We start from the raw sequence: 446,435 nt of genomic DNA on the forward strand, positions 1-446,435 counted from the left end.
AGATTGTCTCAAAGACTTAGGGAAGTTTCCATACACTGACTTATTAGACGCTTACCTAAGATGTACTGAAGAATTGTTAAGATTAAAGGAAGAAATAAAGAACTTAATTGTTGACACATCCGTATCTTGGCAACAGAGAATAGAATTATACAGTAAAGTAAGGCAGATAAACGAACGCCTTGATTTTTTAACAACTAAAGATATTAGTGCATAGCGATCCTTTCGGGGTCGCTTTTTTATTTCACTAATAACATCCCTCAGTAAAATATATCCGAAAAGCTCTTATGGAGGTGGGAAGTAGTGTACTTGGGAGGACGTTATTATATATTGGGATCTGTGGATGGCTATACAAGTATAGATATACATAAGGATATGCGCTAGTTAATCTTACTAAATGAATTGAGGAAGGCTAGTAGGCAAGAGGTTAAATGATTCCGTGATGCTTCTCAAAAGGAAGAAATTCGTACTTTAGCAATTCCTAACAGGGGTGTCTAAATAGACACTCCTTAGAAACAGGTTGAGGAGAGTAACCTGTTTTTAGAAACAGGTTGTTCAGACCGATTTGTTTTTAATGCTAGTACATAGCGGAATATAACAAGGGGGACGAAATTTAATCCTCCCTACAAATGGGATGTCAGTCTATTTGCTGATGTCTTTTTTGTTTCTAAGCGCTTCTTAAATAATTCAACATCATCTCAGTTACCTTTGTCTTCTATATGGAACATATATAAAAATAGTTAAAGGTCAGAAAAAAATCACTAGAACTTGAACTGCAGATTAAGGGAACTAAATCTTATGGTAAAATAGAAAATGGGAAGGTTTTACAGGCTTAAGGACAATCAAAAGGAGGTTCTTAGGCTTGAAAGGTAGTATAAAGAAAAATTTGCAAACAGGAAAATGGGATCTAGTAGTGGATATTGGAAAAGATCCAGTTTCAGGTAAACGTAAACAAAAGAAGAAAAGGGGGTATAGCACTAAAAAAGAAGCTGAGATTGCACTTGTTAATATCAGAAAAGAACTACTAGAAGGAACATATATTGATTCAAAAAATGTATTGCTACACGAGTATATGACAGAATGGTTCGAAGCAAGGGAGTTAAAATTATCCAAAAACACTCATATTAATTACTTGAGTTTGTATAAGTACCATATTAATCCATATCTAGGGTCTTATAAACTCCAAGATCTTAACTCTATACTGCTTCAAAAGTATGTTAATGAGTTAGCTAAAAATTCAAAACTGCAAGCAAATTCTATAAAAAAGGTTCTAGATATCTTAAAGGTTGCTTTAAAGAAGGCGAAAAAATTATCCCTAATAAGAGAAAATCCATTGGACAATGTAGAATTACCAAGAGGAGAAAAAAAAGAAATGCTTGTTTGGGATTTGAATCAGGTAAACAAATTTATCAATGCAGCGCAAGTGTTTAGGTACTATATTGCATATATTTTAGCCATTTTCACTGGCATGAGAAAGGGAGAAATTTTAGGCTTAAGGTGGAAAGATATTGATTTTGATAAGAATATAATTTATGTAAAGCAGATTCTAGCCAACAATGGAAAAGAATTTAAAGTTGGTGCAAAGACAGCATCTGGAGTACGTGCCATTCACATTCCAAAACATCTAGCTTACGAATTATTAAGCCATCGAAAAAAAATGTTACAGGAGAAAAGTCAATCAGGATTAGAATATACTGAAAACGATCTAGTCGTTTCTACAAAGTATGGCAACCCAGTTGATCCTGCATCATTATCAGTAAGATTTAAGAAGCAGATTATCAAGCTTGGATTGCCACCTATCCGTTTTCATGATTTAAGACATACTCATACGACAATGTTAATTCAACAAAACGTGAATGCTAAAGTGATATCTGAACGTTTAGGGCATTCTTCTATACAAATTACTTTAAACCAATATAGCCACGTTCTACCTAGTATGCAACAAGAAGTAGCAAATAAGTTGGACGAGTTGATACAATTAAAGGAAACGCTGTGACCAACTTGTGACCGACTTTCATTTCAATAAGTATCAATGCCTATTGATTCTGGTCTTTTTCATCTATGCCCAGTTGCCATTGCGGAAAATCGGTTCACGCGTTCCGTCTGCCGTTTCTCCATCAATATTCATTTGATCTGATCCAACCATAAAATCTACGTGAGTAATACTGCTGTTCAGTCCCTGAGCTTCCAGCTCTTCCTTGCTCATATTCTTTCCGCCTTCAAGGCAAAATGCATAGGAGTTGCCAATCGCTAAATGATTCGAGGCATTTTCATCGAACAAGGTATTGTAGAAAATTAAGTTTGTGCGAGAAATGGGAGATTCATGTGGAACCAAGGCGACTTCCCCTAGGTAGTGGGATCCCTCGTCCGTCTCGACAAGCCTCTTGAGAACTTCATATCCCTTTTCTGCACTAAAGTCCACAATCCTTCCTTTCTCAAAGGTGAGTGAAAAATTCTCGATGAGGTTTCCGCTGTAGCTAAGTGGCTTCGTACTTCGAACGGTTCCATTGACCCCTTGCTTCAAAGGCGTTGTGAACACTTCTTCCGTTGGCATGTTGGCCATGAAGGGAGTGCCTTTTTCATTTAAGCTGCCTGCTCCTACCCAGATATGACCAGCTGGCAATTCAAGCGAAAGCTTCGTTCCTGGGGCTTCATAATGAAGAAAACGATATCTCCTATTATTTAGGTATTCAGCTTTTTGATTGAGCAAATCGTTATGATCTTGCCATGCCTTTACGGGATCTTCCTGAGTTACCCGCGTGGTTTCAAATATGGCCTGCCATAAGGCTTCCATTTGCTCTTGTTCGGGCAGGTCTGGGAATACCTTGGCTGCCCAAGCTGGGGACGGTACAGCGATAACCGTCCAGCTGACTTTATCCGACATGGCATAGCTTCGGAATTTCGCCATGGCTTCTCCAGTAGCTTTATTTGCAGCCGTGATTCGTTCAGGGTCAACCCCTTTCAGCAGGTCGGGATTGGACGCCACGATGGACAAAAAGGCTGCGTTGTTTGCGGCCATTTCTTCAAAGCCTTTAGCTCTCCATTGCGGATATTCCTGAAAGGCCTCCTGGGGGGCCAGATCGTATTTGATACGTGTAAGCTCATCATCTGTCCACTCGGTATGGACGTTTTTAGCTCCGGATTCATAGGCTTTTCTGGTGATTTTCCTGACAAAATCAACAGAAGCTAGGGGAGCGGTAATGACTAGGGTTTGTCCAGGTTGAATATTGACTCCTACCTTTACAGCAAGCTGGGCATAACGGTCCAATAAAGTCTCAAAATGGTTCATACCGTACCTCCTAGGAAAATAATGGCATGTACCTATCGTATCACAAAATTTATGTTACTCGAAACTATTCTTGTAGCGTGAGCAAGTTTTCTTGACAAAAAACAAAATCGTAGTATTATAGTTGCTTGGCGAGGAAGTTCTTTTGTTTAGTGAAAAGCTAAGAATAGTATGAATGACACTAAACACTTGAATTCAATTTAACATAAAGAGGAGTGGAGAAAATGAAAAAGTGGTACCAGCTGTTAACAGCTTCAATTCTTGCTATCGGAATATTAGGGGGATGTGCCAGCCAAGAACCCGCAAATGATAAAGCCAATAATGAAGGAGCTGCTGGGGAAAAAACGGAGAAGGTTGTTCTTAATGTCGGCGCTTCCTCAGTACCTCATGCTGAAATCCTCAATGCGGCTAAGCCTTTATTAGAGGAGAAAGGAATAGAGCTCAACATCAAAGAGTTCAACGATTATATTCTTCCGAACAAAGTGTTGGAGGAGAAAGAATTAGATGCAAATTACTTCCAGCATCTTCCATACCTGCAGTCATTTAACGAGGAACATAAAACTCATCTAGCTTCCGCGTTTGCCGTTCACTTTGAACCGCTTGGCTTATACCCTGGAAAGCAAAAATCATTGGATAACATCGCTAAAGGATCTATCATTGCCGTTCCTAATGATCCGACGAACGAGGCACGGGCGCTTCATCTTCTCCAAGCTAAAGGATTGATTACTCTGCCTGAAGGGGCTGATTTGACCATTACTCCTAAGGATATCGTTGAAAATCCAAATGAGCTTGTTATTAAAGAATTGGATGCTGCCTTTATCGCTCGTTCTTTAGGTGATGTGGATTATGCGGTTATCAACGGAAACTATGCCTTAGAAGCTGGCTTAAAGGCGACGGATGCCCTCGCTTTGGAAGATAAAGAATCTCTTGCAGCAGAAACCTTTGCCAATATCGTAGCCGTTCGTGAAGGCGATGAAACGAAGGAACCGATTTTAGCATTGAAAGATGCTTTAAATTCACCTGAAGTTAAAAAGTTTATCGAAGAAAAATATCAAGGTTCTGTAATTGCAGTTTTTGAATAATAAAATGATTAAGCTACCAATGACAATTCCGTCCGTTGGTAGCTTTTTTTGGTACAATAGAACATATGGAAATGGTAACATATACCATTTGTTCATGAATAGGGGTGTAGGACTTTGATTCTGAAATACGAAAGAGAATTGATAGTGGAATATGGCAAGAAATTGATCATCTCCGGCCTTACCAAGGGGACAGGTGGGAATATCAGCGTGTATAATCGTCAGGAAAAGCTAATGGCGATTAGTCCCAGTGGATTAGATTATTTTCATACCCAGCCAGAAGATGTGGTCGTGCTCAATCTAGCGGGTGAAGTCGCAGATGGACAAAGAAAGCCATCCAGCGAGCTTGAAATGCATAGTATTTTCTACAAGAAGCGAAACGATATTAATGCAATTGTCCACACTCATTCTCCTTTTGCTGCCACCATTTCCGCATTGCACTGGGAATTGCCTGCTGCCTCTTACTTAGTGGCCTACGCAGGCAACAATGTTAGATGCTCAAAATACGCGACATTTGGCACGACAGAGCTGGCTGAATACGCTTTTGAGGCGATGAAGGATAGATTCGCCGTTTTGCTGGCTAATCATGGGTTGCTTGCAGGATCAACTGATCTTCTTAACGCGTTTCATATTGCTGAGGAGATTGAGTTTTCTGCAGAGATATATTACCGTGCAAAAAGCATTGGTGAGCCTGTCATTATCCCAGAAGGAGAAATGAAGGTGTTAGTTGAGAAGTTTAAGTCCTATGGTAAACTACAGGCTAAAGAAAATAGAAATGGGCACCGATAATAAGGTGCTCTTTTCTCATCACTTGATAATAATGGAGAAATCTCCACTCTTTTCTAGCTTAAGGCCAAATTCCTCTATAAGTACTAATTGCCCCAGTGCATCAATTTCGAGTGCCCCTTGGTAATGCTTATGCTGATAGATCTCAATTTCCCATTCTTCTCCTTGTTGGGATACGTAGACATCAGTAGTTAATGGATTGTAACGAAACTCGTATGGACCTGCCTTGGCCCTTGCTGTTTCCATCAGAATCACTCTTTCCTATGTATTATGATCAATTGACCCCCAAAAAACCAATCCCACCCTCGAATAGATAAAGAGGGACTAGACTCCTTAACGTGAGTTCATGAAAGGGGGAACACCATAATGAAACACATTAAGGTATTATTAGCCGATGATGATCCAAATGTAAGAGAAATTATTCGCCTTTATTTCAGCAATCAGCAAATGGAGCTACTTGAAACAGAGAGAGGAGATCAAGCGCTAGAACTAGCGAAAAATCATTCTCCAGATCTCATTATACTTGATATTATGATGCCAGGTATGGACGGATTTGATGTCTGCCGTGAGATCCGAAAATTCTCTGACGTGCCGATTATCATGCTAACAGCCAAAGAAGAAGAAATTGATCGAGTGCTTGGGTTGGAAATCGGCGCAGACGATTATATGACAAAGCCATTTAGTCCAAGGGAACTGTTGGCGAGAATGAAAGCCATTTTCCGCCGCATGCAGCCTAAAGATAATCAAGACGAAACCACGGCACAAAGCTTAGATTTCGGTTCCTTAATCATAGATATGCAACGCCGCGAAGTCGTCGCAAATGGCGAAAGTCTCTCCTTGCGTCCGAAGGAGTTCGATTTGCTCGTTCACTTAGCCAAATCACCCGGGACAGTGTTTACCCGAGAGCAATTGCTCGAGCAAATATGGGGCTATGATTTCTTCGGGGATATACGTACAGTCGATGTTCATGTAAAAAAAATTAGGCAGCGGCTTTCTCTCCTCGACCACCAGGTCATTCACACAATGTGGGGGGTAGGATACAAATTCGAGGTCATCGCCTGATGAAATGGATGCATAAAAGCCTTTTCCGTAGGCTTATGATCAGTTATTTGGCGGTTGTCCTTTTAGGTTTGGGAGTCGTTGGTTTTAGCATTACCTGGGTAACCAAGGATTACCTCTATGATCGAACCCAAGAGGAGCTGTTGCGCAAGGCTAAAAAGGTCAATCTAGCGATCCAAGATACTCAAGAAATCAGTGAACAGACTGTTGAAATGTTAGCTTTTTTAGACCAGTCCTTTGATGCGCGGATCTGGGTTTTCAACCGAAGCGGTGAGATCATCGCCACTTCGATGAAAGATGAGGTTTTTCATGGCAAATCCGTTTCGGAAAGAATCGCTAATGGCGTGCTTGACGGTAAGGATGTTTTAACGGAATTGGAATTTGCAGGCCTAAGTAAGCCGATGCTTTCTGTTGTTGTCCCTTGGGGGAAAAAGGATAGTATCTACGGGGGAATCGTGCTGCATGCTCCCGTTGAAGGATTAGAGCAAACGGTTAACTTTATACGAGAAACCATTGTTTGGGCTACCCTATTCGGCGTTATTTTCTCTACAGCAGTCGTATCCTATGTTTCATGGTCGATTTCGCGTCCTTTAAGAAAAATTGAACGAACGACTAGCGAAATCGAACGAGGAAATTACCACCAGCGGGTCCATATTGAACATCCCGCAGAAATTGCTGATTTAGCCGAAACGATCAATTGCCTAGCCGAGAAATTAGAACAGGTTGAAAACAGTCAGCGAAGCCAAGAAAAGGTCCGCAACGATTTTCTTACCAATATATCACATGAACTCCGTACGCCTTTAACCGCCATGCAGGGGTTCCTGGAAGCTTTGCAGGACGGGTTAGTGGAGGACGAGGATACTCGTTTAAGGTATTATCAAATTATGTACCAGGAAACGCTGCAAGTGAACCGCCTGGTCGATGATTTAATGGAACTGATCAAACTGCAGAATAAAGATGTTACTTTGTATAAATGTCACGTCCAAGTGGAAGAAACGATTCAAAAGGTGATACAAAGCTTGTCGAAGGAAGCAGAAGATAAGGGTACGACCCTTGAGGCGAGAATTGAACCGGCCTTGCCCTCGTGCTTTGCCGATCCGGACCGTTTGGTGCAAATCCTTAAAAACCTGGTAATGAATGCTATTAAATTTACCGAGAATGGCTCGATTGTCATCAGTGCCACACACATCGACTCATACTTAAAGTTTCAGGTTACTGATACGGGAGTGGGAATTAGAGAGGAAGATCTAGAGCGGATTTGGGAACGTTTCTTTAAGGGAGATCGAGTACGTTCCAAAACGAACAAAGGAACCGGTTTAGGTTTAGCCATTGTCAAAGAATTAGTGGAAATGCATGATGGGGAAGTGTCCGTTACCAGCGTTGTGGGAGAAGGCACCACGTTTACATTTACTTTGCCAGTTATTACCACGAATTAAACCATTCATCAAATGAAGAAAACAGAGGCAGCTCTATGAATAGAGTTGCCTCGCCTTATTTCATGGGTTAGTTCGTAGTTGTACTTCCTTGCTCTTCTGTCGTACCCGATTCAGGAGTTTCGCCAACGGTAGTATCTTCGGTTGGTGCTTCTTCAGTTGGTGCTTCTTCAGCTGGAGCCTCTTCAACTGGAGCTTGCGGTTCTAAGGAGTCAGATCCTTCATTTGCTGGGTCTGTGGTGGCTGGCAAAGAAGGCTGCTCCGTAGCAGGCGTTTCACTTGTTGGCTGTTCCAGAGAATCTCCACCAGGGCTTTCTTGGGATGAACAACCAACCGCCAAAATCAAAGCAATTGCACCAGTCATAAGTAACATAAAAAATCTTTTCATTTCACATTCCCCCTTGGGTTTTTATCGTGCTCCCACCTCATTTGTGGGACCTGAGATTATTATATAAAGGGGGTATTACCAATCTATTTTCCATTTATGAAAAGATAAGATATGATTTTTATCAATTTGTGACCCTTTGCCATCCCATTTTTTAAATAAAAATCCATTCTTGGCAAATGATAACAAAGGAGTATTGCCCTTATAAGGAAATGACGAGCGGTCTGTCCGTTATTTGTGATAAACTGAAAAGGTATGTAAAAGGTAAAATTAACTTGATCAAGAAATGAAAGGATGAATGTCAATGTCAACACCAACACCATTACCTCCAAAAACCTGTGAAATTGAACGCATGATAACAAGACCTGAGGATATAGAGAAAGTGCTTGCTGGAAAAAAAACCTCCACTCGCCGAAACGGAAGATATGCCGATCCGGGAGAAGTCATGATTCTTGAAGGCAGGGAATTTCGCGTAGATCGAGTTTATCAGGAAACACTAGGGGATCTTACGGAAGAATCGGCAAAAATGGAGGGCTTCTCTAGTCTAGAGGAATATAAAAACTCTATCCTCTCGATTCACCCCGGTATGCCATGGGTTCCCCAAATGAAAGTTTGGGTTCACGAGTTTAGAGAAATTGAGAAAAAGTAAGTACGCTTTGGTTGGGGACAACGGTGTATGTCCGTTGTCGTCCCAACTAATCCAATCTGTTTAGTCTTCTGGTTTTTTTCAGGAACTGTCTGCCCTAATCTTGATAGCCATAGCGCACAATGCAATCACGGTGAGGGAAGCAACAGCTGAACCTAGCCTCGTCATAATTTCCCCTGCTGCTGGACAATAGGCAGCTCAGATTAAACCACCCACCACCGGATAAGGAATAACTGGAAACGGCCCCATGAGAATAAAAGTAAAGGAGTAGGAAACGCATATGCATCATGCTTTTGTCCTTCTTTCCTGGAGCTTTATCAGGTATAATGTCTGACATAATAAAATTATAGCGTAGGGGAATAAATCGTGAGCAAAAATCATCGTCAGCTCAGCTTGCAGACTACCATCACACTACTGGTCTTTACCGTCGTAGCTTTGGCCTTGCTCGTAACAGATATTCTCATAAGTGTACAAATCAACGAATACATCGAGGAAGATCAGGCGGAGAAAGCCACCCAAATCGCAAGAATTGTTGCCCGCTCCCCAGTAATCGTAGAAGGATTGACTGGTTTAAGAGATGAAGGAGAGATTCAGAGATTTGCCAATGAAATCAGGGAGACGACCGGGGTTCAGTTTATTGTAGTGATGGACATGCATGGGATTCGAAAGTCTCACCCTGACCCGAGTAAAGTCGGAAAACCTTTTGTCGGAGGTGACGAAGCTCCTGTCTTAAGCGGGCATGAACATATTTCCATCGCCAAGGGGACTCTCGGACTATCCCTTCGTTCCTTCACACCGATAGTCGCAGCCGATGGTCAACAAGTGGGGGCGGCAGCTGTTGGGATTTCCCTTGAAAAAATTGAACGGGCAACTTCTGCAAGCCTATGGACACTTTTCCTTGGCATTGGCTTTGGGGGGATGATTGGGCTTATTGGAGCCATCCTTTTAGCACGGAAGATAAAAAAAATCTTATTTGGCCTAGAACCTTCGGCTATCGCTAAGCTATTGCAGGAGAGGAATGCCATATTGCATTCAACCAAGGAAGGCATACTCGCTGTCGATCAGGAGGCTAAAATTTCGTTGGTAAACGATGAAGCGATTCGCCTCTTTAAATTAGCTGGAATAACCAATGATCTTATCGGAACCAACGTGCAGGATTATCTGTCAGGCTCCTCTTTGATCAAGGTAATGGAAACAGGTCAAGCAGAACTTGACCAGGAATTGACTCTTGAGGGAATGACTCTTCTTGTAAATACCGTTCCTGTCCATGTTGATGGAAAGGTAGTCGGAGCGGTTGCGACCTTCCGGGACAAAACGGAAATCAAACTCCTCGTGGAACAACTATCCGGCGTTCAAACCTATGCTGATGCATTAAGGGCGCAAGCCCACGAATTCATGAATAAATTGCACGTGATTTTGGGTATGGTGGAGGTAAAGTATTATGATCGGCTTGCTGATTATATTAAGCAAATTACTCATCATCACCAAAATGAAATTGGGTTTGTAATGCGGAAAATTAAAGATCCCGTCCTCGCCGGTTTCGTATTGGGAAAATTAAGCTACTCTCGCGAGGTGGATGTTAAACTTAAAGTAACCGGTGACTATTGGCCTGAACCCGCCAACGGTGATATTACGCATGACATTATTACGATATTGGGAAACTTGATCGATAATGCTATGGATGCTGTTCAGGGATGCGCAGAGAAGGAAGTGCAAGTCAATTTCCAAGTGAAGAATAATGCGCTTACCCTAGAAGTAAAGGATACAGGATTAGGTATACCGGACGAAACGAAAGCCGAGATTTACATGAAAGGTTTTTCTACTAAGGGAGATAATCGGGGACTAGGTTTATTTTTAATTAAAGAAAGTATCAAGAGGTTAGGTGGAAGTTTGGAATTAGAATCCCAACCTGGAAATGGAACAACATTTAAGGTAACGATACCTTATCAGCTTAAGGGTGATGATGATGATTAAGGTGCTAATTGTAGAAGATGATCCGATGGTAATGGAGTTTAATCGGAGATATCTCGAGCGGATCGATGGCTTTGTGTTAGAAGCGTCGGCTTCCTCCATGGAGGAAGCCCTAAAAATTTTAGACAGCCGAGACATCGATCTTATCTTGCTGGATATCTATATGCCTGGCAGAAATGGATTGGAGCTGCTCTCGCAAATCCGGAAGATGGGGCATGGAATAGATGTCATAGTCATTAGCGCTGCTTGCGATAATCAGAGCATCAAAATGGCGCTCCGCTATGGTGCAGTTGACTACTTGATCAAACCGTTTGAATTTGAGCGCTTTAAGGCTGCCCTTACGACTTACCGGGAAGAGGCCAAGTTCATGGAGGTGCAAGACATGATCAGCCAAGAGGATCTGGACAAACTGATTTTCCACAAGGAACCTGCTGCTGCTCCGGATGATTTGCCCAAGGGCTTAACCCGTTCGACCCTTGCCTTGGTTTGGGAGAAAATCCAAGCCTTCGAGGAAACCGATTTTTCAACAGAAGAACTAGCCAACTCCGTCGGGATATCAAGAGTATCTATCCGCAAGTATCTTCAGTTTCTCGTTGAAATTGGACTTCTAAAGCTTGAAACCAATTACGGTACTATCGGAAGGCCTGTATATATGCATCGCTATATACCATCTAAGAGCCATCTCATAAAAAACTATCTATAAGCGGCCCAGAAGGGTCGCTTACTTACTTTAATTACAAAACAGTTAACTAAGTTACAATTACTATCTTAATTATTAGAGAATATCTAAAATGAATATAGACACAAGAGAATGCGCTTGCATTCAACTCGTTACTTACTCAAATTAAATTTAAGGATGGTGACACGCGATGAAATTGAATTTTAAGAGCCTTACAACCCAGGTAATTCTAGCAATCATACTCGGTATTGTTTTCGGCGCATTTTTCCCGACAATGGGAGCAGAGTTAAAAGTCCTTGCTGACATCTTTATTAAAATGGTGAAAATGATCATCGCACCGATTGTATTCCTGACGATTGTAATCGGTATCGCAGGAATGGGCGATCTGAAGAAGGTAGGTAAGATAGGCGGTAAGGCATTATTGTATTTTGAAATTGTATCAACCATTGCTCTAGCTATCGGTATCCTTGTTGCAAACGTATTCAAGGCAGGAGAAGGATTCGACGCAACTAATGCTTCCAAAGGTGACATTAGCAAATATACCACTCAGGCTGAAGAAACAAGTCATAGCATGATGGATTTTATAATGTCAATCATTCCTGATAGTTTTGTCGGCGCTTTCGCGAAAGGAGAATTGCTTCCTGTACTATTTATCGCTGTATTGTTTGGTTGCGCTTTAGCAGCAATGGGTAAAGGCGGAAAGCCTGTTATCGATTTCTTTGAAAAGATTACCGAAGTAATGTTCGGTATTGTTAATATCATCATGAAGGTTTCCCCAATTGCAGCTTTTGGTGCGATGGCTTACACGATTGGTAAATTCGGATTTGGCTCTTTAGTTTACCTTGGTCAGTTGATGGGTTCTGTTTACACTACAATGGCTCTTTTCGTTATCTTTGTACTGGGAGCAATTGCGAAGATTTACGGCTTTAGCATCTTTAGTTTTATCCGCTATATCAAAGATGAGATTTTCTTGGTTATCGGTACTTCTTCGTCCGAAGCAGCTTTACCGAAGATGATGGATAAACTAGAGAAGTACGGTTGCTCTAAGTCCGTTGTAGGTCTTGTTCTTCCTACTGGATATTCATTCAATCTAGATGGTACTTCTATCTACTTGTCAATGGCGGCCTTGTTCATCGCACAGGCTTATGGTGTAGATCTTACCCTTATGGAACAAATAACGCTTCTGGGAGTTCTGATGCTTACTTCTAAAGGGGCAGCAGGAGTTACTGGTTCCGGCTTCGTTACATTAGCTGCTACACTAGCGGTGTTCCCATCCATTCCAGTTGAAGGTATGGCTTTGATTCTGGGAGTTGACCGTTTCATGTCCGAAGCTCGCGCAATCACTAACTTAATCGGGAACGGTGTTGCAACGGTTGTTGTCTCCAAAATGGAAGGCGAATTTACACCTAATTTAGTTGAAATGGATAATAAGAAAACAATTAGTGCTTAATAAAAAAACCTCCCTGCACAAGGGAGGTTTTTAATATTTTCATCTCTGCTTTAAACGGCTGGATGCGTGGATACTAGCGGTTACGGATAAAATAAAACATGAACCCGCCAAAGATCAGGGCGGCAATAAACATTGTAACGAATACAGCGACGAGCATAGCAATATTTCCTCCCAAGCTTATTTCCTTGGATTAGTATACTTTGTTTATTGGCATTTTTAAAGGGAAAGGAGAGAAAGGACCTTGGATAAGAAGCATAACAATCTATCCCAGCCAGAGTCGGATTGGAACACTCAAAGAAATATAAAGCAAGCCATAAGGCCTCAGGATCATCAAGGCATAAAAATGGTTGAACGAAAATGCCGATTAAACATAAATAAAATCTCTATGCAGCCACTCACACATGGGTGGCTTTCGCTTTTCCAATGGGAAGAAAAGATGTTAGAATAAATGTCGAAAGCCTTGAATATATGGAGGACTATGTCATGAAAAAACTTGGAATTATTTCTTTATTGACAGCATCCCTGCTTCTGTCTTCGAACAGTCAAGCAGCAAGTCTTGATTTTCCTGATGTCCATGGACATTGGGCTTCCGTCTCCATACAATGGGCAATGGAAGCAGACGTAATAAAAGGGTACGATGACGGATGGTTTCGACCAAACGCATTTGTAACTGAAGCCGAATTCCTTTCCATGCTGTTTCGAGCCTTGCCCAATCCAGACCGAAAAGAACTCGACGAACCTAAACACTGGTCTGACAATGTTTATCAGTGGGCAATAGACCTTAAATATCCGATTAAAGGAGAAAAGGCATTTTCTCTTCGCAATCAGCCCATTAAGCGCCAGCAGGTAGCGGAAATCATTGCAGCCGCGAACGGGGATCCTTTCCAGGGCGATGCCGCTGTTTATTATGTCATGGACAGGAAATTGGCCAATGGAAAAATAAAACATGATAATCCGTTAGTCTCATATAAAGGCAATGACCTGCTCACCCGTGCCGAGGCCGTTCAATTTCTATTAAATGCGCTTCAAAATGGACTGAAAGAAACGCAATCGGCAGCTCTCAGAGGAGAAACCTCCACCAAAAAATGGACTGCCCCTCCTGCCATGGAGATTGATCCTACAAAGGATTATAGGGCAACGATCGTCACTAATAAGGGTCAACTCACACTAGAGTTATTTGCAAAGGACGCTCCGAAAACCGTTAATAACTTCGTGTTCCTCGCAAAAGAAGGATTCTATCAAAATGTTCTTTTTCATCGGGTAATCAAAGATTTTATGGTTCAAACCGGAGATCCGAGAGGTACAGGCAGTGGGGGGCCTGGATATAAATTTGCCGATGAGCTTGACTCCTCTGTTCGCTACGAGAAAGGAATCGTTGCCATGGCCAATGCAGGTCCGAATACGAATGGAAGTCAATTTTTCATCTGCAGCGGTCAAGACAGTGAGAGCTTAAACAGCTATCCGATGTATACCATTTTTGGACGCGTGATTGAAGGGGTAAATACACTAGATGCGATATCGAGTGTTAAAGTCAGCGCAAACGGTATGGGAGAACTCAGTTCGCCTGATGAAGAGGTCTTTATTCATAACATTATCGTCTACGAAAAGCGGTAGCTTATTTGAAGAGAAGGAGCTTCCATGAAAATAAATTGGAATGGATGGGTTCATCAATACATTCGAGATCTGGCTTATGAAGTAAAAAAGACGAATAAAGAACTAGACTTGTTCCGTGCAGCCTTGGAGCTTGCCTATGAAGGGATCATTGTTGTCGATCGGGATGGCATCATCCAGACGGCCAACGAAACGTATGCTTCCTTTGTCGGCCAGGATCTTGAAAATATAATAGGGAAACATGTAACCGAAATAGTCGAGAATACGAGGATGCACATAGTTGCTAGGACAGGCAAGGCCGAAATTGCAGACCTGCAATTAATCAACGGCCACCAAATGATTGCCCACCGTCTTCCTGTCATCGTGGATGGCGAAGTCGTGGCTGTTGTAGGAAAGGTCATGTTCCAGGATATTGATGATCTTTTTGCTATGAACTCTAAATTTTCCAAGCTCTATAAAGAACTGGACAACTTCAGGGGTGAAACGACGAAGCGCATGGGCGCCAAGTACTCCTTTGAACAAATCGTGGGACAAAGCAAGGCCTTAGAGCGCGTGAAAGCCCTCGGAAAAAGGGTAGCGAAGAGCGATACGACAGTGCTGCTCCACGGGGAAAGCGGAACAGGCAAAGAACTGTTTGCCCACGCCATTCACCAGGAAAGCTTGCGGGCTAATGGACCTTTTATACGAGTAAACTGTGCAGCTATTCCTGAAGCGCTATTTGAATCCGAGCTGTACGGATATAAGGAAGGGTCATTTACTGGCGCTAAGCGTTCCGGGAAAAAGGGCAAATTTGCTTTAGCCTACAGCGGAACCATTTTCCTCGATGAGATTAGCGAAATGCCGCTCAGTATGCAAGTAAAGCTGCTTCGAGTTCTTCAGGAAAAGGAAATTGAGCCTGTTGGCGCGGAATCACCTGAGCCTATCGATGTTCGAATTATTGCTGCCACGAATAAGAATCTGGAAGATTTGGTAGAGAAGGGGCTGTTTAGGGAAGATTTATTCTATCGCCTTAATGTTCTCATGATAGAAATTCCCCCTCTTCGGGAAAGAGAAGAAGATATTCCTTTATTGATCGACCATTTGTTAAAGCAGCTTCGGGCGGAAACCCGAATTCCAGTGGATGGAATTGAAAAACAAGCAATGGAGCAAATACTGAGTTATCCCTTTCCCGGGAACATCAGGGAACTGAGAAACCTATTGGAGCGCTCCCTTTATGTGAAAGAAGGCCAGGAGATTACCCTTGCTGACTTGCCGCCTAACCTTTTTAAAAAAAGGCGAATGGAGCACCCATTATCCCCTGACCTTTCTCTTCAGGAAACTTTAGAAATGGCTGAAAAAGAAGCAATAGCCGATGCCTTGCATGAAGCTAGAGGAAATAAACTGGCTGCTGCAAAACGACTAGGGATAAGCAAATCAAGTCTTTATGCCAAGTTGGAAAAATACGAGTTAACTGACTAGCAGAGCATCTGTTCCAGATGCTCTTTTCCGCGTTTCCGGAAGTTTTCCTTATATCTGGAATATACAAAGCAATCTTGTTCATAAAGAAAAAGCTATAAGCTATTTCAAAATACTGATAGAACGCGAGTTTCGCAATATTTGTCACGTAGCTACATTCCTTTTGAGTAAATTGGCACACTTCTTGCTTTATATAAATTTTGTAAGCGGTTTTACAAACCAGATTATAAAAAAGGAGAATTTGCTATGTTGAGTATGATCGGTTTAATTGGAGGACTAGGGCTCCTCATCTTCTTAACGATGAGGGGGATGAACCTTCTCGTAGCGGCACCCTTGTGCGCCCTATTTTTGGCCATTCTGAGCGGCATTCCATTGTTTCCGCAGTTAGTCGCTGAGGGAGAAGCAAACTTGGTAGGGAACTATATGTCCGGATTTTCCGGCTTCGTTTCTTCTTGGTTCCTGATGTTTTTGCTGGGTTCCATCTTTGGGAAGGTGATGGAAGACACGGGAGCTGCCGACAGCGTTTCCAAGTGGGTTGTTGAACATTTGGGCATGAAGCAAGCGGTGTTGGCTGTCGTTTTGGCTTGCGCGATTCTCACGTACGGTGGAGTAAGCTTGTTTGTCGTTGCTTTCTCGGTTTATCCTTTGGCGCTAAGCCTATTCAAGCAAGCCGATTTGCCCCGCCGCTTCATTCCGGCAGCCTTGGGGTTTGGGTCAGTCACCTTTACGATGACCTCTGCGGGCTCTCCAGAAATACAAAACTGGATTCCGATCCAACATTTGAATACAAGCCCTTATGCAGGGTGGGAGGTAAGCTTAATTGTAGCTCTCTTCATGATTGGTTTTGGATTCTGGTGGCTGCAAAGAATGATAAAAAAAGCTGTTGCGAATGGAGAACATTTCATCTCAAGAGCTGGAGATCCTGAAGTTGTAGAAAGAGACTTGCCTCATCCGATGAAGGGCCTTATTCCTTTGTTAGTCGTGCTTGTTATTTCATTTATCTATCATGACAGTTTAAAGCAATCCGCACTCATTATTGCTTTACTGGGCGGAATCGTGGCCACTTGGGCATTAAATCGAAAGTATTTGAAAAACGTGTGGGAATCCGCTTCAAATGGTACGCTGGGTGCGCTTATCGCTATTGCCAATACCGCGGCTGTAGTCGGCTTTGGCGGTGTAGCAAAGGTTTCTCCTGCATTTACGGCTGCGGTGGATGCGTTTACACACATTCCGGGAAGCCCATTGATTGGAGCCGCCATTGCCGTGAGCGTTATTGCAGGCATGACTGGATCGGCGTCAGGCGGTCAAGCGATTGCCTTGCCGCTTCTGGCACCGGGCTATCTGGATGCAGGAGTGAATCCGGAAGCCTTGCACCGCGTCGTGGCTATTTCATCAGGAGCCTTGGATTCCTTGCCGCACAACGGGTATGTGGTCACCACCATTCGAGGAATATGCGGGGAGTCCCATAAGGATGCCTATGCCTCGGTTGGTGCGCTTACCGTCATAGTGCCTACGATCGGTGTCGTTATTGCTATCCTATTATTTTCCTTGGGAGTAGGAATCTAGTTTACAATAAGGGAGTAGAGTATGGGAGAGGAGTGTTTTAGAATGGGGAACTTGGTAGAGGGTAAGATTGTATTTATTACAGGTGCTGCAAGCGGAATTGGGCTGGAGATTGCCACCTCATTTTCTCAGGAAGGCGCCAAGGTGGTTATAACTGACATTAATGAAGCCGCTGCCAAAGCCAGTGCGTCAGAGCTTCAGAATCAAGGGCTTCGGGCCATAGGCCTCGGGTGCGATGTGACAGACGAAAAGCAAATTAAGCACGCCATCTTGCACACGATATCCGAGTACGGTCGTTTAGATGTTCTCATTAATAACGCCGGCCTGCAGTATGTCTCGCCGCTGGAGGACTTTCCAACGGAAAAATTCGAGTTGCTTATCAAGGTAATGCTGACTGCCCCGTTTGTTGCCATTAAACATGCGCTGCCGATCATGAAAAAGCAGAATTTCGGGCGTATCCTCAACATGGCTTCCATTAACGGAATGGTTGGGTTTGCCGGAAAAGCGGCCTATAATAGCGCAAAGCACGGGGTGATCGGACTCACAAAAGTAGCGGCTTTAGAGGGTGCTACCCATGGCATTACAGTGAATGCCATTTGCCCGGGATATGTAGATACCCCGCTCGTAAGAAATCAGCTTGCCGATCTCGCCAGTACAAGGAATGTACCGCTTGAGAAGGTATTAGAAGAAGTGATTTATCCGCTCGTCCCCCAGAAAAGATTATTGAAGGTTCAAGAAATTGCTGATTATGCCCTGTTCCTCGCTAGCGATAAAGCGGGAGGGATCACCGGGCAGGCAGTCGTGATTGATGGCGGATATACCGCGCAATAATCACGGGTATAGGGATGGAATTGTACGGGAGTCCACCCCAATCTGGTCATTGATGGGGAATGACTCGGAAAATGATTTATGAAGAATAAACGCAAGAAAGACCAAAGAAGATCAGCAGGAGGTGTCCCGCTGATCTTCAAAGGTTTTGGGTCCTAGTAGAATACTCCAGGACGGCTGATAATCACAAGAAGGATGTAGAGAACTAGGATGAACGCAAGACCTCCGCCTACACCAGCTGCATAGCTCATTAGATCTGCCTCCTTCCAATTGAAGATAGTTTATCTTATGTCCATCATCAGAATTTGGAAGGGCTGTTGTCCCGGTTCGATCAATTATTTTTTTGAAGAAATCGGAAATTGCGAGACGGTTGTGCCAGGGAAATAGAATTGGACTATGTCCTGGTAGGATTTTCCCTGTTGTCCCATCGAATGGGCACCCCATTGGCTCATTCCCACCCCGTGCCCGTAACCTTTTCCTTTCATCGTATAGAAGCCATTATTCAATGTAAGGGAGTCAATAAGATAACTCTTGAATAGATGACCTCCGATCATGGGTCGGATATGGGATAAAGGGACATCGACAAGACTTTCCTTATGAAATAGGATGGTACCATCCAAAAGCCTTTCTAAAAATTCTACCTCAATGGATCCTTTTACGGCCCTTTGAGAGCTCGTACGAATTTCTGACATTTCAAAGTGCGGGATCCCTAGTATCTTTAGGTCCCCCACATACCCCTTTCGATAAAGCCATTTTTTCATAGATGCCGTAACGCCCTTATCTTGTTCTTCTATAGCTTCCCATCCAGCTGGAAAATCCCATGGAATGGCGTTAAGGTCAATTTGGGTCTGATGCACATGAAAATCCCAGGGATGAATCGGATCATAAGGATCCGGTTTAATGGGGTAATAGCGAATCGGATCTCCACCCCATACATGAGCATTGCTTTCCGTAATTCCACCATTGCTCGCAGAATATAAAGCTTCAATTAATCGATTTTTGTAGGTGATCACTTCTCCCTGCGTTTCTTCCACAGCCCTGGTTGTGTTGGGAAACCAAGTATATCCGCCATAAACTTGAAAGCCTATGGTATCGTCCATTTCCTTTTTCATATGAGTTACAGCGTACGTTCTGGCCGCCAAGGATTGAGCCTTCAGCGTTTCAAGTCCCCATGAAGGGAAGACTTCCATCGGCACAACTCCTTTGAGATAATCCTCTAGCGGGAGCTGATTTACCGGCCTGACCCATTGCCCATCCTCGACACGAAACTCCATTGCTCCTAAATACGGTTTTCGATTAAGCCGTATTAAATGGTGAGTATCATACTTCTCGGGGATGAGAATCAGGGGGCTGCCCATTTCCTGCGAGATCCCATTTCCTTCAAGAATGAAGGAATCCCCTTTTACCGATAAAGAATATTTCACTCCTTCCTGCCATGTAACCGTAGGATCCATGGAAATGTAATGTCCTGTTAAGTACAACTCAATGCTGGGGGTATTTCCGAGATAATTGACTAATTTCACTGAGACCATTTCCTGGGCCTCGCCCGAGTGAGGAAACAGAATCAATAGTAGGATGATGATTTTATAGATTAACCGACTTTTCATGTTCGTAATATTCCTGATTTGTCTCTAGAGTATTCTAGCATTATATAGATGATAAAATCTGAATATACTATTTGAGGAGCAGTAGGGCTTAAAGGAAGGAGGGACAAGATGAGGCCACTCCGGATGTACTTTGAATTTTCTCGCAAGGCTTTTCAGCGTTCAGCAGCCTATCGGTTTGATGCTTGGACGCGCTTATTTTCAAACATTATCTTTTTATTTATGTGGGGCTTTATCTGGTATGGGTTATACAGTGGAAAAGAGGCGGTCGGGGGCGTAACGTTTGAGTCCATGCTCAGCTACATCGTGATCAGCCAAATGCTGCAAGGGATACACGGTGCGGGAACACCCTTATGGGAAATCCAGGAGCGAGTGAGAACCGGCGATATTGCGATGGAGATGATGAGGCCCTATGACTACCCAACGCGGACCCTATTTTCCGACTTGGGAAACATCACGTTTCATATGATCACGGCGGTTCTTCCTCTATATGCTGTGTTGTTTCTCATTTTTGATCTTCATATGCCTTCTTCCTTTACTCAATGGAGTCTTTTCTTGTACTCTGCGGTCGTGGGATATCTAATTCGCTACAGTCTCGAATTGACATTTGGCTTGTTTACCTTTTGGTTAATCGAAACGGGTGGCGTAGAGGACATTTTTTATTTCTCTATCTCTTTATTTTCGGGTTCAGTGATTCCCCTATGGTTTTTTCCGGGTTGGCTTGAAGCCGTTGCCCGTTATCTTCCCTTTCAAGGCATTTTCTTTATCCCCAACTCTATCTTTGTTGGCCAAGTACAAGGGAGCCAGCTCTTCGAGGCTCTTTTCATTCAGCTGGTATGGCTTTTCATTTCCTATGCCATCTTGCGTTGGGTATGGGCAAAAGCCGCTACAAAAATTGTCGTGCAGGGGGGGTGAGCAGATTGATCCAATCATGGATGAAAGGAAGCAGAATGTACTTGCATATGGTTGAAGCCAGCATCAGGGCCCAAATCCAGTATCGGTATGCATTCTTCATGAATATTTTAGGGTGGGCTATGAGCTATGCCGGCACAGCCGTTACCATGTGGGTCATGCTTCACTCGTTTCAGTCGATGGAGGGATGGACGCTTTGGGAGCTGATTTTTCTTTTTGCTCTGGCCGTTCTTTCTTGGGGAGTTTGTGTCCTGTTTTTCTTTCATTTCCGAAGTCTGGACCAGTACATACTTAATGGAACATTTGACCGCTTCTTAGTCCGTCCCATACACCCGTTTTTTCATTTCATGGCTATGAAGTTTGATATCGGGGCATTTGGACAATTATTATTTAGCATCGCAGCGGTTTCCATTGCTTACCATCAACTTCGACTGGATTGGACTGTTGCGCAGTGGGGAGTATTTTTGGGAGCTGTAATTGGAGGGACCTTTATCCAGGGAGGGATCTTGGTCTTGATTTCAGCTTTAGCTTTTTGGACCACCCGATCGGAACGATTTTATTGGGTGGTTATGTTTCCTGCAAAAAGCATGATGAATTATCCTTTAACGCTTTATCCTCGCATTCTGCAATGGATCTTCATTTTCGTCTTGCCATTCGCCTTCGTGAATTATCTGCCTGCCCTTCTGCTGCTGGGTAAGGCCCATCCCTTTTTTTCTTCCTACTGGGGTTCATTGAGCGCGATGGTAGGGTTAATCTTCTTTTGGATTTGTTTTCGAATTTGGATGATAGGGCTAGATCGGTATAAGAGCACAGGGTCATAGCATCGCATAAATGGGGGGAGATTGATGAATGTAATAGAGGTGCAGAATCTTTCCAAGCAATATTTTATCGCCAAACGGCAGGAAGGCATGTGGGGAGCCGTTCGCAGCCTTTTTCACAGGGAATATATCGCAAAGACAGCCGTGGAGGATGTCTCCTTTTCTATTCAGCAAGGAGAAATGGTTGGATATATCGGACCGAACGGCGCTGGCAAATCAACGACTATCAAGATGCTCACAGGCATCCTCGTGCCGACAGCAGGGGAGGTTCGTGTCGGGGGATTGATTCCTTATAAAGAAAGACAAAAGAACGCTCGGCAGATCGGCGTCGTTTTTGGCCAGCGTACGCAATTGTGGTGGGATCTGCCAACCATTGAATCTTTTGAGTTATTAAAGCAAGTCTATTACCTATCTGACCAGCAATATCGAAAAAACATGGACATCTTTACGGAAATCCTGGGATTGGATGAGTTCTACCAAACTCCTGTCAGACAGCTTTCCTTGGGTCAGAGGATGAGGGCTGATATTGCCGCTTCGCTTTTGCATAATCCTTCCATCCTTTTTCTTGACGAACCGACCATCGGATTGGATGTCGTAGCCAAGGAACGGATGCGCACGTTCATCCAGGAAATGAACAAGGAGCGCGGCATTACCGTCATCCTGACAACTCACGATATGTCGGATATCGAGAAGCTGTGCAGGAGAATGATTTTGATTGATCAAGGCCGTGTGATGTACGATGGAGGATTGTCCAAAATCAAGGACCACTTCGGAAAGACGCGGATACTTATTGTGGACTTGGAAGAGGACTGCCCTAATCTTCGAATAGAGGGAGCAGATCTGATACGGGAAGAGGGGCCTCGCAAATGGTTTCATTTCAATCGGGAAGAACACACAGCGGCACACATTATCAACAGAGTATCTGAAATAACCGAAATTATCGATCTCTCTTTGGAAGAACCGGAAATTGACTCGATCATTCGCCAGATGTACGAGGAAGGTTTTAAAGAGGAAGGCCTGACATAGTTGAGAAGCTATGACAGGCCTTTTTCCTATGTATGCCCTCTGGAAAGTTAGGAATAATATCCCTGTGCACTTTTCAAATGAAGGGATGGAGGGACATGAATTTGTTAATCCGCTTGGAGTATATAGGGATGATTGAGCAACTGAAGCTAGGTGTCAGGGATTTAGGCAGATCTTAATTTAGTTACTGTACAGAAAGGATACTTATTAATGGATCATGTACTGACAGCCCGATCCTTATTCGGAATGACTATGGCTTTTCACATCATTTTCGCTACACTCGGTGTAGGAATCCCATTGATGGTGCTCTGTGCTGAACTTCTCTTTCAGAAGACGAAAGATCGCGACTATGCAATCATGGCAAACCGGTGGACAAAGGGGTTTGCGGTATTGCTCGGAGTAGCGATCCCTTCGGGAACGATAGCAGGCGTTCAATTATCGTTGCTGTGGCCAGGTTTTATGGAAGTGGTTGGCAAGGTGATGGCCCTGCCTTTTCAAATTGAAATCTATGCGTTTTTTGTCGAAGCTTTATTCATGTCCATCTATGTCTATGCTGCAGATCGCATTTCGCCTATCATGCGCATTGTGAGCGTGACGCTGGTTGCTATGGGCGCAGCTGCCTCCGCCATTCTAATCACCAATGTCCATGCCTTTGAAGGGACACCCACTGGCTTTCGCATTGTAAATGGGGAAATAGTGGATGTGGACCCCTGGGCGGCCTTTTTTAATCCAAGCTTCTTTGTCACTGCCGCGCATGTGACGGTCTCCGCTTTTATGACTGGAGCCTTTGCGATCGCTTCTATATCCGCCTTTAAAATGATGAGAGAAAAAGCACAAAACCAAGTCTACCAATTTCACCGCAAGGCTCTTGTTCTTAGCCTGGCTATTGGTGGTCTTTTCTCACTCCTCACGGCACTTAATGGCCATGAAGGAGCTCAGTTGCTGCACGTTTATCAGCCTGAGAAGTTGGCTGCGGCCGAAGGGCTATTTGAAACCCAGCCTTACGCGCCTTTAGCGATCGGCGGTTTCACTGACCGGGAAACTCAAACAGTGAAGTATGCCCTTCACATCCCTTGGGCTTTGAGTTTTTTGGCTGGTGATCGCTTTGATACAGTGGTAAAGGGATTGAATGACTTTCCTGAAGAGTGGTGGCCGCCTCTATTTGTCCATACACTTTTTAACGCCATGGTCGGTATAGGATCGCTGCTGATCCTATTGTCCATTGTAGGTTTTCTGTGGAACAAGGTTTTAAAGCGAGACGCATTCCCGAGGTGGATGATGTGGTCGTTTGTGGCAGCTGGTCCGCTATCCATTCTGGCCATTGAGTTTGGCTGGATCTTTGCTTGCACAGGAAGACAGCCTTGGGTGATCTACCGGATGATGACGACAGAGGAAGCTGTGACCGGTTCAACCCAGCTGGGGTTGCTTTTCGTCTTGTTTGCCATCATTTACGTGATTTTAGGGCTTTCCGTTGTTCTTGTACTCCTTTATTATTTCCGCCGGCACCCGGTGCGCAAGGAACTGGGGATCCGAGAGGAAACTGCAGGAGGTCGCACTCTATGAGCACTGATGAATTGATTGCCGTATCTGTGCTTTGGGGCTTCGTGTTTATCTATGCGGTAATGGCTACGATGGATTTTGGGGCAGGCTTCTGGTCCATGGTTTATATCAATCGCGAGAAAACCAATGCTACCAATATTTCAAACCGTTACCTTTCTCCGACTTGGAAAGTCACGAACGTATTCATTGTCGGTATTGTCGTTGCTCTAATCAGTTTTTTTCCTGGTGCAACGTTTACTTTAGGAACCGTTCTGCTGGTGCCTGGAAGCCTGATCCTCCTTCTTCTGTCCATTCGAAGCGGATTCCTTGTTTTTTCGCACATTGCAGATGACTATCGAAAGATCCTAACCTATATATCCGGCATCTCCGGTCTTCTTATCCCCGGACTACTCATTGCAGTTCTGCCGATCACTCATGGAGGATACATTGAGACCATTAATGGCGTGGAACAGCTGCAGCTAGGTGTCCTGTTCAGCAGTCCGCAGACCTATGCTTTTATATTCTTTGCCATTAGCAGCACCCTTTTCTTATCCTCCTTATTGTTAGCGGATTACTCGAATGTGGCTGACGAACCCGAAGCCTACGGCGTCTATCGCCGGGACGCCGTTATTCTAGGCCCCATTGTCTTATTTACCACATTCTTGATTATGTTAACGATGGAGGCAGAGGCTGATTGGCTGTACACCAATTTGATGAAGTATTTTCCTTTACTTCTTTCGAGCATCTTTATCTTTCTCATCGGATATTCTGCTCTTTTCATTCCTTCCGGAGTGAGGAAAGGGGTGAAGGGAAGGCCAAGGATTGCTGTTATCGCTGTTGTTACCCAATACCTGCTTGCCAGCTATGCCTACGGGAGGGCCCATTTGCCGTACCTTGTTTATCCCTTAGTGACCATTGAATCCGGATTTACCCATCCAGCCACTTTCCGTGCCGTATTTATTTCCTATATTGTAGGATTTGTCATCCTTTTCCCAGGGTTCATCTACTTTTGGCGGTTGTTTATGAACGATCGGAGGTATATACGCCAGGAATAGAGATGGTCTTCAATAAGAAGATGTTGGTTTTCTAACCGAAATCAGACAAGGTAAAATTTATTAGTATCCATCTAGCAAAAAAGTCCGTATAATCAAGGTAACTAAACGAAAAGAACGTTTAGTGTTGAGAGTGATTCCCCACCAGCTGGTGGGGATTTTTTTCAACTTAACAGCTTATCGATAGTAGGAATATCCGCTGGGGCCCACTCCAGTGTGCGGAGTCTCCCAACAGGCAGCCATTCGATACGCGCATGTTCCTTGGCCTTGGGTATGCCTTCCAGGATTTTGGCTTCATAGGTGACTAAATGAATAATAGCAAAAGGATAATCATGATAAACCTCTTCTACCTGCTCACCCACTTTAACCGTGCAGCCTAATTCCTCTCGGATTTCTCTGATCAAGCTATCCCTTGGTTGTTCGCCGTCTTCTATTTTACCTCCCGGAAACTCCCAATAACCAGGCATGGACATGGCGGGGGAGCGAAGTGCACAAAGAATTTCATTCTTATCGTTCCGGATAACGGCTCCAACAACATGTATTGTTTTCTTCACTAAAAAACTCCTTTCTGTATCACAGTTAATACTATTATGACAAAATCACATAAGTTTTTTCTCGAAAGTGCAAAGTTTTTCAGCTTTCCCTCTTGTTTTCGAACGTTGGTTTGGATAATATGATAGCACGTAACCATTATTTATCTTTGGAGGGAATTTAATGAACAAAACGGAATTAGTTGCGTATGTAGCCGAATCTGCTGAATTAACAAAGAAAGATGCTGCTAAAGTGGTAGACGCTGTGTTCGAAGCCATTGAAAGCAGCTTGAAAAAAGGGGAAAAAGTCCAGTTGATCGGCTTCGGGAATTTCGAGGTTCGAGAGAGAGCGGCTCGTAAAGGGCGCAATCCGCAAACGGGAGAAGAAATTGAGATCGCGGCTTCCAAGATCCCGGCATTCACTGCAGGGAAGCTATTGAAGGAATCCGTTAACGCTTAACCAGCTTACATAAATCAAGCCTTGGTTGGATTATCCGACCAAGGCTTTTTATTTAGGTCCCCCAAATTAATGCGATAGATCCCCAAGTGAGTCCAGCGCCAAATCCAACCAGAATGACTGTGTCTCCGCTTTTCAGCTTTCCTAATCGGAGCTCTTCCTTAATTGCCAAGGGGATGGTGGCTGCACATGTATTCGCGTACTTATCAAGGGTAATGGAGAACTTATCTTTTGTTACACCTAACTTGTTTGCCGCTTCTTCAATAATTCGCGAATTGGCCTGGTGAGGAATAAAGAGATCGATTTCTCCTAGGTTCAATCCAGCTTTCTCTACCACGTGGCTAATCGACTTCGGCATTTGCCTTACGGCAAACTTGTATACTTCCCGGCCGTTCATTTTGAGGTATTCTCTAATATACAATTGGTCCGCTCCGCTTCCATCCGAGCCCAGGTCAAAGGACAATATCCCTTTATCATCCGAAACAGGCCCCATGACGACTGCTCCAGCGCCATCCCCAAATAAGATGGCTGTATTCCGGTCTGTCCAATCTAGTTTCTTCGAAACCTTTTCAGCTCCGATGACGAGAACATTCTTGTATGTACCTGTTTCAATGAATTGTTTCGCGACCACCATCGCGTAAATAAAACCAGCACAGGCCGCGCTTAAGTCCAGAGCCGGAACTTGTCTAGCTTTAATCTTCTCTTGCACGAGGCACCCTACCGACGGGAAGCCTTCGTAATCTGAGGTACCTGTAGCCACTAAGATCAGATCAACTTCTTCAGGGCTTAATCCAGCATGCTCGAGGGCCTCGAGAGAGGCGTTCGCTGCTAAATCGGAAGTATCCATCTCTGCTGAGGCTATGCGGCGTTCTCTAATTCCTGTTCTGGCAATAATCCATTCATTAGTCGTCTCTAATTTTTCTTCGAATTGTTGGTTGGTCATAATATTCTCGGGCAGATAATGTCCAACACCTAATATACCAGCACGTATCATGTATTTAATCAGCTCCAATTTAATATCATTCTTCTGTCAATAAGCTTAAGGGAATGCTAAGCTTACATGGATATGTCAGTTGCTAAGAAATCATGCTAATACCATATTTTATCATAGAATCTGGCTTACATCTAGAAAAGGCTAAAGAAAGTAAAGGATAGAAGAGGAAAGCCGTGTAAAAAAGTAGACTTTTCCTTACACTATAGGTGGATTAAAAGAAAAAAAGCAGGAGGGGCTATGGAAAATTTATCTGACAATCAAAAAGCTTATGCTAAAAACTATTTAGCTAATCAAGCAGAATCTGTTGAGGAAGCTCTTACAGCATCTTCTGCTAATAGGTTAATGATCTGCCATTCTAACAAACTAAAGGATAGTAGGATATAAGTGGCAGTTTTGCTATGGAGTAAATTCTACAAAAGTCATATAATTTCAAGTAGAATTATTTAAGGCATACTACTGAGTGCTCTTATTCAAAGAGTTTACGAGATAGAGATCAATAGGAGGGGATTGAATTGACTCGTTATATTGAACAAGAGGACGGAATCTTCCCATCCGTTTGTCCCCTTGACTGCCCCGACACCTGTGCGCTTCATGTGCATAAAGAGAAGGGGAAAATCATTAAAGTGACCGGCAACCCTGATCATCCAGTTACACAAGGAGCCATCTGCAACAAGGTGCGCCATATGGCGGAGCGGATTTATCATCCTGACCGCCTTACGTATCCTATGAAAAGAATCGGGAAAAAAGGGGAAGGGAAATTTGCTAGAATCGGTTGGGACGAAGCGATTGAAGAAATCAGGAATCAGTTCCAAGGAATAGCAAAGGACTATGGATCAGAAGCGATTCTTCCCTATAGCTTTTACGGAAATATGGGTCTTCTTAATGCTGATGGCATGGATCGTCGTTTTTTTCACCGCCTAGGATCCAGCCAGCTTGACCAAACCATTTGCAGCATTGCAGGCAATGTGGGATTTGGCTATACCATGGGCATTACAGGGGGCACGCAGCCTGAGGAAACCGTCGACTCCAAGCTTATTGTCATTTGGGGGGCAAACGTCGTCAGTACGAACATGCATCAAGTGGTACTTGCTGAAAAAGCCCGAAAAAACGGGGCGAAGGTCATAGTCATTGATGTTCATAAGAATCAGACAGGAAAGTGGGCGGATTGGTTTATTCCCATCCTTCCCGGCACAGATGCAGCCTTGGCGCTAGGGATCATGCATGTCTTATTTGATGAGGCACTGGTTGATGAACCGTTTTTGGCCCAATATACTCATGGCCATGAAGAGCTGCGCGAACACGTCAAATCCTATACGCCAGATCGGGTCGCTCAAATTACAGGCGTACCTAAGTCTGACATCATCAAGCTAAGCCGCATGTATGGTACCGTTTCGCCTAGCTATATCCGCATTGGTAACGGTCTGCAGCATCATGACAATGGGGGCATGGCCGTTCGAAGCATTTCCTGTCTTCCTTCCCTGACAGGGCAGTGGGCCGTGAAGGGAGGGGGGGCGACAAAGAGCAATGGCTGGTATGCCCGAGTGAATCAGCAAGCCTTAGCCCGTCCTGACTTGCGTCCTAATCCACAGGCTCGCGTGATTAATATGAACCTATTGGGAACAGCGCTGTTAGAGCTTCAGGATCCCCCTGTGAAGGCGCTATTTATTTATGGGGCAAATCCGGCGGTCGTTGCTCCCGATGCCAACCGAGTGATGAAGGGGCTCGCGAGAGAGGATTTATTTACCGTTGTGCATGATTTATTTTTGACCGACACGGCGAAATACGCAGATATTGTCCTTCCGGCTACATCATCTTTTGAAAATATGGATTTATACAAATCGTACTGGCATCCTTATATCCAGCTCCAGGAGCCAGTTATAGCCAAGGTAGGAGAGAGCAAATCCAACTTTGAATTATTCCAAATGCTGGCAAAAACGATGGGGTTCTCCGATGAAGAATTCCTTGAAAGCGAAGAGGACCTGGTACAGCAGGCATTGGATCATCCATCCAACCCTTACTTGAAGGGGATCACCTTTGAAGGGTTAAAGGAAAACAGTTGGATGAAATTGAATTTATCAGAAGAAAAGCCGTTTCTTCAAAAACTTCCGACATCAACCGGAAAGATTGAACTCTATTCAGAAGAGATGAAAAAGCAAGGGATGCCGCCTCTGCCGACCTACATTCCGCTTCTGGAAGGCTTTGACGGGGAACACGGTCCTGCGGAGTCGGAGAAGTTTCCGCTGATGCTGATTACACCTCCGAATCATAATTTCTTGAATTCAACCTTTTCCAATGTGGAGAAGCATCAAAAGCTAGAGAAAAAGCCTATTCTGCAGATTCACTCCCAGGATGCGAAACGTCGCGGGATTAGCGATGGAGATGTTGTCCGGGTTTGGAACGAACGGGGATCGTGTGAATTGGCAGCTAAAGTCATCGATCACATGCTTCCGGGAGTTGTCGTAAGCCAGGGGCTTTGGGGGGAGGACCGCGAGAAACCGCAAGCGGTGAATAAGCTGACTCCGAGCCGCATAGCCGATATGGGTGGAGGAGCTACCTTCTTTTCGACGACAGTTGAAGTGATCAAGGAATAAACGAATGTAAGACGCCCTCAACACTCTTATTTAATCGGAGCAGAGGGCGTTTTTATTTGAGGGAGATCGGGATTACTAGAGACCTAAGTCGAGTAAAGATAATTGATCATAACTGGTTTCTTCTAGGTTAGACAATCGAATGCCAAACAGTCGCAGGGGTACCTCATTGAGATAGTCGAGATAAAGTGTAACAGCGGTTTGTTGGAGCAGGTTGGCATCGTGAGTTGCTGCCGGCAAAGTCAGGCTCTTTGTATGTGATCTTTCAGTACGACCGGCTTTATAAACAATGGAAATCGTTCGTGCCTTTTTTCCTTTTTCCTGCAGGCGTTGGGACAATCGTTGAACCATTTGTCTTGCCACATCAAGAATCACGGTCGAATCTGCCGTATCCTCAGTAAAAGTCGTTTCTTTCCCTATCGTTTTATCCCCTTTTTCCCGCTCCTCATCGACAACATCGGAAGAAATGCCATGTGCATACTGGAATAGTAGTTCCCCTCTCTTTCCCAATATGGAACGCAAAATGGAAAGATCTGCCTTGGCTAAATCTCCAATCTTTTGAATCCCATGCTTATTTAGCTTTTCTTCCGTTGCTGTTCCGCATCCATACAGCTGGCTCAGCGGACGGGGATGGTAGTATGTCATAAACTGCTTATATCCCATGTGGACAATTCCCTGGGGCTTTTTCACCTCTGATGCCATCTTAGCTATGATTTTATTGGGGCCAATGCCGATGGAACAAGGAATATGAATTCGCTCCCATAGGGTTTGCTGAATGTAACGGGCAATGACAACCGGATGAGGACTGGTTTCCGAACGTTTCGTCACATCAACATAAGCCTCATCAATCGAGGCGATTTCTGTAGGGCCGATCAGTCGAAGAAAGTCCATTATTTTCGCTGAAATGGAATTATATAGGGCATGGTCTCTTTGTACAAATATAGCGTCAGGACAACATTTGCGAGCCTGATAGACTGATTGCGTTGTGTAGACCCCTTTCCTCTTTGCCTCATAGCTGCATGCAATAACAAGCCCTTTTCGCTTGTCGGTTAAGGATCCTCCTACTATAATTGGCTTATTTCTAAGGGCGGGGCTTACACTTTGATGACAGCTGGCAAAAAAAGCGTTCATGTCCGCCATAAGAATGGTTCGTTTTTCTTCTTTCATGCTGGACCTCTTTTTACCTGAAACTATTTCATTTTCTAGGACTAGTATGACATAATGGGTCTCAAATGTTCAATCTGAGGAGGCTATAGATGTATCTCACGATCAAAGAAACCGCTGAATATCTTGAATTGCCAGAGGAACTCATCCGCCAGTTGGTTTTACAAAAGCGAATTCGGGCACTGTATGATGGCGAGCAGTACCTCATAAATAAAGAGCAGTTTAACCATCATCTGGACCAAATGGAAAAACTGAAAATCCAATGGGAAGAAGAAGCCCAAGAACCGATTCCTGACGATATTGATTATAAGGATGAAGACTAATGGGTATATATCTAAAAAAGGGAAGATCAAGGGCGATTCTATTTTATCCGATGATCTGCATGTGAGCGCTGGTGTTAAACGGTTGCCAGCTTGAACCGGAAGCAGATCAAAAATTTAATAAAAGGGATTTAAACGAGGAGGAACACTTTCATGGATCAATGGCTTGATTTCTCACCCGAGGTAAAAGAGGCAAAGGAAAAGGGTTCGCCTATCGTTGCGCTGGAATCCACGATTATCTCACACGGCATGCCTTACCCCCAGAACGTAGAAACAGCGAAAACTGTAGAGCAGATTATCCGGGAACATGGAGCAGTTCCAGCGACGATCGGGATTAGAGGTGGGAAAGTAAAGATCGGACTAACTGATTCGGAACTCGAATTTTTTGGTACAAGTCAAGAGATTGCCAAAGTAAGCAGAAGAGACTTTCCGTATATCCTTTCCCAAGGGAAGCATGGAGCCACTACAGTAGCCGCGACGATGATCAGTGCCAAATTAGCAGGCATTGAGGTGTTTGTTACAGGGGGAATCGGCGGCGTCCACCGCGAGGCGGAACGAACGATGGATATCTCAGCGGACTTGGCCGAGTTGGCCCAAACCGATGTAGCAGTCGTTTGTGCTGGAGTGAAGTCCATCCTGGACATCGGAAAAACATTGGAATACCTGGAGACCTGGGGAGTACCTGTGGTGGGCTATCAATCCGATGAATTTCCTGCCTTTTATTCGCGCCAAAGCGGATATGGCGTGGACTTTCGAATGGATACCGCGGAAGAGGTGGCCCAATTGATCCGTACGAAGTGGAAGCTGGGATTAAAGGGTGGACTTGTCATTGCCAATCCTGTACCCGAAGCGCATGAGCTCAAGGAAGATGAGATGGAACAAGTGATCCAAAACGCACTGGCTGAAGCAAAAGCCAATCAGATCAAGGGGAAAGCTGTCACTCCATTTCTGTTGGGCAAGATTAAGGAATTAACGGGCGGCTCTAGCCTTATGGCCAATATTGAATTAGTCAAACACAATGCTAGGGTCGGAGCGCAAATCGCGGTAGCGTTGCAAGGGACGAAATAAGGCAGGATGACGAAAAGCTGACAATTAAGGGAATATTCTTCCGCTATTTACCTTGGAAGAGAAAAAATTCAATAATAGAGGAAATTTTTTCCTCTATTTTGCAGAAAAATCGATTTTTAAACCTCTTTGAGGTGATAAAGGAAGAAACTTCCCCTACTTTAGCTTTTTCTATATGATTTTTTGAATTAAGGGAACTTATTTCCCTTATCTCTTCATGTCAGATCGGGATCATTACTGAAAAAGCATCCTCCCCAGCACATGATCTAGTGGAATGCTGCCGATATACCGACTGTCTTTACTATTATTTCGATTGTCGCCCATCACGAAAACATGTCCTTCTGGAACTTGCACACTCTCGGTCGATTCATATTCCATTGGTTCTTTCAAGTAAGGCTCGTCTAGTGCTTCTCCATTGCGATAGACTTGATTATCTTTGAATTCTAATGTATCACCGGGTTTGCCTATAATCCTCTTAATCCAAATATGCCGATCCTCATCCTCCAATCCTTTAGTCAGCAAATGGATAATAAAGTGGTCTTGAAGATCATCTATCAACTGGCGTTCCCGATCTACCCGGCTATCGACAATCACGATGTCCCCATAATCCGGCATTTCCTGCAGGGTATGTCCGACTTTTGAAATAAATACTTTTTGGCTGTCCTGCAGCGTCGGCTCCATGGACACTCCCGAAACTTTAGTCGGTTGAAATATGAATGCATTAATACCAATAGAAAAAACAGCAGCCGCCATGAGGGCCTTGCCCCAGCTTAGCCCTTCTTTTAAGATGTTCATGCCTTCCCTCCCAAGGATAATCATACTATAAATACGAAAGTGGCACACTATTAGTTACATATGAACGGTGACTTTTCCTGAGAGAGAAGGAGGTTCTTTCGGGTGATTGCACGGATCCTTAAAGAGCTATATGTCCAATTTGATAAAGATGACTTATTCGGTTTATCCGCCCAATGTGCCTATTATTTTTTGCTTTCGGTATTTCCCTTTTTGATTTTTACGCTCAGCTTATTGGCTTTTTTGCCGATTAATTCAGAACAGGTCATGCAGGTCATCCATGAGTACATTCCCCAAGGCGTATCCAGGGGAGTGGAAGATCATTTAAGGTCTATTATCGATGTGAAAAGAAAAGGAACGCTGTCCTTCGGGATCTTATTCAGTTTATTCACTGCTTCTGCTGCGATGGATGCAATCGTTAAAGCGGTTAACAAGGCTTATGGATTACCTGATCGAAAAAGCTTTATCCACTCCCGCCTGTTATCGATGATACTGACAGTAGGTATGCTTTTGGTGGTCATTTCCGCTTTGGTTCTCAGTGTCTTCGGTCATTCCATTGGCGATTGGATGCATGCGAAGCTGGCCATTCCAGAGCAAAAGATCAATCTCTGGCATATCCTCCGATGGATCATTAATTTCATCATCGTGACCGTTGTTTTTATCGGGATCTATTACTTTGCGCCCAACACATGCTTGACTTGCAAAGAAGTCCTTCCTGGAGCAGTCCTTGCAGCTATTGGTTGGCAAGTATCATCGCTTGCTTTTTCGTACTACGTGAATAACTGGGGGAACTACAGCGCTACCTACGGCAGCTTAGGAGGCGTTATCGTGTTGCTTCTATGGTTTTACTTGTGCGCCCTTATCATCCTAATCGGCGGGGAAATCAACGCCTTGACCTATGGGTATAGAGAAAGGAAGCGAAGAGTGGGATAATGCCACCGTTTATGATACAATAAGTATTTGTGAGCGTAAATTAACGAGGGAGAAGGATTTATTCATATGATTAGTACGAACGGTATAACGTTGCGTTATGGAAAGCGAGCTCTTTTCGAAGATGTAAATATTAAGTTTACTCCTGGTAATTGCTATGGTTTGATCGGGGCAAACGGTGCAGGGAAATCCACTTTCCTAAAAATTCTATCCGGTGAGATCGAACCGAATAAAGGCGAGGTCATCATCAACCCGGGTGAGCGTTTGGCCGTCCTGAAGCAAAACCATTATGAATTCGATGAATTTGAAGTGCTGAAAACCGTTATCATGGGTCATAAGCGACTATATGACATCATGGAAGAAAAAGAAGCCCTATACGCCAAGGCCGATTTTACGGAAGAAGATGGAATGAAGGCGGCTGAACTTGAAGGGGAGTTTGGTGAACTGAATGGTTGGGAAGCCGAGGCGGAAGCTGCAGGTCTTTTGATGGGCTTAGGGATTTCCAAGGATCTTCATGACAAAAAAATGAAGGACTTAGGCGGAAATGAGAAGGTTCGCGTCTTACTGGCTCAAGCTTTATTTGGTCGACCAAATAACCTTTTGCTGGACGAGCCGACAAACCACTTGGACGCCGAATCGATTGCTTGGCTAGAAAACTTCCTATTAAACATTAGTGATGACACAACCGTTATCGTTGTTTCCCACGATCGTCACTTCCTTAATACCGTATGTACCCATATTGCTGATATTGATTTTGGAAAAATACAAATGTATGTTGGGAACTATGACTTCTGGTATGAGTCCAGTCAATTAGCGTTACAGTTGATGAGAGACCAGAATAAAAAGGTTGATGAAAAACGCAAAGAGCTAGAGAAGTTTATTGCTCGATTCAGCTCCAATGCATCCAAAGCAAAACAGGCTACATCGCGTAAAAAGCAGCTTGAAAAATTAACGCTTGAAGATATTAAGCCTTCATCCAGAAAATATCCTTTTATTAACTTCAAATCGGAAAGAGAAGCAGGAAAGCAAATCTTAACCGTAGACCAGATCTCTAAAGTGATTGAAGGGGAAAAAGTCTTAGACAATATGAGCTTTGTTGTCAATAAAGGGGATAAAATTGCTTTTGTAGGCCCTAATGGAACGGCTAAATCCACTTTATTTAAAGTATTAATGGGCGAATTGGAAGCGGATAGCGGAGAATATACCTGGGGGGTTACAACATCCCAAGCGTACTTCCCTAAGGATAATGCGGAATACTTTGAGGGAGTCGATTTGAACCTTGTGGATTGGTTGCGCCAATACTCCAAAGATCAGGACGAAACGTTCGTCAGAGGCTTCCTCGGCCGTATGCTGTTTTCTGGGGAGGAATCCCTAAAGAAGGCGAGCGTCCTTTCCGGAGGAGAGAAGGTTCGTTGCATGCTTTCCCGCATGATGCTAGTCGGGGCGAATGTCCTTATCCTCGATGAACCGACAAACCACTTGGATCTAGAGTCCATCACATCCCTTAACAACGGGATGATTGATTTTGATGGTACAGCTCTTTTTGTATCCCATGACCATCAGTTTGTTCAAACCGTAGCAAACCGAATTATTGAAATTACACCTAAGGGAATCATTGACAAGATGATGTCTTATGACGAATACTTGGCTAGCCCCGAAGTGCAGAAATTACGAGAAGAAATGTACGCATAACTTAGAAGCAGGGATCTGGTGCAAAGATCCCTGCTTCTGTTTTTATCGTATTACCATCCCACGCGGGAGACAATGACTAGCAGAATGTAAAGCACCAAGATAAAAGCGAAACCTCCGCCTGTATGGCAATAGCCGGCAACCGGAGATACCGGTCCCATTTTTCCTGCCATGACTGGGGCTGCAGGGGGAACATTCTCATAGGCATAAGGTGATACCGGGGCCATATTGGCATAACCAGCATAAGGGGCTGTGGCCGTCGGGGCGACATTCGCATAAGGGTGCATTGGTGATTCCATTTTTTATTACCTCCTTTTTGTGTTCAGGTTATCTTATACGATAAGTTCTGTGGTTGTTTGTACGTCTGCCTATTTGTCTCTAAGTTGGGCGGGCTGGCCGAAAGCCATCATCCTAAAAATAGGTGTTTGTCAAGGCTGTAGCTATCGGGTACAATAATTCTTTGGTAGGTTACAATGGGAAGGATGAAAATCTTGAAAAACATCTCAAGAAATACGATAGAACTTTTAGCTCCCGCTGGCAATTGGGATTGTCTTCGTGCAGCTGTAAGCAATGGCGCTGATGCTGTATTTTTTGGTGTAGGGAAATATAATGCGCGGGTTCGAGCGGATAACTTCCAAATGGAAGAATTGCCCGATATTATGGCTTATTTGCATAAATATGGAGTACGTGGCTATGTTACGTTTAATATTCTGGTGTTTGAAAATGAACTGACTGAAGCGCGCCATCTGGTAGAAGCCTGTATGGAGGCAGGGGTTGATGCGCTAATTGTACAGGACATGGGCCTGATGAAGATGATTAGGGACATGTCTCCGGACTTTCCGATCCACGGCTCCACTCAAATGACAGTGACTTCTCCCGAGGCTGTAGACTTCCTGAAGCCTTATGATATCGAAATCATTGTACTGGGCAGAGAAAATAACTTAAACCAAATCCGTACCATAGCGGATAAGACTGAAACCCCTCTCGAAGTTTTTGTACACGGCGCCCTGTGCGTGTCCTATTCTGGGCAGTGCCTGACATCCGAGATGTGGGGGGGACGCTCAGCAAACCGCGGGGAGTGCGCCCAAGCCTGCCGATTGCCGTATGATTTGATTGTGGACGGGGAGAAAAGGGAAATGGGGAACATTGCTTATGTTCTCTCGCCTAAAGATCTCGCTGCCATTGATCTCGTTCCGGAGCTCATTGAGGCTGGAGTTTCCTCCTTTAAAATAGAAGGCCGCTTGAAATCTCCTGAGTATGTGGCGAATGTTGTGAGCAAGTATCGCAAGGCCATCGAAGAGTATTTGGCCGGCCGGGATTATGCGCCTTCCACAGAAGAAATTCGAGAGCTGCAGCAAAGCTTCAGCCGCGGGTTTACGCACGGTTTTCTAAAGGGAACGAATAACAAAGAATTGTTGGATGGAACCTTCCCTAAAAGCCGGGGAGTTTATTTGGGTACTGTTAAAAAAGTGCTTAAGGATGCGGTTCTTTGCGAGATCGAAGCCCCTCTTAAACGCGGGGATGGCATTGTGTTCGATGCCGGCCGCCCGGAGAAAAAAGAAGAAGGCGGCCGCGTTTATGACCTTCGCCAACGAGGAATAAAGATTGAAGGCGAAGTCCAACAGGGTCTTGTCGAGATTGTTCCCGGCCGCCATGATGTGAACTTAACCAAGGTTCGGGTAGGTGACCGGATTTGGAAAACCAGCGACCAGGAACTAGAGCGGCGCTTGCGCAAAACCTATGAAACGGAACAAGGACACAGGTTGCTGCCATTGGAGATTGCGGCAACCGGGCAAGTAGGTGACTTGCTTGTAAGTGTTTGGCGGGATGTTGAAATGGGAAATAGTGTAACTGTGGTATCTTCCGATTCCATTCAAGAGGCTGTAAAAAGACCCCTTACATTGGAATACCTTCAAGAGCAGTGGGGACGCTTGGGCGGAACCGTTTATGAACTGCGCCGCGTTGAGTTGAATTTAACGGGAAACGGCATCGTGCCGGTGAGCGAGCTCAACCGCATGCGAAGGGAAGCTGTTGAGCGTCTGCTCGAAATGCGTCAAAACCCCCGTCAATATCTCAGGAACATCGAAACTTCAGTTCCAGCTACAACTAAAAGAGCAACAGAACAAAAGCCGGCCCAGTTATATGCTCTTTGCCGAACGATGGAACAGATCGAAGCTGCATGCCAAACGGAAGCTGACTATATTTATGCTGATTTTGAGTTCACGACAGACTATCCCCAAGCGGTCCAAGTGGCTAGACAGTACGGCAAGCCCATTGCCTTGGCCACGCCTCGGATTCATATGCCAGGAGAAAACGGCATCTTGAACGGCATGCTGAAAGCAGAACCAGATGCAATCCTAGTAAGAAGTCTGGGGGCATTGCAGTATTTTAGCCAGATGAATCTCTCCATTCCTTTATTTGGGGATTTCTCTCTAAACATTGCTAACAGTAAAGCCGTTGAGCTATTTTTAAATCATGGGCTGGATCGGGTAACCCCTTCATATGATTTAAATATCCAGCAAATGATAGACTTGCTTCAAGGCACAGCGGATCCAGGGAAGATGGAAATTGTGATTCACCAGCATCTGCCGATGTTCCATACGGAACACTGCGTTTATTGCACTTTCTTAAGCGAGGGTACAGATTTTACCAATTGCGGGCGTCCTTGTGAAACCCATCGGGTTTCCCTGCAGGATCGGATCGGCATGCTTCACCCTGTAAGAGTGGACATCGGCTGCCGCAACACCGTCTATAACGCTATTGAGCAGTCGGGAGCGGAATATTTGCCGCAGTTTCTTCAACTGGGCATACGCCATTATCGTATAGAATTCTTGGAAGAAAATGCAGCGAAAGTACAGGAAGTCATCAGCTTGTACCGTCAAGCCATCGAAGGCAAGCGAACTGGAACCAGTGTATGGAGGTCTCTAAAAGCGACAAACCAGCTTGGAGTTACCCGAGGGCAATTAGTAAAGCAGTAGTAGAGGTCTAGGGGCGGCCTAGGCGATAACGGGAGATTCTCCGGTTATTTCATATTTTTTAATAAAAAAGGAAAATAAGCGGACTTCCTCCTGTTAAGTCTCGTAGGAACAACAATTTTTCTTATATCTAACATAAAAAGCCGGATTTTCACCGGCTTTTTTCTATTTTGCCCACCTCACATCCCAATCTTCAACCATAGTAGATCCTCTTTAATCTCCATCTGCTTAATAGAACCCCTTTTTATGCTTCGTATAAGGTCCAATTGATTTAAGTCTAAATAAATGTGCCTATCCTGATAGTGAAGATAGGGAGGGCGGTTGAAGATTTGCTGGTTAACTGTCTCATTCAAGATAGGGGTCATTTCCTGGATTAGAAAGGCAACCGTTCTGCCATGGACTTTTGCTGGCTGCAAAACAAGAGAAAAAGGGATTTTGATCATCCATTTCCTTGCCTCTCCTTGTATGTACAGCAAGGAGTTATGGATGGTGACTTTCAGCTTTTGAACATTTTCGATCTGAGCCTGCACCAGAGCCGCTTGTATCATCTTCGCCGTCAGGGGAACAGGGATATAGGCATGACCCAATGTTTTGCCGGCACTTTCTTTTAGTTTTCGAAATTCCGGGTGGCGGACAATGCGATCCAGCTTTTTTCTTAACCGATAGACAAAGTAGTGATCCATAACCTTCTCCCATCTTATCTTTCTTATGTTATACATATGCATCACCCGCTTGCCTGCACCCTAAACCAGGTGTCCGGTTCACAACAAGAAAACTTGGCTCGCGCCAATTCCCTAACTTGACATCAATGTCAAGTTAGGGGAAAGCTACAAGTTTTCCTCGTGCTGTTCAAATAATGTAACGAAGTTATAAATTCTGACAGTGCGACAAAAACTTGTCAATCTAGGATAAAACGGCTAGGCAGGATTCATACTAGGATAGAACGATATAGGGAGGGATTTAGATGGAAACCTTTTATGCCAACGCCGAGGAACTTTGGGAGAAGCTCCAGGAGCATGGCGGCGTTTTAATTCGGGATTTTGAACTGTCTCATTATGGTGATGAGGATAGTGCCGCTGGTTACGTACTCCTCTATAAAGGGCTTACTCACGATATTCATCGCGTCAATAAAACCGTGGAAATGTTGTATAACAAGCTGGTCTCGGCCGGTTTCGAACATAATTTGGAGTTGACTTACCGTAACATCGATCGACCTGACAAGTATAATGGAGCAAAGAAGGAAGCTGTCATTGAGCTTTATCCGGGTTTGCATATGGGGGAAGCTGGTGAGTTTGAGGAGTCGGAAGAAAACCTTTAATACACCGTGAACAGAAGTCCTCTAATCGAGGGCTTTTTCTTGTACCAGTTTTCTTGTTGCCTATCTGTTCTCATATCGGTATAGTTATATCATGAACTAGATAAAGGAGAGAGAACATTGGCGCAGTTTGAGCAAGTCACCGTGATGAAAGAGGCAAATATTTACTTTGAGGGTAAGGTAACCAGCCGTACTGTATTGTTTGCAGACGGAACGAAAAAAACTTTAGGTATCATGATGCCTGGGGAATACGAGTTTGGAACAAGCGAAAAGGAAATTATGGAAATTGCTGCGGGAGAACTAGATGTACTGCTTCCTGGTGAAACGGATTGGAAAAGCTTTCGTGCCGGTACGCAATTTACCGTGCCTGCAAACGCATCGTTCAAGTTGAAGGTATATCGAGTTACTGATTATTGCTGCTCCTATATTAAGGAATAGCGGACAAAAGACTAGCCACCTGCGTTGTTGGCTAGTCTTTTTATATTGCTTCCAAACGGATATTATGAGTTAAGCCAAGTTTTCTTTGTGGATTCTCTTAAGCAGATATGGTATGATAACTGCGAAAAATGTTCCCTTCCTATAAGGAGGCCTATTTATTATGGGTATTGCTGAATTAAACAACTTAACGGTTCCACTATTTGTTATTGGTGCGATCGCCATCCTTTTGGCAGGATCGTTCTTTAGCTTTGGCGTTTTGCGTCTTTTTCAGAAGCGATTCTTCCAAGGTGCTTTGTCAATTGTACTTGCTGTCGTTAGCTTTGTGGCTCTACTGGTTTATGTCGAGTGATAGCCGAATGGACAAAAGGGTGTCCACGGAGGTGGAATAGCCCTTTTATCCGATATTCTACCGCTCGTTCAATTGAATAGCCTTGATATTCTAGGTGTTCCATCCGTTACATGGAACACCTTTTTGCATAGGTAGCGTTTGGTAATTTTTTTCATCTTGCAAGTTCTCCTATAGTTCGCATAAAATAAGAACAAATGTTCCTTTTTAGAAAGGATAGGTGAACTATGTTTGATTATAGTCAAATGCCTAAACGCTCTATCCTTATGCTGGATGCCAAGAGTTTTTATGCTTCCGCACATTGTTCGCTGCTTGGGCTAGATCCCTTGACCGCCTACTTGGCTGTCGTTGGCGATCCAGAGAGGAGCGGTTCCATCATTCTTGCAGCCTCAGCCGCATTAAAGAGAGATTTTGGAGTGAAAAATGTTTCGCGGTTCTTTGAATTGCCCCGAGATCCCCGAATCCAGATTGTCAAAGCGAAGATGTCCAAATACTTAGAGATCAGTTTAGAATTAACGAAGATCCTCGGGCGTTTTGCCCCCTTTGATAGCATTATGCAGTACTCGGTCGATGAAGCGTGGATTGATGTCACGGGAACGGAAAAGCTTTTCGGTGAAAAATGGTCTGTAGCTAGAAAAATTAAGCAAACCATTTGGGAGGAGCTGCGGATTCCCTTAGCGATCGGGATTGGGCCCAATATGCTAATGGCCAAAGTTTGTTTGGATTTAGATGCCAAGAAAGCGCCGGAAGGAATTGCCGAATGGACTTTTGAGGATCTGCCTGCGAGGCTGTGGCCCCATCCGGTCAAGGATATGTGGGGGATTGGGTCGCGCATGGAACGAAACCTAAACCGGATGGGCATTCGTACGATTGGCCAGTTGGCTGAATTTGAGGTTTCCCTGCTGGAGAACCGATTCGGCGTTATGGGGGTGCAGCTCTTCAACCATGCCTGGGGCATTGATTTTTCCCGTGTGCAGCCAAATTATAGCCAGACGCATAAAAGCTATGGAAACGGCGTCACCTTACTCCGCGACTATGTCAAGCCTTCGGAGATCAAGATTGTAATCCGCGAATTATGCGATGAAGTAACCACTCGGGCTCGCAAGGACCGAATGGCCGGTCGAACCATTTCTTTAGGGATTGGTTATTCCCACGATGCAATGGGGGGCTTCTCCCGCTCGCAGTCGATTGCTACGCCAACGAACCTAGAGGATGAGGTTTATGCCGTTTGCCTTCAGTTGTTCGATACGCACTATACTTTAGGGGAAGAAGTTCGAAACATATACGTGTCCTTGTCCAATCTCAGTCCGGACCAGGAAATTCAGTTGGATATGTTCAGCTATAAGACAAGGGAGAAAAAGAGAAGCTTAGCTTTTGCCGTGGATCAGATCCGCGATTCATTCGGACCGACTTCCATTATCAAGGCTTCCAGCTTGGTCGAAGGAGGTATCGCTTTAGAAAGAAGCGCAAAGATTGGAGGCCATTACGGATAAAAAGCAAGGTAAACCAATGGGGATTAATCGTTAATTGTCATAAGTTTAAATTTTCCAAAAAGGGTGTTGGAACGATCTTCCATGTTAAAATCTAGAAGATAGGAATTCGGGCGAAGGAACTGACAAAGAAACCAAGATCAAGGGAGAAAGGAAAGACTGCATGTATCCTCATGAAATTATCGTAAAGCTAGGAATGAGCGAATATATCCTTTGGCGATATTTGGAACAACGGCAATTCGTTATTCCTTCCATGGATGAAATGGTTAATCATTTTGGCAGACATCGGCGGACCATTAAAAACTGGTTAAAAAACTTAACTGAAAGCGGCTATATTCAAGGGAAAAAATCATAATGGCAAAAAGTCGCTTTCTTTATTGAGCAAGAAGGCATAAGAAGCGACTTTTCGTCTATAGACTGGAGGTAACATCATCTAGTTTCAAGATAAAGGCAAATTAACCTTTACAATGGAAAAACTAATCATTTCTGATACCGATTTTAAAATAGACCCCCAAAGATCTTAATCGCTACGTTCAGCCTTCAGCTCCTTAATGCCCCGTTTAAAAATTTCCAGCAGAACGTCATGTTGAGTTTTGCTTGATACATACTGCCGGATTTGTTCCAGCTCTTGTACCAAATGGGAATCTAAATGCAGATTTACCGTTTTTCCCTTTTCCTTGGCCGTGATTTCACACATTTCTCCCTGGCAATGAACTTCACCAGTAAAGCTTACATCCTTTTGATTCAATACCCGTGCATCAGGAACGAGAATGGTGTCACCTTCCAGCACGATTTTCTTTAGGTCGTTTGAAAAAGAAACCTCTATATTGTTGTTCTTTTCCTTATTTGTATTTTTAATCAATCGGGAAGCCTGCTGATTATCCAATGTATTTTCCAATGTTAGTGAAACCCTCATCTCAAACCACTCCTGCCCTGTCTCTATATCGGTTTAATCCATGATTCGGCTACCTGCTCAACCACCGAAAAACTTGTTTCCGTTTGCAACGTATAATAAAACTCGTCTTCCATCAATCCACTTTTCACAACAACGGCTGCCTCATCGAAGTTCGGATGTTTGGAATCACTGATGCGAACCCGGTCCAGAATATCAAACCTAGGGCGAATCAACGCTTTGTCAAACAGGAAACGGTATACCTGTTTCTTCGGATAAAGGAAGCGTTTTTTTCCTTGCTTGGTTTTTAAGGCCCAAAAAACCTCTTTTTCATCAATGACTTCACCTAGAAATCCCTGATCAGCCCAGCGCTTGATCGTAGACATATTGCTTTCTTTTCCCGTATGGTGATAAATGAGCTCTAAGATTTCACTGGAGGAAAGATAATGAGCCCTTTCTTTTTCCTGGTTTATTAATTCCTTCAATCGAAGCTTCAGCGATTGGAGAGAAGCCTGATCATCTGCCATTCGTTTTTCGATCACTGCGATCTGTTCTTCCAATTCCTTCCGAAGCAAAGAGATCTCATCGGCCTGGCTGCGGGTCATGCTATCCCTCCTTTCCAACTCATATTTACTAACTTTATTTTATCTCAAGAGATATCTAGATGAGAAGGGATGAAACCATAACGGGGCATACTTCCTCACAGGGAATGATTAAATATAAAAGGACTTAATTAATATAAATATTTTTACGGATTGATAAACAGAAAAAAATATATGGCGTTATTAATATATTGACATTATAACATTGGTAACATAAACTGAATATAATTAATTATCATTTAATTTTGAAAAATAATGAAGCGATGGCTCTGGATAACAGAGCTTGAACCTCATGTCGGACAGCCATCTTGATCAATAAGGACAAGGAGGTTAAGTGAAGTGGAAAAAGAAAATGTCTCCCCTATAGACAGCCTCTATGCCAACTTTTCCGAGGTTTTACCCGCACTCCGTGAAAAAGACGCGATGGATGAAGCTAACCGATGTTTGTATTGTTACGACGCTCCTTGCATAACAGCCTGCCCAACCGGAATCAATATCCCCCAATTTATTAAGAGAATCGCTCAAGGAAATATGAAAGGCGCCGCCAAAACCATTTTAGATGCCAACCCTGTGGGAGCCAGCTGCGCGCGGGTGTGCCCTACCGAGCTATTATGCGAGGGAGCTTGTGTCCTGAATGAAGCATCTAAGCCCATCCTGATTGGCATGCTGCAGCGCCATGCTACAGATTGGGCGATTGAGTCCAACGAGGTGCTCATTAAGCCAAGGGAATACAACGGAAAAAAGATAGCGGTCATCGGCAGCGGACCTGCAGGGTTATCCTCAGCAAGAGAGCTAGCGCGAAAGGGATATAAAGTCACGATCTTTGAAGCAAAGGAACAAGCTGGAGGATTGAATACCTATGGCATTGTATCTTTTCGTCTGCCTCAGAGCATTGCCCTATGGGAAGTAGAACAAGTAAGAAGAATGGGGGTAGAAATCCGAACAGACACTTGTGTAGGCGAGGACATCACCACAGAAGAGCTTATGAAGGAATATGACGCCATTGTGCTTGCAGTCGGGATGGGCAGTGTTCCTTCGCTAGGTATTGAAGGCGAGAACCTGCCCGGCGTTTTTGACGGCATCCAGCTTATTGAAGATACGAAGACAAAGCCGTTAGATGATCGCATGATGGGAGCCCGCGTCGTTGTCATCGGAGCAGGGAATACAGCCATAGATGCCGCCACCTGTTCGAAGCGTTTGGGAGCAGATAATGTTAAAATTCTTTACCGCCGGACAGTAAACGAGATGACAGCCTACCCGTTTGAATACGAATTCGCCAAGCAAGACGGGGTAGAGTTTCGCTGGCTCGTTACACCTAAGCGAATTCTTGGAAAAGGAAAAGTCCAGGCACTAGAGTGTATCCGAATGGAGCTGGGAGAACCGGATGCCCGGGGAAGACAAAAGCCTGTACCGATCCCAGGCTCAGAATTCACCCTGGAAGTTGATGCTGTAGTGACAGCGATCGGTCAGACGAGGCACTTGGAGCTCATTGAAGCGTTTGGTTTGACCCATACCCATGGCGTTATTGAAGTCGATCAGGAGACCTTCCAAACCTCACGGGCGAAGGTGTATGCAGCCGGGGATTGCATTTTTGGGGCTGGACGTGGGGAGGCCATGGTTGTGGAAGCAGCTCAACAGGGGAAATTAGTAGCGGTTGCTGTAGATCAAGCCCTTACTAAGGCGGACGCTGACCCGGAAGAGAAAGTTTCTTAGGATGCCACGAAAGAAGGAGGACCTTAACCTATGGCGGATTTGCGAATCAATATAGCGGGCATTCAGTCTCCGAATCCATTCTGGCTTGCATCAGCCCCTCCAACGAATACCGGCTACCAAGTTATGCGTGCTTTTGAAGCCGGATGGGGAGGAGCTGTCTGGAAAACGTTAGGCGAACCGATTGTCAATGTTACCTCACGGTTTGCCGCCCTTCACTTCAATGGGCAGCGTGTAGCAGGCTTTAATAATATTGAGCTCATCACAGATCGCCCCCTCGATGTCAACCTTAAAGAAATGTACGAAACGAAGAAAAGATTTCCTAAACACACTTTAATTGCATCCCTTATGGTGGAGCCTCAACGTGAGAAATGGCATGAGATCGTAAAGAGGGTAGAAGATGTCGGCGTTGATGGACTTGAACTGAATTTCGGCTGTCCCCATGGCATGGCGGAACGGGGGATGGGTTCTGCAGTAGGCCAACAGCCCGATTTAATCCGGCAGCAGACGGAATGGGTTAAGGAGGCAGCTCAAACGCCCGTTATCGTCAAGCTTACCCCTAACATTACCGATATTCGCTTTACCGCAAGAGCAGCCGCTCAAGGCGGTGCAGACGCCATATCGATGATCAATACGATTAACAGTTTGATGGGAGTCGATCTGGATACTTGGAATACAATCCCGCATGTGGACGGAAAAGGGGCACACGGGGGCTACTGTGGACCGGCAGTCAAGCCTATATCATTAAATATGGTCGCGGAGTGCGCAAGAGATCCCTTAGTGGGTATTCCGATATCCGGAATAGGCGGAATTTCCACCTGGAAGGATGCCGTAGAGTATTTGCTTGTGGGAGCCTCGGGTGTGCAGGTTTGTACAGCAGCAATGCACCATGGCTTCCGAATCGTAGAGGATATGATTGATGGATTGAACAATTACTTGGATGCTATGGGTATTGAATCCGTTATGGATATCGTGGGCAAGACCGTAGAAAGGTACGAAGACTGGGGGGATTTGAACTTAAATTATAAGATCGTCGCACGGATAAACCATGATTTATGCATCAACTGCAACAAATGCCATATTGCTTGCGAAGATACCTCTCATCAATGCATAGAGCGCGTACCGAATGCCAATGGAAAAGAACGTTTAGTCGTCAGGGAAGAGGATTGTGTCGGCTGTAATCTTTGTTCGATTGTTTGCCCGGTCGAAGATTGCATCGAGATGGTCGAAGTAGACAGCGGAAAGCCTCCATTGACCTGGAATGAGCGACAAGCGGCGCTTTCCAGCCCATCGAACGATTCAAAAACAGGATGATCTTATTTTCTTTTTAAAAAAGGGGGAAGGGGCCATGAGCAAAATCATTAAGGGCGGTACGATTGTTACTGCAACGGACCGCTACCAAGCCGATGTTCTTATAGAGGGCGATAGGATTGTAAGCATTGCTAAGAGCATAGATCTTCCCGGCGCAGAAGTAATTGATGCGAAAGGCTGTTATGTCTTTCCTGGCGGTATTGACCCACACACCCACTTGGAAATGCCATTCGGGGGAACGACAACGGCAGATGATTTTGAAACAGGCACGAAAGCCGCGGCATTTGGAGGCACAACCTCCATTATCGATTTCTGCTTGACTTCGAAAGGCAAACCGATTAAGGAGGCTATAGATGCTTGGCACGCCAAGGCTGAAGGAAAATCCGTTATAGACTACGGATTTCACTTAATGATTTCGGAAATGAATGAGCAGGTCATCGAGCAGCTCCCTAAAGTGATCAGTGAAGAAGGAATTACCTCTCTCAAGGTGTTCATGGCATATAAAAATGTCTTTCAATGCGATGACGATATTCTCTATCAGACCCTGCTGAAGGCGAAGGAGCTCGGCGCACTCGTTCAAGTCCATGCCGAAAACGGAGATGTTATTGATTTCTTAACTAAAAAAGCTTTAGCTGACGGGAATATAGAGCCTATTTATCATGCACTTACCCGACCTCCCGAAGTGGAAGGAGAAGCTACAGGAAGGGCGATCGCCCTAACGGCTCTTGCCAATTCTCAGCTTTACGTTGTTCACGTTTCCTGTGCAGATGCAGTAGAAAAGATTGCGGAAGCGCGGAAAAAAGGCTTCCAGGTATGGGGAGAAACCTGTCCCCAATACCTGGCACTCGACATAACCTACTTGCAAAAGCCGGATTTTGAGGGAGCGAAGTATGTTTGGTCTCCTCCCCTCAGGGAAAAGCATCACCAGGAGGCTCTGTGGAGCGCCTTAAAGAATGGACATCTGCAAACGGTTGGCTCTGACCAATGCTCCTTTAACTTCAAAGGTCAAAAGGATCTTGGGAAGGACGACTTCACGAAGATTCCCAATGGAGGTCCACTGATTGAGGATCGCCTGAGTATTCTTTATTCAGAGGGGGTTCACCGTGGACGAATCAGCATTCACCAATTTGTAGATGCGGTATCGACAAAGGTGGCGAAGCTGTTTGGCATGTTCCCGCAGAAAGGAACGATTGCCGTCGGCAGTGATGCGGACATTGTTATATTTGACCCTAGAGTCGAGCGGGTGATCTCTGCGGAAACTCACCATATGAATGTAGATTATAATCCTTTTGAAGGAATGAAGGTAGTCGGGGAAGTGATTTCTGTTTTATCCCGAGGAGAATTTGTTGTCCGTGAAAAACAATTTGTAGGCAGTCCTGGTTATGGAAAGTTCTTGCGCAGGAATACCTATTCCATGTAGAGAGGGGAAGGGGAATGTCTAGCCAAACCGTAAAAATTGGCCTCATTCAAGCAACTCATGACGTCCATGGGGATGAAGCAGTTCAGGTCCACAAGGATCAGGCGATAGCCAAACACTTAAAGCTAGTCGATGACGCTGTCGCAAAAGGTGCGAAAATTGTCTGCTTACAAGAAATCTTCTATGGTCCCTATTTTTGCACCGAGCAAAATTCAAAATGGTACGCTTCAGCAGAAGCCATACCAGATGGACCAACGACAAAGCTATTTCAAGAAGTAGCCAAGAAAAATCAAATTGTGATTGTTCTTCCTATCTATGAAAAGGTAGCCGAAGGCGTTTATTATAATACGGCAGCTGTCATTGATGCCGATGGCAGCTATCTGGGGAAATACAGGAAACAGCATATTCCACAGGTTCAAGCGGGTCCGAAGCCCAATGGATTCTGGGAAAAATATTATTTTAAACCGGGCAACCTTGGCTATCCGGTATTTGATACCGCCTACGCAAAAATCGGGGTCTATATCTGCTATGATCGCCATTTCCCGGAAGGAGCACGTCTGCTAGGGTTAAATGGTGCAGAAATTGTCTTTAATCCTTCCGCTACGGTAGCCGGGTTATCGGAGTACTTATGGAAACTAGAGCAGCCCGCGCATGCCGTCGCCAACGGTTATTATCTTGGGGCCATAAATCGCGTAGGGTTCGAGGCACCTTGGAATATGGGAGAGTTTTATGGACAGTCCTATCTGGTAGATCCAAGAGGAAAGTTTGTTGCGGAAGGAACCCGAAATGAGAGTGGCGTAATCATCGGAGACATGGATCGAAATGTAATCCGCGAAGTACGAGATTTGTGGCAATTTTATCGGGATCGCCGGCCGGAAACCTATGGCGATATGACGAAATTATTGCCATAGATGAACAAGCAGGGAGCTAAACTCCCTGCTGTTTTCATTTTTTATAAAAAACATGGTGAAAAAAGGAAATTTTTCTGCGAGGAAAGGAATTTTAGACGAATTTAACGAATAAAAAAAGAGTGGGGAGTCATATTGAAAGGGTGGTGCAGCCTTTTTGGAATTCATAGTCTACCGAGGTATTGATTATGCTGAAGCTTGTAAGGTCGTAAACCAACAGAAATATCAGAGTGAAGAACGAAAGCACTTTCTTCACGGACTTTCCGCCAAGGCTGTATTTGGCTCAGGTTTATATCTGGTAAGTGATCTGCTTGTTGCTGTAGAATATGCCTTCTGCCACGCTGAAGCTTCCAATCAAAAAGCTGCGGTATTACGCCAACAGCTCCACATGGACAACCCCATCCAATTAAGTGGTCCGGAAGGCGAAGGACTCTTAAGGGAAAAAGCTTTAAACTGGAAACATCCGGAAGGCTACTCATTCGAGGTCACCCCCCCTGTTCAAGAGTATATTTCTTGGTCAGGCCGCATCATCAAGGAGTATTTGCTTTCCAACGGATACGACGGAATACAATATTGTCTTCATGAACATTTTACATACTTTGTTTCCTACTATCCCGAACAACATGTCACAGATATTCGAGTAGAACTCGTGTTTGATCTGGATGATATCCAAATTACACGATCATCAAGAAAGCTTGGCTAACGCCAGTTCTCTAATTTCACCCCTAATGTCGAGCTACGGAAAAACTCTGACAGTAGAAAAAAGGCTATCCCAACACCAATAATACGGGATAGCCTTTTTAGCAAATCATTAATCTGCAATCGTTGCTGCCGTTCTTTCCTGAGCTGAGGAGGAGGTTACTCGAGTAATCGAATCATAGTAGTCAGTAGTGATGATGCTATCATGGTCTTTCATAAAATAACTATAAGTAATTCCTGAAACAAATAATCCTACAAACCACGCATTCTCCCATAGAAAAGCCATCCCTGGAATGAACTTGCCAAGCAAGGATACTCCAATTCCAATCACCAAAGCAGAAATCGCTCGATTGTTAAAGCCTGTTCCATAGTCATATCTGCTATTTTTTCGGTAGAGATCAACCAAGTCAAGCTTTCTCTTACGAACAAGCCAATAATCGGCTATCGCAATTCCCTCAATGGGTCCGAGCAGAGCTCCGTAGGTACCTAACCATACAAATAAATAATTACCGAAGTTCTCCAGCAAATACCAAGGCTGCATCAGGATGGCTACAATTCCCGTAATCACGGCCCCCATGCCAAATGTAATCTTCCGAGGCAAAATGTTCTCGATGGCGCGAGCAGGGGCAACGATATTGGCTGCAACATTCGTTGTCAATGTAGCAAGGACAATTCCAATGGTACCAAGGAAAATAACAAAGGGCGGAAATTTAGCCAGCAAAATAGTAGGGTCCCAGATCGCTTCCCCAAAAATCAACACTGTTGCGGAGGCCACGGCGACACCAATGAAAGAGAATCCGCCCATTGTGGTAGGAAGGGATAAACTCTGTCCCAGGATTTGCGCCTTTTGGCTTTTGGCATAGCGGCAAAAATCCGGGATGTTCAGGGCTAACGTTGCCCAAAAGGCAACAGCTCCCGTTAAAGCTGGGAAGAAGATCTTCATGAAATCGGCTGTTGTCTGAAATTGAGAAGGGGCAGAGAGCATCGGGCCAAATCCGCCAGCTGAGGTTACGGCCCAACCCAGAAGAGCAAGAGCCATAAGTATCAGAATGGGGGCAGCCCACGCTTCCATAATCCGTATCGCTTCCGGACCATAATAGGCTATCACTACATTTAAGGCCCAAAAGATAGCGAAGGCGATTCCAGTGTGCCCCGGAATATTGGCCCAGCCTGTCATGGAGCTTAGAAGAGCATCTAGTGCCGCCCCGCCGAACCAGCAGTTAATGCCAAACCAGCCTGCTCCTACAAGAGCCCGCGCCAGAGAGGGGATATGAGCGCCTTTGGAACCAAACCACAAGCGAGCAAACACAGGATAAGGGATACCAAACTTCGTACCAGCATGTGAATTTAATAGGATGGGAATAAGAACGATTACGTTGCCAAGTACGATAGTCAGAATGGCTTGCCACCAGTTCATTCCGAGTGAAATTAACCCTGCTGCCATGGTGTAAGTAGGAATGCAAATGGACATTCCGATCCAAAGGCTCGCAAAGTTGTAGCCCGTCCAGTGATGTTCCTCTTCTGTAGTTGGTCTTAAGTCATCATTCCAAAGCGGACTATCTGTAATCAGTGCTTCACCCTCTCCGGTTAACGTAACGATGCCGTTCCGTTCCATCTGAGTCTGCATATTCGGCCCCCTTTAGACAATATTTGATTTCAGTAATTATTATATTCCTATTTGTTGTAAAATTCAATATTTTTTGGTATATTATTTAACAGATAATCCAATTTTAGATTCTTTTTGTATATATTTATAAAGGGAATCATTTCTCTAAAAACGCTTTATTGATTACAACAGATATATTCCAACAACCCCACGTGAAAATTTATAATTCTCTGCAATTGACACGTTACTAGAAAATGCAAATTTACTAGGGAGGAACGATATGAGAAGCAAGAACAACGCAGATCGATTAAAAAATTATATTCGGGGCCAATGGCTAGAAGCCCAAACAGAGATGTACGAGGATGTGCCGAATCCGGCAACAAATGAACTGCTGTCACGCGTACCCCTATCAGGGAAAGAGGACCTGAACGCTGCGGTGCATGCGGCAAAGGATGCTTTCCAGTCATGGAGCGAAACGCCCGTTATAGAACGAGCAAGGGTTATGTTCCGCTTTCAGCATTTACTTTTCCAGCATCAAGATGAGTTAGCCCGTATGATTACGCTGGAGAATGGAAAAAATCTTGCAGAAGCTCAAGCGGAGCTTTTGAGAGCCATTGAAATGGTAGAATTTGCTGCTGGCATGCCCACTCTCCTGATGGGAGATTCCCTTCCCAATATAGCCCGAGAAGTAGATTCAGAAAATATCCGCATGCCCCTCGGTATTGTAGCGGGGATTTGTCCATTTAACTTTCCTGTCATGGTGCCGATGTGGATGTATCCTATCGCCATCACCGCAGGGAACACCTTCATTCTCAAACCATCTGAACGGACTCCCATGTCATCCATCCGCATTGCGGAATTATTAGAGCAGTCAGGCCTGCCTAAAGGAGTATTCAACATTGTCCATGGGGCTCATGATGTTGTCAATGGGCTGCTGGAACACGCGGATGTGAAAGCCATTTCGTTTGTGGGATCCCAACCGGTTGCGGAATACGTCTATAAAACAGGGGCTGCACATGGAAAACGAGTTCAGGCATTAGCTGGAGCAAAAAATCATCATCTTGTTATGCCGGATAGCAATCTCCGCAGAGCAGCCAAAACGATTGCTAGTGCCGCTTTCGGCTGTGCCGGAGAACGATGCATGGCAGCAAGCGTAGTCGTTGCTGTCAACGATATCGCTGACGAATTGGTCCACTGCCTAATAGAAGAATCTAGCGCTTTAAAGATAGGCAATGGCCTAGAACAAGGGATCGATCTGGGACCTGTGATCCGCTCTTCTCATCTCCAACGGGTTCATGATTATATCGAAAAAGGACTGACCCAGGGCGCTGCACTTGTCCGAGACGGGCGTCAGGATGTTGGAGAAATAGAGAAAGGCTACTTCCTTGGACCAACCATTTTTGATCATGCTCATCCCGAGATGGAGATTATTCGAGATGAGATATTTGCCCCGGTACTAAGTGTAAGTAGAGTAAAGGACTTTGAGGAAGGGCTGCAGGTTATTAGTCAGTCCCGCTATGGTAACGGAGCCTGCATCTATACAAATAGTGGCAGACTCGCCAGAGAGTTTGTCCAACGAGTCGATGCTGGGATGGTAGGGGTGAATGTCGGAGTCCCGGCACCGATGGGATTCTTCTCCTTTACGGGGTGGAAGCAATCTTTCTATGGTGATCTACACGCCAACGGAAAGGACGGAATTGAGTTTTTTACGAAAAAAAAGACAATCACATCTCGCTGGTTCGATGACGGAGACTTAAATATCGGTTCCCAGAAGACTTTTGTAAAATAATTTCTGCTATATATGCCTTTATGGCAATAGTTGTTGCAATATTTGAAAAAGGGGGCCAATAATTCAGTGAAACCTAATGACAAGGATACGCTGTTGGAAGCAGACCGGAAATATATGTGGCATCACATGTCACCCTATAATCCCAACCCAATGATCGTAAAAGGCGCAGAAGGAGCTTGGATTACCGATATTGATGGAAATCGCTATCTGGAAGGGATGTCAGGCCTTTGGTGTGTGAACATTGGCTTCGGGAACAAGGAATTGGCAGACGCAGCCTTTCAGCAACTGTGTCTGATGCCCTACTATCCACTAACCCAAAGCCATATTCCCGCTATCCAGCTAACGGAAAAGCTCAATCAATGGCTGGGAGGAGAGTATCGGATTTTTTTCTCGAATTCAGGTTCGGAAGCCAATGAGACGGCCTTTAAAATAGCACGCCAATATCATCATCAGAACGGTCAACCCGGTCGTTACAAGTTTATTTCGCGTTATCGGGCTTATCACGGAAATTCAATGGGGTCACTGGCGGCTACGGGCCAAGCAGAACGCAAGAAGAAATATGAACCTCTTGCGCCAGGATTTTCGCATGTGGCCCCGCCATATTGCTATCGATGCCCCTTTAATAAAACGTATGGCAGCTGTGAGCTAGAATGCGCTTCCGCTATCGACGATACGATCAACTGGGAAGGCGCTGAGACCGTTGCCGGTGTCATTATGGAACCGGTGATAACCGGAGGCGGCGTTATCGTACCGCCGCCAGAATATATGTCAAAGGTAAGAGACATTTGTGACAAACATGGGGTACTGCTTATTGTAGATGAGGTTATCTGTGGTTTTGGACGGTCTGGGAAGCCTTTTGGCCATCAGAATTTTGGAGTACAACCGGATATCGTAACGATGGCTAAGGGAATAACGAGTGCCTACCTTCCGCTATCCGCTACAGCGGTTCGGGAAGAGCTCACCCAGTCTTTCAAGGAACAGGGGACCCATCAGCACTTTCGGCATGTCAATACTTTTGGCGGAAATCCAGCTGCCTGTGCCTTGGCTCTCCGTAACCTTGAGTTAATCGAAGAGCATAATCTCGTAAAGCGAGCGGGGGAGTTAGGCGGCCAGCTAAGGGCAAAACTGGCTTCTCTTGAAGATCATCCTCATGTTGGGGATATCCGAAGTTTTGGATTTATGCTTGGGATCGAATTAGTGGAGAATCGCCAAAGCAAGAAACCAGCATCACCTGAGCTTGTGCTCCAGGTCATTGGAGAATGTAAAAAACGCGGGTTGATTATCGGAAGAAATGGGGATACTGTCCCAGGCTTTAATAATATCCTAACCTTGTCTCCGCCTTTTGTTGTTACTGATGAAGATCTGGAATTTATGGTTCAGACCTTGCTCCATGTCATGCAATCCATAGAATGGAAATGAAGGCTGACTCACTTGAGTCAGCCTTCATTTTTAACTGTTTAAGAAAGTTTGCATTGCTGGCATTGTATATATGGGAGCTATTGAATATCGACTGTTGCCGTCACGAAAAACTTCGGAAGAAACTTTTGTCGAAAGCACGAGAGAATACTTGTCCGAAGCGGTGGTTTTGAAAGATTCACCGATAATAGGTAAAACCGTAGCGGAAGCTGGGCTCCGACGCTTGGAAGGACTGTATCTCATCGAGATTATCCGGAACGGGCACCGCATTGCTCCTGTACAAACCGATCGAACCCTCCGGGAAGGGGATCGGCTCATTTTTACAGGATTAGTATCGACTATAGTGGATTTGCAACAAATTAAGGGGCTAAAAATAGAGACGGGCATAGACCTTAAATTAGATGACCTGCACAATGGGAGTGCTTTTCTTGTGGAAGCTGTTGTTTCGCACCAGTCCTCTATTATTAATCAATCAGTGAAGGAAAGCAGCTTTCGGGGTAAATATGGAGCAGGTGTCATAGCTGTACACCGCAATCAAGGGCGAATCAATACAAAAGTAGGGGATATCCAATTCAAACCTGGGGATATCTTGCTATTGTGGTATTGTTAGCGACATTGGAGATACTGTCGATGTTTAAAGCGGCCGTACTAGCGGTTATAGTATTATTTATAACGAAAGCCATCTCATTTGAAGGGGCTAAAAAACATATTCATTTCAATGTTCTCATTATGATTGCAAGCGCCATTGGTATAGGAATAGCGTTAGATAAGACTGGTGCTGCCGCTTGGCTTGCCCAATCTTTTGTCCGTGTAACCCATGGCCTTGGTATCATCGGCATGCTTGCCTGTGTATATTTAGTCACGACCTTTTTTACTGAAATCGTTACTAACAATGCTGCAGCTGTTCTCATGTTTCCCATCTCGCAAGCCATAGCCCAGCAAGCTGGCGCAGATCGTTACCATAACCATCGCCGCCTCAGCAAGCTTCGCCACTCCTATCGGCTATCAAACCAATCTGATTGTTTACGGACCGGGAGGCTATCGCTTTTCCGATTATCTAAAAGTAGGGATTCCGCTAAACCTGCTTTACATGCTCATCACTGTATCGATTGTTTCCTGGCTTTGGCTATAGCGACAGAGTTGCTTACATCTGAGTAAGGTAATATAGAATTCCTAGGATACAAGGAATGAGATAATACAAGTAAATGACAGCCTTACTTTTCATAAAAACCTCTCCTTCGAATATTGTAATAGTTGATGCGTAAGTTTGATTCATATTATTATACATGGATTTAGATTTCTGTCAAACAGTTCTGTCAATTCGATTAAATCCGACCTTTAATAGACAAATTTCTACAAACATCTACCCCCTTGCGTTGTAACATCTATCCTATGAGAAACATTTGCTTTTATGACTTCCAGCAGAAAAAAATTAGTGAGTATTTTCCTAAATTGTAGTAAAGTCTATAGCAAAGGAGATGATCATAGTGTACAAATTAATTTTTGTCGAGAATACGATTACCTATGGCAATCAGGATAAGGTCAACATGACCATGAAGAAACGCCCAGAATGTACCGTTCTGCGCCACAACATCGATGATATCAAGCATGAGGTACTTAAGATCCAATTGGAAAATCCTGAAGCAAAGGTAGTATTTGTTGGAGTATAAGAACCCGCTTAGCGGGGACTCCTAGTCCTAATAAATCCATCATATTTTTTGTGTAAAGGGAAGGCGAATTGCTTTCCCTTTTTAAATATGTCTAAAATTAGCCACACTTTTGCCTTAAAGCTCTTTGCAGTCCAATCTCGGATAGTATATAGTTGAAATATAATTCCTGGGGAGGAATTAAAATTATTTTCCGAAAGGTATAGGGGGTAAAGGGATTGAAAATTCCACAATTGAAAATTGCCCACATGACTCCGGAGGTACCGATTATACAAGGAGGCATGGGGGTTGCTGTGTCTCTAAGCGGGCTTGCCTCAGCTGTAGCCAATGCTGGAGGGATCGGAATCATATCCGGTACCGGCATCCCGATTGAAAAGATGAGGTCACATATACGCAGAGCAAGAGAGTTGACTCAAGGCAAAGGATATATTGGGGTAAATGTATTATTTGCAATAAAGGACTTTGCTGAAACGGTGAAGGCCGCTATGGAAGAAAAGGTGGATTTCATTATATCTGGAGCCGGCTTCTCTAGAGATATGTACGCGTGGGGCAAGGAATACGGCGTCCCAGTCCTTTCAATCGTTTCTTCTGCGAAGTTTGCCAAATTAGCGGAAAAACTAGGGGCAGCCGCGATTGTCGTAGAAGGGCATGAAGCGGGAGGCCATCTAGGCACGGACCGGCCGTTATTTGATATCCTGCCTGAGGTAGTTGAAGCTGTTAAAGTACCTGTGATTGCAGCTGGCGGCATTTTAACGGGGGCTGACATAGCGAGAGCATTTGAATTAGGGGCTTCAGGGGTGCAAATGGGTACACGCTTTGTTGCAAGCGTTGAGTGTGACGCCCATCCTTCCTTTAAACAAAAGTACCTCGAATGCCAAGAGGGTGACACAGTCTTGGTAAAAACAACAGTTGGGCTGGAGGGGCGGGCCATCCGTAATAACTTTATTGAAAAAGTATTGGAAGGTTCCAAGCTTAGGATTGAAAAGTGCCGTCAGTGCCTTAAATCATGCTCCTATAACTTTTGCACGTTAGATTCTCTCATCCGGTCGGTAAATGGCGATGCAGAAGATGGTCTTGTCTTTGCCGGAGCAAGGGTTCATGAGATAAAAGAAATTCTTCCTGTCCAAACCATTATCGATAACCTGATCAATGAGCTTAAAAATTCGATGGTACCAAACACACCATAACACACAGATAGGAGGGTAGCCCCAGGGCTACCCTCCTATCTGTGCTGAAAGACTGTCGAAATTTAATCCCAGTTAGGTTATCATAAGTGTTAAAGAAAAATAGGATGGGTAGAGGAGAGTACGATGAGCGACGAAAAAAGAGTCTGGCAGATAAATGGCGAAAAGATAGAATTAAATGAACAGACAGCTGAAATGTTGAACGCAATGTCTGATCCTAAGCAAGTCAAATCCATAACAGATGAACTTATTCATTTTTCCGATGCCGCCAAAGGCGGATTTGCCAATTTGCAAAAACAAAGCTTTATGAAACGTTTAATGGGTGGAATGACAGGGAGAAATTCCCAGGAAATGGCGCATGCTATGGAAAATTATCATGAGGCAATTGAATTCCTTGGCTATCTTAGCACGTGCCTTTACTTGCAGAATGTTCAATGGAATGAGCAAATGAAAATCCTTCGGCCCATTCTTGACGCATGGGAAAACGGGCAGCATGATGAATGGAAAACGATGCTATCCCTTCAGGAAGACTACCAAAATCTGATTAGCTCTCAGCAAACCCAGCAGAAAAACGTAGATGAAATTCTTACCCGCACATCGATCCTTGCCAAAGAGTATAAAGTGATGGAAGACTGGCGCAGTGAGTCCACCATACATATTCAGCGGATCGCAGAAACCGCAGACCAAACCGAAAAAAAGTCGAAAAAGTCGATTTCAGAGCTAAGAATTCTTCAAGAAGAAATCGCACGTGAGATGCGTGCATTAAATGAAAAGATGAAAAATGAAATGCACGAGTTTCAAACCGAAGCCGATGCAGTTCTTACTCAAATGAAAAGTTTCATGGAAACACAACAACAACGGTCTGATTTACTTTACGAACAAATGAAATCATTGCAATCTTATGTAGAAATGCCTTGGTGGAGGCGTCTGTTTGCTCGTAAATTAAAGCAGCAGCTAGCCGTAACGAAGGAAAAACAGCAATAAAGAAAGCTTCATTGAAAGTAGTTTATACTTTCTTATTAAGTAAAAACAGCAAACCCCATTCGAAACAAGGGTTGAATGGGGTTTTTCCTTTACTTCCCCCCAGACATGTTCAGAAGAGGAGGCTGAGGGATTACAAAATCAGAGGCGAGGACAAATTCGGCTTCCTTTTGAATAATAGGGATATTTTCTTTCAGCAAAGCTGCTGTTTTTTTTCCTGGTGGACCCACGTGTCCTATGGCAATACACTCCGGGTGATGCTGGATATGCTTCAAGAGGATACGAAACTGTTTGCTTATATGGGATACCTGATAAATATCATCAAGGAAAATGTGATTTTCAATCACGGGTACGCCAATTTCTTTTGCTAGTTCAGGTATAACGCTTTTATGAGTAGTTTTACTGTCTAAATAGATAAGATTTCGCTCCTTGCAAACCTCTAAGACAATCCTCATGACCCTAGGTTCCGCTGTGACTTTGGACCCCATATGATTATTCATCCCTATCGCATGAGGGACATCATCAATAGCGGCATGGACCCGGTTCCTGATTTCCTCATCACTCAGGTCCGTTGTTATCGCTCCAGGTCCAAGCCAGCTTTTTTTCCCTCGATTCGGTTCCATGGGGAGGTGGACAAAAACATCATGGCCCTTCTCCTTGGCCCATTTAGCATCGCGTTTCGTCGTGGGCAGAAAGGGCATGATAGCCACGGTTATAGGAATATCAAGGTTAAGAATTTCTTCGGTTCCGAGCATGTCGTTGCCTAAGTCGTCAATGACGATTGCCACTTTCCTCGATGGAACCTCGCTTGCCCCATGGAGATTAGCGGGAGAAAGAACAGTAAGCAAAAGGCAAAAAGCAAGGGTTCGAGCAATGAATACCTTTTTCATCTTACATCTCCTTTCGGTTGTTGGTTCCTCTCATCTTCCCCCGAAAAAGAGACAATTATAAAAGTTTTTATCAAAGCACTTCTTGTGTAATCGTAATCCTTCCTTATCCCATAGAAAAAGCCTCCCTGTGAGGGGAGGCATTATTAATGCAACTTTTTAGGTGAGATTTTTATCTTTCCCTTTAGTACATCTTGATAAGGGAAGGTCCACTTCGTGCGATTATTTTTTTCGTTTATGATGACTTCATTATGGCTCCATTTCTCAATCTTGCCTTGAAAAGTAATGCCCTTCTCCCAAATGGTAACGGTTACATCCTTGCCGGAAGCGTAGTACATTTTTTACCTCCCACTCTTGAGGATATTATAATTCCATGTCTCCATTATACTATAGAAACATCAACTTTGGAAACGTTTTCTTTTAGGCGAAAAAATCATTTTATTATCTACATTAACAAATTTATGATTGATCATTTTCTTTGTCTACTATATAATACAAAACATTAAGAAAATGATTTTAGTTGAGTGAGCTGAGTTTAGAGGAGGAGAGTTTATGAAGAAATTTTTATCATTAACGGCTATGGGAGCTATGGTATTCCTTAGCGCTTGCGGTACCCAATCTGCCCCATCTGCTAGCCCCACGGAGGCTACACCAGCGGAAAAAACAGTGAAGATTGGTATTACACAGATCGTAGAACACCCATCGCTCGATGAAACCCGCGAAGGATTCTTGGCTGCATTAAAGGATGCTGGATATGAGGAAGGGAAGAACTTAAAAGTCGATGTTCAAATTGCGCAGGGGGATATGAATAACAACATTACCATTGCGCAGAAGTTCGTAAGTGACCAGACCGACTTGATTTTAGCGATTTCCACGCCAAGTGCCCAAGCGGTAGCAAAGGCTACTCAAGATATTCCGGTAGTATTCGCGGCCATTACCGATCCTCTTGGCGCGAAGCTTGTCTCTCAAGTGGATAAGCCTGGAGCCAATGTAACAGGAATGTCCGATACACATCCTGAGGGAGTCAAAAACACCATTAAGGCGATTAAAGAATTCTTCCCTGAAGCAAAGAAAGTGGGAATCATCTATAACAACGGTGAACAAAACGCTGTGTATAACGTAGAGCAGGCGAAGAAAGCAATAGCCGAATTAGGATTAGAAGCTGTGGAAGCAACGGCAACGAAGAGTTCCGAAGTTCAACAAGCGGCTGAATCCTTAGTTGGGCGAGTAGATGCTTTAGCTTACTTCAAAGATAACACGGTCGCCTCCGCCTTAGAATCCGTTATTCAAGTAGCCAACCAAAACAAACTTCCGTTCTTTGCTGGAGATGGAGACTCTGTGGAACGTGGAGTATTTGCAGGATCTGGCGTAGAAGAATTCGAAAATGGCTACCAAGCTGGTCAAAAGGCTGTTGAAATCCTAAAAGGGAAGAACCCTGGGGATATCCCGGTTGGGTTTCCTGAAAAAACGCAGCTTTACATTAACCTCAAGGCAGCCAAGGATGCCGGAATTCAAGTAACGGATGAAATGAAGAAAGATGCAGTGATTATCGAATAGCCAAAATAAAAAAGAATCCGATCGCAACGGGCGATGGGATTCTTTTTTATTTTGGAAAAAGGCAGTCAAAACTCCTTTGAGCTATCGTCCTTTTTCCGCATAAAAAGTTTCCTTTAATAGTGGTCTGGCTGCCCTGGGTTTCCTCAATGATGCTTTTTCTAATTTTCCTCTAATAATCCAAAGAGCTGATGAAAAAGGATAGCATAAGCCGTAACAAGCAACCCCGCCCCCACGCTGACCCAGGTAAACATTAAAAAGCCTCCTTTACTAGTATGAATTACACGAAAATTTTTTTATTTATATTTTAACATACTCCATAAAGCTAAGGTAGATACAGTGAAAATTAAAAAAAAGAAAAGCAACCCTATTATTTAGGAATGCCTTTGTATCACTTTATACGGTCGAATTAAAACCATTAATTTATCGTTCTTGATCTCCACATGATCAATCGTCTTATTTTTAAGCTTTTGCAGATAATCAAGTGGCTTGAGGCTTAAATAAATGCACCCTTCCTCAAAAACTACATAAGGTGGATGGTTAAATATCTTTTGATTAAGCCAAGGAACGTTAACGGGGCTCATTTCCTTTACAATAAATCTTATTTTTCCCTCACGGACTTCAGCGGGTTTCATCGACACAGAGAAGGGGATCTTGATCATCAACTTGCGGGCTTCTCCTTTGACAACGATGGAGGAACCAGAGATGACAACATCTAGCTTTTGAATCTCTTGAATCTTGAATTGGTTCAGAAGCGCGAGGAGTACGTCTGCTGTGAGCGAAACAGCTTCAAAGGTTTCAGAGCCGTTTGCTGCTGTCTGAAGCTCAAGATGGGCAACTTCTCGTTTTACTCGTTCAAAGAAATCGTTCATGGCAAAGTCCCCCTTGATGCAAGCTATACCCTAAACATATCGGTTTTATCTAAATTTATGACTAATATCTAGCCAGCCAAATCGCAGGGGACGTCAAAAGCAAACCGTGTTGCAATATTGTGTGTTTCGGCTTTTAATTCATTTAGGTTAAAGGAATGGGAAGAAGAAAAAGAAAGGAAAGAGGAAGAAGAAAGGAAGAATACGGAGACGTCCACGCGAAGAGCCTGCTTGAACTTGTCTCAGGACTACGTAATCACCTTGGATACCATGTACTGCCATCCGATATTCTTTCCCATTCGAGTCTCTTAAGGTAAACACTTTACCTTTTAGTTGATTTATGATTCTGATCAGTTTTCTTCGCTTGTTCTTAGGTAACTTTTCCATAACTAACCTCCTATGAAATTAATACTATTTATTCTATTAATCCGTCCACCATTTCTCTTGGACCGATATCTATGGAATATAAAAAAGGCACCCGCAAACTGTACAGGAGTGAAAACTTTATTGTACAATCTTGCTAATCATTATTTCATCCAAGAAGGAAAGTTGAGAATAACATGTATACAATAAAAAAAGTCTCTATCTTGACGGGAATTTCGGCGGTTACCATCCGAGCATGGGAAAGAAGATACGGCTTAGGCCCATCCGAAAGAACGGAGGGAGGCCACCGCCTTTATTCAGAGAAAGATGTACAGGATTTAAAGTGGCTAAGGAAACAAACAGAGGAAGAAGGGGTGAACATCAGTCAAGCTGTTCAACTCTTATTGAAGAAAAAGCAACAAGAGGAGAAGACAGAGACCCTTTCGATAAAAGAAATGAAGGAGTCGAATGCTTCTCTCGTTCAGCAGTTGTTTCAGTCTCTGAAGGCTCTCGAATCGGAACATGCCAGCCAAGCATGGGACTTATGCTTGGCTGTATGGTCTTTTGAAACTGTTTTTCAGCAAATCGTGCCTCAGATACTGAACCGAATAGGGGATGAATATAGGGATGGAGAGGCCTCTATTTTTCAGGTGCAATTCGCTAGCCATTGGCTTATGCATCGAATCACTCCGGTTCTCCGTGTTTTCCCATTAGATAGGAGCCTTCCGCGCGCTATTGCTTTGTGCCCCCCGGGTGAACACCATCAAATAGGGTTATTGTTGTTTACGCTCTTTTTGCGAGGAAAGGGGATGGACGTTGCCTACCTAGGAGCAGATATCCCTTTGGATGGGATAGATGATTTTATCACCCAATTCAATATTGGGGTGGTTTGTATTTCCATTACCAGTCAAAAGCTTCAAAGCTCAGTAGAGGAAAAGATTCTTTCGCTTCTAACCAATTATCCGGCACTCAAGATTGTCGCAGGAGGGCCAGGGATGAAGGGAGCAACAGAAAACCTGAGCAAATGGAGGATTGGAAATTCTGCTGAAGACTGGAATGAGTGGTTCTCGATAGAGTGGACTAAATAAATAGAGAAAAAAGGAAAAGACCGTTGAATCTTTCCCTTTTCTTAGCCTAGCTTTTACTCCTTCTCTAACAATGAAGCCCCGGCAATCCCTGGGTAGGTCATTTCATAAGGATCAAGAATAATGTTTAGCTCTTCTTCTGTTAACACATTGTACAGTAGGCAAAGCTCCCGGACGGATTTTCCGGTTTGGATTGCCTCTCGGGCGATTCGTGCTGCAGTTTCATATCCCAAGTGGGGGTTAAGAGCAGTAATAATGCCCACGCTGCGTTCTACATACTCTTTGCAGCGCTCCACATTGGCTTCAATGCCTTCTAAGCAATGACGGGTAAAAACATCAAAAGCCTGATTCATGATACTTAAAGATTGAATCAGATTGAAAAAGAGCACAGGCTCCATAACGTTTAATTCAAGCTGTCCGGCTTCGGCAGCCAGACAAATGGTATGATCATTTCCCATTACCTGAAAGGCAACTTGATTGATTACTTCGCACATGACCGGATTGACTTTCCCCGGCATGATAGAAGAACCCGGCTGTCTTGAAGGAAGGTTGATCTCGCCTAATCCGGTGCGAGGACCGGAAGCCATCAAGCGCAAATCATTGGAAATTTTAGACATATTAATCATGCAGACCTTCAATGAAGCCGATACTTCTGCATAAACATCCGTATTCTGTGTAGCATCCACTAGATGCGCTGCATGCACGAGCGGGTGTCCGCTGCTTTTCGCTAGCAGTTCAACTACACGCTGGATATATCGAGGATCTGCATTTAGCCCGGTTCCTACGGCAGTAGCCCCCATGTTTACCTCATACAAGTGCTCGCGGGTTTTTCTTATGCGCTTGATATCTCGAGCTACAGCCCGGGCATATGCCTCAAATTCTTGCCCTAAGCGGATGGGAACGGCGTCCTGCAGGTGGGTGCGCCCCATTTTGATTACCGGGTCAAACTCCCGGGCCTTTTGATTAAAGGTATGTAGCATCGTCTCCATGGTAGACAGCAATTGATCCACCAAGGAAAGTACAGCAATCCGGACAGCAGTAGGAAAGGCATCGTTCGTGGATTGGGACATGTTGACATGCGTATTGGGGCTTAGGCTAAAATAATCCCCTTTAACTCCTCCCAGCAATTCAATTGCCCGATTGGCAATCACTTCATTTGCATTCATATTTATGGAAGTTCCTGCTCCCCCCTGGATGGGGTCAACAATAAACTGATCATGCCATTGGCCTTGGATGATTTCATCAGCCGCCTGTACGATGGCTTGTCCAAGCCGGGGCTGCAACCGAGAAACCTCCATGTTAGCCTGAGCAGCTGCCTTTTTCACCATGCCGAGTGCCCGAATGAGCTCCTCATGAATCCGATATCCTGTAATCGGAAAGTTATCGACTGCTCTCAAGGTTTGAATCCCATAATAAGCCTCTGCAGGCACCTCTTTTTCACCCAGAAAATCCTTCTCCAACCGAATTGTTCCAACTGTCATGGTTAGCACTCCTTAAAAAAATAGATGATATGCATCAGTCATACAACATGACCTAGTAAGAATTAGTATGGAAAAGCTATTGAAATTTAGGCATACTTTCTCCATCAATTCCGTCCTTGTCATGTGGACATTATAACATGAATATGATAAATTTAAAACACAAACCATTGTTTTTAAAGGAATGTATACGCACTACATATTGTCTTTCACACACGGACATTTATCTTTTAAAATTAAGACAAAAACCTGGAAATAGCTAAATGCTCATGATCTCTAATGGAGGGGAAAGCCATGACAAGCAAAGGACTGGACCGATTTTTGGAAGAGAACCTGGGGGACTTGAAAAAAAGGGGGCTTTACAACGAAATCGATCCTTTACAAAGCGCCAACGGTCCCGTGATTACTATACGCGGCAAACAGCTCATCAATCTTTCTTCAAACAACTACTTAGGTTTAGCGACAGATACCCGACTCATCGAGGCTGCCACACAAGCTACCCGTCAATTCGGTGTTGGAGCGGGAGCGGTACGAACGATTAACGGAACGATGGAGCTTCACGTGAGGCTGGAAGAGAAGCTTGCCGAGTTTAAACATACGGAAGCAGCCATTGCTTATCAGTCAGGCTTTAATTGCAATATGGCCGCCATTTCTGCAGTTATGGATAATCAGGATGCGATCTTATCCGATGAGCTGAACCATGCATCCATCATTGATGGATGCCGGCTATCCAGGGCCCAGATTATTCACTTTAATCATTCGGATATGGATGACTTGCGAAAGAAAGCCCATGAAGCAAAAGCATCAGGAAAATACAATAAGCTCATGGTTATTACAGATGGTGTTTTCTCCATGGATGGAGATATTGCAAAACTGCCAGATATTGTGGGCATTGCGGAAGAGTTGGATTTGATTACGTATGTCGATGATGCGCACGGCTCCGGGGTATTAGGAAAGGGCGCAGGTACGGTCAAACACTTCGGATTGTCTGACAGGGTTGACTTCCAAATCGGCACTCTTTCGAAGGCAATCGGTGTAGTTGGCGGTTACGTTGCAGGAAAGAAAGAGTTGATTGATTGGCTCAAGGTCAGAAGTCGTCCGTTTCTTTTCTCGACATCCCTGACACCTGGTGACGTTGCCGCAAGTTTACAAGCCATAGAGATTCTAATGAATAGTACAGAGCTCCATGACCGACTATGGGAAAATGGGAACTATCTGAAAAAAAGTTTGAAACAAATGGGCTTCAATATCGGAGACAGCGAGACGCCGATTACTCCTTGCATCATTGGAGATGAGGTAAAGACACAGGAATTTAGCAGGAAATTATATGAAGATGGCGTGTATGCCAAAGCGATTGTTTTTCCGACTGTGCAAAGAGGAACAGGCAGGGTAAGAAATATGCCGACGGCAGCGCACTCAAGAGAAATGCTGGATCAAGCGTTGGCCACTTACGAGAAAGTCGGAAAAAATATGGGGATTATCTAAACACCTTCAAACGCTGGGAATAGGAGAGGAGTGTACCGCATGAAAAAGATTCTGGTTACCGGCGCTTTGGGACAAATTGGCTCTGAACTCGTGAATAAATTAAGAGAAGCTTATGGTGCAAATCATGTCATCGCAACAGATTTACGAAAAGGGGACAGTATTACGGTTCAAGGCGGGCCTTTTGAACTGCTTGATGTGACGAATGCGCAAGCGATGTATGATATAGCGAAGAAATTCCAAGTAGATACAGTGATCCATTTAGCCGCGCTTCTTTCTGCCACGGCAGAAGCTAAACCTTTGCTCGCTTGGAACTTGAATATGGGCGGCCTAATTAACGCTCTTGAGGTAGCCAGGGAACTGAACTGCCAGTTGTTTACCCCCAGTTCCATCGGTGCCTTCGGACCCAATACCCCCAAGAACCAGACTCCGCAAGATACCATCCAAAGACCGACTACAATGTATGGCGTAAATAAAGTGGCAGGCGAACTGCTTTGTGATTATTACTATCGGAAGTTTGGGGTAGATACCCGAGGACTTCGTTTTCCTGGACTGATTTCTTACATTACTCCTCCAGGTGGAGGAACGACAGACTATGCGGTTGAAATGTATTACGGAGCTGTGCGCGGCAAGGAATACACCTCGTTTATCGAGAAAGGAACATATTTGGATATGATGTATATGCCGGATGCCCTGCAGGCGATTATTCAACTAATGGAAGCAGATGGATCAGGTTTAAAGCACCGCAATGCTTACAATGTTACAGCTATGAGCGTAGAGCCTGAGATGATAGCCGCGTCGATTCAAAAAAACATTCCCGAGTTTCAATTGCATTATCAAGTGGATCCCATTAGACAATCGATTGCGGAGAGCTGGCCGAACTCCATCGATGCCACAGCCGCCATGGAGGATTGGGGGTTCAAGCCTTGCTATAACCTAGAAGAAATGACAGCGGAGATGCTGGGAAAGTTACGTGAAAAATACCGATTGGTCGGCTAACGTAAATAGGAGGCCAGCTCATCGCTAGCAGCCTCCTTTGGTTCGCTAGTTTAATGAAACGGGGAGCGAATGACTTCTCCAGGATTCACGTTTTTGGTCACGATACATCCCGGTCCGATCACTGCTCCTTTCCCAATATGTATACCTTCCAAAATAACAGCATTCGGTCCAATCACGACATCATCCTCAATCGTTACAGGATTGGCATGCGGGGACGAGATAACCCCTTTAATTACAGTACCAGCTCCAATGTGACAACCGCTGCCGATCGCAGCCCTGCCGCCGATGACCGCATTCATATCAATTAAGGTTTTAGCGCCGATTCGCGCCCCAATGTTTATGCAAGCCCCCATCATAATAACCGCATCTTTTTCAATCGTTACCCCTTCGCGGATAATGGCTCCCGGTTCTATCCGTGCATCAAGATGTTTAATATCCAGGAGATCAATGGCTGAGTTTCTCCGATCAGCTTCTACCACATACTGTTCAATGAACGCAGCATGGCTGGTTAAAATGGGCTCCAAATGCTCCCAGTCACCAAACACAATTCCGCCTTCTCCCATTCGGATAACTTTTGCCCCGTTGCCAAAATCCACTTGGTTCAGGTTTCCTTGTATATAGATTTTTACTGACGTTTTCTTCTGACTGTTCTGTATTCGCTGCAAGATCTCTGTCGTATCCATCGGATCCTCCTTAGAAGAAAAGCTTCTATTGAAACCCTTTCGAAGATGTAGTATCCATCATTAGAAGAAGGGCCAGCCGCTTGGGCCAGCCCTAATACTTTGCTATTTACGCATTCTGCATAGACCATTCTTCCACATTCCAAACCGTTGTAACCCAATCTTCGTAAAAGTCAGGTTCGTGACATACTAGGATAACCGTTCCTTTATACTCTTTTAATGCTCGCTGCAATTCTTCTTTAGCCACAACATCCAAGTGATTTGTAGGTTCATCAAGCAAGAGCCAATTGCTTTCTCTCATCATCAGTTTGCACAAGCGCACTTTGGCTTGCTCTCCGCCGCTCAACATATTTAACGGACGGGTGATATGTTCATTTTTCAATCCACACCGGGCCAGTGCCCCTCGCACCTCATGCTGGTTCAAATGGGAAAATTCATTCCATACGTCATCCAGAGGGGTGAGGTTACCGGCTTTCACTTCTTGCTCAAAATAAGCAGGGAAGAGGAAGTCTCCTAAATAGGACTGCCCTTTCCATGGGTTAATCTTACCTAGGATGGTCTTCAATAGCGTAGATTTCCCCACGCCGTTACATCCAATGATCGCAATTTTTTCTCCACGCTCAACCGTCACATTCATTTTCGGCAATAAAGCCGAGGTATAGCCGATTTCCAGATCCTTTCCTTCAAAGACCGTTTTTCCGCTGGCTCGAGATTCCTTGAAGCCAAATGTCGGTTTCATGGCCGTTTCCGGACGGTCGATCCTCTCAATTCGCTCCAATTGCTTCTGGCGGCTTTTGGCCCGGCCGGAGGTTGAGTATCTTGCTTTATTGCGCTGGATAAAGTCCTCTTGCTTTTTAATAAATTCTTGTTGCTTCTCATACGCATCAATATGCTGCTGCTTATTGATATCAGCCATCTCAAGGAATTTCTCATAGTTCGCTTTATATCTCGTGAGCTTCGAAAACTCGAGATGATAAATGACATCCACTACTTTATTCATGAAATCTGTATCATGGGAAATGAGCATAAAAGCAAAAGGGTAGTCCTTCAGGTAATTGGTCAACCACTGAATGTGCTCTACATCCAGATAGTTGGTCGGCTCATCAAGCAGAAGAACAGTTGGCTTTTCTAATAGCAGCTTAGCCAGCAGTACCTTGGTACGTTGACCGCCGCTTAAAGAAGCTACGTCCCGGTCCAATCCGATGGCGTCTAAACCTAGACCATTTGCCATTTCCTCCACTTTTACATCAGATAAATAAAATCCGCTAGCGTCCAATCGCTCCTGGATTTCTCCCATCTGCTCAAGGAGTGCTTCGAGCTCATCGGGAGTAGCATCTGCCATTTTTTCGGAGATGAGTATTAATTCCTTTTCCTCTTCGTAAAGGGGTAAAAAAGCATCTCTTAGGACATCACGAATCGTTTTTCCCGGGGTTAGTTTCGTGTGCTGATCCAAATAGCCATAGTGGACCTTAGGCGTCCATTCCACTTTTCCGTCATCGCGGACAATTTGGCCAGTAATGATATTCATCAGAGTGGATTTTCCCACTCCATTAGCGCCCACTAATCCAACATGCTCTCCAGCCAGCAGGCGAAAAGACACGTTCTTAAATAAGGTTCTATCGCCAAAGCTATGGCTAAGCTCTTCAACAGTTAATAAGCTCATGTATTTCTAGTTCCTCCTGTGCGAACTGATCTGTATACTCGTTTCATCTTAACTGATTTTGCGCAAATAATAAATCCCCTTTATCATCCATAGACCAGAGTCGGGGGTATGGAACAAAGAGCAAGGGGTACCTTAAAAGAAAAAGGCGGTGCCACTTGAGGACAAAACTTTTTATTCTCCTGTTATCCTTGTTATTGCTGAACAGCTTTCAGCCCGCAAGGGCAGAATATATGGCTGATGTCGAAGTCTTTGATATCGAACAGGAACAGGTTGTCAAACGATTTGCCAACACTTCGGAAATCCAGGATGAAATGAAAAAATATCTGGAAACGATAGACCGCGCTGTTCCCCCGTTGGAAACCGTACCGAAAAAAGGAAAAATGGTTAGAGTTCCCTTGCAGCCAGCACTGAAAGTAGAAAATCAATGGATTCGATCATTGGTTTACGAAGCGTTTTTCATCGTTCTTCCTGACCATGAACCTTTTGTCATACTGTACGATGAAAATCGGAAGCCTTATTTGCTTCAATCTAAACATTTACCCAAAACCCTGATGAACTCGATAGTGGAATAGGAATTCATAAAAAAAGAATCAGATATGGACATCTGATTCTTTTTTTACTGTTTTAAGAAAGTTTAAGTTCATTAAAGCAATAAAGTGAACAAACTTTCTTAAACGCATAAAAAGCCTAATGTTCCGGACAAGTATGGGTTCCCTCTACTAAGGGTTCTTTACACTGAGGGCAGACCAAGCCTTCTTCAATCAGCTTTTCCAGCTGTTCACGGTTATGAAGCATCCTTTGCTTCACTTCATCGGTTTGAAGTCTGGCTTCCGTTAGTTTATCAAAACAAGGAAAGCAGATATAATGAACATTTTTGCTTTTATCAAAGGAAATGTCCCAGCTCTCTAATTCAAAAGACTGGTAAGGTTCACCATGGGGAGAACCGCATCTTTCACACTGATGTGCCATAAGTCGCTCCTTTTATTTCAGCTTTTTACCATTCAGTATAGCATTCTGGGCAGGCTTTGCATACCTGCCTCAACAGAAAAAAGCCCCATTAAAAGGGGCTTTGACTTGGCTTTTGGCTAAGCCTTAATTAATCCGATTTCAACGAGGCGCTTGTAGAGGAATGCCCCTGCTGTAATTGGAGGATACTTTTCAGGGTTAGTGTCCGAAACGCAAGAGGGGATAGTTTCTAATAAGCAGTTACTGTACGGATGAACAAAATACGGCATGGAATAACGTGATGTATTTTCACCTTTTGGGCACAAGAGATTAATCGTGATAACAATCACATAAAGAACTTTCCGTTCACTGTATAATCGTAAACAGGTCGAGGACGACAACTAAAATACGCAAGGAGTGTTCGGGATGAATCAGTCATTTTGCGGCGGTATGATGGGAAGAACAGAGAAGGTAAGCCTATGCACAGCTTTGCAAAAGCTCTATGATGAACATACACCTTTGAGAAAGCAAATGGAAGAATTCTATGTGGTTGCTCAGGAATTAAAACAAATAGATGAAAAAGAGAGTGGATCTGATAAATGGAAAGACTTAGTTAGTCGGGTAACCACCTTTGAAAGTGAGCTTTCACCCCATTCCGAAAGAGAGGAAGGAATCCTATTTCCGATGATGGCCCGTTATATCGGGCGTGAAACCGGACCGATAGCCGTAATGGAATATGAGCACGATCAAGCGAAAGGGTACCTCAGGGCCTTTTTGAATGAAGCCCCACACCAAGCTGATGCCGATACTCAAAGAAAAATAAAGTTGGCTGATTTTGCAATCCAAGCTTTTTTAATTCTAAGAGATCACTTCCATAAAGAAGAAAATATTCTGTTCCCTATGGCAGAGCAATTTTTGACGAATGAGGAAAAGGAAGAGCTGGGACGATTATTTAATAAGCAATAAGAAAAGCTTCTATATGAAGCTCTCCCGGAGAGAGCTTTTCATGCCTCCAGGAAAGTTTTGTCCGCTTTATCGCTTTAGCGAATTAACTTTCCTTCATAAAAAATAGCGGATCATTTCCGCTATTTTTTATGGCGATGAAATAAAACCGGCCGCTATTACCAGTGAATGGAATACCTGACCATCCCCACATGATCCTTGAATATGATTTCAATAGATCTCTCATAGGAAGGTTCATCCCAGTATGCCGGTGCAATCAGATCATGTTTTCGCTCGAATTTCTCAATTGCCCCTGCAAGTGTTTCGGCAAGGATAACATGATCTTTTTCTTCAAAATCTGGATTTTCGCTCTCAAGCAAATGAAATGTATATCTTGTCAATACAGCCTACCCCTATTCATTTATTTTGAATAAACTATCATTCACAATAATGGAAGTTGTCAACAACGCAGAGTGTAAAAATTATTATATAACAATTCTTTAGAAATGAAGTAGGGAAACTATAAATTTTTATTGACATAATAAACCAATTAGATGTAAATTACACATAGGTGTATTGATAAGGAGGCTAATAATATGTATCAACCACAAGATATGGTGCAATCCTGGGTTAATGGCTGGGTTTACGGTGTCAAGAAAAGCTTTGAAGTTCAAGAACAATTTTCCAAACAAGCTGAACAAGTCCTTTCCATTCAGCAGGAGTGGGTAAAGCAAGGAATGGAACAGCAGCAAGTTCTTCTTCAACAATGGAAAAAGCAATGGGCTGATAATCTAGACTGTGGGAATTCTTGGGGATTGCCGAACACAGAATGGATTAAAAAAGGCTGGGAAGAGCAGGAAAAAGCATTAAACCAGTCGTGGAACCAATTTCAGACCATAATTAAACAGGCTGCAGAGCAACAGACCAAAGGGAAAGAAAAGGTAGTCTCCATGGTTGAAGAAACTGGGGAGAAAATAAAACAGTGGGCTCAATTTGGGTCTCCTCAAGCTTAGATTTCGTAGAAGCACTCTCGTATCGCATAGAAGAGGTGCTTCTTATTTTTTATCGGGGAAATGAATAAAAGACATGCGACTTCATCTGCCCGATTTCTTTCATTATTTTAAGTACATACTAGTTCTCTTGGAGTATTTATTTGTTATAATGATCTGTATTGAGTTCGTGCAAACGGGAGTTGCAAAAGGAGGTTCCATGGGAACATGTTCGAGGTACGATCTGGGGATGAAAATTACTCACCATACATAACGTTTGGTCGTGAAGAGTGGGCTAGATTAAGGGATTCCATTGCACTTCCCTTATCACAGGAGGAATTGGAGGCTTTAAAAGGGTTAAATGAAAAGGTTTCCCTTGATGAAGTCTCGGAAATTTATCTGCCCCTCTCGCGATTGCTGAACCTTTACGTTGCTGCGACACAGGAGCTTCATGCGGCAACGAATACCTTCTTAAACAGCAGAACCGAGAAGGTCCCTTATATCATTGGCATTGCGGGCAGCGTCGCTGTTGGAAAAAGCACTTCGGCAAGAATATTGCAAGCTTTGCTTTCACGCTGGCCGAATCATCCGAAAGTAGAGTTGGTAACCACGGATGGGTTCCTGTATCCCAATCGCATTTTGGAAGAGCGGGGTCTAATGGAGCGCAAGGGCTTCCCGGAAAGCTATAATATTCGCCGCCTCATTCGTTTCATGGCGGATATCAAATCAGGAAGACCTGAAATAACTGTACCGCTATACTCCCACTTGTATTATGACATTCTTCCGGAAGAAGAACAGGTCATGAAGAAGCCTGATATTGTCATCGTTGAGGGCATTAACGTTCTGCAAATGCCGAAAGCGAGGAACCAACGATATATACCTAGAGTTTACGTATCCGACTTCTTTGATTTTTCTATTTATGTAGATGCGAAGGTTGGGGATATTTTCCAGTGGTATGTGGAAAGGTTTCAGCTGCTGCGGGATACCGCCTTTCAGAATCCTAGTTCTTACTTTCATCGCTATGCCCACTTATCGGACGAAGAAGCCATCCAAACGGCCAAAAGAATATGGCTTGAGATTAATGCCGTTAATCTTCAGCAAAATATTCTGCCTACTCGTGAACGGGCACAGTTGATTTTAGAAAAGGGAGCAAATCACTCTGTAAGCAAAGTCAAATTGCGCAAACTATAAACAACCGGGAGGGAGCTTTCTCCTGGTTGTTCACTATTTCGCCAGAGATTCTTGGGAAGGAGGGGGGAACGGTGTGTATTATCTTATTCTCCTATAATCATCATCCGAAATATCGCTTCATTGTTGCTGCCAATCGCGACGAAGTTTACAATCGGCCAACGGAGCCTGCATCATTTTGGAAAGATCAGCCTGGTATTTTAGCCGGCAGAGACCTTGAGCAGCTTGGCACCTGGATGGGAATTACAAGAACGGGCCGCTTGGCAGCTCTTACAAATATAAGGAAAATCCCAAGTCATAGAAAAGATATGAGATCAAGAGGAGAATTGGTCAGCGGTTTCTTATCCAGCGAAATTTCTCCATCAGCCTATCTTTCACATGTGAAGGAACGCAGAGATCAATATCTGGGCTTTAACCTCCTTGTTGCTGACAAGGAAGCCTTGTTTTACTATAATTCCGATGCGGATCAGGTCGAAGAGGTTAGCCCCGGCATTCATGGCTTAAGCAACGCAGAACTCGATACCCCTTGGCCAAAAGTGGAGAGGGGAAAGCAATTCATGGAGGCTTGTACCGATACGCTTGATCTCGATCAGGAAAGACTCTTTGAGCTCCTTAGCGATGATGTTATGGCTGAGGATCATCATTTGCCTGATACGGGGGCAGGAATAGAGTGGGAGAGAATCCTTTCCCCTGTGTTCATTTCCAGTCCGAATTACGGCACGCGGTCGTCAACTGTATTGACTGTTTCCTACGAAAACCAAGTGGAGTTTATTGAAAGAACATATTGTCCAATCCAACAAAATTGGAGCGAAGTCAAGTTTGATTTCAGCTTATCGCCTTAATTCATAGGCTTTTACTAAAGGACTGCTTGCTTTGATGAGGTAAGTCCTTTTTAGCTTGTTATTCTTGTGTTTATATTGTAAATTGAAAAGGCGGATAAGACCGACATAATTTTGCAATAATGGTCAATGCTGATAATGGAACACGCAAGGAGGAAGTATAGTATGGAGTGGCAAAGAGAAGCCCAAGAACTATTAGAAGAATTATTAAAACCAATCCCTGTTTTCGTCCGCCCTATGGCTAGAAAAGGGATAGAAAAGAAGATCGTGGATGTGGCCGAAGGAGAGGTTACCAAGGAAGCGGTTATCCGTGGCTACTTGATTGCTTCACCTGGCGACATGCAGGAAAGAGCCGTGAAAATGCTTAAAGCAAAAGGGATTGACCTCACTCCGTATGAGGATTTATTACAGGAACTGAAGTAGAAAAGCCTCATTGGAAATATTTTTTCCCTATAGAGCAAAGAGCCGATCTTTTGTCGGCTCCTTTCCCTTTTTGCCTCTATCCATTTTCCCCTCTACATGTTTTCCTTTGATAATTATGGCAGAATACTAACTGCTGGTGCAGAAAAGGTGATAAAATGAAGCTTCAAAGTCAACCTGCTTCGCGAGTCGAACCGGTACATAGCGTAAAAGAACTTGCTGCCAAAACGGAAGCAAAGAATAGAAATTTGTTTCAAGATCTGCTGCAGGCTGCAGATCGATTCGGTCTGGATAAAGTGATCGTTGAGGATATTGAAAAACCTATTACTTATAAAGATTTGCTTTTAGGAATTTATGTATTAAGCGATAAACTGAACTCGCTTATTAGGGACCAACAAAACGTTGGCGTTTTGCTTCCCAATTCTGCAGGTCATATTCTCACTCTTTTCTCCTTGTTCCGCCTGGGAAAGACGCCTGCTATCCTGAACTTTACGATGGGAGAGGAAAGCTTAAAGGATTGTGCAGAAACAGCCGGTCTGCAAACCATTCTAACCTCTCGCAAGTTTCTGGAAAAAGCAAACCTCCAAGGGCTTGTGGATACCTTGCCTCATTCATATTTTATTGTCTACTTGGAGGATGTGCGAGAATCCATATCTATCATAAATAAATTCAAAGGATTTATTAATTTTCAATTCAAACGAACAGCATCAACAAGGACAAATGAAGTCATTTTATTCACGTCGGGTTCAGAGAATAGACCTAAAGGTGTAATCCTTACTCATGACAACCTTTACGCCAATATATCCCAGGCATTAAATGTGATCGAATTAACTGCCGAAGACCGCTTCTTTAATCCACTGCCCATGTTTCATAGCTTTGGTTTGACTGTGGGAACGCTGCTTCCGTTGTTATCCGGCATATATGGTTATACCTTTCCCAGTCCGCTGCATTACAAGGAAATTCCTGTCTTAGTGCGGGAAAAAGCGGCCACTGCATTGTTTGGGACATCGACCTTTTTTGAAGGCTATGAAAAATATGCCGAGCCTGAAGATTTTCTTACTTTAAGATATGTGATAGCAGGAGCAGAAAGGTTAAAGCCTCAAGTTGTAATGAAATGGAAAGATCGGTTCGGCATTGATTTGCTGGAAGGGTATGGAACGACCGAAGCCTCCCCTATTCTTTCCATAAATACGCCAGAACATAAGAAGGAAGGGACAGTGGGAAAGCTTCTGCCCCTCATTGACTACATAATAAAACCCGTAGAAGGAATTAAAGAAGGGGGGAAGCTGCTTGTTAAAGGACCTAATCTGATGAAGGGCTACCTTCTTCATGATGAAGGCTTCGTCCCGCGCAAGGAATGGTATGACACCGGAGATGTAGTTAAAGTGGATGAAGAAGGCTATGTTACGATTCTGGCTCGACTAAAGCGGTTTGCTAAAATAGCCGGCGAAATGATTTCCTTAAATCAAATCGAACAATTGAGCGCGCAATGCTTTGGACGCCCTGATTTTTTTGCTGTGAGTGTGCCGGACGAAAGAAAAGGGGAACGGGTCATTTTATTTACAACATACGAGGAAGCGGAAGTAAAAAAGCTTAGCCAATACATTCGATCACTGAAGCAATCCAACTTGCTGATTCCCCATAAAATGATTTTTATTGAAGATGTGCCTATACTAGGAAGCGGTAAGACAGATTATGTCTCCCTAACAGAAATGGCAAAGCAGTTGTAATCCCGGTGTCCGGAATAATCTTTCTCCTTTAAACGTATACATCCAAGAAGCGTTTTTTGGGAGGGAAGAGCATGAGTGAAGATTATCTTACGGAACTGGTTAGGAAAAATAATATAGCGGACCTCATCGGCTATCTTGGAATGGATATCAACCAGAAGAACAAAAAAGGTGATACCGCTTTATTAATTGCTACGAGGTTAAACAATCGATCACTCGTAAACCATTTAATAAACCTTGGGGCTGACTTTAATCAAGAAAATCAAAGAGGGACAACAGCTTTAACGCTAGCCATCTTCAACGGCTATTTTGATATTGCCAAAGACTTAATTTTCTCTGGTGCAAAAGTTTTGACGGAGCATGATAAAGCAGGAGATAGCTCTCATTTGGCACATACAGCCACGTATAAAGCAAACCTCAGAAAAATTGAAAAGGACTGTAAGCTTTGAGGCCGATTTTACCAAAAATCGGCCTTCTCCAATAGAAGGCTTTTTTGCAAGACTTGAAAGTTGACTGACTAATTAGCATAGTGTAAAATATGACTTACCTGCAATGTACGTAGCGCCAACTTTGTTTCGAACCGTAATGTTACTAAGGGATTCTAACATTGAGTATACGACGCTAAGCCTCGATGGAGTGGACAGCGAACTAGACCATGAGGAAACCCACCTGCGAGAGCGGGTTCCAGAAACAGACTGGTGATACGGCATAGGCGGGGTTCTAGAAATTCTTTTGTCCCAGTAGCTCAGCAGGATAGAGCAACGGCCTTCTAAGCCGTGTGTCGGGAGTTCGAATCTCTCCTGGGACGCCATACGTCAATCAATGAAGGGGATGCCATTACCAAGTGCATCCCCTTTTTACTGTTTAAGAAAGTTTAAGTTCACTAATGCATTAAAGTGAAAACCTTTCTTATATGTATTTCCTAAAATTCTTCGGGTGAGGAGAGTCGTCTGCTCTCCTCACTATTTTATCCGATTAACAGTTACGATCGGGCGGACTTGGCGGTCCAGGCGGAACGACCACGTGCTGTTGTTGAACAGATCCCATAACGTTTTGCTCCGTATGAGGGAACATATGCCTGTGCTGGTAAAGGTAGTTATGCCGATAAATCGTCTGACTTGGGTGAATATGCTCAACGATACAGTAGTGATAAACATCCTTTATACAGGTTTCCGTGGGATGGACAATCCTCATCTTCCTTCAACCCCTCTCTTGTTTTCCTTTTATCCTATGTGCAAATGTACTAACTCGAATAGACACCTCCCCTAGGGTAAGTGTCTATTTTAAATTAATCCATTGGAAATCATTTGACTTTGCATGTACAGATAAATTATACTCTAAGCGTAATAACGAATATTGGTATAAATTTATTTAAATAACGTTCGTTTTTAGGAGGATTTTATGAATGCATTGGCTAAAAAAATACTGCTCCTAGGTTCAGGAGAATTAGGCAAGGAAGTTATCATTGAAGCACAGCGCCTAGGACTAGAAACCATAGCTGTTGATCGCTACCCCAATGCCCCAGCTATGCAAGTGGCCCACCGTTTCCATGTCGTGGATATGTTAGATCCTGAAAAGCTTTATGCTCTCATCCAGGAAGAAAAACCTGATCTGATTGTGCCTGAAATTGAAGCCATTGCCACTTCCGCCCTCGTGAAATTGGAGTCAGAAGGATTTAATGTTGTCCCGACGGCTCGCGCGACCCAGCTTACCATGGACCGTGAAGGTATCCGCCGTTTAGCTGCTGAGGAATTAGGACTACCGACAGCAAAGTATGAGTTTGCGAATACATTGGAAGAGCTAGAGCTAGCTGTTCAAAAGATAGGGACGCCTTGCGTCATTAAACCCGTAATGAGTTCCTCCGGGAAAGGTCAGAGTGTTTGCCGTTCCCTTGAAGATATTAAGCAATCTTGGCAAATCGCCCTGGAAGGCAGCCGAGGTAAAAGCACACGCGTCATTATTGAGGAGTTTATTCATTTCGATTCGGAAATTACTCTGCTAACGGTTCGATCGGCGTCAGGGACCGTTTTCTGCCCGCCGATTGGCCACATTCAAAAAGACGGTGACTATATAGAGTCTTGGCAGCCCCATCAGATGACAGAACAGCAAATCAAGGAAGCTGAACGGATTGCCGAAAAAGTGACGGATGCCTTGAACGGATTCGGGGTATTCGGCGTAGAATTGTTTATAGGCGCGGATAAAATCTATTTCAGCGAGGTATCCCCGCGTCCGCATGATACCGGAATGGTAACGATGGTCACTCAGGATCTATCTGAATTCGCACTGCATGTGCGTGCGATTTTAGGTTTGCCGATCCCATCCGTTCGACTGCTATCTCCTGGAGCTTCCTATACGCTAAAAGCGGATGAAGAACGGCAAGCTTTTCAAATCGAAGGCCTATCCGATGCGCTTCAAGTTCCAAATAGCCAAGTGCGCATTTTTGGAAAACCCGAAACGAAAGTAGGGCGAAGAATGGCAGTCGCTTTAAGCACCGCAGAGGATATTGAAACTGCGCGTTCTCAAGCGAAGAGTTGTGCCAACTCATTATACATTTCATATGATCGGCCATAAGCTGTTTAGAATACGGACGTAAACCAAGGAGGATTATCGCTAAGGATAGTCCTCCTTGGTTCGTTTCCTGATTAAAGCTGAAATATATTTCAGTTGAGAAACGTCATAGAATCATATAAAATGTATTCGTTATAGAGCAGGAATTGGTTAGGTTTCATGATTATTCCAAAAATGATGATCCTATTTTTTCCGGTTACTTTATTGAGGTGAATCCGATGCGGCATTTTGTAAGCAATGTCATGAAAGAGCCAAAAAGACTTATCGCTTCTATACTTACTGTTTTCCTTGTAAGCGAGGGATTATTGGTTTTCGTTATGTATGAAGTTAATCATGAATTAAATAACCTGTATCCAGCAGATGCCGAAAGCCTTCGAAACAAGGTTTGGGTTTTAGAGTCGCTAATTCTTTTTGCCTTAGTAGGCGTTTCCTTATTCCTTTACCTGCTATATCATACCTTCTCCAATCGCACTCAACTGCCTGCTCCAAGTTTTAAGGGAAAGGCTATGGAAAAAAAAGAGATGCCTCTCGACCAGGTTGTCACTGCGGTAACCTACATGCTGGAGGAGCAAAAAAGGATTGAAGAAGAGCTTCGCTTTAGGGAGGAATGGTTACGAACAACCCTCAATAGCATGGCTCATGCCGTCTTGACATCAGATGACAAAGGCTTCATCAGTTACATGAATCCTATGGCAGAAAAAATGACCGGATGGAAAATCCATGAAGCGGAAGGCAAACTCATTTCTGATGTTTACCGGGCCAGAATTGATGGGAATAAGGCAGAAGTGATCAATCCTCTCCAGCAGGTCAAAGGAAGTGCTTCAGAAAAAATTGCCCAATATGTTCTTCGTTCAAAGAATGGAAACGAGCTATGGATTCTTAGCAGCATCGCCCCTATGAGAACAGGGCAAGGGGAGATGCTTGGCATCGTGATTGCCTTTCAGGATAATACAGAACAAAAGCAACAAGAAAAGCAAATGAATTATGAAGCTCACTATGATGATCTAACAGGGCTTCCAAACCGCAGGTATCTGCAAAAGGCATTTCAAGCCCTGAAAAGCCAGAACCGTGATCTTGCGGTTTTATTCCTTGATTTGGATCGCTTCAAATCAGTTAATGACAGCTTTGGACATGAGGTCGGGGATAAATTGTTAAAATCTGTGGCGGAGAGGCTTCAAGCCATGGTGAGCAAGAGAGATGTCATTTCCCGGTTAGCAGGGGACGAATTCATCATTATTTTACATAATATAACAAAACCTCAAGCTGTTGGCGTAGCCCAACGCATTGTTGATGCAATGAAAGAGCCCTTTTATCTCAAAGGCATTCACCTTATGATTACACCCAGTATAGGGATAAGCTTTTGTCCGGGAAACGGTACACAATTCGATGAACTGTTGGACCGGGCTGATCAAGCCATGTATGCAGCCAAGAAAAAAGGAAAAAACGGCTATCAGTTATATGAGGATACAATAAAAATTGGCTAGTTACTCATTCAAAAACTCCTTAAGTCTCTTAGTTTACGACTTAAGGAGTTTTTTTGCTACGGTAAGAATATAACTATGCATTGGCAGCCATTGACTGATCGGTTACGTTTGCATCAATAGTATTCGTTGCGCTTGCCCCGTTGATTACCAGCACACAATTTCCTGTATTGCTCGCACCTGAACCTGAGAAGGACTTAGATGTACTCTTCGGCGAGACATTCAAGCTATCTCCAAAATTGACTGCACCTTCATTAGTGTTGATGTTTACAGGGCCTAGAATAAGCGAGGGCAAAGGCACTTCCTCCTATCTCAATAAATGTCGAATATGTTTCACCTGCGTATATCCCCGGATTCTATCCGTCGAACCAATGTGCAGTACGGATGCCGTAGAAACGCTTGTGACATCAATTCGTCCCACAGAAATAATGGGAGCTTGATTCATAGTAGTAATTTCTACTGTTTCATAGACATTCGGTTGCGGAATAGGCTGAGAAAAGATCTCATAATCGGAGAAATCGTGTTCCTCTCCGATGAACATGGCGCGTTCTCTTTGCATGGCAAGTACTCTGCTATACTTTTCAATATTAACCGAATCCCCGATTTCAAACACCGAGGTATTCGATACGTTCAGTACGTTAACATTGCCGACAGAAGATATCCTACTCATTAGGTTCCAGCTCCTCCGCTTGCGGCGGTCCAGCAAATGGGGGATGGGTGACCCCTACGATAAGATCTTCGGCAGGGGTTTCGAACATACTGGCAAGAGCGACATTTCGCACATCTCCGATAATAAAAGTTGATGACGCGGCTATTTCAGGTGCAGAGATATTCCCAATATTGACTTCGCCATTTATAACAGAAAACCTCATCGCGCTAATCCCCTTTTTTAGGCAAATTTTTCACGAAAGCTTCAAAGGTTTGTTTAATATCCTGTATGACCTTTTGCGTCGTCAACTGCTCCAGGTTATCTTGCTGCTCGGGAGTAAACTGATCACTTCGGATCTGGTGCAAGTAATATAAAATCCTCTGATCAATTTGCTTTTTTACATCATCAATGATAAAAGAGCGATATTGATCATCCAAAGGATAATTATATTTTTCTTCTAAATCATTCAAGTCACGAACGGCCTTGTGACTGAAATAGTGTGATATTTTGCTTTTTACTCCTGAATAAAGTTCTGGGTGCGGCTGTTCCCCCTGCGGAACCTTCATCGATTGATTGACGTCAAGTTCCCCAAGTGAAGCTTCATTTCCATTCGGCGTTAACCCGATATTAAGTGTTCCTTGCAGGTTTTCAACCTTTAGCAAGTCAAACTTGTATTCATTTTTGATGGTTTGGGGGTTAGTCTTCAGATCACTGACATCCTGCTGCAGCTGTTTTATCACTTGATGCATTTCATCTAACTTCTTCTGCTGAAATTGTAAGTAATGAGTGAGTTGGTTTATATAATGGATGTAATAATTGTTTAGATTCATCTGGCATCATTCCTCATTGTACATATTCAATCCTGAAAAGGTCACCCTTTTTCAGCTATGGCGTGGTTAAAGGGACGAAGGGAGTAACTGGAACTAGGGGGGTGGTAGGGACGAATGTCTGCGGTGGGGCTCCAATGCCAGGCTGTGCAGGAGCTGCAGGTTCTGTAAACCCGCCGGTATTATATAAATTGGACAATGGCTTGATCATGCCTGCGCTCCCGATTTGAAATACGGAAGAATTCGTAACACCGCCGACCTCTAGCCTATGGATGACAATATTTTGGTTGATGAAAAAGTTCATGGCCTAACGCTCCTCAAGTCATGGCTATATGTTTTTCGTGACATTCTGATCGAAGACATCCGCATCATACGTATTCGTCACACTTTGATGGTTGTTAATCTTCAAGTTGTTCCCCGTAACAAATGAGCCTGCGCCAGCGAAGGTTTTGACGGCGCTCTTGGGGGAGATGTTGTATACATCGCCGATATTGAAAACCCCGCTATTACCTATCGAATTGATATTAACCGCTCCAACTATTGCTGGCATATCATGACATCCTTTGTTGTTAATCCTTTGTTGTTAATCCTTAGTTTAGTCTATGAGGAAATTAACTAGGTGTTCATCCCGATTTCAAGAACCACCCGTTTGGGCTTAACATAGTCTAGGAAATGAAGTACTGTGAAAAGAGGTCCGATAAAAGTGAATATGAGAGTTCGGAATGAAAAAATGGATGTGAAATCCATACAAATTGATGCCGTGGCGAGTTCTTCTATTTTTTTGATTGGGGATGCGGAAGTCATTACTTGCTCCTCGATCTTCGATACGCCTGCTGATTCTTTCGTACAGGATCCTCAAATTCCAATCGTAACCGGCTTGAAAGGAAAAGAAAGAAAATCTGAATCATCGTGAGTCCGCCCTATTTATTGCTTTGCAAAAGAATGTAGGCTAGGGTACATGCAAGCAAAATCACTGGAACGTATAGTAAAATGAAGATGAATAGTGAGGCTTAGTCTATTCAGCGCAAGCAACAGGAGGTGATGGATGTGGCAAAAAAAAGAAAGCACAAAGTAAGCCCCTCTTCCGCTAAGAGACTGGATCGGTTGGAATCCTCCCTAAAAAATATACGGATGATGCTTCAGGATACACGAAAAGATATGAAGCATTTGAACAACTCGTGCACTCGCATACGCTCCAAACCGAGAATTTCGAATAAAAAGAAAGTGGGTTATACGCCGTATAATCCGGATTCCATCCCAAAACAAAGTTCTCGCATCAGCAACCCATGGTACCCCGGCAAATCCGATATCCAGGAAATGATGAAGGAATCAACGATTCATTCTTTATTCAAACAAGAGAAGAAAAAGGAATCTGTGGCTTCCCCTCCTCAACAACCTCCCATATTGGGGGAGTTAAACCAAATGCTAAACATCTTACAGCACCCTGCCTTTAAATCGTTGTTTCCCTGGGATCATAACACGCAACAACGGCAGCAGCCCACAAGACCCAATCAGGCAGCTGGTCCAAATATAAATCAAGTACTTAAGCTTTTAGAGAATCCAGCTGTTCAGTCCTTGCTGAAAAATGTTCTCTGATGAGTCAATAAATTAAAATATATAGTATTTCCCTTTCCCATTTTGCTGTTCCGGACATAAGATATAAAGTCACTAATGAACATTGGAGAAAGGAGAGGGCAGGATGGATATCAATACCATCATTAAGCTCGTACAAAGCGTTCCCCCAGACAAACTGACAGACGAAAAGACATTAAAAAAGGTCATTAAGGCGGCTTCTAAAGAAGCTGGCAAGAACTTCTCAGAAGAGGAAATCGACCGATTTGTTAAGGATTTTAAAAATATTGCCAAAGGGGGTTCAGCGTTAGGCTTGATTTCATCCTTACTTAAATCAGGCGTCTCAAAGAATCAACTTACGGATATCGCGAAAAAAATGGAAAAGAAGTAAGACAGATGCATTCAGCAAAGAAAGGAACCATAACAATCGTTATGGTTCCTTCCATTTTATCTTGCTTTTCGTCTGGTTTTACCTTTTGGCCGCGACTTCTTTGTACTTTTCTTTTTTCTCGGCTTTTTTGCGGGGGCGCTGGCAGCGAAGCTGGATTCTGTATCTCCCTTCGGTTTGGCAAGCAACCCCGCCATAAGATTGATAATCGGTTGGGCCGTTTGATAAAGCTTTTGAATTTCCCCCGCCATTTTGACTAAACCATCGATACCGCCCATCCGGTCAATGATAGCTTGAATATTCTTCATGGATAAATTCGGCAATCCAGCAGAACTTTGTCCGGGCAGTTGCTGGGTGGGAAGATTTGGCCGTGGAGGCAAATAAGGATTTTGAAAGTTCATGTGATAGTGGGGGGGCATTTGAGGCTGGTTTTTGTCCCAAATCAAATCGATCACTCCTTTTTCCTATACTCTTAATTAGATTATGTCAACAGCCTAAAGAAGGTACGAGAGAATATAGAAATTCACTATTTATGACCGCCCAACTTTCTATCTGCTAGGCATCCGTCCAAACCGCCGCCGAGTTCAAGCCATACGCTATATTAGAATATCGAAAAGGAGGAATTTCAATGGGTGCTGTTGGTGCTCCTATAGTTGGAGGTCTGGCGTTTATTCTGGTCCTATTTATCCTGCTCGTCATTATTTCGCGTCCTGGCTTGTTTTATTAAGTGTTGGCGGGAAATCTAGATGCCAAAAAGGGAGAGGGAGAAATGAGTTCCAATCGTCATTACTGGTCTCCCTAGATTTTGCAAACAGATAAAATAAGAGACCCTTACCAATAGTAGGGTCTCTTATTTTAAAAGAATCATATTCTCAAAGGGAGATTTATTATTTCTACTTTTCTTTCAAGCAGGAACAAATCCCTAAGATAAATTCACAAAAGTTTTCTATTTTTTTCTTGTAGACTCACTGTATACGATAGTATATACTTTCAGTATATGAACCATAACTTATTTCCTCATTTTAGTTCAATGTCGTGTTTATGGTTCCTAACCTTTGTTTCAAATCCTCGTGAAATTTTTATTGGGCTCGTTGGCCATCCATTCTATCCGTATCGTTAACGAGCCACTTTTTATATCATATATAGCTTATACATAAAAAACTTCATTGAGCATATAAGGATAGTGAAATAAGGATGATAACTCGATGAAGTTTTATTTCGTACGGTAAGAAAAAGGACCAGCTCATACGAGTTGGTCCTTTTTCTGTGTTATATGTGTCGTTTTTTTTTTGAAAAATAAATAGATTTCAACACAAATTACCAGTATAATTAATGCAAACGCTTAATTCATCTACTTCATAGACGAGGGGTTTGTGGCTATGAATAACAATTCGACAATGGATTTCATTTATATAAAAGGCAATAACCTAAACCAGTTTATCGAACAAAATTTGTCACTTATTATTAAAGAGTGGGGCCACACGGGAGGAAAAAATAAATTCTTCCAAAGCTCAAAGGCGACTCCTAGCAGCTTGCAGGAGAGCTTTGAGAGTTTACTGCTCATCATCGGAAAAGACATGCCTGGGATCGAGGAACATGAACTTATCCAATGGGCACAAGAAATAGGGCGGAAACGGGCGAAAACGGATTTCCCCATTCATTATAGCCTAGAGCTATTTACTGAATTTCGGCATATATTCTGGCAAACCCTGAAACATTATCTCTATCATTCCAAGAATGATATCTCAGCGGACGAAGTATTTGAATGGGAACGTTATTATAATAATGCCATTGACATGGTCATTTTCCACTTTGCCTCAGATTATGTTGCACAAAAAAACGAGCTCATTAAATATCAGCGGATTACGGTTGATGAATTATCCGTCCCTATGATCCCCATTACCGATGAAGCCAGCGTACTTACAATTATAGGGACCTTAGATCATGCGCGGAGCAGCAAAATCATGGACCAGACCTTCCATCACGTGAATCAGCTTAAGATTAAACATTTGATCATGGACCTGACAGCGGCAAATTTTATTGATCGCATGGTCGTACACGAACTATTGAAGCTTATTCAAGGACTTAAGCTTCTAGGTTGTGATACCATTGTTACAGGGATTAAGCCCGATGTGGCCAAATTAATGGTCCAGCAGGGAATGGATATTACGGAGAGAATAAATTCCAAATCGACGATCAAGCAAGCGATTGAATCCCTTCACTTTTTACAAACTGAAGAGAAAAAGGAGGGGACTAGAAATCGCTTTCACACAGGACGAAAAATACGGAACAAGGGATAAGCGCCTCAATAGGTGCTTTTTCTGTGCGCTTACCGGCCTTTATAAAACATAGAAGAAGATGTGGTAAAATAAGGGGGAATCTAGACACAATACTAGGCAAGAAGGTGATGAAAAAATGAAGGAATCAACCTCTTATGAATTAGCAACCTTTGCTGGGGGATGCTTTTGGTGCATGGTATCGCCATTTGAGGAGCAACCAGGAATCATTCAAGTGATCTCCGGCTACACTGGAGGCTTTAAGGAAAACCCAACGTACAAAGAAGTATGCTCTGATACAACGGGCCATTATGAGGCCGTTCAGATCACGTTTGATCCCCAGATCTTTCCGTATAGACAATTGCTGGAAATATTTTGGCGCCAAATTGATCCCACGGATGCGGGAGGACAGTTTCATGATCGCGGCGAATCTTATCGAACGGCTATCTTCTGCCATACTGAAGAACAGAAGCAGCTTGCGGAAAAATCCAAAAGGGAACTGCAAGAAAGCGGGCGATTTGCCAAAGAAGTGGTTACGCCCATTCTACCGGCAGCTCCCTTTTATCCGGCAGAAGATTACCATCAAGGCTATCACAATAAAAATCCTTTTCGCTATAAACTTTATCGTCAAGGATCGGGTCGAGATACCTTTTTGAAAAGGCATTGGAAGGATCAGCAGCGAGATGAACTCTTAAAGAAGACCTTAACCCCACTTCAATATGAAGTGACACAAAACAATGGGACAGAACCCCCCTTTAGAAACGAATATTGGAACAATAAGGAAGAAGGACTTTATGTGGATATCATCTCTGGTGAACCATTATTCAGTTCATTGGACAAATTTGATTCTGGGTGCGGTTGGCCAAGCTTTACCCGGCCGATTGATGAAGAACAGATTAAACAAGAATTAGATGTAAGCCATAATATGGTGCGTACGGAAGTAAGGAGCAAGAAAGCCGATTCCCATCTGGGTCATGTTTTTGAAGACGGTCCGCAACCGACAGGCTTACGCTATTGCATTAATTCTGCAGCCTTGCGTTTTATCCCTAAGAATCGTTTGAAAGAGGAAGGTTATCCCGGCTATTTGCATCTTTTCGAAAACAAATAAACGTAAAATACTTTATGTAAACCTCACTAAATAAATGGTGAGGTTTCTCTATTCTTTTGTCATGAAAAATTCATAATCTATTTGTTACTATGGCTAGCTTTTTATTATAATAAGTATGTATTCACTATGAATAAAGTGTAAATACAAATTATCTTATGGAGGTTGTCACAGATGTCACCGGAGGTTATGACTGCTTTTTCTCATTCCCATGCAGGCTCATGGTTTTTCACCATCTTATTATTTGCCATTAGTTATATCATGTTAAAGAAGCGGAACATGAAGGCCCAAAAAATCACCCACATGATCCTCAGATTGTTTTTTGTGATTATGGTCGTAACAGGCTTTGGGATGCTGATCGGATTTAACTTTTCCTTAAACTTTGTAATAAAAGGGATTTTAGCTTTTATCCTGATCTCTCTTATGGAAATGATACTTGTAAGAAGCAAAAAGGGAAAGGAAACAAAACCGCTGTGGATTCCTTTTGCAGGCGTTTTGCCTATCGTCCTCTTAATGGGTTTTAATGTTATTTCTATTTAATAGCTGGAAGAAAGGAAAGAGTGCTCATTCGTATTGCACTCTTTTTTTCTATTTGTAGTTCGAAAGATGTTTATTTGGACGTTTGAATATAGACTTTGAACCCATAGGCATGTATTATGGTCGCATATATTGAAAAATTGTATAATTAGGGGACAATCGCCATGCCTATTATTTTTTTTGGTTTATTATTAGTTACGAGTATGCTTTGGGCAGGGAATTTCGTAGCGGGAAAATATATGGTAGATCATGCCTCAGCACTGACCCTTACAGATTTGAGATGGATGATTGCTGTCGTTTTTTTGCTCCCGCTTGTTTGGGCGAAAGAAAAAAGATTACTGCCAGACAAACGCTCGCTCCTTTATTTGTTCCTTATGGGCTTAACAGGTGTCGTCCTCTTTAATATCTTTATGTTCCTTGCCCTTGAACGGACCTCATCCAATAATGCAGGGCTGCTCTCAGCGCTAAATCCTGTAGCCATTGCGACCGCGTCCTTTCTCCTATTGGGGGAAAAGATGAGTGTCCGAAAGGTTCTAGGGATGGTCATTTCGATTGTCGGGGTTTTAGTAGTGATCTCCAAAGGGGAATGGGCCCGGATCATCCAGTTCGAGTTGAATCATGGAGATTTATTTATGTTAGCCGCAGTTGCATCTTGGGGAGCTTATTCAGTAGCCGGCAGGAAAGCGATGGAATACACTTCCGCGCTCATGTCCACGCTTTGGTCCGGAATATTTGGGGTCTTCATTTTATTTCCTTTTAACCTCCCGACATTTAGAATTGCTGATGGGGATGCTTCTTTCTGGATAGCGGTTCTTTACGTCAGCATAGGGGCTACAGTAGTCGCGATGTTATTTTGGAACCTTGGAGTGCAAAAGGTGGGAGGAACCAAATCCGGCATGTTCCTGAACTTCAATCCGATCTTTACAGCCATTTTTGCTTATTTCCTTCTTGGAGAAACCATGAGCATGACGCAGTTACTGGGGTCTGGACTCGTCATTGGGGGAGTTCTGTTATTCACGCTTCAAAGCTCAGAGAAAACTGTTGCGATTGAATTGAAAAAGAGGAGCGCCTCATAAGAGAAGTTGGAATGACAGCGAAGTAATCATTCCGACTGGGAATGAAAAAAGGAACCTTATTGGTTCCTTTTTTCATGCTATCTTCTCGAATCCTGGAAATTTCTTGTGTTTCGCTGATTTTTGAAATATAGGTAAACCTTGCGGATAATCATTACCACAGCCGCAACAGCAATAATGTTAATCAATAGACCGAGAATGGCTCCTAGAACGCCTAAATCGCCGAATAGACTACCAAGCATTAAACCGGCCAGTCCACCGAACAGCATGCCCTTCATAAAGCCGCCTTTACTTGCAGTGGTGGTTGCAGTTGGGCTCTTCGCTGGAGTGGTTGTAGAGTTAGAAGATGGATTGTTAGTCGTTGAATTCATCTGGGAGTCGTTTTTGGTAGGGGTAAACGACTTCGTTCCAGACTTATAGGATCTTTTGGCATCAGCTTCTTGATGATCAAATAATCCGCCTGGTGTAAAAATAAGAGCGAATGCCATGAAAACTGCGAGTAATTTCTTAAACATGAAACAGTTCCTCCTTAGAATGATGTACAATCTCTAATGCTATTCTACGGACAACCAACGAAAAAAGTTTCAATTCTTATCAAAAAAATTTCTCCCCTAAAAGAAAAACTCCTGCTAATGCTGCAAAAAACGGTGTTGCTCACAGCTAATAACGGGAGTCTAGGTTTTTCTATAGGCTTTCGATGATCGGGAACAACTCGTTTAAATTCTTAATCTCGTAGTCCGGTACTATCTCATTGTTTCGCTCCATACCGTGTCTGTTTATCCAAACGGATTTCATTCCCACACGAGAGGAGCCAAGAATATCTGTGGTAAGCTTGTCCCCAACCATAACAGCTTCATCGCTAGTTACGCTTAAGAGGCCGAGGGCATAATGGAACAGGGCAGGATCCGGCTTTCCTTTTCCGAAATTGCCCGAGATGACAATGTGATCAAAATAAGGTGCGATATCTGGCACACCTGCTAATTTTTCTTGTTGCAAATCAGGAGAACCATTCGTTAATAACAGCAGTTGAACCTTTCCCTTAAGCTGTTGCAGCACTTCAAAGGTTTCCTCGTAAACATAAGGCCGCTTTCTTCTTTCTGCAGGGAACGTTTCAGCCAACAGCTGACCGAACTCTGGATCATCAATCCCCAAGGCTTTCAGCCCCCTTGTCCATGATTCCCTCCGATAGGCAGGGGCAAGCTCTTGCAGCTTGCGAAACTGAACATCTTCACCTTCCAGGAAGTTGGCCCATAGACCTTCAAACGGATTGATGCCAATCATCGTAGTAAACGGGTACGTCTCATAAGAAGTGTAAAGCGCACGGGCTTCGCTGCGCACAGACTCCTCAAGCTTAGCAGGGTCTACGTTATATTTTTCCTTAGCTAAGCGGCAAGTGGCCTCAAATGCCTCTTTTACGCTACGGTCGTCCCACAATAAAGTGTCATCCAAGTCAAATAAAACAGCTTTAATCATCTCGAGCTCCTTGTGTTCATAAAATTTTTATATTATTTTAACATGTTTTTACCGAAGTGGTTAACTTTTATTTTTTCTTAGCCACTTTATTATAGGATTCGCAATCTTATCCAAACTTGTGTACTATAAGATTGGAATTCCACGAGAAGGAGAAGCACATGAAATCATTAGTATTAGCAGAAAAGCCCAGTGTAGGCAGGGAAATTGCCAGAGTGCTTGGATGCCAACAGAAAAATAAACATTATATAGAGGGACCAAACTATGTTGTCACTTGGGCAATGGGTCATCTCGTAACGCTCGCCGAACCAGAGGACTATGATCCAAAATATAAAACATGGAAGTTGGAGGATCTCCCGATTTTACCTGCCGACATGAAACTGAAAGTGATGAAAGAAACCTCTCATCAGTATCGGGCAATTTCTCAGCTTGTTAAACGTTCTGATCTTAAGGAGCTGATCATAGCAACGGATGCCGGGCGAGAAGGGGAGCTGGTTGCACGCTGGATCATGGAAATGCTCAGGTGGAAAAAACCAGTCAAGCGGCTTTGGATCTCCTCCCAAACAGACAAAGCGATAAAAGAAGGATTCAGCAAGTTGAGACCGGGTTCTGACTACTATCCTTTATTTCAGTCTGCAGTGTGCAGGGCAGAGGCGGACTGGCTCATCGGACTTAACGTGACACGCGCCCTGACGGCGAAATACAATACCCCATTAGCAGCAGGGAGGGTACAGACACCTACCCTTTGCATGTTAGTGGAGCGAGAAAAAGAAATCAAAAACTTCAAGCCTGTTCCTTTTTGGACCGTACATGCTGACCTTGAGACATTTCAAGCGATTTGGCGCTCCCATAAGAAAGAAAGCAGAATATTTCAAGAGGATAGCGCCCTATCGGTCGAATCAAAAGTAAAAGGCCATCAAGCTGAAGTAGCCAACATTAAAAAAGAGGAAAAGCAGGAACCCCATCCATTAGCTTACGATTTGACAGAGCTGCAACGGGATGCAAACCGCCGTTATGGATTTTCAGCCAAGCAAACGTCCAATGTTTTGCAAAAACTTTATGAGCAGCATAAATTGGTCACTTATCCGAGAACAGACTCCAGATATCTATCCTCTGACATGAAAGACACATTAAAAGGACGATTGTCGAGTATCTGCGTAGGTCCTTATGGACCGCTTGTTCGTCCCTTGTTAAAAAAAGAGCTGAACATCTCTAAAAGACTGATTGATGACAGTAAGGTAACAGATCACCATGCCATTATTCCTACAGATCAGCCCTTGCACCTCGGCGATTTGAGTGCAGATGAAAGAAAGCTCTATGACCTCATTGCTCGCCGCTTTATCTCCGTTTTCTATTCCGCTTACCGTTATGATCAAATCAAGGTGGAAGTATTAATAGGGGGAGAACCATTTTTCGCGACGGGAAGAATCGTCAGAGATCTTGGCTGGAAGGAAGTTTACGGACCCGAAGGAAAAACTGAACAAGCGAAAGAAGAAGATTCATCGGAACAGAGCCTGCCAGACTTGACTAAAGGGAACACAATGCATGTCCAAAAGATTGATCTGCGCAAGGGCTTGACTGAACCTCCCGGGCACTATACGGAGGCCGAGCTTCTCACAAAAATGGAAAAACATAAGCTCGGGACCCCTGCTACCCGTGCAGACATCATTGAAAAGCTTTTACAGACGGAAACAATAGAACGTCAAGCTAACCGCTTGTTTCCCACACAGAAAGGCTTACAGCTTGCCGAACTGGTCGCCAATGAGCTTCGTTCACCGGATTTGACGGCAAAATGGGAGACTGAATTGGAACTGATTGCGAAAGGAGCAGGGGATCCTAAGGAATTCCTCCAAGAGATACGCAATCAGGCCGGCCAACTCGTAAAAGACATCAATCGCAGTCAAACCGAGTATAAGCCACATAACCTTACAGGCTCAAAATGTCCGGAATGTAAGGAAAATCTGCTGGAAGTAAAGACGAAAAGAGGAAAAAACCTAGTCTGCCCTAATCGTGAATGCGGCTACCGGCGCGCTGCTGAAAATCCGCTGCTCAACAAGCGCTGTCCGCAATGCCGCAAAAAAATGGAGCTGCGAACAGGGAAAGCTGGGAAGTTCGCTCAATGTAAACCATGTAATGTCGTTGAGATGCTGGAGGATCAAAAAGGGGGCAAAACAAAAACCAATAAACGGGAAGAACGCTCTCTGCTTAAAAAGTACAGCCGCCAGGAGGAATTGGGCAACAGTCTAGCAGATGCGCTGAAAGCAGCCCTGGATAACAAGGATAACCCATCTTAACGTTATCCGAAAAAGGCCAATCTGTCATGCAATGGATTGGCCTCTCATATATTCTTCCCCGGTGACATAAGAATTACCAAGTGAGCAGCGGGGGTGAAGAAATGCCATCTGATTCCTGGAAAGGGATCGCAATGGGAGTTATTATAGGTCTATTCGTAGGGATTTTTCTAAAGGGAATTCTTTTTCTTTTGTTCTTAGGTGTTGTGGCCTATCTGGTCACCAAATCATTTGGAAGATATAAAAACTATAGATCTTCTAGTTTTTGGAAAGACTGGGCCCTCTATTATTTTATCATAGGGATCACAATAATGATCCTTACTGCCGTAATTTCAAAGCTTTAGATGGAATGTATTGTCAGTCAAAAAGGAATTTGTTACGATCAAAGTATTGAAATTTCTACCCGGGGAACTTTCTCCGGGCTTTTATGATTTCATGTAACAGCTGGAAGCGGAGAAACCCCTCATTCAGGGGTTAAGTTCCTGAGAGGGGCCACACCAGTAGCATCGATGCTTATCTTATTATCTTTAGAAAAGAGATTTTTATACACACTAAGGAAAAGAAGGAGGAAGCTTATGAAGCATAATTTTGAAAAGATCATAAACAGACGCAATACCTATTCGTACAAATGGGACCAGTCAGATAAACTTTTTGGGGATCAGGACATTCTTCCTATGTGGGTAGCAGACATGGACTTCTCTGCGCCACCTGCCGTTATCGAAGCCTTGCGAAAGCGAGTCGATCATGGGGTTTACGGATATACCATCAGGCCTGAATCTTATTATAACGCCATTACTTCCTGGATGAGCAAAAGACATCATTGGTCTATTAAGAAAGAATGGATTACGACCTCTCCTGGGGTGGTAACTGCTCTTAGCCTTTTGGTGACCCAGTTGACCAAGCCGGGAGAAAAGGTGATTATCCAAACACCCGTTTATCCCCCATTTCACGGTGTGGTTACCCGCAACGGCCGAACACTCGTGGAAAACCCTCTTCTGTTAAAGGATAATTACTATTCGATCGATTTTATAGGTTTGGAAGAGTTGATGATGGATCCTGACACAAAAGTAATGCTTCTTTGTAATCCACATAATCCGGTAGGAAGAGTATGGAAAAAAGAAGAGCTAATGAAGATTGGCGAACTTAGCTTAAAGCATGGCGTTTTTATTATCTCTGATGAAATTCATTGTGACTTGATCTTTAAAGGGTTTCAGCATATTCCTTTTGCTTCCCTTTCTGATGAATTTGCCAAGAACTCGATTACCTGCGTTGCTCCTACAAAAACCTTTAATATTGCGGGAATCCATGCTTCAAACGTGATCATTCCAGATGCAAGCAACCGAAAACAATATAACGAACGACTTTCCACCTTGTCTCTGCATATGGAAAGCTGCTTTGGACTAGCCGCAGTGGAAGCGGCTTATACCGAAGGGGAAGAGTGGCTAGATGAGTTAATGGACTATCTTTACTCTAACTTGGAATACGCCATGGAACACTTTACCGAACACCTTCCTGAAATTTCTGTCATAAAACCAGAGGGGACCTATCTCGTTTGGTTAGATTGTCGGAATTTAGGCTTAAACGGAAAGCAGTTAAAAGAGCTAATGTATCAGCATGCCAAGGTTGCCTTCAATGAAGGCTCTACATTCGGAAGTAATGGGGAAGGTTTCCTCAGAATGAATATTGCATGCCCCAGATCGACATTAGAGGAAGGTTTAAACAAGTTTGAAAAGGCCGTTAGAATATTTCTTAACCAGGCGAAAAATCAGCAATAATGAGATGTTTCGGTTGAAAGTGAGGGATCACTATGCCAGAGAGGATCACAAAAGAACTAAAGCGGCTAATGAAACGATTCACTGTTAGTGATTGGAAGCAAAAAGACGAATTAGATTACCCGCTTCCGCCAAGACCGATGGACGGAACGATACAAATTGAAAATGGTTCAGTGAAAATAACGGATCCCTCACAAGGCGGAAAATACCCTATCATTGAAGGAATTGAACCTCTTATTCTTTTCATTAACAAAAGCCGAATTAGCCTGCCGGTTCGTGTATCCTCTCTCGATCAGGTGCAATGGAAAATGGACGAGCCCCCTCTGTTTTCCATCGAGGTTTCGAAAGATAAAATGAGGGCTTATCTCCGTGTAAACGACAACAAGCGCTACGGCTGGAAGCTCATGCAGCATCCGCCTGCACACCATGCACAGATTAAGGCGGAGCGGGATACGGATAACGTATTGGAAACCTTAGAGATCTCCATGATTTTGGATCAACTGGAAAGACTGGGGATCTCTGGTCATATTGACCAAAAAGCCATTTTAGCGGCTATAGAAGACCCCATTCCGAAACCTGTTCTAATCGCATATGGCCTGGAACCTATAGCTGGAAAAGATGCCGACTTGGAGCTGTATTTTGCATTAGAAGAACAGACTTATCTAACGGAGAAGGATGGCAAGGTTGACTATCGCCAGCATCTTCATATCCCTATGATACGAGCAGGTGAACTGATGGCAAAAAAGCGCGAGAAAGGGGAAGGAACCCCTGGCAGAAATGTTTACGGCCAGATCATTCCACCCAGTCCAGCAAAAGATGTTGTGATCGCTGCCAGGCAGCATGTCGAGATTAGGGAACCGGGGGAGGTCTACGCTCTCAAGGACGGGCGCCCCCGCATGCTAGGAGATTCCATCAAATTTTTTGATGTATCCACTTCATATATAGTTCAAGGAAACGTCGATATGAATACTGGGCACATCATTTTTATCGGAGATGTGGTAATCTATGGCGACGTAATGGATGGGATGCTCGTGGAAGCACTGGGGAAGGTATTTGTCTCTGGCCACGTTTATCATGCTACCATCTCTGCCACAGGGGGAATACATGTCCAGGGCAATGTGATTACCAGTCGATTATATTCGGGAATGTACGGGGTGGACCATAGCCGCCTATATATGGAGCTTAAAAAGTTGAGCGAACAAGTCTCTTTGTTTATAGAGGCTGCAGAACTACTCAACAAACACCTTCATGACAACCGGCAAACTGTGCGGATGGGCAGACTATTAGTTACGCTCATGGACCAAAAGTTTTCCCATCTTCCTGGTCTTTTCCATGAACTAATTAGCTTAGTTCATTCTGTAAAAATGAACACAGAACATGATTTCACCGAGCTTCGCGTCAAACTGGAAAGCTTCATAAAGCCGCAGAACATACAGTCAATCCAGTCTCTAGAAGAGCTATATGATTTATACTCCTTTATGGATGATGCAAGACAAAAGATACGCACGTATGAGGAAAAGAAATCGCCCATTGAGTTAAGGCAGTGCCAGCATTCTCTCCTGAAAGCGACTGGGGATATTCGAATAAAAAAAGAAGGAATGATACAAAGCGATCTCTATACTGAAGGTAATGCGGTCTTCTATGACCAGCATTCTGTATGCCGGGGAGGAGTAATCATAGCGGAAGGAAGCATCTCCGCTATGGCTGTTGGCGGAGAGGGAAGCGGGAGGACACAGCTGACAGCCGGCTACCGGATATTAGCAGAGAGCTTGATGGAAACTCGAATCTGCATTGGCAGACATTGCAAAGAAATTACAGAATGGCATTCGAGCGTAAAAGCTTTAATTCGGAACAACACACTGGTACTAGAAAGCGGAAATAAGGATAATGGTGATGAGTAGGACTAGCGCTTTCTCCAGCAATTTCTATCCCTAGTTCACATGAAAAGGCACCCTTTCGCTTATAATAAGCTTCGGAGGTGTAGCCACATGCCAAACATCGAAGTCAAATGCTCAGTTGCTAATTGCTCCTACTGGGGTAAAGGAAACAATTGCCAAGCGCCTGCGATTATGGTTGATCTTGATCAGCACGCCGATTACAATGCTGAAATGGGAAATGAATTAGGGATTGATACAGAGCATCAAGATCACGCGCCAACCTCTGCAGCTACTTGCTGCCGTACCTTTAAGCCAAAAAAATAAAAATCCTAAGAAGTCCTAATAAGTATGAAAGTGGTACTTTTAGCGACTTCTTTCTATTTTTCGTTACATAACTTTTTGATATTCTCTTTCCTTCTTTAGGAATTTGTAGTACATTATTCATCACAATGCACGGAATTTTTAAGAGGAAGGTTGCGGGGAGTCATGTTATTAGATAAACCTTGGATTATGTATGAGAGTCAAGAGGAAATAGCAAAAAGTATCCGGCAGGGCTTGGCGGAGCGATTAGAATTTCCGGTAGGATACTCTTTAGAGGAGGAAGGTTTTTTATTTGTTATCCAACTTCCTGGTCACCAGGCTCATGTCCGTTTCTCCCTTGAGGATTTAAAATCTCTATACCCTAACGCAGCTGCTTTTGTTGACTTTATCCACTCCAGTTGGAAAGAAAGCGTAAAGGAAGCGACTAAAGAAAAAAGGGGCTAAAGGCCCTTTTTTTCAATACGATCATTCTCGCTTCCCACTTCAGGATTTTGATTTATCGCTACGGTCTCGGCATTGTGATCAGCAAGGATGTTTGCTTCAATGACCTTCCTGCCTATTTCTGTTCGGTTCAATTCTTTGTCCTGCTCATCCATCTTCTTCCCACCTTTCTGATTTTATAATAACCGATGTTTTCAGACTTCATTCCGATCCATCAATTGCTAAACTATCCTTCTAAGGGAAGGGGAATGTTAACCTAAAAGGATCTAAATGGAGGAATAAACATGAAATATGGATTCAAAATTGCGATTCTCGCGGTTGGCCTCCTAGCTTTCCTTTCCAGTGCAGGGGCTGTGGGGAATTCCCTATCCTCCTCCTTTTTCTTGCAGGAAACGATTTCGCCTGACAGGCCGCCCGTTCTTGGAGCCAAAGGAGAATCCACCACTGAAATAGCCAGATATCGCTCCGGTCGAAGGTCTTATCGTCCAGCGCCAGGCTACCAAACTCCTGTAAGGACAACGCCGCCTGCCCGTTACAATGCTCCTAGAAGGACAGGAGGATTTCTTGGTGGCCTTGGCGGTTTTATGGCTGGTGCTTTTTTGGGCAGTATGTTCTTTGGGCCCTTATTTGGCGGGATGGGGCACTTTACATTTCTAGGGTTGTTTGTAGACTTGATCCTCATTTCACTTTTCATTTTGTTTATACGTAGGATTTGGACAAGAGGACGGGAACGGCACTGACTCTAATATAGCTTATTATCATAACAGCTTCTTCGAAGTAAAAAGTTCGAAGAGGCTTATTTTATTTTGAAGAGAATTTAATATTTTCAAAAAACAAACATTATTGTATGATTATATTATAAAGCTTAACAACGGCTAGCTAAGACTTGGGATAGAGGAGGGTAACCGCATGTCTAAAGTGAAAGAGATTATCCTTAATAAAACAGGCCAACATGCCATTGTAGTCGATGTAAATAATGATCAATGGTACTGTCAGCTCACTCGGCAAGAGAATGTTTCCGTATCAGACTATCTCATTGATGTATTTTTATTTTTCAACCAGTTCCGTGATGAATATTTCAATTGTGATGTTGCGTAGTAAATATCTATGGCGATCTAAGCCATGTGAGGATTTATCTGTATAAATAAAAAAATAAGGTTCCGTTAACATTTCAAACATGGTAAAATATATTTACAATTCAAGAAACTATAGTGGAGGTGCAATCTTGAATCTAGACGAAAAAATGAAAGCGTTACTAGCTGAGTACGGAGAAGAGGATGTTATTTCCGTCCTGATGAAGGAAGTTAAGAAGGCTACTATCATGGTAACCTATGAGGATCTGGATGCTGTATACTCCGGGTGGACAAAAGAATAACAAAAAAGCTAGAGTGTCCACCGACGGGACACTCTTTTTTGATTCTTTAGAATATATCATGTTGTTGCTTAAATAGAATTTAAAAGGGACACAATTATTCGCCAGCTTCTGTAATGTAGCGAAAAACCTTCTGAAGAGATATGTATTCATTTTTTGCCAAATCCTTGCGATATTGCGCAAAACGGTATGCTGCTTCTGCAAAGGAGAGGTCTGGATGAAGTACAATTCCCTCCGTACTGAAGGGATTATTGAATAGAAGTTGCCATTCTCCAGCTTGTTCACCACTTGGAACTCTCTGAAAAACTGACTTTTTTTCTTGAAGGACAAAATGCATTTCGGACCAAACATCCTCCCAAAGCGGACTAAGCTTCTGGGGTTCCGGTAAAATGGCCTCTGCCAACTTAAGGCTTTTTTCCAATTGGATAAGTTGTTCTTCATCCGCCTGTTCTAATTCTTTTTTTAGCTGAATGATCCAATCATTCACAAAAGCATAGCCCTGGCTTTGAATGATGTCTTTTAGCTCCGCCATTTCTTCTTCGGTACTAGCCTGTTTAAACTTATCAGAAAAGGATAACAAATTGATCAATCCATTCACCTCATTTGTTTTATTATGTCCCATTTTAAAGCAAATCATGGCTGTTGGCGAGATGTCTTATTGCTGGATGTGGATTTTTTGGGGTGAGCAGGAATGGATTTATAATTAGTCGGAATCATATTGGTTTTTCGTTTAGGTTAGATTATAGATACAACCAACTAAAAAAAACAAAACACCCTCAATAGAAATCAGTGTAGGATGTATTTTTGCTTCACACCCAAAGCAAAAGAAATGAAGGTGAGTGCAGATGAGGCTAGCAAAGCATTTAACCGTTCATGATTTCAGCTTCCAGAATACGACTGAAAAAAATATGCCACTTGAAATGGTTTTTCAGAGGGTCCTGCGATTCATGTCACATGATCCCCATGGAGAGTTCCGTTTCATGATCGGGACAGACTCCCAAGTTTATCGAAAGCATACAACCTTTGTGACAGGGATAGTAATTCAAAGAATGGGAAAAGGAGTATGGGCTTGCTATAGAAAGCAAAAAGAAAGCGGTCAAATGGAGCTAAAGGAGAAGATAACCAAAGAGACAGAATTAACCCAAAGCGTTGCTGCTTATTTTGATGAGGATAAGGAGAAGCAAATGCTGGATATCATTTCTCCTTTTCCCGGTGCAATCTTAATGAAAGAATGTCACCTCGATATTGGACTTGGCAAAAAAAATAAAACCAGTATTTTTGTTGATGAAATGATGAAGGTTATCGAGTCGACTGGATATGAAGCCAAAATTAAACCTTATTCCTTTGTTGCTTCACATTATGCCAATTACTATACCAAATTAGGTTAAATTACATTAGACCGTTGTTACCTTGCCAACGGTCTATTCGCTATTTTTTGAAAAGTTTCTCTTTGACTAAAAGCCAATAATATTCTAAAATATATTTAGATAAATCAAACAATTAACCATTAGTCATAAATCTTCGCACAAGTGCATACCATGAATAAGGGAGGGCGATAGAATGAATCGTCATGAATGGCAAGAATTTGAAGCCCCGTTTATAAGTATGAAATGCAAGCATTGTGGGCAATTGATACAAGCTGAAGATACTGAGGAATGGAATCTTTATATTTTTGCAGATTGTCCTGAGCAATAATTAGATAGTTCATCCCCCTTGCAAGGGGGATTTTACTTTTGATGTCATAAAATCCCCTTACCATTCATTTATTGAATTAGGACTAATTTTTATTAGGGGGGAAGGAATGAACCAAGCGACGGAACGCATCCATGTTGTAAAATTTCGTTATTTATCGGAGTTTAGGCAATGGCTTGAGACGAATTCCGGCCAAGATATTATCGACATTTGTACTTCTGGCAGTAATGAGGATTTAATGATCCTTGTTACGTATAAAGATAAAACAAAGTAATGGGGACAGATTCCCCTTATCACCTTTAATAAACTAAAAAGGGTTGTCCCCATGATGAAGGGACAACCCTTTTTCCTGACTATTAGTCGTAAATGTAACATAAGGATTCTAGGAATTTTGCAATTGAAGCAAATTCTTTAACTGAGTCCAATTTTCTTCCGTCCATTGTCCTCCGCCAACCACGACATCGTCACCAACCTCAACGACCGGTGCCTTTCTCGTTCCATACTTCGCTTCAATGATATCGCGAAGAGAATCATCTTTTTTCATATCGCGATTTTCATAGGAAAAACCGTTTTGGTGAAGGAACTCCTTCACATTATCGCAAGCTTTTCAGGTATAGGAACTCCATACTGTAATTTTTTTATCCATTTTAGACGCCTCCTTTAGGTGCTTTGTATACCAAATACATAGTAACATGAAATATATAAATAATAAAGACTATTAAACTATTTTTTAATGTGATTATCTTGTAATCTAGCAGCATAAAGTGATTCCAAATGCAGATCAAACCGTGATAAAGTAATAACAGTAGATATTAATGCAGAAGAAAGGAACAATCTATGCTGATTAAGGATATGGCCGACCGCAATGAGTTCATTGGATTCTATTTATTAAAGAATGCCACACTCAAGCAAACGGCAGATCAAAGATATTATTTGGATCTCATTATTGCCGACACAACTGGAGAAATGCCCTTGAAGTTTTGGGATATTTCAGATTTGGACAAGGAAACCTATTTTTCGGGAATGGTAGTCAAGGTGCAAGGAACGGTATCGCTTTATCGAGAAAAACTTCAAGCCAAAGTGACACGGATTCGCCCCGCTAAGGAGGAAGATGGGCAAGTGGTGTCTGATTTTGTCAAGACAGCACCTGTTCCTCCGGCAGACCTTTTAGCCATCATTGATCATACAGTCGCTGGACTTCGCAATTCAAAAGTGAAGAGTGTAGTGGAATACTGCGTAGGGAGAGTAAGAGAACAGCTTATGTCTTATCCTGCAGGTAAATCCGTACATCATGCCTATTATGCCGGCTTGGCCTACCACATTGTAAGAATGCTTGAGCTAGCTGATTTTCTAATCAAACAACGCCCCTTTCTCAATGCTGACCTGTTAAAATCGGGAATCCTCCTTCATGACTTATGCAAAATTGAAGAGTTTGAAGGAGGAGAGCAAGGGATTGTAACGGAATATACGGTAAGAGGGAACTTGTTGGGACATATCTCTATTGTTAACAACTGGATCTGCGAGGCAGCGATGAACTTCTCTATCGATCTCCATGATCCGGTTATTGTTTCGCTTCAGCACCTAGTCTTATCCCATCATGGAAAGCTGGAATATGGCAGTCCTGTTCTTCCTCAACTTCCGGAGGCCATTGCACTTGCCCAGATTGACCTGATGGATTCCCGTTTGCAAGCAGTCGAAGATGCCTTGAGCGAGAGCTCAGAAGATTGCGTGACTTCCCTTAGGGCCATTGAAGGGGGAAGGGTTTACCGCTTAGCCTGGGACGAGGAATAGAGGAAGACCGCCTTACCAAAGGTGGGCGGTCCTTTTCTTTGGAAATTCTTTTTGCTAATTTGACCTTTCATGAAGCCAACGATGAATGGTCGGATAGGTCTCACGGTTTGCGCTCCGGCCGAATACTAAGGAAATATGACCGGCGTTGACAACTGTTGTTGTGATATCTTTGCTCCCCACGACATCAACTACTGCATGGCTTTGGCAAGGAAGAGCAATGTGATCTTGTTTAGCAATGACATTCAGAATATTGGATTTGATCCGGCCTAATTCCACTTTCCGTCCCCTTAGGTACAATTCGCCTTTGATTAAGTTATTCTGTTGATAGAATTCCTTAATCCACTGCCTATAGGCTTCACCTGGAAACGGAGTTCCATCACTGACCCATGTATTCATTAAACGCCATCGCGTGACGAATTTTTCATCGTGTGCCTTATCGATCAGACTTATAGAGGGACCATAGAAATTAGTAATCGGCTTGAGCAGCTTATTGCCTAAATCGATAAGATCTGCAGGTATAAGTCCTAATGTATCGACCAATTTATCGATTGGGAAGTACCGTTCGTCCAACCATTTGGTGAACAACCCAGCATCAGAAAAATCAATGGGAGTCGCCATGAAAATGATGTTTCGTATCTGAGCAGAAGGATGGAGTGCCGCATACATGGAGGTAATCGTCCCCCCCATGCAATAACCCAATAATGAGATTTCATCCGACCCTGTTAATTTTTTTACTTTTTTTGCCGCTTTGGCAACGTAATCAAATACAATATCATCGAAGCCCAGATTCTTATCCTCGTGACCGAATTCTCCCCAGTCCAAAAGAAACACATCATATCCTTGCTCTACAAGATATTCAATCAAACTGTTCCCAGGGGCCAGGTCCATGATGTAAGGTTTATTAATTAAGGCATAGATAAGGAGCAGAGGAACGGAATAGCGTTTTTCAAGGTCAGGAGCATAGCGATACAGTTTCGTTTTATTCTTTTTCCAAACCACTTCTTTGGGTGTCAAGCCCACCTCGGGTTTACCTTCTTTGAAGTGGAGTTCACTAATGCGGGCTATGCTTTTCCACTGGTCTTCCCATTCTTTCATGTTGAGGACTGAAACGGCCGAATCCATGTCTATCCCCCCTTTTTTAAGCTGTTCCTTTGATTTGCTTAAGAGTCTCCCGAATCAGCCTTAACTCTGCAAGTAGTTCATCATCGATCTTCTCATCGAGCGCTTCCACTTTTTCTTCTAATTGAATAACAAGGGAAGAAACCTGAGCCAAATCCTCCTTTCCTGCCAGCTTCGTCAATTGAAAGAACTGCTCAAGAGATTTGTTCTGCATATCCTGACAAAATAAGTACCATTGCTGACAGGCCCCAATCCAAGAGGCGAATGCCTCCTCCTGCATATTTTTTTGGATTGTCTCACTGTAATTTTGTTCGGCATAATCATAGATTTGCTTCCAGAATTGAAAAGGATTGATTTGATTATCCATTCTTACACCCCTTTCCCTTAATCTATTCTCTATATGTCTACAACACTTATGTGATCATTCTATTTTCCTCGAAGAGGCATTATTCCAATTCAAGCTGGATTAGGATAAATTGCTCTAGTTCTATTAAGAGGGCGTAAAGGGAAGCCCTGGCTTCAAATTCTTCTCTTGTTTGGGGCAGCTTCATTCCTTTGAACAAGTCACGCACCTGGTGCAAGTGCTCTAGGGTTTGTCGCGAATTCCCATGCAGCTGTGTACTAAGATAATCGAACAGTTCACTGATGTGGATACCCTGACGCACCTGAATATCGATTGATGATACAATAGGGAGCATGCGTTCCAACCGCTCAAATTGGCGCTCCCTCATTTTAAAGTACCGGTAATGTTGATCCTGTTTCCGCAAGAGGTGATTTTCTATCGTCTGCAGGGATAAGTTTTTTGCCTCTTCCAGCAAAGCCGCTGTATCCACAAATTCTTTACCGGTCCAAAGGGTATCTCCGTTCCTTGTAAAATCAGCCAACTCTCTTAGAATAACTTGAATATTCCGGTCAATTTGTTCCTGATACTCTTTTAGCTTCTTTTCTTTACTCGGCATGTATAAATTCATCAGAAGTGCTACTCCCACTCCAATGGCGATAAGTTGAAGCTCATTCCAGAAAAAATCAATACTGAACTGCTGTTCAAGATAGAGATGAAAGATAACAACTGCACTCGTCACGATATTTTCCTGAAGCTTTAATCGGACCAGCATCGGAATAAGCAGAAGGAATAATAAAACGATACTAAGCCCGTGATACCCAACGATGGTAAATAACACAGCACCGGTTCCTAGTCCTATGAGACATGCGGCAACCCGGGCCAAAGCTGTAGATATGGATCTTTTCTTTGTCGGTTGAATGCATAGAATGGTCAAAATTCCTGCGGAAACAAAATATTGCAGGCCTAGGCCTTGGGCAAGAAGAAGAGACAATCCAGTTCCCAATGCTGTTTTTAAGGTGCGAAATCCGATAGTAAACATAAAGTTTCTCCTTCTACTAGACATAACTGATGCCATTTTAAGTTTATTTTGCTCTTACCCATCCAAATTTTCAACCTCTATTATAGCCCGCTTTGCAAAAGGCATATGGCTTGCCAAGACGCCCAAGCGCGTTTTGCTGAACGATATTCTGCCTCGGCCAGATACATCGATTTCTCTAATTCCTTTACGGCTAAATACTCCTTCTTCGCATACTGCAATAGCTGCATCTCGGCTTGATCTTCTTTTTTAGCTGTGAGTTTTCCTTCTCGCAAGAGCTTGGATTTTTTTGACACGAGTTGGATTTTGGCATCTACCATGAGTGCCATGATTTCAAAATATTTCTTTTCCGTTTGGTAAGCTAGTTCCTGTGCTGCTTGGATCTCTCGAATGGCTTTCTCAATCATTGAAAAACCACCTCCTGAATTCCATTCTGTTTTAGAGTATGGCTCGTATTAGAACGCAGTGACTCGAATACAGGGAATTAGTGCTTTTGGCATGCGCCTAAATTAAAGATTTCACTTTTTTTCCAGGTTTAGTTAAAATGAAAGAAAATACGATCTGCAGGCTGGTGTATATGAGTTCTCAACTTAAGCTAACTCTAATAGGTTTAGTCGTTTTCTTTCAGCTTTCTGCTGTTATTTTTATTTGGATTAATATTTCAGTCACGTACTGGTTACTCGCCGGGTATGCCATAACCTTGATTACCATAATCGGTATGCTGATCCGGGAGAGAAGGAAAGAAAAGAAAGAGGAGGATAACGATGATTATCGTGACTACTGAGTTCATTCCGGGGAAAGAGATCAAAGGCCTTATAGGGTATGTGAAGGGAAGTACGATACAGGCTAAGCATGTAGGAAAGGATATTCTTGCCGGATTAAAAACCCTTGTGGGTGGAGAAATCAAAGAATATACAGAAATGATGGATACAGCTCGTCAGATTGCAATCGGAAGAATGGTCCAGGAAGCGGAGAGCAAAGGCGCAAATGCGATCATTGGTTTTCGTCTTCACAGCTCTGCTGTCATTGCAGGGGCGGCTGAGATTATTGCCTATGGCACTGCGGTTAAAGTTGAATAGGCACATTTAAAAGACTGAGCTCCCATTAGAGGGGAGTTCAGTCTTTTTTTGCCCCTAGCCGGACCTCCTTCTCCGACTTCAGATGGACGCAAGATCAATCTGACGCCAGTTATGGCCATTCTTATGAAAAGGTAAGATAGAACCATAAAGAGCTAAAACATTAAGCCAAGGAGTGAAAACATGAAAAAGCGGGAACAACGCTCTAGCAAAAGAGGGTATGCCTTGATCATTATTGGGGGAGTTATGTTGCTTGGCTTGCTCAATTTGGGGTTCCTCATACCATTCGGAATTGCTGCCTTTCTGATTCATAAAGGCTGGAGCATGATCAATGGCAATCGGGAAGTGGATCCATTTTCTGAAGCAGCACCTGATGCCGTATCGCGGTTCAAGGATATTGACCCTTTGGACGAATGGGAACAAAAACTAAACAAGGCTTAATTCATATTAGGGAGGAATTGCTATGAGTATTTTCAGAAGAGTGAAGGACATCACAAAAGCTACTGTAAACGAAATGCTGGACCATGTCGAGGATCCGATCATGATGCTAAACCAGTATCTGCGAGATATGGAAGAAGAGATTTCGCATGCTGAGCTCACCCTAGCCAGTCAACTGGCCCAAGAGAAAAAAACTAAAATGCTGCTGGATGAAACGCTGCAAAGAATCGAGAAGCGCGAAAGACAAGCTCAGTTAGCTGTAGACCATGGACAGGACGACATGGCCCGCCAAGCTATTTATGATAAGCAACTAGCTGAAGAAAAAGCTGAGCAGTATCGCAATAATCATATCTTGTTGGTTGAACAAAACCAGAAACTCAGACAACAGCTTCAGGAACTTAAGGACAAGTATTACTCAATGAAGAACAAGAGATCCGGTCTCATTGTTCGGGCAAATGCCGCTAAAATAAGCAAACGGGTGCATGACGCGCTATCTCCCATCCAGCTTGAATCAGCTGCCAGAGGATTTGCCAAGATGGAAGAAAGAATTCTTGCTATGGAGGTCAGTGCCGCAGTAAGCGAACAAATGCGCAAGTTCTATGACCCGGAGTATACAGCTAAGCATAATGAGCATATCGAATCCGAGCTGGAAAAAATGAAGCAAAAACAAAAGTAAGTTCAATAAGCCGAAGCTGTCCCTAAAGGTCGATATAAACCGACTTTCGGGGTCAGCTTTTTCTTAGAACAACTAATCCAGAACATGACAGATAAAAACCCTATCGGGGCAGGTCATCAATTAAAGCAAAATACAGATGGCAACTAGCTGTTTTCCCTAACTTCGCTCTGTGCCATCACATCCGTGGTTTCCCATGGTTCGCGGCGGGTGATTTCCACCATCGGCGGCTCATCGCCTGCCGTAGCTCCTTCCATACTGCCCATTTCTTCTACGATTCCCATATCTTCCATGGCAGATGGAAAATTCCCTTTTGGACCCTCTTTATTTTTCATATGAATCCCTCCTCAACTGTTTTTCTCATTTAGGAGTATTTTCCCTAGTTTGTCCAAAAACATTCAAAGCAAAGGATATCTCAAGAGTAGTTAAGTTTTAAGCGGAGCCAATAGAACAATTGGAAAATCTCCACTTACAATAAAATTTATGAGACTTCATATGAAATAGTTGGAAAATCTACTCACTAATCACGATAATGACTCCGTTTCTGGATCGTTTTATCGATGATAAGTAGACTTTTTCCAACTATCCCCTAATAATTTTTTTCATTTTTGAAATGAAGTGGAGTTTTCCCAAAAAGTCGTCCTGGATGGACCATTTTTTGGGACAAACTCTTTCCGCCTATGGTCTATTTAGCTTATCATACAGCCTGCGCAGCACGACCGCTTCTGCCCAAAGGGGCAGCGGATTTTCTACGGTGCTTTTCCAATCTTCATTGGTTAATAATCCCTCTTGGAATAACCATTCAACCGCTTCCCGTTTCCAATCTGGGGTTCCGGCAGGGAAACGCTCCCTCAGATTGAGCGCAGATCCTATTCCCTTGGAGATGGCATTTGCCAGCTGACTTCGAAAGGATTCATTTTTTAGCCAGTTAGTTTCCGCGGACTGATCAACAAATAAGTTTTCAAGAAGAATCGCTGGCATCGCAGTTTCTCTCAAGACAGCAAAATTCGCTGTTTTTTTTCCTCGGTCCCTAATTCCTAATGGACCAAGAAACTGCATGATGCGGTCATGGATAATATCCTGCAACTGTCCTGAGGCTTGATTTCGTGTTCCCGTAAACACAAAACTCTCAAAACCTTGCCCTCCAGCCGCGTTATGATGAAAGGAAACAAAGTAATCAGCTCCCAGCCGGTTAGCCATTTGGGCTCTTTCCGACAAGGGGACAAAGATATCCGTTTCACGGGTTAATCTTATATCCGCCTCATACTGCATCAAGAGCCAATCCCGCGTTCTTTTTGCTATATCTAAGCTTAGATGCTTTTCAATTAACCCATTTCCTTGGGCACCCGAATCGTTCCCGCCATGTCCGGGGTCTAAAATGACAATAGGCATGTCAACCCTCCTTTGCCATAGTTATACTTCCTAGGATATTCATTCAATCGGGAGAACGGAACGGCTTTTACCTTTTTAGTCCATAAATAGTATTGGATAAATTTACTGGGCGAACCTTTTTTACTTTCTGGAAAAACTATCAAGGAAACCAACCAAGTCAGCAAAGGAGGGGTAGATATGGCTTATCATTGTTTCCATTGTCAGCATGAATCAGAAAATGCCCATCTCATCACTTTATATCAAGGTAATGATGAACAGAATGAGTTGCTATGTGATGAATGCTATGCTGAGTGGCTGCAGTCCATTAAGGGTTAAGGAGCGGTATTCCACCGCTCATTTTTTTTTTGCTTTTTGTATAGCCAAATTTTCCTGCAAAAGGATACAATAACCTGAAGAAGCATTTAAACTATAGAAAAGAGGGATATTCATATGAGTGTTCATATTGGTGCAAAAGACAAGGAAATTGCCGAAGCGATTTTGCTTCCTGGAGATCCCTTGCGAGCAAAATACATAGCTGAAAATTTTTTGGAAAATGCTATTTGCTACAATGAGGTGCGAGGCATGTACGGTTTTACTGGAACATACAAGGGACAGCGGGTCTCTGTTCAAGGAACGGGGATGGGCATTCCCTCCATATCTATTTATATCCATGAGCTGATGGAAAGCTATGGCGTAAAAAAGCTTATCCGCGTCGGGACTTGCGGAGCCGTTCAGCAGGATATTAAAGTACGGGATGTTATCATTGCCATGAGTGCGTCAACTGATTCAGCCATTAATCGCATCCGTTTCAAAGGTATCGATTATGCTCCCACAGCAAGCTTTGACCTATTAAAGCAAGCTTATGATACCGGAATACAGAAGGGATTGAACATGCACGTGGGAAGTGTTTTTACCAGTGATACTTTCTATAATGAGGATAAAGAAAACCTAAAACGCTACACCGACTATAAAATTCTTGCCATTGAAATGGAAACAGCAGCCTTATACACGCTAGCTGCTAAATTTAATGCCCAAGCACTCTCGATCCTGACTGTCAGCGATCACATTCTCACAGGAGAGGAGACATCAGCCGAAGAAAGACAAACGACCTTTAATCAAATGGTTGAAGTTGCATTAGATACGGCAAGAACTTAGACCATCGAAAAAAAAGCCGTCCACATGGACGGCAAAGTGAGGAGAGGTATTTAGATAACATTAATAATTGTAAATAGCCTCAACGACAATTATAGATTATTTTCGACAATATTTGCAATGTTATTTTTGCTGGATGAGAAATTTTCTTTCCATTAAGCTGATAATTGCAGTTAAAGGAACATTTTATTTCGTTAGAAAAAGACATTTTTCGACATCCCTCTTGTTTACAGGCTTAGATAATTGTATGATATTTTGCGTAGAATAATAGACAAAGATCATATAATTAAGGGGGACATCATGAAAAAAGCATCATTTTTTGCATTATCTTCATTATTAGCTATCAGTCTGTTGACCGGCTGTGGAGGCGGAGGCCAGGAAGCACAGCAACCTCCTGCTGAAGGAGCCCCAAAACAAAAGCTGATTATGGCAACTTCGGCAGACTACAAACCCTATGAGTTCCATGATACTTCAAGCGGACAAGATCAGATTGTAGGATTTGACATTGATATTGCGAACTACATATCCAAGGAACTTGGCTTCGAATATGAAATTAAGGACATGGATTTCAATGGTCTCATCCCTTCATTGCAATCAGGTCGTGCTGATTTCGTTATGGCAGGTATGACACCGAAGCCTGAGCGACTAGAAAACGCCGATTTTTCCATCGTTTACTTTGAAGCACAGAATACCATTGTCTCTAAAAAAGAAAATAATCTTAACACGCTTGAAGCTTTAAAAGGCAAAAAGGTAGGAGTGCAGCTCGGCTCCATACAAGAAGGGGAAGCAAAAAATATTGAAGGGATAGAAGTCGTTTCCTTAAACAAGATTGCTGAGATTATTCAAGAGATCAAGTCTAACCGAATTGATGCAGCCATTATAGAAGATACGGTAGCGAAGGGTTATGTCAATGCAAGTCCTGAACTTCAGTTTGTGACCATTCCAAACAGCGGTCCTGCCGGTTCAGCCGTAGCCTTTCCAAAGGGGTCAGCGCATGTGGAGGACTTCAACCGAGTTATTAAACAGATGCAGGAAAATGGGGAAATGGAAAAGCTCGTAAAGAAGTGGTTTGAGCAATAAGCCGCTGATTAATCGAAGTGAGGAGTTAGACAAGAAATGAGTTTACAGTTTGGTCAAATAGCACCCTCTATTCCCTTTATCCTGGGTGGCCTGTGGGTTACCCTGCAATTCACATTGCTTTCTGCTCTGTTCGGCTTTATATTGGGAGCTGTTTTATCTTTATTTAAGATATCTAACATTGCAATTCTCAAGTGGTTCGCCATTGCATATACCTCCGTTTTTAGAGGAACGCCATTGATATTGCAATTAGCGATTATTTATTTCGCTACCCCTCAGCTGACTGGATACGATATCCCTGCCTTACAGGCAGGGGTCATTGCTTTTGCTCTTAATTCGGCTGCCTATATTTCCGAAACGATTCGGGCAGGTATATTGGCCGTGGACAAAGGACAACGCGAAGCAGCCATGTCTTTGGGAATACCATACCGTCCGATGATGCTAGACATCATCATGCCTCAGGCTTTTAAGAATATCCTGCCGGCCCTTGTCAATGAGTGTATCGCACTATTAAAGGAATCCGCTTTGGTTTCCACGATTGGTGTGGCCGACCTTCTCCGAAGAGCTAATATTGTGTCCGCTCAGAGCTTTTTGTATTTCGAGCCTTTATTACTTGTCGGTCTTGTCTACTATCTCATGGTCATGGCTCTGACTTGGGCTGCGCGCGTCTTGGAGAGGAGGTTGCGAGTCAGTGATTAAAGTGAGTCAGGTCTACAAGTCTTTCGGAAAGCTGGAGGTTTTGCGCGAAGTATCGGTTGAAATTCAGAGAGGGGAAGTAATAGCTCTCATCGGACCTTCAGGCTCGGGTAAATCTACTCTTCTTCGGTGTATGAACCTTCTGGAGACACCGACTAAGGGAAAAGTCTTTATTGATGGAAAAGAAATCACTTCGCCGCAAACAGACATTATGAAGGTTCGCCAAAATGTCGGTATGGTTTTTCAGCATTTTCATTTGTTCCCGCATATGACGGTTTTGGAGAACATGACCTATGCACCCATAAAAGTTAAAAATGTTCCCAAAGAAAAAGCTCGCGAAAAAGCGATGGAACTTCTTACTCGGGTTGGCTTGAAGGACAAGGCTGACGCATATCCTTCACGCTTATCCGGAGGCCAGAAGCAAAGGGTCGCGATTGCCAGATCCCTAGCCATGGAACCCGAAATCATGCTGTTTGACGAACCGACCTCCGCATTAGACCCGGAAATGGTCAAAGAAGTGCTGGACGTTATTAAATCATTGGCTCATACAGGAATCACCATGGTCATCGTTACGCATGAGATGGGCTTTGCTAAAGAAGTCGCTGATCGGATTTGCTTTTTGGATGGAGGTCGTTTGATTGAGGAAGCTCCTCCAGCCGAATTTTTTTCGCAGCCTAAGAGTGAGCGTACAAGAAGATTTTTAGAAAAGGTTTTATAATAGATCTTCATATGAAAAGTTAATACTGCATAAAAAAGGGAGTCAGTTAGTTATTTGACTCCCTTTTTTCTGTTGGATTCGGCCCGGCATGGATTCAACAGATGCCTGTTTTTTATTTTTTTGCCTAATATTAATTCATTTTTTAACTATACATGTATAAAGGGTAATTTTTATAATCAACTGACCAGTCAGTATAATATGATGCAGATAGGGGGATTCGTTTGGAAAGGACAATACGCAAAGCAGTTGTGATTGGCTCAGGTGTGATGGGAGCCGGTATTGCTGCTCATTTGGCTAACGTAGGAATTCAGGTTTTTTTGCTTGATATTGTCCCAAAAGAACAGATGAATCATCGGTCACGTAATCATTTGTCCGAAACGGCCAAGGCCCAGCTGCTGAAGCAGAGACCTAGCCCTCTATTTACAAAAGAGGTTCTCGGCCATATCGTTCCAGGAAATCTTGAGGATGACATCCAGCGAATCAGTGAAGCGGACTGGGTTATTGAGGCAATTGTAGAGAACCTCGCTATAAAGCAGCAACTGCTGGAAAGGGTGGAGCAAGTTTGGAGACCTGGAACCATCGTCAGCAGCAACACGTCAGGAATCTCAATACAGCAAATGGCAGAGGGCCGATCGCCCGCCTTCCGTTCTCATTTTCTCGGAACACACTTCTTCAATCCGCCTCGGTATATGAAACTTCTAGAAGTCATTCCAACACAAGATACTGATCCTTCCACTACCCAAGAAATCATCCGCTTTGCTGAGAAAAAATTGGGGAAAGGGGTCGTGCTAGCCAAGGATACACCGAATTTTATCGCCAACCGAATAGGTGTCTTTGGGCTGATGACCACACTTCAAGCCATGAAAAAACACGGCCTTTCTGTGGCGGATGTTGATGCCCTGACAGGGACGGTTATCGGTCGCCCCAAAAGCGCCACCTTTCGAACGTTAGACCTTGTCGGACTAGACACTTTTGTTCATGTTGCTAATAACGTCTATAGTCAGGTAACAGACCCTGCTGAGAAGGAGAGATTTATAGTCCCAAATGATCTGAAGCATATGGTGGATCAGGGTTTTTTAGGCGATAAGTCTGGCCAAGGTTTTTATTTGAAGAAAAAGACCCCGCAAGGAAAAGAAATCCTTCAATGGGATAGTGATTTAAAAGAGTATATTTCTATCCAAAAAAGAAAATTTGCTTCACTGGATGCGGCCAAGAGTGCGAAAAATCTAAAACAGAAGTTAAATCTCATGGCTTATGGAACCGATTCTGGCAGCCGCTTTGTTTGGGATGTACTAAAGCGAACACTTCTTTACTCCGCCGAGAAAATTCCCGAGATCTGTGACAACCTCGTAGCTTTAGATCAAGCCATGAAGTGGGGATTCAACTGGGAGCTTGGACCTTTTGAGGTTTGGGATGCTTTAGGAGTTGAAAAATCGGTAGCCCTAATGGAAAAGGAAGGGGAGCAGATTCCACCTTGGGTAAAAAACATGCTGGACCAAGGAAGAGACGGATTCTATGAACAATTGACAGAAGGAACAGTTTATTTCCATATCAACGGAAAAACCGAAACTGCAATTGAGCTTCCCGAAAACATTAGCCTAGCTAAAATCAAAAAAATGGGCCGGCTAATTAAGAAAAATGCTGGGGCAAGTTTGGTTGACATAGGGGATGACGTGGCCTGCCTTGAGTTTCATTCCATGAATAATGCGATTGGTCCGGATATTCTCCAAATGATTCGATGGAGCCTAGAGGAAGTGCGAAGGAACTATCGGGGCATGGTCATCGGAAATGAAGGAAAGAACTTTTGTGTCGGTGCAAACTTAATGATGCTGCTTATGGAAGCCCAAGACCATAACTGGTTTGAGATTGAACAATTAGTAAAGGAGTTTCACCGCGTCTCGCTTGCCATGAAATACTTTGAGAAACCTATCGTTGCCGCCCCCTTTTCCATGACCTTGGGCGGAGGGGTCGAAATGTGTCTTCCGGCTTGCCATGTTCAGGCTGCAGCTGAAACCTATATGGGATTAGTAGAACTCGGTGTGGGGCTTATCCCTGGCGGAGCGGGTACCAAAGAGATGCTTTGGCGTGCCACAAGCGATGCGGACATTGATGGAAAAGTAGATTTGCAGCCCCATATTAACCGTGTCTTTGAAACGATTGCTATGGCGAAGGTCTCCACGAGCGGAGCAGAAGCAAAAGAATTAGGGTACCTTAGACCATCCGATAGCATTTCCATGAATCGTGACTTTCTGCTCTTTGAAGCGAAACATCAAGTTCTTGCTTTGCAGGCAAGAGGTTATGAGCCTCCTGTTCCCAGAAAGATCAGGGTAGTGGGTGAACCGGGATTAGCCGTTATGAAGTTTGGGATTTATCAGATGAAGACAGGTGGCTTCATTAGCGAACACGATGCAGTAGTTGCCGGCAAACTCGCTCATGTGCTGGCAGGCGGGCTGCTTCCTGCGAATACACTTGTATCTGAACAATACTTGCTTGATTTGGAAAAAGAAGCATTTTTAAGCTTATGCGGCGAACCCAAAAGCCAAGCTCGCATGCAACACATGCTGTTGACAGGAAAACCGTTGCGGAACTAGGAGGGGTAGGATGAGATTACGGGAGGCAGTCATTGTAGCTGGAGTTCGCACCCCTGTAGGCAAAGCCAAAAAAGGGGCGCTTCGGCATACTCGGCCCGAGGACCTTGGCGGGCTTGTCGTTCGGGAGTGCGTGAGAAGAGTCCCTGGATTAGATGTGAAAGAAATCGAAGATGTTATTATCGGTTGCGCAATGCCAGAAGGCGAGCAGGGATTAAATCTCGGAAGAATTGTTGCCATAAGGGCAGGACTGCCCAATGAGGTGCCAGGCTTTACCGTAAATCGCTTTTGCTCATCAGGCTTGCAATCCATAGCCTTGGCGGCCGAGCGAATTATGTGCGGCGGGGCAGACGTTATTGTAGCAGGCGGGGTGGAGAGCATGAGCCATGTTCCGATGGAAGGCTACCGGCCTCTGCCTAATCCTTATCTGGTAGAGCATCGGCCGGATATCTTCCTTTCTATGGGGCATACCGCTGAAAATGTAGCCAAAAGGTTTGGTGTCAGCCGGGAGGAACAAGACGCTTTCGCTTTGGATAGCCACCGGAAGGCAGCCGCTGCAATAGCGGCTGAAAAGTTCAAGGATGAAATCGTTCCTGTCCCGGTTAAAAACAGATGGCTAGACCAAAACGAAAAAATGCAGGAAGAGGAATTCATCTTCGACAGGGATGAAGGAGTGAGGGCAGACACCACCCTGGAAACCTTAGCCAAGTTAAGGCCTGCCTTTCAAGCAAATGGAACGGTAACAGCGGGGAACGCTTCCCAAACAAGCGACGGGGCAGCTTCAGTCGTTGTCATGTCCCGTGAAAAAGCAGAGCAGTTGGGGATAAAGCCTTTGGCTATTTTCCGCTCGTTTTCTCTGGGCGGGGTTGACCCGGACATCATGGGCATTGGGCCAGTTGTCGCCATCCCTAAGGCTCTAAAGAAGGCAGGGATCACCAAGGAGCAAATCGATCTCTACGAAATAAATGAAGCCTTTGCTTCCCAATGCAAATATGTGATCCGCCACCTGGGATTAGATGAAAACAAGATTAACGTGAATGGCGGCGCAATTGCATTAGGCCATCCTTTAGGCTGTACCGGAACCAAATTAACCGTTAGCCTGATGCATGAAGCCCAAAAGCGCCGAAGTCGTTTTGGCGTAGTCAGCATGTGCATCGGCGGAGGTATGGGTGCCGCGGGTGTCTTTGAATTTCTACCTTAAGGAGGAGGCAATAGATGAATCCAAACGACGTGACGAATAAAGGCGGCCACTTTATCCTAGAAGAAACACCATTTGAAAAAGTGTTTACTCCGGAAGACTTAACCGAGGAACATAAAATGATTGCCAGCATGACAGCAGACTTCATTAGCGGGGAAATCGTGCCCCATGATGAAGAAATCGAAAAACAAAATTTCCCTCTACTCATAAAGCTCTTAAAAAAAGCTGGGGAATTGGGCTTGTTAGGTGCAGAAATTCCCGAAACCTACGGAGGCAGCAACCTGGATAAAATAAGTGCAACCCTGATCACGGAACATTTAAGCCGCGGCTCCTCTTTTACATTAAGTCATGGTGCCCATGTTGGTATCGGAAGCCTTCCTATTGTCTTGTTCGGGACCAATGAGCAGAAGGAACGGTATTTGCCTTTCCTCGCTTCGGGTGAAAAGCTTGCAGCCTATTGCTTGACTGAGCCTTCATCCGGTTCAGATGCGCTGGGGGCGAAGGCCACTGCGGTCTTAAGTGATGACAAAACCTGCTATATCCTTAATGGGACGAAACAATTCATCACGAATGCTGCCTTTGCGGATGTCTTCGTGGTCTATGCGAAAATCGACGGGCAGCAATTCAGTGCGTTTATTGTAGAGAGAGGTTTCCCCGGGGTATCAACCGGCCCGGAAGAAAAAAAGATGGGGATAAAGGGTTCCTCGACCCGTCCGCTTATTTTGGAAGATGTAAAAGTACCTGTTGAAAACCTCTTGGGAGAAGCAGGAAAAGGGCATATTATTGCCTTCAATATCTTAAATATCGGAAGATATAAACTTGCTGCGGGATGCGTAGGAGCTTCAAAATGGACATTGGAGCTTTCCGCTGCCTACGCCAAGGAGCGAAAACAATTTGGTAAAGCTATAGCTGAGTTCCCCCTCATGCAAAAAAAGCTGGCAGAGATGGCCATTCAGACCTATGTCACGGAAAGTATGGTATACCGGACGGGAGGACTCATTGAGGCTGCGATGCAACAGCTCGATAAATCTACATCCGATGACAGCCAGAAAATAGCTAAAGCCATAGAGGAGTATGCTTTGGAATGCTCCATCAATAAAGTTTACGCTTCGGAAGCTCTAGATTTTATAGCGGATGAGGGTGTTCAGATTCATGGAGGTTACGGATATACTCAGGAATATAAAGTAGAAAGAATCTATAGGGACTCGAGAATCAATCGCATTTTTGAAGGAACCAATGAAATCAATCGCCTGCTCATTCCTGCAACATTGCTGAAAAAGGCGATGAAAGGTGAGATGCCTCTTTTTGCGGCAACGAAAAATTTACAAGAGGAGCTAATCTCCTATATCCCTCCCATTTTGGATGAAGAAGAAGCCATGGCTAAAGAAACCGCTTTGCTAGCTTGTTCCAAAAAGATTTTTCTCATGGCTGGCGGTACGGCGGGTATGCATTATCAGCAAAAGCTGGAAGAGGAGCAGGAAATCCTAGAAGGGCTTGCGAACCTAATGATTGAACTGTTCGCTATGGAAAGTGCCTTACTGAGAACGAAAAAAGCAATAGCAAGAGACGGGGAAACCAAGAGCAGACAAAAGATTGCCATGACCACAGTATATCTGCATGAGGCATTTGCCAGAATAGAGTCCATTGCCAAAGAAATCCTGACAGCGGTTTTGGAAGGGGATGGCCTGCTCATGCAGCTGTCGGTGCTGAAGAAACTTGTCCGGTTTAAATCCATCAATCTCATCCCAATAAAACGGGAAATTGCCCAAAAGATTATTCAACATGGAAAATATGTGACATGATGACTTCATGCGAGGCTGGTGTTCTAATGCCAGCCTCCCATCTTCTTCATTAATTTTTAAATCCCTTACTTATAGGAAGTAGGTAAAAACATGGCATCCAAAAAGGATTTAATTTATAAGGGTGCGCTGAAGGCCTTTTCCCAGTCGGAATTCAGCGAAACCACGATGGATTATATTGCGGAAATTTCTTCCGTCGCTAAGAGAACTCTTTATTATTATTTCAAAACGAAAGATGAGCTTTTTTTGTATGTGCTTGAAAAGGGAATAGACACTCTCATCCATGAGGTGGAGCAAACTATTCAAGGCACTCTTCCCCGTAATGAGATGTTAATTAAGCTGCTGAAAGTCCATTTGCAGTTTTTGGCAAGAGAAACCGAGTTATGCCAACTTCTGATGAGTAAGTTTTGGGGTACTCATCACATCCAGGACGAGGTGAGGAAACTCATTGATCGATATTTCTGCAGAATGGAGAATTTCTTTGGCCAACTCCAGCAGGAAGGCTACATATCATCACAAGTAAATATCCGCGCTTTAGCAAGCTCCTTGTTTGGAATGGTGATGTTTACAGCCTTGCGTGAAATTGAACGGGGCCATGAAGTTTATACGAAGGAGACTACGGCGAGTCTTATCATGCTTTGTAATGGAGTACTAAAAGCGGGGGATATAGCCTCTCTTCCTAATCCTAAATCTTGGGAAGAACCATAATGCAAACAGAAAGGCGGCAAACCCGGACAAGCTTCCGGACTTATGCCGCCTCTCGTTAGGCCCTGATAAAAGTAGTTGATCCGATTCTGGCAATGATCAAAGGCAGGGAGCTGATTACGGAGCGGAATGAGGGGGAAGGTACCACGTCTTTGTCATACTGGGCCAAATATTTGAAATTCGGAAAGAAAGCTTCATCCATCAAGTAAGCGGATTGGAGAGAACCAGGCTTACGCAGCCGGTTTAAATACATAATGATCATACCTTCAGGGGCAATGCCTATCCCATGACCGAAGTAGGCGCCATTTCCAAGATAGACGGCGTTTTCCCCTTGCCATTCTGGACTGGAATGGTCGGGATTCTTGAAATAGCGGATATCACCGGGGAGCGCATCGGATATCGGCTGTTTGGTCAAGGCCAAATCCTCATCATAATATCCATTCCAAAGGAACAATTTAGAGAAGAGTTGATTGAATGTATCTTCAGGGATCGATTGGAGGATCGCGTGGTAGCATACAATCATTATCGCAGTCGTACATTCAAAAGCATAAAATCTCCCATTGACGAAAATGTCTCGGATCCCTTCAGCAGTCGTAACATTCGGCCTGAGAAGAAAACCCCCGTTATCTGTACGGATCCAATACTGCTCGTTGCATCTGGATTCTTCGAAAACGGCAAAGGTAGATCCGCTATGACTCAAGGCAACTGCTGAAGAAACCAGGTTCTCCCGCAGCTTCAATTCAAAATATAATTGTTTGAAGGTTTCATAGCTATATAATTGTGGACTTCTGACCATTTTTCTTAAGACTAATCCTTGAAGCTGACTTAACCCCCAAGCGTGGACTAAACCGTGAAGGTTTGGCTGTGTTTCTCCGACTTTAAGCATGGCAACCTCCCGCACGAAGTACTCCTTCTACTCTATGACAGTAAGGGGGGATTGTGTCTATGTTTTTCAAAATCTCTTCTTGGCCTTGTTTTTAAGTCTGTCCCTTTATACGATTGCGTTCTTCCGTTAACTTTAGAAATAAGCCCTTATCCCCCATCTCCAGGCATCGATCGATTTCTTTATCCAATTCTGCCAGACGATGTTCCGCGACCTGCTGATCCAAATAAATTTCAGCTAGGATCTGAAACAGGATAGGAGCAGCAGGCTCTTCACGAATTTCCGGCTTAAATTGTTCCCGCACACTGCTGTACTGGTGGCTAAACATCTTCCCGCGAAAATGAAGGACAATGTAAATCCTTTCCTTTGTGCTATATTTTAAATCTTGAAAAGCTTCTTCTGCATTAGTGATTGTCTTGCTATTCCTGCGATACTCAAAAGGCACAGTTTCGGAGCAAACTGTGGAAATGATGATCGTTCGGTTGCTCGGATGAATCTTATCTGTAAAGTGAACTCTCTCCAGGATTTGATCATGCGAAAGAAGGAAGTCGAACAATTTTTTAACCTCAATTTTTTTCAATCGGTAATGATTTAGAAACCACCGAATGAATTTTCTCTTTTCTGATGCAGGTACCCACTTGCTCATTATGGTATCTCCCCCAAAAGCATGCTTTTTCTCGTTGTTAAATTGACTATTTCTAATTACTTCTATAGCTATACATGATTTCCTTTCTTTGAACAAAAGAAATCGTGGTCGTCCCTGGAACAGTACGTTATAATGGAAACATATTAGAAAATTTAGAATAGGTGGGGAGAGTAGCGTTGAAGAAACCATTGGATTTAGGTCATCGCATCCGTCTTATTGACGGCTACGATCTTGGGGTTGAAGGACGAACCGGTACATATGTAATCAATGAAGAACATTTAACGATCGTAGAAACGAGTGCAAGCCCTTCCGTTCCTTATATTCTGGAAGGCTTTAAACAGTTGGAGCTTGATCCGTTGGATCTCAAGTATATTATTGTCACTCATATTCACCTCGACCACGCCGGAGGAGCTGGGCTTTTGCTACAGAGCTGTCCCAATGCAAAGGTGGTCGTGCATCCTAAGGGAGCTCGACACCTAGCTCACCCAGAACGGTTAATTGAGGGAGCCAGAGCGGTTTATGGGGATCAGTTTGATAAGCTGTTCGATCCCATTCTGCCGGTACCGGAAGACAAGCTGATTACGAAGGCGGACGGCGAAACCTTAGAGATCGGATCAAATTGTACACTGCATTTCCTTGATACTCCAGGGCATGCCAACCATCACTTCAGCATTTACGACCCGGTGAGCAACGGAATCTTTACAGGCGATACCATTGGAGTTTATTATCACCTATTGGAAGACGCTGGGTTAAATTTCTGTCTTCCTTCAACTTCACCTACACAATTTAACCCAGAAGCGATGCTGCGTTCGCTGGACCGTATTCGCAAGCTGAATGTGGATCAGATCTTTTTCGGTCACTTTGGCGCAACCCGTCGGACTTCTGAGATCTACAGGCAAATAGAAGAGTGGCTTCCTGTCTTCATAAAAACAACGGAAGATGCAATGAACGAGGGGAAAGGGCAAGAGGAGGTCTTTGCTCGTTTGTATTCGACAGTTCAAAAGCATTTGCTTGATCAATCCGTTCCCCAGGACCATCCCGTCTTTGACATATTAAAGCTTGACCTCGACGTGTGCGCCATGGGACTTGTTCATTATATGGATAAAAAGAAGTAGCATAAGACAGGAATGAGAAAAAGGGGCAACGACATGCCCCTTTTTTTATGACAACGAAGTTACGGTGCCAAAGACGTCCGTACATCTCTTAGGATTTGAGCAAAATCAGGTTCGCTTGCGTCGCTCGGATAACCAGGAGTGTTCCGATTAGCTAGGTTATTGTTCGTCTTTGCAATGCGGGTGCTTAGCTCTTGATCTGTTGTAATGTATAAATTATAGGCGGTCAAGCCAGGTTCCTTGTTCATTAACCTTTGCCTTACTCTTTTTACTACCTCATCAGATGGCTCAATGGGGTCTGTTTTTGTGGATAGGGCCAGAATGATATCTTTTCCTTCTACGATCGCTACGGCTTCAGCGACGTTGTAGACACGTTCTGCCTCATTGGACAATCGCGTCGCTAAATCCCTAGCCTTAACAGAGCCATTATTGTAGGTGTAGGATCGATAAGAGTCATACTCTTTAACCAAGTGACGATCCTCGCCAGGGATTGTTTTTTGATTGGTCCTGACTCCATCATCAAAGCCGCACGCGGTTAGCAATCCAATGGACAAAATAGGAAGAATAAGTTTATGCTTCAGCCCAATCATGGACTTGCACCTCCTTTTTTACTATTTTGCATTAAGATCTGGAGGATTAGTCTGGGGATTTATGGCTGCTCACAAAATAGGTGATTACCGCGTGGCATATAACCATACGTATTCTCGAAGTCAACATACTATAGGCTAAGCATGAAGTTGAGGAGGGATAATAATGCTGCAGGATCCCATCTGTCACATGAAATATGCCACGTGCGAGGTTTCCTTAGTGGACCCGATAACGGATACGCTGTTGGATACAATACATGTTAGGCTGAGACCGAGCAGTGCAATCATCGGCCCAGATCGTTTAAGCATGTATGTAACCTATTTTGGCGCTGATTACGTGTCCGTTTTTAATACTATTAATCATGAGCTAGTCGCACAAATTGCTCTTCCTACAGCGAATACGGACGGGATGACCATAATCACTGACCAGCACAAGTTGTATGTCCTTGATCCTAAAACGGCTCAATGCATGGTTATTGATCCGGTAGTAAACCAAGTCATGACATCAGGGAACATCAGGGAATTATTCTCAGTAAATTCGCCCATCGGTATTCCGGAGCCGGAAGGTCGGTCGTCTTCCCGTATTTTAGATCCTACGATCGTTCAAGGGGACACCGAGTCCTTGGGTGAGCCGATAATCCCGAACTCTGACCCCGTTCCGGAGAATCTGTCAATTGCCAATATGATGCTGGAAAATGCTCCATTAGAATCGGAGCTGAAGCCTCAAGACCCATCCCTTTCCATCGATCTTCCACAGCTTTCCATCCCCGAAACTCCAATAGAGATGCCTACAGCCTTCGATCCTCAAAGTCTTTTGTCGTTACAATCAGAATTGCAGGCATCACCATCTTTAGGTGCTTTGCCTGACCTCGCTGTAAACGGGGAGAATGCTTTGGACACTTCAACGTTATCAGGGCTCTTGAATACCGGTACCGCCCAAAGGCGCCTCCGTGGAAATAGGAATACTGCGCTCTTACTGCAGCTTCGAGGCAGGATAAGGAATTTAAAGTTGCCGCCCGAAATGGCAAAAAAATTAGAAGATGAGTTAATAAGTGCAACAAGACATTTAAAGTCATTTATACGTAACATAAGACTTTGTGTAAATTTAAAGCTAATTCCATTCCATAAGGCTGCGCCAATCATCAGAATAGCAAAAAAAATGTTAAGTTAATTTTTGATTAGTAAAGCCCCCCCTTCTAAATGCAAACAAGAACAAAAGGGGAGGTCTTTATCTTTTTCTTAAATAAATTTAATTCTGAGGTTTAACATCGTCTTGATTTGTGGCGCTCGATAAAGGTCTATAATCGACTTCTGCAGCTTGAAACATCATATCCCTAAACTCATAGCTGACAACAACATCCCCAACATATTCAGTGGGCGATAATTGACCGCTTAGGTAAGCTGTTAGACGGTTATCTGTCACATTAAAAGTAATCTGATTCCCAAAATGCAAAGCAGAAAACCAGTTTTCTGGGGGGGAACTTACTTTTTCTTTAGGAATCGTATACTTTTTCTTACCATCGACAAAAACATCCATTTCCCCAGACTTGATTTTGGTTTTTACTGATTTCCATGTAATGGCTAAAGGATCGTCCACATAAACTTCCCGTAAAATATCACCCGTTTTAATTACATGGGCTTCAGTAAAGTAAATACCTTCTCCTGTACTGGTTGTCAGCAAAACAATTACTTCCATTTTCCCGTCATGATCCACATCGTTGTACAGCATTTGCTGGGGGCGGCTAACCGAGGATTTCCACAATGGAAACGACCGGACTTGATCGCCCACGCGCAGTTCGAATTTTTCGTACATCCCATCCCGTTCAATCGCAAAAAGAGCTGCCTTTGCTTCAGGCAAGCTAACGACTAATTCTGCAGTAGGCTGTTTTTTAGTAATGGTGACTGTCTGCGAAAGCTCGTCCCATTTCACTTCAGACTCCAATGCTTCTGCAACAGATCGAACAGGAACCAATACCCTCCCGTTCACCAGCTGTGGGGGAGTATCCGGATGAATTTCCTTATTATCGACAAATAGCTTGATCGGTTGAATGGCCCAAACCGTTTGGCCAAGAAGGAATAAAAGGGAAAATGGAATAATCCATCTTATCTTCATTTTCTGTCCTCCTAATATAAGCTCTTGTTAGTCTTTCCCAGGGTAGGGCAGTTCATTAGAGCAACAATCCAACGAACAATAGACTAAATATACTAAATTTACTGATTTATATCTTGCAAACGCATTCATTGTATTGTAGAATATCAATAAAGGACTATCATGAATTACAGGAGGAATACATATGCGGAAGATATTTGAGGCCATGGTTTGTTCGAATGAACAATGTGATGTGTGGTACCGTGTTGGGAGTCACTTTTTTTTAACCTGTCCTAATTGTAAGGTAGAGATGGTAAAAACGGAAAAAGAAGTAGAGCAGAAGTTAAAAATTGTATAATAGGATACTGACAGAGCGTATTATGCGTCTCTGTCATTTTTTTAATGGTCTATGAACCCTGGAAGGAGAGAGTACAATGAAAAGGCTGCCGGTTCTTGCCGAGATGGTTGGATTTTGGCGGTGTTATGGATGCCGGGAATCTTTTTGGGGACCCAGAAAGCATGAAGAAAATTCGTGCGCAGACTATTGTCCCACCTGTTTCGGTCAAAAGCAATTCAGGGAATTAAAAGAGCGCTACCGCTTGAAAAGGAAAAGATAGCCTAGAATCAAATGGAGATTCTAGGCTATCTTTTTTATTCTTCGCGTGTATTGATACAACGCTCGCATTCGTACATATAAGATTCGTGTTGTTCTTCGATTTGGCATCCGCACTCCACACATACTTTTCCAGGCAGATTACGATAAAATTCTAGTCCTAACAAGTTTCATCCCTCCGAGAGTTTATACTGTTATTGTATTATAACAGTATTATAAATGTTACTGTGTTATGTTACTATTTTTGAATTTTCATTCGACAAGCTAAATTGTTCCTACATTTGCTTTATCAATTGTTCCGCTTGCTGAATAGTCAATCCATGAAATTTGGGAAATCCGGAATCCTGTAGGGCAATAAACTTTCCATCCAGGTATGGGTAGACGCCTTGCCATCCACCTACAATGGTATATAGATCGGTGCCAGGCAGCTTTCTCAGAAAGCAAAGATAATTTCCTTCCGCCAAAGGCCCAGGATAAACCTTGTTTAAGGGATTGGGAGGTTTAGGCAGAGGATCAGTTCCTGTTGTGACGATGCGGATTAAGGGAGAAGATGTTCCCTTTAATGACTGTTTGACATGGAAAGTCTGCACGAAATTCACGAGCTTGAATTGCTCTACGGTTTGTCCCGTCGGATACTCCTCATCTGCGCTGTTTGGCCAACCGTACACTACAAGGGTGGATTGATTCACTAAATCTTTTTCATTTTTTACTGGCGTTGTATCCACCCGGATTTTGGAAATATCCACTTGTGCGTTTGCAGGAACACAGAAAACAAACAGCAAAAGCACGAGTGATAATAACCGTAGCTTCACATAATCATCCCCTTTATTAGGTAACTTTTCATTTTGTAACCTAGCTTTATTTATCCGCAACGATCTTGTTTTCATGCGCCAAGATCTGGAATTTTTATGGTATAATATAGAGAAAAAGCGAAAGCTTGGTGTAGCTATGCCGTTTACCAAGATTCTCGTTGCCCACGATGGATCAGAATTATCGGACGTGTCCCTAATGAAGGCCATTGCATTTGCCCGATGGGATCCTCGACTTGAGATCCATGTAGTCCATGTCGGAAATTATCGTCTATACCTAAAAGAGGTAATGCTAGCCGGGGAAGTTAAGCAGTCCATCACCATCCCTATTCTCGACCATGGGGAGGGTATCCAACGCAGAATCAAGGCATTGCTGACGCCTTTACCCAACCCCTGGCAAATATTTATCTTAAAAGGTTATCCTGGTCAGGTGATTATTCAGCATGCGAAACAATACCAGTGTGATTTAATCATTGTTGGCAGCACGGTAAAGAGCAAATGGCAAAGATGGCTGTTTGGAAGTGTAAGCTGGTATGTAGTACAGCAATCCCCTGTACCTGTCCTCCTTATAAAGAAGAAACGGAAGTAAAGGCACTTTCTCGTGAGTCTCCTCATGATCAGAATGAGGAGCGGAGAAGGGAGTATACTGGTTTTTGCAAATAAAAAAAGAGTACAGGTTAACCTGTACTCTTCCTTTTAAGAAACCTTTACTAACTTTTGGGTCTCTGTATGGGTCCCAACAAGAACGTCTAATTCTTCTCTTGCTTCTTCAATGGTTTCAAAAGCCTCAAAAAATTTCACCGGAATGTGATTAATGTAGCTGCGGTCACTTTCTTCCACAATTTTAATCTTACATTTGTTATCCGTTACTTTAACGATAGAGTAATTCGCAATGCGCTTGTCATAAAACATATAATCGTAAGATTCGACTAACTCGATCCCAGCTGTCGTAAGATCGGTTTGATAACTTTCCTTATTTGTTAAGACAATATAACTCATGCGTAACACCTCGTTTGTATTTTGTATACCAAAACCATTCTTTTCTTATCTTATACTAAACTAATAATTTTCGCAACATTAGGTTGTCCCCAAAATTCATCATTAACCACACTGCTTTACAGTTTATAAAGAAGTTATTTTTGTACTGAAAAAGGAAATAGAATAAAATAGGAGAAAACATTTAAAGGAGCTGGATCTTTTTGGACGCCAAACCTATCAGCGCTTCTAGAACCGTGCTTAATTCACTTGTTCTTCCGCCAGATACGAACCAATACGAAAATATCTTTGGAGGGAGAGTGCTCGCTTATATTGATGAAGTTGCTGCTATTGCGGCTATGAGGCATTGCCAGAAATCTGTCGTAACGGCGTCCATTGACTCTGTCGACTTTCTTAATCCCGTGAAGCGGGGCTATGCGATTCGAGTAGAGGCCTTTGTCACGTGGACCGGCCGGTCCTCTATGGAAATATTTGCCCAAGTATCCTCCGAGAACCTATTATCCGGAAAGAAGCAATTAACAGCTACTTCTTTTTTGACCATGGTGGCAATAGATGAAGAAGGAAGAACGATTCCCGTGCCGCCAGTCATTCCGGAAACTGAATTTGAAAAAGAACTGCACCGGACCGCGCCCCAGAGGCAACTGCAGCGGAATAAGCGCAAAAGCAACGATTACAGCAAATTGATTCAGCTTTAATAAAAATGACATAACTTGCCGTTTAGTCTGACGGCCAAAAAATCTAAGATCTGGACAAGATATAAAAACAACTCGTTAGAACAAGGAGATATCCATATGTCTCTATCCCACTTATTTAAAAAGATGGAACAGGTAGAATCCAAATTTCTCTTATCATCGGAAAGTAAATTCGATTCTGTTCAACACGCCATGAAGCGGGAAGGGGCGCTTCGCGTAGCTATCCAAAGTTTATCGACCTGGATTGCGCAAGCGAAAAAAGTCGGCGGAAGCGGGCACGAGCTATATGAGCAGGGACAGAGCCTTCGTCATCAACTAAAGCAAAAGCTGAAAGAAGCGTCAGCTGTCATTCTAGACTCAGTAAACCACCAGTATCAAACCAGCTTGACTGTGGAGCAGGTTATAGAAGAACATGATTGGTATTATTATCAGCATGGCATTATGAAGACCCTAGAACATTCCGGTATCTTGAATAATATCTTTCAGCAACTATTAACGGATGTCATCCCTCCGCACCCAAAAGATGAATATCCGGCAACGCGTTCCCTGCAGCGATCCTTTATTATTCACGCAGGTCCCACTAACTCTGGCAAAACACACCAATCGCTGGCAGAGCTTAAACGATCCGCGAAAGGGATCTACCTTTCCCCTCTTAGGCTGCTCGCCTTAGAAGTATTTGAACGATTGAATAAAGATGGGGTGCCTTGCGATCTTTTAACGGGGGAGGAGATGATTCATTCTCCCGGTGCCAAGCATTCATCCTGCACCATTGAGAAAGCCAATTATAATGAGCTATTCGACGTTGCGGTTATTGACGAAGGTCAAATGATTGGTGACTCCCAGCGCGGCTATGCCTGGACGCGTGCGGTTCTCGGCTTAAGAGCCCGGGAAATCCACATCTGCTGTGCCCCGGAGGCAGTCCCTTTGATTACACAACTGATCGCAGATTGTGAGGATCTCGTCCAGATTATCCACCACGAAAGGCAGACACCGCTCATTCTCCAGGATCATTCCTTTCGGTTTCCGCAGGACGTCAAGCGAGGAGATGCGCTCATTGTCTTTTCAAGGAAAAGAGCCTTGCAGGTAGCATCTCAGTTAACGCAATCGCAGATCAGTGCAAGCATTATCTATGGGAATCTTCCTCCTGAAACACGAAGAAGACAAGTCGATCTCTTTCTGCATGGAGATACGGAGGTCGTTGTCTCTACGGATGCGATTGGGATGGGGATTAACCTGCCTATTCAAAGAATTGTCTTCCTTGAGACTGAAAAGTTTGATGGGACCCAAGTAAGGGAGCTTACACCGCAAGAAATTAAACAAATTTCAGGGAGAGCAGGGAGGAAAGGGATTTATGACAAAGGATATGTGAATTCCATAAAGGATAAGGCGAAAGTTAAGCATAAGCTCGATACCCAGGATTCGCCCATCAAGGCAGCCTTTATCGCTCCCCATGACACAACCATTCTAGGCTTGCCTTTTGGAAGCCTAACTGAGCGCTTAAAGGCGTGGACGAATTATCAAGTTCAGGTACCCTATTTTCAAAAAGCAGATATCAGCGAGACCCTGGAGCTGCTTGAATTAGCAAGTGCCTATGAACAAGTTCTTCCACTGGATATCTTATATACAGCGGCTACGATTCCATTTAATTATCAGGAAAAAGAACTACTCAGCCAGTGGTTTATCTATCTGGACTGTTTGAAAATTAACAGACTGCACCTGCCAAAGCCCAAAAAGCGCGGAAATCATCTGAGTGCCCTCGAAACGTACTATAGGGCTATCGGTTTATATTATTCCTTTTCTAGTAATTTTGGATTGCCTTATGATTGGAGATGGATTAAAAAGGAAAGACGCCAAACCTCCGAACATATCCATGAGCAGTTGCGAAATCAATTACAGCCTTCTTACGTTTAAAGATGTACCCAACCTGGCTATACGTTAGGTTGGGTGTTTCTGTATTGCCCCCACCCTATCGGGCGTTTCCTGTCAAATCCAATGGGGCCTCTAGCGCCGCAAGCTGTTCATCCAAGTCCTTCATCTTCTTGCCAATTGCTGAAGAATAGATGTGAACCTCTGTCCCCCAAGTAGGGGAGAAGGTACCCACAGCTAACCACAGCTCATGAGTGGAAGGATGGATGAAATAATCGCCCGCATTGAAATTTGATCCACGCTCGGCCCATCCTTTACGGTGCGGTTCGGTGGGCAACGCTTCCAAAAACCGCTGTTTTTTCTTTTGTAGCAAGATTCGCTCTTTTTCAATCTCCCAATCTTCCCTATGATGCATATGTTGTCTATACCCCCGAGTATTTCATTTTAATATAGTATGGCAAAAAAACATGGATTTTCATACATCATCTTAAAAAAAAGGATAAAAATTCTTATGCACTTGAATCCGCAATCCGTTTTTATATAATATAAACTACAAAAGATCTGCCGTCATACTGCCTATTCCTAGGATTAAAGCAAACGCCATCTCGACCAGAAACATATAAAGAAGGAACTTAATCATGTATAACCTCCGTTCGGACATTCTATTAATCTATAAATATGCTCTAGTAGTCTATTACAGAACATCTGGTTTCTCATTTCAAAGGAGGTAATATAAGCTATGGAGATTGACCAATGGATTTCACAAATGAAAAAAAACCTTCAAGAAATTACTGGAGCTCATTTACTTCAGCTTCTTGCATCAAATGATCAGGTCATGGGGATGATTGCCAAACATTTTGCTGTCGTTTATGCCAAGGACAAGCTAGGGGATCGACTAACAGATGACATGGGTAGGGATGGTTGGAGGGGCGATGATCCTGATCAAATCATCCGGTTCATACAGAACAACAAAGAGATCTATCGGGACTATCTTATTCCAAAAAATCCGGTTATTTCTCATATGGAAGAGGAGTTTTTGACTCTGCCAGGCTTTCCGGCAGTTGTAGAGATCTTGGCAAAAACGGAAAATGTGAACCGTTCCAACGTAAGCGCCGTTTTAGCAGTGGCATCAAGAAGAAGCGATGAACTTAAGGTTGTTGTTGAGCAAATCCAGTTGCATTTTGAAAAGGATCTAGATCAGATCGCTTTATTTTTCAAACAGTACTTCGAAGAGGTTAAAGGATGGAGATTCAATAAGATGAACCGCAGGGAAAGCGAAGGCGGCATGGAGGTTATGAACAAAATGACGCAACAATTGGCTTGCTGGATCTTATTGGAGAGTGAAGCAGATGCTATAAAAGCATTTAAAGAGGTTGCAGAATAAGGCAGGCCTTATTTTGCAACCTTGGCTTTTTTTCTAAATTTCCTTCTTATTAAGTAGGCTTTTGCTTTTAAATAAAAAATTTTCCATATAATAACGAATAACCATACTGACCAGCAAAATGGTACCGGAATATAAAAAAAAGAACTTAAGCGAATCTGACATTTTGCCTCACCTCAATAGCATCCTAACCAAAAGAAGCCCACAGTAAACCTAAGCAATTTTGGAAATAGACCAACGAAAAAAGGAGACTAACATGAACCACAACCTACCGGAAGTTCTAGGCTGGAACCTTGAAAAGGTTTCGCAGTTAATAAAAGACAAAGAGATTTCACCCGTGGACTTAACAGAGGCATCATGGGAACGGATTGAACAGGTCAATCCTAAACTCAATGCCTTTATTACTTCTCTTCAAGACGAATCTATCACACAGGCTCGCAAATTAGAGCAAGAGATCCTTGCAGGCAAATGGAGAGGTCCCCTACATGGGATTCCCATAGGCTTAAAGGATTTGATCTATACTGCAGGCGTCCGGACTACCATGGGATCCGGCATCTATCAGAACTTTATTCCCGAATTCAGTGCTACTGCAGCCCAGCAGCTAATTGAGGCAGGAGCGATTCTCTTAGGAAAGCTGAATACGCATGAATTCGCCTATGGTCCATCCGGTGATGTATCCTTTTTCGGTCCTGTACGCAACCCTTATGACGTTACGCGGGTGACTGGAGGCTCCAGCAGCGGTTCGGGTGCTGCGGTAGCTGCGGGGATGTGTTTTGCCGCCTTGGGAACAGATACTGGCGGCTCCATTCGCATTCCTTCCTCCGCCTGCGGGATCATTGGGATGAAGCCTACCTTCGGCCGGGTGAGCAAGCATGGGGTTTATCCGCTTGGCTATACGTTGGATCATGTGGGACCGATGACAAGAACGGTACGCGACAACGCTATTGTGCTTAACTTGTTGGCCGGTTTTGATCCGCAGGATCCCTATTCCTTAGAACAGACGGCTGAAGACTTCACCCGACATATCGGGATCGACGTGAACGGGATGGTCATCGGACTTCCAGACAGCTTTTATTATGAACACGTGGAGGAAGAGGTAAGGACTGCTTTAGAGCGCGCGGCCCAAATCTTTGAACGCCTTGGGGCCAAGATTCATGAAGTCAAAATCGACTTATCGCAAGCTTCTTGGGCTCAATTAATGACTGTGCGCGGGGAATCTTATGCGGTCCACGAAAACCATGTGATCAACCAGCCTGATCGATTCCAACCGGAGGTTAGAACCCGTATCGAACTAAGCAAGGGCACAACGGCCCATGAATATGTCAAAGCACAACAGCTGCGGCTGGAGATCCGCCATTCTTTCCTGGAATCCTTTAAGCAGGCGGATGTACTATTAGCGCCGACTTTACCTATTCTACCACCGTACATCGGCCAACGGGAGTCAATCATCGATGGCTTTGAAGAGCCTACATTTGCGTCCCTGCTTCGCTTGAATGGACCTGCAAATCTAACGGGGCTCCCAAGCCTTTCCATGCCTTGCGGCTTTTCGAGGGATGGGCTGCCTATCGGCATGCAACTCATTGGCAAACCGCTTGATGAAGCAACTCTTTATCGTGTGGCAGCTGCTTTTGAGCAAGATCAGAAGATTCCTACCTTGAAGTGGGAGCTTTAGTTGAGCTGAATGTTATCAGCATTCTTCTCCTAAAAATTGAAAATAGCGGAATCAAGTTCCGCTATTTCCACCCATTCAGAAATAACATTTTTTCTCCAGCCGCTTAATGCGCTTTATAAATTCATCCTTCTCCTTTGCATTCTTCTTGCGCAGCAATTTCCAGCTCTCATAGGCTTTATCAGCATAAAACAAAGCTTTTTCACAGTCCTTATAGTAGTGCTCATAGCTTTTAGCTAATTCCGTATAAACTTCTGTCAGGAAAGGGGAGTCTCGCTCTGCCAGCTCCTCCCACAAAGCGGTCGCTTCATCCATGGATTTCGTCCGTTTGTACAAGGATGCTAAAGCTAGCTTTGCAGGAAGCCAGTCTTGCCCTGATTGATAGAAGAAGGCGGCCCGGTCTAAATCTCCTACTTGGTCAAACCAGCGCCCAATTTGATACATCTCCTGGCTGGAACAGAGAAGGTGGCTTTCCTCCAGCAAGAGGGAAGAGAGATGGATGTATAAGGAGATTAAGGATAGAACATCCCACTCATTGTGATTCAGCACCCCCTTGATAAGTTCAGGATTTTTTTCCCGCAAGAAATCAAAGTAGAGTAGGGGAGCCATGTACCCTGGCGTATCCTCTGTCCGGCTAAACTGAAGAATCTCTTGTTCAATTACGGATAAGCGGCAGGACTCCAATTGATCCTTCCAAAGACGTCTAGCCCCGTGAAGCAAATCATAATGTCCGAAGAGGGGAAGCTTAGGCACTAGATCACGCAGCAAGGTATGCCTTGTTTTCACTTGGGGCCAGTCAAAGGCCTTTCCGTTATAGGTAACAAGGTTTTTCAACTCCTTCACATCGTCCAAAAAAGCCTGATAGAAGGCTACTTCTTCGTGGGGTCCTGGGAGAAAAAACTGCTTCACCCTTACCTCATGGGCAAGAGCCCTTGCATACCCAAGAAGAAAAATGGTATTACCCGCTCCGCCATGCAGACCTGTTGTTTCTGTATCAAAAAATAGCAACTCATGGGCTTGTACCCCATGGGCTGATAAAGGATGGTTCCCTGTTTTTTTGTTCCACCGCTCAACAATCTCTGGGAGCTGCTCAAACGTATATTTTCCATGCTGGTGAACAAGTGGATAGCGAACTTCGCGAACCATAACATATTCCTCTTCGAAAAAGAAGGGCTTAGCCTGGAGCTGTTCCCATACCTCCAAAAAAGGAATCTCAGGGGCAGACACCGGGGGCTGGGATTCAGGAATACTTACCGCTTCTTTGGTCAGATGGGATTTGAAACGCTGAAGCTTATTCTTTAATGACAACGGTCTTTTCTCCCTTCATCAGCCGGATAAGCGATATAGCCAGCTCCTTTCCCAAATCCCCAGCCCCAACACAAGACGGGCACCCCTCTGTGCATGGGCAAGACAGAATCGCTTCTTCGGCCTCCCTCAGCACGAGATCCCACTCCTTATAGACCTGTTCACTCAACCCTATGCCCCCTGGGTATCGGTCATACAGAAAGATCGTTGGCAATCCTGAATGAATGGCTTTCCGCTGAGGAACCACATGAAGGTCCTGAGGATCGCACATCACAAACAGGGGGGCAACGTGCCGAAGAATATGGGCGAGCCCCATCAAGCCTTGCTCTACTTCCTTAGCACCCAAGCTGCGAAGATCTTCCTCCATCCAGCTCACCCAAGCCGCACTCGTGTGAAGCTCTTCTTCCGGCAGATGGATGGGACCGGAGCCGATGTTATCATGGGTTTCAAATTTGATCTTCTTGAAGATAGTAGCCATGGCATTGACGGATACATCACCATAGCCCAGCTCCCCTCGGGTTAGACAACTCGTCCGGTCAACCTCTAAAACCTTCAATTGGACAGCCAAGTTGGCATCCGTAAAATAGTCTACATTAACCTCACGAACGAAGGCTTTTTTCTCGTCAAAATCTAATTTCTCTACCTGGAATTGGATTCCCTGATGCAGATAGATCGCCTCTTCATGGAGCAGTGTCATGGCACTGAAACGATTCATTTCACCGATCACCTTAACATTGGCTACGTCGGTTTGGTCCACAATGATAACATTCTCCTGGGAGGCAGACCTGAGACTAATGTTATGAGCCGGAAAGGAATCATTCATCCAGTACCACTTATTTCGCTGAAAATGAAGAACCTGCTCTTCCGAAAGAAAATAAAGAATCTCTTCAATTTCTACTTCTCCAAACGTTTCTCCCTTCCGGAAGGGAAGCTCATACGCTGCACACTTAATGTGATCAACTAGAATGATCAGGTTGTCTGGATTGATGCGTGCAGATTCCGGGCTGCGGTCAAAAAAGTACTCCGGATGTCTTATGACATATTGGTCTAAGGGAGAGGAACCCGCAACCAAAATCACGACGGATTCTCCTTGACGCCGTCCCGCTCGGCCTGCTTGCTGCCAGGTACTGGCTACTGAACCAGGATACCCGGCCATTATGCACACTTGAAGCTGGCCGATATCTACCCCGAGCTCCAGGGCGTTGGTACTGACCACACCCATGATATCGCCGCTGCGGAGTCCTTGTTCAATCTCCCGCCGTTCTGTAGGAAGGTAGCCGCCGCGATAGCCGCGAATGGATTTGGGACCGAGTTTTTTTTGAACAAGCTGCTGAAGATAACTCAATAGGATTTCAACGCGCACACGGCTTCTGGCAAACACAATCGTCTGTATCCCTTGGCTTAAGAAGTTTTCTGCGAGAGCCCTGGCTTCCAATGTGGCGCTTTTGCGGATATGCAATGGCTGGTTGACTACAGGCGGATTATAAAAAATAAAATGCTTCCTTCCGGAAGGAGCGCCATTATTGTCCACAAGTCTCATCGACTGCCCGGTCAGCTGCTCGGCTAGCTCTCTCGGATTCGCGATGGTAGCGGAAGTGCAAATGAATTGAGGGTAACTGCCGTAGAAGGCGCAAATTCTCAATAGCCGCCGGATCACATTAGCAACATGGCTGCCAAATATCCCTCGATATATATGCAATTCATCAATGACGATGTAGCGCAGGTTTTCAAAGAAAGAAACCCATTTCGTATGATGGGGAAGAATGGCGGAATGCAGCATATCCGGATTCGTAATGACAATATTGCCGGCTTTCCGTACGACCTGACGGATATTGGAGGGGGTATCCCCATCATATGTATAGCTTTTAATGGGAATTCCCATATCGGCAATCCAATCATTCAATTCACTTTTTTGATCATGGGCCAAAGCTTTTGTAGGGAAAAGATAAAGTGCTCTAGTCTTCTCATCCTTAGAAATAGCTTGGATAACTGGCAGGTGATAGCAAAGGCTTTTTCCGGATGCTGTAGGTGTTACAGCTACCACGTTATTTCCTTCATGCACGCTGTTATAGGCTGTTGCTTGATGGGTATATAACGCCGGAATTCCCTTTCTCTCTAAAGAGTCACGGATTCGCGAATCAAGTTGTGCCGGAAAGGGTACGATTTGCGCCTCCCGCTCAGGCAATGTATGCCAATGGGCAATCTGCCCAGCAAATGCTTCATTTGATTTCAGCTGTTCCAAAAGCTCTTTCATGCTTAGCTTCCACTTCATTTCTACATCACCTCTATACCTTCTATTTTACGAATAAATGTTCGTTTCGTAAATCTATACTTTTTGATTTAATAGGACAGGTTTGTTATGATAAACAACGGAATAAAAGAGAGAAAGAAGAAAAAAGGACTCTAGCCATCATAGTCATAAAGGTTAGGAGATGAACTGGTAAAATGAACAATAAGATACAGATGATTGCGATCGATATCGATGGTACACTATTAAATGATGACTATCGCTGGGACTCTGAAACGAGAGATTTGCTGCTAGAGTTACAGTCTTCTAATATACCTGTTATGCTCTGTACCGGAAGACCTCTTAAAGCAACCAAACAAATCGCCTTAGATATGGGCATAGAATCCTATTTAATTACAGACAATGGTGCAGTTGTCCACCATATAAAAAGCAGCGAAAACCTGGCTGTTAAAGAAGTAGCTGTACAGCACTGCCCAGAAATCGTTCAGCTGCTGGAGCAGACAGGTGCCCATCTGGATCTCACCTCTCTTCAAGAAATGTACACCAAAGCTCATGGTCCTTCGGTCGCTGAGCTCTATAAAAAATATATGGTAAACCCTCTTATTGTGGAGGACATGACAAAAGTTGACGACTCAATCGTCAAGGCTACTTTATTTGATGAACCTGAGCGTATTGATTCGATCATGCAATATCTGCCGCAAAAATTAAAAAGCTATCCTGTCCAGTGCTTTCGCAGCGGCCCCACGTTTATTGACATCATGCATCAAGAAACTTCCAAAGGAAATGCTCTGCATTTCATGGCGCATCACCTAGGCGTTTCTGCGGAATTTGTGATGGCGATTGGCAATTATTATAATGATTTGGATATGATCCGCTATGCTGGAATTGGTGTAGCGATGGGGAATGCACCGGAGGATATCAAACAGGCTGCCAACTTTGTTACGGACACCAACAACCGTCAAGGCGTGAAAAAAGCCATCGAACGATATTGGAGATAGAAGCCCAGAATAGAGAGAAGGAATATGGATGAATAAGATAGGAATTGAAGATATCATTGTCGCGAATCATGTGCTAAAGGACGTCATACAACGTACACCGCTTCAAAGAAATCAGATTCTTTCAGACCGGTTTGAGTGCCAAGTGTACTTGAAGCGAGAGGACCTTCAGGTCGTTCGCTCCTTTAAAATAAGAGGCGCCTACAACCGCATACGCAGTCTTTCGGAAAACGAGCTTGCGCGCGGAGTCGTTTGCGCAAGTGCAGGAAATCATGCTCAGGGAGTGGCATTTTCTTGCAGGCATTTGCAAATTAACGGAAAAATCTTTATGCCGTCTACGACACCCCGGCAAAAGGTTTCGCAGGTCAAGCTATTTGGCGGACCTTACGTCGAAGTCATTCTGACGGGTGATACATTTGACGATTCTTTCTCAGAAGCAATGAAATATTGCAATGAGCATGAGATGGCCTTTATCCATCCTTTTGATGATCCGCATATTATTGCTGGACAAGGAACTGTAGGCATGGAAATCATGAATGATATCGAAGAACCGATCGACTATGTATTTGTTGGAATCGGCGGCGGAGGACTTGTATCCGGAGTCGGCACCTATATCAAAGGGATTAGCCCCATGACCAAGATGATTGGGGTGGAGCCGCTAGGGGCGGCTTCCATGAAAGAGTCCCTAGCCCAAAATGATGTAGTGACTCTTCAAGACATTGACAAGTTCGTGGATGGCGCTGCTGTAAAACAAGTCGGCCATTTAACCATGGAACTCTGCAAAGATCTGCTTGACGATATCATCGCTGTGCCTGAAGGCAAGGTATGTACGACTATTCTTGAGCTGTACAATGAAAATGCCATCGTTGCCGAACCTGCTGGAGCTTTGTCCATTGCAGCTTTAGACCTTTACAGGGACCAAATTAAGGGAAAAACAGTTGTATGTACCATTAGCGGAGGAAATAATGACATCGACCGGATGCAGGAAATTAAAGAACGTTCTATGATCTATGAAGGGCTCAAGCATTATTTTGTGGTCAATTTCCCTCAGCGGGCCGGGGCTTTACGAGAGTTTTTGGATGGTGTCCTCGGAGAGAATGATGACATTACCCGTTTCGAGTATACCAAGAAAAACAATAAAGACAATGGTCCTGCACTTGTGGGCATTGAATTGAAGAACAAAGAGGACTACGAGCCGCTCATTGAGCGAATGGTTGAACACGGCATTCACTATGTAGAGATAAATAAAGATCCTTATTTATTCAATCTTTTAATTTAAAGGAAAGAAACACAGGATAGCTGAATTAAGGAAATAATTCCTTAATCCAGCTTTTTTCTTTTTATGGACAGGCCTTGATCCTATAAAATTTAAGAATTGTCTAATGCAATTATTTGTGATAATATCATAGTGGGGTGACAAGTTATGGCAGAAAAGTCTATTCGCGACCGGATCATCGAAACATCCCTGCGCTTATTTGAGGCGAACGGGTATCATCGGGTAACTGTTGACCAGATTGTTAAGGAAAGCTCTACTTCAAAGGGAGGGTTCTATCACAACTTCAAGTCCAAGGACGAACTTCTGTACACAATCCACGATAATTTCATCTCCTATGTGTTGGAGAAAGGGCAAGAGGCTTATGAGAAGTGGATGACACCTACAGAACGCCTTCATGCCATTATCAAGTCTTTCGTAATGATGATAGACTTGTATAAGTCTGAAGTTACTGTATTTTATCAGGAGAGTTCTTATCTTGCACCTGAGTATTACCGGGAGATCGAGGTTAAACGGGATCGCTATAAGGAATTGCTATTTAAGGTCATTCAAGAAGGAATTGATTGCGGGGAATTCCGAAAAGAGCTTCCTGTACCGATTATATCGATGGCCATATTTGGAATGATTAACTGGATTTACAAATGGTATCAAAAAGATGGAAGATACTCCATACAAGAGATAGCCATTATATTTGCTGACATTATTCTACATTCTGCTTTGACTGAGGAAGCTAAGAATAATCCAGCCTTTCAACGTTTTTTCCTTAATAGAATGGATAAAGAGCTTGCTCCTTTCATAAAGGGATTTTTTTAAAACGCAAACAGACCAACTAGTCGGTTTCAGGTGTGGAGCAAAAGGAGTATCCCATCAATCCTTTAAGGTTTCAAAAGACCAACTAGTCGGTCTTGTTCTTTCTTCTTATCTCAGACCAACTGGTCGGTCTGAATGGCAATCACATAAAGAATAGGAGAAACCATCATGTTAAAAATCCATGAAATTCGTGAAATCATCAAGCTAGTCGATCAATCTCAACTTAAAGAATTCGAAGTCAAAACAGAGGAAACGCGCATTAGCCTCAAGAAAAATTCAGTAGTCCAACAGTTCAAACCACTAACGCCTCCAGCACCTGTGGCAAAAGTTATAGTCAATGAACCCGTCAACAGCGTACCAACTCCTGTAAAGAGAGAAGTGCCAAAACCAGCGGTGCCAGTACAGCAAAAGCAAGAAGCAGATGAAACCCTACAAAAGATCTTTTCTCCCATGGTAGGAACGTTTTATCAAGCTCCATCAGAGGATGCACCTCCATATGTCCAACCGGGGGACAGGGTTGAAAAAACAACCGTTGTCTGTATTGTTGAAGCAATGAAGCTATTCAATGAAATTGAAGCGGAAACTAAGGGTGAAATTGTTGAAATTCTCGTCCAAAACGGACAATTGGTTGAACAAGGACAGCCCCTCTTTTTAGTTAGATCTATATGATTCCGGCCAGGAAAGGAAGCTGAAGATCATGAGTCAAGCAGACCCTAAAAATAAAGTAGAGCAAGAAATGCCAACCTTTGAAGAATTTTCGATCCCAACTTATGATGAGTGGCGCCAAGCAGCGGAAAAAGCGTTGAAGGGAGCTTCCTTTGATGAAAAGCTCGTGACTCAAACTTATGAGGGCATAGAGATTCACCCCCTATACCGACAGGAGAACATACAAAACCTACCTCATGCAGGCAGTCTTCCCGGTTTTGCGCCTTATGTAAGAGGGACACGAACCTTAGGCTATTTAGCCCGTCCATGGGAGGTGGCACAGGAAATCAAAGCGCCTACTCCTAAGGAATTTAATCGACAAGCCCGTCATGACTTAGAGCGGGGACAAACGATGCTGAATCTTGTTCTCGATAAACCTTCATTATCCGGAATGGATCCGGACCAGGCAGATATGGGGGAAGTGATGACTCACGGGCTATCCATTTTCTCCCTGGAAGATCTCGAAACGGCTCTTGATGGAATTGATCTTGAACGGATTCCCGTGTACATTCAAGCTGGCCCATCCGCTTTACCTTTAATCGCCTTCGTTGCAGCATTAATGGAAAAAAGAAACCTGCGGGTTGATCAACTGCGTGGATGCATTGGAGCTGACCCCATTGGATTTCTGGCCGCGGAAGGGACATTGAAGAATGGCCTAGACTCAGCGCTTGATGCCATGGCGAAGACAGTCCTATGGTCTGAAGAATTCGCTCCCCATGTCCAAACCATTAGTGTGCAAGGGCACCCCTACCATAACGGGGGAGCTCATGCCGTTCAAGAATTAGCCTTCACGCTGGCTGCTGGTGTAGAATATATACTTGCCTTGCAAGAAAGAGGAATCGACATAAACCGTTCAGCGAAGCAAATCGGTTTCTCCTTCTCCGTAGGTTCTCACTTCTTTATGGAAATTGCGAAGATACGTGCGGCAAGGATGCTCTGGGCCAACATTATCCAAGCCTTTGGCGGGGATGAAGAAGCCCAGAAAATGAGAATACATGCACGCACCTCCAGTTGGAATAAAACGCTCCATGATCCCTACGTAAACATGCTGCGTGGCACCGCTGAAGCTTTTGCGGGGGTCGTCGCCGGTGTAGATAGTCTTCATGTGGCACCTTTCGACGAGGTCCTGCGCGAATCGGATGAGTTCTCGAGGAGGATTTCCCGCAATATACAGCTGATTTTAGAAAGCGAGGCCCACTTGGGCAGAGTTATTGATCCTGCAGGGGGATCATGGTATGTTGAAGCTTTAACCGATGAAGTAGCCCAAAAAACATGGGAGCTTTTCCAGAAAGTTGAAGCAGAAGGCGGTATGCTGGCGAGCTTGCTGTCCGGATGGCCTCAACAACATATTGCAGAGGTGTTCAACAAGCGATTGGCGAATATCTCTCGAAGGAAAGAAAAGATCGTAGGCACCAATATGTACCCCAACCTTCAAGAACCTAAGTTGGCTAGTCAAAACGGCCTAACGGATAAGAAGAAGGCCAGAGTAGAATCTGTCCTCCAATTCCGAAAAAATCGCCAGCTAGCGGATACTCCAGCTTCTCCTGGCAGCTTTTCTGTACGACAAGCGATCCAGCAGGTCCAAAAGGGAGCAACCCTAGGACAGATCACGAAATTATTTCAAAATAAGGATGCTAGTTGCCTAACAGTTCGGCCTGTCCTCGCTGCAAGAGCTGCAGAACCCTTTGAAGCTCTCCGTGCGGCAGCTGAATCATTTAAAGAAAAAACAGGTGCCCTACCGCAGGTTTTTCTGGCGAATATGGGATCTATTGGGCAATACAAGGCAAGGGCTGATTTCTGTACCGGCTTTTTCCAAGTCGGAGGATTTCAGGTTCAAGGCAGTCAAGGGTTTGCCGAAACAGAAGATGCCGTTCAAGCTGCAGCGGCTTCGGGTGCGCTTGTTACGATAATCTGCTCATCAGACGAAGCTTACCCGGATATCGTACCTACGCTTAGCAAACAGCTTAAAGAGAAGTGCCCAGGCATGACTGTGATGGTAGCCGGACAGCCAGCGGCTGAACGCATGGATCAGTTTAAGCAAGCAGGAGTGGATGACTTTATCCATATCCGATCGAATTGCTATGAGATGCTATTTCAGCTTCAACAGCAGAAAGGAATTTCAAGATGAGAAAATCTCCTGATTTTTCTAAGATGTCCTATCATGCAGGATTTCCTAAGCCCGATCTGCAGGAGTGGAAGCGCAGGGCTGAGGCGGAAGCCAAAAAAGCACTTGACGAATATGTTTGGCAAACCTTGGAACAAATCGATGTTAAGCCGCTCTATACTTCTGAAGATACCGAAAAAATGAAGCATCTGGATTACGTGGCAGGGATTCCGCCTTACTTGCGCGGCCCATATCCGACGATGTACGTTAACCAGCCTTGGACTGTTCGGCAGTATGCTGGATTTTCGACCGCTGAGGAGAGCAATGCCTTCTATCGCCGTAATTTAGCCGCTGGACAAAAAGGGTTGTCTATTGCCTTTGACTTGGCAACCCATCGCGGCTATGACTCCGACCATCCGCGAGTGGTCGGCGATGTCGGCAAAGCTGGAGTAGCTGTAGATTCCATCCTTGATATGAAAACTCTTTTTGATGGGATCCCGCTGGATAAGATGTCGGTTTCTATGACGATGAATGGAGCAGTCTTGCCCATCATGGCTTTTTATATCGTGGCCGCTGAAGAACAAGGAGTTAAGCCTTCCCAATTGAGCGGAACGATTCAAAATGATATTCTAAAGGAATATATGGTAAGAAATACGTATATTTATCCTCCTGAGCCGTCAATGAGGATTATTGCGGATATATTTGCCTACACATCGCAGCATATGCCAAAATTCAATAGTATTAGTATCTCCGGCTATCATATGCAAGAAGCCGGGGCAACAGCAGACATTGAATTAGGCTATACGCTAGCGGATGGGCTGGAGTATGTAAGAACAGGCCTAAAAGCAGGGATCGACATTGATTCTTTTGCTCCGCGATTATCTTTCTTTTGGGCCATCGGGATGAACTACTTCATGGAGGTAGCCAAAATGCGAGCGGCTCGCTTGATTTGGGCGAAGTTAATGAAGGGGTTCCATCCTAAAAACGAGAAATCGATGGCACTTCGGACGCATAGCCAAACCTCAGGATGGAGCTTGACGGAACAGGATCCATTTAATAACGTAACCAGAACGTGTATTGAAGCTATGGCCGCATCCCTCGGTCATACCCAGTCCCTTCATACGAATGCTTTAGACGAAGCCATTGCGTTGCCAACCGATTTCTCGGCTCGAATTGCCCGCAATACCCAGTTATTCCTGCAGGATGAAACCGGAATTTGCCAAGTCGTCGATCCGTGGGGAGGCTCCTATTACGTAGAGGCTTTAACCCAAGAGCTAGTCAAACGGTCCTGGGGACATATTCAAGAAATCGAGCAATTAGGCGGCATGGCTAAAGCCATAGAGACGGGGCTGCCGAAAATGCGCATTGAAGAAGCCGCCGCACGCCGCCAAGCCCATATTGACTCGGGAAAGGAAACGATCATTGGGGTTAATAAATACCGCTTGGAAAAAGAAGATCCTCTAGATATTCTAGAGGTGGACAATACGGTCGTTCGCCAAGCTCAAATTGAGCGATTGAAAGAATTGCGTCAAAATCGGGATGAAGCTAGAGTTCAGGCCGCCTTGCAAGCTCTTACCAAAGCTGCCGAAACAGGAGAAGGCAACTTGCTTGAGCTGGCGGTAGAAGCGGCTAGAGCGCGAGCCAGCCTCGGAGAAATCTCGGAAGCCTATGAAGTGGTTACAGGACGGCATAAGGCCGTGATCCGTTCGATCAGCGGCGTCTACAGCAGCGAATTTGGAGACGAAGATGAAGTCGCAAAAGTAAGGAGCATGACAGATGAGTTTGAGCAAACCGAAGGTCGTCGTCCACGCATTATGATTGCCAAGATGGGTCAAGATGGACATGATCGCGGGGCTAAGGTCATTGCTACGGCTTTTGCCGACCTAGGCTTTGATGTCGATATTGGACCTCTGTTCCAGACTCCTGAAGAAACCGCTTTGCAGGCTGTGGAAAATGATGTCCATGTCATCGGGATGAGCTCACTCGCAGCAGGTCATAAAACCCTTTTGCCTCAACTGGTTGAAGAGCTGAAAAAGCTAGGCCGTGAGGATATCATTGTCGTCATTGGAGGCGTTATACCTGCCCAGGATTACGAATACCTCAAAGCTCATGGAGCAGCAGCGATATTTGGGCCAGGAACCGTCATCCCCATTGCAGCCCAAAAAGTTCTTCAGGAAATCATGCTCCGCTTAGAGGATGAGAGCGAATGACGGTTCGCAACAATCAAAAGCCGGAGTGGGCACCGGGTGAAGACGATGATCGCTTTGCCTCCCGAGTCCAGCCAGGAGTTCAAGGCGGTCATGACGGATTAAGGAACCAGGAGCCTTCCAGCATAAATAAGCCGGTTGCTCGCCGCCGGAAGCTTTCTGTAGGGGACTATGTAGCGGGAGTGCTTTCAGGGAATAGAACCATCCTTGCTCAAGCGATCACTCTTATTGAAAGCAATTCAGCCGTCCATAGGGAAATGGCCCAAGAAGTCCTTAAGCAGCTGCTTCCTCGTACGGGTGATTCCATACGAATTGGCATAACTGGCGTACCTGGTGCGGGGAAAAGCACGTTTATTGAAACTTTCGGTACACTCTTGTGTAACCTAGGGCACCGCGTAGCTGTACTTGCCGTTGACCCAAGCAGCTCTGTGACACGCGGGAGCATCCTGGGTGACAAGACAAGGATGGAACAATTATCCCGAAACCCTCGGGCTTATGTACGTCCATCTCCTGCGGGAACTACCCTAGGCGGCGTCGCGAGAAAAACCCGAGAAACGATGTTAGTATGCGAAGCCGCCGGTTTTGATGTTATTCTCGTAGAAACGGTGGGGGTTGGGCAGAGTGAAGTGACGGTTCGATCCATGGTCGACTTTTTCTTGCTGCTTCAAATAACAGGTGCAGGCGATGAATTGCAAGGCATGAAAAAAGGTGTCATGGAACTGGCAGATGCCATTTTAATCAACAAAGCAGACGGGGAGAACAAGCAGCGGGCCTTGAATGCCCAAGTGGAGTATAATCGGATTCTTCACTTTCTAAAACCCGCTACGGAAGGTTGGGAAACGAAAGCCTATACCTGCTCTTCCCTGCACGGTGAAGGAATAGAAGAAATTTGGGCAACGGTTCAAGCCTTTCGCGAAACAACGGAAAAACGCGGGGCTTTCCACGCTCGCCGCCAGTCCCAAACCTTGGACTGGATGTATACAATGATTGGTGATTACCTGCAAAACAGCTTCTATAATCACAGTAAGATAAAACAAAGCCTCCCAGACATGGAACAGGCCATTGCTCAAGGGAACATTTCTGTATCAGAGGCTGTACAGGAACTCATTAAAATATATGAAAACAAACAGATATAAAGCTTCGTTAGAAGCCATAGGGAGTGGGAGTTCCATATAGATATGTTTAGGATAGGAACGGACCAAAAAGCAGGACCAAGTATTCATAGCAGAGGGAGAACCTACCATGGATATGTATGAAAAAATAGACGAGCTGTTTCAGCGAAAGCTAAAAATAGAGCTTGGTGGCGGGGATGAACGGATCGATGCCCAGCACAGTCGCGGAAAACTTACGGCAAGAGAGCGAATTGACTTGCTTTTAGACGATCAGTCTTTTGTAGAGCTAAACCCATTTATTCAGCATCGGGCAACCAACTTTGGAATGGATAAAGTAGAAGCCCCAGGTGAAGGGGTAGTCACTGGATACGGAAAAATTCATGGGAGACTGGTTTACGTATTTGCCCAAGATTTTACCGTGTTCGGCGGAGCCTTGGGTGAGATGCACGCTAAAAAGATTGCTAAGATCATGGACCTGGCTGCACAGAATGGAGCACCGATTATTGGCTTAAATGATTCAGGTGGAGCGCGAATTCAAGAAGGGGTCGTTTCCCTTGATGGATATGGACATATTTTCTATCGGAATGCCATTTATTCCGGTGTCATACCACAGATTTCCGTTATTCTAGGACCCTGTGCCGGCGGTGCGGTGTACTCGCCAGCGATCACGGACTTTGTGTTCATGGTGGAAAAAACCAGTCAGATGTTCATCACAGGTCCGAAGGTTATCGAAACGGTCACAGGTGAAAAAATATCTGCGGAAAGCCTAGGGGGAGCAAGGGTTCATTCCAGCATTAGCGGAAATTCCCACTTCAGTGGGGAATCCGAACCTGAAGTACTGGAACAAGTGCGGCGACTGCTTTCCTTTTTGCCGCAGAACAACGAAGAAAAGCCGCCTTTCCTGACCCAAGAACCAACCGATGATTGGCGCGAGGAATTGGCTGAGCTGGTGCCGGTTGAAGGAACGAAGGTATACGATGTCAGAAAGGTGATCGAGCAGGTATTGGACAACAAGGACTTCATGGAGGTCCAGCCTGATTTCGCCAAAAACATCGTCATTGGATTTGGTCGCATAGACGGTCACAGCGTAGGGATCATTGCCAACCAGCCCAAAGTGATGGCAGGGGGCCTTGACATTAATTCTTCAGATAAGCTGGCCCGCTTCATTCGATTCTGTGACTGCTTTAATATCCCTCTCATTACTTTTGAGGATGTAACCGGCTTTTTCCCTGGAATCAATCAAGAGCACGGGGGAATTATCCGCCATGGGGCCAAGATTTTGTATGCCTACTCAGAAGCTACGGTTCCAAAGATTACCGTCATTCTAAGAAAGGCTTTTGGTGGAGCTTATGTGGCTCTCAATTCGAAGGCTATTGGAGCGGATATTGTTTATGCGTGGCCGAATGCAGAAGTTGCCGTTATGGGACCTGAAGGGGCAGCCAATATCATCTTTGCCAAAGAAATTGAACAGAGCGACGATCCGGCCGCTACGCGAGCTGAAAAGATTGCTGAATATCGGGACAAGTTTGCGAATCCTTATGTTGCTGCAGCAAACGGAATGGTGGATGATGTAATCGATCCACGGGAAACGCGCCAAAAGCTAAAACAGTCACTCGATATGCTTAGGAATAAAAAAGAAAGCCGTCCGTCCAAAAAGCACGGAAACATTCCACTATAAATTCACTTAATAAAGGAAGTGAGCCCGTTGATTAAACTGCATGAAATCAGAGAGTTAATCAGATTGGTAGACCAATCTTCTATAGATGAGCTTGAGCTGGAAAATGGCGGGATGCTCATCACCCTGAAGAAATCTCAGCCTGTAGCCGAACCGCTTGCGTTGGAGGAGCTAACGGAAGCCAAGGCTGATGAAGAAACAGCTTATTATGAAGCAGCTACAGCTGCCGAAGTTCTTGTGAACGGGCAGGAAACGGAGACTGAACCCTCAGCAGTCGAACCAACCGCTGAGACAGCTCGTCTCCATGAGGTCATATCTCCCTGGGTCGGCGTATTCACTAATCCTTCCGTAAAGACGGGAGAACGAGTAGAGCCAGGCCAGGTTGTATGCCATTGTAATGTAGAACCATTAAAACTATTCCACGATATCAAATCATCCGTCGCTGGAGAAGTGGTCGAAATCCTTGCAGAAGAGGGCCAGCTTATCGAATATGGCCAGCCTCTGTTCGTGGTGAAGGCTGACTAGGGAGGAGCATGTTGCATGTTTAAAAAAGTATTGATAGCAAATCGAGGAGAAATTGCAGTGCGCATCATACGCGCCTGCCGTGAATTAGGAATCCAAACCGTGGCTGTTTTTTCTGAGGCGGACCGGGAAGCATTGCATGTAAAAATGGCTGATGAAGCGTATTGCATCGGACCCACAGCCTCTAAGGAAAGCTACTTAAACATGACCAATCTGATGAGCGTCGCTTCCATCACTCATGCTGACGCCATCCATCCGGGCTACGGTTTTCTCGCTGAAAATGCCAACTTTGCCGAGCTATGCGGAGCTTGCAACATTACGTTTATCGGTCCAGAGGCTGAGGCCATCAATAAAATGGGTGATAAATCAGTAGCCCGTGAAACGATGAAAAATGCAGGCGTTCCAACTGTTCCAGGCACCGAAGGGCTTATCGAAGATATTGACGAAGCTGTAACAATCGCTGAGGGAATCGGGTACCCTGTTATCGTCAAGGCTACAGCAGGCGGTGGCGGAAAGGGAATGCGTGTGGCCAATCACGAAGAAGATCTGAGGAAAGCCATACGCCAGGCTCAGAAAGAAGCCGAAACGGCATTTGGAAATCCAGGAGTTTACCTTGAGAAATATCTGGAAGAACCACGGCATATTGAAATTCAGATCATTGCAGACAAACATGGCAACGTCGCTCACCTTGGGGAACGTGACTGTTCCATCCAGCGTCGCCACCAAAAGCTGGTCGAGGAAGCTCCCTCCCCAGCGCTCCACCAGGAACTCCGTGAACAGATGGGAAATGCCGCCGTCGCGGCAGCTAAGGCTGTTAACTATCATGGGGCTGGAACGGTTGAGTTTTTATTAGATAAGCATGGACAGTTTTACTTTATGGAAATGAATACGCGGATACAGGTAGAACACCCGGTAACGGAGATGATTACGGGCATTGACTTGATTAAAGAGCAGATTGCAGTTGCTGCAGGCTATCCGTTATCCTTTGCTCAAGAAGATATCCAAATTAACGGTTGGGCCATCGAATGCCGCATTAATGCCGAAAATCCTGCGAAGAACTTCATGCCCTCTCCTGGGAAGGTAGAAGGCTATTTACCTCCAGGAGGATATGGTGTACGCGTTGACAGTGCTGTATACCCGGGTTATCAGATCTCACCTTTCTACGATTCGATGGTTGCTAAGCTTATCGTCTGGGGGAAAGACCGAGACGAAGCCATTCAAAGAATGAAAAGGGCTCTAGGAGAATTTGTGATTGAGGGAGTAAAGACAACCGTACCGTTCCATCTTAAGCTGCTTGAGCATGAGGCATTTGTAAAAGGAGACTTCAATACGAAATTTCTGGAAACTTACCAGTTGAAAATAGAAGATTAGTGATCAAGAGTTCAGGCTGTTCCACAATCATTGATTTGGAGCAGCTTTTTTTTGCACGCTTCTTGTTCATGATTCTTGCGCTTCTTCAATAGTATGTTGTAGAACCATCTGACACCTCAAGCTGGGGAAGCGGCAGGAGAGGGAGGCTACAACCTATGCGCAAAGATCTTAGGGCCTTTTCCGCTTTAATTAAAGAGCTGAAAAGAGAGAGCAAGGCGAAGGAGAAAAAAGTCAAACCTTTAAGTCAGTTAGCTCAAAAAGAACAGGAAATGATTCGCCGGATTCAAATGGACACTCAGCGGGGCAACCAAAATAATCTTTCCCGAACGGCAGCCTACCTTGATTTTTACAAACGATGTCCTGAGATCCAGTGGTCTTTTTTGGCTCATCTCGTCTCAAGGAACGCTGGCTGGAACATGACGGATCTTAAAGGAGAATGGCTCCCCCGTCTGATGAGTTCTCAAGAAAGAGTGCCTTTTTTTCAATTTCTGGAGCGAGGGAACTGGCTGATATTTCAGGATGCCTACCCTCAGCTGCTGATATATGAAGAGAGCCGCCGAAGGAAAACCGATTTATTTTATCTGTTGCCCTATTTCCATATATCCAAATTCATGCAAAGTGTATGGAATTACTTTTGGAAGACAGAGGACCGTTCCATTCTAACGATTGGACTGATTATCAATGAACAGAATTATATCGAAAAAAAAGTGATTTCCAACCCTTTTTATCAAAAACAGGTCTTATCCTCTTTGGAGTATAAACTGCAGGAACTCCTAAGCCTTAACCAGATACTCTTTCCTTACTACCCACAATCTCCAATGCACCAAAGGCAAATCCCTAGCCTCCTTGGACAGACGGTTCACTTCTTCGCTTCGCTCCATGAGAGAATCTCATTGGGAAAAAGGCTATACGACCTTTTATTCTTACCCCATTTTCTCCGCGGAATTGAACAATGGGCATCAGAAACGCCACATACCGCATCCCGTAAAGATTATTGGGCACATCTTTTTAACGATGTCAAAGACTCGTTACCGGGTGAACCTTATCAGAGAAGACTCGAAAACTGTCGGCTTATCCATAGCCGGCTACGGCTTTATAGTCCACGGTTAAATCATGTCTGGCCAGACGTGAAACATTCAGAGCCGGAGACTGGAGACTGGTTTCGGGATTGGAAAATCGTTCATTATTTTCTGCATCCACCAAGACAATTAGGGGACATCCAAGATGCCTATTGCAAGACTTTAGAAAAATTAGACTTTGTCGTTGCGACTCAAGCGGCTTTGTTCCCGCCTGAATCCTAGATTTCCAGATCGCCTAGCTGCTTATCCGGCAACATATAGTCGTTGATGAAAGGGTAAAATGAGAAGGGAAAACAAGATAGCTATGAGGAAAATAATCACATATTGACGAAACATAGGAATGGTGAGATAGTAATGGCTAAGGAGATAAAAGATGAAGTAAAGTGAACGAGAAACTGCGAACACGAGGGTATTTCACATGAAATTGAAAAGGATAATCAAGTTTTACCTCATAAGCCTCTTCCGCTTAAAAAAAGGAGCACAAAAGATTTCCTTGGGACTTGTTTTTGGTTTCGCCCCCAATTGGTTTCCTACCTTCGGTTTAGGTCCAATGCTGTCCGTGGTTTTAGCGCGGATTGTTCGCGGAAATATCCCTGCAGCTGTTATTTCTGCCTCGTGCGGTTCCTTTTTATGGCCATTTCTTTTTCTGCTGAACTACAAGGTTGGGTGCTTGTTCATGTTTTCTGATTCCGCACAATCTCAAGAGTCCACTCTAGGTTACCTCTCCGCTATTCAAGATATTAGTCTTTATTTTTTTGTAGGGGCAGCCTTGAATACCTTAATATTCGGTATACTCGGTTACATCCTTTTTTATTACGTTTTCAGCAAGTATCGCTATACCATATTAAAGAAGCTTCAAAGGGAGACCTGATTTCTTATCAGGTCTTTTTTTATTGCATCTAAAAAAGGGTTACAGACTTTGCTGCAACCCTTAAAGAATCCCCATGCTTTCAATATGGTCTTTGGTTTTCGCTGTACCCAATTGATGGAGCATGCGGTATACCTGTTGGAGCGAGTGGTCGTATTCGTGATTATCCTCGTCATCATGGTATTGAATATAAGGAGTATGGGCACGAAGCCACGTTCCCATTTCTTTTTGGTGAGTTTTATCAAAAAGATCCTGCAATTGCTGTAATTCTTGTTCGGTCGCGTCCACTTCAAATTCGTAAGTGTCTGCCCCTTGATCATCCAGAATAATCCCATGTTCAACATTTACGTAATAACGTTTTTTCTCCATGATCCACCTCACTAAAAAGGAACTTTATAATAGTACTTAAAAAACCAAACCAGAGCGAAAATGACCGCGGCAAACAATACATAGCTGAGGATAATCGGGTTGAGCAATACAGGATTCGACTTGATCTTATCACTGACGCCGGTATCTATTTCGCTTTTCTGTCTTGCACGAATCCGAAGCGACAAGACTAACCCCGCACTTAGAACCAGGATGACAATGGCCACAAGCAGAGTAAACACGTCCATAATGTGTCTCACCTCATGTATGATTTCTTCTTAGTAGGTTTTGTTGAAGACGACAAAAAAATACAGACTAACCCCAAACTAACCAAACTCTTCTTCTCCCATCGTTCCATTCCATAGGGTAATCAGATGATAAAGTGGCAAAATACATAGGAGATAAATCAAATAGGGACTTAAAGAAAAAAACACTTGAATTTTAAATGTAATTATTATAAACTAGTATTAGTTAGAAATAAGAAATGGAGTGGTTATAATGCCAAGAGCAATTTTATATAGCAGCACTGGGTGTCCTTATTGCGAAAAAATAAAAAATGATCTTAAAAATTGGGGAATAGAATACGAGAATCGAAACGTAACGGAAAATCCACAGTTTTTTGATGATCTTCATGCTATGGGAATTTTTTCTGCTCCTGTTACAATCATTGATGGAGAAACTTTTATTGGTTATAGACCAAATAAAATGAAGCAGTATTTAGGAATAACTGACGAGCCGACGCCATCGTCAACTGAGGCGAAGAAGGAAGAAGAAATTTTCACTCAAGTAAATGCTGAAATTTTGGATCAAGTCTATGATCTTGTAGCGATTGGCGGGGGACCTGCTGGTACTTCCGCAGCCATTTACGCTTCTCGCGGGAAGTTGAATGTATTAGTCATTGATAAAGCTCCTGCCGCCGGAACATTGGCAATCACGCATAAGATAGCGAACTATCCTGGTGTGCGTGGAGAGGTGACAGGATTAGAGCTGCTGCAGCAAATGCAACTGCAAGCCAAAGACTTCGGGACAAAATTTGTACGTACGAACGTATTGAGTGTAGATTTTTCTGACCCGGAAGTGAAAAAGCTTGAAGTGCCGGAAGGTACGATCAAAGCTAAAAGCGTGTTTATAGGCGTTGGAGCTAAAGCACCTCTCAATAAAATTAAAGGGGAAGAAGAATTTACCGGCCGTGGAGTGAGCTACTGTTCCACATGTGATGCTGCTTTCTTCCAAGACCGTACCGTAGCGGTTGTGGGGGAAACGGAAGAGGCTGTTCATGAAGCAGAAGCTTTATCCAAGTTTTGTAAAGAAGTCCGCCTCGTCGTGCCGATTAACCAATTCAAGGGTGAAGTAGACATATCCGAACTAGAGCAAAAGCCAAACGTAAAAATCTACTATAAGCACCGTTTGAAGGAGATTACCGGAGGAAACAAGGTGGAAAAATTGGTAATTCAGGATGACCAGAAGAATGAAGTGACATGGGATGTCGATGGTGTATTCTTATACCTTGCAGGGATGAAGCCAGGAACTGACTTCCTTAAGAATGCCGTACAGCGTGATGAAGAAGGTTATGTAGTGGTCGATGAATATCTTCGCACAAGTGTGGATGGCGTTTTTGCTGGTGGGGATGCTCGCCGTACGCCGATTAAGCAAGCGGTTATTTCCGCCGCAGATGGCGCTATTGCTGCACTTGGTGCCGATCAGCACGTGAATAAGAGAGCGAAAATGCGCCCTCAATATAGCTAAATTAAAAAAAGGATTGCCAAGACATTACTTCCATGATATTCTTATTTTTGTAAAACTTCATAAGTCTTATTGCGGGAGCTTGGGGAACCAGGCTGAGAGGATATCTATACCGTTATCGACCGTTGAACCTGAACTGGATAATGCCAGCGGAGGAATGTGATCTTACAGCTTTGTCTATTTGACAGCACACGTATGACCATACGCCGCATGTAACCAATGCGGCTATTTTCATTTGTGTTTCTTCCGCCTCCATGAAAGGTTCAAAATGATTAGAATCTTTTAAAATAGGAGGTTTTTTTATGTCCAATTCTACCAAACCAATCATTGTGTCTCCCATTATCCAACCGTTTCCAGGCAGTCAAAAGGTGTATGTGCAAGGGTCTCGTGAGGAAATTCGTGTCCCTATGCGAGAGATCATGCTATCTCCAACGGTAAACAGCTTTGGGGAAACAGAAAACGAACCGGTAAGAGTATATGATACGAGCGGCTTATATACCGACGCTACCCAAGCCCCTGATATTCATCAAGGACTACCTGCCGTACGCCGCGGCTGGATTATGGAACGAGGTGATGTGGAGGAATATACAGGCCGTGAAATTAAGCCTGAGGATGATGGATTCAAGGAACAAAGCGAACCGGCCAATCGCGAGGTTTTTCCGGGTCTAAAGCGCAACCCCTTACGGGCAAAGCCAGGCAGGAACGTCACTCAGCTTCACTATGCCCGGCAAGGGATCACGACACCCGAAATGGAATTTATAGCGATTCGCGAGGGGCTTTCTCCGGAATTCGTCAGGAAGGAAGTGGCGGAAGGAAGAGCCATTATACCCGCTAACATCAACCACCCGGAATCTGAACCAATGATAATCGGCCGCAACTTTCACGTGAAAATCAATGCCAACATCGGAAACTCAGCTGTTACCTCATCCATTCAGGAGGAAGTGGAGAAAATGGTCTGGGCTACTCGCTGGGGCGCCGATACCATTATGGATCTGTCCACAGGGAAAAATATTCATACCACCCGGGAGTGGATTATCCGCAACTCACCGGTTCCCGTGGGCACTGTACCCATTTATCAGGCATTAGAAAAAGTAAACGGAAAAGCGGAAGATCTGACATGGGAAATTTACCGCGATACCCTTATCGAACAAGCTGAGCAAGGGGTTGATTACTTTACCATTCACGCTGGTGTACTGCTGCGATATATTCCGTTGACCGCCAAACGTGTCACAGGTATTGTTTCCAGAGGAGGATCGATCTTAGCCGCTTGGTGTCTAGCCCATCACGAAGAAAATTTCCTTTATACTCATTTTGAAGAAATCTGTGAGATTATGAAAGCCTATGATGTTTCTTTCTCCTTAGGGGATGGCCTCCGTCCTGGTTCCATCGCCGATGCCAATGATGAAGCCCAATTTGCTGAACTGGAAACATTAGGAGAACTAACGAAAATTGCCTGGAAACATGATGTGCAGGTCATGATCGAAGGACCGGGCCATGTTCCGATGCACAAGATAAAGGAAAATATGGATTTGCAGCTTGAGATTTGCCACGAGGCGCCTTTTTACACCCTTGGGCCCTTAACTACTGACATTGCACCTGGTTATGATCACATCACGTCGGCAATTGGAGCTGCCATGATAGGGTGGATGGGGACGTCCATGCTTTGCTATGTAACGCCAAAAGAACACCTGGGGCTGCCAAATAAAGAAGATGTAAGGACGGGCATTATTACTTACAAAATCGCAGCCCATGCAGCAGATCTGGCTAAGGGACACCCCCACGCTCAGACCCGCGACAACGCCTTATCCAAAGCCCGATTTGATTTTCGTTGGAGGGATCAATTCAATCTATCCCTCGATCCAGAACGCGCTATGGAATATCATGATGAAACCCTGCCTGCTGAAGGTGCTAAGAGTGCACATTTTTGTTCGATGTGCGGGCCTAAGTTTTGCAGTATGAAAATTACGCATACGATTCGCGAGGAGTATGCTTTAGAGGAAGGAATGAAGGAAAAGTCCAAAGAATTCAGGGAAAGAGGAAGCAAGATTTATGGGTAATGCTGCGAATGAGATAAAAGCCTCAGAGCTGTTGGAATCAATCAGGGAGTTAGAAAAAAGAACTCAACGACTCAGAGAAGAACTTATTTCACTTCAAAGTAAATGTGTGCATGAATTCGTTTCTAGCGAATTAATGAAAACTTGCCCGAAATGTCTTCATTCGGAAAGTGTATATTATTAAGAGAAATTTTTGAATAAAAAGAAAAAAGCAGATAAATCTGCTTTTTTCTTTTTATACTTTAAATTGAGATTGGAAGTGGTTACAGCCAAGAAGGCCATCTTATTTATTTGTATGGGTTTTCATTCTAAGATGCTTGATTTTGTGCTTTCTTTTGCTCTATCCGCTGCATGATCTTTGGTAAGAATGGGGTCGTTAAGGAAACACAGATTGCGAAAACGACTTCAGCCACAACGATAAATTTTACAAATTCGCTCAATTTCACTCATGAAACATCCCTCCCCTTTATTTACAGATTAAAACAGAGCTAACATAGTGTCAATAATTTTTTCACAATATTGTCACATATTTTTCAATAATTGTTCATATTTTAATAGGATTTACTCCTGATTCAATAAGATTAAACTTTATTGACCCCTAAAAAACGAACATTTTTTATTTTTGCAGATTCCCAGGTATGACTACCTTATCCCATAAATATTCTACTAAGAGAGAAGTAGTACACTTCATACGGAGGTGTTGCAATATTTATCCAATTGATAAGCAATCGAAAACCCAGAAGCTGGATGCCAACCCGGATCTAGTGAAGATACGAAAAGAGTTTGTAAAAGGAAATCTAACCTTATTTTGTGGAGCAGGGGTTTCGGCTGACTCCGGTATCCCCGTTTGGAATCATTTATTGAAGCATTTGCTCGGTGAGCTCTTTGTAAAAAAAGTTCAGAAAGAAAATATCTCTCACGAGAAACTGGCTGAGATTTATTTAGAGTACTTTAAGCGATCACCACTTATTGTCCTTCAGTATCTTAAGATAGAATTAGGGAACGATTTTTTGCATTATGTAAGGAGAGCGATTTACCAGAACCAGCCCCGTAGCAATGAGTTGATGGACGTTATTGTAGAACTATGCCGACCCCAGCGGGAAAGGAAATCCTTGCACTCTATAGTGACTTTTAATTTTGATGATGTCGTCGAGCAAAATTTGGAGAAAAATAAAATCCGATATAAATCCATCTCTAAAGAGGGAGAAAGATACTTGCCTTCCGAGCTGCCCATTTATCATGTTCACGGTTTTTTGCCCCGAGAAGGGGACTTATCCGGATTTCATATCGTTTCTAGTGAAGATGCCTACCACTCCCAGTTTATTGACCCGTTCAGCTGGTCCAATCTCGTACAGCTCAATCTTTTGAATCAAAACCTATGCCTGTTTATTGGACTGAGTATGACAGATCCAAACTTAAGAAGGCTTTTGGACGTTTCCATGAGAAAAAAACCCGATAAAATCCTAAAAAACCATTATATATTCAAAAAAAGATATAACGAGAGCGAAGTTCGGCAGCACATCTCAGAAATAGGGATAAAGGACGAAGAACATATTTATACTGATACGTTTATTCGATTGGCCGAAATGTTTGAGGAACAGGACGCTAATAATTTAGGGCTCAATGTGATTTGGGTCAATGATTTTCAAGAGATTCCTTTTTATCTGGGAAAGCTGATTGAGGATTAATTGTAGAAGGGGAGGAAAATTGATAAGATGAGTAGAAGGGGTATTGAAAGGTGTGAATTCCGTGAAGTTTCTAGTAGCCGTACTCATTATTGTACCAACCTTGGAGATTTGGGGGTTAATTACAGCCGGTCAAGCCATCGGATGGCTCCCCACCTTGCTTCTTGTCGTTCTCACAGGGTTAGTCGGGGCCTGGCTGGCTAAACGGCAGGGGCTGGAGATTTTCCGCATGGCTCAAGTCCAGCTTCAGCGGGGGGAGTTGCCCGGTGAAGCGATCCTGGATGGCATATTCATATTAGTTGGTGGAGTATTGTTATTGACTCCAGGTTTTTTTACCGATACTTTTGGGTTCCTTTGTCTTTTGCCGATATCGCGAAGAGTCATGAAAACTTATATAAAAAATTGGCTATGGAAAAATATCCAGAACGGCAAAATATCGTTTTATGGCGGCAACTTCCGCAGATGGTAAGCTTAAAGGAGAGAAGAAATATATGCAGCTAAAACTTGAACGCATTGAGGACAAAATTGAATTTTTTGAAGCCTATGATTTAAAGAAGCTAGAAAAAATGATTGATGAACAAATTGAAAATAACAAAGTACTCCTGCTACATGTCCACTCCGTCCAACACCAAGTAACAGTTGATTCAACAACTGGAAAAAGACTATACAGTGCAGCGGTTCACTTTAAAGCCAAGGTCTAAAATTGGTTCCTGAAATGGAGAAAAGCCAGGTGCCCATTTTGCAGGTTGAGGATTTGAGCGGGGGGTATTTAAAAAGCAGGCCAGTCCTGCATCATCTTCACTTTCAAGTAAGAAGCAACGAAATCGTCGGTTTGATTGGATTGAATGGAGCAGGAAAGAGTACAACTATTAAACACATTCTAGGATTGCTTGAGCCGACGAACGGCTCGATTTCCATTAAAGGGATAACCAGGGATCAGCATCGAGAGGCGTATCAGGCACAGGTAACTTATATTCCAGAAACACCTATATTTTATGAACAGCTAACGTTGTGGGAGCATCTTGAATTAACTGCCATGGCCTATGGGCTTAGCGAGGATGATTGGGTTCCTCGGGCACAGTCGCTTTTATCTGAGTTCCGGATGGAACCGATGAAACATTGGCTGCCTGAAACGTTTTCCAAAGGGATGAAGCAAAAATTAATGATTATTTGTGCCTTCATGCTTGAACCGTCACTTTATGTGATTGACGAACCGTTCGTAGGGTTAGACCCTAAAGCCATACGGTCCCTCCTCGAATTAATGAAACGGCGTCAAAAAAAGGGTGCTGGGATTTTAGTTTCCACACACATCCTTTCCACGGCAGAGCTTTTCTGCGACCGCTTTGTCCTGCTTCACGAAGGAAGAATCCTGCTGCAGGGATCACTACCGGAATTAAGACAGCAAACCAAGCTGCATCAAGCATCATTGGATGAGATCTTTATGCAGGTAACCGAGGTAAACCGAAATGAATAAGGTTAGAAAAATGTGGCTGGACAGGGCATCATGGTTCTGGGGCGACGCTATTCGCTACTTGAGGGTCATTTTAACAGGGTACATGTATGTGCCTATCATTCTACTTATTTTGCTTGCTTTTCTCTATCGCTACATCCTGGAGGAATTTCCTGATACGTGGGATATTGGGTGGATATTATCGCCCATCTTGGCCTATGCCCTGACAAAAGGGGATATCAGGACTTTCGTCAAACCTCCTGATCCCATGTTTCTGCTTCCAATGGAACAGAGGCTAGGGGAATATTTTAGACTAAGCTTTCTTTATAGCGGTTTGATCCAAGGAGTGACCTTATTCTTTGTCTTCCTCATATTATCACCCTTGTTTTACGCCAAGATTTCCCCGCACCCAACTGATTTCTACGGTGCTTTTATCATCCTTCTGCTGATAAAATGGAGTAACTTGCTTGCTTCATGGGTCGAGCTGCGTTTCCCGGAGAGAAGAGGCGGCTTATTGAAATTCCTGCGTCTGATAATAAACCTGGTCCTATGTCTTAGTATTTTTCAGGTTGCGCTTGTCCCGCTGGGCATCCTAGGCGGACTCGTGGGTGGAGTTATATTCTCCTACATTTGGCTTTTCATCAAATCATCGCTTTTTTGGCCCAATCTGGTGGAAAGAGAAGGGAAGAGTCAGGGTGCATTTTATGCCTTTGCTCAGTGGTTTATGGATGTCCCAAACTATCCCGTCAAAATTAAGCGGCGTACATTTTGGATCCTGTTGTTGCGCTGGATACCTTTGAAGCATCAATGGAGCCACCTGCATTTGTACCTCCGCTCCTTTATTCGCTATGAGGATGTATCTAACCATTATATTCGCCTAACCTTTTTGGGAACTCTGATCCTTTTCTTTGTTCCTTCCTTGACCTGGGCAGCCATCGTATATCTGATGTGCCTCCTTTCCAATGCCGTTCAACTCATCAACAGCTGGAATCGTCTGAAGGATAGCTTTTGGGATCATGTGTATCCCATTTCCTTGGAAGCCAAAAGGAGGGGCTTCCAGTTATCATTGCTCAGTTTTCTTGTGATTCAATCCATCTGCATGTCTTTCAGTTTATTTTCATACGGCTTTTACGTACTGACAGCATTTCTTACAGTAGGAGGATTGTTTTCTTACATCATTGCTTTTCCTTTCTTTTCCAGAAAACTTGGCTGACGCCCAACTTTAGTTTTGCGTCTATAAGTTTCCCTCGTGCTGTCCAAATAATATAACAAAGTTATTAATTCTGACAGTACGAAAAAAATCATGGTTACAAAATGAGGCACACTCGTTTCCAAAACTCGGGTGTGTCTTTTTGGTTCTGTCTGAGATGTTTCCTAATCTCTAACAAAAATATTCTAATCAACTGCTCTTATTCCTGCATAGGCTAAACAGGAGCAAGGGCGATCGCCTAAGTATAGGGATAAAAATTTGAATAATGGGAGTCACACATTCAGCTTAGCAGCATATGAATAAAATCAAATGGTATACAATATACAAAGTTCAAGTGTCATGGATGTTAACATAAAGCTCATAAAAACGAAACGAAAGGATGAATCATTATGTGTGGAATTACAGGGTGGATTGATTGGCAAAGAGATTTAAGCAAGGAGAAGGAATCACTGAAAAAGATGACTACCCCTTTATATAACCGCGGACCCGATGCAGAGGGATTTTGGCTATCCCGGCATGCAGCGTTAGGCCATCGTCGCCTTGTGGTAGTCGATCCTGCAGGCGGAGCACAGCCAATGACCCGGAATATTGGGGAACGAAGCTTCACCATGGTCTATAATGGAGAGCTGTACAACACAGAAGACATTCGCAAAGAATTGTTGGATCGGGGATATCGTTTTCGTTCTCACTCGGATACAGAAGTACTCTTGACCTCCTTTATGGAGTGGGGGGAAGGATGTTTGGAAAAGCTGAACGGTATCTTTGCCTTTGCCATATGGGATGAAGCAAAGCAGCGCTTATTTGTTGCACGAGATCGCTTAGGAGTAAAGCCGCTCTTTTACACACAGTTTGGGAGTACCTTTCTCTTTGCCTCTGAACTGAAGTCCTTACTGGCCCACCCCGGGGTGAAGCCAGAGGTGGATCGAGAGGGAGTAGCTGAATTACTCGTAATGGGACCTTCCCGTACACCAGGACATGGAATTTTTCGCGGAATCAAAGAGCTGCTGCCTGGCCATTATCTCGCATATGACCGCAATCAGCTGAGACAGCAGCCCTACTGGAGCTTGTCGAGCAAGCCGCATCAAGGAGACTTGGAAGAAACGACAGAACAAGTAAGACACCTATTCCAGGATAGCGTAAAGCGACAGCTTATCGCTGACGTACCTGTCTGTACACTTCTTTCCGGTGGTCTTGATTCCAGCGCGATTACCGCTATTGCTGCTCTTTCCTACCAAAAGGAAGGGAAAGCCCCCTTGCATACCTTTTCTGTTGATTACGTTGATAACGATAAGTACTTTAAATCAAATGAATATCAACCTAATGCTGATGGTCCATGGATTAAGAGAGTCTCAGAATATTTCGGTACCGTTCATCACTCGATTACCATTGATACCCCGCAACTGGTCGATGCGCTAAAAGAGGCTTACCGTTTAAGAGATTTGCCTGGTATGGCAGATATCGATGCATCCCTTTATTTATTCTGTAAGGAAATCAAGAAAGAAGCAACAGTTGCCTTATCAGGTGAATGTGCAGATGAAGTATTTGGGGGATATCCTTGGTTTCATCGAACAGAACTTTGGTCTGACGATCGTTTTCCATGGACGAGAAACTTGGATTTTAAGCTCGGATTTTATTCTGACGAGATAAAACAAGAGATTAAAGCCGAGGATTATATGGCTGGTCGTTATCGTGAGGCGATAGCGGAAGTACCTAAACTCGAAGGAGAGGACCCAGCAGAAGAAAAAGTACGCGAAATGTTTTACTTGAATTTAACCCGTTGGATGCCCACTTTGCTGGATCGAAAAGACCGGATGAGCATGGGGGTCGGCCTGGAGGTCCGCGTGCCGTTTTGTGACCATAGGCTGGTAGAGTACGCCTGGAATATCCCCTGGCATATGAAGACGAACGGGGATCGCGAGAAAGGATTGCTGCGCCGTGCACTTCAAGAGATTCTTCCTACAGATGTCATCACTCGGAAAAAGAGCCCTTATCCGAAAACTCATAATCCCGCTTATCTGCAAGCCACAAAAAGCTGGCTCTTGGACATTCTGGAAGATCCGCAGGCACCCATTCAACCCCTTGTTAATAAAGAAGCGATTCTTCGATTCATGGAACAGCCAAATTTAATAAACCAACACATTCCGTGGTTTGGCCAGCTGATGAACCTGCCTCAGTGGTTTGCATATCTAGCCCAAGTGAATACCTGGATGGAGGAATACAAAGTCAAGCTGATCTAAAAATAAATGAAGGACGAAGAGTGCTCCGCTTCGTCCTGTTTCTATTTAAAATTAGGAAGGTAAGTGCTATCTATCTGCCGTGCCATTTATTCCTCATGACCAGTGTAATAAGCTTGTCCAGCTTTTGACTAAGCGAAATCACATCAGGATGCTGAAAATTAAAATTATGCTTTGCGGCCATTTGCTCAAGCTGGTCTTTCAATTTATGAATTTCGTCCTCCACATTAACTTGTGTAAGCACTTTAACGCCTTCTTCCTTTACTGTATTAGCATCAAAAATAATATACTAGTCTATAGTAATGGATAAAGCGATATAATTCGATCCTTTTTGCTCGTCATTTCATGACGATTCTCGACATAATCTCTTAATGAGGCTCTCCACCGAGCTTAAATCCTCCAGACCCTCAAACCATTTACAATCCGGGGCGATAATTTCATATTTATGTCCCGTTTGTTCTCCCTTTAATAGAATGAACACCTGATTGTCGTAGGGGATTTCTGCACCGATATCAAGGATTTCCCGATTATAATCCTCTTTTATCCTGGATGCTGGAAACCAGCTTTGAATTGCTTCAAATTCCTTCCTTTCAACTTCAGACCTTGGCAGAATCATCAGCATTCTCTCCTATCAGACTTTTTCACGCAACCATTTATATCATCATACCATGTTTTTCTGCCAATTAAAAAACTGTTACCATTTTTTAAAAAGCTTGCAAAGCAAAAAAACTTGATAGAATCACAGTCATAAGTCTGCAATCCTATCAAGAGTTTGGTTTATTCGACAAAGGGAGAAAAATCTCTACCTCAGTACCTGCCCGGGGGGTGCTTTGTATTTCGATTGAACCTCCATACATCTCAATGATCCGTTTACAGATCACAAGCCCTAAGCCGGTACCGTGCTTTTTAAGAGTAAAGAAGGGGTCAAAGATCTTTTTTATGACATCTAAAGGTATTCCATCCCCGGTATCTTTAATGGAAATCACGCACTGATTATCCCTTCGATAGGCCGCAATCGATAGAATACCTCCATTGGGCATGGCTTCCAGAGCATTTTTCGTCACATTTAAAATGACTTGCTTCAAGTGGTCCCGGGAACATGTCACGTAGAGCGGGGTAGAAGGTGCTGAATAAGAAAGCTGAACCTTAAACATATGAGACTCAGACTCCACAATTGGGGCAAGCTCAGTCAATACATCTGCCAAGTTAATATCCGTGAGCACTTGGACGGTGGGCTTACCCAGGACAAGAAATTCAGAAACGATGGCATTGATTCGGTCGATTTCCTGCTGAATAACAGAGAAGTAGAATTGATCCTGCTCATCTTTATGCTTTTCACTTAATAGTGTCGTCAATCCCTTAATGCCTGTCAGCGGATTGCGAATTTCATGAGCGGTACTCGCCGCTAAACTTCCGACCAGTTCCATTTTCTGTGCATCATTTTGAAGTTTTTCCAAGTTTAGCCGTCGACGCAAACGATCATAATGAACAAGAATGAACACAATATGGGTAAATATCAGGCTGATGGCAAGAGCCGTCGCCAGTGTGGAAACGTACCAGCTTCTGTCGATATCCGGAAAGCTAACGGTGATATTCCATGGCGCCCGACCTGTACTGATTGTAGCTTCGACCAGACGTTCTTGTTCTTTTTCAGGTCTTATATCGATTAGGAGTTGCCCAGTCTGATCTGAAACCTTAATCCCTTCTTCAGCTAAAGAATGTCCAAGAAATTCCTGGATATAATCCAGACGAACACTTCCGATGAGTACACCCAGTACTTGATTTTCAAGAACCACGGGAGTAGCCAGGGAGACAATATATCTGCCAGTTACCCGGCCCAGATGGGCTTTGGAAGCCGTGGTTTGCTCAGAAACGAGTGCCTTTTTAAAATAATCCCGATCAGATAAATTTACTTTTCCCGTCAGGGGATTGGTGCTAATTAGAATATCCCCCTCAGGACTGACCCAATAAAAACCCGAGAATCGAGGATCCTTCCCTTTGGTTTCCTCTAACAAATATCCGATATGGGAAAGATTTCCTTTATGAAGTTGAACCAGCAAAGCCATGGTCTCGAGGCGCCCGACTGTTTCCCCGAAAAATCCATCGATGCTCATGGCGTGGATTCCCGCATAGCGTTGGGCTTCCCTATGAATTTTTTCTCTTTCTTTCTCTGACTGCTCTTGAATATACAAATAGCTAAAAAGCAGGGAAGGAATGATGACAATGCACAAGTAAAAAAGACTATTGTTAAACCATCGTTGCTTAGTCACTGCTGTTTTAGTTTCTCCTTATATACATAGTTCAACAATATTATACATTGAAACAACTAGAGTTCATAGAAAAAAGATTGCCCAGAAATAGGCAATCTTTCACTAAGCGGTTTCTATATCACTAGCATTTATGAGATTATGCGTGCGGACAGCTCATTCGCGCAGTTTATATTTTTGAATTTTACCCGACGCAGTCATTGGAAAGTCTGTAACGATCTCTACATAATAAGGTATCTTAAGGCGAGCGATCTTCCCTTGGCAGTACTCCTGTATCCCCTCAGTGCTCAGCGATTCTCCCTCTTTCACCTTAACGAAAGCAGCCACTTGTTCTCCATAATGCTCATCGGGGACACCCACGACTTGAACGTCCAATATTTTGGGGTGTGTGTATAGGAATTCTTCGATCCCACGCGGATAAATATTTTCCCCGCCCAGTGCTCGCTCACCGATGGTAGCGTTTTCAAAAAAGTATGCACTTTTTCTCATATATAAAAGGTTCGCGTGAGATGATGATAGTATTATGTTATAATAACTGACATAGTCACGGAGCTGAAGGGGGCTAAAGAGTGAGCACCAATCAAAAAATTCTGGACATCGCTTTACAGGCTACCAAGGAATCCATCTTTTCTTCTATCCAGGAAATCAATCGGCTCCATGATGAGCTTCATCGTCAGACGCTAAGCGGGGTCGATCAATTTCTCACCACCCAATGCCATCCGCCGGCAGTTTCTTTTTGCTTTCTGGAAATGGGAAGCGGAGGAAGAGGAGAGCGCACCTTTTGGACCGACCAGGATAATGCCATGATTTATAAGTCCGATTGCATGGAAAATGACGAAATTCAGCCATTTTTGCAGCAATGGGCGGAAACAGCAGTCCAACGCCTCCTGGCAGCTGGATACCCTTTATGTGATGGGTGGGTGATGGCCAATAATCCTCGATGGCTGCAGAATATAGAAGGTTGGAAAAAGCAATGGACGGAATGGATTCGAAATTTGACAGCTAATAATATTCGCTTCATCCTTCTAGCCTTAGATATGCGACCGGTCTACGGCTCTAGTTCCCTCTTACAAGAATTCAAGGAATGGATAGGGGGAATGGATCGTTCGGCAGCCTGGATAGAACGAGTCGTTTTATATTCGTTAAATTATCCCCTTCCCATGGGGGTTTTCGGAAATCTGCTTACCTCGAGGTATGGAGATTACGCTGGCTTGTTTCACTTGAAAGAAGGTGGGTATTACCAAATGGTAGCCATTATTCGCGCTCTTTCACTTCTGGCAGGAAGCCAGCAGGCTTCCACCGTAGATCGAATTGCAGAACTCCATCAAAAAGGGTATTTTTCTGGAGAAGAAAAAAAGCAATGGGAAGATTGTCTTAGCTTTTATTTATATGCACGGCTTCATCAACATACAGCTTGCTTTCAGAATAATCAGCCTTTACAGGACTATGCTAATCTGAACGAATGGTCATCCTCTGATCTGGATAGCCTTAGAAGCCATTTGCTGTTCATTCGCAAACAGCAGAAGCGCTGGCGTAGAGAGATGGCGAAAAAAAAGCGGGGAGGTTTCTCCTAGATGCAGCGTTTTAACCAATTCGTCCATCGTTTGCTTCACCTGACTGGCCGGGCTTCCATGGAAAATGAGGCTTGGAGGAGAAGTCTAGTCCGGGAAGCAGCTGCAAATCAAAAACAACTGACTGCTCCTTTAGCTTCCCTGGTTGTAGCCGGCATTGATTCCGAAACGACCGGATTTTCACCAGAACATGGGGATGAGATCATCTCCCTAGCTGCGGTAAAGTGGAGTGCTGGCGAAAGGGACCAAAAGCCTTTCCATTCTTTGATTCAGATTAATTCCATTATTCCAGAGAACATCAGTCAATTGACAGGTATCACCATGGAGGATCTTGAACTGGCTCCGCGCCTTGAGGAAATTATGCCCCAGTTTTTCTCCTATATCGGTTCATCTGTTTTACTGGGTTATTATGTGGGGCATGACATCAAGTTCATGAATTATTTTCTCTGGAAGAAGTACCGTTCCCGCATCACGCATCGAGTCTTGGATCTTTATGGAATCATGAAATTAATCGATCCCTCCTTACCGCCTCCTACCTTTGACGAAGCCTGTTCGCGCTTCGGCATTTGCAATCCTGCACGGCATACGGCGATCGGGGATGCTTTAGCTGCTGTTTCACTCTGGGAAAAGGCCGTAACAGAACTAGAAAAACAAGGCGTATATACCTTGGAACATCTTTATCAGAAGCTGTCCAAAATCCGACATACCTCCAATTCTTAAGCAGCCGAATGGGTTGCTTTTTTCTATTCTTGGCCTAGGAACATAATTTTAACGAGAGGAATATATTTTGAGTAAGGGAAACTTTTAATCCATTGCACAACTCAGAACAGGAGGTGGCACGAATGGGAAGAACCGTCCAACGCCTTGAAAAGATAACGGATGTATTAGCTCGATTAGGCATCCTGTCTCCGGAAGAAGACCAGGAAATCCGCAGAAAAATCGAACAGCTAAAGGCTCAAAACCGGATTAGGAATGGATGAGAATATGCACCCATTGATTCTTTTTCTCATAGTGTAATAGACCAACGAAGCCGGCAACGCAAGCAAAAGTAGTATAAATACAACAGAGTTTGTTATTGCAAAAAAAGTTGGATGATTGCAAAATATAAATAAAAGCGTAGAGGTTTTTTTTGGCCCAATTGTTTGCCGAGTGCAACTCTGTTTGGGACTTGAAAGTTATCTTTTGTTGAATGGAGGAGATTGAAAGATGAATCGAGTAAAAATGATGGCTCTAAGTCTACTGTTGCTTATGGGACTTTTCCTATCTGCCTGTTCTGATCAAGCCATTTCCCCCGAGGAAAATGACAGCACGATTAAAGTGACAGCCACTACAGGAATGATTGCTGACATTGCGAAGAATGTTGGCAAAGAATGGGTGATCGTGGATGCTCTAATGGGACCAGGAGTCGATCCCCACTTGTATAAGGCTTCTCAAGGAGATATCGCCAAACTTGAGGAAGCCGATATCATCCTGTACAACGGACTGAATCTTGAGGGGAAAATGGCTGACATTTTCATCCGTATGGCAAATAAAAAGCCTGCAGTTCAGGTCACTGAACTTATTGACGAGGTAGACCTTAATGAACCCCCTGAATTTGCCGGTCACTATGATCCGCACGTTTGGTTTGATGTCCAATTATGGATGAAGGCGGTAGAACGGGTGAGGGATGCATTAATCGAGCTAGACCCTGCTCATAAAGAAAGCTATGCCCAAAACGCAGCAGCCTATTTAAAGCAACTGGAAGAATTGGACCAATATGCGAAAGAACAATTGGCCCTTATTCCTAAAGAATCGAGAGTCCTTGTAACAGCCCACGATGCCTTCGGTTATCTCGGAGAGGCCTATGACATAGAAGTCCTGGGATTGCAGGGAATTAGTACGGATGCTGAATATGGCTTAGCTGATGTTCAGGAACTCGTAGACCTTCTTGTTCAGCGAAAAATCAAAGCAGTATTTGTGGAATCCAGCGTGTCTCCTAAGGCGATTGAGGCCGTTGTCGAAGGGGCAAGGAAAAAAGGGCATGACATCAAAATTGGCGGTGAGCTTTTTTCAGACGCGATGGGTGATGAAGGAACAGAGGAAGGCACGTATATTGGGATGGTCCGCCACAATATAGATACCATCGTATCCGCCTTGAAATAGATCGGAGGAGAAAAGATGAAAGCAGCTGTTTCTATTGAAAATATGACGATCGCCTATCATAAAAAACCCGTATTGCGGGAAGTAAGCTTTGAGGCACCTGAAGGTAAGCTAATCGGAATTGTCGGCCCTAACGGGGCCGGCAAATCCACCTTAATTAAAGGAACTCTCGGCTTAGTCCCATTGGCTTCCGGTTCTGTTGAGATCTACGGGAAGCCTTATCATAGCCAGCGAAAACTGGTTGGGTATGTTCCTCAAAGGGAGTCTGTCGACTGGGATTTTCCAACCAATGCCTTGGATGTTGTCATGATGGGTAGATATGGTCATGTCGGCATGTTGAAATGGCTTAGATCCAGCGACCGAGAAATTGCTTTATCTTGCCTCGAAAAGGTAGGGATGGCGGACTTTACTGACAGGCAGATCAGTCAGCTTTCCGGCGGCCAGCAACAGCGGGTTTTCTTAGCTAGGGCCTTAGCTCAGGATGCAAAAGTATACTTTATGGATGAACCATTCGTAGGAGTAGATGCGGCCACGGAAAAAGCGATTATTTCCTTGCTCAATGAACTGAAAGCACAAGGAAAGACGGTTTTGGTTGTACATCACGACTTGCAGACTGTAAAGGAATATTTTGATTGGGTCCTGCTCATTAATTTGAGAAAAATTGCATTTGGCCCAACCGAAGAAGTGTTTACTCCTGAGAATCTGCAAAAAACTTATGGAGGCCGCCTCAACTTGATCAGTGATGGCATGAAGGCCTTTGCACAAGGGTAGGGATAAAACATGGAATTTCTGATCAATCTTTTCCAGGATCCGAATGCCCAGTGGGTGATCACCGGATGCTTGCTTCTTGGATTAAGCAGTGGGGTATTGGGGTGTTTTGCCCTTTTTAAAAAGTACAGCCTGATGGGAGATGCCGTTGCCCACGCTGCACTTCCCGGCATTTGTCTAGCCTACATGATGTATGGCTCTAAATCAATCGGTTTGTTTATGATTGGGGCTACGCTTGCGGGGTTGCTAGGCGCTTTATGCATCGGGCAGATTTCATCTTATACGAAGATCAAGCCAGATACGGCCATGGCGATTATCCTTACCGGATTCTTCGGTATTGGGATTGTTTTACTAACGAAGATATCTCAATCGGGAAATGCCAACCAAAGCGGACTAGATGCCTTTCTTTTCGGTAAGGCCGCATCTTTAGTAGGCACAGATGTGCAGGTCATCAGTTTGGTTGCACTGTTACTCGTAACCGTCACGTTCCTTTTATTTAAGGAACTTAAGCTTCTTTGCTTTGACCCGCAATTCGGAAAAGGCATCGGATTGCCCATGGGAGCGTTAAATACCCTCCTGATGCTGATGATCGTTTTAGCTGTGGTCATTGGTTTGCAGGCAGTGGGCGTTGTTCTCATGGCAGCCATGTTGATCATTCCCTCCGTAGCGGCAAGATATTGGACAGAAAAGCTTAACCACATGGTCATCCTCTCAGGGATCTTCGGAGCCCTCTCTGGAGTTCTGGGAACCATTTTTAGTGCTTTAACTCCTAACTTGCCAACCGGCCCGGTCATTGTGCTTGCGGCAACAACGATGTTTTTGATTTCTCTTCTGCTCGCCCCAAAAAGAGGATTGGCTGCCAAAGGGCTCCGGCACATGAAATTACGAAAAAAGATTATGCTGGAAAATATTCTCCAATCCCTATATGACTTGAGCGAAAAAGATTATTTGGCAGATAAGCCTTGGCAAGAGGGCTACACGCCCCTAGAATTGCAAAAGCTCAGACCCCAGAATGGCCGGGTGTTCCAAAAAGGACTTTCCATCTTAAACCGTTCAGGCCATGTCAGATCATCGGGCTCGAAATGGTCGCTTACAGAAAAAGGACATCAAGAAGCTTATACTATCACACTGAACCATCGGCTCTATGAAATGTTCCTGATGAATCAAGCACAGTATAGCTCCCTGCACATCAACCATGAGACGGGCAACATACAAGATCAGGTTGACGATGAAGTCCTGCAGGAGCTTCAGCATTATCTTGTGGATCACAACCGAAAACCCCGGCTCATTCCGCACGTGGAGTATCGGGTAGATAAAAAGTATAGGGATTACTATAAAGGCGCCCCCTCGAAAGGAGGAGATATATAATGAGCCACGGAGCTTGGATTATCCTCATCGGAGCTTTAGTTGCTTCCTCCTGCGGATTTGTCGGATGTTTTTTGATTCTGAGAAAGATGGCAATGCTCGGGGATGCCATCAGCCATGCTATCCTTCCGGGTATCGTTCTCGCCTTCCTCATTAGTCAAAGCATGGATGGCATCATTATGCTTGCCGGGGCCACCGTAGTAGGACTGCTGACCGCGTTGTTTATCCAGACTCTGCATAACAGCGGGGTTCAGTCGGATGCGGCCATCGGTGTTACGTTTACTGCATTGTTTTCCATCGGAGTCGTGCTCGTGTCTCTCTTTACCTCCAAAGTTCACCTCGATCTGCAGCATGTGTTGTATGGAGAAATCGCCTATGCGCCCTGGGAGCTCATCACGCTCGCCGGGATTGAAATGCCAAGAGCGGTATGGATGATGGGGGGCGTGTTCATTCTAACCCTCTTGCTTATAGGGGTCTTTTACAAGGAAATTAAGCTGGCTTCCTTTGATCCGCAGTTGGCAACGGCCCTCGGCATTCCGGTCCTTTGGCTGCATTACCTGCTTATGGGGCTGGTTTCAATGAATACTGTAGCTGCTTTTGAGAGTGTAGGTGCGATCCTGGTCGTTGCCATGCTGGTTATCCCGGGAGCGACCGCCTTCTTATTGACCGATCGCTTGAGCAGTATGCTGCTGCTTAGCATCTTTTTGGGAACGCTAGCCTCTTTTGGAGGTTACTTCTTGGCTGTGCTTTGGGACGTTTCCATATCTGGGTCCATCACGGTTTTTTCCTTGCTGCTCTTCATATTGTCGTTTTTCTTTTCCCCTCGGCAGGGAGTCATTTCCAAATGGCTGTCATACAAAAGGCTGCAAAGTGAACATACTATAAAACAATAATAAGCAAGAATGAATAGGGGTCTAAAAGATTCCTATTTTTTCTTTCCTTTTCCTATCAAGTGGTGGTAAGATAATTCACATAAACAATTTTGGAGATTTAGCAATACGAAATTAATGTAAAGAAATGTAGGAGTGAGAGACGTGAAAGATCAAATTAAACGCGCCCATAATTTTAATGCTGGCCCATCTGCTTTACCCTTATCCGTACTGCAAAAAGCGCAAGAGGAACTTGTCGACTTCCGTGGCAATGGGATGTCTGTAATGGAATTGAGCCATCGAAGCGCTGCTTTTGAAGAGGTGCACAATCAAGCTATCGCTACCTTGAAATCCCTGCTTTCCATCCCTGACGATTATGAAGTCCTATTCCTTCAAGGGGGGGCAAGCTTGCAATTCAGCATGGTTCCTATGAACTTTTTACAGCAGGACAAGCGTGCTGCTTATGTCATGACAGGATCTTGGTCTGAGAAGGCCATCGAAGAAGCCAAATTGTTCGGCCAACCTTATGAAGCGGCCAGCACCAAGGGAGAAAAGTATCGCAGAATTCCGACCGTAGATGAGCTTCGCTACGATCCGACCGATGCTTATATACACATCACTTCCAACAACACAATCTATGGTACCCAGTGGAATGAATTTCCGGATACGGGAGACGTTCCATTGGTTGCCGATATGTCCAGCGACATTTTTTCCAAGCCATTTGATGTAAGCAAGTTTGCTTTGATTTATGCTGGAGCCCAAAAGAACCTTGGACCTTCTGGCGTAACGGTAGTTATAGTCCGTAAAGACATAATTGAAAAAGCCAACAAGAATATTCCAACCATGCTTCGTTATAGCACCTATGCGAAGAACAACTCGCTATATAACACGCCTCCGACGTTTGGAATTTACATGCTCGGCGAAGTGTTGAATTGGGTCAAGGAAATCGGCGGATTGGAGCAGATCGCTAAACTTAACCAGGAAAAAGCGGCTCTGATCTACGACGTGATTGATGCCAGCCAAGGTTTCTATGTAGGCCATGCGGAATTGAACAGCCGTTCTTTGATGAACATTACCTTCCGTTTAAGCGATGAAGAGCTAGAGAAAAAATTCCTAGCTGAAGCGAAGAAAGAAGGATTCGTGGGAGTAAATGGCCATCGTTCTGTTGGCGGCTGCCGTGCATCTACGTACAACGCTGTACCGTATGAGTCCTGTAAAGCGTTCAGTGAATTTATGGTTCAGTTTCAAAAGGTAAATGGTTAAAAGAGAAGAGGGTATCCTCTAAGAGCCGAGCTTTTAGGGGATACCCTTTCCTCTTGCACAAAATAAAATCATGCACCAATTGGGGTTAAGGGCTATATCCTATGGTAAGGAAAGGGAAGGAGAGTTGCTGCGTGCCGGCAACTCTCTTTTTCTAGCAGATGCCTGTAGAGAAGGGAAGTACCGCAATGATTCAACAACCCAAGAAATTAGCTTCATTTCTTAAGAAGGTGGGAAATGAAATTGCCCGGCAATTCGAAGACAACCACGTGTCCACGATTCTCCATGGGGGAATCGTCCTGAAAGAATTTTCTCTGCCATATAGCGATATTGATCTTGTCGTTGTGATGCACCAACTCACGCATAGGGATCTACAGGATCTGTCCAACCTGTGGAATGGTCTCGCCCAAAAACACCCATTCGGTGAGAAATTGTGGATTAATGTATTCGAGCGAGACCTCCTGCAGACAGGTCATGGGACTTCCTGGACAATCAGCAAGAAAGGCATACGTCCATCCCAGGGAATGCCTATCGACGGCATGGAGCTACACACCTTGCTGAATCACGGAAAAACGTTAAAAGGAGAAAACATTATACCCCTTTTTCCTCAGTTGGCCAAGGATTATCAAATCCGGGAGCTGGGTACTTTTCTTCGAGTGCTGGAGACATATTCCACGACATCCCCATTGCAGCCCCAATTTCACCAATCTTCTCCAATAGATGATGAGATAAGCATTATCCTATCGTTCCCGCGTTATCTATATAATCTTCAAACCGATATGATCCTGACGAAATCCCGCGCAGCCAAATGGTATGCCCAAAAATATACCCCCTTTCGTGCAGATTTTCTTTCTCTTGCCCGTTACCGTATTGATCCTCAATCCATGAGTCCCAAAAAGGTCTTTGCTATATATGAGAAAGCTCCAAAAATGGTTTCGTATTTCTGGAAAGAATATTTTAAGCATTTAGGGGTTAACCATGTTGTTCCGGATCCGCCCATCTTTCCTCATCATGTTCAATATGATGAAACATTTAGGGAAATTCGAGTGGGCTTGCATCAGTTGCTTTCCAAATCGGCTGACCTTTTCTGAGCGAATACGCTTTGAATTCCCTTTTGTTCGTCTTGAATGAACTGAAGGATTTTCCATTCTCTAAACAAATCCTGCAATTCAAAGGGCTTCAACTTAAACCTGGAATTCATGTGTTCGTTTGTTCCAGCAGCTTCATAGAAGGTCTCAAAAAAGATGAAGCCCCCTTCCTTTACCACGCTTTTTAGGGATTTATATAGTTGACGATCCAAAAAGTAAGTAACGACGACTAAATCATAGAGCTCTGGGGGCAGTGAGGCCTTATCTAAATCTACTTGACTGGCTGTGATGGGCAAGTTGTCCTGCTTCGCTTTCTGTTGCAGATAAGATACAGCCACATCCGAAACGTCGAGGGAAATGACCTGATATCCATGCTTCGCTAAATAAAGACTGTTTCCGCCTAAACCGCAAGCTACATCAAGGCACATTCCTCCAACGAGATAGGAGGATAAGCTGCGCAATGTGTCATTGGCAGCCGGAGCATCCCCTTGTACTTTATCTTGATATTTAGCATTCCATTTAAGTCGATCCCGCTCAGCCATGATTTCTCCTCCTTACCCTTTAATCATTGATGCAAACGCTTAATTCTACTATACTTTAACTGAATCCCCAAAAGAAAGATTTGGAAATAAGCTTTTAACAGAAAGAAAAAGGGGGAGAGTCTATGGCAGTTGCTGAATCCCATGTTCTAACCGATATCAGAAGCGGAATCGGATGGATTACGTTAAACCGCCCTCGAGCGTTAAATGCCTTGTCGTTTGAAATGGTTACCACCCTGGATCCAAAGCGAATAATCGAAGAAATTATTCATTCCCTAAAACGGTCCGCCAGTCAAGGAAATGCTTGGGCGGAGGAGAAGGAGAGAGCCCTTCAAGAAAAGTCTCCTACGTCTCTAAAGATTGCCTTAGAGCAATTAAAGCGGGGGCGCCAGCTGACTCTAGGTGAATGCTTCCAGATGGAGCTGAACCTGGGGATGAATTTCATGGTCAGTCATGATTTTCATGAAGGGGTAAGAGCGGTCGTCGTGAATAAGGACCGCCAACCGCGTTGGAATCCAGGCTCCATCGAAGAGGTAAGCAAAGAACTCGTTGACTCCTACTTTACATTTTCATGGGGAACAAAGGGCAATCCCTTAGTGATCTTTAGTAGGGAGAAAGGGAGGTCATCCCTTAAGATGACTTTCCCCGAGCATCCACTTTCCAGACATCAACGATCTTGCCCTCGCTAACTACAAATACTTGATCTGTCAAATTGACGACAGGGCAGCTATGATTAGGAATAATCTCAATGATGTCTCCCACTCGGAGTGAAGTAGCGCCGTGAACCTGCAGGATCCCGTGTTCCTCGGATAACCGGGCTATCGTGATCTCAGGATGTCCTATCACTCGCCCAAAGCCTGAAACCCCGGAGGTTCCATGGGCCCCCTGATCGAGGGCCAAGGTTTTAGCCCCTGCATCAATAATGAGACGGTCGCTCGTGGGTTGGCTTACAACCCGAGCTGCGACGCGCAGGGCGCATTGTTCTTCAGTTGCTGCACCTAAGCGAACCTGAGTCAGGTCATTAAATACATAGTTGCCAGGGCGTATTTCCGTGACCCCTTGAACTTGTCCCGAGATGCGAACCGTGGGAGTAGCCCCGACGCTGACGGCTGAGACCTCAAACCCGTTCTTGCGGAGAAGAGCCGCAGTTTCTACCATCGTTGAACCTTCTTCTTGAGCAATTTTCCTAACTTGTTCAGCTCCGGAAGCCCCATACGCATGCCCTGCATGAGTGAGGATTCCATTCAGGCAGATCCCTGGAATTTTGGCAAGTTCACGATAAACGCCTAAGGCCTCTTGGAAAGGCTGGACCCCGCATCGCTTCAGACCCGTATCAATTTCTAACAAAACCCTAAAGCGGATTCCGCGGTCGACGGCAAATTGGGAAAGCGCCTGGGCCTGCTCCAATCCGTCTAGTACCGTTACCGCCTTCGCTCTATTCATCAACTTCTCTAGGCGTTCCAGCTTGCCTTTCCCTACCATGGGATAGGCAATGAGAATGTCTGTAATGCCATGCTCAGCCATCACTTCGGCTTCCCCCAATTTAGCGGTAGTGATACCGATAGCTCCAGCTTCAAGCTGCATGCGAGCAATTGGAATGAGCTTATGAGTCTTGATATGGGGACGAAGATCCACCCCGTTCGCCTTAGAGAATGCTGCCATACTTGCGATGTTTTGTTTTAGAATGCTCTCGTGAACCAGTACAGCAGGTGTTTCAATATCCGCATGAAGCCAATTTTTTCTCATCACACGATCCTTTCGGTTCATTTTTACCTTATTGTACCATACCGCTTTTCCGCTAGTTAAACGCTCGACCTACATGGATTGGATCAGTTATGATAATTCATGTACATAAACTCGTTTGGAGGAGATTTTGCCATGTCTAAACTGCTTGAGCCTTTCGTTCTTAAAAATTTAGAGTTGAAAAACCGTATTGTCATGCCTCCGATGTGCCAGTATTCTGCGCTAGAGAAAGATGGGATGCCAACGGAATGGCACTATGTCCACTATACAAGCCGTGCCATCGGGGGAACCGGTTTAATTATCATTGAAATGACGAATGTCGAGGATCGCGGACGCATTTCGGATCAGTGCCTGGGCATCTGGAGTGATGAGCATATCCCGGCTTTCCGGCAAATCATTGAAGAATGTCATAAATATGGAGCGAAAGTAGCCATTCAGATCGGCCATGCCGGAAGAAAGGCACAAGATGCCCCGCTCCCTGTTTCATGCTCCCCCATTGCTTTTAACGAGCGGTTTACAATGCCCCATGAGCTAACAACCAAAGAGGTGGAAAAGATGGTCAAAAGCTTTCAGGCAGGTGTTGCAAGGGCTATTCAAGCTGGAGTGGATACGGTAGAACTCCATGGGGCCCACGGCTATCTCATCCACCAATTTTCCTCCGCCTATACAAACAAACGCTCGGACAAGTATGGTCAGGACAAGTTTCTTTTTGGGGAAGAAGTCATACGTGCCGCGAAAGACGTCATGCCCAAGGACATGCCGCTCATCATGCGTATATCGGCTGCCGAGTATGTGGATGGAGGATATCAAGTCGACTATGCCGTGGAAATGGCTAAACGTTATCGAAATGCAGGAGTGGATCTTTTCCACATCTCCTCTGGCGGTGAAGGGCCTATTGGTTCCTCTGGGCGCCCAGGCGCTCACCCTGGCTATCAGGTTCCCTTAGCGGAGCGAATCAGGAGGGAAGCGGACGTTCCTGTCATCGCTGTAGGAAGATTAGACAGTGCCCAGCTAGCGGAATCCATTATCGGAAATAATCAGGCAGATCTTGTAGCTGTAGGCCGCGGCATGCTTAGAAATCCTTTTTGGGCAAATGAAGCATCATTGCTCTTAGAAGGCAAACCGCTGACGCCCAAAGCTTACGAAAGAGCTTATTAGATAATGGCTATCCCCGAACCGTCGATTATGTTATAGTAATAAACGAGTGTTCGTAATTCCCGCCACTCAAACAAAAAAACTAGGGAGAGAAAATAAAAAGCGATCCCGCTCCCATATGATGATGTATGGGAGCTTTTATTTTCTCCAGAGGAGGGCATTATGTCTCAATATAAAATCCCCACACGGGTGCAAAAACTAGGCGAAGACATTTCATTTGAACAATTGAAATATCATCATCGACGGGTAGGTGTCGTTAAGGAATTTACGTTTGATGCTGCCCATCATCTTCATGCGTATGACGGAAAATGTGTAAATCTGCATGGACATACGTATAAAGCGGTCATCCATTTCAGCGGTTTTGTTAATTCCATTGGAATCGTGGTTGATTTTGGGGAGATCAAGAAAATCTTTAAGGAACGGATCGAAGCAAAGCTTGATCACCAGTATTTGAATGAAGTGCTGCCGGCGATGAACACGACAGCTGAAAATATGATCGTTTGGATCTGGGAGCAGCTGGACATTGCCTTATCGGAAATGAATAGCGAGAGCCTTCGGATCGAGGAGATCACCTTGTATGAGACCCCAACCAGCTACGCTTATCTGAAGCGGGAATGGATGGCGGACTAATGGAACAAACGATGCGATTGCCGATGGTAGAAATCTTTGAGACGGTGGAAGGAGAAGGACTTCAAGCGGGGTTTCTGACCACCTTTGTGCGTCTATACAATTGCAATCTCCGCTGCACGTGGTGTGATACCAAGTACAGCTATGCACCTCATCCGCCTGAATTCTACGCTACCATCGAAGAGATAGTGAACGAAGTGAAAAAGTATCAAAATCCCTCCATCTGTTTGACTGGAGGGGAGCCGCTCATGCACGGGGCCAAATCGATGGCTCTGATCGAGGCTCTTGCTGAACTCCCCTTTGTGGAGGATATTCATATTGAAACCAACGGCGCCGTGGATCTAAACTCCTTCCATGAGCTCAGAAAGTCCACTCGGCAGGTTGGAGAAAAAATGCGATTTATCTTGGACTACAAGCTTACTTCAAGCGGGGAAACTGAAAGGATGATCATGGCTAACTTCCTCTGCCTGCAACCCTGCGATGAAATTAAGTTTGTCATTGCCAATGAGGAAGAGTTCAGAGAGGCTTCAGTCGTGATCAAGCACTGCTATAGGCAAGGGCAGATTCTTTTTAGTCCGGTCTGGGAAGCACTTGCTCCCGCTGAGCTGGTCAAGATGATGCTGGAATCCCCCTATAAACAGGCCAAATTAAGTTTGCAAACCCATAAATACATCTGGCATCCGGATACGAAAGGAGTGTAGGCACATGACGAAAAAAGCTGTCATTATTCTCAGTGGCGGTTTGGATAGTACCACGTGCATGGGGATTGCGGAACGGGATGGATATATTTGCTACCCCCTTACCTTTGATTACGGACAACGCCACAAACATGAAGTAGAGCAGGCTAAAAAAGTGGCCTCCCATTATCAGGTCCCCAGGCATAATATCGTGGATCTTCGATTCCTTGGACAGATCGGGGGGAGCGCCCTTACGGATACCTCCATCGATGTTCCGGATTATACGGGAACAGACGAGATCCCTGTCACTTATGTTCCAGCAAGGAATATGATTTTCCTTTCTTTGGCTGCAGCCTATGCGGAAGTAGTGGGGGCTGAGGCTATATATATTGGAGTCAGTGCAGTAGATTACAGCGGGTATCCTGACTGCCGTCCCGAATTTATCCGCTCCATGACTGAAACCATAAACCTAGCTACTCAAGCAGGGGTTAAAAATGGAAACTTGCGCATTATTGCCCCTTTAACTCATTTGTCGAAAGCCGAAACCATTCAGCTGGGGATTTCCTTAAATGTTCCTTATCACTTGACGACCTCCTGCTACCGAGGCGGAGAGAAGGCTTGCGGTACCTGCGATAGCTGCCAGTTGCGGCTAAAAGGATTTGAGGAAGCAGGGCAAAAGGATCCGATTGACTATATGTAACAGAATATTTTGGGTCATACTAAACCTGACAGACAGGAGGTGGACCCTTGGTATGAAGCTTGTTGCAGTACGCAAAAATCAAGAGGGAAAAATTACCCACTTTTTAACGGATAAAGACACGGTGATTACCATAGAGGAAGCAGAGCAGCTCGCCCGCACAGGAGAACTTGATTCATTATCTGAAATCCATGCAGATGGCTCTTGGGTCATCGATGCGATGCAGCACATGGAGGGCAACAACCTAGCTGGTCTTCCTGAGTTTTAGTTATACGCCACAAGGCCGAACGGTCTTGTGGCTTTCTTGTTTAAATCGCCCTAGATTTGTTAATATAAAGGGATGTTCACCACAGTAAGAAATTAAAAGAAGGAGTGAGGAGGATTTGCTGAAAATTGGCTCACATGTTTCATTTTCAAAGACGGGACTGCTCAATGCCACGGAGGAAGCTTTAACTTATGGCGCCACCTCCTTTATGATTTATACTGGCGCACCTCAAAACACCCGACGCAAGCCCATGGAAGACCTGTACATCGAAGAAGGAAAATCTTTGATGGAGCAGTATGGCATCTTGCCATCGGACATTGTCGTTCACGCTCCGTATATCATTAATCTTGCCTCTTACAAGGATGACACCTTTGAGCTTGCGGTCAATTTCCTGCGCGAAGAGATCAAGCGCACAGCTTATATTGGAGTCAAACAGATTGTTTTGCACCCCGGTGCTTATACGGACAAGGACCCTGCTTATGGGATCCAGCGCATTGCCGAAGGGCTAAATGAGGTGTTAGAGCCGGAACAAGACGTACATATTGCCTTAGAAACCATGGCTGGAAAAGGAACAGAAATTGGAAGGAAGTTTGAGGAGCTCGCCGCGATCATAGAAAAAGTAAAATATAACGATAAGCTTAGCGTTTGTTTCGATACTTGCCACACCCACGATGCAGGCTATGATATTGTGCATGAATTTGATCAAGTCATGGAGGAATTCGATCGGTTAATTGGGCTTGATCGGCTTGCTGTCTTTCATATCAATGACAGTAAAAATTTTCGAGGGGCCGGAAAAGACCGCCATGCTCCGGTAGGTTCAGGCCTAATTGGGTATGGGGCGTTAAAAAATATCGTCCATCATCAAGCCGCACAAGGTAAACCTGTCATATTGGAAACCCCATGGATCGGGAAGGATAAAAATCAGGTGCGCCCGATGTACGAAGCCGAAATCGCTCTCCTCACCAACAGCGTGGAAGAGCGGTTCGGGACAAGCTATCTGGAGGATGTGGAACGGCTTTCCCATTTTTTCACTAAGCAGGAATTACACCCCTATGAAACGGTCCAGAGCGTGTGGTCTGACCTGCAGGATAAAAAGAAAAAGAAAGAAGATGCCAGAGAGCCCATTGAACGGTTATATGATTTGGTCACAGAGCATCAGGTTTTCCCTGACAGCTTGACGGAAGAGCAGACGAACCACAGGATCATAGGCTGGCTTGCCCAGGCTGATAAACAATAAGACTCATACAGAAAAAAAGAGAGAGGGTTGCTCGAAAGAGCCCCTCTCTCATATATACGAACCTAAAACTTTAGGGACGTAACGCTGGGTTTCCCTAGGCAAATAATTCTGCACCGTTTCCCAATCCGTTACGTTCCCCGCTTTCTTAATCGCGCGGTCTACATTCCCCGGACCAGCATTATAAGCTGCCAGCGCCAGCTTCAGATCCCCATTGTATTTGTTTATTTTATCTTTGATATACTTGGCTCCGCCTAATACATTCTGGTATGGATCATGCGGATTAACACCTAGTTCCTTAGCTGTGCTGGGCATTAACTGAAACAGGCCAATGGCACCCGCAGAACTTCTTGCACCCAATCGGAAGCCGGATTCGTTGTGAGCGATCGCAGCAAGCAAGTGGGGGTCTATGTCAACTTCTTTTGCCACCCTTTCGATATAATCCTTCACTTTGGGTGGGGCAGTATTTAATGGCCCCGCTTGAGCAAGGGGCTTCTGTTCCGTCTTAGGGGATTGCATACTAGGCTCTGGATTGGCAACGGGTTGCATGACTTGCGGATCGGAATCAGCAGGAACGTTTAGATGATAAGCCTGTTTCATCTTACTCGCCCACAATTGATGACCCGCCTGCATCACTCTTCCTTGTACAGATGGATCATAGGCTGTTGAGGCCTCCAGTGGAAATTGGCTAGTAAATCGGGGGGACAAATCCACACCCGCTTGATACGAATCAGGCTGAACGCCTAGCTGCTGCAAGGTCACTCGCTGCTTCTGGGCCCATTGATGGGCTCCTTGGGCCAGATCGTGCCGCCCTTGTTTCCGGTATTGGTTAAAAGCGACTTGAGCTCGGGCAATTTCATCTAGATGCTTGTCCACCATGTCTTGAAACGAGGGGGTGCTCGTTTTCTCCCTTGCAGGACTCTCCGCCTTCAAACCACTGGATTGGATCGGCTGTATATTGCTTGATATTCCGGAAACTCCCATTGTCATTCCGTCTCCCCCTTTAATCTCTTTTTTAAATTACCGCGAAACCAAAGGGATGTCTCTACGGCTCTTAATCAAAGACTACCGTTTTGTTTTCATAAACCAGCACTTTATCTTCAATATGCCAGGACACCGCTTTTGCTAAAGCAATTCTTTCTGCCTGGCGGCCTACAACCTTCAACTGCTCCACCGTGTAGCGATGATTTACGCGAAGGACGTCCTGCTCAATAATCGGTCCTTCATCCAAGTCGTCCGTTACATAATGGGAAGTGGCCCCAATAAGCTTCACCCCGCGATCAAAAGCTCGCTTGTAGGGATTGGCCCCAATGAATGCAGGGAGGAAGGAATGGTGAATATTGATAATTCGATGAGGATAATGGCTAACAAATTCCGAGGAGAGGATTTGCATATAGCGAGCCAGCACGATGAAATCCACCTTATCCTTCATCAAATATAAAGCCTTCTGTTCAGCATCCTTTTTTGTCCCTGGAGTAACGGGAACACAGAAGTAAGGAATGCCATAAGATTCCACCACTTCCCTTGAATCTTCGTAGTTGCTGATGACCATGGAGATATCCACTGGCAGCTCGCCGGCCTTCCATCGCCATAAAAGCTCCATTAGGCAGTGATCTTCTTTCGAAACAAAAATGGCCATTCTTTTGATTCGCTTTTCAGCAGAGAATTTCCAGTTCATTTCAAATTGGTTAGCCACTGAGGCAAAATCTTCTTCAATCTGAGCAAGGGAACGATCAAAATCATTCAGGTCAAATACGATCCTCATGAAGAACATTCCTTTCTCAGGATCGGTTGTATACTGGTCCGATTGAACAATATTGGCCCCACGTTCTAATAGAAATTGAGAAACCGCGGCAACTATGCCGGGTCGATCTATACAGGATATGAGCAATCTTGCTCGATTTTCATTCATATTCCATTTCCTCATTTGACTTCCTCCATCCTAAATACCCTTGAGTTTCTATGTATTTTTAACATTATATACGATTCCTGTTTTGAAAGAAATCCGTCCCGCACGGTTTTTTTAATGAGTAGGATAGACAGTGGGTGAAAAGGGCAAAAATGGGTAGAAATTGGACTAAATTTCTCCTAAAGGATGGAACGAACATGGAAAGCCAGTTGGACAAGCCGTATGTGGTTTTATCTCGATCCTATGATTGTCGTTTTTGGTCTTGGACAGAGCATATCCAGGGTCTGCAAAAATGCTTTATCCAAGAAAAATTCATTACCGCAAACGAGTGGAGAGAGGAAGAGATCATCAGCCAATTCCAATCTTCCACGCCCCATTCGAGTGAAGTGCTGCTTCATCATTTGGAGGTAGAAAAACGATCGGCGGGGAATCCTCTCTTACTTGTACATGGCGCTAGCCATGATGCGAATTTGTCTTGGGGAGAGTCCTTGGACAAAAAAAAGGGGTTAATACATGCCTTAAAGACATGTGACAGACCCATATATGCCGTTACATTTGCCCATCCGCACGGCGACAATCTTCTGCAAGCGGTCCAATTGAATAATGTCATCAAAAGAATCCAAGAGCTTACGGGCGGCAGCAAGATCGACCTCATTGCACACAGCAAAGGGGGGATTTCCGCATGGGCTTATTTAGCCGGACTTGGAAAAACTTGGGACGCCGACCATGAAGGGCAAGTAGAAAAATACATCATGCTGGGGACGCCAAACCGCGGCTTGGACTACCCTTTTCGACATGTGATTCCGAATTGGTGGGTGAAGCTGCTCAACTTCAATGCTCCTTTATCTGTCGATGAAATGCTATGGTACGGTCAATATATCGATACCACCGAGCATAGCTTATATAAAGAAGGAGGGGCGTTTCCAGGCTTATCTCAGCTATTATTTCGCTGGGATGAACACTATCCTATCCAGTCCGCAGCGCAAACCTTATATTACGGGGGAAGAAACTGGCTCATCCATTCTCGCGGTATTGAAACTGCCATGGCGGAGAGTGGAAATTTTATGAATAAACTGCTACAATCCCCGATAGACAGGGAAATTGAATTGCATATTCTTGCCGGCAATCATTCGCATATTCGGGGACTTTGCACCGAGTGGGATGGTCCGAGTGATGGTCTCGTTTTTGTCGATAGTGTGCTTTATACAGACGGATTGACAGAAGACGATAAACAAATCAAACGGAAGACGGTCTTGCCGCTAAACCATCTAGATCTTCTATATGATCGCATTGCCCATGAATGGGTCATGGAAGGACTGGTCCAGTAGGTTTAGTACAGGGGAGGAGCGAAAATATGTACGCCAAACACATCATCAAACTAGAGAAAGAAGATGGGACGTCCGAAGAGAAGGAATTTATCCTAACTCCAGCATCCCTGACGCTATTTGAAATTTTAATGGCCGAGGGGTGGGAGGTCATACAGACGATTGAAGAACGATAAAACAGAGGGTGGTACTCAAGTCCGATATTTGACTTGGGATCCACCCTCTCTTTATTGAGGCTTATCTTGGAGGTGTTGTTGTTGGCACAGGGCTTACTCCCCCGTAGGTTCCGCCAAAAGGATATTCGTAGTTTAATTCCTCATCAAATGTTGCATAGTCAAAGTTAACCATGAGCAGCAAAAATCTTTGTCCAGTCTGGGGGTCGCTCAAGATCAGGTGATCGCGTCCTGCTGCTTCTACTCTCCCCCTGTAGACCTTTGCATTCCACTGGTTATTGTTTTCATAGGTAAAGTAGAAAGTTCCCAGTTTTCCCTTATTGAGGCGGAGGATATTTTCAACATAGGACTGCTCTAAGGGAAGCATTCCCGGAATGGATGGAGCAGTTTGTGTCGGTGAAGGCATCATGCCCGGAATGGTGGCGCCGGCTGGCTGTGGCGGAAAAACAGGCGCCGTTCCCATGGGCTGGGAAGGAAAACCATAAGTTTGGCCAGGATACATCCCTTGAGCATAGGGCATTGGCTTCGGTGCGGTACCTGTTCCGTACCCATACATTCCATACGGGCTTACTGCCGTTTGACGGCTATTTGTGTACTCTTCGCTATTAAACTCCTGCATGTAAAGTCACTCCTTAGTAGGCATTATAAACATCGGGACAATCTTGGCCTGTCGGCTTGTAGAAGCAGTGGGCTTTATATCGCCCTGAATTCCATTGGTTCCACCATTGAGGCGGACAATTTCCGGAAGGCTTGAAGAACCATAAGCTAAACTCGGAGGGATGGACCCTTTCACCTTTGATGACCCGCCGGGCTAATCGGAGTTCACTCTCTCTGGCTTTTTGGTAGAAATAAGGTTTTTGGATCGCTTCATAACCACCCGGTTGCTGGTAAACCATCTGGGGGATCGTGCGGATATCCTTAAAATCAAGGCAGGCGCTTCGAACCCGGTTTACCCCCACATTGCCCACCATCAGCATCCCAAGCTCGCCTTCCCCTTCAGCTTCAGCCCTTAACAATCTGGCTAAAAGCCTGACATCCTCTTCTCGGGCTTTGACTACCGCCATAGCGTCACCTCACTTTTTCATCACAATTACATGATATTGAGAACACTGAATTTGGTGACTCGCCTAGAACGTTTTTTTGTTTACATAGGAAAACTTATACAATGAAACACTATGAGGAAGGAAATCACCATTCCATGGGAGGTAGGATTTCAATGCCAAGATACGCAGTAGCCATGCTGACCCTTTTGCTTGCCGCTTCCTTGGCAGGCTGCGGAAATAAGGATGAGGCGAAAGGCGGGGACGACAAAAAAGCCACAAAGCAAACGACCCAACAAACAGAAGAGAAGGCTCAAACGACCGTACCCGGTGCTGGAAAGCAAGAGGTAAAGAGCTTCAACCATTCCGCCTCGCTGAAAATGCAGGAAGCCGTCCGAAAAATCCCTGAGATCACCGAACCTGTAATTGTTGTTTACGGAAAAGAAGCACTTATGGGGTATAAGGTAAAAGAGAATGTGGATCCGCTGGAAGCGCAAACGAAACTGGAACAAAAGCTAAAAGAGCAAATGCCGAACTATCGTGTGCAAGCCAGCTCTGACCCTGATTGGTATGATCGGGTAGCGATCCTACATCGAGATAGCATTGAATCGGAAGGAAAAACGATTAAGAATTTGGAAAACGATTTTAAGTTCCTACGGGATCGCAAATAAATTGGAAAAAAGGTCTTGCTCTATCCTCTTATCTAAAGAAGGGAGCAAGATTTTTTTTCTGTCATGAAACCTCTGTTAATGATTTTCGTATGTATTATCAAAGCCATCCGTTACCACCCAAACGTTTGACTGTACAGTATGGGTATTGGTAAAATTAAATTAACCGTGAAGGAAGGGGGTGTCTGCTTTGGGGCGATGTATAGGATAGGAGAGATGGCTGAAATCGCCAAAGTATCCAAAAGAACAATTGATTATTATACCCAGATGGGACTACTCGATCCTAAACGGTCGGAAACGGGGTATCGATATTATACAGAGAATGCCTTAGAACGGCTGAAGCTGATAGAAATGTTTAAAAGGGAAAAATTATCCCTGGAAGAGATTAAAGAAAGACTCGATACCTTAGATCATTGCGATATCCCTGCCCAGGATGTCTCACAAAAAATCCATGAGATACAGGAACAGATGAGGAAGCTGGAAAAAGAGGTTCTCAAGCTTAAGCCGCTGCTTTCCCAGTTGAATGAAAAGCAGCTAAAAGTGTTGACCAAGCAAATCTCCATCCAAGGAACTTCACTATATCACACGATAGCCATTCTTTTAGGCGAGGTTCCACTATAAAAAACTAACGAATCATGCTATCTAAAGGAGGATAAACCTAATGTTCTTTACGCCTTTTACCATTTTAATCTTAGCGGCTTTTGGGCTGAGCATGTGGGCTTCATTCCGCGTGAAAGGGACCTTTAAGAAATATGCAGATGTTCACATCTCATCCGGAATGAGCGGAGCGGAAGCAGCCAGAAGAATGCTAGATGCCAATGGCCTTTCCCATATTCCCGTCCAGCATGTTCGCGGTAGCCTTACTGACCATTATGACCCGATTGCCAAGGCGGTTCGCTTGTCTGACTCTGTCTACGGGTCAAGCTCCATTGCAGCGGTTTCTGTAGCCTGCCATGAAGTGGGGCATGCGATTCAGGATAAGGTAAAATATCCGATGCTAGTGGCAAGACACAGAATATTTCCTGTGGTTAACTTTTCTTCAGGAATTGCGCCTTTATTGTTGCTCGGCGGTTTTTTCTTTAAGATGCAAGGTTTATTGCTGCTCGGTATTATCTTATTCAGTGCAGCGGTTCTATTCCAGGTTGTGACCCTTCCTGTTGAGTTCAATGCCAGTTCAAGAGCCAAAGATCTTATGGTCAAAATGGGCTTTATCCGCAATAACGAAGAAAGAGGGGCAAGCAAAGTGCTTGGGGCTGCCGCTTTAACCTATGTAGCTGCCGCCTTAATGTCTGTATTGCAGCTTGCTGAATACCTTTGGATTTTTAGTAGCCGTGAAGAAGATTAATAGACAAAAAAAGATGACCTCTCACTTTAGAGAGGTCTTTTTGCGCGGTAAAGCCGTTTCTTGGGAACTATAAAATCAAAAGGCGGTTTGACGAGGAGGAGAAGAATGAAGCATGTTTATCCCAGGCCTGCAAAGGTGGAGGAAGGCCAATCGATCGGTGCAATCGCCACGATCCAATATTTCGATAAACAGGGGTGGTGGAAGTCATGGATAACTGAACACCATGTATCTTTCAGAGAAGGAGAAGTTGTTGTTGAGGTATACACTGAAAAAATTCCGCCCTATCCCCATTTCCAATGGGAAAAACAATACTTAACGCTGGCGGAAGGGTATTTCCTTGAAGTGAGGAAGGTTAGTGAAAAAAAGGCTGCCGTTTGGATATACGCCCCGTCAGCTCGGGGATACTTTTATGCTTTTCAAACCTGGCGCCAGTTGCTTCAGTCGCCTCTTAATGAAGGATGGATCTTAGACCAGCCTCGAATGAAGCGAAGGGGCATTGTTGAAGGGTATTACGGTTCCCCGTGGTCACTGGAGGAGAGGAAACGCGCACTGAGCATCCTTTCTTCGCAAAAAATGAACACCTATGTGTATGCTCCCAAAAATGATCGGTATCATCGCGACAAATGGGATAGCCTTTATCCTCCTGAGGAGCTAGGACAACTGTCGAGTTTAGCCTATGACTGCCAGAAATACCATGTGGACATGATTTTTGCAGTGAGTCCCGGATTATCGATCCAATATACGTCCAATGAGCATGCCAACCTTCTTTTCGATAAATATAAACAGGTGTATGATATCGGTGTTCGCCATTTCGGTTTATTTTTTGATGATATTCCTTTGAGCCTTTTTCATGAATCAGATCGGGCTGCATTTCCGAGCTTAACGGACGCCCATATCCACTTTATCCAAAAGGTGTTTGCTAAACTCAAACAACTCGATGAAGGCAATTCTCTAGTTGTCTGTCCCACACAGTATTTTGGTAAAGGTGATGAAGAGTATATTCGTCGGTTAGGACAGGAGGTTCCCGAAGAGGTAGACATTCTTTGGACGGGAAGAACGATTTGTTCACCCGAAATCGATATCCGGGAAGCGCGAATTTTCTATGAACAAACGGGACATCAACCTTTGTTCTGGGATAACTACCCGGTCAACGATGCCAATATGCGCGACGAAATGCATATTGGACCGTTTTTGAATCGGCATCCGCTGCTTTACTTGCATTCAACAGGTCTCATTGCGAATGTCATGGAGTATCCCGAAGCATCTTTAATCCCTTTGATCACAATTGCCCATTACCTATGGAATCCGGCTGCATACCAACCATCAGAAAGCTTCGAATTTGCCGTAAAGTCTATAGTCGGCGATAGCCTGGCTCACCCTTTCATCCATATCAGCGATTGTATTAACCAATCTGTATTATCTCCTCTTCCCGGGAGCAAGCTGCTCACCAAGTGGCTTGAGCATCAGCGAAAGTGGCAACAGGATCCCCAATCGCATCAGAGCTTCAAAAGGATAGTAGAAGAATACCAGGAACAGGCCCAGCAATTGCTTCATTTGGAGAATGTTAAGCTGCGAAATGAGATGTTGCCGTGGATTCAAAAAGTGATGGAGGATTTTCAGTTTCTTTTGAGCGTGCTGGAGGCAAAGTCTCCTGAAGAAGCCGAAAGGATGATAGAAGAGACTTATCAAAACCAAGTTAAAGCACTCGGCTTTTTCCCTTATCTGATTAGTCGTGAATTCATCGACCAAATCAAGAAGTAAGCCTGTACTACAATAAAAAAAGGGTGCCAAGTCATACACGCTTGGACACCCTTCGCTTATACTTTTACCTTAAGATGATTTCGGTAGGCTGTGAAGTCAATTTGTTTCTCCTTCAGGCGGGCCACTAGCCACTTATGGTCCCTTGCCGGTGTAGCAAGGATATAGCCCTTGATCACCAAATCCTGGTTAATTTGCGTTGCCTTTTCATTCATTGCCAACTGGCCGATCTTCCCGGCGATTGATCGCTTGGCCACATCCCGGAACAGTGTGGGCACGGGTTCTACCAGTTCATCAAGCAAATGCAGAGTATCCTCCGTCCAAAGCGCTCTTGTTTGGTCAATATAGAAGTCCTGCCAATCCAGATCGGACTTACCGTCCTGCTTCGGCATAGACTTAAGGAACTTACGGAACATAAAGTATCCGCCGATAAAGAATAGGGAAACAAGAACTAACATCCAGATCATAATAAATGATCCAAATAGGGAAGACATTATTAAACACCACTTTCTGCAAAATTCTTATATGTATTTTAGGAAAACTTGGCGATTGCCATTCCCTATCCGTCATCTTTTTTTTTTTTGATTTCTAGATAGGGAAAACGCTACAAGTTTCCTCTTCCTGTCACTATATAAACGAAGGCACCACAATGACAGGCAAAAAAGATTACCCAGCACCAAGGGTGGGGCAGCGCGTATCCTCTTCTGATTCCGGGGGAGAACATTCTTCACATACATTTAACTCAATACGATGGACATCGCCCTGCTTTAATTTTCCGCATACAAGGCAGTAATACGTATGCAATGTAATCCTCTCCCTTCACTGATATTTAAAAATTATATCACAAATCGGCGAATTTCAGAAGGGGAGAGATACCTATCCGTACTAATTTCCTGTAACGGCTGCTTCGAAAATGATGCCAATTTTCTCGGAATGAGTAATGGAATACCGTATTCCTGTATGAATGATCTGTCGATCTTGCTTTACTTTATCGGAATCTGGCATAGGACCTAGCTTTACGACTAAATCTGCCTTTTCACCCTCGGCTAACTGCGGTTGAACAGTGGATATGGTTTGTTCAATCAGCTTAGGAACCGCTTCCTCGTCGCTGCCCATCATCATGACCCTTTGCACATTGCCATCTTTCGCCAAGAATCCTACGAGCTTAAGCTCATCCGTGAAATAGTGAGTAAATGACTTATTCTTCCCATTCTCCACGATCGTTGGGTCAGGCAAGTTCTGTTTTCCGGATTGATTCCACTGATCGGAAAACTCAGAAGCCGTCATCCCAAAAGATGAAGCAGCAGGCCTAGCTTCGCCTTGGAATATCCAGTAACATAAGATAGAAAGCAAGACAATGGAAGCTACAGACAAATAAACCGGTTTGCTGCTTTTTGTCGCCTGTGAACTTTCTTTCTTCCCATTATTGACAAATCGGTCATCGGGCTTATAATGATCGAGCTGTTGCTGGATCAGGCGTACAAAGTTGGCCCCAGTTGCAGGTACTTTATTTATGATTATTTTATTGCTAGAGACATCCATCAGGATACTCCCCATCCGATTTCCATCCTGAAATTCAATGGATGATTTGTAGGTAATCGAAAATAGGGCAGCAAAAGGAAAAGGAGTCCAGGAACGCGTATCCACAAAAATAATCCGATGGTTCGTGGCCACCATAATTCCATTTGTTTCCTGGTAAGAACCCAGTGTAACAACCCGAAGCTCTTCACCTTTTAATAAAATATTAGGCAAAGCTCGTATCTCCGCCCGAATGGCGAGCTTTATTCCTTCCTTCGGTTCTAGCCTCAAGATATTCGCTTTAATTTCTTCAAGACTCAGCATTGGAACTTCTCCTCCCGGAACCTCTCTTGTCTTTCTCCTATTTTAGCAATTGCGGATAGAGATTCCTATCCTTGAGTCCAAGGCAATTTCTTATGTCAGCTACCGGGCTGAAGGAGAAGAAGAAGAAAAAGAGGGGAGAAGCCCTCTTCTTTTGGATCATTCAAGCTTTTAAGACCTTCCTAAATGCATGTCAGCCGGTTCATCATGGGTCTCTCCCAGCTCATCTACGCGCATAAACCCAATCGTATCGTTCGTGGCAAAGGTTTTTCCTTGGGCTTGCCGTTCAGCTTCTTGTTCAGTCATTTCTACTTTTCCCGCTTGGATATCTGGCATGTCATCTCCTCCTTTCTTTCCCTTAATAGTATTTGCACTCTTTGTGTTTAAAACCAAGAGGAATTGACGATAAATATATACATCATGGAAAAACTTATATTGACAGGTTTATTAAAAAAACAATAAAATGTATCTATTAGTTTTTAATACATTATTTTCTCAATAGCGATGACGAGGAATAGTACGTGTGACCGAAGCATGCAGAGAGTTGACGGATGGTGCGAGTCAACGCAGAGGACAGGGAACTCACCTCGGAGCTGCAGGATTGAACTCTAGTAAATCCTGCCGTTAGCCTACGTTAAGGGTGGAAAGTGAGTACATTGTACTAATTAGGGTGGTACCGCGGGAGAATCAGCCTCTCGTCCCTAGCATTAAGCTAAGGATGGGGGGTTTTTTATTATTTGTTTATCAATCAACGTTTACTGGAGGTAGCTATGAGTACGGAACAAGCAAATTCCCCTACGACTTACAATCACCGTCAAATTGAAAAAAAATGGCAGCAATATTGGGAGGAAAACAAAACCTTTAAGCTGGTGGAGCAACCCGATAAGCCAAAATTCTATGCGCTGGACATGTTTCCTTACCCATCGGGAGCAGGGCTCCACGTTGGGCATCCAGAAGGATATACGGCTACAGACATTGTATCCCGTTACAAGCGCATGAAAGGCTATCAGGTTCTTCATCCCATGGGCTGGGATGCCTTCGGTTTGCCTGCGGAACAGCATGCCCTGGATACAGGTCAACACCCTCGCGAGATAACGAAGAAAAACATCGACAACTTTCGTCGACAAATAAAATCATTGGGATTCTCTTATGATTGGGACAGGGAGATCTCCACTACCGATCCTTCTTACTACAAATGGACGCAATGGATTTTCCTTCAGTTGTACAAGAGAGGGTTAGCGTATGTAGATGAAATTCCTGTAAATTGGTGCCCGGCATTAGGGACAGTTCTCGCTAACGAAGAAGTCATTGATGGCAAAAGTGAACGCGGAGGACATCCTGTTGTTCGCAAACCGATGAGACAGTGGGTATTGAGGATTACCGCTTACGCTGAAAGATTGCTTGAAGACTTAGAGGAGCTGGATTGGTCTGAAAGCATTAAGGATATGCAACGGAATTGGATCGGGAAATCCGAAGGTGCAGAGCTCGATTTCCCCATCGATGGACATGAAGGCACTTTAAGCGTCTTTACAACGCGTCCTGATACGCTTTTTGGCGCTACATACTGTGTGGTGGCTCCAGAACATAGACTGGTAGCAGAGATCACTACTCCTGAACAAAAAGAAGCGGTTGAAGCTTATCTTGAACAAGCGTCCAGAAAAAGTGACCTTGAGAGAACAGACTTGGCCAAAGATAAAACTGGCGTCTTTACGGGTGCCTATGCTATTAACCCTGTGAACGGAGCTAAATTGCCTATTTGGGTAGCCGATTATGTTCTAGTGAGTTATGGAACCGGAGCGATTATGGCAGTCCCTGGCCACGATCAGAGAGACTGGGAGTTTGCGAAAAAGTTCGATCTTCCGATCATTGAGGTTGTATCCGGCGGAAATGTGGAAGAAGAAGCTTATACCGGTGACGGACCACACGTCAATTCAGGCATCGTCAATGGTTTAAACAACAAAGAAGCGATCTCTCAAATGATTAGCTGGCTGGAGGAAAATAACAAGGGGAAAAAGAAAGTAACTTACCGTCTTAGAGACTGGCTGTTCAGCAGACAGCGTTACTGGGGTGAACCGATCCCTATTCTTCATCTGGAAGACGGCAGCATGAAACCGGTACCTGAGGATCAATTACCGCTTGTTTTGCCGGAAACGGATGCCATCCGCCCTTCCGGTACGGGAGAGTCCCCATTGGCTAATATCGAAGAATGGGTTAATACGGTCGATCCCGAAACCGGCATGAAGGCAAGAAGAGAAACGAACACCATGCCACAATGGGCTGGAAGCTGCTGGTACTACCTGCGCTATATTGACCCGCACAACGATGAGGAAATCTGTTCAAAGGAAAAGCAGCAAACCTGGCTTCCTGTAGATCTCTATATCGGCGGGGCAGAGCATGCTGTACTGCATTTGCTTTATGCGCGTTTCTGGCACAAGGTTCTTTATGATCTTGGCGTGGTTCATACGAAGGAACCTTTCCAAAAGCTTGTAAACCAAGGGATGATCTTGGGCGAGAATAACGAAAAAATGAGTAAATCTCGCGGCAATGTCGTAAATCCGGACGATATTGTGAATGATTTCGGTGCAGATACACTACGGATCTACGAAATGTTTATGGGACCTTTGGAAGCCTCAAAGCCATGGAATGTCAATGGGGTAGAGGGCTCTCACCGCTTCCTGAGCCGCGTTTGGCGATTATTCATTCAAGACAACGGAAACCTAAATCCGAAGATCAGCAATACCCCTGGTTCTGAATCCTTTAACCGTACGGTTCATAAAACCATTAAGGCGGTTTCTCACGACCTTGAAGGACTTCGTTTTAATACGGCCATTAGCCATCTGATGGTATTCCTCAATGAAGCAAACAAGGAGCAAAACTTGCCTAAAGAAGCGATGGAAGCTTTTGTCCTTATGCTGTCTCCGTTAGCTCCGCATTTAGCAGAGGAACTCTGGAGCCGTTTGGGACATAAACAAACCATAGCCTACGAGCCATGGCCTCAATATAAGGAAGAGCTCACAGTAGACAATGAGATTGAAATCGTCATTCAAGTGAATGGAAAAATCAAAGATCGTCTCGTCATCGCGAAAGGGACGGATCAAGAAGCCCTCAAAGAAAAAGCAGCAGCTTTGGAAACTGTCCAAGAAGCCATTACGGGTAAACAGATTCGCAAGTTCATTGTTGTTCCTGATAGACTGGTGAATATCGTTGTCGGGTAAATCATTTTTAATATCAAAGCGAGCCAAGGCAGTCATGCCTCGGCTCGCTTTTCTTGCTGTTTACGTGAATTCTTTAACAGACATGTTTCTAGTTCGGTTCCATATACTAAAGAGAAATAACCATCCCACAAGGAGGTGTCTCATGGACAGGTGCTCATGCTGCGGGGCTCCCTTCATATTGCATGGGGGAGTTTGCGACCTTTGTTTTGCAGGGGATGATCCTGATGATTATTTAAGCAGTTCCCTTCCCTGCCCGCATGATTACGACGCGTTGGAGTGATACCTATTTACGCCATGTGAGATAGTGAACAGAAGAACAAGTGTCTGCACCAACAAAAGAGGCTGAAAGGATTTCAGCCTCTTTTGCTATGCGCATTCACGCCTAATATCTTCTGTTAACTCCCGTTCTGCACTTATGAGCAAGACATCCCCTAACAAAATCTGTGTATCTCCATGCGGAACGATCATGTCATTCTCCCGGTAAATCCGAATCACCAGAGCGTCGCCTAAGAAAGAAAGATTTTTGATCAGCTTACCGTGAAGCCGCTGATTTTTAATCTGCACTTCCTGCAAGGATTGATCTGTCTGCAAGAATCGAAAGAGGGACGGATGTTCAATCAGCGCTTGAAGCAAGATTCGATTTGATGAATAGGTAGAGAAGGGCTGAACTCCTTCTGTGATGCCCTCAAGGCGTTCCTCGGAGTCAATGCGGCATATTACATTATCCACCTGTGCAAGCTTAGCCCAATTCGCAAGCTCGATATTCAGCTTCTCATCGCTTGTAAACACGACGACATAATCACTTTCAAGCACACCATACTTTTCTAGCGTTTCGGAATTAAGGTTATCGACTACTCGCGATTCGAAAGGATATTGTCTCTGAGGATCAAGCAGGGTTTCATCTGATGTAAACATCGTAACGCTATAGCCATCCTGATGAAGCTGTTTCGCCAACGCAAGATTAATCGTATTTGCCCCAATGAGTGAAATTCGTTTGCTGACTTGTTCTTTTTCCTCCGGTGCGATCTTTTGAAAAAGGATCGGAGAAATGATCGTGGAGATGACGGCACTTAAAATGAGAGCAGCCTGAACCGTATGCGTAATAATCTCCATTTCCAGCGCAATGGCAGAGCCGGCAATGACTAAACTCAATGTAGAGGGGAGCAAATAGCCGGCTGCCAATGTTTCTTTCCAGGAAAACCATTTTCTCCAAAGAAGGATCGGGAAAAATTTCGATGCAAAATAGCTGAATAAAACTAAGGGAATGATCATCAAGGCTTCCATATCCCGAAACAACTCACGCAGTTCTAACGTAGCTCCTACCATAAAGAAAAAAATCGGAATGAGAAATCCAAAGCCAAAAGATGTCAATTGATGGGTAAATTGCTTCTTTGGAGAAACCAAGGAAACAAGCACTCCTGCTAAAAAAGCACCTAAAATGCTTTCTGCCCCTACTTCTTCCGACAATACGACAAAAAATAAGATGAGTGCAAATACTCCCCTTGTTCCTAATTGCACACTCTCACGAGAAATCCGCTCAATGACCTTTCCTTTCTTGAACCGCATCATAAAGCGGTAGAAAAAGAATACAACCACAAATAAGATCAACAATAGCAAAGGCTTAGCCAGATTATCCGCCTGCAGGGCAACATAGACTGCCAGCAGGATCATCGTGGCAAAATCCGAGATAACGGCTGTCAATAAAATCGACTGTCCATAAGGGGTATTCGTAATGCCTTTATCCTTTAAGATCGGTACAACAATACTCAGGGATATAGTCGAAATAATGAGGGTCATGAAGATCCCATCCGAAACAAAGCCCATTGCTTGAAAGACAAAACCAAACATTGCGGAAATCGCTAAAATAAATAAAAAAGTGATTGACGATACCTTTAGAGGATTTGCTTCGGTTGTTTTTTTCTTTACGTTGAAAGAGTCGAAATCAATCTCCAGGCCACTTAAGAACATGAGGTAAATGAACCCCAGCGTGGAAAGGATGTTTAGCCATTCATCATCATTAATTATTCCTAATCCGCTTTTTCCGAGCAAGATCCCCGCCATAATTTCTACAACGACTACAGGCAGAAAGCGCCAGCGTATTCTGTCCAGAAAGATCGGAATAAGAAAAGAAAGGGTAACGACTATCATTAACGAATTCAGCGAGTGATGTTCTTCCATTATCTTCCTCCATTTTTTAAGACATCAGCCATATTTTAAAATACATGGTTTAGAAAATACACCTTTTTTTCTATAATTAAGAACATTTAACTAAACAGTCAGATGGTTAAACGGTCATGATGTTGTATAATGAGGATAGAGATTACCTTATTTTTTCCTAAAGGAGGACGATCTATGAGAAGAGTCATCTTGCAGGAGCGGAGCAGGGGAAAGGGTTGTGGTGGCAATGAATCAAGAACGAATGACAGAGTGGTTTGAGAAATCCTTCCAGGAGGATTATTTGAAAATATATGCACATCGTGACGAGCAGAAAGCAACACAAGAGTTGGAAAGCCTTATTCCTTTTCTTCATATTCAGCCAGGTCAAAGAGCATTGGATCTTTGCTGCGGGCAAGGTCGGCATAGCCGCTGGCTGGCACAGCAGGGACTGCGTGTAGTCGGTGTAGATCTTTCGGCTGTCTTGCTGCAGGAAGCGATACGGCACTCGCTGAATATTCCTGTCTTGTACATGCGAGCCGATGCCAGGGAAATCCCTTTTGTTGAAGAAATGGATCTTGTCTTTAACTTGTTCACAAGCTTCGGTTACTTTGTGGAAGATGAGGAAAACGAAAAGATTTTCCAACAGGTTCATAAGGCCTTAAAACCAGGCGGGTTATTTTTATTTGATTATCTCAACCCAGACTATCTGCGGGCTCATCTCGCACCTTCTTCCCACAGCAAGCAAGGCGGGCTAGAAATTATACAGCAAAGATCGATTTCGGATGGTTTTGTGCAGAAGCAGATTATCATTAAAGAAGAAGGCGAAAGCCCAAGACATTATGAGGAAAGAGTGAAGTTATACAGCGCAGGCCAACTTCAGTCGATGCTGACCAAACAAGGGTTGGAAATTCTCCACTTATTCGGAGACTACCAGGCAAGTCCTTATCAGCAAGAGGGTTCACCGCGGATCATCTTTATTTGCCAGAAGCAGAACACTGACCAATAAAAAAAATTTTCCGAAAGCGAAGTTATTTTCAGAGTAGCCAGACCGCCTTAAGAGGAAGTTTTTTATGCGTTTCAGAAAGTTTGTTCACTTTATTGCTTTAGTGAACTTAAACTTTCTGAAACAGTAAAAAAAGGAAGCACTAGTTCATGGATGTGAGCCAGTGCTTCCTTTCTTGTGCTGTTTTTACGTCAGCAAGCAGACATGGATTAGAAATGGCCGCCAGCATGAAGAAACGTCCCTTCAATTCGAAGGTATAGGACGTTCAGTTCGCTGATTTTACCTGACAGGTCATTTAGTTCCTCCATGATTTCAAAAAACATTTCCGGTTGATGCTGGAGTTCTTCGTACTTTTTCATATAACGCTTATCAAACTCATGAATCTTGGCAGGGATCTTGGAACTAATTCCCTGTGTTTTATCAAAAAACTCTGCAGTTTCTTCCGGATTCCATTGCTCTATCGGCACATAAATAACCGGCATCTCCAGCTCGATCCGATCGTCATAAATAAAGTTGAATTTCATTTCTCCACCCTCCGATAAACAAATTATACACCATGTTTACGTGGTTTTGTAGTTGGAAAAGATGCTACTATAGACTACAAGTGTGTGCTTGGGAAGGTGAGGAAATGGAAAGCTGTCCTCTATATACAGAACATCAGAAGCTATTCTCCGTCCAACTAAGCTGCGAAGCCACCGACGAAGATTTAAAGCAGGAAACTGAACTTATCGACCGTTATTGTCATGGAGAGTTCAATAAGTGTCTTCGCTACCAAACGTATCAGGATTTGAAAATTGAATTTCTTGTACGGAAAAAGCTGCAGACGGAGTTTGGTGCTTAATAACAGACATACTTTTTTTCAGAAGCCACATCCTATAGTTACACTCCAACAGCAGATATGGAGTGAATTAGCGGAAGGTGGTTTTTTCATGAATAAGCGAGAAAAGCAGAGTATTTTCACTCGTATTTTTAAACCGCTAAGTTTTGTTAGTTTATTGGCTGTTGGATTGTTAACCGGTTGCGGTGTAGACCGGGGAGCCGATGTGAATCAATATGATGGGGTATACAATGTAAATGATTATACAGGCCGCGCGAACCAATTCCAGGGACGTAATTTTGATACAACAGGTCGAACAACACCGCTTGGGGATAACGGAAGAGGTACAATCCTAAACAATCGGGCCTTCGATTATAATAACAATGGCAGGTTAGGTAATGAAATGGGTTTAAACAATGGTTCCATTTACGATAATAATTTCATCCAGGAAGATCGTAATTTGATGAACCGAGGAAACAACCGGTAGAGAAGAAAACCTTCTCTTTTTAAGGTAACTCATTTCATCTTTTGAATAAGGAGGTCCTACCCGTTGAATACAAAGAAAGCCAAGAATCTCAATGCCGAATTAAGAGACATCGGAACTCATATGGCTGGGCTTATTCATCAGCATGAGACGCGTGAAACAAACCAGCCTGAAACCATTAATCCCCCTGTAGTCCCTAACCCTGGTCCCTATGATACGAGAACAGGAAATTACGAATAGATATACGAAACAGGCGGCCTACCAGGAAGGCCGCCTTTTACGAATGTTGAAAAAATGTCACATAACTAAAATCGCTCTACCTTGTTAATTTATTGCAAAAACGTCATAATGGGTAATGGTAGCGAAAATGACAGAAAAGAGGATTTAACATGAGTTTCAATGATACATTTATCAATGCCTGTATGAAAAAGGAGATCGACCGTGTCCCCGTGTGGTATATGCGTCAAGCAGGAAGATACCAGCCGGAATATCGGGAGATCCGTAAAAAATATAGTCTTTTAGAAATCTGCCAAATTCCTGAGCTCTGCGCAGAAGTAACAATCCTTCCCGTACAGCAGCTTGGAGTCGATGCCGCGATTTTATTCTCTGACATCATGGTACCCCTAGGTCCGATGGGCGTGAAATTCGATATTATTGAAAAGAGAGGTCCCGTCCTGGAAACTCCTTACCGTACGGCTGAGGATATCAATAGTCTGCGGGCTCTTGAGCCAGAGGAAGATCTGCCGCATGTAATAGAAACGATAAAAATCTTAGCCCGAGAATTAAAGGTTCCCCTAATCGGGTTTACTGGGGCTCCTTTTACTTTGGCCAGCTACATGGTTGAAGGCGGTCCTTCCCGCAACTACATTCGAACTAAGCAATTGATGTACTCTCATCCGGAAGTATGGCACAACCTAATGGAAAAGTTAGGGGATATGGTTGTTACATATCTGAAAGCCCAGGTTCAAGCCGGGGCAAAGGCAGTACAGATTTTCGACAGTTGGGTTGGAGCCCTTGCACCAGTTGATTATATGACATACGTTTATCCAACCATGAAGCGAATTTTCAGCCAGCTTAAGGATCTTCCAGCTCCAAAAATTTATTTTGGTGTAGGATCAGGAGAGCTTCTTCCGTATTGGAACGATTTAGATACTAATGTCATCGGTTTAGATTGGCGGGTTTCCATTCCGGAGGGACGGAACAGAATTGGAGACCGTTATGCTGTGCAAGGAAATTTGGATCCGACTCTTCTTCTTGCTCCATGGCCTGTTCTTGAAGCCCGGGCCAAACAAATTATTGATCAAGGACTAGAAACGCCTGGATTTGTCTTTAACCTTGGACATGGAATTTTCCCCGAGGTGCCTGGCGACATGCTGAAACGCCTGACTGATTTTATCCATGATTACAGTTCCGGTGTAATCGCAAGCAAGTAGAAGGGGGATTGGCATGAGTAAAAAAAAGCTAGGACTTCTCGTTATGGCCTACGGTACGCCTTCCAGTTTGAATGAGGTTGAGGCCTATTATACGCATATTAGAAGAGGAAATCCTCCTTCTCCAGAAAAGCTTCAGGAACTTATTGAACGTTATGAAGCAATTGGAGGGGTATCCCCGCTCAATGAAATTACCAGAAGCCAAGTAAGTGAGTTGGAAAGAAAACTAAACGAAACATCTGATGAATATTCTTTTCACGCTTATATAGGCATGAAGCATGCCTATCCTTTCATTGAGGAAGCCGTAGCGCAAATGGCGCAAGACGGCATTTCCAGCGCGGTGGGCATCGTATTGGCACCCCATTATTCCATTATGAGTGTGGGTACATACAATAAGACGGCTTTAGAAGCAGCACAGGCTCATCATATTCATCTCTCCTGTGTTAAAAGCTACCATTTAGAGCCTTCATTTATAGAGGCGCTTGTCCAAAGAGTCAAGGATGCTCTATGCAGGTTTCCAACCGACAAGCAACAAGAAGTGAAAGTCCTTTTTACTGCCCACAGTCTGCCAGAGAAAATCTTAGAGCTTGGCGATCCTTATCCTGAACAATTGAGAGAAACAGCTCAAGCTGTCGCAGAGGGTTCAGGCGTGTCCAATTGGGACAATGGATGGCAAAGCGCAGGACAAACAGCGGTCCCTTGGCTTGGCCCTGATATATTGGACGAAATGAAGGCTCTGCAGGATGAGGGAGTTAAGGACTTGATTATTAGTCCAATCGGATTTGTAAGTGATCATCTGGAAGTGCTTTATGATATCGATATTGAAGCCCAGAAGCTAGCGAGAGAGCTAGGCATTCATTTAGAACGAACCGCTTCTTTAAACTCGGATCCGCTGTTTATAGAAGCATTGTCCCGTGCCGTCATGAAGCAATTAAATTAAACGGACTAGAGGATAGATATGATGGAAGAACAACAAAAACACATTATGGTCATTGGCGGAGGCATCACTGGACTCACTGCCGCCTATTACATACAAAAGAAGGTTAAGGAGGAGCAGCTTCCTTTCTCCATATCCTTAATCGAAAAAAGCAGCCGACTAGGCGGCAAAATCCAGACAGAGCAAGCAGAAGGCTTTGTTATCGAAAAGGGACCGGATTCTTTTTTAGCCCGCAAGCCTGCCATAATGGACTTATCTATCGAGCTGGGTCTGCAAGATGAAATGGTAGGAACATATCCGAAGGCCAAAAAGAACTTGACTTCATTTAATGCCTCCCGGGCTGGTGTTGGGGATACCGACCCAATTGTCCCCCTTTATTAAAACAGGATTAATCTCCCCACTAGGGAAAGCAAGGGCCGGTCTGGACTTATTGATTCCGGCAAGGAAAGAAGAGGGAGATGAAGCCCTTGGCGCTTTCCTTCAGCGCAGATTAGGCCGGGAAGTAGCAGAAAACATTGCAGAACCGCTTCTTTCTGGGATTTATGCGGGCGACACACAGATGCTTAGTCTTGATGCAACTTTTCCTCAGTTTAAAGCCATTGAAAAAAAATACGGAAGCATTATCAAAGGAATGTTGTTTAGTCGAAAGGGAGGGGGAGCACCCCCTCAACCCCAGGCAATACTCCCTCAAGCCGCCAGACAAAGCATGTTTCTTACCTATCGAAATGGCCTCGAGACGTTGGTCAAATCACTGGTCAAGGAATTAAGCGGAGTGGACATCCAAACGAATCAATCGGTTCAGCAAATTACTGCAGGACAGACCGGCTACGAAATCCTGATGGGAAATGGAGAGAAGGCATTGGCTGATGCGATCATCCTGGCAAGTCCTGCTTTTGCGACAAGGGAAATGCTTAAGGATGTGGATATGGCTTCTTGTCTTTCTGAGATCCCGTATGTGTCAGTAGCTAATGTCGCTCTTGCTTTTAACCGGAAGGACATCAATCATCCGCTTGACGGTTCGGGCTTTGTCATCCCGCGAAACGAGGGCAGAAGCATAACGGCTTGTACGTGGACCTCATCTAAATGGCCACAATCTACTCCTTCTGATAAAGTATTGCTTCGTTGTTATATGGGTCATTCCAGGGATCAAAGCGCCATTACCCTTACTGACGAAGAGATCATGGGAAAAGTGAGAAAAGACCTGAAAGAAATAATGGGACTAACGGCACAGCCGATTTTTTATCGCATTACGCGCTGGAAGGAATCGATGCCTCAATATCGAGTGAATCATCTTGAAAGACTACGTCAGCTGCGCGAGGAACTCGAAAAAAAGCGTCCAGGCATCCTTTTAGCCGGCGCGGGATATGAAGGTGTAGGCATACCTGATTGCATACAGCAAGGAAAGCAAGCGGCTTTAAAGGTATTTGAGCATCTTTCTTAACCATAAATAAAAAACTCTGAGAACGGATCAGAGTTTTTTATTTAATTGGCTACCAATATCGCAATTTAGACAAGATATGTAGTCTATATTTTCTAAAAAGCATATAGACGGAAATATAAATAAATGCGGATGAAAGCAAAACATTTAGGAGCGTTCCTGTGACATACTGTAATCCTCCGGAATGCATGCCCTCAACCGTATCGTCTACGGCTTCCAGATACTCTACATCATGAAGATCACTGACTTTGCTCGGCTCCATAAAAACCAGACTACCAACCTTATAGTTTAAGAAAAATAGGGCTGGCCAGATGGGGGTACCCATGATCCCACCAATGACAGCTGCAATGAGATTTACTCTGGTTAATTTGGCAAGACTGATGGAAAGCATGGGTCCCAAACCAAAAGTGGGAAACCAATTAGGAACAAAGCCTAATGTCAAGCCCATAGCAACCTGGTGGGGACCGGCCTTTAAACGAAATAAGCGAAGTAAGTTGTATTTCAATCTGCGTTTCAGCTTCATGCCCTAATTCACCCACCTTGTTTATCATTTCACCTATTATATCAAACAAGGTGAGCTGATTCTATGAATCAGGATTGAGGGCAAAAACAAGGAAGGGACTATTCAAAATTTGGCACTAAACGGTTGAGGTGTGAAGCCATCTCCATACAGGGCTGAAGAGAAGTATGGGAATAGCCGATGGACTGTTCCAATAAACTGTCGTAAACGACATACTTCTGTTCATTCATTTCCGAAGGCATGGCTACAAATCTTTGTCTTGGCTGTACAATGTAATCTATCATTATTGTCAACTCCCATCCAATAATTATCAGCATATTTATAGCTTTTACTTGGAGGAGCGACTCTATACAGGTATATTTGAAAAAATGAAAAAAGCTACTTTTAAGAAGTAGCTTTTTGTTATTTGATTATTCTATTTTTATTCTTAAAGGTCTGGACCAGCGAGTTGATGTTTTGGTAGCAATCAACGCAAACCCGGTTTGCTCGGATAAGCGTACCGCAGCGGTCACAAGGATAGTCCATGTTGGGGTAATCTTCAAGGACAATACGCTTTTTTAAGATGAATTTAGTGATTCTTTTGACGGATAGGCCTGTTGCTTCACTCACTTCATAAATGGTGCTGCTTGGATGACTTCGCAAATAGGTCAAGCACTGCGTAATGTCTTCTTCAATTTTTTTGATGCAATCGGGACACATATCGATTCTCGTACGGACATATAATTTTCCACATTCTGGACAGTTCGATAGACTCATGGCTGAAGATTCCCCCTTTCCTTTATGCTAGAGGATTTCGTTCGAACTTTCAACTGATATCAGAAATAGAAGGAAGTATACTAGTCATTTGTTCCATCTGCGGCTAATGCATCAGCAAATGCCTTCGCATAAGGCGGAAGATCAGGCGGGCGACGGCTGGAAATGAAGTGGCCGTCTATAACAACCGGTTCGTTTAGCCAGATGGCACCAGCATTCTCCATATCATCTTTGATGCCTGGGGTGCTGGTCACTTTACGGCCTTGAAGCACTTTAGCGGAAATCAATACCCACCCGGCATGGCAGATTTGTCCTATTGGCCTTTGGTGCTTATCCATCCACTTTACCAGCTCTATTACTTCCGTATAGCGTCTCAGCTTATCTGGTGCCCATCCTCCTGGAACTAGAATCCCATGATAATTGGCAGGATCAATGTCCGAAAACGAGTAATCAGCAACAGCGGGCACACCGTATTTCCCTTTATAGGACTCTTTTGCCTGAGGTCCCACCAGATGAACTGTAGCACCTTCTTCTTGAAGCCGCATGACAGGATACCAGAGCTCCAAGTCTTCAAAATCATGATCTACAAGGGCAATTACCTTTTTATTTGCTAAGCGCATGCAGTTAGCCTCCTATAAGTATAGTCTCTGGATTATTATATCAAATTTTTTGGTATAATGAGGGATGATGACAAGAGAGAGGAGGGCAAGCGGTGAAACCATTGCAAATATCCCCTGAGACGGCTATAAAATTGGCAGAAAAGCTGAAAGTACCCCTAGAACAGTTGATGCATATGCCTCAACACATATTAATGAAAAAGCTAATGGAGATCAGTCAGGAAACAGAGGATAAGAAAGAGGAAAAATAATGGGGTTGGCTCATTCGAGCAAACCCTTATTGTTTATAAAGAAGGATGATTATGCAGAATATGCATTGATTTAATGTAATTATCTAAGCCCCTTATGGTGGTAATTCCTCTTCTTTCTAGCTGGTCCATCAGCTTAATAAACAGTTGGGCAGTCATTCTCGCATCCTCTAAAGCGTGATGGCGATCTCGAATGGGTATTCTGTATTGTTCAAGCAAATGGTCCAAATGATGTTGCTTTTGAGTGGGATGAAGATGATAGGCTAATGTCATCGTATCGATGGCAGGATTGAATATCCGGGAACGGACATATCTTTTTAATTGAATATTTATAAAGTTGAGGTCAAAATCCGCGCAATGTGCCACTATATAATGACCCTCAATAAACTGTAGAAACTTATGAATTACGACAAGAGCGGGAGGAGCATCTTGGCAAGCTCCAGCACCGTTTCATCTGGTGTCCCGGTATGTACAGGAGAACTCATGATTTCGCCGATTTTCTTCCGATACGGATAAGTATCCAAACCATGTGCGACATATGAGGACTCTTCTTGGAGTTTTTCATAAAGATTATCTAATCGTTGACTAACCATTCGAACCATTTTTTCGGAGAAGGCCAGGTTCTCCCTTAGAATTTCCGAGAATAAGTCATGGGATAGGCGCAAGAGGTGCAGGTCACTCAACGCTTGTACAGCAAACTGCGTTTTACGGTGCGTAACGGCCGAAATGATCCCTATTAAATCACCAGGATGGTAAAACAGCACAGCCATTTCCTCACCATGGTCGTTGATAAACGTATTTTTCGCCACCCCCTGTAAAAGAAGAAAAATGTTCTGGTTGTCTTGTTTTTCATGAATGACAAAATGATGTTTTGTGATAAGCTGGAGTTCTCCTTCCTTCAGCAGCCGATCCATTTGATCTTGGTTCAACATCTGAAAGATCGGGTGTTCTATTAAAAATTGCTTCTGATTCACTAGCTCCATCGGTTTCCCCCAATATCTAAGCCCTAGCGGAAAACGTGAAAGCCCATTAGCCGGTGTAGCTCCTTTTTCACATCCTCTTCATCCGGACCCGGGTAGACGTCACCATCCCATTCGATTGTGCCATCTTGATGATAGACACCGCTTATCGATTTTCCCTGCGTGAAAAAAGAAATCCTCCAGGCTTTCCGAAAATAATCTTTCCCTTTCGTTTCTTTCCACTGAAAATGAGTAATCAAGTCATTTCCTCCTTTTATTTTCTCATTGCATTAATTTGAAAAATTAAACCTTTATGTCATTGTATCAAATCACTGGGTTTTTCATAGTAAAAAAACCTTAAACAAGGGGACACGCTAAGCCATATTGCTTCAGTAATGGAAGCAGAGGTATCGGCGGCTATCAAATCAGCCAATAAATTAAAGAGCGATGTGCTGCAACCCGGTCAAACGCTTTACATTCCGCCGCAGCCGTCCCTCAAACCGCCTAATATGTTTAATAAGGCGGGATTTCCATTAGTGGGTGGAACGTATCAGCCTTATACGAATAATTATGGAGATCCCAGAGATTTTTCTACCACAGGCAATTTAAGGAGTCACGAAGGAATCGATATTTTTTCCGATCGCTGGATTCCCATTTTTTCTGTGGAAGAGGGGAGGATCATTAGAAGAGGATGGAATACGTATGGCGGATGGCGATTATCAATAGAGTCAGAAAATGGAATTGCATTTTATTATGCACATTTAGCGGGATTCGCAGATGGCACTGAACTAGGAAAAAAGGTAACTAAAGGACAATTGATCGGATATGTGGGATCAACAGGCTATGGCGAAGAAGGAATTCGCGGGATGTTTGAGCCGCATTTGCATTTCGGCATGTACGATACCAACGGAACAAGATGGAAAGCCATGAATCCGTATTGGTATTTGAAATGGTGGGAGTTTGACTAAATAAATTCCGCAAATCAGGAGAGGGTTTCCCCTCCGTTTTTTCATCTTAAAAATAGGGTTACAAAATATCAGTTTTGTTACGTTATTTATGAAAAATAAAGAATCCGATAAACGGCTTCGTTAATTTTAAACTGTTTAACCGGATTCTTTATTTTATGACTAACTTTGGACTTACTTAAAGTTATTATATAACTCAAGCTGATTTCAAGTTTTTTAGGAATACATATCTTTGACCGCTTTTTTAAGCAATCCAACGCTTCGATCCAAATCCGTTTTAACCTGCTGTTTGTAAAGTTTTCCTTTTTCCCAGCCTTCATCCGTAAATTTATATAAAACCACTTCTTGATATTCCGAATCATCTTTTCGCTTCTTAATTCGGTATAAAACTCCATCTTCTACCAGTTCATGCAAGCATCGGTATAATTCTGTTGCCGTTGGATTAAACCCGTATGGCTGAAATGCTTCTCTAATCTCCTCTAAGTAATTCCAGCCATAATCCTTTTGCCGTTCGATCAAATAAATTAAGTAAGCCTTGATAAAAGCCCGCTGCTTAATCAAGAACCCTCTGCTTTCATAATCCTTCATTGCAGCCCCTCCCCACAATGTTATATTAACAAAATGTTTAAAGTATTTTAATTAATAATTACATTCTACATTCACCGACCATTTCCTTCTTAAACAACAAAAAACCAGCCTATTAAGTAAGCTAGTTAGTAGGAATGGAACAACCAATTTTTCTATTTCTTATTTAACATTTTGTGAATATCACAATTGGTTAATAAATGGAGGTTGGTTTTAAAAATTATAAGAGCTCTTCTTTTATCGTTGCAAATAAGTAAGTAACGGAATGCATGGCGTAAATTTTTTTCACTAGTTTCCCCTTTTTAAGAATCACAAGACATGGCACACTTTCTATTTTCCATTGATGAGCCGTCTTTGTATATTCATTTATGTTAACCTTATAAATGAAAACTTCCGGAAGGGTCGTTTGAATCACCTCCAGCATCCTTTCTCCTATCTTGCATGTCCCGCACAGTGGAGTATAAAAGAAAAGAGCCATGTCCCTTTCCTTCTCCTCCCATTTTTCTATTTCAATTCCATTGGATTCCTGCAGCATTTGCTCCCCCTAAGTTTACATCCTCTACCAATTGGTCGAAACTAATGGTATCAACTCCAACAAGAAGCGTCAATGAGGAGGATTTCAGGTTGGAATTCATTCCAAAGAAGTTTCTGTTTTTTTTAATTCGCTCTAGGAACCGAATTTTTATTCCTTTTGTTGTCTTTTATATTTTTACCTGTTCGTATATTGCCTATATCCTTGAACCTGATACATTCAAAACCTTTATTAATGCTTTATGGTGGGTAATGACCACACTCACCACTGTCGGATATGGAGATTTTTCTCCCGCCACTACACCCGGCAAACTCTTCGCTATGTTCCTGTTTATTACGGGAATCGGTTTAGTTGGAGTCGTCATTGGTAAAGTATTGAATTCTGTCTCTATGGCTGAAAAACTGCGTGAGGAAGGGAAAATGAATTATAACGGCAAAGATCATTTAATCATCATTGGATGGAGCGCCAAGTCCGAGTTAGCTATCCGAGAGATACTAGCCTCGGAACCCAACATTGACATCGTTTTGATAGCAGACTTAAATAAAGCCCCAGTTCTTGAGGAACGTGTACACTATGTAAGAGGCCGAGCGACGGATGAAAAAACTTTGCTTGATGCCAACATTCTCGAATCTAAAGGAGTCATCATTTTTGCTTCTTATCAACACAACGAAATCCACGTCACTGATCCTCTTCTCATAGATGGCAAAACACTTTTGGTATCTACAGCGATTTCGGCACTAGAGGAGAAATTTAATGGGCATATCCATGTGACAGTAGAAGTGATCCATCAGGATCATATCGACATGTTCAAACACGTTCGGGTGGAAGAGTTCATTCCTTCCTACGAAATGGTTTCCGTTGCCGCCGTAAGGTCTTTATTCAATCATGGGGTAATAGATGTTTACTCAGAATTAATGAGTCGAAAATACGGTGAAAACCTCTATGAATTAGACAAGCGTGACCATTGGAAAACTTATCGTGATGCTTTTTTCGAGCTTCTCGAGGAAGGGGCGACACTCATCTCGGACGGCAGCGACCTTTATATTAATCAGAAGCTGTCAGATCCCATTACTCCTGGTTCCAAGCTTTTTGTTCTTTGCGATCAAATGACCTATAACAAAATCAAAACTAAGAAATCAATCTAAACAAACCCCCTTCTAGTTTAGACTGGAAGGGGGTTCTTTATAAACTATAAGCTGCTGCTACTTGCTCTCAAAAAACTCGGTATACAAAGCTTGAACTGCCTTTACTTCATCTACTCCTTTGACGCCAAACATCATACTGACCTCGGAAGAACCCTGATTAATCATCTCGATATTTACGTGTGACTTAGCTAAGGCATTCGCTGCTCTTGCTGTGGTCCCTACATTGTGTCTCATCCCTTCTCCTACGATCATGATCATAGCGAGATCGCGCTCCACAACCACATTGTCTGCTGCTAATTCCGTATAGATACGCTGGACGATATCCTTTTCCGTTTCTTCATCTAATTGCTTCTGGCGCAAGATGACCGAAATATCATCAATTCCTGATGGCGTATGCTCATAGGACAATCCGTAATCCTCTAAGATGTGAAGAAGCTTGCGTCCAAAACCAATTTCACGGTTCATTAGGTATTTGCTGACGTAAATGCTGCAGAAGCCTGCATCGCTGGCAATACCGCTAACAGGACCATTGGTTACTTCCCGTTCAAGGACAATATTGGTGCCAGGAGCCTCTGGATTATTGGTGTTTTTGATACACACACGAATTCCAGCACGAAACGCTGGGATCAAAGCTTCGTCATGGAATACGGAAAATCCGGCATAAGAAAGCTCGCGCATTTCCCTATAGGTAAGTACCTTAATTTCTTTGGGTTGAGATACCATATTCGGATTTGCGGAGAAGACAGAATCCACATCTGTAAAATTCTCATAGAGGGTAGCATTTACACCAGCTGCAAGAATAGAACCGGTGATATCAGAGCCGCCTCGAGAGAAGGTGACGATTTGCCCCTCTTTGGAATAGCCAAAGAACCCTGGAACAACAAGAATACCGGATTTATCTCTAAGGGTACGCAAATTCTCATACGATTCCGGAAGGACTTGCGCATTACCCGGTTCATCGCTGACGAGCAAGCCCGCTTCTTTAGGATTAATATAATGGGCTTCATGACCCTGGCTGTTGAAATATTCAGCTACTAGCTTCGCGCAGTTATCTTCTCCACTTGCCTTAACGGCGTCCAAGTAACGCTCTGGATTCGAACGATCGGCATGAAAAACCTCTAACAGATCCATAGAAATGCGATCTATAATACTTTCGGATAGCTTTAACTCATTAGCGATATCCTGGTAGCGGGCAACCACGGCTTGGAAAGCATCATGCCCTTCCCCATGTTCCAAAAATTGCTCTGCACAAGCAATTAACAAGTCTGTCACTTTTGTATCTTCCTTAAATCGCTTCCCGGGTGCGGAAACGACAACCACTTTTCTTTCTGGGTCAGCAATGACAATATTGAATACCTTCTGTATTTGTGCTGCGGAAGCAACCGAGGTTCCGCCAAACTTTGCAACCTTCATTTTAATCCCCCAATTTGTTTCTGAATAAACCTTATTATCCCTCTATTTAAGGTTCCTTGCAATCCCTTTTCGTACTCAAAAGTAAAAATGCTTTTTCCAATTCTAATGGTATAATTATCCAATATAAACTCTTAATTATCATTAAAGTATGTAATGACTCTATAAATGTTGTATGCAGATATAGGAAGGAGAAATTCGCGATGCTGCACGAAATACCAGACCATCTCCGTGAAGGCTTGCTCATTTTATTTGTCGGCTATAACCCCAGTCTCCGGTCCGGACAAACAGGTCATCACTATGCAAACCCGAACAACCGCTTCTGGACAATACTCCATCGCTCTGGCCTTACACCGCGGAAATATAAGCCAGAAGAAGATCTTGAATTATTGGAACTGGGTTATGGGTTTACCAACATCGTAGCAAGGCCGACACGGACAGCAGCGGAAATTACAAAGGAAGAGTACATAGAAGGCAAAGAGCTTTTAAAGCAAAAAATATTGAAATATAAACCAAGAGTTGTCACTTTTGTTGGAAAGGGAGTTTACGAGCAGTATAGCGGGAGACGCAATTTCAGTTGGGGAATTCAGCAGCCGCCTATTCTTCGCGATGTAGTTGAATTTGTCGGTCCTTCCTCAAGCGGTCTGGTCCGCATGAAGATCGAAGAAGTGATCGACATCTACCGAGGATTATATGACTTAGTGGCCAGCGTAAAAAATTAGAGAGGAGATTAATCTCCTCTCGCTTTATGAATGGTTATTATCAATGTCACTCTTTTTTCGCTTTTGCCGACGGATCATCCACCAAACGAATAAACCGAGAGGCAAATAGACAAAGAGCAAAAATGGCAAATACGTAATCAATAACACCATAATTTGAATGAAGAACTCTCCTACCCCTCCCAATGACTGTACGAATCCAGTACGCGCCTGCGCCCATGGCTTATCTTCAGCATACTCCAGGGCTTGAACCTCAAGGATTGTAAGATTGATAGTAGACAAGTTGGACAGGTGATCCAGATAGCGGTTTTTGCCTTCCAGGCCTTCAATTTCGCCCCGAATCCGAAACAGTTCCTGCTGGATCTTAAGGATATCCTCCATCTTATTTGCTTGGGCCAGCAGTTTCTGTACAGCTTCTTCTTGCAAGGAAAGATTTCGAATTCGTGCCTCATTGTCATAGAATTGATCGGTAACGTCTTCTCCCTTTTGAGAAATCCGTGTGGTTTTCCCAATACTCTGAATTTGATTTACAATCGACAGATAGTTTTGTTGAGGGATTCGTAAAATAAATACAGCTTCTCTTTCATTCTCCCGATACTTTTGGATAGATGAGGACTGAACATATCCGCCAGAGCGGTCCACAAACTCTTGAACCTGTTTCAAGGCCGGTTCAAGCTCGGTAACTTTCTGATGGATTTCTGCGGATTTGATAATCTTCCGCTGATAGGAAGATTCCTGCTTCGATTGACTTGTCTCTCCCTCCGAAAACCCACCAGGTGCTTCAGCGGGTACTGATTCCATCGCCGCGAGATCTGCCGTATTCTTTTGAGCCTCCTTTTCATGAGCTTGATTGCCGCACCCCACTAATAAAAACAAAAGAAAAAGTACCCCAGACAACCTCCAAATGTTTGTAAGCATATTGCCCCCCTATCTATTGTCTATAATTTATGACGTAATCAACGAGGAAAAAGTTTTCCTCTTCCCAAATTTTTTCTAATGAACCCTTGCACTGACTCTGACATAATGATAGAAAAACGTCATTAGGGTAGGGTAGGTATGATGCAAAAATTAGAATATAATATAAATAAATGGGATAAATTGAGGAGAAAGGCGCAGCTCCAAACTATAGCAGCAGGTATTATCCTTATTGGGCTTTTAATCGGTATCGCCTATAATGCAACTACCGTTTTTTCTTTTCCAAGTACATTCCCTTTTCTTCCATTTGGTATCATCCTAGCGATTGTACTCATCTTTATGTCTGCTTCTCTTTCATCTTGGACCAATTATACATTTCTGTATCATTATTATACTAGTCAATGGATGCACGCAAGGCAACCTGATTCCATTGAACTTATGACAGGAACAGTAGAACTCTTGCATACGGTGCGAATGCCTTATCTCGGTGCCTTTAAGCGAATTCATCTCCGCTTAAGAGGGGGAGAAAGCGTTACGCTTTATGCAAAAGCTGATTTAATGAAAGGTATTCCGCGCACGCAAAACACGCTTAGGGTTCTTACCTATCACATGTTTATTGTAGAAATCAAACCTTAATTTTAGGAGTTCGGAAGCAATGTACTTTGATGCCCATATTCACCTAGATCAATATCCCTTGGACCATCTGAAAGAATCCATCGAACAGTGGAGGAAGCAAAACGTTCAAGGCGTTTTAGCCGTTTCAACTGACTTACGCTCTTCCTATCAAACGCTGGAGCTAAAATTGAGGTACCCTGATTTTATATTTGCTGCCGTTGGTTATCACCCGGAATTACCATTGCCCACTGAGCAGGAACGCTTGGAAATATCAGCGCTTGTGAAACAAGAAAGACGTTTAATATCAGCAATAGGGGAAGTCGGATTGCCGCACTACGAGTTTTGTGGCAGTACCCCCTCAGATTTGGAACCTTTTCTCGAAGTCTTGCGTTCATTTTCCGATCTGGCTATTCATTATCAATTGCCACTGATTCTTCATGCTGTTCATGATAAAGCTGAATTGGCCTTTTCTGCCATTCAAAAACAAGGAGTCAAACAAGCTCATTTCCACTGGCTAAAAGCTCCGACACACGTTGTCAAACAGATTGCTGGAGTGGGTTATTTTATTTCTGTGACTCCTGAGATATGTTATCGTACCCGAGATCAGGAGATGGCCAAACAGGTGCCGCTCTCCCAGCTTCTTATTGAAACAGATGGTCCTTGGAAATATGGTGATTCCTTTCAGAACGTTCAAACCACGCCCCTTTTATTGGCCGATATCGCTCTAAAATTAGCAGAAATTCATCAGCTTCCCTTAGAGCAAATGATTCAAGCCTGCTGGGCTAATACTCATGAATTTCTTCAAATTAAAAAATAAGCTTCTCCTTTAACGTGGAGAAGCTTTTTAACTAGTGTGTTTCAATATATTCAAACAAAAAAGACTGGCCATCACGATAAAATCTCGGGTCATAGATCCCAAATCGTCCTTCTTCTTTCACCACAACGACAAACGGTGCCCACTCATACAATGTCCTTGCCCGTTTATTTTCCCGAAATAAATGCTCTAAATCGGCCTCTGGGGCTGTTTCAAGCTGAGTTTCCAATTTAGGTGTTCCCCAGCTTGTGGCTTCAGAAATCTCAACACGCTGGTCGATTTTCCCGATTACTTTATAGTTCCAAGGGACAAAATCAGCAGCTAAGGCAATCTGATCATAATTACCTTTCATATTTTGATAGATTGCAAAACCATGAGCAGACTGGATCAAAAAATGTACAGCAATGAGTAGACCGACCACCTTAAACACTTGGTGTGTAGGATATTTTCGTAGGCGAGTAAAGATAAATCCGCAAAGAATGATCGTCCACACGACAAAATCAATAATGGGTACAGTTCCAAACGTGAGCCTCATATTGGAGAATGGTTCTAGATACCCGGTTCCCCAAGCATTAAAGATATCACTGGTATTATGGATGAACACAGCCAGCAACCCCGTATAGAAAAGTCTTCTGTCTTTCACCTTCCATATGTAGTAACAGATGACACTCAGAAACAATGCCCAAACGGGAACTAAGAAGATGGAATGAGTAATCCCTCTGTGCCACATCAGGTAAAGCCCCTCTTGATCCCACCATTTTGAAATCACATCAATGTCAGGAATCTGGCTTCCGATCAGGGAGGTAAACAGCAAGGAGTGCTTGACTGGTTTGGTCATTTCCTCCTTGTTAATCGCTTTATAAATCGTAATCCCAAACAAAGTATGTGTGATTGTATCCATACAGCCCCCGAGTAAATTCTATAAACACCCAACGGGTGCTCTAGCATGAATTTCAAGCCGTTCTTAAAAGGACTTTCACATAGTCTTCCAACTCTGTGAGGGTTGAAAAATCCTTAAATATAGCAACATCTTTTTCAATGCCCATTTTTTTATGAACGGCTTTCGATCCGACAATGCGAAAACCAAACTTCTCAACTACCTTAAGCTCTTCTTCAGACAAATGAGACAATTATCTCTCCCCCTCTCTCAACCTAGACAATAACCATCCTCTGCAGTTATTGCCCTTTCACTTTCAGAACGAATCCTTCTTCCTCGGAATCCTCTATATGATGATTCACAATTTTTTCCCATCCTTGCTTTTGCTGGATGAGCAGCAAAATCTGTTCATCTTCCATAATGGATTCATCCCCGTTCTTATGCTCGCAAGCCACCCACCAGGAATCGATTTGCTCCCCGTAATAGCTGGTTTCAAGCATCGCATCCTGTACAGCAAAATCCGGCTGGCTAGATTTAATAAAATCAAGCACCATCTTCTCTATTTGCTCTTGGCTTAAACGTAGTTGCATTTGCGTACCCATAGTAATAACCTCCAAGCATATTGTAGGATGACAATAAGACCCAATTCTATTGTACCCTTTTTGCTTTAAATCAGTCGAATCTGTAATGTGCTTCAAAAAAAATGAAGCCATCACAATACGTGACGGCTTGTTAGTGCAGATCTTTCTTCAGTTTATTCTCTCCATACTCTTTTAGGACGTTGCCTTCTTCATCTACAATTTTTAACGAATCTAAGTTAGCTTTTAGCGACATCCTAACAGCCTGAATATATTCCTGTCTTAGAGAAGCTTGTTCTTGCTTTTCTTTTGCAGTTAGTCCAGTTGACTTTGACTTCCGGGCTAGTTCGTTGATTCGTTCGATTTTCTCAGGAGTAACCAAGTAATTCGTCTCCTCTCTAAAAGGTGTTCCTACATTGTAACATAACTTGCCTTAAAGAGTCTATTTGTTAGAGGTAAAGGGGATCTGAATAACTTGTCCCGGATAGATATATGGGTTAGACAGCTGGTTTTCATCAATAATGACTTGAACCATCTGGGAGATTGAAAGATCGTGATCCTCATTATATTGATCAGCAATCTTCCAAAGGGAATCCCCAGTCTGAACGATAACTTCCTCATATTCCATTAAACCGCTCGCATGCGCAGGCTTCATCCATGTTATATTGCCTGCAATATGCACTAAACTCGTTATCAACAATGCCATCATCGTAAACCCCAAAACTATCGATTTCATATCATTTCATCCTTTCTACACGTACGAACAAACGATCTTATATAAATATTAATTCGAACAAGCGTTCTTGTCAACAACTTCTTCGAACTTATGTTTGTATATTTGATCGAACCTTGTTATAATGAAAAAAAAGAAGGTTTTGGTAAAAGCAAGGGGGGAAATAAGATGAAGTTATCATCGCGTCAGCATGCCATTCTTGACTTCATTAAGAAAGAAGTTAAAGACAAAGGGTACCCGCCTTCTGTTCGGGAGATTGGAGAAGCCGTCGGTCTTGCATCAAGCTCAACCGTACACGGTCATTTAGCTCGCTTGGAAAAGAAGGGATTAATTCGAAGAGACCCTACGAAACCGCGAGCCATAGAGATTTTGGATGAATTGGACTTCCCTGAGGAAGAAGCTACTCTACCAACCGTTAGAATCCCCGTGGTAGGGAAGGTTACCGCCGGTGAACCTATCCTTGCTGTGGAGAACGTAGAGGAATATTTTGTCCTCCCAGAGCGAATGGTAGGGTCTGATACGATATATATGTTAAAAGTACAGGGAAATAGTATGATCGAAGCTGGTATTTTAGATGGCGATTATGTCATTGTCAGACAACAATCTGTGGCAAATAACGGTGATATCGTTGTTGCGATGACTGAAGACGAAGAAGCAACCGTGAAAACATTTTATAAGGAAAAGAACCATATTCGCTTACAGCCTGAGAATCCTGACTTAGAGCCGATTCTTCTGCCATCGGTAACGATCCTTGGCAAAGTAGTTGGCGTATTTAGAAATATGCACTAGCAAAATGGGACGCTCTATTTACCTCTTGCTGTTCAAATGATTAACAAAATAATAAATTCGAACAGAAAACAAAAAACACTAGACCATTTGATCCATGGCTAGTGTTTTTTGTTTTTAGATTGCAATAAAAAAGGCGATGATCATAATGACCTGAAGAACCAATTTCACGGCAGCACTTCCAAAAAAAGCAGCGAGAGTGCTGAGAGCTATCTTCATGGACATCATTCCATCCCTGTTCCGAATCCACTCTACAGCAAAAACCAGAAGTATCGGACCAGCTAGAATCCCAAGAGGCCCTAATACAAATGGACCAAGGAGCAAGCCGATAACCGAGGCTATCATCCCTAGCTTGGATCCGCCATACTTTTTCACAAAAAGCAAATTAGCAAGCATATCCGCTAGGACAATAAGCAATGTAATGCCGCCCATTCCCCACCAAAACCATGGGGATAAACTTCGCTCCGCCAGAGCAAACTGATAGATTAAAAAGCCTCCCCATACTAACAGGGCATCGGGTATGATCGGGATGACAATCCCAGCCAAGCTCCCTATAAAAAATACAATGATGACAGCCCAAAACAGCCATTCCATAATACAACCTCCTTTTCTCTTTATTTCCTACGAAGCAAGCCTTGAAACGATTTCAAAAAGCTTATAAAAATTTTTCAGATAGGATATTCGTCCTTCCAATAAAATAGAAAAAAGCAAGGCACCGTGTTACAGCACCTTGCTCAACTTTATGCGATTAGTAATTAATGATATATTGATCTCTTTCCCATGCATGGATTTGAGTGCGGAACATATCCCACTCGATTTCTTTCGCTTCAATGAAGTGAAGCACAGCATGCTCACCAAGAGCCTCAATCATAACTGAATTATTCTTTAAGCATTCAATGGCTTCCTTTAAGCTAGCTGGAAGTGTATCGATACCTGCTTCTTCTCTTTCTTCTTCGTTCATTACATAGATATTGCGATCTGTACCTGGAGGGCAAGGCAGATCATTTTCAATTCCATCCAAACCTGCTGCAAGCATAACGGCAAGAGCCAAATACGGATTCGCAGCTGGATCAGGATTGCGAACTTCAATGCGTGTGCTCAATCCGCGAGAAGATGGAATGCGAACCAATGGGCTTCTATTTTTTGCAGACCAAGCCACATAGCAAGGTGCTTCATAACCAGGCACCAAACGCTTGTACGAATTAATTAAAGGGTTCGTAATCGCAGAGAATCCACGGGAGTGTTTTAAAATTCCTGCCATGTATTGCTTCGCTACATGACTTAGACCCAGCTCATCACTTTCGTCATAAAATGCATTTTCATTGCCTTTAAACAATGATTGGTGACAGTGCATACCAGAACCATTTATGCCGAAAAGCGGCTTCGGCATGAAGGTTGCATGCAATCCGTGTTGACGAGCAACTGTCTTAACCACTAGCTTGAATATTTGGATTTGATCGGCCGCTTTAATTGCACTAGCGTATTTAAAGTCGATCTCATGCTGACCTGGAGCTACCTCATGGTGAGAAGCTTCGATCTCAAATCCCATTTTTTCCAAAGTTAGAACGATGTCACGACGGCAATTTTCCCCAAGATCGAGCGGAGCAAAGTCAAAGTATCCGCCATTATCGTTCAGGTCAAGGGTTGGTTCCCCTTTATCATCTAATCTAAATAAGAAAAACTCAGGTTCTGGACCCACATTCATTGCGCTAAAGCCCATTGCCTCTGCTCTCCTGAGCTGACGCTTAAGAATACCGCGAGGGTCACCAGGGAATGGCGTTACTCCATCTGCTAGATAGACGTCACAAATCAACATCGCTACTGTCCCGAAATCGCTTCCCCAAGGAAACACGGTCCAAGTATCTAAATCTGGGTATAAGTACATGTCAGATTCTTCAATGCGTACAAAGCCTTCGATAGAAGAACCATCAAACATCATCTTGTTATCTAGAGCTTTTTCCAATTGACTTACAGGAATTTCAACATTTTTAATCATACCTAGCAAATCCGTAAAGCCCAATCGAATATACTTAACATTCGATTCATTGGCCAAGCGCATAATGTCTTCTTTCGTGTAACGTGTGCTCATTGATAAACCCCCTTAGATTCTCTCCACTTATTATTGACATCTATATAGTTCCCACTAATGGAAAAATCTAGATAGCTCTCCTCGATTTAACGGAGTATTTCCTGGCCGGTTGATCATTAACTGCTGCTTTAACAGTTGCCTCAACTCGGTATCAGACATTTCCTTGCGTTTTTGCTCAGAGCTCTCCGTCATAACAGTCGGTTCCTTCGCAGCCGGATCTGGGTTCAGGTTCATTACCTGTTTAATCCCTGCGATATTCAGTCCTTTTTCAATATACGACTTGATCGTTAAAAGCCGATCAACATCATTAAAAGAAAACAGACGCTGATTGCCTTCCGTTCTTACAGGCTGAATTAGATCGTTGGTCTCGTAATAGCGGATCTGTCGGGCCGTTAAGTCCGTTAGCTTCATTACAATCCCAATGGGAAATAGGGCCATATTGCGGCGGATATCGTCGCCCATAGAAAACACCCTCTTCAGAAGCAATTTTTGTAAAAACTTGATTATATATTTATTCTATATAAGATCAAGTTACGTGTCAATGCTTGTAACAAAAACTGACACTAATTTGGGCTTGTTTTCTATGAAAGGGATAACAGCCCTTTCTCGGCGAGAGCATCCAGCGCAGTCAATACCCCCACCTTCACGTGGGAATAGGTTAAACCTCCCTGAACAAAACCGAGATAAGGAGGGCGAAGCGGACCGTCTGCAGATAATTCAATGCTTGCTCCCTGAATGAACGTACCCGCAGCCATAATGACTTTATCTGCATATCCCGGCATCTCGCTTGGCTCAGGGCGAACATGGGAATCCACAGGAGAAGCTTTTTGAATCCCCTGACAAAAAGCAATAAGCTTCTCAGCACTCCCGAATTCCACTGACTGGATCAGGTCCGTCCTAGGGTCATTCCATTTCGGATTGGTTCGAAAGCCTAGACTCTCTAGGAGCGCAGCGGTAAACGTTGCTCCTTTCAGCGCTTCACCAACCACGTGAGGGGCGAGAAAAAATCCTTGATACATTTCATGCAACGAGTATAAGGAAGCTCCCCCTTCCGCTCCGATGCCCGGTGCTGCCATTCGATAGGAGGCTAGCGTGACGTATTCTTCCTTTCCGACAATATACCCCCCGGTCTTGGCGATCCCCCCGCCTGGATTCTTAATCAGGGACCCTGCCATTATATCCGCTCCTACTTGGGTCGGCTCGAGAGCTTCCGTAAACTCCCCGTAACAGTTATCTACAAACACGATCACATCCGGTTTCAATTCTTTGACAAAAAGGATCATTTCCTTTAATTGTTCAATCGGAAAAGAAGGGCGATCAGCATATCCGCGTGAACGCTGGATTCCAATCACTTTTGTTTTGGCTGTTATCACTTGGGATATCCTGTCAAAATCGACAGCCCCTGAGTCCGTTAATGGGATAGCCTGATACCCGATCTGATAATCTTTTAAGGAACCTTGCCCATGTCCGCGAACCCCTACAACTTCTTCTAATGTATCGTAAGGAGCCCCCGTTATATACATTAGCTCATCACCAGGACGAAGAATGCCAAATAAGGAAATAGCAATCGCGTGTGTGCCTGATATGATTTGAGGTCGAACTAATGCAGCCTCCCCGCCAAAAACCTTCGCATAAATTTTCTCCAAGGTATGGCGGCCTACATCATCATATCCATAACCAGTAGAAGGTGAAAAATGATAATCGCTGACTTCCTCTTCCTGAAACGCCCTCAAAACCTTAAATTGGTTATAATCGGACATGTTGTTGATTTCTTTGATCCGCGCCTCTATTTTCTTTTCGGCTGCTTCAACAAACGGTTTGAAATGCTCTCCATGCTTTAACATTGTATACATTGCTGATTTACTCCTCGGTTGACATAATATTCTTTTTGTAATCTTTTATTCTTTCATGATATAAGGACCAAGCTCCGATGAAAGACGGCCAAAATTTTCTTCAGATAGCCGAACGATAAGCTTCCACCCCTCATCCGACTCTTCCTTGCTGGTCACTTCTCCCATTCTATGGAGCTTTGACATGATCATGGCTTGATCATAAGGTAACAGCAAACTATAGGTCGTCACATCAGAGTAAATCTTTTCTTCCACTTTCCCAAGCAGATCCGCTAAACCCTCCCCGGTAACGGCAGAAACCAGAACATCACTAGCCTGCAGGTAAGGCTTTATCTCGAGGAGATCGCCCTTGTTATACACTTTGATTACTGGCACATTCAAAGCGCCTATACCGGTAAGAACAGACTCTACGGTGGCAATTTGTTCTTCCCGTTCCGGACTGGAACTATCGATGACGTGAAGAAGAAGGTCAGCTTGCGTCACTTCTTCTAATGTGCTCTGAAAAGCCTTCACCAGCTTATGCGGCAAGTTTTGAATAAAACCGACAGTATCGCTTAGAAGCCACTCCCAGCCATTCTCCAGTTGAATTTTTCTTGTCGTTGTATCGAGAGTTTTAAACAATTTGTTTTCCGCTTCAACTTGTTCTTCCTCCATCTCATGGACATACCGGTAAATGGCATTAAACAAGGTTGACTTTCCCGCATTCGTATAACCGACGAGAGACACTACGGGAATCCCTGTTTTTTTTCTTTGAACCCGATGCAGCTCTCTGGTTCGCTTGACCTCCTCAAGATGGCCTTCGATTTCACTTATTCTGCGGCGAATATGCCTGCGGTCTAATTCCAGCTTTTGTTCCCCTGCTCCTCTCGAACCAATCCCGCCTCCCTGACGGCTTAATTCCTGTCCCCTTCCCGTTAAACGCGGAAGTTTATAGGACAGTCTAGCCAGCTCGACTTGAAGGATGCCTTCCCTGCTTTTTGCACGCATCGCAAAGATATCCAAAATGAGCGATGTGCGGTCAATGATTTTTATATCTAATAAATTTTCTAGGTTTCGTTGTTGGATGGGGGAGAGTTCGCCATCAAAAATCAAGAGATCGGCTTGCACCTCTTCAATGGCCGCCATCAGCTCTTCTACCTTCCCCTTTCCTACATAGGTGACATTATCCGGTCGCGTCCTTTTTTGGACTAGCCTTGCCACCACTTCGGCTCCTGCCGTATCTGCGAGATTCTCCAATTCCTCAAAAGAGGATCGGAACGCATGGTCTGTCATTTGTTGCAACTGCACTCCAACAAGAATGGCCCGTTCACGGGTTAGACTTGATTCCATAATTACCTCCGAATCCAAACTCTGCACACTTTGGATATTGCTTACTTATTATAATGTTCTTTATGTCCCTGTTCAACGCTTGCTAAAGGATCATAATTTCGTGCAAAGAAATAGTTCTTCACATGACGAAAGGGAAGGAGCCTTAGCTGCTCTTCCCTTCTTTTTTAAGTAATAGTACTAGTTCGCTATGCGCAGTAGAAAGATCCTCTTGCGGAATAACCGTCTGCAATTGAACACTATCCCAATATACATTGGGAGTATCAATACTTTTTACGTTCTCTGGATCTAATGATTTAAATGCCCAAAACAAATCCCTCATTTGCTCTTTGGAAAGGTCCGTCCGAACATGCTCAGCCATCACATCCATGACATCAAAGATGCGGGTAAGCCCTTTCCATGTGGTTAATTCTTGTGCAATGGCTTTTATCGCTTCTTTCTGTCTCTGATTCCGATCAAAGTCACTGGAGAAAAACGCATGTCCGCGGTCATCTTGACGATGACGCACCCAATCCAAAGCTTTCTTCCCATTTAAATGCTGCTTTCCGGCTTTTAAATTAATATGAGTGTTATCTGATGGGTCATTATAAATCATCTCCCTCTCAACTTCGACGGTAATTCCTCCGACCTCATCGACCAAAGCGGTAAAGCTTTCAAAATCCACAAGGATGTAATGATCGATCGGAATATCAAACAGAGAGCTCGCCATTGCTTTCGATACAGTGGCACCGTCATGATCCGGGATCTTATCTTTGTCTTCTGCTTGTTTTTTCAGATGTTCACCATAGTTATACGCTTCATTTGCTTTTACTCGCTTATTAATATCCGGCAATCGCACTTTCGTATCCCGCGGAATAGAAACCATGGAAACCTTTCTATTCTCCATGTCAACAGCAGCCACGATCATAACGTCCGTAAGGTTTGTCCCTGTTTCCGGACGATAATCCCGGCCCATAATCAACACAGAAAAGCTTTTCTTCTCCACACTTGTATCTGTATCTCCGGCTGTTGTCTCTTTAACAGCAGATGCCGGCAAGGATCCCGTTTTCGTGTCTTGGGCATTCGAAACGAGGTGACCCATCGCCTGATCCACCCTCCAAGAAGCATATCCCATGGCGCTGGCACCCACTATACACATCAATAAGAGAAAACTAAGAATAAATCTTCCTAGGCTCCGTTTTTTCTTTTTTCTCCTTCTTCGATTCGGTACAGGGGATTCTTGAGATAATTTGGTTGGGCGTTCCATTGGTGAAAATTTCCTTTCATCTCACTTATTTCATAAATTAACCATACCACACCACAGTGGAGAATCAACCCTGAATTTGTTGAAAACACCATATTCTTATCGAAAAATCATCAAAAAGGACTGCCCTAAATGGGGAGCCCTTTGATTGTCAGCGCCGAACGGATGAGGATTCAAAATGCAAATCATCCGATCCTAAGGTAATTAAGTCTTCTTTACTTGGATTCAATTTATACAGCAGCCTTACTGCTTGATAGCGAATAGACCGCTCGATTACATTTCTCACGTGCCTAGCATTGCTAAAACTAGACTGAAACAATTGCTTTTGCAAATGTTGGCGCATCTTCTGACGAGCGTAGGAAGAAAATTGATATTCTCGCTCCTCTAGCATCATTTCAGCGATTTGCATTAATTCATCTAGACTATAGTCAGGAAAATTCACCTGAATCGGAAACCGGGAAGGTAATCCGGGATTAGAAGAAAGGAAATCATCAATTTCCATGGAATAGCCTGCCAGGATTAAGATAAAATCGTTCTTGTAATCCTCAAGACTCTTGACGAGACAATCGATTGCCTCTCTGCCAAAGTCCTTATCCCCTCCACGAGCGAGGGAATACGCTTCATCAATAAATAAAATGCCGCCCATGGCCTTTTTGATATGCTCACGGGTTTTTTGCGCGGTATGTCCAATATACTCCCCGACAAGGTCGGCTCGCTCCACCTCGACCAGATGCCCCTTGGAGAGTACTCCCATCTCCTTAAATAATCTCCCAATAATCCGGGCTACCGTGGTTTTCCCTGTCCCGGGATTTCCCTTAAAAATCATATGGAGAACCTGGCTGTCTGCTTTCAGCCCTTGTTTTCTCCGACACTGATTGATGAATAAAAGGGCATAGATTTCATGAATAAGATCCTTGATTTCCTTCATCCCGACCAGACGGTCCATTTCTTTCGTAATCTGCAAAAACCGCTCATGCGGGGCTGTGCCCTGGTCCTGCAAATGAAACTTGGATAAGGAATCCGACAAGGAAGGACCTTTTTTCTGCTCATGGTTGAGAATTACGTTGATGCGATGTGGCGCTTCTGTAGTAGTAACACGCCGTGTCACGTCTGTCACCTCTTTTCTCTTCGTACATTCATGCTATGCAGAAGAGCCTAGAGAGGTGATTAACGCAGTTCGCTGTATGGGTTCTGGCTAGGTTGTCCGCCATCGAGACTGTAATCACTGCCCGATGAAGAGAAGTCGTCACGATAAACACGGTTTTACAGAATATAGTTAGATCATTTTCGGCTTTTTCCCAAAAGAGGTGCAAGTTTGAAACCCAAACATGTTATTATACCCATAAAATTATTGTTACTTACCTTCATCATCGGTTGCCAGGCTGTTCAAGATCAAACAAAGAGGCTCTTAATCAAAAAGCTCATTTGGAAGGTAGAAAGAAACTCAGGGAATCCAGCGGTTAAACAATCAGAAAGTAAGAAATAAACAAAATATGTAGTACGCTGTATTGAAAATGGGAAATGCAACAACTATCCAAATTAGCATTGGTTCTCCTCAATTAAACTCCCCGTTTGTTGAACAAGAAAAAAAGGTAGTTATGGCAGCAACTGTGCGAGAAAGAATTAACACATTGCGCCCCTAATCATGATTAAAAAAGGCTCCTACATTGCGAATTTCACAACATAAGAGCTTCATCTACGGTCATTTTACTCTTTAGCTTTGATTTAGCGTTACAACCTTGGAGAATAACAACAATCAAGAAGAAAAGAAACCGTATCCGCTTCATTGTGCACTCAGCCTCGATTCCACTATAGAGAGTCCATATTTCTAAATTATCATTTTTTGATCGGAACAATAAGATACACTCTACTGGTATAGCTTAATCATGCGAAGATAAGTTAATTTAGCATGGACGTCCAATTCCCACCATGCCGTTTTCATTTTCACGAAAAAATTAGAACAATAGTGGAATAATCCCTTATTACACCCTAAATTTATTTCCGGAGATAAGAAATCTTCAATTGTGCATGCTATTTCTGTGGTTAAAACCAAAGAAATTTGATGGAGGCTCATCTATTCGAGGTTACGTTTAAAGAGGAGGTGGAAAAGCATGCGACAGGCTTTGATTTCGTTACTAATGCAAGCGATTAGTTCAATGAACGATAGGTACACAAGAGGCAGGAACAACAAATGGCAACAAATTCTACGACCCGTGACAAATAAACGAAACAATAATTTCATGACCTTACTTTGGGTTGTCGGATTTGGCATCGTTGCCCTTACTTTAGTAAGAAATTTTAATACCACAAGAATCTGGAACCAGATATCTCAGCCTTTAAAAAACATGCATATCAACGATAAAATCTCGCAATCGCTTCAATCCTTTGGAGCTGTATTTAACAAAAGAACTCTAAATGGGAAAACTGAGCAACCTCAGTCATCTTATTATGACGGACAAGCAGTACACGATACTGAAAATGCAGTGGAAGATTCTGCTATAGAAAAGGGAGTGTGATTATGAAGAGGATAATGTTTCTGTTTTGTAGTGCATGTTTAACCTTTGTACCGATAACGGCTTGTGGAACAGCTGATATTAATGAAGAAAACAATCGTGGTCAAATTTACGACGTGAATACCCCTGGAGATTCACCATTAATAAACAATCCAGAATATAACGACCCTAACAATAACATATTCGGTCCAGATCGTGACGACTTATTCATTAATGATGAAGATATTAACATAACCCCAAATACAATTAATCGTGGAGATTCGCCATTAAGAAATGACCAAGAAAAAAATGATCCAGACAATAATATTTTAGATGCTGATAAAGATGATGCGTTTATTGATGATGAAGATATCAACATGACTCCAAATGAAAGAAGATAAATAATTAATGAGAACTCCTCAGATATTGAACTGGGGAGGTCTTTCTTTTACAATAAAAAAGCATCTTTTTTTATAAACTGTTACTTGATTTAAAATTGTTTATTATCGAGCATTGATAGCTTTGAAGTAGAGTTTTTGGCCGTGTTTTTTGTATGATGAACGAGTTTGACAATGTCTTTATAAGCTTGTTTTGCCCCTATCACTAACAAGGGTACCCCAATAAGATCAATTCTTAACCAACGAGAAAACATCCCGCCAAATGTCATCGGAAGCGGAACCGTAGGTGATGTATTAGATAAAATGATCTTTTCATTTAATACTTGTTCCTTATGCAGCATTTGGATAAGATTGTGAATACCGGGAACTAGGATTTTAGATCGCCCTCTCCCCATTGTATAGACTTTATTCCCATCTTCGTCAACCCCGTGAAAATATAACTTTCCTCGATCCTTATATCTAAGCTCATTAAAATTATGTGCAGATAATATTTCATTTTTGGTGGGTTCACGTGTTTCATCCAACTTTTTAAGGTGGTAAGCAGCAGCTAGGACCGTTGTGTGAGTACCACCAAAATCATGATAAATAAAGATCATAGTATTCCTTTCCGTAGCCATCAAATTTTTGGCGTTCACATATATTTGGAGCCTACATTCATCACAATATCATTATTTCCATTTTGAGGAGTCTAAATCAGGAATCAGACGATTTATCTCTACGGGTCAGAATTTTTATATAACACTCCAATGATTTCAAACATATACTCCCGTTCAACGCTAAATTGAATCCGATTTATGATCTTTATCCATGCTGTTATGGCATAGTCGACTGAAGGGTATCCACAACAGAACCACAGAATCGAGTTGTTAGAATGTGTGTTTTATCCTTTCATGTCATCGTCAATTTTTTTCATTTTCTTTTTCATTTTATGGGGATCATCTAACGTATTGGATTCGACCTCTTTTTCTGCGCGTTCTATTTCTTTATACAATTTGCTGTCTGTTGTTACATGGACTTTATACCCCTTAAATTTCGTTTTTAGTTTTTGGTGAAGTTCCTTTCGTATTGTTTTCATTTTCTTCGTATTCAAGGGTTCCGATTCGCTTTTCAAGTGAATCAATGACGTTCTGTAATACGAGACTATTTCTTTTAAAGATGTCTTTCTCGTGGGCAGTGGATGACTGGGAAACGTATAGATCGAGAGTAGCTTTTACGCCTTTTAAGCTAGCTGTTGTTTGCTTTAGTTGAGAGTCAACAGTCATCTTTTTCCTCCTCCTAATAGAGATTCGTTGGAAATGAAAGGAGATGGATATTTTAAAAAATAGATACTTTTTGGGCAGTTTCTGGGCATTAGTCTATTCCTATAAAATCCAGGGCGAATAAATATAAACTATCTTCAAATTCCCCAATATCTAGCTCACCATCTGTTAAACTATAGAATACCTTCAGCTAATTGGCTCAGTAAGCTTTCTGAGTCCCTTTTTTGCAAAGTAATCCCAATGCTTAGATCACAATCAACCTAAATGGTACATACCTGTTATTTTCCTATAGAGAACTTTCAAAAAAATAATTTCCTTAGTAAAAGCAATAAACAATTGTCTACCAAATATACTTTTGAGGTGTGGAACAATTCGAAATTTATGTATGATCTGGGAGGGATAAATTTGAGTTTAGCAAATTGGGAAGATATTATTGAAATTTGTACGGATCAGCCTATTGTGCCTAATGGACAAAAAATCATGAAAAAGAGAGTTCGTCTTCAACGTCGAGTTCAATTAGAAAATGGTATTATAGAGGAATTTCCAGTTAAGCCTGAGATAGATCGGATGGTTATGACTCGATAACGGTGACTCTTCCCCATGGATGGTTAATTTCGATAATAAAGCCATGCCATAACAAAAATTTGTATACTTGGCACAATGATCGCATACCCACTTTGATCCCCAATAGCTGCAATACTCAATGTCATATGGACCATGCTTTCACTATCTCTCATCAAAATACAAAGCACCACAACAGGTGCTTTGTATCTATAGAAAATTATTCTACTTTAGGATTCTTAGAGTATTCAATCATACTAATGAATTTGACCGTATACTTTCTCAAGACTTGTTCCAAAGTGTATACATTACCGGGAACATCTTCCCTATTTAAATGGTCAATTCTGTTTAACAGGATGTCCATTGAGATCTGACCGATGTATTGGTCTTCGTAATCCTTAAATTCATTTTTAAAATCATCATCAAATCTCAAAATTCTTCTAAACGATGCTTCAACAAATGCATTAACGACTGTAATTTCATTGATATCATCATCAATTGTCTGTTTTACAATCGTATAGTAATTTCCTAGATCATCTTTAATTAGATCTCTTAACGGCAGCAACTGCATACAAGTTCACCTCCCTCCAACAACTACGATTAAAGCAATTGAACAACAGGAACCACAATACAAAGGTTTCTAAAATGGTGAAAAGGCCTCCCTTTTTGGGAGCCCTTTTACTTTCATTAATAAGCAAATTTTATCGATTGATGATCCAACGGGCACGCAGAATTTCAGATTCCTTCCCATTCCCTTTTTGCGCGCTTAAAAGGGTTCAGCTTGGAAATTCCGTGCAAATGATGAACGACATTGGCTGCTGTGCAGGCGACATGGTGTCCGCTGATTTTTAACGGATTCGTGATAGTTGAACGGCCTCTCTTTTCTTCCCGCAGTTGTTCATAAGTGAAACCCTTGACCCTCATCGCTTCGTCAAATTCTTTTTGTGCCGCCTGTTTGGCTTTGAACAGCATCATCTGAGTGCGGCTGTAGACGTTCACGGCTCCATCCCCTGTAGTTTCAATAGGGAGAAAAATGGCTTCCGGATACAGCTCCGTAATCAGCGACTGTACTCCATCGGAAACCCCGGAAGAAGGCATACATCCGAAAGGCTTAACGGAAATGGTCATATTGACTTTACGCTTGACTACATTGAGTATTAGCTTTCCTACCTCCATATGCCCTTCTCCGCCCCGCAAATGGTTATCATAATGCTCGTGGGCGGTTTTGGCGATCTCATCCATATCCGGCAGATGATAACCGCGAAGACTAAAAGCCCTGGCATACGAATGGAATAAAATGCGCAGGATGCGATCAGCCACGTGAAGCATAAACAACTTCTTATATGGATTTATCCCCTTAAGCCCATACTTTCCGCCATCCGCCTCCCGCAAACGCATCCGTTTCATCGTGTCATAGCGTCCCTCCCAAATCAGGTACAAGGTCCATGCTGTCACCGATTGAACTTCCACCTCGGCTCCTTCACTTTCCAAAAATCGCTGCAGCTGATAGTTTCCGTCACCCTCTGTGGTCATCGCCCAAAACTCCCCAATAATGCTTACCTTTGGCTTTACCTGGATCCTGTCCACTTTCACTGCCTGCAATTCCCTCCTGCACCGGTATAGAGCAGGCATAAGCATTTTGCGTCCCTTGAATGCTTCATAAAGATGCTGCTTGCAGCGTTCCAAAGCGGCATCGGTGGAACCCTGCTGTACTTCATAAGGCCGGATCCGGTAGCCCAAAGCATTCAAAATGTCTCCGATCAGCACCGCCTTCAAAAACGTAATGAAAAAAGAACTATCCAATTTTAGGGCAGATTCTTCTCCTGTTGCTTGCTTAAGGCCACTCTGTTGCTGGAACAGGAGCACCCGAAAACCGTCGAATCCGGCATCCCGCAAAGCTTTTCTGTACTCTGTCACGTAAGTCCCAAACCGGCAGGGCCCACAGGAGCCGCTCGTGATGAACAGATAGCTGCGGACGATTTCCTCCTTCGATTTGCCCACCACATCTCGGAGATGGGTTAAATATTTAATTAAATTGCCAACTGTAAAATAAGTCGGGTTGCACTGCCCCCGATTGCCGAATTCCTTGCCGTAGCGAAGGGACTCCGTATCCGGGCACTCCAGATGACGGACGCGATATCCCAAGCCAGCCAGCGCTCCCTCCACCAAATAGTCATGAGCCATGGTCAGGCCGCCGAACAAGATGGTAGTCGAGTCTTTATCTTTGGCAAAAAATTGCCGGGGGACCGGGTCAAACCACTGTTCTTTTGACGGCTGTTCCATACCAAGTCGGGCTTCCCATTCCGCTTGGTATTTCTTCAATTCCTGCTCAATCGTTCCTTCTTTTACTTCTTTTGCCATCGCTTTTCCCTTCCTTTTCGTTATTCTGAGATCGCTTTTTGGTGGGGATACTCCTCCTGATGCTCTTGACGGCCGCCTCTGCCGAGCAATTCAAGCCTTTTCTGTTCAATCCGCTGCTGCAGCTCCTGCTTTCTCCGGGCCAAATCCTCCAGCCGTTCCTCATGGAGCCCCAAACTGTGGGCATAAGTTTTGACGCGGATCTTAATGGAGCCGCTTGGCTTGTTCGCATCAATATCATGCAGAGCGGAATACGGAGTACCCGCTGTTGAGATGATGGAATCAATCAGCCCGTAGGTTGGGGCGTCGTGCCCGCATTTGAAGCTGGAAAGATCCAAGACGGCTACATTGGGATGTCTGGCGGCAAACTTGGCGGCCCACACCTTCTGTACACTGTTGGAACTGAAGTTTTCCGGCCAAACGTCAGATACTTCCAAAGCTACCTCCACTCTTCCGCTGTCGAGATCCTGCTGGAAAAACCGGCGCAGCCAAGCCTCATCTTTCGGTATGGAACGCATGGACAAAATCGGATAGCCCAAGACTTGAAATTCATCCAACACCGAATGGTTCATGCCCGGATCGGAATGGTACGGCCGCCCGATCATCAAAATGGCGATTCGATTCTCCGCTTCGACCTGTTCGAGAATGACCCGGCCTTTTTCCTGCATTTCTTGATCAAACAGCTCCAAAGCCTTCCACCCTTGATCAGCGGCAAAGTCGCTTTCATCCTCTGTAATCTGCAGGAAATCCTTAAACGCTTGAAACAGTTGCTCCTTCAGCAGGTTCGGTTCCGTAAAGGTCACCGCCGGATCCAAATACCGGATCCCTCTTTCTTGAAAAAAGTCCGTTTCCTTAGTGAATGCCGCTTTGATCACCTTTGGCGCTCCCGCTACAATCGGACAGCTGGAGGAATCCATGACGTTGTGCAGATGCGTCGGGATATGCGTAATGCATGGGAAAAGAATCGCTTCAAGAACCTTATGCTCCTTATGATGCTTGAATAGCAAATTATGTATATGAGCCTGGGCTACTTTCGATGGATAGCACGGATCAATGGAGCCGTACTTTCCTCCCTCCTGCCACATTTCCTCACTTGTATTATCACTGAATACGATATTCTTGGGATCCACGCCGAGGGTCTCCAAGTACGTGCGCCAAAAAGGAGCCGTGGACCAGATGTTGAGCACTTTAGGAATCCCGATGCGCAGATGTTTTCTCCATTCCATCGCTTCCTCGGAAGAACGCTGGATCGGGCGCTGAATTTTCACCCGCTTCATGCCGAGGCCGAACCAACCTGGCTTAACCTGCACATCCTCGATCACTTGCCCGATCTTAGGGAGCGATTCCGCATCGTAGAAATGCTGGAACATGCGCCGCGCCTCATAGTCAACCAAATTGGGGTACTGGGTTTTCAGTCGGTTGCGCGCCCGGGTCAGGGCAATGACAGCTTCCTTGTCTTCCACCGTTCCCTTTTCGCAGCTGAACCCGGAAATGTAGCGGGCCGTTTGCCCATCCGGCGTGGTTGAATCGATAAATGTGCGGCTGCAGTTATTTGGGCAAAAGTGGCAGCGGGTGCTTTCATCATTGCGCGACTGGTAGGTGAGTCCGGTAGCCGCCTCCATGCCCAGGAACGTGGAGTAGCCTCGCTTCTTCACCACACGCAGGGTTTCCATGGCGGCACCAATGGCTCCCGCTTCTCCCGTATGGGGATGGATGAACACCTCGGCATCCGGAACTCGCTCTTTGATATAGTCGACCTGCGCTTTCACCGCAGCCAGGTTATGCTGCGTCCCTCCTTGAAGGACAAATTTCCGGCCCAATTCTGCCATCCTTGGAATTTGCACGACATACTGCCACACATTTTTGGGCAAAACCATGGCCAGTCCGGCCAGCAGCTCTTCTTTGGAGTATCCTTCCTTTTGGAAATTGACCCGGTCGGAATCGAGAAATACCGCACAGCCATACGAAAATTTGGGACTTAAGTCCGCTTTGAAAGCGGTTTCGGCATATTCCTGGATCGGGATACCGAATTGATCCGCCATGGCTTGCAGCAGCATGCCGTTACCAGCCGAGCATTGATTGGACAAGCGGAAATTTCGGATATCCCCATTTTTCATGAAAAGAACCTTGATATCCTGCCCGCCGATATCGCAAATGACATCCACATCCCCGAAAAAATGGACGGCGCTCATCATATGGGCTACCGTTTCAACGATGTTGACATCTGCCTTTAACGTCTTTTCCAGTACATCGGCTGCATACCCCGTGGCCCCAAAGCCGATCACTTCCAGCTTGGCTCCTGCGGAATGAACCTTTTCCCATATTCGGCCGAGAAGCTCCTTCGTATCCTGAATGGGGTTGCCTTTAGACAGCTGATATTCCTTCAACAAAATCGTGCCTTCCTCATCGACCAATACCGCTTTGGAGGAAGTGGAGCCCCCGTCCATGCCAACCACAGCCCGGACCACCTGTCCCGATTGGAAGGACGCGGGAGTAAACTTCGGGATGCTGTACCGCCTGCGGAATTCCTGCAATTCCTCAATGCTTTTCACCAGGGGAGCCCCGGCCTTCTCTCCCAGCTTCGATTTCCGGCCATGGGAAATAAAGATCTTTAAATCCTCCAGACCTTTATAAATACCAACCCCTGCCGGTTCATGGAGACCGTACATGACAGCACCATAGGCCGCATAATATTGAGAGTTTTCCGGCACAAAAATCAGTTCTTCAAGCGGCATATCTTTCGGATAATCGTATCCCCGCTGTTTCCAGGCTTCAGGGATCCTCTTTCGCCAGCATTGCTGCAGAAACGGCAGATAGGTATTGGGTCCGCCCAAGAGCAAGACCTTATGGCGCAACGTATTTCCGCGGGTGAGGACAGAAAGGTTTTGCATGACGATCGCATCTGCCAGCGAGCACATGATTTCGGGGGCGGGAATACCGCTTTTGACTAAATTGACGATATCCGTCTCGGCAAACACGCCACACTTTGCTGCCACATGATGAAGCTTCGTGTCATCAAAATCCAGCTTGGCCACTTCCTGTTCGGGCATACCGACCTTGATCATGCATTTGTCAATCGTGGCCCCTGTGCCGGAGGCACACTTGTCATTCATGGAGGTCGTCGCCTGCTTGTCCCCCGTTTCTTCATTTTCTTTAAAGATGATGATCTTGGCATCCTGTCCCCCTAGCTCCACCACACTTCCTACATCGGGATGAAGCATTTCGACCGCCATGGTGACCGCATTCACTTCCTGCACAAACTTGGCTCCGATGTGTTCAGCAATGGGGCTTCCTCCGGAACCCGTAATGAACACGCGAATATTTTCTTTTTTGACATCGGGAAACTGATTTCCGATTCGTACCAAAAATTCCAGCACGTTTTCCGCCTGTTTTGTGTTATGGCGCTGATAGTCGGACCAAAGGATTTTCTTGTCGAGTGGGTTTACAACTGTTGCTTTGACGGTGGTGGAACCCACATCCACGCCAATGACGATTTGTTGGACATCACAGCTTTCAACCAGATTTTCCACATAAAACCTCCATATGTATAAATACAAAGTTTATTATGAGAAAAGTATTATTCAATTATTCACTATCCATATGTTGGAAACATAAAAAGAAGCTGCTTACCGCAGCTCATTCTGAAGAAGACATGGGTGGTGGGCATCCCATTAATGAGGAGATTGAATATCTGTCAAGCAATCGTTCTTTGGGCATCACCAAATATTTGGGTGTAAGGTTGCCTTTTTTCAAACACTTTAACTTTCCATTCGGGTGCAAAAGGATAAACATGGGAATAAGAAATAACTCTTTAAGTGTTTTATAAACAGAATTAGATATGTCTACAACTTCAAATCCCAATGGTTTAACCCCCCTAGTGAGCAGCGTTATGCCTAAAAGGGCCTTGATCTTTTCCTGATCGGGATGGCTTGCTAGGAACCGAGCCAACCCAGGAAGGGACTCCTCGACGCGATGATAAACGTAAAGGGCTCGTTTCACATCATTTTGGATATGTTGCATCTCCCTCATGAGAAGACAATTATGCAGGTGAATTTTCAGGAGAATATCCGAACTATGGATGGTCGTTCCATCCTCAAGGGATAGACTGGGCCCCCGATAGGTAAGCAGCCGGACTCGAAAAATGTTTTGTTCAGTTTGATCAACGAGCTGCAAGCGACTGCAAAGATAATAAAGTTTATCAAGAATTGACCATGTTTGAATAATCGTGCTCATGATTTGCTCCTCCGTAGCAATAAAGTTGCTTTACTTAAAATCAAATATCTGAATAAAGCTTTCCCGAGCCTGATCATCATCATGTCTTCCTCATTTTGGGCACTCCATATCTCGACAGCGTGAGCGATGCAGGGGATGCTTTCCTTTTGCTGAAAACTTATCGGGGATAGCAAAGCCCCTGTTGCTACGATCAATATTCTGTCTAATTCCCCTCTTCTCATCCGATTCAAAATATGGCCATAAGTGACCTTGGCTGAACATGCACAACCGCTCGCCCCAGCTTGAACCGGTGCATCGTCTTTGTAAATCATCATCCCGCAGTCCACATAACGATCCCCCATATCGAAACCTTGCTTTTTAACCGGTGCCCATTATTAATGGCCAAGAAGCTTTGAGGAAAATGGGAAAATTGAAGATTGAGGTTGTTGCCTGAAAGGGTATGGCTTTGGTAAAAAGGAGATAAAGAAACCTTCCAGAGGATTGGAAGGTTTCTTTAATTAAAGGTGCGATTGTGCCCACCAAAGTTATGAGCATGAGTTTCATTAGGATAGGGGCGGTCCAGGAACAGGATCATTATCTGTCTTTAATGGTTCTCCGGGTATGTTCTTCATTTGGTTCTGCTGTAAGAGCTCGTGTTCCAGCGATTGACTCGTATTCATCAGTTCGGTTTGCAGCTGATTCAATTGTTCGGTTAATTGCTCCATTCCTTGCTGTCCTTCAAGATCGGAAATTGATTTTTGGAGAGAGGCTTCAATTTTTGCGATATTCTCCCTCATTTGGTCGACTGATTGAGCTCCATTCTGATTCAATAATTGATCTGCCATTTGTGACAGATTTTGGATGTTCTGCCCTTGTTGATTTTGAGTGAGCTGTTTCAACTGATTGCTTATATTAGTGAGGTTATTGTTCATATGTCTGTCGAACTCCTTTTCAACATTATTCAAATACTAATTCCTTTACAACAATCGGATCTAAAGCATGTGTTTCATCTACATATACAAATGCATCGTAACGTTCAGACATAACGGAAGGAACGTAGTTTCCGCGTTCATCCTCTGGGTGATAGACAACCCCGATGGCCCGATGGCCGAAGACCTGACTAAACGCATCATTCGCTTGATCAAAGATAAGGATTTTGTCCCTGCTCCCTGCGCGATGCAGCAGGTCCTCCCAGCTATCGGGCAGCGCTTTTGGAACAGGCATCTTTTCCATCCTTTCTGCCCAGCCGCGTGCTGCAATAACGGAACCGCGGTGCGTCCCAAAACCGACTGCAAAAACATTTTCAGGGCCATATTGTTCACGAACCAATTGTCCCACATTCAGCATGCCTTCCTCCGCCATGTCCGTGGCACGCGCATCTCCAATATGCGTATTATGTTCCCATACGATAGCTTTAGCCTTTGTTCCGTGGAAGTCCATCAGCCGATCCAAAACTTGAACCATATGCTCATCGCGAATATTCCAGGAATCTGGGCCTCCTCGGACCATGGAGCGATAATACCGTTCAGCATTGACGGCAACTAAAGCATTCATCTCCATATTAATGGCTGCTTCTTCATTTCCATAGTGATTTCGATTTGTACGCAGCGCCTCTAGGAGCTCGACCACTTCATTTACACAGTCCTCTGATAAAAAAGCGGCAGAAACCCCATAAGTCTGAGCACTTCTTGAAAACGGCTCGAAACAGGAAAACGCTTTTCTAGCCAGATCCACATCTTTAGAACCAATTTTCTCTAGATGCTTTACAATCTCTTCCATAGACTCCCATAAACTATAAACATCCAGGCCATAAAATCCAATTTTCTCTTTCTGCAAATGGTTTCGGGTATTATATCTCCGTAACCATTCCAAAAAATGAGCGGTTTCCCTATTCGCCCACATCCATGTCGGCCAGCGGTTAAATGATTGCATCGCCTCTCCCATGCTGGATGTCCCTGGATATTGCTTGATATATCGATTCAATTCATAGCATGAAGGCCAGTCCCCTTCTACGGCGATAAAAGAAAAACCCTTTTTCTCGATTAAACGCTTGGATATCTCTGCCCGAATCGTATAAAATTCAGATGTTCCATGAGATGACTCGCCGAGCAATACGCAATCGGCATCCCCAATCGCATCAATTAAGCAATCCAAGTCATCCTCTCGCTCTAAGGGGCGGGAGTTATTTTGGATCTGCTGAATGACATATTGGCTGTCCAGTTTACAACCCTCCTTAGATTCTAGTCCGCTGTGAGCAATGATGATCCATTCCCCTCACATGCCGGACATTCATGGATGTGGGCAAACTCCAAACCGTATTGATAAAAGCCTTTTCCCTTGCACTCTGGGCATTCTTGACTCCGTTGAGGATTGTCATCATCAATCTGCTTTCGGCCCGATTTCTGAAAAAGCCCCATGTTCATCCCTCCCATCACCTTTTTTATATTCTCCTCCAACAGAAGAAAATAATGAGCGATTTAGTGAACTTAAACTTTCTTAAACAGCAAAAAAGGTTACGACCCGCTAGATAAGCGGATTGTAACCCTTTTTTGCTTTATTATTCTCCTAATTCTTCCTTTTGCATGGTTTCTGCTATAGCAGCCAGAGCCTCTTGTGCATCCGCACCATCTGCAGTCACTTGAATTTCCGCACCTTGCTGTATGCCAAGTGACATCACGGCCATAATGGACTTTAAATTAATGGTTTTCCCCCCATGCTGCAGATTAATCTGAGAAGAAAACTTTGTGGCGGTTTGCACTAATGAAGTCGTTGGGCGGGCATGAATGCCTGCTTCGCTTGTCACTCTAAAAGTTTGAGTTAACATGATATCCCTTCACCTTTCTTTTCTTTTCACTTTTATCTTATACCGGCTTCTTTTTCAAAAGATTGACCATTAGAGCCGTTACTATCGTTCCAGCAGCAATGGCTACGAGATACAGCCACATATTTCCGACAACCGGCAAGACGAACAAGCCTCCATGCGGAGCCGGGAGTGTATTTCCGAAAAACATCGATAATCCCCCTGCAACTGCAGAACCCACCATAAGGGAAGGAATGACACGAGCAGGATCGGCTGCCGCAAAAGGAATCGCTCCTTCGGTAATAAAGGAAGCGCCTAATACATAAGCTGTTTTCCCCGCTTGACGCTCTTCTTGCGTAAATTTATTTTTAAACAGCGTCGTCGCTAGTGCCAAGCCAAGTGGAGGGGTCATCCCCGCTGCCATAATAGCGGCATGCGGCAAATAGTTTCCGTCCGCGATCATGGCAATACCGAAGGTAAACGCGGCTTTATTTACAGGACCACCCATATCAAAGGCCATCATGGCGCCTAAAATAATCCCCAGGATAACGGCATTTCCTTGACCCATATTTTTCAGCCAGTCACCAAGCCCTGTATTTACAGCGGCAATCGGATCTGAAATGACATAAATCATAATCAATCCCGTAAACAAAATCCCAAATAGCGGATAAAGCAGCATCGGCTTAAGACCTTCAAGGCTAGCAGGCATTCCGGCCAATCCTTTTTTCAGAAGTACGACGATATAACCAGCCAGGAACCCGGCAATAATTCCCCCTAAGAAACCAGCACCAGAAGTCGAAGCGATCATTCCGCCAACCATCCCTGGAGCCAAGCCTGGGCGATCAGCAATACTCATGGCGATAAAGCCTGCTAAAACAGGAATCATCAAGCCAAAAGCGGTTCCTCCCCCAATATCCATTAGTACCTTGGCAAAAGGATGGAACGAAGGATCTTTCGGATCAAACGCTTTAATGCCAAACATAAAGCATAGCGCTATGATGATTCCTCCCCCGACAACAAAGGGAAGCATATTGGAAACCCCGCTCATCAGATGCTTATAAAATGCGGACTGCTTCCCTTTTCTTTCTTCCTTCGCTTGGGAGACCGATTCTGAATACCCCGCTCCCCTTTGGCCTTGATACACGCTTCCTTCTTGCCTAGAAGCCCGCTGCAGCAGTTCATCCGCGTTTCTTATCGCCTGAGCTACCGGAACTTCGATAACCACTTTTCCTTTAAAGCGATCCATATCAACCTGCTTGTCCGCCGCAACGATAATGGCGGTCGCCTCTTGGATTTCCTCATCCGTCAGCTTGTTTTTCACACCGCCAGACCCATTAGTCTCGACTTTTACCCAAATGCCTAATTGCTCTGCCTTTTTCTTAAGAGCATCTGCAGCCATATAGGTATGAGCAATCCCTGTTGGGCATGCGGTAACGGCTAAAACCTTCACTTGGCCCTCATTTTGGGATGAATCCTCTTCGTTATCTCCATCAAATTCCTTTTCCTTGGAAGCAATCATCTCCAAAATTTCCTTTTTGCTTGAGGCGTTCATCAGTTGTTCGCGCAGGCTTTCATCCATTAGAAGCTGGGACAAGCGAGCCAACGTTTGCAAATGAGCTTGATTGGCATCCTCTGTGGCAGCAATCATGAAGAATAAATGTGCTTTTTGTCCATCCAAAGAATTAAAGTCGATTCCTTCCTTGGAATAACCGAATGCAATGCTCGGAATTTTGACGGCAGCCGTTTTCGCATGAGGGATGGCAATGCCCTCTCCAATTCCTGTAGAGCTTTGAGACTCTCTGGCCCAAATGGCTTCCTTCATTTTCGCAGCATCTGTCAGGCGTCCAGCTTTCTGCAGCTGTTGAATCAGTTCATCCAATACGTCTTCCTTTGTCTTAGCAGAAAGAGGCAAAATCATCGTATCTTCTTTAAGTAAATCGGTAATCCGCATCTTTTACACCCCTTTTTTCTTGATATTCTTGATTTGGACCTTCGGTAAAAAGGCTTTGATTTGTTCTGGTGTACAAAAGCCTTGTGATAGGGCGGTTGTGCTTCCTGCTGCGACGGCGAATCGAAAGGCTTCCTCTGCCTCCAAGCGCTGGGTGAAGGCATAGAGGAAACCCGCCACCATCGAATCCCCTGCACCGATGGAATTCACTGGCTCGCTCGGTGGAATCTCGGCAATCAGGGATAGCTCGCTATTTACAAAAACGGCTCCTTTTCCCGCTAGCGAGACGATGACATTCTCCGCTCCCATCGCTACAGCTTCCGCTCCGTACCTTAATGCCTCCTCAGCTGACAGAATCGTAACATTAAACAATTCCCCCAGTTCATGATGATTCGGCTTTATCAAGAAGGGGCGGCTGGATAAGCCTTGTTGAAGGGCATGCCCTTTGGCATCGAGAAAAATGCGTACCCCTTTCGGCTGAAGCTCCTTCATGATCGTTTGGTAAATATCCGATGGAAGACTATTTGGAACACTTCCGGCCAGAACTAAAAAATCTTCGGCATTCAGGTCCTGAAGCTGCTGAAGCAATTGTTTCGTTGCAGCATGGGGAATAGCTGGCGAAAGCCCTGTAATTTCCGTTTCGGTTTCGGCTTTCATTTTCAGGTTGATGCGGGAGTCTTCCTCTACGGAAATGAACCGGTGGGAGATCCCGAGTTTTTCCACTTCCTTTTGAATGAAGGCGCCTGTAAATCCACCTACATAACCTAATGCCGTACTTTCTTTGCCTAGTGACTTAAGTACTTTAGAAACATTTATTCCTTTTCCTCCGGCAGCTTTCCACTCTTCTTTAACTGGATTAATCACTCCTTGGGAAAAGGATTCCAGCCGAATGTGATAATCTATGGAAGGATTAAGGGTCAATGTATAAATCATGATGTTACCACCACTTCTATTTGAGTTTGTTTTTCATATTTTTTGCGGTCTTGTTCATCTAAACCATCATCCGTGATAATCGTTACCTGCTCCAATTCCGATACTTTGGCAAAGGAAACTCGGGAAAATTTATTGGCATCGCACAGGACAAACTTCTCTTCCGAGTATTGCAAAGCAAGCTGCTTGATAAAAGCTTCATCTGGATCCGGTGTCGTTAGACCATACCTCTCGTGAACGGAGTTAATTCCTAAGAAGCATTTATCAAACCGATACTGGCTGATCGCTCTAATGGCTTCAGGACCAACCAATGCCAATGTTCCCGGCTTTATCTCCCCGCCCAGCAAAATCGTTCTTATATTTCTCTTCAATAACTCTACACCGATTTGAATCGAATTCGTTACGACAACCACACTCTCATGTTTCAGGAAGGGAATCATATGGTACGTGGTGGTCCCCGCGTCTATGAATATCGTATCCCCGTCTTTAATCAGGCTCGCAGCCTGCTTAGCAATAGCCATCTTTTCTTTTTCATGCTTTACTACTTTTTCATGCACAGTAGGTTCTTCTAATTTGCGCTGGATAATGGAAGCGCCTCCATGCACGCGTTTTAAAATCTTTTTCTCTTCTAACTCACTTAAGTCACGCCGTATGGTCGATTCCGATGCACTAGTCAAATCGACCAGCTCCTGAAGACGTACAACATCTTTCTCCTTAAGCAAGCGAATGATCATCTGGTGGCGTTCAGGAGTTAACATCTGCATCCTCCTTCTTTATTTCAGAAAGAACGTTTTTGATTGTTTTAACTAAATAATACCTTATGAAACTGTATTATTCAATCATTATTTTTTAATATCAATCAAAAACAATCATAATAAGGTATATGTTGTCATATTTTGTCCATAAATACCGCTTGGTGTATCTCCTTATTTTTCCTTTTTTATATTGACTAGCTCTCTGTCATTTGGTAATATATTCATATAACTCTGATAATTAATCTGGGTTAATTTTATTAATTTAGGAGGCGATGGAATATGGATGGAAGAGCGTTATTATTTGTTGGCCCAGACGGATCCGGACGCTTTACGTTGGCTGAGGCCATGGGTATTACCTTTCAAATCCCTAGAGTCGTCTCTTACACGACACGTCCTCAACGAAGAAAGGAAACCCACGGTAAGGAATACTTCTTTGTCACTCCAGAAGAATTTATCAGCATCGAGAATAATGGAGAGTTTATTGAAGTCGTACAAGCGGACGGATACCGTTATGGGATCAAGCAAAGCGACTGCGAGAGACTTCTAGATGAGGCGGGTAGTTTCTTTGCCATTCTGAGCCCAGAAGGATGTGAGATCTTCAGGAAACTCTTCCCGAAGAACTTAGCCATTTTCGTTTATGCGGATAAGGAAACGGTTATTTCGCGTCAACGAGAACGTGGGGATGATGAAGAAACGATTCAGCGTCATCTCAGCCATTATGAGCAAATCATGGACTACCAATCCAAGTGCGACATTGTCATTCCGAATTATGACTTAGCCAGTACCGCTCAAGAATTAACCAATCGTATCGAACAGTTTCTGAACCTAACTTATCATCCGGATAGCAAATATTAACCTAGCTTAGTTCGCCCTTTTCCTCGTTCACTGCAACGCAGGCTAAGGGTTAAGCTTCCTCGGGGTAAAAATGATGAATGAAAAATAAAGAAGGCTTCCCCTTACATTCACCGGATGGGAAGCCTTTTTTCCTTTGCCGCAAATTTATTTTAGCATCTCTTTTAATGCGGCGAGCTTATGCAGTTCATTCTTATTTCTTAACCCTTTCACTTTTTTCTTTTGTCTGCAGGAGTCACATAAAAACCCCGCAATCTCCTCGTCTTTTCCCGTATAAACAGCGTAAATCTGCTCGTGAACAAGGCTGCCGCACTCTAAACATAACTCCCGATCTTCCATTGGATTTTCTTCCTTCCCTTTAGAATGTTCGTTCACTTTTGACAGCCGGAACAATAAAACATTTTTCGAGATGAAATTTCGGCCTTTTGTATAGGATGCCCGCAGCGGAAGCATCGCTCACCTTCCCTATCGTATACCTTACACTGCTCGTTGTACCCGCCTGTTAAATGATCCTCTTTGAAAAGAGGATGCTCCATATACCCCCCAAACGAGATTGCTTCCTGCAAGACTGCGAAAATGGAGGAATACAGTCGTTTCTTTTCGTCAAGCTGCAGCCGATTCAATGGCCGATCCGGCAAAAGACCCGCAGCATAGGATATCTCATCACTATAGCAATTCCCGATTCCCGCCAGCCATTTCTGATCAATGAGCGTTGTCTTAATTTTGCCTTTTTTCGCTTCAGTCCTATGAAGGAATGCTTGTTCGCTAAAGGACGGAGCAAAAGGTTCAGGCCCCAATTGACTAAGCCTCTCCTCTGCCTCCTCTGCAGTTAAGAGATGCAGATAGCCCAGGCGTAAACCGATGAAATATAAATGTTCAAGATCAAAAGATAAAATCACCTGAAATGTTCTTTGGGGTTTATCCAGATCTGTGCCTAGGTACATCCATCCGCCTAACATAAGATGGAGAAGCAAAACAAACCCGTTATCCAAATGAAAGAGAAGATGCTTCGCCCGCCGGGTAATGCCTTGAATCTGGGCACCTTCAACCGTTTGAATAAACGATTGCGCGGAAACATTGACTGTCTTTTCTCTATCAATTTGAACACGGGTGATTTTCTTGCCAATAAGCTTGTCTGTAAGGAGCATACGATAGGTCTCCATTTCAGGCAATTCGGGCATGGTCATTCTCCTTCCGAGAAGAGGTCTTTATTCGTATCTCCCCGGAAGTTGTTTTTATTCATTTCCCATTTAAAGCCTAAACAGATAAATTATAAAAATAAGGACTGATACCAGCGTCGAAATCCCATAAATCACCGTCAGACGCTTTACATTGGCCTTGCTTTTCGCATCGTATTTCTTTTCCCCTGGTTTGATGGCTACCCAAAGCGTGCCTACTAAAGATAATAAAATGGCAATAATCATAATGGTATACAACACGACTTCCATTCGCTTTCCTCCTCCCCTCCCAGTTCCTACTTATTACTATAACGAATGTTAATATATCGTTATGTGACAAACGTCACTAAAGAAAAAAAAGCTAAAACCAATCCTCGGTGCATACCTCTCTTACACGCGACACGCCCCTGATCAATTAAAGAATCATCTCATGTTTTTAACTAAATTATCACAGTTTTCAGTTCATGGCTAGTTGACTCGTTCTCTTTTCAATTGCTGGAGCAATCCATTCAAGTAATCCACTGCCTTTAACATCCGAACCCCATACCAACTAAACATCTCTCCATCCACCAATACGGCTTTAACGCTTGGAAGACTTGCTTGGATCTCTTTGAGATGCTCTTGGCTAAACGGGAACGGTTCAGAGGATAAAAATAGGAACTCCGGCTGTTGCTGTCTGATGATCTTCACATCCACTACAGGATAGCGCCCCTCTAAGTCTTGGAAGACATTTTCGAATCCGCATTGATGAAGCATCGAATGAATGTAGGTATTTTTCCCTGCGGCCATATAAGGCTTTCTCCAGATAAGATAACCGACTCGGCAAGAAAGCGATGTTAACTTTCCGAAACCCTCAACAATGTCTTCAGCCAAACGCTCCGCTTGTATCTTGTGATCCGTAATGACCCCCAGGTCAACAATCATTTTTAACGCTTCTTCATAGCTCTCTACATTCGTGACATATACAGGGAATTCCCTTTCCAAATCCTCAATCATCCCTTTAGGGTTCTCTTCTTTTTCGGCCACAATCAGATCAGGCTTGAGCCTCTCAATCATTCCTCTATCGATTTGTTTGGTTCCTCCTACTACATCAGCCTGATGCACAGCATCCTGCGGATGGATGCAATACCTTGTACGGCCTACCACCTTGTCGCCCAAACCCAGTGCGTAAAGCGTTTCTGTGATAGAAGGGCATAGGGAAATAATTCTCCCGGGTTTTCTTGTGAGGTTCACCTCCCGCTGCACATGATCTACGCAAGTACGATACATGATTAGCCTTCACCTACTCCCTATTTTGTTTCCTATTGACCTCTACCTACTTTAACATAAATTTCCATACACGAATATCATAAAAAGAAAAAAGACCGGGCATAAAGCACCGGTCTAACCTACGATATTGCGATATTGAAGATAGCGAATCACGCGATCTACACTTTCCTCTAATGTCAGCAAATCCGTTTCAATGACAAGTTCAGGGTCCAGCGGTTCCTCATACGGAGATGAAATCCCTGTAAAATCTGGAATTTCCCCCTTTCTCGCCTTGGCATACAAGCCTTTCGGGTCACGATTTTCGCATTCGTTTAATGTGCATTTTACGTATACTTCTATAAATTCTCCAGGTTCAAGCAAGTCCCGGGCTACTTGGCGATCTTCGCGAAACGGTGAGATAAAAGCCGTAATCGAGATAAACCCGGCATCCACGAATAGCTTAGATACTTCAGCAATGCGACGAATGTTTTCTTTCCGATCATCGGCTGAAAAACCGAGATCTTTATTTAGCCCATGGCGAACATTATCTCCATCTAAAATGTAGCTTCTTAGTCCCAGCTCATATAATCGTTTTTCAACGGCATTGGCTAAGGTAGATTTCCCCGCTCCGGAAAGTCCCGTAAACCAAAGTACGCAGCTCTTATGGCCATTGAGCTGTTGCCGGTCTTGTTTTGCTACCGTTGCAGAATGCCATACGATGTTGGTTGCTGTTTGCTTTGTCATGGTTGTTCTCCCTTCTCTTATGAGTAAGATTCTACGCGCATTCCGCGGATCAATACCTCTACGACTTCCTTGCGGCTGAATTCTTGAGGAGGAACTTCACCATTGCTCAACATCTCTCTAACCTTCGTACCGGACAGAATCAAGCGATCTTCCGCTCCATGCGGGCAGGTCTTGGTGGAAGCCATATTACCGCATTTCTTGCAATAAAAACTGTGCTCAAAGAATAGAGGGTGAATGCCAAGTTCTTCAGCTGTAAAATTGTTGAAAATTAATTGGGCATCATACGTCCCATAGTAATTGCCCACTCCGGCATGATCACGGCCAACAATGAAATGAGTGCATCCGTAATTTTTGCGAACCATAGCATGGAAAATGGCTTCGCGCGGTCCTGCATATCTCATGGCCGCTGGGAATACCGCAAGGAAGACACGGTCCTTCGGATAATAGTTTTCCAGCAATACCTGATAGCTTTCCATTCTGACGTCCGCTGGGATATCATCGGACTTCGTTTCCCCAACTAAAGGATTTAAGAACAAGCCATCTACTATTTCCAAAGCGCACTTTTGGATATATTCATGTGCTCGATGCACTGGATTGCGGGTTTGGAAGCCCACAACTGATTTCCATCCCTTTTCCTCAAAGACAGCTCTGGTTTCCACCGGATCTAAATAGAACTCCTTGAATTGGTTTACCTCCGGGCGCTTAACCAAAACAATCGCTCCCCCAACGTAAACATCCGGTCTCTCCAGCATCTTTTTCACACCAGGATGAGCTTCATCGGTCGTACGGTAGACCTTTTCCGCTTCATTCTGCTTATTCGGGCGATAGATATCTTCTACATCCAGAACCCCATAAACGGTTCCGTTATGTACCAGTTTCACTTGTTCACCAATGCGAAGCGTCTTTGCCTTCTCTTCTGAAACCGGTAAGGTAATGGGAATACTCCATACGTGACCACTGCTTAATTTCATGTTTTCAACCACAGAAACATAATCATTTTCTGTTAAGAAACCGGTAATAGGGCTATAAGCACCAATAGCAATCAGTTCTAAATCCGATAAGGCAAATCCATCTAATTCCACTTCTTGGGTAAGATGCGAAAAATCCAGACTCAAATCGATTCGGTTGATTAATTTTCCGCCATGCGGTTGACTAAGACTCATAAGGTTCTCCTCCACTTTTCTTTTATTTTTGTTATAGATGCAATCCACATTCTGTTTTTTTCGATTGAGCCCAACGTCCGGCTCTCGAATCTCCGTCACCCTCTACAGGAAGCGTACAGGTCTCGCAGCCAATGCTCGGATAACCTTGATCATGAAGCACATTATAAGTTAATTGGTAGAATTTAATGTAATTCCAAACATCTTCCCAAGTCCAATGGATAAGGGGGCAAATTTTCAAGGATTCAAATTTGCGGTCCTTGTTGACAAATTGGGTATTCGCCCGGGTCGGGGATTGCTCTCTGCGCAATCCGGAAAGCCAAGCCTTTGATCCCTTCAAGGCTTTGTTAAGGGGTTGGATTTTCCGAATCTGGCAGCATTGATCCGGCCCTGTCTTCCAAAGCTCCTCGCCATATTGGCTGGCTTGTTGTTCAAGTGTGAGCTCAGGCTCCAATAATTCAATGCGCAGCTCAGGGTATTTCTCCTTGACCCGGTCAATTAATTCATAGGTTTCCTTAAAATGCTTATTCGTATCTAAGAAGATGATTTTCGCATCCTTGCGAACTTTATAGATCAGGTCGATCAATACAACCCCTTCAGCCCCAAAGCTGCAGGCATAAACCAGTTCATCCTGAAAGGTTTGATAAGCCCATCGCAGCACATCGAGCGTATCCTTTTGACCGAGCTCGGCATTGATCTGTTCATAATCCTCGTCGGTCAACGTTTGATAGGAAACAATCGTATTGCTCATTCTTTCTCCTCCTCTTCTCTGCATAAGATAATCCTGATCCGAATACTTGGTATTGGTTTGAAAAAGGAAAGGAGGAATCCCTCCTTTTCCTATTTTCTTAAAAGCGAAGGGTTTCTACGACATAACCGACTCCGCCTCGCTCCAGTGGTTTTTTCTGTACAATGCTCAATTCTTTGACCCGAGGCGGGGCAACCGTATGCCGAAGAAGGTTATTCTCCGCATATGTGAATGCCTTGCTATCGGAATCAGAAACCACGATGATGGTCATCAGCTGATCATCTTCCAGCACCGCTTCTAGCTTGTAGAGATAGACTTCATGATCGGGGTGCTGTTTCTCCAAACTCTTCACTCCTCAAAGCTAAGGACTAGGCCGTAACCAAAATGCGATCCACTTGGGCCTGAATATGTTCGATTCCTACACGCTCAACATATTTCCAATATTCTTCGTTTTCCATACGCTCTTCCTTGTACACCCCGATGAGTTGAGCCAAGAAAGGTCCAAGCACGTCAGCTTTCACACGCGCTTTAAGCTTTTTATTAAAGCGAGCATCAATACCTAAGGTACCGCCCACATGGACATCGAACGCTTCGACCATACCCTGTTCGGTTTTCACCAAGGCTCCTTGAAGGCCAATATCAGCAATCTGCCGTTGACCGCAGGAATTCGGGCACCCTACCATATGAATGCGAAGAGGGGCATCAAGATCCACGGTATCATCCAAGTACTGAGCTAAGGAGCGCATTTGCTCTTTGGTCTCCACGATGGCCAGATTGCAATATTCATTCCCTGTACAGGATACAGCGTATCCGACGAATGTGCTTGGCTGCAGGGTAAAACGGTTAACAATGATACTTTCTTGTTTAAAAGCCTCTACCTTATCGCTTGGGATATTTCGAATCAATACATTTTGGGAATTACAAGCCCCAATAGTACCATCTCCATACACATCAGCTAGTCGAGCCAATTCCACTAATTCTTCTGCACTCATCCGTCCAACCGGCACGGATAATCCGGCATAGTAGACTCCAGCTTGCTTCTGTTCGTGAATGCCGTAGAAGTATCCCGCATTCCATCCTTTTGTTAAGTCTTCCCCTTGGGTTTCCAATGCGCCCGTAACCTTTACCAGCTCTTCTTGGAACTTCTCTACGCCCCAATCAGCCAAAAGGAATTTCAAGCGGGCATGGGTGCGCTTTTCGCGATAGCCAAAGTCACGGAAAACAGTGGTAACCCCTGCTGCAACTTTCACCACGTCTTCAGGTCTACAGAAGACATCTAACTTTTGCGCTAAATAAGGCTTCGCAGAAAGTCCGCCGCCAACCCAAACATGGAATCCTAAAACTTCTTCTCCGTCGATGACTTTCTTCGCAGGAGTAAAGGCTAAGTCATTGATTTCCGCATGCCCTGTGTTATAGATGTTCGCGGATACGGAGATTTTATATTTGCGCGGCAGATTAGAGAATTCGCGATTCAACAGGAAGAACTTTTCCAGTTCATCGACAACTGGGCGAGTATCCATAATTTCGTTCGGATCAATACCTGCAAGCGGGTTTCCTACGATGGTACGCGGGCAATCCCCACAGGCTTCGAAGGAAGACATCCCCACTGCAGCCAATCTTTCGAATATGTCTGGAAGAGACTGCACTGTCAGCCAGTGAAACTGAATCGCCTGACGGGTAGTGACATCGACCAAATCACGTCCGTAGTCTTTCGCAATCGCAGCCAACGCGCGGGCCTGCTCACTATTTAAGAGTCCGCCAGGAATACGAACCCGCATCATAAAATGACCATCTTTAGGACGCTGCTGATAGACTCCTGCCCACTTGAAGCGATCCATATCGGTCCCTTCGATGGAATCATATCCTTCGTTGGCATATTTAGTGATAATCGTATCGATGACATCTAAGCCGTCTTTCTCTAATTTGGCAATTTCCATCTTATTTAAGTTGGTATCATTTGCCCATTTCCATTCCCTTACTGCCATTTCGTTTCACTCTCCCTAACTCCTGTTGGAAATCTATGTTTTAAATCTAAGTTAATAACTGTGTTTTATTGGTTTAAAGTGTATAGTAAACGCTGTGTATCGTCAATCCTTTTCTCTTGTGGGAGGTACAGCCTTACCATATCAGCCAGCCAAACTGAAATATACGGGTGAGGCAACAAACCTTCTCCCCGGTACCTATACTCCAGGCCCTTCAATCGGCTGGGAATGGCTAAGTTGGTAAAGTAGCCTTCACTCAAGAAAAACGGCAAGACTATCAGACGGCTTTTCTTTGCTAGCTTCTCCGCACGTTCCTGAATGTTATCCGGATGAAAAGTTGCATACGCGATTTCCGAAAAGGCCCATTGTTTCTGCAACGATTCAGTCAAGCTCGTTAATAAAGCTTCCCAACGTTCATGAAAGCCTTGTATCTCGCTGCCATGTCCAATCAGGAGAAGTCCTTCCTGCAACGGATCCTGACTGAGATTTTTAACTCTTTCCGATAGGATGGCCTGCACATACGGGTGTGACTCTAATGGTGCACACCAGATGATCTCGGCCTTGGATTGTATTATACACAAATCTGTAGGAATGGGGGATGCGGGAATAAGTCCCAAGGCATATTGAATCTCGGCTAAATGGGTGCTTCCCATGGTCAGAAATAGAGGCACGGCTAGAATTTGGGTCAAGCCCTGGGATTCCAGACGCCGAATGCCGTCTTCTATGGTCTTGCCGGGCACCAGTTCTAAAAAAACCGTTTCAACAGGAATAGCCAATCGCGCATCCGACACCGCCTGTTCAATCTTATCAATCCACCCTTGATCACGAGATCCGTGAGAGATGACTAATACTCCCGAAGTGACCACAAACATAGCACCTCCGATTCTATTTCGTCCATAGACGCTCTAGATCATTATAGCTTAGATCCAAAGCCATACATACAAAGGGAAGCATTAAAATTTTCATCCAGTTTTTCTTTGTTTTCCATCTTGTCATGTCTTATTCCCCCATAACCAATTCCGACTTACTAGATAAGAATAATATATTTTATAGTTTTGTTCTTGTCAATACACTCTTTCTATTCTGATGGTTTAAGTAGGAATTAACCCGTTACGCCTACTTCTTCAGTTGACTCTGTTCACTTCTTATAACCGCCTCGCGTATTAGTTTCTCAGCTTCCGAATTTCGTCTCTCTAGTTGTCTTTCTTTTGTCCATGTCAGAAAGCGATCATCAAGCATCTGCTTAAGCAAGGCTCTTTTATCCTGGGACTTAAATCCTAAAGCAAGTATTTTTTTCCTCATCTCCCCGAGGAATGTAATATATGCCTCATACTCCGGCCCGATCCACTGCTCGAATTGCTTCCTTAGCTTCATGGATAATCCAGGGTAATTCCCCCCAGTGGAAATCGCAATTTGAATGTCACCCCGTTCCACAGTGGAAGGAACCGTAAAGGTACAAAGATCAGGACGGTCCACGATATTAACTAACGGGCAAGCACTTGCCGCACGATAGACTTGCAGATTTATCTCTGGTTTGTCTGTCGCGGCAATGATCACCATCGCATCTTGAACATCCTCCTCGCGAAACGCTCTCAATACAAGATGGAGTTTACCTTGTTCCGCCCACTCTCTTATTCTTTCGGTACATTGAATGCAAACCACAAGAATCTCGGCTCCGGTCTGCAGCAGTCCTTTAATTTTTCTTTCCGCAACTTGACCGCCTCCTACAATTAAGCAGCGTTTCCCGTCCAGTTTGATCATGAGTGGATAGCTCTTCACTTTAACCCCTCCTACACTTTCTCAAAAACGTTTCAATCAACCGATATTATACACCATGGATTAAGGTCTATAAAATTTAAAAGCCGTCTATATGAGGAGTGAAATCCTTTTCTCATGACGGCTCATACCTTCTTATATGATTTTTTTCTTCCCGGGGCGAGGACGATAGGCTTTAATATAGTTTTCGAAGCTCCATTTGGAAAGAAAGCGGTCTGCGGAGATCCTGCCTAATTCAATGAGCTTCTCCTTTTCCTCAACCGATAGTTTAAACTGTGTTACCCTTACCTCAATGTCTTGAATAAAAATGGTGCGGGCGGCACTATGCCCGCCAATAAAACGATTATCCCATCCGTCCATCATCGTCCGCACCACATCCACGGCAAGGTAAAAAGGACCTGTCGCCTTCTTGGCTTGCATTTGGTTGTTTGCATTCTTTCCAGACAAACGAAACCCAAATGTTGGCCATCGAGGATCCTGTTCCTGATCAAAGATCCAAATGGGATAATTACTCAAAATGGCTCCATCCATGATGATATTTCCGGCTAAGGAAACCGGCCTGAAGAAGAAAGGGATTGAACAGCTCATTCGAACAGCTCGCGCTAGGGGAAACCTCGCCGGATCGATGCCATAAAGGGGCAAGTCATCCGGTAGAATAGACATTCGGTTTTGGGTCACGTCGGCTACGACTATTTTTAATTTATCCTTGGGCAGATCCCCAAACGTCAACGTTCCTTTTTTCCTGAGTTGAGTCGTTAGCCACTCTTCTAGGATATCCAAACAATATACCCCGTTATAAAACGTTAGACTTGCCCAAGGTCCGATATAGGGTATCCGGCACACCCCTTTTCGCTCTTCCATTCGATCAAAAGGGAATTTCACAAATAAACTGGACACTTCATTTGCCGTAAAACCAACCGCCAGCATTGTCGCCATGATAGACCCTGCAGACGTTCCCGCTAGTCTCTCCCAGCGATATCCGGCTTCCTCGATTCGCTCAATCGCCCCCAAAAAAGCTAGACCCCTGATGCCTCCGCCTTCAAACACTGCATCCACCTTCATGCCGATTCCTCCTTCTAGCTGCCTGTTACATTTTATCAGCACATAAAAAGGAGTATGCCAACCGAAGCAAATATATTTAAAGAATCCGAAATCTCTGAAGATGATCGAGCAGTCCTTCTCTTTTCAATATTTCCTGCTGCCTCTCACCAAGCAAGTCAAAATGAGGGTAGCCGGTTCGATTGTGAATCCATTCTTTCTGAAGGCCATATAACTCCCCCCATTCTGCTAACTTTTCGATGTCCGAGCATCCAACCTTGGTTACCGTCTTAATCTCGGGAAAGCGGGGATGCTGCCAAAAATGGGTTAAAAAAGCAATTTCCCCTGCCGCCACGCGTTGTTTCCAAAGGTTAAGCTCATCACGCCGAATCCCAAAAGCCATGAACCTCCACTCCTTTGTTTCCAGATCTCTTTACATCCGAGTAGCTATCTTGAGCTTTTGCGCGCTTCCTCCATCACTTTCGAATAAATTTCTTGCATGATCAGCAAATATGGGAAAGGAGACGTCCAGAAAGGCGGAGTCACCAAAATCCTTTTCTTTTCTCCCCCAGCCGACTTCTTCTCAGGTATAGGAACCAGCTTGTACCCCTCCAGGGAAGGAGAGGGCTCAAGCGGTGCCTTTCCTTCTTCGCCATAGCCGTCCAAAATTTCACCCCAAGGGATTCCATTGAGCAAAAGAAATTGAACAGGATCACCATTGCACTTCTCAGCCGCTGCCCAAACTGTAGCGAGCACATGGACACAAGGATCGCCATGGTCCCCGCAATGACAGATTGCCCTTGTCGTGAGGGGAATTTGAAACCCAAGGGAATGGGGAAAGCGACCCGCTTCTTCTTCCGTGAGCGATCGGAGATAAAGCTTGCTAACCAGGTCCGGATGCTGACGGAAGCTTTGGACGATCATGCGGATCTCCCCATCCGCTACAGGAACAGTCTGGATCTCCACCGAATGGTTTTCACTTCCCCCCACTTTAGAAACAATAGCCCCCTTGCGAATGTCAAGATTCGTGACTTGGTTTTGCCTAAATACAGCCCTCGCTTTATTCCACCGAGAAGAAATGCTTTTCCTTTCCCAATGAAGCAGCCATAGCCTGATAAACCAAAGATAGTTGTTCTTTGTCACGCCTCTTCCCTCCCTCCAGGCTCCTTGTTACTCCTCTAGCAATTGGTTCCTTAACATCAACAGCTCTCGAAGCTCATGGGAAGACATCTCGGTAATCCATGTTTCCCCTTGCCCCATAATATCGGAAACCAGCTCTTTTTTCCGCTCAATCATTAAGTCAATCTTCTCTTCTATTGTACCAAGGCAAACGAATTTATGAACGTGCACGGTTTTCGTCTGACCTATGCGGAAAGCGCGGTCAGTCGCCTGGTTTTCTACAGCAGGATTCCACCAGCGATCAAAATGAATCACCCGATTGGCTCTGGTGAGGTTTAATCCAATTCCTCCCGCTTTCAAGGATAATAGAAATATGGGAGACCCATTTTCTGCTTGAAATTGAGAAATCATTTCGTCGCGTTGATCTTTCGTCAATCCTCCATAAAGAAAAGGAACCGGAACTTTCCATTTTTTCTCTAGCTCTCTCTTAAGCAAATGCCCCATCTGGGCGAATTGCGTAAAGAGCAAGATTCGATCTCCCTCGGCCAGCATTTCCTCCATCAACTCGCGCAGGCGATCCATTTTTCCGGAACGAAAGCCTTCCAGGGAGTCTCTTTTCATAAACAAGGCAGGATGATTGCAGATTTGCTTTAATTTAGAAATTGCAGCAAGAATCAGCCCTTTTCTTTCCATTCTGCTCTTATCCGTTTCCTTCTTCAAAAGTTCTTCTACCACCCGTTCATAGAGGACAGCCTGCTCGGGTGCGAGGTAGCAATATTCTTTTTTCTCTATTTTATCCGGCAGATCTTGAATGACGTCAGGATCGGACTTGGAACGGCGGAGGATAAACGGGCTGACAAGGCGCTTAAGCGTATCCATTCGCTTCTTATTGCCGTCTTTTTCAATCGGTAAAACAAACTCACGGCGAAAAGCTGGCTGAGGTCCTAAAAAACCTTTGTTGAGGAAGTCCAAAATCGACCACAATTCATTCAAACGATTTTCTATAGGCGTTCCTGTCAGCGCAATGCGATGCCCCCCTGACAGCTGCCTGATCGCCCTGGATTGGATGGATCCTATGTTTTTAATATGCTGCGCTTCATCAAGGGCCACTCCATCCCAATCCAGCAGAATCAAATCCTCATGATCCCGCTGCACAAGAGAGTAGGTGGTGATCACAAGATCGTACTGGGCTACCTGGTTTCGCAGCTTTTCCCCTGAAAGCCGGTCCGGACCATGATGAACAAAAACGGATAAATCAGGCACAAACCGTTGAATTTCTTTTTGCCAATTTCCAAGCACAGAGGTCGGGCAAATGAGCAGAAAGGGATGCTTCACCCAATCTTGTTCCTTACAGTAAGCCAGGTAGGCTAGAAATTGAATCGTTTTGCCCAGCCCCATGTCATCGGCAAGACATGCTCCCATTCCCCATTTGCGCAAGTGAATTAACCAAGACATCCCTAATTTTTGGTAAGGGCGCAACTCTCCCTCAAACCAGTCCGGCGGAGCTAGGATGTTATGCCCACTCTCCCCTAAGGTAAGCCATTCTTCCAGCCAGCCCTGCACATCCGCGGACCGAACCTCCACAGGAGCCAGCTCCTCATCGTCGATGGCGGCATGAAAAAATAAAGCATCCCTAAGCGTAAATGACTTCCGCTTCATCTGCTTCTCGATCCAGCTCGCTGATTTCTGAAGTTCCTCCGGATTTAATTCAATCCACTCTCCCTCCAGCCGAAACAGCGGATCTTGGTTTGAAGACATCCGTTCCCATTCTTCCCAGCTCAGTTCACGATCTCCTAATGCCAGGGTAAAGTCAAAATGAAGGAGGGAATCTAAACCCATTCCGCTTGGTTCCAAGCTATCAGCGTAACGGATGTTCATTTTTAGTTTATTTCGCTTATTTTGCAGCAAAGAGGAAGGCACGAAAACGGCATAGCCCTTTTCTCTTAACTCCGGCGCTATTTTCTTGAGAAAGCGATAGGCCTCCTCCTTAGTGAAGCGGTAACCGGTTGGATGATTTATCCATAGATGCTCCTGGTCCGAAAGCATTCTTGATGCTTCAGCCAGCTCGAGAAGCAATAAGTGGCGCTCCCTTGGGTCCTGCAATTCCATCCATCCGAAAAGGCGTCCTGAACGGTTCATCCAGTAAAATCGCAAATGCCATACTTCCGGGTCCTTCGAGGGTTCCAGGCGAAATGCACATTTTCCAGGGTCTTCACTTTGTTCTTCGTCTTTGGCTGCCCAATCTGCATAGGCATGGTAAAGCTCTTCCCACTTCGCACCCTCACCTCGGACATGCTCTTCCATGCAAAGGCGATGCATCCATTCCTCATGGAGGTAAAAAGGCTTGAATTTTAACAGCTTGCCTAATTGGCTCGTCTTGAGTGAAAACTTGGTATTAATCACTTGACGAACCCATCCGTCCAATACATCATGGGCAAATGAAACAATCCACTCTTTCGCTCCCTGTCCTTCGGGAACAAAAGCTTGCCCTCGCTCCATCCATAGCGCCATTTCCTCTGTTTCCTTAGGCTCATCGGAAAGAAGCTGCCACTTGGCAAAATAGCCTTCACCTTCAGTGACCAAACTGGGGAAGAAAAGACCTTTACCGGCTAAAGTCATGACCCATTGGCTCAATCGGATCCAAAAGCCGAGTTCATCGGAAATCCGGTTTCTATGAACAGATAATTCATGCAGCGCCTCAGCCATTCGAATCCGGGAAAGATAGATTCTTTGCTCATTTTCCCCTTCCTGGGCGTCCCATAGCAGTTCCCGAACCCCAGCCGGGACAGCACAAGGCTTTTCCCCATCATGCGCCCAAATGCAAAAGGCATACTCTTCATTCATCCGATTGGATGTATATGTACCATACAGCGTGATCATGTGCAGAACTCCATCCCTGAAATCATGATCTTATTATAACAGAAGGTCTTTCCTAAAAAAAAAGATGCTCCGTAAAAGGAGCTTTCCCAAGACAACATTACTTATCCCTTTCATATAGAAAAATGACCCCGACATTCGTGGAATCCTTTCGGACAAAACCCAGTTCTGTAAGATGCTTTACCATAGGTTTATTGTCTAGTCCTGTTTGGCAGCTGATATGCCTTGCGTTAGGAAACGTGTCGAATAGCTGGGCGATCAGCGCCTCCAAGGCGGTTCGGACAAATCCTCGCCCTCGGTATTCATCAAAGATACAAATGGACGTTATATCAATCGATAACCCAAAGAAATCAAAGGGCCTTGAAAAAGCTTCGACGAATCCAACATGTTCTTCATCGGCGTAGATCATATAAAATAGATAGTCCGGGGGATTCTGCAGCTTATCCGTTACAATCTCGGAGCCATCCTTCGTGTGAAAAACGGTATCCTCCAGCCACTCGCAATGTTCCTCGTGCTTCTGCAGCGCGGGCTCCTTGACCCAATATTCTAACATTTTCCAAACCTCTTTGGCTTGGATCTTCGTTCTCAATTCCAGCTTCAAGGAATATCATCCTTCCTGCATGTCCAACTTTGCACTTACATTATACACGAAAACGCCGCATAAGCGGCGTTTTGATTTAAAACTTTTCGTAATTAACGGTAGGCAATATAGCCCTGGAGCCTTTGCTTCAATTCGCTTTTAGACATCGTACTTGGTTCTCGCAAAGAAGGGTCTGCTTTTTCTAAACGCTGGACCTCATTCAAATAGTCCATATACCAAACAGCGTTGCGGCTCCCCACTACAAACTCTTCATAAGCTTTTACTTCCGATTTTTTTGCCACCGGTCCGTTCTTAACGGCATCCATTGTCATCTGCTTTCTTCCTCCTTGCAGTATGTACATTCATCCGTTAATACTACCATATTCCATTTAATAACGCCAATATCTTAAATAATTAAAATGGGCAGTCGGAATCTCCTTTATAATTTGACCTTTTTCGTCAAGATAAATTTCATATTCCTGAAATTTCTCAACCCTCCAATCGCCATCTATAAATTGCCCAGCTGGCTTCCACTCCAGAATCATGGACGGGGTTGAAATTCCGATCTCGATTGGAGATGTCGCAGCTTCCCGGTCCAGGCTATCCAAAACATTTTTCGGATTTAAATGTCCTTCGGGCGCTAGGATGGCCATTGCTATAAGCAAATTAAGCACGAGTACAAGCAAAGTAAAACCTTGCATCGCATTCGATGAATATTGTTCCTTCATTCCAATCACCTCAGGAACAGTATATGTACAGGCTGAGGGGTTTAGGTCAAATAAAATACGCCATCTGCAATGAACTCAGCAGGGCCTGTCATGAATACCCGATCATCTTCCGACCACACAATTTCCAAATCTCCCCCAAGGAGATGCACAGTAACCGGCTGATTTTTCTCCAATCGATGGGTTAAGACTCCAGCCACCACCGCTGCGCAAGCGCCTGTACCGCAAGCCTGGGTAATCCCGGATCCCCGTTCCCATACTCGGAAAATAACCTCCGTCGGACTAACAATCTGGATAAACTCCACATTCACTCGCTCCGGAAACAAGGGGGACCATTCGATCGCCTTGCCTTCCCGAGCCACGTCGATCTCATCGATATCCTCCACTACAATAACCGCATGGGGATTCCCCATCGATAAAGCCGTCAAAGCATACTCGCGATCATCCTCAAACTGCCAGATTTCCTGAATGGTTTCAGATTCCGGATCCCCTTGCATAGGTACTTCTTTTTTCTTTAGCCTCGGTCGCCCCATATTAACCGTTATAGAGGAGACCTTATTGTCCTGCAGGTTGATTTGAGCCTCTACGATGCCTCCCAGGGTTTCAATAGAAAATCGGGTTTGCTGCGTCAGCCCGCGATCATAGACAAAACGCGCCACGCAACGAAGGCCATTGCCGCAGTTCTTCGCCTCTGATCCGTCGTTGTTGAACACTCTCATCTTAAAGTCTGCCTGATCTGACGGACAAATTAAAATCATTCCGTCTGAACCGATACCGGTATTGATTTGAGACACCTTTACGGCCAAATCGGCAAGATCTTCCTCCAATAGCTTTTCCTCAAAACAGTTGACATAGATGTAATTATTTCCCAATGCATGCATTTTCGTGAACTTCAACACCATTTCCACTCCATTTCTTCGAGATCACTCCATTTCCTCTTATTTCCTGATGACCCCTAGGTTTGCCTCTTATAAGATTAAAGTATCAAAACCAAGGAGAAACGGGATGATTAAATGGATTTTCAGCCTCTTTGTCATTATCTTTAGTTTAACAAGTACATCGCTTTCTGCCCAGTTGCCCAACCTCAATAATTTGATTTACTTATACGGCGGCACATCCGATACATACAAAAAACAACTGGAGAAGACAAACGGTCAAGTGGGCATGCTATCTCCCAATTATTTCAATCTAACAGCAGATGGCCAATTGATCTCTGAGGTGGATTCGAAATTCGCAAGCTACGCTCAAGCCAAGGGATACCGCATTACACCCTTTATCAGCAATCATTGGGATCAGCAAATTGGGATAAAAGCTATGGAAAATCGGCAAAAGCTAGCCGATGATTTAGCCTCCGCTATTTTGAAGCACAATTTAGATGGTGTCAATATTGATATTGAAAACCTTACGCCTGCACAAAGAGAAATGCAAACGGAATTTTTAAAAAGACTGGCTGACCAACTAAGGCCTCATGGCAAGACGGTCAGTATTGCCGTAGCACCCGCTCAATATGAAACTGCTAAAGGCTGGGTGGGCTCTTACGATTTTGAAGCGATTGGCAAAATCGTCGATATGGTCTTTATTATGGCCTATGACCAAAGCTATCCGAATGGTCCTGCAGGACCTGTTGCAGGTTTGCCTTGGGTAGAAGAAACGGTTCGCTTTTACCTTAAGAAAATACCGAAAGAAAAAATAGTGTTGGGGGTCCCTTTTTACGGGCGCTACTGGACTGAAACCGACAAAGGAAAAGGAATTCTTTATCCGGCAGCTATGGACCTAATCACGAAAAACAATGCTACTGTGGTATACGACGCCAAGCATAAAACGATGAAGACAGAATTTAGGGATCAAAAATCAGGGAAAAACTATCAAATCTGGTTTGAGAATGCGGAAACCCTTCAGGAAAGAATCGGCTTGGTGGAAAAATATCAGCTCCGGGGCTGGGGGGCTTGGCACTTGGGGCAAGAGGATACGCGTATCTGGACGGCCCTCAGCGGAAAAAGTAAAGCCTTTCAGGACATTGTGTCTCACTGGGCTAAAGATGATATTTTAGCTATGAAAAAGCGGGACCTACTTCGCGGATACCAGGATCAGACTTTTCGTCCGGAAAACGATATCACAAGAGAAGAAATTGCCACGCTGTTTACTCAAGCCCTACGCTATGATATCAAGACAGAAGGATCCTTTAAAGACGTTTCAACCGCCCGCTGGTCTTTCCCTTATGTAAGCACCATTTCCGTTTATGGAATGATGAAAGGATACCCAGATCAAACCTTCCGTCCCGGTTATCCGATCACCCGTGCGGAAATAGCCACGGTCTTGGCTCGAAGTTTTGCCATCGCACCTGAGGGAACTTTGAACACCACATTCAGTGATCTAGGCAACCATTGGGCTAAAGAAGATATTATGAAACTGCAAAGGGCTGGCATCATTTCCGGGTACCAAGACGGCACCTATCGACCTGATGAAACCGTGTCCAGAGCAGAAACAGCAGCCATGCTTCATCGCATCTTACAATAGGATCCTGATACACACAAAGGGATGTTCTCTTGACTGAGGCATTCCTTTTTTATGTTTCCACAAAATCTTCAAATTATCCGCCATTGGACTAAAGGAAAAAATGCATATAGTTCGAATTATTGAAAGGAGACATTTAGGGGAGGAATTGGGAATGAATTATATCGTATTGCAGAACATCACACTTCGCGACTTTAATAATGAACTGATAACGGAAACTGATTATCTTCACGGGGAATTTAACCTTCCCTACCTATCGCCTGGCGTTACTTTTATTACTCCAGCATTGGGACTAAAGGGATTTGAGATTGTCGTCGATCCCCGCATTGAACCCAAAAAGTATAAGGTACTAGATATTGAAATCAGCCTTCTGGAAACGGGCGATGCTCCAATTAAAGTATACCTTGAGCCGATTGCGTTAATTATCGGTCAGCACGATATCGGCGATGTTCTTCAAAATTAAACAAACAATGAAAGGAGTCCCCCCTTGCGGGACTCCTTTTACTTGGCCGTACAAGCCGCGACAAATGCTGTAAAAAGCTTGAACATAATGGGATGTTTCAATATGAGGTCCTCGGGATGCCATTGAACGCCCAGTACAAACGCATGTTCCCGACTATCGAAGGCCTCGATCACCCCATCCGTCGAAGTTGCAGCAATACAGAAGCCGTCTGCTAAATTTCGGACTGCTTGGTGGTGAAAGCTGTTAATTTTAATTCGTTCTTCCCCCATGATGCGGTGCAAAAGAGTCTTTTGGCGAATATCAGCATAATGCGAAACATGGTAACGCGGTGCATTTTGACTATGCTGAAGGAGGGGGGAGCTTTTCTGAGTATAGATATCTTGATACATATCTCCTCCTGCCGCGATATTCAGGATTTGGCAACCACGGCAGATTCCTAAAATCGGTTTATCCAGGGAAAGCATTTCTCGAATCAGCAGGACTTCAAGAGTATCCCGTTCCGGAGTAATGGATCCCAACGATGGAAGGGGTTCATCCCCAAATAGAAAAGGGTCTATATCTCCTCCGCCCGTAAGCAGCAATCCGTCTAATTGGGAAGCGATTTGACGGATCGTTTGCTCATCTTCCGCATAAGGAAGGATAAAGGGGAGACCGCCAGCCTGTAATATCGCTTGAATATTCTCTTTTGGCACTTTAATATGTGTCCCATCAAAGGAAGCTGTGATTCCTATCAAAGGTTTCAAAATTACTCCCCCTTTAGCCTATACTTTTTGCTTTAACTCCTATATCATGTTACAGATATATCGCTGCAAAAGAACATCCTGCTCTTCATTATGAATATGCAAAGAAGCTGGGATGAGATCCAATGAAAGCATAAACATTTTAAGGAAGGTGTCAAGTCTTGAAATTATTTATTTCAGCAGATATGGAAGGAATATCAGGCATCGTTGACCCTAGTTACATTAATCCTGATCAGGGGAAAAATTACGAGCGAGGAAGAGTGTTCATGACGCATGATGTCAATGCCGTGATAGAGGCAGCGGTGGAGTATGGGGCAAAAGAAATACTCGTGGCCGATAGCCATGAAAAAATGACGAACCTGTTAATTGAGCGTCTCCATCCGAAAGCCATCCTGTTATGCGGATCGCCCCGGGATTTTTCCATGATGCAAGGACTGGATAGCAGCTTTGATGCGGCTCTCTTTATTGGCTACCATACTCGACAAGGCGTACCGGGGGTATTAAGCCATACCATGTCAGGCGTGATTAGAAATCTATACATAAATGGACAAGTGATGGGAGAGTTCGGGTTTAACGCCATTTATGCAGCCCTTTTCGGGGTTCCTGTATGCTTGGTTTCCGGAGACGACCAAGTAGCACAGGAGGCCACTGCCCTGCTTCCCGACATTACCGCGGCGGTGGTAAAAACGGCCATCTCGCGTACCTCTGCCTCATGCCTCTCGCTGCAAAAAAGCAAAGAAATATTAGCCGAAAAAACCAAACGAGCCCTAGCTTCTATTCCCGATCTGGCTCCCCTCAAGGTTAGCTTGCCACTCGAACTGGCCATCGACTTTGCTCATGCCGGACAAGCAGAAATGGCTGCCATTCTGCCAGGAACGAAACATGCAGCAGGAACATCTACGGTCTCATTCACCGCCTCCGATCAGTTTGAGCTGTACCGTGCGATGAGGGCCATGATCAACCTCGCGGGGACCGCAGCCTTCTGCTAAAAGCGATGGACCTGCGGAACGAATGCTCCTCTTTTGACCAACTAAGGAGATTTTGCCTCCTTGGTTGGTTAAAGCATCGGTGACATTAGCCTGGCTACTGATTCTTTGATTTTCTCGCGGAATGGCCTTTTTGCGAACTCCTCCAGAAGAATTTCCTCGCCGTCCAGCAAGTCCTCCAGAAAATCCTTTTCCAACCGTTCTGCAACCTTGGAGTCATAGATGACCGCACTAACTTCAAAATTATGATGGAAACTGCGGATGTCTAAGTTGGCTGTTCCCAAGGCCACAATTTCCCCATCTGCAATGATGATTTTGGCGTGAATGAATCCTTTTTTATACCGGTAGATCCGGACTCCCGCTTCCAATAATTCAGTGAAGTATGAGTGTGAGGCCCAAAACACGACAACATGGTCAGGGATGCCTGGTACGATAATCCGAACATCCACTCCACTTAAAGCGGCTGTTTTCAGCGCCATTAGGATACTGTCATCTGGGATGAGATAAGGGGTTGTTATATACACCGTACGATTGGCTTGGGTAATCAATGAAAAATAAAGCTTCAGGATATACTCCCAATCGGAATCGGGACCGCTGGCCGCAATTTGAATGAATAACTCTTCCTGTATTTGGTGCCGGGGAAACGAATGGGTAGCACAGAATATATTCTGGTTTGCAGTAAATCTCCAATCCAAAAGAAAAATCAGCTGTAAGAAATACACGCTGTCCCCTTCAACCATCATATGCGTGTCTCGCCAGAACCCTAATCTTTTATGTTTCCCCAAGTATTCATCCCCAACATTCAACCCGCCAACAAACCCAACCCGGCCATCTACAATGGCAATTTTTCGGTGGTTGCGGTAATTTACCTTTCGGAGGTATGGGAAAAGGATGGGCGAAAAAACGGCTACCTCTACCCCTGCACCTTGCAGCTCTTGGATGTATTTTGCAGGCAGCTTTCGGCTCCCTAAGCCATCAATGATAACCCTTACCTTTACTCCTTCTTTTGCCTTAGCGATAAAAAGCCGCTTTAGCTTTTGGCCGATCTCATCATCCCTGACAATAAAAGAGATGAAGTGAATATGGTCCGTTGCCCCTTCCATTTCTCTAAACATCGCTTCAAACGTAGCCTCGCCGTTTGTAAGAATTGTCGCTTGATTAAACCGGGTCATCGGAGAACTCGCATTATGCAGCAATAGGTTCACGATACGTTCCGGTTTCGACTTTAACTCTACTTCCATCGTTTCATTGAAATCGTAGGGAAGATCGATGATGTGGCGCAATTCATTCAAATCAATGGTCTTATTTTTGTATCTTCTCTTTTTCCTCACATTTCGTCCAACAAAAATATAAAATATAAATCCAATAATAGGAAAAATAGTTAAGATAACCAGCCAAGCCACCGTCCGGGATGGATTTCGATTCTCCAGCACGATAATCGAAGCAATCAAAAGGATGGATAAGGTGAATAAGATGGTGAAAAAATGGGTAATCAAATAGGTTGCAAGGGTTAAAAATGCCGATTCTTCCTCAAAGGATAGCACAGGAAATGGTGCCCAGCTTGAGAGCTGTTCCAGTAGATAATGGTAATAAATTCCTATAAAAAAGCCGGATAGGAGAATTAATAAAAACATCAACTTCGACCGCATCCGCATGCTCCCTTCTGCTTTCAATAGGGACGTAGATAAGTTATTATTGCTCTATCTTCAACTAAAGCTATAAGGAATGCTTTTACAGTTTCCCCTTATTGGGAAATATAATGAGCCAGGATATTTGTTTGAATTTATTTGTAATTATTACACATACATTATATACTATTAGGTAATAAAAACAATACTATTGCTAAAGGAAGCCCGGTGATCACAGGATACTTGGAGGTAACCCATGATGAAAGAAAATATGATTGACCTAGTCATTGAAAAAATTAAGGAAAAGGGCGGGCGAGTGACGATCCAGCGCCTCGCAATCATAAATGTGCTATTGAAGCTAGACCATCCTACAGCGGAAGAGATTTTTCAATTTATGAAGAAAGAATTTCCTACGTTATCCTTTACCACCGTGTATAATACCCTTCATTCGCTCCATGAAATGGGGATCTTGCGGGAATATCGGTTCGGGGAAGCCTCGCGGTTTGAGATGGCGGAACATGATCATCACCATTTCCTATGCTACTCTTGCGGCAAAATGGAGGACATCGATGAATCGGAGGTTCAGATTACTCCATCCCTTGAGGTCTCTTCGCGTTATCAATTTGTGGATACTGAGGTCGTATTAAAAGGATATTGCAGCGATTGTAAACCCGCTACTTAAATACCAGAAAAAAAAGAAAACATAGGGATTTATTTTCCCATGTTTTCTTCCATGCCTACTTTATGATGTAAACCGGGCAAGTCGATTTTTGAACCACATAGTGACTTACACTGCCTAAAAACATTTCTTTTAGCCCGCTTAATCCCCGGCTACCCATCACAACGAGATCGGAATCATTTTGTTTAACGAAATCGACAATAATAGGGGCTGGATTTCCTTCTAATACAAAAGTTCTTGTCTTGTTTGGCAAGTCTTTAATTTTTTCCTCTACACCATCCATCATTTCTTTGGCGGAAGCTAGATGAGCCTCTCGAATGCGATCATCGTTATAGGCTCCGTAATAGGCTACCGAAGTAGGGATATTGACTACAGTAAGGACGTCTAGCTCTATTCTTTCATCTTGCTTGGCTAACATGATCGCAGTTTCCAGTGCCCTATTGCTCAGATCGGAATTATCGAAAGGTACAGCAATGCGAGAACATACGGTTAACATATTCATCTTCCTCCCCGAAGGAATAATATACCATTTGCTACACTTTTATTATACATCCATGGTATTTTAATAGCTGTGAACAAATTATGTTTTTTCGTACCTAATTGAAGAAGGAGGAAACTGTCTTGTATGACCGGCTTTATATTGAATACCTCTATTTTTTCAACAAACAGCGAGACTATTACGAATGTCATGAAGTGATGGAGGAGTTGTGGCTGCAGGAAGGCAAAAACAAACTGCTGCAAGGACTTCTTCAAGTCGCTGTCGGACTCTATCATTTTCGCAATGGCAACATCACAGGCGCTATCAAGCTCTTCGAGCAGGCGTTAGCAAAATGTGGAGAGTCGTGGAATGGGGAGCTGGGGATCAAGAAAGAGAAGCTATTCCAGGAAGTTCAAGTGTATCTCGCGAAACTCCATCAATATGAGTCCACACCATTTTCCTTTTATGACCTTACCATTGAGATCACAGACCCTCATCTCGACCAGCTCGTATCGGACTGTGTCCCTGAAGGAGTGGCGGAGGAAGATAAATTCTGACGGTATCCAAAAATAACGGGCCCTGGGAGGCCCGTTATTTTTTTCTTACTTAAGCACATACCAATGCTTCTCATCTACAATCGACACCGCTTGACTGCCCAGCTGTTTCCAGCTTTCAATAAACGTGCGCTTAGAAACCTTCTGCGCCTTCGTTCCAGTCAAGGGATCATTAATGTATATATGCAGGTCGTCGTAGCCTACTAGCAGTACAGCGTGCAACTGAAATGTAGCTTTGATCGTCTGATCTTCCCTTTTCCAAGATACCCATTTATCCGTTGGTTGGTAAGAAACTGTCGTCCAGGCCACAACAGGCCGGCCTTGACTGAGTACCCATTCAACCTCTTCAAAGCTTTTGCCTGATAAATTAACAGCCCCTTTTGGAACATATTCCTGCAAAAGCTGAAATAAAGGGCCGTTATAAACGCCGTATCCTTTCCTTTTCCCAGTGATATCCCCGACAAATCCTTGATTGGGATCACCCCATTCCTGTATTTCTTGCAAGGATGAGCCTTTAAACGGTGTCGGGTCTTTTCGGACTTTGGCTGCTAGCTCCATCTTGTCCACAGACCTCCCCGAAGCAGCCAGAAGCATGGCTAAGCTCGTTACCTCACAGCCATTGTACAATTCGGGCAATTGTCGTATGGCAGGCACATCTACTAGAACAGAATGAGCACGTTGTGTAATTTTTGTTAAAGAAGTTTTGGATTCAATCTCCGGATGGTTTTTCTTCGCTTCAACATCCTCGGTCTGGGCTTGGGTTTTGTGTACCGGACTCACGGTTGTCTCTTGGTAAAAGAAAAGGCCGGCTAAAAGAACACTGATTATAAATAAAGATTTTCTCATAAATAAACCTCGAGCATGATTTCATGTCATCTAATTAGTAACGAAGTGGAATTTCCGACAGGATAAAAAATCCCGTCGACATAAAGAATTCGACGGGATCTACCTATTCTCCTTCTCTGATAAGCTTACGCACATGGTTCCTCAAGTACGATCCAATATGTAGATACCATTCCCCACAACTTTGAATAAACTGTAAAACTACTTCTCTAAGGAGGTAAGTAAGTGTCCAGGAAAATCAAAAAAAGTATCCTGCGCAAGCTAGACAAAAAAATCAGAAAGCTAATCAAAAAGAAAAAAGTGATCGGTTCCGGAAAAGCAAGGATTGTTTATGACCTAGGCCATGGAAAGGTACTAAAGGTTGCCAAAAAAACATGTGGAGTTAAGGATAATGAAAACGAAGTCAATATCTATAAATCGTCATCTTCCTCAATAAGAAAACATCTGGCTCGAATCAAAGACCACGGTACAGGCTGGTTAATCATGAAAAAGGTGCACAAGGAGTTTCCGAGGTCCATTCATTATAAAAAGAAATTATTAAAACTTAAACATAAGTTGAAAAGACATGGGATTATACCGGCAGATATTTTAACTCGCCACAATAATCCCAAACGGTCGAATCTACGTATAAAAAAAGGCAAAATTATTGTCATTGATTATGGAAAGTTCAAATTGAAAAGTTAGTGTGCCATGGTACAGCCAGAAACCTGACACATTCTTCGGCCGCTTGCTTGTGCTTCCTCTTCGCTTTGAAAATACACTTTATTGCTTTCTAGGATGCTCGCCGCACCCGGACAACCAAACTCATGATATACCTGGGAATTCCTAGAAGCAATAAACCCTTCGTTTGCTGATGTCTCAGCGGCAGACTGCTGTTTCCGTTCCTCAGTCGGTTCCAACGTCTCCTCATGCACCTCTTCCCATAAGCCACGCCCTTCTTCCCTAGCTTTCTTCTGCAACTCCAGAAGGTATTCTGCATGATCTGGATTATCCTTGAAGGTATACACTTGGGCATATCCTTCTGCCACAAGGTGTCCATTCACGAACGTACCATCTGCCAGCCAAACCCAAGCCAACCATCTGTCATACTTGTCCTTCGGTGTTCTCCCCCACTGCAGCCACACCTTCTTTCCTTCAAGGAGCTTCTGGGTATACTTGCTGGCTTGCTTGCCATAATACTCGACGGGCCGCCTGGGATCTACGGATTCAGGAGTATTAATGCCTATCAGACGAACCTTTCGATTATCCTCAAGAACGAACGTATCCCCATCAACCACTCGTTTCACCAAACCCTGCTCTGCATTGTCCGGTACGGCTAGGTTATCTGCAGCTTTTGGAACGCACCCAACAAGCATCCAACCCACTATAAGCAATATTACCCCTAGCAGGAAATAATCGTACGGTTTTCTGCGCAAACTATTCACCTCTATATTATTAAAAATGGCTTTATGTGTTTGTAAATTTTTCGTATAAAATGAATTTACCCTTGGGAAGATAGGCAATGATAAGATATACTGATAGTAACCTTACCCAAGATGGTAAGGAATGGAAAGGGGAATTATTATGGATCCAATCGAAGTAGGCGAAATTTTTACCCTCGTTGACGAAAACAATGAGGAACAAGAAGTCGAAGTTTTAGGCATGATGGAGATTGAAGGCTCCAATTATATCGCAGTCAGTTTTTTGCAAGAAATTGAAGAAAACGAAGATGAGGATATTGACGTATTTTTCCTTCGCATCGACGGGGATGGGGAACTTGCCGCGATTGAAAGCGATGAGGAATTTGATAAAGTGGCCCAAGCTTTCGAATCCGCCATGGAAGAAGAACACGAATGCGACGACCCTGAGCATAATCATAGCTAACACCATCCCCCCTGTTGAAGGGGGGATTTCTACCATTCCTGGTTTAATTCCTCTACCAAGCTTTGCAATTCCTCCGGCTCCATCACCCAGATCTCATACCCTTGCTTGTCCTTTTTCTTTTGTGCTTCAACAATGTAATACCAAGGATGCGTTCGTTCCACGCCGTTAAAAAAAGTGATGAGCCCATCGCTCTTATCGATCAAATACTTATTCTTTTGCACCAATTGCCAAGGCTGAGTATACTCTCTCTTCGAGATGTAATCGACAAAGTCAGCCTGCGCCAGCACTTCTTGATAGAGCTCCTGAGCATCTTCCTTCCAGTTCTTTTCTTGATTATAAAACGGAAGAAGCATGGCTAGTTTGATATGGCGAAACTCCTTCCGGAGCTCAACAAGCCACCGGGCACCATACAGCTCTAATCCCTGCCCTCCGCTGCAGAGGAACCATTCGGCCCCTCCTTCCCCTATGGCTTGAATCATCTTTCGCTGATAGGCCATCTTTAAATAAGGAAAAGCTGGATGTTTCTCTCCCCAGAGGCCGACCTCTTGCTTCTTATGCCCTGTTATAACGACTGTTTTCATTATGGCTTAGGCTTTGCCTGCAAATGGCTCTGGATTGCCTCTTGTGCCATTTTGTCATAATCCACCTTAAATTTTCCGCGAACGATCTGGGTTACAGCGACCAAAATCGCCCCTCCGTAAACGGCAACGATAAGCAGACCTATGATCATCATAATGCTCATTATCCACCCACTCCTTTCAACAAGCATTATTATAACATACTGTTCTTCTGCATGGTCCTATCTGTTATGGTAGAATAGAGGAATCAAAACAGCGGAGGGACAGCCTGATGAGTTTTTGTTGCGGATCGGACATGCTTCTTACTATTGCCCACCTCAATTTGGAGGAAACGGCTATGTTAAATGTACCGGTACTGTTTTGTCTTGCTTGCGAGCGTATGGCGATCCACCCGGATGTGGAATTCGAATTTCAAATGTTGAAGGAGTATGCGCGGGGAGACCGAGCAGGGGAAGTAGATCTTCAGCCTTATGTCAACCCCAAGGCAAGAGAGACACTGTATAATCCAGCAAACCATGCGGAGTATTTGCGAATGGAACATGTCGTAAAGGAGCAAATAGACCGAGCCCTAGAGCTATACTCCATGGCTCAATCCACAGGCGATCTTGTATGGAAAGAAGAATTAGTCGAGCGCCTGGCAGCTTTAAATCAAAAAAGTTCACGAAAAGCCAAGCCCTAACAGCTCTTGCTGAATAAAGCAAATCTCATCCTGGTGCGAATAGGTTGAGGAACTGGGGGTTTCCAAGACCACAGGCAGCCCCTTGACCACATTGGACTGCAGCAATTGCTTCATCCCCCCTTGTCCGATGTGCCCCCTGCCCACGTTGGCGTGACGGTCCCGATAGGAGGTATAACCATACGCTGAATCATTCAGGTGAATAGCCTTCAGGTGAGAAAAATAGTCCAATTTCTCTCCAGCCTCTACCACCTGCTCCCAATTGCTGCCGTTCCACAAGCCGCTGGCATAAGCATGGCAGGTGTCCAAGCAATACCCAATCTTATCCGGGTAGTCCGTTAGATTCCGCACCTGGACCAGTTCTTCAAATGTTGTCCCCATGCGTATGCCTTGACCCGCATTATTCTCAATGAGGAGAAGCAACTGCCCTTTCCAATCGGATAATAATTCATTAAGCATTTCAATCATTAATCTATAACCTTCCAAAGGATCTTTGCCCTTGTATTTTCCAAAATGTACAACCAAGCCTACAGATCCACAGGCTTCAGCTATCTCCATATCGTTGGCTAGCGAAGCTTTCAACACTAGCCGCATTTCAGGTTCATCAACGGATAAATTTGTTGGATAAGGTGCATGGGCTATAGATTCCATCCCTTGTTCCCGGCAAAACCTGGCACACCTTTCCGCATCTTTTACATCAAATGACTTTACCGACAAACTGCGAGGATTTTTCGGAAAATATTGGAAGGATTTTCCTCCTAACTTTGCCGCATGCTGCGCTGCACCTTCATATCCATTCCGAATGCTCACGTGACTGCCCAGTTTCACAAAAACCCCCCCACCAGAAAACTTGGCTAACGCAAGCTAAAATAGTGCGTCAACAAGTTTTCCTCGTGCTGTCCTAATAATAATAACGGAGTTATAAATTCCGACAGTATACAAGAAAACTTGGCATTCGCCAAGTTTAAACACGGTCACTTCTATTCAGGTTCTCTCTTTTTGCCTTTGTCTCATAACAAATCGAATCACATATAGGGCTCCAGCCCATACCGCCGTTGCCAACATGGCTGTACTCACCCAATTATCCGTTCCCAGGACAAAATATAAAGCAACATGTGTGACAAATATGATTCCAATCCATCCAAGCAAGTTCATGCTTTTCCCTCCTATTGCCTTCATTTTTCCAGTATGTCAAATTCTAAGCCTGTTTATTCCAGAGGCTCGTTCCCTGATAACGGTACAGCATCTACGATCGTACTTACCGGAATATGCCGTAGCTCGCTTCTCCCCACTAAACTAAGGGAACGAGACAAAGGATCGTACTTCTTTATTCTTCCTATTAAATTTTCCATTCGTTTATCTTGAAAGAAAGTAAGCGTGATCTCTGTCTTTTCTTCAATTGCCTTCTGTATCACAAATTGAAGTTCTTCCCATTTATCCTCAGCCAGCTCCGGACATTCTCTTTCATCTTGAGATTCTTCTAATTGCTGCAGCAGCTGCCGATGTTCCGGCAACATCATAGCGGTCCATTTGATATTTCCTCGATCACGGATTTGGTCCATCTTCTCTTCCTCCATCCAACAAAAACATTTGTTCTCATTTATTGTATCACCTTTCTTTTTAAATACGCAAACAAATGTTCCTAAAAAACCGTCCCCGTATGAGACGCTTCACCGCGTACGAATCAAACCAAGGAATCGTATAGCTTCTTCTCCTGCTTGAAGCAACGCTTCAGTCGCTGAAGGGGTATCAAAGGAGTGAGGCGCCGATGGAATTTCCAGCAACTTTTTTTCCGTGGCACCCAAGGCTTGAAAGAGGCGAATCGATTGCGATGGAGGAACGACTGGATCCTCTGAAGAGTAGATAATCACTGAAGGAACCTGAATGCCTTGATAGGCACTAGGATGAATCCGTGAAAGATCCCGGTAAAATTCATAAGCGAGAGGATAGGAGCTTTGGTCCTTCCCATTATAGATCGGAAACGTTTGGTCCCGCTCCCACTTGGCTAAAGCAGCCTGAGCATCTCCATAAGCTGCTTGGGCAAAGCCCAGGATCATTTCACGCATGGAATAGGGAGGCGCAACCAGCAATAAACCGTCTACCGCGTGCTGAAGAGCAAACTGGGCCGATACCGTGCATCCCATACTATGACCTAAAAGAAATACTTTTTTGTACCGATGGCGGTAGGCCTCATACACCACATTCAAATCGTCAACCTCGCCAGTGATCGTATGATAGGTAAACGAACCATCGGACTCATTTAAATTATTCGTAAAGTCAACGGAAACATTCGATATCCCCTTTTTATCCAAATAGTTTCTAAGCGAGGCAATAACATGCGAATTCAAACTTCCCGTAAAGCCATGGGATAAGATAAAAAGCTGATCATCTCCATGATGATGCTCTAAATGATGGATTTTTAGCCCCATCTGATTGTGCAGGTATCGTTTCATACGGTTTCCCTCTCTTCTTTCTACCATAATATCTTAGTTTGTCCCAAAGCAGTGTTGAAAGCAACCCGATATCTGCGCAAAAAAACACTCGCTCCGGCACGAGTGCTACGTTTTATAAAACGTGTTCGTCTTTTGCATCAATTCTTTCAGTATCGCTATTGCCCGTTTTAGTCCTTCCTCCTTTCCAAGAAGAAACTGGGCCTCAGCCTTTGTTTCCGTCGGCAGTTTCGAAATGACTTGAGCTTCTTCCTCCAACATTTTGCTCAATACATTCAGCTGCAATCGACCTAGTTCCCGGTCCATTTCCTTGTCTTTTTCCTTCGCTTGGTTCCTTAATATGGCTTCTTCCACATACTTATCTACTTCCCCGTCTTTGAACCGCCTTGCACTCTTAATAATATCGGAAAACTCATCCGTCCGGTTCGGAATGGCTTTGATATGATGGCCGAGATGACTGAGAAGGAAACGGCATAGCAATTCATCACTCTGCATCCGTCGATTATGAAGCAGCGAATACTCTCCTTCAAAGTGCCCTTCCTTCTCCACATAGTGCCCTAAAGAGCTGTACTCGTCACAATATGTGCAGTAGAGAAGATATTCCCGCAAACAATCACCTCAAGTTGTTTTTAATCCATTATATGTAACTCGCTAAGCGATTCGTGCGTCGTTTCCTCGGTCTTCCAGATGCTGTATTGTAACAATAACACTTTATTTAATTTTGTTCAATAACACGAGGAAAAGAGAGAAAATTCGAGAAAAGAAGATAAAACATTGGGATAAGCCCTTAAAACAGGGTTTTGTTTTTTTGTGCTGTTATAGTACATTATATATAAATAAAACAATAACAGATGGAGGAATAAAAAATGATCCAATCTACTAGTGAATTCTTCAAAATGCTACCTGCAAAATGCTGCAACAAGTGTGGAAACACCATTAACGAACAAGCCGATTGTTATACTACAACCTGTGAAGATTGCAACGGATTTCATCACTATGCCATTCACCAGAACTAAATAAAAAAGTCATTCCAAAGGAAACTAATCCACGGAATGACTTTTTTATTTGAATAATTATTTATTAATCTGGTGAATGGCGTGACCCAGAGCGCCTTCAGCTGCTTCCATCACGATTTCACCCAAGGTAGGATGAGCGTGAATAGTGAGTGTAATATCTTCTAGGGTAGTCCCCATTTCAATCGCTAAGGCGACTTCTGCAATCAGATTAGATGCCTCAGGACCGACAATTTGCGCCCCAAGAACAAGTCCGGTTTCTTTATCCCCAATAATTTTTACAAACCCTTCCCCTACGTTCATGGATAACGCACGTCCGTTAGCGGCATATGGGAACTTACCGACTAAAACTTCATACCCTTGATCCTTTGCCTCCGTCTCGCTTAAGCCGACACTCGCAATTTCAGGGTCGCAGAAGACCACAGCAGGAATAGCCTTGTAATCGATCATGCTCGGAAGTCCGGCAATCACCTCAGCCGCCACTTTCCCTTCATATGAAGCCTTATGGGCTAGAGCCGGCCCTTCAACAATATCGCCAATCGCATAGACGTTAGGCACATTCGTTTTGCACTGATGATCAATTTTGATTAAGCCGCGTTCCGTCATTTCCATATTAATGGCTTCTAACCCGAGTTCATCCGTATTCGGGCGACGTCCGACCGTTACCAAAACATAATCGGCTGTAACTTTTTTCTCTTCGCCCTTGACGGTAAAGGTTACAGTAGCTTCCGTGTCCGTTTGCTCGACACTTTGCGCCAATGCTTCCGTATGAGTGACTACCCCTAGCTTTTTCAGGTTGCGTTCTACCCAGCGGGACATTTCCTTTTCAAAGCCCGGAAGGATCGAGTTAGAACCCTCTAGGATTGTAACCTCAGTTCCAAACTTAGCATAGGTTTGACCTAATTCAATTCCAATATATCCGCCGCCAATAACAACCATGCTTTTTGGAATGTCTTTCAGCTCAAGAGCTTCCGTGGAGGAAATCACCCGATTGCCATAAGGGAAAGCTTTCAGCTCGATCGGACGGGAGCCTGTAGCAATGATGCAATGTTCAAAGCGATAACGGTTCACTTCGTATCCATCAAAGACACGCACCTCGTTTTCATTCACAAAAAGGACTTCCCCTTTAAGTCTCTGAACCTTATTTCCTTTCAACAAGGAAGCTACTCCGCCAGTTAACTTGTTAACAACGCCTTTTTTCCACTCTTGAACCTTCGAGAAATCAACTTGAACGTTTTCCGCACGAATCCCGATATCGGAAGCATGATGCATCGTTTCATATTGATGAGCAGCTGTAATCAACGCTTTTGAGGGGATACAACCGCGATTTAAGCAAACGCCGCCCACTTCATCTTTATCCACAATAGCGACGGTTTTCCCTAGTTGGGCCGCACGAATGGCTGCTACATAACCACCTGGTCCCGCTCCAATGACAAGAACATCAATTTCTGTTGTAAATTCTCCTACGACCATGGATTTAAACCTCCATTACGAGCAGCTGAGGATCGGCAAGCAACTGCTTAATATAGTTTAAAAAGTTTTGAGCGGTAGCACCGTCAATGAGGCGATGGTCAAAGCTTAAAGACAACGCCATAACTGGGGCCACAACAATTTGGCCATCTTTTACTACTGGCTTTTCAGAGATGCGGCCTGTTCCAAGAATCGCCACTTCCGGGTGATTAATTACAGGAGTAAAGAACATCCCGCCAGCAGAACCGATATTGGTGATGGTAATTGTGCTTCCTTTCAATTCACTCGGAGCCAATTTCCCTTCACGGCCACGGGCAGCTAAATCCTTAATTTCTCCTGCGATGTTCCAAATGCTCTTGCGATCCGCGTCAGCTACCACAGGAACAATTAGTCCATTATCCGTATCTGTTGCAATCCCTACATTATAGTACTTCTTATAGATGATCTCGTTCTTTTCATCATCAATGGAAGCATTCATCGCTGGATATTGACGGCAAGCTGCAACCAAAGCCTTCGCGATGAATGGCAAGTAAGTAAGCTTTAAGCCTTTCTTCTCAGCAAACGCCTTGTTGGCCTTGGCACGAAGAGCGACTAGCTCTGTTACATCCACTTCATCCATCAGTGTTACATGCGGAGCTGTTTGCTTGGATTTCACCATCGCGTTGGCAATCACTTTGCGAATTCCTTTTAATGGTACACGCTCTTCAGGACGGTCTCCTGCTGTTACAGTAACGGAAGGAGCTGCTGTCTTTCCCTCATTGGATGGGGCAGCTTGAGCTTCCGGTTGGGCTGGAGCTGCTGCTTCAGTCACCGGTTGAGCACCACCGGACGCGTAATTCAATACATCTTCGCGGGTGATACGGCCATTTCGGCCTGTTCCGTTTACTTCCACCAGGAAAATGCCCTTTTCTCTTGCCAATTTACGCACACTAGGAGTCGCCATTACCTTGCGGTTAGCAGGTGCTGGTGCAGCTACCGCTACTGAACCTGTTGCCATCGGGGTATCAATGGTTGCGGCCGCTACATTGGCAGCCACTCCGCCGCCTACTGCACATTCCGCTTTCTCTTCCTCAGCGTTGCCGGCCCCTTCCACTTCGAACACAAGGATGACATCTTCCACTGTACATACCGTACCTTCTGATACCTTGATTTCCACAATTTTTCCGCTCACAGGAGAAGGCAGTTCGACAACGGATTTGTCATTTTGGACATCAGCGATAATCTGATCTTCTTCAACCTGATCGCCTGGCTTAATATGCCACTTTACGATTTCGCCTTCATGAATTCCTTCACCCAACTCAGGGAGTTTCATTTGATATAGTGCCATCTTGAAAACCTCCTATCATCTATAATCTAAAAATCTAGAACTTTATTTAATGCATCAACGACTCGAGCCGGATTAGGCAACCATTCATCTTCCACTTGCGCGAACGGATATACCGTGTCAGGAGCTGATACGCGCAACACAGGAGCTTCAAGAGAAAGGATGGCTTTCTCATTGATTTGAGCGATGATTTCAGCGGCCACACCAGAAGTCTTTTGAGCTTCTTGAACTACAATCGCGCGATTGGTCTTTTCAACAGACGCCACAATGGTATCGATATCGATTGGACTGATGGTACGAAGGTCAATGACTTCAACCTTAGCCCCTCTAGCTTTTTCAATTTGTTCCGCAGCTTTCAAAGAAGTATGAACCATGGCACCATAAGTAATAATGGTAACATCGCTCCCTTCTCTCACTACATTGGCCTTGCCTAGCGGAATAGAGTAATCTCCTTCTGGCACTTCAGCACGGAAAGAACGATAAAGCTTCATATGCTCTAGGAAGATGACTGGATCATTATCACGAATGGCGGAAATGAGCAGTCCCTTCGCATCGTAAGGATTAGAAGGAATAACGACCTTTACCCCTGGGGTTTGAAGCATCAATCCTTCTAGGCTGTCCGCATGAAGCTCAGGTGTTTTAACGCCTCCGCCAAACGGAGAACGGAAAGTAATCGGAGAAGAATATTTTCCGCCGGAACGATAGCGCATACGAGCCGCTTGAGCCGCCACGGAATCAAACACTTCAAACACAAAGCCAAAGAATTGAATTTCTGCGATTGGACGGAAGCCTTGCAAAGTAAGACCTACAGCTAATCCGCCGATTCCGGATTCAGCCAGCGGGGTATCAAATACCCGATCTTCGCCAAATTGCTTCTGAAGTCCATCGGTCGCACGGAACACCCCTCCGTTTAACCCTACATCCTCACCGAATAACAGTACATTCGGGTCACGTTCTAATTCCACGCGCATTGCGTCGGTAATTGCTTGAATCATTGTCATTTGAGCCATGATTATTTGCCCTCCTTAGCCAAAAACTCTGCTTTTTGTTCTTCTAAATGCGCAGGAGTTGTTTCAAACATCGTATCGATTAAGCCTGGAACGGTCATCTTCGGCGTCTCATCCGCCTTCTTGATCGCATCCGCTACAGCTGTTTTCGCCTCTTCAATCACACGGTTCTCATCCGCTTCCGTCCAAAGACCTTTCTTCTCAAGGAACTTGCGGAAACGAATTAATGGATCTTTTTGCTCCCACTCACTGGCTTCCTCGCTTGTGCGATAGCGTGTCGGATCATCCCCGGCCATCGTGTGAGGACCATAGCGATAGGTTAAAGCCTCGATAAGCGTTGGACCTTCTCCATTTCTTCCGCGTTCTGCGGCATCGGAAACCGCCTTATAAACAGCTAAAATATCCATTCCATCTACCTGAATACCGGTAATCCCTGCAGCAACAGCTTTATCCGCTAGGGTTTTCGCGGCGGTTTGTTTTTCAATTGGCGTCGAAATCGCGTAGCGATTGTTCTGAACAACGAAAATCGCAGGAAGCTTATAAGCTCCAGCAAAATTCAACCCTTCATAGAAATCGCCTTGGGACGTTCCCCCGTCTCCAATGTACGTAATGGCAACATTCTTCTTATTCCGCTTCTTAAAGCCCATCGCTACTCCCGCACACTGAACAATCTGCGCGCCGATGATGATTTGCGGCATAAGGACGTTAACGCCATCAGGAATCTGCCCTCCATGCTGATGTCCGCGAGAATATAAGAAGGCTTGGTATAAAGGAAGTCCATGCCATACAATTTGAGGAATATCCCGATAGCTCGGAAGAATAAAATCTTCTTTTACTAAAGCCGACTGACTGCCGATCATGCTGGCTTCCTGTCCCGCTACAGGAGCATAGAACCCAAGTCGCCCTTGACGATTCAGGCTGATGGCTCGTTGATCCCAAACCCGGGTAAAAACCATCTTTCTCATTAACTCTCTCAATTGCTCGTCACTTAACCTAGGCATTTCCTGCTCATTAACGACTGATCCATCAGGAGCGAGAATAGACAATGTTTGAATTTGTTCAGCATGAACTTCAGAAACCGCTTTACTCAACTTCATCACCTCATATAAAAGTTAAAATCATAATCATCCATATATTTCTGTTACATAAAACAATTACTTCTGTATTACTACAATTTGGTTAACACTGTTATCTACATCAACACGGTGAATATTGATTTTATAACAGCCAATACCCATTATATAGTACAACAAAAAACAAATCTACCCTTATTTTTCATAATATGCTCTATAATTTTAATGAGTGTTATACAATTTATGATCAAAATAACAAAACAGATAATTAGACCAATCTTTGACAATCAGAAATGAAACATCAAATCAAAGTTATAAATACAGAAAAGGATCCCATGGAAATGGGATCCTAATAGAAGAAAGTTAAACCAAGAACCAAGCACAATGGTATTTGGCATTAAAACTCAGAAGATTATGATTGTCGATTATAGCTCCCATTATTCGGAGCCTCCCCGCTCACTTCTCTTCTCATACCGATCTCTTAGTTGATCAACAATAAGCTGAATCTCCGGCATCCATTCATCGAGCATCCCACCCGAAGAAGGAACAACCCCACATGCGTTGAGGACAGCGATTAGTCCCTCAAGGTATGAATCAACAGACTGAATCCCTGCAAGCTCTTGCAGACTTGCCATGCTTTCCTCTGTCACTTGGGGATAGCTGATTTGATCCGTCCCTTCCGAAGCTTTTTGGTAAAATTGACGGACCAGCTCCGCTCGCTCGTGCCCTTTCCCCTCCACGACAATAAATGCTTGAACGACAAACGCTTTGGTCTGGCGACGCTGGGCGATGCCGCAGAACTTCTTCCCGTTAATGCTAAGATCAAAATCTCCCGGACAGTAGGATCCTACTACTTCCCCCTTCATAACCAACGGCCCCAAGCTTTCTCGGATAAGTTGGTACATGAGCTCAAAATCCTCATGAAAATCAATTTTCCCCAAAGGATTCGGCAAGATAATAGACATATTGACTACCCCTGGATCCAAAGGAACCGCAGCCCCGCCTGAATTGCGCACAGTCACGGCATAACCTTGCTGCTCCAACCAACTCATCGCTTCCAGGGCATGAGGCAGCTTCCGATCCCTTAATCCCAATACGAAGGCTTTCTCATGCCTCCACAGATGGATACCTGGCAACGCTTGTCCAAGTCCGACCTTGCGCGCCCAAATTTCATCAATGGCAAACGGGCAGAGAATATCACCCTTAAATAAATTCTTCGTAGAATCTATGATGTGAATGCCGTTAGGCAACTTTGAAACAAGCATCTCTATACCTTCTTTCATTACAACTCAAATTCATCCAACTTGGCACTATTATACAGCAATTAAGGAAGTTACAGATCCCCGATTGTAACAAAATGATCATAAAAGTGTAACCCTCGCGTAATGTACACTCTATATAATCAATAGTAGTAACCCCCTACTCCTAAAAGCTCCCCTATAAGGGAGCTTATTTTTTGCCTCAACTGTATAAAATCCCCTTTTATGAAAATAATATCCTTATCTTTAGATCCCATTAAGAAGGAGTTAAAATCCAATGATCCGATTGAACTTTATTCTACCTTTTCTTTTCAGCATTTCAATCATGACCGGATGCGCCGGCCAACAAAAACCATCTCAAGCCCAAAGCCTTGCTTCAGACGCGATGTACCAACAACTCAGTTACAATCAAGTCTTATCTGAACATACGGCAGCAGTAGGAAAAAAAGTGAACGGAGTAGACGATGCCGTTTCTGTCGTAATGGGAGAAGATATTTCTATCGCCATCAAAGTCACAGGAATTGATCGTTTTCGCTTAAAAGGAATCAAAAGCGAGGTAGCCAACCAACTTAAAAAAGACTTATCCGATCGTTATACCATCCATGTAACCACAGACAAAAAACTATTCCAGGACTTGCAAAGCCTGCAAAAAAAAATGAACCAGGGACAAAGCAATCCGAAAGATATCATGAAATCTTTTAAAAAGATCAATAAGGATATGCATGGGTAAACCCGTTTACACGCCCCCTTTTGATGTATGCTATAGTTAAAATGATAAAAAAGGGGGCGAGGTCATGGGAAAAAAAAGAAAAACCTATTATCTTGACGAAGAAACGATACAAAAAGTTAAACTTTTCGCACACCAGCAACAGATGAGTGAGAACGATGCTTTTGAAAAAGCCGTTTCCATTTATGAGAAATTTTTTGAACATGCCAACCAATACCTTGCATTACCTAAACAATTTCAACCTCTGCTTTTAGAAGCGGTTGACCATATGATCTATCAAAGCAAACGGATGATGGAAACCCCTTACCCCGATCCCCAATTGGCCCAAAACGTTCAGGAAAGCCTAAGCGCCCGAGTTTCCTATCTGTACGAAATACGAAAAGTACTAACCGAAGAAAAAAACGGCTGAGCCACAGGTCTCAAGCCGTTTTTTGTCAAAGCTTATTGCGGGGTACCGTTTCGCATAGAGATTGTCTCTGAAACCCAATGAACACTTTGTGATACGATCATTCCGCCACTCATAGCCATCGCTACATTTACCGTTTCCCAAACCTCCTCCGGGGAGGCCCCTTTCTGTAGCGCTTCCCCCACATGGTATCGAACACAATTTTCGTCCCGATGACTCAAACTGATCCCTAAAGCGATCAGTTCTTTCGCCTGTTTACTCAAAGCCCCTTCTTCAAAGCAAACCCCTGTAAAATCATTGTACCGATCCGCCACTTGCGGCATGATTTGGTGCAATTCCTGGATCCCCAGTTTATAGTCATCTTCATATTGGAAAGACATAACTTCCCCTCCTACTGCTTTTCATAATTGGCTGGAGTTTCTTCCTCCATCCCATCACCCTTATAGCGAATCGGATCAGCTGCCGGATCCAAGCGAGGAAGTCCGTCATGGAGCTGCTCGTTCTCAAAACCAAAGCGTTGTTCATTTTCTTCCCCGGTATCCCACCCAGAGCTTTTCCCTAATTTTTCGGTTAATAACATGCTGCCATATGGCCCTTCAGGAAACTCCTCCAACGCCCGGGAGTGAAGATGAATCTGTTCCGTAGACAACAGCGAGTATTTTTCATTCTCTTCCATTATGAATCCCTCCTCTATATATTAATGAATCTTATCATTCCTTAGAATTCCCCATGAAAGGAAACTTAGTTCTTTGATTGATTTACAAACTTTGTTAAGTTATACGAAAGTTATACACTATTCCTTTTGTATAACTATTGTATAACTGCCTTTATCTTATCTTTCATTTACTTTTGGTTTTTAAGCAACAAAAAAATATCATATCGTGCATCTCAACATCTTTTTCGCAACCCGTACATAAATATAGGACAAGGAGGGAATACATTGAGACAGAGATATATTTGGGTGTTGCTTACGATCTTATTTCTGGCAGCGTTTGACATGCATGCACAGGTCCCCATACTAGCCCCCTATGCGCGAACGCTTGGCGCCACTTCTGTGGTGATCGGTATGCTGCTTGGGGCCTATTCAATGAGCAATCTGTTGGGACACTTGATTGCTGGACCATTTCTTGATCGTTACAGTAAAAAACTTTTCATTTGTGCTGGTCTATTTATTGCTGGATGGCTGCTGATCGGCCACGGGTTTTCCAATAAACCCGATACACTGTTCTGGTTACGGCTGATTTTTGGATTTACCATGGCTTTTGTCACCCCTACTTGCCTTGCGCTGCTGGGCCAGTTAGCACGGAATCCGAAAGAGCAAGGTGTATTTATGATTCAAAAGGGGATGGTCCTTACCGCTGCTTCTATCGTTTCCCCAGCTATTGGCGGCTTATTGGCAGCAAGGTTTGGCTATGGTGACGCTTTTTTCATTTTCGGAGGGATCATGATGGGGGCCAGTCTAGTTGGATGGTTAACTTTACCCAGCCCCAAATCATTAGAAAAAATGGGGGCCAGCCAAAAGCAAGAGGGGAAAGCGATCTCCCCCTTCCGCACGATGCTTGTCACTTATTCCATTTATCCCGCTTATGTCTGCGGCTTTGCCACAACGTACGCATCAGGGACGATCATGTATGAAATTCCATTGATGCTGCAACAGCAAAATCTGCCTCCTACCGTTTCCGGCATTTTGTTCAGCGTAATGGGTCTAGGCTCCCTAATCATGCTTTGCCAATTTTGGCTGAATCGTATTTCTCCGATTATCCGATGCTCCGCTGCACTCTTTGTCCTAGCTTTGACCATGTATTCGCTCGCGGTGGCGGCATCGGCTTCCTTGTATATTCCGATCTTTGTCGTTGGTGCCTGTTTTGGTGTGTTGTATCCCGCCATGACGGTATTGCTGGCGCAAAGCGCACCACCGGCCATCTACGGAACAGCGTTTAGCTTATATGCAGCAGCCCTGTCTATTGGTTCCATTATCGGACCGATGGTTGCAGGCGTAGTCCAGCAAGAGCATCAATCCTACTTTATTAGCTTTCTTGTTGCATTGGCAGCCAGCTTAATTACTGGTTGGATGTACTCCCTCAGGACGATCGGACCGAAATCACTTATTCGATAGTTTGAGTTATGCAGGAAATTTTTTCTGTTATAATGAATTACAAACCACCTTTCCTTTGTTTATTTAACAGAACATATATTATGTAAACTATGGCGGCATCGGAAAGGGTAAAAAGAAAGAGAGGTTTGTATATGAGTTTTCATCCCACTTCAACTTTTTTGAAAAATGACCCTTTCCAACAACTGGATGAACCAGTACGCTTGATCGTTACCCAGCTCCCAGACCAGATCCAGCAATACATCGCGGATCTCATTGCCGAAGAACTTTCCTTGCTTAGTGTCAAAAACTACGTATACGATTTAAACCTCCTATGGGATTACTGCAAAAATGAAGGAATCTCTTCCATTCCAGAAATTGATTTTCGTGTGCTGAAATCCTTTTTCCAATACATAGCCAATGGTTACGAGCGTATTGTGCACACAAAAATCAACAAAACTGATGTAAAAACGGGAGAAACTACAGAAGAGTGGGTGGAAAAGCGATATTTTCGCAAAAACTCGATGACTGGCGGCCAAGCTCGGAAAGTGTCGACCTATAATTCCTTTTTTGATTATCTGCTCCGAAACCACGAAGTTGATGTCAATCCCATGAAGGAGCTAGAAAAGAAAAAAGCGAGCAAGCGAGGAGGCTCTAAGCACCAAAGTGACCCTATATTTTTAACCTACCAAGAGTGTATGGATTATTTGAACGCCATTAATAAATACTATATGGATCATCCGGACGATAAACGCTTTAAGGCAGAGCTAGAGGTTCGTGACCGGGCGATTATTCTTTTGTTTCTTAACTCTGGTCTTCGCGTGTCTGAGCTATGCAGTTTAAATACGGAAAGCCTGCGGCTTCACCGCGAAACCACCACCTTGTCTGTACTGGGGAAAGGAAAAAAGAACCGCACGCTTCACGTCAATGAGCAAACCTTTCAAGCCATCAGTGACTATTTGGATTCGAGACCTAAGAAAGTTCCAAAAGAACATAAAAATGCTTTGTTTTTAAACCGTGACCATACTCGCATCAGTCGCAAGGCAGTCTATGAAATTGTCAAAAAGTATGCCCGGATTGCTAATATTGACGAAACTTCGGTCAGTAAGCTATCCCCCCATAAACTGCGTCATACTTTTGCTACACTGCTTTTGCAAAACGGAGCCAATATCAAAGTGGTACAGGAGTTATTAGGACACGAAAACATTTCAACAACCAATATTTACGTCCATGCCGTAGATCGTGAAAAAGAAGCGGCCATCTCCTCATTAAATCAATTGTTTTCCTAAGAAAAGATCTTTTCTCCCAAAGATCTTTTTTTCTTCTCAAAGTTAGTTAATTGACTAATTAAAAAAATGTACTTTTCTGACGAATAAGAGCGAATGAAAACGAATGAAAGGGACATTCGAAGAATGTCCCTTTGTCGTGGCGTGAGCCAAGTTATCTTGTCATTTATTAGAGTTTAACAACATTAGAAGCTTGAGGACCTCGGTTTCCTTCCACGATATCGAACTGGACGGTTTGACCTTCTTCTAATGTCTTATAACCTTCTGATTTAATTGCACTATAGTGTACGAACACATCTCCCCCATTTTCCCGTTCGATGAATCCGTAACCTTTTTCCGCGTTAAACCACTTTACTTTTCCTGTCATGCCTTGAACCTCCTTAGGGCTAATAAGTCAGTGTCGATAAGCGGACAACGAAGCTTCCTCAGCCCTAAACTGGTCTAACAGATATGGCCTTAAAGACGCGTTTTTCACCACTCTCAAACACCCTTCATTTAATGGACTTCTGCAGGAGTTAGAATCTTCATTCTGTACTTACTCCCTGATACCATTCTATGCGGTTGCTTCAATTTGGTTAGTATCTTAATTCGTTTCTTTTGCTTAAATACCGGGAAAAAGCGACGGCTGCCTCGGCGCGAGTGACCTTTCCTTGGGGATTGAATTTCCCATCCTCAGTTTCCATGATGCCTAGCTTCGTAACAAGAATGGCTGCGCCCTTAGCCTTGATATTTTCCGCATCTTTTAAGTCATTTTTAAATAAATCATCCATCTTCGCCAAGTTCTCAAATCCCAAGGCGCGAATGATCATGGTTGCAACCTCTTCACGGTTGATTTTTTCATCAGGGTTTAATTCTTCTTGGTTACGATCAATCCAATTTCGATCAACTGCACTTTCTATATAAGCAAAATAAGGAGATTCTTTTTTCACGTCCGAGAAAGTAGAAGGGCGAGCTTGGTCATACCAAACCGGGTATCCATTGTTTTCCAACAAGACAAGCATCTTAATCATCTCACCGCGAGATATCTCTTCATCCGGCTTGATTTGTTGATCGACCGCATCGAAAACGTTATATCTCAAAAGCAATCGCAGTTCCTTCTCTGCCCAATGTCCTTGAATATCATTAACCGACCCTGATTCAACGATGCGTTTCCCGGTCTCCCGATTGGTCCAGCTTCCGGTTTCCGCGTCAAGGAACACCGGTTCGCCGAAGTCCTTGACCCGGGGCTGATAAACGAGCATCGCTTCCTTATTTGGCCTAGACTCCCCTAATTTGGTTATCGGCCTCTCATTTGGAAGAACATAGACCAATGGGATTTCCAAGCGAGAAACATAGGCATTCAACGCTTCACTCGCACTGATTACTTTCTTTGTTGTTTCAGGAAGACTTAAATTGTCCGCATTAAACCAATAGTTATTGACAGAACCGGTAAGGGCGTCTATATTGACCTGGATTCCTCCATGCTCGAGAGAAACGCCATTCACTTCTCTCATAAACGTAAAAGAATGGTAGCGTCCATTCACCTCTTCATAGGGCATGGCCGGCAACTTTAAAAGATAGAGCTGGTGGGCTATGTCTGGATGCAAAGCTTTCATCAGATTAATAGCCTTCTTTTCGGCCTCTTCTTTACTAACCTTCATGGCAGGCTTTGGGGATCCCTCTTGGTCCATATAGACATGCTTTTCATTTGAAAAGTTTAATACCCGACCTGTCTTCGCGTCCACTGCAGCCATCGACCATCCCGCAATCATTCCTTCATTTTTAGTCTCCCAATTGAACTCCCATACTGAAGTTTGCGTCTCTCCCCATTGTTCTCGAAATGAGGAACGAATCATGTTGGCATCCTTCGGCAGCTCAAAGTGAGTCTTTAAGATCTCAAGTGCCTTTTCTTGCGAAATCTTCCCGTGATTTAATTCACCAAGTTTTTTATCTGAGACTGCAACTCGTCCAGATTCACCTTCTGTGATAGGATCTCCCCAAAGTGTAACTAAAGTTCCATCGGTCGCTCGAATATATAGGGGCTCATAATGGTAGTTGGCATTTTGAGGCATATATCCAAGCTTTGTATTTTTCACTTGGCCCGGTCCCCATAACGGTAGATGTTTTAAGGAAAGATTGACATTATTCTGATAAACCTTCAGGGCTTGCTCTTTTGAGATTACTTTGGCAATTGAAGGAAATTGAATATCTTCGTTCCAACGATACCCGATATTTGTGATCTTCCCATCCCCATTTACATTGACTCTTATTTCGTTATTTTCAAACGGCAGGCCATTCACTTGCCTCTTATAGATGATAGGATATTCCACAAACCCATTCAGAGGCGGCTTTGCGGATTGCTCATAGCGATCATCATATACAATTTCCTTTGCTTTCTCCGGGAAGTTCTTTTGAATAAATTCCAATGCTATATCTTTAGCCTTGCCTAGATCCACCTTCGGAGGATAAGTTGATTTTGTGTTCTCGCTATCGTACAGTTCAATATTAAGCAAATCGCCCGTATTGGCATCGACTACAATCTGGGCATGCCCGTAATTTGGAGGCGTTTGCTTATCCCAATAAACGATCCAAGCCGCGGTTTGGTTTCCCCACCAGTTGGATTGGAATTCGATGTTTCTTTGAACGAACCCCTTAGGAAGAGGAATAGCCTTTTTGGCAATTTCCAGTGCCTGATCTTTAGAAATCTTTGCCGCTTCCATGGCTTTCGTCTCCTGCACTGCAGGGACTGGTGCAGCTTTCATCATCGCGGGCTCATTAGCAAATGCCGGAATAACGCCGCTTGTAAACATAAGCGTACTCGCTAGTAAGATAGGAAAACCTTTCTTATGAAAGCCTCTCATCGTAATCATTCCCTTTCCAGGTAAAATGTTCTTCTTACCTGGTTAGACGAGGCCTTCAACCGAAAGGTTGCAAGGATGTTTAACGCAATTTATGACAAAATTATTCTTACTTTGCTATGTTTGAGAATCTTTCCGTTATATTGGAAAGACCCTGCAAATTCTTCTTCTCTTTCTATCGGGGCCTGACAGCAGCCACTCCGGTAACGGTCTGGATTGAATCGTTTCATCATCCCTAGGGGTTTCTTACACTTCTGGCAGGTCAGCTTGTAGACCTTCATGGGCAACCTCACTGTGTTCGTCGAAATGGCCCCTACCCTCCTCAGCTCTTGTTCAAAAACCGGGTGATGATCCTGGTATGGTTTGTTCTGAATAAAAAGATGATAATGGCACATCTCATGGAGCAACACAGCAATGAAAATCTCCCGATCAATAAACTGAGCCGCATATTTGCTCATCTCAATCTTCAGCGGTTCGCGCTTCTTGCCTTGTTGCCGAAAGACAAAGCGCCCCATGGCTCGTGTCAGTCTCCCGTTCCAGATCACGGGAATGCGGATTTTTTCCTGCCAAAAATGCTCAGATAACTTGTCAGCTAGAGCTTGCAGCTTCGCTGGGTCAAAATCTATTTCTCGTTTATGCACCGTGATCCCTCCAACTTCTCCTCTATTATACACCGAACAGAGGGAAGATACAGTACAAACGTTCTTATTGGATCTCCCTTTTCTTCGAAGCGACCCCTGCACTCACACAAAATTGCAGAGCCTCTTGTACGGGCGTATCGACGAATACGAGCCGGTCTTTCGGCAAAAGGCGGATCTCCCCAGATACTTGCAGCCCATGCGGAAAATAAACCGAAACAAACTCGGGCCCCAATTGAAACTGCTGCACATCATAGGTGGTCAAAAATCCGATTCTCATTACATCCTCTTGCTCCTTATACAAGACGACTTGAGAAAATGCCCGCTTCTCTCCTGCAAGGGATGCAAGAGTTTCCTTCGTCATCAGGTAAAGGGTCTTCACTCCGGGAAACTTCGTTATAACAGCTTCCATAAGAGCAATCCCTTTTTTTCCGACCCACCATTGACTAACAAAGCCAATTAGAGAGATAATCAGGAAGATATAAATCACACCTGAGCCGGGAAACTCCGGGAGGGGAATGAACGCAGACAAAGAATGCAGCCAATTATAAATCAAATAAAGCACATAGAAGGTAATGCCGAGCGGAATAGTAACCATCAACCCGCTAAAAAGAATTTTTTTCACTCCTAACGTCTCCTTTATTCCCATAATATACTTATTTTTATAGTTATACGTATAAGCAGTTTACAAGTTTCGTGGAGGGAACATCATGGATGTTTATATCGGAAGTATTTTATCCGCGCTATCAACAGGGGTCGGAGCCCTGCCCATACTTTTTTTCAAGGAAGTCACCCACCGGTGGCGAGACATTCTCTTGGCCTTAACTGCTGGCGTGATGGTGGCTGCCTCAACATTCAGTCTCATCCCAGAAGCCCTGGCTCTTTCAAACTTGTTCGTTCTCTGCTTTGGCGTATTATTAGGAACCATATCTTTAACGATTCTCGAACAGTACGTCCCTCATATTGATCTTGAGCATACTCGATTTAATCTTGCAATTGATCAGAAAGCTTTTTTAATTCTCTCCGCGATTACGCTGCATAACCTGCCGGAAGGGTTATCCGTCGGGGTAAGCTATGCGAGCGGGCACGGAGAATTGGGTGGACTGATCGCGTTTGCTATCGGCATTCAGAATGCACCCGAAGGCTTCCTTATCGCGCTATTCCTCATTAACCAGCGCGTAGGGCGCTGGAAGGCTTTTGCCCTGGCTTCTCTTACAGGTGCGGTCGAGATCGTAACCGCTATAATCGGATATCATCTTACGACATACGTATCCGGCCTAGTGCCGTATGGCCTCTCCTTTGCTGCAGGAGCAATGCTCTTCATCGTGTATAAAGAATTGATTCCAGAGAGTCATGGGGACGGTCATGAAAAAGGCGCTACCTTTTCTTTTATCATTGGACTACTGATTATGGTGAGTTTAGTTCAGTGGTTTGGATAAAGGAGAGATCTGAATGATGAATAGCAGGAGAAAGTCCGGTTGTTCCCATGCTTTCTCCCGTTATAACTCTAAAAAATAGACACTACCCTATCAATTTCAAGATAAGGGAATATTTGAGACTGTCGATTAACTGTAGGTTAAATTTACAGGTGGCTGGATGATAACGGGAGTTTTTCCGGCTAAACCTCAAAATCATGTTTTTCTTCCGTGTTTTCAGAGAGATAACCGGAATTACTCCGCTTATTATAGCAAAAAATTCCCCATCTTTAAAAATAGTCGGACTTTCTCCTATTATCTGAAACCTGCCTTCTACAATATTCATCTCAAAAGAACTATTAATCGACAGTCTATATTTCCCCCTTAAGCCTTTAAACTTCTTTTAGTCTTCTTCCCCGAACATTTCTACGATATCCTCAATAAACGGGCTTTTCTCCCCAGCATTGTAACGATCGATGATCCGATCAAGAAACTGCTCAAACATGCTATTATAAAAGGTGGATGAGAATTGTCCCTTTTCCCCTTCTCCAAATTGAAAGACGACTTCATCCGGCTGTTCCAGCAGCTGGTTCCAATCTTTCTTATGCAATGCTATATAAAATTCGCCATTGGCATTCCGGAGCCGGAACCCTATAACGGACTTTCCTTCCAGTTCTCCACCGTCAAAATCTAGGGTTGCTTGCGTCGCCCCATCGAGCAGCTTTTTAAAATGCTCTGCAGCCTGAGGAACATAGCAACGCAGAACAGCTTCCTCCTCCGCTTCGTTATACTCGATTTCGGTTTGTTGGCTAATATGATAGATCTCCCATTCCATAAACGTAACTCCTTCAGGTTTATATATGATTCATGTCTATGGTAATCTTCCCCACGCCGAATTGCAAATACGAACTAGACCATCGGGACCTAACCGCGTTATATTATAGTAATGTACGTCAAACGCAAAGCAGGGAAGAACCCATGACCACTTTTCTTTATGACATCTTTAAAAGAGATGGACTTTTATCGAAACGACTCAATCCTTACCAACCGCGCAAAGCTCAATTCCGTATGGCCAAGAAGGTATGGGAATCTCTATCCGCTAGTCAGCATGGTCTGATTGAAGCCGGAACCGGAACCGGAAAATCCTTCGGCTATGCTCTGCCTGCGGCCTATTGGGCCATGAAGGAAGAAAAGCGGGTGATCATCTCCACGAACACCATCACCCTGCAGAATCAATTACTGCAAAAAGAACTCCCCTTAGTAAAATCGATCCTAGCTGACATCGATTCCGAATGGGGCGAGACCTTCCGATATGAATTGGCCAAAGGCCGAGGAAATTATATATGCAAGCGAAAGCTCGATCAATATATCTCCTCCTCTCTCATGAAGGAGACACCTTATGCGACGCTGGCCAATCAAGTCCAACAGCAGTTAGGCAACATGAGAAACGGAGACAAGGATGATATAACCTTCTCCCTGCCAGGAGCGTTTTTTGATGAAATAAGGGGCGATGCCGATGACTGCATGGGAAAAGAAAGTCCCTTTCATGATACCTGCTTTATCCAGCAGGCTAGGCGAAAGCTGCAAAAAGCCCAAGTGATCGTAGCCAATCATGCTTTGTTTTTTACGGACCTGGTTCTGCGCAGCCAAGGAGCAAGCATATTACCGGACTATGACTGTGTAATCATGGATGAAGCTCACCGGATAGAGGATCAGGTGACCAAGCAGTTTCAATATACCGTCAACCTGGATCTTTTGACCAATCTTTTTTATCGGTTTACGAGAGGGCGAACTCACTGGGCCAGATCCGTGGAAGATCAAGAATTAAAAGCCACCGTGGAAGCCAAATACACGCAGTTTTATGCCAACCTCGTGGAGCTGTTCGCCCCGTTAGGTAAAAATTTGGCTACTCGGGACCGAACGCAATACTTGCTCCAGCGTCCCATCCTGGAGCATTATCCGTTCGAAGAATTCTTCAAGGAAGTTACCCAGCTCATCTTGGATAAAAAGAACTTTATGGAATTGGAGCATGGGGAAAACGAAACCACAGCGGGACTAGGGCGCTATATCAACCATTTAACAGCGATGGATCTGATGCTTCGCCATGTTCTGTTGCGTCTGAAATCTGCGGCTTGGGCCACTTGGGTAGAATACACTCCCCCCAAGAAAGATCAAATCGTCAAGGATGATCTCTACTGGGCCCATTGCCTAACCTTAAATTCAGCGCCTATTGAGATTGCGGAGATTTTGCGGGAAGAGCTGTTCCAAAAAAAGACGGTTCTGCTAACCTCAGCAACCTTAACCACCCAGGGCAATTTCGGCTTTGTTGCCCAGCGGCTAGGGATTGATGAATACGGTACTTTTGAGGCCCCAAGCCCGTTTAATTATGACGAACAATCATTGCTCATTGTTCCGGAAAACGTACCAGAGCCAACCCATCGATCCTTTGATTCTTTTGTGATGGCAGCCATGAAGGAAATCCTGATGCAAACGAAAGGAAGAACTTTCCTTTTGTTTACCTCCTACCAGCAGATGAATCGTGTTTATCAAGAGTTATCCCCTTGGATGAAGAAAGAAGGAATGAAGGGGCTTTTGCATGAATCCGGGGTATCTCGTGAGCAACTTTTGAAAGATTTCAAGAACAGCTCCAATACCGTGCTGTTCGGCTGCGAATCGTTTTGGGAAGGGGTCGATGTTCCCGGCCATGACCTGATTTGTGTCGTGATCAGTAAACTCCCCTTCCCTGTCCCGACCGACCCGATTACGAAAGCCAGGACCGACCGTTTAGAATCCCTAGGCAAAAGCTCCTTTGAGGAATATACCCTTCCCTTTTCCATTCTGCGCCTGAAACAAGGATTTGGACGCTTGATTCGGACAAAATCCGATAAAGGCGTGGTCGTTATCCTCGATTCGCGCATTAATACAAAGCGCTACGGGAAGAAGGTACTAGATAGCCTTCCTAACAGCCCGCTTTCCAAACAGTTGGACGATATCGGCTCTGCCTTAAGGAAATTTAATATTGAGCAATAAAGATAAGAAAACTCCATAGAAGCTTGAAAAGAGAGGTCTTCCTCTCTTTTTTATTTTGAAAATGCCAAAGACCCACAAAACGGGAAAATAGATTGCGAATTAATTTAGGAGAAACTGACTACCCAGAAAGAGGAATAGACATGAAAAAAAGATGGCTAACTGGCGTTCTTCTAGTCCTTATGACGCTGTCTGTTGCCACAGCAGGGGCCGCAGGAGCCTATGTATATCAGACTGTCGAGCAATTGGATATACAGCAGCTTTCCAACGAACCTGTCCCGCCCACCTTGATATTCGATAAACAGAATCAGCTGATCGCTGAACTTAGCATGTCGAAGAACGAGCCTATCACCTTTGACCAGATTCCCGCCACATTAATCCAAGCCGTCGTGGCCACCGAAGACCGCCGCTTTTATGACCACGTTGGCATCGATTGGATTGGGATTCTTCGGGCAGGATGGGTTAACTTTCGAGCGGGGCAAGTCGTCGAGGGGGGCAGCAGCCTGACCCAGCAACTAGTGAAGAATGCCTTCTTATCATCCGAAAGGACCATGGATCGCAAGATTCAAGAGGCCTTTGCCGCCGTACAAGTCGAACGAACTTATTCCAAGGACCAGATTATTACCTTATACTTAAATACCATTAACTTTGGAGAAGGCGCCTGGGGGGTTCAACGGGCAGCTCAAATCTATTTCGGGAAAGATGCTAAGGACCTTACCCTTGCAGAGAGCGCCATGCTGGCAGCCATTCCTAAAGCCCCTTCCCACTACTCTCCTTTTAAAGATGCCAAACGCGCTTTGGAGAGACGAAATCTCGTTCTTCACCTTATGGTGGAAAACGGATATATAACAGAGAAGGAACGGATAGAAGCCTCGGAAGTTCCCCTGCCCGAAACCAAGCACGATATTAAGCAGGAACTGAAATATCCTTCTTATGTTTACCATGTGATTCGGGAGCTCAAGCAGAAATATAACATTTCGGAGGACGACGTCTGGACTGGGGGATTAAAAATTTACACTTCCATGGATCGGAAGCTGCAAGAGGCCACTGAGAAAATCTATGGTAATCAAGCCTTATTCCCAGCGAGTCCAGATAAAATTCCAGCTCAAAGCGGAGCAGCTATCTTAGATGTCAGCAACGGCGAGATTCAAGCCCTTATGGGAGGGCGGGGAGAAATTCCTTATTTAGGATTTAACCGGGCGACGGATCTCCGACGACAGCCAGGTTCCTCCATTAAGCCCGTTGTCGTTTATGGTCCAGCCTTAGAAAAAGGCTATACACCTGACTCCTTACTCTATGATCAACCGCTGAATATCGCCGGCTATCAGCCTCAGAACTGGGATCGCGGATACCGGGGAGAGGTCACTTTGCAAGAAGCGGTAAACAAATCTTGGAATATACCTGCGGTTTGGCTGCTCCATGAAATGGGGATCGACTACGGGATGGACTTTGCCAAAAAGCTTGGCATCCCGTTTCACCAAGATGACCGGGTGCTTCCTATAGCGCTAGGGGGCATGAAGCAAGGGGTTTCCCCGCTGCACATGGCCCAGGCCTACGCTGCTTTTGCCAACGATGGTCTCCTGCATGAAGCCCATGCCATTCGCGCCATCCGTGATGCAGATGATCAAGAGATTGCCTCTTGGACAGGAGCCCCATATCAAGTAATGAAAAAAGAAACCGCCCGACTCATGACCCACGTTCTTCAGGGGGTTTTGCAGCAAGGTACAGGAACGCGCGCTGTCCTAAACCGTCCAGCTGCGGGCAAGACGGGGACCACTCAATTGGCGCCTTCCCTAGCCGCAAGTAGAAATGGTCTTACGGATTCATGGTTTGTAGGATACACCCCTCAATTATCCGCTGCCGTTTGGGTAGGTTACGACACAACCGATACTAAGCACTATCTTCCAAGTGACGGCGGGAAATACTCCGCGTTGATCTGGAAGGAAATCATGCAGCAAGCTCATCAGGGATTGTCCGCCGAAGCTTTTCCTCCGCCTCCGGTCTGGAAGAAGCCCACACCTGTGGAGAGGAACGCTTCGTTTAAATCAAATCAAGGAAAAGGGAAGTCTCTTGAGAAAAAGGAAAGGAAAGAGAAAGAAAGAGAAAAAGAAAAGAAGCGAGGAAAAGAAAAACGCGACGATTAGTGTCGCGTTTTTCTTTATGATGGTTTAATTGATCCCATGGCTTGGAAAACTAGATATAGAATCCTTTACCTTAGAAAGGAGTGGGAAAATGAACCCGTCTCAATTTAAACAGTTATTGCCAGACCAAGAAGTCGAATTTGGCGATGAAATAGCAGGGGATGAGGTATTCCATCTCAGGGTGAAATTATCTCAAGAACAATCGGACACCCTCGATCCTGCCAGTTATGTTCACCATGAATGGGTAGAGACTGCTCCGGAACAATATAAGCTTCGGGTAAAGAACATCACCGGCAGCCCGGTGTATGTGGCTATGGAGGACACCGACGTTTAAGTTGGTGTCCTTGATTTTTACCTTTCTTGCTTCACTGCTCTTCTAGGCAATTCGTAAGGGGTTTCCTGGTACACGTAATAGTTCAGCCAATTGCTGAATAATAAGTTTCCATGGGATCTCCAGGTTTGGATAGGAGTTTTACTCGGATCATCCCCTGGAAAGTAATTTCTAGGTACAGCGATAGGAAGACCCTGCTGAACATCTCGGTCATATTCGCTCTTTAAGGTTAACGGGTCATACTCTGAGTGCCCCGTCACAAAGATTTGCCTTCCGTCTTTTGAGGCAACAATATAGAGTCCGGATTCTTCCGATTCCGAAAGGATCTCAAGCTCCGGCACCTTCTCTACATCTTCCCGTCTAATCTCCGTATGGCGCGATTGAGGTACATAGTACACATCATCAAAGCCTCGCAAGAGCTTGGTGTTTTTCTTTGCTATTGTATGAGGGAAAACACCAAACACTTTTTCCGGAAGAGCATACTTTGGCACTCCATAATGATAATACAAGCCAGCCTGCGCTCCCCAACAGATGTGGAGGGTCGAAGTTACGGATTCCAACTTCCAGTCCATAATCTCCTTTAATTCTTCCCAATAAGTGACATCCTCAAAATCTAACAGCTCAATAGGGGCTCCCGTTATGATCATTCCGTCATAACATTGATCCTTAATGTCATCAAATGTTTTATAAAAAGACTCCAAATGCGCTGCGGAAGTATTTTTCGAAATATGCGTTTTCGGATGGATCAAGTCGATTTCGACCTGAAGCGGAGTGTTCCCGAGCAGGCGAAGGATTTGGGTTTCCGTAGTCTCTTTCGTCGGCATCAGATTCAAGATCACGATCCTTAGAGGACGAATGTCCTGAATATAAGCTCTGCTCTCAGACATGACAAAGATATTTTCGTTATTCAAAATTTCCATTGCAGGAAGATGGTCTGGAATTTTTATCGGCATGGTCTTCACTCCTTCACAAGCAAACTAAATGATCAAAAAGGTCATTTATATTTTTTATTCTATATTGTATATTAAAATATCAACTGTTAACAGAAAAAATTATACGAAACTCTCCCCTTCCCCTAAACAAGCCATTATGACGGCTTGCCTCATGCTGAATTCCAGTGCAAAAAAGTCCAATAGGCGATTCAAGTTGAATCGCCTTTTTGTGTTACTCTATTGCCCGAATGGCTTCAATTAATGATTCTGCCAAAGTCGGATGGACAGGAATAACATCTACAAAATCATCAATCGTAAGCTTCCCTTTCATCGCCACCGTAATCAAGTGAATCAATTCATCTGCATCCTGACCGACAAAGTGAGCTCCAACGATCTGACGCGTGCTTTTTTCAACGATCACCTTAAAATGGCCTTCTGTTTCGCCAAGTAGAATGGCAGTCCCGGAATGAGCATAAGGAAGTTTCCCTACGGCGATATTCATTCCCTTCTTCACGGCCTCTTCTTCAGTCAAACCAACGCTTCCGATGGGGGGCGAAGTAAAGATAGCACGAGTCATATGGGTGTAATCTGGCTTTTGATGATTACCCTTGAGGGCATTACGTACGGCAATTTTCGCTTGCTGGGCAGCAATCGGAGTAAACATATAGCCCCCAATGGAGTCTCCGGCTGCATAAATTCGTTCCGCTGTCGTCTGCAGGTAATCATTGACCTGAATTCCTCGTGCGGTATACTCAATCCCCGCTGCTTGCAAATTCAGGCCCTCCAGAGCGGGTTTCCTCCCGGTTGCCAACAGCACCACATCCGCCTCTACAATACGATCCCCTTCAGGAGAGCTGATGTGTACACTCTTTTGTTGCCCTTCTGCCGTTATTTTCTTCACTTGGCAATTTAATTGAATGTTCATCCCCATCTTGCGAGAAATTTCTTGAATAACTTGTGAACTTCCCACATCTTCAGTAGTGAGTACGCGATTTGATCGCTGCAGAAGGGTTACCTTGGTCCCCGCACTGGCAAAAACGTGACCAAACTCCATACCAATGATTCCTCCACCTACAACGACCATACTCTTGGGCAATTCCTCCATAAACAGCAGTTCTTTGCTTGTGATGCCATATTCAGCGCCTTCAATGGGAGGAATCACGGATTCTGACCCCACTCCAATCAGGAAACGCTCCGCTTGATAACGCTCGTTACCGACTTGAATTTCTTGAGGCGATACAAACTTCGCCTCCCCCATGACCAGATCGACGCCCATTTTTTCGAGATAGGGGCCTTTCCCCCCAACGAATTTACCAATAATCTCGTTTTTTCGCTTTACAACATGTGACCAATTCAAGGTGTGCTCAGACAGGAAGATGCCAAACTCTGAAGCCCTTTTTACTGCGTTCCATATCGACATAGACCTTACCAAGGCCTTTTTGGGCATTCATCCCCAATTCAAACAAGTTCCGCCGACTCGTTCCTTTTCCACTAACAATACCTTGGCTCCTTGTGCTCGAGCTTCCCTTAAGCCGTCAAACCCTACCGTTCCCGCTCCGATAATGATCAAATCATAGAGTTGGCTCATGTTTACCTCCCAAACGAAATACTCATTCAATAGGTAGGATTTGTAAAATCATACAAACCTATACAATAGGAAAGACCCATCCGTTCTACGTGTCCGGATGAGTCTTTTTCATGCAGGTATTGCATATCAAGGGTAACTTTTTTTTGGATACAAAGACCACAGCCAATACTTTAGCAAAAGAACGGTTATCCTTTTTCCGTCCGCAGGACTCACATTTCTTCATGCTGCACCAATTACTGAAGCAAAGGCTTCTGCCATGTGATTAGATTTTCATCAGCTGTCAGGTAAGTATCAAAGGCAGGGGTAGCTTTAAGATAGGGCCGCAACTTAGCATAGCTGACCTTCATCTCAGGATTCCCGTCCATAATAGGAAACTTGCCTTCCGCTTCGACATAATCATCAACCGCCCGCTGAATATGATCAATCATTTGGGCGAAGGATTGATCTTCGAAGATTTCATAGGTCTCCTTGGACATATAATAGGACTGTCTAGGTATGGCCTTTAAGTAAGGCAGCAATAAGGAATACTCAATCCCGTGGTCATCTTTAATCAATACACTCAAAGGCACTCCTTGTGGCTTTTCTTTAGCAAAAGCCGATGCCGCCTTCCGAACTTGATCTATTGTTATATCTTCCACGGGCCACTCTTTCTGCGTTAAAGCAGGCTTGGGGTTTGCGGAGCCAAACCACCTTTTGATGAAGTCCAACATAACCTCTCCTCCACTTTCCATTCCCTTTAACCCTTATTATACCAACCTTTTCACTGATACTGATCGAAAAATTCTTTCAATTTGTTAACATCTGTTGAAAAAGCCCGAAATCAATCCTATTACGTACCGCAAAAGGTTCGGTAAGGACGGGTTGATGGCTCAGGAAGTGTACAGTAATCAGCCTGTTCAGGGGAGTGCGCATAAGGGCTTGAAAGAACGCGGAGAAGCCGCTCCGTCACGCCGTAGTCTCCTTCTTTCACTGCGGCTTCTAATGCCTCTTCTACCCGGTGGTTGCGAGGGATGACCGCAGGATTAGAGTCCCGCATCAATTGATGGGAGGAGGCTTTCGATTCCTGCTGCCTGCCTAGTCTCGCCTGCCACCGCTCTTGCCACTGAGTAAATTCTGGGATGCCAAACAGCACCGTATCCTCTGCCCGATCAAAAGTTAAAGCGCGGAAGGTATTGGTATAGTCCGCCCGATATTTCTTCATTATGCTGAGGAGGTCTTCAATAAGGGATTCATCATCATTCTCCTCGTTAAATATCCCCAGTTTTGCTCTCATTCCCGCGAGCCAGTTCGAGCGATACAACGGGATAAAATCTGAAATCTTATCCTGAGCCAATTGGACAGCCTGCTCCTGATCGTCATGAAGCAGCGGCAATAGGCTTTCAGCAAATCGCGCGAGATTCCACCCGCCAATAGGAGGCTGATTCCCGTAGGCATAGCGACCTTGACGGTCAATGGAACTGAATACCGTTGCCGGGTCATAAGCATCCATGAAGGCGCAAGGACCATAATCAATGGTTTCTCCACTGATAGTCATGTTGTCCGTGTTCATCACCCCGTGAATAAAGCCCACCAGCTGCCATTTCGCAATCAGCGAGGCCTGGCGCTTGATCACCTCCTGAAGCAATGAGAGGTATCGGTTCTCATCCGATTCAACGTCTGGGAAATGGCGTCGAAGTGTATAGTCAGCCAGGCCCCTGAGATCTTCTAAAGTGCCCCAATTTGCAACGTATTGAAAAGTGCCGACGCGCAGGTGACTGGCAGCTACGCGGGTAAGAATAGCACCAGGCAGCTCGGTTTCGCGAAAAACTGACTCACCGGTTGTCACCACTGCCAGACTACGGGTGGTAGGAATGCCAAGCGCATGCATGGCTTCGCTGATGATGTATTCACGCAGCATCGGTCCCAGTGCCGCTCGACCATCGCCTCCGCGGGAATACGGCGTTCTGCCTGGACCCTTGAGCTGAATATCAAACCGTTCACCTGAAGGTGTGATCTGTTCGCCAATCAGCAGCGCCCTGCCGTCCCCTAACATCGTAAAATGCCCAAATTGATGCCCCGCATAAGCTTGAGCAAGCGGCGAAGCGCCTTCAGGAACCCGGTTCCCAGCAAGCACCGCTACTCCATCTTCGCTTCGCAGTGCCTCAACGTTCAATCCCAAGGATGTTGCCAGCGGATCATTAAGAATAATCAACTTCGGTGAGCGTACAGGGGTTGCGGTGAGCCTGGAGAAAAATGATTCCGGCAGACGGGCATAACTGTTGTCAAAGTTCCATCCTATTTTTTCTTTTTCCTTTGTCATCGTATCTCCTTTTCTCCTTTTCTGCTTTTGTATTAGTTTTTTCTTTTACAAAAAACAAAAATCATATGCATTCTATGATATTTTGGTTTTCTATTTTCTATAATAACGCATTGTAACCTATTTTATTGTCTACTTCTTCCAATTTATTATACCTTTTCTACACATAGATGACGCCCTTTAAGTGTTTTTTGTATGAACTGAAATCAGAGACGTTAGAGCTAAAACATGAAAGTGAATCTCCACGCTCCTACCCTTACCTAAGCGCAATCTCAAGTAGTATTAAAACCATTTCTATTAAATTTCAGCATTCGATAATAAAAACCCATATCTTTACCGCATTATTTGACAAGCTCAACAATTCCATTTATAAATAAATCAATTAAAAGTAGGCAAAAAGAATCTAATACAGTTCTTTTTTTGTATGATTGTAACAGCTTATTAAACCTTTTGTAACAGATGGGATTTCACAACATTTCATCATTGCATAAATATGCAATGATGAATAAAGTTATCCACAACTCCTTTAAGATTATTAACAATTCTAATTATTCACAGAACAAAACAGTTATCCACAACCAAACATAATACATACCCTATACATGTATTATGTTCGATATTTCCCAAATTCATATACAACTCCTTTATTATTAAAAATTTTAATTATTCACATAACAGAGGAGTTATCCACAACCGAACATAAAACATACCCTATACCTGTATTTACACACATTATTTCCCGTTGTGCTCTAAGATCGTGAGATATAGTTTACATAAGTTTTATTATTTTTACTTATTCTCAGTATAAAGGAATACAAAAAAGACACTAACTGGCTTGTTAGTGTCTTTTAGTTAAAAATTTCTTTTAAGGATTCCTAAGCAGCATATATAAGGCACTTGGCGTTTCGCTTGTTCATATGGAATGACTTCTCCGCTCTCTTCAACAATTAAAAGCCTGTTGGTTTATTGTATCTCTGATATAAGACGTGATGATATTTTCTTTCTTCAAACTCCATTTGATAAGAAAAAATTCAAGCTTTTCCCACAGCTTTTTAAATTGGTTTACCTTTTCCTGCATCCAAAGCTCGCATAAATAAATCCTTTCCTAACTGAAGCAAATAGATGTTCTATTTGTGCCGCTGCAGAAGCAAATATATGAATTGAATATTAAAATGTTCGAGGTGGCATTACAATATTTGAGGTTGTTTTGGGATATTGTTGATCATTAGTCGTAGTAGTTTCAGAGAGTGCTTCTTCATCATCAATGTTTTATGATGTTGCTTCCTCTTCTGGCAGTTTGCTGTGTGCGGTGCTTTGCTTAAGGATGAGGGGATTTCCAAGATTTTGTTCTCCAATTAAGTGTTCTAATCTATTGATCTGTTCGTTTAGTCTTGCATTTTCCTTTTCTAGATAACTTGCTCTTGAAGAAAAATAAGGATCGCTCTCCCACCAGTTAAGTCCAATTTCCTTTGCTTTATCTACGGACGCCACGAGGAGACGAATTCTAATGGTAAGCAAATCAACATCAGCTAAGGAAATTTTTATATCTCCTGCAATGACTACACCTTTATCGAGAATTTTTTCCAATATGTCAAGAATATTACCCGATTGTGATGAATGTTGGATGGACATGCTTTAATCACTCCCTATAATACTAAAGCAGCTTTCCCAATGGCCCTAACTCGATATTTAACTCTTCCTCTTCCAGGCCAATAAGCTTTAGTTCCACCATTTTTTCTTCTAATTTCATCAAAGTCAAGCCTAATTGTTCGATCTGTTCGTCAGTCAGTGATCCGTGATCGACTCTTCTCATGGCTTGCCGCTCCATAAGCTAGTCTAAGAAGTTCAATAATGGTAAGAACCAATTTAGCTAACCCCTGTTCTACGCTGTCAGGCTCTAGTAGAATCTGTTTCATATAAGAAAAATTCACTCCTACCCTTTACTTCGTTTCGAAAGGCTGTTTCAATAGATGATATGAGCAATTTCAAATCAATTAATATGAGGTCGATATCCGCGACAGAAATGATCAGCTCCCCGCTCACGACGGCCCCCGTATCAATGATCCCATCCAAGAGATCTAATAATGTAAATTCCTTGTTTAAATCTATCTCTTCCTTCATCTTATTTCTCCTTGCTCATTTTTGAAAAATGATAAGGCGGCCATGGACCCGTTACCTGAAAGTTCCATCCCAAATCCTTATAGCTCCGTTCATATTCCCCAATACATGCCAAGAACGCTTCTACATGACTTCGATCCACAAGGTAATCACAATTGAAGAGCATATCATCCTTTCGCTGCGTAACTTCTTTCCCCCAATTTTTCCTCTTCATCGAATCTGATCCTATATCATGCAATTTCTTGTGTACAATCTCCCATCTCCTCATTTGTTCCTTTTCCACTTCCATTGAAATTAAATGATCAAGTTTTTTTCTCGCATAATATACTGCTTGCCTGATGACATATGGGACAAATTCTCTTGAAACTCTAAGACGGCAGGGTTATTCTTGATTACAAAAGCTCGTAAAGATTGAACATCACAGTATACTTTAAGATTCCATTCCTGCTTATCAAAAAAATAATTTAATCTTTCTAAAAACCTACTGTAGTTCTTGGAGAGCATCTCTTTCAGATTCTCTTCATTGGTAAAGATCGTGCAAAATGACAGAGGCAGAACCGTAAAACGTTTATGGATGCGTTCGATCACCTCATGATGATGCAAAGCCATCACTTTTAGCCATTCAGGATCTTTTAGATTCCTATCGATTTTCTCTTGTGAAAAATGCTCGGAGTTCACTCGACAAGCAATGGCTGTAATTTCTTTATAGGTGATAAGGTAACTATCATCCTGGCTAATTCCCTTAAATGTTGGAACTCCTTTGTGCGTCAAAACCCGACTCATTTCTTCGATCAACGAGGAAAGTAGCATTGAGTAGCATTTTTTCGGTTATCGGTTTGTTCAACTTTGATGATTCAGTCAGTTCTGACAAAGGTGAATAGACCTCCCTTTCCATTTTTTGCTGAAGGGATAAAAAAAACTTTTGTGCCATTTCCCCTACAGTAATTCGATCATAAAAAGCAGCAGCAGTTGACTTTTTATTGGCCTCTTGTTTCCACCGCTGCAATACAGGGTCCTTCTCTATTTCTTTTTGCAGCCATTGCTGGTTCCCGTTTACTTTCAATCTTACTTCAATCTTGTTTTCTAATTGAGGAAATAACGAATCGAATTGATCATAAAGATGTTCTGCAATAAAAAGAACATCCTCTGCTGTATGAAATACATTACCAAAACTCATAGGAATTAAGTAATATTTTTCAATGACCTTAGATACGATATTTTGGTGTGCAAACAAGTTTTCCCTATTCGGCAGAACTTCTCCATCAACCGGACATACCACCATGGCCGCATTCTCATAATGAAGGGTATAGATCGGTCTTTCCCTTCCATTCATCATGACTGTACCGAATTTCTGGGGTTGTTTTTCGCGGATGACACAAAAGACATAGACACCAGAAGCGTTACTCATTCCCATCAACCTTTCCCCATTTTACTTAACTCTTGAAGAATGTACTCCTTTACCGTTTGTTTATCCATTTCTTGTTCACATCTATATACAGGAAGCCAAAGCACATCTAAGCAAAGCAACTGAAATTGTTTATCCATTGGATTGATTGGTACTTTTGTCTTCTTCGCAATATTCGCAATCATAATGGAAGCCCGAAGACTAGGACCTTGTTTCTTCTCCAGCATGCAAAAAGAACGGATGCGGGAAACCAAGCGGGCAACAACCCTGGCCTCCTCTAAACTTACCCCCGCCTTATGGCGTATAATATGAACCTCCGTATCTAAATCATAGTAATCCAGGTCAATGGTACTCAAACGGTCGAGTAGTGCATCTTGCGTTTTGAAAACTCCTGCATACTCTTCGGGGTTACTTGTAAATATGACGGAGAAATTGGGATGAACACGAATAGCCGACTCCTTTGGGTTGCCGTATAGAGGAAGCACTCTTTCTTAAAGAACCGATAGAAAAATGTTATTGGTTTCCGGTTTTGAACGGGTGAACTCGTCGAAAACCAAAGTATGGCCGTTCTTCACGGCCTCTGCTAATTTACCATTGACCCAAACCGGCTTTATCTCCTGTTCCTTCTTGTAAACAGAATGAATATAATTCTCCACCAACTCCTTTTTTGTCACACCGGAAAATGCTCCTAAAAGATCAGAATTGGACATCTCGTGATGGCCACGCAGAATGGTAACCGGACGTTTCAATTGATAAGCAATGAATAGGGCAAGACTCGTTTTTCCGACTCCTGTAGGCCCAACAAAATGAATAGGGAAACCGGTATTCAGATAGCGAATCGACCGTTCGATAATGTCTTTGAAAAAAGGGGTCTCAATATACAAGTTTTGTTGTGCGACCTTTTTTGTATCGTATGACTGCAAACGCTATTCCTCCTTATCGCTTGATTGTTCTCACGCAATGAAATTTAAGCCAAGGCATTTCATTGCCTTGGCTTTTTTCTTAATATTGATGGTGTTTCTTCTTCCGATTTTTTCAGCAGACCAACCTCGCACGCATATTTTAGCCACGTATCAACGCTTGCAATTACAATACGAGCTTCAATATCAATCAACCTGATCCCTACTAGTGATACACATGCCCAAATATCAATAACGACGCCTTTATCCAAAATTAGATAGATGACTTCCGCTAAGCTGGACGAATCGACGCTTTTTTGAATAGCAGCCAATTATATGTAAGAAATAGAATGATGTATTAGACCCAAGAACTATTTTGATATGGTAAAATACGGAAATTGAAAGATTAATATAGAATAAAGTGAAATTTAATAGAGATTGGGAATTCCCAGCAAAAAGTATGTACTTTTTCCTCTTTATATGAATCTAGACTTTGGCGGATTCCTATCATTTTTCGGAAAAATAGTACAAGAGTTTAGAGCAAGTCTTTCTATTTTCCATATTGTAACTATTGTAAGGGATCCCTTAACTATTGTTTCATCAAGAAAGGAGGAAATACTATGCCGAATATTGTAACTGTAGTTCTTGTGCTTCTATTGCTTGTAGCCCTACTTGTAGCTGTACTTCTCGGAACTCCAGAACAGCAGCAAATCATTATTGGCTGCATTCGAGCGCTTCTTGGAACTCCGTAATTGATTTTGATTGCTAGATTTATCCCTATAGGAAACTCTTATTAGTTTTCTATAGGGCTTTTCATTTATCCTTGGGTATTCGCTCATATTTATATTTTTAGATACATGTGAGTAGATAGCCCCATACTATAACAGTGCAGGAGGTGATTATTGATATGATAAACGAAAAGGAGTTTAAAGAAGAAGTAACCGGACTCTTGAAAAATGAACAATCCCTGGATATCAATGGGATCATGAAGCTTGCAACTAATTTATTAAAGGACGATGACATTATGAATACTGTTTCGGGAATAATGAAACTTAGCAATGTTAATCCCGAAAACGAAAAAGAGCCTGAAAAGGAAGCTCTAACTGAAGAAGGAACATACTCAACTGAAATGAACTCTTTTCTGCAGGAAATGTTGGCGCTAAAATCAGAAATCAAAGACATAAAAAAACAAAATGAAGAATTAAAAACACTGATCCTCAAGACGAATAAACACATTAAAGATGTCAAAAAAAGACACGCTTAGCGTGTCTTTTTTTGAAAGATCGCATGGGGTCCCTCATCCGTTGGAATATAAAGTAAGATTGGACATCCAGACCAAGCCAGGCTTATATATAAAATTCAAAACTAATCATCCGTGCAGCAACTCTCTTCTCTTAGATGGCCAGCACGCTCAATTTTGGTTTTCAAATATTTCTCGTTATATTCCGATACATCCCCCCACAATTGTACCCTGCCCGATACATTCATCCCCGCATTTTTTAAAGCTTCTAATTTTCGAGGATTGTTGGTAATTAATGTTACAGGATTTGTTCGAAGCTTTTTTAAAACTTGAATGGCGTCGCTATAATTTCTAGCATCATCCTTAAAGCCTAACTCCAAATTAGCATCAACCGTATCATAACCATTTTCTTGAAGAACATAAGCCATGGCTTTACTGAACAAACCAATGCCTCTTCCCTCATGATTAGCCAGATAAAATAAGGCACCATTCCCATACTCTACTATATGCTTCATCGCTTGTTGCAACTGGTACCCGCAATCACATCGTTTGCTTCCGAAAATGTCGCCTGTATGACAGATGGAGTGAAATCTGATTAGTGCTTCTTCTGCGTTTTGAAAATCCCCGTAGACTAACACACTCGACTGTTGCATCTCAGCTAAATTTACAGCTGACAATTTGTCAATAATTCTTTGCGGATCTTCCGTGACTTCACCACAATTTAGCCAACAATACCATTGGAAGATCACGGTTTCTCCATTTAAATTAACTGGTAATTTAATAGGTCCAACTAAATAAATAGCTCCATTTTCCTTTTTGATCAGCTGAATTCTATCCTGAAGTATTGCAATCACATGAGAGTCAACTGTTGTTGCATCCATAAGACACATCCCTGTTTTTAATTTTAATGCTATAACCATAATTATAATCTCTTGTCAAAAACAGTTATATTTAAATTGCCCATTATCCTTAAGAAAACACATGGAAATTCTCTTCAAAAGCTGCTTCTTCTTTCAACTGTTCCACTTGTAATTTTTCAATGTCATTCTTTCTGAAATCTTCAAATTTCTTAAGCTGAATGGAGCTGAAATCGTTTTGTTTACATGCTTCTTTCAAAACTCCGCCCAATATTTCTGCATCCTTTAACGCTGCACTTACACCTATTGCCCCTGTCGGACTCATGGTATGGGCAGCATCCCCGATGATAACCAACCCCTCTTTTACCCATGTCGAACATCGACAGCTTTGAACTCGTAAGTTTACAAAATCCTTCCAGGATTGAATATGTTGTTGAACAGTCTGACTCAATTCCGGAAACGCATCGAGGAGCTGTGTGATGAACGGTTCAAATGGTTGTCTAACAAGATTGAAATAATCGCCCTCTTCTATATTCCAGCCAATTTGAACAAAGCCACCCGTTTGCGTAAACAAAGCTAGCTGTTTATGATGGACCAAAGCTAACTTTATGGTAGCTTCCCAATTGGAAGGAGCAGGTATTTTTGCCCATAAAACATCATAACCATGCTTGATGATTTCTGTAGGAATTTCCGCAATTTTACGAACTGTAGAGTACCTTCCATCAGCCCCTATAACACAACGACTATAGATATTGATGATTTCATCATGATGTTTAGCTTTGACACCAACATAACTGCCTACCTCATTTTGAATTAATTCGGTCAATACTGTATTCATTAGTATCCTGTAATTTTTATATTTCATTGACTCTTCAATGAGAACATGAAGCAAATTTCCATGAGGAAAATGAATACTTACATTCCCTTCTTCTTCATCAAGCGAAATCGTTTTTACCCGTTGGCTATGGTAGAAAAATTCCACTCGCTTCATAGCTAGAATTCCACGCTCTTTTATCTTATCGAACAGATTGTATTTTTTTAAGATTTTAACCACATCAGAATTTAGATGTTCTCCTCTAAATTGCTTCTCGAGCCCTCCATGGCGCTCTATCAGTACCGTTGAAATTCCTTGACTCGCTAAAATATATCCTAATAACGCTCCCGCAGGCCCAGCACCCACGATACAAACATCGGTGTAAACGTCGGTGTAAACGTCCATTCTTTATCACCTCGCTTATTAATAAATAAAAAGAAGGCTGCCGGGATAGCAGCCATATGCGATTATTCGGTTAGTTTCGGTCTCAAATCGTTATATAGCCATTTAATAAATTCTTGTTGATTTTCATAGGAAACTTCATGTCCAACCGCATAAGCAGTAAAATGAACATTTTGACTTTTTTCTCGAAAGTACGCCTCATTTTCCTTCCCTATCGTTAAAGGAAAAACAGGGTCGTATTCTCCATGAGAAATATATATGGATAGATCTTCAACAGATTTAATCGGGTATTCATCCTTTACAAAAAGGGGAACATAACCATTTAGTGCAACAATGCCTTTGATTTGGTTTCCCATCGTAAGGGCTAAGGTCATAGCTAGGATAGCTCCTTGACTAAAGCCCAACAGATATTGATGATTAGTTTCTATTGGATACGATTGTTTGGCATACTCTATGAATGATTCTATATCCTTTACACTTTTATCGAAAGAGTCTCTGTTCGGATTTCCAATGCTCTTAATAGAAAAATATTCATATCCATTTCCTTGTGGTATTCCGCCACGTATTCCGATTAGAATAAAATCATTTTCTAGTCCCTGGAGAAGACGAAGCATGTTCTGTTCATTGCTGCCCTTTCCATGCATCGCGTAAATAACTGGATACTTTTTTTCTTTTTCTCTGTTAGCCGGAAGATGAATCGTATAATCTAGTGGGCTGTTCATAATAGGACCTCCATGGGAAAGAATCTTATGAAATAGTTATTAGGAAATCTGTCTGGTTGTTGCCTCTTCTTTGCCAGACCCGAACAATTTACTATCTAAGGCATAGAACTGACTTCCGCTGAAAATAAGTGCAACTGCCATGCATAATAAAGCTAAATCTAATTCATAGCCCGCAGCCGTACCATTTCCCATAAATCCTGCAGGTAATTTTGCTGTGAAAATAGCCCCAATCATGACCACCCCAACTAGTGCCGAAACGATTCGAGTACCTAATCCTAAGATTAACGCAACTCCTCCAATGAATTCAATAAGAGCAACAACATATCCTAAAAACCCTGGAATCCCTAAACTCTGGAAATATCCTGCCACATTGCCTAGACCCATTTGGAATTTAGCTACACCATGTACCAAAAATGTGATTCCCAGAATTACTCGAACTACTAATAGGCTCCATTCATATTTTCGTACCATTTTTTCGCCCTCCTAATTATCTTTTGTTTTAAATTTACGATTAGTAAGTTATGATTCAAAAAATTTGCTACTCTTATAGGAGAGTAACATTTTAAAATTCAAAAACAATATGGCTCAATGTTCCAAATTGATAACTTCTATGCAATAACTTGGGCTGGTTATGTTCATCTCCGCTTCCAAGCGCTATAAAGAGTGGAACAAAATGTTCTGCCCTGGGTACAGCCAAACGAGCATGGGGGGCCAACTTCTCATAATTTAATAAGGAATCCAAGTCCCTATTTTGTATATGCTCGATTAACCAATCATCAAATTCTTCAGTCCAAGCCTCCACAGTCGTTTGTCCCCAATTGATTGATCTTAGGTTATGGGAAGTTCCGCCGCTGCCAATGACTAGAATATCTTCACTCCGAAGAAAACGAAGGGCTTCACCCAATTTATATTGATCTTTTGGAGCAAGATAAGGATTCACGGAAACTTGGACAACAGGGAATTCCGCCTGGGGATACAAAAGCCGTAACACCACCCATGAGCCATGGTCTAATCCTCTCGTCTCATCCCTCTTTGAAGGAATGCCATGACTTTTAAAGTGCTCCTCGACCATGGAAGCTATGTTAGTTGACCCTTTTGCCGGATATTTGATTTTAAAAAGCTCTTCGGAAAATCCGCCGAAATCATAGATGGTTTCATAAATGTCATCTCTAAACGAAAGGTATGGGATTTCACTTTCCCAGTGAGCCGTAAATATGACAATGCCCTTTGGTTTATAACGGCGCCCTAACTCTTGAAGAAACTGGGTATATTCATTGTCTTCAATAGCTAGTGTAGGCGCTCCGTGACAAATAAATAATGAAGGAACCATTAGACATCTCCTTTCCATATAAAAAATATTTACTTACATTTCGTAACTTAGTATATAATAATACTTGCACTTACGTCAAATACCTTTAGTAAATAAATATACTAGTTCCAAACTATTTTTATGTAGTATTGTCAGATCGCATTGGGATATTCATTCATAATTTTTAAAAGCAGCCTTGGAGTTAGCGGAACACTCCTTTTCCAGAAAAAAAAGAAGCTAACTCCGCAGTCAGCCTCTTTTTTGCGTTTCTAATACTTCTTTTAGTTTTCTCAGGTCTTTTTCGTTCGCTCTTTTGATCATGGATGACATAAAGGGAGTAATGAACTTTGAAAATCCTGTGGGATTACCTTTATTTCGCAAGGTCATTCGGGTTAAATTGTCACCAAGACTCTCCCACTTCATGCAAACATATCCGAAATTCTTCAGATTGGTGTCATAGGTCATTCAACCTAATTATTCTAGTTAAAAAAACAAAACTAAATTATGGTAGTATAATATATTAGTAGATTAAATAGTTGAATCGGAGTTGATAAATCAAATGCTCAAGAAAAAAATTGCGGCTCTCCTTCTTGTAGTTTCGCTGCTACCCGCTCCCGGATGGGCCGCTTCTAGCGTTCAATCCGATATTCAGGTCAAATACGGGCTGGAAGAAATCAAGTTCCCGGATCAAAAGCCTGTTATACAAAACAGCCGCACTCTTGTGCCAATCCGTTCCATCGCTGAAACACTAGGCTTTGATGTTGGTTGGAATGGTCAAACATCCGCTGTGCGCCTACAAAAGGACTCGAATGAAGTGAATCTCGTGATCGGTCAACGAACAGCACAACGAAATGGACAAGCTCTTGAATTGGACGTGCCTGCCCAAATTATCAACCAACGCACGATGGTTCCAATTCGTTTTATTGCAGAAGCGCTTGGGTACGAAGTTGATTGGAAGGAACAAAGCAAAATCGTTCAAATAACAGATTCTAGGCCGCCATCCCAGCCGACCCCTACACCTAACCCGCCACAATCAGAACCGGCACAGCCAGATCAGCCATCTGCTGCGATTCAGCTTGGCAACGAAGTTCTGTTCAGCGACTATCATCATCTTATTAAAGGCAAAAAAGTAGGATTAATAACGAACCAATCCGGTGTTAATAGCAAAGGCATCAACACAATCGAGAAATTGTGGCAAGACCCTGATGTGAAGTTGACCGCTCTCTATGGTCCAGAGCATGGGATTGACGGGAAAGCATTGGCCGGATCCTATGTGGAATCTTACACACATTCGGAATATCAAATTCCAGTGTATAGCTTATACGGCAAAACACGTACCCCTACCAAAGAAATGCTAAGCAATATTGATGTGCTGCTTTTCGATATGCAGGATGTTGGGGCAAGATGGTACACATATATTTCTACGTTGAATTACGCTATGAAAGCAGCCGAAGAAAATAATATCCCCATCATCGTGTTGGACCGTCCTAATCCGTTAGGCGGAACAATTGTAGAAGGTCCAATTGCCATGGATGCATACCTTACCTTTGTCGGTGTTGACAACCTCCCGATGGCGCACGGAATGACCGTCGGCGAATTATCTCTTTTTTTCAACCGGAAAATCGGGGCAGATATTACGGTCATTCCGATGAAGGGCTATACCAGAGACATGCTTTTCCAAGACACAGGGCTCACATGGGTTCAAACTTCACCCATGCTTCCCTCGATTGAGTCGGTTTTTAGCTATATGGCAACAGGACTAGGAGACGGTACTGGTGTTCGTCAGTCTGATTATTTCCAATGGGTCGGCAGCAAAGGCATGGATTCTGAAAAATTTGCCCAGCTGTTGAATCAATCAAACTTGCCAGGTGTGCAATTCATCCCGGAAACCAAAGGGTCATCTGGTGGTGTAAAGCTGGAGATTACTGATCCACATACCTTTAACCCAGCTAAAACTGGCATTTACGTACTGGCCTATGCGAAACAATTGATCAATTTCACCGTGCCAAAAAGCGGAAAAGAAATCGTCATGTTTGACAAAATCATGGGCTCCAACAAAATGGGACAATACCTGGAAGCAGGGCTTACACCCCAAGAAATCGAAGCCCAATATGCTGCTGAGTTAAACCAATTTAAAGAGGAAAGAAAAAAATATCTGCTTTACAAATAGGTACGAACATAGACCACATCCATAACGGAGTGGTCTTTTGTTGTTCATGCTCTGCCTTTAATTTGAGCAGTATAAGGAAGAGGTGAAGTTATGAAGAAAATAATTGTTACACTAGGTATAACTGTACTTGCTCTTCTTGCATCGGATGTTCAAGCTTTTCCTTTATTTGATGATAAAAATAATATCGAGGAACCTATATTCGAGCCTCCCTATGCGAAATGGGGAAAGTTAGCCATACAAGAAACCCACAAGAAATATCCAACTGCAGAAATCGTTGATTATCTTCATGTTGGTCGCCAATCCATATCTGCTACTACGTCCCAAGAAACATTTAAACTTTGGTTAAAACAAGGGGGGCGCGAATTTGGTGTCTATATAAAGATAAGATTTGATACACGAACTGAAGCTGTGCAATCCGTTACATTTGAGGAAACAGACCGGTAATGGAGGGCGTAGATTTCTAGCTACCGATTAAAAACGGGGAAAGAGATGGTAAAACAAGTTCCTTTCCCAATCTCACTATCTACTTTTATTTCTCCCTTCATTGCTTTAATGATACTAAACGCAACCATAGTCCCCAGTCCGTGCCTTTATCTTTTGTCGTATAAAAAGGAATGCCTAATTTTTTGATCTGTTCGGCACTCATGCCTTTACCCGTATCCAAAATATAATTCTGAAGCACAAAAAAGACATACCCTCGTGGGGCATAAGCATCGTTTGCTTTAGGGCTCTTAATAAACCGTATAGGTTTGCCCTGTTTGGGCACCCTCGACGCTCTTTCGAAAAGCTTGCGCCACCCTGCTCGCGGGTACGGGCTGGAACCCTGGAAAATACGGACCATACTTTTCCATTGATTCTACTAAGACATTTGGGCTTACATTGTTTATGCGTATCCCTCGAGGCATTTCAATCGCTGCCACTTCGAATAGCTCCACCCGCCATCGCGGATGACACCCCACCCGTAATAGGATCATCCATAATAATCCCTGTTGTTAAAGTAAAGCTGCCTCGATCATTGACATATTTTAATCCAAGCAAGACGAGATTGATTTGTCCCTTTAATTTGCTTTCTATGGATATCTCATTGGCTTCGGGTGTCAGGTCCAGAAGTGAACCAAAGTAGGTATTCCCTGTTGTACTAATAACCGCATCCACTTTACCTACTGTCTGATACATAGCTTTAATGCTTTCAGGGGAAGTAATGTCAACCGCGACATCTGCTCCCTTGCGTCCTGCTGAAATAATGTCATGCCTTGATGCCAATTCGTTCCGAACGGCACTTCCGATTGTACCCGTTGCACCTATGATAAGAACTCTCATTTAAAAACCTCCTTCGTTATGGTACTTCAATCACAAATGGAACGGTAAATACCTTTCCTTCATGTTGAAACTGTCCCCAGATCTTGTAAATGCCGCTTGATGGGAAAGACGTCATAAATTTAGCATCTGGGCCTTTTGCATGTTCATCGATGGGATGGACGTGCAGATACGTTTCTACATTACGGTCTAGCGCAACGACGTGACCTACAGCCCCTAAATACGGTTCCAAATTGGTGATCGGTTGTTTATTTTCAGCATCGTTAATCATAAACGTCATCGTTACGTCTTGGTTCGGCTTAAGATTATCGAAAGATAAAGTCACTTCTTTTCCATCCACAACCTTTGTAAGGTTTGAATCGGCTTGAAGTGGCACCTCTGATGGAGAATCACCCTCAATTTCTAACCACTTACTCTTCACTTGCTGAGTCCCATTCGTCGGGATATAGTCAGCAAATGCCATATATTCTCCACCGGTCGGGAACTCGTTCTGTACTTGGAATTGACCCCCTTGTTGGTACTCAGGATGAATGTGATTAAAATAAGAAAGATCTTTGCTCACTAAGATCAGATGCATCTGCTTTTCATGGTTGATATCGAATTTTTCAATGGATTCTCCTTGCTCATTCTGAACCTGGATTTGAATAATGGACTTCTCTTTTGCTTTCCCGTTCTCTAAATTCCATATCGCTTCGGTTTTGATTTCTGCTTTCTGTTCTCCATGGTCACTATGTCCTCCATGGGAATCCTTTTGTTCAACATGGGTATTAGTTCCTTCACTATGATTCGTGTTTTCATGGCTTTGATGATTCTCAGGCGGTGGTGCAGGCGGCGTATCTTTTGGACTGCATGCTGTAAGCAAGGCTAAAAAGACAACAGATAAAAAGAAAGAACTTATTTTTTTCATGGTGACACTCCTTTTTAAGATTAACCTTTAATTTTACAGGATAGATGTGTAGGGTATTTAGCGAATATGAACAACCAATTCATGCCTGTTCCTTTATGGATTTTTAATCGTCTCCTTTTATCCAGGCTATTCGATATTATTATCACTTTACCTTTTATAGTATACCCGTGTATCCTATGTTCAAATGTAGATATAGGTCCACTTGATTACATTAAAGTACCCTATAATGGGTTGGGTTAGTTGTATCCTAGTCTACCACCCAAAGCTAATGAGGGTATACAAAACAAAACCGATGGAGATCGTCGTTGATAAAAGGGTTAAATACTTCATGTAGTTAGGCATGTTCCTTTGCTTGTAAAGTGAGCGTATAGAAAATGCAGTGGTAAAGACTGTAACAGCGATCATCAAACGACGGACCCATATGATCCCTGACATGGTCGCCAATGTGCTTGTAGAGCCGCCTAATAGAAATAAAATGCTCATGTGTAACCAATGATGGGAAGAAGCAATGAAAGAAAACACAACAGAAAGAATGGATGACGCCAACTGGGTTTTCCTGCCTACTGTTGTTTGATGATGGTGATTCACTGCACATCAACCTCCGGTTTTTTCCATTTAGATTTATTTATATTTTACATTACCCCCCTACCCTATGTAAAGAGGTGAATTCAACTTTTTTCTCATCACCTAATTATTCTTGTTTATTACAGCAAATTGCTCTAAAAAATGAGAAAGCCCCATCTGAGATGGGGTTGAAACATAGATTATATGTGAAGAAAAAGAATTCAATAGTTCTATAGCAAGATGACTGGGAATCCAGTCCTCTAAAATTACTTTCTAGCAATTATGAGATAATGATTATCCGTAGGAAATGTTTTAGAGACCATGTTAACCCCCGAGTCTTTTCCTTTTCCTACTGTGATTATTGTTATCTTCAAGAATATCAAGAATTTCCCTAAGAAGCGCCCTATTATCCTTAATAAGTTCCCGATTTCTTCTAATAGCTCTTAGTAAATCCCTATGAGATATACGACCTTTTATTCCGGCTTTTTTCATTTAATGCACCACCTTTCTTTAACCTAATATTGGTATATATAAGATAAAGAAAAGTGAGTGGACAATGGTATAGGGCAATCTTATTATTTTCTCTATCGATTCCCGCTGATCCGCAAGATGTCCTACGAAGAAAAAACCACCTTCAAGGATGAAGGTGGCAATTGGATGGGATGTAGAAGTGAAATCAGAGTATGAAGATCCCCTCTGATAACTAAAATATAGCCTTTCATATGTTATTTTGTACCATTATTGTTAAAAAATCTGACTGTTGTTTTTCGAAAGAGTAGATCTCCTATTAAGTAAATCCTAATTACCCTAAAAGTTAGTTTTTATCAAAAAAAGAAGCTTTTCTAGACACTTCTCTCGATTCTTATTTTAGCTCTGATTCAAATTCGAGTTTTCCATTTTTATGTTCATATCGCTTCATTCCAACAAGTTTACGTTCTAATTTCCAATCTTCTGCCCATTTATGAAGAGTATGGTTACATCATAAAATTGAAGATTTATTACTTTATCAGGATAGCCATCAAAAAATGAAATCGCTGGAGAATTCTTAAACAATCTTACCGTATCATTTTCAGTTACATTTGGTTTATATTTTATTAATTTTCACCGATCCAACTTTTGAAACTTGCTTGTTTTCATAACGATAAACTGAAATCCAGTTTTCAACTTCTCCGTTCGATTTATTATTAAGTTGCTCATGAATAACAAGCTCATTCAACTTATTTCCTGTAATATTGGTTAATCCAGACATCAATGGATATTGCCAATTATATAACCATCTTTCTTTATATATGGAAGACTTACGTTAACACCGTTCTTCTCATCTTTAAGGATATAAAAATTGTCTTCAGGATTAATAAAAATTCCCATGTGCTCATAGTGATCTTATCGCCAAGTGAAATTGTATGAGTAGAAGCAGATGCTCTTTCTCCTTAGTTGGTATATAGTTTGCTTTTCTTTATTTGAATATTTCATCTGTTTTAATTAACGTATTATTTTCAATTTTAAAGTTTGCGAATCTTATAAGCTTACTGTTCGGATAAGACCCTTGATAATATTGAACATTTAAAGCTGGGTTGTTTTGACTGTCAATAGTTTTGGTCGTTTTCGTCCAAACGGCAGGGTCATGCTTAATTTGCATGTCGTTCACTTTCCTTAAATCATGGTTAAAATCCCAACTATACGTTGAAATTGTGGTACTACCATTCATGTCATTTTGTTCTATCATAATCTCGGATCATCTCGTAAATTATCCCATCTCCCAACACTTCCAATAACAAATCAACATTTTGGTGCTCAACTATCTTTACAGCGTTAGTTATCGTTGGCTCATAAGTCTGTTTTGTTGGTGCTGAATAGTCCTTTAAATAAAGGGAAGTATCGTTTGTATCCCCGGTCTTGATAAGATACACATTATTAGGGATACCTGTTTATCGAAAGAATAAGAACTCATAAATGCAAGTAAATAGCTTTTATCCCCGCCATCCGACACAACTGTATAACACGATGTAACTTTTTGTCGAATTGTTTCAGTACACGGATAATTTGCTCTATATTATAGTAAAGATAATGATTATTTATTGACCTTCAAACAAATAAAAAAAGCCGCTAATAGCGGTAACAGAGATGCATAAAGATAAAAACATTCGACAATCATTATCTTATTAGAATAATTCTAGCGAGTCAAGATATATAGTATACAATAAACACGTTTGACGGTCATAAGTGTGCATGGTTGATTCCATGCACCTTTTAATTTTCAAAAAAAGGGACATCAGCCATTAGACTCTTGCCCTAATTATAATTCTGTAAGTATCCATTGTCCTCTAATCTGTTTAACCACCCTTTAATGGTTCTTGGGTGCCTACCAAAATGTTCGACCATCTCTGTCATTGTTGGTTTTTTAAAGTTCCGTTCCTTTAAGTACATCCACATTAAGTACTCACTTTTGCCAAGATCCAAGATGATTTGTATACCCATTTACTCCTCCAATACTACAATTGCAATTGACTATTTATAATCGTGTAAATGCTTCCCTTTTATTTTAATACAAACGTTTGAATATTGGAAGGATAAAATTCTGTAAAACCATAAACCTAAGACAGAGACAGTAAACAAAAAAGGATGTCAGCCATAAAGACCAACATCCATTAACATGTAGCAGGGGGCTACACCTTATAATTGAGATAGGGGATTTTTGATTTGTTACATTTGTATTATAAACTTATTTGCCATATATGTAACCATTTAAAATATGGAACTACTTCACTCTTTTTAAACAAAAAATAAAAAGGAGTCTCTGCAACTCCCGATAAATAATAACTCCCCAGGAACCTTAATTCACTTCACCCCCATAAGAGCTTCTTAGAAATAGTTTACTGTGGAATGTTATTAGTAAAATAAAAAGACCATGTCGAGCTTGTCCTCGAAATGATCTTGTCAAAAACATTGTTTATTATTCCTATTTGTATTCCGCCAGCCCCATCCTTCGCTAGGCGGTCATGACAGCCCCACTTGCTGTCCTACCAATGTCATTTTAACCAACCAATATGAAAAATATATGAAAGAGCTATTAAGATTTTGAGTAAGATTAGTTTTGGTTAGGTTTTGAACCATTACTCCTTCCAACATAGAAAAGACCCTGAGTTCTTCAGGATCTGTAAAACCTCTATTTTAATAACCTATCGATCCTCGTTACTTCAATAAGGTGTACATAACTTACCATTTTATCTTGAATAATAACTAGAACAGGAGGAGACAGGTTATGACGACTAAAAATGTAGTTCAAACGCTAAATGAATTTTTAAAAGGACAGTATATAGTGGCTATATTATATCTCTAAACGGAGGAAGCTTATGCCTATTTTTAAACCTTCCCAAATTGCACGTTCGATTTATGAGATAGACGGAGACGCGCTGCAGCGAGCAGGAATTAAAGGACTAATACTTGACTGGAATAATACATTAACGAAGAATTCTGAGTTTTCATCAGATTCACTGAAAACATGGCTGAAAGACTTTCAGACCCGATATGCGGTAAAGCTGATTATCGTCTCGAACAGCAAACCTCCGACTCAAGGAAACGGGCTGGTTAATGATATTCCAGCTTTGTTCGAAGCGGGCAAACCGAAGAAAAGAGCATTTTTTGCGGCCATGGATATACTCGGAACGCGCATAAACGAAACAGCGGTTATTGGCAATGGCATTATTACTGATTTATGGGGCGGAAACCGGCTTGGGATGTACACTATTTTCGTATCTCCTTCATGGACGAAACCTAGGTTTATAGGGGCGTTAAAACGGCTAATGGTAAAAGTGCTTCGAGTATAGATGAATGGCCCTGTTCACCAGTACGAGAGGGTGGAGTTTTTCCTCCGCCTCAACCTCATCGTTATAATAATTGAACATTGTTTTCCTAAAGATAACGCAACCCCCATCCAATTATCATTTATTTACCATTAACATCGTTTGCTTCTCCTTATTTTCCTTTTTGTCATACTGTGTTTTTTTAAAAAAAAAACTTAGTCAATGAGTTTCAGTTAACCAATACATTTATTTCCTGAGATAAGAATGATTCTACTGTGCATGCTATTTCTGTGGTTTTAACCACATTAATTATCAAGGTGGATGATCCATAACTATCTTTAAAAAGCGCCCAAGCTAATTTGGAAACCTTCGCATTTCAAACCGAAAATAAACAAGCAAAGCAACTGTACTCTCAAACGGCTCGACAAAACTCAAGCGATTGTTGGCTCCTTAGAATCCCGTGTTCAACAATTAGAGCAAAAAGAACCTCAATATTAAGGTTTTTAAGCAAACAAGTTCAGCCTACATCTCTTTGATATAGGCATCAACCATTTGAAGTGGGTTAGCTCCTATTTAAAAAGGCGGTGAAGAGCATGCGAGAAGCTTTAGCTTCATTTTTAATTCAAGGAATTAGTTCAGCAACTGTTCGGTGGACAAATAAACGCAACAACAATATTAAGACATTGCTTTGGGTGGTCGGATTTGGCATCGTTGCCTTAGCTCTAGCAAGAAATTTCAATGCAAGAGGAATCTGGGGCCAAATGTCTCAGCCGATAAAAAACATGCGTAACCAGATGGTGAAATCCTTTTCCAATGTAATTAACAAAAAAGAGCCTCTTCAGAATTCTGAACAACCATCTTTTGTTGATGGAGAAGCAGTTCATGATGATGAATTGCGAATTCAGTAGAAGGTTCTACTAACATGACTCCAAATAACAGAAGATAAGGTTACTAAAGGAACTCCGCAAAAACGATGCGGAGTTCCTCTTTTACCAAAAAAAATGGTTTCGCTTATTTGGCTAGGCATGTGCACAGAGATTATCCGAGGGGTTTGGATCGTTGGAGCAGTTATTTTGATGGGCGTTTGTAAAGTTAAAAGGTTTGACGGCTTTAGTTAGTTTCCCCCCCCAAAAAAAAGCCCTGTATAAGCAGGTCAATTACCTAATTCAACTTGATGCTTTTGATATCCCCTAATCTCTTCTTTAATTGATTTGATTTGAGCAAATAAGCCAAGTCTTTCCTGCCACGTAATATCATTACGCAATGCATGTTCTTTCAACTTCTCTTTTTCGAGTATCAACCAATCAATCAATGACTTGTTCTGATGGGAATATCCTCTAATAATAAGCGTCACCCTTTTCGTTTATAATGTTTTAAATTTTATGATAACTAGTGATTAATTTTAGATTAACCCCCTATATTTGTAAATATCCTTATAAATTTAGTTTGATAGAAAATTTCACAATTCTGAGACCACAATATTTTTTCCTATATTATTGGATGTGGGCTAACTGGATTTATCTAGTTACAGGACTTTTTTGTGTTATATCTTCTAACATACACACAAACATATCTACGGGAATCTGTTAAGATTATCTCATAAATAAAAATTAACTATGCAAAAGAAATATCTTGTATCAGAGTGAAATTTAGGTATGTAAGCGTTACCGTATCGACAACTATATGGTATAATATTAAAGTACACAGTTTTAAAGGAGGATGATACTGGTGTCTAGATACAAAATTGAAAGCTCAAGACCTTCCTTACCATCCGACCTTGAGGAACTACTTGAGCTGTTTGAGACTGAAGGAGAAATTCATGAGTTTGCTAAAGATCTTGTTAGAAGTCACTATGAAGGTAAATGGGAAGAAGTCATTTAAATATAAACCCTCTACTTCACTAGTATGCACCCCTTAAAGTAGACAGTGGAAAAACCCCTAGGGAAAATCCATAATACTTTAGGGGTGCATCTTTGTTATGGCAAAAAAGGGACAGAAACTTAAGACGTATAGCTTTGAGTTTAAAGAAGAAACCATACCCAAAAGAGTATGGCTAATCGTTATCTCGATTAAAGAACTCTACACTTACGACATCAACGAGATTATCACGCTCAAATGTAGCTAATACTGTGTCACCTACAAATATGTCATCCTCTGTTACAATATCATCCCTTGAGAAATGTATTGTACTTCCATCATTCCAAGATCCATAGAACTGATCATTTGTAATTTTTTCAACTACGTATTGCAGAATTACAGTTGGTGGGTCTTCCATATCACCACATGCAAATGTAGGAGATGCGATGAGGACTAGCAGGAATAGAAGAGAAATGATTTTGTTGTACATATACATCCCCCATATACAATTATTGGAATAGTGTTAATAAATTGTATAATATTTTCTTAATTGAATAAAGAGATATAATGTTACATATTTCTCCAACTTTTTCATTGTTGATCGAGTTTCAATTTTCCTTTCATTGTCAATCATTATAACAAACGCAATGGAGAGGAATGAATGATATGAAGTGTACTAAATGCTCTAAAAGTGTGAGTCAATCACCAAAAGACCGAAATGGACTTTGCAATAAATGCTATTAGTAACTGTTTATCCCTCCGGTTTTGAAAAATTCTTTCAAGAGCTAAGTAAACTTGCTAAATACGGAATATTTTTTCGAAGTGAATGCCAACAATACCAGTGACTCCCCTTGCGAAAGAGGATTTCTTTAAGAAACGCAGATTTTACATAATATTTACTTGTTTGTAACACTGACTTAATCCAGTTTCACTATTGGATTGGCCATTTCTAATGTATAAAACAATTCATAATTTATTTATACCTCTCTCACTCCCCTTTCCTGGTATTATAATATAGGAAGAAAATGTAAGTTTAGTGGATATCTTGCTTGACCACAAACTTTATATATCGAATATTTTGCCGACCTTTTTAACATTGCTGTATGATTTGATCTTCTTGTTTAAGCTCATTCCATCGGTCTTCAAGTTGTCCCATCGGAACAGAAAGGGCGCCTGGAATGTGGCCGAAAGCATATTCTGCAGGTTCGCGGACATCCAATACCACCATGGACTGTCCATCCTCTACCATCTTTTGCAGATCCTCATTGGAGATAATATGAGGAAATTTGGCTTCTTCCTTCACCTCATCGGGATCCGCTTTTCGCAAGTAGTGCTTAAATACCCCGTTCTCTTCAACTGTTCCTAGGTATTGATGTCCTGTATTTCTAGCCCAGCCCTGAATATCTGCTACAGATCCTTTATCCGTGGCTTGGAGCTCGAGAACTTGGCCTGGCTGAATTTCCTCTATTCCTTTTTTTGTTTTGACGATCGGCATAGGACAAGCTAATCCTTTGGCATCAATGGTTTTATCAACTAAAATAATCATAATCTGTCCCCTTTTCTTTTGTATTTACATATACCCCAATGGGTATTATATGAACTAAAAAAATATTTGCTCTTTATTTTTATACCGTTATGGGTATATTAAACTTCATTAGTGACTCTGTCAACCCTTATTTTTATCTTACTTCATAAAATTCGTTTGCTTTGGTTTTCCACTTTTTAACCGAGAGATCACGCATATAAGGTTCCTCCCATTTCCTGACTCGATAATTTTCAATTGGTCTTGTTCCATATCTCTGAACCCATCCAGGGACAGCCCGTACTTCCGTCCCAGCTAAAGTATCTTGGTAAGACAATCGCCACATAGGATTTCTGGGTACGCGCCATGTCTTCAAGCAGCGATTCCTTCACATCGCTTGGAAACTGAATCATCGTAATACTTTCACCACCTTTCAATATTACATATACCCCTATGTGTATTATTATAGTTTATTTTTATCCGTTGTCAATAGTCGCTAAAGGAAGAATACCCTTGGTCTAACTCCCTCCATTGCATTATAAAATGCCACTCCAAATCATGGACAGCACAACGGTTTGGCACGATCTCCATCTCCTGTCGTTCCTCTTCACTAGGCTGAATCTTGCCCATGTTGGTTTGTCGGATTTCCTGGCAGGCATTGGGCTGTGGCAGTCAGTTCATTACTTAGTCATTTCTTCTCCATAACTTCTACATAAATTTTTCCGATAATAAAGGTGTAAAGAAAAAGCACTTTTTAAGGAGGGATGAAAAATGAGAAAGCTAATCGTCGGTGGAGTGGTAACCGCCCTTCTCCTTGCGGGGGGCATCGGAGCTGTATGGGCTGTCGAGGATGTCACTCCAACTCCGCCTGATGCAAAGACGTTTGAGGAAATGCTTCCGTTCATGAAAAAAATGCATCCCGATGTAACTGACGAAACCTTAAAGGAAGTGTTTAATGCTTGCCATGGCGATGGAGCTGGGGGCATGATGGGCAAGGGAATGGGCTGGCATCAGAATATGATGAGAGGACTATAATCTCTCAAGAACAAAAGCAGCCGGTTTCTATGAATCCGGCTGCTTTTTCCCTGATTTTGAAACTGTCATTCGCCCGATAAAATAAGTCAGTTTTCCACTTTCCCCTTTGATAATCTCTTCATCCCGCCACGTAATATCAAAGAGCTCCGTTATCTTATTTTTATTATCCAGAGTAAGTACGTACCAAGTATCCGGTTTATTCTTAGACAGCACTTTCCTCCATCTTGCATAAAAAGTGGAGTCCAATCCTTCTCCGAAATTCGACTGAGTTGCCTGGACCTCACGCACTTCATTGGGATCAATCCCCACTAGAGGGCTTGAAAATCCATTCACCCGCAGCATCTTACTGACGGCTTCCGCTTGTTTGACTTGTTTGTCCACCACGATCGGCGATTGTGTGGTGTTCTTTTCCTGCAATGTCTGCACGGCTAAAAATTCAGCCGTATTGTCCTGCCCAGTCTCAATGTAGGATTCTGCATAACTGTAAAAATGATAAAGTGGCAAGATCAGGACAACAGCCCAGCCAAATGCCATCAGCGATCCGGATACCAGTATCCAAGAGCGTTGGCTGAAGCTCGATGCCATCTGACGGATCCAAGCGCTAAAGGCTATAGCTATTGCCACGAAACAAATCGGAAAAAGATAAGCAATATACCTCGTCCATACATAGAACAAATATTGGTCATTTAAGACGGGAATTACCAAGAAGCTCGATACCAAAATCGCTAATAACATCCCACCATGACGATGTGCACGCAATCTGCGGAATCCATCAACTAAACCTATGAGAAAGGGAACAATCATCCACAGGCTAAGAGTATGCAGCCAGCCCTGTCCATCAGGAAATGTACTGGATAAGGAATATACTAACTCCCTTCCCATCTCTGCAATATTACTTAGATAGGTTTGTACCGTCCAATCCTGATTGAGGGCATACTCCTTTCGCTTCACCCAAAGAACGGAATCCAGTGGATTTATTACGTTATGGACAATCATATTACTATATCCTGCAATAAACGCAATTGCGGCTACTCTAAAGGAAGTTTTCCGGTAAAAAGCGCGCCATCCAAAATGACGGCCGAGGTAAAACGCCACTCCGAGCAAAACTGCCGCGACAGAAGGATGTGTCTGAAGGGCAATGGCCCAAGCTATACCCGTTATCGCCCATAAAAGCCATCTTTCCTGGTCGATTGTCTTAAGAGTGATTAAGATCGCTAAACCTACAAAAAATGGAGTGGTATCGTTAGACCATGCCATATGTGTAACAAGGATGTGCATTGCGTTCGTGGTCAATAGTAACGCTGCAATCCAGGCTGTAAGTTTTCCTTCCCAGTGCCTAACGATCAAATAGATAATCACAACAGTAGCTGCACTTAAAATAGCTACATATAATCTTGGGATATATACGTTATAGCCAAATATAGAGAAAAGTCCGGCTAGCATGTAGTTATGAAAGGGGCCTATGTCATGAGATGTATTATGAAGCGGCCACAGCTCCCCTCTTGCGATCTTCGCTGAAAGTTCAATTTCCCGCCATTCGTCGATAAATCGTGGGACATCGTACAGGTAAGGAAGTCGAATAATAAGTGCGAGTATAAATAACAAGATGCAAAGGGAATATTCACTTAAAAACCGATGTGCGAATTTATTCGCTGCTTTGGCTGCTATTCCTGAAAAAGGTCCTTGTGTCCCCATCCCTAACGATCTCCTTCATCATAAGATGTATGTTCATAACCATTATTTACAGGAACATATAATTATAATACCGTTAGGCTGAAGGTTTTCGAAAAATCACGAAAAGCAGCTATTGAGCTGCTTTTTGACTACTGTATAACGCTTTGAATGAATCTTTCTAATGACGTGGTATCCGTAATATTCTTGTTACATGCATGACTATTGATACACATATAGTTGCCCACTGATTTATAATAATCGGGTGAAGTATTTGCCGGTCTTGACTTAGACATCGCCGAAACCAAGGCAACTTCTCCAAAGCTATTACAAAGTGAGCATATATCTTTCTTATTCGTAAGGGTATATTTCCCTTCAACACCAACGACTTGCCCCCTCAGATGATACACCAAAAACCACTTGGTTGTAGAAATATCCGTCCAGCCGATGTAGGTGAAATGGCGATAATTTAACGTTGCTAAATCAGGCAGCGTTAATTTTTTATTTTTGGCAAATAGCTTTTTAATCTCTTTTTCGGTCACTTTCGGAAATTCCACCAAAAAAGGCACCAATGAACTTAGGTAATGCTGAAAATCTTCGGCAGCTTTCAGCTCTGAAAACTTCTCTAAAATTTCTCTTTGGGTCTCCGTCACCTCCGAAAACCCTTCTAAAACTTTAGACTCAGCACTATACCTCACAGCTTCCAACACTTTTGGATCAGAAACCGTTCTAGTAGCCTGCTGCAGGATCCCCGCTTGCTTCCGAATTAGGTTATATTGATGATTTCTAATAAATGGCTCCACCATAAAATTCCCTCCAAACCATAACTAACAAAATTTATCTTTTCTTTCTTTGTTTTTACTTTACAGCTTAAGCTTCCTTTTTAAAATGTATAGAACGGCTAAGAAACAAACTCTACATATAAAAAACACCGATAATCCTTAAGATCATCAGTGTTATATTCCCTACTTGCCTATTTAGAATAAACAATTTTCTTGATCGTTTCAATAGAAAGGAAATACTCCTCAGCTAATTGTTCAATCGCCCTGCCGCCTTTGAATGCCATTCGAATAGCCGTGTTTCTCTCATCGATAAGCTTTCTACCACCAGAACGAGTTCCCCATTTTTGATATGTTGTTTCTGGTTTAGGAATATAGATGCTTTCTCCCTGAACATACTTTTGAATTTCTAATATCAAGCTTTCAGGTAAAATTGCAGTTGCATTTACATATTTCATTTCTGCCAGCCCCTTATTTTTTATAAATAACGAAAATAAGGTGCAAAGCCAGATATTATATAGGCGATTTAGTATAAGTCCACCTCATGCAAAGTATCGCCTCCAATACTAGGCTTTGCATGAGACGCTGCAGTTTCTGGCAAAACGTTCTTTTTAACCATACAACCACCCCCTTCCAAAATCATGCCAAAAATAATACTGTGCAACTTGATTATAAGATAATTGTAAAATTTTTGCATCCTGAACTGAATCGAATCGAATTACTCAAAGACCACCACTATTTTTTTCATATAGTCTTCAAGGCTATCGAGGGACGATTTGATTTGATTGAGGTCTTAATTTTTTGCCGCTTGCTCAAAGTCTTTGCCAATTAGGGAGATCAAGTCAAAGCCATATCCCGATCCAAAGCCTTTCATACTGTGACCTATCGAACGAATCAACTCAAAGTCTTCATTTTTCATTGCTTCTTTCAAGATCGCGATATCCTTTTCCCGATTCTCCAGAAATCCGGCAGTATAATCCATCTGCTTCAGCTATTTCTTTCTCTAATATCTCCCGTGGGACAGGCATATCCTCTTCTTCCCATATCCGAACCTCACAGGTCTCTCTCATTCTTTCAGTGACCGTCATGGGTATTTTCCTAGTTATATAGTCCTTCGGCTTCATTTTCTGCCTAATCTTGCTCCATAAAATTCCTTGGTTCCAAAATAGGCAAATACAGACCCATCGCGTCCTTGTTTTGGTATTGAAATACCGCGAGATAACTTCGGTTTGAGGAAATATATCCTTCCTGAATGAAGCTAAATAAAATATCTTTCTCTTGTGCAAATTCATCCCGATAGGGTGCAAACGGCGAAATAAAGCGAACGTCGTACCCTCCTACCATTCCAACATCACGGGCTTGTAGCCCAAACTGATTTCTTCTTCTTTCCGCTTCTAAGAACATGTCTTTAATATAGTAGATAATTTCCCCAACTGAGGCTAATTGTAAGGGTTCAAACTGATTAAACTTTATCCATCCGCTTACCCGACTAAGTTGAAGAAACTTCAATCGCTGTAGCCAATGACCAGCAATTCATTTCCTATCACCCTAGTAGAAAAATTGACTTGAAAATTCAGCCTGGTGATCGAGTACGAGTACAAGAAGGAACTCTTACATTTCAAGCACTGACCAACCAGCAACGGATCGCTCAGTATATAGACAGTCCTCTTTTTGGCGTCTCCTATTTTGGAATGTCTATTCCCATTTTACAGCAAGGATCTCCTACTGGCTGCGTAACGGCCATTCTGCCATCCAAACCCAAAAAGAGCATGCCCCCTTTTGTCCCAGTAAAAACGGAAGATCATTGGCTTCCTATTCCTTTTGAACAAATACACTACCTGGAAACGCAAAACCGAAAAACGTTTGTGAAGTCGGAAAAAGGGAGCGGCTTTCATAAACATACATTGAATGAATTTGAATGGTACTTGCCTGAAGACTGCTTTATTCGTTGCCATCGCTCCTATATTGCGAATATTCATTTTATATCAGAAATCTACCCGGACTCCCACTCTACTTTTTTATTGATCATGAAAGATAAAACAAAGATTCCAGTGAGCCAAGGATATGCCAGTTACTTTAGAAAGATGCTTTCCTTCTAGTTGAACTATGCTGGTTTTTGTCGAATCTATGCTGGTTCAGCCTGATATTAGCTAGATTATCCCAAAACCAATGCACTTTCTTTTGGAATTGATAAAATAATAGCAAAAGAAAAAAAGAGGCGATTGGAAATGGAACTGGAGAAAACCATACTAAACCGTATTCGAGATTCTCGATTGCATGATCGCATAGTCTCAGCTGATGTGGTGGCTTCTTGGATTCAAGATGGTATGACCCTTGGCTTAAGTGGATTTACGCGATCCGGGGATGCCAAAGCGGTTCCTTTTGAACGGGCTAAGCAGGATCCCCTAAAGGTGAACGTCTATACGGGGGCTTCCCTTGGTTCCGATATTGACAAAATCATGGCTGAAGCTGCATGCTGTGTTTGATTTGCTGGATGCCGGTAAAATACAATTTGCTTCTTGTCGTTCGATTACGCTCTCTGCTGCCAAAATGAACGAAGTGTTTTCTCATTTTGAGCGATACCGTGACCGATTAATGCTTCGCCCGCAAGAAATGTCAAACCATCCGGAAATTGTTCGGCGGTTAGGTCTCATTTCTATTAACACGGCCTTAGAGGTCGACATTTATGGAAATATCAATTCTACCCATGTAATGGGTACGCATATGATGAACGGTATAGGCGGATCTGGCGATTTCGCTCGTAACGCCCGACTAGGCATTTTTGTAACGAAGTCCATTGCAAAAGATGGAAAAATCTCTAGTATCGTTCCGTTCGTCTCTCATATCGACCATACAGAGCATGACGTTGATGTCATTATTACGGAACAAGGCTATGCAGATCTGCGGGGATTGGCCCCAAAAGAACGGGTTCCCCTTATTATTGACAATTGCGCCCACCCTAGCTATCGCGCTCAGCTTCACGAATATTATCAAGAGGCCTTAAAACAAGGAGGACAAACTCCTCACGTCTTAGAAAAAGCCTTTTCTTGGCACATCAACTATGCTAAAAACGGGACCATGCTTGAAGCTGTTCCCCACACTACTTAAAGGAGGCATACACTCTCATGAATTCTTTATCTTTTCAATCGTATTTTCCGGATTTGGACGAACAATTGCAGGATCTCTATAAGGATTATCTAAAACTCTGGGAGCAAGTACAAAGAATCAAAGAAGAAGAAAAAAGTCGAGTTCAAACCCTCCCAACTGTAAAACTAGTGACCTATTACAGACAAAAAGCTGAAAAATCCGAAGTTACACCATAATAACAATGTAAAGAAAAAAAGCTCTTGCATAGGCAAGGGCTTTTTCTTATGGAGGGGAAGGAGATGATAATTCTTGCTTTAATAGCGCTTCTAAGCTTTCCATCCACCCTTGTGCACGCCCATCATTGACGGAATACGCAGTTTTTGCTGTTCCATTCATCACCTTGATCCATTTTTCTGTATCCTGATCCATAAAATAGCCTGTTATCGAAGTGGACTTCGGATGGAAGGATTTTTGAACGGAATAAATCATTCCATGATGAATATCGCTCTCCACATACACATCATGAATCCACTCGTCCTGCTTATTAAGCATTCATAGCACGTCCCCTCCCGCCAACCCTACTAATTTGGCCCGCTTTTGATATTTACGGTACTTAAACTTCACTTGGAAACTCTCCTTCCTTATTCCGTTAGACGAGTGCTAGTGTCTTTTTCAAGGCAGGAATGGCATCCACAATGTGACGGTTTATCGCCAGCTCTTCAGGCTCAAATCCCAAAGCCAAGCCAATCATTTGCGGCAAATGCAGGATCGGCATCATAATATTCTCATCGCATCCCTTCTGGGCATCAGGCTGGTACATGTCCAATTGCATTTGGCATAGCGGGCAAGGTGTCACGAGACAATCCGCTCCAGCTGCTTTCGGAGACAAGCAATTCATTCTAGTCATTCCCATGACTTCTTTTTCCGCCGGGAATACAGCATGGAATCCGCAGCAAGCAAGCCTTTGGTCAAAATCCACGCTTTCCGCTCCCAAAACCTCGGCCACCATTTCCATGGACTGAGGATTCATATGATTCTCGAAACCCATAATTTTAGGCGGGCGGACAATATGGCACCCGTAGAAATTCGCCACTTTCAATCCGGTCAATGGTCTCTTCACTTTTTTCCGCAGATTCTCTAAACCGTAATCTTTGATCAATGCCCATAATAGATGAGTAATTTCACTTGTTCCGGCATATTCCAAATGGGCCTGGTGCAGCCCTTCGTTCACTTTGTCTTTTAGTTCTTCATCATGATCCAGCCGATCCTTCGCCGTCCGGAGCATTAAGGTACACGTATTGCACACCGTAAGGATGGGAACATCAAGTTTTTCTCCTAAAGCGATGTTTCTGGCATTCACTGCCACACCTAGAAAGTCATCCACATCTTGAATATAACTCGCCCCGCAGCAGGTCCACCCTTCCAGCTCGATTAGCTCAATTCCAAGGGCTGAAGCAACTTTTTTTGTGGAGATCATCAGCTCTTCAGCCGCCGATTCTAAGGTACAACCAGGGAAAAATCCGTATCTCATTGATTGTCCACCCCTTTTGCATACTCATAAATTCGTCTTACCCCTTGAATGCCTTCAATTTCCTTCGGCATATGCAGCGGATTGATTTTTCCTTTTGTGATCATTCTTAAAGCAAAAGGAACACGCTTCATGGCTGTTTTTACTACGCCTTCCGTTTTCATCGGGAGCGTCATTTCATTCAAACGGCCTTTGTTCTTGACATCATCATGGAACGCATAGGCGTGGCGGGCCCCCAAATTCTTGGTCTCTCCCATTTTCATCGTTGTCTGTCTTAAATAAGCGACCTCAGCCGACAAATCAATCCCCTTTGGACATTGGGATACGCATTGCATACAGTGAACGCATTTCCATAGATCATTTTCTAGTACCGGACGAATATGCTCCTCGGGAGAACCATCCCTTGAATCTACTGCAAAGCGATAGGCTCGGTTGAGAATAAAAGGTTCGAGATAACCTTCTTGATTAACGGATAACTGGGTACATTCAGAGGCGCAAACCCCGCACAAAATGCAGTCTGTAGGGGAAGATATCTTCTGGAATTCTTCTTCCGACTGTTTAAATCCAGCCGATGGGCTTCCGGTCTCCTTCGGAATAATCCATGGCTTGACCACTTTCATCTTCTCTAATTTCGGCTTCCAATCCACAACTAAATCTCTTACGACCTCGAAATTTCTCATTGGCTCAAAGTTCAAGTCATCCGTCTTGAAGGTATCAAGGATTTCATCCAATGCAGTCTTACATGTCAGAAATGAGTTTCCATTTACCTTGATCGCACAGCTGCCGCAAATGGCATGGCGGCAAGCCGAGGTAAAATTTAAGGTCGGATCCTGTTCCTCCCGGATCTTGGTCAACGCCCAAAGCAAGGTTTTTCCCTTTTCATAAGGCAGTTCATATCGCTGAAGCCACTGTTTTTTCCCGTCAAAGCGTTTAATGGTATAGGTGATCTTTCTCATTAGTACTTCCTCTCCTCCGGTTGATACTTGGTGATGCGAACAGGAAGATATTCCAGTCTGAATTGCTCTCCATCTAGGTAAATTAGCGTATGGTTCAGAAATTTCCGATCATTGCGCTGAGGGTAATCCCCTCGCGAATGAGAACCTCGGCTCTCTTTTCGATCAAGTGCTCCTATGACAACCGCCTTCGCCAATTTCAAGAGATTTCCTACCTCAACATAGTTGATAAAGGCCATATTATAGCGAACGGAAGCATCCCCAATATACGTATCCTTATACTCTTCAAGCAATTCGTCAATTGTATTTAAGGCGATTTCCATGTCACTTTCCGTACGGAATATGCCTACGTTGTACCACATGGTCTCGGCCATCCGGTTGCGGATTTCAAAGATGCTTTTCCCTGTATTTTTTTTCCGCATCGTTTCAAAGATGCCCTTCCACTTCTCTGCCTCCGCCTCTATCTTCTTCGTAGAACCAAATGTGCGGTTTTTGGAAGTTTCCCGTGCTCCAAGTCCGGCATATTTTCCAAATAAAACAACGTCCGCTACTGAATTTCCTCCCAAACGATTAGCCCCATGGATCGAAACACTAGAACATTCACCAGCTGCGTGGATTCCTTCGATGGGCGTACTGCATGTTTTAAAATCTGTAACGTGGATTCCTCCCATCATATAATGACAGCTTGGACGAATGGGAACGGGCTCTTTCACCAGATCTACCCCTTCAAATTCGAGCGCCAATTCTCTCACCTGAGGCAGTCGCTCCATAATTTTCTTTTCGCCCAGATGCCGTAAATCCATGAGCACATAAGATCCCATACCTTCTCCAAATCCCCGGCCTTCCTTAATTTCTGTTTCAATGGAGCGAGAAACCAAATCGCGGGGTCCGAGTTCCATTTTTTCGGGGGCGTATCGCTGCATGAACCGTTCCCCATCCTTATTCAATAAGTATCCTCCTTCCCCGCGGCAGGCCTCGGATAACAGAACTCTAGTAGAAGCTAACCCTGTAGGATGGAACTGTACGAACTCTGGATCCTTCAGGGGAATACCTACTTCAAAGCAAGCAGCTGTCCCGTCTCCCGTCATATTGATCGCATTCGTGGTGCGGCTCCAATAAATCCGGCCAAAGCCTCCTGTGGCAATGACAACGGCCTTGGCTTGAATCGAATGAATCTCGCCGCTTCGTATATCCATCGCTACAAGCCCCTCTAGCTTCCCTTGCTCTACGGCTAAGGATAACAAAAACCATTCATCTAAAAATTCCACATCATTCTTTAAACATTGTTCAAATAGGGCATGAAGAATGACGTGTCCTGTTTTATCCGCCGAATAACAGGTTCTCGGGCTAGACGCCCCGCCAAACGGACGCTGAGCAACATTTCCGTTTTCATCTCTGGAAAAAGGGACTCCAATATAATCGAGCTCTTTAATGATTTCAGGCATATTAGTCGTGAAAAATTCTACCGCGTCCTGGTCGGCCAAAAAGTCGCTCCCCTTGACTGTATCCCGAAAATGCTTTTCCCGTAGAATCAGTGGAGTCCCGACTTTTCATTGCTGCATTAATCCCTCCCTGAGCCGCTCCCGTATGGGAGCGAGTCGGGTAGATTTTACTGATTACTGCAACTTTCACATCTTTTTCCTTGCTGGCATTCAGGGCAGCCATCATTCCTGCCCCGCCTGCTCCGACAATGACAATATCGTATTGAAGCATGGGATTCCCCCCTTAAGGAATGTTATATCCTACCAAAGTCCGATCACTTTCCACCAAAGCCCAGCGACCACCATTTGTTTTGCGTTACATATCCGGCTCCGAAGAATACAAGGGCTGGACCCGAACCGTAATGAGTGGTTGCACCGAACAGGTTACTAAAGAAAGCAAGCAACAGAGCAGCAAGCATGGCAGGAGCTCCTGCAGCTATCATGACCGCCAAGAACGCTGCATACATGGCACTAATATGGGCGGTCGAGCTGGCAAAGAAATAGTGAGTGTAGTAATAAACTAGAGCAAGAATAGCAAGAGCAGCAATCCAGGACATACCGCTGACAGAGCCTTTCATGGTTTCACTGAACCAAGGAACCATGCCCAGCTTGTTTAAGAATGTCGCCATCATGACTAGGGCAGCAAACCATACGAGCGTATCCCAAGCCCCTTGTTCCTTCTTGACATCATCCCAAGTCAAGACCTGGGATAGGAAAAGAACAGATAAACCAATGAAGGCGGTGGTAGTCGCGTCAATTGCCAATTTATCGCCAAAAATCCACAAGCTTAGAATTAAGAAAAACACACCCAACATATAGAATTCTGCTTTCTTCATTGGACCCATTTCTTTCAGCTTCTCTTCCGCCATCTTTGCCGCACCCGGTGTTTCTTTAATTTCTGGCGGATACACCTTGAATAAGAAATACGGGATCACAATTAAGCTAACTAAGCCCGGAACAATCGCCGCCCATGCCCATCCTGTCCAGGTAATATTGATCCCTGCGACGTCACTGGCTAAAGTCGCAATAAGCGGGTTGGCTGCCATGGCAGTCATGAACATTGCAGAAGTAATCAGGTTCCCTTGAAAAGCGGTTTTCATCAAGAAGGAGCCAACCTTGCGCTCAGTACCGTCATCTGCTCTAGAACCATAGGTCTCGGCTAAAGAACGGATGATAGGGAAAATAATTCCCCCGGCACGCGCTGTGTTGCTTGGAATCGCCGGAGCTAGCAGCAAGTCACTGATTAATAAGGAATAAGACAACCCTAGCGTTTTCTTTCCAAAGCGCTTCACGAACATATAGGAGATTCTAGCTCCTAGTCCTGTTTTAATGAATCCGCGGGAGATAAAGAAAGCAATAACGATGAGCCAAATGGTGCTATTTCCAAATCCGCTTAGCGTATCGGATGTGGAAAGCGTTCCGGTCAGCGCGGTGGCCATCATGGCGATGATAGCAACAGCTCCCATCGGCAGAGGCTTTGTAATAAAACCGATAATCGTGGCTACAAAGATGGCGAATAGATGCCAAGCTTTCGGATCTAATCCTTCAGGGGAAGGGATAAACCAAATGATCATTCCAACAGCAAGGGTGAGCAGCAAAGGAAGAAGTTTAACTTCAGATTCACTCTTTGATTTTTTCTTATGATCGTTAGCCGATCCCTTGAAAGAGACATCTTTAGTTTTGGGTTTAGGTTTAGCAACCATGGTATACACCTCTTATCATCAGTTTGGCAAATCTCGTTCTATACTCGACTTGCTGTAATCCATCATAATCCTCTAGGCTCGCCTCCGTTGTGAAGATCATCACTTGTCCACTTCCTGTATCCCCTGTATGATCACCTCCTGTTTCCTATGTGAATATTTCCACATGTTTTCACTTGAAGCAGAAATACTTTATATCTATTAGTCTAGAATGGCTAGCTATGGATAAAAGATTGTAAGCGATGTTAACCTTGTTTTTAGATAAAACAGGTCCATCGGGATTCACACATTGTTCTTTTTTTCACAAGGTTAAAGATAAGCTATATGATAAAATAATCCTAACAAGATCTACAACAGGAGCTGATTATCGTGGAACTCAGACATCTTGAATACTTTATTCAGGTGTGCAAGCATAAGAACTTCACTCATGCCGCAAAAGCTTTACACGTTTCTCAACCAACAGTCACCAATGCGATAAACCAGCTCGAGGCCGAACTGGGGGTAAAGCTATTGATTCGCAATACAAAGAGCGTTGCTCTTACCGATCAAGGAGGAATATTCTTCAAGCGCGTGGAGTCCATTCTGACAGATATCCAAACCTCAATCGAAGAAATTAAGAAAAGCAGCAACCCCCGATGATTGGCTCTCGCATTTTCCCCAATGTTTACATGGAGTTTAAAAAACTCTTTCCCCATATAGATTTAGAGGTCGTTGAAAAAGGATCTGTCACAACGTGCGAGCTATTAGAAAACGGCGATCTGGATCTCGGCCTCATTATTTTGCCGAAACAATCTGATCTGTTAGCCACTGTTCCGCTCATGGAAGAGGAAATCATGGTTTGCATGACTCCCACTCATCCGTTAGCAAATGAAAAAGCAGCCTGCTTTAGTCAATTAAAACATGAAAAATTTGTGGTTTTAACCGAAGACTTCATCCATCGAAAAATTACCTTCGATGAATGCAAAAGACATGGCTTTACTCCAGAGATCATTTTTGAATCTCATGAAGTCAGCACGGCAAAGGAACTAGTCTCGAATGGACTGGGCATTTCCCTATTCATGAAATTAATCGTCGCCAAGCGTTCAGATATCGTTGGAATTCCTTTTGCAAAACCTTTTAAAATTGACATTGGCCTGGCATGGAATAAAAATAAAAACTTACCTGATAACTGTCTAAAATTCATTGAATTTGCCGAGGCCTTTTTCTCAGGGGCTACTCTGGAAACAAAGGAACCGGAAAGGAACAAAAAAGAGTCATTAGTAGGCTGACACAGCAGCATAGAAAAGGGGTGTCCCAGAAAACTGGAACACCCCTCTTTTTATTAGTACACATCCTGCTTGGTAAAGACAGTAAAGGAAATCGCTAGTGCGGCAAGCCCCCAAATGGCCAATACCGCGAGTGAAAAACCCAAGGACATCCCATCAATAGGCGGTGCGCCCCCCGTAAGATAATCCGTCAGCTTTAGGTTGATCATGAACAAATATTTTGCCGATTCCCAGGAAGAAACCATGTTGCTTAGGATCATGCCGGCAATCAGCGCTGCAAGCATCACGCCCATTCCGGCAGCCGTACTCCTCATTAAAACCGAGAGCATAAAGGCAAGTGTACCTACGATCAAGGAAACGAACCACACTAAGCCAAATTCCATGAGAAGATACTGCCACTGCGGAATTAACTGTACACCTGAAGTAATCAATTCTCCCGCTTCAACTGAAAAGCCTGTAAGAACAGGTGCGCTCCAGCCTTGGTAGCCAAAAACTAAACCCGAAATGATGTAAGACAAAAAACCAAACAGCACGATTATAAAGGAAATAGATAAAACAAGCGTTATATACTTGCTCATCAGTATCTTCCACCGCTTGACCGGCCTGGTGAGAAGGAGCTTAACCGTTCCCGCACTGCGTTCAGACGATACCAAATCGGCAGCAATGACCATCACCATTAAAGGCAGGAAGAGGTCAATGGAATTCTCCGCGAACTCTCGCATAAATGTCGGAGCGCCAGGTTCCATGGGATTCACGTTATAATCCAAATAATACTGCTGCTGCTGAATCCGAAGCTGCAGTTGACTTTTCCATTCATCTGATATTCTGCTGCTGGTTAAACGATTTTGCGTGTCAATAATTTGCTGCTGCAAGGTTGTCCGCCAATCAACATCTCCTAATCTCTCCAGCGTTCTAGCTGCCTCTTTAAATTGGGCATACGTAAACAGACTGATCAGGATCCCCATGATGAGGGCTACCACCACGAGTTTTTTCTTGCGAACTAACTTCAGCATTTCATTTTGAACCAGGTTAATCAACGGTTTCGCCTCCTGTCAATTCAAGGAATAGATCCTCCAGTGCCGGAAGCTTCCTTTGCATTTCTTTCACATCGATGCCTTGCTCCACCAATCCCCGATTCCACGCAGCCGCATCCTGTTCGTTATACATGGTAATCAGCGTACCATCTCTACCGACCGTAACGGGTGTCCACCCCTCAAGGATTCTTTTCGCTTCCACTACAGGCGTAACTCTCCATATCAGCCGTTCTTGCAGAGAAAGAAGAGAATCCACTGTATCCACTTTTATGATCTCGCCTTTGGATATAATAGCTACCCGATCGCACATCAGCTGTATCTCACTCAGCAAATGGCTGGATACCAAAACACTCAATCCCTCTTCTTCAGCAAGAAAACGAATAAAGCTCCGCATTTCTCGTATTCCTGCTGGATCCAATCCATTCGTCGGCTCATCTAAAATCAACACTTTGGGCTTCCCCAACAGGGCCTGGGCAATGCCAAGCCGCTGTCTCATTCCTAAAGAATAAGTTTTAACCGGATCATGGATTCTTTCGTGCAATCGAACCAATTTCACCACAGCTTTCATATGCTCTTTGTCCGCTTTAGGAAGCATTCTCGCAAAATGCTCGAGGTTTTCCCAACCGGTTAAATACGGATACAGCTCCGGATTTTCCACGATACAGCCTAATTGGCTCATAGCCTCTATGAATTGGGTTTCAACTTTGTAACCGCAGATTTCGATTGATCCTGAAGTGGGCTTAATCAAACTTACTAACATACGAATGGTCGTCGTTTTCCCTGCACCATTCGGACCAAGGAATCCGAAAACCTCCCCTTTTTTCAAATCAAAATCTAACCCTTTGATGATCTCCTTTTCCCCGATCACCTTTCGCAGTCCTTTTACCGAAAGCGTAATTTCGCTCATCTGCTCTCTCTCCTACTATTTAATCAATCCCGCCACACGTTCCGCTATCAACTGATAACCTTCTGTATTGGGATGAAATTTATCCGAAAACAAATATTGGTCCACATTGATTTGGAACAAATCATACGTTGGAACAAAAACCGCTTGATGATCTTTGTCCAAGAGTTCACTCGTTTCATGATTCCATTGTCGAACCGCTTGTGTGGTTATTTCTGCATCAGCTAAATTGATAAACGGGTTATACAAGCCAACATAGTAAATCGCAGCTTCCTTGTTCACGGATCTGATTTCTCCCATAATCTGCTGCATATTGAGGAGATATTCTTCTCTTAGTTGATCAATCTTCTGAGGGTCTAAGTCGATCAACGTTTGTCCGCTTTGAAACAAATCATTGCCTCCCATTGTCATGAGAATAATGTCGGCATCTTGAATTTGTCGCTTAATCTCACTCTGCTTTACCTGATTCAAAAGCTGATCAGACCTGTATCCTTTTACTCCCAAGTTGCGAAGGGTTATTTCCTCACTCGACTGTTCTTTTAAACGATCGACAAGGTAGCCGACATAGCCTTTCCCGTTCGAATCACCGGTCCCTCTTGTAAGCGAGTCTCCTAGTGCGATAATCGTCATCCCTTCAGATATCGTATCCGTCGAGGTTGCCTCCGTTGTTTTCGCTGCCGTTGCCGTTACCGATCCGAAAAATTGACTTTGGATGGTCCACCCGAATCCAAATAATAATAGTAAAAAGGATAAACTTGACAAGATCGTAATCCATTGAACTAAATATTTTTTCATATCTTGCTCCTCTCTATCTGAAGAAAAGGGAATTCACCCATCTATCATATCATCCTTTGATGAAAAGTTGATGAAATGGTATCCGTTTCATAAATTCCAGAGATAAAAGGCTATTGGACTGTTCCAATAGCCTTCCTAATCCTTCCTTTAAAAACTAAAATTCATCGTCGCCCCCGAAGAAGTCGAAACCTCCGTCCTCTTCGCTTTCTCCCTCTCCCATGGCACCTTCCATTTCCTCTTCAGCACCGCCTAATAAATCACTTAAGAGCATTCCTCCAAGCATCCCAGCAGCAAATCCACCCATCGCTCCCGCTAAGCCCCCGCCATGACGATGACCATAACCGGTATGACTGCTTGCGTAGCGAGATGCGGAATACTGAGCAGGATTATTGATCATTTCTTCCATAACATTTCGAAGGAGATGGGAAAGGGCTTCCGCATCGTTTAATTGCTCATTCGAAAAATACACTTCGCGCTTGATTTCTTTTTCACCCAAGCCAAACCTTGAGGGCAGCAGATCTAATTCCAAGAGAATGCGAATCCCATGGGCATCAATGGCTGCTTCAAACTCAGCTTCACTCAGCTGGTCCTTGAAAAAAGTCGTAGGAAAAAGCTCAAACTCTTGAGTATAGCCGTTAAACTTTCCGGAATCCATCTTTTCTCGAAAACCGAGCGTCCCAAAAGCTTCAATCAACTGATTAAACTTTTTCGGGGCATGAACCTGAATGACATCCTGGTCCAAGTTATCAACGCCAGCAGCGATGTCTAAGCGTGTTTGGAAACTGTAGGTTACTCCGCCTCTAGAAAGAGGTAAGGTATAAGGTAACTCATATGTAAAAGGAAGCTCTTTTCGTTCCCCTGCTTGAATAATAAAACCGGATGTGACAGGAATGGAGCTGACCAAATGGGAGTACTCCTTCCCCTTTACATACATTCTAAGGACAAGATCGACATCCAATTTATTAATCTTCTGCTCGACGCTGCCCCCTTCAATCCGAAATTGTCCTTGAACAAGTTCACCTAGATCATAATCACGCTTGTCTAATACCAAATCCACCTTAGCTGATCCAATACCCATTTTAGCCATAAATTTCTTAAACATCTTTTTCATCGCTCCTATAAAAATGATGGATCTGATATCCCAATGAAAATCAGACTGTACTTACTCCTTATACGTGGCTAGCGTATAGAGGTTTCAGCTTCATGAAAATTTTTTATTATTCTTTCGGTTTCAGCCTAAGCAACTTATCATCGCCTGGATTGGGCCTCCCCCGTCCGTCTTGATTGTTGGTCATAATATACAATGAACCATCTGACCCTTCATATACGTTGCGGATTCTTCCCCATTCCGGAAATAAATAATCGACATGGGTAACACCTGTGCCATCATTATAACCGAGCGTAAGTTTCAACACCTGGCTCCCTCGCAAATTAGCAACAAGCATTTGACCTTTCCATGGTCCGTTCGAAACGAATGTCATTCCTGAAGGCGCCCATGTTTCATCCCCGCTATGGAGCAATGGCTTCTTCAGCTCGGGTCGTGATTCCAGCGTCTCATCCCCCTCAATCAAGGGCCAGCCGTAATTTGCTCCAGGCTCTATCACATTGATCTCATCATGTGCCGATTGACCGTGCTCCGAAGCATAAAGCTGGCTTGTTTCGGGATGCCAGGCCAATCCTTGCGGGTTCCGATGTCCATAGCTGTATACTGGCGAACCTGGAAACGGATTATCGTAAGGAATCGTACCATCCAATCCGATACGGAGAATCTTCCCTCCTAAGCTTTGCTCTTGCTGAGCCAGTTCCGGCTCATATCGGTCCCCGACAGTAATGTATAAATACCCGTCCGGCCCAATTTTAATTCGCCCTCCGTTATGATTTCTTTCACCGGCCAGGCCATCCAGCAAAACCCGGTCAACCGTTGCCCGATTATCTTGCTCCTTCAATCGAAGCACGCGATTAAGAATTTCACCATCCTTCTCATAGGTATGGTACACGTATAAGTAATGATTTTCCTCGAATTGAGGGTCGAGTGCCAACCCAAGAAGCCCTCCCTCCCCTTCACTGTGAAAAGGAGCATCAAATCGGATCACTGGCTCGGGAAGAACTTCCTCGTTTACAATCACCCGAATAGAACCAGGCCGTTCCGTGAAAAAGATTCGCCCATCAGCCGCTATATCCATCTCCCAGGGTACATCCAGCCCTTCAGCCAGCGTCTCAACTGTATACGGAATTCCTCCTTTGGATTCACGCTCTATCGATTGGTTCGTACAAGCAGTCAGAACCAGTACCGTGAGCATCAATACAGCTCTTCTTAAGCTCAAATCCCTCTCCCCTTCCTAAAGTTAAACCATTCAGCTTTCCTGTTAGCAATATTTTACTATTGAACGTCAAAGAAGGTCAAACTATAATCAAGATAGCGATAGGTCAAAGAAGGTCAAATCCTTCTAACCTACAATAGCTTATATCAAACCATAACGCTCTTTAGTTTATATATATTGTTGAATTCATATAAAGGAGGTAAGGCACATGCATTGCCAAGGTTGCCATCAAAACAAGGCTGAGATCTTTATGAATATCAGACGACAAGATAAAGTTCAAAAATTTTACCTCTGCTATGATTGCTATACAAAAGCAGGGCTAAAAACTGGAGGTTTCTCTAACTCTTTTACTCAATTTCCCGGATTCGACGAATTCTTTAAAGGTTTGGGTAAATTATCAATGGATCCATCCATGGCAAAGGATAAATCACAACCCTACGCATCCGGGCAAAGCGGAATCTTGAATGAAGTAGGACGAAATCTAACCGATGCCGCCAAAGCAGGACTTATTGACCCTGTCATTGGACGTGATCAAGAAATCGATCGCGTCATTGAAATCCTGAATCGCCGAAATAAAAACAACCCGGTTTTAATCGGCGAACCAGGCGTAGGTAAAACAGCTATAGCAGAGGGATTAGCCTTAAGAATAACCGAAGGAAAAGTTCCATCAAAACTTCTCAATAAAATTGTATATACCCTGGATGTCTCCTCTCTTGTGGCCGGAACAGGCATTCGCGGTCAATTTGAAGAAAAAATGAAGCAAATCATCAGTGAATTGCAAAATCGAAAGAACGTCATCCTATTCGTGGATGAAGTTCATCTTCTGGTAGGTGCAGGATCTGCCGAAGGCTCAATGGATGCCGGCAATATCCTAAAGCCTGCACTAGCTCGCGGAGAATTGCAAATCGTTGGAGCTACAACATTGAAAGAATATCGCAAGATTGAAAAAGATGCCGCCTTAGAACGCCGGTTCCAGCCTGTCATTGTCAAAGAGCCGACAGCAGAGGAAGCTATCCATATACTAAAGGGGATTCGCCCCAAATATGAATCCTATCACCATGTCACGTATTCGGATGAAGTCATTGCCGCATGTGTAGAATTATCCCAGCGATATATTCAAGATCGATATCTGCCGGACAAAGCGATTGATCTCTTGGACGAAGCTGGTTCTAAGCTAAATCTGCGCTCTACCTCCGGACAGAGGAAAGAAGAATGGCAAGCGCGGCTTGAGCAGCTCCACGTGGAGAAAAAAGAAGCTACCGAAAAAGAAGACTATGAACGCGCGGCCAAGCTGCGCGATGAAGAAGCCCAGCTTCTTCAACAAATGGAGCAATTAGATCGCCAGGAAGAACATCCCCTTGTGACAGTGGAAGATATTCAAGAAATCATTGAGCGTAAAACAGGTATACCTGTGAGAAAGCTGCAACGTGATGAGCAAGCGAAAATGAAAAATCTTGCTGAACATTTAGAGAATAAGGTCATCGGTCAGCCGCATGCTGTAAGCCAGGTAGCCAAAGCGATCCGCCGCAGCCGCGCGGGATTGAAACCGAAAAACAGACCTACCGCCTCCTTCCTCTTTATCGGCCCGACAGGAGTCGGGAAAACAGAATTAACGAAGGTACTGTCAGAGGAGTTATTCGGAACGAGAGATTCCATGATTCGTTTGGATATGAGTGAGTTTATGGAAAAACACTCCACTTCCAAATTGATCGGTTCACCGCCAGGATACGTTGGTCATGAGGAAGCGGGACAACTGACGGAAAAAGTTCGAAGAAATCCTTACAGTCTAATCCTTCTGGATGAAATAGAGAAAGCACATCCAGACGTTCTCAATTTATTCCTGCAAATCCTTGAAGATGGCCGTTTGACCGATAGCCACGGTCGGACCGTTAACTTTAAGGACACGGTGATTATCGCCACAAGTAACGCTGGAGCCGCAGAAAAGAAGATAAAAGTAGGATTTGGAGCCGAGTCTTCTCAGCCTACGACCGTGATCAGCTCTCTCACTTCCCATTTCAAGCCTGAATTCCTTAATCGGTTTGATGCGGTGATTCCATTTAGCCACTTAGAGAAAGAGGATCTTTGCCAAATTGTTGATTTATTGCTGCAGGACGTAATCAGCACATTAGAGGAACAGGGCATGGAAGTAACGATTTCCGATTCAGTTAAAGCGAAATTGGCTGAACTAGGCTATGACCCTTCCTTCGGAGCCCGTCCATTGCGCCGCGTGATCCAGCAATATATCGAAGATGGCATTGCAGATCTAGTGATCGAAGAAGAAGATGTAAAACATATTGAAATCGATCATCTTCAGGATGAAATTAAAGTTTTGAAAAAATGATTTTATAGAGTCTGTCCCTTGACTGCCTGGTAGGATTGGCAGTTTTGGGAGACAAACACAACCGAGGCTATCCTCTAAAGTCGGTCAAACCGAACTTTTGAAGATAGCCTCTTTCTATATAAACCATAAAACGGTCATAAAAAGATAATATCTTGAACATATTAGGAAAATTTTCATGAGCTATAGTTAATAGTATAGAATTTTTAGGTTAAAGAAATCGGAGGAGAGCTGGAATGATCATTACTGGGCGTGCAGAGTCATTTGAGATAGGAATGAAAGAGTTTAAGGACAATCTCCATGTTGTTGCCAAACTGCTTGGGGACAAGCCAGACTGGAATGAAACGGCCGTCATTACCCACCTCCTGCAAAGAGTTTTTGAAGAGCGGAAGCAATATCAAAGCGGGAAAGAAACTAGACAATGCGAAATCATCGTTAAGCCCAATTTGGTCGAATACCATATGACTGGCTTTTCCTTTGGATGGAGCATCATGGGAAACGGGCAGTATGAGTTCTATTTTGAAAGAAATATTTCAGTGTGACGAAAAGAAAATCACCTTGCTCAGGTCAGCTCACCTAAAACAAGGTGATTTTTCTATTTACTAGAGTCAAGTGACAAAATTTTGTCTATAATTTAACATCTGACAAAATTGTATTCTTTTCAGCAAGAATATCAGTTAAAATAAATGAAAAATATCCTAAGGTGGGATTGAATGCGTATCTCCAAATTTATTACCCCTGAAATTATTTTTGGAAACGGTTCCTTAAGTCAAATTGGAGAAAGCCTTTCACGTTTGGGCGCTAAACGGGTATTTGTGGTAAGCGATTACGGCGTAACCCAAGCCGGTTGGGTCGAAAAAGCCATAGAATATATGCAGGGGAGTAAACTGGATTGTCATGCGTGGTTAGATGTGACGAAAAATCCCAAAGACTTCGAAATAGAAAGAGGCTTGAGAGAATATCGAGCCAGCGGGTGTGATGCGGTTGTCGGGATCGGCGGCGGGAGTACCCTTGATGCGGCAAAAGCCGTCGCTCTCCTGTCCACAAATGAAGGCACCATCCATGCCTACGAGGGAGTAGATAAGATTTCCCGTCCCCTGCCTCCGATGGTTGTTCTGCCGACAACAGCCGGTTCGGGATCGGAAGTTTCGCAATTCTCCATCATTACAGATTCCAGCCGCAAGCTTAAGATGACCATTATCTCCAAATCCCTGATTCCCGATATTGCGATTGTGGACCCGCAGACACTTACGACGAAGGATCCCTTGCTTACCGCTAATACAGGAATGGATGCTTTGACGCACGCAATTGAATCTTACATATCTTTAGCTGCGACCCCTCTTACAGAGGGATACTCGCTGAATGCCATACGGCTAATTTCAAAAAATCTGAGACCGTCCACGGCAAGCCGTTTTAATCAAGAGGCGAAAGAAGCCATGGCTATGGCCAGTCTGCAGGCAGGCATCGCCTTTTCCAACGCCATACTGGGTGCAGTTCATGCTATGTCACACCAATTGGGAGGATTACTCGACATCCCCCATGGAGAAACCAATGCCTCCCTTCTGCCGTTTGTCATGGAATACAATTACATAGCTTGTCCCGATAAGTTTAAGCACATTGCTGAAGCCCTGGGAGAACAGGTTGAGGGACTGGGTACCCACCAAGCAGCCAAGCGTTCCATTCAGGCCATTAAGGAGCTCGCGAACGATCTTGGTATTCCCAATGCTCTAAGCACAATAGATCTAAATGAAGATCAAATCGAGCAACTCAGCCTAAATGCCGTAAACGATGCTTGCATGATTACGAATCCGCGAGACCTGAGCGTCAACGATGTGAAAACACTTTTTCGCCAAGCCTTTAGCGGGGGATCTTATGGATAACAAACTAGAGATGATTGAAAAGCTTACCGGCATTCGATCTTCCAGAAAGAATTACTATGTCGAACTCGGCGATACCATTGAAGAATTACAGAAAAAGAACAAACAGCTGGAAGTCATGAACCAGCTTTCCCGAATTCATGTCAATATGTCTTGGGAAGAGGTCAATCGCTTCATTGCCATACAGCTTCATCAGCTACTATCCTTTGATTTCCTTATCTTGACGTTGAGAGAGCGAACCTCCTTATCCTTCTTTGTTTCTCAAGCCAGATCTGAAGAAGGCAGTACGCGGTCCATTCACCGCCCCTGGAGGGAGGGAATGAAGCTCTCCCTATTGGAATTGGATGACTGGCTGAACCAAGAATTCCCCTGTTATCGCATGACATCTGTCGCCCTGCAAAGCCACACGGACAAAGCGGTCGGCTTCCTTTCCATCCTGAGCCAACATCCTTTTTCTGAAGAGGATATCCAATTCTTTAAAGGAATCGCTGAATATGCAGGAATTGCTATAGAGAATATCGTCCTATATAAGGATGTTAGCGAGAAAGTGAAAATCGAGGCCCAGTTAATTCAATCGGCCAAACTCGCCGCCATTGGAGAAATGGCAGCCGGAGTGGCTCATGAGTTAAATAGTCCCCTCACCGCTATTCTGGGTAACATACAACTTCTGCTTCGGGATCCCCCTAACGACAGGGCTAAGCGGATGATGGAAGACATTTATCAGTGCGGTGTACGGTCGAAAAACATTATTCAAAATCTCTTAACCTTCTCAAGGCAGGACGAGTATCGCTTTGAGCAACTCGACATCCACGATCTCATTCATGACGTTTGCAACTTGATTTCCTATCAATTAAAAGTGGCAGGGATGGAAATAGAGACTCGCTTCTCCTCCTCGCTTCCCTCGATCGTGGGCAGCCGATATCAACTCGAGCAAATTATTATTAATCTGCTCCTTAATGCAAGAGACGCTGTCCAGACTAAGCAAAATCCATATATTAGCATCGAAACAGATCTTAAGGAATCCAATGAACAGACTTATGTATCCATTTCTGTCTATGATAATGGGAGCGGTATTCGTTCCGAAAATATGGATAAAATCTTTCAACCTTTTTTTACCACTAAAGATAATAAAAAAGGAACGGGCTTAGGATTATCCGTGAGCCTTGGCATCGCCGAGTCGCATGGCGGAAAAATCCAAGTGGACAGTCAGGAAGGTGAATACAGCCGCTTTATTCTCCTGCTTCCCGTTCCCCAAGATGGGGAGAAGAAAGAAAATGATAGAATTACCTAACGTACTTGTTGTTGATGATGAAATAGAAATTACATCTTTCTTTTCTTATCTGCTGGAGAATAAACCTTGCCAGGTCTCTTTAGCAAATAGCGCAAAAGAGGTTAACGACATTCTCGCCAACACTCAAACCCCTTTGCATCTCGCATTGGTAGATCTCAAGCTTCCTGATGCCAACGGATTGGATCTTCTCGCTAAAATCAAGCAAAGGCATCCCTCTTGTGAAGTCATCATGATGACCGGATATAGTGCGGTCCAATCAGCCATCGCCGCCATGCAAATGGGAGCTAAAGATTATTTGGAAAAACCTTTCGATGACCTGGATAGCTTGGAGAGCCTTATCGATTCTATCTTAAAACATCCTGAACAGCCAAAGTGTGAGGTATCTGCAGAGGCTGCCCGATATGGCATCTTCTACTCTCCCCATAGTCCCATGAAGAACGTGATGGATATTGCTCACAAACTCGCGAAGAAAAACATTAGCATCTTAATTGAGGGGGAAACCGGCACCGGCAAAGAACTGATGGCTCGTTTTATCCACGGGTCAAGCCTTCGCTCATCCTTTCCCTTTGTTGGAGTAAACTGTGGAGCCGTACTTGAATCCCTCCTGGAAAGCGAGCTGTTCGGTCATGAAAAAGGCTCATTTACTGGTGCGGACAAGACGAGAAAGGGTTATTTCGAGCTTGCTAATAACGGGACCTTGTTCTTGGACGAAATTGGAGAAGCCCCCCATTCCATCCAAGTGAAGCTGCTGAGGGCCATAGAAACAGGAGAATTTCGCAGAGTCGGCAGTGAACAGACCTTGATCGGCCATATACGCTTTATCTCGGCAACCAACCGAAAATTGGAGGAAGAGGTGGAAAAGCAACGTTTTCGTTCAGATCTTCTCTACCGGTTGGATGGAGTTAGGCTCCAGCTTCCGGCCCTGCGAGAAAGGAAGCAAGACATCGCTACCATTTGTGAACAGTACTTGTTAAAAAAGTATGAAGGAGCATATGAAATTCATCCCCATGCTTTAGACATCTTAACTAACTGCGAATGGTCAGGCAACATTCGACAACTACTTAATGTTCTGAATCAGACCATCGCCATTCACGATTGCCAGCTCATCCGTGCAGAGCATCTCCCTAAAACCCTGTGGAAAGGCTCGGACGATTCCCAGGTCTCCGCGCCTCCCCTCCCATCCCTCGATTCTTCAGTGGATCAGGAAATCGAAAAGTTTGTGGATCATCTGGTTCGTCTGCTTCCTTCCGCTGAAAATATCGAATTTCAAGCACTGATGAATAAACTGAAGCACATTGAAACGGAAGTAGGGCGAAGGATTATCCAAAAGGGGCTAGCAGAGACAAGAGGAAATCGCCGATCATTAAGCTCCAAGCTGAGAATCTCGAGCAGGGCAATCCGCTATATTCTCAATGAAAAATAACAATGGAAAAATAAAAAAGCAAATACCGATATGCTTGGTTAGCGCATTGGTATTTGCTTTTGTTCCATTAAGCCTTTGATCTTATTCCTCACCGAGCAGGAACTTCTCCAAGGCCATGATCGCTTCTTTTTCGTCTTCTCCAGTTGCCGTAATTATAACCTTATCGCCTTTTAATACAGTCATGGACATGATCCCCATGATGCTTTTGGCATCAGCTGTCTGTGCATTTTTTTTGATGCTGATTTCACTGCCAAATGAAGCTGATGTTCTTACAAAATGCGTTGCAATCCTAGCATGTAGGCCTTGTTTTAAATTTACGACAATTTCCTTTTCCATCATGCAGCTTCCCTCCAGGTTTCTCTCTTCAAAGGATTACATTCCCTATTAAAGTAACATAAAACCCTTTCTTAGAACATGCTTTTCTTTTTCCTAAACGCAAAAAGCCAAACCTTCAAGATCGATTTGGCTCCATCCTTATGATGTAGTCTTTTGTGCCAAGCGCGAATCAGTTGGTTCACACCGAAACCATATCCACATTAGTAAACATAATATACATTATGTTTACTAATCGAGATAACAAGAAAGGCTAACCACAAAAAGTTGATTGCTTTTTGGAGGTTAGCCTTTCTTTACCGGAGCGATGCCAAATCCACCATAGGGACAAGACCTTCTTGAGCTGCTCGAGTCAGTAAGGATGTGATGGCTTCATAACCCTTCTCACCAAGATTTAAAGTAAACTCATTAACATAAAGGTCGATGTGCGCTTGAGCGACTTCTGGCGACAGTTCTTGGGCGTGGGATAATACATATTCCATAGAAGCTGTGGGATTTGCCCACGCGTATTCTACGGACTCGCGTATCCATCCCGCAATAGCGGTAAGGTCAAGTGACCGATGGGCAATTATCGCACCCAATGGAATAGGCAGACTAGTGTCCTTCTCCCACCAGCTGCCTAGGTCGGCTAAGAGAGTTAAACCATACGAAGGATAAGTGAAGCGAGCCTCATGAATAACAAGTCCCGCATCAACCAAGCCATCGCGAACAGCTGGCATGATCTCATGGAATGGCAGCACGATAATTTCTCCAACATTCCCAGGCACCTGTTGGGCTGCCCATAAGCGAAACAGCAGATAGGCTGTGGATCGCTCACTCGGTACTGCCACCCTCCTTCCGGAAAGAATGGAAGGATCAGTCGATTGATCCAGACTTGACGTCAATACGAGGGGGCCGCATCCCCTGCCCAAAGCTCCTCCGCATGGAAGAAGAGCGTACTCTGATAAAACCCATGGAAGTGCTGCATAAGAAATCTTCAGTACATCCGGTGCATTGGGCTGCGTGGCTAAACTATTCGTAATATCAATATCGGCATAGGTAACATCAAGCTTAGGCGCACCCGGTATAAGTTCATGGGCCCAAGCATGAAAAACAAATGTATCATTAGGACAAGGAGAGTAAGCTATTCTCATTTTAATACCTCCGTTAAGACTGTACTTGCTGTTTCTAAGGCACGCAAGGCTTCTTCAATTCGCCACGAGGCACGATCCCTTGGACCGACCGGATTAGAAATAGCGCGAAGTTCAAGTACGGGCACTCCGCTTCCCTGAGCAGCAGCAGCCACTCCAAAACCCTCCATAGCTTCGGCAGCGGCCCCGGGCACTCTTGCTGCCAATTCTGACGCTGTCTCCGCCGTACCCGTTACGGTAGAGACGGTGAGAACCGGCCGATGAGCTACCTCAAGTCCAGAAGCCCGCAAGGCTTGAGTCAACCTCATCCCAAGACCCTGATCCGCTTGGATTCGGGTAAAGCCAAACCCTAGCTTGTCCAAACTTCTAAACCCTTCCGGCGTTTCCGCGCCCAGGTCTGCTGCGACAATTTCGCTAGCCACCACGACAGAGCCCATTGGAGCTCTTTCGCTGAACCCTCCGGCAATTCCGACTGCCACGACCAGATCATACTCCTTAACAGCCAATACCCTTGCTGTACTAGCGGCGGCCGCTACCGGACCTACCCCGGCAACTAAGACTTCAAATCTTTGATCATCATGTAGTCCACGCATGACGGCATCCCTCTCGGCCTCTACCGCAGTCACGACGAGGACTCGCATGAATGTTTTTGTTTCCAGCTCCGAATTCATGGCATTTCTCCTTATTGATTGCAGGAACATATCACGCCTCTCCCCTAGTACTGAGGGTTCAGCGATAACAGGAGAATTTCCGCCTATTTCACTTTATAAAAGAAAAAGAGTAAAATAAGAGGACTTTCTCCTGTTAAGTTCAGTAAAACAACGAAATTCGGCGAAATTTATGCAAATAGTCGGATTTTCTCCTGCTATTTGATCCAAATCGCCCTCTTTTTTCGAAATAACAGGAATTTCTCCCGTTATGTAAAGCCTTCCCGTATGCCGAGCATGTTCTCTGCTTAAACTTCTATTAATTATCCTCCTTTTCTATTCTCAATGCAATCCCACGAGAGCACAAGAAAACTTGGCTGACGCCTTGCCTGTCAATATAATAAAAATAAGCCACTCCTCATCAGAGTGACTTATTCTACAAAGCTAAGCTTTTTGGGCTATTTTCGCTTTAAACTCTATCCGTCTCCTATGCAAGATAGGTTCAGTGTAACCGCTTGGTTGATCATACCCTTTAAATACAAGCTCGCAAGCCGCTTGGAAAGCCACCGAGTTGTCAAAATCCTCCGCCATCGGACGATAGGCAGGGTCACCCGCATTTTGCCCATCCACGACTTTGGCCATCCGTTGCATCGTTTCAACAATCTGCTCTTCCGCGCATATTCCATGGTGAAGCCAATTCGCCATATGCTGGCTGGAAATGCGTAATGTGGCACGGTCCTCCATCAGCCCAATATTGTTAATATCCGGAACCTTGGAACATCCGATCCCCTGCTCTACCCAGCGAACGACATAGCCAAGTATACCTTGGGCATTGTTATCCAGTTCCTGCTGAATTTCTTCTGATGTCCAATTCGGCTCCTTCGCCACGGGAATATCTAAAATATCATTTCGTAGATCACGAATGGTTTCTTTTAATTGATTTTGTACTTCCCGAACATTCACCTGGTGATAATGCAGTGCGTGCAGGGTAGCTGCTGTTGGGGAAGGCACCCATGCCGTATTTCCCCCAGCTTGCAGATGACCGATCTTTTGCTTCAGCATTTCCTTCATGAGATCCGGCATAGCCCACATCCCTTTGCCAATCTGGGCCCGCCCCTGGAGACCGCAAGCCAAACCGACGTTCACGTTGGATTTTTCATAGGATTGCAACCAAGTCGATGATTTCATCTCGTTTTTCCGGATCATCGGTCCGGCTTCCATAGAAGTATGCATTTCATCTCCTGTGCGATCCAGGAACCCGGTATTGATAAACACGATACGATCCTTTACTTGACGTATACAAGCTTTCAGATTTAAAGATGTGCGCCGCTCCTCGTCCATGACCCCTATTTTTAGCGTATGGCGATCAAGGCCCAGGAGATCTTCGACTCGGTTGAATAATTCATTGGCAAAAGCCACTTCTTCCGACCCATGCATTTTCGGTTTAACGATATAGACGGAGCCTTTCTTTGAATTCTCAAACTTACTGTTTTTCAATAAATCGTGCTTAGCAATCAGGCTAGTGACAACACCGTCCAAAATCCCCTCTGGGATTTCCTGACCATTTTGATCCAAGATGGCATTAATCGTCATTAAGTGTCCAACATTTCGAATAAACAGAAGAGAGCGGCCGGGCAAAGTCAATTCCTCACCTGAAAGAGACTTATAAGTACGGTCCGGATTAAGCTTTCGCTCTATCGTTTGGTTACCCTTGGTCAATGTTGCAGACAATTTCCCTGTCATCAAACCAAGCCAGTTTCTATAGACTTCCACTTTGTCTACCGCATCCACCGCTGCCACCGAGTCCTCGCAGTCCATAATGGTGGTCAGTGCAGCTTCCATAAGGATATCTTTGACGCCTGCCATATCCGTTTTTCCTATAGGATGACTTTTGTCGATTTGGATTTCAAAGTGCAAGCCGTTGTTCCTAAACAAAAGAGCCGAAGGAGATTCTGGCTGCCCTTCAAAACCGATCAGCTTGGCGGGATCACTCAGTTTCGTCGTTCCCCCATTGCTGAGGGTAACAGACAATTGTCCCTGAATAATCTCATATTGAATAGCATCTCTGTGAGAGGAATTATCCAATGGAATGGTTTGATCCAAAAATTCTTTAGCGTAGCTGATAACCTTCTCGCCTCGGATCGGATTGTATGTTGCCTGGCGCTCAGCACCCTCTTCTTCTCCAATCGCATCAGTTCCGTAAAGAGCATCGTAAAGACTTCCCCACCGGGCATTCGCTGCATTTAGGGCATAGCGAGCATTATTAATCGGAACGACTAGCTGCGGACCGGCTTGCATTGAAATTTCATGATCTACTCCCTGCGTAGTCACTTCAAAATCTTCGACGTCAGATTCTAGATAGCCAATTTCTTGCAGAAAGGATTTATAGGCCTCAAAATTAAAGTTATCTTTGTTTTCTTTATGCCAATGGTGAATCGCGCTTTGCAACTCATCCCGCTTAAGCAGCAATGCCTTATTCTTAGGGGCTAAATCGTGAACGATCTGATCGAAGCCGGACCAAAACTGCTCAGGGGTTACTCCGCTGTTCGGAATCGCTTCTGAGTTGATAAATTGGTAAAGAACTGGAGCAACTTGAAGGCGGCCTACTTTAATATAATCTTTCAAATGTCTCTCCTCCTTTTAATTACATGACCATTGGTGAGAAAACCCATGCAAAAAAGTTTATATTCTGCATCGGAAAACTGTCATAGCTACATCCTTTTTTCTTTATTCTATTATATAATAATTAGGTTCATATCAATAATATATATTTCGAATGTTCATTATGCATTAAAGTTATAAAGAGGGGATAATATGGATATTCGCCATTTGGAGTATTTTTCCGAAGTAGCCAAGCATTTAAGCTTTACGAAAGCCGCTTCTACTTTGCACATTTCACAGCCATCACTGAGCAAAGCAATCAAAACGATAGAAGAGGAATTAGGCGTACCGCTGTTTTATCGATCCTCGAAACAGTTGGAATTAACCGATGCAGGCAGAGCTGTGCTGATAAATGCCAAAAATGTACTAGAAGCCTTCCGTAACATGACCTGTGAGCTAAGCGACATTATGGAATTAAAAAAAGGGGAGATTCGAATTGGAATTCCTCCGATTGTTGGAGCTGCTTTTTTCTCCAAGCTTATCAGCCAATTTAAAGAAGCCTATCCTTCCATAAAGATTACATTGACAGAAGTCGGTACAAAACCAATTAAACAAGGGGTAGAGGATGGATCGCTGGATATCGGATTAATCTGCAGTCTGCCCGTTCGCAGCGAAGAATATGAAATTGTGAATCTATTAAAGGACCCGCTAATGTTGATTGTTCATGAGGAAAATCCTTTAGCTGCAAAACAGAGTCTTCGACTTGAAGATCTTAGCAGCGAATCCTTTATCTTATATCGCAAAGACTTTTCTCTGCATGATCGCGTGATTGAGGAGTGCTTAAAGAGCGGCTTCCATCCTCATATCGTATGTGAAAGCTCTCAAAAAGACTTTATGATAGAACTCGTCGAAGCGAAATTGGGAGTAGCTTTATTGCCTAGCCAGGTATGCAGCCAAATGAATCACCCTACCATTCGGATTCTTCCTTTGGATCATGCTAATCTTTACTTAGAATTAGGCTTGATTTGGAAAAAAAATAAATACTTGCCTTATAGCGTTCGAGAATTCATCGCCATGTCGGAGGGCTATTATTGAAAAGAAGAACCCTATCAATGCCGAACAGCCATTTGATATTGATAGGGCCATTTCCTTTGATTACTTATCTAGATACTTACGAAGAAACTCGGATAGCACAATCCAGGAATCTTCCGAAGCTTGTTCATGATAATTCCGGTGACCCTTAAGGAAAAATCCATGGCCAGCTCCAGGATATAACCTGCATTCCCCCACTTTTCCCCGCGATTCCAATGCAACGCAGAAATCTAGCGTTTCCTGAAAGTCAAATATGGCATCCTCTTCCCCATGAATGAGAAGCATAGGCTTTGTTACTTTATCCACTAAATCAATCGGCGAAATTGGCTTTTTCTCATCAAGATGCGGATAGTAAGCCTGTCCATAAAATGAAACCGCAAGCTTTAATTCCTCAATATAGGCACTAGCTAACATAGCGATGCTTCCCCCACGGCAAACGCCAATTAAACCTATTTGATCAGAAATAACTCTATCTTCTTCCTTAAGAAAAGCAATCGCTTGACGAATTCCATTCACAATATTCTCGTCAGAAGGGTCGTGCTCCCCGGATTGCCACCCGTGCACCAAGACTACATATCCTTGTTCAGCTAATCTCTTGGCGGAATTCACGTCCATATCCTGCAGTCCAAAGATACCGTGAACGGTAATGATGCCAGGGTATTGACCCGGCGGTTCGGGCAAACAAAGCACGGATGAAAAGCTTGTACCCTCGTATTGATAATTCACCTGATGTAGTGTTACTTCTAACGGCATATCATTTCCCCCTCTTTTTGTGCTTCTACTTCACACTGTAACATAATTTGGACTTTTTAATCCATTGGTTAGCGCCAACCCACATTGATATTCATCACTGAACTAGGGAACAGTAATCGATGATAATCCATAGTGAGGTGAGCATAAATGAGTGAGTCAGACGTGAGGGATTATGTAACGATTGAGGATGACCGTGGCCATGAAAAACAGTATGCTGTAGAAGCGCTTTTTGACATGGAAAACCAATCCTACGCCTTATTGTCCTCAGAGGAAGAAACCATCCTGATGCGTGTTGAAGGAGAAGAAGGGGATCGTTATCTTGTTGGTATTACGGATGATGAAGAAAGTGAAGCCATTCTCAGCGCTTATGAAATTGCTGTAGAAAATGCCCCGGCAGAATAGCATTGATTAGGATAAGGGATAACTTCCCTTATCCCACCTTGCGTTCCTCCCTAAAGGTTGAGCCTTTCTTTAATCTCCATAATCTCACGATATAGTTGCTCAATCTCCTCTTCCTGAATCAGCATGGGCAGCGAGTCCCGCACTGTAATAACGAGGGTCTGTTGATTGGTCTCTATGGCTTTGCGTGCCTGATCTAGCATCTCTTCTAATTGCTTTTCTTCCCAAACGGACCATGCAGGCACCTGCTTCACCTGTGTGATAGTAATTTCATGAGATTCCTCATTCAAAGTTCCACTGAGTATATTGCCATTAAAGATCGATTCGATGATAATCCCCTCCTCACTGCTACTCTTCCACTTCCGTCCATTAGTTTTCTCATTAATCCCAAGTGTTAAACCATCCGCACCGCCGCCAAGCGTGCACAACGCAAAAATTATCATGTCAGATTATATAACACTAATTAACTACTCTACTATTGGGAATAGTATTCTCTTTGTATACAAAAAACAGAAGGATTACATTTCATAGAGAGAAGGTAGAAAACATGTCCTTATCCGTCGCTCATTGGATCTACTTAGGGGTTACAGTTCTCATCATTGTTACCATGCTGTTTCGTAGGGGTGTCGTGCTCCCCACACTGGCAGGGACCTTTATTGTAGCTTGGATTTATAATGGAAGTCTCATTTCCGGTTTTCAGGCGATATTTAATGCCAATCTGGTTGCTGCTAAAGAATTGTTTAGCATCTTTCTCATCATTACCTTTATGGTAGCTCTTCTTCATTCTTTGAAAGATCTAGGCTCTGATAAAAGGATGATTGCTCCTATCGAAAAAATGATGGTGAATAAACACGTCGCCTTCCTTATTTTAACAACCGTTACCTTTACCATTTCTTTATTTTTCTGGCCGACCCCTGCTATTCCGCTTATCGGAGCTCTCTTGATTCCCGCTGCTATGAGAGCAGGGCTCCCGGCAATGTCCGCCGCTGTCTGTGTATCCTTGGCGGGACAAGGTATGGCTCTTTCGTCGGACTATGTAATGCAGATCGCCCCGATGCTAAGCGCAAAGGCAGCCGGTGTGGCAACAAGCGAAGTGGCAGACAAAAGTTTGATCCTCTCTTTCATTACGGGTGGCGCCGCTCTTACTATAGCTTACCTTCTGATGCTAAGATCCTCTAGAAAACAAAAAGCTGGACTCAATGACACAGCAGCATTCGGAACTGAGTTGCACAGCGGAAAAGACGAGGCAGCTGCAGCTTCTGTAGAGAGCTTGTCCGACCAAAGACAATTGGAATTTTGGAGCAAAGCGTTCGCCGTAGCGGTTCCCGCAGTCTTTTTGATTGTTGTCATTTACATGTATTGGTCTAAATTGAAAGGTTCAGGCGTGAGTGGCTTTGAAGGCGGAGATGGTGCAGCTTTAATCGGAGGGGCAGCATCTGTGCTTTTGGTATTAACCTGTCTGGCCTATGGAAGAAAATCCGCGTTAGACCGAATATCCGATCACATGACAGATGGTTTTGTCTTTGCTTTCCGAGCTATGGGAACTGTCGTGCCCATTGCCGGATTCTTCTTTCTCGGCAGTGGAGATTTTTCCGGTACGATCCTATCGCTTGGCGAAGATGCCGCTAAACCTGCCTTCTTATTTGATTTAGTCCAGACTGGCCAGAGCTTCATTCCACAAAATTCCTTTTTTACTGCATTTGGAATTTTGGCGGTCGGCATGATTACCGGGTTAGATGGGTCTGGTTTTTCTGGTCTTCCGCTTACCGGAGGATTATCCGGAGCGCTTGCCCCTGTCGCAGGCATAGATCCTGCGGTTCTCGCAGCTATTGGTCAAATGGGAGCTGTGTGGACCGGTGGAGGGACGTTAATTGCCTGGTCTTCCCTTGTGGCAGTGGCTGGCTTTGTCGGTGTATCACCCATCGAACTGGCGCGTACGAATTTTCTTCCTGTAGTCATCGGATTATTCATATCCACTTTTTTCGCCATAATGGTTTGGTAAGGAAGCTGCTTTTGGTATGATAATCTAACATGGAAGTCAGATTAACGGAAGGATACAAGTCATGTCATTGGAGAAAACAAGATGCTCATGGGTCACTTCCGATCCGATTTATGAGAGGTATCATGACGACGAATGGGGCATTCCTGTTACGGACGCACGGAAGCTTTTTGAAATGCTTTGCCTTGAAGGGGCCCAAGCAGGCTTGTCCTGGATTACAGTGCTCAAAAAAAGAGAAAATTACCGTGCAGCCTTCGATTATTTCGATCCGCAGAAGATGGCTCTCTATGATGACAGAAAAATAGATGAACTTCTAAAAAACGAAGGGATTATCCGACACAAGGGTAAAATCAAAGCCTTCATCACCAATGCGAGATGCTATCTTGAAATGGATCGACAGGGGGAGGACTTTGCTGATTTTTTATGGTCTTTCGTTGGGGGATCTCCTGTTATCAACCAATGGACCAATAGTCAGCACCCTCCCAATGAAACACCAGCTTCCGTAGCCATGAGCAAGGCGCTGAAGAAAAAAGGGTTTAAATTTGTCGGCAGCACGATCTGCTATGCTTTCATGCAAGCTGCGGGTCTAGTGAATGATCATGAGGAAAGCTGCTTTAAGCGAAAACAAGGGATTTAGAAAAGGATGATTCAAGCGAGTCTTGAATCATCCTTTTTTTATTTCGTCTGAGTGATATTTCACACAACGAAGTGTCCATTGACTTGCTAAAATGGCATTACATCGATGAACAGATTGTTAAAGGAGGAAACACCATGCGTTCTATCGCGGAATGGAGCCCCGAGGTCCCCTTGGAATGGGCTTTATCGGCGCTATGACTGGAGGCTCTCAGGCGCTTCCTGACGGTTCGGAAATTTACATTCAGAATGCTGCTTTCATTTGGGTTGTACCGATCGTCATAGCTATTTTGCTTGCAGCCTTCGGCATGGACAACCTCCCGGACACAAAGCAGAGCTTTAGAGAACAAATTGTCGTATTGAAACACAAGCACACTTGGATCATGACCTGGCTTTATGTGATGTGCTTCGGATCGTTTATTGGCTTCGCAGCAGCTTTCCCGTTATTGATTCGTTCTGAGTTCCCTGAAATCAATGCCGTACAATATGCATTTCTCGGTCCATTCGTCGGTGCTTTTCTGCGCCCTATCGGAGGGTGGATAGCAGATAAAGTGGATAGCGGAGCGAAGGTAACCTATTGGGTGACCCTAAGCATGATTGCTGCCACAAGCGGAGTGATGTATTTTTTAAATCAAAACAACTTCAACGGCTTTTTAATCATGTTCCTGATCCTCTTTGCAGGTACAGGTCTTGCGAACGGGTCAACCTTTAGAATGGTCCCTTTTATCTTCGATGGCAAACAATCGGGGCCCGTATTAGGCTTTGTTGCAGCGCTTGGAGCTTATGGAGCCTTTTTTATCCCCAAGATTTTTGGCTGGTCTATCGATACAACCGGCTCAGCAAATCTAGCCTTATATCTCTTTATCGGATATTACTTGATCAGCTTACTGGTATGCTGGTACTGGTATTCGAGAAAAAACGCAGCCATTAAATGTTAGTCAAGGAAACCCAAGCTGTCTCTGCATCGAGACAGCTTTACTATTTTCTGGCCTGATTTTCTACATACTCGATAAACCCATCTCGTGCACCCTTTTGCTCAATTACTTTCTTCACATAGTACCAATCCGAGAGTAACCCATCCGCTTTTTGCAACTCTATGTATTTTCTGATTTGTTCATCGCGAAGCAGAGCTTGATACCATTCCTGCTTATGCAGCTCGTCCCATGCCTCCTGCAGCGTTGGATCTTTAATGCGAAAGATATATTTCTTTATGAGATGGGCTGTGCCTGCCCCCAATGCGAGCAAACCTAATAATCCTATCATGATTTTCTCCCCTTAGCCGCCACAAAAGCTGAGTAATCTAGCATCCTCATTGTAATTTTCCCTTATTCCCTATCATCTAGTATAATTGATTTTAATCATACGACCAAAAATTTCTAGCTCTTCAATACTTAGGGCCTGAAAAATAGGGACAAAATAAAATAAATCATGGAATAAAATGTTGAGGTAATCATGAGCAAATTATATTATGCGGTAAAGGTCGGCAGAGAGCCCGGCATTTTCCGAAAGCAAAAACAAGCCATGGATCAAATCCGGGATTTTTCTAGAGGGGAATGGACCCGATTTCCTACCTTGGAGCAAGCGGAGAAATATCTGCGGGAATCTGTTTGCAATATTGATTATGACTGGCTTATCCGAGAACGAAATAAAAAATGGTACCGGGATAAGGTTTCTTATGAAGAGCTTTCCCTATTTGACGAGCTAGCCTTAACCCAATCCTACTCGAATGAAAAGGACACCCTTATCGCCTATACCGATGGTTCCGCATATAGAGATTTTGCTGCTTATGGCGTTGTTATCATTAAGGATAATCAGGTCGTTCATCAAATGTCAGGGATCAAGCGGCTGCATCACCAAAAATCCATGTCATTGATGGCAGAAATTATGGCTGTACAAGCATCGATTCAGTATGGGATCGAAGAGCAAATGAAAAAAATTGCAATATTTCATGATCTTTCTACGCTGGGCCTTGCCGCTTACGGGCAAGTTCATATCCACACCCTGGCCTATCGCGAATATCGGCGATTTATCAACGATGCGCTTCGCCATATCGAAATCTATTTTGTCAAAGTCAAAGGACATCGCGAAAACCCTTATAATAACTTGGCAGATCAGCTTGCAAAGGACCTGATCAATAAGAAGAAGAAAAAATAAGGAGGGTTCCATGAATGGAACCCTTGTGTTGATTAATACAAAACCCCTGGACGGGAGATAATCACCAACAGAATATAAAGCACCAAGATAAACGCGATTCCGCTTCCTAATCCTCCGACAACTGCACTCATGACTGAATTCCTCCTTTGTTATTAGTCTAAGATATCCTATGACACTAAAACCCGTACTGTATGTGCGACTACCCAGATCGTCAAACTTCAAACGTTTGCCTAGAGTCGGCTTAGTCCATTTTCTTTTTAATATTGTTAATTTGTTTTTGGCTGATCCCCGACTTCATCAACATGGAAATCATCCCTAGAGCAGAGCCTGCCCCACCTGATGCCACCTTTTTAAATTCTTTTGCTAAGCGGCTGAGCTCATCATCACTAAATTTCTTCCCTGCCTCCTTGCCGGCAGCCTTCAATATTTTCTTTAGGGTCTTCTCATCTGTTAGCTTGTCGGGTGGTACACTTTGAACCAATTTAATGATGGAATTGATATCCATACACATTCTCACTCCTTTTCATGTTTTGACTTAATATCTTATGTAGCTTGGTTTAGATAGGTAATAGAGAAAAGACACAAATTCCATAGAATGGAGACTTGCGGCTAAGAGATTCATGTTTTGCCTATTTTTAGGTCATGCTAAGGTTAAAAAGTTAGGAGATATTGGACATGAACAGTAACCAAGTACGCGAATTCCTCTCCAGTAAGAATTGGCTGGATCACGATCATGACTCAAGATTCACTCATGACCATCATCCTTATGTCATCATTGTCTCAGGTGGAGAGGGACAAATCACATTGAGGGAATCTACAGATGGCGGACAGAATGGCGAAGAATTCTTTACCTTTCAATCTGTGGACCAGCTGCAGGGATGGTTTGAAAATAATATCGGAGAATAAGAAAAGCTTCATTGGAGCATTTTAGCGGAGCCAGACCACTTTTAGAGGAAAGGTTACAAATTAGACAAAAAAGTTTGACCATTTGTTGAACTTTTACCTCTTCTGGTTTCCTTTTCCTGCTAGCAAAGATAACATGGAATTAGTAATTTAAGGGAAAGGGGCTCCGTTCATGTCAGATCCTACAATTCTCGTAGCTGGTTTGTTTACAGCTATTTTCCTCGCTTACAAATTTGGGCGTAAGGATAAATATTTCCTTCTGCATACGATTCTCTTCGGAACAGCTATGCTCATCATGCTATGGCAATCTCTAGCCACAGAGACTCTTAACCCTCTAGTCGAAAATATCATGTTTGTCTGGATCGCCGCCTTCTTGCCATTGCTTGTTTGGTTTAAGAAAGCCAGAAATATAGCCTAATCGACCTTCATCGATTCAGGCTTTTTTGGTTTCCTTAAAGAAAAGGGTTGAATTATTCGTTTGGTATACAATATACTAAATATAAAGTGAAATTACTTTCAAGGAGGCACATCATGCTATCACCGAAAGAACAGCAAAAAAAAGAACGCCAGTTTTTTATCGATGGAATCAATCTTTATGGGACTGAAGATGAAAAAGAAGCCTTAGAAGCTTATTTAATTCAAGAAGATGTCGTGAAGCGTATGGAAGAGTACTATGAGACCCTCCGCAGAGGACATGCTCGGGTTAGCGAGTTTTTAGTCACAGGCGGTAAGCGTTTTAAAGACGTGAGTCTAGCAGAAATGAAAGCAAAATATGATGAGCTGCTAGACGAACATCGCGCCAAGCAAGAGCGTCTTAAGAAAAAATTTGAAGCCTTGCTTTTCTGCGCCGAAACCCAGAGGGAAGCCGATATTCAGCTTCTTCAGCACGCTTATAAAAGCTTATAATAGGATCAATCTTCCTGTTCCTTTGCACTTCTCCCCTCTAAGCGTATATGATATGTACGATGACTAGTGTTGGAGGAATGCAGGTGAAACAGTTTAAAAGCGCTAAAAAAGGGGAATGGTTTGAGATCGTCGTTCCTCCCCAGTGGAATAGCTGGACCATAGAAAAGTTGCTGAAGGAAAATTGGCAAGTGCCTAAAGGGCTTCTCCACCAATGGCGGATGGACAAGAGCGTCAAGGTAAATGGGGAAACTTTACATTGGAACAGTGTCTTAGAGGAGAATTACCGACTACAAATTCACCTATTTAAAGAAGAAGAATACGGAGTAAGGCCAGAGCCTCTTCCTATAGAGCCTATCTTCGAGGATGAACATCTTCTCATTGTCAATAAACCGGCAAACATGGATACACACCCTAACCAAGCTGGTCAAGGCGGGACAATAGCCAATGCGGTTGCTTTCCATTGGCAGTCCCAAGGGCTCTCTGCCAAAGTGCGGCATATTCACCGGCTGGACCGGGATACAACAGGCGGCGTCGTGTTTGCTAAACACGCGCTGAGCGGAGCTATCCTCGATCGGATGCTCACTTCCAGAGCCATCAAACGAACGTATGCAGCTTTTGCCCATGGGTTGTTAAAGCAAAAGAAAGGGACAGTCAACGCGCCTATCGGACGAGATCGCCATCACTCTACCCGGCGAAGAGTATCGGATCGGGGTGATGAAGCGATTACTCATTACCAGTTATTAAAGCTCTATGGGCATCACCGCATCTCCCAGCTAGAGCTGCAACTGGAAACAGGACGCACCCATCAAATTCGCGTACACATGAGTCATATTGGTCATCCATTACTTGGAGACACCCTTTATGGCGGACAAAGCAATCTTTTTCCCAGACAAGCCCTTCACGCTGCACGAATTCAACTGCCGCATCCCCTTACGAGTGAAGCTTTAGATCTAACGATCCCTTGGCCCATAGACTTGCAGCGCCTACAGGAAAGCCTAAACTAACAGAAAACCTCCCTATACGTGAGCGGTAGGGAGGTTTAATTTATTTTTATTTTGCACCATTAATAATAAATAAAAGCTCGTTGCCCATAATCATATTGAATACAAAATAAAAGAAGGAAGGCATCGCCCTCCTTCTTTTCGTTCAAGGTGTATAGTCATCGAGAAGCATCAACAGCTCTTCGTAATCATGACGCTCCAAACGCTGCAAAGGACCTAACTCTTGCGTTCGGACCATGTCATGCATCTGGCCGGAAAGTTGCTGAAGAACCGCCTTCGCCCCTAGCTGATCTGATTCTGCTTCCGAAGCCGCTATGGTCTGGAGGGTTTTGATCAGGCTGCGGCTGCCCTCCACGTCACCCTCAAGGATTTGTTCCCAAAGAGTTTGATACAGCTCTCCAAAATCCTGGGGCTCCAACATATGGCATATCCTCCCTTGGTTTCAAAGATGTCCATAGTATAAGCCCAAACAGGATGAAATATTATCTTCCGGTTTTGACCTGGCCTGTCCAATTCATCATTCCGCCAACCATATTATACATTTTACGGTAGCCTAGAGAGGAAAGATACTCGCAAACTCTCCCGCTGCGGTTTCCGCTGCGACAAATAAAAACCGTTTCCTTTTCCGGATCAATTTCATTTTTCCTCATGTCAAATTCGCTCAGCGGAATCAAAGTTACCCCTTCGATATGACCTTCTTCGTACTCTTCCACCTCGCGGACATCAATAAATTGCATATCTTTCCTTTCTTCTAATAGCTTTTCCACTTCTGAAGGAGTGATATCCTTCCAACCTTTATCCTGTGGCACTAAAATAACCCCTTTCTTTAGTTCGTCGAATATCAAGAGCTATATGTATTTCGGAAATACATTATATAGCGAGCAATACTGCCTATAAACGCATAAGATAGTAATACATAAACAAACCAATGGAGATAATCCCTAGGATAACAAAGGAGAGAAATATCCAGATCACCCATTTGGTCTCTTTGCTGTCTTTAGGATGTTGGTCATTATCATTGGGATTCATCACAGGTCCTCCTGCCTAAAATGCATAAAACTTCCTCACCACTCATTTTCTCATATCGCCTTCGTTCTAGCAATGACAGGATCCCTGATGTCCCCTTTATTCCTCGGTCTTATACGTGAAAGTTAATTCATCCTCCGAACTGCAATCAACGTTCAAATCATTTTCCCCAAAATACCACAAATCGCTTTCCTCTATATAAAACGTAATTCCTGCTTGTTCATGCTTTTTCCCTAAATGATTCGGCATATCCCTGGATACCCCTAGTGAAAATCCAGATTGAACCGTGCTGCAGCCTCCATAGCGGGCAAAAAAACGAATATAATCCCCAGGCTTAACGTCCATTTCTTCCCTGAACCAGGTCATGGCCTTATCCGTTATTGTTATCTTCACAAACGTTCACCTCCCACTCTACTAGCATAACTCCAATTTGCAAGTCTATCCCAATTGGAATTCTTGAAGAAAAAAGTTATGATAGGATGGAAATGGAAAAGGAGGAAAACACATGGAATGGACAAACCCTAGCGGGCTCCCCCCCATGCTACTGGGAGAATGGGCAAATCAACCGCTTAAAGTGACCTATACGCAGTGGGAAGACGATGATCTGGAAGCAGATGAGGCTACAACCGAATGGGAAGCGATCCTGGTTGATTGTACTGTCACGGAAAACCGATTGCAGGGAATGGATGGTGGCTTCACGTTTCAAACTCCCGACGGAGAAGAATCTTTTGAAGTTATGATGGACTTTCCCTCAGATGGAGAGGACGTCATAGCCGTCAGAGAGGGAAACTTGCTTAAAATTTTGGGAAATGAGGCCACGTTATTTCTTCATAAGAAGTAGGCGGAGACTTGACTCCCCTACTTCTGATCAACTATTCTCCAGAACCATTGCTCTCCTACAATAATATGATGATTCTTAATCGTTCCCGCGTTAAATTCAGCCACATGCCTGACACCCTCGATCACAGCACCTTGCCGATTCGGCAGCAATTTTTCTTCCAATCCTATGACAAGCCCTCGTTCACTCAAATAAACGACATCAATAGGGAACTTCATTTGAAAAGTATGAATGACATTCCCTCCCATAAGGAACATGCCACTTCCAGCTGTTGTGCGACCTAATAAACCTTTCATCAGCTCTTCTTTCGTCCAGGCCAGCTCCATTTTACGAAAAAAGCGCCTGTGGCGATAAACTTGAATGAATTTCACCACACCATCCCCTGCCCTTAACGGTTCCATTGTCCTTACATCTTATTCGAAAAAAACTTCTTTGTTCATCCGAGTCCACATAAAATAGGGGGAGGAGGTGCCTTCACCATGTTGAAACTGCCGTTCCGCTATGCCCTTTCGGCTGTCTATGCCAAACTCATCATTGAGGACGTCATATTGGCTGCACAGGGAATGGCTTCTGCCGGTTGGTTTAACTTACTCATTTTTGCAGACCCTATCTTCCAATGTCTAAGACAACAGCGAAGCCAGCAACTTTGGCAGATGCAGTCTCAAGAACTAGTTCGACATGTTCAGAAAGAGCTCGGCCCAGATGAGGAAGCCGCACGGATAGTCAAAGAGGTCTGCGTCGACTTTAAACTTGGGGAAATCAGGGTCATCATGTGGAATCGCATGAATGCTGGATACGTATTCAAAAGAATTTACCTGCCCTTGCAATGGCGTGAGTTCCTCGACGAAGAAGAGCTAAAAGCCATCGTTGGTCATGAGCTAGGGCATCAAAAAATGGGAACAGACAGTATGGTTCCTATGCGATTAGTCAACCGGTTGGGGGATGAGCTGCTCTTTGCCATGTTACCAGTACACGCAACCGGATATTTTCTTCTTCTTATGTCTGTCCTTTCAGAAAACATCTCCTACCTGAAGCTGCTTTCCCTTACTTTTCTGTACCGGCTCGTCCATTTGGTTGTAGAAAATCACTTCATGCGCAAGGATGAATTCCAAGCAGACCGATATGGAGCGAAAGCCGTCAGTGAAGAAAAAATGAAGAGTGCCTTATCCAAAATTGACCTCCGGGCTAGAACGGAAATTTTGGATAACTTGCCTTACCTCCCCCACATAAAACAATTTTATTATCAGTGGTTGCTGAAAAAAGAGAAAGGGATGCTGCGCGAAGCCCTAATAGACCACCCCTATCTTCATAAGCGTCTACATGCCCTGAACCCTAAAGAAGCATGAAAACGAGCTGCCGTTGCCAGCAGCTCGTTTGCTTTTGCAATTATTCGGTGGAACAATCTTGGGGTTCCGGGATATGAACAGCGACTATATCCTGAACAGATGCAGTAATAAGTGGACTTGTTTCATTTGGCGAGTGATCGAGAAACGTAATTTCATCTTGGTCCATGTCATATAGGGTTCCAATAAATTGCAGTTCATTCTTCAATTCAATGGCACCAAACACTTGCTGCTCCAGCATAAATTGTAGCTTACGTTGTATGTCCATCCACCATGCCTCCTTTACCTACTCATTACCCTTTCCTTTCGATTTAGTCTTATGCATCTCTTTAGGACCCTTCCGCTAATTCAGATAGTTCGGCCCATCTCTCTAAGGCCTCGTCCAATTCCTTAGCGACCTTCTCCTGTTCTTCGGATAGGGCAGCAAGCTGCTGATAATCCCCGCCCGCCTCATTGATCAATGTTAATAACTCCTGGCTTCGCTCCTCTAGCAGGGCTATTCTATTCTCAATTTGTTCAAATTCCTTTTGCTCTTTAAAGGACATTTTCCTTGCCTTCGGGGTATTCGGCTGGGACACCTCTTGCTTGACTTCCTTCTTTTCTTGCTTTTGGAGCGCTTCCTCTGACTTTTTCATTTCCAGATACTCCGAATAGTTGCCGTAATACGGATGGAGCTTGCCTCCTTCTCCGAAGTAAAAGAGACGGTCGACGGTACGGTCAAGGAAAAAACGGTCATGCGACACGATGATCACTGCGCCTGGGAATTGGTCCAAGTAATCTTCCAAAATGGTCAGGGTCTGAATATCGAGATCGTTCGTCGGTTCGTCCAGCAGAAGAACATTGGGCTGTTCCATAAGAATGCGGAGCAGATACAAACGTCTCTTTTCTCCTCCAGACAGTCTAGAAATGGTGGTCCATTGGATATTAGGCGGAAAAAGAAATCTCTCCAGCATCTGTGATGCTGTAAGAACAGACCCATCAGCCCCGTATATGACTTCTGCTCCTTCCTTAATATAATCAATGACCTTCATGGAGGGATCCAAATCCATGCTTTCTTGATCGTAATAGGATATCCGCACCGTCTCGCCGCGTTCTATATGACCCGAATCCGGCTGAAGTCTTCCCGAAATCATATTCAATAAAGTGGATTTCCCTGTTCCATTCTTCCCTATAATCCCGACCCGATCGTCAGGCAGCACAATATAGCTAAAATCATCAATCAATTGTCGGCCATCGACCGCTTTCGTCACCTGATCAAGTTCAATCACCTTTTTGCCTAAGCGGCTTGAGCTAAGGGCTCCAAGGTCAATTCTATCATTATGCTCTTCATACCCTGCATGCTTGAGCTCCTGAATGCGATCAATGCGTGCCTTCTGCTTTGTTGTTCTGGCTTTCGCTCCCCGACGGAGCCAGGCCAACTCTCTTCTGAGTATATTTTGGCGCTTCGCTTCAGAGGCTGCCAATTGTTCAATGCGAGCCGCCTTCTGGTCTAAAAACCGGCTGTAGTTTCCTTCATAGCGGTATAGCCTTCCTTGATCGAGCTCGACAATCTGATTGACCACACGGTCCAGGAAGTAGCGATCGTGCGTAATTAACAGCAGCGCGCCTCGAAACTTGGCCAGATAATCCTCCAGCCACTCAACGGTTTCATGGTCAATATGGTTGGTCGGCTCATCAAGGATAAGCAAATCCGTGGGATGAATCAGTGCTCTAGCCATAGCTACTCGTTTCTTTTGCCCTCCGGAAAGCTCTAGCAAACGGTGGGAAAAAGCCCTGATGCCAAGACGCGTCAAAATCGATTTGGCATGGGTCTCGAGTTCCCAAGCATCCAAGCCATCCATTTGGGGAATGAGATCATGAAGACGTTTTTGCAGGCGCTCATCACCGGGGGATTGATTCAGCTCCTCCAGCACTTGTTCGTATTGATGGACAAGTTTCATCACAGGAGTATCCCCTGCAAAAACATAATCCAGCACCGTCATGTCCTGTTCGAAGTTAGGATCCTGAGGCAAATACTGAACCTTTACTTGATTCCCCATGGCTACTCTTCCTTGATCTGGGGCAACCAAGCCAGCGACAATTTTTAGGAAAGTGGATTTTCCTGTTCCATTGACACCAATGAGACCAATTTTCTGTCCAGCGTCGATCCCAAAGGTCACATCCTCTAGGAGTGGCTTAACCCCATAAGTTTTAGATACGGATTCCATTGATAATATATTCATACAGACACCTGTTCTACTTTGATTTTTAGATCTTAAATCTATCATAACATAAACCATGAAAAATAGGCGTACACGCTGGCTTTTCGAAAACCGAGTGCACGCCTCTTGCAAAAAAGTTTATCTTCTTCAATTTAACGGCTGCAAGGATAATACCTGCCGCACCTGCGGCAGCTTCTCCAATTTAGTCAAGAGCGTAACCGGAATTTCCTCATCGGTTAAAGAAACCAGCAAGGCTGACTTGCCTTTCTGCTCTCGTGAAACATTCATGCTAAAAATGTTGATTTGATTTTCAGCGAGCACCCTCGATACGTCATAGATGACACCTGGGTAATCCTGATGGTAGACCAAGATCCCATGGGAATGAGGAGTAATGCGGCAGGTGTACTCATTGATTTCACTAATGAAGACGCCTTGGTGATCCCTAGAAAACGTATACTCATTCCGAGCGAGTCTCAGAATAGCCAGTTGGTTCATATATTCCCCAGAGCTGGTTTCGATGCGTATCTTATGGCTCAGGTCATCTCCTAGCAAACCTTCTACGATATGTCGAGCAATCTCCTCCCGATGTTCATGGAAGAGGATCATGAGATTTGCACCTTTTACTTCCTTCTCAAAACTACGAATCAGTTTAGCCAATGCACGCAATCCTGAATAATCGGTCATGGCACAACCTCTGCTTTCCTCTGATCAAATTGGGGTTTACCATACCATTTTATGTAAAAACCGAACATTTATCAACCAGAAAAGGCAAATGCCTATGGGCACAATCCCCTACTTGAATTTCATCGTACGTTAATTCTTTTTGCATAGCCAGGCTAGCCCTCCCCTGTCATTCCATGGTAATACTATATTTTGACATTATAAAATATACCATAAATTTCCGGATAGAGGGCTAAATTAGTAGGGTACCCATTAAAAACCTTTTTTAATCAAGTCGCTTTGAATCTGATACCAATCCCTAACGCGGCTGACACCAGCAGGCAGGATGGCTTGATTATAAGGCGTATCCAAAAGGTAGACGGGAACTTGCAGGGTTTCCCAGATTTGCAGGGCGTTTTCTAATCGATCTTCCACCATCAGCTTGACTTCATATTCTCGCATCGCCGCTAGCTTATCATGGGAACCCGTACATACAATCTCACGAGTGGGAAAACCATGATTTTCCAGCCAGGTCCTGGTCAGCTCCAGGAACTCCTTGTGGCGCGCTGTGATGTAAACGATATGAAACTTTTCATCGATCCATTGCATTTGTTGTTTGGCACATGGACGAGGAACGGAGTCCCGGTATATGGGAACGCTATGCTGATCAAAAAGATCAGAGAACTCCTGATACTCCATCCCAAAGATCTCATGCAGATCATATTGAATAATCTGTTCAGGTTTCACTTGTTTGTTCAACAGACGGTTCAAATAAGGAAGAAACGAATCAAACTCAGTTAATGTTCCGTCTATATCAATACCTAAGGTTAGTTTAGTCATGTCTCGCACCTCTTTTGGAAAATCTGCGGCATACTCCCAAATGAAAAGGAAAGGATAAAAGGAAAAAAGGAGCTGGAAATATGCAGGATCAATGCCCTTCATGCCGCATGCAGATCAATTTAGGGGTTATGGACATTGTCGATGAAAAACGGATCCAATGCCCCCATTGCTTTCACTATTATAAAATATACTTAAGCCCTAAGACTAAACAAATAATGGAAATTTGCAATCAAGAAACTTTGGATTACATGTTAGCATACCCCCATCAAGATCAGAATCCGATGAATAAGCTGCCATCTGGGGTGCTCAATACATTTGAGTAGCCAGAAAACTTGGCAGACGCCGAGCTTTAGTATAGCGTCAACAAGTTTTCCTCGTGCTGTCCAAATAATAATACGCAGTAATAAATTCTGACAGCAAAGCAAAAAAGTCCCGCAAGCCAGAAGGCTTGTGGGACCTTTCACGTCTACTGTTCTAGGGCCTGGCTAACTTGCAGTACACGGTCTAAAAAGCGCTCAATCTCCTGCCTTGTTTTACCCTGACGACTGACAAAGCGAATCAGTTCCTTCCCGCCTTGAAAAGCAATAAAACTAGGGATGCCAAAAACATCCAGCTGCTGTCCTAACTCCTCAAACTTATCCCGATCGATAGATATAAACGCGATCTTACCCTCATATGCCTCTTCTACCTCTGGCATAAAAGGATCAATTCGATGGCAATCTGGACACCAAGTGGTATAAAACTTGGCAACGGTAACCTTATTTTTGCTTATTTGATCATTCCATTGTTCTAAACTTGTGATCTCAACCATATTTCCCCTCCATTTCTTCACTTGTTATTTGTTTTCTTCGTCCAAGTCCGGCACATACGTACGGAGAATTTTTGTTTCTTCTTCGACCTGATTGAATTTGCTTGGCGAAACAGCAACCCAACGGGGCGGCAGGCGCTTTACCGCTTCCTTTTGCTTGTCTTGAGGCGGCAGCTCAGTTTCAGTAAGAAGTCTCTCCAATTCTTTTTCCACATTCTCTTTTTCCATACCGCTTTTCCTTTCTGTCCTTAGAAATAAACATTCTGCTGCTATTATCGGCTTCTGCGAGGATGCTTATGTACATCTAGGACCACAGTTCTAACTGCTGCAAGGAATGAATGGAGTCCAAAGGGCTGATTCCCTTTTTTCTAAGCTCCTCTACATCAGCTTGATAAGCAATAAAAGGGATCCCCGCCTGTTGAGCCGCCATCCCATCAATCCATGAATCCCCCACCATGACCCATTGTTCTTGCGGAATCGATAGGCTTCGCTGTAGGATATGAAGAACACCTGATGGGGAAGGCTTTAGCTCCTCCATTTGCTCCCTCCCGGCAATATAATCAAAGAGGTGATGGACAGATAGGTCTTTTAGGGCTTTCTCTGCCGCGGAATAAGCATTATTCGTCAGCACCGATACCCACTTGTTTTTTCTTCGCAAGCTGTGCAGCAGGTCGACTGCGCGGGGTTCGAGCTTGGCCCCTTGCATGCCTTCCGACTCTACTTCCCCTACCAGCTGCCAAACCTTGTCTTCAATGACGGAAAAACGTTCATGCCTCCGGCCTTGTTCAATGATCTGGGAGGCGGTTTTATTTGACCACTCATAATCAGCAGTCAGAATGTTTTCCATTGCCAGAAATTCAAAAACGGTCTGTTTCATTTTGTAAAAATCAATGCGTGATTGCAGCAAGGTGTTGTCCATATCGAAAATAAAAGCTTGAAATGGTTTCATACTCGTTCCTTTTGGTTAAAATTTCTCCTAGGAGGGTTGGTAAATGAATGAGAAGATTATGGAGTTAATGACACCTGAAATCAAGACCAAGGTTGACCAAGAAATCAAGCAGATGAAGTGCACCAAGAACTTCCGGTCTGCTACTGCCGAAGAATGGTATGTCTTCCTTCCCACATATCAAGATCCCCAAACCAAAGGTGCCGCAGGAAAAACGATTATCCACTATAATTTATATGGCAATAAGGAAATCTTTATCCACACCACGGTTATATTTGACGATCCCGAACTTCACCAGCCTGCTTCCTATCCCATGGTTTATGCCCTGGCAGACGAACTGGTCAACCGGCTAGTCGGTTATGCGGACACGCTGCTTTCTGTGCATGCTGGAGCAAACTCATTTCAAGCGGAGTATGTAAATTAAAGCCCTTTATAGATAAGGCAGATAAGGGAAAAAACTTCCCTTATCTTAGGCAATAATGATAAAAAGATAAAAGCGGAAGAAAATTCCCTTATTTTCCTCTTCTTATCCCATCTCTTTTATTAAAGCCACGACCTCATTCTTTTCCGGAAAACGTCCTGTTTCCTTTTTGGAATAGATGAGCTTATCGTTCACTGTCACCTCAAAAATTCCGCCGCCCTTGGGCAACAGCTTAATCTCGTCAATATCATAGCGGAAATTGGTATCGTCCATTAATTCATCCACCAAACTGATGGCTTTAGGCAAGAAGTTTCACATATTGCAGTATTCAATTTGAACGTTCAATTTCATTTCACATCACTCCTTATATGTCCAAGCTCTCTATCATTATTATCATTATATACGACAACAAAAACTTGTGAAATCTCCCGATGTGTTATTAAAACGGCTTGTTCACCATAAGGTACCCTATCCCCGCTAAGCTTGCCACAATAAAGATCGCCACACAAACGTTCTGGGTTCGAAGTTCCTTAATTTCCTTTTCAGCGTAAAGCTTCCCGCTTTCGGCTACCCTCCGGACCCCCCGCATGAGGATTTTCTTCATGGCGTAAAAAATCAAGGTGTAAATCAACATCGAAATGAGCATCCAAGGTTGAAGAAGATACTCGAACGTCGTTACAAAGAAAAAGCCCAGACCTGTACTCCAAAGAACCACATCCGCAGAGATATCAATCTTCCGGTAGGTGTGGATAAAGCGTTTGGCCTGTTCTACATCCTTTATCCGCGGGATCATAAAGAGAACGACTAGTTTTAGTGCCACAGCTAGCATATGAATCGTTAGGATTATATGAAACATCTGATTCTCCTTCTCCCATTTTATTTTTAGAATACCTTTAATAGGAACCTTGTTCAACAATTTTTCGCATAATTGAGATAAAAGATTCTGCTGCTTTGGAGAGATACCTGCCCTTTTTATATCCGATGACAAGCGTACGTGTGGGATGCAAATCGCCAATCGGCAGATAAACCGGGACGTGCGTTGAGCGCCTTGTCCGTGTTACCATCTTAGGAATGAAGCCTATCCCCATTCCTGAAGCCACTAAGGATTGAACAGTCTCAATATTAGTGCTTTCAAAAACAACCTTCGGCTCGAATCCGGCTTGATGGCAAAGACGCTGGGAAATTTCCCGAAATCCTTGACCTCTCTTCAATACAATAAAGGACTCATCTTTGCATTCGCTAAGCTCGACTTCTTTTCTCGTAGAAAAGGGATGATTTGGCGGCACTGCTAGATAGATAGGTTCTTCTAATAAAGGAACAATTTCCAATCCTTTCTCAGTAATCGGAAGAGAAAGCAAGCTGATATCCGTTTGTCCTTTGGCGGTAAGCTGTTCTAATTGGGTTGTCGTTTCCTCAAGCATGACAAGCTCAATCCCCGGGAATTCCTGTTGGAACAAGGGTAAGGCGGCAGGCAGTAAATGAGCGCCTGTAATCGGTAATGTCCCAATGATAATCTGTCCTTTAGAGCTGTCCACAACATCCATCATCTCTTGCTTTAGCTGTTCCACCTGATCTAGTATTTTCGAAGCTTGATCAATAAACCTTTTTCCTGCATAAGTTAACTGGATATCTCCTGGTCTCCGTTCAAATAGCTGAACCCTTAGCTCCTTTTCCAGTTTTATCATCTGCTGGCTCAGAGATGGCTGAGCCAGATGAAGCTTCTCCGCTGCTCTTGAGAAATTACGTTCCTCTGCAATCATCAGTGCATACTCCAATTGACGAAGTTCCATAATTCACCCCTTTCGCATTATAGGAAAAACCTATAGTATTAATAGATATTATATCTTAGACCACCGCCCAAGAAAATGTTAAAAATAAATTAACAAAAAAGTAACGAAAGGGGAAAAAACGATGAAACCAAGAACGATGTTTGAAAAAATTTGGGATAATCATGTGATTCATCAAGAAGAAGGAAAGCCTAGCCTTCTTTATATAGATCTTCATTTAGTACACGAGGTAACTTCTCCTCAAGCCTTCGAGGGACTTCGCCTAACCAACCGAAAAGTCCGCCGTCCAGACTTAACCTTTGCAACTATGGATCATAACGTACCAACCAAGGATCGTTTCAATATTACGGATCCGATTGCTAAGCAACAAATCGACACATTGATCCAAAACTGTAAAGATTTCGGAGTACCTCTAGCTGACTTGAATAGCCCAGATCAAGGGGTTGTTCATATCATCGGACCTGAATTGGGATTAACTCACCCTGGGAAAACCATCGTATGCGGAGACAGCCACACTTCCACGCATGGCGCCTTCGGAGCCCTTGCTTTCGGGATTGGGACAAGTGAAGTAGAACACGTTCTCGCTACTCAATGCTTGCAGCAATCCAAACCGAAGACCATGGAAGTTAAAGTGGTTGGAGAAATGCCTGTTGGCACCACAGCTAAGGACCTTATCTTAGCGATTATCGCCAAATATGGCACTGACTTTGCAACAGGATATGTAATTGAATACACAGGTGAAGCTGTTCGCGGCTTAACGATGGAAGAACGCATGACCGTTTGTAACATGTCTATCGAAGCTGGAGCTAGAGCTGGATTGATTGCGCCTGACGAAACTACTTTCCAATACCTTGAAGGTCGCCGTTACGCTCCAAAAGGTGAATTATGGGCTCAAGCGGTTGAAGCTTGGAAGCAGCTTAGAACAGATGAAGGAGCTGCGTTTGACCGTACGGTAGAAATTGCTGCAGCTGAAATTGCTCCTCAAGTAACTTGGGGAACTAGCCCAGGAATGGGAACCGATATTACCAAGACTGTTCCTAATCCAGTTGATTTCGAGTCTTCCAATGAACAAAAAGCGGCTTCTGCTGCCCTTGATTATATGGGCTTAACGCCTGGAACGCCTATTTCTGAAATTAAAATTGACCGTGTGTTTATCGGATCCTGTACAAACGGACGAATTGAAGATTTGCGCGCAGCTGCTCAAGTAGCGAAAGGATACAAGGTTGCTTCTCATGTTAACGCCATGATCGTGCCTGGTTCCCAAGCTGTGAAAAAGCAAGCGGAAGAAGAAGGATTGGATAAGATTTTTGTGGAAGCTGGTTTTGAATGGCGTGAAGCTGGCTGCAGCATGTGCTTGGCCATGAACCCGGACGTGTTATCTCCAGGCGAGCGTTGCGCTTCTACTTCCAACCGGAACTTCGAAGGTCGCCAAGGCCGCGGAGGAAGAACTCACCTTGTGAGCCCAGCCATGGCTGCTGCAGCGGCAATTGAAGGACATTTCACAGACGTACGTCAATGGAAATTTAACTAGGAGGGTGAATCATCTATGGAACCATTTAAAAAATTAACGAGTGTTGTTTCCCCGTTAGATCGGGTTAATGTTGATACAGATGCTATTATTCCGAAGCAATTCCTTAAGCGAATCGAACGTTCAGGTTTTGGGCAGTTCCTATTCTACGAATGGCGCTTTGACGAACAGGATCAGCCTAACCCTCAATTCGAATTAAATAAGCCGCGTTATGCAGGAAGCAATATCTTGATTTCCCGAGTGAATTTTGGCTGCGGATCCTCTCGCGAGCATGCTCCGTGGGCGCTTTTAGACTATGGCTTTAAGGTAGTTATCGCTCCGTCCTTTGCTGACATTTTCTATAACAACTGTTTCAAGAATGGGATCCTTCCTGTCAAGCTTTCTGAAGAGCAAGTGGAAGAACTTTTCCAAAAGACGTTTGCTAAAGAAGGCTATAGCTTAACGGTAAACCTAGAAACCCAAACCATTACCGATGGAGAAGGCTTTGACGTTTCCTTTGAAGTGGATCCTTATAGAAGAGAATGCTTGTTGAACGGTTTGGACGATATCGGCATTTCTCTTGAGCATGAAGATAAAATCAAGCAGTATGAATCTTCCTACCCTTCCTACTATCTTGTGAAGGAAGCCTAATAAAAAAATAAGCCCGCAGCATGCATGTAGCATGCCGGGCTTATTTTCGTTTCCCCGCTTTAGCTTTATTGTCTTGTACCGGTTTCCCCTTCGTCAAGATACATGGAACTCCATACCCAATTTCACCGGGTTTCGACATTTTCTCAATATAGGCGAGACCTCTTGGACATTGTTGGGTACAATGGATACAAGTATCTACGGTAACCGTCTTCATATAGTGCTGCATGTTATCTGCTGCTGATATGACGTTCTTCTTCTTTTTGGGTGCCATCCTTTTCCCCGCCTCCCCTCATCATCTACTGCACGATATGATGCGGGGAAACAAGGGGTGTTAGGCATGTACCCGATTATTTCGAAAGGAGCCGCAAAATGTTAAGACCCATCCAACCAAAGGATTCTGCTATACTTTATGACTTGTTCGAACCGGAAAAAGGAGGCTCCTTTCTCGATCTGCCCCTTGGTTCCATCCAAACCTTTGATCGCTGGATAAACGGAGTACTCGCCTCTGAATTGCTCGGTTTTTGCCTAGCGAGAACGATATTGGGGAGCGATCGATTGCCAGCGGGTATGATTATCTTGTCATCGATAGACTGCGAAAACCAAACAGCCGAGATGGGCACTTGGCTAGGAAAAGCCTATCGGGGAAAAGGGTTAAATGAAACGGCGAAAAGCGAAATACTTAACCTTGGTTTCCGCCAACTTGAGCTGCAAAAGATTATCTTGTGGATTTCGGACAAAAATCTTCCAGCCACATATGCTCTAAAGAAGTTACCGTATGTGACGCTACCCGAACAAGAAGATTACCAAAAAGAAAAAAAGCATCGCCATTTTTTATTTGGCCAAACGTTCACCGTGTATGAAATTCATCGGAATCACTTTTTGTCCTACTAGAAAACTTGGCAGACGCCAAGCTGTACTCTTGCGTCAACAAGTTTTCCTCGTTCTGTCCAAATGATGTAACGAAGTTATAAATTCTGACAGTATGCAAAATGGTAGCTTAGAAATAAGCTACCATCTCCATCGCCAGACAAACCAGCGGTTTTCTGCTTCAATTAAGGATAGATTCCCTTCTTTTCCTACGTAACGATTATATCTTCGCAAGCGGCTTTCCATTCGCTGCAAAGCAGCCAGGATTTCCACAAAGCTGCGCTCTGCCCGCGGATCATTCATCCTCCCGTATACCTCTTTCCACCACGCCAGATCAATGGCAAACTCTTTTGGAAGATTGGTATGGGCCATGACGGCTAAGACGTATTCATATAACCCTTTAATTTGCTGGTGGCTTTTGCACTTCTCTTCTTCCTTGTACCATATGAGCCGGCTGTAATGCTCCGTAATCAATAAAAAATCGCTTAGGATGTCGTTCTTGCTTGACTCGATATGCAACCCTTTATAGTAGCCTTTCGGATGCACTTCACTTTTAGATTGTTCTCTCATCCACTGCTCGAACTGATGCGTGCGTTTAATAAGATCCTTCAGCGCATTCATCTCTTTCAAATGAAATACCCCATCAGCCTGCCATTTACTGTAATAGGTAATTAATTCTTTGAGAGCTTGTTCATAAAGCCGCCTCAGATGAGTCACGTACTTTGGCGGAAGCAAAACAATATTAATGACCCCTGAAATGGCCACACCGACAAAGGTGATCATAAACCGGTTCCAAGCGTAAAAGAGGAAATCTACCGTTGGTGCTTCCATAATGAAAATAACGGTCACGATACTTAAGGGAATGCTGTCTTTCCACTTAAACAAATTCGTCAGGGTAATGACGATAATGATGGCCAGGGCTACCGTGTAGAGGTGTACACCAAAAAACACGGCGATAACCACCCCAATTAAAGCACCCGCTACGTTAGCCTGCACCTGTTCCACCGCATAGCGGATGGAGCGCTTGTTCGTGGGCTGTATGGAAAGCGCAGCCGCTACAGCGGCGAACACGGCAGGCTCCAGCCCTAATAAATTTGCAATAAACAAAGACGCCATAACAGATATGGCCGTCTTAATCGTCCGTCTCCCAAACATGGCCCTCTACCTCCTAGAGGACTTTTTACGCGGCAGTAGAGAAGCTAGAATGTACTGATCTACATCGAGAATTCTTTGTGCCACGCGTTGCACATCCGCAGCCGTTACTTCTTGGATTTTCTGCAGCTCCTCTTCAGGATCGATCGTCAGCCCTCTTACAGCCATGGCTCCCATATAGGCATTATAAGCTCCTGCACCTTCCAGTTCCATGATCCTTGAACCTTCCAGTCCATTCCGGGCCACGATCAATTCTTCTTCGGTAACCGGTTCTTTAATCATGCGGCTCCATTCCTCAAGTATAATCTCTTCTACTTGCGCCATTTTACGATGGTCCAGCCCTACGCTGACAAGGAAGCATCCTTCGCCTAGCCAAGCCTCATGCGTGGTGTCTACCGCGTAGGCCAGCCCATTATCCTCGCGTATTCTCTGATATAGCCTCGATATTTCATTGCCCCCCAGGATAGCATTCATGACTTGGATCGCAATTCGATCTGGATCCTCCAAACCGGGAGCAGGTACTCCTAACAGCATTTGCCCTTGATCCACATCACGGTGATAACGTACAGCCTGCTTCTTTCTCTGCAGCGGCTTCCTTTCTTGACGAGTAGTATTTGTCGGTTTGATTCCTCCAAGCTTCGCTTCTAATAGCGGCAATATCTCGCTGGGGGCGACCCGACCGGAAATAGATACCGTAAACGTCGAATCAAAGTACCACTCTTCGTAAAAGGAACGAATATCATCCCGATTAATGTTTTGCACACTCTGTTTCGTTCCTAGAATGGGGTCCCCGAAGGGGTGCCCGGCATAAAGGGTTTCCATGAAACGGTCCATGAGAAACTCTCCGGGAATATCATTGTACATGTCAATTTCCTCTACAATGATCGATCTTTCCTTTTCCATATCCTCTTGAGGGAACTGAGGGTCCAAATAAAGGTCCAACAAAATATCCAGGGCCTTCTCCATCTGTCTGTACGGAACATCCAGGGTATAGGTGGTGGTGTCACGCTCAGTGAAGGCATTTAAATAACCGCCAATTTTTAACGTATCTATTGAAATTTGCTTATAGCCCCTTTTTCTCGTTCCCCGGAACATCATGTGCTCGACAAAATGAGCTAAGCCGCCTTTCCCTGCAGGATCACATTGGGAGCCGACTCCCACCAAAAGATCAATACATACTTTAAAACTGGTTGGTATGGGCTTAATTAATACCCGGATCCCATTCGATAAAAAGTAAGTCTGAAAACTCATTGATTTCTCCTCTCTATTTCCGCCTCACCATTCAAAACAATGAAGCTTTTTCTATCTTAAAAGAAAGTCACGGATACTTCAATGAGAGAAAACCGGAAAGCCTTTGCTTTCCGGTTTATTTTTTGGCCACCAGCTTGTCCTCGGCCGTCGGCGTCTTTTTTGCCAAACTATACATTACGCTGGCGATTCCCTTCTGCCAATTGGGGTCCGAAGCATAGCGGACATTCATCCCCTTCAGATGAGGACCATGATAATATCTGCCATTCTCATGGAGATAATTCTCACTTATGTATTGAGCGACCGTATCAATTCCATCCTCTTTACTGTCAAATTTTTTGGCGCTTCGATAGGGACTTTTGTCATACGCTGAAAATCCAAAAAGATTGTTTTTTTCTTTGGATATTCTCGATTTTCCCCAGCCGCTTTCCCACGCGGCATGGGCAATCAGATAATAGGCATTCACCTGATATCGTTCCTCCGTTTCGACAAATGCCTTACCTAAACCTTCTAGGCCTGTCCCTTTCAAAAGGGCGTCGGCTTGCGAATGATTTAAACCAGAAGGTTTACGTAAATCAAGTCGTGTGACATCGGAAGTCTTTACTAGATGAATAAACTCACGATTGATTTTTCCCAAGCGCTTGACCGGTCGCACGGGCATTGACGCGGTCACATTCTCTTTAGCCTGAGTGACGGCGTTTGGTTTTGGCGACGATGCTTTCTCAAAGGCTTGTACATCTATTTCCTTTTCCATTTCCCGTTTAGGGGGTGGATACAAGTTTTTTTCTTGTATTTCTTCCGTTTCACTGAAAATATCGGCTTGTCCGATTAAATCAAGACCTTTAGCCATCACGGGATTATAGATTGATATGAACAGGGTTAGGGTAATGGTAAGAATGGAGGTTAAGCTCGTCTGATACACTATAGTTCTCCCCTCTGTGAAAAAATAGCAAATCTAATATTCTATATTCACAGAAGGGAAGAATTATCACTTTAAGTTTGGACTAGCTAGCTCTTGATTCACTTTGCGCGTACAGGGAAAGAAGGATAATAAGCTTGCGATTTCTCTGCTTCCCAAAATGTTGGGGTTTAAATCATTGCGGGTAAGAAAATGCAGTTTTTTTTCACTTATTTCCGTTAAGGCTGTTTTACCTTCTTTTCTTGGCATAAAAGTTACTAGAAGATGATTTTCCCCCCCTTCCCCTTGAAACACTCTTGCTAGCTTGGGGATCACTCGCTGCGGGGCGGCAATGCGTATATAGCTCTGAAAATGACAGTCATTCAGCTTGCGCAATGTACCTTTGGAAAGGCCGATATCTTCTGGAGCACTTGGGAATTTGTCCGGTAAAAACCGTCCTATCCATTGCCCCAAATAATATAATAATAATCCTAGCCAACCCACTGCTTCTACCCGCCCTCTGCCCTTGCGAATGCCTTGCTCCATTTTGGAGTGGAGCAGATTCGACTTATGAAGGTTCCATTTTACAGCTGGAATCGGAATGAAGCAGAAGCTGACGATAGCCGCTTCTCCCTCATTCAAAGGCAGCTTCTCCGGCAATAAGGAAGGGGTGTCCAAGGGCAATGCAAATAAATTATCAAAAGCAAGTTTGAGTTCGCAAACCGACAATCCATTAGGAATGGATAGGATTTCGGGATCAATAAGCTGAATGTCCACATCGAGTTTGTTCACTCTTTTTCGGTCCTTGCGAAACCACTTCGCCAGATTGGGCGTAATTTCAGCGGGAGCAGAAAAATAGACCTCCCAGGGCTCATTCGGGCGATAGATGACATCAACCCAAACCATGTTCTTTCTATTTTCTCGAAGAGTTTCCTGGTGCAGGAAATGATGATGCATTCTTCGCCAAAATCGCTGCTGGTCCTCAAGCGCAAGAGGAGACTTTACTTCCATTTTGTGCATTTTCAATGAGTGACTCAACATCCTCTCCACCTCCTTACCAATGGTTATGCTGAAAATGGGTAAATAATGTAATAGATTACCGGTTTGCATCTATGGTATAATGACAATTAAGTTCATATTGCTTGATGCAAGGCAGGCAACACCATTCATTCTGATCGAACTATACAAATACGATTAGAAAGGTTGATGTCAGATGGAAACGCTGAAGCTATCAGAAATCGTTTTATCTGTAAGGCCTGAACTGTATCGGTTGCTGACCGATGTTGAACGAGATTTGCCGATCGTTCTCAAGCATGGATTAGAATCATTGCAAGCGGAGGATATCCTCCAGATTATTGAAGCTAGCATCTTTTATAACAAAGAAAACGACGTCCTCCACTAGACGTCGTTTTTTGCTATCTTAATCCCTGCGAAATGTACCCATAACTTCCACGGTCTGCGTTATATTGACAAAGGCATATGGATCACTTTTCTTGATAATGGATTTTACTTCGGACAGCTCATATCGAGAAATCACCACAAATAAGATTTTTCTCCTTTGCTTCGTATAAGCGCCTTCACCATCTAAAACCGTAATGCCCCTATGCAGTTCTGAAAGCAAAGCTCCCTGCACACTATCTCCTTGATCCGTAATGATCATGATCGTGAGCTTGATGTGCCGCGTGTGGATACTATCAATAACCCTGCCTGTCGCATAAATGGACAGCAACGTATAGAGAGCCTCTTCCCACGTAAACACAAACCCTGAAATGATAATCACCACAGCATTCAGGGAAAAAACGATCACTCCGAGGGGAACATCTCTCTTTAGGGTCAGCAGCAATCCGATAATGTCAAAGCCCCCTGTCGAACCACGAAACCGAAAGATTAATCCTACAGCAATCCCAGCAATGACTCCCCCAAAAATAGAAGCCAACAAAGGATCGTCTACGAATGCCTTTTGTGGAATGTATTGCATCGCAAGAGACGTAACAGCGACGGAAAACGCACTGTTCATGACAAACTTTTTTCCCAACTTTAAAAAACCTACAATAAAAATAGGCACATTGAGAGCAAAAATGGTCAACCCCGTATTTAAAGGAGTGACTAGGCCTATCATCATTGCGATACCCGATATGCCGCCACTCAGGATTTTATTGGGGAGCAAGAACATGTTAAAGGCAACCCCAACCAAAATGGAAGCAAGGAAAACGATAATTACCCTATACATTGAATCACCCTAAAGATATCGTTCCTAGGTATGATTCCCATAAGTCCTATTGGCATGCACTAAACAATAAATTGCGTTTGATTCGACAAAAAAAGCTATCTATGCCCAATTCAGCATGGATAGCTTTGAACTTTGCAGATGCTCATTATGAGGTGGCCTGCTTGAAGGAACTTACGAACTGCACGACAGTACTGTACCGTTCCACAAGACTGGAGTAATAAATCTCAATCTCCATTCCTTCCATGACAAACGTAAACCGAATATCCCCTGGCTTTTCAAAACGATCATAGTCAAACTCTACGGGTCTTTCGCAACTGAACCTCACAGCCAATTCCTCCGCAATTTCAGAAGCTAAATCGTAAGCATTGGAATAATCCTTGATTAACCTCATCCCCTAGCTCCCCCTTCAAGTCCTATGAATTTTCTTTTTCCTTAAAGCTATGTGCCCCTCAAATAAATTAGAACCAACGGCCATTGCCGCTGGATCACGCTTACCTGCAGAAATGTATGAAATCATTTCACAATGGTAAAATAAACAATACTGAATACTGGAAAGGAGAAAGCTTGATGGAGCTGTTCGATAGTGATGGATCAATCCAGCCTGGCCTTCACCAGTATTCCTATCAAGAATTCATCCAACAGTTTGTGCAGGATTTTCCTCACTCCCAGACGCGAGAAGAAATTTATACCCTATCTTTTTTATGGCTGGCCGAAGTTAAAAGGCAAATGACTCCTACAGAAGTCTGGTTTAATGGCAGCTTCATATCTTCAGCCATGAACCCGAAGTATGTAGAAATGTGCGTATTCATTGCCCCAGAGGAGACCAAGGAGCTTCGCGTTGAAGAGTGCTTGCGCTTGCAGCGTGATTCGGATCGCTATAAATGCAGAGCTTATTTTGGCCTGTTATCCCATTCAGTCAATGCCTGGAATAGCGTTCTCGGCCCGTATTATTGGACCGAACAATTCGGTTTTGATCTTTATCATAATCCAAAGGGGATCATCGTTTTGTCATGGAAGGAAATCCTAAGTGCCTTAGACTAAAAGTGAGGGGGTGAGCTCATGAATGATGAATTGATGGCCCTTACCAAAAAAATCAAGAGTACAGAAGAAGAATTAGAACGCCTAAAAAAACAGTTAAATCCTAATTCAACAGAATATGTCTTTTCTTCCGCCGTCCTTGTGAAGCGATTGCTGGAATTAAAAGAACAGAAACGGGAATTGGAAGGCACGTCAGAGCAAAACAAGGAAACAGCGGAACTTGTTCCGGACATGCCTACCGCCGCCTTGATAGATAACCTTCCTGCGGAATCAGAACCTGCAGCGATGGATGGGGAAAAACTTCGTCTTATCCTTTCTGGAAAAGAGATTGGAAAAGGAACCATTTCTATCAGAATTTTATCTTCGGTCCTTCACAGCCTGCAAGCCATAACTGATCACCTTGCTTATGCGGTCCAAAACGGACCCGTACAAACGGGCTATATTCCAGAACATATCCTTCGCCAATCCGATCTCAGAATTAAGCATACGTTTCCCGGTTCTTTTGGCTTAGAAATTGAGGCCGCCACTCATGCTGGTTCTGGGAAATCCGAACCCCTTTTAACCCAATCCTTTGAGCAATTGTTTGACCTCCTCGGATCAAGCCATGATTCGGATACCCTTGTAGAGCAAGTAGCCCCGCTCGGCCCTAGAACCTTGCGGCTGTTCAGGGAATGGATGTCCTTTATGGCTGAACATGAGATAGGGCTTGCATGTGAATGGGAGCGTCCATACGGTGAGCCTTACCACTTTGCGGCAGGAAAGGACGATTTCTCCACCATTCTTAAATCAGTTGATTCTATTCGCTTGGATAAGACGGAGGAAGTGGAAGCCATCGGGTCTTTTATCGGTGTGAATCTGCGCCAGAATTCGTTTGAATTAGTGGAAGCGGAAAGCAATCGTATTATTAGCGGAAAGAGCAGACATGACCTGCTTATTAAAAATAAAGGGCTTATTGGCGATGTTGCTAAGCTTCGTTTAGCAAGCTGCACCGCTGAAAATGTAATAACCGGAAAAAGTCAGATCCTCTGGTATCTAATGGATATAAAGCCATGGACAACCGGATGAATCACATCCAGCTGTCCATGGTTGTTTGATTTAAGAAGCTTGCTTTAGCTGCAAGTATGTGCATATTAAGCGAATCTGGTTATATCTCTCCCCTTTCTCCCTTGCTGGCAATCCCTTACCATCCCCATATAATTGCTCAAATATTGGCTTTAGTCTTCCTGCACCTATGCTTGAAACAACAGCTTGAATCTTCTCGCTTTCCGTAACCTGATCCACTTGTTTCTGTAAGAATTCCATAACATCATAGCCTTCTGTCGAAAGCTGAATGATTTTCTTCATCAATTGGGGGATGGATACAGATAAATTTTGGGCTATCGAACCAATGGTTTCTCCTTTTTGGATGGCCTCAAGAAGTCGCTTCTTATCAGCCATCTCCTGTTCCCGGCGAACCTGCCTTTTCTCCTCTTTCATTACTTTCTCTTCACATAGCCAAACAGCCAGTTCTTCTGCTGAAACCTGTTCCTTTACCCAATCCAAGGGAAAGTGATAGGGCTGAGTGACTTTCTGTGTCACCTCCAAGATACCAGTTCCATATTGTTCGGCTTTGCTGGATCCTATACCGGGAATTTGCATGAGCTCCTCTTTTTGGTGAGGGACGAAGGTAGCGAGGATTGAGAGCAATTTGTCTGTAGCGATGAAGTAGGGAGGTATCTGTGCCTTCAAAGATGCATACTTCCTCCATTTTCTCAAATTTTGAAACAGCTCATGATTCATGTTCTTATGCGAAAAGCATTCCAGTTTTCTTACGAGTAGATAAGGGGTAGGAATCGCTGAGAGGGTTAGAGTGAGCAGGGGACTATCCGGGGTATAACCATCTTTTCCTTTTTCCAGCTGCAGGGCTTCTGCGGCTTGCCAAGCCTTGTCCTTCTCTTCGCCTGTATAATGGATGATGGTTTCCTCCGTATCACCAGATATAGCAGACCAATGAGTTTCGAAGTTTAGATTTCGTTGAAAAATAATAATCTTTCCTCTTTCTCCGGTAGGCTTGGAAAGCGTGAGTAAATAATAAATTTGGCTAAACATCATTCATCTACTCCTTTTTCACTAGATATTTTTAATTTTCTTGGAATGACTCGGATCGCTACATATGATATCACCTCCTCACAGAGTAACTGGAAAATAAAGAAAGGAATGGGTATAACACGGGGAACTAAACGGGGACAAGCTAATTATAACAAGATCGGCAAGCTTTTACTAGCCAGAAAACTTGGCAGACGCCAAGCTTTAATCGCGTCAACAAGTTTTCCTCGTGCTGTACAAATAATATAACGAAGTTATAAATTCTGACCGTACAAAAAATCCAATAGGGGGAGAATTTTCCCCCTATACCGTTACATTTTGTTCCAAGTTCAAGTAATTCAAATGAGGGATCTGTTCTTTCATTTGATTGGCAACATGGGAATGACACGTAAAAAAGAATACCTGTTGGTGCCGGCTTACTTCGAGAAGGCTATCCAAAGCCTGAAGCGTTCTTACGCGATCAAAATTGACAAAAATATCGTCTAATATGATTGGTACCCTTTCTGGTCCTGAAGATTCTTCAATAAGAGCAAAACGCAAGCTTAAGAATAGCTGTTCTCTTGTTCCTCTACTGAGATAGCCCGGCTCTAGCCGCCTGCCATCAGATCTCTCCACATAGATTTTTTGTTCACCTACCGGAGAAAAAATACGGACATAGCGATCCTTCGTCATTCGTTGAAAATAAGATGAAGCCAATCTTAAAACTGATGGTTGACGCTCCCGTTCATAAGATTCTCGTGTGCGCTTCAGCAGCAAGTGAGCCAAACGATACACAGTCCATCGTTTGGATGCTTGCTCTAATGCGATGAGGAGTTCCTGACGCTGTTGGTGCAAGGCTGACAAGCCTTCTCCTGACTCCAATCGACTTAGCTTATTTTTCCATTGGCCACGTCGATCAAGGCAGGTCTGGAGCTCGGCCTGAACCCGTTCGAGCTCTTCTGCAATTCGATCTCTCTCAATCTCTACTTCTTCCAGGCTATAGCGGGAAAGCGCCTCAATCATTTCTTTGCTGGCTGCCGCATCTAAAGCCTCAGATAGTACGAGCAGCTCTTCTTTGCGCTTTTGGCGCTCCTCAAAGACTCCAGCAAGCTGACGGAAATGTTCGCTATTCGCTGCATCAGCCTGAGTAAGCAAATGAGCCTTTTCTTGCTTCCACTTCTCAATGAGTCTCACTTTCTTAGCGAATTCTTCCTCTCTCTCTTCCTTTTTTCTTAGAAGAAGTTCCCGTTCATTTCCAGCTTTGAGGTTTTCTTCAAGTATACGGTGAAGCAATAATAATTTCGTCCATGGCTGCTCGGATTTGACAGAAAACTCAGCTCGAAGACATAGCTGATCCACGCGGTCCGAAAATTCATCAAGTTCTGTTTCTAGTGCACTGCATTTGCTAAGCATGTCCTCATATTTTTGCAGCTTATCTCTAACCTTTTCAGAAAGATTGATGACTTCCAAGGCTCCCTCTGGACTTAATCCGGCGGGAAACCCTAGCTCGCTTAAGGTTTCATTCCACCTTTCAAGCTCTCTATGAAAACGTGAAGATACACCTTCTAATTTCCGCTCTAACTTTTCAAGCTCTATAAAATGCTGGCGCTGTCTTTCTTCAATTAGTCTCTTCTTTTCGATGAAACGAAGCTCGTCTTGATAATTTCTTCTCACTTGCTGGATATAGCGGGAAATCGCATTCATTGATTTCTCTCCAGCAAAGGCTCGGGAGCATAGTTCTGTGAGCTGGGATTGTTTACCCTGAATCTGTCCATTGATCTCTTCTAGCTGCTTTTTAAGATTCGGTGCCTTCCTGCTGCTTTGCTCCATTGTTGCTCTAACCCAGTAAATAATAGACAGAAGAAGGCCGGCCAATGCAGGAAATCCAGACCATGAAGAATCGCTAAGCCAAATAAAACACCCTGCACTTAAAACGAGACCCAAGAAGAAAAAAAGAATCGCTGCAGCCTTCAATCGCTTGGGGTTTTCTTGACTTTTGCCAGCCCATTCCCTAGTTATCCATTCCTTGCGCGAAAGATCATTCTGCAAGGTGTGATACAGCTCTTGATATTTATGGAAGTCTTGCTCCAAGCGTTCAATTTGACTTGCCGTATTAGCCGATGAAGGTCTTTCCCCCATTTGCTCTTGTTGCCGCTTTAGCTCTGCTGCTTCCTCTTCTTTTTCTTTTTTCAGGTGAGCTAGTGTTTTTTGTTCAGAAGAAATCTCTTGAAAAGCCTGTCGCTGTTCCCGCAGCATCTCCTTACGGGCTAAGGAAGTATCTAAATTTCGAAGTTTGTCCGGATTCCAGTCGCGACCGAGCTGGGATAAAGCATAGTCAATGGATTTAGATAGTTCCTCACATTCTGCTCGCAAAGCCACAAGATGTTCATTTTTCTCCTCCCATCGTGTGGATTGAGCAAAGAGAAGCTGAATTTCCTCTTGTAGCTGCAGAAGCTTCGGGTCCATTTTACAATGGGAAATCCTCATATCCAGCTGACGGCATTGGATTCGTTCCTCTTCCGCTTCCACTTCCGCATTCACGATATCCTTTTCCAATTGATCCAAGCGCAAGACTCCCTGCTCAGGGAAAAAACGCAGTTCCGGCAGCTGATTTAGACGAGCCTGCTTGGCCCTGATATCTAACCATAAAGGATAAATTTGGCTTAATTTATCCCATCGCTTACTCTCCATTTTTAAATTTAAGATCTTCGCTTCCAGAAATTCCATTTCTTGGTTTAAGACATCGAGCTCTTGGTGCAATAGATTATAGGATTCGTTTTCTGCTTGATATTGTTTAATTTGCTTTTCAATGTCATCTATCTGAGAAAGGAGCTGATTGATGACGGGTTGGCTTCCTCTTGGCTTAAAAAGCTTTTCCCCCTCCTCTACCCATGTTCGCTCCCACTGCTGAAGGGAAACTCCTGTCCCTGAGTTATAAAGGAAATGAGCCACATCTTCCTGATTTAAGCTATTCATAAGAGACAGCTCAGTTAATCCAAAGGAGTAAATATTGGCATAAAGCGTTGGTGAGATTCCTCCTAAAAGCTTGCCAAGCCATTCTTCCCCCTTTTCTTCCCCATTGGGAAGAATCACCCGGACGATTCCTTGAGATTTCCGATGACCTATCCGTTCAACTCGGTATTCTTGTCCCGTTGAGTCTAGGAGGGTCATCGCCCCGCCGAATTTTCCTCCTTCTAAAGGCTCGTACCTCAACTCCGGTGTTCTTCTGCTCTCGAATCCAAATAACATGGCTCTCACAAAAGCCAGAAGAGTGCTCTTACCGGCTTCGTTGCTTCCTTCGATGAGGTTGAGTCCCTTACCGAAATCAGCCGTAAAGTCCTGATACTTGCCAAATCCATAGATATGTATAGAGGTAATGATCACTTCCACCACTCCCCTTTATCACTCTGAACCAAAAGCATTTCCAGTTCTTTAGCCCATTCTCCATCCTCATTGCACAGCTCTGAAAGCCATTTGCTTCCGAGGCGATGCTCATACATTAATGGTCCTTGGGCCTCCTGCAAAAGTTTTCTTTGCAATTCCGGATCCTGCTTCATTCTGTCAATCCACCCTTGCATTTCCATTAAAAAGGGATCATCTGCTAAAGATGAAGATGAAGTACGGAGTTGGATCGTCTGAAGCCAGAAAAAAGGAGAATTGATTTCTCGATATCGCTCAAGCAAGTCGGACATCATTCCTTGCTTACTAAAAATCTGAGCCAGCCCCTTCGTCACAAGGACGGTTAGCCGAGCAATAACCGATCTGCCCTGCGCCTGCTGCTTCCAATCCGCCATCTGCTCATCCATGGCCTCCAAGAAGTCTTGCTCTGTCTGGCACATGCCCAGGTCGATCGCAGCGTCATACCAGCGGATGTTATCCGTGGCTTGAAAGGTCAACCTAAAGTCTCCAAGCGAGTCCACCTGGACAAGGTAACATCCCTTTTCTCCTGTTTCTTTAAAGCTCCTTGCTTGCAGGTTCCCGGGATAAACGATAGCAGGGCTTCCTTTACGGAGAACTTGCCGCTTATGAATATGGCCCAATGCCCAGTAATCCATACCGGTCTTTTGCAGTTCCTCGAGCGTACAAGGAGCATAATTGCCATGAGCAGCCATGCCCTCAACATTCGCATGAAGCAATCCAATGGCGTAAGAATCGTGTGGTTCTCTCTGAAACCTCTTTGCCAAGTTATCCGTTACATGGTTCGTCAGATAGCTGATTCCATAAATTCGGGCCAGCTCCCGCCCCTGCTTCCTATGCGGAATCGCCTCCACTTCTTCCCCTCCAAAAAAATGAACCTGTTCCGGCCATGTCAGTCTCGCTCGATATCCATCCAACGGATCATGGTTACCGTGAATGACATAACTGGATATGCCAAATGAAGCCAGTTTTTCCAGCCCTTCTTTAAAACGAAGCTGAGCCCGGAGACTGCGATCAGAAGAATTATAGATATCCCCGGACAATAGCAGAAAATCAACTTGCTCTTCAATGCAAAAATCGATCAATCGCTGATAGGATTGAAACGTCGATTCTTGAATTTGTTCGCGTATAAGGGGAGGCAGCTGGCTTAATCCGACAAAGGGCGTATCCAGATGAAGGTCTGCCGCGTGAACAAACTTCATATTCATCCCCCTTCCAAATCAGAATATATGTTCTTATTCTAATGGAGTCCACACGGAAAGTAAAGTAATCTATGGACAAAGCGGATAATTTTTCCGATTTGGGACAGACTAAGCGAAGCAAAGACGAAGGAGGAATCATTTTGTTCTTTAATCGCAAAAAGGAACCTGATCCCATTGAAGAGGTGGAAACCGAAATTTGGAAATGCGCAGCAGATTCGTGTTCAGGATGGGCCAGGAAGGAATTCTCTTTTTCGGATGATCCATTGTGCCCGTTTTGCGAAGGGGAAATGATTGGTGAAATGAGGATGTTACCTATACTTTTTGATCGGATGCCAAATCAATAAAACTGTGGTGCATAAAACAAGACCCTCTTAGGAAGGGTCTTGTTTTATTTGCCTAATACAATTGCCCACGATCCCTTTCCGTCACCAAGCTGATGCCTTGCTGCAAAACCACCTGGTAGGAACGGTCACCGGATTCCGCCAAGTAATTATTATGCGTCACAAGAAGAACTTGACGCTTCGTTTTCTGTGTGACGCCCTTCAAAAACTGAGCAAGCATCATCCCGTATTCCTCCGATACATGCTTCCCGGGTTCATCTAGCATTAACGGCCCATCCGTTTGCTGTTTTCCCGATTCCATTAAAGCAATGCGCAAGGCCAATGAAACGATGTCCACTACCCCGCCGCCTCGTGCATCCTGTGGCTTTGTTTCAACCATCACGCCATCATAATTGGATACAACGTAAAACTCTGCATCCGGGCGATTATTCTTCTCTGCAAGTACAACGCGAAAGGCTACATCGTCTGTCCCGAAAACGAATTGCAAAGCACCCGTAACCCATGCTTCAATGTTTTGCCTAGCCTGTTCCCGGGCAAATACCGCTGCTTCCTGAAGCAGGAACCGAGCCTTGGTGTAATCCTCGATTTCTGCATGCAGCTGCTCCACTTTCTCCCGCCATTCTGCCTTTTCCTTTATCAGATGCTCCTGCTGGCCTCTCCGACGCTCATAGAGCTGACGAAACCGGGCAGCCCTCTCCTGCAATTGGGAGTGTACCTCCATGTGCATTTCCCCCCTATTTAATCAGGTCAAAAGGAATCAAGCTTTCTATTTCTTTGAGCAGACGGTCTTTCTCCGCCTGAAGCTTCACGATTTCTTCCTCCATATGATCCGGATCAACCCCCATCTTGCGTATCTCTTCAAGCAGCTCCTTCTCCTGCTGCTCCAAAATTTCCTTACGGCTTAAAGCTCTCGTTCTTAACTCTTTCCCTTTTTCAATGGCACCCTTCAGCTTATTGAGTTGCTCTTGGCTCATGAAATCCTTCCCCCTCGATTATTTTCCATTAACTAATCTCAGCCACGATTCGCTCTACGGTGTGATGCTCGATTTCACCTAAGCATATAGGGCATCGCCCGAGATTTTTCAATTGCTCATAATAAAGCTTTGCGTCTACTTCGAGTCGGTTTTCTGTGACCGCGATCTCCGCTTCAACTTTTTGCTTTTCTTTTTCAATGACGAGACGCCTCTCCTGCAGAGAGAACAGGGCTTCAAGCTGCTTTCCAAGATGGGACGCTTTATCCAAATTCACACTAGCCGCTGCAAGCGATTCGGTTTGCTCAAGGTAAAGCTTTGTCTGCTTCAGCTGGTACATCCCTTCAGCTCGTCTCTGAACCAATCCCTCCAAGGATTGGGAACGGCGAGCAAGCTCTTGCCATTGATCCCACAATAGCTGTGCTCTCTCTATGCCAACCGTCTTCGACAAAACGAGACCGACTTTTTTTTCCACATCCTTATAGCTATCAGACTTGCTTTTTAGAGATAACAGAATCCGTTCTTTTTCCCATATTTCTTGAAGGTTATGAATGGCTTTTTCTGCATGGGGAAGGGAAACCGTTTGCTCCAAAACCAGAGCAATTTGTTCTGCTTCCTTCTGCATCACTTTCTTTTGAGAAAAGAGTTTCCGGAAGATTTGTTCACGTTCTGTCAAGGCCTCTGCATTCGCCAGTTCTCTGCCTGCCATCTCTAAGTACGACGTTCTTTGAATCCATTCAATCGATGCACGCAATGATAAGCGGGTATCCCCTAACTGCTTCTGCAGATGCACCATTTTTTCCCTGAAATTCTCCAGGGCTTCCGCTTTTCCTAAGAATTCCCCTGCTTTGTCCAGGGGAGCGAGACGGTTCAGGAATTCTTCAGCCATTTGCAGCTTCCTGTCCAATTCCCTGCGCTGCTCCTGCTTTTGCTTCAGCCAATCTATCCGTTGCTGCAGCTCTTCTGCCCGCTGCAATCCTTTTTCTACCCGCTCGAGAGATTGTTGCCATTGTTCCAGGTCCTCGTATTGCTTTAGCTGTTCTTCCCGTTTTTCAATTTCTGCCTGAATCCGCCGTTCTTCGATCTGTTTGCTGTTTAATTCGCTGCTCGTCGTTTTATGGGCATAATCCAGGATATGCACGCCGTTAATCCGCCCAATAGCCTTAGCTTTGATCGACCCATTGCTATCGAGAAGAAAAGGAGGATCCAACTGCATGCCGATATTGATATTCACCTGATGATCTTCATCCATCCTCATGGGCCTAACCCCTGTTGCGTTCATCACTTCTTCCGGAACACTGTGCCCAAAGCCTTCATAGATTTGTTCCTCCAAGCCAGGGATGGCCACAGCATACCGATTACGGGAAGAGGTACGCTCACGGCTGACAATGGTCCCATCGTTCATCACGAGCGTTACTTTAACCTTGTTTGAACCCACACGAATAAAGTCGTTTCCTTTTGGCTCATTGTACAAAACCCAGCGAATCGCTCGCAAAATAGCCGTTTTCCCTTGATCACTCGGCCCTACAATGACATTGAACCCTTGAACCAAATCAAGCTCGGTCGTCCGGTGAGATTGGAAATCCTCGATGATCACCCGCTGAATCCACTTCATCCCTCATCCACCTCCAGGCGCTCTTGTGCTTTCGCAATCTTCTCCATGACAAGGCTTCGAACGGACAAGCTGATTCCTTCCCGTGACGCGATCTGCTCAATGATGTCATGAATGTTAGCATATTGGAAGTCACCGGCTTGCTTGATTTCATCTACAATTTCGTTTAATTTCTGCTCGCGGTATATTGCTTCTTCCCCTTTGCTGCGGTCCAGAATGTCTTCTCCCTTAAGAGCGCATCGCAGGGGAATTTTTCGATAGGTTAACTTCTTGTCCTCAATTTCAATGAGTACCATCTGAGGCTTGCGAGCCATTTCCGCTGGATGATTGCTTAAGCGGACAAATCCACCGGGATTGATAAAGTATTTTCCGTCCTTTTCCGTGTCACGAAAACCTAAATGATTGTGTCCGCAAAGCGTCAGATCCGCTTCCGTTCCTACAATCTGGTCAATCACCGTATGTGCTACCCCATCAATGAACCGCCGGTCCATTAACATGCCATGAACCATATGAATGGCCACGTCAGCATTTTCTTTCGTTACGCAATAATCCAGCGTAGGGTCTCGCCGGTCCAAGTCAACATGAAAGTGTTGCCCCGTTAGCTGGACGCGATTCCCGTTCTTTTCAAGGTAAACGCGCTCCCCGGGATGGATAATTCGAATGATCCCCAGGCGGTTAGCTAGTCCAAGCATCGTACGATCCAGCGTCTGCGGGTTATGGGCAAATACATCATGATTTCCAATAATCCCATAAAGAGGAGCCCTTAACCTCGTAAAAATCGAAAGAAACTCCCCTACTACGGAAGGAGAAGGGGAAGGCACATCAAATACGTCTCCCCCATGCAGAACCGCATCAACGTCCGCTTGATTGGCATAGTCCACGGCTTCATTCAATTTCGCCTTTAAAGTATCCGGAAAATGATCCAAACGGTTCGCAGGGGACGTCCCGCGAATGTGAGTATCGGTTATATATAGCAGCCGTATCAATTGGACACCCCCTTTATATCAAGCTATACTCCGTACCGAAGATCCCTCGTTCTTTTTGCAGCTTGCCCTCATCTACGAAGTCTTCGAGCATGGTAACGATACGATCGCGGGTAAGCGGCATGCCAAGCTTGGTTTGCCACTCGGCAACATCAATATTACCTGCCCCGCAGGGAAGAAGCTTTGATTTCACAATCTTTCCCCACAGCATATCCTGTTCCCCTTGGAATTCGCTCTCCAACTCGTCAAATGGATTCAGCATATGCGGACTTCTTGTCTTCGAAACCCGAATTCTCACCAAGATACTGCGTCCTGTCAAAGAAGAGGAAATAAAAGCCGTTCCTGATGGCAAGTAAGGCAATCGGCGGGTTTCTTCTGGTGATAAATCGGTTTCTTCCTTGATCGTGTCGATATCATTCGAGTTGTTGGTCTTGAAAACAAACTTCGTTGCTAATTGCGCCTTTACCGTCGAATCCAGCGTAGCAGGACGCTGGGTGGCCAGCACGAGAAACACCCCGTACTTTCGGCCCTCCTGGGCAATTTCTTTGATGATATCCTTTGTAGGGGAACGCTCGTCCCCACCAGCAGGAGCAAAGTTGTGCGCTTCATCGCAAACGACGATGAAAGGAGGAAATTTCGCTAAAGGATTTCTTCCCTGCTGCAAAGCGTCCTTATATTCTCGCCTTTTCTGGTAATAGCTCCGCGTCAGGTAAGCCGCAAACAGCCGAAGCTGTTTGATCGGCCCGCGAATCGTGACGAGTTTGCGCGCCAGCATATCGGCCTCTACCTGACGTGCATCTCCGCGAACAAGCCCTGTTAAATCTAGCATATTCAATCGAGAGAGCACGGCATCTACAGGACCAATGTGGGTGATCTTATCTTTTACACTGTTTAGCAGCCGGCTGAGCTCTCGTCCTCGTTCATCCGAGGCTTGCAGGCTTTTCTCTTCTTCCATAGCCGTCTTTAGGTTATAAACGATATCTCTGAACCGCTCAAAGGTCATATTCTTTCGATGCAAGGTTTCGACGACGTTTTCCTGTAATGGACTGAGAAACGATCCTAAGGAGTTTAATAAACTGACTACATCTGGCGCATGAAGCTCGGTAAAATCAATTCCGACATCTTTACCCAAGGTATATTGAGCCGTACGCTTGCGAAAATCTTCGGCAAACTCCTTTGGCAATCCGTCAAAAGGGACATCGAAGGAAAGCTCAAAATGAGGGTCAAATATGATCGTCGGGACTTTTTTCTTGATGATTTCTTCGAGCAATACCCTCATCCCGAACGATTTCCCCGATCCCGATCCTCCAAAAATACCAATGTGAGGATATTCATTCATAGCCCGATAATCAAAGACAAAAGGAACCCCAACTTGCTCCATAACCCCGATGCGGGCATCATAGAGAGGGGCAACGCCGGATAATTCAGCAGGTAGTCTTCTGCCGATTTCTTCCGTACCGACAATTACGCCTAGTGCTAGTCCTTCTGCCGGATATTTTCGGATAAGCAGCTTTTCGACTTCCGAAAAATCCGGGACGCGAACGACCGAACCTGTTGTTACGGGTGTAGACACGGTATCCAACAGACGGATTTTGGCGATATGAATCACATCATCCTGAATAGAGTACCCTGCTTCTTCCAAGCTCGATAAAAAGGCTTGATCCAGCTTCATGCCGCTATCCATTTCTAAGGGAATAAACCGGTTATATGACTGCGTTTGGATTACTTCCCCTTTCGGAGAGCCCAAGCGTTCATCTTCGATGATTAAAATTTCGTTCAAATGGAACGGACGTTCCTTAGAAGCCGCATAGACCTCCTGTGGCGTGGTAATCCCTACAATATGGATCATCCCGTACCTCTCCTTCCTCACTTCTGGAAAACTTAAATATCTCTTCTGCTCCTCTGGCTTACGAGGAACTTTTCAACCCAAGCTGGCGGAAACGCTTGGCGAATCATGGCCTCTGTTTCCTTATAGGTGAGCTTAATCTCATGATCTACCCGATCAATCCAGAAGGGGACCCCGCGGCTTCCTTCTAGCGTATTGGAAAAAAGGAATCTCAATGCTGCGGGCAGCTTTTCCTTATGGTCTAAAAACACATCGCAGCCCATGATAGCAGGATGGGATGAAAGTCTAGCAAAACAGGTATAATATCGGCCGGAGAATCCCTTATGCTTTAAATCTGCATCCAAAAACAAGGCTTCTCCCGGTTCCAAGACCCCGAACAAAAGCTGGCGGTCATAGGGAAGAAGCTTCCCTCCCAAGACATCGACCAAAGCTCGGGAGATAAAATTCGTTCCTACTTCTTCGATGATTCCAATTGAAAAGATATTTTTTTCACGAGCTCTTAACGCATACTCCTCCCATAGCAGAGAAGCCTTGGATTCATAGCGAACAAACCCTCCATCAAACAAAACGAGGGCAGGCTGCTCACCTTCCAATAAGTCAAGCGCTGCTTTTACCTCGAGCTGAGCCATCCGTTCATCCTTGTAACGAAGATAGGCTTCAGCCTCTCCAAGAGAATGGCGTTCTTGATATTCTGCAATTTTCTTTCGATCACGCCGGCTCATCGGGGACAAAGCATCCCCTACTAGATATTTGTTGCGCTTCATCGTCATGGCACCAGCCTGCAGCAAGGAAATCATTCCGGGATAACTTCCCCCAAACGAGTTGGATGAACCATCGACGCCGGCAATCGTTCTTCCTGCCAGGTAAGCAGCGACTTCGGCTCTATTCATTTTCTCGATCGTTACAAACTGACCGATCCCTTGTCCAACAATGAGCCTTCTTAGATCCTCTTTGCTCCATTGGTTTTCTATCTCGTCTGCCCACTCCTCTTGCAAACCTAACAGTGTATGGCGCAGTCCATCGGACATGGCTAACATACGAACACCTCCCGAACATCCGTTGTTTCCAGTGTAACAGTTGAAAACAAGAAAATCATCAGGAAAATCATCCTGATGATTACTGGAACTTTATATCTGCTTGATATCCTAATCCTTCTAGATAGCTTGTTATTTGGGAAGCGGCCCTTTCTTCGGCCTGCGGGATGATCCCTGCCTCTATGGCCTTTTGGCGAAAGGATTCCTTGGATTCTTGAATCAATCGGTTCCGGTCTTCAAGGGAGATCCGGCGAAAGATCATATCCGATTCTCCAGAAAAATGAAGTTCGCTATCCACCGAAAAAATTTCTGCGCGGGGAAACGTGATCATCACACGGTCACCCTCTTTTTCTATCTCAACCTGCGATTCTTCCAAGTTGATTCCAGCCATAACCGATGCCGTGCCTGTTGCAAGAATCGATTTTTTTAACTGAAAGAGGAAAAAATCCTTCTGATCCTTCCATTCAAAAACATCCACATAGTGGTGCTGTACGGTCGCAAGCTTGGAAATGGATTTCACGCTTGTCAGTACCGAAGCTTCCTGCCGGCTTTTTTCCTTCGCGAGCATGGCATAGCCCATGGCTGCTGCCACTCCAACCACAAAAAAAACAATAGCGAAAACCAAAGCGGTTAAAGTCCATAGGCGTTTCCGCCATGCATCTTCAATCTGATAAGAAATTTCCGCGGCGGTTGACACCTCTGTTGTAGCGGTTAAAATCTCGTGGATGGACTTCTTCGGATAAAACATGAGGCGTTCCACCATCCTATAACGATTTGTTTTCATTGCTATATAAATACTCGGGACGGCTCGTACATTATACTAACGCGACTTTGCTTTCTTGTAAACAAACCCTCCTATAATAGCAAGCCCGGCTACAGCAAATGTAATCGGTCCTAGGTATTGTGAGATAAAGTCCATCGCTTCGTCACCATAGTAGACAATGATCCCAGCAATAGCGAAAAACCGCGCACCTCGACCTATCACGGACGCAATCATTACCGTAGCGATATTCGCCTTAAAAACACCGGCTGCAACAGTAAACACTTTATATGGAATGGGAGTAAAAGCTGCCACGAACATAGCCCAGCCTCCATACCGGGAAAATAGCATTTCTACTTTGGCGATTTGTTCCTCTGGGATAAATCTCAATAAGATCGGCCGGCCTAGCCGCTTCCCTATCCAAATGCCCAGCAGTGCCCCCAATACCGAGGAAATGGTAGTAGCTAAGGCGAGCATCCAAGCCATGTCTGTATCCATGAGCGCAAGAGGAATCAGCAGCACGTCCGGAGGAATGGGAAAAAACGCAGACTCAAAAAATGACATGATGGATAATCCCCAAATTCCATAGTCCAATAAGATTTCGATTATTTGCTCCATCCAAGTATGTAAAGAAGACATGTTTATTCTCCCAGATTTATTTTTCTAGCAACTATATTATTAGGCCACAAGCCGGATGAATTGGCAACCCCTTTTCCCATCATCCCCTCTTTTTTCTAGCTTTTTGTTCCTCTCTCGCCTGAATAATCTCCGTGCGATCCCTTAGCGTATGCCGATGGATCAGCCCATTTTCCCTGCTGCTTGGTTCCTGCCAAATCATCCCTCTCCTCTTGCATTCCTGAATGCATGATTCTAGCAATGAAGGATCATCAAAAACTAAATTAATATCCGTGTATTCCTTCTCCTCCTTAATCTGCACGATTCGCTCCTGAAGCAAAGCTCGCATGCCTTGAAAATTCAATCCCAATTCTTTAAAGTCGGCTAGCACCATGCGTTTGAGGCTACTCTCTAACATTTTTTGAGCTCCTCTGAAGTTTCCTCTTCGATGGTGATATACTCCAACCGCTAATTGAATTAAGACGACCCACCTATCCAACCGTTCGGGTTGTGATTTCCAATATTCCTCGAGAATCTCATGACACTCAAAAAAATCTCGGTCTCCGTGAAAATGAACTAAATAATTAATGTATTCTTTTGGATAAACCATCTTTTTCTCCTTCTATCATAATCAAGCTTCGTGATTAATATAATAATAAGACATTTTTGCACTTATTTCTAATGGAAAGGAGGGTTTTCCCATCTCTGCAAACTTTCCGCTACTTGCAGGTATAAACTTTGAGCCGTATCTAAAAATCCTGCTTGCGGTCCTGGTCGGGTTTCTTATCGGATGGGACCGCGAGGTCAAGAACAAACCTGCAGGCATAAAAACCTATTCCTTTGTTACAGTAGCCTCTACCCTCATGTCTATCATTTCTGTAGACATGTTTCACGTTTATGCACACGATGGGTTAACGATGATGGACCCAGCTCGATTAGCCGCCCAGATCCCGCCAGCCCTCGGCTTTATTGGTGCAGGTTTGATCCTGAAGCAAGGCCAGCGTGTTTCTGGCCTCACCTCCGCTTCCATGATTCTTTTTGCAGGAGGAATCGGGATTGCTATAGGAACGGGATATTACGGAATCATGGCCTTTAGCCTCATCTTGATGATGGCTGTGATCAAGATTGGAAATGCATTAAACGGGCGCTTCTGCTCTTCTGAAGAAGAGGTGCCAGAAGATCATCTCGATTAGTCTAAGCTAAGGTGGTCCCATTCATGTATCTGCCGAAGACTGAAATAAAGTCATTAGGCAGATACATGTTTTTGTAACTTATATGTAATCGCTTACGTATATAATTCTAAGTAACTTTTACCATATAAAGGGGGTAAATGAGTTTCACATGAAAAAACAATCTGAACCTCAATTCCCTTACCACCAGAGCCAAGTCCACCTTGATACCAGTGCAGAAGGAGAGCTTCATGCAGTAGACATCTACATCGAGAATCGTCTGGTCAATCGCAAATTATTTTTTTCCCCCCAAGAAGCCAACATCCATGTTTTCAATCTTCAACTTGCCATTCAGCTTGGAGCCACATTCAACGATAAGGGCTACTGGGCGTTTGACGGCTACCCTCCAGACCAAAAGAAAAAAATTCAAGAAGAGTACTATCGCTTATCCAAAGGATAGAAAGAAACCGGGCAATGAATATCGCCCGGTTTCTTTTTTTTATTAAATCATAAAACCTATTTTTTTCGCCTCAAAAGCTAACTCCTCGCGAAACTTAGGGTGTGCGATGGCAATCAAGGCTTTTGTTCTCTCAGAAATGCTTCTTCCTCTTAGTTCAGCAACACCATATTCTGTTACGACTCGGTCCACATCATTCTTGGAAGTCGTAACGACCGATCCCAGAGATAGCTGAGGCCGAATCCTGGAGACAGTTTCGTTCTTAATCGTTGAATGCATGCAAATAAATCCCTTGCCTTGTCTAGCAAATCGGGCTCCCCTTGCAAAGTCGGATTGTCCCCCGCTCGAGCTGTAATACTTGCCCCCAACTGTCTCCGATGCACATTGTCCAAAGAAATCGACTTCCGTTGTCGCATTGATCGAAATCATCTTATCCTCTCTGGCAATCTGGCGAGGATCGTTCACTTCTTCAACCGGCAAAAAGGAAACCCCTGTATTCTCATGAATATATTCATAAAGTCGATTGGTACCCAACGCGAAGGTAGCTACGATTTTCCCCGGATGGGTTTTCTTGGCCACCCCATTTACAACGCCGCGCTCAACGAGATCGACTACCCCATCAGAAAGAAGCTCCGTATGGATGCCCAAATTCCTATGATTGACCAGTAAGCTAATCACCGCATTGGGAATGGCACCGATACCCGCCTGTATCGTTGATTCATTTTCGATTTGTTCGGCAATGAAAGTAGCAATCCGGCGGTCCACCTCTGTGATAATGGGAGGCTGCACCTCATGCATGGGATAATCCTGAATGGTATAACCAGCAATTTGGCTAATATGAATTTGATTGGCGCCAAACGTACGCGGCATATTCTGGTTTACTTCCAGGAAAAAAAGGAACCTTCCCTACAAAAGAAGCAATATAATCCGCTTGCGTTCCAAACGAAAAATAACCATGCTCATCAATAGGGGAAGCACAGGCAATGACAAGGGATGTTTTTGTCGTCTCCCTTAATATCCGAGGCACTTCGTGAAAATGATTAGGGACTAGGTCACAATTCCCCTGTAAAAAGGCCTTCCGAGAAGCACCGCTCAAAAAATAAGCAACATGTTTTAGATTCCCTGCATATTTTCCATTGATATAGTCCCGTTCGCGAAGGGCATGCATCTGGTGGATACGCACATCTCTAAAGCGGGCAGCATTTTCCTCTATACAATCCAATACCGCCTTCGGCTCCCCATTGGCCAACGGCAAGATAATATCATCTCCATCTTGAATCAGGTCCAGCACATCTTCCGGTCTTTTTCTTTTTTCCTTTAATAAATCCATCAGCGATGTCGTCATTCCGCTTTCTCCTCCAAAATTTTCCTCAACTTTATTATTGTAACATATCAGACGAAAAGAAAAGATGAAAAATGTCTGAACAATTACCAATTCCTCCGACTATGTCTTATCGCTGTAATAGAAATGCTGGGCCTGAATTGTACTTGAGAGGGCCAAGATGCCATAAGAATATTGGAGCTGGCGTCGCTTATCGGTAGGAGAACCTGGGTTAAATAGCAAAACCCCTTGATGCTTCCGCAGAAAAGGAACGTGAGAATGGCCAAACAAAATGATATCCACCTTTTCCCCAGCGAAAGCTTCCCAAGCTCGAACCTCTGTTGTCTTCTTTATTCCATCTCCGTGGACCATGCCAATCCTGTATCCAGAAAAGGTAAGGATCTTCTTTCTCCCGAATCGCCCTACGATCTCTTCACCATCATTATTTCCCGCTACGCCATCTAGCGGGGCAAGCTTTTCAAATGCCCGGACAACCTCTAACTGAGTCCAATCACCCGCATGGAGGATCAAATCTACATTTTTCAACCCTTTAAGAAGAGCCTGGGGAATTTGCTTTGAACGGGACGGCATGTGAGTATCCGATATAACTCCAATTCTCATCTCATTTCTCCTCTTCGAATCATAAGTATATAGCTATAGTTTAACAGATTTTACCTTTCGATGTGCATACCGGCCTTATAGTTCCGCACTAAAAATAGCCGTACGACATTTGTCGTACGGCTTTTATCGAATCCTGCGCTTCCCTAGGAAATATCTGTTTCCTCATCCGGCTTGTCATCTATTATGAGCGGCCGTTGATAAATTTTGAGGACTTCTTCTCCCTTATCAAGGGATAATAAATCTTTTCCCGTGCCCCCTTGTTCGGAGATATCTAACTGGTTCGCTTGGAGGATATCCTCCCGATCTTTATTCGTCAGATAATAAATATCTCCGGACAGTTCGCCACTTAAAAACGCGTACACTAGGCGATGAGGCTTTGTCTTTCGCTTTCGTATGACAAGCAATCCCTTTCCGCCGCGGGCCTGAACAAGGAAATCGGAAACGTACATGCGTTTGCCTATTCCTTCAGCCGTGAGAACGGCTAATACCCGCTCATCATCTTCTTTGGTTACAAAAGCGCCGATAAGACGGTCGGTTTCAGCCAGCTTCATGGCTTTCACCCCTGCCGTGTTCCTTCCCATCGCATTAACTTCCTTCAATGAGAACTGGATGGCCATCCCCTCTTGGCTTACCAGAAGCAATTGCTCTTCTTCACCAGCCAAAAACACCTGCATCACGGTGTCGTCCTCTTTCAGCTTTACCGCAGCAATGCCTCGCTTCTTAAAGTTCGTACTGTATTCCGATAAAGCTGTCTTTTTTACCATTCCCCTGGCGGTTGCAAAATGAATGTAAGCCTCAGGCTGATTAAAGTCTTCGATAGGCAAGATACCGACCATCTTCTGATCTTTTCCCCAGCCTACTACATTCACCAGCGCCGTTCCGGGATCTTTCCAGCGGGCATCCGGTATTTCATGGACAGGCACTTGATAGTACATCCCATCATTGGTAAAAAGAAGCAAGGAGTGAATCGTATTGACCCGGAAAAAGTGCTGAATCCGATCCCCTTCTTTCACGCCTGCCGTTTCCAGGCTGCCTCCTGAACTGCTGAAAGAACGTAAAGAAACGCGCTTAATATACAGGTCTTCCGATATGGTTACTATGACATCTTCAGAAGGAACCGTAACCGATATATCTACCTCAATGGTTTCTATTTCATCCTGGATCACGGTTCTTCGGTCATTGCCATACTTCTTCCCGATTTCTCCAAGCTCTTTTTCTATTACTTTCTTAAGCTGCTTCTCACTCGTTAAGATGGCATTCCATTCTTTGAGTTTTTTATGGAGTTCTTGTTCTTCCTTCTCGTACTTTTTAATGTCAAGCTTCGTTAATTGATGAAGGCGGATGTCCAGAATCGCTTCGGCTTGCTCATGCGTGAAACCGTACTTAGCCATTAGGTTTTCCCTTGCATCTTCCCTTCCATCCGAGTCCATAATGGTATCTATGACTTCACGCAGAATAGAGATGGCTTTGATAATCCCTTCCACGATATGAAGCCGTTTTTCTGCCCTGTCATAATCATACTGGGTGCGGCGGGTAACCACTTCTTTCTGGTGCTCAATATACGCGCTCAGAATTTCCTTTAAGCCCATCTGCTTCGGATGGGTATTCGAGATGACCAGCATGTTGAAGCTGTAGGAGATTTGCAGATCTGTTTTTTTATACAGATAATTTAAAATCCCTTCCACTTCAGCATCCTTCCGTATTTCAAGAACAATTCTTAGGCCTTCCCGGTCCGTTTCATCCCTTACTTCTAGCAGGCCATCGACATTTTTATCTATAATCTCTTCATCGATCTGCTGCACAAGGGCTTTTTTCTTTACCGTATACGGAATTTCATCAATTACGATGAGCTGCCTGCCCTGCTTGCCCTTTTCTAGATGGGTCTTGGATCGAATGACAATACGTCCTGAGCCCGTCCGATAGGCTTTTTTGATTTCCGACTTTCCTTGGATGATACCGCCTAAAGGAAGGTCTGGCCCCGGAATATGAGTCATCAGCTCATCGAGAGTGAGGTCGGGGTTATTAAGCAAGGCAATGGTTCCATTAATGACTTCCCTCAAATTATGGGTTGGTATCTCCGTCGCAAAACCAATGGAGATCCCCGTTACCCCATTGACCAGCAAGTTTGGAAAACGGGAGGGAAGAACCGTCGGTTCCTTTGTCGTATTGTCATAGTTGGGAATGAAGTCGACCGTTTCCTTCTCAATATCCCTCAGCATCTCCGTAGAGATTTCGGTCAAACGGGCTTCTGTATACCTCATGGCTGCCGCCGAATCCCCATCTACGGTCCCCCAGTGACCATGTCCATCGATCAGCGGCTCCCTCATTTTGTGATTCTGAACAAGATTAACCATCGTCTCATAGATGGAAGAATCCCCATGAGGATGATAATTCCCCATGACATCCCCGACCGTCTTTGCCGATTTCCGATACGGCCGATCCGGTAGATTCCGCTCCTTGTACATGGAATACAGTACTCTTCTCTGTACAGGCTTCAATCCATCGCGAACATCCGGGATGGCCCGCGATAAAATGATATATCGGGCATAATCGCTAAACCGGGAGCGATAGACGTCCCGGACACTCATCTGCATATATTCCTGGTTGAATAGGCTCACACTATTCCTCCTCAACAACAAACTTCACATTTTGTTCAATCCACTCTCGGCGAGGAGGAACCTTGTCCCCCATCAGAACGGTTACGATGCGCTCTGCCTCTGCAGCGTCTTCAATATCTACCTGGATCAATCGGCGGGTGGCGGGATTCATCGTCGTATCCCAAAGCTGCTCAGCATTCATTTCGCCTAAGCCTTTATACCGCTGTATTTCTGCCGTCTTGCCCAGTTTTTTCATAGCAAGGCTTCTTTCTTCTTCCGACCAGCAGTAAATGATTTCTTGCTTCTTTTTATCTGGTCTGGAAACTTTGTATAGGGGCGGTTGGGCAATATAGACCTTTCCCCGTTTCACCAGTTCAGAAAAGTAGCGATAGAACAAAGTCAGCAGAAGAATTTGGATATGCGCTCCATCATAATCGGCATCGGTCATGATAATAATTTTTCCAAAAGCACATCGATTCGCATCGAATTCATCCGCAATGCCTGTCTCGATCACTTCCACAATCGTATTGATTTCCTCGTTGCCGCTCGGACCGATCACTTCATAAATTTTTTTCTTCTCCACATTGATGGGTTTCCCGCGCAGGCTAAGTACAGCCTGGAAGTTTCGATCCCGCCCGTTAATGGCTGATCCTCCTGCACTGTCTCCCTCAACGATGAAGAGTTCATTTTTCTCCGGATCCCGCTTGGCAGGAGGAGTAAATTTATCGCTGATGCTCTTTCTGCCCTTTTTCTTTTTCTTACCTGGGTTTTTCAGGGCTTCCGTTGCTTTCTTGATTTCTTCTTTGATCCGGCGCGATTCGATCGCCCGATCGATGATCAGCTTAGCCACCTCAGGGTTTTCCTCTAAAAAGAATACCATTTTTTCCCCGACAAACCCCTCAACCGCGGATCTGGCTTCCTCGCTGCCCAGCTTGTCCTTCGTTTGGCTTTCGAACTGCGGATTATCCATTCGAATGCTCAGAACAGCCATCAAGCCTTCCCTGTAATCATTTCCGGAGAGGTTCTTATCATTTTTCTTCAAGTAGTTATGTTTTCTGGCATAGTCATTCAATGCTTTAGTTATGGCATTGCGAAAGCCGGAAACATGCGTTCCTTCGTCAATCGTAGGGATCGTATTCACATAGGACAGCAAATTATCGACAGAAGAATCATTGTATTGGAAGGCTAATTCAACATCAATTCCTTCCTTTTCACCCTCGAAGTAAACAATGTTGTGGAACGTTGTTTTTCCATCGTTCAAATATTCAACAAACGCCTTAATCCCTTCTTGGAAATGAAAGGTTTCCTCACGGCTAGGAACCACTCGTTCATCCTTCAGATGAATCGTGACGCCTTTCAACAGGAAAGCGTTATCCTTCAGCCGTTCTTTTAAGGTTTCAAAATGGAACTGCGTCTCGCTAAATACGCGGCTATCCGGCTTAAAGCGAACGATAGTGCCCCTTTTATTGGTTTTCCCGACGACTTCGAGCCCTGTCACGGGATGCCCTACTTTTTCTTCTTGTTTTGATGTTTCTTCGATATATTCAAAGCGTTGCTTATATATTTTTCCATCACGATGGATCTGGACTTCTAGCCATTCCGATAAGGCATTGACGACACTCGCGCCTACCCCGTGCAATCCGCCGGATTTCTTATATCCGTCTCCTCCACCAAATTTGCCGCCTGCATGGAGTACTGTAAAAACGACCGTAGGGGTGGGTATTCCTTCATCTCGGTTTATTCCCGTAGGTATCCCTCGTCCATTGTCCTCTACAGTCACGCTATTGTCTTTATGTATGGTTACTCGGATAGTGTCGCAAAATCCTGCAAGCACCTCATCCTTCGAGTTATCGATAATCTCCCAAACTAAGTGATGCAATCCCCTCGTTCCCGTAGAACCGATATACATCCCCGGTCTAACCCGAACAGCAGTCAAACCTTTGAGGACTCTTATGTCGTCATCACTATATAGCTTCTCTTTCATCTGACTCAACTGGACTTCCCCCTTTGCTTTTAAAATGTACTGGTTTTTTACTGATATTGCAAGAAGGAATACAAAAAAACCCTTTTACACAAGGGTTTTTTACGTCAAGTTTGGGGTTTTTGATCTTCTAGGGCAAGATTTTTCATGGTCCTCTTCACAAGTTCGGCAATATTATTTCCGCAGTCTGGGCAGAATTTTGTCGTAATCGGAACGATTTGACTGCATGAATCACAAGACACTAGGTCCTTTAGCAAAAGCACCTTGCTTTTCATGCCTTCAATTTGCCTTTGAAGATGCTGAATGGAATGCACTTGCACGTTCACATGATTTTTTGTTTCTTGGGATTCCATCTCCGGATCAAGGAACACCTTTTCTCCAATCGATTGGTATAGTCGATCCCTATCTGTTTCTAGCTTTTTAATCTGCGTATTGAGTTTATTGATCTCCAAAGCGTCCTGAGACTTCCGGGTGGCGATATCGAGTGTCCCTTTAACCTTATTTAAGAACCTCATTAGCCTTAACCTGCCCTCCCGATATTTCCATATTTAACTCCAGTATATGTAAAAGGGATTTTAAGCAGAACGGCAGTTGGAAATTCTTAAAAGAAAAAAGGAAAAACCACTCTAGGAGAGTGGTTTATCTTCTTTTTTCACGCTTGCCGAGATCGCTCATTTTGTCTTCGCTCGTTTTCGCCCATTTTTTCATAAGGCTTTCGAAATCATCCTTTTGAGGAGCTTGATGGCGCCCCTGGCCTCGATCATCGCGTTTTCTGAACGGAGGACGATTATTAGGTTTCGGCTCCTCATTGATTCTCATCGTTAAGGAGATTTTTCCATCGGGTTTGATTTCAGTTACTTTGACTTGAACCTTATCGTCCACTTTAAGAACTTGGTTAATATCCTGGACATAAGAAGAAGAAATCTGGGAAATGTGGACTAGACCTTGCTTGTTATCGCCAAGGCTAACAAAGGCTCCAAAGGACTGAACCCCAACTACCGTACCTTCAATAATTTTTCCTACTTCAATCGTACTCAAAAAATGTTCCCCCTAAACTAATATGTACATATAGAATATACATCAAAAATGAAATGAAATAAAGAGCTACCCTAAGAAAAAAAATGGAAATAATATCTTATTCAGTCAATTTTCCTATCTGTTGACCCATCTGCACTTGCATACCTTCATGGATGTGGGTTTCAAACTCCACTTTTCCCTTTTCAAAGACAAGCACAACGGTTGAGCCAAACTCAAAGAAGCCCAATTCTCCTCCGCGCTCCACGGGGATCGCAGCAGGCAAATGCGTTTGCACCAAGGTACCTGATTTTATATTGGTCCCTGCCTCTTTACTATATCCAACTTTGACGCTTCCTACAACTGTGGCACCGACTTTGACTACGCCCACCCGGCCTGCATTCGAACGGATAAAGGTGATGAGCCGCTCATTCATGGCAAATAGTCCCTTCACGGCACGTACTCCAAACGCGTTAACGGGAAACAGGGTTCCTGGTAAATAACTATAGTCTGTAATCTCCCCTTTAACGGGAGAATGCACCCTGTGATAATCGCGAGGGCTTAAATATATAGTGATAAACCTGCCTCCCTCGTAGGAGGCTGCTTCTGATTCCGGGATGCCCAATAAATTCCAGACTGTATAGGTCACCCCTTTTGCCTGAATAAGCTGTCCTTCCTTAATCTCACCGAATGCCGCAATTCGGCCGTCAGCTGGACTAACCACAGCTTTGGGAGAAGAAGCAATGGGGCGAAGCTCCTCTCTTAGCTTACGGGTGAAGAACTCGTTTAATGTACGATATTCGCCAGCCAATTTTTCTGCCTCTTCAACAGAGATCTGAAAAATTCGGGAAAATATAGGAATGAGGCCCTTGCTCAACGGATGATGGGCGAATTTCCCGATCACCCTCGACAGCGCATGAGTAGGCATGATTTTCATAAGTTGCAACAAAAACAAGTCTTTCATCCAAGTCCTCCAAGTGTTATGTACATTATTTTATTGTAGAACAATGAAGTCAAAAAGCAAAGTTAAAATAAGTGATTCGATTTTCTCTCCGCAATCATGATATAGTGAAGAAAACCTCAGTCTGCAGAAGAGGAAGGAGACTTTCGTTGAATAACCACCATGCTTTTTTTTCGATTGACCCGGGGGAGCATATCGGATATGCTGTGTCCTCTGGTGCAGAAATCCTAGAAGCGGGGGTCATAACAGGAAAGACGGAAGCAGAGCGTTTTGGGATGCTCCAGGAGAAACTAAATACCTTTCTGCCTGATATTATTCTCATCGAAAACAGCTATAAATATAAAAAAAAAGTTGGTCATATGCTTAAACAGTTTCCGGAAGAAAATCGGCCAGGAATCTATCTTCGGGATGCAAATCAAGTTCAAGCCCGCCTGTTCGGCAAACCTTACGGTAAATACGGCAAAGATAAAACCCGCCATCGCGAAGAGCGAAACCGATTAGTCGAACAGTACTTTGGCGCCCTTTACGAAGTTCATGCCAATGATGCGCTTTTGATGATTATAGACTGGCATCAATCCCCTACCTTAGTCCCAAGGTAAGTCCTTCATTGCCACATTTATAGAGCGATGATATACTCAAGTTGTTATGCAAAAAGAATGGAAGGTATTTGCCAAGGGGGAGCACATGTTAAAAAAAGGCTTAATCGCTACTGCCTTTCTTGCTGTACCGCTGCTATTAACAGGCTGTGCTCAAGAAAAAGTAATGGATACTGAACTTATACGATTACAGAATAAAGTGAAGGACCTAGAAACTACCCAAAAATTAAAAGAAGATGAATATGCTCGCGTTAATCAGAAGGTCACCCAATTAGAAGAACAGCTAAATCAGCATAATGAACAGATTTCTGACTTAATGGATGTTGCATCTGTCCAGAATGGAGGAGTATTCCCTGTCATTATCCAAGATGTAAAGCTGACTTCAGAAAAAATGGATGCTCAGGGGAGAATTTGGGGGGAATTTGACCTCAATGTTACCTTATACAATGGCACCGATCAATTAATTGCAGACCGCATTTCGGCCATTCTGATAGAGGATCATCCTGATAAGCCGGGCGATCCACCCAAGGTCCAAAACATCGTCCAGTCCTTTGAAATTAAACCAAAAGAATCAAAATTAATCACATTTACCAACCTTCCCATCAATAAGCCATCTAAACGGCTCAATGTCATTGTCAAGCTGCTAGAGCAGACGAAATCTGGCGCTGCCGTGGGCGTGCCTGGAAAAGCGACATGGGTCGTAGTCCCTACCGTTGTTTTGCCACCGGATGGACAGTAAATGGATAAGCTGGCTGCGGTGCATCATGTGGCCAGCCCTCTTTTATTTTAAGGGAAAAAAATACCGCCCCCCTCATCCCGGGAGCAGCATCAAAATCCTACTATTTGAGCTTGTGTTATTCCTCTTACAAAATCATAATGAAAATTTGCCTGTTGTTGCCTCATCTTAGAAAGAATCCATCCCTTCCGATTCATCCCATCCAATTGCTCCGGAGAAAGCATGCCCTTCGTAACGATCAAGTGGTGCCCTCTGATTCTTTTTCCAATTAAGAATACGTTATTTTCCATGTTCATCAACACCCTTTGTCGTGTTATAGTCCAGCTTGTCCCAAAATTAGTCAATATGCATCAAGTTACTCGAAGTTTGCTATCCTTGTCTATAATTGTAAATAATTAGTGGGCCTTTTCCAACAAAAATCGTTCTCTTTTTTTCGACTGCTTTTAACAAAGATTTTTATTTTTTTACAAATATTCTTGAAATAGTTCTTTGCAATAAAGCAAGGAAGAGAGAAAACTCTCTTCCTTTCCCGTTTTAAGGAGTTTGCTTGGAGGCAGCAACTTGCGCTAATTTGTCGATTTCTTCCTCGATTTCAGCTTTCAGCTGGTTGACCTTGCTGAAATCCATGGCCTCAATATAAATCTTTTCGAGGCGATCATGAAGCGTTTTGGCCTTAGCCAGGGAAGAAATGGCCTCCTTCATTTTATTTGAATAGCGCAGGGAGATTTCTTGAAGCTCATCGGCATATTTTTCGTCGGTTCCCGGTGTAATCGCTCTCTCGTACATATCAATGATTTCATCGTTTGCACGCTCAGGAAAATATTCATGAGGAGCCGTGCTATCAAATATGGCAAAACCCAATTCCCTTACGGTGACCATATCTAAACTGTTGGGATCAAATCCGCAATGATATATCTCTACATCAAAACCACGCTGCTCCGCTTCCGATGCGAGCTTCTTCAGCATCGTAGATTTTCCGGACCCGGGGCGTCCTTTGATAAAATATCTCTTGCCCACATCCTCAGTCAGATTTTGGATAAAGTCCACTGCTCCCTTCGGGGTCGCCGCTCCAAGATAGCGATGGCGGACATCGGGCTGTTTTGCTAACTTTTTGCCGGAAAACAGGCGATCAATCAACTCATGCGTCAATTGATTCGCTTGCTCAAAATCCATATTTTCAATGTAAATTTTTTCCCACTCATCATGAATGCTTAAGGCTTGTGAAAACAACGCATAGGCCTCTTGAAAAGACTCTGCAATTTGTCCCGAAACTTCTTGAATTTCCTGCTTGTGCAGGGATAATTTTTGAGCATCCCAAGCACATCCGAGGTTAACGTACTGTTCAACGGCTCCCGGGGCCTTCGGCTCTATCACATGCGGAGCGGTTCCATCGACAATACCTGTCTTTAACTCAGGAATAATCACTCCATCAATGGATTCATTATCTGAGGAGCAATGCAATAGTTCGATGTCATAGCCCTGTTCCGAGAACTTGCTCGCTATGCTTTTCATTAGGGAAGATTTACCTGTTCCAGGACCTCCCTTTAAAATAAATAACCGATCTAAACCTTGCAGGTTTGAGTCATAAAAATGATGGAAGCCCCTTGCCGTGTTGCCTCCTGCATAATAATTTTTTATTTTTCCTGCCATCCTTAACACTCCTTGCTTCTTCTGTTGTAGTCAAACAGGTTTGTGCCTGCCGGTCATACAACATATGCAAAAGGGGCCGGATGGGTGTATGCCTATATAAAACAGGCCATGCGGGAGCTCGCCCGCATGGCCTGCTATTCTAGTGTACATGTTCTACATGGCGTGAGATCTCGAGCACGTCGCCTCCACCCTCAACCTTCAGGGCATTCGCCGTAGCAATCGCTTTCTCGCCCGCTTTGAGTAATACGGTAACCCGAATCACTTCGGATTCCTCCTCGTCATCAACCGGATTAAAGTAACAAACCAGCGTATCTGATCCATCCATCCGCTTAATGGATGCCTCTTCCAGGTAAGCCATAAACTCTGATTCTTCATTGTATCGGACATACAGCAAGTCGTCCTTATATTTTTCTTCTAACATCCGTGCCAGCTCTCGACCATTGTGATATTCCACCTGAAGCGTCCCTAAATGCGAAAAATTCACAAATTCGTCTTCCCATAGCAAGTCATCTAAGAAGATTTGCATTTCCTTCTCTTCAAGGGGGGATAAATCCCTTTTGCGAAAAACCTTCATTTCCTCATCGGAAAATGAAACATCAGTGACCTCTTCTCCATCTCTGGTCAAAGTAATGTCTAAGGAGTCCAACCCGCTATGCTGTACCTTAAAATCCCACTTCGTCAAATCATAAATAATTGAAGAAATTCCCATTCGTGGCTGTTCTTGATGTAACAAATCTACGCCTCCTCCACTCGGAACTATCCATATTTATTTCCTTTGAGAAGAAACATTATGTAAAGAAAAAAGCTTCCTCAAACGAGGAAGCCAATAACTCTCAACCAACCAAAAGCATTAGTTAATTGATACTTAAACAATATCATATGGCTGGCTTATTGTATAACAATAATTATTACCAAAGGCTATAAAAGTTACCATATGCCTATTCTTCTTCTGTTTTTTCAGCGTCTTTCTCTTCGCTTTTTTCAACCTTAAGGACTTCTCCACCCAAATGAATATAGACATATGGGTCGGTCTCCTCATTACCAATGACGGATTGCTTGAGACCATCTATAAAGTGGGTTGTGACATCCAGAAAGTTTTGCTTCTCTCCTTCATCCTCCAACTGCCCCAATACATAAAGATCGCCTTGATCCTTATACATGTAGGAAAGATAACCCACCGCTTTTCCCTTTGCATTGACTACATTCAAGATCTCGCCATGTTCATTACGGAATTGGGGTTCAAGGAATATCATGATTCTCACCATCTTTACAGTTTTTAGGCCTTAATAATTTTCACCTAACAAAACCGTTCTATTCCTTTATTGCCAAATCACATAATTATTACTTCAAGTCACGCGGGTCTTTTCTGGCCACACCGGTTTGGTTGGCTGCCTTGATCACTGCTTCTCTTACCCGCTCCACTACTTTATTATTAAATACACTTGGAATAATATACGTTTCACTTAACTCCTCATCGGATACGACTGAAGCGATAGCTTGTGCAGCTGCCAGCTTCATCGCTTCATTGATTTCAGAAGCCCGACAGTCGAGGGCTCCACGGAAAATCCCTGGGAAGCACAAAACGTTGTTAATCTGATTTGGATAATCGGATCTTCCGGTTGCCATCACCCGTACATAAGGCTCCGCCAAATCCGGATCGATTTCAGGCACTGGGTTAGCCATGGCAAATACAATCGGATCTTTGGCCATCTTGCGGACATCCTCTACCTTCAGAATTCCTGGACCGGATACTCCAATAAAGACATCTGCATCTTCTATCACATCGGACAGATTTCCGCTTAGGTTGTGCGGGTTCGTAATTTGGGCATATGAGGTCCATTGCGGATTGTCATACTTCATGTCACGGTTGATCGCACCATAACGATCCACCCCAATCACATTCTTCACGCCTGCAGCCAATAGAATCTTCGTACAAGCAATTCCAGCTGCGCCGATTCCTGTGATAATGACTTTTAAATCCTCTAGGTTCTTGCCCACTATTTTAAGAGCGTTAATTAATCCAGCCAACAAGACAACAGCCGTTCCATGCTGATCATCATGAAAAACAGGAATATCCAATTCTTTCTTTAAGCGCTCTTCAATCTCAAAGCAGCGAGGAGAGGAGATGTCTTCTAAATTGATCCCGCCAAAGGCTGGTGCAATCGCTTTAATAATACTGATAATTTCTTCTGTATCTTTCGTATCCAAGCATAAAGGGAAGGAATCTACATTGGCAAACTGCTTAAACAACATCGCTTTCCCTTCCATTACCGGCATCGCTGCTGCCGGTCCGATGTCGCCCAAACCCAGCACTGCCGTTCCGTCAGATACAACGGCTACCGTATTTCGCTTAATCGTTAGGGAGTAAGCCTTGCTAGGCTCTTCTTGAATCGCCGTACAGACGCGAGCCACATGCGGTGTATAGACGCGGGATAAATCATCTCGGTTCTTAACCGGAATCTTCGACTTCATTTCAATTTTCCCGCCGATATGCATCAAGAAGGTGCGGTCAGATACGTTAATGACTGTCGCCCCATTGATTGCGGAAATAGCCTCGCTGATCAGCTGGCTGTGCTTGGTATCCGTCACGTTTACAGTAATGTCTCGAATGGCATGGGTTTTACTGGAAGAGATTACGTCAATACCGACGATATCCCCGCCTGTATCACCTATGGCTTTTGCAATGTCACCAAAAGAGATATGCTCTCTTTCAAGCTGAATCCTTATAATGATATGCATACTTGCTCCGGTTGGCATGGACATCTAGTTTCCCTCCAATAACTTGTTGTTTCTATCTATATACGTTTTCAATCTTACCCCTTGTCCACATGAAGTTCAAGTTAAATTAACTAAGAAAACTGAAAATCGTCAAGGAATCAAGAAATCCAGACATGTTACCCTTCATGGAAAAATAGAAATAATATAAAACCTTCTTAAAAGGACGATAGCTTATGTTGCGCTTTCTGCTTCAATCGATTTTTTTCAGTGTTCTTCTAACCGTACTGACTCTGTATTTGCTGCTGCATTACCTGCATTTGACCTCAGCGGGAACAAGGAATAACCTTGAAGGAACGGCAGAACAGACCATCAATTTGCATGAACAGGATATGGTTCTCCACTTTATCAACCTTAAAATCGGGAAAACAACCATGATCCAAATCGGTGAACGAGCCATACTGATCGACGCTGGGCACGAACAGGACAGCGATGAGCTGCGTGACTACCTTCAGAAGCATGGGATTACGCAGGTTTCTGACATCCTGCTTTCTAATCCTGGGGTAGAAAATACCGGCGGAATCAAATCTCTTCTTAAGCACCACCCGGCAGCAAAAATTTATGTACCAGCCCTCACAAAGGACCAATACACTTTAGATCCCTCCATTATCCTGCTTACCCTTCGAGCCGGCGATCGCTTAGTTCTATCAGAAGAGAAGAAAATTGATTTGGAAGTACTTAGTCCATTGCGGCCTTTATACTCAGACCACGCTAACAATTCTATGGTTAACCTCCTGCGCTACCAAGACCTGCGAGTTCTTCTGACCAATGACATCAGGGAAGATGCCGAAACCCGGCTAATCGAACAGCATCCCTTATTGCGCGCTCATATTATGACAGTCCCGGATCGCCCTAGCGGCGTCCAAAATAGCCAAAAGCTGATTGAAAGACTAAACCCGCAAACAGCTGTCATGCTTGAAATGCCTTGTACCGAGTGTAAGGAGGCAGCCCAAAAAGCCGCTCGGGAGTATGCACACGAATGGAGCGACTTTTTCTTTGTGCCTATCGGCGAAAATATTCTCATCTCATTTCATGATGGGATGTATGTTACACCAAAGGAACAAACCAAATGAAAAAGGAGCATGGCTTAGCCCTGCTCCTTCGTTTTGCTCAATTCTTTTTTAGTAATCTCTTTAATCATATGAAACAGCGCCTCATCGTCCTCATCGGAAACTTCCACATCATAATTTCCGTAGTTTCCTTCGCCGTTGCGAAATTTGGATAGCTTGCGATTCGCTTCTTTCTCTTGGTGTACTTCTTGATTGAATAGCTGAGTATAAAAATCCGACTCTTTTAAATGTCTCATCCGGTTAACCATGGGATCAGCGTTCTCCAACATCCACTTTGCCCCAGCAGCAATAAAGGGAGATGCGATAAGCAAAGCCGTCCACATCCCTTGTTTAAAACCCTCTTGATGAGCTTCACGCGTACGATTTTTCATAAACACTTTGTCCATCACCCCTTTCCATTCCTCTTTATAGAGTGTGCAGTTCCAACCCGTTCTACTCCGCCTGCAGGAAAACTCGCCGAAACCATCACTTTAAATGAAAAACGGAAGAGATCTTCATGATCTCCTCCGCAACAATTCATTTCATTATTAGTGAAAATCCACTTCAATTTTTTTTCCTTGATCTGCACCCGCTTTTCTCATCCGGATTTCCAATACCCCATTCCGGTAAGATGCTTTGGCACTTTCTTCAACTACCTTATGGGGCAAATCAACCATTCTGTAAAAATTGCCAAAGTACCGTTCTGTACGGTGGTATCGATTATCCTGCGCATCCTCGGAAGCTCTTTGGATGATGCCGTTGATGGTTAGGTGCCTTCCCGTGACGTGAATATGCACGTCATCCTTCCGTTGCAATCCTGGTACCTCACAGGAAACAACAACTTCTTCTATCGTTTCATATAAGTCTACAAGCGGTCCTGTCCGTTGGAAATATTCCATGTACGGGGCTGCACCGAGATCATGTTCCACTCCTTGCCGAATTTGGGGAGAATGCCCCGAGTCATTCGGATGGATTATCATCCTTATCCCTCCTTGTAATTATTACTCAATATACTCTTTTACTACGTTATCCATTTTCACTAAGAAAAAAACAAAGGAAGGAAATTATTTATTAATTAACATAATGTTTTTTATGTATTCCTCTATATAAAAATAAAATTCCCTGTTTGTTTCTTCCAGGGAATTATTGGCCTTCAACTATTCGTTTGAACATTGCGTGGCATGGTCCGATGGGATGGATATTTTCTTCGATCTGCCGCCATCCATCCAAGTATAATCAGAACGAGCAGGCCAAGTGGAACAAAGAACGCCCCTATACCGACATGCACGGTAGAAACCCAATGAATCAGCAGGAGAATAGCTGCAACATATCCACCACCAACCAAAGCATTAAGCAAAATAATGTATCCTTTTTGCTTCAACCACATTGTACTCTCCCCCAAAATTGTAGTCCACCGGCTCCCATTTCATATGATCCAGAATTGGTGGTACTCTTATCATACTGGGGTTGTAGCGCATGTGCTGTGCAAAATGTCACACGATCGACAAACTGGTGTGGCATTAGCTATTGACTAGAGAATCTGTCTATTTCTTCACAAAGCCCAGTTTTTCAAAACATTTATGAATCAAGGCCATACGAACGTAGAGTCCATTTTGAGCTTGTCTGAAATACGCAGCTCTTTGATCTAAATCTACTTCAGGCGCTATTTCGCCTGCCCTCGGAAGAGGATGAAGGATAATCCCGTGGGGCTTCATCACATCGAGTACCTTTTGGTCGATAATATATTTGCCTTGAGCCTTTTCGTACTCCTCCAAGGAAGGAAAACGTTCTTTTTGAATTCGAGTCTGGTAGAGAACATCCGCTTTAGAAGCCACCTCTTCCAAATCTTGCGTTTCATAGAAGCGAATTTGCTTTTCCTCTAAAAACTTCTTCACATAAGGAGGAATGAGCACATTTTCCGGAGCGGTATAATAGATCGTGATATTGTTGAAATTGGCTAAAAGGTAGGAAAGTGAATGAACGGTTCGCCCATAGGTTAAATCTCCAATCATGGCAATATGCAGGTCGTCCACTCGCCCGATCTCTTTTTTTATCGTATAGATATCAAGTAGAGCCTGCGTAGGATGTTCACCTGCACCATCTCCAGCATTAATGATCGGAACGCTTGCAACGGAGGCCGCCTTCTCGGCTGCGCCAATCTCCGTATGGCGCATAACGATTACGTCGCTATATCCAGATACAATGCGAATCGTATCCTCCAGTGTCTCTCCTTTAATGGCTGAAGAGAATTGAGCGGCATTTTCTGTTCCGATGACCTTCCCCCCCAAGCGGCACATCGCTGACTCAAAGGATAATCTTGTTCTGGTGCTTGGCTCAAAAAACAAGGTAGTCATGACTTTATTTTTGTAGCGATCCGATCCGCCGCTAGCTTCCACCTGCTCCATATCGGCAGAAAGCTCGAAGATCTCCTCCAAGGCTTCCCGATTAAACTGCTTCGCGCCCAGAATATGATATATACTCATCCTTATCCATCCCTTCAACTTCAGTACTTTACATAAAACGTACGTATTGTAACACAAAAACGAAAGATGTTCAAAATAACATTATTAACGTTCGTTATTTTACCTATACACTTCTTATCATGTACAATAAGTATAGAAATACAATTAAATAAGGAGGCAGAAACCTTGAATCCATCTTTTGATAAATCGCCTTATGAGCTGATCGGCGGGGCGGAAACAGTAGGCAAGCTTGTGAACGCGTTTTATGATCTCGTGGCCGTCCATCCGGAGCTTAGCCCAATCTTTCCAAAGGATCTAACCGAGACAAGGGAAAAGCAATACCTGTTTCTCACGCAGTTCTTCGGCGGTCCTTTGCTTTACTCCGAACAGCATGGCCATCCCATGCTAAGGGCTCGCCACCTCCCCTTTCCGATTACCCCTAAGCGTGCGGAAGCATGGCTTTCCTGCATGAATCAAGCGATGGAGCAAATCGGGCTAGAAGGTCCTATCCGTGATTTTATGTTCGGGCGTTTGACTCAAACCGCATATCATATGGTGAATCGACCAGCTGAAGAATGATCTTTATTCCTTGCAGGCGCGAATGAGGTGAAGGAATGTCCCGGTTGCGGTAACAATGACCTCACCTCGGTCGTTTACGATCCGGCAGGTAGCTTGCATAATATTCTGTGCCCTATGGCTCAATCGGCAATGGGCAATTAGCTCTTTGCCCCTTCCAGGGTTATGGTAGTTCACGTTCATATCAAGAGTGACTACCTTATCCTTCGGATCGATCAGTTCCTCCAGCATCCACCCCATGGCCATATCCGCCAGCAAGGCCGTGATTCCTCCGTATACAATTCGGTAAGGGTTTAATATGTCTCTAGTAATAGGCATGGAGCAACTGAAATGCTCACTGTTCTCAGGTTCGATCAGCTTCAGCTGAAGGAAATTGCCCATAAACGGATATTTATTTTCCCGCATCGCTTCCACGGCCCCAATAGCTTTGGCTACCATGGCATATTCACGATCAGACATATTTTGTATAGCCTCAACCATCTTACTTCGGTCACATTTTTTTTCAGCTAATCCAATATCTAAGGTGTCGATTTTTGTCATTTTCACTCGTATTCCACTCCATCTTCCGTTATAATATATGAGACCGCTTCCTGTAAAGGTGGTCTTGCTACCCTGAAATGCTTCAATGAAGCTTTATATATGGTAAAGAGACACAACAAGGAGTTCAGCCTATGAGAACGTTCTGGTACATGCTTTCATTTTTACTTTGCTTTCTCTGCTTTACTACTATAACGCAAGCTCATGAGAAAGTCATCGAAGTATACGTAAATAACCAGCCCATGAGCTTTGATCGCAGTCCGCCGTTTATTAAGGAGGGGACAACGATGGTTCCCTTGCGTTCGATCGCCGAAACCCTGGGCGTTCAGGTAGATTGGGATGAGAAATCTAATATGGTTACGCTGCAAGGATCCCCAAAAATGATAAAACTCGGAATCGATCAATTGGCAGCGGAAGTGAATGGACAGACTAAACGGCTTCAACAAGCCCCTATCATTTATAACGACCGTACCTATGTCCCGCTCAGATTCATTAGCGAAGAACTGGATAAGCAGGTTGAATGGGAACCCTCCCAGTCCATTATCTTCATCGCCGATAATCAGAAGGAAAGCGATATTTACTGGTTAGCCAAACTGGTAGAAGCGGAAGCTTCTGGAGAGCCTTATCAGGGTAAGGTAGCCGTAGCCGCTGTGATCTTAAATCGGACAAACTCGACCGACTTCCCCAAGACGATTAAATCGGTCATCTTTGAGGAAGCGCAGTTCACCCCTGTAGCGACGAAAAGGATCTTCAGTATGACCCCCAAAGATGGAACAATACGTGCTGTACGAGAAGCAATGGAAGGGGCAGACCCGACCTTAGGGGCCTTATATTTCTTCAACCCGGGTAAAACCGATAACCGCTTTTTGCACAGTCGAAGTGTAACGATGACAATCGGCAATCACCGGTTTGTCACATAACAAATAATAGAGCTAAAAAAGGCATATGTACTTGCTATTTACGCTAGCAAGCAGATATGCCTTTTTTCATTTTTATGCTCCCCTTTGGAATGCTAGCCCCTTTTCCCCCATATAATGCTAAAAAGGACTAGTTAAAAGGTGGCTTGCCATGAATCGAATATATAAAATGGGTCTTCCCAATCTCTTTATCCTATTATCTCTTTCCAGTACGGTCTTATTCCTTTCTTTCGCCTGGCTATTCAGCCAAGCATCCATGAAGATATCGTCTCCCTCCATGAGACAAGCTATGACCCAAATATCTTACGAAACGATCATCCATGCTTTTGAAATGGAAATTCCTTATCTGCGGTATCAAAAAAGAACAATGGAAGAAAGACCTAAACCACTTTCCTTATTCTTATTTGAAACTATGACGAGCCTTCAGACTACGGACTTGCGCTCACTCTTGGGCAGAGAGCTTCCTGGACTCTCCATGTTTCACGTCGAGGTTCTTGCATCCGGTTCAAACGTAAATCTGCAAAACTTTGTCATTGAATCTCCTCCTCCTACGGACACTCTTTTAGCTTCAGAATCTACGGCAACGATGCCTGAAAAGGAAGCAGAAGAAAAAAAGGTAACAGCCGAAACCAAGTCTTCCATGGTTTTCATTTATAACACACATAATACGGAATCCTGGACACATGTATCTGACAACCCCAGTGTAACGGACGAGGAAAAGAATATTACTCTGGTCAGCAAGCGATTAGCTGAGGAATTGGACCGTCGAGGAATCCAATCTATCTTTGACCAAACCAATCATCAAGAAAAACTGAAAGAACAAGGCCTCCCCTACGCATTCTCGTATGCTGCCTCATTAAAAACCGTACAAGCGGCGATAAAACAGCACGGGAACATTGGATTTATTTTTGATCTTCATCGCGATTCTAAGCCTAAGGACCAAACAACGGCTATCGTAAATGGAAAATCCTATGCACGCCCTTATTTCGTAATCGGAAAACGGAACAAATACTGGGAGCAGAATGCTGAGCTGGCAAAGAAAATTCACTATGGCTTGGAGAAAAAGTATCCTGGCTTATCCATCGGGGTTTTAGGAAAGTCAGAAGGAAATGGGGAATATAACCAATCCGTTTCTCCGCAAAGCATTTTAATTGAAATTGGCGGAATCGATAATACTTTAGAGGAAAGTTATAATACAGCTGCCGCTTTAGCTGATGTCATCGCCGATATTTACTTTGAAAAAGATAAAAAAGTAGATGCCCCATCCCCTACAGAACCCGGATCGCTGTAAGGAGCCGGCTGCATGGGAGAATCACTTGGCTGGCTGGCCTATACCTTCGTCTCTAGCTTACTCTGTTTCTTCTGGCTGGACTGGATCATGACTATTACTTGCTTCGTCTCCGGTTTGCTCATGAGCATCAAGGCGATGATCAAAGAATACGCGGAACGGGATAGATAGACTAAAGAGCCCTCTGCCTAGCGTGATGCACGCCAGGTGGAGGGCTTTCAATCATCTTTTCGGAAATGGATCAAAAAACGGTTTTCTTCGATGATTCGGCTTCGGGTTGGGGGCAGGTCGTTTTATATTTGCAGGCGGATGAGTTTCCAATGGGCGGATATATTGCTCAAGCAGCTGTACCGCTTGGCGCAGTGGAAACGTTTCAGTTGGATTGCGGAAGTCGTCGCTCCACTCTCCGAGGTGAGGCAATGAAAGAAGATCTTCACGGGTGGAAAGGATGTGGAAACCATACTCTCCAACCTTTACCAGGGTGTTTGAAGTCTGCTGATGATATTTGCTTGGATTTGGCGATTGCTGAAGCCCTACCTTACTCGCTTTCCCTTCATCGATTAGCTTTTCGATAACAGAGGTTTTCAGCTGATACAGCTTCTGGGGTTGCGGGCTTGTTTTGGCATGTCGATTGACAGCAAACAAAGCCTTGGCTAAGTTGTCAACCGTTGGGTTAATCTGGGTGGAATGACGGGATGGAATCGGCGCGGATTGTTTGAGGTCAAATAAATAATGATACCGATCCTTATCCTTTAACTTTGCAATCGGGGCACCAACCGGAATCTTGCCCATCTTTTGCAGTTCTTCCTTCGTCTTGTATTCGCTTGGCACCTGATTCTTTTTGGTAAACAGTTGCAAACGCTGAATCCTCCTTTCACTTTCCTTTCTAGAGCTTGGCGAAAGAATTACTATATTTCTTTATATTCTATCACAAGTACAGGCTATCTTGTCCAATATTTCATTTCATTCTTCATTATTATTGTGCTGGGCTTGTCCAACTATAGAAGTCCGATACTAAGGAAAGCTAACCTGCTGGTCATTGTCGGTTACCTCTCCCATCCCGAAGCAGAGATCCTTGTTAATTACATTAGTGTGATGAGCTAGATAGATGGGGATGAGGAGGGAATCCTGTCTTGCTTTATACATCGTCCGGCCCATTTATCTTTGGAGGCCTCGGCACCTTCGGTTCAGATAAATTAGAGGAATCATTATCGGGTACTTGATAATCTCTTTTTTTCACTTGTGTATAGACACCGCTAGCTGTCAAGCCGATCAGTAATGCTGTAATGACTTTTTCCATCATCCAAACAGGCAATACGACCAAAATCACACCCAATAAAATGGCCAACAAGGAGCGGAATTTTACCTCAATGTTAAACGCATTTCCTACTACGGAAACAAAGGCTGCAACAACAGCCGAAACGGTGGCGAAGTCAAGAAACGTATTCTCAAACAAGGGAGTCACCTTCCTTTAAGTCGCATCTATTGGCTATCCCTATTAAAATATTCTCGCCATACAAAAAACGTGAAGACTAATCCAAACAGATTAGCCTTCACCTATCCGTTCATTTCAGCGGCGTATAATCCACATTTGGAGTGTAGCTATTCCCGGCGTTCCACAGCAGGAACTCTTTGATTCCCGCTTCATTGAGAGCGCGTATCTGCAATTCGACTTCATTTTTCCCATAGGGAATATAGTTTCCTTTCCCTAGCCAAGGTGCTGTAAAATCTTGAATCCAAGGTCTGGATATAGGCGGTGCTTCCATTGCCGCCAATTTTTGATTCTCCATTTTAGCATACTCTTGCACCAGGCGATAAGGATCTGTATCCGGTTTAGGGATTTGAAAATACCCAGCACCCCAATGGCTTGGATAAATCATTGAACTGATTACGTCCACATGGCTGCTAATTGAAGTGAAATTCTGGCCAATCCCCGGCGCTTCGGGCAATGTAGCGGTATATCCGAAAATATCTACAGACACCTTTACATTATATGGCTGCAGCTCCTTTTTGGCATATTCAACAAAATCGGTAACTGCCGTCACTCTGGCTTTAACTGCATCATACTTAGGCTTAGGGGGCCCTGCTAAATCAATAGATACCGGAGGAGCCGTCAGGCTTCCATCTAGTGCATCTGCAGGAGATAGCGATTCTCGCTGCTGTGCCCAGGCTTCTTTATGGCTAGCCTCCCATTTCGAATATTTCGTTTCCCATTCCGCTAGGAGTCTAGGCTCAAGCTTCTCTGGAGTATACTCCCCCATTCCATAGGAAAGGGTTTTATCCCGTTTCTCAAAGCCTTCCGGAAAGCGGACATAATCAAATTGAATTTCCTGGAACCCTAATTTCGCTGCATGCTTCGCTATCTCTAGATTATGTTCCCACACCTTTTTCAGGAAAGGGTTAACAAAAGCCTCGCCTCGTCGATTTTTCCAAACTTGCCCACTGGTTTTAAATGAAAGTTCCGTAGCCCGGCTAGCCAGTACTGAATCTTTGAAGACAACAATCCGTGCAATGGGGTAGATCTGATGATCAGCTAACGTTTGAAGTAACCCGGAAGGATCTTTGATAAAAGGCTTACTGTAAGGTTCCAGGGCTCCCTCCATCTTAAAGGTAATCCAGCCATAATCGTCCTTCACATCAATGACCATGGCATTCAAGTCCGAGGAGTTCACCAGTTCCAGAAGTTCTTTAAATTTTGAACCCCCAGCAGAATGACCAGTTACATAAACGCCCCGCACAGCATCAGGATAGGGAAACCGAACATTCTCCGCAACTGTGTCCGCAGACGCTTTTTCAGCTTCTGGTACCACTTCTTGATTTTCGCTTGCTACCTGATCTTCTATCTCCTTCGCTCCTTCAGCAGCTGCGGGTCGGACATCGACAGCTTGTTCTTCCTGGGGATTAGGGATTTCCTGCTGTTCGATTGGGTCTACGAATTGCGGCTGTAGGGATGGAGGTAAAGATTCAGCTTGGCTGCAGCCAACGGAGAGGACGGCAACCATCACAAATAAAATGAAGATAATCCCTGTTTTCCTCATTATGCTTCTCCTCTTCATAGGAACTGAACTCAGATACTTCATTCTATGCTTGATCATGGGGTATAATGAGGTGTATCTATCTATTGTCCAGAAAGGATGAAAACATGAAAAAGTGGTTCTTTTTGTTCATCGCAAGTTTCTCCCTTTTCCTGCTCTCAGCCTGTGGAGCCGCTGAGGAACCGGAACAGGCTGCATCCGATAGAGGAGCTACGACTACCAAGAAGTGGGACAGCCCTCCAGAGATGCAAATCGACCCAAACAAAGCCTATTCGGCAACGATCGCGACGAACAAGGGGGATATAAAAATCGAGCTCTTCAGCAAAGATGCTCCTCAAACGGTAAACAACTTCGTTTTCCTTGCAAAAGAGCAATTCTATCAAAATGTCTTGTTTCACCGAATTATGGAGGGATTCATGATCCAGACCGGAGATCCGACGGGAACGGGTGCCGGCGGCCCGGGGTATCAATTCGCGGACGAGCTGCCCTCTCCCCACAAGTATGAGAAAGGGATTGTGGCTATGGCCAATGCAGGACCTAACACAAACGGCAGCCAATTTTTCATCTGTAACGGCGCAGACAGCGAAAGCTTGAATGCTCACCCGAACTATACTATTTTTGGACGGGTCATTGAGGGGATGGAAACGGTTGAAGCCATTTCGAGTGTCAGCGTGAAGAATAACCCTGCGACAGGGGAACCTAGCCAGCCTACAGAGGAAATATACATCAAGGACATCACCATCACGGAATCATAAAAAAAATAGTCTTGCCTTCATAAGAGGCAAGACTATTTTAGTTGAAACCTTTTGCTTTCGCCATATACCTGCAGGGCTTTGACCTCAACAAACGTTTTCTCGGGGTACCGAAAACAAGTTAAAGCTCCTCCAAAAACACATCCTGTATCGATGTTAAGGACATTCTGTTCCCATTGCGGCTCCGGAATAGGAGTGTGTCCGTGAACCAGTAACGCCTTTCCCCGGTAATGCTTAATAACAGGATCACGTTCCGGCAAACCATGGTGATCCAGCTTTCCTGTCGGGAACCCGTAAAGACAGATATCCCTTAACCGTTTGTGGTTAGTGCCGATCATATCTGCACGAATTCCTGCATGGACGACGACCAAGTCCCCATGATCAAATTGAAGGTACAAGGGGAGACTCTTAAGATAAGCTTCAATCCAGCGCTTTGTTTCTGTCGGATTGCTTGTACGCTCAATTTCCTCTACGGTTGTTTCCAATCCATGCTTCACTTGTACCCTTCTCCCCTGACACCAGCGCAACAATTTATCGTCATGATTACCTGGACAGTGATAGGCCAGCTTCGCTTCCACCAAATTCTTGACTAGCTTTAGAACATCCAGGCTTTTTGGACCACGATCACAAAGGTCCCCAACAAAAACAAGCAGTCTGTCCTGAGGATGGCGGTATAAGCCATGGTCTTCCCCATAACCGAGCTGATCTAAGAGCAGGATCAATTCATCATAACATCCATGGATATCTCCAATGATATCGACGTTACTAATGAGTTTCGTGTCCATCCTTTTCACCTCCTGGTACTCACCGAACACATTTTAATCTATTATACCCAAATTAAAGGAAAAAAAATTCTGCTTTTCAAAGCTCTAACATACCATAATAACGAGCCGACCAGGTGCTGCAGGAATAAATCGCAGCCGAGGCTGCCATGCTATCTATAGCATGTTAAGAATTACAAGACGAAGGGAGACTGAACAGCTTGAATCGATCCATCGAGGACACGATTTTAGCGAAGATTGAGAGGCAGCGAACGAGCAGAATTGAAGATAAAGTAGCTCAATTCAATCAAATTTGTACGCGCCTGGGGTTGGAGGAAAAGGGAATTAACGAAATCGTCCCCCATGTCCGTGAAATCTTTGAAGAAGAAGTGGAAATAGAACCCTATCACTAATCGCTTATTTTCGCATGCAAAGAAAAGGAAGCAAGCATTTGCTTGCTTCCTCTTTTTTCTTAACCTACTCTGTCGCCGCAACGGATCCCTTAAGCTTCGTGGAACGTTTCACTTTTCCACTTTCCTTCTGCAGGTCCTGCAATTTCTTTAAGTACTCGGGTGAACTTATTTCTCTATTTTTTAGTTTCAGCTTTGCCATAATCCATTCGCTCCTTCAAAGCTTAACTTATTCTACTTTTTCCACTATGTCTATAGTAATATTATACCCATTCTTTGATTAAATTCAATATTAGATTAGAATTATTTTTGATAAAAAGTTGATGAGAGAGTAATGTGGTCAACGGAAGAAAAGATATGTTATAGTGGTCGTTACAAAGAAATTATATCCAATGATTTAACAAGGTCCATAACGATTCAAACCGAAAGGGGAGCGGTTCATGTCCTGGTTTTATCGCAACGAGGATTGGAGGACTTACATAAAAAGGTACCCATTGACCTCCTTATTCCTTTCACTGAATATAATTATATTTCTATTCATGACTATATCAGGTGGTTCAACGAATCCAAATACTTTAGTGAGATTTGGGGCTTATTACAAGCCTCTTATATTGGAAGGGGAGATTTATCGGTTAATTGCCCCCATCTTTCTCCATATCGGCTGGGAGCATCTTCTATTTAATTGTTTTGCCATACTTATCTTTGCTCCGGGTTTAGAATTCATGTTGGGGAAAATCCGCTATCTCATTCTATATCTCGGATCTGGAGTAGCTGGTTTTATTATGACGTTCTTCTTCTCCTCTGCCATGCTGGCAGCCGGGGCCTCAGGAGCGATATTCGGTGTCTATGGCATGTTTGCCTACTTAACAAAATATCGCCGAGATCTGATGGACTATTATTCTAGGCAAACGATTATCCCCATTCTTGTCCTGGGTGTCGTCTTCACCTTTATGCCGGGAGTCAGCGTTACAGGACATCTGGGCGGCCTTGCAGCAGGTTTTTTGCTTGGCTTTCTTCTCGCTAGATAAAAAGACCCTGTATCCAGGGTCTTTTAAGCTGTTTCCTCTGTTTCTTCATCCTCTTCCGTAGGGATAAGGATCTCAAATACTTCCCCGTGCTGGAGAATAATTACGCCTTGTTTCCTAATGCGCATGACAGCTACTTCAGGCTTCTGGCGCATTTTCTCAATATAATCATCGGGAACTTCTCCAGCATCCGCAACGGTGATGCCGTCAACTTCGGTTTCGTCATTTTCTCCGAGATTAAGCTCAAGGATTTTTTCGCAGATATCCGAAAATACTTCGAAATCCTTCGTATATACACTAATACATTTCATGTCCAGCCCTCCTATAAAATCATGTTGCTAATTGTACCATATTTTACTTATTGTTTAATAGACCGATAAAAAAATTTATAATCACTTCGTTATCTAGTAGGCAAAATTGTGTCTGCCGATTTCAGCAATCACGACTCTGGATCGAATCCACTTACTGCGTGCCGTGTGGGGATTATAGAAGAATAGAGCCCCCGACGTGGGGTCTATCCCTTTTAAAGCGGCTTGTGCCGCCCGGTAGGACTCTTTGGAAGGCGCTACCTTATGAATTCTTCCATCCCCTACTGGAGAGAATTGATATACGTGCTTTACTTTATGAAAAACGACCCCGGTTATCGTATCAGGATAGTCCTCGTGCAAAACCCGATTGAGGACCACACTGCCTACAGCCACCTTTCCCTCAAAGGATTCGCCGCCTGCTTCCGCTTCAATAATCCGCACTAGCCAGTCATAATCTTTCTTCGTAAATTGAATTCCTCTTTTGGAATATAGCTTATTGCTGTCTGAAGGTATGACTAGCTTTTCACCTTCGCGTATCAAGTCACCTGATAATTGATTGGCTTTCTTTAACTGATCAACAGTAACGCCCGACACCTGGGCTATACGCCACAGGGTATCTCCTTTTTCAACCTTATAAACTATTGATTCTACCGCATTGGCATGCCCGGCAAAAAGGCATGAAAAAACAGCGTATATCAACCACTTCTTTGGCATAGATTCCTCCTCAATGCACCTTTCTACCCTACCTAACATTTCCAGTTCTATTGGGGAATATACATGCAAGAAGAGGAGGGTTGCCCATGCCAAGCCGCTTCATTTCCTTGTCACCGCTGAAATCTTTGTTTGCCAATCAACTGATTTTCTCCATCATCTTTGCTTTTGCCAACCTATTCCTGAATATCTTCCTTTGGGATGAAGGCAAATCTTTTTGGGGCATCGGCGTATTTAATCTGTTCTCCGTGTCCTCCATATTTCTTGGTTCTATAGCAGGTGCCTTTTTGCTGCAGTTCCTGGGTACAAGGTCAACGTTCATGATTTCATCTATCTTAGCTTTAGGTCTGTTTATCTATTTATTTCAAACAGGACAGGCAATGGAAAACATCTTGCCGGTGCTTGGAATCTTGTACGGAGGCTATATCGGTCTGTTTTATATCGGATTTAACCTGCAAATCCTCTGGCTCTCTCGTCTAGGGAATCGATCCTATCTGCTCGGAATAGAGTCGACGATTGCTACTTTAGCCCAACTGCTTACCCCTTTTTGTGCCGGTCTCTTTATTACCAATCAAGGATATAGCCATACCTTTCTGGTGATTATCGGGCTTCTTCTCCTTCAATTCTTATTAAGCGCTTCTATTCCGAACATGAAGCTGAAGGAACCGTATCGCAAACGATACTTTTTTTTAGCAGAAAATGAACAGATGGCTAAAATGGGATTTACTTCAGCAGCCTATGGGTTTTACTTTTCCTTTGTTCAAATGTCTTACGGACTATTTTTTTTCTTTTTCCTTCAGGATGAATTCCAGCTCGGCTCCTGGAACCTACTCTTTGGTGCTATCAGTTCCTTTATGTTCTGGCTTGTCGGACGCTCTCTGAAACAATCCAATCGAGATATCATCCTCGGGATGGGCATGATCAGCTCAGTAATGGTTACTTTAACTCTGCTGTTATCCGCTGCCCCTTGGTTTATTCTCTTTAACCTCATCGTCTCCGTCTCCCTGCCCTTGATGTGGATTCCAGCCAAATCCCTGCATTACACGCAAATGGCGGGAGACGAGGCAGGAGAAAAGAAAAGAAAACTAGGCGAAATGATGCAAAGACTCGTGTTTCGCGAGTTCTCCATCAGCCTAGGACGAATTTGCTTTTTCTTGCTTATGATTTTTGGCTTCGATTTCGGATTAGGACCAGCCTACTACTTAATGGTTACCTTCGCTTGCTTCATGCCGGTCGGAATCTGGCTGCTCAGCAGGAATCATGGCGATTAATTCCGACGTCATGAATGGGACAGCTCTGCCATATGTATAGGTAAGGAGGGATGACTTTTGGTAAGGAGAAAGCCAGTTGCTCTTGTCTTATTGCTTTTATCTCTTATCCTTGTTCTGCCAGGTTTTCTTGTCTCCTATTATCTCTTCATTGCATCTCTGCTGGCGGCTTTAGTCCTATTGAAAATCCCGAGTATCGCATCGAAATGCCCCCGATGCAAAAAGGACAATCTGCTCGAACCTTGGGTCACCCGGTATCGTTGCATCAAATGCAACACATGGCTTTCTAAAGAGAAAAACGGTTGGTCACGAATCCTATGAAGAGAGGGACAATGCGCCCTCTCTTTATGTTGGAAAGACGTTATTCCAGTTTTTTCTTCAAAAAGAAGGATTAACTTTAAAAATAGGAAAAAATAGGCTAAGATGAAAAAAAACAAACGGCTGGGAGTTGATGAATAATGGCTGAACAAATATCGAATCGAGCTCAGATGGATGAGAAGTACAAGTGGAAATTAGAACATATTTATGCGGATGAATCCCAATGGGAAGAGGAATATAAAAAAGCAGAAAAAATCAGCAAAGAAATCAACCAGCTTCAGGGTACTCTGGATAGATCACCCGAGCAATTGCTGCAATGCTTGGAATTGGATGTGGAAGTCAGCAAATTAATGGAACGCATTTACGTTTATGCAGCCATGAGAAAGGACGAGGACACTCGGGTCAGCAAATATCAGGCTTTATCTGACCGCGCATCCAGCTTAAGTGTTCAAGTCAACGGAGCTACATCTTTTATCGTACCTGAAATTCTCCAAATCAGCGAAGACAAGTTGAAGCAGTGGTTCCAGCAAGAGCCGAAGCTTGCCCTGTATGAAAAATACTTGATGAAGATCCTTCGTAAAAAAGCACATACATTAAGCCAAAAAGAGGAAGAATTGGTGGCTCAGGTTGGAGAGTTATCCTCTGCCCCGCGCACTATTTTTGGCATGATTGATAATGCAGACATGAAATTCGGCACAGTCACGGTAGACGGAGAGGAAATTCAACTCACTAAGGGAAAATACTCTCAACTTCTTGAGCATCCTGACCAACAGGTTCGACAGGAGGTGTTCCAAACTTTTTACAAACCCTATTTGCAGCAAAAGAACACAATTGCAGCCACCCTGTCGTCCAGTATCAAAAAGGATGTGTTTTATTCTCGCATTCGAAAATATCCATCTGCTTTAGAGGCGTCTTTGTACGATGATAATGTCCCTGTTGAGGTGTACAACAACCTCATTCAAACGGTAAAAAACAATTTGCAGCCGATGTATGACTACCTAGACCTAAGGAAAAAGGTTTTAGGTGTAGACGAACTCCATATGTATGATTTATTCGCTCCGCTGATCCAAGAAGCGAAAATGGAGATCCCCTATGAAGAAGCCTACTCCACTATGAAAAAAGGACTGGCTCCACTTGGGGAGGATTACCTTCGCGTACTGGATGAAGCGAAAACGGGCGGTTGGATCGATGTTTACGAATCCGAAGGAAAACGATCCGGTGCCTATGCGTGGGGTCCCTATGGCACCCACCCTTACATGCTTCTTAACCATCAGGATAATCTAAACAGTATGTTTACCCTTGTGCATGAGGTTGGCCATGCCATGCACAGCTTTTACTCAGACAAGGAACAGCCTTTTATTTACGCCCAATACACCATTTTTGTGGCCGAGGTAGCCTCTACTGTTAATGAAGCGTTATTGATGCAGTATCTTCTCAAGAACACAACAGATAAAAAGGTCAAGATGTATCTCATCAATTACTTCTTAGATCAGTTCCGCACCACGTTATATCGGCAGACTCAATTTGCTGAGTTCGAAAAGCTCACGCATGAGATGGTGGAAAAAGGAGAATCCTTAACCTCCGAATCCCTTTCAGAGGTTTACCTCAAGCTAAACCAAGAATACTACGGAAAAGGGATTGTACACGACACCGAAATAGCCAATGAATGGAGCCGGATTCCTCACTTCTACAATCCATTCTACGTGTACAAATACGCAACGGGCTTCTCCGCCGCGATTGCGCTTTCTAAAGCCATTTTAGAAGAAGGAGAGCCAGCGGTTGAGCGTTACTTAACCTTCTTGAAAAGCGGGGGCTCTGATTTCCCTCTAGAGCTGCTGAAGAAAGCTGGAGTCGATATGTCCACTCCAAAACCGGTTGAAGATGCCTTGCAAGTATTCGCTGAGCACGTGAAAGAATTGAAGAAATTGTGTGAAGAAACGGCTTAATCAGAGAGGCTGTCCCAAAAGGTCGATATAATCGACGGTTTGAGGATAGCCTTTTTTCACCGCTTCCCCCATGATTTTTTCCTATATTGGTAATAATAACCTTACCGCTAGGAATACGAATTGGAGGGAATCCTTTGCCATTCATACTAAGTACAGGTACCGCACAGCCTCCTTACACTTTCCGACAGTCCGATGTAAAACCGTTCGTTCGGGACATGTTTTCTGATGTTTTCGCAGATATCGATCGTCTGTTAGACCTTTTTGAAAATACAGGGATCGATACTCGCCATTTTTGTGTTCCTCTCGATTGGTTCAAAGAAGCCCATCAGTTTAAAGAGAAAAATGAGCTTTACATCCGTACCGCAAAAGACCTTGCTAGACAAGCGTTAGAAAACGCCTTGAAAAAAGCCAATTTGAAAATTGAGGATATTTCTCATTTATACTTTGTCTCCACGACAGGGATAGCCACACCAAGTATCGATGCTCTTATTCTCAACGACTTAAGAGCGAACAAGCATACCAAGCGCACCCCCATTTGGGGCCTAGGCTGCGCAGGTGGAGCCGCCGGTCTCTCGCGCACTTATGAGTATGCCTTGGGGCATCCCGAAGGAATTGTGGCCTTAGTCGCTGTGGAATTATGCGGCTTAACTTTTCAACGAAATGACTTAACCAAGAGCAATCTTGTGGCCACCTCCCTGTTTGCCGATGGCGCGGCAGCAGTATTAGTCTGCGGTGACGAATATCGGGCGAAAGGCCGACTTCAGATTCATGCCACGAGGAGTACCTTATGGCCGGATACCCTTGATGTGATGGGCTGGGACATCTCCTCCTCCGGCTTCCATGTGATATTCAGCCGGGATATCCCTACGATTGTGAAGGAAAAGACCGTTCCGGATATGCTGGATTTCCTGCAGCAGTCCCAAACTGCTCAACCGCAGCATTACCTGTTCCATCCTGGAGGAAGAAAAGTGCTGGAGGCCTACCAGCAAGCCCTTAACCTTCCAAAAGACAAACTGAGAATACCTGAAGAGATTCTTCGGGAGAACGGAAATATGTCTTCTTGTACCGTACTGCATGTTCTAGACCGCTTCCTTCAAGAAAAGGATATTTCTTCAGGGGAATTCGGCTTGGTAGCCGCTCTGGGTCCAGGATTCAGTGCAGAAATGCTTTTGTTGGAGGGAACCGGCATATGAACCCATTCTTTTTGCTTCTTTTTTCTTTGCTCGTTACACAGCGTCTGGGAGAATTATGGCTAGCCAGGAGAAACGCCCGCTGGCTGCAACAAAGAGGGGCCTACGAAGTAGGTCAGGGGCATTATAAATATATCGTTTTCATCCACATCGGATTTTTATTGTCACTGTTTATTGAATCGGCCTTGCTAGGTAGTGTTCCACCCTCCTGGTGGGCTGTTCCCTTTTCTATTTTTATAGGAACGCAAGTATTGCGTTATTGGTGTATCCGATCCCTGGGTCCTCGCTGGAATACCCGAATTTATATCTTGCCGGAAAATGACTTAGTAAAATCCGGACCCTACCGCTGGTTCAAGCATCCGAACTATCTCATTGTAATTACAGAGATTTTGGTTATCCCCCTTATTTTTGGAGCCTTTTTTACAGCTATCCTATGGACGATAATAAACTACGCCTTCCTTAAAATGGTCAGGATCCCGATTGAAGAACAGGCCCTGGGGATAAACAAAGACTGACCCCATAGCATGGGGTCACCGATGTTTACTCATTATATACGGGAAAAGTTAATGCAGCGTACGGCATGACAGCTACCGAACCGTTCTGAACGAGTTGATCTATACAGCCTTGCAAGTCAGCCACCGGCTTAAATCCTAACAACTCTATTGTGCTTTCCGGAATTTCAGAATAAAAATAGACTTCGTGCTGTCTCAATACTTCCTCGATATGGGTTACCTTGTGGGCACCCAAAACGAATTCCTCTTTCATCATCTGAGTAATCCGGCTTGGGTTTTGCACAGTTTCAACCCAATATTGAAAAAGGCCATTCCCAAACATCTCCTTGCACTCCGCAATCAATAAGATCTTCCCGCCTGGCTTTACGACTTTTGATGCATTTTGCAAGCTTTTCACAGCCTGATACAGCTGCATATCCTTGGGATATCCTCCCGCAGAGGCGATCACCGCTTCAAATTTCCGATGGATGGGGACTAGAAAGTTCTTTTTGGCTTGATCCGCCAAGATCCGATGGGCTTCCTTTATATCTCCTGCAGCGGCACCAAGGATTTCCTGGCGATGGTTGACTACCGTATTGAATAAGAAGTGAATGGGCAAGAACTGCAAGGCCTCTTCCATGTCTTTTCTTATAGGATTCTCGGGATCACCAGGATGAGTCTTCCACTTCATAGAAAAGGAATGATTATGCTGAATGCTTCGCTGTGAGGATACTCCGGGCATTAAGGCCTTCACCCCTCCTGACACACCGGCCAACCCATGAGGTTCAATATTCCCGGTTGCGATCCGAAGCTCGGATTCTGCCACAGGCCTGAAGATCTCCACAGGAGTCCCTAATGCAGTTGTGCCTAATGAAACACAATCAGCTGGCAGTGCGGAATGATTCATGACTTGAACGGAATCGTAGACCGCTTCACCAACTAATTCTTTCAGCTCCCTTTCCGTCTGCTTTCGATGCATCCCCAGGGCCACGACAACTTGAATCTGAGAGAGAGATAGCCCCCCTTCCCTCAGTTCATCTAGAAGCAGAGGAAGGAACTTATGGCTCGGTGATAATCGGCTCGCATCACTGATCAGGATCACAGCGCTCCGTTTACCAGCAGCTAATGTTTGAAGGGGCATACTCCCTATTGGCTGCTTGAGGGCTTGCTGGATCAAGGCAGCTTCATCTTCCTGCCTTTCGGCACGATATGCAATCTCTGTGCAGTCCACACCAGGTGGCATCTCAAACCGGACTAGACTTTTCCCATAACCTAGGCTAAATTCCATCGTGATCCCCACTTTTTTCTTACCATTTTTCCCTGCCAAAGCTAAAGTAAACTCTTTAGCTTGGCCCAAGGATATGAAAAAAGATGATAAGCATGTTAAACTAAAAGAAAACATAAGTATAGGAGAAACATATGATACGAGGCATGTCTTATCCAAGGGGAATCTTCTATATGGATAAGGATCATATCGCTCATGCGACGATCGATCAGAATGGGGAAATTCAGACTAAGGTTTTGCCTTATGACGCTTCAGGCCTCTTGTTCTTCATCAAACAAACTGTCTTGACAATACCGCTTTATTTTATAATTGGAATGATTGCCTTAGTTCTTTGGGTGGGAATCCAGCCAGGGTTTCCATTTTATTGGATCCTGCTTGCTGCCTTTGGCTATCACTTCATTTTTCCTTATCCATTAAAGCAATATCATGGTGCGGAACATAAAGTGTTCAGCCACCAAGGACCAAAGACTTATCGCTCATTAAGCGAAATCCGAAGCTGTTCGATTGTGAATCGCCATTGCTCTACGAATGGAGTGGTCATTTTTTATTTATTGTTTCTGCTCAGCTTTTTCCCGCTTGGAGGCAATGCTGCCGCTCTGATCGGCCTAGCTGGGGTTATGATTATTCCCCGTTGGCTTAAGCCGCTGGATCAAAAGTTATTTTTCCCCATCTCCGCTTATTTACAAAGGACGGTTACCACGATAGAGCCGGACGAAAAACAGCTGAAAGTTGCCTTGCTTTCCTATTTAAGCTTGGTCAGAAAACAACCGTTAAACGTAAGTCTGTTGGAAGAGGAAATTCGCGTAGAGGAAGAAAAGAAGAAATTGGAATTTCTTAAGAAGGAACGAGAACGGGTCATTCGTGAAACGGAATGGTTAGAAATATAAAATACAAAAAGGAAGGTCCTACATTTGATTCTGTAGACCTTCCGAATTACGCCTTATTCTTTAAAGTCCTTCAATCGTTTCGTGATTCTTTCAAACCAATCACGATCATTGACATTGAGTGCCAAATCTGCCAGTTGAAATAAATGCGCTTTTTGAAGAGCCTTTTGTTCCTTGTGTGATAAATACTTGACTAAGTCGTAATGATACATTTCACATTTGTAACCATTGTTAAACTGCAGGAGATACTTGTTGGTGAATTCATCGAACATGAGGATTTCTGCCACTTCATCAAAGAAATGATTATTAGGATTTATGACCCTGACCATGTCTCCCTTCTTAAAACGAACCTTCGTTTTCATAATCCTCTCACCCTCTAATTGAATTTCCCCATGGCTCCTAAGGTTTTTGGTTTTATATACTATGCAGGAAACCCCTGTTCTAATTCGCCCTTTTTTACCTTTCACAACCTATCGAGACAATAGAGCATATCAAAGCAAAATCTGATAAAATGTTGGGGTAAGCTAAAGAGGAGACTGCCCCTTTATGCCAGGCGGCTGTGAATAAGCCATACAATAGTTAGCATAGAAAGAGGATTTGGAATATGATATACAACTACAATAATGAGGAGAAAAAGAAGCATCAGCAAACGCTGATCTCTCGGCGCATTCAATTGCTGTTTACGATCGTGTTCATTTTTTTCGCCGCTTTGATTTTTCGGTTGTCGATTGTCCAGATTGCCAAAGGGGAAGAATACCTGAAAATTGCAACGGAAAAATCCATTCAAACCATTCCCATTGCGGCACCCCGCGGTAAGATCCTCGACAGGAATGGAGAAGTCCTGGTAGATAACAAGGTCTCCTACACTGCAGTTTTTCGGGAAGAAGACTGGATGACGAAGGATTATATTCTTTACCTAGCGAATCAAGTTTCACCTATCCTGCAATTGCCGGTCGAGGAAGTCTTAAAAAAGATGGACGCAGGATACGATGCTAAAGGAGAACGAGTCGTTCGAAAAGATCCTAAATTCCTGGAGAAAGATTTGAAATTTGACCTTAAGGACACGGAAATCTCCATCCTATCCGAACAGCGTACAGCTTTAAAGGGAATTGAAGTGGTCGTCAAACCCGTGCGCTTTTATCGTGAAGGGGAAGATCGCATCGCAGTCCAGACCATTGGCTACGTTCGCCCTTATGCTGTTGCCGAAACCGCAAGAGCAACAGAAAATTATTATAAAGAAAGAAAGGATACGTACCTCCCTAATCAATACGTGGGCATGGACGGAGTGGAATTCAGTTACGAAGATATATTAGCCGGGCAGAATGGAGCCAAGAAGCTTCTCGTCAATGCCAGAGGAACACTGTTGGAAGAAGTTTCCGTTACAAAGCCTACCCCTGGCAATAATCTTTTTCTGACGTTTGATGAGCGCGTACAAAAGGAAGCCCAGCAATTTGTAGCCAATTACCTTAAAGAACTAAGACAAAAACCCGGTGCCCACAGTGATATTCGCCAAGTGAAAAACGCTTATGCAGTGGCGATTGAAACACAAACCGGCAAAATTGCAGCCATTGTAAGCCACCCCGATTACGATCCCAATCAGTGGATCCGCGGAGTGGATCAAGAGGTTTACAATGACATTCAGTTTTCGATCAATAACGGTACAATCCGTACTGCACCCTATGATGCCCGGCCTAAACCAATCAAGGAATCTGAAAGGCATCCAAGCTCGCTTGTTCCGATGGGGTCTGTCGTAAAGCCGCTGACCGTATTAATGGGTCTCAATGAAAAAATCATTTCACCACGGGACCGCTGGCGAGATGCTGTAGTGTACCGATATGGTCGCGGTACAGACTCGATTACGAATGCCAGTCGGCGGGATTTAGGCTGGCTGACGCCGCAGATTGCCCTTCAGAAGTCCTCCAATACGTACATGGCAAGGATTGCGGAAAATCTGGTAGGAAAAGGGAACTCCGTGCAGACTTTTCAGCGTTACCATCACAACTTTGGGCTGGGAGTCCAGACCGGAGTCAAATTGCCCTTTGAAAGCAAAGGGCTCGAGGACTATGTTGACACCAGCAAGAGAATTAGTGCGTTAGCTGCACTCGTTCAAGCCTCTTTTGGACAGCAGGAACGGTATACTGCCATGCAGTTGGCTCAATACGCGACTGCGCTTGCGAACAAGGGCAAGAGACTCCGCCCTCAAATCGTGGACCGCATTGAGAAAAATGGCAAATTTGAACCAGTTGAACCGGAAGTGCTCAGCGAGATGGAGATATCCGATTCTTATTGGAAAGTCGTTTTCGATGGAATGAAAATGGTAACCCGACCTGGCGGTACAGCTGTGTTGCCGTTTCAAGGCTTTCCATATGCAGTGGCAGCAAAGACGGGTACTTCAGAGCAAGATATGTATGTAGAATATGAAGAAGGAAAGTGGAAAAAAGATCGCCGTGTGGAGAACGCCACATTTATTGGCTTTGCTCCTGCGGATAATCCCAAGATCGCGATTGCGGTCGTAGTCCCTGAAGGTGGTAGGGGAACAAATTCTGCTTCTTATATTGCGCGAGGAATTCTGGATATATATGATAAATATATTGGCATTGGCAATCTGCCTCGGATCCCGCCCGCCGAACCAGCTGCGCCCCAGCCAGCCCAATAATTTCTTGGGAAGAAAGTCAAGGCAAGGGAACACTATTGTTGAACTTTTACATTCAGGAAGGACGTCGAAAAGATTATGGCAAAGTATGAAATCTTCAAGCAGGATAAATGGAATATGATTGTGGCAGAAACGAAAGGTACGAAAATCGAAGTGAGGGAGATTACCACCGAGTGGGGTGAGGATAAACACATCTTTCATAGCCGCCCAGAGCTGATGAACTGGGTTCAGGCCCACTTTACCCCGGACCGATTTGAAGGCCGTGAGGATGAATACGAACAAATCATTGAGAACTTCAAAAAGATTTAGGTTGAAGCTTTAATATAACAGGAGTTTTTCCTGTTATCGATCAATATCATCTCAAAAATGCCAAAATAACAGGAGAAATTCCCGCTAGCATTCGTGAAACACCCTTTTTTCGAGCGTTTCACCGAAATAGCCTGAGATTCTCCTGTTATCTCTTCAATGGCCACCCCATTTTCCCTTAATAGTCGGACTTTATCCCGTTAAGCCTCTCCATTCGCTTGCCTCTCCCCTATAATGCATCAATAAACTCCTGTATGGATTCAGAATATGAACTTTCTGCTTCACTTTCCTCCTGAATCTCCGTATTTTTTTCAATCGGTTCTTCATAGGGTATCTCGTCAAGGAAGGGTTTGGGCTTACTTGGGGCTTTCAGAGCTGGCTTTGTTGCTGGCTTTTTTTCTACCTTTTGTTGCGACTCTTGTACTGATTTTTGTGCTGGTTTTACTGCTGGCTTTTTTTCCGCCTTTTGTTGGGACTCTTGTGCTGGTTTTGGGTTGGTTTTTTGTTCTTCCTTCGGAAGTTTAGGTTTTTGCATCTCTTGTTTTTGCATCTCTTGTTTTTGCTCGGTCTCTTTCTTGCCGATGTCACTTTTAACAATCTTCTTTTCTAACTTCTTCTTGGCAATAGTTTCCTTGGTAACTTTGGCTGCTTTTCCTAGTCCGCTTAACTTCGGCTTCTTATTCTCTGTTAGAATATTGGATTGATCATTCTTTGGACTTTCTTTCGATCTCTCTTTTGGTACCTCTTCCATCTTGTTATTCCGGATAGGGGCTGTTTCCTTTAAAGTTGGCTTCTTACTCTTTATTGTATGGGTTTCTATGTTGCTTGAATGTGATTCCTTCCTGCTGCTTCTTTTCTTCTCTGAAATGTGAAGGGATTGTTTCTTTTCAACGGTCTTCTCTACGGCGATGCTCCCCGTCATCTTTTTAACGCGTGAAGGCGGTAACCCTCTGCTTGGAGCTTTTCTAGTAACCAGACTAAAATTATGATGAAACATCGTTAGATATTGTAATATTCTCTCTTTTTGCTGTGAACTGACTGTCTGCAGAAATTGAGGAAGACCGGAACGAATCTTACCTAAATCTCGCATGATTCGGTGCAACCGTACTCTCATGGTTAGCTGTTGGACATTATTCCTATTGACTCTTGTTCTTCGGCGCACCAATACCGCCCGATTGACCAATAACATTCTTTTTCCAACCCGAATTCTGACTAAAGATGAAGTTCCATTCGGATTCACCTTGTATTTCATCCATTGGAGCATCAGATGAAAATTTCGGAGCCTGCGAGACAGCCTAAGTTTGTCTTCCGGCTGGATGGCTGAAATCCTTGTGCTCATCCGCTTCATTCGAAGCAGCTGATAGCCAACGCCGGCGATCGCCTTATGAAAGCTCATCCTTTCAGTGATGGCTTTTGACATGTGTAGCACTTTTTTATCATCTCCTTTGCCGTGTGATAGAGATGGTATATCCTATTGTCTATACACAATTGCCGTAACGGCACTTGTACTTAAGGCAATAAACATGGTGATATCACCTATCCCCCCTCTCAGAAGCGCAAAAAAGAAGGATCAGCACTCATCTCTGATCCTTCAAACGTTTCTTCCCCTCCCGGCATAAATCGGCAAGCGGACAGATTTCACACGCTGGGGACTGCGCTTTGCAGTGATAACGGCCAAAAAAGATCAGCCGATGATGAGTTTCGGTCCACTCTTCCTGAGGAACCTTTTTCATCAGTGTTTTCTCTACTTCCAATACACTATCTTTCCACTTGCAAACCCCTAATCGCTTGCTCACCCTCTCTACATGCGTATCAACAGCAATGGCGGGCACGCCAAAGGCATTAGAAACGACCACATTCGCTGTCTTTCTGCCTACGCCTGCCAATTTCGTTAATTCCTCATGCGCTTGCGGAACTTCGCCATTATGCTGCTCAATTAATGCTCTGCACAGCTTTTGGATATTTTTTGCTTTACTCCGGAACAAGCCGATTTGCTTAATATCTTGCTCCAGCTCTTCTAACGGAACCGATAAATAGTCCCATGGCGTTTTATATTTTTGGAACAAATTTTCGGTTACCTGATTTACTTTCTTGTCCGTACATTGAGCGCTGAGCAGCACCGCAATCGTGAGCTCAAATGCGTTGGCATGATTCAGCTCGCAGTGCGCATCCGGGTACATATCCTTTAGAGTTTCCAATATTCTCTGCATATTTTTCTTGTTCATTCGATTCACCCACTCTATTGTAACAGAAAAAAGCCGCAGAGTCCTAAACTCTACGGCGTAACTTCCGGGTTATACGGGATCATGGGCTCACACGGACTCTGTCCCTTTTGAAACAATCTAATGAGCTCATCCCACTGCTCGAACGTGTTATCATTCCTTATATTATGTTTTTTGCGCTGAATCACGGAAATTTCTTCATCACAAAAACCATCTTCTTCAGAGCCGCGGACACATATGAAAAAATGATTCGTGCGTACACTACGCATCTTTTGTAAAAAGCCATAGACTTCATGAAGATTTAACGTATCACCAATCAAACATTCAAACGTTGTTTCTACAACTATTTCTTCTGCCTCGCCTTCTTCAAGATAGGCGGATACCGTTAATTCAATGTCACTGGCTGCTACATAAATGGGTTGCGTAATGGTCATGGACAAGCGCTCTTCCGTTCGCAGATGAATAATGGGTTCTTCCTGAAGCAAGATATATCCCCGGCTTTTGGCATAATCATTAACATCTTGAACAAACCGTAAAGCAGCACTCGTCAACTGATGCATTTTTTTCATATTTTCCATAATGATGCACTCTCCTCCCGAAAGTATTCTTAACATCCCTTTTCTATTTTGGGCCTGTCGAATCCTTTGGCGAAAAGACACTTCTTTCTTCTAGTTTTGTCACCCTTTACATCACATACAAGACGCACATTATTTAGTTGATCTGCATAGTATGAAAGAATTAGCGTTAAGGGAGGACATTTAGAGATGTATACTTTTAATAAGCCTCTTCATCTTTCACCTTATGACCACCCAGACATCTACCCTGGCCCTACGCCAAACCATTCCTTTATTTATATGAATAACAAAGCCTATCGGATCACTGGATTCGGCAACCCTAGCCAGCTCCTGGTCAAATACAAGGGCCAATTAATCTCGATAGCGGATTTTTTAAAGGAACAGAAAGTATGCCCTATAGAAGAAAGATATCCGGTTCTAAGCTACGGTTCCAACGTCTGCCTGGCACAGCTGAAGTACAAGTACAGCTTAAATCTGAAACTAAGTGACATTGTCATTAACTTGAAAGGAAAATTGCTGGATACTGACGTCATTTATGCGGCCTACATGACCAAATATGGGGCTCTTCCTGCGATGCTTGGCCCAATGAAAGGGGTAAGATGCCAAGTCTGGCTCACTTTCTATGACGAACCACAGTTTCAGCACATTACCCAAACAGAAAGCGTTTATTCTATTGCTTCTCATCGCGCCCAAAAACTCAAGCTGGAGTGTGGCGTAGTCCCTAATGAATTTTATGCCTATTATTTCGATCGGGCATTATCCTTTGATGGCTCCTTCTATCGCTTTCCCGATATTCCTGCTGCCTGTTCCTCTGCAAAGGAAATCTGGCAAGCACATATGCTCCAACTTATGGCCAATACTTTCAATATGGAAAGAGAGCCATTTATCGAATCGGTGAAAACCAATGCCATCTTTCGCCGCTTTGTGCAAAAAACCCTGCAGCTTCTCTCCGTTCCCATTAAACACGAGGATTGGTCTGTGGCAAAAAAACTGAAGAAGTGGAAGGACATCTACCCATAGGCATGCTTCCTGCCCCACTTCCCGATTACTTCGATTCTTTAGTGTACAAGCTTACCTCATATAGGGCTCTTCCTGCTTGCTGACATAAAGAGCTCCATCCGCTTCCAGCAGAGCCAAGAATACTTCTTTGGGAGAATTGATTCCCTGCTGCTGCAATTGCTCGAGCAGCCATTCTTCTGTAAGTTTATGGTTCTTTAAATTCTTATAAATCACGTTTCCATCCTCTATGAGTACCGACGGCATCCTCACCTCAGAAACAGGCAACTCAAGGTCCTTCGGGGTTACCGGATTTGCCTGTCCCTTCGTTATGATGCTAATCTCCCCATTGGGTTCTAGAATGGCAAGCTCTACGTCGGACAGCCTTGTTACATTATTCATTCTAGCCGACATCAGCAGCATATCTAAAGTCACCTTGGAGCGCCTCATCATGTTTCTCAAAATTTTCCCCCTTGATACGAGCAACCTAGGTTCCTCATCAACAAACCTGCGAAACTTTGAGGATTTCAAAGCCATTAAGGTGGTGAAGTAATGAATGCCGGTAAGAGTCAATGCTACAGCAAGTGGTCCTGCCAGGCTGACTTCCCCGTTGACAAGCGGCTCTCCGATGACATCCCCAATGACAATGGCAAATAAAAAATCCTGAGCTTGCAAGGTGCTCATTGTTCTCTGGCCTAGAAACTTGATGATGCTAAAAAGAAACAGATACGCAACCGTTGCCCGAATCACAAAACTTAGGATGGTCAGATGAGCGTCTCCCTGCCAGAAGTCCATGCGCTCCGCTCCCTTCAGAATAGATATGCTTTCATGCTTCCTATTATTTTTGCTTAATTGTACTTAAATATGTCCATCCATCCTCTTGATAGATTTTATTTTCCTTCATCAGCTTCCCAAGCGCCCTCTTGAAAGCCGCCTTGCTGATGCTGAACTTTTGCCGAATGGTTTCAGGGTCGGTCTGATCAGAAAACGGCATAGCGCCCCCTCGATCCTGAAGGATCTGATAGATGATTTCAGCATCTTCCTGATAGGCGACCGCTTTGCTTGGATTTTGAGTAAGATTAAGACGCCCGTCCTCCCGAATACTTTTCACTCTTGCGGTTACCTTTTGTCCTAGGCGAATCGAACCCTTCATATCCTCCCGGTGGATAAATCCGATATGCTGCTCATCAGTATACATAAATGCACCTAAGGCAATGACTCGGTACACATACCCTGTTACCTCTTTATTGATCATGTTTTTCCCTGCTTGTTCTTCCATCTCCGCGAGCTCTACATCTAATCCTAGCTTCGCTAACAGCCTTCCCTTCTTATCATGCTTGAGACCGACGAATACCCGATCTCCCTTAAGCGGCCAAGCAGCTCGATCTTGAGGCAAATCATCCTTTGACAATAGCAATTCCTTTTGAATTCCCATATCCAGGAATACACCCATTTTGCGATTCACGTCGGTTACATCGAGCCATTTAAATTCCCCATAGACGATACGGGGTTTTTTCATCGTAGCGGCTAAGCGCTCTTCATGATCCATATATATAAACACGGAGACCTTTTCCCCTTCTTTGAACTCTTTCTCCGCTTCGTTCTTATGCAGCAAAATGTCGTTTTCTCCATCACTTAAAAAGTATCCGAACTGTGCCTTCCGAACGACCTCTAATGTTTCCATCTGACCAGCTTGCATCGTTTTCATCTCCTCTTTGTCTTCACCATTCGTCTTTGTTAAATTCTTTGCAACTATCTAGATTTTATGAGTTAAAATCATAGCTTATTGGGAAAAAACCAAAAAGTCAATGACAGAAGAGGACTTTGGTGTTTTTTATCAAATTAGACTATTCTTATAAATTATGATAGAATAAAAATGGAAAATCCCTCAAGTGACAGTCATCACTAACTTATAAGGAGTGAAGTAGATGCAGGCTGACATGAAGATGGAAGATGTATTGACGAAGTTGAGACAATTGAAAGAAAAGGGAGAACCGTTATCCAAGAAAAAAGTGAAGGAAAAGCATCCCCAGCTGATGAGGAACGCTCTATTTTATTTTCCTTCCTGGGAACATGCACTAGAAAAAATGTAAGCCTCCATTATAAACAAGGGGATTTTAGCTGCGTAGCTGATATCCCCTTGTTCTGTTATTCTTCCATAAAAAAAGAATCCTCCATATTTTTGGCATAACTTTTGCTTAACAACTTGACTTATGTCGAATATTGCGATATTATATTTTTATAAAGAATATACAGATAAAATAAAAAATATAGGAGTGTAGGAAATGGAATATTTTAAGAAAAGCTGTAAGTCTTGTGGAATTTCATTGAGTAAATTTGAAGAAGAAGAATACGATAAACACTGCATCGATTGCCATAAGGAAAACACCCATGCAGAAAATAATTTAAGAAAAGTACCTGTACTTATTCGCAGCGGCCGCAAACGAGTTTTTACTGCATAGCAAGAAAAATAAAAATTGGTTCGCCATACAATAACAAAAAGAACTCTCCAATATGATGGAGAGTTTTTTCGCTTTATCCTTAAAGACTATAAAACCCAAGTGCCACAAATCCAATAAGCGCTCCAATTCCTGTAGCAATGACTACATGCATGGGATCTACTCCTTATTTGATAAATGTTTTAGTATCTGTAGAATGCCCAAAGTAAATAAGCTGTAATCACGAATTGTAACTAAATGGACACATTTAAAGAGAGTTTGTTCACTATAGCACTTTAGTGAACTTAAACAGTAAAAAACCGATTACCTCTATACGGATAATCGGCCCTTCTTTACTTGCTTCTAGTTTAAATGATTTCTAAGGTATCTTCTTGAAACCTTAAGTATCCCTTGATTTCCTCTTTAATCGACTTGATTTGTGCATAGAGGTCCATTCTCTCCTGCCAGGTAATGTCAGAACGCATGACTTCTTCTTTTAACTGTTCCTTCTCAATGATTAATTGTTCAATTAACGGTTTATTTTGGAAACGATAACATTTTGGCATAAGAAGAATGCCTCCCCTTAATCGTTTAATATAGTTTCAAGCCCAACAAACATAGTATTATTGTATATCCAAGCAGTTACATTGTAAAGGCTTTCATGGTTATTTTTTTAAGAGACCACCCAAGTTGCTACTTCACCTCTTGCCCACTCACCTTCCTCAGCTCATTAGCAAGGCGGTTAAATTCATCCTTACTTGCTTTGTCTACAACCAATTCCCAAGCTACACCTGGAAACCTAATGATCTTGTTTGCATCTTCTGGTTTCATCATATAAGCACTTTCTTTTTCTACAAGATCCATAAACCACTGTTTATCGATTCCAGTGCCTGGACAACTTTTTGGTTCCTTTCCGTTGATTAAACACTCACGATGGAATACAACTTCTGAACCTTTACTTCTCCAATGTTTACAAATTTTAATAGCAGTTTCTAACTGTTGTCCAAGCAGTACATCATTCCCTTTATCAAAGTTACCGATCATTTCAAACATAAATGGATGGATATCTTCACTTCCGTTATACCCTATAGCTGATGCAGGCATTTGGTCTGGATTGCGTCCGGTCATAATCTTTCCATCAGGGAATATGGTAATGTGCTGAGCGATATCATCCCATCCTTTTGTTTTAACGTGATAGTCCCTCATTCCATCTTGAAGCTCCCGATGATTATTTCCTTTAAAGTGGGAATGGTTTGGAGAGTGTGTGTGGTGAACATGAATTGCATTGAATTGGGCTGTTAAACTTACATTTTTAAACCAAACTAAAAAAACATCTGCATTGCTGAATAATAATCCATATTGCCAACTCATATACATCACCTCTCTATTCTTATTTATATTAATCTATTAAACTACTGTTATAGTTGTGTGAAAGATAGATAAGAGTCCTTTACCTATTCACCTTCCTCGGATTCATGAAGATGCTGTTATTATAGTAAAAAGAAAAAAAGATCATTCAAACGAATGATCTTTTTTAGCCAACAGTTAAATATGATACTCCACTTTTCAGCTAATCGCTGTACTCCATAAGATCCACATTTGCCTCATTATGTCCTTTAATTAAACTGAAATTTTGGTAGTAAATAGTCCATATCAAAAGAAAAGCGATTATACCGATCGAAAAAAACTTAGCAGCTGAATAAGCAGTACTTATTAAGTAATTCGTTCTGCGCTTTTTCTTATATAATTTCATAGAAATTACATTACTCTGCTCTTTCATGATAATCTCTTCTCTCTTAGCTTGTTTTAGTTCAGAATAATTCAACTAACATAATTATATCTTGTTTTGAATTATTTAAATAGATGCATTAATGAATTTACCCCATTCATTTAAGCAAGCATCTGTATCTAAACCCTAGTTCAGATTGGCAAAGATGGATCGAGCGTTTAGATGAAATGACAAAAGCCCTCCATAGAATAATGGGAGAGCATTCCTATTCATAAATGAGAATTTTATTTTAGCACGTATTCCGCAAGAACACTTTGCAATTCGTAAATATTCAAACTCTTATTAAATTTCTTTTGCAGCGGCTGTGAACTACCGGTCATCCAAATTTTCAACTCAGCATCCAGATCAAAATTTCCAGCCGTTTCAATACTAAAATGAGTTACACTTCTGTATGGAATAGAATGATATTCTACCTTTTTTCCGGTCAAACCTTGTTTGTCTACTAATATTAATCGTTTGTTGGTAAATACAAACATGTCACGAATAAGCTTGTAAGCCCTCTCTACCTCTTCATTCCTTGCTAAAATAGTCGCAAACTCCCTTTTCACTTCATTAATATTCACCTCTGAAGCTTTTCCCATCAAACCGTCTAAGAAACCCATTTGCTCTTCCTCCTCTTCATGATTTGCTTTGCGCCTGTCACAGATACCCACATGTGCTACCTTATATGCAGAAGAAAGTAAAATGACCACACTTTGTGGTCAAAAATGTGGGCAGTCAGTATTTATTCTTCGATTCTCCGCACGACATAAAACAACTTGCATGAAATAAACTCGATGGTTTGATCAATACCTTGATTCAGCATCCTATCTATAATGTGCTGAGGGACCATCCATTCACATTGGTGTATATAATGGTTCTTGGATGCCTACCAAAATGTTTAACTATCACTTGCATTGATGGTCTTTTAAAGTCCCGTTCCTTCAAGTATATCCACATTAAGTACTTACTTTTGCCAAGATCTAAGATGATTTGTATACCCATTTACTCCTCCAATACTACAATTGCAATTGACTATAATAATCGCGTAAAAGCTTGCATTTCATTTTTAAGACAGTAAAAAAAGAACACAAAGCCATTAGACTGTGTCCCAATTCCATTAACAAGTAGCAATTTGTCAGAATTTGATTGAATTTGACAAGAAGTAATTGTTTAAGAAAGAATTCTTATCATGTAAAATAGAGAATGTTGTGAATTTGAGGGCGAATGGAGATACTGGGGAAATGGAGATTGAAGGGAAAATGTACTTTTGCATCAAATGTGGCAAATTACATCTAGATAACAAAACAGAAGTTAAAATTTTCTCAACTGGCTACACATTATTAAATGAAGAAAAAGTACCTTTAGGCATATGTACCTTAAAATTGCTTAAAGAAGAAAATTAGAAAAGTCAAGGTTGAACGGTATCCTCCAATTGTTTGATACGCAAGTTTATAGATCGTACTCTTCGGTACAATTCAATTCTTTCTTGCCAAGTTATTTCAGAATTAATAACTTGGTTTTTTATTTCTTCTTTAATATCATTAAGTTCCTCAATATCGTTTATCGAATTGAGATAAAGTGTAAACTCATCCATATTCTTCACCTTATGTAAATTTTACCTTTAACATTGTTTATACTCCTATTTTGTTGTTTTGTCTAGATTTTTTATAAAAAAATTACGAACATTTTATTTATATATAATACACAGTATACTGTATGCGATTAAAAAAGATGTTAGCCAAAAGACCAACATCCATTAACATGCAACAGGGGAGTTGCAATTTATACTAGAGATAGGGTGTTTAGAATTTTTATAAACTTGTTTTCCATATATGTAACCATTCAAAATATGGAACTACTTCTCCTCTTGTCCACTCCACATCCTTAATTCAATAGACAAGCTATGTGCCTTATTCTTATCCTGCTTACTTCCCACTCACCTGGATCATACTTCGGTTATATCTAAAATATAGAAATTTCGAAAATATTCCGCTTGAACAAATCGCTAATGATCTTGAAAGAACCACCGCTACCATAAGAAGATTGTTAAAAGAACTTAAAGAGCATGTAGCCTCCGTCGAATCCTCCTACACAGCTAGGTGGATTTTTGGTGTTTGTTAGAAAACAAAAAGATCATCCCGAGTATGTCCTCGAAATGATCTTGTTATTCGCAAAGCAACTCATAGATATTTCTATACGCCTTACTTAAAGTTAACTCAATAATATCAATTTCTTTATGAGTCAGTCCATAATCCTTGATTAACTGATCTCGAAACTCCATACTAACCACATCATTAAAATTGTTGGAGTCCATTCGCATTAAATCAATAATATGCAGAATCTGTTGTTTGCTATATCGGTTCATTTTTACCCTCCATATAATAATTGAAGGGGACTTTTGGCTTTGGCAACTGGCTGGCAAATCGGATTAACCAATGTAGCCCCTTTAGCTTTGCGTCGCCATCTTTCGATGGTTTTGCCTTTAAAATTAATTTCAATTTTACCATAAAACTGGTATTGTAGTTAGTACATTTGGCACGGACAAAAAAATTTTTTTCGTCGAAATAAGATCAATCAAATTTTTATTGAACACTGTTGTACTGATCGATCAGTTCATGCAATGATTTTTCAACATCTTTCAACTGTTTAACCACTTCTTCGTCCGAAATATTCCCTTTACTTATGTTGTGTCCAATATCGATTAACTTACCATTCATGATAGCCAATTTTTCCATAGTCTCAAATTTTTTTCGCACAGTTATTCTCCTTCTTGTAAGAAATAAAATAATACATCATTCGTGCGTTTGTTCCTATTATACACATTATTATACAAAATCCTTCTTATTACCTACAACGGAAATAAAATACCTATAAATGATTTGATAATAGATTCTTTAGAATTGTCAAAAGTTAGTTTTGGTTAGGTTTTTAATATTGCACCTTATAGAAAAAAGCCTCTGAACTGTTACAGAGGCTCAAAAAATGTGTTATTTTATTTATTAAATATACTCAGAGAAGCCATTGGATAAGCGTTTAGATTTAAAATATGCATATCATGGTAATCACCATGTGCAGAATCCAAGTTGGGACGTTTTAGAGTCAAAGGTAACAGACATGATGTCAGAGTTTCTAAAAGGAACTTAGTTGACCTCTGCTCCCCTCTTCCTATCTTAGAATAAAAAAGAGGACATCAGTCCAATACCAATGCCCCCAACATGGACTAAATGAATTCTACAGTTAGCGTTTAACCTTGCGGCTATGGTTATTGACCACCTAAGTTGTGGTCAAAAAAATTACTTGGGCAAAAATGTGGGCATTTTGCAAACAGATTTTTATTCTTCAATTCTCCGCACGACATAAAACAACTTGCATGTAATAAACTCGACGGTTTGATCAATATCTTGATTCAGCATCCTATCTATAATGTGCTGAGGGACCATCCATTCACATTGGTACTGAGAAAACCGATAAATTGCATCCCCTACCACTTCCAATTTTATACCTTGTGCAGATAGGCCATCTTGCATCATCTCTTTAGCCTGCATCTCAGGTCCCCCTCATCCTAGATTTCTCTCCAAGTTTATTATACTACTAGAATGATAGGTTGTGCTCCCAAAACTGTAGCAATTCTATAATTTTTTTCAATTGTTCACCATTTGGCTAAGGAAGCAAAATAGTTTGTCCGGCATGGATCGTCGGACCGGAAAATCCATTGCTCTCCCTAATTAATTGTACAGCTTCTTCACGAGTGCGTTCCGGATAAAATTGCCCTGCAATAGCCCATAAAGTATCTCCCGGTTTTACCGTGTATAAAAGCCCCTCAGGCTTGGCAACGGGTATTGATTCAGCTGTACCGTCATGCTCTTGATTCACAAGCATAGCTTGTCCATTATCATCTCCATACAAGAAAAAGGTAAACCAAAACACACAAAGAATACTAAGCGAGAGCAGAAGAATCATTCCTTTGTTCGTATCCCATAACCTAGCTAGTTTAGATGATTCCTCCGAACGACCGTTTTCCTGCTTGTCCCATTCATGATAGAAATGAATATTCATAATAGAACCCCCTCTTGCTTTCCTATCACTACTATATGAACAAGAGGTAGAGAGTATGATTAAATAGCAATAACCAGAGAATAAAAAAGAGAGTGTCCATAAAAGCAAGCTTTAGGACACTCTCTTTTTTATTGTTCCAAACTAGCGATAGCTATGACCACCCGCCGATTTTTTTGTCTTCCTTCTGGAGTGCCATTGGATGTAATCGGTCTTGTATCCGCATACCCCATGGAAACGAAGCGATCTGGCTTTAGCCCATGCCTCTCAATGAAGAAGCGAACAACCCGGCTTGAGCGGGCAGCAGACAGCTCCCAATTGGAGGGGAAGACCAAGTTGGAAATCGGTTGATTGTCCGTATGCCCCTCTACAATAATCTCATTGGGAAGCGTTTGAAAGAGTTCGGCCAGTTTGCCAAGGAAAGGGATCCCGTTAGGGAGAATTTCTGCTTCCCCTGATCGGAACAGAAGCCCGTCCTGCAATACCAATTCAACTCCTAGCGGAGTTCTTGTCGCCTGCACTTTCATCTCCAGTTGATGTTCACGAAGAAACTCTTGCACTTTCTGGGTGATTTCATCCAGCTGCTCCTGGTTTCTTCTTTGAATCTCCTGGTCTGTTACCGATTTGGGCAGCCCGGTTTGATCGTTTGGATCATCTTTCACTTCTTCCCCTCGAACCATCTTCCCCTGAGTGTCGAATTCGATAATCGACTGATTATATTCGAACGGAGCATTATTCGTAAAGGATTCCAGGAAAGCCCGAAACTTTTTGGCGTCCAATTCAGAAAAGGCAAAGAGCAGCACGAAAAATACGAGAATTAGGGTCATCAAGTCAGAAAAAGTTGTCATCCACATGGGAGCGCCCTTAGGCGGTTCTTTCTTGTTTCGCCTCATTTCTCATCTCTCCTTTTTCCCCTTCAGCCTTCATTCTCGCTTGCGGAGGAAGATAAGAGGTCAGTTTTTCTTCCAATACCTTTGGGTTAATTCCTGAAGTAATCCCGATAATTCCTTCAATCATGATTTGCTTGACAAAAACCTCTTCTTCCGTATTTTGGGCTAGCTTATTGGCTATGGGGATAAAAATGAAGTTCGCTAAAACCGAACCATAGAACGTAGTAATCATGGCGACAGCCATACTGGGTCCAAGGCTGGACGGATCACTCAAATTTCGCAGCATGAGCACCAGTCCAATCAGCGTCCCGATCATCCCCCATGCCGGCGCCAGTTCCCCGGCCTTATCAAAGATGGCTCTTCCTCTTGCGTGGCGATCTTCTAAAGCCATAATCTCTGCATCCAAAATGTCTCGCAAAGCTTCTTGCTCTGTACCATCGACGGCAAGCGTAATCCCTTTCTTAATAAAATCATCCTGCATCTCTTCCAGTTGATCCTCTAAAGCCAGCAATCCTTCTCTTCTAGCCGTACCCGACAAGCGGACAAAATCGTCTACAAGCCTACGCAAGTCATACTCCCTTGAAGAAAAAACCTTCTTCGTAATAGGAAACATCTTTTTTATCCCTTCGATCCGAAAGGATATCAACA

516 protein-coding genes, 1 tRNA gene, 1 other RNA gene, 10 pseudogenes, 2 riboswitches and 1 other annotated feature (1 of these 531 running past the window's edge) are annotated in these 446,435 nt (G+C 43.7%); of the genes and pseudogenes, 244 read left to right on the top strand and 284 right to left on the bottom strand.

Going from position 1 to position 446,435, the window contains the following annotated elements; all coding sequences use genetic code 11:
- Window positions 1-214: hypothetical protein (locus ABLT31_RS07390; protein ID WP_367750266.1), on the top strand; the 214-nt coding region annotated here is incomplete at its 5' end.
- 645 nt (window positions 215-859) lie between these two features.
- Window positions 860-1,993 (top strand): tyrosine-type recombinase/integrase, encoded by a 1,134-nt coding sequence (locus tag ABLT31_RS07395; RefSeq protein ID WP_367750268.1) that lies wholly within the window; start codon window positions 860-862, stop codon window positions 1,991-1,993.
- A 63-nt stretch (window positions 1,994-2,056) separates the two neighbouring features.
- Here ABLT31_RS07395 and ABLT31_RS07400 read toward each other — a convergent pair whose 3' ends face one another.
- A complete protein-coding gene (locus ABLT31_RS07400; RefSeq protein WP_367750269.1) occupies window positions 2,057-3,286 on the bottom strand; it encodes an aminopeptidase in 1,230 nt (409 codons plus the stop codon).
- A gap of 221 nt (window positions 3,287-3,507) precedes the next feature.
- On the opposite strand from ABLT31_RS07400, the gene ABLT31_RS07405 reads away from it, so the two are divergent.
- Window positions 3,508-4,365, top strand: a complete 858-nt coding sequence (locus tag ABLT31_RS07405; RefSeq protein WP_367750271.1) for a MetQ/NlpA family ABC transporter substrate-binding protein — start codon at window positions 3,508-3,510, stop codon at window positions 4,363-4,365.
- Between the two features lie 114 nt (window positions 4,366-4,479).
- A complete protein-coding gene (locus ABLT31_RS07410; RefSeq protein WP_367750273.1) occupies window positions 4,480-5,151 on the top strand; it encodes an L-fuculose-phosphate aldolase in 672 nt (223 codons plus the stop codon).
- Window positions 5,152-5,169: 18 nt separating this feature from the next.
- Here ABLT31_RS07410 and ABLT31_RS07415 read toward each other — a convergent pair whose 3' ends face one another.
- Window positions 5,170-5,394: a hypothetical protein gene (locus ABLT31_RS07415; RefSeq protein WP_367750275.1), complete on the bottom strand. Its 225-nt coding sequence runs from the start codon at window positions 5,392-5,394 to the stop codon at window positions 5,170-5,172.
- Window positions 5,395-5,514: 120 nt separating this feature from the next.
- Here ABLT31_RS07415 and ABLT31_RS07420 point away from each other — a divergent pair, with 120 nt between their 5' ends.
- Together ABLT31_RS07420 and ABLT31_RS07425 are read left to right on the top strand one after the other, a co-directional pair.
- Window positions 5,515-6,210 carry a response regulator transcription factor gene (locus ABLT31_RS07420; RefSeq protein WP_367750277.1) on the top strand — a complete coding sequence of 232 codons (696 nt, stop codon included), beginning with the start codon at window positions 5,515-5,517 and terminating at the stop codon, window positions 6,208-6,210.
- Window positions 6,211-6,245: 35 nt separating this feature from the next.
- Complete coding sequence (locus ABLT31_RS07425) at window positions 6,246-7,643, top strand: sensor histidine kinase (RefSeq protein WP_367750279.1); 1,398 nt, start codon at window positions 6,246-6,248, stop codon at window positions 7,641-7,643.
- 67 nt (window positions 7,644-7,710) lie between these two features.
- Here ABLT31_RS07425 and ABLT31_RS07430 read toward each other — a convergent pair whose 3' ends face one another.
- Window positions 7,711-8,028 carry a hypothetical protein gene (locus ABLT31_RS07430; RefSeq protein WP_367750281.1) on the bottom strand — a complete coding sequence of 106 codons (318 nt, stop codon included), beginning with the start codon at window positions 8,026-8,028 and terminating at the stop codon, window positions 7,711-7,713.
- Between the two features lie 301 nt (window positions 8,029-8,329).
- On the opposite strand from ABLT31_RS07430, the gene ABLT31_RS07435 reads away from it, so the two are divergent.
- The 8 genes from ABLT31_RS07435 (at window position 8,330) to ABLT31_RS07470 (ending at window position 18,231) form a co-directional block, all read left to right on the top strand.
- Entirely contained in the window at window positions 8,330-8,674 is a 345-nt protein-coding gene (locus ABLT31_RS07435; RefSeq protein ID WP_462976475.1) for an ASCH domain-containing protein, read from the top strand.
- A 363-nt stretch (window positions 8,675-9,037) separates the two neighbouring features.
- Entirely contained in the window at window positions 9,038-10,645 is a 1,608-nt protein-coding gene (gene dcuS, locus ABLT31_RS07440) for a DcuS/MalK family sensor histidine kinase (protein ID WP_367750285.1), read from the top strand.
- Window positions 10,638-11,345 (top strand): two-component system response regulator DcuR, encoded by a 708-nt coding sequence (gene dcuR / locus ABLT31_RS07445; protein WP_367750287.1) that lies wholly within the window; start codon window positions 10,638-10,640, stop codon window positions 11,343-11,345. The genes dcuS and dcuR overlap by 8 nt, the downstream gene beginning before the upstream one ends.
- A gap of 166 nt (window positions 11,346-11,511) precedes the next feature.
- A complete protein-coding gene (locus tag ABLT31_RS07450) occupies window positions 11,512-12,771 on the top strand; it encodes a dicarboxylate/amino acid:cation symporter (protein ID WP_367750289.1) in 1,260 nt (419 codons plus the stop codon).
- Window positions 12,772-13,254: 483 nt separating this feature from the next.
- Window positions 13,255-14,385 carry a peptidylprolyl isomerase gene (locus ABLT31_RS07455; protein WP_367750291.1) on the top strand — a complete coding sequence of 377 codons (1,131 nt, stop codon included), beginning with the start codon at window positions 13,255-13,257 and terminating at the stop codon, window positions 14,383-14,385.
- A 24-nt stretch (window positions 14,386-14,409) separates the two neighbouring features.
- Window positions 14,410-15,840 carry a sigma-54 interaction domain-containing protein gene (locus ABLT31_RS07460; RefSeq protein WP_367750293.1) on the top strand — a complete coding sequence of 477 codons (1,431 nt, stop codon included), beginning with the start codon at window positions 14,410-14,412 and terminating at the stop codon, window positions 15,838-15,840.
- A gap of 243 nt (window positions 15,841-16,083) precedes the next feature.
- Window positions 16,084-17,403: a GntP family permease gene (locus ABLT31_RS07465; protein WP_367750295.1), complete on the top strand. Its 1,320-nt coding sequence runs from the start codon at window positions 16,084-16,086 to the stop codon at window positions 17,401-17,403.
- Between the two features lie 42 nt (window positions 17,404-17,445).
- Window positions 17,446-18,231: a 3-hydroxybutyrate dehydrogenase gene (locus ABLT31_RS07470; RefSeq protein ID WP_462976476.1), complete on the top strand. Its 786-nt coding sequence runs from the start codon at window positions 17,446-17,448 to the stop codon at window positions 18,229-18,231.
- Window positions 18,232-18,383: 152 nt separating this feature from the next.
- Here the strand turns inward: ABLT31_RS07470 and ABLT31_RS07475 are convergent, their stop codons facing one another.
- Together ABLT31_RS07475 and ABLT31_RS07480 are read right to left on the bottom strand one after the other, a co-directional pair.
- On the bottom strand, window positions 18,384-18,479 hold the full coding sequence (locus ABLT31_RS07475; protein WP_367750297.1) for a sporulation protein YjcZ: 96 nt from the start codon (window positions 18,477-18,479) through the stop codon (window positions 18,384-18,386).
- 84 nt (window positions 18,480-18,563) lie between these two features.
- A complete protein-coding gene (locus tag ABLT31_RS07480) occupies window positions 18,564-19,835 on the bottom strand; it encodes a SpoIID/LytB domain-containing protein (protein ID WP_367750299.1) in 1,272 nt (423 codons plus the stop codon).
- Between the two features lie 108 nt (window positions 19,836-19,943).
- On the opposite strand from ABLT31_RS07480, the gene ABLT31_RS07485 reads away from it, so the two are divergent.
- The 5 genes from ABLT31_RS07485 to ABLT31_RS07505 all read left to right on the top strand — a co-directional run bounded on the left by ABLT31_RS07485 (window position 19,944) and on the right by ABLT31_RS07505 (window position 25,179).
- Entirely contained in the window at window positions 19,944-20,747 is an 804-nt protein-coding gene (locus ABLT31_RS07485; RefSeq protein ID WP_367750301.1) for an ABC transporter permease, read from the top strand.
- 5 nt (window positions 20,748-20,752) lie between these two features.
- Window positions 20,753-21,565, top strand: coding sequence for an ABC transporter permease (locus ABLT31_RS07490; protein ID WP_367750303.1), 813 nt, complete (start codon window positions 20,753-20,755; stop codon window positions 21,563-21,565).
- Between the two features lie 24 nt (window positions 21,566-21,589).
- The gene (locus tag ABLT31_RS07495; RefSeq protein WP_367750305.1) at window positions 21,590-22,588 is read left to right on the top strand and encodes an ABC transporter ATP-binding protein; all 999 of its coding nucleotides are present in this window, start codon (window positions 21,590-21,592) and stop codon (window positions 22,586-22,588) included.
- A 207-nt stretch (window positions 22,589-22,795) separates the two neighbouring features.
- Window positions 22,796-24,148: a cytochrome ubiquinol oxidase subunit I gene (locus ABLT31_RS07500; protein ID WP_367750307.1), complete on the top strand. Its 1,353-nt coding sequence runs from the start codon at window positions 22,796-22,798 to the stop codon at window positions 24,146-24,148.
- Window positions 24,145-25,179, top strand: coding sequence for a cytochrome d ubiquinol oxidase subunit II (locus tag ABLT31_RS07505; RefSeq protein WP_367750309.1), 1,035 nt, complete (start codon window positions 24,145-24,147; stop codon window positions 25,177-25,179). Before ABLT31_RS07500 ends, ABLT31_RS07505 begins: the two co-directional genes overlap by 4 nt.
- Before the next feature lie 161 nt (window positions 25,180-25,340).
- Here ABLT31_RS07505 and ABLT31_RS07510 read toward each other — a convergent pair whose 3' ends face one another.
- Window positions 25,341-25,730, bottom strand: coding sequence for a (deoxy)nucleoside triphosphate pyrophosphohydrolase (locus tag ABLT31_RS07510; RefSeq protein ID WP_367750311.1), 390 nt, complete (start codon window positions 25,728-25,730; stop codon window positions 25,341-25,343).
- A 160-nt stretch (window positions 25,731-25,890) separates the two neighbouring features.
- Between ABLT31_RS07510 and ABLT31_RS07515 the strand changes: the two genes are divergently transcribed.
- Complete coding sequence (locus ABLT31_RS07515; RefSeq protein WP_367750313.1) at window positions 25,891-26,166, top strand: HU family DNA-binding protein; 276 nt, start codon at window positions 25,891-25,893, stop codon at window positions 26,164-26,166.
- A gap of 52 nt (window positions 26,167-26,218) precedes the next feature.
- On the opposite strand, the gene ABLT31_RS07520 is transcribed toward ABLT31_RS07515, so the two are convergent.
- Window positions 26,219-27,154 carry a beta-ketoacyl-ACP synthase III gene (locus tag ABLT31_RS07520; protein WP_367751341.1) on the bottom strand — a complete coding sequence of 312 codons (936 nt, stop codon included), beginning with the start codon at window positions 27,152-27,154 and terminating at the stop codon, window positions 26,219-26,221.
- Between the two features lie 240 nt (window positions 27,155-27,394).
- Here ABLT31_RS07520 and ABLT31_RS07525 point away from each other — a divergent pair, with 240 nt between their 5' ends.
- A complete protein-coding gene (locus ABLT31_RS07525) occupies window positions 27,395-27,541 on the top strand; it encodes a hypothetical protein (protein WP_367750315.1) in 147 nt (48 codons plus the stop codon).
- A 128-nt stretch (window positions 27,542-27,669) separates the two neighbouring features.
- On the top strand, window positions 27,670-29,748 hold the full coding sequence (locus ABLT31_RS07530) for a molybdopterin-containing oxidoreductase family protein (protein ID WP_367750317.1): 2,079 nt from the start codon (window positions 27,670-27,672) through the stop codon (window positions 29,746-29,748).
- Between the two features lie 75 nt (window positions 29,749-29,823).
- Here ABLT31_RS07530 and ABLT31_RS07535 read toward each other — a convergent pair whose 3' ends face one another.
- Entirely contained in the window at window positions 29,824-30,912 is a 1,089-nt protein-coding gene (locus ABLT31_RS07535; protein ID WP_367750319.1) for a Y-family DNA polymerase, read from the bottom strand.
- 89 nt (window positions 30,913-31,001) lie between these two features.
- On the opposite strand from ABLT31_RS07535, the gene ABLT31_RS07540 reads away from it, so the two are divergent.
- Both ABLT31_RS07540 and ABLT31_RS07545 read left to right on the top strand, forming a co-directional pair.
- Window positions 31,002-31,232 carry an excisionase family DNA-binding protein gene (locus tag ABLT31_RS07540; protein ID WP_367750321.1) on the top strand — a complete coding sequence of 77 codons (231 nt, stop codon included), beginning with the start codon at window positions 31,002-31,004 and terminating at the stop codon, window positions 31,230-31,232.
- 150 nt (window positions 31,233-31,382) lie between these two features.
- The gene (locus ABLT31_RS07545; RefSeq protein WP_367750324.1) at window positions 31,383-32,297 is read left to right on the top strand and encodes a pseudouridine-5'-phosphate glycosidase; all 915 of its coding nucleotides are present in this window, start codon (window positions 31,383-31,385) and stop codon (window positions 32,295-32,297) included.
- A 231-nt stretch (window positions 32,298-32,528) separates the two neighbouring features.
- Here ABLT31_RS07545 and lepB read toward each other — a convergent pair whose 3' ends face one another.
- A complete protein-coding gene (gene lepB, locus ABLT31_RS07550) occupies window positions 32,529-33,089 on the bottom strand; it encodes a signal peptidase I (RefSeq protein WP_367750326.1) in 561 nt (186 codons plus the stop codon).
- Window positions 33,090-33,191: 102 nt separating this feature from the next.
- Here lepB and ABLT31_RS07555 point away from each other — a divergent pair, with 102 nt between their 5' ends.
- The gene (locus tag ABLT31_RS07555; protein ID WP_367750328.1) at window positions 33,192-34,019 is read left to right on the top strand and encodes a YihY/virulence factor BrkB family protein; all 828 of its coding nucleotides are present in this window, start codon (window positions 33,192-33,194) and stop codon (window positions 34,017-34,019) included.
- 66 nt (window positions 34,020-34,085) lie between these two features.
- Window positions 34,086-35,708, top strand: coding sequence for an ABC-F family ATP-binding cassette domain-containing protein (locus tag ABLT31_RS07560; protein WP_367750330.1), 1,623 nt, complete (start codon window positions 34,086-34,088; stop codon window positions 35,706-35,708).
- A 50-nt stretch (window positions 35,709-35,758) separates the two neighbouring features.
- Here ABLT31_RS07560 and ABLT31_RS07565 read toward each other — a convergent pair whose 3' ends face one another.
- Entirely contained in the window at window positions 35,759-36,004 is a 246-nt protein-coding gene (locus ABLT31_RS07565; RefSeq protein WP_367750332.1) for a YjcZ family sporulation protein, read from the bottom strand.
- 183 nt (window positions 36,005-36,187) lie between these two features.
- Between ABLT31_RS07565 and ABLT31_RS07570 the strand changes: the two genes are divergently transcribed.
- The gene (locus ABLT31_RS07570) at window positions 36,188-38,683 is read left to right on the top strand and encodes a U32 family peptidase (RefSeq protein WP_367750334.1); all 2,496 of its coding nucleotides are present in this window, start codon (window positions 36,188-36,190) and stop codon (window positions 38,681-38,683) included.
- 176 nt (window positions 38,684-38,859) lie between these two features.
- Here the strand turns inward: ABLT31_RS07570 and ABLT31_RS07575 are convergent, their stop codons facing one another.
- Window positions 38,860-39,363: a hypothetical protein gene (locus ABLT31_RS07575; RefSeq protein WP_367750336.1), complete on the bottom strand. Its 504-nt coding sequence runs from the start codon at window positions 39,361-39,363 to the stop codon at window positions 38,860-38,862.
- A 281-nt stretch (window positions 39,364-39,644) separates the two neighbouring features.
- Between ABLT31_RS07575 and ABLT31_RS07580 the strand changes: the two genes are divergently transcribed.
- The 5 genes from ABLT31_RS07580 (at window position 39,645) to ABLT31_RS07600 (ending at window position 42,624) form a co-directional block, all read left to right on the top strand.
- Window positions 39,645-39,998 (top strand): hypothetical protein, encoded by a 354-nt coding sequence (locus tag ABLT31_RS07580; RefSeq protein WP_367750338.1) that lies wholly within the window; start codon window positions 39,645-39,647, stop codon window positions 39,996-39,998.
- A gap of 117 nt (window positions 39,999-40,115) precedes the next feature.
- Entirely contained in the window at window positions 40,116-40,433 is a 318-nt protein-coding gene (gene ppnP, locus ABLT31_RS07585) for a pyrimidine/purine nucleoside phosphorylase (RefSeq protein WP_367750339.1), read from the top strand.
- Window positions 40,434-40,593: 160 nt separating this feature from the next.
- Window positions 40,594-40,782 (top strand): hypothetical protein, encoded by a 189-nt coding sequence (locus tag ABLT31_RS07590; RefSeq protein ID WP_367750341.1) that lies wholly within the window; start codon window positions 40,594-40,596, stop codon window positions 40,780-40,782.
- A 224-nt stretch (window positions 40,783-41,006) separates the two neighbouring features.
- Window positions 41,007-42,272: a DNA polymerase IV gene (locus ABLT31_RS07595; protein WP_367750343.1), complete on the top strand. Its 1,266-nt coding sequence runs from the start codon at window positions 41,007-41,009 to the stop codon at window positions 42,270-42,272.
- 160 nt (window positions 42,273-42,432) lie between these two features.
- Entirely contained in the window at window positions 42,433-42,624 is a 192-nt protein-coding gene (locus tag ABLT31_RS07600; RefSeq protein WP_367750344.1) for a helix-turn-helix domain-containing protein, read from the top strand.
- Window positions 42,625-42,789: 165 nt separating this feature from the next.
- On the opposite strand, the gene ABLT31_RS07605 is transcribed toward ABLT31_RS07600, so the two are convergent.
- Window positions 42,790-43,185 carry a hypothetical protein gene (locus tag ABLT31_RS07605; RefSeq protein WP_367750346.1) on the bottom strand — a complete coding sequence of 132 codons (396 nt, stop codon included), beginning with the start codon at window positions 43,183-43,185 and terminating at the stop codon, window positions 42,790-42,792.
- Between the two features lie 23 nt (window positions 43,186-43,208).
- Complete coding sequence (locus ABLT31_RS07610) at window positions 43,209-43,766, bottom strand: hypothetical protein (RefSeq protein ID WP_367750348.1); 558 nt, start codon at window positions 43,764-43,766, stop codon at window positions 43,209-43,211.
- Between the two features lie 336 nt (window positions 43,767-44,102).
- Here ABLT31_RS07610 and ABLT31_RS07615 point away from each other — a divergent pair, with 336 nt between their 5' ends.
- The 5 genes from ABLT31_RS07615 to ABLT31_RS07635 all read left to right on the top strand — a co-directional run bounded on the left by ABLT31_RS07615 (window position 44,103) and on the right by ABLT31_RS07635 (window position 49,812).
- Window positions 44,103-45,476, top strand: coding sequence for an NAD(P)-dependent oxidoreductase (locus ABLT31_RS07615; protein ID WP_367750350.1), 1,374 nt, complete (start codon window positions 44,103-44,105; stop codon window positions 45,474-45,476).
- Window positions 45,477-45,506: 30 nt separating this feature from the next.
- A complete protein-coding gene (gene preA, locus ABLT31_RS07620) occupies window positions 45,507-46,787 on the top strand; it encodes an NAD-dependent dihydropyrimidine dehydrogenase subunit PreA (protein WP_367750352.1) in 1,281 nt (426 codons plus the stop codon).
- A gap of 34 nt (window positions 46,788-46,821) precedes the next feature.
- Complete coding sequence (hydA, locus tag ABLT31_RS07625) at window positions 46,822-48,204, top strand: dihydropyrimidinase (RefSeq protein WP_367750354.1); 1,383 nt, start codon at window positions 46,822-46,824, stop codon at window positions 48,202-48,204.
- Window positions 48,205-48,218: 14 nt separating this feature from the next.
- Entirely contained in the window at window positions 48,219-49,112 is an 894-nt protein-coding gene (locus tag ABLT31_RS07630) for a nitrilase-related carbon-nitrogen hydrolase (protein ID WP_367750356.1), read from the top strand.
- A gap of 154 nt (window positions 49,113-49,266) precedes the next feature.
- On the top strand, window positions 49,267-49,812 hold the full coding sequence (locus tag ABLT31_RS07635) for a hypothetical protein (RefSeq protein WP_367750358.1): 546 nt from the start codon (window positions 49,267-49,269) through the stop codon (window positions 49,810-49,812).
- A 108-nt stretch (window positions 49,813-49,920) separates the two neighbouring features.
- On the opposite strand, the gene ABLT31_RS07640 is transcribed toward ABLT31_RS07635, so the two are convergent.
- A complete protein-coding gene (locus ABLT31_RS07640; protein ID WP_367750360.1) occupies window positions 49,921-51,435 on the bottom strand; it encodes an NCS1 family nucleobase:cation symporter-1 in 1,515 nt (504 codons plus the stop codon).
- A gap of 259 nt (window positions 51,436-51,694) precedes the next feature.
- Here ABLT31_RS07640 and ABLT31_RS07645 point away from each other — a divergent pair, with 259 nt between their 5' ends.
- The 7 genes from ABLT31_RS07645 to ABLT31_RS07675 all read left to right on the top strand — a co-directional run bounded on the left by ABLT31_RS07645 (window position 51,695) and on the right by ABLT31_RS07675 (window position 58,454).
- Window positions 51,695-53,203, top strand: a complete 1,509-nt coding sequence (locus tag ABLT31_RS07645) for a CoA-acylating methylmalonate-semialdehyde dehydrogenase (RefSeq protein WP_367750362.1) — start codon at window positions 51,695-51,697, stop codon at window positions 53,201-53,203.
- Window positions 53,204-53,269: 66 nt separating this feature from the next.
- Window positions 53,270-54,622 (top strand): aspartate aminotransferase family protein, encoded by a 1,353-nt coding sequence (locus tag ABLT31_RS07650; protein WP_367750364.1) that lies wholly within the window; start codon window positions 53,270-53,272, stop codon window positions 54,620-54,622.
- A gap of 70 nt (window positions 54,623-54,692) precedes the next feature.
- Window positions 54,693-55,229 carry a TrkA C-terminal domain-containing protein gene (locus ABLT31_RS07655; RefSeq protein ID WP_367750366.1) on the top strand — a complete coding sequence of 179 codons (537 nt, stop codon included), beginning with the start codon at window positions 54,693-54,695 and terminating at the stop codon, window positions 55,227-55,229.
- Window positions 55,230-55,249: 20 nt separating this feature from the next.
- On the top strand, window positions 55,250-55,777 hold the full coding sequence (locus ABLT31_RS07660; RefSeq protein WP_367750367.1) for an SLC13 family permease: 528 nt from the start codon (window positions 55,250-55,252) through the stop codon (window positions 55,775-55,777).
- Window positions 55,778-56,106: 329 nt separating this feature from the next.
- The gene (locus ABLT31_RS07665; protein ID WP_367750369.1) at window positions 56,107-56,289 is read left to right on the top strand and encodes a hypothetical protein; all 183 of its coding nucleotides are present in this window, start codon (window positions 56,107-56,109) and stop codon (window positions 56,287-56,289) included.
- 245 nt (window positions 56,290-56,534) lie between these two features.
- Window positions 56,535-57,473, top strand: coding sequence for an NAD(P)H-dependent flavin oxidoreductase (locus ABLT31_RS07670; RefSeq protein ID WP_367751343.1), 939 nt, complete (start codon window positions 56,535-56,537; stop codon window positions 57,471-57,473).
- 123 nt (window positions 57,474-57,596) lie between these two features.
- Window positions 57,597-58,454, top strand: coding sequence for a hypothetical protein (locus ABLT31_RS07675; RefSeq protein WP_367750370.1), 858 nt, complete (start codon window positions 57,597-57,599; stop codon window positions 58,452-58,454).
- Between the two features lie 89 nt (window positions 58,455-58,543).
- Here the strand turns inward: ABLT31_RS07675 and ABLT31_RS07680 are convergent, their stop codons facing one another.
- Complete coding sequence (locus ABLT31_RS07680) at window positions 58,544-59,341, bottom strand: divergent polysaccharide deacetylase family protein (RefSeq protein WP_367750372.1); 798 nt, start codon at window positions 59,339-59,341, stop codon at window positions 58,544-58,546.
- A 143-nt stretch (window positions 59,342-59,484) separates the two neighbouring features.
- On the bottom strand, window positions 59,485-59,676 hold the full coding sequence (locus tag ABLT31_RS07685) for a hypothetical protein (protein ID WP_367750374.1): 192 nt from the start codon (window positions 59,674-59,676) through the stop codon (window positions 59,485-59,487).
- A 214-nt stretch (window positions 59,677-59,890) separates the two neighbouring features.
- On the opposite strand from ABLT31_RS07685, the gene ABLT31_RS07690 reads away from it, so the two are divergent.
- Window positions 59,891-60,895 (top strand): ABC transporter substrate-binding protein, encoded by a 1,005-nt coding sequence (locus ABLT31_RS07690; protein WP_367750376.1) that lies wholly within the window; start codon window positions 59,891-59,893, stop codon window positions 60,893-60,895.
- Window positions 60,896-61,266: 371 nt separating this feature from the next.
- On the opposite strand, the gene ABLT31_RS07695 is transcribed toward ABLT31_RS07690, so the two are convergent.
- Window positions 61,267-61,764 (bottom strand): hypothetical protein, encoded by a 498-nt coding sequence (locus ABLT31_RS07695; protein WP_367750379.1) that lies wholly within the window; start codon window positions 61,762-61,764, stop codon window positions 61,267-61,269.
- 147 nt (window positions 61,765-61,911) lie between these two features.
- Window positions 61,912-62,148, bottom strand: a complete 237-nt coding sequence (locus ABLT31_RS07700; RefSeq protein WP_367750381.1) for a hypothetical protein — start codon at window positions 62,146-62,148, stop codon at window positions 61,912-61,914.
- 173 nt (window positions 62,149-62,321) lie between these two features.
- Between ABLT31_RS07700 and ABLT31_RS07705 the strand changes: the two genes are divergently transcribed.
- Window positions 62,322-63,212: a MerR family transcriptional regulator gene (locus ABLT31_RS07705; RefSeq protein WP_367750383.1), complete on the top strand. Its 891-nt coding sequence runs from the start codon at window positions 62,322-62,324 to the stop codon at window positions 63,210-63,212.
- Between the two features lie 53 nt (window positions 63,213-63,265).
- Here the strand turns inward: ABLT31_RS07705 and aspA are convergent, their stop codons facing one another.
- The gene (aspA, locus tag ABLT31_RS07710; RefSeq protein ID WP_367750385.1) at window positions 63,266-64,690 is read right to left on the bottom strand and encodes an aspartate ammonia-lyase; all 1,425 of its coding nucleotides are present in this window, start codon (window positions 64,688-64,690) and stop codon (window positions 63,266-63,268) included.
- A 291-nt stretch (window positions 64,691-64,981) separates the two neighbouring features.
- On the opposite strand from aspA, the gene ABLT31_RS07715 reads away from it, so the two are divergent.
- Both ABLT31_RS07715 and ABLT31_RS07720 read left to right on the top strand, forming a co-directional pair.
- Window positions 64,982-66,172 carry a glycine C-acetyltransferase gene (locus tag ABLT31_RS07715; RefSeq protein ID WP_367750387.1) on the top strand — a complete coding sequence of 397 codons (1,191 nt, stop codon included), beginning with the start codon at window positions 64,982-64,984 and terminating at the stop codon, window positions 66,170-66,172.
- A 39-nt stretch (window positions 66,173-66,211) separates the two neighbouring features.
- A complete protein-coding gene (locus tag ABLT31_RS07720) occupies window positions 66,212-67,168 on the top strand; it encodes an L-threonine 3-dehydrogenase (RefSeq protein ID WP_367750389.1) in 957 nt (318 codons plus the stop codon).
- Window positions 67,169-67,218: 50 nt separating this feature from the next.
- Here ABLT31_RS07720 and dapD read toward each other — a convergent pair whose 3' ends face one another.
- Window positions 67,219-67,851 carry a 2,3,4,5-tetrahydropyridine-2,6-dicarboxylate N-acetyltransferase gene (gene dapD / locus ABLT31_RS07725; protein ID WP_367750390.1) on the bottom strand — a complete coding sequence of 211 codons (633 nt, stop codon included), beginning with the start codon at window positions 67,849-67,851 and terminating at the stop codon, window positions 67,219-67,221.
- A 106-nt stretch (window positions 67,852-67,957) separates the two neighbouring features.
- A complete protein-coding gene (gene abc-f, locus ABLT31_RS07730) occupies window positions 67,958-69,511 on the bottom strand; it encodes a ribosomal protection-like ABC-F family protein (protein WP_367750392.1) in 1,554 nt (517 codons plus the stop codon).
- 155 nt (window positions 69,512-69,666) lie between these two features.
- Between abc-f and ABLT31_RS07735 the strand changes: the two genes are divergently transcribed.
- Window positions 69,667-70,083, top strand: a complete 417-nt coding sequence (locus tag ABLT31_RS07735) for a hypothetical protein (protein ID WP_367750394.1) — start codon at window positions 69,667-69,669, stop codon at window positions 70,081-70,083.
- Between the two features lie 115 nt (window positions 70,084-70,198).
- On the opposite strand, the gene ABLT31_RS07740 is transcribed toward ABLT31_RS07735, so the two are convergent.
- On the bottom strand, window positions 70,199-70,480 hold the full coding sequence (locus ABLT31_RS07740; RefSeq protein ID WP_367750396.1) for a hypothetical protein: 282 nt from the start codon (window positions 70,478-70,480) through the stop codon (window positions 70,199-70,201).
- A 402-nt stretch (window positions 70,481-70,882) separates the two neighbouring features.
- Here ABLT31_RS07740 and ABLT31_RS07745 point away from each other — a divergent pair, with 402 nt between their 5' ends.
- Window positions 70,883-71,422, top strand: a complete 540-nt coding sequence (locus tag ABLT31_RS07745; RefSeq protein WP_367750397.1) for a hemerythrin domain-containing protein — start codon at window positions 70,883-70,885, stop codon at window positions 71,420-71,422.
- A gap of 155 nt (window positions 71,423-71,577) precedes the next feature.
- Here ABLT31_RS07745 and ABLT31_RS07750 read toward each other — a convergent pair whose 3' ends face one another.
- A complete protein-coding gene (locus ABLT31_RS07750) occupies window positions 71,578-71,799 on the bottom strand; it encodes a hypothetical protein (protein WP_367750399.1) in 222 nt (73 codons plus the stop codon).
- A 195-nt stretch (window positions 71,800-71,994) separates the two neighbouring features.
- Here ABLT31_RS07750 and ABLT31_RS07755 point away from each other — a divergent pair, with 195 nt between their 5' ends.
- The 8 genes from ABLT31_RS07755 to ABLT31_RS07790 all read left to right on the top strand — a co-directional run bounded on the left by ABLT31_RS07755 (window position 71,995) and on the right by ABLT31_RS07790 (window position 77,372).
- Entirely contained in the window at window positions 71,995-72,411 is a 417-nt protein-coding gene (locus ABLT31_RS07755) for a hypothetical protein (protein WP_367750401.1), read from the top strand.
- A gap of 204 nt (window positions 72,412-72,615) precedes the next feature.
- Complete coding sequence (gene coaA, locus ABLT31_RS07760) at window positions 72,616-73,578, top strand: type I pantothenate kinase (RefSeq protein WP_367750403.1); 963 nt, start codon at window positions 72,616-72,618, stop codon at window positions 73,576-73,578.
- Window positions 73,579-73,649: 71 nt separating this feature from the next.
- Complete coding sequence (locus ABLT31_RS07765) at window positions 73,650-74,417, top strand: NRDE family protein (RefSeq protein WP_367750405.1); 768 nt, start codon at window positions 73,650-73,652, stop codon at window positions 74,415-74,417.
- Between the two features lie 162 nt (window positions 74,418-74,579).
- Window positions 74,580-74,837: a DUF2621 family protein gene (locus tag ABLT31_RS07770; protein WP_367750407.1), complete on the top strand. Its 258-nt coding sequence runs from the start codon at window positions 74,580-74,582 to the stop codon at window positions 74,835-74,837.
- A 155-nt stretch (window positions 74,838-74,992) separates the two neighbouring features.
- Entirely contained in the window at window positions 74,993-76,564 is a 1,572-nt protein-coding gene (locus tag ABLT31_RS07775) for an AMP-binding protein (protein ID WP_367750409.1), read from the top strand.
- Window positions 76,565-76,635: 71 nt separating this feature from the next.
- On the top strand, window positions 76,636-77,010 hold the full coding sequence (locus ABLT31_RS07780; RefSeq protein WP_367750411.1) for an ankyrin repeat domain-containing protein: 375 nt from the start codon (window positions 76,636-76,638) through the stop codon (window positions 77,008-77,010).
- A 92-nt stretch (window positions 77,011-77,102) separates the two neighbouring features.
- Window positions 77,103-77,284: non-coding RNA, 6S RNA (ssrS, locus tag ABLT31_RS07785), on the top strand.
- An 11-nt stretch (window positions 77,285-77,295) separates the two neighbouring features.
- Window positions 77,296-77,372, top strand: a tRNA-Arg gene (locus ABLT31_RS07790).
- Window positions 77,373-77,536: 164 nt separating this feature from the next.
- On the opposite strand, the gene ABLT31_RS07795 is transcribed toward ABLT31_RS07790, so the two are convergent.
- Window positions 77,537-77,755 (bottom strand): CotD family spore coat protein, encoded by a 219-nt coding sequence (locus ABLT31_RS07795; protein WP_367750414.1) that lies wholly within the window; start codon window positions 77,753-77,755, stop codon window positions 77,537-77,539.
- Window positions 77,756-77,962: 207 nt separating this feature from the next.
- Between ABLT31_RS07795 and purT the strand changes: the two genes are divergently transcribed.
- Both purT and ABLT31_RS07805 read left to right on the top strand, forming a co-directional pair.
- Window positions 77,963-79,132: a formate-dependent phosphoribosylglycinamide formyltransferase gene (purT, locus tag ABLT31_RS07800; RefSeq protein ID WP_367750416.1), complete on the top strand. Its 1,170-nt coding sequence runs from the start codon at window positions 77,963-77,965 to the stop codon at window positions 79,130-79,132.
- A gap of 215 nt (window positions 79,133-79,347) precedes the next feature.
- A complete protein-coding gene (locus tag ABLT31_RS07805) occupies window positions 79,348-80,613 on the top strand; it encodes a diguanylate cyclase domain-containing protein (RefSeq protein ID WP_367750418.1) in 1,266 nt (421 codons plus the stop codon).
- 73 nt (window positions 80,614-80,686) lie between these two features.
- Here the strand turns inward: ABLT31_RS07805 and ABLT31_RS07810 are convergent, their stop codons facing one another.
- The 6 genes from ABLT31_RS07810 to ABLT31_RS07835 are packed head-to-tail and all read right to left on the bottom strand — an operon-like array spanning window position 80,687 to window position 82,636.
- On the bottom strand, window positions 80,687-80,911 hold the full coding sequence (locus tag ABLT31_RS07810; RefSeq protein ID WP_462976477.1) for a spore germination protein: 225 nt from the start codon (window positions 80,909-80,911) through the stop codon (window positions 80,687-80,689).
- A gap of 6 nt (window positions 80,912-80,917) precedes the next feature.
- Window positions 80,918-81,280 carry a spore germination protein GerPE gene (locus tag ABLT31_RS07815; protein WP_367750422.1) on the bottom strand — a complete coding sequence of 121 codons (363 nt, stop codon included), beginning with the start codon at window positions 81,278-81,280 and terminating at the stop codon, window positions 80,918-80,920.
- Window positions 81,273-81,482, bottom strand: a complete 210-nt coding sequence (locus ABLT31_RS07820; RefSeq protein WP_367750424.1) for a spore gernimation protein GerPD — start codon at window positions 81,480-81,482, stop codon at window positions 81,273-81,275. The genes ABLT31_RS07815 and ABLT31_RS07820 overlap by 8 nt, the downstream gene beginning before the upstream one ends.
- A gap of 4 nt (window positions 81,483-81,486) precedes the next feature.
- Window positions 81,487-82,089 carry a spore germination protein GerPC gene (gene gerPC, locus ABLT31_RS07825; protein ID WP_367750426.1) on the bottom strand — a complete coding sequence of 201 codons (603 nt, stop codon included), beginning with the start codon at window positions 82,087-82,089 and terminating at the stop codon, window positions 81,487-81,489.
- Window positions 82,090-82,144: 55 nt separating this feature from the next.
- Window positions 82,145-82,390, bottom strand: coding sequence for a spore germination protein GerPB (locus tag ABLT31_RS07830; protein WP_367750428.1), 246 nt, complete (start codon window positions 82,388-82,390; stop codon window positions 82,145-82,147).
- A gap of 24 nt (window positions 82,391-82,414) precedes the next feature.
- Window positions 82,415-82,636, bottom strand: coding sequence for a spore germination protein (locus tag ABLT31_RS07835; RefSeq protein WP_367750430.1), 222 nt, complete (start codon window positions 82,634-82,636; stop codon window positions 82,415-82,417).
- Between the two features lie 159 nt (window positions 82,637-82,795).
- On the opposite strand from ABLT31_RS07835, the gene ABLT31_RS07840 reads away from it, so the two are divergent.
- The 3 genes from ABLT31_RS07840 to ABLT31_RS07850 all read left to right on the top strand — a co-directional run bounded on the left by ABLT31_RS07840 (window position 82,796) and on the right by ABLT31_RS07850 (window position 84,049).
- Window positions 82,796-82,999: a hypothetical protein gene (locus ABLT31_RS07840; protein ID WP_367751346.1), complete on the top strand. Its 204-nt coding sequence runs from the start codon at window positions 82,796-82,798 to the stop codon at window positions 82,997-82,999.
- 134 nt (window positions 83,000-83,133) lie between these two features.
- Window positions 83,134-83,682: a hypothetical protein gene (locus ABLT31_RS07845; protein ID WP_367750432.1), complete on the top strand. Its 549-nt coding sequence runs from the start codon at window positions 83,134-83,136 to the stop codon at window positions 83,680-83,682.
- Window positions 83,683-83,785: 103 nt separating this feature from the next.
- On the top strand, window positions 83,786-84,049 hold the full coding sequence (locus ABLT31_RS07850; protein ID WP_367750434.1) for a stage VI sporulation protein F: 264 nt from the start codon (window positions 83,786-83,788) through the stop codon (window positions 84,047-84,049).
- 56 nt (window positions 84,050-84,105) lie between these two features.
- Here ABLT31_RS07850 and ABLT31_RS07855 read toward each other — a convergent pair whose 3' ends face one another.
- Window positions 84,106-84,447: a hypothetical protein gene (locus tag ABLT31_RS07855; protein ID WP_367750436.1), complete on the bottom strand. Its 342-nt coding sequence runs from the start codon at window positions 84,445-84,447 to the stop codon at window positions 84,106-84,108.
- A gap of 978 nt (window positions 84,448-85,425) precedes the next feature.
- Between ABLT31_RS07855 and ABLT31_RS07860 the strand changes: the two genes are divergently transcribed.
- The 4 genes from ABLT31_RS07860 to ABLT31_RS07875 all read left to right on the top strand — a co-directional run bounded on the left by ABLT31_RS07860 (window position 85,426) and on the right by ABLT31_RS07875 (window position 89,040).
- The gene (locus ABLT31_RS07860) at window positions 85,426-86,346 is read left to right on the top strand and encodes an STAS domain-containing protein (RefSeq protein ID WP_367750438.1); all 921 of its coding nucleotides are present in this window, start codon (window positions 85,426-85,428) and stop codon (window positions 86,344-86,346) included.
- Between the two features lie 115 nt (window positions 86,347-86,461).
- Window positions 86,462-87,430: a peptide-methionine (R)-S-oxide reductase MsrB gene (gene msrB, locus ABLT31_RS07865; protein WP_367750440.1), complete on the top strand. Its 969-nt coding sequence runs from the start codon at window positions 86,462-86,464 to the stop codon at window positions 87,428-87,430.
- A gap of 171 nt (window positions 87,431-87,601) precedes the next feature.
- A complete protein-coding gene (locus tag ABLT31_RS07870) occupies window positions 87,602-87,967 on the top strand; it encodes a DUF1516 family protein (RefSeq protein WP_367750442.1) in 366 nt (121 codons plus the stop codon).
- 161 nt (window positions 87,968-88,128) lie between these two features.
- Window positions 88,129-89,040: a DMT family transporter gene (locus ABLT31_RS07875; RefSeq protein ID WP_367750444.1), complete on the top strand. Its 912-nt coding sequence runs from the start codon at window positions 88,129-88,131 to the stop codon at window positions 89,038-89,040.
- 77 nt (window positions 89,041-89,117) lie between these two features.
- On the opposite strand, the gene ABLT31_RS07880 is transcribed toward ABLT31_RS07875, so the two are convergent.
- Window positions 89,118-89,552: a hypothetical protein gene (locus ABLT31_RS07880; RefSeq protein ID WP_367750446.1), complete on the bottom strand. Its 435-nt coding sequence runs from the start codon at window positions 89,550-89,552 to the stop codon at window positions 89,118-89,120.
- A 169-nt stretch (window positions 89,553-89,721) separates the two neighbouring features.
- Complete coding sequence (locus ABLT31_RS07885) at window positions 89,722-90,510, bottom strand: HAD family hydrolase (RefSeq protein WP_367750448.1); 789 nt, start codon at window positions 90,508-90,510, stop codon at window positions 89,722-89,724.
- A gap of 158 nt (window positions 90,511-90,668) precedes the next feature.
- Between ABLT31_RS07885 and ABLT31_RS07890 the strand changes: the two genes are divergently transcribed.
- The 5 genes from ABLT31_RS07890 (at window position 90,669) to ABLT31_RS07910 (ending at window position 97,212) form a co-directional block, all read left to right on the top strand.
- Window positions 90,669-92,801 (top strand): DNA topoisomerase III, encoded by a 2,133-nt coding sequence (locus ABLT31_RS07890; RefSeq protein WP_367750450.1) that lies wholly within the window; start codon window positions 90,669-90,671, stop codon window positions 92,799-92,801.
- A gap of 572 nt (window positions 92,802-93,373) precedes the next feature.
- Entirely contained in the window at window positions 93,374-94,573 is a 1,200-nt protein-coding gene (locus ABLT31_RS07895) for a MalY/PatB family protein (protein WP_367750452.1), read from the top strand.
- Window positions 94,574-94,605: 32 nt separating this feature from the next.
- Window positions 94,606-96,471, top strand: a complete 1,866-nt coding sequence (locus tag ABLT31_RS07900; protein ID WP_367750454.1) for a DUF342 domain-containing protein — start codon at window positions 94,606-94,608, stop codon at window positions 96,469-96,471.
- An 87-nt stretch (window positions 96,472-96,558) separates the two neighbouring features.
- Window positions 96,559-96,771, top strand: a complete 213-nt coding sequence (locus ABLT31_RS07905; RefSeq protein ID WP_367750456.1) for a DUF1540 domain-containing protein — start codon at window positions 96,559-96,561, stop codon at window positions 96,769-96,771.
- A gap of 162 nt (window positions 96,772-96,933) precedes the next feature.
- The gene (locus ABLT31_RS07910; RefSeq protein ID WP_367750459.1) at window positions 96,934-97,212 is read left to right on the top strand and encodes a hypothetical protein; all 279 of its coding nucleotides are present in this window, start codon (window positions 96,934-96,936) and stop codon (window positions 97,210-97,212) included.
- Here ABLT31_RS07910 and ABLT31_RS07915 read toward each other — a convergent pair.
- Window positions 97,209-97,364, bottom strand: coding sequence for a hypothetical protein (locus ABLT31_RS07915; protein ID WP_367750461.1), 156 nt, complete (start codon window positions 97,362-97,364; stop codon window positions 97,209-97,211). The two genes, ABLT31_RS07910 and ABLT31_RS07915, sit on opposite strands and share 4 nt — an antisense overlap.
- A gap of 129 nt (window positions 97,365-97,493) precedes the next feature.
- Between ABLT31_RS07915 and ABLT31_RS07920 the strand changes: the two genes are divergently transcribed.
- The 3 genes from ABLT31_RS07920 to ABLT31_RS07930 all read left to right on the top strand — a co-directional run bounded on the left by ABLT31_RS07920 (window position 97,494) and on the right by ABLT31_RS07930 (window position 98,584).
- Window positions 97,494-97,949, top strand: coding sequence for a hypothetical protein (locus tag ABLT31_RS07920; protein WP_367750463.1), 456 nt, complete (start codon window positions 97,494-97,496; stop codon window positions 97,947-97,949).
- A 169-nt stretch (window positions 97,950-98,118) separates the two neighbouring features.
- Window positions 98,119-98,307, top strand: a complete 189-nt coding sequence (locus ABLT31_RS07925; RefSeq protein WP_367750465.1) for a hypothetical protein — start codon at window positions 98,119-98,121, stop codon at window positions 98,305-98,307.
- A gap of 127 nt (window positions 98,308-98,434) precedes the next feature.
- Window positions 98,435-98,584, top strand: coding sequence for a hypothetical protein (locus tag ABLT31_RS07930; RefSeq protein ID WP_367750467.1), 150 nt, complete (start codon window positions 98,435-98,437; stop codon window positions 98,582-98,584).
- A gap of 94 nt (window positions 98,585-98,678) precedes the next feature.
- On the opposite strand, the gene ABLT31_RS07935 is transcribed toward ABLT31_RS07930, so the two are convergent.
- The gene (locus ABLT31_RS07935) at window positions 98,679-99,170 is read right to left on the bottom strand and encodes a hypothetical protein (protein WP_367750470.1); all 492 of its coding nucleotides are present in this window, start codon (window positions 99,168-99,170) and stop codon (window positions 98,679-98,681) included.
- A gap of 256 nt (window positions 99,171-99,426) precedes the next feature.
- On the opposite strand from ABLT31_RS07935, the gene ABLT31_RS07940 reads away from it, so the two are divergent.
- The 3 genes from ABLT31_RS07940 to ABLT31_RS07950 all read left to right on the top strand — a co-directional run bounded on the left by ABLT31_RS07940 (window position 99,427) and on the right by ABLT31_RS07950 (window position 100,547).
- Window positions 99,427-99,969 carry a ribonuclease H-like YkuK family protein gene (locus tag ABLT31_RS07940; RefSeq protein WP_367750472.1) on the top strand — a complete coding sequence of 181 codons (543 nt, stop codon included), beginning with the start codon at window positions 99,427-99,429 and terminating at the stop codon, window positions 99,967-99,969.
- Between the two features lie 172 nt (window positions 99,970-100,141).
- Window positions 100,142-100,276 carry a hypothetical protein gene (locus ABLT31_RS07945; protein WP_367750474.1) on the top strand — a complete coding sequence of 45 codons (135 nt, stop codon included), beginning with the start codon at window positions 100,142-100,144 and terminating at the stop codon, window positions 100,274-100,276.
- Window positions 100,277-100,382: 106 nt separating this feature from the next.
- Entirely contained in the window at window positions 100,383-100,547 is a 165-nt protein-coding gene (locus ABLT31_RS07950; RefSeq protein WP_367750476.1) for a hypothetical protein, read from the top strand.
- A gap of 108 nt (window positions 100,548-100,655) precedes the next feature.
- On the opposite strand, the gene ABLT31_RS07955 is transcribed toward ABLT31_RS07950, so the two are convergent.
- A complete protein-coding gene (locus ABLT31_RS07955; RefSeq protein ID WP_367750478.1) occupies window positions 100,656-100,865 on the bottom strand; it encodes a glutaredoxin domain-containing protein in 210 nt (69 codons plus the stop codon).
- Between the two features lie 245 nt (window positions 100,866-101,110).
- Here ABLT31_RS07955 and ABLT31_RS07960 point away from each other — a divergent pair, with 245 nt between their 5' ends.
- Window positions 101,111-102,064, top strand: a complete 954-nt coding sequence (locus tag ABLT31_RS07960) for a 3'-5' exoribonuclease YhaM family protein (protein ID WP_367750480.1) — start codon at window positions 101,111-101,113, stop codon at window positions 102,062-102,064.
- 54 nt (window positions 102,065-102,118) lie between these two features.
- Here the strand turns inward: ABLT31_RS07960 and phaC are convergent, their stop codons facing one another.
- The 4 genes from phaC to ABLT31_RS07980 all read right to left on the bottom strand — a co-directional run bounded on the left by phaC (window position 102,119) and on the right by ABLT31_RS07980 (window position 104,969).
- On the bottom strand, window positions 102,119-103,186 hold the full coding sequence (gene phaC / locus ABLT31_RS07965; protein WP_367750482.1) for a class III poly(R)-hydroxyalkanoic acid synthase subunit PhaC: 1,068 nt from the start codon (window positions 103,184-103,186) through the stop codon (window positions 102,119-102,121).
- 16 nt (window positions 103,187-103,202) lie between these two features.
- On the bottom strand, window positions 103,203-103,550 hold the full coding sequence (locus ABLT31_RS07970; RefSeq protein WP_367750484.1) for a hypothetical protein: 348 nt from the start codon (window positions 103,548-103,550) through the stop codon (window positions 103,203-103,205).
- A gap of 79 nt (window positions 103,551-103,629) precedes the next feature.
- A complete protein-coding gene (locus ABLT31_RS07975; RefSeq protein ID WP_367750486.1) occupies window positions 103,630-104,565 on the bottom strand; it encodes an aromatic acid exporter family protein in 936 nt (311 codons plus the stop codon).
- A gap of 80 nt (window positions 104,566-104,645) precedes the next feature.
- A complete protein-coding gene (locus ABLT31_RS07980) occupies window positions 104,646-104,969 on the bottom strand; it encodes a hypothetical protein (protein ID WP_367750488.1) in 324 nt (107 codons plus the stop codon).
- A gap of 170 nt (window positions 104,970-105,139) precedes the next feature.
- On the opposite strand from ABLT31_RS07980, the gene ABLT31_RS07985 reads away from it, so the two are divergent.
- From ABLT31_RS07985 to ABLT31_RS08000, 4 genes are all read left to right on the top strand, one after another.
- Window positions 105,140-105,346: a hypothetical protein gene (locus ABLT31_RS07985; protein ID WP_367750490.1), complete on the top strand. Its 207-nt coding sequence runs from the start codon at window positions 105,140-105,142 to the stop codon at window positions 105,344-105,346.
- Window positions 105,327-105,641, top strand: a complete 315-nt coding sequence (locus tag ABLT31_RS07990; protein WP_367750492.1) for a heavy metal-binding domain-containing protein — start codon at window positions 105,327-105,329, stop codon at window positions 105,639-105,641. The genes ABLT31_RS07985 and ABLT31_RS07990 overlap by 20 nt, the downstream gene beginning before the upstream one ends.
- A gap of 180 nt (window positions 105,642-105,821) precedes the next feature.
- Window positions 105,822-106,079, top strand: coding sequence for a hypothetical protein (locus tag ABLT31_RS07995; RefSeq protein WP_367750494.1), 258 nt, complete (start codon window positions 105,822-105,824; stop codon window positions 106,077-106,079).
- A 22-nt stretch (window positions 106,080-106,101) separates the two neighbouring features.
- Window positions 106,102-106,752: a PspA/IM30 family protein gene (locus ABLT31_RS08000; protein WP_367750496.1), complete on the top strand. Its 651-nt coding sequence runs from the start codon at window positions 106,102-106,104 to the stop codon at window positions 106,750-106,752.
- A 143-nt stretch (window positions 106,753-106,895) separates the two neighbouring features.
- On the opposite strand, the gene ABLT31_RS08005 is transcribed toward ABLT31_RS08000, so the two are convergent.
- The gene (locus ABLT31_RS08005) at window positions 106,896-107,084 is read right to left on the bottom strand and encodes a hypothetical protein (protein ID WP_367750498.1); all 189 of its coding nucleotides are present in this window, start codon (window positions 107,082-107,084) and stop codon (window positions 106,896-106,898) included.
- A gap of 343 nt (window positions 107,085-107,427) precedes the next feature.
- A complete protein-coding gene (locus ABLT31_RS08010) occupies window positions 107,428-108,141 on the bottom strand; it encodes an N-acetylmuramoyl-L-alanine amidase (protein WP_367750500.1) in 714 nt (237 codons plus the stop codon).
- A gap of 177 nt (window positions 108,142-108,318) precedes the next feature.
- Here ABLT31_RS08010 and ABLT31_RS08015 point away from each other — a divergent pair, with 177 nt between their 5' ends.
- The 9 genes from ABLT31_RS08015 to ABLT31_RS08055 all read left to right on the top strand — a co-directional run bounded on the left by ABLT31_RS08015 (window position 108,319) and on the right by ABLT31_RS08055 (window position 118,056).
- Window positions 108,319-108,456, top strand: coding sequence for a hypothetical protein (locus tag ABLT31_RS08015; protein WP_367750502.1), 138 nt, complete (start codon window positions 108,319-108,321; stop codon window positions 108,454-108,456).
- 114 nt (window positions 108,457-108,570) lie between these two features.
- Entirely contained in the window at window positions 108,571-109,275 is a 705-nt protein-coding gene (gene deoD, locus ABLT31_RS08020) for a purine-nucleoside phosphorylase (RefSeq protein WP_367750504.1), read from the top strand.
- A gap of 297 nt (window positions 109,276-109,572) precedes the next feature.
- Window positions 109,573-110,352 (top strand): transporter substrate-binding domain-containing protein, encoded by a 780-nt coding sequence (locus tag ABLT31_RS08025; protein WP_367750506.1) that lies wholly within the window; start codon window positions 109,573-109,575, stop codon window positions 110,350-110,352.
- Window positions 110,353-110,388: 36 nt separating this feature from the next.
- Complete coding sequence (locus ABLT31_RS08030) at window positions 110,389-111,048, top strand: amino acid ABC transporter permease (protein ID WP_367750507.1); 660 nt, start codon at window positions 110,389-110,391, stop codon at window positions 111,046-111,048.
- The gene (locus tag ABLT31_RS08035; protein ID WP_367750509.1) at window positions 111,041-111,763 is read left to right on the top strand and encodes an amino acid ABC transporter ATP-binding protein; all 723 of its coding nucleotides are present in this window, start codon (window positions 111,041-111,043) and stop codon (window positions 111,761-111,763) included. The genes ABLT31_RS08030 and ABLT31_RS08035 overlap by 8 nt, the downstream gene beginning before the upstream one ends.
- Before the next feature lie 221 nt (window positions 111,764-111,984).
- On the top strand, window positions 111,985-114,354 hold the full coding sequence (locus ABLT31_RS08040; RefSeq protein WP_367750511.1) for a 3-hydroxyacyl-CoA dehydrogenase/enoyl-CoA hydratase family protein: 2,370 nt from the start codon (window positions 111,985-111,987) through the stop codon (window positions 114,352-114,354).
- Between the two features lie 10 nt (window positions 114,355-114,364).
- Entirely contained in the window at window positions 114,365-115,552 is a 1,188-nt protein-coding gene (locus ABLT31_RS08045; protein WP_367750513.1) for an acetyl-CoA C-acetyltransferase, read from the top strand.
- A gap of 14 nt (window positions 115,553-115,566) precedes the next feature.
- Complete coding sequence (locus ABLT31_RS08050; RefSeq protein ID WP_367750515.1) at window positions 115,567-117,351, top strand: acyl-CoA dehydrogenase family protein; 1,785 nt, start codon at window positions 115,567-115,569, stop codon at window positions 117,349-117,351.
- Between the two features lie 90 nt (window positions 117,352-117,441).
- On the top strand, window positions 117,442-118,056 hold the full coding sequence (locus ABLT31_RS08055) for a TetR/AcrR family transcriptional regulator (RefSeq protein ID WP_367750517.1): 615 nt from the start codon (window positions 117,442-117,444) through the stop codon (window positions 118,054-118,056).
- Window positions 118,057-118,111: 55 nt separating this feature from the next.
- On the opposite strand, the gene ABLT31_RS08060 is transcribed toward ABLT31_RS08055, so the two are convergent.
- Together ABLT31_RS08060 and ABLT31_RS08065 are read right to left on the bottom strand one after the other, a co-directional pair.
- On the bottom strand, window positions 118,112-118,939 hold the full coding sequence (locus tag ABLT31_RS08060) for a protein-glutamine gamma-glutamyltransferase (protein ID WP_367750519.1): 828 nt from the start codon (window positions 118,937-118,939) through the stop codon (window positions 118,112-118,114).
- A 91-nt stretch (window positions 118,940-119,030) separates the two neighbouring features.
- Window positions 119,031-119,582, bottom strand: coding sequence for a YpiB family protein (locus tag ABLT31_RS08065; protein ID WP_367750521.1), 552 nt, complete (start codon window positions 119,580-119,582; stop codon window positions 119,031-119,033).
- Between the two features lie 176 nt (window positions 119,583-119,758).
- Here ABLT31_RS08065 and ABLT31_RS08070 point away from each other — a divergent pair, with 176 nt between their 5' ends.
- On the top strand, window positions 119,759-120,697 hold the full coding sequence (locus tag ABLT31_RS08070) for an MBL fold metallo-hydrolase (RefSeq protein WP_367750523.1): 939 nt from the start codon (window positions 119,759-119,761) through the stop codon (window positions 120,695-120,697).
- Window positions 120,698-120,756: 59 nt separating this feature from the next.
- Here the strand turns inward: ABLT31_RS08070 and ABLT31_RS08075 are convergent, their stop codons facing one another.
- Window positions 120,757-121,284 (bottom strand): YhcN/YlaJ family sporulation lipoprotein, encoded by a 528-nt coding sequence (locus tag ABLT31_RS08075; protein WP_367750525.1) that lies wholly within the window; start codon window positions 121,282-121,284, stop codon window positions 120,757-120,759.
- Between the two features lie 163 nt (window positions 121,285-121,447).
- On the opposite strand from ABLT31_RS08075, the gene ABLT31_RS08080 reads away from it, so the two are divergent.
- The gene (locus ABLT31_RS08080) at window positions 121,448-122,452 is read left to right on the top strand and encodes a YncE family protein (protein WP_367750527.1); all 1,005 of its coding nucleotides are present in this window, start codon (window positions 121,448-121,450) and stop codon (window positions 122,450-122,452) included.
- Between the two features lie 78 nt (window positions 122,453-122,530).
- Here the strand turns inward: ABLT31_RS08080 and ABLT31_RS08085 are convergent, their stop codons facing one another.
- A complete protein-coding gene (locus ABLT31_RS08085; RefSeq protein WP_367750529.1) occupies window positions 122,531-123,394 on the bottom strand; it encodes a copper amine oxidase N-terminal domain-containing protein in 864 nt (287 codons plus the stop codon).
- 181 nt (window positions 123,395-123,575) lie between these two features.
- Here ABLT31_RS08085 and ABLT31_RS08090 point away from each other — a divergent pair, with 181 nt between their 5' ends.
- Entirely contained in the window at window positions 123,576-123,728 is a 153-nt protein-coding gene (locus ABLT31_RS08090; protein WP_367750531.1) for a hypothetical protein, read from the top strand.
- 76 nt (window positions 123,729-123,804) lie between these two features.
- Window positions 123,805-123,987 (top strand): hypothetical protein, encoded by a 183-nt coding sequence (locus tag ABLT31_RS08095; protein WP_367750533.1) that lies wholly within the window; start codon window positions 123,805-123,807, stop codon window positions 123,985-123,987.
- A 34-nt stretch (window positions 123,988-124,021) separates the two neighbouring features.
- Here ABLT31_RS08095 and yhfH (ABLT31_RS08100) read toward each other — a convergent pair whose 3' ends face one another.
- Together yhfH (ABLT31_RS08100) and ABLT31_RS08105 are read right to left on the bottom strand one after the other, a co-directional pair.
- A complete protein-coding gene (gene yhfH, locus ABLT31_RS08100; RefSeq protein WP_367750535.1) occupies window positions 124,022-124,150 on the bottom strand; it encodes a protein YhfH in 129 nt (42 codons plus the stop codon).
- A gap of 108 nt (window positions 124,151-124,258) precedes the next feature.
- A complete protein-coding gene (locus ABLT31_RS08105; protein WP_367750537.1) occupies window positions 124,259-124,795 on the bottom strand; it encodes a hypothetical protein in 537 nt (178 codons plus the stop codon).
- A 73-nt stretch (window positions 124,796-124,868) separates the two neighbouring features.
- Between ABLT31_RS08105 and ABLT31_RS08110 the strand changes: the two genes are divergently transcribed.
- Window positions 124,869-125,381 carry a universal stress protein gene (locus tag ABLT31_RS08110; protein WP_367750539.1) on the top strand — a complete coding sequence of 171 codons (513 nt, stop codon included), beginning with the start codon at window positions 124,869-124,871 and terminating at the stop codon, window positions 125,379-125,381.
- Window positions 125,382-125,488: 107 nt separating this feature from the next.
- Here the strand turns inward: ABLT31_RS08110 and ABLT31_RS08115 are convergent, their stop codons facing one another.
- Entirely contained in the window at window positions 125,489-125,791 is a 303-nt protein-coding gene (locus tag ABLT31_RS08115) for a hypothetical protein (protein ID WP_367750541.1), read from the bottom strand.
- 200 nt (window positions 125,792-125,991) lie between these two features.
- Here ABLT31_RS08115 and ABLT31_RS08120 point away from each other — a divergent pair, with 200 nt between their 5' ends.
- Both ABLT31_RS08120 and ABLT31_RS08125 read left to right on the top strand, forming a co-directional pair.
- Window positions 125,992-126,483 (top strand): acyl-CoA thioesterase, encoded by a 492-nt coding sequence (locus ABLT31_RS08120; protein WP_367750543.1) that lies wholly within the window; start codon window positions 125,992-125,994, stop codon window positions 126,481-126,483.
- A 96-nt stretch (window positions 126,484-126,579) separates the two neighbouring features.
- On the top strand, window positions 126,580-128,391 hold the full coding sequence (locus tag ABLT31_RS08125) for a helicase-related protein (protein ID WP_367750545.1): 1,812 nt from the start codon (window positions 126,580-126,582) through the stop codon (window positions 128,389-128,391).
- Between the two features lie 55 nt (window positions 128,392-128,446).
- On the opposite strand, the gene ABLT31_RS08130 is transcribed toward ABLT31_RS08125, so the two are convergent.
- Complete coding sequence (locus tag ABLT31_RS08130; protein WP_367750547.1) at window positions 128,447-128,761, bottom strand: hypothetical protein; 315 nt, start codon at window positions 128,759-128,761, stop codon at window positions 128,447-128,449.
- A 324-nt stretch (window positions 128,762-129,085) separates the two neighbouring features.
- Between ABLT31_RS08130 and ABLT31_RS08135 the strand changes: the two genes are divergently transcribed.
- On the top strand, window positions 129,086-129,730 hold the full coding sequence (locus ABLT31_RS08135; protein WP_367750549.1) for a hypothetical protein: 645 nt from the start codon (window positions 129,086-129,088) through the stop codon (window positions 129,728-129,730).
- A 253-nt stretch (window positions 129,731-129,983) separates the two neighbouring features.
- Window positions 129,984-131,399: an amidase gene (locus ABLT31_RS08140; RefSeq protein ID WP_367750551.1), complete on the top strand. Its 1,416-nt coding sequence runs from the start codon at window positions 129,984-129,986 to the stop codon at window positions 131,397-131,399.
- A gap of 75 nt (window positions 131,400-131,474) precedes the next feature.
- On the opposite strand, the gene ABLT31_RS08145 is transcribed toward ABLT31_RS08140, so the two are convergent.
- Both ABLT31_RS08145 and ABLT31_RS08150 read right to left on the bottom strand, forming a co-directional pair.
- Window positions 131,475-132,704, bottom strand: coding sequence for a ribonuclease H-like domain-containing protein (locus tag ABLT31_RS08145; protein WP_367750553.1), 1,230 nt, complete (start codon window positions 132,702-132,704; stop codon window positions 131,475-131,477).
- Window positions 132,688-134,973 carry a DEAD/DEAH box helicase gene (locus ABLT31_RS08150; protein WP_367750555.1) on the bottom strand — a complete coding sequence of 762 codons (2,286 nt, stop codon included), beginning with the start codon at window positions 134,971-134,973 and terminating at the stop codon, window positions 132,688-132,690. Before ABLT31_RS08150 ends, ABLT31_RS08145 begins: the two co-directional genes overlap by 17 nt.
- A 173-nt stretch (window positions 134,974-135,146) precedes the next feature.
- On the opposite strand from ABLT31_RS08150, the gene ABLT31_RS08155 reads away from it, so the two are divergent.
- The 12 genes from ABLT31_RS08155 (at window position 135,147) to ABLT31_RS08210 (ending at window position 149,673) form a co-directional block, all read left to right on the top strand.
- Window positions 135,147-135,947, top strand: a complete 801-nt coding sequence (locus tag ABLT31_RS08155; RefSeq protein ID WP_367750557.1) for a Cof-type HAD-IIB family hydrolase — start codon at window positions 135,147-135,149, stop codon at window positions 135,945-135,947.
- 28 nt (window positions 135,948-135,975) lie between these two features.
- Window positions 135,976-137,223, top strand: a complete 1,248-nt coding sequence (ilvA, locus tag ABLT31_RS08160) for a threonine ammonia-lyase IlvA (RefSeq protein ID WP_367750559.1) — start codon at window positions 135,976-135,978, stop codon at window positions 137,221-137,223.
- Window positions 137,224-137,367: 144 nt separating this feature from the next.
- On the top strand, window positions 137,368-138,030 hold the full coding sequence (locus ABLT31_RS08165) for a TetR/AcrR family transcriptional regulator (protein ID WP_367750561.1): 663 nt from the start codon (window positions 137,368-137,370) through the stop codon (window positions 138,028-138,030).
- A gap of 165 nt (window positions 138,031-138,195) precedes the next feature.
- Window positions 138,196-138,696, top strand: coding sequence for an acetyl-CoA carboxylase biotin carboxyl carrier protein (accB, locus tag ABLT31_RS08170; RefSeq protein ID WP_367750563.1), 501 nt, complete (start codon window positions 138,196-138,198; stop codon window positions 138,694-138,696).
- Window positions 138,697-138,724: 28 nt separating this feature from the next.
- Window positions 138,725-140,860, top strand: a complete 2,136-nt coding sequence (locus tag ABLT31_RS08175) for a methylmalonyl-CoA mutase family protein (protein ID WP_367750565.1) — start codon at window positions 138,725-138,727, stop codon at window positions 140,858-140,860.
- Complete coding sequence (gene scpA / locus ABLT31_RS08180) at window positions 140,857-143,046, top strand: methylmalonyl-CoA mutase (protein WP_367750567.1); 2,190 nt, start codon at window positions 140,857-140,859, stop codon at window positions 143,044-143,046. Before ABLT31_RS08175 ends, scpA begins: the two co-directional genes overlap by 4 nt.
- Window positions 143,043-144,179 (top strand): methylmalonyl Co-A mutase-associated GTPase MeaB, encoded by a 1,137-nt coding sequence (gene meaB / locus ABLT31_RS08185; protein ID WP_367750569.1) that lies wholly within the window; start codon window positions 143,043-143,045, stop codon window positions 144,177-144,179. The genes scpA and meaB overlap by 4 nt, the downstream gene beginning before the upstream one ends.
- A gap of 112 nt (window positions 144,180-144,291) precedes the next feature.
- A complete protein-coding gene (locus ABLT31_RS08190; RefSeq protein ID WP_367751348.1) occupies window positions 144,292-145,833 on the top strand; it encodes an acyl-CoA carboxylase subunit beta in 1,542 nt (513 codons plus the stop codon).
- Window positions 145,834-145,860: 27 nt separating this feature from the next.
- A complete protein-coding gene (locus ABLT31_RS08195) occupies window positions 145,861-146,355 on the top strand; it encodes an acetyl-CoA carboxylase biotin carboxyl carrier protein (RefSeq protein ID WP_367750571.1) in 495 nt (164 codons plus the stop codon).
- 15 nt (window positions 146,356-146,370) lie between these two features.
- On the top strand, window positions 146,371-147,723 hold the full coding sequence (accC, locus tag ABLT31_RS08200; protein WP_367750573.1) for an acetyl-CoA carboxylase biotin carboxylase subunit: 1,353 nt from the start codon (window positions 146,371-146,373) through the stop codon (window positions 147,721-147,723).
- A gap of 155 nt (window positions 147,724-147,878) precedes the next feature.
- Window positions 147,879-149,024: a DUF2515 family protein gene (locus ABLT31_RS08205; RefSeq protein ID WP_367750575.1), complete on the top strand. Its 1,146-nt coding sequence runs from the start codon at window positions 147,879-147,881 to the stop codon at window positions 149,022-149,024.
- Between the two features lie 196 nt (window positions 149,025-149,220).
- Window positions 149,221-149,673 carry a DUF2062 domain-containing protein gene (locus ABLT31_RS08210; RefSeq protein ID WP_367750577.1) on the top strand — a complete coding sequence of 151 codons (453 nt, stop codon included), beginning with the start codon at window positions 149,221-149,223 and terminating at the stop codon, window positions 149,671-149,673.
- A gap of 60 nt (window positions 149,674-149,733) precedes the next feature.
- Here ABLT31_RS08210 and ABLT31_RS08215 read toward each other — a convergent pair whose 3' ends face one another.
- Window positions 149,734-150,039 (bottom strand): hypothetical protein, encoded by a 306-nt coding sequence (locus ABLT31_RS08215; RefSeq protein WP_367750579.1) that lies wholly within the window; start codon window positions 150,037-150,039, stop codon window positions 149,734-149,736.
- An 11-nt stretch (window positions 150,040-150,050) separates the two neighbouring features.
- Window positions 150,051-150,284, bottom strand: a complete 234-nt coding sequence (locus ABLT31_RS08220; RefSeq protein WP_367750581.1) for a hypothetical protein — start codon at window positions 150,282-150,284, stop codon at window positions 150,051-150,053.
- A 250-nt stretch (window positions 150,285-150,534) separates the two neighbouring features.
- On the opposite strand from ABLT31_RS08220, the gene ABLT31_RS08225 reads away from it, so the two are divergent.
- Window positions 150,535-151,782 (top strand): FAD-dependent oxidoreductase, encoded by a 1,248-nt coding sequence (locus ABLT31_RS08225; protein WP_367750583.1) that lies wholly within the window; start codon window positions 150,535-150,537, stop codon window positions 151,780-151,782.
- Between the two features lie 61 nt (window positions 151,783-151,843).
- Window positions 151,844-151,954: riboswitch (TPP riboswitch) on the top strand.
- 127 nt (window positions 151,955-152,081) lie between these two features.
- Entirely contained in the window at window positions 152,082-153,836 is a 1,755-nt protein-coding gene (thiC, locus tag ABLT31_RS08230; RefSeq protein WP_367750585.1) for a phosphomethylpyrimidine synthase ThiC, read from the top strand.
- A gap of 305 nt (window positions 153,837-154,141) precedes the next feature.
- Here thiC and ABLT31_RS08235 read toward each other — a convergent pair whose 3' ends face one another.
- On the bottom strand, window positions 154,142-154,279 hold the full coding sequence (locus ABLT31_RS08235; protein WP_367750587.1) for a hypothetical protein: 138 nt from the start codon (window positions 154,277-154,279) through the stop codon (window positions 154,142-154,144).
- A gap of 318 nt (window positions 154,280-154,597) precedes the next feature.
- On the opposite strand from ABLT31_RS08235, the gene ABLT31_RS08240 reads away from it, so the two are divergent.
- From ABLT31_RS08240 to asnB, 6 genes are all read left to right on the top strand, one after another.
- Window positions 154,598-155,521 carry an SIR2 family protein gene (locus ABLT31_RS08240; protein WP_367750589.1) on the top strand — a complete coding sequence of 308 codons (924 nt, stop codon included), beginning with the start codon at window positions 154,598-154,600 and terminating at the stop codon, window positions 155,519-155,521.
- Window positions 155,522-155,582: 61 nt separating this feature from the next.
- Window positions 155,583-155,987 carry an FxsA family protein gene (locus tag ABLT31_RS08245; RefSeq protein ID WP_367750591.1) on the top strand — a complete coding sequence of 135 codons (405 nt, stop codon included), beginning with the start codon at window positions 155,583-155,585 and terminating at the stop codon, window positions 155,985-155,987.
- A 22-nt stretch (window positions 155,988-156,009) separates the two neighbouring features.
- Window positions 156,010-156,219: a DUF2536 family protein gene (locus ABLT31_RS08250; protein ID WP_367750593.1), complete on the top strand. Its 210-nt coding sequence runs from the start codon at window positions 156,010-156,012 to the stop codon at window positions 156,217-156,219.
- A 29-nt stretch (window positions 156,220-156,248) separates the two neighbouring features.
- Window positions 156,249-156,992, top strand: a complete 744-nt coding sequence (locus ABLT31_RS08255; protein ID WP_367750595.1) for an ABC transporter ATP-binding protein — start codon at window positions 156,249-156,251, stop codon at window positions 156,990-156,992.
- Window positions 156,985-158,181, top strand: coding sequence for an ABC transporter permease (locus ABLT31_RS08260; RefSeq protein WP_367750597.1), 1,197 nt, complete (start codon window positions 156,985-156,987; stop codon window positions 158,179-158,181). Before ABLT31_RS08255 ends, ABLT31_RS08260 begins: the two co-directional genes overlap by 8 nt.
- 386 nt (window positions 158,182-158,567) lie before the next feature.
- Window positions 158,568-160,415: an asparagine synthase (glutamine-hydrolyzing) gene (gene asnB, locus ABLT31_RS08265; RefSeq protein ID WP_367750599.1), complete on the top strand. Its 1,848-nt coding sequence runs from the start codon at window positions 158,568-158,570 to the stop codon at window positions 160,413-160,415.
- A gap of 70 nt (window positions 160,416-160,485) precedes the next feature.
- Here asnB and ABLT31_RS08270 read toward each other — a convergent pair whose 3' ends face one another.
- From ABLT31_RS08270 to ABLT31_RS08285, 4 genes and pseudogenes are all read right to left on the bottom strand, one after another.
- Window positions 160,486-160,656: an aspartyl-phosphate phosphatase Spo0E family protein gene (locus tag ABLT31_RS08270; protein WP_367750600.1), complete on the bottom strand. Its 171-nt coding sequence runs from the start codon at window positions 160,654-160,656 to the stop codon at window positions 160,486-160,488.
- A gap of 99 nt (window positions 160,657-160,755) precedes the next feature.
- Window positions 160,756-161,028, bottom strand: coding sequence for a hypothetical protein (locus tag ABLT31_RS08275; protein ID WP_367750602.1), 273 nt, complete (start codon window positions 161,026-161,028; stop codon window positions 160,756-160,758).
- Between the two features lie 148 nt (window positions 161,029-161,176).
- Window positions 161,177-162,682: an ATP-binding protein gene (locus ABLT31_RS08280; RefSeq protein ID WP_367750604.1), complete on the bottom strand. Its 1,506-nt coding sequence runs from the start codon at window positions 162,680-162,682 to the stop codon at window positions 161,177-161,179.
- 153 nt (window positions 162,683-162,835) lie between these two features.
- Window positions 162,836-163,114, bottom strand: a pseudogene (locus ABLT31_RS08285) (AMP-binding enzyme); the annotation flags it as partial.
- Window positions 163,115-163,248: 134 nt separating this feature from the next.
- Here ABLT31_RS08285 and ABLT31_RS08290 point away from each other — a divergent pair.
- From ABLT31_RS08290 to ABLT31_RS08330, 9 genes are all read left to right on the top strand, one after another.
- On the top strand, window positions 163,249-164,253 hold the full coding sequence (locus tag ABLT31_RS08290) for a DUF294 nucleotidyltransferase-like domain-containing protein (RefSeq protein WP_367750606.1): 1,005 nt from the start codon (window positions 163,249-163,251) through the stop codon (window positions 164,251-164,253).
- Window positions 164,254-164,970 (top strand): exonuclease domain-containing protein, encoded by a 717-nt coding sequence (locus ABLT31_RS08295; protein ID WP_367750608.1) that lies wholly within the window; start codon window positions 164,254-164,256, stop codon window positions 164,968-164,970.
- A gap of 122 nt (window positions 164,971-165,092) precedes the next feature.
- Window positions 165,093-165,230, top strand: coding sequence for a hypothetical protein (locus ABLT31_RS08300; RefSeq protein ID WP_367750610.1), 138 nt, complete (start codon window positions 165,093-165,095; stop codon window positions 165,228-165,230).
- A 226-nt stretch (window positions 165,231-165,456) separates the two neighbouring features.
- A complete protein-coding gene (locus ABLT31_RS08305; protein ID WP_367750612.1) occupies window positions 165,457-166,392 on the top strand; it encodes a metal ABC transporter solute-binding protein, Zn/Mn family in 936 nt (311 codons plus the stop codon).
- 15 nt (window positions 166,393-166,407) lie between these two features.
- A complete protein-coding gene (locus ABLT31_RS08310) occupies window positions 166,408-167,160 on the top strand; it encodes a metal ABC transporter ATP-binding protein (RefSeq protein WP_367750614.1) in 753 nt (250 codons plus the stop codon).
- A gap of 9 nt (window positions 167,161-167,169) precedes the next feature.
- Entirely contained in the window at window positions 167,170-168,525 is a 1,356-nt protein-coding gene (locus ABLT31_RS08315) for a metal ABC transporter permease (protein ID WP_367750616.1), read from the top strand.
- Window positions 168,525-169,415 carry a metal ABC transporter permease gene (locus ABLT31_RS08320; protein WP_367750617.1) on the top strand — a complete coding sequence of 297 codons (891 nt, stop codon included), beginning with the start codon at window positions 168,525-168,527 and terminating at the stop codon, window positions 169,413-169,415. The genes ABLT31_RS08315 and ABLT31_RS08320 overlap by 1 nt, the downstream gene beginning before the upstream one ends.
- Before the next feature lie 141 nt (window positions 169,416-169,556).
- On the top strand, window positions 169,557-170,654 hold the full coding sequence (serC, locus tag ABLT31_RS08325; protein ID WP_367750619.1) for a 3-phosphoserine/phosphohydroxythreonine transaminase: 1,098 nt from the start codon (window positions 169,557-169,559) through the stop codon (window positions 170,652-170,654).
- A 158-nt stretch (window positions 170,655-170,812) separates the two neighbouring features.
- Complete coding sequence (locus tag ABLT31_RS08330; RefSeq protein WP_367750621.1) at window positions 170,813-171,742, top strand: aminoglycoside adenylyltransferase domain-containing protein; 930 nt, start codon at window positions 170,813-170,815, stop codon at window positions 171,740-171,742.
- Here the strand turns inward: ABLT31_RS08330 and ABLT31_RS08335 are convergent.
- Window positions 171,709-172,281: a class I SAM-dependent methyltransferase gene (locus ABLT31_RS08335; protein ID WP_367750624.1), complete on the bottom strand. Its 573-nt coding sequence runs from the start codon at window positions 172,279-172,281 to the stop codon at window positions 171,709-171,711. The genes ABLT31_RS08330 and ABLT31_RS08335 overlap by 34 nt on opposite strands.
- Before the next feature lie 122 nt (window positions 172,282-172,403).
- Here ABLT31_RS08335 and ABLT31_RS08340 point away from each other — a divergent pair, with 122 nt between their 5' ends.
- Entirely contained in the window at window positions 172,404-172,967 is a 564-nt protein-coding gene (locus ABLT31_RS08340; protein WP_367750626.1) for an enoyl-CoA hydratase/isomerase family protein, read from the top strand.
- Here ABLT31_RS08340 and ABLT31_RS08345 read toward each other — a convergent pair.
- Window positions 172,909-174,045: an alanine racemase gene (locus ABLT31_RS08345; RefSeq protein WP_367750628.1), complete on the bottom strand. Its 1,137-nt coding sequence runs from the start codon at window positions 174,043-174,045 to the stop codon at window positions 172,909-172,911. The genes ABLT31_RS08340 and ABLT31_RS08345 overlap by 59 nt on opposite strands.
- 111 nt (window positions 174,046-174,156) lie before the next feature.
- Here ABLT31_RS08345 and ABLT31_RS08350 point away from each other — a divergent pair, with 111 nt between their 5' ends.
- The 6 genes from ABLT31_RS08350 to ABLT31_RS08375 all read left to right on the top strand — a co-directional run bounded on the left by ABLT31_RS08350 (window position 174,157) and on the right by ABLT31_RS08375 (window position 178,679).
- A complete protein-coding gene (locus ABLT31_RS08350) occupies window positions 174,157-175,179 on the top strand; it encodes an NADH:flavin oxidoreductase/NADH oxidase (RefSeq protein ID WP_367750630.1) in 1,023 nt (340 codons plus the stop codon).
- A gap of 159 nt (window positions 175,180-175,338) precedes the next feature.
- Window positions 175,339-175,806: a 6-carboxytetrahydropterin synthase QueD gene (gene queD, locus ABLT31_RS08355; RefSeq protein WP_367750632.1), complete on the top strand. Its 468-nt coding sequence runs from the start codon at window positions 175,339-175,341 to the stop codon at window positions 175,804-175,806.
- A complete protein-coding gene (locus tag ABLT31_RS08360; RefSeq protein WP_367750634.1) occupies window positions 175,806-176,504 on the top strand; it encodes a 7-carboxy-7-deazaguanine synthase QueE in 699 nt (232 codons plus the stop codon). The genes queD and ABLT31_RS08360 overlap by 1 nt, the downstream gene beginning before the upstream one ends.
- A 4-nt stretch (window positions 176,505-176,508) precedes the next feature.
- Entirely contained in the window at window positions 176,509-177,180 is a 672-nt protein-coding gene (gene queC, locus ABLT31_RS08365; RefSeq protein WP_367750636.1) for a 7-cyano-7-deazaguanine synthase QueC, read from the top strand.
- 52 nt (window positions 177,181-177,232) lie between these two features.
- Window positions 177,233-177,445: a hypothetical protein gene (locus ABLT31_RS08370; RefSeq protein ID WP_367750638.1), complete on the top strand. Its 213-nt coding sequence runs from the start codon at window positions 177,233-177,235 to the stop codon at window positions 177,443-177,445.
- Between the two features lie 115 nt (window positions 177,446-177,560).
- A complete protein-coding gene (locus tag ABLT31_RS08375) occupies window positions 177,561-178,679 on the top strand; it encodes a deoxyribonuclease IV (protein WP_367750640.1) in 1,119 nt (372 codons plus the stop codon).
- A 48-nt stretch (window positions 178,680-178,727) separates the two neighbouring features.
- On the opposite strand, the gene ABLT31_RS08380 is transcribed toward ABLT31_RS08375, so the two are convergent.
- Both ABLT31_RS08380 and purU read right to left on the bottom strand, forming a co-directional pair.
- Window positions 178,728-179,666, bottom strand: coding sequence for a lytic transglycosylase domain-containing protein (locus ABLT31_RS08380; protein WP_367750641.1), 939 nt, complete (start codon window positions 179,664-179,666; stop codon window positions 178,728-178,730).
- Window positions 179,667-179,730: 64 nt separating this feature from the next.
- The gene (gene purU, locus ABLT31_RS08385) at window positions 179,731-180,603 is read right to left on the bottom strand and encodes a formyltetrahydrofolate deformylase (RefSeq protein ID WP_367750643.1); all 873 of its coding nucleotides are present in this window, start codon (window positions 180,601-180,603) and stop codon (window positions 179,731-179,733) included.
- 179 nt (window positions 180,604-180,782) lie between these two features.
- On the opposite strand from purU, the gene ABLT31_RS08390 reads away from it, so the two are divergent.
- Window positions 180,783-181,913 (top strand): esterase/lipase family protein, encoded by a 1,131-nt coding sequence (locus ABLT31_RS08390; protein WP_367750645.1) that lies wholly within the window; start codon window positions 180,783-180,785, stop codon window positions 181,911-181,913.
- A gap of 26 nt (window positions 181,914-181,939) precedes the next feature.
- Entirely contained in the window at window positions 181,940-182,086 is a 147-nt protein-coding gene (locus ABLT31_RS08395) for a hypothetical protein (RefSeq protein WP_367750647.1), read from the top strand.
- Between the two features lie 61 nt (window positions 182,087-182,147).
- Here the strand turns inward: ABLT31_RS08395 and gerQ are convergent, their stop codons facing one another.
- Window positions 182,148-182,702 carry a spore coat protein GerQ gene (gene gerQ / locus ABLT31_RS08400; protein ID WP_367750649.1) on the bottom strand — a complete coding sequence of 185 codons (555 nt, stop codon included), beginning with the start codon at window positions 182,700-182,702 and terminating at the stop codon, window positions 182,148-182,150.
- A gap of 13 nt (window positions 182,703-182,715) precedes the next feature.
- Window positions 182,716-183,147 carry a cell wall hydrolase gene (locus ABLT31_RS08405; RefSeq protein ID WP_367750651.1) on the bottom strand — a complete coding sequence of 144 codons (432 nt, stop codon included), beginning with the start codon at window positions 183,145-183,147 and terminating at the stop codon, window positions 182,716-182,718.
- A gap of 152 nt (window positions 183,148-183,299) precedes the next feature.
- On the opposite strand from ABLT31_RS08405, the gene ABLT31_RS08410 reads away from it, so the two are divergent.
- The 4 genes from ABLT31_RS08410 to ABLT31_RS08425 all read left to right on the top strand — a co-directional run bounded on the left by ABLT31_RS08410 (window position 183,300) and on the right by ABLT31_RS08425 (window position 186,897).
- The gene (locus tag ABLT31_RS08410) at window positions 183,300-183,794 is read left to right on the top strand and encodes a YhcN/YlaJ family sporulation lipoprotein (protein WP_367750652.1); all 495 of its coding nucleotides are present in this window, start codon (window positions 183,300-183,302) and stop codon (window positions 183,792-183,794) included.
- Window positions 183,795-183,989: 195 nt separating this feature from the next.
- Entirely contained in the window at window positions 183,990-184,412 is a 423-nt protein-coding gene (locus ABLT31_RS08415; RefSeq protein ID WP_367750654.1) for a MerR family transcriptional regulator, read from the top strand.
- A gap of 40 nt (window positions 184,413-184,452) precedes the next feature.
- On the top strand, window positions 184,453-185,136 hold the full coding sequence (locus tag ABLT31_RS08420; protein ID WP_367750656.1) for a zinc metallopeptidase: 684 nt from the start codon (window positions 184,453-184,455) through the stop codon (window positions 185,134-185,136).
- 105 nt (window positions 185,137-185,241) lie between these two features.
- Window positions 185,242-186,897 carry a protein O-GlcNAcase gene (locus ABLT31_RS08425; protein ID WP_367750658.1) on the top strand — a complete coding sequence of 552 codons (1,656 nt, stop codon included), beginning with the start codon at window positions 185,242-185,244 and terminating at the stop codon, window positions 186,895-186,897.
- A gap of 56 nt (window positions 186,898-186,953) precedes the next feature.
- Here ABLT31_RS08425 and ABLT31_RS08430 read toward each other — a convergent pair whose 3' ends face one another.
- The 3 genes from ABLT31_RS08430 to ABLT31_RS08440 all read right to left on the bottom strand — a co-directional run bounded on the left by ABLT31_RS08430 (window position 186,954) and on the right by ABLT31_RS08440 (window position 189,069).
- Window positions 186,954-187,388, bottom strand: a complete 435-nt coding sequence (locus tag ABLT31_RS08430; protein ID WP_367750660.1) for a DUF2621 family protein — start codon at window positions 187,386-187,388, stop codon at window positions 186,954-186,956.
- A 391-nt stretch (window positions 187,389-187,779) separates the two neighbouring features.
- A complete protein-coding gene (locus tag ABLT31_RS08435) occupies window positions 187,780-188,736 on the bottom strand; it encodes a hypothetical protein (RefSeq protein WP_367750662.1) in 957 nt (318 codons plus the stop codon).
- A 168-nt stretch (window positions 188,737-188,904) separates the two neighbouring features.
- Window positions 188,905-189,069 carry a hypothetical protein gene (locus ABLT31_RS08440; RefSeq protein WP_367750664.1) on the bottom strand — a complete coding sequence of 55 codons (165 nt, stop codon included), beginning with the start codon at window positions 189,067-189,069 and terminating at the stop codon, window positions 188,905-188,907.
- 159 nt (window positions 189,070-189,228) lie between these two features.
- Window positions 189,229-189,439, top strand: a binding site (T-box leader).
- A 64-nt stretch (window positions 189,440-189,503) separates the two neighbouring features.
- Here ABLT31_RS08440 and leuS point away from each other — a divergent pair.
- Together leuS and ABLT31_RS08450 are read left to right on the top strand one after the other, a co-directional pair.
- A complete protein-coding gene (gene leuS / locus ABLT31_RS08445) occupies window positions 189,504-191,948 on the top strand; it encodes a leucine--tRNA ligase (protein WP_367750665.1) in 2,445 nt (814 codons plus the stop codon).
- A gap of 142 nt (window positions 191,949-192,090) precedes the next feature.
- Window positions 192,091-192,228: a hypothetical protein gene (locus tag ABLT31_RS08450; RefSeq protein WP_367750667.1), complete on the top strand. Its 138-nt coding sequence runs from the start codon at window positions 192,091-192,093 to the stop codon at window positions 192,226-192,228.
- Between the two features lie 86 nt (window positions 192,229-192,314).
- Here the strand turns inward: ABLT31_RS08450 and ABLT31_RS08455 are convergent, their stop codons facing one another.
- A complete protein-coding gene (locus ABLT31_RS08455) occupies window positions 192,315-194,126 on the bottom strand; it encodes a monovalent cation:proton antiporter family protein (RefSeq protein ID WP_367750669.1) in 1,812 nt (603 codons plus the stop codon).
- Between the two features lie 226 nt (window positions 194,127-194,352).
- Here ABLT31_RS08455 and ABLT31_RS08460 point away from each other — a divergent pair, with 226 nt between their 5' ends.
- Window positions 194,353-195,111 carry a class I SAM-dependent methyltransferase gene (locus ABLT31_RS08460; protein WP_367750671.1) on the top strand — a complete coding sequence of 253 codons (759 nt, stop codon included), beginning with the start codon at window positions 194,353-194,355 and terminating at the stop codon, window positions 195,109-195,111.
- A gap of 206 nt (window positions 195,112-195,317) precedes the next feature.
- Here ABLT31_RS08460 and ABLT31_RS08465 read toward each other — a convergent pair whose 3' ends face one another.
- Window positions 195,318-195,632, bottom strand: a complete 315-nt coding sequence (locus ABLT31_RS08465) for a hypothetical protein (protein WP_367750672.1) — start codon at window positions 195,630-195,632, stop codon at window positions 195,318-195,320.
- A 104-nt stretch (window positions 195,633-195,736) separates the two neighbouring features.
- Between ABLT31_RS08465 and ABLT31_RS08470 the strand changes: the two genes are divergently transcribed.
- From ABLT31_RS08470 to hemG, 7 genes are all read left to right on the top strand, one after another.
- Window positions 195,737-195,949, top strand: a complete 213-nt coding sequence (locus ABLT31_RS08470; protein WP_367750674.1) for a hypothetical protein — start codon at window positions 195,737-195,739, stop codon at window positions 195,947-195,949.
- A gap of 88 nt (window positions 195,950-196,037) precedes the next feature.
- Window positions 196,038-196,412: a hypothetical protein gene (locus tag ABLT31_RS08475; RefSeq protein ID WP_367750676.1), complete on the top strand. Its 375-nt coding sequence runs from the start codon at window positions 196,038-196,040 to the stop codon at window positions 196,410-196,412.
- A 63-nt stretch (window positions 196,413-196,475) separates the two neighbouring features.
- Window positions 196,476-196,649, top strand: coding sequence for a hypothetical protein (locus ABLT31_RS08480; protein WP_367750678.1), 174 nt, complete (start codon window positions 196,476-196,478; stop codon window positions 196,647-196,649).
- A gap of 149 nt (window positions 196,650-196,798) precedes the next feature.
- Entirely contained in the window at window positions 196,799-197,842 is a 1,044-nt protein-coding gene (hemE, locus tag ABLT31_RS08485; protein ID WP_367750680.1) for a uroporphyrinogen decarboxylase, read from the top strand.
- A gap of 13 nt (window positions 197,843-197,855) precedes the next feature.
- Window positions 197,856-198,779, top strand: coding sequence for a ferrochelatase (hemH, locus tag ABLT31_RS08490; protein ID WP_367750682.1), 924 nt, complete (start codon window positions 197,856-197,858; stop codon window positions 198,777-198,779).
- An 18-nt stretch (window positions 198,780-198,797) separates the two neighbouring features.
- The gene (locus ABLT31_RS08495; RefSeq protein ID WP_367750684.1) at window positions 198,798-199,157 is read left to right on the top strand and encodes an NAD(P)-binding protein; all 360 of its coding nucleotides are present in this window, start codon (window positions 198,798-198,800) and stop codon (window positions 199,155-199,157) included.
- Complete coding sequence (gene hemG, locus ABLT31_RS08500) at window positions 199,105-200,217, top strand: protoporphyrinogen oxidase (protein ID WP_367750686.1); 1,113 nt, start codon at window positions 199,105-199,107, stop codon at window positions 200,215-200,217. Before ABLT31_RS08495 ends, hemG begins: the two co-directional genes overlap by 53 nt.
- A gap of 49 nt (window positions 200,218-200,266) precedes the next feature.
- Here the strand turns inward: hemG and ABLT31_RS08505 are convergent, their stop codons facing one another.
- From ABLT31_RS08505 to ABLT31_RS08520, 4 genes are all read right to left on the bottom strand, one after another.
- Window positions 200,267-200,737: a DUF2062 domain-containing protein gene (locus tag ABLT31_RS08505; protein WP_367750688.1), complete on the bottom strand. Its 471-nt coding sequence runs from the start codon at window positions 200,735-200,737 to the stop codon at window positions 200,267-200,269.
- Window positions 200,738-200,835: 98 nt separating this feature from the next.
- Complete coding sequence (locus ABLT31_RS08510; RefSeq protein WP_367750689.1) at window positions 200,836-201,018, bottom strand: hypothetical protein; 183 nt, start codon at window positions 201,016-201,018, stop codon at window positions 200,836-200,838.
- A 118-nt stretch (window positions 201,019-201,136) separates the two neighbouring features.
- Window positions 201,137-201,490, bottom strand: coding sequence for a flagellar protein (locus ABLT31_RS08515; RefSeq protein WP_367750692.1), 354 nt, complete (start codon window positions 201,488-201,490; stop codon window positions 201,137-201,139).
- 80 nt (window positions 201,491-201,570) lie between these two features.
- A complete protein-coding gene (locus ABLT31_RS08520; protein WP_367750694.1) occupies window positions 201,571-202,107 on the bottom strand; it encodes a type 1 glutamine amidotransferase domain-containing protein in 537 nt (178 codons plus the stop codon).
- A gap of 92 nt (window positions 202,108-202,199) precedes the next feature.
- On the opposite strand from ABLT31_RS08520, the gene ABLT31_RS08525 reads away from it, so the two are divergent.
- Window positions 202,200-202,355 carry a YycC family protein gene (locus ABLT31_RS08525; protein WP_367750696.1) on the top strand — a complete coding sequence of 52 codons (156 nt, stop codon included), beginning with the start codon at window positions 202,200-202,202 and terminating at the stop codon, window positions 202,353-202,355.
- Window positions 202,356-202,388: 33 nt separating this feature from the next.
- Here the strand turns inward: ABLT31_RS08525 and ABLT31_RS08530 are convergent, their stop codons facing one another.
- Genes ABLT31_RS08530 through ABLT31_RS08540 form a run of 3 tightly spaced genes read right to left on the bottom strand, consistent with a single transcriptional unit; the run spans window position 202,389 to window position 203,571 of the window.
- Complete coding sequence (locus ABLT31_RS08530; protein WP_367751349.1) at window positions 202,389-202,757, bottom strand: 3'-5' exonuclease; 369 nt, start codon at window positions 202,755-202,757, stop codon at window positions 202,389-202,391.
- The gene (locus tag ABLT31_RS08535; protein ID WP_367750698.1) at window positions 202,757-203,335 is read right to left on the bottom strand and encodes a cyclic nucleotide-binding domain-containing protein; all 579 of its coding nucleotides are present in this window, start codon (window positions 203,333-203,335) and stop codon (window positions 202,757-202,759) included. The genes ABLT31_RS08530 and ABLT31_RS08535 overlap by 1 nt, the downstream gene beginning before the upstream one ends.
- Before the next feature lie 23 nt (window positions 203,336-203,358).
- Entirely contained in the window at window positions 203,359-203,571 is a 213-nt protein-coding gene (locus ABLT31_RS08540; RefSeq protein WP_367750700.1) for a DUF5342 family protein, read from the bottom strand.
- A gap of 135 nt (window positions 203,572-203,706) precedes the next feature.
- On the opposite strand from ABLT31_RS08540, the gene ABLT31_RS08550 reads away from it, so the two are divergent.
- On the top strand, window positions 203,707-204,279 hold the full coding sequence (locus ABLT31_RS08550; protein WP_462976478.1) for a M23 family metallopeptidase: 573 nt from the start codon (window positions 203,707-203,709) through the stop codon (window positions 204,277-204,279).
- 213 nt (window positions 204,280-204,492) lie between these two features.
- Here the strand turns inward: ABLT31_RS08550 and ABLT31_RS08555 are convergent, their stop codons facing one another.
- Both ABLT31_RS08555 and ABLT31_RS08560 read right to left on the bottom strand, forming a co-directional pair.
- Window positions 204,493-204,864: a Replication termination protein gene (locus ABLT31_RS08555; protein WP_367750702.1), complete on the bottom strand. Its 372-nt coding sequence runs from the start codon at window positions 204,862-204,864 to the stop codon at window positions 204,493-204,495.
- A gap of 217 nt (window positions 204,865-205,081) precedes the next feature.
- The gene (locus tag ABLT31_RS08560) at window positions 205,082-205,396 is read right to left on the bottom strand and encodes a thioredoxin family protein (RefSeq protein ID WP_367750704.1); all 315 of its coding nucleotides are present in this window, start codon (window positions 205,394-205,396) and stop codon (window positions 205,082-205,084) included.
- An 89-nt stretch (window positions 205,397-205,485) separates the two neighbouring features.
- On the opposite strand from ABLT31_RS08560, the gene ABLT31_RS08565 reads away from it, so the two are divergent.
- Window positions 205,486-206,538: an ion channel gene (locus ABLT31_RS08565; RefSeq protein ID WP_367750706.1), complete on the top strand. Its 1,053-nt coding sequence runs from the start codon at window positions 205,486-205,488 to the stop codon at window positions 206,536-206,538.
- Between the two features lie 57 nt (window positions 206,539-206,595).
- On the opposite strand, the gene ABLT31_RS08570 is transcribed toward ABLT31_RS08565, so the two are convergent.
- Window positions 206,596-207,951, bottom strand: coding sequence for an aspartate kinase (locus ABLT31_RS08570; protein ID WP_367750708.1), 1,356 nt, complete (start codon window positions 207,949-207,951; stop codon window positions 206,596-206,598).
- Between the two features lie 203 nt (window positions 207,952-208,154).
- Between ABLT31_RS08570 and ABLT31_RS08575 the strand changes: the two genes are divergently transcribed.
- Entirely contained in the window at window positions 208,155-208,670 is a 516-nt protein-coding gene (locus ABLT31_RS08575) for a mismatch-specific DNA-glycosylase (RefSeq protein WP_367751353.1), read from the top strand.
- Between the two features lie 24 nt (window positions 208,671-208,694).
- On the opposite strand, the gene ABLT31_RS08580 is transcribed toward ABLT31_RS08575, so the two are convergent.
- On the bottom strand, window positions 208,695-209,585 hold the full coding sequence (locus ABLT31_RS08580) for a DUF4349 domain-containing protein (protein WP_367750710.1): 891 nt from the start codon (window positions 209,583-209,585) through the stop codon (window positions 208,695-208,697).
- A gap of 141 nt (window positions 209,586-209,726) precedes the next feature.
- On the opposite strand from ABLT31_RS08580, the gene ABLT31_RS08585 reads away from it, so the two are divergent.
- Both ABLT31_RS08585 and ABLT31_RS08590 read left to right on the top strand, forming a co-directional pair.
- The gene (locus tag ABLT31_RS08585; RefSeq protein WP_367750712.1) at window positions 209,727-210,218 is read left to right on the top strand and encodes a hypothetical protein; all 492 of its coding nucleotides are present in this window, start codon (window positions 209,727-209,729) and stop codon (window positions 210,216-210,218) included.
- 19 nt (window positions 210,219-210,237) lie between these two features.
- Window positions 210,238-211,014, top strand: coding sequence for a TatD family hydrolase (locus ABLT31_RS08590; RefSeq protein WP_367750713.1), 777 nt, complete (start codon window positions 210,238-210,240; stop codon window positions 211,012-211,014).
- Between the two features lie 31 nt (window positions 211,015-211,045).
- Here ABLT31_RS08590 and ABLT31_RS08595 read toward each other — a convergent pair whose 3' ends face one another.
- The 5 genes from ABLT31_RS08595 to yneA all read right to left on the bottom strand — a co-directional run bounded on the left by ABLT31_RS08595 (window position 211,046) and on the right by yneA (window position 213,202).
- On the bottom strand, window positions 211,046-211,912 hold the full coding sequence (locus tag ABLT31_RS08595; RefSeq protein ID WP_367750715.1) for a metal-dependent hydrolase: 867 nt from the start codon (window positions 211,910-211,912) through the stop codon (window positions 211,046-211,048).
- A 52-nt stretch (window positions 211,913-211,964) separates the two neighbouring features.
- A complete protein-coding gene (locus tag ABLT31_RS08600; RefSeq protein WP_367750717.1) occupies window positions 211,965-212,141 on the bottom strand; it encodes a hypothetical protein in 177 nt (58 codons plus the stop codon).
- Window positions 212,142-212,187: 46 nt separating this feature from the next.
- Window positions 212,188-212,490 (bottom strand): hypothetical protein, encoded by a 303-nt coding sequence (locus ABLT31_RS08605; protein ID WP_367750719.1) that lies wholly within the window; start codon window positions 212,488-212,490, stop codon window positions 212,188-212,190.
- A gap of 130 nt (window positions 212,491-212,620) precedes the next feature.
- The gene (locus ABLT31_RS08610; RefSeq protein ID WP_367750721.1) at window positions 212,621-212,848 is read right to left on the bottom strand and encodes a DUF896 domain-containing protein; all 228 of its coding nucleotides are present in this window, start codon (window positions 212,846-212,848) and stop codon (window positions 212,621-212,623) included.
- Between the two features lie 60 nt (window positions 212,849-212,908).
- The gene (yneA, locus tag ABLT31_RS08615; protein WP_367750723.1) at window positions 212,909-213,202 is read right to left on the bottom strand and encodes a cell division suppressor protein YneA; all 294 of its coding nucleotides are present in this window, start codon (window positions 213,200-213,202) and stop codon (window positions 212,909-212,911) included.
- 165 nt (window positions 213,203-213,367) lie between these two features.
- Between yneA and lexA the strand changes: the two genes are divergently transcribed.
- Window positions 213,368-213,988 carry a transcriptional repressor LexA gene (gene lexA / locus ABLT31_RS08620; protein ID WP_367750725.1) on the top strand — a complete coding sequence of 207 codons (621 nt, stop codon included), beginning with the start codon at window positions 213,368-213,370 and terminating at the stop codon, window positions 213,986-213,988.
- 114 nt (window positions 213,989-214,102) lie between these two features.
- On the opposite strand, the gene ABLT31_RS08625 is transcribed toward lexA, so the two are convergent.
- From ABLT31_RS08625 to spoVK, 7 genes are all read right to left on the bottom strand, one after another.
- Window positions 214,103-214,579 (bottom strand): DUF456 domain-containing protein, encoded by a 477-nt coding sequence (locus ABLT31_RS08625; RefSeq protein WP_367750727.1) that lies wholly within the window; start codon window positions 214,577-214,579, stop codon window positions 214,103-214,105.
- 154 nt (window positions 214,580-214,733) lie between these two features.
- Window positions 214,734-216,074 carry a type I glutamate--ammonia ligase gene (gene glnA, locus ABLT31_RS08630; protein ID WP_367750729.1) on the bottom strand — a complete coding sequence of 447 codons (1,341 nt, stop codon included), beginning with the start codon at window positions 216,072-216,074 and terminating at the stop codon, window positions 214,734-214,736.
- Window positions 216,075-216,128: 54 nt separating this feature from the next.
- Complete coding sequence (locus ABLT31_RS08635) at window positions 216,129-216,536, bottom strand: MerR family transcriptional regulator (RefSeq protein WP_367750731.1); 408 nt, start codon at window positions 216,534-216,536, stop codon at window positions 216,129-216,131.
- 119 nt (window positions 216,537-216,655) lie between these two features.
- A complete protein-coding gene (locus tag ABLT31_RS08640; RefSeq protein WP_367750733.1) occupies window positions 216,656-217,927 on the bottom strand; it encodes a methionine gamma-lyase family protein in 1,272 nt (423 codons plus the stop codon).
- Between the two features lie 45 nt (window positions 217,928-217,972).
- Window positions 217,973-219,253, bottom strand: a complete 1,281-nt coding sequence (gene hflX / locus ABLT31_RS08645) for a GTPase HflX (RefSeq protein WP_367750735.1) — start codon at window positions 219,251-219,253, stop codon at window positions 217,973-217,975.
- Window positions 219,254-219,395: 142 nt separating this feature from the next.
- Window positions 219,396-220,388 carry an LCP family protein gene (locus ABLT31_RS08650; protein WP_367750736.1) on the bottom strand — a complete coding sequence of 331 codons (993 nt, stop codon included), beginning with the start codon at window positions 220,386-220,388 and terminating at the stop codon, window positions 219,396-219,398.
- A 256-nt stretch (window positions 220,389-220,644) separates the two neighbouring features.
- Window positions 220,645-221,601, bottom strand: coding sequence for a stage V sporulation protein K (spoVK, locus tag ABLT31_RS08655; RefSeq protein WP_367750738.1), 957 nt, complete (start codon window positions 221,599-221,601; stop codon window positions 220,645-220,647).
- A 1,003-nt stretch (window positions 221,602-222,604) separates the two neighbouring features.
- On the opposite strand from spoVK, the gene ABLT31_RS08660 reads away from it, so the two are divergent.
- Both ABLT31_RS08660 and ABLT31_RS08665 read left to right on the top strand, forming a co-directional pair.
- Window positions 222,605-223,009 (top strand): hypothetical protein, encoded by a 405-nt coding sequence (locus ABLT31_RS08660; RefSeq protein WP_367750740.1) that lies wholly within the window; start codon window positions 222,605-222,607, stop codon window positions 223,007-223,009.
- Window positions 223,010-223,011: 2 nt separating this feature from the next.
- On the top strand, window positions 223,012-223,386 hold the full coding sequence (locus ABLT31_RS08665; protein WP_367750742.1) for a hypothetical protein: 375 nt from the start codon (window positions 223,012-223,014) through the stop codon (window positions 223,384-223,386).
- An 89-nt stretch (window positions 223,387-223,475) separates the two neighbouring features.
- Here ABLT31_RS08665 and ABLT31_RS08670 read toward each other — a convergent pair whose 3' ends face one another.
- Window positions 223,476-223,979, bottom strand: a complete 504-nt coding sequence (locus tag ABLT31_RS08670; RefSeq protein WP_367751355.1) for a DUF3189 family protein — start codon at window positions 223,977-223,979, stop codon at window positions 223,476-223,478.
- Window positions 223,980-224,408: 429 nt separating this feature from the next.
- Window positions 224,409-224,645: a DUF1657 domain-containing protein gene (locus ABLT31_RS08675; protein ID WP_367750744.1), complete on the bottom strand. Its 237-nt coding sequence runs from the start codon at window positions 224,643-224,645 to the stop codon at window positions 224,409-224,411.
- A gap of 402 nt (window positions 224,646-225,047) precedes the next feature.
- Here ABLT31_RS08675 and ABLT31_RS08680 point away from each other — a divergent pair, with 402 nt between their 5' ends.
- Window positions 225,048-225,227: a hypothetical protein gene (locus ABLT31_RS08680; protein WP_367750746.1), complete on the top strand. Its 180-nt coding sequence runs from the start codon at window positions 225,048-225,050 to the stop codon at window positions 225,225-225,227.
- 196 nt (window positions 225,228-225,423) lie between these two features.
- Here ABLT31_RS08680 and ABLT31_RS08685 read toward each other — a convergent pair whose 3' ends face one another.
- From ABLT31_RS08685 to ABLT31_RS08740, 12 genes and pseudogenes are all read right to left on the bottom strand, one after another.
- Window positions 225,424-225,774, bottom strand: coding sequence for a hypothetical protein (locus tag ABLT31_RS08685; protein WP_367750748.1), 351 nt, complete (start codon window positions 225,772-225,774; stop codon window positions 225,424-225,426).
- 164 nt (window positions 225,775-225,938) lie between these two features.
- Window positions 225,939-227,564, bottom strand: coding sequence for a 2-hydroxyglutaryl-CoA dehydratase (locus tag ABLT31_RS08690; RefSeq protein WP_367750749.1), 1,626 nt, complete (start codon window positions 227,562-227,564; stop codon window positions 225,939-225,941).
- A gap of 20 nt (window positions 227,565-227,584) precedes the next feature.
- On the bottom strand, window positions 227,585-231,091 hold the full coding sequence (locus ABLT31_RS08695) for a BadF/BadG/BcrA/BcrD ATPase family protein (protein ID WP_367750751.1): 3,507 nt from the start codon (window positions 231,089-231,091) through the stop codon (window positions 227,585-227,587).
- A 106-nt stretch (window positions 231,092-231,197) separates the two neighbouring features.
- Window positions 231,198-231,794 (bottom strand): YkoP family protein, encoded by a 597-nt coding sequence (locus ABLT31_RS08700; RefSeq protein ID WP_367750753.1) that lies wholly within the window; start codon window positions 231,792-231,794, stop codon window positions 231,198-231,200.
- Window positions 231,795-231,901: 107 nt separating this feature from the next.
- A pseudogene (locus ABLT31_RS08705) lies at window positions 231,902-232,153 on the bottom strand (stage V sporulation protein AD); the annotation flags it as partial.
- 183 nt (window positions 232,154-232,336) lie between these two features.
- Window positions 232,337-232,705, bottom strand: coding sequence for a hypothetical protein (locus tag ABLT31_RS08710; RefSeq protein WP_367750755.1), 369 nt, complete (start codon window positions 232,703-232,705; stop codon window positions 232,337-232,339).
- Between the two features lie 25 nt (window positions 232,706-232,730).
- On the bottom strand, window positions 232,731-233,927 hold the full coding sequence (locus ABLT31_RS08715; RefSeq protein ID WP_367750757.1) for an erythromycin esterase family protein: 1,197 nt from the start codon (window positions 233,925-233,927) through the stop codon (window positions 232,731-232,733).
- Between the two features lie 86 nt (window positions 233,928-234,013).
- Entirely contained in the window at window positions 234,014-234,190 is a 177-nt protein-coding gene (locus ABLT31_RS08720; protein WP_367750759.1) for a hypothetical protein, read from the bottom strand.
- A gap of 140 nt (window positions 234,191-234,330) precedes the next feature.
- Complete coding sequence (locus ABLT31_RS08725) at window positions 234,331-234,597, bottom strand: phosphocarrier protein HPr (protein ID WP_367750761.1); 267 nt, start codon at window positions 234,595-234,597, stop codon at window positions 234,331-234,333.
- Between the two features lie 37 nt (window positions 234,598-234,634).
- The gene (locus tag ABLT31_RS08730; protein WP_367750763.1) at window positions 234,635-236,524 is read right to left on the bottom strand and encodes a PTS fructose transporter subunit IIABC; all 1,890 of its coding nucleotides are present in this window, start codon (window positions 236,522-236,524) and stop codon (window positions 234,635-234,637) included.
- A gap of 3 nt (window positions 236,525-236,527) precedes the next feature.
- The gene (pfkB, locus tag ABLT31_RS08735) at window positions 236,528-237,454 is read right to left on the bottom strand and encodes a 1-phosphofructokinase (protein WP_367750765.1); all 927 of its coding nucleotides are present in this window, start codon (window positions 237,452-237,454) and stop codon (window positions 236,528-236,530) included.
- On the bottom strand, window positions 237,451-238,209 hold the full coding sequence (locus ABLT31_RS08740) for a DeoR/GlpR family DNA-binding transcription regulator (protein ID WP_367750767.1): 759 nt from the start codon (window positions 238,207-238,209) through the stop codon (window positions 237,451-237,453). Before ABLT31_RS08740 ends, pfkB begins: the two co-directional genes overlap by 4 nt.
- 276 nt (window positions 238,210-238,485) lie before the next feature.
- Between ABLT31_RS08740 and ABLT31_RS08745 the strand changes: the two genes are divergently transcribed.
- Entirely contained in the window at window positions 238,486-239,061 is a 576-nt protein-coding gene (locus tag ABLT31_RS08745; RefSeq protein WP_367750769.1) for a guanylate kinase, read from the top strand.
- Window positions 239,062-239,205: 144 nt separating this feature from the next.
- Here ABLT31_RS08745 and ABLT31_RS08750 read toward each other — a convergent pair whose 3' ends face one another.
- From ABLT31_RS08750 to dapF, 19 genes are all read right to left on the bottom strand, one after another.
- A complete protein-coding gene (locus ABLT31_RS08750; RefSeq protein ID WP_367750771.1) occupies window positions 239,206-239,397 on the bottom strand; it encodes a hypothetical protein in 192 nt (63 codons plus the stop codon).
- A 32-nt stretch (window positions 239,398-239,429) separates the two neighbouring features.
- Entirely contained in the window at window positions 239,430-240,239 is an 810-nt protein-coding gene (locus ABLT31_RS08755) for an Fpg/Nei family DNA glycosylase (RefSeq protein WP_367750773.1), read from the bottom strand.
- Window positions 240,240-240,308: 69 nt separating this feature from the next.
- A complete protein-coding gene (locus ABLT31_RS08760) occupies window positions 240,309-240,506 on the bottom strand; it encodes a hypothetical protein (protein WP_367750774.1) in 198 nt (65 codons plus the stop codon).
- A gap of 198 nt (window positions 240,507-240,704) precedes the next feature.
- Window positions 240,705-241,505, bottom strand: a complete 801-nt coding sequence (locus tag ABLT31_RS08765) for a helical backbone metal receptor (RefSeq protein WP_367750776.1) — start codon at window positions 241,503-241,505, stop codon at window positions 240,705-240,707.
- Window positions 241,506-241,619: 114 nt separating this feature from the next.
- A complete protein-coding gene (gene cysC, locus ABLT31_RS08770) occupies window positions 241,620-242,228 on the bottom strand; it encodes an adenylyl-sulfate kinase (RefSeq protein ID WP_367750778.1) in 609 nt (202 codons plus the stop codon).
- A 17-nt stretch (window positions 242,229-242,245) separates the two neighbouring features.
- Window positions 242,246-243,391 carry a sulfate adenylyltransferase gene (gene sat, locus ABLT31_RS08775; protein ID WP_367750780.1) on the bottom strand — a complete coding sequence of 382 codons (1,146 nt, stop codon included), beginning with the start codon at window positions 243,389-243,391 and terminating at the stop codon, window positions 242,246-242,248.
- Between the two features lie 31 nt (window positions 243,392-243,422).
- Window positions 243,423-244,139, bottom strand: coding sequence for a phosphoadenylyl-sulfate reductase (locus ABLT31_RS08780; RefSeq protein ID WP_367750782.1), 717 nt, complete (start codon window positions 244,137-244,139; stop codon window positions 243,423-243,425).
- 97 nt (window positions 244,140-244,236) lie between these two features.
- Window positions 244,237-244,479 carry a DUF3906 family protein gene (locus ABLT31_RS08785; RefSeq protein WP_367750784.1) on the bottom strand — a complete coding sequence of 81 codons (243 nt, stop codon included), beginning with the start codon at window positions 244,477-244,479 and terminating at the stop codon, window positions 244,237-244,239.
- 25 nt (window positions 244,480-244,504) lie between these two features.
- A complete protein-coding gene (locus ABLT31_RS08790) occupies window positions 244,505-246,121 on the bottom strand; it encodes a nitrite/sulfite reductase (protein WP_367750786.1) in 1,617 nt (538 codons plus the stop codon).
- Window positions 246,122-246,186: 65 nt separating this feature from the next.
- Complete coding sequence (locus ABLT31_RS08795) at window positions 246,187-246,990, bottom strand: sirohydrochlorin chelatase (protein WP_367750788.1); 804 nt, start codon at window positions 246,988-246,990, stop codon at window positions 246,187-246,189.
- Window positions 246,991-247,234: 244 nt separating this feature from the next.
- Window positions 247,235-247,897 carry a precorrin-2 dehydrogenase/sirohydrochlorin ferrochelatase family protein gene (locus ABLT31_RS08800; RefSeq protein WP_367750790.1) on the bottom strand — a complete coding sequence of 221 codons (663 nt, stop codon included), beginning with the start codon at window positions 247,895-247,897 and terminating at the stop codon, window positions 247,235-247,237.
- A gap of 132 nt (window positions 247,898-248,029) precedes the next feature.
- Entirely contained in the window at window positions 248,030-248,956 is a 927-nt protein-coding gene (locus ABLT31_RS08805; protein WP_367750792.1) for a patatin-like phospholipase family protein, read from the bottom strand.
- A 76-nt stretch (window positions 248,957-249,032) separates the two neighbouring features.
- A complete protein-coding gene (locus tag ABLT31_RS08810) occupies window positions 249,033-249,335 on the bottom strand; it encodes a hypothetical protein (RefSeq protein WP_367750794.1) in 303 nt (100 codons plus the stop codon).
- A gap of 44 nt (window positions 249,336-249,379) precedes the next feature.
- Complete coding sequence (locus tag ABLT31_RS08815; RefSeq protein ID WP_367750796.1) at window positions 249,380-250,075, bottom strand: hypothetical protein; 696 nt, start codon at window positions 250,073-250,075, stop codon at window positions 249,380-249,382.
- Window positions 250,076-250,102: 27 nt separating this feature from the next.
- On the bottom strand, window positions 250,103-252,931 hold the full coding sequence (locus tag ABLT31_RS08820) for a DEAD/DEAH box helicase (RefSeq protein WP_367750798.1): 2,829 nt from the start codon (window positions 252,929-252,931) through the stop codon (window positions 250,103-250,105).
- Window positions 252,932-253,028: 97 nt separating this feature from the next.
- Window positions 253,029-253,529: a GNAT family N-acetyltransferase gene (locus ABLT31_RS08825; RefSeq protein ID WP_367750800.1), complete on the bottom strand. Its 501-nt coding sequence runs from the start codon at window positions 253,527-253,529 to the stop codon at window positions 253,029-253,031.
- A 92-nt stretch (window positions 253,530-253,621) separates the two neighbouring features.
- Window positions 253,622-253,840, bottom strand: a complete 219-nt coding sequence (locus ABLT31_RS08830) for a hypothetical protein (protein WP_367750802.1) — start codon at window positions 253,838-253,840, stop codon at window positions 253,622-253,624.
- A gap of 57 nt (window positions 253,841-253,897) precedes the next feature.
- Complete coding sequence (locus ABLT31_RS08835) at window positions 253,898-254,236, bottom strand: hypothetical protein (RefSeq protein ID WP_367750804.1); 339 nt, start codon at window positions 254,234-254,236, stop codon at window positions 253,898-253,900.
- 41 nt (window positions 254,237-254,277) lie between these two features.
- On the bottom strand, window positions 254,278-255,135 hold the full coding sequence (gene dapF / locus ABLT31_RS08840) for a diaminopimelate epimerase (protein WP_367751357.1): 858 nt from the start codon (window positions 255,133-255,135) through the stop codon (window positions 254,278-254,280).
- 103 nt (window positions 255,136-255,238) lie between these two features.
- On the opposite strand from dapF, the gene ABLT31_RS08845 reads away from it, so the two are divergent.
- Together ABLT31_RS08845 and ABLT31_RS08850 are read left to right on the top strand one after the other, a co-directional pair.
- Window positions 255,239-256,750, top strand: a complete 1,512-nt coding sequence (locus ABLT31_RS08845; RefSeq protein WP_367750806.1) for an S-layer homology domain-containing protein — start codon at window positions 255,239-255,241, stop codon at window positions 256,748-256,750.
- Window positions 256,751-256,901: 151 nt separating this feature from the next.
- The gene (locus ABLT31_RS08850; protein ID WP_367750808.1) at window positions 256,902-257,210 is read left to right on the top strand and encodes a hypothetical protein; all 309 of its coding nucleotides are present in this window, start codon (window positions 256,902-256,904) and stop codon (window positions 257,208-257,210) included.
- A 38-nt stretch (window positions 257,211-257,248) separates the two neighbouring features.
- Here ABLT31_RS08850 and ABLT31_RS08855 read toward each other — a convergent pair whose 3' ends face one another.
- A complete protein-coding gene (locus tag ABLT31_RS08855; protein ID WP_367750810.1) occupies window positions 257,249-257,953 on the bottom strand; it encodes a gamma-glutamyl-gamma-aminobutyrate hydrolase family protein in 705 nt (234 codons plus the stop codon).
- Between the two features lie 158 nt (window positions 257,954-258,111).
- On the opposite strand from ABLT31_RS08855, the gene ABLT31_RS08860 reads away from it, so the two are divergent.
- Window positions 258,112-258,939, top strand: a complete 828-nt coding sequence (locus ABLT31_RS08860; RefSeq protein WP_367750812.1) for a M55 family metallopeptidase — start codon at window positions 258,112-258,114, stop codon at window positions 258,937-258,939.
- A 68-nt stretch (window positions 258,940-259,007) separates the two neighbouring features.
- On the opposite strand, the gene cls is transcribed toward ABLT31_RS08860, so the two are convergent.
- Window positions 259,008-260,585 (bottom strand): cardiolipin synthase, encoded by a 1,578-nt coding sequence (gene cls, locus ABLT31_RS08865; RefSeq protein ID WP_367750814.1) that lies wholly within the window; start codon window positions 260,583-260,585, stop codon window positions 259,008-259,010.
- Window positions 260,586-260,820: 235 nt separating this feature from the next.
- On the opposite strand from cls, the gene ABLT31_RS08870 reads away from it, so the two are divergent.
- Window positions 260,821-261,246 carry a Fur family transcriptional regulator gene (locus tag ABLT31_RS08870; protein ID WP_367750816.1) on the top strand — a complete coding sequence of 142 codons (426 nt, stop codon included), beginning with the start codon at window positions 260,821-260,823 and terminating at the stop codon, window positions 261,244-261,246.
- Between the two features lie 55 nt (window positions 261,247-261,301).
- Here ABLT31_RS08870 and ABLT31_RS08875 read toward each other — a convergent pair whose 3' ends face one another.
- Entirely contained in the window at window positions 261,302-261,739 is a 438-nt protein-coding gene (locus ABLT31_RS08875; protein WP_367750818.1) for a universal stress protein, read from the bottom strand.
- Window positions 261,740-261,864: 125 nt separating this feature from the next.
- Between ABLT31_RS08875 and ABLT31_RS08880 the strand changes: the two genes are divergently transcribed.
- On the top strand, window positions 261,865-262,278 hold the full coding sequence (locus tag ABLT31_RS08880; RefSeq protein WP_367750820.1) for a DUF309 domain-containing protein: 414 nt from the start codon (window positions 261,865-261,867) through the stop codon (window positions 262,276-262,278).
- 45 nt (window positions 262,279-262,323) lie between these two features.
- Here ABLT31_RS08880 and ABLT31_RS08885 read toward each other — a convergent pair whose 3' ends face one another.
- Window positions 262,324-263,121, bottom strand: coding sequence for a C39 family peptidase (locus ABLT31_RS08885; protein ID WP_367750821.1), 798 nt, complete (start codon window positions 263,119-263,121; stop codon window positions 262,324-262,326).
- A gap of 222 nt (window positions 263,122-263,343) precedes the next feature.
- Here ABLT31_RS08885 and ABLT31_RS08890 point away from each other — a divergent pair, with 222 nt between their 5' ends.
- Window positions 263,344-263,802 (top strand): hypothetical protein, encoded by a 459-nt coding sequence (locus tag ABLT31_RS08890; RefSeq protein WP_367750823.1) that lies wholly within the window; start codon window positions 263,344-263,346, stop codon window positions 263,800-263,802.
- Here ABLT31_RS08890 and ABLT31_RS08895 read toward each other — a convergent pair.
- Entirely contained in the window at window positions 263,799-264,533 is a 735-nt protein-coding gene (locus tag ABLT31_RS08895; protein ID WP_367750826.1) for a thermonuclease family protein, read from the bottom strand. The two genes, ABLT31_RS08890 and ABLT31_RS08895, sit on opposite strands and share 4 nt — an antisense overlap.
- 148 nt (window positions 264,534-264,681) lie before the next feature.
- On the opposite strand from ABLT31_RS08895, the gene ABLT31_RS08900 reads away from it, so the two are divergent.
- Complete coding sequence (locus ABLT31_RS08900) at window positions 264,682-264,981, top strand: DUF1292 domain-containing protein (RefSeq protein WP_367750828.1); 300 nt, start codon at window positions 264,682-264,684, stop codon at window positions 264,979-264,981.
- Between the two features lie 29 nt (window positions 264,982-265,010).
- Here ABLT31_RS08900 and ABLT31_RS08905 read toward each other — a convergent pair whose 3' ends face one another.
- Together ABLT31_RS08905 and ABLT31_RS08910 are read right to left on the bottom strand one after the other, a co-directional pair.
- Window positions 265,011-265,562, bottom strand: coding sequence for an SLOG family protein (locus tag ABLT31_RS08905; protein ID WP_367750830.1), 552 nt, complete (start codon window positions 265,560-265,562; stop codon window positions 265,011-265,013).
- Complete coding sequence (locus ABLT31_RS08910; protein WP_367750832.1) at window positions 265,562-265,723, bottom strand: hypothetical protein; 162 nt, start codon at window positions 265,721-265,723, stop codon at window positions 265,562-265,564. The genes ABLT31_RS08905 and ABLT31_RS08910 overlap by 1 nt, the downstream gene beginning before the upstream one ends.
- A 107-nt stretch (window positions 265,724-265,830) precedes the next feature.
- Between ABLT31_RS08910 and ABLT31_RS08915 the strand changes: the two genes are divergently transcribed.
- A complete protein-coding gene (locus ABLT31_RS08915) occupies window positions 265,831-266,238 on the top strand; it encodes a hypothetical protein (protein ID WP_367750834.1) in 408 nt (135 codons plus the stop codon).
- Here the strand turns inward: ABLT31_RS08915 and ABLT31_RS08920 are convergent.
- The 5 genes from ABLT31_RS08920 to ABLT31_RS08940 form a co-directional block, all read right to left on the bottom strand.
- The gene (locus ABLT31_RS08920) at window positions 266,218-267,063 is read right to left on the bottom strand and encodes a deoxyribonuclease IV (RefSeq protein ID WP_367750836.1); all 846 of its coding nucleotides are present in this window, start codon (window positions 267,061-267,063) and stop codon (window positions 266,218-266,220) included. The genes ABLT31_RS08915 and ABLT31_RS08920 overlap by 21 nt on opposite strands.
- Before the next feature lie 156 nt (window positions 267,064-267,219).
- Window positions 267,220-267,390 (bottom strand): hypothetical protein, encoded by a 171-nt coding sequence (locus tag ABLT31_RS08925; protein WP_367750838.1) that lies wholly within the window; start codon window positions 267,388-267,390, stop codon window positions 267,220-267,222.
- 53 nt (window positions 267,391-267,443) lie between these two features.
- Window positions 267,444-267,797, bottom strand: a complete 354-nt coding sequence (locus ABLT31_RS08930; RefSeq protein ID WP_367750841.1) for a YolD-like family protein — start codon at window positions 267,795-267,797, stop codon at window positions 267,444-267,446.
- Window positions 267,798-267,905: 108 nt separating this feature from the next.
- Window positions 267,906-268,688, bottom strand: a complete 783-nt coding sequence (locus ABLT31_RS08935; protein WP_367750843.1) for an alpha/beta hydrolase — start codon at window positions 268,686-268,688, stop codon at window positions 267,906-267,908.
- A 105-nt stretch (window positions 268,689-268,793) separates the two neighbouring features.
- Window positions 268,794-269,294 (bottom strand): hypothetical protein, encoded by a 501-nt coding sequence (locus ABLT31_RS08940; RefSeq protein ID WP_367750845.1) that lies wholly within the window; start codon window positions 269,292-269,294, stop codon window positions 268,794-268,796.
- 257 nt (window positions 269,295-269,551) lie between these two features.
- Between ABLT31_RS08940 and yhfH (ABLT31_RS08945) the strand changes: the two genes are divergently transcribed.
- A complete protein-coding gene (gene yhfH, locus ABLT31_RS08945) occupies window positions 269,552-269,701 on the top strand; it encodes a protein YhfH (RefSeq protein WP_367750846.1) in 150 nt (49 codons plus the stop codon).
- A 57-nt stretch (window positions 269,702-269,758) separates the two neighbouring features.
- On the opposite strand, the gene lpdA is transcribed toward yhfH (ABLT31_RS08945), so the two are convergent.
- The 5 genes from lpdA to ABLT31_RS08970 all read right to left on the bottom strand — a co-directional run bounded on the left by lpdA (window position 269,759) and on the right by ABLT31_RS08970 (window position 275,837).
- Window positions 269,759-271,171 carry a dihydrolipoyl dehydrogenase gene (lpdA, locus tag ABLT31_RS08950; protein WP_367750848.1) on the bottom strand — a complete coding sequence of 471 codons (1,413 nt, stop codon included), beginning with the start codon at window positions 271,169-271,171 and terminating at the stop codon, window positions 269,759-269,761.
- Window positions 271,172-271,175: 4 nt separating this feature from the next.
- The gene (locus ABLT31_RS08955) at window positions 271,176-272,495 is read right to left on the bottom strand and encodes a dihydrolipoamide acetyltransferase family protein (RefSeq protein ID WP_367750850.1); all 1,320 of its coding nucleotides are present in this window, start codon (window positions 272,493-272,495) and stop codon (window positions 271,176-271,178) included.
- A gap of 26 nt (window positions 272,496-272,521) precedes the next feature.
- Window positions 272,522-273,502 (bottom strand): alpha-ketoacid dehydrogenase subunit beta, encoded by a 981-nt coding sequence (locus ABLT31_RS08960; RefSeq protein ID WP_367750851.1) that lies wholly within the window; start codon window positions 273,500-273,502, stop codon window positions 272,522-272,524.
- Window positions 273,503-273,504: 2 nt separating this feature from the next.
- On the bottom strand, window positions 273,505-274,596 hold the full coding sequence (gene pdhA, locus ABLT31_RS08965; RefSeq protein ID WP_367751359.1) for a pyruvate dehydrogenase (acetyl-transferring) E1 component subunit alpha: 1,092 nt from the start codon (window positions 274,594-274,596) through the stop codon (window positions 273,505-273,507).
- Between the two features lie 413 nt (window positions 274,597-275,009).
- Window positions 275,010-275,837, bottom strand: a complete 828-nt coding sequence (locus tag ABLT31_RS08970; RefSeq protein WP_367750853.1) for a lipoate--protein ligase family protein — start codon at window positions 275,835-275,837, stop codon at window positions 275,010-275,012.
- 271 nt (window positions 275,838-276,108) lie between these two features.
- Here ABLT31_RS08970 and ABLT31_RS08975 point away from each other — a divergent pair, with 271 nt between their 5' ends.
- Together ABLT31_RS08975 and ABLT31_RS08980 are read left to right on the top strand one after the other, a co-directional pair.
- A complete protein-coding gene (locus ABLT31_RS08975; protein WP_367750855.1) occupies window positions 276,109-276,561 on the top strand; it encodes a YhcN/YlaJ family sporulation lipoprotein in 453 nt (150 codons plus the stop codon).
- A 64-nt stretch (window positions 276,562-276,625) separates the two neighbouring features.
- Complete coding sequence (locus ABLT31_RS08980; protein WP_367750856.1) at window positions 276,626-276,967, top strand: hypothetical protein; 342 nt, start codon at window positions 276,626-276,628, stop codon at window positions 276,965-276,967.
- A gap of 32 nt (window positions 276,968-276,999) precedes the next feature.
- On the opposite strand, the gene ABLT31_RS08985 is transcribed toward ABLT31_RS08980, so the two are convergent.
- Window positions 277,000-277,344, bottom strand: coding sequence for a carboxymuconolactone decarboxylase family protein (locus ABLT31_RS08985; protein ID WP_367750858.1), 345 nt, complete (start codon window positions 277,342-277,344; stop codon window positions 277,000-277,002).
- An 11-nt stretch (window positions 277,345-277,355) separates the two neighbouring features.
- Window positions 277,356-277,640 carry a hypothetical protein gene (locus ABLT31_RS08990; protein ID WP_367750860.1) on the bottom strand — a complete coding sequence of 95 codons (285 nt, stop codon included), beginning with the start codon at window positions 277,638-277,640 and terminating at the stop codon, window positions 277,356-277,358.
- Window positions 277,641-277,766: 126 nt separating this feature from the next.
- Here ABLT31_RS08990 and ABLT31_RS08995 point away from each other — a divergent pair, with 126 nt between their 5' ends.
- Together ABLT31_RS08995 and ABLT31_RS09000 are read left to right on the top strand one after the other, a co-directional pair.
- Complete coding sequence (locus tag ABLT31_RS08995; protein WP_367750862.1) at window positions 277,767-279,080, top strand: MFS transporter; 1,314 nt, start codon at window positions 277,767-277,769, stop codon at window positions 279,078-279,080.
- 131 nt (window positions 279,081-279,211) lie between these two features.
- Window positions 279,212-280,345 (top strand): tyrosine-type recombinase/integrase, encoded by a 1,134-nt coding sequence (locus ABLT31_RS09000; RefSeq protein WP_367750864.1) that lies wholly within the window; start codon window positions 279,212-279,214, stop codon window positions 280,343-280,345.
- A gap of 166 nt (window positions 280,346-280,511) precedes the next feature.
- Here ABLT31_RS09000 and ABLT31_RS09005 read toward each other — a convergent pair whose 3' ends face one another.
- From ABLT31_RS09005 to ABLT31_RS09020, 4 genes are all read right to left on the bottom strand, one after another.
- Entirely contained in the window at window positions 280,512-280,709 is a 198-nt protein-coding gene (locus ABLT31_RS09005; RefSeq protein WP_367750866.1) for a cold-shock protein, read from the bottom strand.
- A gap of 208 nt (window positions 280,710-280,917) precedes the next feature.
- A complete protein-coding gene (locus tag ABLT31_RS09010; RefSeq protein WP_367750868.1) occupies window positions 280,918-283,191 on the bottom strand; it encodes a YcdB/YcdC domain-containing protein in 2,274 nt (757 codons plus the stop codon).
- A gap of 80 nt (window positions 283,192-283,271) precedes the next feature.
- Window positions 283,272-283,820 (bottom strand): SprT-like domain-containing protein, encoded by a 549-nt coding sequence (locus tag ABLT31_RS09015; protein WP_367750870.1) that lies wholly within the window; start codon window positions 283,818-283,820, stop codon window positions 283,272-283,274.
- Window positions 283,821-283,884: 64 nt separating this feature from the next.
- On the bottom strand, window positions 283,885-284,442 hold the full coding sequence (locus ABLT31_RS09020) for a DUF502 domain-containing protein (protein WP_367750872.1): 558 nt from the start codon (window positions 284,440-284,442) through the stop codon (window positions 283,885-283,887).
- An 82-nt stretch (window positions 284,443-284,524) separates the two neighbouring features.
- On the opposite strand from ABLT31_RS09020, the gene ABLT31_RS09025 reads away from it, so the two are divergent.
- Window positions 284,525-285,256, top strand: coding sequence for a ZIP family metal transporter (locus ABLT31_RS09025; RefSeq protein ID WP_367751362.1), 732 nt, complete (start codon window positions 284,525-284,527; stop codon window positions 285,254-285,256).
- Between the two features lie 379 nt (window positions 285,257-285,635).
- On the opposite strand, the gene ABLT31_RS09030 is transcribed toward ABLT31_RS09025, so the two are convergent.
- A complete protein-coding gene (locus tag ABLT31_RS09030) occupies window positions 285,636-286,067 on the bottom strand; it encodes a hypothetical protein (protein WP_367750875.1) in 432 nt (143 codons plus the stop codon).
- Window positions 286,068-286,099: 32 nt separating this feature from the next.
- Here ABLT31_RS09030 and ABLT31_RS09035 point away from each other — a divergent pair, with 32 nt between their 5' ends.
- From ABLT31_RS09035 to ABLT31_RS09045, 3 genes are all read left to right on the top strand, one after another.
- On the top strand, window positions 286,100-288,262 hold the full coding sequence (locus ABLT31_RS09035) for an ATP-dependent DNA helicase (RefSeq protein ID WP_367750877.1): 2,163 nt from the start codon (window positions 286,100-286,102) through the stop codon (window positions 288,260-288,262).
- A 140-nt stretch (window positions 288,263-288,402) separates the two neighbouring features.
- On the top strand, window positions 288,403-290,403 hold the full coding sequence (locus ABLT31_RS09040) for a transglycosylase domain-containing protein (protein ID WP_367750879.1): 2,001 nt from the start codon (window positions 288,403-288,405) through the stop codon (window positions 290,401-290,403).
- Window positions 290,404-290,491: 88 nt separating this feature from the next.
- The gene (locus ABLT31_RS09045) at window positions 290,492-290,734 is read left to right on the top strand and encodes a hypothetical protein (RefSeq protein WP_367750881.1); all 243 of its coding nucleotides are present in this window, start codon (window positions 290,492-290,494) and stop codon (window positions 290,732-290,734) included.
- A gap of 17 nt (window positions 290,735-290,751) precedes the next feature.
- Here the strand turns inward: ABLT31_RS09045 and metA are convergent, their stop codons facing one another.
- The 14 genes and pseudogenes from metA to gvpA form a co-directional block, all read right to left on the bottom strand.
- A complete protein-coding gene (metA, locus tag ABLT31_RS09050) occupies window positions 290,752-291,684 on the bottom strand; it encodes a homoserine O-acetyltransferase MetA (RefSeq protein WP_367750883.1) in 933 nt (310 codons plus the stop codon).
- Between the two features lie 211 nt (window positions 291,685-291,895).
- Window positions 291,896-293,083 (bottom strand): dihydrolipoyl dehydrogenase family protein, encoded by a 1,188-nt coding sequence (locus ABLT31_RS09055; RefSeq protein WP_367750885.1) that lies wholly within the window; start codon window positions 293,081-293,083, stop codon window positions 291,896-291,898.
- Between the two features lie 27 nt (window positions 293,084-293,110).
- A complete protein-coding gene (locus tag ABLT31_RS09060) occupies window positions 293,111-293,251 on the bottom strand; it encodes a hypothetical protein (RefSeq protein WP_367750887.1) in 141 nt (46 codons plus the stop codon).
- A 233-nt stretch (window positions 293,252-293,484) separates the two neighbouring features.
- On the bottom strand, window positions 293,485-293,961 hold the full coding sequence (locus tag ABLT31_RS09065; RefSeq protein WP_367750889.1) for a DUF3939 domain-containing protein: 477 nt from the start codon (window positions 293,959-293,961) through the stop codon (window positions 293,485-293,487).
- Between the two features lie 119 nt (window positions 293,962-294,080).
- On the bottom strand, window positions 294,081-295,550 hold the full coding sequence (locus tag ABLT31_RS09070; RefSeq protein WP_367750891.1) for a protein adenylyltransferase SelO: 1,470 nt from the start codon (window positions 295,548-295,550) through the stop codon (window positions 294,081-294,083).
- A 1,266-nt stretch (window positions 295,551-296,816) separates the two neighbouring features.
- Window positions 296,817-297,179: a gas vesicle protein GvpJ gene (gvpJ, locus tag ABLT31_RS09075; RefSeq protein ID WP_367750893.1), complete on the bottom strand. Its 363-nt coding sequence runs from the start codon at window positions 297,177-297,179 to the stop codon at window positions 296,817-296,819.
- 22 nt (window positions 297,180-297,201) lie between these two features.
- Window positions 297,202-297,463, bottom strand: a pseudogene (locus ABLT31_RS09080) (gas vesicle protein K).
- Window positions 297,438-297,668 carry a gas vesicle protein GvpJ gene (gene gvpJ, locus ABLT31_RS09085; RefSeq protein WP_367750895.1) on the bottom strand — a complete coding sequence of 77 codons (231 nt, stop codon included), beginning with the start codon at window positions 297,666-297,668 and terminating at the stop codon, window positions 297,438-297,440. The pseudogene ABLT31_RS09080 and the gene gvpJ (ABLT31_RS09085) overlap by 26 nt, the downstream one beginning before the upstream one ends.
- Before the next feature lies 1 nt (window position 297,669).
- Window positions 297,670-297,954 carry a GvpL/GvpF family gas vesicle protein gene (locus ABLT31_RS09090; protein WP_367750897.1) on the bottom strand — a complete coding sequence of 95 codons (285 nt, stop codon included), beginning with the start codon at window positions 297,952-297,954 and terminating at the stop codon, window positions 297,670-297,672.
- Between the two features lie 5 nt (window positions 297,955-297,959).
- Window positions 297,960-298,436 (bottom strand): GvpL/GvpF family gas vesicle protein, encoded by a 477-nt coding sequence (locus ABLT31_RS09095; RefSeq protein WP_367750899.1) that lies wholly within the window; start codon window positions 298,434-298,436, stop codon window positions 297,960-297,962.
- A complete protein-coding gene (locus ABLT31_RS09100) occupies window positions 298,408-299,073 on the bottom strand; it encodes a GvpL/GvpF family gas vesicle protein (RefSeq protein ID WP_367750901.1) in 666 nt (221 codons plus the stop codon). Before ABLT31_RS09100 ends, ABLT31_RS09095 begins: the two co-directional genes overlap by 29 nt.
- Before the next feature lie 5 nt (window positions 299,074-299,078).
- A complete protein-coding gene (locus tag ABLT31_RS09105) occupies window positions 299,079-299,426 on the bottom strand; it encodes a hypothetical protein (RefSeq protein WP_367750903.1) in 348 nt (115 codons plus the stop codon).
- Between the two features lie 135 nt (window positions 299,427-299,561).
- Window positions 299,562-299,993, bottom strand: coding sequence for an AAA family ATPase (locus tag ABLT31_RS09110; RefSeq protein WP_367750905.1), 432 nt, complete (start codon window positions 299,991-299,993; stop codon window positions 299,562-299,564).
- 59 nt (window positions 299,994-300,052) lie between these two features.
- Window positions 300,053-300,301, bottom strand: a complete 249-nt coding sequence (gene gvpA / locus ABLT31_RS09115; protein ID WP_367750907.1) for a gas vesicle structural protein GvpA — start codon at window positions 300,299-300,301, stop codon at window positions 300,053-300,055.
- A 288-nt stretch (window positions 300,302-300,589) separates the two neighbouring features.
- Here gvpA and ABLT31_RS09120 point away from each other — a divergent pair, with 288 nt between their 5' ends.
- Both ABLT31_RS09120 and ABLT31_RS09125 read left to right on the top strand, forming a co-directional pair.
- Window positions 300,590-300,721, top strand: coding sequence for a hypothetical protein (locus tag ABLT31_RS09120; RefSeq protein WP_367750909.1), 132 nt, complete (start codon window positions 300,590-300,592; stop codon window positions 300,719-300,721).
- 155 nt (window positions 300,722-300,876) lie between these two features.
- Complete coding sequence (locus ABLT31_RS09125; RefSeq protein WP_367750911.1) at window positions 300,877-301,233, top strand: hypothetical protein; 357 nt, start codon at window positions 300,877-300,879, stop codon at window positions 301,231-301,233.
- Between the two features lie 101 nt (window positions 301,234-301,334).
- On the opposite strand, the gene ABLT31_RS09130 is transcribed toward ABLT31_RS09125, so the two are convergent.
- The 5 genes from ABLT31_RS09130 to ABLT31_RS09150 all read right to left on the bottom strand — a co-directional run bounded on the left by ABLT31_RS09130 (window position 301,335) and on the right by ABLT31_RS09150 (window position 305,334).
- A complete protein-coding gene (locus ABLT31_RS09130; protein WP_367751363.1) occupies window positions 301,335-302,090 on the bottom strand; it encodes a GTP cyclohydrolase II in 756 nt (251 codons plus the stop codon).
- Window positions 302,091-302,178: 88 nt separating this feature from the next.
- Window positions 302,179-303,285, bottom strand: coding sequence for an FAD-dependent monooxygenase (locus ABLT31_RS09135; protein WP_367750912.1), 1,107 nt, complete (start codon window positions 303,283-303,285; stop codon window positions 302,179-302,181).
- Between the two features lie 62 nt (window positions 303,286-303,347).
- Entirely contained in the window at window positions 303,348-304,004 is a 657-nt protein-coding gene (locus tag ABLT31_RS09140; protein WP_367750914.1) for an alpha/beta hydrolase, read from the bottom strand.
- Window positions 304,005-304,043: 39 nt separating this feature from the next.
- The gene (locus ABLT31_RS09145; protein WP_367750916.1) at window positions 304,044-304,475 is read right to left on the bottom strand and encodes a DoxX family protein; all 432 of its coding nucleotides are present in this window, start codon (window positions 304,473-304,475) and stop codon (window positions 304,044-304,046) included.
- 91 nt (window positions 304,476-304,566) lie between these two features.
- Complete coding sequence (locus ABLT31_RS09150; RefSeq protein WP_367750918.1) at window positions 304,567-305,334, bottom strand: dioxygenase family protein; 768 nt, start codon at window positions 305,332-305,334, stop codon at window positions 304,567-304,569.
- Window positions 305,335-305,872: 538 nt separating this feature from the next.
- On the opposite strand from ABLT31_RS09150, the gene ABLT31_RS09155 reads away from it, so the two are divergent.
- A complete protein-coding gene (locus tag ABLT31_RS09155) occupies window positions 305,873-307,483 on the top strand; it encodes an exo-beta-N-acetylmuramidase NamZ domain-containing protein (RefSeq protein WP_367750920.1) in 1,611 nt (536 codons plus the stop codon).
- 90 nt (window positions 307,484-307,573) lie between these two features.
- Window positions 307,574-307,927, top strand: coding sequence for a YqzG/YhdC family protein (locus tag ABLT31_RS09160; protein ID WP_367750922.1), 354 nt, complete (start codon window positions 307,574-307,576; stop codon window positions 307,925-307,927).
- A 20-nt stretch (window positions 307,928-307,947) separates the two neighbouring features.
- Here the strand turns inward: ABLT31_RS09160 and ABLT31_RS38995 are convergent, their stop codons facing one another.
- From ABLT31_RS38995 to ABLT31_RS09195, 8 genes and pseudogenes are all read right to left on the bottom strand, one after another.
- On the bottom strand, window positions 307,948-308,055 hold the full coding sequence (locus ABLT31_RS38995) for a hypothetical protein (protein ID WP_462976479.1): 108 nt from the start codon (window positions 308,053-308,055) through the stop codon (window positions 307,948-307,950).
- On the bottom strand, window positions 308,025-308,165 hold the full coding sequence (locus ABLT31_RS39000; RefSeq protein WP_462976482.1) for a hypothetical protein: 141 nt from the start codon (window positions 308,163-308,165) through the stop codon (window positions 308,025-308,027). Before ABLT31_RS39000 ends, ABLT31_RS38995 begins: the two co-directional genes overlap by 31 nt.
- A gap of 49 nt (window positions 308,166-308,214) precedes the next feature.
- Window positions 308,215-308,803, bottom strand: a pseudogene (locus ABLT31_RS09170) (short chain dehydrogenase).
- A 16-nt stretch (window positions 308,804-308,819) separates the two neighbouring features.
- Window positions 308,820-309,707, bottom strand: coding sequence for a hypothetical protein (locus ABLT31_RS09175; RefSeq protein WP_367750924.1), 888 nt, complete (start codon window positions 309,705-309,707; stop codon window positions 308,820-308,822).
- A 252-nt stretch (window positions 309,708-309,959) separates the two neighbouring features.
- Entirely contained in the window at window positions 309,960-310,295 is a 336-nt protein-coding gene (locus ABLT31_RS09180; protein WP_367750926.1) for a hypothetical protein, read from the bottom strand.
- Window positions 310,296-310,595: 300 nt separating this feature from the next.
- On the bottom strand, window positions 310,596-310,763 hold the full coding sequence (locus ABLT31_RS09185; protein ID WP_367750928.1) for a hypothetical protein: 168 nt from the start codon (window positions 310,761-310,763) through the stop codon (window positions 310,596-310,598).
- A gap of 592 nt (window positions 310,764-311,355) precedes the next feature.
- Complete coding sequence (locus ABLT31_RS09190) at window positions 311,356-311,520, bottom strand: hypothetical protein (RefSeq protein WP_367750930.1); 165 nt, start codon at window positions 311,518-311,520, stop codon at window positions 311,356-311,358.
- A gap of 207 nt (window positions 311,521-311,727) precedes the next feature.
- The gene (locus ABLT31_RS09195; RefSeq protein WP_367750932.1) at window positions 311,728-311,997 is read right to left on the bottom strand and encodes a hypothetical protein; all 270 of its coding nucleotides are present in this window, start codon (window positions 311,995-311,997) and stop codon (window positions 311,728-311,730) included.
- Window positions 311,998-313,624: 1,627 nt separating this feature from the next.
- Here ABLT31_RS09195 and ABLT31_RS09200 point away from each other — a divergent pair.
- From ABLT31_RS09200 to ABLT31_RS09210, 3 genes and pseudogenes are all read left to right on the top strand, one after another.
- A complete protein-coding gene (locus ABLT31_RS09200; protein WP_367750934.1) occupies window positions 313,625-314,098 on the top strand; it encodes a YqeG family HAD IIIA-type phosphatase in 474 nt (157 codons plus the stop codon).
- A gap of 335 nt (window positions 314,099-314,433) precedes the next feature.
- Window positions 314,434-314,572, top strand: a pseudogene (locus ABLT31_RS09205) (DUF1657 domain-containing protein).
- 95 nt (window positions 314,573-314,667) lie between these two features.
- Window positions 314,668-314,982, top strand: coding sequence for a hypothetical protein (locus ABLT31_RS09210; protein WP_367750936.1), 315 nt, complete (start codon window positions 314,668-314,670; stop codon window positions 314,980-314,982).
- Between the two features lie 245 nt (window positions 314,983-315,227).
- On the opposite strand, the gene ABLT31_RS09215 is transcribed toward ABLT31_RS09210, so the two are convergent.
- A complete protein-coding gene (locus ABLT31_RS09215; RefSeq protein WP_367750938.1) occupies window positions 315,228-315,386 on the bottom strand; it encodes a hypothetical protein in 159 nt (52 codons plus the stop codon).
- 416 nt (window positions 315,387-315,802) lie between these two features.
- On the opposite strand from ABLT31_RS09215, the gene ABLT31_RS09220 reads away from it, so the two are divergent.
- The gene (locus ABLT31_RS09220; RefSeq protein ID WP_367750940.1) at window positions 315,803-315,955 is read left to right on the top strand and encodes a hypothetical protein; all 153 of its coding nucleotides are present in this window, start codon (window positions 315,803-315,805) and stop codon (window positions 315,953-315,955) included.
- A 172-nt stretch (window positions 315,956-316,127) separates the two neighbouring features.
- On the opposite strand, the gene ABLT31_RS09225 is transcribed toward ABLT31_RS09220, so the two are convergent.
- The 4 genes and pseudogenes from ABLT31_RS09225 to ABLT31_RS09240 form a co-directional block, all read right to left on the bottom strand.
- Window positions 316,128-316,421 carry a hypothetical protein gene (locus ABLT31_RS09225; protein ID WP_367750942.1) on the bottom strand — a complete coding sequence of 98 codons (294 nt, stop codon included), beginning with the start codon at window positions 316,419-316,421 and terminating at the stop codon, window positions 316,128-316,130.
- Window positions 316,422-317,024: 603 nt separating this feature from the next.
- Window positions 317,025-317,474, bottom strand: a pseudogene (locus tag ABLT31_RS09230) (sulfurtransferase TusA family protein); the annotation flags it as partial.
- A gap of 233 nt (window positions 317,475-317,707) precedes the next feature.
- A complete protein-coding gene (locus tag ABLT31_RS09235) occupies window positions 317,708-317,890 on the bottom strand; it encodes a hypothetical protein (RefSeq protein WP_367750944.1) in 183 nt (60 codons plus the stop codon).
- Between the two features lie 118 nt (window positions 317,891-318,008).
- Window positions 318,009-318,122: pseudogene (locus tag ABLT31_RS09240) on the bottom strand (MBL fold metallo-hydrolase); the annotation flags it as partial.
- Between the two features lie 102 nt (window positions 318,123-318,224).
- Between ABLT31_RS09240 and ABLT31_RS09245 the strand changes: the two are divergent.
- Window positions 318,225-318,488: an FAD/FMN-containing dehydrogenase gene (locus tag ABLT31_RS09245; RefSeq protein ID WP_367750947.1), complete on the top strand. Its 264-nt coding sequence runs from the start codon at window positions 318,225-318,227 to the stop codon at window positions 318,486-318,488.
- A 27-nt stretch (window positions 318,489-318,515) separates the two neighbouring features.
- On the opposite strand, the gene ABLT31_RS09250 is transcribed toward ABLT31_RS09245, so the two are convergent.
- The 5 genes from ABLT31_RS09250 to ABLT31_RS09270 form a co-directional block, all read right to left on the bottom strand.
- Window positions 318,516-320,183, bottom strand: a complete 1,668-nt coding sequence (locus ABLT31_RS09250; protein ID WP_367750948.1) for a glycosyltransferase family 39 protein — start codon at window positions 320,181-320,183, stop codon at window positions 318,516-318,518.
- A 128-nt stretch (window positions 320,184-320,311) separates the two neighbouring features.
- Window positions 320,312-320,965 carry a FusB/FusC family EF-G-binding protein gene (locus tag ABLT31_RS09255; protein WP_367750950.1) on the bottom strand — a complete coding sequence of 218 codons (654 nt, stop codon included), beginning with the start codon at window positions 320,963-320,965 and terminating at the stop codon, window positions 320,312-320,314.
- 167 nt (window positions 320,966-321,132) lie between these two features.
- Window positions 321,133-321,396 carry a CD3324 family protein gene (locus ABLT31_RS09260; protein ID WP_367750952.1) on the bottom strand — a complete coding sequence of 88 codons (264 nt, stop codon included), beginning with the start codon at window positions 321,394-321,396 and terminating at the stop codon, window positions 321,133-321,135.
- A 335-nt stretch (window positions 321,397-321,731) separates the two neighbouring features.
- Complete coding sequence (locus ABLT31_RS09265) at window positions 321,732-321,920, bottom strand: hypothetical protein (protein WP_367750954.1); 189 nt, start codon at window positions 321,918-321,920, stop codon at window positions 321,732-321,734.
- A gap of 149 nt (window positions 321,921-322,069) precedes the next feature.
- Window positions 322,070-322,447: a hypothetical protein gene (locus tag ABLT31_RS09270; RefSeq protein WP_367750955.1), complete on the bottom strand. Its 378-nt coding sequence runs from the start codon at window positions 322,445-322,447 to the stop codon at window positions 322,070-322,072.
- On the opposite strand from ABLT31_RS09270, the gene ABLT31_RS09275 reads away from it, so the two are divergent.
- The 3 genes and pseudogenes from ABLT31_RS09275 (at window position 322,447) to ABLT31_RS09285 (ending at window position 324,261) form a co-directional block, all read left to right on the top strand.
- Entirely contained in the window at window positions 322,447-323,037 is a 591-nt protein-coding gene (locus ABLT31_RS09275; RefSeq protein ID WP_462976481.1) for a LytTR family DNA-binding domain-containing protein, read from the top strand. The genes ABLT31_RS09270 and ABLT31_RS09275 overlap by 1 nt on opposite strands.
- Before the next feature lie 129 nt (window positions 323,038-323,166).
- A pseudogene (locus ABLT31_RS09280) lies at window positions 323,167-324,046 on the top strand (acetyl-CoA hydrolase/transferase C-terminal domain-containing protein).
- 17 nt (window positions 324,047-324,063) lie between these two features.
- Window positions 324,064-324,261: a hypothetical protein gene (locus ABLT31_RS09285; RefSeq protein WP_367750959.1), complete on the top strand. Its 198-nt coding sequence runs from the start codon at window positions 324,064-324,066 to the stop codon at window positions 324,259-324,261.
- Window positions 324,262-324,307: 46 nt separating this feature from the next.
- On the opposite strand, the gene ABLT31_RS09290 is transcribed toward ABLT31_RS09285, so the two are convergent.
- The 6 genes and pseudogenes from ABLT31_RS09290 to ABLT31_RS09315 form a co-directional block, all read right to left on the bottom strand.
- Window positions 324,308-324,577, bottom strand: a complete 270-nt coding sequence (locus ABLT31_RS09290) for a molecular chaperone GrpE (protein WP_367750961.1) — start codon at window positions 324,575-324,577, stop codon at window positions 324,308-324,310.
- Window positions 324,578-324,674: 97 nt separating this feature from the next.
- On the bottom strand, window positions 324,675-325,556 hold the full coding sequence (locus ABLT31_RS09295) for a CoB--CoM heterodisulfide reductase iron-sulfur subunit B family protein (RefSeq protein WP_367750963.1): 882 nt from the start codon (window positions 325,554-325,556) through the stop codon (window positions 324,675-324,677).
- Complete coding sequence (locus tag ABLT31_RS09300; RefSeq protein WP_367750965.1) at window positions 325,553-326,509, bottom strand: succinate dehydrogenase/fumarate reductase iron-sulfur subunit; 957 nt, start codon at window positions 326,507-326,509, stop codon at window positions 325,553-325,555. Before ABLT31_RS09300 ends, ABLT31_RS09295 begins: the two co-directional genes overlap by 4 nt.
- Complete coding sequence (locus ABLT31_RS09305) at window positions 326,509-327,990, bottom strand: FAD-binding protein (protein WP_367750967.1); 1,482 nt, start codon at window positions 327,988-327,990, stop codon at window positions 326,509-326,511. The genes ABLT31_RS09300 and ABLT31_RS09305 overlap by 1 nt, the downstream gene beginning before the upstream one ends.
- Window positions 327,953-328,219, bottom strand: coding sequence for an FAD-dependent oxidoreductase (locus ABLT31_RS09310; RefSeq protein ID WP_367750969.1), 267 nt, complete (start codon window positions 328,217-328,219; stop codon window positions 327,953-327,955). Before ABLT31_RS09310 ends, ABLT31_RS09305 begins: the two co-directional genes overlap by 38 nt.
- Window positions 328,220-328,248: 29 nt before the next feature.
- A pseudogene (locus tag ABLT31_RS09315) lies at window positions 328,249-329,561 on the bottom strand (anion permease).
- Between the two features lie 495 nt (window positions 329,562-330,056).
- On the opposite strand from ABLT31_RS09315, the gene ABLT31_RS09320 reads away from it, so the two are divergent.
- Complete coding sequence (locus tag ABLT31_RS09320) at window positions 330,057-330,326, top strand: LysR family transcriptional regulator (RefSeq protein WP_367750971.1); 270 nt, start codon at window positions 330,057-330,059, stop codon at window positions 330,324-330,326.
- Window positions 330,327-330,355: 29 nt separating this feature from the next.
- On the top strand, window positions 330,356-330,955 hold the full coding sequence (locus tag ABLT31_RS09325; protein ID WP_367750973.1) for a LysR family transcriptional regulator substrate-binding protein: 600 nt from the start codon (window positions 330,356-330,358) through the stop codon (window positions 330,953-330,955).
- Between the two features lie 53 nt (window positions 330,956-331,008).
- Here ABLT31_RS09325 and ABLT31_RS09330 read toward each other — a convergent pair whose 3' ends face one another.
- The 5 genes from ABLT31_RS09330 to ABLT31_RS09350 all read right to left on the bottom strand — a co-directional run bounded on the left by ABLT31_RS09330 (window position 331,009) and on the right by ABLT31_RS09350 (window position 336,009).
- The gene (locus ABLT31_RS09330; RefSeq protein ID WP_367750975.1) at window positions 331,009-331,989 is read right to left on the bottom strand and encodes an ABC transporter permease; all 981 of its coding nucleotides are present in this window, start codon (window positions 331,987-331,989) and stop codon (window positions 331,009-331,011) included.
- Entirely contained in the window at window positions 331,982-332,893 is a 912-nt protein-coding gene (locus ABLT31_RS09335; RefSeq protein ID WP_367750977.1) for an ABC transporter ATP-binding protein, read from the bottom strand. Before ABLT31_RS09335 ends, ABLT31_RS09330 begins: the two co-directional genes overlap by 8 nt.
- 15 nt (window positions 332,894-332,908) lie before the next feature.
- Window positions 332,909-333,685 carry a GDSL-type esterase/lipase family protein gene (locus ABLT31_RS09340; RefSeq protein ID WP_367750979.1) on the bottom strand — a complete coding sequence of 259 codons (777 nt, stop codon included), beginning with the start codon at window positions 333,683-333,685 and terminating at the stop codon, window positions 332,909-332,911.
- A gap of 154 nt (window positions 333,686-333,839) precedes the next feature.
- Window positions 333,840-334,787 carry a sporulation protein gene (locus tag ABLT31_RS09345; RefSeq protein WP_367750980.1) on the bottom strand — a complete coding sequence of 316 codons (948 nt, stop codon included), beginning with the start codon at window positions 334,785-334,787 and terminating at the stop codon, window positions 333,840-333,842.
- A 115-nt stretch (window positions 334,788-334,902) separates the two neighbouring features.
- Complete coding sequence (locus ABLT31_RS09350) at window positions 334,903-336,009, bottom strand: PQQ-dependent sugar dehydrogenase (RefSeq protein ID WP_367750982.1); 1,107 nt, start codon at window positions 336,007-336,009, stop codon at window positions 334,903-334,905.
- A gap of 205 nt (window positions 336,010-336,214) precedes the next feature.
- Here ABLT31_RS09350 and ABLT31_RS09355 point away from each other — a divergent pair, with 205 nt between their 5' ends.
- The 5 genes from ABLT31_RS09355 (at window position 336,215) to ABLT31_RS09375 (ending at window position 342,935) form a co-directional block, all read left to right on the top strand.
- Window positions 336,215-338,347, top strand: a complete 2,133-nt coding sequence (locus ABLT31_RS09355; protein ID WP_367750984.1) for an ATP-dependent Clp protease ATP-binding subunit — start codon at window positions 336,215-336,217, stop codon at window positions 338,345-338,347.
- A gap of 233 nt (window positions 338,348-338,580) precedes the next feature.
- Window positions 338,581-338,886, top strand: coding sequence for a hypothetical protein (locus ABLT31_RS09360; protein WP_367750986.1), 306 nt, complete (start codon window positions 338,581-338,583; stop codon window positions 338,884-338,886).
- A 171-nt stretch (window positions 338,887-339,057) separates the two neighbouring features.
- Entirely contained in the window at window positions 339,058-340,224 is a 1,167-nt protein-coding gene (locus ABLT31_RS09365; RefSeq protein ID WP_367750988.1) for an iron-containing alcohol dehydrogenase, read from the top strand.
- Window positions 340,217-341,512: an ATP-binding protein gene (locus ABLT31_RS09370; protein WP_367750990.1), complete on the top strand. Its 1,296-nt coding sequence runs from the start codon at window positions 340,217-340,219 to the stop codon at window positions 341,510-341,512. The genes ABLT31_RS09365 and ABLT31_RS09370 overlap by 8 nt, the downstream gene beginning before the upstream one ends.
- Window positions 341,496-342,935: a sigma-54-dependent transcriptional regulator gene (locus ABLT31_RS09375; RefSeq protein ID WP_367750992.1), complete on the top strand. Its 1,440-nt coding sequence runs from the start codon at window positions 341,496-341,498 to the stop codon at window positions 342,933-342,935. Before ABLT31_RS09370 ends, ABLT31_RS09375 begins: the two co-directional genes overlap by 17 nt.
- Before the next feature lie 81 nt (window positions 342,936-343,016).
- Here the strand turns inward: ABLT31_RS09375 and ABLT31_RS09380 are convergent, their stop codons facing one another.
- The 4 genes from ABLT31_RS09380 to ABLT31_RS09395 form a co-directional block, all read right to left on the bottom strand.
- Window positions 343,017-343,274: an HPr family phosphocarrier protein gene (locus ABLT31_RS09380; protein ID WP_367750994.1), complete on the bottom strand. Its 258-nt coding sequence runs from the start codon at window positions 343,272-343,274 to the stop codon at window positions 343,017-343,019.
- A 290-nt stretch (window positions 343,275-343,564) separates the two neighbouring features.
- The gene (locus ABLT31_RS09385; protein WP_367750996.1) at window positions 343,565-344,401 is read right to left on the bottom strand and encodes a 1,4-dihydroxy-6-naphthoate synthase; all 837 of its coding nucleotides are present in this window, start codon (window positions 344,399-344,401) and stop codon (window positions 343,565-343,567) included.
- Window positions 344,398-345,069, bottom strand: coding sequence for a futalosine hydrolase (locus ABLT31_RS09390; RefSeq protein ID WP_367750998.1), 672 nt, complete (start codon window positions 345,067-345,069; stop codon window positions 344,398-344,400). Before ABLT31_RS09390 ends, ABLT31_RS09385 begins: the two co-directional genes overlap by 4 nt.
- A 420-nt stretch (window positions 345,070-345,489) precedes the next feature.
- A complete protein-coding gene (locus ABLT31_RS09395) occupies window positions 345,490-347,670 on the bottom strand; it encodes a malate synthase G (RefSeq protein ID WP_367751000.1) in 2,181 nt (726 codons plus the stop codon).
- 189 nt (window positions 347,671-347,859) lie between these two features.
- Between ABLT31_RS09395 and ABLT31_RS09400 the strand changes: the two genes are divergently transcribed.
- Complete coding sequence (locus tag ABLT31_RS09400; RefSeq protein ID WP_367751002.1) at window positions 347,860-348,741, top strand: LysR family transcriptional regulator; 882 nt, start codon at window positions 347,860-347,862, stop codon at window positions 348,739-348,741.
- Window positions 348,742-348,801: 60 nt separating this feature from the next.
- On the opposite strand, the gene ABLT31_RS09405 is transcribed toward ABLT31_RS09400, so the two are convergent.
- Window positions 348,802-349,491, bottom strand: a complete 690-nt coding sequence (locus ABLT31_RS09405; protein ID WP_367751004.1) for a dienelactone hydrolase family protein — start codon at window positions 349,489-349,491, stop codon at window positions 348,802-348,804.
- A 147-nt stretch (window positions 349,492-349,638) separates the two neighbouring features.
- Between ABLT31_RS09405 and ABLT31_RS09410 the strand changes: the two genes are divergently transcribed.
- Window positions 349,639-349,893, top strand: coding sequence for a DUF1292 domain-containing protein (locus ABLT31_RS09410; RefSeq protein WP_367751006.1), 255 nt, complete (start codon window positions 349,639-349,641; stop codon window positions 349,891-349,893).
- Between the two features lie 50 nt (window positions 349,894-349,943).
- On the opposite strand, the gene ABLT31_RS09415 is transcribed toward ABLT31_RS09410, so the two are convergent.
- Window positions 349,944-350,333, bottom strand: coding sequence for a hypothetical protein (locus tag ABLT31_RS09415; RefSeq protein ID WP_367751008.1), 390 nt, complete (start codon window positions 350,331-350,333; stop codon window positions 349,944-349,946).
- A gap of 104 nt (window positions 350,334-350,437) precedes the next feature.
- Between ABLT31_RS09415 and ABLT31_RS09420 the strand changes: the two genes are divergently transcribed.
- From ABLT31_RS09420 to ABLT31_RS09430, 3 genes are all read left to right on the top strand, one after another.
- The gene (locus ABLT31_RS09420) at window positions 350,438-351,892 is read left to right on the top strand and encodes a hypothetical protein (protein WP_367751010.1); all 1,455 of its coding nucleotides are present in this window, start codon (window positions 350,438-350,440) and stop codon (window positions 351,890-351,892) included.
- 61 nt (window positions 351,893-351,953) lie between these two features.
- Window positions 351,954-352,526: a DNA-3-methyladenine glycosylase I gene (locus ABLT31_RS09425; protein ID WP_367751012.1), complete on the top strand. Its 573-nt coding sequence runs from the start codon at window positions 351,954-351,956 to the stop codon at window positions 352,524-352,526.
- Window positions 352,527-352,677: 151 nt separating this feature from the next.
- Window positions 352,678-353,460, top strand: a complete 783-nt coding sequence (locus ABLT31_RS09430; RefSeq protein ID WP_367751014.1) for an MFS transporter — start codon at window positions 352,678-352,680, stop codon at window positions 353,458-353,460.
- A gap of 40 nt (window positions 353,461-353,500) precedes the next feature.
- On the opposite strand, the gene ABLT31_RS09435 is transcribed toward ABLT31_RS09430, so the two are convergent.
- Window positions 353,501-353,785: a hypothetical protein gene (locus tag ABLT31_RS09435; RefSeq protein WP_367751016.1), complete on the bottom strand. Its 285-nt coding sequence runs from the start codon at window positions 353,783-353,785 to the stop codon at window positions 353,501-353,503.
- 189 nt (window positions 353,786-353,974) lie between these two features.
- Between ABLT31_RS09435 and ABLT31_RS09440 the strand changes: the two genes are divergently transcribed.
- A complete protein-coding gene (locus ABLT31_RS09440; protein ID WP_367751018.1) occupies window positions 353,975-354,676 on the top strand; it encodes a ribonuclease H family protein in 702 nt (233 codons plus the stop codon).
- A gap of 32 nt (window positions 354,677-354,708) precedes the next feature.
- Here the strand turns inward: ABLT31_RS09440 and ABLT31_RS09445 are convergent, their stop codons facing one another.
- On the bottom strand, window positions 354,709-354,807 hold the full coding sequence (locus tag ABLT31_RS09445) for a sporulation protein YjcZ (protein WP_367751020.1): 99 nt from the start codon (window positions 354,805-354,807) through the stop codon (window positions 354,709-354,711).
- Between the two features lie 110 nt (window positions 354,808-354,917).
- A complete protein-coding gene (locus ABLT31_RS09450; RefSeq protein ID WP_367751022.1) occupies window positions 354,918-355,181 on the bottom strand; it encodes a hypothetical protein in 264 nt (87 codons plus the stop codon).
- A gap of 170 nt (window positions 355,182-355,351) precedes the next feature.
- On the opposite strand from ABLT31_RS09450, the gene ABLT31_RS09455 reads away from it, so the two are divergent.
- From ABLT31_RS09455 to ABLT31_RS09470, 4 genes are all read left to right on the top strand, one after another.
- Window positions 355,352-355,582, top strand: a complete 231-nt coding sequence (locus ABLT31_RS09455; RefSeq protein WP_367751024.1) for a hypothetical protein — start codon at window positions 355,352-355,354, stop codon at window positions 355,580-355,582.
- 169 nt (window positions 355,583-355,751) lie between these two features.
- Window positions 355,752-355,997, top strand: coding sequence for a hypothetical protein (locus tag ABLT31_RS09460; RefSeq protein ID WP_367751026.1), 246 nt, complete (start codon window positions 355,752-355,754; stop codon window positions 355,995-355,997).
- A gap of 113 nt (window positions 355,998-356,110) precedes the next feature.
- Complete coding sequence (locus tag ABLT31_RS09465; RefSeq protein ID WP_367751028.1) at window positions 356,111-356,485, top strand: hypothetical protein; 375 nt, start codon at window positions 356,111-356,113, stop codon at window positions 356,483-356,485.
- Between the two features lie 83 nt (window positions 356,486-356,568).
- The gene (locus tag ABLT31_RS09470) at window positions 356,569-357,489 is read left to right on the top strand and encodes an RluA family pseudouridine synthase (RefSeq protein WP_367751030.1); all 921 of its coding nucleotides are present in this window, start codon (window positions 356,569-356,571) and stop codon (window positions 357,487-357,489) included.
- A gap of 142 nt (window positions 357,490-357,631) precedes the next feature.
- On the opposite strand, the gene ABLT31_RS09475 is transcribed toward ABLT31_RS09470, so the two are convergent.
- From ABLT31_RS09475 to ABLT31_RS09490, 4 genes are all read right to left on the bottom strand, one after another.
- Window positions 357,632-357,907, bottom strand: a complete 276-nt coding sequence (locus ABLT31_RS09475) for a hypothetical protein (RefSeq protein WP_367751032.1) — start codon at window positions 357,905-357,907, stop codon at window positions 357,632-357,634.
- Between the two features lie 61 nt (window positions 357,908-357,968).
- Window positions 357,969-358,295 (bottom strand): rhodanese-like domain-containing protein, encoded by a 327-nt coding sequence (locus ABLT31_RS09480; RefSeq protein ID WP_367751034.1) that lies wholly within the window; start codon window positions 358,293-358,295, stop codon window positions 357,969-357,971.
- Between the two features lie 82 nt (window positions 358,296-358,377).
- Entirely contained in the window at window positions 358,378-358,515 is a 138-nt protein-coding gene (locus ABLT31_RS09485) for a hypothetical protein (RefSeq protein WP_367751036.1), read from the bottom strand.
- Window positions 358,516-358,611: 96 nt separating this feature from the next.
- Window positions 358,612-358,905, bottom strand: coding sequence for a HesB/YadR/YfhF family protein (locus ABLT31_RS09490; protein WP_367751038.1), 294 nt, complete (start codon window positions 358,903-358,905; stop codon window positions 358,612-358,614).
- A 112-nt stretch (window positions 358,906-359,017) separates the two neighbouring features.
- On the opposite strand from ABLT31_RS09490, the gene ABLT31_RS09495 reads away from it, so the two are divergent.
- Window positions 359,018-359,353, top strand: coding sequence for a hypothetical protein (locus tag ABLT31_RS09495; protein WP_367751040.1), 336 nt, complete (start codon window positions 359,018-359,020; stop codon window positions 359,351-359,353).
- Between the two features lie 17 nt (window positions 359,354-359,370).
- Here ABLT31_RS09495 and ABLT31_RS09500 read toward each other — a convergent pair whose 3' ends face one another.
- Window positions 359,371-359,751 (bottom strand): DUF192 domain-containing protein, encoded by a 381-nt coding sequence (locus tag ABLT31_RS09500; RefSeq protein WP_367751041.1) that lies wholly within the window; start codon window positions 359,749-359,751, stop codon window positions 359,371-359,373.
- Between the two features lie 78 nt (window positions 359,752-359,829).
- Between ABLT31_RS09500 and ABLT31_RS09505 the strand changes: the two genes are divergently transcribed.
- Complete coding sequence (locus tag ABLT31_RS09505) at window positions 359,830-360,696, top strand: M48 family metallopeptidase (RefSeq protein WP_367751043.1); 867 nt, start codon at window positions 359,830-359,832, stop codon at window positions 360,694-360,696.
- A 40-nt stretch (window positions 360,697-360,736) separates the two neighbouring features.
- Here the strand turns inward: ABLT31_RS09505 and ABLT31_RS09510 are convergent, their stop codons facing one another.
- The 4 genes from ABLT31_RS09510 to ABLT31_RS09525 form a co-directional block, all read right to left on the bottom strand.
- Window positions 360,737-360,961, bottom strand: coding sequence for a hypothetical protein (locus tag ABLT31_RS09510; RefSeq protein ID WP_367751045.1), 225 nt, complete (start codon window positions 360,959-360,961; stop codon window positions 360,737-360,739).
- A 61-nt stretch (window positions 360,962-361,022) separates the two neighbouring features.
- Window positions 361,023-362,915, bottom strand: a complete 1,893-nt coding sequence (locus tag ABLT31_RS09515) for an ABC transporter ATP-binding protein (RefSeq protein WP_367751047.1) — start codon at window positions 362,913-362,915, stop codon at window positions 361,023-361,025.
- A 126-nt stretch (window positions 362,916-363,041) separates the two neighbouring features.
- Entirely contained in the window at window positions 363,042-363,578 is a 537-nt protein-coding gene (locus tag ABLT31_RS09520; protein WP_367751049.1) for an ACT domain-containing protein, read from the bottom strand.
- Window positions 363,579-363,827: 249 nt separating this feature from the next.
- On the bottom strand, window positions 363,828-364,394 hold the full coding sequence (locus ABLT31_RS09525; RefSeq protein WP_367751051.1) for a 5' nucleotidase, NT5C type: 567 nt from the start codon (window positions 364,392-364,394) through the stop codon (window positions 363,828-363,830).
- Between the two features lie 80 nt (window positions 364,395-364,474).
- On the opposite strand from ABLT31_RS09525, the gene ABLT31_RS09530 reads away from it, so the two are divergent.
- Entirely contained in the window at window positions 364,475-364,717 is a 243-nt protein-coding gene (locus tag ABLT31_RS09530) for a hypothetical protein (RefSeq protein ID WP_367751053.1), read from the top strand.
- A gap of 143 nt (window positions 364,718-364,860) precedes the next feature.
- Here the strand turns inward: ABLT31_RS09530 and ABLT31_RS09535 are convergent, their stop codons facing one another.
- From ABLT31_RS09535 to ABLT31_RS09545, 3 genes are all read right to left on the bottom strand, one after another.
- On the bottom strand, window positions 364,861-365,205 hold the full coding sequence (locus tag ABLT31_RS09535; RefSeq protein ID WP_367751055.1) for a thioredoxin family protein: 345 nt from the start codon (window positions 365,203-365,205) through the stop codon (window positions 364,861-364,863).
- A gap of 24 nt (window positions 365,206-365,229) precedes the next feature.
- Window positions 365,230-365,430, bottom strand: coding sequence for a hypothetical protein (locus tag ABLT31_RS09540; RefSeq protein WP_367751058.1), 201 nt, complete (start codon window positions 365,428-365,430; stop codon window positions 365,230-365,232).
- 76 nt (window positions 365,431-365,506) lie between these two features.
- Window positions 365,507-366,151, bottom strand: coding sequence for an HAD family hydrolase (locus ABLT31_RS09545; RefSeq protein WP_367751060.1), 645 nt, complete (start codon window positions 366,149-366,151; stop codon window positions 365,507-365,509).
- 43 nt (window positions 366,152-366,194) lie between these two features.
- Here ABLT31_RS09545 and ABLT31_RS09550 point away from each other — a divergent pair, with 43 nt between their 5' ends.
- Window positions 366,195-366,572: a hypothetical protein gene (locus tag ABLT31_RS09550; RefSeq protein ID WP_367751062.1), complete on the top strand. Its 378-nt coding sequence runs from the start codon at window positions 366,195-366,197 to the stop codon at window positions 366,570-366,572.
- Window positions 366,573-366,674: 102 nt separating this feature from the next.
- Here ABLT31_RS09550 and ABLT31_RS09555 read toward each other — a convergent pair whose 3' ends face one another.
- The 3 genes from ABLT31_RS09555 to ABLT31_RS09565 form a co-directional block, all read right to left on the bottom strand.
- On the bottom strand, window positions 366,675-366,875 hold the full coding sequence (locus ABLT31_RS09555) for a SelT/SelW/SelH family protein (protein WP_367751064.1): 201 nt from the start codon (window positions 366,873-366,875) through the stop codon (window positions 366,675-366,677).
- Between the two features lie 133 nt (window positions 366,876-367,008).
- A complete protein-coding gene (locus tag ABLT31_RS09560; RefSeq protein ID WP_367751066.1) occupies window positions 367,009-367,425 on the bottom strand; it encodes a hypothetical protein in 417 nt (138 codons plus the stop codon).
- A 37-nt stretch (window positions 367,426-367,462) separates the two neighbouring features.
- A complete protein-coding gene (locus ABLT31_RS09565; protein ID WP_367751068.1) occupies window positions 367,463-368,359 on the bottom strand; it encodes a LysR family transcriptional regulator in 897 nt (298 codons plus the stop codon).
- Between the two features lie 121 nt (window positions 368,360-368,480).
- Here ABLT31_RS09565 and leuC point away from each other — a divergent pair, with 121 nt between their 5' ends.
- Window positions 368,481-369,887, top strand: coding sequence for a 3-isopropylmalate dehydratase large subunit (gene leuC, locus ABLT31_RS09570; protein ID WP_367751070.1), 1,407 nt, complete (start codon window positions 368,481-368,483; stop codon window positions 369,885-369,887).
- Window positions 369,888-369,902: 15 nt separating this feature from the next.
- Window positions 369,903-370,514, top strand: a complete 612-nt coding sequence (gene leuD / locus ABLT31_RS09575; protein WP_367751072.1) for a 3-isopropylmalate dehydratase small subunit — start codon at window positions 369,903-369,905, stop codon at window positions 370,512-370,514.
- A gap of 40 nt (window positions 370,515-370,554) precedes the next feature.
- Here leuD and ABLT31_RS09580 read toward each other — a convergent pair whose 3' ends face one another.
- Window positions 370,555-370,785 (bottom strand): hypothetical protein, encoded by a 231-nt coding sequence (locus tag ABLT31_RS09580; protein WP_367751075.1) that lies wholly within the window; start codon window positions 370,783-370,785, stop codon window positions 370,555-370,557.
- 98 nt (window positions 370,786-370,883) lie between these two features.
- Between ABLT31_RS09580 and ABLT31_RS09585 the strand changes: the two genes are divergently transcribed.
- Window positions 370,884-371,405 (top strand): GNAT family N-acetyltransferase, encoded by a 522-nt coding sequence (locus tag ABLT31_RS09585; protein ID WP_367751077.1) that lies wholly within the window; start codon window positions 370,884-370,886, stop codon window positions 371,403-371,405.
- A 117-nt stretch (window positions 371,406-371,522) separates the two neighbouring features.
- Here the strand turns inward: ABLT31_RS09585 and ABLT31_RS09590 are convergent, their stop codons facing one another.
- The 4 genes from ABLT31_RS09590 to ABLT31_RS09605 all read right to left on the bottom strand — a co-directional run bounded on the left by ABLT31_RS09590 (window position 371,523) and on the right by ABLT31_RS09605 (window position 375,720).
- Window positions 371,523-372,536: an FUSC family protein gene (locus ABLT31_RS09590; protein ID WP_367751079.1), complete on the bottom strand. Its 1,014-nt coding sequence runs from the start codon at window positions 372,534-372,536 to the stop codon at window positions 371,523-371,525.
- Between the two features lie 6 nt (window positions 372,537-372,542).
- Window positions 372,543-373,784, bottom strand: a complete 1,242-nt coding sequence (locus tag ABLT31_RS09595; protein ID WP_367751081.1) for a M16 family metallopeptidase — start codon at window positions 373,782-373,784, stop codon at window positions 372,543-372,545.
- A gap of 115 nt (window positions 373,785-373,899) precedes the next feature.
- Window positions 373,900-374,703, bottom strand: a complete 804-nt coding sequence (locus ABLT31_RS09600) for an N-acetylglucosaminidase (protein WP_367751083.1) — start codon at window positions 374,701-374,703, stop codon at window positions 373,900-373,902.
- A 66-nt stretch (window positions 374,704-374,769) separates the two neighbouring features.
- A complete protein-coding gene (locus ABLT31_RS09605; protein WP_367751086.1) occupies window positions 374,770-375,720 on the bottom strand; it encodes a hypothetical protein in 951 nt (316 codons plus the stop codon).
- Window positions 375,721-375,892: 172 nt separating this feature from the next.
- On the opposite strand from ABLT31_RS09605, the gene ABLT31_RS09610 reads away from it, so the two are divergent.
- A complete protein-coding gene (locus ABLT31_RS09610) occupies window positions 375,893-376,081 on the top strand; it encodes a hypothetical protein (protein WP_367751088.1) in 189 nt (62 codons plus the stop codon).
- Window positions 376,082-376,099: 18 nt separating this feature from the next.
- On the opposite strand, the gene ABLT31_RS09615 is transcribed toward ABLT31_RS09610, so the two are convergent.
- Both ABLT31_RS09615 and ABLT31_RS09620 read right to left on the bottom strand, forming a co-directional pair.
- Window positions 376,100-376,909: a YitT family protein gene (locus ABLT31_RS09615; protein WP_367751090.1), complete on the bottom strand. Its 810-nt coding sequence runs from the start codon at window positions 376,907-376,909 to the stop codon at window positions 376,100-376,102.
- A gap of 145 nt (window positions 376,910-377,054) precedes the next feature.
- Window positions 377,055-377,300: a hypothetical protein gene (locus ABLT31_RS09620; RefSeq protein ID WP_367751093.1), complete on the bottom strand. Its 246-nt coding sequence runs from the start codon at window positions 377,298-377,300 to the stop codon at window positions 377,055-377,057.
- 176 nt (window positions 377,301-377,476) lie between these two features.
- Here ABLT31_RS09620 and ABLT31_RS09625 point away from each other — a divergent pair, with 176 nt between their 5' ends.
- Window positions 377,477-377,950: a DUF6932 family protein gene (locus ABLT31_RS09625; RefSeq protein WP_367751096.1), complete on the top strand. Its 474-nt coding sequence runs from the start codon at window positions 377,477-377,479 to the stop codon at window positions 377,948-377,950.
- Between the two features lie 18 nt (window positions 377,951-377,968).
- A complete protein-coding gene (locus ABLT31_RS09630) occupies window positions 377,969-379,012 on the top strand; it encodes a hypothetical protein (RefSeq protein WP_367751098.1) in 1,044 nt (347 codons plus the stop codon).
- A 30-nt stretch (window positions 379,013-379,042) separates the two neighbouring features.
- Here the strand turns inward: ABLT31_RS09630 and ABLT31_RS09635 are convergent, their stop codons facing one another.
- From ABLT31_RS09635 to ABLT31_RS09645, 3 genes are all read right to left on the bottom strand, one after another.
- Window positions 379,043-380,038, bottom strand: coding sequence for an HRDC domain-containing protein (locus tag ABLT31_RS09635; RefSeq protein WP_367751100.1), 996 nt, complete (start codon window positions 380,036-380,038; stop codon window positions 379,043-379,045).
- A gap of 297 nt (window positions 380,039-380,335) precedes the next feature.
- Complete coding sequence (locus ABLT31_RS09640) at window positions 380,336-383,404, bottom strand: ATP-binding protein (protein WP_367751103.1); 3,069 nt, start codon at window positions 383,402-383,404, stop codon at window positions 380,336-380,338.
- Window positions 383,392-384,630 (bottom strand): metallophosphoesterase, encoded by a 1,239-nt coding sequence (locus ABLT31_RS09645; RefSeq protein WP_367751105.1) that lies wholly within the window; start codon window positions 384,628-384,630, stop codon window positions 383,392-383,394. The genes ABLT31_RS09640 and ABLT31_RS09645 overlap by 13 nt, the downstream gene beginning before the upstream one ends.
- 71 nt (window positions 384,631-384,701) lie before the next feature.
- Here ABLT31_RS09645 and ABLT31_RS09650 point away from each other — a divergent pair, with 71 nt between their 5' ends.
- A complete protein-coding gene (locus tag ABLT31_RS09650; protein WP_367751108.1) occupies window positions 384,702-384,974 on the top strand; it encodes a cold-shock protein in 273 nt (90 codons plus the stop codon).
- Between the two features lie 52 nt (window positions 384,975-385,026).
- Here ABLT31_RS09650 and ABLT31_RS09655 read toward each other — a convergent pair whose 3' ends face one another.
- The 10 genes and pseudogenes from ABLT31_RS09655 to ABLT31_RS09700 all read right to left on the bottom strand — a co-directional run.
- The gene (locus tag ABLT31_RS09655) at window positions 385,027-385,692 is read right to left on the bottom strand and encodes an OLD family protein (RefSeq protein ID WP_367751110.1); all 666 of its coding nucleotides are present in this window, start codon (window positions 385,690-385,692) and stop codon (window positions 385,027-385,029) included.
- Window positions 385,693-385,705: 13 nt separating this feature from the next.
- A complete protein-coding gene (locus ABLT31_RS09660) occupies window positions 385,706-385,945 on the bottom strand; it encodes a hypothetical protein (RefSeq protein ID WP_367751113.1) in 240 nt (79 codons plus the stop codon).
- Window positions 385,946-385,973: 28 nt separating this feature from the next.
- Window positions 385,974-387,557, bottom strand: a complete 1,584-nt coding sequence (locus ABLT31_RS09665) for an AAA family ATPase (RefSeq protein WP_367751115.1) — start codon at window positions 387,555-387,557, stop codon at window positions 385,974-385,976.
- A complete protein-coding gene (locus ABLT31_RS09670) occupies window positions 387,554-388,540 on the bottom strand; it encodes a metallophosphoesterase family protein (RefSeq protein WP_367751118.1) in 987 nt (328 codons plus the stop codon). Before ABLT31_RS09670 ends, ABLT31_RS09665 begins: the two co-directional genes overlap by 4 nt.
- A gap of 13 nt (window positions 388,541-388,553) precedes the next feature.
- The gene (locus tag ABLT31_RS09675) at window positions 388,554-390,386 is read right to left on the bottom strand and encodes an ATP-binding protein (protein ID WP_367751121.1); all 1,833 of its coding nucleotides are present in this window, start codon (window positions 390,384-390,386) and stop codon (window positions 388,554-388,556) included.
- Between the two features lie 32 nt (window positions 390,387-390,418).
- A complete protein-coding gene (locus ABLT31_RS09680) occupies window positions 390,419-391,420 on the bottom strand; it encodes a DNA double-strand break repair nuclease NurA (protein ID WP_367751123.1) in 1,002 nt (333 codons plus the stop codon).
- Window positions 391,421-391,499: 79 nt separating this feature from the next.
- Window positions 391,500-392,201 (bottom strand): DUF4230 domain-containing protein, encoded by a 702-nt coding sequence (locus tag ABLT31_RS09685; RefSeq protein WP_367751124.1) that lies wholly within the window; start codon window positions 392,199-392,201, stop codon window positions 391,500-391,502.
- A 36-nt stretch (window positions 392,202-392,237) separates the two neighbouring features.
- A complete protein-coding gene (locus tag ABLT31_RS09690) occupies window positions 392,238-392,816 on the bottom strand; it encodes a YqaA family protein (protein WP_367751125.1) in 579 nt (192 codons plus the stop codon).
- Between the two features lie 79 nt (window positions 392,817-392,895).
- Window positions 392,896-393,210: a hypothetical protein gene (locus ABLT31_RS09695; protein ID WP_367751377.1), complete on the bottom strand. Its 315-nt coding sequence runs from the start codon at window positions 393,208-393,210 to the stop codon at window positions 392,896-392,898.
- A 9-nt stretch (window positions 393,211-393,219) separates the two neighbouring features.
- A pseudogene (locus tag ABLT31_RS09700) lies at window positions 393,220-393,402 on the bottom strand (DUF309 domain-containing protein); the annotation flags it as partial.
- A gap of 148 nt (window positions 393,403-393,550) precedes the next feature.
- Here ABLT31_RS09700 and ABLT31_RS09705 point away from each other — a divergent pair.
- The gene (locus tag ABLT31_RS09705; RefSeq protein WP_367751365.1) at window positions 393,551-393,985 is read left to right on the top strand and encodes an MgtC/SapB family protein; all 435 of its coding nucleotides are present in this window, start codon (window positions 393,551-393,553) and stop codon (window positions 393,983-393,985) included.
- Between the two features lie 148 nt (window positions 393,986-394,133).
- Window positions 394,134-394,421 (top strand): hypothetical protein, encoded by a 288-nt coding sequence (locus ABLT31_RS09710; protein ID WP_367751127.1) that lies wholly within the window; start codon window positions 394,134-394,136, stop codon window positions 394,419-394,421.
- A gap of 42 nt (window positions 394,422-394,463) precedes the next feature.
- On the opposite strand, the gene ABLT31_RS09715 is transcribed toward ABLT31_RS09710, so the two are convergent.
- The 8 genes from ABLT31_RS09715 to asd all read right to left on the bottom strand — a co-directional run bounded on the left by ABLT31_RS09715 (window position 394,464) and on the right by asd (window position 402,916).
- The gene (locus ABLT31_RS09715; protein ID WP_367751129.1) at window positions 394,464-395,288 is read right to left on the bottom strand and encodes an acetyl-CoA hydrolase/transferase family protein; all 825 of its coding nucleotides are present in this window, start codon (window positions 395,286-395,288) and stop codon (window positions 394,464-394,466) included.
- Complete coding sequence (locus ABLT31_RS09720) at window positions 395,251-395,763, bottom strand: hypothetical protein (protein ID WP_367751131.1); 513 nt, start codon at window positions 395,761-395,763, stop codon at window positions 395,251-395,253. The genes ABLT31_RS09715 and ABLT31_RS09720 overlap by 38 nt, the downstream gene beginning before the upstream one ends.
- A 99-nt stretch (window positions 395,764-395,862) precedes the next feature.
- Window positions 395,863-396,360, bottom strand: coding sequence for a metallophosphoesterase family protein (locus ABLT31_RS09725; RefSeq protein ID WP_367751133.1), 498 nt, complete (start codon window positions 396,358-396,360; stop codon window positions 395,863-395,865).
- A 143-nt stretch (window positions 396,361-396,503) separates the two neighbouring features.
- Window positions 396,504-398,978 (bottom strand): DNA topoisomerase IV subunit A, encoded by a 2,475-nt coding sequence (gene parC / locus ABLT31_RS09730; protein ID WP_367751135.1) that lies wholly within the window; start codon window positions 398,976-398,978, stop codon window positions 396,504-396,506.
- A gap of 1 nt (window position 398,979) precedes the next feature.
- Window positions 398,980-400,941 (bottom strand): DNA gyrase/topoisomerase IV subunit B, encoded by a 1,962-nt coding sequence (locus ABLT31_RS09735; RefSeq protein WP_367751367.1) that lies wholly within the window; start codon window positions 400,939-400,941, stop codon window positions 398,980-398,982.
- A gap of 104 nt (window positions 400,942-401,045) precedes the next feature.
- Window positions 401,046-401,453 carry a hypothetical protein gene (locus tag ABLT31_RS09740; RefSeq protein WP_367751137.1) on the bottom strand — a complete coding sequence of 136 codons (408 nt, stop codon included), beginning with the start codon at window positions 401,451-401,453 and terminating at the stop codon, window positions 401,046-401,048.
- A gap of 124 nt (window positions 401,454-401,577) precedes the next feature.
- On the bottom strand, window positions 401,578-401,976 hold the full coding sequence (locus tag ABLT31_RS09745) for a S1 RNA-binding domain-containing protein (RefSeq protein ID WP_367751139.1): 399 nt from the start codon (window positions 401,974-401,976) through the stop codon (window positions 401,578-401,580).
- Window positions 401,977-402,073: 97 nt separating this feature from the next.
- Window positions 402,074-402,916: an archaetidylserine decarboxylase gene (gene asd / locus ABLT31_RS09750; protein ID WP_367751141.1), complete on the bottom strand. Its 843-nt coding sequence runs from the start codon at window positions 402,914-402,916 to the stop codon at window positions 402,074-402,076.
- A 146-nt stretch (window positions 402,917-403,062) separates the two neighbouring features.
- Here asd and ABLT31_RS09755 point away from each other — a divergent pair, with 146 nt between their 5' ends.
- Entirely contained in the window at window positions 403,063-403,512 is a 450-nt protein-coding gene (locus tag ABLT31_RS09755) for a hypothetical protein (RefSeq protein WP_367751143.1), read from the top strand.
- A gap of 85 nt (window positions 403,513-403,597) precedes the next feature.
- Window positions 403,598-404,248 carry a tropomyosin gene (locus ABLT31_RS09760; protein ID WP_367751145.1) on the top strand — a complete coding sequence of 217 codons (651 nt, stop codon included), beginning with the start codon at window positions 403,598-403,600 and terminating at the stop codon, window positions 404,246-404,248.
- Between the two features lie 89 nt (window positions 404,249-404,337).
- Here ABLT31_RS09760 and ABLT31_RS09765 read toward each other — a convergent pair whose 3' ends face one another.
- The 5 genes from ABLT31_RS09765 to ABLT31_RS09785 form a co-directional block, all read right to left on the bottom strand.
- Window positions 404,338-404,535, bottom strand: a complete 198-nt coding sequence (locus ABLT31_RS09765; RefSeq protein WP_367751148.1) for a hypothetical protein — start codon at window positions 404,533-404,535, stop codon at window positions 404,338-404,340.
- Window positions 404,536-404,779: 244 nt separating this feature from the next.
- Window positions 404,780-405,895 carry a PRK06851 family protein gene (locus tag ABLT31_RS09770; protein WP_367751150.1) on the bottom strand — a complete coding sequence of 372 codons (1,116 nt, stop codon included), beginning with the start codon at window positions 405,893-405,895 and terminating at the stop codon, window positions 404,780-404,782.
- 139 nt (window positions 405,896-406,034) lie between these two features.
- On the bottom strand, window positions 406,035-406,628 hold the full coding sequence (locus tag ABLT31_RS09775; protein ID WP_367751152.1) for a hypothetical protein: 594 nt from the start codon (window positions 406,626-406,628) through the stop codon (window positions 406,035-406,037).
- Between the two features lie 205 nt (window positions 406,629-406,833).
- Window positions 406,834-407,148: a hypothetical protein gene (locus ABLT31_RS09780; protein WP_367751154.1), complete on the bottom strand. Its 315-nt coding sequence runs from the start codon at window positions 407,146-407,148 to the stop codon at window positions 406,834-406,836.
- A gap of 88 nt (window positions 407,149-407,236) precedes the next feature.
- Window positions 407,237-408,658 carry an NAD-dependent malic enzyme gene (locus ABLT31_RS09785; protein WP_367751156.1) on the bottom strand — a complete coding sequence of 474 codons (1,422 nt, stop codon included), beginning with the start codon at window positions 408,656-408,658 and terminating at the stop codon, window positions 407,237-407,239.
- 188 nt (window positions 408,659-408,846) lie between these two features.
- Between ABLT31_RS09785 and ABLT31_RS09790 the strand changes: the two genes are divergently transcribed.
- Window positions 408,847-409,743, top strand: a complete 897-nt coding sequence (locus ABLT31_RS09790; protein WP_367751158.1) for a ComEC/Rec2 family competence protein — start codon at window positions 408,847-408,849, stop codon at window positions 409,741-409,743.
- Between the two features lie 14 nt (window positions 409,744-409,757).
- Here the strand turns inward: ABLT31_RS09790 and ABLT31_RS09795 are convergent, their stop codons facing one another.
- The 4 genes from ABLT31_RS09795 to pyrB all read right to left on the bottom strand — a co-directional run bounded on the left by ABLT31_RS09795 (window position 409,758) and on the right by pyrB (window position 412,202).
- Window positions 409,758-410,111, bottom strand: coding sequence for a hypothetical protein (locus ABLT31_RS09795; protein WP_367751160.1), 354 nt, complete (start codon window positions 410,109-410,111; stop codon window positions 409,758-409,760).
- Window positions 410,112-410,267: 156 nt separating this feature from the next.
- Window positions 410,268-410,699 carry an Hsp20/alpha crystallin family protein gene (locus ABLT31_RS09800; RefSeq protein WP_367751162.1) on the bottom strand — a complete coding sequence of 144 codons (432 nt, stop codon included), beginning with the start codon at window positions 410,697-410,699 and terminating at the stop codon, window positions 410,268-410,270.
- Between the two features lie 173 nt (window positions 410,700-410,872).
- Complete coding sequence (locus ABLT31_RS09805) at window positions 410,873-411,106, bottom strand: hypothetical protein (RefSeq protein WP_367751164.1); 234 nt, start codon at window positions 411,104-411,106, stop codon at window positions 410,873-410,875.
- 157 nt (window positions 411,107-411,263) lie between these two features.
- Window positions 411,264-412,202, bottom strand: coding sequence for an aspartate carbamoyltransferase (pyrB, locus tag ABLT31_RS09810; RefSeq protein ID WP_367751166.1), 939 nt, complete (start codon window positions 412,200-412,202; stop codon window positions 411,264-411,266).
- A gap of 165 nt (window positions 412,203-412,367) precedes the next feature.
- Between pyrB and ABLT31_RS09815 the strand changes: the two genes are divergently transcribed.
- Entirely contained in the window at window positions 412,368-412,760 is a 393-nt protein-coding gene (locus ABLT31_RS09815; protein WP_367751168.1) for a globin domain-containing protein, read from the top strand.
- A 3-nt stretch (window positions 412,761-412,763) separates the two neighbouring features.
- Here ABLT31_RS09815 and ABLT31_RS09820 read toward each other — a convergent pair whose 3' ends face one another.
- A complete protein-coding gene (locus ABLT31_RS09820; RefSeq protein WP_367751369.1) occupies window positions 412,764-413,297 on the bottom strand; it encodes a PaaI family thioesterase in 534 nt (177 codons plus the stop codon).
- Between the two features lie 131 nt (window positions 413,298-413,428).
- Between ABLT31_RS09820 and ABLT31_RS09825 the strand changes: the two genes are divergently transcribed.
- Entirely contained in the window at window positions 413,429-414,214 is a 786-nt protein-coding gene (locus ABLT31_RS09825; protein ID WP_367751170.1) for a stalk domain-containing protein, read from the top strand.
- Window positions 414,215-414,362: 148 nt separating this feature from the next.
- Window positions 414,363-415,502, top strand: coding sequence for a stage II sporulation protein P (gene spoIIP, locus ABLT31_RS09830; protein WP_367751172.1), 1,140 nt, complete (start codon window positions 414,363-414,365; stop codon window positions 415,500-415,502).
- A 57-nt stretch (window positions 415,503-415,559) separates the two neighbouring features.
- On the opposite strand, the gene ABLT31_RS09835 is transcribed toward spoIIP, so the two are convergent.
- The 4 genes from ABLT31_RS09835 to ABLT31_RS09850 all read right to left on the bottom strand — a co-directional run bounded on the left by ABLT31_RS09835 (window position 415,560) and on the right by ABLT31_RS09850 (window position 418,537).
- Window positions 415,560-415,721: a hypothetical protein gene (locus tag ABLT31_RS09835; RefSeq protein ID WP_367751174.1), complete on the bottom strand. Its 162-nt coding sequence runs from the start codon at window positions 415,719-415,721 to the stop codon at window positions 415,560-415,562.
- The gene (locus tag ABLT31_RS09840) at window positions 415,722-416,357 is read right to left on the bottom strand and encodes a YkyB family protein (RefSeq protein WP_367751176.1); all 636 of its coding nucleotides are present in this window, start codon (window positions 416,355-416,357) and stop codon (window positions 415,722-415,724) included.
- 280 nt (window positions 416,358-416,637) lie between these two features.
- On the bottom strand, window positions 416,638-416,955 hold the full coding sequence (locus ABLT31_RS09845; protein WP_367751178.1) for a hypothetical protein: 318 nt from the start codon (window positions 416,953-416,955) through the stop codon (window positions 416,638-416,640).
- 109 nt (window positions 416,956-417,064) lie between these two features.
- Window positions 417,065-418,537: a putative glycoside hydrolase gene (locus ABLT31_RS09850; RefSeq protein WP_367751180.1), complete on the bottom strand. Its 1,473-nt coding sequence runs from the start codon at window positions 418,535-418,537 to the stop codon at window positions 417,065-417,067.
- A gap of 104 nt (window positions 418,538-418,641) precedes the next feature.
- Between ABLT31_RS09850 and ABLT31_RS09855 the strand changes: the two genes are divergently transcribed.
- Window positions 418,642-419,289, top strand: a complete 648-nt coding sequence (locus tag ABLT31_RS09855; protein WP_367751182.1) for a peptidylprolyl isomerase — start codon at window positions 418,642-418,644, stop codon at window positions 419,287-419,289.
- 32 nt (window positions 419,290-419,321) lie between these two features.
- On the opposite strand, the gene prpE is transcribed toward ABLT31_RS09855, so the two are convergent.
- Window positions 419,322-420,071 carry a bis(5'-nucleosyl)-tetraphosphatase PrpE gene (gene prpE / locus ABLT31_RS09860; RefSeq protein WP_367751184.1) on the bottom strand — a complete coding sequence of 250 codons (750 nt, stop codon included), beginning with the start codon at window positions 420,069-420,071 and terminating at the stop codon, window positions 419,322-419,324.
- A 197-nt stretch (window positions 420,072-420,268) separates the two neighbouring features.
- On the opposite strand from prpE, the gene ABLT31_RS09865 reads away from it, so the two are divergent.
- Window positions 420,269-420,460, top strand: a complete 192-nt coding sequence (locus ABLT31_RS09865; RefSeq protein ID WP_367751186.1) for a hypothetical protein — start codon at window positions 420,269-420,271, stop codon at window positions 420,458-420,460.
- Between the two features lie 64 nt (window positions 420,461-420,524).
- Here the strand turns inward: ABLT31_RS09865 and ABLT31_RS09870 are convergent, their stop codons facing one another.
- Window positions 420,525-420,659, bottom strand: coding sequence for a hypothetical protein (locus ABLT31_RS09870; RefSeq protein ID WP_367751187.1), 135 nt, complete (start codon window positions 420,657-420,659; stop codon window positions 420,525-420,527).
- 337 nt (window positions 420,660-420,996) lie between these two features.
- Here ABLT31_RS09870 and ABLT31_RS09875 point away from each other — a divergent pair, with 337 nt between their 5' ends.
- A complete protein-coding gene (locus ABLT31_RS09875; protein WP_367751189.1) occupies window positions 420,997-421,485 on the top strand; it encodes a rhomboid family intramembrane serine protease in 489 nt (162 codons plus the stop codon).
- Window positions 421,486-421,508: 23 nt separating this feature from the next.
- Here the strand turns inward: ABLT31_RS09875 and ABLT31_RS09880 are convergent, their stop codons facing one another.
- On the bottom strand, window positions 421,509-421,793 hold the full coding sequence (locus ABLT31_RS09880; RefSeq protein ID WP_367751191.1) for an NAD/NADP transhydrogenase alpha subunit: 285 nt from the start codon (window positions 421,791-421,793) through the stop codon (window positions 421,509-421,511).
- A gap of 93 nt (window positions 421,794-421,886) precedes the next feature.
- Entirely contained in the window at window positions 421,887-422,504 is a 618-nt protein-coding gene (locus tag ABLT31_RS09885; protein WP_367751194.1) for a cell wall hydrolase, read from the bottom strand.
- Between the two features lie 86 nt (window positions 422,505-422,590).
- On the opposite strand from ABLT31_RS09885, the gene ABLT31_RS09890 reads away from it, so the two are divergent.
- The 5 genes from ABLT31_RS09890 to ABLT31_RS09910 all read left to right on the top strand — a co-directional run bounded on the left by ABLT31_RS09890 (window position 422,591) and on the right by ABLT31_RS09910 (window position 427,738).
- Window positions 422,591-423,772: an MFS transporter gene (locus tag ABLT31_RS09890; protein WP_367751196.1), complete on the top strand. Its 1,182-nt coding sequence runs from the start codon at window positions 422,591-422,593 to the stop codon at window positions 423,770-423,772.
- Between the two features lie 57 nt (window positions 423,773-423,829).
- The gene (locus tag ABLT31_RS09895) at window positions 423,830-424,090 is read left to right on the top strand and encodes a hypothetical protein (protein ID WP_367751197.1); all 261 of its coding nucleotides are present in this window, start codon (window positions 423,830-423,832) and stop codon (window positions 424,088-424,090) included.
- A 137-nt stretch (window positions 424,091-424,227) separates the two neighbouring features.
- Entirely contained in the window at window positions 424,228-426,033 is a 1,806-nt protein-coding gene (gene pepF, locus ABLT31_RS09900; RefSeq protein WP_367751200.1) for an oligoendopeptidase F, read from the top strand.
- Between the two features lie 134 nt (window positions 426,034-426,167).
- Window positions 426,168-427,226 carry a type III polyketide synthase gene (locus ABLT31_RS09905; protein WP_367751202.1) on the top strand — a complete coding sequence of 353 codons (1,059 nt, stop codon included), beginning with the start codon at window positions 426,168-426,170 and terminating at the stop codon, window positions 427,224-427,226.
- Complete coding sequence (locus tag ABLT31_RS09910) at window positions 427,223-427,738, top strand: isoprenylcysteine carboxyl methyltransferase family protein (protein WP_367751204.1); 516 nt, start codon at window positions 427,223-427,225, stop codon at window positions 427,736-427,738. Before ABLT31_RS09905 ends, ABLT31_RS09910 begins: the two co-directional genes overlap by 4 nt.
- Window positions 427,739-427,763: 25 nt before the next feature.
- Here the strand turns inward: ABLT31_RS09910 and ABLT31_RS09915 are convergent, their stop codons facing one another.
- Window positions 427,764-429,116: a nickel-dependent lactate racemase family protein gene (locus ABLT31_RS09915; protein WP_367751206.1), complete on the bottom strand. Its 1,353-nt coding sequence runs from the start codon at window positions 429,114-429,116 to the stop codon at window positions 427,764-427,766.
- Between the two features lie 56 nt (window positions 429,117-429,172).
- On the opposite strand from ABLT31_RS09915, the gene ABLT31_RS09920 reads away from it, so the two are divergent.
- Entirely contained in the window at window positions 429,173-429,886 is a 714-nt protein-coding gene (locus ABLT31_RS09920) for a DUF1385 domain-containing protein (protein ID WP_367751208.1), read from the top strand.
- Window positions 429,887-429,939: 53 nt separating this feature from the next.
- Here the strand turns inward: ABLT31_RS09920 and ABLT31_RS09925 are convergent, their stop codons facing one another.
- The gene (locus ABLT31_RS09925) at window positions 429,940-430,245 is read right to left on the bottom strand and encodes a hypothetical protein (protein ID WP_367751210.1); all 306 of its coding nucleotides are present in this window, start codon (window positions 430,243-430,245) and stop codon (window positions 429,940-429,942) included.
- A gap of 242 nt (window positions 430,246-430,487) precedes the next feature.
- Between ABLT31_RS09925 and ABLT31_RS09930 the strand changes: the two genes are divergently transcribed.
- Both ABLT31_RS09930 and ABLT31_RS09935 read left to right on the top strand, forming a co-directional pair.
- Window positions 430,488-432,539 carry a peptidoglycan D,D-transpeptidase FtsI family protein gene (locus ABLT31_RS09930; RefSeq protein WP_367751212.1) on the top strand — a complete coding sequence of 684 codons (2,052 nt, stop codon included), beginning with the start codon at window positions 430,488-430,490 and terminating at the stop codon, window positions 432,537-432,539.
- Window positions 432,540-432,614: 75 nt separating this feature from the next.
- Window positions 432,615-432,845 (top strand): hypothetical protein, encoded by a 231-nt coding sequence (locus ABLT31_RS09935; RefSeq protein WP_367751214.1) that lies wholly within the window; start codon window positions 432,615-432,617, stop codon window positions 432,843-432,845.
- A gap of 226 nt (window positions 432,846-433,071) precedes the next feature.
- On the opposite strand, the gene ABLT31_RS09940 is transcribed toward ABLT31_RS09935, so the two are convergent.
- From ABLT31_RS09940 to ABLT31_RS09950, 3 genes are all read right to left on the bottom strand, one after another.
- Window positions 433,072-434,262 (bottom strand): hypothetical protein, encoded by a 1,191-nt coding sequence (locus ABLT31_RS09940; RefSeq protein ID WP_367751216.1) that lies wholly within the window; start codon window positions 434,260-434,262, stop codon window positions 433,072-433,074.
- A 157-nt stretch (window positions 434,263-434,419) separates the two neighbouring features.
- Window positions 434,420-435,067: an endonuclease III gene (gene nth / locus ABLT31_RS09945; protein ID WP_367751218.1), complete on the bottom strand. Its 648-nt coding sequence runs from the start codon at window positions 435,065-435,067 to the stop codon at window positions 434,420-434,422.
- 50 nt (window positions 435,068-435,117) lie between these two features.
- On the bottom strand, window positions 435,118-435,642 hold the full coding sequence (locus ABLT31_RS09950; RefSeq protein WP_367751219.1) for a hypothetical protein: 525 nt from the start codon (window positions 435,640-435,642) through the stop codon (window positions 435,118-435,120).
- A gap of 186 nt (window positions 435,643-435,828) precedes the next feature.
- Between ABLT31_RS09950 and ABLT31_RS09955 the strand changes: the two genes are divergently transcribed.
- Complete coding sequence (locus ABLT31_RS09955) at window positions 435,829-436,659, top strand: hypothetical protein (RefSeq protein ID WP_367751221.1); 831 nt, start codon at window positions 435,829-435,831, stop codon at window positions 436,657-436,659.
- Window positions 436,660-436,710: 51 nt separating this feature from the next.
- Here ABLT31_RS09955 and ABLT31_RS09960 read toward each other — a convergent pair whose 3' ends face one another.
- Both ABLT31_RS09960 and ABLT31_RS09965 read right to left on the bottom strand, forming a co-directional pair.
- Complete coding sequence (locus tag ABLT31_RS09960) at window positions 436,711-437,430, bottom strand: YetF domain-containing protein (RefSeq protein ID WP_367751223.1); 720 nt, start codon at window positions 437,428-437,430, stop codon at window positions 436,711-436,713.
- Between the two features lie 43 nt (window positions 437,431-437,473).
- Window positions 437,474-438,334, bottom strand: coding sequence for a CvfB family protein (locus ABLT31_RS09965; RefSeq protein ID WP_367751225.1), 861 nt, complete (start codon window positions 438,332-438,334; stop codon window positions 437,474-437,476).
- A 229-nt stretch (window positions 438,335-438,563) separates the two neighbouring features.
- Between ABLT31_RS09965 and ABLT31_RS09970 the strand changes: the two genes are divergently transcribed.
- Complete coding sequence (locus tag ABLT31_RS09970; protein WP_367751227.1) at window positions 438,564-438,728, top strand: hypothetical protein; 165 nt, start codon at window positions 438,564-438,566, stop codon at window positions 438,726-438,728.
- 192 nt (window positions 438,729-438,920) lie between these two features.
- Window positions 438,921-439,097, top strand: coding sequence for a hypothetical protein (locus tag ABLT31_RS09975; protein WP_367751229.1), 177 nt, complete (start codon window positions 438,921-438,923; stop codon window positions 439,095-439,097).
- Between the two features lie 344 nt (window positions 439,098-439,441).
- Here ABLT31_RS09975 and ABLT31_RS09980 read toward each other — a convergent pair whose 3' ends face one another.
- The 3 genes from ABLT31_RS09980 to ABLT31_RS09990 form a co-directional block, all read right to left on the bottom strand.
- Window positions 439,442-439,639: a hypothetical protein gene (locus ABLT31_RS09980; RefSeq protein ID WP_367751231.1), complete on the bottom strand. Its 198-nt coding sequence runs from the start codon at window positions 439,637-439,639 to the stop codon at window positions 439,442-439,444.
- 127 nt (window positions 439,640-439,766) lie between these two features.
- The gene (locus tag ABLT31_RS09985) at window positions 439,767-440,444 is read right to left on the bottom strand and encodes a peptidoglycan recognition protein family protein (protein ID WP_367751233.1); all 678 of its coding nucleotides are present in this window, start codon (window positions 440,442-440,444) and stop codon (window positions 439,767-439,769) included.
- 642 nt (window positions 440,445-441,086) lie between these two features.
- A complete protein-coding gene (locus tag ABLT31_RS09990; RefSeq protein ID WP_367751235.1) occupies window positions 441,087-441,464 on the bottom strand; it encodes a PH domain-containing protein in 378 nt (125 codons plus the stop codon).
- 594 nt (window positions 441,465-442,058) lie between these two features.
- On the opposite strand from ABLT31_RS09990, the gene ABLT31_RS09995 reads away from it, so the two are divergent.
- Window positions 442,059-442,247 (top strand): DUF3973 domain-containing protein, encoded by a 189-nt coding sequence (locus ABLT31_RS09995; RefSeq protein WP_367751237.1) that lies wholly within the window; start codon window positions 442,059-442,061, stop codon window positions 442,245-442,247.
- A gap of 761 nt (window positions 442,248-443,008) precedes the next feature.
- On the opposite strand, the gene ABLT31_RS10005 is transcribed toward ABLT31_RS09995, so the two are convergent.
- The 6 genes from ABLT31_RS10005 to ABLT31_RS10030 all read right to left on the bottom strand — a co-directional run.
- Window positions 443,009-443,209, bottom strand: coding sequence for a hypothetical protein (locus tag ABLT31_RS10005; RefSeq protein WP_367751241.1), 201 nt, complete (start codon window positions 443,207-443,209; stop codon window positions 443,009-443,011).
- A gap of 38 nt (window positions 443,210-443,247) precedes the next feature.
- Window positions 443,248-443,335, bottom strand: a riboswitch (cyclic di-GMP riboswitch).
- 91 nt (window positions 443,336-443,426) lie between these two features.
- Window positions 443,427-443,561 carry a hypothetical protein gene (locus tag ABLT31_RS10010; protein ID WP_367751243.1) on the bottom strand — a complete coding sequence of 45 codons (135 nt, stop codon included), beginning with the start codon at window positions 443,559-443,561 and terminating at the stop codon, window positions 443,427-443,429.
- A gap of 615 nt (window positions 443,562-444,176) precedes the next feature.
- The gene (locus ABLT31_RS10015; protein WP_367751245.1) at window positions 444,177-444,389 is read right to left on the bottom strand and encodes a hypothetical protein; all 213 of its coding nucleotides are present in this window, start codon (window positions 444,387-444,389) and stop codon (window positions 444,177-444,179) included.
- Between the two features lie 115 nt (window positions 444,390-444,504).
- Window positions 444,505-444,900, bottom strand: a complete 396-nt coding sequence (locus ABLT31_RS10020; protein WP_367751246.1) for a LysM peptidoglycan-binding domain-containing protein — start codon at window positions 444,898-444,900, stop codon at window positions 444,505-444,507.
- 128 nt (window positions 444,901-445,028) lie between these two features.
- Window positions 445,029-445,790 carry a flagellar motor protein MotB gene (locus tag ABLT31_RS10025; RefSeq protein ID WP_367751248.1) on the bottom strand — a complete coding sequence of 254 codons (762 nt, stop codon included), beginning with the start codon at window positions 445,788-445,790 and terminating at the stop codon, window positions 445,029-445,031.
- A protein-coding gene (locus ABLT31_RS10030; RefSeq protein WP_367751250.1) for a MotA/TolQ/ExbB proton channel family protein crosses the window boundary here: on the bottom strand, window positions 445,762-446,435 show its 3' portion. It continues 154 nt past the right edge of the window; the window shows 674 of its 828 coding nt (coding positions 155-828); the start codon falls outside the window, past its right edge; it ends in the stop codon at window positions 445,762-445,764. Before ABLT31_RS10030 ends, ABLT31_RS10025 begins: the two co-directional genes overlap by 29 nt.

It is taken from the genome of Ammoniphilus soli (genome assembly GCF_040813775.1).

Bases quoted from the DNA above. Each gene is read 5' to 3' on its own strand.
- ABLT31_RS09450 (WP_367751022.1), bottom strand. From the start codon at position 355,181: ATGGATATCAATTCCATCATTAAATTGGTTCAAAGTGTACCACCCGAC.
- ABLT31_RS09520 (WP_367751049.1), bottom strand. From the start codon at position 363,578: ATGACCGATTATTCAGGATTGCGTGCATTGGCTAAACTGATTCGTAGT.
- ABLT31_RS09585 (WP_367751077.1), top strand. From the start codon at position 370,884: ATGTTAAGACCCATCCAACCAAAGGATTCTGCTATACTTTATGACTTG.
- ABLT31_RS07915 (WP_367750461.1), bottom strand. From the start codon at position 97,364: ATGGATGAGCAGGACAAAGAATTGAACCGAACAGAAATAGGCAGGAAG.
- ABLT31_RS09605 (WP_367751086.1), bottom strand. From the start codon at position 375,720: ATGTTGAGTCACTCATTGAAAATGCACAAAATGGAAGTAAAGTCTCCT.
- lexA (WP_367750725.1), top strand. From the start codon at position 213,368: ATGAAGTTATCATCGCGTCAGCATGCCATTCTTGACTTCATTAAGAAA.
- ABLT31_RS07560 (WP_367750330.1), top strand. From the start codon at position 34,086: ATGATTAGTACGAACGGTATAACGTTGCGTTATGGAAAGCGAGCTCTT.
- ABLT31_RS08165 (WP_367750561.1), top strand. From the start codon at position 137,368: ATGGCAGAAAAGTCTATTCGCGACCGGATCATCGAAACATCCCTGCGC.
- ABLT31_RS09890 (WP_367751196.1), top strand. From the start codon at position 422,591: ATGCCAAGCCGCTTCATTTCCTTGTCACCGCTGAAATCTTTGTTTGCC.
- ABLT31_RS09770 (WP_367751150.1), bottom strand. From the start codon at position 405,895: ATGGCAGGAAAAATAAAAAATTATTATGCAGGAGGCAACACGGCAAGG.
- ABLT31_RS08690 (WP_367750749.1), bottom strand. From the start codon at position 227,564: ATGGCAAAAGAAGTAAAAGAAGGAACGATTGAGCAGGAATTGAAGAAA.
- ABLT31_RS09740 (WP_367751137.1), bottom strand. From the start codon at position 401,453: ATGAGGTTCTTAAATAAGGTTAAAGGGACACTCGATATCGCCACCCGG.
- ABLT31_RS10020 (WP_367751246.1), bottom strand. From the start codon at position 444,900: ATGAATATTCATTTCTATCATGAATGGGACAAGCAGGAAAACGGTCGT.
- nth (WP_367751218.1), bottom strand. From the start codon at position 435,067: ATGAACAAGAAAAATATGCAGAGAATATTGGAAACTCTAAAGGATATG.
- ABLT31_RS09665 (WP_367751115.1), bottom strand. From the start codon at position 387,557: ATGAAGTGGATTCAGCGGGTGATCATCGAGGATTTCCAATCTCACCGG.
- ABLT31_RS09340 (WP_367750979.1), bottom strand. From the start codon at position 333,685: ATGAAAAAATATTTAGTTCAATGGATTACGATCTTGTCAAGTTTATCC.
- ABLT31_RS08980 (WP_367750856.1), top strand. From the start codon at position 276,626: ATGGGAAAAAAAAGAAAAACCTATTATCTTGACGAAGAAACGATACAA.
- ABLT31_RS08730 (WP_367750763.1), bottom strand. From the start codon at position 236,524: ATGCGGATTACCGATTTACTTAAAGAAGATACGATGATTTTGCCTCTT.
- ABLT31_RS08595 (WP_367750715.1), bottom strand. From the start codon at position 211,912: ATGGATACAATCACACATACTTTGTTTGGGATTACGATTTATAAAGCG.
- ABLT31_RS08850 (WP_367750808.1), top strand. From the start codon at position 256,902: ATGAATTATATCGTATTGCAGAACATCACACTTCGCGACTTTAATAAT.
- ABLT31_RS09120 (WP_367750909.1), top strand. From the start codon at position 300,590: ATGCCGAATATTGTAACTGTAGTTCTTGTGCTTCTATTGCTTGTAGCC.
- ABLT31_RS07400 (WP_367750269.1), bottom strand. From the start codon at position 3,286: ATGAACCATTTTGAGACTTTATTGGACCGTTATGCCCAGCTTGCTGTA.
- purT (WP_367750416.1), top strand. From the start codon at position 77,963: ATGAATGCATTGGCTAAAAAAATACTGCTCCTAGGTTCAGGAGAATTA.
- dapD (WP_367750390.1), bottom strand. From the start codon at position 67,851: ATGGATACGACAGAGATCTTGCAGCGAATACAGAACAGTCAGAAGAAA.
- ABLT31_RS08110 (WP_367750539.1), top strand. From the start codon at position 124,869: ATGCGCCAAGATCTGGAATTTTTATGGTATAATATAGAGAAAAAGCGA.
- ABLT31_RS07425 (WP_367750279.1), top strand. From the start codon at position 6,246: ATGATCAGTTATTTGGCGGTTGTCCTTTTAGGTTTGGGAGTCGTTGGT.
- ABLT31_RS09265 (WP_367750954.1), bottom strand. From the start codon at position 321,920: ATGGATTATACTGCCGGATTTCTGGAGAATCGGGAAAAGGATATCGCG.
- ABLT31_RS09055 (WP_367750885.1), bottom strand. From the start codon at position 293,083: ATGTCGATATGGAACGCAGTAAAAAGGGCTTCAGAGTTTGGCATCTTC.
- ABLT31_RS07595 (WP_367750343.1), top strand. From the start codon at position 41,007: ATGTTTGATTATAGTCAAATGCCTAAACGCTCTATCCTTATGCTGGAT.
- accC (WP_367750573.1), top strand. From the start codon at position 146,371: ATGTTTAAAAAAGTATTGATAGCAAATCGAGGAGAAATTGCAGTGCGC.
- ABLT31_RS08080 (WP_367750527.1), top strand. From the start codon at position 121,448: ATGCTGCAGGATCCCATCTGTCACATGAAATATGCCACGTGCGAGGTT.
- ABLT31_RS08515 (WP_367750692.1), bottom strand. From the start codon at position 201,490: ATGAGTCTATCGAACTGTCCAGAATGTGGAAAATTATATGTCCGTACG.
- ABLT31_RS08415 (WP_367750654.1), top strand. From the start codon at position 183,990: ATGTATAGGATAGGAGAGATGGCTGAAATCGCCAAAGTATCCAAAAGA.
- ABLT31_RS09325 (WP_367750973.1), top strand. From the start codon at position 330,356: ATGGAGTTTAAAAAACTCTTTCCCCATATAGATTTAGAGGTCGTTGAA.
- ABLT31_RS07630 (WP_367750356.1), top strand. From the start codon at position 48,219: ATGTCTAGCCAAACCGTAAAAATTGGCCTCATTCAAGCAACTCATGAC.
- ABLT31_RS09370 (WP_367750990.1), top strand. From the start codon at position 340,217: ATGGATAACAAACTAGAGATGATTGAAAAGCTTACCGGCATTCGATCT.
- ABLT31_RS07465 (WP_367750295.1), top strand. From the start codon at position 16,084: ATGTTGAGTATGATCGGTTTAATTGGAGGACTAGGGCTCCTCATCTTC.
- ABLT31_RS08725 (WP_367750761.1), bottom strand. From the start codon at position 234,597: ATGTTAACTCAAACTTTTAGAGTGACAAGCGAAGCAGGCATTCATGCC.
- ABLT31_RS08135 (WP_367750549.1), top strand. From the start codon at position 129,086: ATGGAGATTGACCAATGGATTTCACAAATGAAAAAAAACCTTCAAGAA.
- ABLT31_RS08750 (WP_367750771.1), bottom strand. From the start codon at position 239,397: ATGGAAGATCGGGAGTTATGTTTAGAGTGCGGCAGCCTTGTTCACGAG.
- ABLT31_RS09005 (WP_367750866.1), bottom strand. From the start codon at position 280,709: ATGACAGGAAAAGTAAAGTGGTTTAACGCGGAAAAAGGTTACGGATTC.
- ABLT31_RS09070 (WP_367750891.1), bottom strand. From the start codon at position 295,550: ATGACAAAGGAAAAAGAAAAAATAGGATGGAACTTTGACAACAGTTAT.
- ABLT31_RS09550 (WP_367751062.1), top strand. From the start codon at position 366,195: ATGAATGAGAAGATTATGGAGTTAATGACACCTGAAATCAAGACCAAG.
- ABLT31_RS07470 (WP_462976476.1), top strand. From the start codon at position 17,446: ATGGGGAACTTGGTAGAGGGTAAGATTGTATTTATTACAGGTGCTGCA.
- ABLT31_RS07855 (WP_367750436.1), bottom strand. From the start codon at position 84,447: ATGAACTTTCAAAATCCTTATTTGCCTCCACGGCCAAATCTTCCCACC.
- ABLT31_RS09385 (WP_367750996.1), bottom strand. From the start codon at position 344,401: ATGAGAATAGCTTACTCTCCTTGTCCTAATGATACATTTGTTTTTCAT.
- pdhA (WP_367751359.1), bottom strand. From the start codon at position 274,596: ATGAAGTTGAGTAAAGCGGTTTCTGAAGTTCATGCTGAACAAATTCAA.
- ABLT31_RS07495 (WP_367750305.1), top strand. From the start codon at position 21,590: ATGAATGTAATAGAGGTGCAGAATCTTTCCAAGCAATATTTTATCGCC.
- ABLT31_RS08455 (WP_367750669.1), bottom strand. From the start codon at position 194,126: ATGGAAGAACATCACTCGCTGAATTCGTTAATGATAGTCGTTACCCTT.
- ABLT31_RS07565 (WP_367750332.1), bottom strand. From the start codon at position 36,004: ATGGAATCACCAATGCACCCTTATGCGAATGTCGCCCCGACGGCCACA.
- coaA (WP_367750403.1), top strand. From the start codon at position 72,616: ATGTTCGAGGTACGATCTGGGGATGAAAATTACTCACCATACATAACG.
- ABLT31_RS09620 (WP_367751093.1), bottom strand. From the start codon at position 377,300: ATGAGGTTAATCAAGGATTATTCCAATGCTTACGATTTAGCTTCTGAA.
- ABLT31_RS08150 (WP_367750555.1), bottom strand. From the start codon at position 134,973: ATGAAGTGGAAGCTAAGCATGAAAGAGCTTTTGGAACAGCTGAAATCA.
- ABLT31_RS09545 (WP_367751060.1), bottom strand. From the start codon at position 366,151: ATGAAACCATTTCAAGCTTTTATTTTCGATATGGACAACACCTTGCTG.
- ABLT31_RS09390 (WP_367750998.1), bottom strand. From the start codon at position 345,069: ATGAATTCGGAGCTGGAAACAAAAACATTCATGCGAGTCCTCGTCGTG.
- ABLT31_RS08095 (WP_367750533.1), top strand. From the start codon at position 123,805: ATGAAAAGGCTGCCGGTTCTTGCCGAGATGGTTGGATTTTGGCGGTGT.
- ABLT31_RS07875 (WP_367750444.1), top strand. From the start codon at position 88,129: ATGCCTATTATTTTTTTTGGTTTATTATTAGTTACGAGTATGCTTTGG.
- ABLT31_RS08250 (WP_367750593.1), top strand. From the start codon at position 156,010: ATGCAGCTAAAACTTGAACGCATTGAGGACAAAATTGAATTTTTTGAA.
- ABLT31_RS09525 (WP_367751051.1), bottom strand. From the start codon at position 364,394: ATGACTAAACTAACCTTAGGTATTGATATAGACGGAACATTAACTGAG.
- ABLT31_RS07815 (WP_367750422.1), bottom strand. From the start codon at position 81,280: ATGAGTAGGATATCTTCTGTCGGCAATGTTAACGTACTGAACGTATCG.
- ABLT31_RS08225 (WP_367750583.1), top strand. From the start codon at position 150,535: ATGCCAAGAGCAATTTTATATAGCAGCACTGGGTGTCCTTATTGCGAA.
- ABLT31_RS07435 (WP_462976475.1), top strand. From the start codon at position 8,330: ATGTCAACACCAACACCATTACCTCCAAAAACCTGTGAAATTGAACGC.
- ABLT31_RS09455 (WP_367751024.1), top strand. From the start codon at position 355,352: ATGAACAGTAACCAAGTACGCGAATTCCTCTCCAGTAAGAATTGGCTG.
- hflX (WP_367750735.1), bottom strand. From the start codon at position 219,253: ATGGAATCAAGTCTAACCCGTGAACGGGCCATTCTTGTTGGAGTGCAG.
- ABLT31_RS07925 (WP_367750465.1), top strand. From the start codon at position 98,119: ATGTCTAAAGTGAAAGAGATTATCCTTAATAAAACAGGCCAACATGCC.
- ABLT31_RS07655 (WP_367750366.1), top strand. From the start codon at position 54,693: ATGGGAGCTATTGAATATCGACTGTTGCCGTCACGAAAAACTTCGGAA.
- ABLT31_RS09285 (WP_367750959.1), top strand. From the start codon at position 324,064: ATGAATTCTTTATCTTTTCAATCGTATTTTCCGGATTTGGACGAACAA.
- gvpJ (WP_367750895.1), bottom strand. From the start codon at position 297,668: ATGAAGGAAGAGATAGATTTAAACAAGGAATTTACATTATTAGATCTC.
- ABLT31_RS09935 (WP_367751214.1), top strand. From the start codon at position 432,615: ATGGCAAAGTATGAAATCTTCAAGCAGGATAAATGGAATATGATTGTG.
- ABLT31_RS09210 (WP_367750936.1), top strand. From the start codon at position 314,668: ATGCGAGAAGCTTTAGCTTCATTTTTAATTCAAGGAATTAGTTCAGCA.
- ABLT31_RS09355 (WP_367750984.1), top strand. From the start codon at position 336,215: ATGCATTGCCAAGGTTGCCATCAAAACAAGGCTGAGATCTTTATGAAT.
- ABLT31_RS07485 (WP_367750301.1), top strand. From the start codon at position 19,944: ATGAGGCCACTCCGGATGTACTTTGAATTTTCTCGCAAGGCTTTTCAG.
- ABLT31_RS08650 (WP_367750736.1), bottom strand. From the start codon at position 220,388: ATGTGTATAGTGGGTGCCAGCGCCATGGGATATGCTTCTTGGAGGGTG.
- ABLT31_RS07880 (WP_367750446.1), bottom strand. From the start codon at position 89,552: ATGTTTAAGAAATTACTCGCAGTTTTCATGGCATTCGCTCTTATTTTT.
- asd (WP_367751141.1), bottom strand. From the start codon at position 402,916: ATGAAAGACTTGTTTTTGTTGCAACTTATGAAAATCATGCCTACTCAT.
- ABLT31_RS07795 (WP_367750414.1), bottom strand. From the start codon at position 77,755: ATGAGGATTGTCCATCCCACGGAAACCTGTATAAAGGATGTTTATCAC.
- ABLT31_RS08985 (WP_367750858.1), bottom strand. From the start codon at position 277,344: ATGTCTTTCCAATATGAAGATGACTATAAACTGGGGATCCAGGAATTG.
- ABLT31_RS08570 (WP_367750708.1), bottom strand. From the start codon at position 207,951: ATGAAGGTTGCAAAGTTTGGCGGAACCTCGGTTGCTTCCGCAGCACAA.
- ABLT31_RS08295 (WP_367750608.1), top strand. From the start codon at position 164,254: ATGCAGCGTTTTAACCAATTCGTCCATCGTTTGCTTCACCTGACTGGC.
- ABLT31_RS08505 (WP_367750688.1), bottom strand. From the start codon at position 200,737: ATGAAGCTGAAACGCAGATTGAAATACAACTTACTTCGCTTATTTCGT.
- ABLT31_RS07740 (WP_367750396.1), bottom strand. From the start codon at position 70,480: ATGGCACATCAGTGTGAAAGATGCGGTTCTCCCCATGGTGAACCTTAC.
- ABLT31_RS09940 (WP_367751216.1), bottom strand. From the start codon at position 434,262: ATGTCAAAAGCCATCACTGAAAGGATGAGCTTTCATAAGGCGATCGCC.
- ABLT31_RS09135 (WP_367750912.1), bottom strand. From the start codon at position 303,285: ATGGACGTTTACACCGACGTTTACACCGATGTTTGTATCGTGGGTGCT.
- ABLT31_RS09155 (WP_367750920.1), top strand. From the start codon at position 305,873: ATGCTCAAGAAAAAAATTGCGGCTCTCCTTCTTGTAGTTTCGCTGCTA.
- ABLT31_RS09445 (WP_367751020.1), bottom strand. From the start codon at position 354,807: ATGAGTGCAGTTGTCGGAGGATTAGGAAGCGGAATCGCGTTTATCTTG.
- leuS (WP_367750665.1), top strand. From the start codon at position 189,504: ATGAGTACGGAACAAGCAAATTCCCCTACGACTTACAATCACCGTCAA.
- ABLT31_RS07835 (WP_367750430.1), bottom strand. From the start codon at position 82,636: ATGCCAGCAATAGTTGGAGCGGTTAATATCAATTCGATAGGTAATAGC.
- ABLT31_RS09060 (WP_367750887.1), bottom strand. From the start codon at position 293,251: ATGAGCCAACTCTATGATTTGATCATTATCGGAGCGGGAACGGTAGGG.
- aspA (WP_367750385.1), bottom strand. From the start codon at position 64,690: ATGACAGTTGGAACAATTCGGTTGGAGAAGGATTTTCTGGGTGAAAAA.
- meaB (WP_367750569.1), top strand. From the start codon at position 143,043: ATGACGGTTCGCAACAATCAAAAGCCGGAGTGGGCACCGGGTGAAGAC.
- ilvA (WP_367750559.1), top strand. From the start codon at position 135,976: ATGAATAAGATAGGAATTGAAGATATCATTGTCGCGAATCATGTGCTA.
- ABLT31_RS07975 (WP_367750486.1), bottom strand. From the start codon at position 104,565: ATGTTTACTATCGGATTTCGCACCTTAAAAACAGCATTGGGAACTGGA.
- ABLT31_RS09780 (WP_367751154.1), bottom strand. From the start codon at position 407,148: ATGATATTCCTTGAACCCCAATTCCGTAATGAACATGGCGAGATCTTG.
- ABLT31_RS08475 (WP_367750676.1), top strand. From the start codon at position 196,038: ATGAATAAGCGAGAAAAGCAGAGTATTTTCACTCGTATTTTTAAACCG.
- ABLT31_RS07475 (WP_367750297.1), bottom strand. From the start codon at position 18,479: ATGAGCTATGCAGCTGGTGTAGGCGGAGGTCTTGCGTTCATCCTAGTT.
- ABLT31_RS09930 (WP_367751212.1), top strand. From the start codon at position 430,488: ATGATATACAACTACAATAATGAGGAGAAAAAGAAGCATCAGCAAACG.
- ABLT31_RS08465 (WP_367750672.1), bottom strand. From the start codon at position 195,632: ATGAAATTCAACTTTATTTATGACGATCGGATCGAGCTGGAGATGCCG.
- ABLT31_RS08190 (WP_367751348.1), top strand. From the start codon at position 144,292: ATGTATGAAAAAATAGACGAGCTGTTTCAGCGAAAGCTAAAAATAGAG.
- ABLT31_RS07910 (WP_367750459.1), top strand. From the start codon at position 96,934: ATGTTATTAGATAAACCTTGGATTATGTATGAGAGTCAAGAGGAAATA.
- ABLT31_RS09820 (WP_367751369.1), bottom strand. From the start codon at position 413,297: ATGACAAAAATCGACACCTTAGATATTGGATTAGCTGAAAAAAAATGT.
- ABLT31_RS07540 (WP_367750321.1), top strand. From the start codon at position 31,002: ATGTATCTCACGATCAAAGAAACCGCTGAATATCTTGAATTGCCAGAG.
- ABLT31_RS08205 (WP_367750575.1), top strand. From the start codon at position 147,879: ATGCGCAAAGATCTTAGGGCCTTTTCCGCTTTAATTAAAGAGCTGAAA.
- ABLT31_RS08910 (WP_367750832.1), bottom strand. From the start codon at position 265,723: ATGAGCATTATGATGATCATAGGTCTGCTTATCGTTGCCGTTTACGGA.
- ABLT31_RS09985 (WP_367751233.1), bottom strand. From the start codon at position 440,444: ATGAGTTGGCAATATGGATTATTATTCAGCAATGCAGATGTTTTTTTA.
- ABLT31_RS09345 (WP_367750980.1), bottom strand. From the start codon at position 334,787: ATGTTTAAGAAATTTATGGCTAAAATGGGTATTGGATCAGCTAAGGTG.
- ABLT31_RS09675 (WP_367751121.1), bottom strand. From the start codon at position 390,386: ATGATCCATATTGTAGGGATTACCACGCCACAGGAGGTCTATGCGGCT.
- ABLT31_RS09035 (WP_367750877.1), top strand. From the start codon at position 286,100: ATGTCTATGGTAATCTTCCCCACGCCGAATTGCAAATACGAACTAGAC.
- ABLT31_RS08760 (WP_367750774.1), bottom strand. From the start codon at position 240,506: ATGGAAGTCGTGTTGTATACCATTATGATTATTGCCATTTTATTATCT.
- ABLT31_RS08335 (WP_367750624.1), bottom strand. From the start codon at position 172,281: ATGGCTGAGCGGGATCGACTTAAATGGAATGCTAAATATCAAGATAAA.
- ABLT31_RS07770 (WP_367750407.1), top strand. From the start codon at position 74,580: ATGGAGTGGCAAAGAGAAGCCCAAGAACTATTAGAAGAATTATTAAAA.
- ABLT31_RS07870 (WP_367750442.1), top strand. From the start codon at position 87,602: ATGTCACCGGAGGTTATGACTGCTTTTTCTCATTCCCATGCAGGCTCA.
- ABLT31_RS07600 (WP_367750344.1), top strand. From the start codon at position 42,433: ATGTATCCTCATGAAATTATCGTAAAGCTAGGAATGAGCGAATATATC.
- ABLT31_RS08930 (WP_367750841.1), bottom strand. From the start codon at position 267,797: ATGGACCAAATCCGTGATCGAGGAAATATCAAATGGACCGCTATGATG.
- ABLT31_RS08050 (WP_367750515.1), top strand. From the start codon at position 115,567: ATGAATCCAAACGACGTGACGAATAAAGGCGGCCACTTTATCCTAGAA.
- ABLT31_RS09910 (WP_367751204.1), top strand. From the start codon at position 427,223: ATGAACCCATTCTTTTTGCTTCTTTTTTCTTTGCTCGTTACACAGCGT.
- ABLT31_RS07990 (WP_367750492.1), top strand. From the start codon at position 105,327: ATGATTATCGTGACTACTGAGTTCATTCCGGGGAAAGAGATCAAAGGC.
- leuD (WP_367751072.1), top strand. From the start codon at position 369,903: ATGGAACCATTTAAAAAATTAACGAGTGTTGTTTCCCCGTTAGATCGG.
- ABLT31_RS07980 (WP_367750488.1), bottom strand. From the start codon at position 104,969: ATGATTGAGAAAGCCATTCGAGAGATCCAAGCAGCACAGGAACTAGCT.
- ABLT31_RS08075 (WP_367750525.1), bottom strand. From the start codon at position 121,284: ATGATTGGGCTGAAGCATAAACTTATTCTTCCTATTTTGTCCATTGGA.
- ABLT31_RS09920 (WP_367751208.1), top strand. From the start codon at position 429,173: ATGGATAAGGATCATATCGCTCATGCGACGATCGATCAGAATGGGGAA.
- ABLT31_RS08055 (WP_367750517.1), top strand. From the start codon at position 117,442: ATGGCATCCAAAAAGGATTTAATTTATAAGGGTGCGCTGAAGGCCTTT.
- ABLT31_RS08360 (WP_367750634.1), top strand. From the start codon at position 175,806: ATGGAACAAACGATGCGATTGCCGATGGTAGAAATCTTTGAGACGGTG.
- ABLT31_RS09290 (WP_367750961.1), bottom strand. From the start codon at position 324,577: ATGCTTAATAAGCAGGACGAGTGGATTCATGATGTGTATGTGGAGAGC.
- queC (WP_367750636.1), top strand. From the start codon at position 176,509: ATGACGAAAAAAGCTGTCATTATTCTCAGTGGCGGTTTGGATAGTACC.
- ABLT31_RS09625 (WP_367751096.1), top strand. From the start codon at position 377,477: ATGGAGCTGTTCGATAGTGATGGATCAATCCAGCCTGGCCTTCACCAG.
- ABLT31_RS07820 (WP_367750424.1), bottom strand. From the start codon at position 81,482: ATGAGGTTTTCTGTTATAAATGGCGAAGTCAATATTGGGAATATCTCT.
- ABLT31_RS09145 (WP_367750916.1), bottom strand. From the start codon at position 304,475: ATGGTACGAAAATATGAATGGAGCCTATTAGTAGTTCGAGTAATTCTG.
- ABLT31_RS09735 (WP_367751367.1), bottom strand. From the start codon at position 400,941: ATGAAAGAGAAGCTATATAGTGATGACGACATAAGAGTCCTCAAAGGT.
- ABLT31_RS08780 (WP_367750782.1), bottom strand. From the start codon at position 244,139: ATGAGCAATACGATTGTTTCCTATCAAACGTTGACCGACGAGGATTAT.
- ABLT31_RS09375 (WP_367750992.1), top strand. From the start codon at position 341,496: ATGATAGAATTACCTAACGTACTTGTTGTTGATGATGAAATAGAAATT.
- ABLT31_RS09655 (WP_367751110.1), bottom strand. From the start codon at position 385,692: ATGGAGGTACACTCCCAATTGCAGGAGAGGGCTGCCCGGTTTCGTCAG.
- ABLT31_RS08370 (WP_367750638.1), top strand. From the start codon at position 177,233: ATGAAGCTTGTTGCAGTACGCAAAAATCAAGAGGGAAAAATTACCCAC.
- ABLT31_RS07455 (WP_367750291.1), top strand. From the start codon at position 13,255: ATGAAAAAACTTGGAATTATTTCTTTATTGACAGCATCCCTGCTTCTG.
- ABLT31_RS08955 (WP_367750850.1), bottom strand. From the start codon at position 272,495: ATGGCACTATATCAAATGAAACTCCCTGAGTTGGGTGAAGGAATTCAT.
- ABLT31_RS07900 (WP_367750454.1), top strand. From the start codon at position 94,606: ATGCCAGAGAGGATCACAAAAGAACTAAAGCGGCTAATGAAACGATTC.
- ABLT31_RS09855 (WP_367751182.1), top strand. From the start codon at position 418,642: ATGAAAAAGTGGTTCTTTTTGTTCATCGCAAGTTTCTCCCTTTTCCTG.
- ABLT31_RS09955 (WP_367751221.1), top strand. From the start codon at position 435,829: ATGTATACTTTTAATAAGCCTCTTCATCTTTCACCTTATGACCACCCA.
- ABLT31_RS09650 (WP_367751108.1), top strand. From the start codon at position 384,702: ATGGACAAAGCGGATAATTTTTCCGATTTGGGACAGACTAAGCGAAGC.
- ABLT31_RS09540 (WP_367751058.1), bottom strand. From the start codon at position 365,430: ATGGAAAAAGAGAATGTGGAAAAAGAATTGGAGAGACTTCTTACTGAA.
- ABLT31_RS07420 (WP_367750277.1), top strand. From the start codon at position 5,515: ATGAAACACATTAAGGTATTATTAGCCGATGATGATCCAAATGTAAGA.
- ABLT31_RS09140 (WP_367750914.1), bottom strand. From the start codon at position 304,004: ATGAACAGCCCACTAGATTATACGATTCATCTTCCGGCTAACAGAGAA.
- ABLT31_RS07890 (WP_367750450.1), top strand. From the start codon at position 90,669: ATGAAATCATTAGTATTAGCAGAAAAGCCCAGTGTAGGCAGGGAAATT.
- ABLT31_RS08310 (WP_367750614.1), top strand. From the start codon at position 166,408: ATGAAAGCAGCTGTTTCTATTGAAAATATGACGATCGCCTATCATAAA.
- ABLT31_RS08885 (WP_367750821.1), bottom strand. From the start codon at position 263,121: ATGAGAAAATCTTTATTTATAATCAGTGTTCTTTTAGCCGGCCTTTTC.
- ABLT31_RS09510 (WP_367751045.1), bottom strand. From the start codon at position 360,961: ATGGACATACAACGTAAGCTACAATTTATGCTGGAGCAGCAAGTGTTT.
- ABLT31_RS08450 (WP_367750667.1), top strand. From the start codon at position 192,091: ATGGACAGGTGCTCATGCTGCGGGGCTCCCTTCATATTGCATGGGGGA.
- ABLT31_RS08795 (WP_367750788.1), bottom strand. From the start codon at position 246,990: ATGTTTGTGGTCACTTCGGGAGTATTAGTCATCTCTCACGGATCTCGT.
- lepB (WP_367750326.1), bottom strand. From the start codon at position 33,089: ATGAACATCTTAAAAGAAGGGCTAAGCTGGGGCAAGGCCCTCATGGCG.
- ABLT31_RS07945 (WP_367750474.1), top strand. From the start codon at position 100,142: ATGAATCGTCATGAATGGCAAGAATTTGAAGCCCCGTTTATAAGTATG.
- ABLT31_RS09645 (WP_367751105.1), bottom strand. From the start codon at position 384,630: ATGAAGTTTGTTCACGCGGCAGACCTTCATCTGGATACGCCCTTTGTC.
- ABLT31_RS08470 (WP_367750674.1), top strand. From the start codon at position 195,737: ATGGAAAGCTGTCCTCTATATACAGAACATCAGAAGCTATTCTCCGTC.
- gvpJ (WP_367750893.1), bottom strand. From the start codon at position 297,179: ATGTCCATCCAACATTCATCACAATCGGGTAATATTCTTGACATATTG.
- ABLT31_RS07745 (WP_367750397.1), top strand. From the start codon at position 70,883: ATGAATCAGTCATTTTGCGGCGGTATGATGGGAAGAACAGAGAAGGTA.
- ABLT31_RS09435 (WP_367751016.1), bottom strand. From the start codon at position 353,785: ATGATAGGATTATTAGGTTTGCTCGCATTGGGGGCAGGCACAGCCCAT.
- ABLT31_RS08765 (WP_367750776.1), bottom strand. From the start codon at position 241,505: ATGTATCGTACTTGCGTAGATCATGTGCAGCGGGAGGTGAACCTCACA.
- ABLT31_RS07705 (WP_367750383.1), top strand. From the start codon at position 62,322: ATGTATACAATAAAAAAAGTCTCTATCTTGACGGGAATTTCGGCGGTT.
- ABLT31_RS07995 (WP_367750494.1), top strand. From the start codon at position 105,822: ATGAAAAAGCGGGAACAACGCTCTAGCAAAAGAGGGTATGCCTTGATC.
- ABLT31_RS09130 (WP_367751363.1), bottom strand. From the start codon at position 302,090: ATGGATGCAACAACAGTTGACTCTCATGTGATTGCAATACTTCAGGAT.
- ABLT31_RS07500 (WP_367750307.1), top strand. From the start codon at position 22,796: ATGGATCATGTACTGACAGCCCGATCCTTATTCGGAATGACTATGGCT.
- ABLT31_RS09825 (WP_367751170.1), top strand. From the start codon at position 413,429: ATGAGAACGTTCTGGTACATGCTTTCATTTTTACTTTGCTTTCTCTGC.
- ABLT31_RS09535 (WP_367751055.1), bottom strand. From the start codon at position 365,205: ATGGTTGAGATCACAAGTTTAGAACAATGGAATGATCAAATAAGCAAA.
- ABLT31_RS08115 (WP_367750541.1), bottom strand. From the start codon at position 125,791: ATGAGTTATATTGTCTTAACAAATAAGGAAAGTTATCAAACCGATCTT.
- preA (WP_367750352.1), top strand. From the start codon at position 45,507: ATGGCGGATTTGCGAATCAATATAGCGGGCATTCAGTCTCCGAATCCA.
- ABLT31_RS09045 (WP_367750881.1), top strand. From the start codon at position 290,492: ATGAACCCGTCTCAATTTAAACAGTTATTGCCAGACCAAGAAGTCGAA.
- ABLT31_RS08340 (WP_367750626.1), top strand. From the start codon at position 172,404: ATGGCAGTTGCTGAATCCCATGTTCTAACCGATATCAGAAGCGGAATC.
- ABLT31_RS08915 (WP_367750834.1), top strand. From the start codon at position 265,831: ATGAGTTTTTGTTGCGGATCGGACATGCTTCTTACTATTGCCCACCTC.
- queD (WP_367750632.1), top strand. From the start codon at position 175,339: ATGTCTCAATATAAAATCCCCACACGGGTGCAAAAACTAGGCGAAGAC.
- ABLT31_RS09885 (WP_367751194.1), bottom strand. From the start codon at position 422,504: ATGCCAAAGAAGTGGTTGATATACGCTGTTTTTTCATGCCTTTTTGCC.
- thiC (WP_367750585.1), top strand. From the start codon at position 152,082: ATGTCCAATTCTACCAAACCAATCATTGTGTCTCCCATTATCCAACCG.
- ABLT31_RS09950 (WP_367751219.1), bottom strand. From the start codon at position 435,642: ATGGAAAATATGAAAAAAATGCATCAGTTGACGAGTGCTGCTTTACGG.
- ABLT31_RS08660 (WP_367750740.1), top strand. From the start codon at position 222,605: ATGCGACAGGCTTTGATTTCGTTACTAATGCAAGCGATTAGTTCAATG.
- ABLT31_RS08845 (WP_367750806.1), top strand. From the start codon at position 255,239: ATGATTAAATGGATTTTCAGCCTCTTTGTCATTATCTTTAGTTTAACA.
- ABLT31_RS08560 (WP_367750704.1), bottom strand. From the start codon at position 205,396: ATGCTGCAGGAATCCAATGGAATTGAAATAGAAAAATGGGAGGAGAAG.
- deoD (WP_367750504.1), top strand. From the start codon at position 108,571: ATGAGTGTTCATATTGGTGCAAAAGACAAGGAAATTGCCGAAGCGATT.
- ABLT31_RS08605 (WP_367750719.1), bottom strand. From the start codon at position 212,490: ATGGGTACGCAAATGCAACTACGTTTAAGCCAAGAGCAAATAGAGAAG.
- ABLT31_RS09580 (WP_367751075.1), bottom strand. From the start codon at position 370,785: ATGGCACCCAAAAAGAAGAAGAACGTCATATCAGCAGCAGATAACATG.
- ABLT31_RS08045 (WP_367750513.1), top strand. From the start codon at position 114,365: ATGAGATTACGGGAGGCAGTCATTGTAGCTGGAGTTCGCACCCCTGTA.
- ABLT31_RS08425 (WP_367750658.1), top strand. From the start codon at position 185,242: ATGAAGCATGTTTATCCCAGGCCTGCAAAGGTGGAGGAAGGCCAATCG.
- ABLT31_RS08395 (WP_367750647.1), top strand. From the start codon at position 181,940: ATGTACGCCAAACACATCATCAAACTAGAGAAAGAAGATGGGACGTCC.
- ABLT31_RS07840 (WP_367751346.1), top strand. From the start codon at position 82,796: ATGAGAGTTCGGAATGAAAAAATGGATGTGAAATCCATACAAATTGAT.
- ABLT31_RS08305 (WP_367750612.1), top strand. From the start codon at position 165,457: ATGAATCGAGTAAAAATGATGGCTCTAAGTCTACTGTTGCTTATGGGA.
- ABLT31_RS07950 (WP_367750476.1), top strand. From the start codon at position 100,383: ATGAACCAAGCGACGGAACGCATCCATGTTGTAAAATTTCGTTATTTA.
- ABLT31_RS09310 (WP_367750969.1), bottom strand. From the start codon at position 328,219: ATGCTTCAATACGATATTGTCATTGTCGGAGCAGGCGGGGCAGGAATG.
- ABLT31_RS09460 (WP_367751026.1), top strand. From the start codon at position 355,752: ATGTCAGATCCTACAATTCTCGTAGCTGGTTTGTTTACAGCTATTTTC.
- ABLT31_RS09880 (WP_367751191.1), bottom strand. From the start codon at position 421,793: ATGAAATGTATTAGTGTATATACGAAGGATTTCGAAGTATTTTCGGAT.
- cls (WP_367750814.1), bottom strand. From the start codon at position 260,585: ATGCGGTCGAAGTTGATGTTTTTATTAATTCTCCTATCCGGCTTTTTT.
- ABLT31_RS09980 (WP_367751231.1), bottom strand. From the start codon at position 439,639: ATGCCAAAATGTTATCGTTTCCAAAATAAACCGTTAATTGAACAATTA.
- ABLT31_RS09430 (WP_367751014.1), top strand. From the start codon at position 352,678: ATGGAGCCCCGAGGTCCCCTTGGAATGGGCTTTATCGGCGCTATGACT.
- ABLT31_RS07970 (WP_367750484.1), bottom strand. From the start codon at position 103,550: ATGGATAATCAAATCAATCCTTTTCAATTCTGGAAGCAAATCTATGAT.
- asnB (WP_367750599.1), top strand. From the start codon at position 158,568: ATGTGTGGAATTACAGGGTGGATTGATTGGCAAAGAGATTTAAGCAAG.
- ABLT31_RS09495 (WP_367751040.1), top strand. From the start codon at position 359,018: ATGGAATGGACAAACCCTAGCGGGCTCCCCCCCATGCTACTGGGAGAA.
- ABLT31_RS08220 (WP_367750581.1), bottom strand. From the start codon at position 150,284: ATGGACGTGTTTACTCTGCTTGTGGCCATTGTCATCCTGGTTCTAAGT.
- accB (WP_367750563.1), top strand. From the start codon at position 138,196: ATGTTAAAAATCCATGAAATTCGTGAAATCATCAAGCTAGTCGATCAA.
- ABLT31_RS09610 (WP_367751088.1), top strand. From the start codon at position 375,893: ATGGAAACGCTGAAGCTATCAGAAATCGTTTTATCTGTAAGGCCTGAA.
- ABLT31_RS08010 (WP_367750500.1), bottom strand. From the start codon at position 108,141: ATGCCTATTGTCATTTTAGACCCCGGACATGGCGGGAACGATTCGGGT.
- ABLT31_RS09360 (WP_367750986.1), top strand. From the start codon at position 338,581: ATGATCATTACTGGGCGTGCAGAGTCATTTGAGATAGGAATGAAAGAG.
- ABLT31_RS08550 (WP_462976478.1), top strand. From the start codon at position 203,707: ATGGAAGCAGAGGTATCGGCGGCTATCAAATCAGCCAATAAATTAAAG.
- ABLT31_RS08745 (WP_367750769.1), top strand. From the start codon at position 238,486: ATGGATGGAAGAGCGTTATTATTTGTTGGCCCAGACGGATCCGGACGC.
- ABLT31_RS08585 (WP_367750712.1), top strand. From the start codon at position 209,727: ATGCAAAAATTAGAATATAATATAAATAAATGGGATAAATTGAGGAGA.
- ABLT31_RS09245 (WP_367750947.1), top strand. From the start codon at position 318,225: ATGAGAAAGCTAATCGTCGGTGGAGTGGTAACCGCCCTTCTCCTTGCG.
- ABLT31_RS09090 (WP_367750897.1), bottom strand. From the start codon at position 297,954: ATGGAAGTGGAAAAGGAACAAATGAGGAGATGGGAGATTGTACACAAG.
- glnA (WP_367750729.1), bottom strand. From the start codon at position 216,074: ATGAGCACACGTTACACGAAAGAAGACATTATGCGCTTGGCCAATGAA.
- ABLT31_RS07480 (WP_367750299.1), bottom strand. From the start codon at position 19,835: ATGAAAAGTCGGTTAATCTATAAAATCATCATCCTACTATTGATTCTG.
- ABLT31_RS08440 (WP_367750664.1), bottom strand. From the start codon at position 189,069: ATGCCAGATATCCAAGCGGGAAAAGTAGAAATGACTGAACAAGAAGCT.
- ABLT31_RS08130 (WP_367750547.1), bottom strand. From the start codon at position 128,761: ATGCATCATAGGGAAGATTGGGAGATTGAAAAAGAGCGAATCTTGCTA.
- ABLT31_RS08580 (WP_367750710.1), bottom strand. From the start codon at position 209,585: ATGCTTACAAACATTTGGAGGTTGTCTGGGGTACTTTTTCTTTTGTTT.
- sat (WP_367750780.1), bottom strand. From the start codon at position 243,391: ATGAGTCTTAGTCAACCGCATGGCGGAAAATTAATCAACCGAATCGAT.
- ABLT31_RS08720 (WP_367750759.1), bottom strand. From the start codon at position 234,190: ATGGGGCTTTTTCAGAAATCGGGCCGAAAGCAGATTGATGATGACAAT.
- ABLT31_RS08420 (WP_367750656.1), top strand. From the start codon at position 184,453: ATGTTCTTTACGCCTTTTACCATTTTAATCTTAGCGGCTTTTGGGCTG.
- ABLT31_RS07755 (WP_367750401.1), top strand. From the start codon at position 71,995: ATGTATCAACCACAAGATATGGTGCAATCCTGGGTTAATGGCTGGGTT.
- ABLT31_RS08700 (WP_367750753.1), bottom strand. From the start codon at position 231,794: ATGAGCACGATTATTCAAACATGGTCAATTCTTGATAAACTTTATTAT.
- ABLT31_RS09560 (WP_367751066.1), bottom strand. From the start codon at position 367,425: ATGTTTCATATAATCCTAACGATTCATATGCTAGCTGTGGCACTAAAA.
- hydA (WP_367750354.1), top strand. From the start codon at position 46,822: ATGAGCAAAATCATTAAGGGCGGTACGATTGTTACTGCAACGGACCGC.
- ABLT31_RS09760 (WP_367751145.1), top strand. From the start codon at position 403,598: ATGTTAAAAAAAGGCTTAATCGCTACTGCCTTTCTTGCTGTACCGCTG.
- ABLT31_RS08665 (WP_367750742.1), top strand. From the start codon at position 223,012: ATGAAGAGGATAATGTTTCTGTTTTGTAGTGCATGTTTAACCTTTGTA.
- ABLT31_RS08320 (WP_367750617.1), top strand. From the start codon at position 168,525: ATGAGCCACGGAGCTTGGATTATCCTCATCGGAGCTTTAGTTGCTTCC.
- ABLT31_RS08555 (WP_367750702.1), bottom strand. From the start codon at position 204,864: ATGAAGGATTATGAAAGCAGAGGGTTCTTGATTAAGCAGCGGGCTTTT.
- ABLT31_RS08590 (WP_367750713.1), top strand. From the start codon at position 210,238: ATGTACTTTGATGCCCATATTCACCTAGATCAATATCCCTTGGACCAT.
- ABLT31_RS08625 (WP_367750727.1), bottom strand. From the start codon at position 214,579: ATGGAATGGCTGTTTTGGGCTGTCATCATTGTATTTTTTATAGGGAGC.
- ABLT31_RS08835 (WP_367750804.1), bottom strand. From the start codon at position 254,236: ATGAAGGAACAATATTCATCGAATGCGATGCAAGGTTTTACTTTGCTT.
- ABLT31_RS07545 (WP_367750324.1), top strand. From the start codon at position 31,383: ATGGATCAATGGCTTGATTTCTCACCCGAGGTAAAAGAGGCAAAGGAA.
- ABLT31_RS09565 (WP_367751068.1), bottom strand. From the start codon at position 368,359: ATGGAACTTCGTCAATTGGAGTATGCACTGATGATTGCAGAGGAACGT.
- ABLT31_RS07940 (WP_367750472.1), top strand. From the start codon at position 99,427: ATGAGGCTAGCAAAGCATTTAACCGTTCATGATTTCAGCTTCCAGAAT.
- ABLT31_RS09400 (WP_367751002.1), top strand. From the start codon at position 347,860: ATGGATATTCGCCATTTGGAGTATTTTTCCGAAGTAGCCAAGCATTTA.
- ABLT31_RS09100 (WP_367750901.1), bottom strand. From the start codon at position 299,073: ATGAGTAACGCTTCTGGTGTCTATGTCTTTTGTGTCATCCGCGAAAAA.
- ABLT31_RS07450 (WP_367750289.1), top strand. From the start codon at position 11,512: ATGAAATTGAATTTTAAGAGCCTTACAACCCAGGTAATTCTAGCAATC.
- ABLT31_RS09485 (WP_367751036.1), bottom strand. From the start codon at position 358,515: ATGAATCCCAATGATAATGACCAACATCCTAAAGACAGCAAAGAGACC.
- ABLT31_RS08260 (WP_367750597.1), top strand. From the start codon at position 156,985: ATGAATAAGGTTAGAAAAATGTGGCTGGACAGGGCATCATGGTTCTGG.
- ABLT31_RS08315 (WP_367750616.1), top strand. From the start codon at position 167,170: ATGGAATTTCTGATCAATCTTTTCCAGGATCCGAATGCCCAGTGGGTG.
- ABLT31_RS08900 (WP_367750828.1), top strand. From the start codon at position 264,682: ATGGATCCAATCGAAGTAGGCGAAATTTTTACCCTCGTTGACGAAAAC.
- ABLT31_RS08870 (WP_367750816.1), top strand. From the start codon at position 260,821: ATGATGAAAGAAAATATGATTGACCTAGTCATTGAAAAAATTAAGGAA.
- ABLT31_RS09440 (WP_367751018.1), top strand. From the start codon at position 353,975: ATGAGCAAATTATATTATGCGGTAAAGGTCGGCAGAGAGCCCGGCATT.
- ABLT31_RS07460 (WP_367750293.1), top strand. From the start codon at position 14,410: ATGAAAATAAATTGGAATGGATGGGTTCATCAATACATTCGAGATCTG.
- ABLT31_RS07860 (WP_367750438.1), top strand. From the start codon at position 85,426: ATGAATAACAATTCGACAATGGATTTCATTTATATAAAAGGCAATAAC.
- ABLT31_RS09805 (WP_367751164.1), bottom strand. From the start codon at position 411,106: ATGTGGTTGAAGCAAAAAGGATACATTATTTTGCTTAATGCTTTGGTT.
- ABLT31_RS07885 (WP_367750448.1), bottom strand. From the start codon at position 90,510: ATGATTAAAGCTGTTTTATTTGACTTGGATGACACTTTATTGTGGGAC.
- ABLT31_RS09870 (WP_367751187.1), bottom strand. From the start codon at position 420,659: ATGGCAAAGCTGAAACTAAAAAATAGAGAAATAAGTTCACCCGAGTAC.
- dapF (WP_367751357.1), bottom strand. From the start codon at position 255,135: ATGGTGTTGAAGTTCACGAAAATGCATGCATTGGGAAATAATTACATC.
- ABLT31_RS08510 (WP_367750689.1), bottom strand. From the start codon at position 201,018: ATGATAGATTACATTGTACAGCCAAGACAAAGATTTGTAGCCATGCCT.
- prpE (WP_367751184.1), bottom strand. From the start codon at position 420,071: ATGGACACGAAACTCATTAGTAACGTCGATATCATTGGAGATATCCAT.
- ABLT31_RS08210 (WP_367750577.1), top strand. From the start codon at position 149,221: ATGAAATTGAAAAGGATAATCAAGTTTTACCTCATAAGCCTCTTCCGC.
- hemG (WP_367750686.1), top strand. From the start codon at position 199,105: ATGCCTCCCGGGCTGGTGTTGGGGATACCGACCCAATTGTCCCCCTTT.
- ABLT31_RS08430 (WP_367750660.1), bottom strand. From the start codon at position 187,388: ATGTCTTCCCTATTTGGATCATTTATTATGATCTGGATGTTAGTTCTT.
- ABLT31_RS07830 (WP_367750428.1), bottom strand. From the start codon at position 82,390: ATGAACTTTTTCATCAACCAAAATATTGTCATCCATAGGCTAGAGGTC.
- ABLT31_RS08090 (WP_367750531.1), top strand. From the start codon at position 123,576: ATGCGGAAGATATTTGAGGCCATGGTTTGTTCGAATGAACAATGTGAT.
- ABLT31_RS09255 (WP_367750950.1), bottom strand. From the start codon at position 320,965: ATGGTGGAGCCATTTATTAGAAATCATCAATATAACCTAATTCGGAAG.
- ABLT31_RS08015 (WP_367750502.1), top strand. From the start codon at position 108,319: ATGGCTTATCATTGTTTCCATTGTCAGCATGAATCAGAAAATGCCCAT.
- ABLT31_RS10025 (WP_367751248.1), bottom strand. From the start codon at position 445,790: ATGAGGCGAAACAAGAAAGAACCGCCTAAGGGCGCTCCCATGTGGATG.
- ABLT31_RS07610 (WP_367750348.1), bottom strand. From the start codon at position 43,766: ATGACCCGCAGCCAGGCCGATGAGATCTCTTTGCTTCGGAAGGAATTG.
- ABLT31_RS09800 (WP_367751162.1), bottom strand. From the start codon at position 410,699: ATGATAATCCATCCGAATGACTCGGGGCATTCTCCCCAAATTCGGCAA.
- msrB (WP_367750440.1), top strand. From the start codon at position 86,462: ATGAAGGAATCAACCTCTTATGAATTAGCAACCTTTGCTGGGGGATGC.
- ABLT31_RS07920 (WP_367750463.1), top strand. From the start codon at position 97,494: ATGAAATATGGATTCAAAATTGCGATTCTCGCGGTTGGCCTCCTAGCT.
- ABLT31_RS08975 (WP_367750855.1), top strand. From the start codon at position 276,109: ATGATCCGATTGAACTTTATTCTACCTTTTCTTTTCAGCATTTCAATC.
- ABLT31_RS07505 (WP_367750309.1), top strand. From the start codon at position 24,145: ATGAGCACTGATGAATTGATTGCCGTATCTGTGCTTTGGGGCTTCGTG.
- ABLT31_RS08380 (WP_367750641.1), bottom strand. From the start codon at position 179,666: ATGACAATGGGAGTTTCCGGAATATCAAGCAATATACAGCCGATCCAA.
- ABLT31_RS09785 (WP_367751156.1), bottom strand. From the start codon at position 408,658: ATGTCCATGCCAACCGGAGCAAGTATGCATATCATTATAAGGATTCAG.
- abc-f (WP_367750392.1), bottom strand. From the start codon at position 69,511: ATGAGCTTATTAACTGTTGAAGAGCTTAGCCATAGCTTTGGCGATAGA.
- ABLT31_RS09175 (WP_367750924.1), bottom strand. From the start codon at position 309,707: ATGAAAAAAATAAGTTCTTTCTTTTTATCTGTTGTCTTTTTAGCCTTG.
- ABLT31_RS08215 (WP_367750579.1), bottom strand. From the start codon at position 150,039: ATGGAGAAAAAACGTTATTACGTAAATGTTGAACATGGGATTATTCTG.
- ABLT31_RS08740 (WP_367750767.1), bottom strand. From the start codon at position 238,209: ATGTTAACTCCTGAACGCCACCAGATGATCATTCGCTTGCTTAAGGAG.
- ABLT31_RS09925 (WP_367751210.1), bottom strand. From the start codon at position 430,245: ATGAAAACGAAGGTTCGTTTTAAGAAGGGAGACATGGTCAGGGTCATA.
- ABLT31_RS09420 (WP_367751010.1), top strand. From the start codon at position 350,438: ATGTCCTTATCCGTCGCTCATTGGATCTACTTAGGGGTTACAGTTCTC.
- ABLT31_RS09200 (WP_367750934.1), top strand. From the start codon at position 313,625: ATGCCTATTTTTAAACCTTCCCAAATTGCACGTTCGATTTATGAGATA.
- yhfH (WP_367750846.1), top strand. From the start codon at position 269,552: ATGATCCAATCTACTAGTGAATTCTTCAAAATGCTACCTGCAAAATGC.
- ABLT31_RS09615 (WP_367751090.1), bottom strand. From the start codon at position 376,909: ATGTATAGGGTAATTATCGTTTTCCTTGCTTCCATTTTGGTTGGGGTT.
- ABLT31_RS09960 (WP_367751223.1), bottom strand. From the start codon at position 437,430: ATGGACTTCTGGCAGGGAGACGCTCATCTGACCATCCTAAGTTTTGTG.
- ABLT31_RS08350 (WP_367750630.1), top strand. From the start codon at position 174,157: ATGTCTAAACTGCTTGAGCCTTTCGTTCTTAAAAATTTAGAGTTGAAA.
- ABLT31_RS09965 (WP_367751225.1), bottom strand. From the start codon at position 438,334: ATGCAAGCTGGTCAGATGGAAACATTAGAGGTCGTTCGGAAGGCACAG.
- ABLT31_RS09970 (WP_367751227.1), top strand. From the start codon at position 438,564: ATGCAGGCTGACATGAAGATGGAAGATGTATTGACGAAGTTGAGACAA.
- ABLT31_RS07430 (WP_367750281.1), bottom strand. From the start codon at position 8,028: ATGAAAAGATTTTTTATGTTACTTATGACTGGTGCAATTGCTTTGATT.
- ABLT31_RS09500 (WP_367751041.1), bottom strand. From the start codon at position 359,751: ATGGAACCGTTAAGGGCAGGGGATGGTGTGGTGAAATTCATTCAAGTT.
- ABLT31_RS08175 (WP_367750565.1), top strand. From the start codon at position 138,725: ATGAGTCAAGCAGACCCTAAAAATAAAGTAGAGCAAGAAATGCCAACC.
- ABLT31_RS08970 (WP_367750853.1), bottom strand. From the start codon at position 275,837: ATGCTTGTTTCAAAGTTGCCTAACGGCATTCACATCATAGATTCTACG.
- ABLT31_RS09505 (WP_367751043.1), top strand. From the start codon at position 359,830: ATGTTGAAACTGCCGTTCCGCTATGCCCTTTCGGCTGTCTATGCCAAA.
- ABLT31_RS08520 (WP_367750694.1), bottom strand. From the start codon at position 202,107: ATGCGCTTAGCAAATAAAAAGGTAATTGCCCTTGTAGATCATGATTTT.
- ABLT31_RS09405 (WP_367751004.1), bottom strand. From the start codon at position 349,491: ATGCCGTTAGAAGTAACACTACATCAGGTGAATTATCAATACGAGGGT.
- ABLT31_RS09365 (WP_367750988.1), top strand. From the start codon at position 339,058: ATGCGTATCTCCAAATTTATTACCCCTGAAATTATTTTTGGAAACGGT.
- ABLT31_RS07640 (WP_367750360.1), bottom strand. From the start codon at position 51,435: ATGCAGACTCAGATGGAACGGAACGGCATCGTTACGTTAACCGGAGAG.
- ABLT31_RS09725 (WP_367751133.1), bottom strand. From the start codon at position 396,360: ATGAGAATTGGAGTTATATCGGATACTCACATGCCGTCCCGTTCAAAG.
- ABLT31_RS08905 (WP_367750830.1), bottom strand. From the start codon at position 265,562: ATGAAAACAGTCGTTATAACAGGGCATAAGAAGCAAGAGGTCGGCCTC.
- ABLT31_RS08025 (WP_367750506.1), top strand. From the start codon at position 109,573: ATGAAAAAAGCATCATTTTTTGCATTATCTTCATTATTAGCTATCAGT.
- ABLT31_RS09530 (WP_367751053.1), top strand. From the start codon at position 364,475: ATGCAGGATCAATGCCCTTCATGCCGCATGCAGATCAATTTAGGGGTT.
- ABLT31_RS09195 (WP_367750932.1), bottom strand. From the start codon at position 311,997: ATGATAGAACAAAATGACATGAATGGTAGTACCACAATTTCAACGTAT.
- ABLT31_RS07535 (WP_367750319.1), bottom strand. From the start codon at position 30,912: ATGAAAGAAGAAAAACGAACCATTCTTATGGCGGACATGAACGCTTTT.
- scpA (WP_367750567.1), top strand. From the start codon at position 140,857: ATGAGAAAATCTCCTGATTTTTCTAAGATGTCCTATCATGCAGGATTT.
- ABLT31_RS09990 (WP_367751235.1), bottom strand. From the start codon at position 441,464: ATGGGTTTCTTAGACGGTTTGATGGGAAAAGCTTCAGAGGTGAATATT.
- ABLT31_RS07905 (WP_367750456.1), top strand. From the start codon at position 96,559: ATGCCAAACATCGAAGTCAAATGCTCAGTTGCTAATTGCTCCTACTGG.
- ABLT31_RS09380 (WP_367750994.1), bottom strand. From the start codon at position 343,274: ATGATGGAAAAGGAAATTGTCGTAAATTTAAAACAAGGCCTACATGCT.
- ABLT31_RS09515 (WP_367751047.1), bottom strand. From the start codon at position 362,915: ATGAATATATTATCAATGGAATCCGTATCTAAAACTTATGGGGTTAAG.
- dcuR (WP_367750287.1), top strand. From the start codon at position 10,638: ATGATTAAGGTGCTAATTGTAGAAGATGATCCGATGGTAATGGAGTTT.
- ABLT31_RS07685 (WP_367750374.1), bottom strand. From the start codon at position 59,676: ATGTACTACGCTTCCGGCAAGGATGTAACCGTTACCATTTGGGAGAAG.
- ABLT31_RS08155 (WP_367750557.1), top strand. From the start codon at position 135,147: ATGAACAATAAGATACAGATGATTGCGATCGATATCGATGGTACACTA.
- ABLT31_RS09040 (WP_367750879.1), top strand. From the start codon at position 288,403: ATGAAAAAAAGATGGCTAACTGGCGTTCTTCTAGTCCTTATGACGCTG.
- ABLT31_RS09000 (WP_367750864.1), top strand. From the start codon at position 279,212: ATGAGTTTTCATCCCACTTCAACTTTTTTGAAAAATGACCCTTTCCAA.
- ABLT31_RS09295 (WP_367750963.1), bottom strand. From the start codon at position 325,556: ATGAGATACGGATTTTTCCCTGGTTGTACCTTAGAATCGGCGGCTGAA.
- ABLT31_RS07675 (WP_367750370.1), top strand. From the start codon at position 57,597: ATGAGCGACGAAAAAAGAGTCTGGCAGATAAATGGCGAAAAGATAGAA.
- ABLT31_RS09335 (WP_367750977.1), bottom strand. From the start codon at position 332,893: ATGAGCGAAATTACGCTTTCGGTAAAAGGACTGCGAAAGGTGATCGGG.
- ABLT31_RS09190 (WP_367750930.1), bottom strand. From the start codon at position 311,520: ATGTCTGGATTAACCAATATTACAGGAAATAAGTTGAATGAGCTTGTT.
- metA (WP_367750883.1), bottom strand. From the start codon at position 291,684: ATGCCGATAAAAATTCCAGACCATCTTCCTGCAATGGAAATTTTGAAT.
- ABLT31_RS09660 (WP_367751113.1), bottom strand. From the start codon at position 385,945: ATGAGCCAAGAGCAACTCAATAAGCTGAAGGGTGCCATTGAAAAAGGG.
- ABLT31_RS10005 (WP_367751241.1), bottom strand. From the start codon at position 443,209: ATGAACCGATATAGCAAACAACAGATTCTGCATATTATTGATTTAATG.
- spoIIP (WP_367751172.1), top strand. From the start codon at position 414,363: ATGAATCGAATATATAAAATGGGTCTTCCCAATCTCTTTATCCTATTA.
- ABLT31_RS07575 (WP_367750336.1), bottom strand. From the start codon at position 39,363: ATGGATCACTACTTTGTCTATCGGTTAAGAAAAAAGCTGGATCGCATT.
- ABLT31_RS08410 (WP_367750652.1), top strand. From the start codon at position 183,300: ATGCCAAGATACGCAGTAGCCATGCTGACCCTTTTGCTTGCCGCTTCC.
- ABLT31_RS08805 (WP_367750792.1), bottom strand. From the start codon at position 248,956: ATGAAGGTGGATGCAGTGTTTGAAGGCGGAGGCATCAGGGGTCTAGCT.
- ABLT31_RS08755 (WP_367750773.1), bottom strand. From the start codon at position 240,239: ATGCCCGAATTGCCTGAAATGGAGACCTATCGTATGCTCCTTACAGAC.
- ABLT31_RS09630 (WP_367751098.1), top strand. From the start codon at position 377,969: ATGAATGATGAATTGATGGCCCTTACCAAAAAAATCAAGAGTACAGAA.
- ABLT31_RS09250 (WP_367750948.1), bottom strand. From the start codon at position 320,183: ATGGGGACACAAGGACCTTTTTCAGGAATAGCAGCCAAAGCAGCGAAT.
- ABLT31_RS07645 (WP_367750362.1), top strand. From the start codon at position 51,695: ATGAGAAGCAAGAACAACGCAGATCGATTAAAAAATTATATTCGGGGC.
- ABLT31_RS38995 (WP_462976479.1), bottom strand. From the start codon at position 308,055: ATGGTTGCGTTTAGTATCATTAAAGCAATGAAGGGAGAAATAAAAGTA.
- gerQ (WP_367750649.1), bottom strand. From the start codon at position 182,702: ATGCAGGAGTTTAATAGCGAAGAGTACACAAATAGCCGTCAAACGGCA.
- ABLT31_RS08810 (WP_367750794.1), bottom strand. From the start codon at position 249,335: ATGGCTTTTGGGATTCGGCGTGATGAGCTTAACCTTTGGAAACAACGC.
- purU (WP_367750643.1), bottom strand. From the start codon at position 180,603: ATGAGGAAATGGAATATGAATGAAAATCGAGCAAGATTGCTCATATCC.
- yneA (WP_367750723.1), bottom strand. From the start codon at position 213,202: ATGAAATCGATAGTTTTGGGGTTTACGATGATGGCATTGTTGATAACG.
- ABLT31_RS07690 (WP_367750376.1), top strand. From the start codon at position 59,891: ATGAAGAAATTTTTATCATTAACGGCTATGGGAGCTATGGTATTCCTT.
- ABLT31_RS08060 (WP_367750519.1), bottom strand. From the start codon at position 118,939: ATGCTTAAAGTCGGAGAAACACAGCCAAACCTTCACGGTTTAGTCCAC.
- ABLT31_RS08640 (WP_367750733.1), bottom strand. From the start codon at position 217,927: ATGTATACAATGTTAAAGCATGGAGAGCATTTCAAACCGTTTGTTGAA.
- ABLT31_RS07805 (WP_367750418.1), top strand. From the start codon at position 79,348: ATGCGGCATTTTGTAAGCAATGTCATGAAAGAGCCAAAAAGACTTATC.
- ABLT31_RS09635 (WP_367751100.1), bottom strand. From the start codon at position 380,038: ATGATGTTTAGCCAAATTTATTATTTACTCACGCTTTCCAAGCCTACC.
- pfkB (WP_367750765.1), bottom strand. From the start codon at position 237,454: ATGATTTATACATTGACCCTTAATCCTTCCATAGATTATCACATTCGG.
- ABLT31_RS07570 (WP_367750334.1), top strand. From the start codon at position 36,188: ATGAAAATCTTGAAAAACATCTCAAGAAATACGATAGAACTTTTAGCT.
- ABLT31_RS09915 (WP_367751206.1), bottom strand. From the start codon at position 429,116: ATGTTTTCTTTTAGTTTAACATGCTTATCATCTTTTTTCATATCCTTG.
- ABLT31_RS09875 (WP_367751189.1), top strand. From the start codon at position 420,997: ATGACTATATCAGGTGGTTCAACGAATCCAAATACTTTAGTGAGATTT.
- ABLT31_RS08960 (WP_367750851.1), bottom strand. From the start codon at position 273,502: ATGGCTCAAATGACAATGATTCAAGCAATTACCGACGCAATGCGCGTG.
- hemE (WP_367750680.1), top strand. From the start codon at position 196,799: ATGAGTTTCAATGATACATTTATCAATGCCTGTATGAAAAAGGAGATC.
- ABLT31_RS08300 (WP_367750610.1), top strand. From the start codon at position 165,093: ATGGGAAGAACCGTCCAACGCCTTGAAAAGATAACGGATGTATTAGCT.
- pepF (WP_367751200.1), top strand. From the start codon at position 424,228: ATGGCTGAACAAATATCGAATCGAGCTCAGATGGATGAGAAGTACAAG.
- ABLT31_RS07960 (WP_367750480.1), top strand. From the start codon at position 101,111: ATGCTGATTAAGGATATGGCCGACCGCAATGAGTTCATTGGATTCTAT.
- ABLT31_RS07670 (WP_367751343.1), top strand. From the start codon at position 56,535: ATGACTCCGGAGGTACCGATTATACAAGGAGGCATGGGGGTTGCTGTG.
- ABLT31_RS08685 (WP_367750748.1), bottom strand. From the start codon at position 225,774: ATGCAGTTGCTGCCGTTAAGAGATCTAATTAAAGATGATCTAGGAAAT.
- ABLT31_RS07680 (WP_367750372.1), bottom strand. From the start codon at position 59,341: ATGAAAAAGGTATTCATTGCTCGAACCCTTGCTTTTTGCCTTTTGCTT.
- ABLT31_RS08275 (WP_367750602.1), bottom strand. From the start codon at position 161,028: ATGATTCTGCCAAGGTCTGAAGTTGAAAGGAAGGAATTTGAAGCAATT.
- ABLT31_RS08935 (WP_367750843.1), bottom strand. From the start codon at position 268,688: ATGAAACGATACCTGCACAATCAGATGGGGCTAAAAATCCATCATTTA.
- leuC (WP_367751070.1), top strand. From the start codon at position 368,481: ATGAAACCAAGAACGATGTTTGAAAAAATTTGGGATAATCATGTGATT.
- ABLT31_RS08635 (WP_367750731.1), bottom strand. From the start codon at position 216,536: ATGGGCGACGATATCCGCCGCAATATGGCCCTATTTCCCATTGGGATT.
- ABLT31_RS08925 (WP_367750838.1), bottom strand. From the start codon at position 267,390: ATGAACTTGCTTGGATGGATTGGAATCATATTTGTCACACATGTTGCT.
- ABLT31_RS09720 (WP_367751131.1), bottom strand. From the start codon at position 395,763: ATGACGACATCGCTGATGGATTTATTAAAGGAAAAAAGAAAAAGACCG.
- ABLT31_RS08675 (WP_367750744.1), bottom strand. From the start codon at position 224,645: ATGACTGTTGACTCTCAACTAAAGCAAACAACAGCTAGCTTAAAAGGC.
- ABLT31_RS07660 (WP_367750367.1), top strand. From the start codon at position 55,250: ATGTTTAAAGCGGCCGTACTAGCGGTTATAGTATTATTTATAACGAAA.
- ABLT31_RS08535 (WP_367750698.1), bottom strand. From the start codon at position 203,335: ATGGAGCTAGTGAATCAGAAGCAATTTTTAATAGAACACCCGATCTTT.
- ABLT31_RS08435 (WP_367750662.1), bottom strand. From the start codon at position 188,736: ATGCTGAGTCTTGAAGAAATTAAAGCGAATATCTTGAGGCTAGAACCG.
- ABLT31_RS08125 (WP_367750545.1), top strand. From the start codon at position 126,580: ATGTCTCTATCCCACTTATTTAAAAAGATGGAACAGGTAGAATCCAAA.
- ABLT31_RS07590 (WP_367750341.1), top strand. From the start codon at position 40,594: ATGGGTATTGCTGAATTAAACAACTTAACGGTTCCACTATTTGTTATT.
- ABLT31_RS07700 (WP_367750381.1), bottom strand. From the start codon at position 62,148: ATGGAAAAGTTACCTAAGAACAAGCGAAGAAAACTGATCAGAATCATA.
- hemH (WP_367750682.1), top strand. From the start codon at position 197,856: ATGAGTAAAAAAAAGCTAGGACTTCTCGTTATGGCCTACGGTACGCCT.
- ABLT31_RS08820 (WP_367750798.1), bottom strand. From the start codon at position 252,931: ATGATCACGCTGTATGGTACATATACATCCAATCGGATGAATGAAGAG.
- ABLT31_RS09595 (WP_367751081.1), bottom strand. From the start codon at position 373,784: ATGAGTTTTCAGACTTACTTTTTATCGAATGGGATCCGGGTATTAATT.
- ABLT31_RS09795 (WP_367751160.1), bottom strand. From the start codon at position 410,111: ATGAAAAATCGTACGCGTGAAGCTCATCAAGAGGGTTTTAAACAAGGG.
- ABLT31_RS09010 (WP_367750868.1), bottom strand. From the start codon at position 283,191: ATGATTACGATGAGAGGCTTTCATAAGAAAGGTTTTCCTATCTTACTA.
- ABLT31_RS10015 (WP_367751245.1), bottom strand. From the start codon at position 444,389: ATGCAGGCTAAAGAGATGATGCAAGATGGCCTATCTGCACAAGGTATA.
- ABLT31_RS08710 (WP_367750755.1), bottom strand. From the start codon at position 232,705: ATGAACAATAACCTCACTAATATAAGCAATCAGTTGAAACAGCTCACT.
- ABLT31_RS08670 (WP_367751355.1), bottom strand. From the start codon at position 223,979: ATGATCTTTATTTATCATGATTTTGGTGGTACTCACACAACGGTCCTA.
- cysC (WP_367750778.1), bottom strand. From the start codon at position 242,228: ATGACAAAGCAAACAGCAACCAACATCGTATGGCATTCTGCAACGGTA.
- gerPC (WP_367750426.1), bottom strand. From the start codon at position 82,089: ATGAATCTAAACAATTATTACATCCATTATATAAACCAACTCACTCAT.
- ABLT31_RS07985 (WP_367750490.1), top strand. From the start codon at position 105,140: ATGAGTTCTCAACTTAAGCTAACTCTAATAGGTTTAGTCGTTTTCTTT.
- ABLT31_RS09415 (WP_367751008.1), bottom strand. From the start codon at position 350,333: ATGATAATTTTTGCGTTGTGCACGCTTGGCGGCGGTGCGGATGGTTTA.
- ABLT31_RS08405 (WP_367750651.1), bottom strand. From the start codon at position 183,147: ATGGCGGTAGTCAAAGCCCGAGAAGAGGATGTCAGGCTTTTAGCCAGA.
- ABLT31_RS08345 (WP_367750628.1), bottom strand. From the start codon at position 174,045: ATGAACCGAAAGGATCGTGTGATGAGAAAAAATTGGCTTCATGCGGAT.
- ABLT31_RS07515 (WP_367750313.1), top strand. From the start codon at position 25,891: ATGAACAAAACGGAATTAGTTGCGTATGTAGCCGAATCTGCTGAATTA.
- ABLT31_RS09065 (WP_367750889.1), bottom strand. From the start codon at position 293,961: ATGTTGGACTTCATCAAAAGGTGGTTTGGCTCCGCAAACCCCAAGCCT.
- ABLT31_RS09410 (WP_367751006.1), top strand. From the start codon at position 349,639: ATGAGTGAGTCAGACGTGAGGGATTATGTAACGATTGAGGATGACCGT.
- ABLT31_RS08460 (WP_367750671.1), top strand. From the start codon at position 194,353: ATGAATCAAGAACGAATGACAGAGTGGTTTGAGAAATCCTTCCAGGAG.
- ABLT31_RS08990 (WP_367750860.1), bottom strand. From the start codon at position 277,640: ATGGAAGAGAATGAAAAATACTCGCTGTTGTCTACGGAACAGATTCAT.
- ABLT31_RS08000 (WP_367750496.1), top strand. From the start codon at position 106,102: ATGAGTATTTTCAGAAGAGTGAAGGACATCACAAAAGCTACTGTAAAC.
- lpdA (WP_367750848.1), bottom strand. From the start codon at position 271,171: ATGGTCGTAGGAGAATTTACAACAGAAATTGATGTTCTTGTCATTGGA.
- ABLT31_RS09225 (WP_367750942.1), bottom strand. From the start codon at position 316,421: ATGTACAACAAAATCATTTCTCTTCTATTCCTGCTAGTCCTCATCGCA.
- ABLT31_RS09425 (WP_367751012.1), top strand. From the start codon at position 351,954: ATGTCATTGGAGAAAACAAGATGCTCATGGGTCACTTCCGATCCGATT.
- ABLT31_RS08065 (WP_367750521.1), bottom strand. From the start codon at position 119,582: ATGAGCAAGTGGGTACCTGCATCAGAAAAGAGAAAATTCATTCGGTGG.
- ABLT31_RS09695 (WP_367751377.1), bottom strand. From the start codon at position 393,210: ATGTTAGAGAGTAGCCTCAAACGCATGGTGCTAGCCGACTTTAAAGAA.
- ABLT31_RS08140 (WP_367750551.1), top strand. From the start codon at position 129,984: ATGAACCACAACCTACCGGAAGTTCTAGGCTGGAACCTTGAAAAGGTT.
- ABLT31_RS09590 (WP_367751079.1), bottom strand. From the start codon at position 372,536: ATGTTTGGGAGACGGACGATTAAGACGGCCATATCTGTTATGGCGTCT.
- ABLT31_RS07580 (WP_367750338.1), top strand. From the start codon at position 39,645: ATGGAAACCTTTTATGCCAACGCCGAGGAACTTTGGGAGAAGCTCCAG.
- ABLT31_RS07720 (WP_367750389.1), top strand. From the start codon at position 66,212: ATGAAAAAGATTCTGGTTACCGGCGCTTTGGGACAAATTGGCTCTGAA.
- ABLT31_RS09765 (WP_367751148.1), bottom strand. From the start codon at position 404,535: ATGGAAAATAACGTATTCTTAATTGGAAAAAGAATCAGAGGGCACCAC.
- ABLT31_RS09125 (WP_367750911.1), top strand. From the start codon at position 300,877: ATGATAAACGAAAAGGAGTTTAAAGAAGAAGTAACCGGACTCTTGAAA.
- ABLT31_RS07850 (WP_367750434.1), top strand. From the start codon at position 83,786: ATGGATATCAATACCATCATTAAGCTCGTACAAAGCGTTCCCCCAGAC.
- ABLT31_RS09260 (WP_367750952.1), bottom strand. From the start codon at position 321,396: ATGAAATATGTAAATGCAACTGCAATTTTACCTGAAAGCTTGATATTA.
- ABLT31_RS07415 (WP_367750275.1), bottom strand. From the start codon at position 5,394: ATGGAAACAGCAAGGGCCAAGGCAGGTCCATACGAGTTTCGTTACAAT.
- ABLT31_RS07715 (WP_367750387.1), top strand. From the start codon at position 64,982: ATGACAAGCAAAGGACTGGACCGATTTTTGGAAGAGAACCTGGGGGAC.
- ABLT31_RS07605 (WP_367750346.1), bottom strand. From the start codon at position 43,185: ATGAGGGTTTCACTAACATTGGAAAATACATTGGATAATCAGCAGGCT.
- ABLT31_RS09150 (WP_367750918.1), bottom strand. From the start codon at position 305,334: ATGGTTCCTTCATTATTTATTTGTCACGGAGCGCCTACACTAGCTATT.
- ABLT31_RS09690 (WP_367751125.1), bottom strand. From the start codon at position 392,816: ATGTCTTCTTTACATACTTGGATGGAGCAAATAATCGAAATCTTATTG.
- pyrB (WP_367751166.1), bottom strand. From the start codon at position 412,202: ATGAGTATATATCATATTCTGGGCGCGAAGCAGTTTAATCGGGAAGCC.
- ABLT31_RS09160 (WP_367750922.1), top strand. From the start codon at position 307,574: ATGAAGAAAATAATTGTTACACTAGGTATAACTGTACTTGCTCTTCTT.
- ABLT31_RS08830 (WP_367750802.1), bottom strand. From the start codon at position 253,840: ATGACAATGGATGCCGTTAAGAACGGACCGGTGGCAAAAAAATCGGAA.
- ABLT31_RS08085 (WP_367750529.1), bottom strand. From the start codon at position 123,394: ATGAAGATAAGATGGATTATTCCATTTTCCCTTTTATTCCTTCTTGGC.
- ABLT31_RS08875 (WP_367750818.1), bottom strand. From the start codon at position 261,739: ATGTTAACCGTATGTTCTCGCATTGCTGTACCTTTCGATAATTCCGAT.
- ABLT31_RS07405 (WP_367750271.1), top strand. From the start codon at position 3,508: ATGAAAAAGTGGTACCAGCTGTTAACAGCTTCAATTCTTGCTATCGGA.
- ABLT31_RS09850 (WP_367751180.1), bottom strand. From the start codon at position 418,537: ATGAGGAAAACAGGGATTATCTTCATTTTATTTGTGATGGTTGCCGTC.
- ABLT31_RS09685 (WP_367751124.1), bottom strand. From the start codon at position 392,201: ATGAAAACAAATCGTTATAGGATGGTGGAACGCCTCATGTTTTATCCG.
- ABLT31_RS07775 (WP_367750409.1), top strand. From the start codon at position 74,993: ATGAAGCTTCAAAGTCAACCTGCTTCGCGAGTCGAACCGGTACATAGC.
- ABLT31_RS08030 (WP_367750507.1), top strand. From the start codon at position 110,389: ATGAGTTTACAGTTTGGTCAAATAGCACCCTCTATTCCCTTTATCCTG.
- phaC (WP_367750482.1), bottom strand. From the start codon at position 103,186: ATGGATTCGGCCGTTTCAGTCCTCAACATGAAAGAATGGGAAGACCAG.
- ABLT31_RS09975 (WP_367751229.1), top strand. From the start codon at position 438,921: ATGGAATATTTTAAGAAAAGCTGTAAGTCTTGTGGAATTTCATTGAGT.
- ABLT31_RS09715 (WP_367751129.1), bottom strand. From the start codon at position 395,288: ATGCCGCGTACGTTTGGCGCCAATCAAATTCATATTAGCCAAATTGCT.
- ABLT31_RS09710 (WP_367751127.1), top strand. From the start codon at position 394,134: ATGAAAAAACAATCTGAACCTCAATTCCCTTACCACCAGAGCCAAGTC.
- ABLT31_RS07780 (WP_367750411.1), top strand. From the start codon at position 76,636: ATGAGTGAAGATTATCTTACGGAACTGGTTAGGAAAAATAATATAGCG.
- ABLT31_RS09790 (WP_367751158.1), top strand. From the start codon at position 408,847: ATGTTGCGCTTTCTGCTTCAATCGATTTTTTTCAGTGTTCTTCTAACC.
- ABLT31_RS08790 (WP_367750786.1), bottom strand. From the start codon at position 246,121: ATGGCAGTAAGGGAATGGAAATGGGCAAATGATACCAACTTAAATAAG.
- ABLT31_RS09300 (WP_367750965.1), bottom strand. From the start codon at position 326,509: ATGAGAAAGATCACCTATACCATTAAACGCTTTGACGGGAAAAAACAG.
- ABLT31_RS09680 (WP_367751123.1), bottom strand. From the start codon at position 391,420: ATGTTAGCCATGTCCGATGGACTGCGCCATACACTGTTAGGTTTGCAA.
- ABLT31_RS07695 (WP_367750379.1), bottom strand. From the start codon at position 61,764: ATGAACGATTTCTTTGAACGAGTAAAACGAGAAGTTGCCCATCTTGAG.
- ABLT31_RS09465 (WP_367751028.1), top strand. From the start codon at position 356,111: ATGCTATCACCGAAAGAACAGCAAAAAAAAGAACGCCAGTTTTTTATC.
- ABLT31_RS09030 (WP_367750875.1), bottom strand. From the start codon at position 286,067: ATGGAATGGGAGATCTATCATATTAGCCAACAAACCGAAATCGAGTAT.
- ABLT31_RS09475 (WP_367751032.1), bottom strand. From the start codon at position 357,907: ATGTTGGAGCCCCAGGATTTTGGAGAGCTGTATCAAACTCTTTGGGAA.
- ABLT31_RS07895 (WP_367750452.1), top strand. From the start codon at position 93,374: ATGAAGCATAATTTTGAAAAGATCATAAACAGACGCAATACCTATTCG.
- ABLT31_RS08390 (WP_367750645.1), top strand. From the start codon at position 180,783: ATGGAAAGCCAGTTGGACAAGCCGTATGTGGTTTTATCTCGATCCTAT.
- ABLT31_RS09185 (WP_367750928.1), bottom strand. From the start codon at position 310,763: ATGAAAAAAGCCGGAATAAAAGGTCGTATATCTCATAGGGATTTACTA.
- ABLT31_RS08005 (WP_367750498.1), bottom strand. From the start codon at position 107,084: ATGAAAAATAAAGAGGGTCCAAAAGGGAATTTTCCATCTGCCATGGAA.
- ABLT31_RS07525 (WP_367750315.1), top strand. From the start codon at position 27,395: ATGGAAAATTTATCTGACAATCAAAAAGCTTATGCTAAAAACTATTTA.
- ABLT31_RS08330 (WP_367750621.1), top strand. From the start codon at position 170,813: ATGCCTGTAGAGAAGGGAAGTACCGCAATGATTCAACAACCCAAGAAA.
- ABLT31_RS10010 (WP_367751243.1), bottom strand. From the start codon at position 443,561: ATGAATGGTAAGTTAATCGATATTGGACACAACATAAGTAAAGGGAAT.
- ABLT31_RS08495 (WP_367750684.1), top strand. From the start codon at position 198,798: ATGATGGAAGAACAACAAAAACACATTATGGTCATTGGCGGAGGCATC.